General features: G+C 70.8%; 416 protein-coding genes, 1 tRNA gene, 3 pseudogenes and 1 riboswitch (1 of these 421 running past the window's edge). Of the genes and pseudogenes, 244 read left to right on the top strand and 176 right to left on the bottom strand.

From position 1 onward, the window contains the following. From thiE to M2283_RS18515, 3 genes are all read left to right on the top strand, one after another. Positions 1-154, top strand: the end of a protein-coding gene (thiE, locus tag M2283_RS18525) for a thiamine phosphate synthase (RefSeq protein ID WP_280877371.1). 494 nt of this gene lie to the left of the window's left edge; the window shows 154 of its 648 coding nt (coding positions 495-648); the start codon falls outside the window, past its left edge; the stop codon is at positions 152-154. 140 nt (positions 155-294) lie between these two features. Beyond that, positions 295-1,218 (top strand): methylenetetrahydrofolate reductase [NAD(P)H], encoded by a 924-nt coding sequence (gene metF / locus M2283_RS18520; protein WP_280877370.1) that lies wholly within the window; start codon positions 295-297, stop codon positions 1,216-1,218. A 56-nt stretch (positions 1,219-1,274) separates the two neighbouring features. Continuing rightward, the gene (locus M2283_RS18515; protein ID WP_280877369.1) at positions 1,275-2,273 is read left to right on the top strand and encodes a hypothetical protein; all 999 of its coding nucleotides are present in this window, start codon (positions 1,275-1,277) and stop codon (positions 2,271-2,273) included. Between the two features lie 72 nt (positions 2,274-2,345). On the opposite strand, the gene M2283_RS18510 is transcribed toward M2283_RS18515, so the two are convergent. From M2283_RS18510 to M2283_RS18490, 5 genes are all read right to left on the bottom strand, one after another. After that, the gene (locus M2283_RS18510; protein WP_280877368.1) at positions 2,346-3,863 is read right to left on the bottom strand and encodes a phytoene desaturase family protein; all 1,518 of its coding nucleotides are present in this window, start codon (positions 3,861-3,863) and stop codon (positions 2,346-2,348) included. A gap of 57 nt (positions 3,864-3,920) precedes the next feature. Beyond that, positions 3,921-4,535 (bottom strand): DUF4126 domain-containing protein, encoded by a 615-nt coding sequence (locus tag M2283_RS18505; protein ID WP_280877367.1) that lies wholly within the window; start codon positions 4,533-4,535, stop codon positions 3,921-3,923. A gap of 390 nt (positions 4,536-4,925) precedes the next feature. Next, a complete protein-coding gene (locus tag M2283_RS18500; protein ID WP_280877366.1) occupies positions 4,926-5,558 on the bottom strand; it encodes a TetR/AcrR family transcriptional regulator in 633 nt (210 codons plus the stop codon). An 11-nt stretch (positions 5,559-5,569) separates the two neighbouring features. Next, positions 5,570-7,654, bottom strand: coding sequence for a YhgE/Pip domain-containing protein (locus M2283_RS18495; protein ID WP_280877365.1), 2,085 nt, complete (start codon positions 7,652-7,654; stop codon positions 5,570-5,572). Next, positions 7,626-8,396, bottom strand: a complete 771-nt coding sequence (locus M2283_RS18490; RefSeq protein WP_280877364.1) for an ATP-binding cassette domain-containing protein — start codon at positions 8,394-8,396, stop codon at positions 7,626-7,628. Before M2283_RS18490 ends, M2283_RS18495 begins: the two co-directional genes overlap by 29 nt. Positions 8,397-8,568: 172 nt before the next feature. Here M2283_RS18490 and M2283_RS18485 point away from each other — a divergent pair, with 172 nt between their 5' ends. From M2283_RS18485 to M2283_RS18475, 3 genes are all read left to right on the top strand, one after another. Next, positions 8,569-9,141: an SAV_6107 family HEPN domain-containing protein gene (locus M2283_RS18485; RefSeq protein ID WP_280877363.1), complete on the top strand. Its 573-nt coding sequence runs from the start codon at positions 8,569-8,571 to the stop codon at positions 9,139-9,141. A gap of 201 nt (positions 9,142-9,342) precedes the next feature. Continuing rightward, positions 9,343-10,170 (top strand): methyltransferase, encoded by an 828-nt coding sequence (locus M2283_RS18480; RefSeq protein WP_280877362.1) that lies wholly within the window; start codon positions 9,343-9,345, stop codon positions 10,168-10,170. A 277-nt stretch (positions 10,171-10,447) separates the two neighbouring features. Beyond that, on the top strand, positions 10,448-10,840 hold the full coding sequence (locus M2283_RS18475; protein WP_280877361.1) for a DUF3040 domain-containing protein: 393 nt from the start codon (positions 10,448-10,450) through the stop codon (positions 10,838-10,840). Between the two features lie 440 nt (positions 10,841-11,280). Here M2283_RS18475 and M2283_RS18470 read toward each other — a convergent pair whose 3' ends face one another. From M2283_RS18470 to M2283_RS18455, 4 genes are all read right to left on the bottom strand, one after another. Beyond that, positions 11,281-13,788 carry a transglutaminase TgpA family protein gene (locus M2283_RS18470; RefSeq protein ID WP_280877360.1) on the bottom strand — a complete coding sequence of 836 codons (2,508 nt, stop codon included), beginning with the start codon at positions 13,786-13,788 and terminating at the stop codon, positions 11,281-11,283. Continuing rightward, positions 13,785-15,158 (bottom strand): DUF58 domain-containing protein, encoded by a 1,374-nt coding sequence (locus tag M2283_RS18465; RefSeq protein WP_280877359.1) that lies wholly within the window; start codon positions 15,156-15,158, stop codon positions 13,785-13,787. The genes M2283_RS18470 and M2283_RS18465 overlap by 4 nt, the downstream gene beginning before the upstream one ends. Continuing rightward, positions 15,158-16,195: an AAA family ATPase gene (locus M2283_RS18460; RefSeq protein ID WP_280877358.1), complete on the bottom strand. Its 1,038-nt coding sequence runs from the start codon at positions 16,193-16,195 to the stop codon at positions 15,158-15,160. Before M2283_RS18460 ends, M2283_RS18465 begins: the two co-directional genes overlap by 1 nt. A gap of 249 nt (positions 16,196-16,444) precedes the next feature. Next, positions 16,445-17,056, bottom strand: coding sequence for a beta-class carbonic anhydrase (locus M2283_RS18455; protein WP_432423094.1), 612 nt, complete (start codon positions 17,054-17,056; stop codon positions 16,445-16,447). 274 nt (positions 17,057-17,330) lie between these two features. Between M2283_RS18455 and rsmH the strand changes: the two genes are divergently transcribed. The 16 genes from rsmH to M2283_RS18375 all read left to right on the top strand — a co-directional run bounded on the left by rsmH (position 17,331) and on the right by M2283_RS18375 (position 35,191). Then, positions 17,331-18,287 carry a 16S rRNA (cytosine(1402)-N(4))-methyltransferase RsmH gene (gene rsmH / locus M2283_RS18450; protein ID WP_280877356.1) on the top strand — a complete coding sequence of 319 codons (957 nt, stop codon included), beginning with the start codon at positions 17,331-17,333 and terminating at the stop codon, positions 18,285-18,287. Beyond that, complete coding sequence (locus M2283_RS18445; RefSeq protein WP_280877355.1) at positions 18,284-18,841, top strand: septum formation initiator family protein; 558 nt, start codon at positions 18,284-18,286, stop codon at positions 18,839-18,841. Before rsmH ends, M2283_RS18445 begins: the two co-directional genes overlap by 4 nt. Before the next feature lie 5 nt (positions 18,842-18,846). Further along, positions 18,847-20,814, top strand: coding sequence for a peptidoglycan D,D-transpeptidase FtsI family protein (locus M2283_RS18440; protein WP_280877354.1), 1,968 nt, complete (start codon positions 18,847-18,849; stop codon positions 20,812-20,814). 181 nt (positions 20,815-20,995) lie between these two features. Further along, positions 20,996-22,516, top strand: a complete 1,521-nt coding sequence (locus M2283_RS18435) for a UDP-N-acetylmuramoyl-L-alanyl-D-glutamate--2,6-diaminopimelate ligase (protein WP_280877642.1) — start codon at positions 20,996-20,998, stop codon at positions 22,514-22,516. A gap of 4 nt (positions 22,517-22,520) precedes the next feature. Next, positions 22,521-23,927 carry a UDP-N-acetylmuramoyl-tripeptide--D-alanyl-D-alanine ligase gene (locus M2283_RS18430; RefSeq protein WP_280877353.1) on the top strand — a complete coding sequence of 469 codons (1,407 nt, stop codon included), beginning with the start codon at positions 22,521-22,523 and terminating at the stop codon, positions 23,925-23,927. Beyond that, positions 23,927-24,997 (top strand): phospho-N-acetylmuramoyl-pentapeptide-transferase, encoded by a 1,071-nt coding sequence (gene mraY, locus M2283_RS18425; protein WP_280877641.1) that lies wholly within the window; start codon positions 23,927-23,929, stop codon positions 24,995-24,997. Before M2283_RS18430 ends, mraY begins: the two co-directional genes overlap by 1 nt. After that, positions 24,979-26,403, top strand: coding sequence for a UDP-N-acetylmuramoyl-L-alanine--D-glutamate ligase (murD, locus tag M2283_RS18420; protein WP_280877352.1), 1,425 nt, complete (start codon positions 24,979-24,981; stop codon positions 26,401-26,403). Before mraY ends, murD begins: the two co-directional genes overlap by 19 nt. 98 nt (positions 26,404-26,501) lie before the next feature. Further along, entirely contained in the window at positions 26,502-27,863 is a 1,362-nt protein-coding gene (gene ftsW, locus M2283_RS18415) for a putative lipid II flippase FtsW (protein ID WP_280877351.1), read from the top strand. A gap of 6 nt (positions 27,864-27,869) precedes the next feature. Then, positions 27,870-28,967: an undecaprenyldiphospho-muramoylpentapeptide beta-N-acetylglucosaminyltransferase gene (gene murG / locus M2283_RS18410; protein WP_280877350.1), complete on the top strand. Its 1,098-nt coding sequence runs from the start codon at positions 27,870-27,872 to the stop codon at positions 28,965-28,967. Between the two features lie 35 nt (positions 28,968-29,002). After that, positions 29,003-29,797: a cell division protein FtsQ/DivIB gene (locus M2283_RS18405; protein WP_280877349.1), complete on the top strand. Its 795-nt coding sequence runs from the start codon at positions 29,003-29,005 to the stop codon at positions 29,795-29,797. A gap of 277 nt (positions 29,798-30,074) precedes the next feature. Beyond that, positions 30,075-31,277, top strand: coding sequence for a cell division protein FtsZ (gene ftsZ / locus M2283_RS18400; RefSeq protein WP_280877348.1), 1,203 nt, complete (start codon positions 30,075-30,077; stop codon positions 31,275-31,277). A gap of 10 nt (positions 31,278-31,287) precedes the next feature. Further along, the gene (gene pgeF, locus M2283_RS18395) at positions 31,288-32,028 is read left to right on the top strand and encodes a peptidoglycan editing factor PgeF (protein ID WP_280877347.1); all 741 of its coding nucleotides are present in this window, start codon (positions 31,288-31,290) and stop codon (positions 32,026-32,028) included. Positions 32,029-32,034: 6 nt separating this feature from the next. Continuing rightward, on the top strand, positions 32,035-32,754 hold the full coding sequence (locus tag M2283_RS18390) for a YggS family pyridoxal phosphate-dependent enzyme (RefSeq protein WP_280877346.1): 720 nt from the start codon (positions 32,035-32,037) through the stop codon (positions 32,752-32,754). A gap of 129 nt (positions 32,755-32,883) precedes the next feature. After that, a complete protein-coding gene (locus M2283_RS18385; RefSeq protein ID WP_280877345.1) occupies positions 32,884-33,525 on the top strand; it encodes a cell division protein SepF in 642 nt (213 codons plus the stop codon). 68 nt (positions 33,526-33,593) lie between these two features. Next, a complete protein-coding gene (locus M2283_RS18380) occupies positions 33,594-33,878 on the top strand; it encodes a YggT family protein (RefSeq protein WP_007448661.1) in 285 nt (94 codons plus the stop codon). 53 nt (positions 33,879-33,931) lie between these two features. Beyond that, positions 33,932-35,191 carry a DivIVA domain-containing protein gene (locus M2283_RS18375; protein ID WP_280877344.1) on the top strand — a complete coding sequence of 420 codons (1,260 nt, stop codon included), beginning with the start codon at positions 33,932-33,934 and terminating at the stop codon, positions 35,189-35,191. A 182-nt stretch (positions 35,192-35,373) separates the two neighbouring features. On the opposite strand, the gene ileS is transcribed toward M2283_RS18375, so the two are convergent. Further along, positions 35,374-38,511, bottom strand: a complete 3,138-nt coding sequence (ileS, locus tag M2283_RS18370) for an isoleucine--tRNA ligase (RefSeq protein WP_280877343.1) — start codon at positions 38,509-38,511, stop codon at positions 35,374-35,376. Between the two features lie 599 nt (positions 38,512-39,110). On the opposite strand from ileS, the gene M2283_RS18365 reads away from it, so the two are divergent. The 6 genes from M2283_RS18365 to M2283_RS18340 all read left to right on the top strand — a co-directional run bounded on the left by M2283_RS18365 (position 39,111) and on the right by M2283_RS18340 (position 44,781). Next, positions 39,111-40,133, top strand: a complete 1,023-nt coding sequence (locus M2283_RS18365) for a TraR/DksA family transcriptional regulator (RefSeq protein WP_280877342.1) — start codon at positions 39,111-39,113, stop codon at positions 40,131-40,133. A gap of 60 nt (positions 40,134-40,193) precedes the next feature. Further along, positions 40,194-40,787 (top strand): signal peptidase II, encoded by a 594-nt coding sequence (lspA, locus tag M2283_RS18360; RefSeq protein WP_280877341.1) that lies wholly within the window; start codon positions 40,194-40,196, stop codon positions 40,785-40,787. 66 nt (positions 40,788-40,853) lie between these two features. Next, complete coding sequence (locus tag M2283_RS18355) at positions 40,854-41,798, top strand: RluA family pseudouridine synthase (protein ID WP_280877340.1); 945 nt, start codon at positions 40,854-40,856, stop codon at positions 41,796-41,798. Beyond that, positions 41,795-42,265, top strand: coding sequence for a GNAT family N-acetyltransferase (locus M2283_RS18350; RefSeq protein ID WP_280877339.1), 471 nt, complete (start codon positions 41,795-41,797; stop codon positions 42,263-42,265). Before M2283_RS18355 ends, M2283_RS18350 begins: the two co-directional genes overlap by 4 nt. 105 nt (positions 42,266-42,370) lie before the next feature. Further along, a complete protein-coding gene (locus tag M2283_RS18345) occupies positions 42,371-43,957 on the top strand; it encodes a Na+/H+ antiporter (RefSeq protein WP_280877338.1) in 1,587 nt (528 codons plus the stop codon). 83 nt (positions 43,958-44,040) lie between these two features. Then, the gene (locus M2283_RS18340; protein ID WP_280877337.1) at positions 44,041-44,781 is read left to right on the top strand and encodes an SDR family NAD(P)-dependent oxidoreductase; all 741 of its coding nucleotides are present in this window, start codon (positions 44,041-44,043) and stop codon (positions 44,779-44,781) included. A 3-nt stretch (positions 44,782-44,784) separates the two neighbouring features. Here M2283_RS18340 and M2283_RS18335 read toward each other — a convergent pair whose 3' ends face one another. Next, positions 44,785-45,930 (bottom strand): mechanosensitive ion channel family protein, encoded by a 1,146-nt coding sequence (locus tag M2283_RS18335; RefSeq protein ID WP_280877336.1) that lies wholly within the window; start codon positions 45,928-45,930, stop codon positions 44,785-44,787. A gap of 44 nt (positions 45,931-45,974) precedes the next feature. Between M2283_RS18335 and M2283_RS18330 the strand changes: the two genes are divergently transcribed. Next, the gene (locus M2283_RS18330; protein ID WP_280877335.1) at positions 45,975-46,544 is read left to right on the top strand and encodes a dienelactone hydrolase family protein; all 570 of its coding nucleotides are present in this window, start codon (positions 45,975-45,977) and stop codon (positions 46,542-46,544) included. Between the two features lies 1 nt (position 46,545). On the opposite strand, the gene M2283_RS18325 is transcribed toward M2283_RS18330, so the two are convergent. From M2283_RS18325 to M2283_RS18310, 4 genes are all read right to left on the bottom strand, one after another. Continuing rightward, entirely contained in the window at positions 46,546-48,228 is a 1,683-nt protein-coding gene (locus M2283_RS18325; protein WP_280877334.1) for an alkaline phosphatase D family protein, read from the bottom strand. 86 nt (positions 48,229-48,314) lie between these two features. Beyond that, positions 48,315-49,130 carry a thioredoxin domain-containing protein gene (locus M2283_RS18320; protein WP_280877333.1) on the bottom strand — a complete coding sequence of 272 codons (816 nt, stop codon included), beginning with the start codon at positions 49,128-49,130 and terminating at the stop codon, positions 48,315-48,317. A gap of 95 nt (positions 49,131-49,225) precedes the next feature. Continuing rightward, positions 49,226-49,918, bottom strand: a complete 693-nt coding sequence (locus tag M2283_RS18315; RefSeq protein ID WP_280877332.1) for a hypothetical protein — start codon at positions 49,916-49,918, stop codon at positions 49,226-49,228. A gap of 67 nt (positions 49,919-49,985) precedes the next feature. Then, positions 49,986-51,311 carry a DUF2252 domain-containing protein gene (locus M2283_RS18310; RefSeq protein WP_280877331.1) on the bottom strand — a complete coding sequence of 442 codons (1,326 nt, stop codon included), beginning with the start codon at positions 51,309-51,311 and terminating at the stop codon, positions 49,986-49,988. A 205-nt stretch (positions 51,312-51,516) separates the two neighbouring features. Here M2283_RS18310 and dnaE point away from each other — a divergent pair, with 205 nt between their 5' ends. Then, positions 51,517-55,050 (top strand): DNA polymerase III subunit alpha, encoded by a 3,534-nt coding sequence (gene dnaE / locus M2283_RS18305; protein ID WP_280877330.1) that lies wholly within the window; start codon positions 51,517-51,519, stop codon positions 55,048-55,050. A 94-nt stretch (positions 55,051-55,144) separates the two neighbouring features. Here dnaE and M2283_RS18300 read toward each other — a convergent pair whose 3' ends face one another. Beyond that, a complete protein-coding gene (locus M2283_RS18300; RefSeq protein WP_280877329.1) occupies positions 55,145-55,309 on the bottom strand; it encodes a hypothetical protein in 165 nt (54 codons plus the stop codon). A 204-nt stretch (positions 55,310-55,513) separates the two neighbouring features. Here M2283_RS18300 and M2283_RS18295 point away from each other — a divergent pair, with 204 nt between their 5' ends. From M2283_RS18295 to M2283_RS18280, 4 genes are all read left to right on the top strand, one after another. Further along, on the top strand, positions 55,514-56,731 hold the full coding sequence (locus M2283_RS18295; protein WP_280877328.1) for an NYN domain-containing protein: 1,218 nt from the start codon (positions 55,514-55,516) through the stop codon (positions 56,729-56,731). A gap of 122 nt (positions 56,732-56,853) precedes the next feature. Continuing rightward, a complete protein-coding gene (locus M2283_RS18290; protein WP_280877640.1) occupies positions 56,854-57,828 on the top strand; it encodes an ABC transporter ATP-binding protein in 975 nt (324 codons plus the stop codon). A gap of 106 nt (positions 57,829-57,934) precedes the next feature. Continuing rightward, positions 57,935-58,759 (top strand): ABC transporter permease, encoded by an 825-nt coding sequence (locus M2283_RS18285; protein ID WP_280877327.1) that lies wholly within the window; start codon positions 57,935-57,937, stop codon positions 58,757-58,759. A gap of 34 nt (positions 58,760-58,793) precedes the next feature. Then, on the top strand, positions 58,794-59,510 hold the full coding sequence (locus M2283_RS18280) for an AAA family ATPase (protein ID WP_280877326.1): 717 nt from the start codon (positions 58,794-58,796) through the stop codon (positions 59,508-59,510). Between the two features lie 295 nt (positions 59,511-59,805). Here M2283_RS18280 and ybaK read toward each other — a convergent pair whose 3' ends face one another. The 4 genes from ybaK to M2283_RS18260 form a co-directional block, all read right to left on the bottom strand. After that, positions 59,806-60,315, bottom strand: a complete 510-nt coding sequence (ybaK, locus tag M2283_RS18275; protein WP_280877325.1) for a Cys-tRNA(Pro) deacylase — start codon at positions 60,313-60,315, stop codon at positions 59,806-59,808. Positions 60,316-60,327: 12 nt separating this feature from the next. After that, entirely contained in the window at positions 60,328-61,068 is a 741-nt protein-coding gene (locus M2283_RS18270; protein WP_280877324.1) for an LON peptidase substrate-binding domain-containing protein, read from the bottom strand. A gap of 11 nt (positions 61,069-61,079) precedes the next feature. Then, complete coding sequence (locus M2283_RS18265) at positions 61,080-62,111, bottom strand: hypothetical protein (protein ID WP_280877323.1); 1,032 nt, start codon at positions 62,109-62,111, stop codon at positions 61,080-61,082. Between the two features lie 178 nt (positions 62,112-62,289). Beyond that, positions 62,290-63,867: an oxidoreductase gene (locus M2283_RS18260; protein WP_280877322.1), complete on the bottom strand. Its 1,578-nt coding sequence runs from the start codon at positions 63,865-63,867 to the stop codon at positions 62,290-62,292. A gap of 171 nt (positions 63,868-64,038) precedes the next feature. Here M2283_RS18260 and hisD point away from each other — a divergent pair, with 171 nt between their 5' ends. From hisD to hisF, 8 genes are read left to right on the top strand one after another with little or no spacing between them, the layout of a single operon-like run. Beyond that, positions 64,039-65,364 carry a histidinol dehydrogenase gene (hisD, locus tag M2283_RS18255; protein ID WP_280877321.1) on the top strand — a complete coding sequence of 442 codons (1,326 nt, stop codon included), beginning with the start codon at positions 64,039-64,041 and terminating at the stop codon, positions 65,362-65,364. Beyond that, a complete protein-coding gene (locus M2283_RS18250) occupies positions 65,361-66,506 on the top strand; it encodes a histidinol-phosphate transaminase (RefSeq protein ID WP_280877320.1) in 1,146 nt (381 codons plus the stop codon). The genes hisD and M2283_RS18250 overlap by 4 nt, the downstream gene beginning before the upstream one ends. Then, positions 66,503-67,096 carry an imidazoleglycerol-phosphate dehydratase HisB gene (hisB, locus tag M2283_RS18245; RefSeq protein WP_280877319.1) on the top strand — a complete coding sequence of 198 codons (594 nt, stop codon included), beginning with the start codon at positions 66,503-66,505 and terminating at the stop codon, positions 67,094-67,096. The genes M2283_RS18250 and hisB overlap by 4 nt, the downstream gene beginning before the upstream one ends. Then, positions 67,093-67,257 (top strand): hypothetical protein, encoded by a 165-nt coding sequence (locus M2283_RS18240; RefSeq protein WP_280877318.1) that lies wholly within the window; start codon positions 67,093-67,095, stop codon positions 67,255-67,257. The genes hisB and M2283_RS18240 overlap by 4 nt, the downstream gene beginning before the upstream one ends. After that, the gene (hisH, locus tag M2283_RS18235; RefSeq protein WP_280877317.1) at positions 67,248-67,895 is read left to right on the top strand and encodes an imidazole glycerol phosphate synthase subunit HisH; all 648 of its coding nucleotides are present in this window, start codon (positions 67,248-67,250) and stop codon (positions 67,893-67,895) included. Before M2283_RS18240 ends, hisH begins: the two co-directional genes overlap by 10 nt. A 3-nt stretch (positions 67,896-67,898) precedes the next feature. Beyond that, positions 67,899-68,624: a bifunctional 1-(5-phosphoribosyl)-5-((5-phosphoribosylamino)methylideneamino)imidazole-4-carboxamide isomerase/phosphoribosylanthranilate isomerase PriA gene (gene priA / locus M2283_RS18230; protein ID WP_280877316.1), complete on the top strand. Its 726-nt coding sequence runs from the start codon at positions 67,899-67,901 to the stop codon at positions 68,622-68,624. Next, positions 68,621-69,019: a RidA family protein gene (locus M2283_RS18225; RefSeq protein WP_280877315.1), complete on the top strand. Its 399-nt coding sequence runs from the start codon at positions 68,621-68,623 to the stop codon at positions 69,017-69,019. The genes priA and M2283_RS18225 overlap by 4 nt, the downstream gene beginning before the upstream one ends. Then, a complete protein-coding gene (gene hisF / locus M2283_RS18220) occupies positions 69,016-69,771 on the top strand; it encodes an imidazole glycerol phosphate synthase subunit HisF (protein WP_280877314.1) in 756 nt (251 codons plus the stop codon). Before M2283_RS18225 ends, hisF begins: the two co-directional genes overlap by 4 nt. A 51-nt stretch (positions 69,772-69,822) precedes the next feature. Here the strand turns inward: hisF and M2283_RS18215 are convergent, their stop codons facing one another. Further along, positions 69,823-70,458, bottom strand: coding sequence for a TIGR03085 family metal-binding protein (locus tag M2283_RS18215; protein ID WP_280877313.1), 636 nt, complete (start codon positions 70,456-70,458; stop codon positions 69,823-69,825). 83 nt (positions 70,459-70,541) lie between these two features. Between M2283_RS18215 and hisI the strand changes: the two genes are divergently transcribed. From hisI to lgt, 11 genes are all read left to right on the top strand, one after another. Next, positions 70,542-70,937 carry a phosphoribosyl-AMP cyclohydrolase gene (gene hisI, locus M2283_RS18210; protein WP_280877312.1) on the top strand — a complete coding sequence of 132 codons (396 nt, stop codon included), beginning with the start codon at positions 70,542-70,544 and terminating at the stop codon, positions 70,935-70,937. A gap of 11 nt (positions 70,938-70,948) precedes the next feature. Beyond that, the gene (locus tag M2283_RS18205; RefSeq protein ID WP_280877311.1) at positions 70,949-72,436 is read left to right on the top strand and encodes an anthranilate synthase component I; all 1,488 of its coding nucleotides are present in this window, start codon (positions 70,949-70,951) and stop codon (positions 72,434-72,436) included. Between the two features lie 83 nt (positions 72,437-72,519). Further along, positions 72,520-73,158, top strand: coding sequence for a TIGR02234 family membrane protein (locus M2283_RS18200; protein ID WP_280877310.1), 639 nt, complete (start codon positions 72,520-72,522; stop codon positions 73,156-73,158). A gap of 195 nt (positions 73,159-73,353) precedes the next feature. Continuing rightward, positions 73,354-73,611 (top strand): HGxxPAAW family protein, encoded by a 258-nt coding sequence (locus tag M2283_RS18195; protein WP_280877309.1) that lies wholly within the window; start codon positions 73,354-73,356, stop codon positions 73,609-73,611. Positions 73,612-73,679: 68 nt separating this feature from the next. Beyond that, positions 73,680-74,126, top strand: a complete 447-nt coding sequence (locus M2283_RS18190; protein WP_280877308.1) for a DUF2752 domain-containing protein — start codon at positions 73,680-73,682, stop codon at positions 74,124-74,126. A gap of 145 nt (positions 74,127-74,271) precedes the next feature. Continuing rightward, a complete protein-coding gene (trpC, locus tag M2283_RS18185; RefSeq protein ID WP_280877307.1) occupies positions 74,272-75,081 on the top strand; it encodes an indole-3-glycerol phosphate synthase TrpC in 810 nt (269 codons plus the stop codon). A 21-nt stretch (positions 75,082-75,102) separates the two neighbouring features. Next, positions 75,103-75,318: a tryptophan biosynthesis modulator TrpM gene (gene trpM / locus M2283_RS51935; RefSeq protein WP_432423093.1), complete on the top strand. Its 216-nt coding sequence runs from the start codon at positions 75,103-75,105 to the stop codon at positions 75,316-75,318. A 59-nt stretch (positions 75,319-75,377) separates the two neighbouring features. Then, positions 75,378-76,661, top strand: a complete 1,284-nt coding sequence (trpB, locus tag M2283_RS18180; RefSeq protein ID WP_280877306.1) for a tryptophan synthase subunit beta — start codon at positions 75,378-75,380, stop codon at positions 76,659-76,661. Continuing rightward, complete coding sequence (gene trpA, locus M2283_RS18175) at positions 76,658-77,476, top strand: tryptophan synthase subunit alpha (protein ID WP_280877305.1); 819 nt, start codon at positions 76,658-76,660, stop codon at positions 77,474-77,476. The genes trpB and trpA overlap by 4 nt, the downstream gene beginning before the upstream one ends. A 118-nt stretch (positions 77,477-77,594) precedes the next feature. Beyond that, on the top strand, positions 77,595-78,371 hold the full coding sequence (locus tag M2283_RS18170; protein ID WP_280877304.1) for a DsbA family protein: 777 nt from the start codon (positions 77,595-77,597) through the stop codon (positions 78,369-78,371). A gap of 82 nt (positions 78,372-78,453) precedes the next feature. After that, positions 78,454-79,437 (top strand): prolipoprotein diacylglyceryl transferase, encoded by a 984-nt coding sequence (gene lgt, locus M2283_RS18165; protein ID WP_280877303.1) that lies wholly within the window; start codon positions 78,454-78,456, stop codon positions 79,435-79,437. 28 nt (positions 79,438-79,465) lie between these two features. Here the strand turns inward: lgt and M2283_RS18160 are convergent, their stop codons facing one another. The 7 genes from M2283_RS18160 to M2283_RS18130 are packed head-to-tail and all read right to left on the bottom strand — an operon-like array spanning position 79,466 to position 87,469. Further along, positions 79,466-80,296, bottom strand: a complete 831-nt coding sequence (locus M2283_RS18160; protein ID WP_280877639.1) for an HpcH/HpaI aldolase/citrate lyase family protein — start codon at positions 80,294-80,296, stop codon at positions 79,466-79,468. Positions 80,297-80,307: 11 nt separating this feature from the next. Then, the gene (locus M2283_RS18155; protein WP_280877302.1) at positions 80,308-81,513 is read right to left on the bottom strand and encodes a CaiB/BaiF CoA transferase family protein; all 1,206 of its coding nucleotides are present in this window, start codon (positions 81,511-81,513) and stop codon (positions 80,308-80,310) included. 47 nt (positions 81,514-81,560) lie between these two features. Continuing rightward, complete coding sequence (rbsK, locus tag M2283_RS18150; RefSeq protein WP_280877301.1) at positions 81,561-82,454, bottom strand: ribokinase; 894 nt, start codon at positions 82,452-82,454, stop codon at positions 81,561-81,563. Then, complete coding sequence (locus M2283_RS18145; RefSeq protein WP_280877300.1) at positions 82,451-83,827, bottom strand: ADP-ribosylglycohydrolase family protein; 1,377 nt, start codon at positions 83,825-83,827, stop codon at positions 82,451-82,453. The genes rbsK and M2283_RS18145 overlap by 4 nt, the downstream gene beginning before the upstream one ends. After that, positions 83,815-85,002 (bottom strand): ADP-ribosylglycohydrolase family protein, encoded by a 1,188-nt coding sequence (locus M2283_RS18140; RefSeq protein WP_280877299.1) that lies wholly within the window; start codon positions 85,000-85,002, stop codon positions 83,815-83,817. Before M2283_RS18140 ends, M2283_RS18145 begins: the two co-directional genes overlap by 13 nt. Positions 85,003-85,010: 8 nt before the next feature. Continuing rightward, a complete protein-coding gene (locus tag M2283_RS18135) occupies positions 85,011-86,420 on the bottom strand; it encodes an ADP-ribosylglycohydrolase family protein (protein ID WP_280877298.1) in 1,410 nt (469 codons plus the stop codon). Further along, positions 86,417-87,469: an ADP-ribosylglycohydrolase family protein gene (locus tag M2283_RS18130; RefSeq protein WP_280877297.1), complete on the bottom strand. Its 1,053-nt coding sequence runs from the start codon at positions 87,467-87,469 to the stop codon at positions 86,417-86,419. Before M2283_RS18130 ends, M2283_RS18135 begins: the two co-directional genes overlap by 4 nt. Positions 87,470-87,740: 271 nt before the next feature. Between M2283_RS18130 and M2283_RS18125 the strand changes: the two genes are divergently transcribed. The 3 genes from M2283_RS18125 (at position 87,741) to M2283_RS18115 (ending at position 94,892) form a co-directional block, all read left to right on the top strand. Then, entirely contained in the window at positions 87,741-88,472 is a 732-nt protein-coding gene (locus tag M2283_RS18125) for a VIT1/CCC1 transporter family protein (RefSeq protein WP_280877296.1), read from the top strand. Positions 88,473-88,843: 371 nt separating this feature from the next. Further along, positions 88,844-93,436: a glutamate synthase large subunit gene (gltB, locus tag M2283_RS18120; protein WP_280877295.1), complete on the top strand. Its 4,593-nt coding sequence runs from the start codon at positions 88,844-88,846 to the stop codon at positions 93,434-93,436. Then, a complete protein-coding gene (locus M2283_RS18115) occupies positions 93,429-94,892 on the top strand; it encodes a glutamate synthase subunit beta (RefSeq protein WP_280877294.1) in 1,464 nt (487 codons plus the stop codon). The genes gltB and M2283_RS18115 overlap by 8 nt, the downstream gene beginning before the upstream one ends. A gap of 124 nt (positions 94,893-95,016) precedes the next feature. Here M2283_RS18115 and M2283_RS18110 read toward each other — a convergent pair whose 3' ends face one another. Both M2283_RS18110 and M2283_RS18105 read right to left on the bottom strand, forming a co-directional pair. Beyond that, a complete protein-coding gene (locus tag M2283_RS18110) occupies positions 95,017-95,883 on the bottom strand; it encodes a chitosanase (RefSeq protein WP_280877293.1) in 867 nt (288 codons plus the stop codon). 47 nt (positions 95,884-95,930) lie between these two features. Further along, positions 95,931-96,842, bottom strand: a complete 912-nt coding sequence (locus M2283_RS18105) for a rhomboid family intramembrane serine protease (protein WP_280877292.1) — start codon at positions 96,840-96,842, stop codon at positions 95,931-95,933. A 183-nt stretch (positions 96,843-97,025) separates the two neighbouring features. On the opposite strand from M2283_RS18105, the gene qcrB reads away from it, so the two are divergent. Beyond that, on the top strand, positions 97,026-98,684 hold the full coding sequence (gene qcrB / locus M2283_RS18100; RefSeq protein ID WP_280877291.1) for a cytochrome bc1 complex cytochrome b subunit: 1,659 nt from the start codon (positions 97,026-97,028) through the stop codon (positions 98,682-98,684). A 6-nt stretch (positions 98,685-98,690) separates the two neighbouring features. On the opposite strand, the gene M2283_RS18095 is transcribed toward qcrB, so the two are convergent. Both M2283_RS18095 and M2283_RS18090 read right to left on the bottom strand, forming a co-directional pair. Beyond that, on the bottom strand, positions 98,691-99,650 hold the full coding sequence (locus M2283_RS18095; protein ID WP_280877290.1) for an acyl-CoA dehydrogenase family protein: 960 nt from the start codon (positions 99,648-99,650) through the stop codon (positions 98,691-98,693). Continuing rightward, positions 99,650-100,789 carry an acyl-CoA dehydrogenase family protein gene (locus M2283_RS18090; RefSeq protein WP_280877289.1) on the bottom strand — a complete coding sequence of 380 codons (1,140 nt, stop codon included), beginning with the start codon at positions 100,787-100,789 and terminating at the stop codon, positions 99,650-99,652. Before M2283_RS18090 ends, M2283_RS18095 begins: the two co-directional genes overlap by 1 nt. 48 nt (positions 100,790-100,837) lie before the next feature. Between M2283_RS18090 and M2283_RS18085 the strand changes: the two genes are divergently transcribed. Genes M2283_RS18085 through M2283_RS18075 form a run of 3 tightly spaced genes read left to right on the top strand, consistent with a single transcriptional unit; the run spans position 100,838 to position 103,437 of the window. Beyond that, positions 100,838-101,626 carry an SDR family oxidoreductase gene (locus tag M2283_RS18085; protein WP_280877288.1) on the top strand — a complete coding sequence of 263 codons (789 nt, stop codon included), beginning with the start codon at positions 100,838-100,840 and terminating at the stop codon, positions 101,624-101,626. A 15-nt stretch (positions 101,627-101,641) separates the two neighbouring features. After that, the gene (locus tag M2283_RS18080; RefSeq protein ID WP_280877287.1) at positions 101,642-102,253 is read left to right on the top strand and encodes a TetR/AcrR family transcriptional regulator; all 612 of its coding nucleotides are present in this window, start codon (positions 101,642-101,644) and stop codon (positions 102,251-102,253) included. 26 nt (positions 102,254-102,279) lie between these two features. After that, positions 102,280-103,437 (top strand): acetyl-CoA C-acetyltransferase, encoded by a 1,158-nt coding sequence (locus M2283_RS18075; RefSeq protein ID WP_280877286.1) that lies wholly within the window; start codon positions 102,280-102,282, stop codon positions 103,435-103,437. A gap of 35 nt (positions 103,438-103,472) precedes the next feature. On the opposite strand, the gene M2283_RS18070 is transcribed toward M2283_RS18075, so the two are convergent. Genes M2283_RS18070 through M2283_RS18055 form a run of 4 tightly spaced genes read right to left on the bottom strand, consistent with a single transcriptional unit; the run spans position 103,473 to position 106,875 of the window. Then, positions 103,473-104,525 (bottom strand): NAD(P)H-dependent flavin oxidoreductase, encoded by a 1,053-nt coding sequence (locus tag M2283_RS18070; protein WP_280877285.1) that lies wholly within the window; start codon positions 104,523-104,525, stop codon positions 103,473-103,475. After that, entirely contained in the window at positions 104,522-105,262 is a 741-nt protein-coding gene (locus M2283_RS18065; RefSeq protein ID WP_280877284.1) for a CoA-transferase subunit beta, read from the bottom strand. The genes M2283_RS18070 and M2283_RS18065 overlap by 4 nt, the downstream gene beginning before the upstream one ends. Beyond that, on the bottom strand, positions 105,259-106,107 hold the full coding sequence (locus tag M2283_RS18060) for a CoA transferase subunit A (protein WP_280877283.1): 849 nt from the start codon (positions 106,105-106,107) through the stop codon (positions 105,259-105,261). The genes M2283_RS18065 and M2283_RS18060 overlap by 4 nt, the downstream gene beginning before the upstream one ends. After that, positions 106,108-106,875 carry an enoyl-CoA hydratase family protein gene (locus M2283_RS18055; protein ID WP_280877282.1) on the bottom strand — a complete coding sequence of 256 codons (768 nt, stop codon included), beginning with the start codon at positions 106,873-106,875 and terminating at the stop codon, positions 106,108-106,110. It lies immediately after the preceding gene. A gap of 53 nt (positions 106,876-106,928) precedes the next feature. Here M2283_RS18055 and M2283_RS18050 point away from each other — a divergent pair, with 53 nt between their 5' ends. Both M2283_RS18050 and M2283_RS18045 read left to right on the top strand, forming a co-directional pair. Beyond that, positions 106,929-107,705 (top strand): SDR family oxidoreductase, encoded by a 777-nt coding sequence (locus tag M2283_RS18050; RefSeq protein WP_280877281.1) that lies wholly within the window; start codon positions 106,929-106,931, stop codon positions 107,703-107,705. A 1-nt stretch (position 107,706) separates the two neighbouring features. Then, positions 107,707-108,612 (top strand): SDR family oxidoreductase, encoded by a 906-nt coding sequence (locus M2283_RS18045; protein WP_280877280.1) that lies wholly within the window; start codon positions 107,707-107,709, stop codon positions 108,610-108,612. A gap of 30 nt (positions 108,613-108,642) precedes the next feature. Here M2283_RS18045 and M2283_RS18040 read toward each other — a convergent pair whose 3' ends face one another. Further along, positions 108,643-109,563: a hypothetical protein gene (locus tag M2283_RS18040; RefSeq protein WP_280877279.1), complete on the bottom strand. Its 921-nt coding sequence runs from the start codon at positions 109,561-109,563 to the stop codon at positions 108,643-108,645. 164 nt (positions 109,564-109,727) lie between these two features. Between M2283_RS18040 and M2283_RS18035 the strand changes: the two genes are divergently transcribed. Next, positions 109,728-110,522 (top strand): S1 family peptidase, encoded by a 795-nt coding sequence (locus M2283_RS18035; protein WP_432423092.1) that lies wholly within the window; start codon positions 109,728-109,730, stop codon positions 110,520-110,522. Here M2283_RS18035 and M2283_RS18030 read toward each other — a convergent pair. Next, on the bottom strand, positions 110,519-112,291 hold the full coding sequence (locus M2283_RS18030; protein WP_280877278.1) for a glycoside hydrolase family 35 protein: 1,773 nt from the start codon (positions 112,289-112,291) through the stop codon (positions 110,519-110,521). The genes M2283_RS18035 and M2283_RS18030 overlap by 4 nt on opposite strands. A 114-nt stretch (positions 112,292-112,405) precedes the next feature. Between M2283_RS18030 and M2283_RS18025 the strand changes: the two genes are divergently transcribed. The 8 genes from M2283_RS18025 to M2283_RS17990 all read left to right on the top strand — a co-directional run bounded on the left by M2283_RS18025 (position 112,406) and on the right by M2283_RS17990 (position 122,543). Then, the gene (locus M2283_RS18025) at positions 112,406-113,290 is read left to right on the top strand and encodes a helix-turn-helix domain-containing protein (protein ID WP_280877277.1); all 885 of its coding nucleotides are present in this window, start codon (positions 112,406-112,408) and stop codon (positions 113,288-113,290) included. Positions 113,291-113,316: 26 nt separating this feature from the next. Next, positions 113,317-113,667 (top strand): chorismate mutase, encoded by a 351-nt coding sequence (locus tag M2283_RS18020; RefSeq protein WP_280877276.1) that lies wholly within the window; start codon positions 113,317-113,319, stop codon positions 113,665-113,667. 149 nt (positions 113,668-113,816) lie between these two features. Further along, a complete protein-coding gene (locus M2283_RS18015; RefSeq protein WP_280877275.1) occupies positions 113,817-114,368 on the top strand; it encodes a response regulator in 552 nt (183 codons plus the stop codon). An 85-nt stretch (positions 114,369-114,453) separates the two neighbouring features. Next, complete coding sequence (gene pepN, locus M2283_RS18010) at positions 114,454-116,940, top strand: aminopeptidase N (RefSeq protein ID WP_280877274.1); 2,487 nt, start codon at positions 114,454-114,456, stop codon at positions 116,938-116,940. Positions 116,941-117,119: 179 nt separating this feature from the next. Further along, positions 117,120-118,559: a pyridoxal phosphate-dependent decarboxylase family protein gene (locus tag M2283_RS18005; RefSeq protein ID WP_280877273.1), complete on the top strand. Its 1,440-nt coding sequence runs from the start codon at positions 117,120-117,122 to the stop codon at positions 118,557-118,559. Between the two features lie 102 nt (positions 118,560-118,661). Next, positions 118,662-120,083, top strand: coding sequence for a lysine N(6)-hydroxylase/L-ornithine N(5)-oxygenase family protein (locus M2283_RS18000; RefSeq protein WP_280877272.1), 1,422 nt, complete (start codon positions 118,662-118,664; stop codon positions 120,081-120,083). 100 nt (positions 120,084-120,183) lie between these two features. Next, positions 120,184-121,335: a GDSL-type esterase/lipase family protein gene (locus M2283_RS17995; protein WP_280877271.1), complete on the top strand. Its 1,152-nt coding sequence runs from the start codon at positions 120,184-120,186 to the stop codon at positions 121,333-121,335. A 203-nt stretch (positions 121,336-121,538) separates the two neighbouring features. Continuing rightward, a complete protein-coding gene (locus tag M2283_RS17990) occupies positions 121,539-122,543 on the top strand; it encodes a chitinase (RefSeq protein WP_280877270.1) in 1,005 nt (334 codons plus the stop codon). Between the two features lie 84 nt (positions 122,544-122,627). On the opposite strand, the gene M2283_RS17985 is transcribed toward M2283_RS17990, so the two are convergent. Next, positions 122,628-124,436, bottom strand: coding sequence for a bifunctional metallophosphatase/5'-nucleotidase (locus M2283_RS17985; RefSeq protein WP_280877269.1), 1,809 nt, complete (start codon positions 124,434-124,436; stop codon positions 122,628-122,630). A gap of 150 nt (positions 124,437-124,586) precedes the next feature. Between M2283_RS17985 and M2283_RS17980 the strand changes: the two genes are divergently transcribed. After that, a complete protein-coding gene (locus M2283_RS17980; RefSeq protein ID WP_280877268.1) occupies positions 124,587-125,315 on the top strand; it encodes an SIMPL domain-containing protein in 729 nt (242 codons plus the stop codon). Positions 125,316-125,456: 141 nt separating this feature from the next. Beyond that, positions 125,457-126,893, top strand: coding sequence for a pyruvate kinase (gene pyk / locus M2283_RS17975; RefSeq protein ID WP_280877267.1), 1,437 nt, complete (start codon positions 125,457-125,459; stop codon positions 126,891-126,893). A gap of 56 nt (positions 126,894-126,949) precedes the next feature. On the opposite strand, the gene M2283_RS17970 is transcribed toward pyk, so the two are convergent. Continuing rightward, positions 126,950-127,032, bottom strand: a tRNA-Leu gene (locus M2283_RS17970). Positions 127,033-127,126: 94 nt separating this feature from the next. Between M2283_RS17970 and M2283_RS17965 the strand changes: the two genes are divergently transcribed. After that, the gene (locus tag M2283_RS17965) at positions 127,127-127,783 is read left to right on the top strand and encodes an ANTAR domain-containing response regulator (RefSeq protein ID WP_280877266.1); all 657 of its coding nucleotides are present in this window, start codon (positions 127,127-127,129) and stop codon (positions 127,781-127,783) included. Between the two features lie 71 nt (positions 127,784-127,854). On the opposite strand, the gene M2283_RS17960 is transcribed toward M2283_RS17965, so the two are convergent. The 8 genes from M2283_RS17960 to M2283_RS17925 all read right to left on the bottom strand — a co-directional run bounded on the left by M2283_RS17960 (position 127,855) and on the right by M2283_RS17925 (position 137,385). Next, positions 127,855-128,571, bottom strand: a complete 717-nt coding sequence (locus M2283_RS17960; protein WP_280877265.1) for an ABC transporter ATP-binding protein — start codon at positions 128,569-128,571, stop codon at positions 127,855-127,857. Continuing rightward, positions 128,568-129,431 carry an ABC transporter ATP-binding protein gene (locus M2283_RS17955; RefSeq protein ID WP_280877264.1) on the bottom strand — a complete coding sequence of 288 codons (864 nt, stop codon included), beginning with the start codon at positions 129,429-129,431 and terminating at the stop codon, positions 128,568-128,570. The genes M2283_RS17960 and M2283_RS17955 overlap by 4 nt, the downstream gene beginning before the upstream one ends. A gap of 5 nt (positions 129,432-129,436) precedes the next feature. Next, on the bottom strand, positions 129,437-131,236 hold the full coding sequence (locus M2283_RS17950; protein WP_280877263.1) for a branched-chain amino acid ABC transporter permease: 1,800 nt from the start codon (positions 131,234-131,236) through the stop codon (positions 129,437-129,439). Then, complete coding sequence (locus M2283_RS17945) at positions 131,233-132,162, bottom strand: branched-chain amino acid ABC transporter permease (protein WP_280877262.1); 930 nt, start codon at positions 132,160-132,162, stop codon at positions 131,233-131,235. The genes M2283_RS17950 and M2283_RS17945 overlap by 4 nt, the downstream gene beginning before the upstream one ends. Positions 132,163-132,309: 147 nt before the next feature. Beyond that, positions 132,310-133,527 carry a branched-chain amino acid ABC transporter substrate-binding protein gene (locus M2283_RS17940; protein ID WP_280877637.1) on the bottom strand — a complete coding sequence of 406 codons (1,218 nt, stop codon included), beginning with the start codon at positions 133,525-133,527 and terminating at the stop codon, positions 132,310-132,312. A gap of 225 nt (positions 133,528-133,752) precedes the next feature. Then, complete coding sequence (locus M2283_RS17935; RefSeq protein WP_280877261.1) at positions 133,753-134,472, bottom strand: hypothetical protein; 720 nt, start codon at positions 134,470-134,472, stop codon at positions 133,753-133,755. An 82-nt stretch (positions 134,473-134,554) separates the two neighbouring features. After that, a complete protein-coding gene (locus M2283_RS17930; RefSeq protein ID WP_280877260.1) occupies positions 134,555-135,043 on the bottom strand; it encodes a PaaI family thioesterase in 489 nt (162 codons plus the stop codon). Between the two features lie 62 nt (positions 135,044-135,105). Further along, positions 135,106-137,385, bottom strand: coding sequence for an FdhF/YdeP family oxidoreductase (locus M2283_RS17925; protein WP_280877259.1), 2,280 nt, complete (start codon positions 137,383-137,385; stop codon positions 135,106-135,108). A 146-nt stretch (positions 137,386-137,531) separates the two neighbouring features. Here M2283_RS17925 and polA point away from each other — a divergent pair, with 146 nt between their 5' ends. Both polA and M2283_RS17915 read left to right on the top strand, forming a co-directional pair. Then, entirely contained in the window at positions 137,532-140,258 is a 2,727-nt protein-coding gene (gene polA / locus M2283_RS17920; RefSeq protein ID WP_280877258.1) for a DNA polymerase I, read from the top strand. A 141-nt stretch (positions 140,259-140,399) separates the two neighbouring features. Beyond that, positions 140,400-140,681, top strand: coding sequence for a hypothetical protein (locus M2283_RS17915; RefSeq protein WP_280877257.1), 282 nt, complete (start codon positions 140,400-140,402; stop codon positions 140,679-140,681). Here M2283_RS17915 and M2283_RS17910 read toward each other — a convergent pair. Continuing rightward, a complete protein-coding gene (locus M2283_RS17910) occupies positions 140,638-141,507 on the bottom strand; it encodes a DUF4184 family protein (protein ID WP_280877256.1) in 870 nt (289 codons plus the stop codon). The genes M2283_RS17915 and M2283_RS17910 overlap by 44 nt on opposite strands. A gap of 316 nt (positions 141,508-141,823) precedes the next feature. On the opposite strand from M2283_RS17910, the gene M2283_RS17905 reads away from it, so the two are divergent. The 3 genes from M2283_RS17905 (at position 141,824) to M2283_RS17895 (ending at position 144,863) form a co-directional block, all read left to right on the top strand. Beyond that, complete coding sequence (locus M2283_RS17905) at positions 141,824-143,554, top strand: lytic transglycosylase domain-containing protein (RefSeq protein WP_280877255.1); 1,731 nt, start codon at positions 141,824-141,826, stop codon at positions 143,552-143,554. A 160-nt stretch (positions 143,555-143,714) separates the two neighbouring features. After that, a complete protein-coding gene (locus M2283_RS17900) occupies positions 143,715-143,849 on the top strand; it encodes an SPW_0924 family protein (RefSeq protein ID WP_124004370.1) in 135 nt (44 codons plus the stop codon). A 21-nt stretch (positions 143,850-143,870) separates the two neighbouring features. Then, the gene (locus M2283_RS17895; protein WP_280877254.1) at positions 143,871-144,863 is read left to right on the top strand and encodes a DUF3068 domain-containing protein; all 993 of its coding nucleotides are present in this window, start codon (positions 143,871-143,873) and stop codon (positions 144,861-144,863) included. Here M2283_RS17895 and hrpB read toward each other — a convergent pair. Together hrpB and M2283_RS17885 are read right to left on the bottom strand one after the other, a co-directional pair. After that, complete coding sequence (hrpB, locus tag M2283_RS17890; RefSeq protein WP_280877253.1) at positions 144,853-147,378, bottom strand: ATP-dependent helicase HrpB; 2,526 nt, start codon at positions 147,376-147,378, stop codon at positions 144,853-144,855. The genes M2283_RS17895 and hrpB overlap by 11 nt on opposite strands. Positions 147,379-147,450: 72 nt before the next feature. Then, positions 147,451-148,332, bottom strand: coding sequence for a class I SAM-dependent methyltransferase (locus tag M2283_RS17885; RefSeq protein WP_280877252.1), 882 nt, complete (start codon positions 148,330-148,332; stop codon positions 147,451-147,453). Positions 148,333-148,674: 342 nt separating this feature from the next. On the opposite strand from M2283_RS17885, the gene rpsA reads away from it, so the two are divergent. From rpsA to M2283_RS17860, 5 genes are all read left to right on the top strand, one after another. Then, positions 148,675-150,189: a 30S ribosomal protein S1 gene (rpsA, locus tag M2283_RS17880; RefSeq protein ID WP_280877251.1), complete on the top strand. Its 1,515-nt coding sequence runs from the start codon at positions 148,675-148,677 to the stop codon at positions 150,187-150,189. Between the two features lie 335 nt (positions 150,190-150,524). After that, a complete protein-coding gene (locus M2283_RS17875; RefSeq protein ID WP_280877250.1) occupies positions 150,525-152,051 on the top strand; it encodes a flavin monoamine oxidase family protein in 1,527 nt (508 codons plus the stop codon). 115 nt (positions 152,052-152,166) lie between these two features. Then, entirely contained in the window at positions 152,167-153,105 is a 939-nt protein-coding gene (locus M2283_RS17870) for a PAC2 family protein (RefSeq protein WP_280877249.1), read from the top strand. Between the two features lie 80 nt (positions 153,106-153,185). Further along, entirely contained in the window at positions 153,186-153,815 is a 630-nt protein-coding gene (coaE, locus tag M2283_RS17865) for a dephospho-CoA kinase (protein ID WP_280877248.1), read from the top strand. Between the two features lie 50 nt (positions 153,816-153,865). Then, positions 153,866-154,246 (top strand): tetratricopeptide repeat protein, encoded by a 381-nt coding sequence (locus M2283_RS17860; protein ID WP_280877247.1) that lies wholly within the window; start codon positions 153,866-153,868, stop codon positions 154,244-154,246. 16 nt (positions 154,247-154,262) lie between these two features. Here M2283_RS17860 and M2283_RS17855 read toward each other — a convergent pair whose 3' ends face one another. Then, positions 154,263-154,529, bottom strand: a complete 267-nt coding sequence (locus tag M2283_RS17855) for a DUF6343 family protein (protein WP_280877246.1) — start codon at positions 154,527-154,529, stop codon at positions 154,263-154,265. 126 nt (positions 154,530-154,655) lie between these two features. Here M2283_RS17855 and M2283_RS17850 point away from each other — a divergent pair, with 126 nt between their 5' ends. Then, positions 154,656-155,555: an acyltransferase domain-containing protein gene (locus M2283_RS17850; protein WP_280877245.1), complete on the top strand. Its 900-nt coding sequence runs from the start codon at positions 154,656-154,658 to the stop codon at positions 155,553-155,555. Between the two features lie 94 nt (positions 155,556-155,649). After that, on the top strand, positions 155,650-156,105 hold the full coding sequence (locus tag M2283_RS17845) for a DoxX family protein (protein WP_280877244.1): 456 nt from the start codon (positions 155,650-155,652) through the stop codon (positions 156,103-156,105). A gap of 114 nt (positions 156,106-156,219) precedes the next feature. Here the strand turns inward: M2283_RS17845 and M2283_RS17840 are convergent, their stop codons facing one another. The 3 genes and pseudogenes from M2283_RS17840 to M2283_RS17830 form a co-directional block, all read right to left on the bottom strand. Next, on the bottom strand, positions 156,220-156,885 hold the full coding sequence (locus M2283_RS17840; RefSeq protein WP_280877243.1) for an RNA-binding S4 domain-containing protein: 666 nt from the start codon (positions 156,883-156,885) through the stop codon (positions 156,220-156,222). Between the two features lie 722 nt (positions 156,886-157,607). Beyond that, a pseudogene (locus tag M2283_RS17835) lies at positions 157,608-158,597 on the bottom strand (amidohydrolase); the annotation flags it as partial. A 40-nt stretch (positions 158,598-158,637) separates the two neighbouring features. Further along, positions 158,638-159,162, bottom strand: coding sequence for a nuclear transport factor 2 family protein (locus M2283_RS17830; RefSeq protein ID WP_280877242.1), 525 nt, complete (start codon positions 159,160-159,162; stop codon positions 158,638-158,640). 211 nt (positions 159,163-159,373) lie between these two features. Between M2283_RS17830 and M2283_RS17825 the strand changes: the two genes are divergently transcribed. The 3 genes from M2283_RS17825 to M2283_RS17815 are packed head-to-tail and all read left to right on the top strand — an operon-like array spanning position 159,374 to position 163,048. Next, the gene (locus M2283_RS17825; protein WP_280877636.1) at positions 159,374-160,720 is read left to right on the top strand and encodes a M20/M25/M40 family metallo-hydrolase; all 1,347 of its coding nucleotides are present in this window, start codon (positions 159,374-159,376) and stop codon (positions 160,718-160,720) included. Next, positions 160,717-162,267 (top strand): YfcC family protein, encoded by a 1,551-nt coding sequence (locus M2283_RS17820; RefSeq protein WP_280877241.1) that lies wholly within the window; start codon positions 160,717-160,719, stop codon positions 162,265-162,267. The genes M2283_RS17825 and M2283_RS17820 overlap by 4 nt, the downstream gene beginning before the upstream one ends. 49 nt (positions 162,268-162,316) lie before the next feature. Beyond that, positions 162,317-163,048 carry a uracil-DNA glycosylase gene (locus tag M2283_RS17815; RefSeq protein ID WP_280877240.1) on the top strand — a complete coding sequence of 244 codons (732 nt, stop codon included), beginning with the start codon at positions 162,317-162,319 and terminating at the stop codon, positions 163,046-163,048. Here M2283_RS17815 and M2283_RS17810 read toward each other — a convergent pair. After that, on the bottom strand, positions 163,045-163,707 hold the full coding sequence (locus M2283_RS17810) for a hypothetical protein (protein WP_280877239.1): 663 nt from the start codon (positions 163,705-163,707) through the stop codon (positions 163,045-163,047). The two genes, M2283_RS17815 and M2283_RS17810, sit on opposite strands and share 4 nt — an antisense overlap. A 93-nt stretch (positions 163,708-163,800) precedes the next feature. Continuing rightward, positions 163,801-164,460, bottom strand: coding sequence for a GntR family transcriptional regulator (locus M2283_RS17805; protein ID WP_432423101.1), 660 nt, complete (start codon positions 164,458-164,460; stop codon positions 163,801-163,803). Between the two features lie 194 nt (positions 164,461-164,654). On the opposite strand from M2283_RS17805, the gene M2283_RS17800 reads away from it, so the two are divergent. The 4 genes from M2283_RS17800 (at position 164,655) to M2283_RS17785 (ending at position 169,223) form a co-directional block, all read left to right on the top strand. Beyond that, positions 164,655-166,121, top strand: a complete 1,467-nt coding sequence (locus tag M2283_RS17800; RefSeq protein WP_280877237.1) for an NCS1 family nucleobase:cation symporter-1 — start codon at positions 164,655-164,657, stop codon at positions 166,119-166,121. A 5-nt stretch (positions 166,122-166,126) separates the two neighbouring features. After that, the gene (locus tag M2283_RS17795; protein WP_280877236.1) at positions 166,127-166,840 is read left to right on the top strand and encodes an aspartate/glutamate racemase family protein; all 714 of its coding nucleotides are present in this window, start codon (positions 166,127-166,129) and stop codon (positions 166,838-166,840) included. Between the two features lie 120 nt (positions 166,841-166,960). Further along, the gene (locus tag M2283_RS17790; protein WP_280877235.1) at positions 166,961-168,040 is read left to right on the top strand and encodes an MBL fold metallo-hydrolase; all 1,080 of its coding nucleotides are present in this window, start codon (positions 166,961-166,963) and stop codon (positions 168,038-168,040) included. Between the two features lie 226 nt (positions 168,041-168,266). Then, positions 168,267-169,223, top strand: coding sequence for a glycoside hydrolase family 6 protein (locus tag M2283_RS17785; protein ID WP_280877234.1), 957 nt, complete (start codon positions 168,267-168,269; stop codon positions 169,221-169,223). A 30-nt stretch (positions 169,224-169,253) separates the two neighbouring features. On the opposite strand, the gene M2283_RS17780 is transcribed toward M2283_RS17785, so the two are convergent. Then, a complete protein-coding gene (locus tag M2283_RS17780; protein WP_280877233.1) occupies positions 169,254-169,718 on the bottom strand; it encodes a GNAT family N-acetyltransferase in 465 nt (154 codons plus the stop codon). 410 nt (positions 169,719-170,128) lie between these two features. On the opposite strand from M2283_RS17780, the gene M2283_RS17775 reads away from it, so the two are divergent. The 4 genes from M2283_RS17775 to M2283_RS17760 all read left to right on the top strand — a co-directional run bounded on the left by M2283_RS17775 (position 170,129) and on the right by M2283_RS17760 (position 174,635). Beyond that, a complete protein-coding gene (locus M2283_RS17775; protein ID WP_280877232.1) occupies positions 170,129-170,476 on the top strand; it encodes a hypothetical protein in 348 nt (115 codons plus the stop codon). Positions 170,477-170,619: 143 nt separating this feature from the next. Then, entirely contained in the window at positions 170,620-171,420 is an 801-nt protein-coding gene (locus M2283_RS17770) for a nucleotidyltransferase domain-containing protein (protein ID WP_280877231.1), read from the top strand. Positions 171,421-171,468: 48 nt separating this feature from the next. After that, positions 171,469-172,200: a hypothetical protein gene (locus M2283_RS17765; RefSeq protein ID WP_280877230.1), complete on the top strand. Its 732-nt coding sequence runs from the start codon at positions 171,469-171,471 to the stop codon at positions 172,198-172,200. Positions 172,201-172,772: 572 nt separating this feature from the next. Further along, positions 172,773-174,635 carry an FUSC family protein gene (locus M2283_RS17760; protein ID WP_280877229.1) on the top strand — a complete coding sequence of 621 codons (1,863 nt, stop codon included), beginning with the start codon at positions 172,773-172,775 and terminating at the stop codon, positions 174,633-174,635. A gap of 59 nt (positions 174,636-174,694) precedes the next feature. Here the strand turns inward: M2283_RS17760 and M2283_RS17755 are convergent, their stop codons facing one another. Both M2283_RS17755 and M2283_RS17750 read right to left on the bottom strand, forming a co-directional pair. Next, complete coding sequence (locus M2283_RS17755; RefSeq protein WP_280877228.1) at positions 174,695-175,324, bottom strand: response regulator transcription factor; 630 nt, start codon at positions 175,322-175,324, stop codon at positions 174,695-174,697. A gap of 50 nt (positions 175,325-175,374) precedes the next feature. Next, complete coding sequence (locus tag M2283_RS17750; protein ID WP_280877227.1) at positions 175,375-176,610, bottom strand: sensor histidine kinase; 1,236 nt, start codon at positions 176,608-176,610, stop codon at positions 175,375-175,377. Between the two features lie 165 nt (positions 176,611-176,775). On the opposite strand from M2283_RS17750, the gene M2283_RS17745 reads away from it, so the two are divergent. After that, positions 176,776-177,552: a class I SAM-dependent methyltransferase gene (locus tag M2283_RS17745; RefSeq protein ID WP_280877226.1), complete on the top strand. Its 777-nt coding sequence runs from the start codon at positions 176,776-176,778 to the stop codon at positions 177,550-177,552. Positions 177,553-177,573: 21 nt separating this feature from the next. On the opposite strand, the gene M2283_RS17740 is transcribed toward M2283_RS17745, so the two are convergent. Continuing rightward, positions 177,574-178,524, bottom strand: a complete 951-nt coding sequence (locus tag M2283_RS17740) for an endonuclease/exonuclease/phosphatase family protein (protein WP_280877225.1) — start codon at positions 178,522-178,524, stop codon at positions 177,574-177,576. 136 nt (positions 178,525-178,660) lie between these two features. Between M2283_RS17740 and M2283_RS17735 the strand changes: the two genes are divergently transcribed. The 4 genes from M2283_RS17735 to M2283_RS17720 all read left to right on the top strand — a co-directional run bounded on the left by M2283_RS17735 (position 178,661) and on the right by M2283_RS17720 (position 182,404). Then, a complete protein-coding gene (locus M2283_RS17735) occupies positions 178,661-180,013 on the top strand; it encodes an amidohydrolase (protein WP_280877223.1) in 1,353 nt (450 codons plus the stop codon). Between the two features lie 86 nt (positions 180,014-180,099). Beyond that, positions 180,100-181,293, top strand: a complete 1,194-nt coding sequence (locus M2283_RS17730) for a cytochrome P450 family protein (protein ID WP_280877222.1) — start codon at positions 180,100-180,102, stop codon at positions 181,291-181,293. 57 nt (positions 181,294-181,350) lie between these two features. Further along, positions 181,351-182,040: a DUF899 domain-containing protein gene (locus M2283_RS17725; RefSeq protein ID WP_280877221.1), complete on the top strand. Its 690-nt coding sequence runs from the start codon at positions 181,351-181,353 to the stop codon at positions 182,038-182,040. Positions 182,041-182,215: 175 nt separating this feature from the next. Beyond that, complete coding sequence (locus M2283_RS17720) at positions 182,216-182,404, top strand: hypothetical protein (RefSeq protein ID WP_280877220.1); 189 nt, start codon at positions 182,216-182,218, stop codon at positions 182,402-182,404. A gap of 32 nt (positions 182,405-182,436) precedes the next feature. On the opposite strand, the gene M2283_RS17715 is transcribed toward M2283_RS17720, so the two are convergent. The 3 genes and pseudogenes from M2283_RS17715 to M2283_RS17705 form a co-directional block, all read right to left on the bottom strand. Beyond that, positions 182,437-184,311, bottom strand: a complete 1,875-nt coding sequence (locus tag M2283_RS17715) for an ABC transporter ATP-binding protein (RefSeq protein WP_280877635.1) — start codon at positions 184,309-184,311, stop codon at positions 182,437-182,439. 393 nt (positions 184,312-184,704) lie between these two features. After that, positions 184,705-185,142: a hypothetical protein gene (locus tag M2283_RS17710; RefSeq protein ID WP_280877219.1), complete on the bottom strand. Its 438-nt coding sequence runs from the start codon at positions 185,140-185,142 to the stop codon at positions 184,705-184,707. A 521-nt stretch (positions 185,143-185,663) separates the two neighbouring features. Continuing rightward, positions 185,664-186,284 (bottom strand): annotated as a pseudogene (locus tag M2283_RS17705) (ATP-binding protein); the annotation flags it as partial. Between the two features lie 227 nt (positions 186,285-186,511). Between M2283_RS17705 and M2283_RS17700 the strand changes: the two are divergent. Together M2283_RS17700 and M2283_RS17695 are read left to right on the top strand one after the other, a co-directional pair. Beyond that, complete coding sequence (locus M2283_RS17700) at positions 186,512-187,372, top strand: helix-turn-helix domain-containing protein (protein ID WP_280877218.1); 861 nt, start codon at positions 186,512-186,514, stop codon at positions 187,370-187,372. Beyond that, positions 187,373-187,627, top strand: coding sequence for a DUF397 domain-containing protein (locus M2283_RS17695; RefSeq protein WP_124004405.1), 255 nt, complete (start codon positions 187,373-187,375; stop codon positions 187,625-187,627). A gap of 119 nt (positions 187,628-187,746) precedes the next feature. Here M2283_RS17695 and M2283_RS17690 read toward each other — a convergent pair whose 3' ends face one another. The 4 genes from M2283_RS17690 to M2283_RS17675 form a co-directional block, all read right to left on the bottom strand. Then, positions 187,747-188,451, bottom strand: a complete 705-nt coding sequence (locus M2283_RS17690) for a protein-tyrosine phosphatase family protein (protein ID WP_280877217.1) — start codon at positions 188,449-188,451, stop codon at positions 187,747-187,749. 206 nt (positions 188,452-188,657) lie between these two features. Then, positions 188,658-189,575, bottom strand: coding sequence for a hypothetical protein (locus M2283_RS17685; protein ID WP_280877216.1), 918 nt, complete (start codon positions 189,573-189,575; stop codon positions 188,658-188,660). Further along, complete coding sequence (locus M2283_RS17680; RefSeq protein WP_280877215.1) at positions 189,572-191,899, bottom strand: PEP/pyruvate-binding domain-containing protein; 2,328 nt, start codon at positions 191,897-191,899, stop codon at positions 189,572-189,574. Before M2283_RS17680 ends, M2283_RS17685 begins: the two co-directional genes overlap by 4 nt. 471 nt (positions 191,900-192,370) lie before the next feature. Beyond that, positions 192,371-193,834, bottom strand: coding sequence for a PLP-dependent aminotransferase family protein (locus tag M2283_RS17675; RefSeq protein WP_280877214.1), 1,464 nt, complete (start codon positions 193,832-193,834; stop codon positions 192,371-192,373). Positions 193,835-193,880: 46 nt separating this feature from the next. Between M2283_RS17675 and M2283_RS17670 the strand changes: the two genes are divergently transcribed. Continuing rightward, positions 193,881-194,381: a carboxymuconolactone decarboxylase family protein gene (locus tag M2283_RS17670; protein WP_280877213.1), complete on the top strand. Its 501-nt coding sequence runs from the start codon at positions 193,881-193,883 to the stop codon at positions 194,379-194,381. Positions 194,382-194,461: 80 nt separating this feature from the next. Here the strand turns inward: M2283_RS17670 and M2283_RS17665 are convergent, their stop codons facing one another. From M2283_RS17665 to M2283_RS17655, 3 genes are all read right to left on the bottom strand, one after another. Next, complete coding sequence (locus M2283_RS17665; protein ID WP_280877212.1) at positions 194,462-195,952, bottom strand: glutamate synthase subunit beta; 1,491 nt, start codon at positions 195,950-195,952, stop codon at positions 194,462-194,464. A 167-nt stretch (positions 195,953-196,119) separates the two neighbouring features. Beyond that, complete coding sequence (locus M2283_RS17660; protein ID WP_280877211.1) at positions 196,120-196,599, bottom strand: DUF1772 domain-containing protein; 480 nt, start codon at positions 196,597-196,599, stop codon at positions 196,120-196,122. Between the two features lie 253 nt (positions 196,600-196,852). Then, entirely contained in the window at positions 196,853-197,545 is a 693-nt protein-coding gene (locus M2283_RS17655) for a DUF2293 domain-containing protein (RefSeq protein ID WP_280877210.1), read from the bottom strand. Between the two features lie 186 nt (positions 197,546-197,731). Between M2283_RS17655 and M2283_RS17650 the strand changes: the two genes are divergently transcribed. Next, on the top strand, positions 197,732-198,364 hold the full coding sequence (locus M2283_RS17650; RefSeq protein ID WP_280877209.1) for a uridine kinase: 633 nt from the start codon (positions 197,732-197,734) through the stop codon (positions 198,362-198,364). A gap of 145 nt (positions 198,365-198,509) precedes the next feature. Continuing rightward, positions 198,510-198,938, top strand: a complete 429-nt coding sequence (locus M2283_RS17645) for a CBS domain-containing protein (RefSeq protein WP_280877208.1) — start codon at positions 198,510-198,512, stop codon at positions 198,936-198,938. A gap of 52 nt (positions 198,939-198,990) precedes the next feature. On the opposite strand, the gene M2283_RS17640 is transcribed toward M2283_RS17645, so the two are convergent. Beyond that, complete coding sequence (locus tag M2283_RS17640) at positions 198,991-200,118, bottom strand: magnesium and cobalt transport protein CorA (RefSeq protein WP_280877207.1); 1,128 nt, start codon at positions 200,116-200,118, stop codon at positions 198,991-198,993. A 212-nt stretch (positions 200,119-200,330) separates the two neighbouring features. Between M2283_RS17640 and M2283_RS17635 the strand changes: the two genes are divergently transcribed. Continuing rightward, positions 200,331-201,125: a methyltransferase domain-containing protein gene (locus M2283_RS17635; protein ID WP_280877206.1), complete on the top strand. Its 795-nt coding sequence runs from the start codon at positions 200,331-200,333 to the stop codon at positions 201,123-201,125. An 87-nt stretch (positions 201,126-201,212) separates the two neighbouring features. Here M2283_RS17635 and M2283_RS17630 read toward each other — a convergent pair whose 3' ends face one another. After that, positions 201,213-202,142 (bottom strand): carbohydrate kinase family protein, encoded by a 930-nt coding sequence (locus M2283_RS17630; protein WP_280877205.1) that lies wholly within the window; start codon positions 202,140-202,142, stop codon positions 201,213-201,215. Beyond that, entirely contained in the window at positions 202,139-203,047 is a 909-nt protein-coding gene (locus M2283_RS17625; protein WP_280877634.1) for a pseudouridine-5'-phosphate glycosidase, read from the bottom strand. The genes M2283_RS17630 and M2283_RS17625 overlap by 4 nt, the downstream gene beginning before the upstream one ends. A gap of 99 nt (positions 203,048-203,146) precedes the next feature. Between M2283_RS17625 and M2283_RS17620 the strand changes: the two genes are divergently transcribed. Then, positions 203,147-203,575 (top strand): VOC family protein, encoded by a 429-nt coding sequence (locus tag M2283_RS17620; protein ID WP_280877204.1) that lies wholly within the window; start codon positions 203,147-203,149, stop codon positions 203,573-203,575. 62 nt (positions 203,576-203,637) lie between these two features. On the opposite strand, the gene fdhA is transcribed toward M2283_RS17620, so the two are convergent. From fdhA to M2283_RS17605, 3 genes are all read right to left on the bottom strand, one after another. After that, entirely contained in the window at positions 203,638-204,864 is a 1,227-nt protein-coding gene (fdhA, locus tag M2283_RS17615) for a formaldehyde dehydrogenase, glutathione-independent (protein WP_280877203.1), read from the bottom strand. A gap of 132 nt (positions 204,865-204,996) precedes the next feature. Beyond that, on the bottom strand, positions 204,997-205,551 hold the full coding sequence (locus M2283_RS17610) for a methylated-DNA--[protein]-cysteine S-methyltransferase (RefSeq protein WP_280877202.1): 555 nt from the start codon (positions 205,549-205,551) through the stop codon (positions 204,997-204,999). Positions 205,552-205,633: 82 nt separating this feature from the next. After that, positions 205,634-206,509, bottom strand: a complete 876-nt coding sequence (locus tag M2283_RS17605; RefSeq protein WP_280877201.1) for a glycerophosphodiester phosphodiesterase family protein — start codon at positions 206,507-206,509, stop codon at positions 205,634-205,636. 279 nt (positions 206,510-206,788) lie between these two features. Between M2283_RS17605 and M2283_RS17600 the strand changes: the two genes are divergently transcribed. The 7 genes from M2283_RS17600 to M2283_RS17570 all read left to right on the top strand — a co-directional run bounded on the left by M2283_RS17600 (position 206,789) and on the right by M2283_RS17570 (position 215,469). Beyond that, positions 206,789-207,658 carry an MHYT domain-containing protein gene (locus M2283_RS17600; protein ID WP_280877200.1) on the top strand — a complete coding sequence of 290 codons (870 nt, stop codon included), beginning with the start codon at positions 206,789-206,791 and terminating at the stop codon, positions 207,656-207,658. A gap of 40 nt (positions 207,659-207,698) precedes the next feature. Next, positions 207,699-209,819, top strand: a complete 2,121-nt coding sequence (gene uvrB, locus M2283_RS17595; protein ID WP_280877199.1) for an excinuclease ABC subunit UvrB — start codon at positions 207,699-207,701, stop codon at positions 209,817-209,819. A 148-nt stretch (positions 209,820-209,967) separates the two neighbouring features. Next, positions 209,968-210,546: a TerD family protein gene (locus M2283_RS17590; RefSeq protein WP_124004425.1), complete on the top strand. Its 579-nt coding sequence runs from the start codon at positions 209,968-209,970 to the stop codon at positions 210,544-210,546. 65 nt (positions 210,547-210,611) lie between these two features. After that, positions 210,612-212,639: a TerD family protein gene (locus M2283_RS17585; RefSeq protein ID WP_280877198.1), complete on the top strand. Its 2,028-nt coding sequence runs from the start codon at positions 210,612-210,614 to the stop codon at positions 212,637-212,639. 223 nt (positions 212,640-212,862) lie between these two features. Then, positions 212,863-213,864 (top strand): TerC/Alx family metal homeostasis membrane protein, encoded by a 1,002-nt coding sequence (locus M2283_RS17580; protein WP_280877197.1) that lies wholly within the window; start codon positions 212,863-212,865, stop codon positions 213,862-213,864. 125 nt (positions 213,865-213,989) lie between these two features. After that, positions 213,990-214,307: a hypothetical protein gene (locus M2283_RS17575; protein ID WP_280877196.1), complete on the top strand. Its 318-nt coding sequence runs from the start codon at positions 213,990-213,992 to the stop codon at positions 214,305-214,307. Positions 214,308-214,368: 61 nt separating this feature from the next. After that, on the top strand, positions 214,369-215,469 hold the full coding sequence (locus M2283_RS17570) for a calcium:proton antiporter (protein WP_280877195.1): 1,101 nt from the start codon (positions 214,369-214,371) through the stop codon (positions 215,467-215,469). Here the strand turns inward: M2283_RS17570 and M2283_RS17565 are convergent. Both M2283_RS17565 and M2283_RS17560 read right to left on the bottom strand, forming a co-directional pair. After that, complete coding sequence (locus tag M2283_RS17565) at positions 215,459-216,763, bottom strand: MFS transporter (protein ID WP_280877194.1); 1,305 nt, start codon at positions 216,761-216,763, stop codon at positions 215,459-215,461. The two genes, M2283_RS17570 and M2283_RS17565, sit on opposite strands and share 11 nt — an antisense overlap. A gap of 62 nt (positions 216,764-216,825) precedes the next feature. After that, positions 216,826-217,872 (bottom strand): S66 family peptidase, encoded by a 1,047-nt coding sequence (locus tag M2283_RS17560; protein WP_280877193.1) that lies wholly within the window; start codon positions 217,870-217,872, stop codon positions 216,826-216,828. Positions 217,873-217,956: 84 nt separating this feature from the next. Here M2283_RS17560 and aroQ point away from each other — a divergent pair, with 84 nt between their 5' ends. Further along, positions 217,957-218,430 carry a type II 3-dehydroquinate dehydratase gene (gene aroQ, locus M2283_RS17555; RefSeq protein WP_280877192.1) on the top strand — a complete coding sequence of 158 codons (474 nt, stop codon included), beginning with the start codon at positions 217,957-217,959 and terminating at the stop codon, positions 218,428-218,430. A gap of 52 nt (positions 218,431-218,482) precedes the next feature. Here the strand turns inward: aroQ and M2283_RS17550 are convergent, their stop codons facing one another. The 5 genes from M2283_RS17550 to M2283_RS17530 form a co-directional block, all read right to left on the bottom strand. Then, a complete protein-coding gene (locus M2283_RS17550; protein ID WP_280877191.1) occupies positions 218,483-219,241 on the bottom strand; it encodes an amino acid ABC transporter ATP-binding protein in 759 nt (252 codons plus the stop codon). Beyond that, positions 219,238-220,155, bottom strand: coding sequence for an amino acid ABC transporter permease (locus M2283_RS17545; RefSeq protein WP_280877190.1), 918 nt, complete (start codon positions 220,153-220,155; stop codon positions 219,238-219,240). Before M2283_RS17545 ends, M2283_RS17550 begins: the two co-directional genes overlap by 4 nt. Beyond that, positions 220,152-221,036, bottom strand: coding sequence for an ABC transporter substrate-binding protein (locus tag M2283_RS17540; RefSeq protein WP_280877189.1), 885 nt, complete (start codon positions 221,034-221,036; stop codon positions 220,152-220,154). Before M2283_RS17540 ends, M2283_RS17545 begins: the two co-directional genes overlap by 4 nt. Positions 221,037-221,474: 438 nt before the next feature. Continuing rightward, entirely contained in the window at positions 221,475-222,131 is a 657-nt protein-coding gene (locus M2283_RS17535; RefSeq protein ID WP_280877188.1) for an MBL fold metallo-hydrolase, read from the bottom strand. A gap of 69 nt (positions 222,132-222,200) precedes the next feature. After that, positions 222,201-222,887, bottom strand: a complete 687-nt coding sequence (locus tag M2283_RS17530) for a maleylpyruvate isomerase family mycothiol-dependent enzyme (protein ID WP_280877187.1) — start codon at positions 222,885-222,887, stop codon at positions 222,201-222,203. Positions 222,888-223,110: 223 nt separating this feature from the next. On the opposite strand from M2283_RS17530, the gene uvrA reads away from it, so the two are divergent. Then, positions 223,111-226,140: an excinuclease ABC subunit UvrA gene (gene uvrA / locus M2283_RS17525; protein ID WP_280877186.1), complete on the top strand. Its 3,030-nt coding sequence runs from the start codon at positions 223,111-223,113 to the stop codon at positions 226,138-226,140. A 75-nt stretch (positions 226,141-226,215) separates the two neighbouring features. Here the strand turns inward: uvrA and M2283_RS17520 are convergent, their stop codons facing one another. From M2283_RS17520 to M2283_RS17505, 4 genes are all read right to left on the bottom strand, one after another. Beyond that, complete coding sequence (locus M2283_RS17520; RefSeq protein ID WP_280877185.1) at positions 226,216-227,127, bottom strand: carbohydrate kinase family protein; 912 nt, start codon at positions 227,125-227,127, stop codon at positions 226,216-226,218. After that, positions 227,124-228,197 carry a LacI family DNA-binding transcriptional regulator gene (locus M2283_RS17515; RefSeq protein WP_280877184.1) on the bottom strand — a complete coding sequence of 358 codons (1,074 nt, stop codon included), beginning with the start codon at positions 228,195-228,197 and terminating at the stop codon, positions 227,124-227,126. The genes M2283_RS17520 and M2283_RS17515 overlap by 4 nt, the downstream gene beginning before the upstream one ends. Positions 228,198-228,347: 150 nt before the next feature. Beyond that, positions 228,348-229,304 (bottom strand): hypothetical protein, encoded by a 957-nt coding sequence (locus tag M2283_RS17510; RefSeq protein WP_280877183.1) that lies wholly within the window; start codon positions 229,302-229,304, stop codon positions 228,348-228,350. A gap of 214 nt (positions 229,305-229,518) precedes the next feature. Further along, complete coding sequence (locus tag M2283_RS17505; protein ID WP_280877182.1) at positions 229,519-229,893, bottom strand: response regulator; 375 nt, start codon at positions 229,891-229,893, stop codon at positions 229,519-229,521. Between the two features lie 205 nt (positions 229,894-230,098). Between M2283_RS17505 and M2283_RS17500 the strand changes: the two genes are divergently transcribed. The 16 genes from M2283_RS17500 (at position 230,099) to pgi (ending at position 252,611) form a co-directional block, all read left to right on the top strand. Beyond that, on the top strand, positions 230,099-231,478 hold the full coding sequence (locus M2283_RS17500) for an ABC transporter substrate-binding protein (RefSeq protein ID WP_280877181.1): 1,380 nt from the start codon (positions 230,099-230,101) through the stop codon (positions 231,476-231,478). Beyond that, positions 231,475-232,866: an ABC transporter substrate-binding protein gene (locus tag M2283_RS17495; protein ID WP_280877180.1), complete on the top strand. Its 1,392-nt coding sequence runs from the start codon at positions 231,475-231,477 to the stop codon at positions 232,864-232,866. The genes M2283_RS17500 and M2283_RS17495 overlap by 4 nt, the downstream gene beginning before the upstream one ends. Before the next feature lie 264 nt (positions 232,867-233,130). After that, on the top strand, positions 233,131-235,761 hold the full coding sequence (locus M2283_RS17490) for a PAS domain S-box protein (protein ID WP_280877633.1): 2,631 nt from the start codon (positions 233,131-233,133) through the stop codon (positions 235,759-235,761). Positions 235,762-236,328: 567 nt separating this feature from the next. Next, a complete protein-coding gene (locus M2283_RS17485; RefSeq protein ID WP_280877179.1) occupies positions 236,329-237,003 on the top strand; it encodes a response regulator transcription factor in 675 nt (224 codons plus the stop codon). Between the two features lie 62 nt (positions 237,004-237,065). Further along, a complete protein-coding gene (uvrC, locus tag M2283_RS17480; protein ID WP_280877178.1) occupies positions 237,066-239,096 on the top strand; it encodes an excinuclease ABC subunit UvrC in 2,031 nt (676 codons plus the stop codon). Then, a complete protein-coding gene (rapZ, locus tag M2283_RS17475; RefSeq protein ID WP_280877177.1) occupies positions 239,093-240,061 on the top strand; it encodes an RNase adapter RapZ in 969 nt (322 codons plus the stop codon). The genes uvrC and rapZ overlap by 4 nt, the downstream gene beginning before the upstream one ends. Next, a complete protein-coding gene (locus M2283_RS17470; protein ID WP_280877176.1) occupies positions 240,058-241,125 on the top strand; it encodes a gluconeogenesis factor YvcK family protein in 1,068 nt (355 codons plus the stop codon). The genes rapZ and M2283_RS17470 overlap by 4 nt, the downstream gene beginning before the upstream one ends. Further along, on the top strand, positions 241,116-242,105 hold the full coding sequence (gene whiA, locus M2283_RS17465) for a DNA-binding protein WhiA (RefSeq protein WP_280877175.1): 990 nt from the start codon (positions 241,116-241,118) through the stop codon (positions 242,103-242,105). The genes M2283_RS17470 and whiA overlap by 10 nt, the downstream gene beginning before the upstream one ends. Positions 242,106-242,270: 165 nt before the next feature. Further along, positions 242,271-245,225, top strand: coding sequence for a M14 family metallopeptidase (locus M2283_RS17460; RefSeq protein ID WP_280877174.1), 2,955 nt, complete (start codon positions 242,271-242,273; stop codon positions 245,223-245,225). 239 nt (positions 245,226-245,464) lie between these two features. Then, positions 245,465-246,475, top strand: a complete 1,011-nt coding sequence (gap, locus tag M2283_RS17455) for a type I glyceraldehyde-3-phosphate dehydrogenase (protein ID WP_280877173.1) — start codon at positions 245,465-245,467, stop codon at positions 246,473-246,475. Between the two features lie 123 nt (positions 246,476-246,598). After that, positions 246,599-247,810 (top strand): phosphoglycerate kinase, encoded by a 1,212-nt coding sequence (locus M2283_RS17450; protein ID WP_280877172.1) that lies wholly within the window; start codon positions 246,599-246,601, stop codon positions 247,808-247,810. 41 nt (positions 247,811-247,851) lie between these two features. Then, complete coding sequence (tpiA, locus tag M2283_RS17445) at positions 247,852-248,607, top strand: triose-phosphate isomerase (protein WP_280877632.1); 756 nt, start codon at positions 247,852-247,854, stop codon at positions 248,605-248,607. Positions 248,608-248,707: 100 nt separating this feature from the next. Next, positions 248,708-248,938, top strand: coding sequence for a preprotein translocase subunit SecG (gene secG / locus M2283_RS17440; RefSeq protein ID WP_432423100.1), 231 nt, complete (start codon positions 248,708-248,710; stop codon positions 248,936-248,938). A gap of 211 nt (positions 248,939-249,149) precedes the next feature. Further along, positions 249,150-249,485 (top strand): RNA polymerase-binding protein RbpA, encoded by a 336-nt coding sequence (locus M2283_RS17435; RefSeq protein ID WP_078649359.1) that lies wholly within the window; start codon positions 249,150-249,152, stop codon positions 249,483-249,485. A gap of 145 nt (positions 249,486-249,630) precedes the next feature. Continuing rightward, positions 249,631-250,899 (top strand): MFS transporter, encoded by a 1,269-nt coding sequence (locus tag M2283_RS17430; protein ID WP_432423091.1) that lies wholly within the window; start codon positions 249,631-249,633, stop codon positions 250,897-250,899. 56 nt (positions 250,900-250,955) lie between these two features. Next, complete coding sequence (gene pgi, locus M2283_RS17425) at positions 250,956-252,611, top strand: glucose-6-phosphate isomerase (RefSeq protein WP_280877170.1); 1,656 nt, start codon at positions 250,956-250,958, stop codon at positions 252,609-252,611. 50 nt (positions 252,612-252,661) lie between these two features. Here pgi and M2283_RS17420 read toward each other — a convergent pair whose 3' ends face one another. From M2283_RS17420 to M2283_RS17410, 3 genes are read right to left on the bottom strand one after another with little or no spacing between them, the layout of a single operon-like run. Next, complete coding sequence (locus M2283_RS17420) at positions 252,662-255,049, bottom strand: ABC transporter permease (protein ID WP_280877169.1); 2,388 nt, start codon at positions 255,047-255,049, stop codon at positions 252,662-252,664. 39 nt (positions 255,050-255,088) lie between these two features. Then, entirely contained in the window at positions 255,089-255,838 is a 750-nt protein-coding gene (locus tag M2283_RS17415; RefSeq protein ID WP_280877168.1) for an ABC transporter ATP-binding protein, read from the bottom strand. Further along, entirely contained in the window at positions 255,835-256,350 is a 516-nt protein-coding gene (locus tag M2283_RS17410) for a PadR family transcriptional regulator (protein ID WP_280877167.1), read from the bottom strand. The genes M2283_RS17415 and M2283_RS17410 overlap by 4 nt, the downstream gene beginning before the upstream one ends. 121 nt (positions 256,351-256,471) lie before the next feature. Between M2283_RS17410 and M2283_RS17405 the strand changes: the two genes are divergently transcribed. The 5 genes from M2283_RS17405 to M2283_RS17385 all read left to right on the top strand — a co-directional run bounded on the left by M2283_RS17405 (position 256,472) and on the right by M2283_RS17385 (position 263,103). Further along, complete coding sequence (locus M2283_RS17405) at positions 256,472-257,743, top strand: ABC transporter substrate-binding protein (RefSeq protein ID WP_280877166.1); 1,272 nt, start codon at positions 256,472-256,474, stop codon at positions 257,741-257,743. Positions 257,744-257,909: 166 nt separating this feature from the next. Continuing rightward, positions 257,910-259,535, top strand: coding sequence for a glycoside hydrolase family 13 protein (locus tag M2283_RS17400; protein WP_280877165.1), 1,626 nt, complete (start codon positions 257,910-257,912; stop codon positions 259,533-259,535). A gap of 39 nt (positions 259,536-259,574) precedes the next feature. Further along, positions 259,575-260,903: an ABC transporter substrate-binding protein gene (locus tag M2283_RS17395; protein ID WP_280877164.1), complete on the top strand. Its 1,329-nt coding sequence runs from the start codon at positions 259,575-259,577 to the stop codon at positions 260,901-260,903. A gap of 5 nt (positions 260,904-260,908) precedes the next feature. Further along, complete coding sequence (locus M2283_RS17390) at positions 260,909-262,267, top strand: ABC transporter permease subunit (RefSeq protein WP_280877163.1); 1,359 nt, start codon at positions 260,909-260,911, stop codon at positions 262,265-262,267. Then, positions 262,264-263,103, top strand: a complete 840-nt coding sequence (locus tag M2283_RS17385) for a carbohydrate ABC transporter permease (protein ID WP_280877162.1) — start codon at positions 262,264-262,266, stop codon at positions 263,101-263,103. Before M2283_RS17390 ends, M2283_RS17385 begins: the two co-directional genes overlap by 4 nt. 47 nt (positions 263,104-263,150) lie before the next feature. Here the strand turns inward: M2283_RS17385 and pgl are convergent, their stop codons facing one another. The 5 genes from pgl to tkt are packed head-to-tail and all read right to left on the bottom strand — an operon-like array spanning position 263,151 to position 269,809. Further along, entirely contained in the window at positions 263,151-263,933 is a 783-nt protein-coding gene (gene pgl / locus M2283_RS17380; protein ID WP_280877161.1) for a 6-phosphogluconolactonase, read from the bottom strand. Next, a complete protein-coding gene (gene opcA / locus M2283_RS17375; protein ID WP_280877160.1) occupies positions 263,930-265,009 on the bottom strand; it encodes a glucose-6-phosphate dehydrogenase assembly protein OpcA in 1,080 nt (359 codons plus the stop codon). Before opcA ends, pgl begins: the two co-directional genes overlap by 4 nt. After that, positions 265,006-266,544: a glucose-6-phosphate dehydrogenase gene (gene zwf, locus M2283_RS17370; protein ID WP_280877159.1), complete on the bottom strand. Its 1,539-nt coding sequence runs from the start codon at positions 266,542-266,544 to the stop codon at positions 265,006-265,008. Before zwf ends, opcA begins: the two co-directional genes overlap by 4 nt. A 4-nt stretch (positions 266,545-266,548) precedes the next feature. Continuing rightward, positions 266,549-267,667, bottom strand: a complete 1,119-nt coding sequence (gene tal / locus M2283_RS17365) for a transaldolase (protein WP_280877158.1) — start codon at positions 267,665-267,667, stop codon at positions 266,549-266,551. A 33-nt stretch (positions 267,668-267,700) separates the two neighbouring features. After that, positions 267,701-269,809 (bottom strand): transketolase, encoded by a 2,109-nt coding sequence (tkt, locus tag M2283_RS17360; protein WP_280877157.1) that lies wholly within the window; start codon positions 269,807-269,809, stop codon positions 267,701-267,703. Positions 269,810-270,216: 407 nt separating this feature from the next. Between tkt and M2283_RS17355 the strand changes: the two genes are divergently transcribed. From M2283_RS17355 to M2283_RS17340, 4 genes are all read left to right on the top strand, one after another. Further along, the gene (locus M2283_RS17355) at positions 270,217-271,170 is read left to right on the top strand and encodes a heme o synthase (protein ID WP_280877156.1); all 954 of its coding nucleotides are present in this window, start codon (positions 270,217-270,219) and stop codon (positions 271,168-271,170) included. A gap of 73 nt (positions 271,171-271,243) precedes the next feature. Continuing rightward, complete coding sequence (locus tag M2283_RS17350) at positions 271,244-271,591, top strand: hypothetical protein (RefSeq protein WP_280877155.1); 348 nt, start codon at positions 271,244-271,246, stop codon at positions 271,589-271,591. Positions 271,592-271,693: 102 nt separating this feature from the next. After that, positions 271,694-272,800 (top strand): amidohydrolase family protein, encoded by a 1,107-nt coding sequence (locus M2283_RS17345; RefSeq protein WP_280877154.1) that lies wholly within the window; start codon positions 271,694-271,696, stop codon positions 272,798-272,800. 18 nt (positions 272,801-272,818) lie between these two features. After that, entirely contained in the window at positions 272,819-273,565 is a 747-nt protein-coding gene (locus M2283_RS17340; RefSeq protein ID WP_280877153.1) for a nucleotidyltransferase domain-containing protein, read from the top strand. Here the strand turns inward: M2283_RS17340 and M2283_RS17335 are convergent. Genes M2283_RS17335 through M2283_RS17320 form a run of 4 tightly spaced genes read right to left on the bottom strand, consistent with a single transcriptional unit; the run spans position 273,520 to position 277,148 of the window. After that, positions 273,520-274,539: a COX15/CtaA family protein gene (locus tag M2283_RS17335; RefSeq protein ID WP_280877630.1), complete on the bottom strand. Its 1,020-nt coding sequence runs from the start codon at positions 274,537-274,539 to the stop codon at positions 273,520-273,522. The two genes, M2283_RS17340 and M2283_RS17335, sit on opposite strands and share 46 nt — an antisense overlap. Before the next feature lie 59 nt (positions 274,540-274,598). Beyond that, positions 274,599-275,315, bottom strand: coding sequence for an ABC transporter permease (locus tag M2283_RS17330; RefSeq protein ID WP_280877629.1), 717 nt, complete (start codon positions 275,313-275,315; stop codon positions 274,599-274,601). Positions 275,316-275,362: 47 nt separating this feature from the next. Continuing rightward, positions 275,363-276,286: an ABC transporter ATP-binding protein gene (locus M2283_RS17325; protein ID WP_280877152.1), complete on the bottom strand. Its 924-nt coding sequence runs from the start codon at positions 276,284-276,286 to the stop codon at positions 275,363-275,365. A gap of 10 nt (positions 276,287-276,296) precedes the next feature. Continuing rightward, the gene (locus tag M2283_RS17320; RefSeq protein ID WP_280877151.1) at positions 276,297-277,148 is read right to left on the bottom strand and encodes an aminoglycoside N(3)-acetyltransferase; all 852 of its coding nucleotides are present in this window, start codon (positions 277,146-277,148) and stop codon (positions 276,297-276,299) included. A gap of 171 nt (positions 277,149-277,319) precedes the next feature. Here M2283_RS17320 and M2283_RS17315 point away from each other — a divergent pair, with 171 nt between their 5' ends. Genes M2283_RS17315 through M2283_RS17280 form a run of 8 tightly spaced genes read left to right on the top strand, consistent with a single transcriptional unit; the run spans position 277,320 to position 283,942 of the window. Then, the gene (locus M2283_RS17315; RefSeq protein WP_280877150.1) at positions 277,320-278,081 is read left to right on the top strand and encodes a helix-turn-helix transcriptional regulator; all 762 of its coding nucleotides are present in this window, start codon (positions 277,320-277,322) and stop codon (positions 278,079-278,081) included. After that, on the top strand, positions 278,078-279,502 hold the full coding sequence (gene sufB, locus M2283_RS17310; protein ID WP_280877149.1) for a Fe-S cluster assembly protein SufB: 1,425 nt from the start codon (positions 278,078-278,080) through the stop codon (positions 279,500-279,502). The genes M2283_RS17315 and sufB overlap by 4 nt, the downstream gene beginning before the upstream one ends. Positions 279,503-279,558: 56 nt before the next feature. Further along, positions 279,559-280,743: a Fe-S cluster assembly protein SufD gene (gene sufD / locus M2283_RS17305; protein WP_280877148.1), complete on the top strand. Its 1,185-nt coding sequence runs from the start codon at positions 279,559-279,561 to the stop codon at positions 280,741-280,743. Beyond that, the gene (locus M2283_RS17300; RefSeq protein ID WP_124004478.1) at positions 280,743-281,072 is read left to right on the top strand and encodes a bifunctional 3-phenylpropionate/cinnamic acid dioxygenase ferredoxin subunit; all 330 of its coding nucleotides are present in this window, start codon (positions 280,743-280,745) and stop codon (positions 281,070-281,072) included. Before sufD ends, M2283_RS17300 begins: the two co-directional genes overlap by 1 nt. Before the next feature lie 7 nt (positions 281,073-281,079). Continuing rightward, positions 281,080-281,844: a Fe-S cluster assembly ATPase SufC gene (gene sufC, locus M2283_RS17295; RefSeq protein ID WP_280877147.1), complete on the top strand. Its 765-nt coding sequence runs from the start codon at positions 281,080-281,082 to the stop codon at positions 281,842-281,844. Continuing rightward, a complete protein-coding gene (locus tag M2283_RS17290) occupies positions 281,841-283,115 on the top strand; it encodes a cysteine desulfurase (RefSeq protein WP_280877146.1) in 1,275 nt (424 codons plus the stop codon). Before sufC ends, M2283_RS17290 begins: the two co-directional genes overlap by 4 nt. 18 nt (positions 283,116-283,133) lie before the next feature. Next, positions 283,134-283,607, top strand: a complete 474-nt coding sequence (gene sufU, locus M2283_RS17285; protein WP_280877145.1) for a Fe-S cluster assembly sulfur transfer protein SufU — start codon at positions 283,134-283,136, stop codon at positions 283,605-283,607. Continuing rightward, positions 283,604-283,942: a metal-sulfur cluster assembly factor gene (locus M2283_RS17280; protein WP_280877144.1), complete on the top strand. Its 339-nt coding sequence runs from the start codon at positions 283,604-283,606 to the stop codon at positions 283,940-283,942. Before sufU ends, M2283_RS17280 begins: the two co-directional genes overlap by 4 nt. Before the next feature lie 72 nt (positions 283,943-284,014). Here M2283_RS17280 and M2283_RS17275 read toward each other — a convergent pair whose 3' ends face one another. Further along, positions 284,015-284,845 (bottom strand): AbfB domain-containing protein, encoded by an 831-nt coding sequence (locus M2283_RS17275; protein ID WP_280877143.1) that lies wholly within the window; start codon positions 284,843-284,845, stop codon positions 284,015-284,017. A gap of 269 nt (positions 284,846-285,114) precedes the next feature. Between M2283_RS17275 and M2283_RS17270 the strand changes: the two genes are divergently transcribed. The 3 genes from M2283_RS17270 to dapD all read left to right on the top strand — a co-directional run bounded on the left by M2283_RS17270 (position 285,115) and on the right by dapD (position 287,363). Further along, a complete protein-coding gene (locus M2283_RS17270; protein WP_280877142.1) occupies positions 285,115-285,930 on the top strand; it encodes an SAM-dependent methyltransferase in 816 nt (271 codons plus the stop codon). 42 nt (positions 285,931-285,972) lie between these two features. Continuing rightward, positions 285,973-286,293, top strand: coding sequence for a DMT family transporter (locus M2283_RS17265; RefSeq protein ID WP_280877141.1), 321 nt, complete (start codon positions 285,973-285,975; stop codon positions 286,291-286,293). 80 nt (positions 286,294-286,373) lie between these two features. Beyond that, on the top strand, positions 286,374-287,363 hold the full coding sequence (gene dapD, locus M2283_RS17260; protein WP_280877140.1) for a 2,3,4,5-tetrahydropyridine-2,6-dicarboxylate N-succinyltransferase: 990 nt from the start codon (positions 286,374-286,376) through the stop codon (positions 287,361-287,363). Between the two features lie 68 nt (positions 287,364-287,431). Here dapD and M2283_RS17255 read toward each other — a convergent pair whose 3' ends face one another. Beyond that, a complete protein-coding gene (locus tag M2283_RS17255) occupies positions 287,432-287,935 on the bottom strand; it encodes a hypothetical protein (RefSeq protein WP_280877139.1) in 504 nt (167 codons plus the stop codon). Positions 287,936-288,074: 139 nt separating this feature from the next. Here M2283_RS17255 and M2283_RS17250 point away from each other — a divergent pair, with 139 nt between their 5' ends. Together M2283_RS17250 and M2283_RS17245 are read left to right on the top strand one after the other, a co-directional pair. Then, a complete protein-coding gene (locus M2283_RS17250) occupies positions 288,075-288,638 on the top strand; it encodes a SigE family RNA polymerase sigma factor (RefSeq protein WP_280877138.1) in 564 nt (187 codons plus the stop codon). Next, positions 288,635-289,852, top strand: coding sequence for a WD40 repeat domain-containing protein (locus M2283_RS17245; RefSeq protein ID WP_280877137.1), 1,218 nt, complete (start codon positions 288,635-288,637; stop codon positions 289,850-289,852). Before M2283_RS17250 ends, M2283_RS17245 begins: the two co-directional genes overlap by 4 nt. Before the next feature lie 10 nt (positions 289,853-289,862). On the opposite strand, the gene dapA is transcribed toward M2283_RS17245, so the two are convergent. After that, complete coding sequence (gene dapA, locus M2283_RS17240; protein WP_280877136.1) at positions 289,863-290,768, bottom strand: 4-hydroxy-tetrahydrodipicolinate synthase; 906 nt, start codon at positions 290,766-290,768, stop codon at positions 289,863-289,865. 177 nt (positions 290,769-290,945) lie between these two features. Between dapA and M2283_RS17235 the strand changes: the two genes are divergently transcribed. The 5 genes from M2283_RS17235 to M2283_RS17215 all read left to right on the top strand — a co-directional run bounded on the left by M2283_RS17235 (position 290,946) and on the right by M2283_RS17215 (position 293,985). Beyond that, positions 290,946-291,083 carry a hypothetical protein gene (locus M2283_RS17235; RefSeq protein WP_280877135.1) on the top strand — a complete coding sequence of 46 codons (138 nt, stop codon included), beginning with the start codon at positions 290,946-290,948 and terminating at the stop codon, positions 291,081-291,083. Then, positions 291,080-291,781 carry a hypothetical protein gene (locus tag M2283_RS17230; protein ID WP_280877134.1) on the top strand — a complete coding sequence of 234 codons (702 nt, stop codon included), beginning with the start codon at positions 291,080-291,082 and terminating at the stop codon, positions 291,779-291,781. The genes M2283_RS17235 and M2283_RS17230 overlap by 4 nt, the downstream gene beginning before the upstream one ends. A gap of 71 nt (positions 291,782-291,852) precedes the next feature. Beyond that, on the top strand, positions 291,853-292,557 hold the full coding sequence (locus M2283_RS17225) for an antibiotic biosynthesis monooxygenase (protein ID WP_280877133.1): 705 nt from the start codon (positions 291,853-291,855) through the stop codon (positions 292,555-292,557). Positions 292,558-292,650: 93 nt separating this feature from the next. After that, complete coding sequence (locus tag M2283_RS17220) at positions 292,651-293,247, top strand: ArsR/SmtB family transcription factor (protein ID WP_280877132.1); 597 nt, start codon at positions 292,651-292,653, stop codon at positions 293,245-293,247. A 3-nt stretch (positions 293,248-293,250) separates the two neighbouring features. After that, the gene (locus M2283_RS17215; RefSeq protein ID WP_280877131.1) at positions 293,251-293,985 is read left to right on the top strand and encodes an SRPBCC domain-containing protein; all 735 of its coding nucleotides are present in this window, start codon (positions 293,251-293,253) and stop codon (positions 293,983-293,985) included. Between the two features lie 28 nt (positions 293,986-294,013). Here M2283_RS17215 and M2283_RS17210 read toward each other — a convergent pair whose 3' ends face one another. Further along, entirely contained in the window at positions 294,014-295,840 is a 1,827-nt protein-coding gene (locus M2283_RS17210; protein WP_280877130.1) for an endonuclease/exonuclease/phosphatase family protein, read from the bottom strand. A gap of 278 nt (positions 295,841-296,118) precedes the next feature. On the opposite strand from M2283_RS17210, the gene M2283_RS17205 reads away from it, so the two are divergent. Further along, positions 296,119-297,546, top strand: coding sequence for a hypothetical protein (locus M2283_RS17205; RefSeq protein WP_280877129.1), 1,428 nt, complete (start codon positions 296,119-296,121; stop codon positions 297,544-297,546). 98 nt (positions 297,547-297,644) lie between these two features. On the opposite strand, the gene M2283_RS17200 is transcribed toward M2283_RS17205, so the two are convergent. Further along, entirely contained in the window at positions 297,645-298,202 is a 558-nt protein-coding gene (locus tag M2283_RS17200) for a TetR/AcrR family transcriptional regulator (protein ID WP_280877128.1), read from the bottom strand. A gap of 92 nt (positions 298,203-298,294) precedes the next feature. On the opposite strand from M2283_RS17200, the gene M2283_RS17195 reads away from it, so the two are divergent. The 5 genes from M2283_RS17195 (at position 298,295) to M2283_RS17175 (ending at position 304,743) form a co-directional block, all read left to right on the top strand. Continuing rightward, complete coding sequence (locus M2283_RS17195; RefSeq protein WP_280877127.1) at positions 298,295-299,344, top strand: zinc-binding dehydrogenase; 1,050 nt, start codon at positions 298,295-298,297, stop codon at positions 299,342-299,344. A gap of 222 nt (positions 299,345-299,566) precedes the next feature. Then, the gene (locus M2283_RS17190; protein ID WP_280877126.1) at positions 299,567-301,033 is read left to right on the top strand and encodes an alkaline phosphatase PhoX; all 1,467 of its coding nucleotides are present in this window, start codon (positions 299,567-299,569) and stop codon (positions 301,031-301,033) included. Between the two features lie 353 nt (positions 301,034-301,386). Next, positions 301,387-302,967: a TROVE domain-containing protein gene (locus tag M2283_RS17185; RefSeq protein ID WP_280877125.1), complete on the top strand. Its 1,581-nt coding sequence runs from the start codon at positions 301,387-301,389 to the stop codon at positions 302,965-302,967. A gap of 84 nt (positions 302,968-303,051) precedes the next feature. After that, a complete protein-coding gene (locus M2283_RS17180; protein WP_280877124.1) occupies positions 303,052-303,699 on the top strand; it encodes a GntR family transcriptional regulator in 648 nt (215 codons plus the stop codon). Positions 303,700-303,726: 27 nt separating this feature from the next. Next, entirely contained in the window at positions 303,727-304,743 is a 1,017-nt protein-coding gene (locus M2283_RS17175) for a 1-aminocyclopropane-1-carboxylate deaminase (RefSeq protein WP_280877123.1), read from the top strand. On the opposite strand, the gene M2283_RS17170 is transcribed toward M2283_RS17175, so the two are convergent. Further along, positions 304,740-306,182 carry an MFS transporter gene (locus M2283_RS17170; RefSeq protein WP_280877122.1) on the bottom strand — a complete coding sequence of 481 codons (1,443 nt, stop codon included), beginning with the start codon at positions 306,180-306,182 and terminating at the stop codon, positions 304,740-304,742. The genes M2283_RS17175 and M2283_RS17170 overlap by 4 nt on opposite strands. A 137-nt stretch (positions 306,183-306,319) precedes the next feature. Here M2283_RS17170 and M2283_RS17165 point away from each other — a divergent pair, with 137 nt between their 5' ends. Beyond that, on the top strand, positions 306,320-306,898 hold the full coding sequence (locus M2283_RS17165; RefSeq protein ID WP_280877121.1) for a TetR/AcrR family transcriptional regulator: 579 nt from the start codon (positions 306,320-306,322) through the stop codon (positions 306,896-306,898). Positions 306,899-306,973: 75 nt separating this feature from the next. Here the strand turns inward: M2283_RS17165 and M2283_RS17160 are convergent, their stop codons facing one another. The 7 genes from M2283_RS17160 to M2283_RS17130 all read right to left on the bottom strand — a co-directional run bounded on the left by M2283_RS17160 (position 306,974) and on the right by M2283_RS17130 (position 314,258). Then, on the bottom strand, positions 306,974-308,191 hold the full coding sequence (locus M2283_RS17160; protein ID WP_280877628.1) for a TerD family protein: 1,218 nt from the start codon (positions 308,189-308,191) through the stop codon (positions 306,974-306,976). A 93-nt stretch (positions 308,192-308,284) separates the two neighbouring features. Further along, positions 308,285-309,274 (bottom strand): zinc-dependent alcohol dehydrogenase family protein, encoded by a 990-nt coding sequence (locus tag M2283_RS17155; RefSeq protein ID WP_280877120.1) that lies wholly within the window; start codon positions 309,272-309,274, stop codon positions 308,285-308,287. Then, positions 309,271-310,119 carry a carbohydrate ABC transporter permease gene (locus tag M2283_RS17150; protein ID WP_280877119.1) on the bottom strand — a complete coding sequence of 283 codons (849 nt, stop codon included), beginning with the start codon at positions 310,117-310,119 and terminating at the stop codon, positions 309,271-309,273. The genes M2283_RS17155 and M2283_RS17150 overlap by 4 nt, the downstream gene beginning before the upstream one ends. After that, a complete protein-coding gene (locus M2283_RS17145) occupies positions 310,116-311,054 on the bottom strand; it encodes a carbohydrate ABC transporter permease (RefSeq protein ID WP_280877118.1) in 939 nt (312 codons plus the stop codon). Before M2283_RS17145 ends, M2283_RS17150 begins: the two co-directional genes overlap by 4 nt. Next, positions 311,051-312,424, bottom strand: a complete 1,374-nt coding sequence (locus M2283_RS17140) for an ABC transporter substrate-binding protein (RefSeq protein WP_280877117.1) — start codon at positions 312,422-312,424, stop codon at positions 311,051-311,053. Before M2283_RS17140 ends, M2283_RS17145 begins: the two co-directional genes overlap by 4 nt. 100 nt (positions 312,425-312,524) lie before the next feature. Continuing rightward, a complete protein-coding gene (locus tag M2283_RS17135; RefSeq protein WP_280877116.1) occupies positions 312,525-313,295 on the bottom strand; it encodes a DeoR/GlpR family DNA-binding transcription regulator in 771 nt (256 codons plus the stop codon). Between the two features lie 273 nt (positions 313,296-313,568). Continuing rightward, positions 313,569-314,258, bottom strand: a complete 690-nt coding sequence (locus M2283_RS17130; protein ID WP_280877115.1) for an O-methyltransferase — start codon at positions 314,256-314,258, stop codon at positions 313,569-313,571. 87 nt (positions 314,259-314,345) lie between these two features. Here M2283_RS17130 and M2283_RS17125 point away from each other — a divergent pair, with 87 nt between their 5' ends. Further along, on the top strand, positions 314,346-314,981 hold the full coding sequence (locus tag M2283_RS17125; protein ID WP_280877114.1) for a TetR/AcrR family transcriptional regulator: 636 nt from the start codon (positions 314,346-314,348) through the stop codon (positions 314,979-314,981). Between the two features lie 9 nt (positions 314,982-314,990). On the opposite strand, the gene M2283_RS17120 is transcribed toward M2283_RS17125, so the two are convergent. Then, positions 314,991-315,815: an NAD-dependent epimerase/dehydratase family protein gene (locus M2283_RS17120; protein ID WP_280877113.1), complete on the bottom strand. Its 825-nt coding sequence runs from the start codon at positions 315,813-315,815 to the stop codon at positions 314,991-314,993. 241 nt (positions 315,816-316,056) lie between these two features. On the opposite strand from M2283_RS17120, the gene M2283_RS17115 reads away from it, so the two are divergent. Further along, a complete protein-coding gene (locus M2283_RS17115) occupies positions 316,057-316,998 on the top strand; it encodes a 5-dehydro-4-deoxyglucarate dehydratase (RefSeq protein ID WP_280877112.1) in 942 nt (313 codons plus the stop codon). Beyond that, the gene (locus M2283_RS17110) at positions 316,995-318,158 is read left to right on the top strand and encodes a hypothetical protein (protein ID WP_280877111.1); all 1,164 of its coding nucleotides are present in this window, start codon (positions 316,995-316,997) and stop codon (positions 318,156-318,158) included. The genes M2283_RS17115 and M2283_RS17110 overlap by 4 nt, the downstream gene beginning before the upstream one ends. Here M2283_RS17110 and M2283_RS17105 read toward each other — a convergent pair. Beyond that, positions 318,095-319,390, bottom strand: coding sequence for an MFS transporter (locus tag M2283_RS17105; RefSeq protein ID WP_280877110.1), 1,296 nt, complete (start codon positions 319,388-319,390; stop codon positions 318,095-318,097). The two genes, M2283_RS17110 and M2283_RS17105, sit on opposite strands and share 64 nt — an antisense overlap. A gap of 154 nt (positions 319,391-319,544) precedes the next feature. Between M2283_RS17105 and M2283_RS17100 the strand changes: the two genes are divergently transcribed. The 16 genes from M2283_RS17100 (at position 319,545) to M2283_RS17025 (ending at position 337,118) form a co-directional block, all read left to right on the top strand. Next, on the top strand, positions 319,545-320,132 hold the full coding sequence (locus tag M2283_RS17100; protein WP_280877109.1) for a TIGR03086 family metal-binding protein: 588 nt from the start codon (positions 319,545-319,547) through the stop codon (positions 320,130-320,132). Positions 320,133-320,287: 155 nt separating this feature from the next. Then, complete coding sequence (locus M2283_RS17095; RefSeq protein ID WP_280877108.1) at positions 320,288-320,965, top strand: GntR family transcriptional regulator; 678 nt, start codon at positions 320,288-320,290, stop codon at positions 320,963-320,965. Continuing rightward, positions 320,962-321,873 (top strand): dihydrodipicolinate synthase family protein, encoded by a 912-nt coding sequence (locus tag M2283_RS17090; protein WP_280877107.1) that lies wholly within the window; start codon positions 320,962-320,964, stop codon positions 321,871-321,873. The genes M2283_RS17095 and M2283_RS17090 overlap by 4 nt, the downstream gene beginning before the upstream one ends. Further along, entirely contained in the window at positions 321,870-323,618 is a 1,749-nt protein-coding gene (araD, locus tag M2283_RS17085) for an L-arabinonate dehydratase (RefSeq protein ID WP_280877106.1), read from the top strand. Before M2283_RS17090 ends, araD begins: the two co-directional genes overlap by 4 nt. A 97-nt stretch (positions 323,619-323,715) precedes the next feature. Then, complete coding sequence (locus tag M2283_RS17080) at positions 323,716-324,651, top strand: carbohydrate ABC transporter permease (protein WP_280877105.1); 936 nt, start codon at positions 323,716-323,718, stop codon at positions 324,649-324,651. Further along, positions 324,648-325,532 (top strand): carbohydrate ABC transporter permease, encoded by an 885-nt coding sequence (locus M2283_RS17075; protein ID WP_432423090.1) that lies wholly within the window; start codon positions 324,648-324,650, stop codon positions 325,530-325,532. Before M2283_RS17080 ends, M2283_RS17075 begins: the two co-directional genes overlap by 4 nt. A 49-nt stretch (positions 325,533-325,581) precedes the next feature. Next, positions 325,582-326,697 (top strand): Gfo/Idh/MocA family protein, encoded by a 1,116-nt coding sequence (locus M2283_RS17070; protein WP_280877104.1) that lies wholly within the window; start codon positions 325,582-325,584, stop codon positions 326,695-326,697. Positions 326,698-326,720: 23 nt separating this feature from the next. After that, a complete protein-coding gene (locus M2283_RS17065; protein WP_280877103.1) occupies positions 326,721-327,566 on the top strand; it encodes a PmoA family protein in 846 nt (281 codons plus the stop codon). Further along, complete coding sequence (locus M2283_RS17060) at positions 327,563-329,071, top strand: glycoside hydrolase family 43 protein (protein ID WP_280877102.1); 1,509 nt, start codon at positions 327,563-327,565, stop codon at positions 329,069-329,071. The genes M2283_RS17065 and M2283_RS17060 overlap by 4 nt, the downstream gene beginning before the upstream one ends. Positions 329,072-329,218: 147 nt before the next feature. Beyond that, positions 329,219-330,556 (top strand): ABC transporter substrate-binding protein, encoded by a 1,338-nt coding sequence (locus tag M2283_RS17055; RefSeq protein WP_280877101.1) that lies wholly within the window; start codon positions 329,219-329,221, stop codon positions 330,554-330,556. Between the two features lie 96 nt (positions 330,557-330,652). Beyond that, complete coding sequence (locus M2283_RS17050; protein WP_280877100.1) at positions 330,653-331,423, top strand: rhamnogalacturonan acetylesterase; 771 nt, start codon at positions 330,653-330,655, stop codon at positions 331,421-331,423. 17 nt (positions 331,424-331,440) lie between these two features. Then, on the top strand, positions 331,441-332,751 hold the full coding sequence (locus M2283_RS17045; protein ID WP_432423089.1) for a pectate lyase family protein: 1,311 nt from the start codon (positions 331,441-331,443) through the stop codon (positions 332,749-332,751). Between the two features lie 103 nt (positions 332,752-332,854). Continuing rightward, on the top strand, positions 332,855-333,985 hold the full coding sequence (locus M2283_RS17040) for a pectinesterase family protein (RefSeq protein WP_280877098.1): 1,131 nt from the start codon (positions 332,855-332,857) through the stop codon (positions 333,983-333,985). 1 nt (position 333,986) lies between these two features. Then, positions 333,987-335,030, top strand: a complete 1,044-nt coding sequence (locus tag M2283_RS17035) for a pectinesterase family protein (RefSeq protein ID WP_280877097.1) — start codon at positions 333,987-333,989, stop codon at positions 335,028-335,030. Positions 335,031-335,095: 65 nt separating this feature from the next. Further along, positions 335,096-336,208, top strand: coding sequence for a right-handed parallel beta-helix repeat-containing protein (locus M2283_RS17030; protein ID WP_280877096.1), 1,113 nt, complete (start codon positions 335,096-335,098; stop codon positions 336,206-336,208). Between the two features lie 112 nt (positions 336,209-336,320). Next, positions 336,321-337,118 carry an HAD family acid phosphatase gene (locus M2283_RS17025; RefSeq protein ID WP_280877095.1) on the top strand — a complete coding sequence of 266 codons (798 nt, stop codon included), beginning with the start codon at positions 336,321-336,323 and terminating at the stop codon, positions 337,116-337,118. A gap of 3 nt (positions 337,119-337,121) precedes the next feature. Here the strand turns inward: M2283_RS17025 and M2283_RS17020 are convergent, their stop codons facing one another. Continuing rightward, a complete protein-coding gene (locus M2283_RS17020; RefSeq protein ID WP_280877094.1) occupies positions 337,122-339,326 on the bottom strand; it encodes a family 43 glycosylhydrolase in 2,205 nt (734 codons plus the stop codon). 202 nt (positions 339,327-339,528) lie between these two features. Between M2283_RS17020 and M2283_RS17015 the strand changes: the two genes are divergently transcribed. Next, positions 339,529-340,698 carry a right-handed parallel beta-helix repeat-containing protein gene (locus tag M2283_RS17015; protein WP_280877093.1) on the top strand — a complete coding sequence of 390 codons (1,170 nt, stop codon included), beginning with the start codon at positions 339,529-339,531 and terminating at the stop codon, positions 340,696-340,698. 182 nt (positions 340,699-340,880) lie between these two features. Here the strand turns inward: M2283_RS17015 and M2283_RS17010 are convergent, their stop codons facing one another. Next, a complete protein-coding gene (locus M2283_RS17010) occupies positions 340,881-341,726 on the bottom strand; it encodes a hypothetical protein (RefSeq protein ID WP_280877092.1) in 846 nt (281 codons plus the stop codon). Then, complete coding sequence (locus tag M2283_RS17005; RefSeq protein ID WP_280877091.1) at positions 341,723-342,289, bottom strand: SigE family RNA polymerase sigma factor; 567 nt, start codon at positions 342,287-342,289, stop codon at positions 341,723-341,725. Before M2283_RS17005 ends, M2283_RS17010 begins: the two co-directional genes overlap by 4 nt. Before the next feature lie 194 nt (positions 342,290-342,483). Here M2283_RS17005 and M2283_RS17000 point away from each other — a divergent pair, with 194 nt between their 5' ends. After that, entirely contained in the window at positions 342,484-343,935 is a 1,452-nt protein-coding gene (locus M2283_RS17000) for an NCS2 family permease (RefSeq protein ID WP_280877090.1), read from the top strand. Positions 343,936-343,991: 56 nt separating this feature from the next. Here the strand turns inward: M2283_RS17000 and M2283_RS16995 are convergent, their stop codons facing one another. The 3 genes from M2283_RS16995 to M2283_RS16985 all read right to left on the bottom strand — a co-directional run bounded on the left by M2283_RS16995 (position 343,992) and on the right by M2283_RS16985 (position 348,106). Then, positions 343,992-345,449, bottom strand: a complete 1,458-nt coding sequence (locus tag M2283_RS16995) for a peptidoglycan D,D-transpeptidase FtsI family protein (RefSeq protein ID WP_280877089.1) — start codon at positions 345,447-345,449, stop codon at positions 343,992-343,994. Between the two features lie 64 nt (positions 345,450-345,513). Further along, complete coding sequence (locus M2283_RS16990; RefSeq protein ID WP_280877088.1) at positions 345,514-346,803, bottom strand: amidohydrolase family protein; 1,290 nt, start codon at positions 346,801-346,803, stop codon at positions 345,514-345,516. A gap of 109 nt (positions 346,804-346,912) precedes the next feature. Then, positions 346,913-348,106, bottom strand: coding sequence for a trans-sulfuration enzyme family protein (locus M2283_RS16985; RefSeq protein WP_280877087.1), 1,194 nt, complete (start codon positions 348,104-348,106; stop codon positions 346,913-346,915). Between the two features lie 196 nt (positions 348,107-348,302). On the opposite strand from M2283_RS16985, the gene M2283_RS16980 reads away from it, so the two are divergent. Further along, complete coding sequence (locus M2283_RS16980) at positions 348,303-348,782, top strand: Lrp/AsnC family transcriptional regulator (protein ID WP_280877086.1); 480 nt, start codon at positions 348,303-348,305, stop codon at positions 348,780-348,782. Positions 348,783-348,785: 3 nt separating this feature from the next. Here M2283_RS16980 and M2283_RS16975 read toward each other — a convergent pair whose 3' ends face one another. Together M2283_RS16975 and M2283_RS16970 are read right to left on the bottom strand one after the other, a co-directional pair. Next, positions 348,786-349,628 (bottom strand): PhzF family phenazine biosynthesis protein, encoded by an 843-nt coding sequence (locus M2283_RS16975; RefSeq protein WP_280877085.1) that lies wholly within the window; start codon positions 349,626-349,628, stop codon positions 348,786-348,788. Between the two features lie 123 nt (positions 349,629-349,751). Further along, positions 349,752-350,153 carry a carboxylesterase family protein gene (locus tag M2283_RS16970; RefSeq protein WP_280877626.1) on the bottom strand — a complete coding sequence of 134 codons (402 nt, stop codon included), beginning with the start codon at positions 350,151-350,153 and terminating at the stop codon, positions 349,752-349,754. A 62-nt stretch (positions 350,154-350,215) separates the two neighbouring features. On the opposite strand from M2283_RS16970, the pseudogene M2283_RS16965 reads away from it, so the two are divergent. Then, a pseudogene (locus M2283_RS16965) lies at positions 350,216-350,374 on the top strand (Lrp/AsnC family transcriptional regulator); the annotation flags it as partial. Here the strand turns inward: M2283_RS16965 and M2283_RS16960 are convergent. Genes M2283_RS16960 through M2283_RS16945 form a run of 4 tightly spaced genes read right to left on the bottom strand, consistent with a single transcriptional unit; the run spans position 350,337 to position 353,704 of the window. After that, a complete protein-coding gene (locus M2283_RS16960; RefSeq protein ID WP_280877084.1) occupies positions 350,337-351,032 on the bottom strand; it encodes a response regulator transcription factor in 696 nt (231 codons plus the stop codon). The pseudogene M2283_RS16965 and the gene M2283_RS16960 sit on opposite strands and share 38 nt — an antisense overlap. A gap of 49 nt (positions 351,033-351,081) precedes the next feature. Then, positions 351,082-352,410 carry a sensor histidine kinase gene (locus M2283_RS16955; RefSeq protein ID WP_280877625.1) on the bottom strand — a complete coding sequence of 443 codons (1,329 nt, stop codon included), beginning with the start codon at positions 352,408-352,410 and terminating at the stop codon, positions 351,082-351,084. 45 nt (positions 352,411-352,455) lie between these two features. Then, positions 352,456-352,926 carry a GNAT family N-acetyltransferase gene (locus M2283_RS16950; RefSeq protein WP_280877083.1) on the bottom strand — a complete coding sequence of 157 codons (471 nt, stop codon included), beginning with the start codon at positions 352,924-352,926 and terminating at the stop codon, positions 352,456-352,458. A gap of 4 nt (positions 352,927-352,930) precedes the next feature. Continuing rightward, positions 352,931-353,704 carry an IclR family transcriptional regulator gene (locus M2283_RS16945; RefSeq protein ID WP_033283195.1) on the bottom strand — a complete coding sequence of 258 codons (774 nt, stop codon included), beginning with the start codon at positions 353,702-353,704 and terminating at the stop codon, positions 352,931-352,933. Positions 353,705-353,826: 122 nt separating this feature from the next. On the opposite strand from M2283_RS16945, the gene M2283_RS16940 reads away from it, so the two are divergent. Both M2283_RS16940 and M2283_RS16935 read left to right on the top strand, forming a co-directional pair. Further along, positions 353,827-355,356 carry an aldehyde dehydrogenase (NADP(+)) gene (locus tag M2283_RS16940; protein ID WP_280877082.1) on the top strand — a complete coding sequence of 510 codons (1,530 nt, stop codon included), beginning with the start codon at positions 353,827-353,829 and terminating at the stop codon, positions 355,354-355,356. A 103-nt stretch (positions 355,357-355,459) separates the two neighbouring features. Next, the gene (locus tag M2283_RS16935; RefSeq protein WP_280877081.1) at positions 355,460-356,068 is read left to right on the top strand and encodes a DUF1349 domain-containing protein; all 609 of its coding nucleotides are present in this window, start codon (positions 355,460-355,462) and stop codon (positions 356,066-356,068) included. Here the strand turns inward: M2283_RS16935 and M2283_RS16930 are convergent. Further along, the gene (locus tag M2283_RS16930) at positions 356,043-357,416 is read right to left on the bottom strand and encodes an MFS transporter (RefSeq protein ID WP_280877080.1); all 1,374 of its coding nucleotides are present in this window, start codon (positions 357,414-357,416) and stop codon (positions 356,043-356,045) included. The two genes, M2283_RS16935 and M2283_RS16930, sit on opposite strands and share 26 nt — an antisense overlap. 70 nt (positions 357,417-357,486) lie before the next feature. Here M2283_RS16930 and M2283_RS16925 point away from each other — a divergent pair, with 70 nt between their 5' ends. The 6 genes from M2283_RS16925 (at position 357,487) to M2283_RS16900 (ending at position 362,758) form a co-directional block, all read left to right on the top strand. After that, positions 357,487-358,482 carry a GlxA family transcriptional regulator gene (locus M2283_RS16925; RefSeq protein ID WP_280877079.1) on the top strand — a complete coding sequence of 332 codons (996 nt, stop codon included), beginning with the start codon at positions 357,487-357,489 and terminating at the stop codon, positions 358,480-358,482. Beyond that, complete coding sequence (locus M2283_RS16920; protein WP_280877078.1) at positions 358,479-358,994, top strand: GNAT family N-acetyltransferase; 516 nt, start codon at positions 358,479-358,481, stop codon at positions 358,992-358,994. Before M2283_RS16925 ends, M2283_RS16920 begins: the two co-directional genes overlap by 4 nt. An 89-nt stretch (positions 358,995-359,083) precedes the next feature. Next, on the top strand, positions 359,084-359,815 hold the full coding sequence (locus tag M2283_RS16915; protein WP_280877077.1) for a DsbA family oxidoreductase: 732 nt from the start codon (positions 359,084-359,086) through the stop codon (positions 359,813-359,815). A 60-nt stretch (positions 359,816-359,875) separates the two neighbouring features. After that, positions 359,876-360,997, top strand: a complete 1,122-nt coding sequence (locus M2283_RS16910; protein ID WP_280877076.1) for an aminotransferase class V-fold PLP-dependent enzyme — start codon at positions 359,876-359,878, stop codon at positions 360,995-360,997. Between the two features lie 44 nt (positions 360,998-361,041). Further along, on the top strand, positions 361,042-361,659 hold the full coding sequence (locus M2283_RS16905) for an RNA polymerase sigma factor (protein WP_280877624.1): 618 nt from the start codon (positions 361,042-361,044) through the stop codon (positions 361,657-361,659). Positions 361,660-361,720: 61 nt separating this feature from the next. Further along, complete coding sequence (locus tag M2283_RS16900) at positions 361,721-362,758, top strand: maleylpyruvate isomerase family mycothiol-dependent enzyme (RefSeq protein ID WP_280877075.1); 1,038 nt, start codon at positions 361,721-361,723, stop codon at positions 362,756-362,758. A gap of 26 nt (positions 362,759-362,784) precedes the next feature. Here the strand turns inward: M2283_RS16900 and thpD are convergent, their stop codons facing one another. From thpD to M2283_RS16875, 5 genes are all read right to left on the bottom strand, one after another. Next, positions 362,785-363,672, bottom strand: a complete 888-nt coding sequence (gene thpD, locus M2283_RS16895; RefSeq protein WP_280877074.1) for an ectoine hydroxylase — start codon at positions 363,670-363,672, stop codon at positions 362,785-362,787. Between the two features lie 7 nt (positions 363,673-363,679). Continuing rightward, the gene (locus tag M2283_RS16890) at positions 363,680-364,102 is read right to left on the bottom strand and encodes an ectoine synthase (RefSeq protein ID WP_280877073.1); all 423 of its coding nucleotides are present in this window, start codon (positions 364,100-364,102) and stop codon (positions 363,680-363,682) included. A 65-nt stretch (positions 364,103-364,167) separates the two neighbouring features. Further along, positions 364,168-365,439: a diaminobutyrate--2-oxoglutarate transaminase gene (ectB, locus tag M2283_RS16885; protein ID WP_280877072.1), complete on the bottom strand. Its 1,272-nt coding sequence runs from the start codon at positions 365,437-365,439 to the stop codon at positions 364,168-364,170. Positions 365,440-365,495: 56 nt separating this feature from the next. Then, a complete protein-coding gene (gene ectA, locus M2283_RS16880; protein WP_280877071.1) occupies positions 365,496-366,014 on the bottom strand; it encodes a diaminobutyrate acetyltransferase in 519 nt (172 codons plus the stop codon). Between the two features lie 306 nt (positions 366,015-366,320). Then, the gene (locus tag M2283_RS16875) at positions 366,321-367,397 is read right to left on the bottom strand and encodes a pyridoxal-phosphate-dependent aminotransferase family protein (RefSeq protein WP_280877070.1); all 1,077 of its coding nucleotides are present in this window, start codon (positions 367,395-367,397) and stop codon (positions 366,321-366,323) included. Between the two features lie 154 nt (positions 367,398-367,551). On the opposite strand from M2283_RS16875, the gene M2283_RS16870 reads away from it, so the two are divergent. From M2283_RS16870 to M2283_RS16850, 5 genes are all read left to right on the top strand, one after another. Then, the gene (locus M2283_RS16870; RefSeq protein ID WP_280877069.1) at positions 367,552-368,403 is read left to right on the top strand and encodes a transporter substrate-binding domain-containing protein; all 852 of its coding nucleotides are present in this window, start codon (positions 367,552-367,554) and stop codon (positions 368,401-368,403) included. Next, entirely contained in the window at positions 368,400-369,233 is an 834-nt protein-coding gene (locus M2283_RS16865) for an amino acid ABC transporter permease (RefSeq protein WP_280877068.1), read from the top strand. Before M2283_RS16870 ends, M2283_RS16865 begins: the two co-directional genes overlap by 4 nt. After that, a complete protein-coding gene (locus M2283_RS16860; protein ID WP_280877067.1) occupies positions 369,230-370,030 on the top strand; it encodes an amino acid ABC transporter ATP-binding protein in 801 nt (266 codons plus the stop codon). The genes M2283_RS16865 and M2283_RS16860 overlap by 4 nt, the downstream gene beginning before the upstream one ends. Before the next feature lie 24 nt (positions 370,031-370,054). Next, positions 370,055-371,146: an amidohydrolase family protein gene (locus M2283_RS16855; RefSeq protein ID WP_280877066.1), complete on the top strand. Its 1,092-nt coding sequence runs from the start codon at positions 370,055-370,057 to the stop codon at positions 371,144-371,146. 255 nt (positions 371,147-371,401) lie between these two features. Then, entirely contained in the window at positions 371,402-372,298 is an 897-nt protein-coding gene (locus M2283_RS16850; protein ID WP_280877065.1) for an SCO1860 family LAETG-anchored protein, read from the top strand. A gap of 21 nt (positions 372,299-372,319) precedes the next feature. Here the strand turns inward: M2283_RS16850 and cobC are convergent, their stop codons facing one another. From cobC to cobM, 6 genes are read right to left on the bottom strand one after another with little or no spacing between them, the layout of a single operon-like run. Then, positions 372,320-373,384 (bottom strand): Rv2231c family pyridoxal phosphate-dependent protein CobC, encoded by a 1,065-nt coding sequence (cobC, locus tag M2283_RS16845; protein ID WP_280877623.1) that lies wholly within the window; start codon positions 373,382-373,384, stop codon positions 372,320-372,322. After that, complete coding sequence (locus M2283_RS16840) at positions 373,374-374,297, bottom strand: sirohydrochlorin chelatase (protein WP_280877064.1); 924 nt, start codon at positions 374,295-374,297, stop codon at positions 373,374-373,376. Before M2283_RS16840 ends, cobC begins: the two co-directional genes overlap by 11 nt. After that, complete coding sequence (locus tag M2283_RS16835; RefSeq protein ID WP_280877622.1) at positions 374,294-374,896, bottom strand: precorrin-8X methylmutase; 603 nt, start codon at positions 374,894-374,896, stop codon at positions 374,294-374,296. Before M2283_RS16835 ends, M2283_RS16840 begins: the two co-directional genes overlap by 4 nt. Positions 374,897-374,919: 23 nt before the next feature. Further along, entirely contained in the window at positions 374,920-376,614 is a 1,695-nt protein-coding gene (gene cobJ / locus M2283_RS16830; RefSeq protein WP_280877063.1) for a precorrin-3B C(17)-methyltransferase, read from the bottom strand. After that, entirely contained in the window at positions 376,611-377,843 is a 1,233-nt protein-coding gene (gene cbiE, locus M2283_RS16825; protein WP_280877062.1) for a precorrin-6y C5,15-methyltransferase (decarboxylating) subunit CbiE, read from the bottom strand. Before cbiE ends, cobJ begins: the two co-directional genes overlap by 4 nt. Next, entirely contained in the window at positions 377,840-378,658 is an 819-nt protein-coding gene (gene cobM, locus M2283_RS16820; protein WP_280877061.1) for a precorrin-4 C(11)-methyltransferase, read from the bottom strand. Before cobM ends, cbiE begins: the two co-directional genes overlap by 4 nt. A gap of 96 nt (positions 378,659-378,754) precedes the next feature. Between cobM and M2283_RS16815 the strand changes: the two genes are divergently transcribed. Continuing rightward, on the top strand, positions 378,755-379,483 hold the full coding sequence (locus tag M2283_RS16815) for a ZIP family metal transporter (protein WP_280877060.1): 729 nt from the start codon (positions 378,755-378,757) through the stop codon (positions 379,481-379,483). A 35-nt stretch (positions 379,484-379,518) separates the two neighbouring features. Here M2283_RS16815 and cobI read toward each other — a convergent pair whose 3' ends face one another. The 10 genes from cobI to M2283_RS16765 all read right to left on the bottom strand — a co-directional run bounded on the left by cobI (position 379,519) and on the right by M2283_RS16765 (position 393,216). After that, complete coding sequence (gene cobI, locus M2283_RS16810; protein WP_280877059.1) at positions 379,519-380,250, bottom strand: precorrin-2 C(20)-methyltransferase; 732 nt, start codon at positions 380,248-380,250, stop codon at positions 379,519-379,521. Next, positions 380,247-381,758 (bottom strand): cobyrinate a,c-diamide synthase, encoded by a 1,512-nt coding sequence (locus M2283_RS16805; protein ID WP_280877058.1) that lies wholly within the window; start codon positions 381,756-381,758, stop codon positions 380,247-380,249. The genes cobI and M2283_RS16805 overlap by 4 nt, the downstream gene beginning before the upstream one ends. A gap of 4 nt (positions 381,759-381,762) precedes the next feature. Next, positions 381,763-382,362 carry a cob(I)yrinic acid a,c-diamide adenosyltransferase gene (gene cobO, locus M2283_RS16800; protein ID WP_280877057.1) on the bottom strand — a complete coding sequence of 200 codons (600 nt, stop codon included), beginning with the start codon at positions 382,360-382,362 and terminating at the stop codon, positions 381,763-381,765. Further along, on the bottom strand, positions 382,362-384,377 hold the full coding sequence (locus tag M2283_RS16795) for a putative cobaltochelatase (RefSeq protein WP_280877056.1): 2,016 nt from the start codon (positions 384,375-384,377) through the stop codon (positions 382,362-382,364). Before M2283_RS16795 ends, cobO begins: the two co-directional genes overlap by 1 nt. Continuing rightward, positions 384,374-388,042: a cobaltochelatase subunit CobN gene (gene cobN / locus M2283_RS16790; RefSeq protein WP_280877055.1), complete on the bottom strand. Its 3,669-nt coding sequence runs from the start codon at positions 388,040-388,042 to the stop codon at positions 384,374-384,376. The genes M2283_RS16795 and cobN overlap by 4 nt, the downstream gene beginning before the upstream one ends. Then, complete coding sequence (locus M2283_RS16785; RefSeq protein WP_280877054.1) at positions 388,039-389,550, bottom strand: cobyric acid synthase; 1,512 nt, start codon at positions 389,548-389,550, stop codon at positions 388,039-388,041. Before M2283_RS16785 ends, cobN begins: the two co-directional genes overlap by 4 nt. Continuing rightward, positions 389,547-390,491 carry a cobalamin biosynthesis protein gene (locus M2283_RS16780; protein ID WP_280877053.1) on the bottom strand — a complete coding sequence of 315 codons (945 nt, stop codon included), beginning with the start codon at positions 390,489-390,491 and terminating at the stop codon, positions 389,547-389,549. Before M2283_RS16780 ends, M2283_RS16785 begins: the two co-directional genes overlap by 4 nt. A 101-nt stretch (positions 390,492-390,592) precedes the next feature. Then, positions 390,593-390,732: riboswitch (cobalamin riboswitch) on the bottom strand. A 76-nt stretch (positions 390,733-390,808) separates the two neighbouring features. After that, the gene (locus M2283_RS16775) at positions 390,809-391,030 is read right to left on the bottom strand and encodes a hypothetical protein (RefSeq protein WP_280877052.1); all 222 of its coding nucleotides are present in this window, start codon (positions 391,028-391,030) and stop codon (positions 390,809-390,811) included. A gap of 33 nt (positions 391,031-391,063) precedes the next feature. After that, the gene (locus M2283_RS16770; protein ID WP_280877051.1) at positions 391,064-392,302 is read right to left on the bottom strand and encodes an inorganic phosphate transporter; all 1,239 of its coding nucleotides are present in this window, start codon (positions 392,300-392,302) and stop codon (positions 391,064-391,066) included. A gap of 143 nt (positions 392,303-392,445) precedes the next feature. After that, positions 392,446-393,216 carry a lysozyme gene (locus tag M2283_RS16765; RefSeq protein ID WP_280877050.1) on the bottom strand — a complete coding sequence of 257 codons (771 nt, stop codon included), beginning with the start codon at positions 393,214-393,216 and terminating at the stop codon, positions 392,446-392,448. A gap of 196 nt (positions 393,217-393,412) precedes the next feature. Between M2283_RS16765 and M2283_RS16760 the strand changes: the two genes are divergently transcribed. From M2283_RS16760 to M2283_RS16750, 3 genes are all read left to right on the top strand, one after another. Next, complete coding sequence (locus M2283_RS16760) at positions 393,413-394,144, top strand: class II aldolase/adducin family protein (RefSeq protein WP_280877049.1); 732 nt, start codon at positions 393,413-393,415, stop codon at positions 394,142-394,144. Between the two features lie 107 nt (positions 394,145-394,251). Further along, on the top strand, positions 394,252-395,379 hold the full coding sequence (locus tag M2283_RS16755) for an alpha/beta hydrolase (RefSeq protein ID WP_280877048.1): 1,128 nt from the start codon (positions 394,252-394,254) through the stop codon (positions 395,377-395,379). 244 nt (positions 395,380-395,623) lie between these two features. After that, a complete protein-coding gene (locus M2283_RS16750; protein ID WP_432423088.1) occupies positions 395,624-397,159 on the top strand; it encodes a hypothetical protein in 1,536 nt (511 codons plus the stop codon). 64 nt (positions 397,160-397,223) lie between these two features. On the opposite strand, the gene M2283_RS16745 is transcribed toward M2283_RS16750, so the two are convergent. Next, positions 397,224-397,637 carry a VOC family protein gene (locus M2283_RS16745; protein WP_280877046.1) on the bottom strand — a complete coding sequence of 138 codons (414 nt, stop codon included), beginning with the start codon at positions 397,635-397,637 and terminating at the stop codon, positions 397,224-397,226. 130 nt (positions 397,638-397,767) lie between these two features. Beyond that, positions 397,768-398,658, bottom strand: coding sequence for a KPN_02809 family neutral zinc metallopeptidase (ypfJ, locus tag M2283_RS16740; protein ID WP_280877045.1), 891 nt, complete (start codon positions 398,656-398,658; stop codon positions 397,768-397,770). A gap of 230 nt (positions 398,659-398,888) precedes the next feature. On the opposite strand from ypfJ, the gene M2283_RS16735 reads away from it, so the two are divergent. From M2283_RS16735 to M2283_RS16715, 5 genes are all read left to right on the top strand, one after another. Continuing rightward, positions 398,889-399,218, top strand: coding sequence for a hypothetical protein (locus tag M2283_RS16735; RefSeq protein WP_280877044.1), 330 nt, complete (start codon positions 398,889-398,891; stop codon positions 399,216-399,218). A gap of 271 nt (positions 399,219-399,489) precedes the next feature. Then, entirely contained in the window at positions 399,490-399,720 is a 231-nt protein-coding gene (locus M2283_RS16730; RefSeq protein ID WP_280877043.1) for a hypothetical protein, read from the top strand. 90 nt (positions 399,721-399,810) lie between these two features. After that, positions 399,811-401,409 (top strand): ABC-F family ATP-binding cassette domain-containing protein, encoded by a 1,599-nt coding sequence (locus M2283_RS16725; protein ID WP_280877042.1) that lies wholly within the window; start codon positions 399,811-399,813, stop codon positions 401,407-401,409. Between the two features lie 349 nt (positions 401,410-401,758). After that, positions 401,759-401,980 (top strand): helix-turn-helix domain-containing protein, encoded by a 222-nt coding sequence (locus tag M2283_RS16720; protein ID WP_018533414.1) that lies wholly within the window; start codon positions 401,759-401,761, stop codon positions 401,978-401,980. Positions 401,981-402,102: 122 nt separating this feature from the next. Next, on the top strand, positions 402,103-402,906 hold the full coding sequence (locus M2283_RS16715; protein ID WP_280877041.1) for an enoyl-CoA hydratase/isomerase family protein: 804 nt from the start codon (positions 402,103-402,105) through the stop codon (positions 402,904-402,906). A gap of 16 nt (positions 402,907-402,922) precedes the next feature. Here the strand turns inward: M2283_RS16715 and M2283_RS16710 are convergent, their stop codons facing one another. Continuing rightward, on the bottom strand, positions 402,923-403,627 hold the full coding sequence (locus M2283_RS16710; RefSeq protein WP_280877040.1) for a nucleopolyhedrovirus P10 family protein: 705 nt from the start codon (positions 403,625-403,627) through the stop codon (positions 402,923-402,925). An 87-nt stretch (positions 403,628-403,714) separates the two neighbouring features. Here M2283_RS16710 and M2283_RS16705 point away from each other — a divergent pair, with 87 nt between their 5' ends. From M2283_RS16705 to amaP, 5 genes are read left to right on the top strand one after another with little or no spacing between them, the layout of a single operon-like run. Next, positions 403,715-404,194: an Asp23/Gls24 family envelope stress response protein gene (locus M2283_RS16705; protein ID WP_280877039.1), complete on the top strand. Its 480-nt coding sequence runs from the start codon at positions 403,715-403,717 to the stop codon at positions 404,192-404,194. Positions 404,195-404,222: 28 nt separating this feature from the next. After that, complete coding sequence (locus tag M2283_RS16700; RefSeq protein ID WP_124002412.1) at positions 404,223-404,408, top strand: hypothetical protein; 186 nt, start codon at positions 404,223-404,225, stop codon at positions 404,406-404,408. 5 nt (positions 404,409-404,413) lie between these two features. Then, positions 404,414-404,788, top strand: a complete 375-nt coding sequence (locus tag M2283_RS16695) for an Asp23/Gls24 family envelope stress response protein (RefSeq protein WP_280877038.1) — start codon at positions 404,414-404,416, stop codon at positions 404,786-404,788. Beyond that, positions 404,785-405,486, top strand: coding sequence for a DUF6286 domain-containing protein (locus M2283_RS16690; protein WP_280877037.1), 702 nt, complete (start codon positions 404,785-404,787; stop codon positions 405,484-405,486). The genes M2283_RS16695 and M2283_RS16690 overlap by 4 nt, the downstream gene beginning before the upstream one ends. 5 nt (positions 405,487-405,491) lie before the next feature. Next, positions 405,492-406,070, top strand: a complete 579-nt coding sequence (gene amaP, locus M2283_RS16685; protein ID WP_280877621.1) for an alkaline shock response membrane anchor protein AmaP — start codon at positions 405,492-405,494, stop codon at positions 406,068-406,070. A gap of 22 nt (positions 406,071-406,092) precedes the next feature. On the opposite strand, the gene M2283_RS16680 is transcribed toward amaP, so the two are convergent. From M2283_RS16680 to M2283_RS16660, 5 genes are all read right to left on the bottom strand, one after another. After that, positions 406,093-406,848: an SDR family oxidoreductase gene (locus tag M2283_RS16680; protein ID WP_280877036.1), complete on the bottom strand. Its 756-nt coding sequence runs from the start codon at positions 406,846-406,848 to the stop codon at positions 406,093-406,095. Between the two features lie 5 nt (positions 406,849-406,853). Then, complete coding sequence (locus M2283_RS16675) at positions 406,854-408,641, bottom strand: glycoside hydrolase family 15 protein (protein WP_280877035.1); 1,788 nt, start codon at positions 408,639-408,641, stop codon at positions 406,854-406,856. 70 nt (positions 408,642-408,711) lie between these two features. Then, positions 408,712-409,503: an SURF1 family cytochrome oxidase biogenesis protein gene (locus M2283_RS16670; protein ID WP_280877034.1), complete on the bottom strand. Its 792-nt coding sequence runs from the start codon at positions 409,501-409,503 to the stop codon at positions 408,712-408,714. A 48-nt stretch (positions 409,504-409,551) separates the two neighbouring features. After that, positions 409,552-409,785 carry a hypothetical protein gene (locus M2283_RS16665; RefSeq protein ID WP_280877033.1) on the bottom strand — a complete coding sequence of 78 codons (234 nt, stop codon included), beginning with the start codon at positions 409,783-409,785 and terminating at the stop codon, positions 409,552-409,554. An 80-nt stretch (positions 409,786-409,865) separates the two neighbouring features. Then, the gene (locus M2283_RS16660; RefSeq protein ID WP_280877032.1) at positions 409,866-410,858 is read right to left on the bottom strand and encodes a DEDDh family exonuclease; all 993 of its coding nucleotides are present in this window, start codon (positions 410,856-410,858) and stop codon (positions 409,866-409,868) included. A 194-nt stretch (positions 410,859-411,052) separates the two neighbouring features. Here M2283_RS16660 and M2283_RS16655 point away from each other — a divergent pair, with 194 nt between their 5' ends. The 6 genes from M2283_RS16655 (at position 411,053) to M2283_RS16630 (ending at position 417,274) form a co-directional block, all read left to right on the top strand. After that, complete coding sequence (locus tag M2283_RS16655) at positions 411,053-411,850, top strand: acetoacetate decarboxylase family protein (RefSeq protein WP_280877031.1); 798 nt, start codon at positions 411,053-411,055, stop codon at positions 411,848-411,850. Then, on the top strand, positions 411,850-412,734 hold the full coding sequence (locus M2283_RS16650) for an SDR family NAD(P)-dependent oxidoreductase (RefSeq protein ID WP_280877030.1): 885 nt from the start codon (positions 411,850-411,852) through the stop codon (positions 412,732-412,734). The genes M2283_RS16655 and M2283_RS16650 overlap by 1 nt, the downstream gene beginning before the upstream one ends. Positions 412,735-412,784: 50 nt before the next feature. Beyond that, entirely contained in the window at positions 412,785-414,068 is a 1,284-nt protein-coding gene (locus M2283_RS16645; RefSeq protein WP_280877029.1) for an amidohydrolase family protein, read from the top strand. After that, a complete protein-coding gene (locus tag M2283_RS16640; protein ID WP_280877028.1) occupies positions 414,065-415,303 on the top strand; it encodes an amidohydrolase family protein in 1,239 nt (412 codons plus the stop codon). The genes M2283_RS16645 and M2283_RS16640 overlap by 4 nt, the downstream gene beginning before the upstream one ends. Before the next feature lie 36 nt (positions 415,304-415,339). Further along, positions 415,340-416,083 (top strand): VIT1/CCC1 transporter family protein, encoded by a 744-nt coding sequence (locus M2283_RS16635; RefSeq protein WP_280877027.1) that lies wholly within the window; start codon positions 415,340-415,342, stop codon positions 416,081-416,083. A 144-nt stretch (positions 416,084-416,227) separates the two neighbouring features. Continuing rightward, positions 416,228-417,274 (top strand): zinc-dependent alcohol dehydrogenase family protein, encoded by a 1,047-nt coding sequence (locus tag M2283_RS16630; RefSeq protein WP_280877026.1) that lies wholly within the window; start codon positions 416,228-416,230, stop codon positions 417,272-417,274. Positions 417,275-417,356: 82 nt separating this feature from the next. Here M2283_RS16630 and M2283_RS16625 read toward each other — a convergent pair whose 3' ends face one another. From M2283_RS16625 to M2283_RS16610, 4 genes are all read right to left on the bottom strand, one after another. Next, on the bottom strand, positions 417,357-418,367 hold the full coding sequence (locus M2283_RS16625) for a CopD family protein (RefSeq protein WP_280877025.1): 1,011 nt from the start codon (positions 418,365-418,367) through the stop codon (positions 417,357-417,359). 117 nt (positions 418,368-418,484) lie between these two features. Beyond that, positions 418,485-419,894 (bottom strand): CoA transferase, encoded by a 1,410-nt coding sequence (locus tag M2283_RS16620; RefSeq protein WP_280877024.1) that lies wholly within the window; start codon positions 419,892-419,894, stop codon positions 418,485-418,487. A 42-nt stretch (positions 419,895-419,936) separates the two neighbouring features. Then, positions 419,937-421,469, bottom strand: a complete 1,533-nt coding sequence (locus tag M2283_RS16615) for a S8 family peptidase (protein ID WP_280877023.1) — start codon at positions 421,467-421,469, stop codon at positions 419,937-419,939. 137 nt (positions 421,470-421,606) lie between these two features. Continuing rightward, positions 421,607-423,133 (bottom strand): S8 family peptidase, encoded by a 1,527-nt coding sequence (locus M2283_RS16610; RefSeq protein ID WP_280877022.1) that lies wholly within the window; start codon positions 423,131-423,133, stop codon positions 421,607-421,609. Between the two features lie 325 nt (positions 423,134-423,458). Here M2283_RS16610 and M2283_RS16605 point away from each other — a divergent pair, with 325 nt between their 5' ends. From M2283_RS16605 to moaA, 3 genes are all read left to right on the top strand, one after another. Beyond that, on the top strand, positions 423,459-423,815 hold the full coding sequence (locus M2283_RS16605) for a DUF485 domain-containing protein (protein WP_280877021.1): 357 nt from the start codon (positions 423,459-423,461) through the stop codon (positions 423,813-423,815). Then, positions 423,812-425,443 (top strand): solute symporter family protein, encoded by a 1,632-nt coding sequence (locus M2283_RS16600; RefSeq protein WP_280877020.1) that lies wholly within the window; start codon positions 423,812-423,814, stop codon positions 425,441-425,443. The genes M2283_RS16605 and M2283_RS16600 overlap by 4 nt, the downstream gene beginning before the upstream one ends. A 160-nt stretch (positions 425,444-425,603) precedes the next feature. Beyond that, positions 425,604-426,593, top strand: coding sequence for a GTP 3',8-cyclase MoaA (gene moaA / locus M2283_RS16595; protein ID WP_280877019.1), 990 nt, complete (start codon positions 425,604-425,606; stop codon positions 426,591-426,593). 31 nt (positions 426,594-426,624) lie between these two features. On the opposite strand, the gene M2283_RS16590 is transcribed toward moaA, so the two are convergent. Both M2283_RS16590 and M2283_RS16585 read right to left on the bottom strand, forming a co-directional pair. Further along, positions 426,625-426,840 carry a hypothetical protein gene (locus M2283_RS16590; protein WP_280877018.1) on the bottom strand — a complete coding sequence of 72 codons (216 nt, stop codon included), beginning with the start codon at positions 426,838-426,840 and terminating at the stop codon, positions 426,625-426,627. Positions 426,841-427,088: 248 nt separating this feature from the next. Then, positions 427,089-427,487, bottom strand: coding sequence for a DUF3099 domain-containing protein (locus tag M2283_RS16585; RefSeq protein WP_280877017.1), 399 nt, complete (start codon positions 427,485-427,487; stop codon positions 427,089-427,091). Between the two features lie 245 nt (positions 427,488-427,732). Between M2283_RS16585 and M2283_RS16580 the strand changes: the two genes are divergently transcribed. After that, the gene (locus tag M2283_RS16580) at positions 427,733-428,011 is read left to right on the top strand and encodes a GlsB/YeaQ/YmgE family stress response membrane protein (RefSeq protein ID WP_124002431.1); all 279 of its coding nucleotides are present in this window, start codon (positions 427,733-427,735) and stop codon (positions 428,009-428,011) included. A gap of 115 nt (positions 428,012-428,126) precedes the next feature. Here the strand turns inward: M2283_RS16580 and tyrS are convergent, their stop codons facing one another. The 3 genes from tyrS to M2283_RS16565 are packed head-to-tail and all read right to left on the bottom strand — an operon-like array spanning position 428,127 to position 432,372. Continuing rightward, on the bottom strand, positions 428,127-429,401 hold the full coding sequence (gene tyrS, locus M2283_RS16575) for a tyrosine--tRNA ligase (protein WP_280877016.1): 1,275 nt from the start codon (positions 429,399-429,401) through the stop codon (positions 428,127-428,129). A 56-nt stretch (positions 429,402-429,457) separates the two neighbouring features. After that, positions 429,458-430,852, bottom strand: coding sequence for a metallopeptidase TldD-related protein (locus tag M2283_RS16570; protein ID WP_280877015.1), 1,395 nt, complete (start codon positions 430,850-430,852; stop codon positions 429,458-429,460). After that, positions 430,849-432,372, bottom strand: a complete 1,524-nt coding sequence (locus M2283_RS16565) for a TldD/PmbA family protein (protein WP_280877014.1) — start codon at positions 432,370-432,372, stop codon at positions 430,849-430,851. Before M2283_RS16565 ends, M2283_RS16570 begins: the two co-directional genes overlap by 4 nt. Before the next feature lie 281 nt (positions 432,373-432,653). Between M2283_RS16565 and fabG the strand changes: the two genes are divergently transcribed. The 3 genes from fabG (at position 432,654) to M2283_RS16550 (ending at position 434,648) form a co-directional block, all read left to right on the top strand. After that, on the top strand, positions 432,654-433,358 hold the full coding sequence (fabG, locus tag M2283_RS16560) for a 3-oxoacyl-[acyl-carrier-protein] reductase (protein WP_280877013.1): 705 nt from the start codon (positions 432,654-432,656) through the stop codon (positions 433,356-433,358). 5 nt (positions 433,359-433,363) lie between these two features. Continuing rightward, positions 433,364-434,131 carry an enoyl-ACP reductase FabI gene (gene fabI / locus M2283_RS16555; protein WP_280877012.1) on the top strand — a complete coding sequence of 256 codons (768 nt, stop codon included), beginning with the start codon at positions 433,364-433,366 and terminating at the stop codon, positions 434,129-434,131. Positions 434,132-434,306: 175 nt separating this feature from the next. After that, positions 434,307-434,648: a hypothetical protein gene (locus tag M2283_RS16550; RefSeq protein ID WP_280877011.1), complete on the top strand. Its 342-nt coding sequence runs from the start codon at positions 434,307-434,309 to the stop codon at positions 434,646-434,648. Here M2283_RS16550 and M2283_RS16545 read toward each other — a convergent pair. Next, positions 434,629-435,318, bottom strand: coding sequence for a FadR/GntR family transcriptional regulator (locus tag M2283_RS16545; protein ID WP_280877010.1), 690 nt, complete (start codon positions 435,316-435,318; stop codon positions 434,629-434,631). The two genes, M2283_RS16550 and M2283_RS16545, sit on opposite strands and share 20 nt — an antisense overlap. A gap of 70 nt (positions 435,319-435,388) precedes the next feature. Between M2283_RS16545 and M2283_RS16540 the strand changes: the two genes are divergently transcribed. The 4 genes from M2283_RS16540 (at position 435,389) to M2283_RS16525 (ending at position 437,900) form a co-directional block, all read left to right on the top strand. Then, the gene (locus M2283_RS16540) at positions 435,389-436,714 is read left to right on the top strand and encodes a CynX/NimT family MFS transporter (protein ID WP_280877009.1); all 1,326 of its coding nucleotides are present in this window, start codon (positions 435,389-435,391) and stop codon (positions 436,712-436,714) included. Between the two features lie 80 nt (positions 436,715-436,794). After that, on the top strand, positions 436,795-436,911 hold the full coding sequence (locus tag M2283_RS16535) for an SGM_5486 family transporter-associated protein (RefSeq protein WP_124002440.1): 117 nt from the start codon (positions 436,795-436,797) through the stop codon (positions 436,909-436,911). 197 nt (positions 436,912-437,108) lie between these two features. Continuing rightward, positions 437,109-437,315: a hypothetical protein gene (locus M2283_RS16530; RefSeq protein ID WP_280877008.1), complete on the top strand. Its 207-nt coding sequence runs from the start codon at positions 437,109-437,111 to the stop codon at positions 437,313-437,315. 66 nt (positions 437,316-437,381) lie between these two features. Beyond that, complete coding sequence (locus M2283_RS16525) at positions 437,382-437,900, top strand: SixA phosphatase family protein (RefSeq protein ID WP_280877007.1); 519 nt, start codon at positions 437,382-437,384, stop codon at positions 437,898-437,900. 31 nt (positions 437,901-437,931) lie between these two features. Here M2283_RS16525 and serB read toward each other — a convergent pair whose 3' ends face one another. Next, positions 437,932-439,158, bottom strand: coding sequence for a phosphoserine phosphatase SerB (gene serB / locus M2283_RS16520; RefSeq protein ID WP_280877006.1), 1,227 nt, complete (start codon positions 439,156-439,158; stop codon positions 437,932-437,934). A 668-nt stretch (positions 439,159-439,826) separates the two neighbouring features. Continuing rightward, the gene (locus tag M2283_RS16515) at positions 439,827-442,565 is read right to left on the bottom strand and encodes a streptophobe family protein (RefSeq protein ID WP_280877005.1); all 2,739 of its coding nucleotides are present in this window, start codon (positions 442,563-442,565) and stop codon (positions 439,827-439,829) included. A gap of 243 nt (positions 442,566-442,808) precedes the next feature. Between M2283_RS16515 and M2283_RS16510 the strand changes: the two genes are divergently transcribed. Then, positions 442,809-445,307, top strand: coding sequence for an ABC transporter ATP-binding protein/permease (locus M2283_RS16510; RefSeq protein ID WP_280877004.1), 2,499 nt, complete (start codon positions 442,809-442,811; stop codon positions 445,305-445,307). A gap of 95 nt (positions 445,308-445,402) precedes the next feature. On the opposite strand, the gene M2283_RS16505 is transcribed toward M2283_RS16510, so the two are convergent. The 3 genes from M2283_RS16505 to M2283_RS16495 all read right to left on the bottom strand — a co-directional run bounded on the left by M2283_RS16505 (position 445,403) and on the right by M2283_RS16495 (position 448,432). Further along, the gene (locus M2283_RS16505; RefSeq protein WP_280877003.1) at positions 445,403-446,161 is read right to left on the bottom strand and encodes a transglycosylase SLT domain-containing protein; all 759 of its coding nucleotides are present in this window, start codon (positions 446,159-446,161) and stop codon (positions 445,403-445,405) included. 304 nt (positions 446,162-446,465) lie between these two features. Beyond that, positions 446,466-447,734 (bottom strand): S-adenosylmethionine:tRNA ribosyltransferase-isomerase, encoded by a 1,269-nt coding sequence (locus M2283_RS16500; protein WP_280877002.1) that lies wholly within the window; start codon positions 447,732-447,734, stop codon positions 446,466-446,468. Next, complete coding sequence (locus tag M2283_RS16495) at positions 447,731-448,432, bottom strand: SDR family NAD(P)-dependent oxidoreductase (protein WP_280877001.1); 702 nt, start codon at positions 448,430-448,432, stop codon at positions 447,731-447,733. Before M2283_RS16495 ends, M2283_RS16500 begins: the two co-directional genes overlap by 4 nt. Before the next feature lie 214 nt (positions 448,433-448,646). On the opposite strand from M2283_RS16495, the gene M2283_RS16490 reads away from it, so the two are divergent. The 4 genes from M2283_RS16490 (at position 448,647) to M2283_RS16475 (ending at position 451,291) form a co-directional block, all read left to right on the top strand. Continuing rightward, positions 448,647-449,816: a GAF domain-containing sensor histidine kinase gene (locus tag M2283_RS16490; protein ID WP_280877000.1), complete on the top strand. Its 1,170-nt coding sequence runs from the start codon at positions 448,647-448,649 to the stop codon at positions 449,814-449,816. Continuing rightward, positions 449,809-450,450 (top strand): response regulator transcription factor, encoded by a 642-nt coding sequence (locus M2283_RS16485; protein WP_280876999.1) that lies wholly within the window; start codon positions 449,809-449,811, stop codon positions 450,448-450,450. Before M2283_RS16490 ends, M2283_RS16485 begins: the two co-directional genes overlap by 8 nt. Before the next feature lie 166 nt (positions 450,451-450,616). Next, complete coding sequence (gene chpE / locus M2283_RS16480; RefSeq protein WP_280876998.1) at positions 450,617-450,862, top strand: chaplin ChpE; 246 nt, start codon at positions 450,617-450,619, stop codon at positions 450,860-450,862. A 189-nt stretch (positions 450,863-451,051) separates the two neighbouring features. Continuing rightward, positions 451,052-451,291, top strand: coding sequence for a chaplin (locus M2283_RS16475; protein ID WP_280876997.1), 240 nt, complete (start codon positions 451,052-451,054; stop codon positions 451,289-451,291). A gap of 222 nt (positions 451,292-451,513) precedes the next feature. On the opposite strand, the gene M2283_RS16470 is transcribed toward M2283_RS16475, so the two are convergent. Next, positions 451,514-452,296 carry a hypothetical protein gene (locus M2283_RS16470; RefSeq protein ID WP_280876996.1) on the bottom strand — a complete coding sequence of 261 codons (783 nt, stop codon included), beginning with the start codon at positions 452,294-452,296 and terminating at the stop codon, positions 451,514-451,516. A 142-nt stretch (positions 452,297-452,438) separates the two neighbouring features. Here M2283_RS16470 and M2283_RS16465 point away from each other — a divergent pair, with 142 nt between their 5' ends. The 3 genes from M2283_RS16465 to M2283_RS16455 all read left to right on the top strand — a co-directional run bounded on the left by M2283_RS16465 (position 452,439) and on the right by M2283_RS16455 (position 454,795). Then, entirely contained in the window at positions 452,439-453,236 is a 798-nt protein-coding gene (locus tag M2283_RS16465) for an ABC transporter ATP-binding protein (RefSeq protein ID WP_280876995.1), read from the top strand. A 51-nt stretch (positions 453,237-453,287) separates the two neighbouring features. Beyond that, entirely contained in the window at positions 453,288-453,719 is a 432-nt protein-coding gene (locus tag M2283_RS16460) for an NfeD family protein (protein ID WP_280876994.1), read from the top strand. Between the two features lie 131 nt (positions 453,720-453,850). Further along, positions 453,851-454,795, top strand: a complete 945-nt coding sequence (locus M2283_RS16455; protein ID WP_280876993.1) for an SPFH domain-containing protein — start codon at positions 453,851-453,853, stop codon at positions 454,793-454,795. Positions 454,796-454,889: 94 nt separating this feature from the next. Here the strand turns inward: M2283_RS16455 and M2283_RS16450 are convergent, their stop codons facing one another. The 3 genes from M2283_RS16450 to M2283_RS16440 form a co-directional block, all read right to left on the bottom strand. Further along, positions 454,890-455,402, bottom strand: coding sequence for an HNH endonuclease (locus M2283_RS16450; RefSeq protein WP_280876992.1), 513 nt, complete (start codon positions 455,400-455,402; stop codon positions 454,890-454,892). A 145-nt stretch (positions 455,403-455,547) separates the two neighbouring features. Continuing rightward, positions 455,548-456,087, bottom strand: a complete 540-nt coding sequence (locus M2283_RS16445) for a YbhB/YbcL family Raf kinase inhibitor-like protein (protein ID WP_280876991.1) — start codon at positions 456,085-456,087, stop codon at positions 455,548-455,550. A 44-nt stretch (positions 456,088-456,131) separates the two neighbouring features. Next, positions 456,132-456,914, bottom strand: coding sequence for a sporulation protein (locus tag M2283_RS16440; RefSeq protein WP_280876990.1), 783 nt, complete (start codon positions 456,912-456,914; stop codon positions 456,132-456,134). 139 nt (positions 456,915-457,053) lie between these two features. On the opposite strand from M2283_RS16440, the gene M2283_RS16435 reads away from it, so the two are divergent. Next, positions 457,054-457,695 (top strand): DNA-3-methyladenine glycosylase, encoded by a 642-nt coding sequence (locus tag M2283_RS16435; RefSeq protein WP_280876989.1) that lies wholly within the window; start codon positions 457,054-457,056, stop codon positions 457,693-457,695. Positions 457,696-458,024: the final 329 nt, after the last annotated feature.

Raw genomic sequence — 458,024 nt, 5'->3', positions numbered from 1 at the left:
CCCCTGGTTCGCCATCGGCGGCATCGACCTCGCCAACCTCGACGAGGTGCTGGCGGCGGGCGCCCGCCGGGTGGTCGTGGTGCGGGCGATCACGGAGGCCGACGACCCCGGGGCAGCGGCGGCGGAGTTCGCGAAGCGGCTGCGGGAGGCGTGACGGGACGGGTGGTCCGTTGGGGACCGCGGGGCCGCCCGGCTGTCCGTTCGGTTGTCCGATGGGTGGACAACAGGCAGACAATCCGGGCAAATATCCGGCATCCGGTTGGGTGACCGCCGCCCCCTGGTTAACCTGCGGGTATGGCCCTCGGAACCGCATCCACCAGGACGGACCGCGCACGCACGGTGCGCGACATCCTGGCGTCCGGCAAGACGACGTACTCGTTCGAGTTCTCGGCGCCGAAGACCCCCAAGGGGGAGCGGAACCTGTGGGGCGCCCTCCGGAGGGTCGAGGCGGTCGCGCCGGACTTCGTCTCCGTGACGTACGGGGCCGGCGGTTCCACCCGCGCGGGCACCGTCCGGGAGACGCAGCAGATCGTCGCCGACACCACCCTGACCCCGGTCGCGCACCTCACCGCGGTCAACCACTCCGTCGCCGAACTGCGCAACATCATCGGCCAGTACGCCGACGCCGGGATCCGCAACATCCTCGCGGTGCGCGGCGACCCGCCCGGCGACCCCATGGCCGACTGGGTGCCGCACCCGCAGGGCCTGACCTACGCGGCCGAACTGGTGCGGCTCATCAAGGAGTCCGGCGACTTCTGCGTCGGCGTCGCCGCCTTCCCGGAGATGCACCCGCGCTCCGGCGACTGGGACAGTGACGTCGAACACTTTGTGGACAAATGCCGGGCCGGCGCCGACTACGCCATCACGCAGATGTTCTTCGAACCGGAGTCGTACCTACGCCTGCGCGACCGCGTGGCCGCCGCAGGCTGCGCGACCCCCGTCATCCCCGAGGTGATGCCGGTCACCAGCGTGAAGATGCTCGAACGACTTCCGCAGCTCAGCAACGCGTCGATCCCCTCCGTCCTGAAAGAGCGGATCCTCACAGCAAAAGACGATCCGGCGGCTGTACGCTCCATTGGGATCGAATTCGCCACGGAGTTCTGCGCGCGGCTCCTGGACGAAGGTGTGCCAGGACTGCACTTCATCACGCTCAACAACTCCACGGCGTCCCTGGAAATCTACGAAAACCTGGGCCTGCACCACCCCCCGCGGGCCTAGACCGGCCGCACGGACATACGACACACTGCGTAGCGGTCACTGGGAGAGGGGCGTACATGGGCTGGACGGTCCTCTACATCGCGTTCGGTATCGTCGCGCTGTGGCTGCTGGGCGAGGTGCTGCTGCAGTACAAGGCGCGGTTGCGCTGGCGACTGCTCGCCTTCGTCGGCTTCCTCGGCGTCGTGCTCGGGGTGCTGATCCCCTCGGTGATCGTCATCGGACTGGGTGCCGCCGCGTTCGCGGTCGGGCAGACCTACGTCACGCTGTCGTTCCGCCGCGGCTTTGCCTCCGGCTGGGCGGTCAGCCGGCCGGGCACCGGCGGTGACACCAAGCGCCGCCGCGGCGGCGAGCCCGACCACCAGGACCCGAACCTGGAGGTCTCCGACCTGCAGTCGGCCGAGGGCGGTTACGGCGACGGTGGCTACGCCGACGACCGCGCGGCCTACCGCCAGGACGCCGACGACTTCGACCGCGACGACGTCTTCGCCCCCGCCCGCTCCGCGCAGCCCACGGCCGCCGAGTCGACCGCGGTCTACGAGCCGCAGCCGCTGCCCGACGACACCGGTTCGTACGGCGTGTACAGCGAGGCCGCCTACGCCGCCGCCGCCAACAACGACCAGTCCGGCGCCTACCCCGGCCAGGACCAGTACGCGGCGGCCGCCCAGGGCGCCGAGCAGAACTACGCGTACGACTACTCGGGCTACGACCAGCAGCAGTACGGCTACGACACCACCGGCCAGCAGCAGTACGCGGCCTACTCCGACCCGTACATCGGCACCCAGTCCTACGGCGGCGGCTACGACGCCGGTTACGACCAGTACGGCCAGCAGCAGGGCTACAGCCAGGACCAGTACGGCAACACCGGCTACGGCACGGACACCCCCGGCAACGGCGTGTGGGTCCCGCAGCAGCGCACCGACGAGTCCTACGGCGGCGAACTCCCGCAGGAGCAGGCGTACCCGTACCAGGACAACGGGCAGGGCCAGCAGGACGGCCAGGGCCAGGGTCAGGGCCAGCAGCAGCACGGGTACGACGAGCAGCAGTACCGTTTCTGAGGCCTCAGCGGTGACCGCCGGAGCTCACTGAGGGTTCCGGCGTTCTCCGAGGGCCCCGGACGAGCCCGGAACTCACTGAGAGCCCCGGAACTCCGGCCCCTCCACGATCAGTCCGGCCACCAGCGCGCCCGACATGCCCGCATGCGGCAGGCCACCGCCCGGGTGCGACCAGCCGCCGACGGTGAACAGGCCGGGCAGGGCTGTGGTGTTGGCCGGGTGCAGCAGCGCGCCGCCGGCCGCGGCAAGCGAGGGCGCGGGTACGGCTCCGCCTTCCGTCCCGGTCGCCTCCGCTATGTCGGTCGGGGTGCGTACCTCATGCCACAGCAGACGCTCCCGAAGATCGGGTACGACCCGCTCGGCGACGTCGATCAAGTGCTGGGCGTGTCGCTCGTTGCCCTCGAACTCCGCCCGGCCCCCGTTGAGTTGGGCCGGCACCACCGCCGTGAGCCTGATCGCCTCGTGCTCGGCGTCCGGGACCAACCGCGGATCGTCGGGCCGCAGCACAGTGACCGTGGGTCTGGTGTCCGGCCCGGACGACGTGCCCGTGCCGAACAGCAGGTCCAACTCCCGCTCGCGGTCCTCCGCGTGTACGACGGTCCGATGCGCCGTCCCCTCCGGTCGTCCTCCGCGCAGCGCCAGCAGGACCGTCAGGCGGCTCGGCAGCCCCTTCTGCGGCGAGACCTCGCCGTCACCTCGAATCGCCGTACCTCGCAACCGGCTCAGCACGGCGGGCGCGACACCGGCGACCACGAAGTCCGCCTCCGCCACGGAACCGTCAGCGAGTTCCACGCCCGCCGCCCGGCCGTCCTTCTCCAGGATCCCGGTGACCTCGGTGCCGAAGTGGAACTCGACCCTGCGGGCCACGCACCGCTCGTACACCGCGCGCGCCAACTCCCGCAGACCGCCCCGGACATACCAGGTGCCGAAGGCATGCTCCAGGTACGGCAGGACGGCGGCGCTCGCCGGGGCGACGCGCGGATCCAGGCCGTACGCGAGCGCGTGGCTCTCCAGCAGGGCGGTCAGCCGGGGATCGCGCAGCTCCCAGGCGCCGATCTCGGCGAGCGTGGCCGCCCGCCGGGTGCGCAGCAGTCGCTTGTGCGGGACGGACGGGTAGGGCTCGCGCTCGGCCAGCACCAGCCAGTCGGACCACAGGGGCTCCTCCAGGAGGGGCCGGCGGGTGCGGTCCCAGGCCTCGCGGGCCCGCACCAGGAAGTCGCCCCAGCGGTCACCCGTGCCCGCGCCGAGCGCCTCGTCCAGGGCGGTGACGGTTCCCGCGCGTGAGGCATTCGGCAGCGCCACCTCGGTGCCGTCCGCGAAGACGTGCCGCGATGACGGATCGACCTGGACCAGCTCGACGCACGCCTCCAGCGGCTCCTTGCCGGTCTTCACGAACAGGTCGCGCCAGACCGCGGGCAGCGGCAGCAGACCGGGACCGGTGTCGAAGGCAAAGCCGTCCCGCTCGACGCGGCCCACCGCTCCCCCGTACGTCTCCCCATGCTCGTACACCGCCACCCGGTGGCCCGCGACGGCCAGCCGGGCGGCGGCCGCCATGGCGCCCATGCCGGCGCCGATCACCGCGATCCGTCCCATGCCTGCGACTTTATCGACCGCCACTGACAATCCCGGCACGGGCGGTCGGTCCTGCCGTCAGTCCGGCGGCCGGTCCACCCGTGAGACGAGTCTGCGCTCCTCGCGCCGCTGGGCCCGGCGGCGCAGATAACGGCGGATCCGGGAGATCAGGAAGATGAGCACCGTCAGTCCGGCCACCAGCAGCACGGCCGCGATGATCGCCGCCGCCTGGGGATGGAACATCGCGAACGTGACGATCCCGCCGACCCCGAGGTCCTCGGCCAGGCTCACGATCACATTGCTGAACGGCTCGGGCGAGGTGTTGATCGCCATCCGCGTCCCGGTCTTGACCGTGTGGCTGGCGAGAGCCGTCGAACCGCCGACCAGACCCGCAACCACGTCGTTCATCGACCCGCTCTGCCCGGCGAGCAGCGCGCCGACCCAGGCGCCGGCGACCGGCCGGATCACGGTGTGCACCGAGTCCCAGGCCGAGTCGAGGTAGGGGATCTTGTCGGCGACGGCCTCGATCAGGAACAGCACGCCGGCTGTGACGAGGACCTCAGGGCGCTGCATCGCCTCGGGGACGTCGTCGGTCAGTCCGGTGGCACCGAACACGCCGAGCAGCAGCACCACCGCGTAGGCGTTGATGCCGCTGGCCCAGCCGCTGGTGAAGACCAGGGGAAGTACGGACACGGAGGCGATCGTAACCAGTCGGCGAACCGGCGTCCTGGGGCTGAGTGCGGATGGCTGAGTATGCGTACCTAGTGGGTGAGTTGAGTACGCGCGCGGATGGGGCCCGACCTGCGTGAACGAGAGAGTGGAGACACGGAAAGGGGAACGGCTTCGGCACCGGCGACACGGGGCGCCGGAACGGAGCCGCCCACGATCCGCTCCTTCCGCCGGCACTGTCGGCGGGAGCGAGGCACGGGGGAACCCGGGGGAATGACCGGAACGGGGTCCCAACAGGGGGAACGGGGAAAACGGGGGAGCAGGAGAAGGCGCCGGTTCGAGGTGGCCCGCGGGGGACGCGGCCACAGCGGACCGGCGCTTTCGTGTGTCACGCCCCGTGACATCCCTTCCGTGTCACCCCCGGTGACCGCTGACGCGTCCCTGGAGCAGCCGGGACATCGCCGCGTGGACGTCGTCCAGGGAGCGTTCCGGCTGGAAGGACTGCCAGTCGAGGGCGACCACCAGGACCATGCCGACCAGCGCGGCCGCGGTCAGCCGGATGTCGATCTCGTCGCTGAACTCGCCGCCCGCCACACCGTCGCGCAGCACGTCCTCGACGACGGCGTTGACCTGCTGCCGCACCACCATGAGCGTGGACTGCCAGGTCCGGTTGGTACGCCACAGCTCTGCCACGTACAGCTGGGTGAAGGCCGGGTAGCGGGCGATGAAGCCGAGTCCCGCGCGGATCATCGCGTCCAGGGCGTCCACCTTGCTGCCGCCGTCCCGGGCCGTCTGCTCGGCGGCCTCCCGGAGCGAGGCGGTGAGGAGGCCTACGCCGTGTCGCAGCAGCTCCTCGAAGAGGACCGACTTGCTCGCGAAGTTGTAGTAGACCGTGCCCTTGGCGACCCCGGCACGCTCGGCGATCTCGTCCACCGTGGTGGCGGAGAAGCCCTGCTCGGCGATGAGCGTGACGGCCGCCTCGTAGAGCTTCTGTCGGGTGGCCTCGCGGCGGGTGCTGCCGCCCGACGGGATGCTGCTGCTTTCCATGGTCCCGATTCTCACAGGCTCAGCTCCGGGTGCAGACGGTCGAGGGTCCACACCTGGCGCCGGCGGGCCGACAGCGCGGTCAGTGCGAGGGCGCCCGCGGTGAAGGCGAGGAGCACCACGCACGCGTGCCACACCGGTCCGAGGCCGCCGCCCGTGATGAGCCTCCTGAGGGCCTCGACGACGTAACTCATCGGCAGGAAGGGGTGGATCGCGTTGAAGAAGCCCGGACTGGTCTGCACGGGGTAGGTGCCGCCCGCGGACGTCAACTGCAGCATCAGGAGGGCGAGTACGAGGATCCGGCCCGCCGCCCCGAAGCGCGCGTTCAGCCACTGCACGAGCGCCGCGAAGCACGCCGTGACCAGGAACAGGAAGCCCACGGTCCCGGCCGCCCGGACCATCTCCAGGCCGATCGCCCAGTGCAGCACGGACATCAGGGCCACCGTCTGGAGCACCCCGATCGCCACCACCGGCAGCCAGCCCGCCAGCGCGATCCGCCATGCCGAGGCACCCGCGGCGAGCGCCCGCCGGTTCATCGGCGCGATCAACATGTAGGCCACCATCGCGCCCACCCACAGGGACAGCGGGATGAAGTAAGGGGCGAAACCGGTGCCGTAGTTGGGTGCCTTGTGCAGGTCCTTGGAGACCAGCTGGACCGGGTCGGCCATGACGCCGGTGCGCTCGTCGCGGTCCCGCTTGTCGTAGTCGGGGATCTGCCCGGCGCCGTCGTGCAGCCCGCCCGCGAGCTTCCCGGAGCCGTCGACGAGCTTGTACATACCGCCGTTGAGATCCTCGGCGCCCGTCTTGAGCTTCCCGACGCCCGCGTCCAGGTCCGTAGCGCCCGAACTGGCCGTGCCGAGCCCCTTGTTGAGCTTCTCCGCACCCGTGGCGACCTTCCCCGCACCCTCGTTCAGCTTGTTGATCTTGGCGACGGCGCCGGCCAGATCCTCGGAGAGGTGGGGAGCGCGGTCGGCGAGCGCCTGGGCCTGTTCCTGAAGGGTGGCCAGGTTCTTGTCGAGCTTCTTCAAGTCGCCGTCCTGGTCGCCGATCAGCGTGTCCAGGTCGTCGGCGACCGTGGCCACCTCGGCGGCCGCGTCCTTGGCCTTCTTCAGATCGGAGCAGGCCGCGTCCGGCAGTACGGGGTTCACGCAGCGCGCCTTGTAGACGTCGTCCAGCGTGTCGGCGGCCGTGCGGGCGCCCTTGGCGGCGATCGGGGCCGCCTTCACCAGGGTGCCGAGATGGGCGCGGACGGCCTTCGAGGAGTCGGCGACCAACTGAGCCGTGTCGCCGATGGTCTTCTCGTTGTCCTTGAGGAAGGGCGCCACTTTCGCGTCGACGCCGTTGACCTTGTCGGCGAGCGTCCGCGTGCCGTCCGCCACCTGCGCGGAGCCGTCCGCCAGATCGCCGGCACCCCGGTCGAGCTTCTTCAGCCCCTTGGACAGCTTGCCGCTGCCGTCCTTGGCGTCCTTCAGCCCGTCGGCGAGATCCTGCGAACCCTTCTCCGCCTTCCCGATACCGCCCTTGAGCCGGTCGGCGCCGTCGGCCGCCTTCACGGTCTGGCCGTGGATGTCGGAGAACGAGATGAAGATCCGGTCCAGGAAGGACCGTGACGTCTTGGTGGACGCGGCCTGGCGCACCTCACTGAAGACCGTGCGCGAGATCTGCCCGACGATGTAGTTGTTCGCGTCGTTCGTACGCACCTGGAGCGCGCCCGTCTCGGGGGAGTCGCCCGCGCTGGAGGCGATCCGTCGGCTGAGGTCGGCCGGCATGGTCAGCGACAGGTAGTACGTCCCGTCCTCCACGCCCGCGTGTGCCTCGTCGGCTCTGACCTCGTGCCAGTCGAAGACGTCGCTGTCCCGCAGCCCCTTGGTGATGTCGTCGCCGGCCGAGACCTTCTTGCCGTCAGCGCTCGCGCCTTTGTCGTCGTTCACGAGGGCCACGGGGATGCGGTCGAGACGGCCGTACGGGTCCCAGAACGACCACAGGTACAGGGCGCCGTACAGCAACGGCAGCAGCAGGAGCGCGACCAGGGCGGCGCGGGGCAGCTTCCCCCGGCCGAAGCGCCTCAGCTCAAGAACGGCCAGTTTCGGCGAGCGCATCGGCCTGCTCCTCCTTCGGGGACGTATGCGTCGATTGCTTCGGGGACGGGTGCGTGGACACCGCGACGGTGCCTTCGGGGGCCTCGCTGCACACGGCGAGGACGGTGGTGCCGGACGCGGCGAGGGACCTCAACAACGCCCAGACCTCGGCCCGTTCGGCGTCCGCGAGCTTGAGGTCGGTGTCGTCCACGCCGAGCAGCCGCGGCCGGCCGACCAGGGCGAGGGCAACGGACAACCGCAGCGCCTCCAGCCGCTCCAGATCCCGTACGGCCGTCCGGGCGCCCTTGGGCAGGGCCGCGGGGTCCAGCCCGGCGGCGGCCAGCGCGCTGTCGATCCGCAGCCTCGCCTCCGCCACCCGCTCGGCCCGGGGGCGCAGCAGTCCGCGCAGGGAGTCGCCGAATCGCCGTTGCAGCAGCGCCCGTTCACGCAGGTGCTCGCCGACTGTCAGGGCCGGGTCGAGGTCGGTGACGCCGGGGACATGGGCGAGCCCGCTGACGTGTCGCACGGCTGCCAACTGCTTCGGCAGCCGCCACTCGCCCACGGTCGCCGAACCCTCCGTAGGCCTCATCCGCCCGGTGAGCGCGAGCAGCAGACACGTACGGCCGGAGCCGGACGGTCCCTCGATCGCGATCAGCGAGCCGGGCTCCGCGTCGAGCGCGACCCCGCGGAAGGCCCAGCCGCGCGGTCCCTTCAGCCCGAGATCCCGGGCCGTGATGCCGACACCGGACACGGTTCCCTCCATCCCCTTCACCCGTCCCCCACCTGCCCTGCTTTTGCACTGACTGGTCAGTGCAAAAACTATCCCGAACCTTAGATCGAAGCAAAAGCGCAGGTCAGATCGGATTGTCAGTGCCATACCGCACGATGGACACATACGGCCACACAGCCGTCACGCAGACGACAGGAGGTTCGTCATGGCCAGCTACCACGCAGCCGCCGCTCGCCGGCGCCGCGCCACCGGCCCTGCCCCCTCACTGACCGGACCGGCGAGCGATGTGCACCCCGTACTGCGCCGGACCACGGCCCCACCTGCCGCCCTCGACCTACTCGCCCAGGCCCGCGCCGGACTCGACGAGGCCGCCGTCCTGGAAACGTCCAACGAGCGTTACGCCACGGCCCATCTCGCCGCCCTGCGCACCGCCGCCGCGGTGCTCGCCGCCCGCGGGCGCCCCGAGCCGACCTCCCGACGGCGGGCCCGCATACGGAGCGCCTGGGAAGTGCTCCCCGAGATCGTGCCCGAACTCGCCGAGTGGAGCGCCCTGTTCGCCTCCGGCGCCCGACGCCGCGCCCGCGCCGAGGCCGGCATCCAGGGCGCGGCCAGCCGCCGTGACGCCGACGACCTGATACGCGACGTGGCGATGTTCCTCCGCCTCGTCGAGCGGATGCTGGTCCTCCAGCCGGTCCTCCCGCAACCACGCCAGGAAACCGATCGCCACGAGGGGGCCCAGGACGGTGACAGGGACCGCGACTACCCGGACGCGGGGTGAGGGGGCGTGCCAGACGCCAGGTCCGGACGCCCCAGGTCCGGCTCGTGAGACGGGTCGTCGGGCATGCCTGCGCGTGACCGGGTCCGGCAGTGGAGGCAATAGGGTGGAGGGCGCCTGAAGCCTCCCTCTCGCCCCGGCAGGGGAGGCGCCCCGTTCGCTCCGCCGCGCAAGAGGCGGTGCCGCGCCGAGGAGTCAACTGCCGTGTCGGACCCGATGCGCCCGCCCGTCTCCCAAGACCGCCCGCAAACGACGCCGCTGCGCTCCGACCCCAACCGTCCCCGCGCCTCCCTCCGTACCGCCGTCGTGTGGGAGGTCCTCCAGGACGCCCTCGACCGGCAGGTCAAGGCGACCGGCCGGGAGGCGCTGGACGTCCTCGACACCGGCGGCGGCAGCGGCAACTTCGCGGTGCCCGTCGCCCGCCTCGGCCACCGCGTCACCGTCGTCGACCCCAGCCCCAACGCCCTGTTCGCGCTGGAGCGCCGCGCCGCCGAGGCCGGTGTCGCCGACCGCGTCCAGGGCGTCCAGGGCGACGCCCACGGACTCTTCGACGTGGTCGAGCGCGGCGGCTACGACGCGGTGCTGTGCCACGGCGTCCTGGAGTACGTCGACGACCCGGCCGACGGCGTCCGCAACGTGGTGGCCGCCCTGCGCTCCGAGGGCGTCCTGAGCCTGCTCGCCGCCGGACTCGGCGGAGCCGTGCTCGCGCGAGCCCTCGCCGGCCACTTCAACGAGGCCCGCCAGGCCCTCACCGACCCGAACGGTCGCTGGGGCACGGGTGACCCCGTTCCGCACCGTTTCACCGCCGAACAGCTCACCGCGCTCGTCGAGGGCGCGGGCCTCACGGTCGGTGCCGTGCACGGCGTACGGGTCTTCGCCGACCTCGTCCCCGGCGTGCTCGTGGACACCGAGCCCGGCGCCCTGGAGGCGCTGCTCAAGCTGGAGGAGGCGGCGGCCGCGCTCCCCGCCTTCCACTCGGTCGCCACGCAGCTTCACGTGCTCGGTGAGACGCGGGGGGCCACCGAGGCCTGAGTGCCCTCCCGTGCCGCGCCGCTGATCAGGGACTTGGCTGCACATGGAGTACGCCACAGGCCCCCCGATCGGGCGCTCGTCGCCGTATGATCGAGGGAGACCACCCGGCATGACCGGTCGGCCGCTGGGGAATGGAAGATTCAGCGAGCCGGAATGTTCATGGCGGATTCCGGTTGGCCAATTGGCGCAGAGGGGCGGGTTTCACGGGGGCGATTCCCTGCCTATCCTGAAGGGACCCCCCGAGTCGCCCCGGCGACTGCACGATGAGGAGGACTCCGTGCCGCTCTCGGAGCACGAGCAGCGAATGCTCGAGCAGATGGAGCGAGCGCTGTACGCCGAAGATCCCAAGTTCGCGACAGCGCTTGAGGGAAGCGGGCTGCGCACGTACACCCGGCGACGGGTCTACCAGGCGGTCGCGGGCTTCCTCGTGGGTATCGCGCTCCTCATGGCTGGAATGGTCGCCAAGCAGGTCTGGCTCAGCGTGGTGGGATTCCTCGTCATGCTGGGCTGTGCGGTACTCGCCGTGACCGGCTGGCGCAAGGCCCCCAAGCCAGGTGAACAGCCCGCCGGTGCCCCGCAGGCGCGCCGTCAGGGACGGCAGAAGCGCTCCATGATGAACAGGATCGAGCAGCGCTGGCAGCGGCGCCGCGACGAACAGCAGGGCCAATAGCTCGACGAGCCGCTCTTCACCATGCGGTCGAAGGGGTGACCACCGGACGGGTGGTCACCCCTTCACGCATGCCCTGACGGCCGCGCCCATGCCGGGCGCATCCGCGGGAGCACCACGGTCGGTGGCAGGCGATCCGCGGGGACGGTCACGGGCGGCAGCGGGGCATGGGCCGGCATACGGCGGCACCGGCCGCCCGCCAACGGCATGCGGCGGCACCGGCAGAAGCTCGCCAGAAGCATGCGGTGGGCACTGGCACACGGCTGCCGACGGCCCTGTGGCGGGCAGCGGCAGACGGCCCTCCGGCGACCATGCCGCAGCCAAAGCACACGGCTGCCGACGCCCCTGCCTCGGGCAGCGGCAGACGGCCGCCAAAAGCACACGGCCCCGGCCTCCGGAGGGGATCTCCGAGAGGTCGGGGCCGTATCGCTCACACGGACGGCTCAGCCGCCCTGTTGCTGTCCGGACGGGCGTCGCACCAGCGTCGCCCACCGTTCGGCCCAGCGGGCCTTGAGGGCCGTCCAGCGGTCAGAGGCGTCCCAGAGCGCACGGACGGCCGAACGGGGCGCCACGACCGCACGCAGCCGCGTGGTCCGGCCGGCCCTGGACCGCAGGGCCACCCGCAGCTTGCGCACATCTTCGGCCAGCCCGGGCACGGCCCGCGGCTGCGGTGCGTACAGCACCTGCTCCACGGCGTGCGCCACCCGGTGCACCGACTCGGCAGGCTCCGGCTCCAGCTGTCCGAGCCGCACGATCCGCGCGGCCGCCTTGCGCGGGGTCAGCGCGTCGTCCGGCTCGATGCCGTAGTCCCAGGCCGTGTCCGTGAGCTCGCGCCAGACGGCCAGGACATGCCCGGCGGCCACCTCGGCGGAGTACTCGGGCACGATCTCTCCCGGCAGGGCCGCCACGGAGACACCGTCGGCGGTGGCCGGATCGCCGGCTCCCGCCTTGCGCCGGCCGTGCGGCAGCCCCGGGCCGGACGAGGCGTGCTGGGCCGAGGCCAACCGCACCTGGCGCCTTCTCAGCCGCCACAGCATGGGCAGCAGCGGTACGACGACCGCCAACAGGCCGAGCAGCGTCCAGCCCGCGATCTCGTACCAGGGCGGGCCGACGTCGCCCGGCGTCGACGTGTCCAGCGGGAGCGCGCCCGCGCAGGCCTCCAGCTTCTTGTCCTGCGCGGCGCAGCTGGTGCTCGCCGACGGCGCCGCCGAGGTGGACGCGCCCGCGGACGTCGAGGGACGTGCCACGTCGGGGAGCGTGCTGCCGGGCGCCTCCGTCTGGGTGTACGAGGGGGTCGTACCGCGGTTCGGGGTCGGCTCGAAGCGGGTCCAGCCCACGCCCTCGAAGTACAGCTCGGGCCAGGCGTGCGCGTCCTTCAGACCCACCGTCACCGAACCGTCCGCCTGCGGCGATCCGGGGGCGAAGCCTACCGCGACCCGGGCCGGGATGCCCAGGCTGCGGGCCATCGCCGCCATCGCGAAGGAGAAGTGGACGCAGAAGCCCTGCTTGTCCTTCAGGAACTTGGCTATCGCCGTCGGTCCGGTGCCGACGTCCACCTGGGTGTCGTACTCGAAGCCGCCGTCGAGGGTGAAGTAGTCCTGGAGCTTGACCGCCTGCTCGTAGTGGTTCGTCGCCCCCTCGGTGACCTGGCGGGCCGTGTCGGCGACCACCGCGGGCACCGAGTCCGGCACCTTGGTGTAGTCGCGCTTCAGGGCGGCGGGCGGCTCCGGCGCGTCGGCGAGCTGCTCGGCCGTCGGCTGCACGTCCAGGCTCTTGACCGTGTACGTCTCTCCGCGCGTGGTCTGGCCGTGGTCGCCGACGAGCGTCATGCCCACCGGCTCGTAACGCCAGTTGCCCGTGATGTCCACGCCGCTGGGCGGATAGGGCATCGGCAGCCAGTCCTGGGCGTACCAGTCGGCGGCCGAGACGCGGGTCTCGATCTCCGCCCGCTTGACGTCGCCGCTGAGCCCGGTCGGGGTGGGCAACTGGTCGGGTACGGAGGTGATGTGACGCTTGGCCGGCTTCCAGGTGCTGCCGTCGAAGTCGTCCAGCGAGACGATCCGCAGGTACATGTCCGAGATGTCGTCGCTGTTGGTCTTCAGGGACAGGACCTGGCGGTCCTCGTCCACGTTCAGGCTGTCGCGCAGCGAGACGAGGGGGTTCACCGCGGAGATCGTGCCCCCGCTGCCGTTGCCCGCGCCGACTCCCGTGCCGGCGCCGTCCAGCAGGCCGCCGTCCATCGACGGCAGGGCGATGGGCACCACCAGGGCGAGGCCGAGTGCGACCACGCCGATGCGCCGTCCCGCGCGGACCGGCGCCACCGCGCCGGGCTCGCTGCCCGGAGTGCGTGCCGCCGCGCCGAAGACCCGGCCCCACTGCGAGAGCCGGTCTCTGCCCTCGGCCAGCAGCAGCATCAGATAGCCGCCCGCCGCGACCAGGAACCACAGCCAGTCGGCGCCGCCCTCGGACAGCCCGGCGGCAACCGAGTACAGCGCGAGCAGCGGCAGGCCGGCCGGTGCCGCGCTGCGGAAGGTCACCGCGAGGGTGTCCACCGCGAGCCCGATCACCAGGACGCCGCCGAGGATCATCAGCCGGATGCCGTCGGACTCCAGCGGGGCCGGGATCGCGAACCGCGAGATGTCGTCACTGCCCTGCTGCAGCAGGTCGGCGAAGTGCTGGAAGGCCTGCGGACCCGGCACGATGCCGAGGACGGCCTGCTGCCGGGCGAAGATCAGGGTCAGCATCATCAGCGTGACCAGGGCCTGCGCGGCCACGGTCAGCGGCCGGGCCAGCGGCACCCGGCGGGTCGCCGCGCCCACCCCGGTCTGCACGGCCAGCAGGAACGCCGCCTGCAGGATCCAGATGGCTGGCTCGACCAGCGGCAGCAGGGCGCAGGACGCCAGCAGCGTGGCCGCCCAGGCGAACACCGCCAGTCGTGCCCTCCCGCTCATGATCCCGTCCCCTCACCTATCGTCCCGCCGGCGGCGGTCAGGCCCGTGCGCTCACGGTCCGCCTGGCGCCACAGCTCGGTCAGCGAGGCCGCGCGCGGTACCTGCACCGCGGTCCAGCCCGCCTCCCGCAGCATCCGCAGCCGGTCCTCGCTCCTGTCCAACGCCCCGGGCACATCGGTCGGTTCCCGCACCCAGGAGTCGCTGTCCAGCAGGAAGGCGACCGCGCCGCCGCTGCGCTGGCGCATCTTGGCGGCCACCGCGGCCTGTTCCTCGTCGAGGTCGCCGAAGAAGGCCACCAGCAGCCCCTCGTTGCCGCCGCGCAGCACGTCGTAGGCGCGGGACAGGCCCGTGCCGTCGGAGTGGTCGATCACCGCGAGCGTGTCCATCATCAGGCCGGCCGCGTCCGCCGTCTCCTGACTGGCGCCCGCGAACCCGTCGGCGCCCTCGCCGGGCACCGAGTTGCCCGTGTCCGTCAACAGCCGTACGGAAAAGCCCCGTTCGAGCATGTGCACCAGCACCGAGGCGGTGGCTCCCACGGCCCACTCGAAGGCCGAGTCCGGGCCGGCTCCCTCGAAGGCGAGGCCCCGGGTGTCGAGCAGCACCGTGCACCGGGAGCGCTGGGGCTGCTCCTCGCGGCGCACCATCAGCTCGCCGTAACGAGCCGTCAGCCGCCAGTGGACGCGGCGCAGATCGTCGCCGTAGCGATACCCGCGCGGGATCACGTCGTCCTCGCCGGCCAGGGCGAGCGAGCGCTGCCGTCCCTCGCCGTACCCCTTGGACTCGCCGGTCAGCCGCACCGGCGGCAGCGCCTCCACGCGCGGGATCACCGTCAGGGTGTCGTACGTCGAGAAGGAGCGGGTCAGCTCGCACATCCCGAACGGGTCGGTCAGGCGCAGCTGGAGGGGGCCCAGCGGATAGCGGCCGCGCAGGTCGGAGCGGACCCGGTAGGACACCTCGCGGCGGCCGCCCGGCTCCACCCGGTCGAGCACGAAGCGGGGCCGCGGGCCCAGGACGTAGGGCACCCGGTCCTGGAGCATCAGCAGGCCCGTGGGCAGCCGCGAGACGTTGTCCATCCGCAGGTGGACGCGGGCCTCGCTGCCGGCGGGCACGCGCGCGGGGGAGAGCCGGCGGCTGCCGGCCACCCGGTAGCGCGTGCGGTACAGGAACAGCGCGCAGACCAGGGGCAGCGCGGCGAGCAGCAGGCCGACCCGCAGCAGGTCGCTCTGGCCCAGGACGTAGGCGCAGATCGCGGCCGCGATGCCGGCCGCGAGGAAGGAGCGGCCGCGGGTGGTCAGACCCGCGAGGGCCGTACGGACGCCGCCCTTCTCGTCGCGCTCGGCGTCCGGCTGCCCGGTGCTCCCGGAGGACATCACAGCCTCCGCGGCGGCTGCTGGCCGTATCCGGGCGAGCCGTGGCCGATGCCGTAGCCGCCCTGCTGCTGGGGCGTCGCGGGCACCGGGGTGCGCTGCAGGATCTCCTGGACCACCTGCTCCGCCGTGCGGCGGTTGAGCTGGGCCTGGGCGGTCGGCAGCAGCCGGTGGGCCAGGACGGCGACGGCGAGTGCCTGGATGTCGTCCGGCAGGGCGTACTCGCGGCCGCTGAGTGCGGCGGACGCCTTCGCCGCGCGCAACAGATGCAGCGTCGCGCGCGGTGAGGCGCCGAGTCTGAGGTCGGGGTGCGTGCGCGTGGCGGAGACCAGGTCCACCGCGTACCTGCGGACCGTGTCGGCCACGTGGACGCCCCGGACGGCCTCGATCAGCTTCACGATGTCGTGCGCGTGCGCCACCGGCTGCAGGTCCTCCAGTGGGGACACCCCGCCGTGCACGTCGAGCATCTGCAGCTCGGCCTCCACGCTGGGGTAGCCCACCGAGACCCGGGCCATGAAGCGGTCCCGCTGCGCCTCGGGCAGCGGGTAGGTGCCCTCCATCTCGACCGGGTTCTGCGTGGCCACCACCATGAAGGGGCTGGGCAGCTCGTAGGTCGTTCCGTCGATGGTGACCTGACGTTCCTCCATGGACTCCAGGAGCGCGGACTGGGTCTTCGGCGACGCTCGGTTGATCTCGTCACCGATCACGATCTGCGCGAAGATCGCGCCCGGTTTGAACTCGAAGTCCCGGCGCTGCTGATCCCAGATGGACACCCCTGTGATGTCCGAGGGGAGCAGGTCAGGGGTGAACTGGATTCGCCGTACCGAACAGTCGATGGACCGTGCCAGCGCTTTCGCCAGCATCGTCTTGCCCACGCCGGGGACATCCTCGATCAGAAGATGTCCCTCGGCGAGCAGCACGGTCAGCGAAAGCCGTACGACCTCGGGCTTGCCCTCGATCACTCCTTCCACCGAACTGCGGACACGCTCCACAGTGGCGGTCAGATCAGTGAGGCTCGCTCGATCGTCATAGGTCGTCACCCGGCCCTCCTCGGCCCGTTCTTTCTCCGGGCCGTCGCGCTGTGATGCGGACCGGCCCACCCCGAACACGGACACCGCGCGTAAAAAGTTCCGCGCGACGCCACACCCGCATTCTTGCTGCCGTTACCGTTTCGTGTCACTCGACTGTGGACAACTGGCCGCGATATGTCGGGTTTTACCGTGCTTGGGCTCCAGCATGCCTGGGATTTACGCAGAACGAGAGCCGCCAGAGGGGCCTGAAGAGGGTGGTTACGCCGGGTCGACCTCGCGCAGCAGGCCGCTTTTCACGTCGAACACGAAGCCGCGCACATTGTCGGTGTGCAGCAGGAACGGCGAGGTGCGCACGCGCTGCATGGACTGGCGTACGTCCTGGTCGACGTCCCGGAAGGACTCCACGGCCCAGGCCGGGCGCTGGCCGACCTCCAGTTCCAGTTCGGTGCGGAAGTCCTCCGTGAGGGCCTCCAGGCCGCAGCCGGTGTGGTGGATCAGGACGATGCTGCGGGTGCCGAGCTTGCGCTGGCTGATGGTGAGCGAGCGGATCACGTCGTCGGTGACCACACCGCCCGCGTTGCGGATGGTGTGACAGTCGCCGAGCTCGAGGCCGAGCGCGGCGTGCAGGTCCAGGCGGGCGTCCATGCAGGCCACGATGGCGACGTGCAGGACAGGGCGGGCGTCCATCCCGGGATCGGAGAAGGCGGCGGCGTACCGTCCGTTCGCCTCGACGAGGCGGTCGGTCACGGTGCCGCCGTCGGATATGGCGCCTTCGGTTGCGGTGGCAGCGGATGCAGAAGTCGTCATATCTACGACGGTACTGGTCACCGCCGTTCCGGTCCTGTGGTGAGAAGGGAAAAAGAGCGTCATCACGTGCTCTGTGTGAGGTAAGCCACACGAGGGAGGGGGCTGCGCCCGCCCGGGTGATTTCTCCCGGTTCGCAGCTTCGTCCGACGGCCCGGCCGCGACGCGCAGGCCGGTTGATTGACCGCGAGAGACCGTGGACTAAAGTGACGCGAAGCGGGAGCCGAGGCGTTCCCCGCTGGACTGAAATCCCCAGGAGACCCCGGCGGCAGCGCCGGAAATCTCCCCGCGGGCGGGGACCCGGCGGTGCGGGCCGGCCGCGCCGACCTGAGAGGGCCCCTTGAGCCAGAGTCGACATGTTCCGGTGATGCTCCAGCGGTGCCTGGACCTGTTGGCGCCCGCCCTGGAGGCGCCCGGAGCGGTGGTCGTCGACTGCACCCTGGGCCTCGGCGGCCACAGCGAGGCCCTGCTGGAGCAGTTCCCCGAGGCCCGCCTTGTCGCCCTCGACCGCGACAAGGAAGCGCTGCGCCTGTCCGGCGAGCGGCTCGCCCCCTTCGGCGACCGCGCCACCCTCGTGCACGCCGTCTACGACGAGCTGCCCGAGGTGCTCGACAGACTCGGCATCGCGCGCGTGCAGGGCGTCCTCTTCGACCTCGGCGTCTCCTCCATGCAGCTCGACGAGGCCGACCGCGGCTTCGCCTACGCCCAGGACGCCCCGCTCGACATGCGCATGGACCAGACGACCGGCGTCAGCGCCGCCGAGGTCCTCAACACCTACCCGCCGGGCGAACTCGTCCGGATCCTGCGGGCCTACGGCGAGGAGAAGCAGGCCAAGCGGATCGTGTCCGCCGTGGTGCGCGAGCGCGAGAAGGAGCCGTTCAGCAACAGCGCACGGCTCGTCGAGCTGATCCGCGACGCGCTGCCGCAGGCCGCCAAGCGCACCGGCGGCAACCCGGCCAAGCGCACCTTCCAGGCACTGCGCATCGAGGTCAACGGCGAGCTGTCCGTGCTGGAGCGGGCGATCCCGGCCGCCGTGGGCACACTCGCCGTGGGCGGACGGATCGCCGTCCTGTCGTACCACTCGCTGGAGGACCGCCTGGTCAAGCAGGTGTTCGCGGCGGGCGCCGCCACCACCGCGCCCGCCGGGCTGCCGGTCGTCCCGGAGCAGTACCAGCCCAGGCTCAAGCTGCTCACGCGCGGTGCCGAACTTCCCACCGAGGAAGAGGTCGCCGAGAACCGGCGGGCAGCGCCGGCCCGCCTGCGCGGCGCCGAGCGCATCAGGGAGGCCATCGAGTGAGCAGGAAACCCGAACTGAGGGGGCGGGCCGCGCGGCTCGCGCGGCTCTTCCCGGGCAACGGAGGCCGCGGCCAGGCGGCGGCCCGCACGCCCTTCGTCCTCCTCGTCGTACTCCTCCTCGGCGGCGGCCTGATCGGGCTCCTGGTGCTGAACTCGGCGCTCAGCGAAGGCTCGTTCAAGCTGGACGACCTCCAGAAGGACACCAAGAACCTCACCGACGAGGAACAGGCCCTCCAGCGGGACATCGACTCCTACTCCGCCCCGGACGCCCTCCAGCGCCGCGCACGCGAGCTCGGCATGGTCCCCGGCGGCGACCCCGCCTTCCTGAACCCCAACGGCACCGTGAAGGGCGTCCCCTCGGCCGCCGCCGCCCGGCAGTCCGCCGTACAGATCCCGCTGGTGCTGCGCCCGCCGGAGGCCATCGAGCCGTCACCGGCGCCCACCGCCTCCCCGGCCACGGCGACCACGCCGGCGGCCCCCGCGGCCACGCCGACCTCCCCCGCGGCCACGCCGGCCGTCCAGACTCCGACTCCGACCACGACTCCCGGCAGGTGACGGAAGTGTCCGACAGGGAACCGCCGCGCCGACGCGTCCCCGGCCCCGCACGCTCCTCCTCCGGGCGGCCCGTCTCCGGTCAGCGGCGCCCGGGACCCGGCGCCCGCCCCACCCGCCGCCCGGCACCGGCCCGCCCGGCGGCCCCGAACGCGCTGCGGCTCGGCAGCCCCCGTCCCCGGCTGCGCATGGTCGGCCTGGCGCTGACCCTGGTGCTGATCGCCTTCGTCGTACGACTGCTCCAGGTGCAGGCCGTCGACGCGAGCGCGTACGCCGCCAAGGCCGACCAGAACCGCTACGTCGGCCATGTGCTGGCCGCCGAGCGCGGCGGGATCACCGACCGCAACGGCGTCGCCCTCGCGGCCAGCGTGGACGCCTACGACCTCACGGCCGACCCGACGATGTTCAACCGCAAGATGCTCGGCATCGACGACGGACCCGAGCAGGCGGCCGCGCTGCTCGCCCCGATCCTCGGCCAGGACCAGGCCACGCTCGTCAAGAAGCTCCGGCCCGCCAACAAGGAGAGCCGTTACGTCCTGCTGGCGCGCCGTCAGACCCCGCAGGTCTGGACGCAGATCAAGGATCTGAAGAGCGCGCTCAACGAGAAGGCGGACACCGACTCCTCCACCGTCAACGTCCTCGCCGGCGTCTTCGCCGACCCCAGCAGCAAGCGCGTGTACCCCAACGGCGACCTCGCCGCCGGGATACTGGGCTGGGTCAACGACGAGGGCAAGGGCGGCGGCGGCGTCGAGCAGCAGCTCAACAAGGTGCTGACCGGCAAGGACGGCAAGATCCGCTACGCCCAGTCCGGTGGCCGCCTGGTGCCCACCGCGGGCTCCACGGAGACGCCCGCCGTGCCCGGCTCCGACGTCGAGCTCACCATCGACCGCGACATCCAGTGGGCCGCGCAGAACGCCATCTCCAAGCAGGTCAAGGAGTCGAAGGCCGACCGCGGTTACGTGATAGTGCAGGACACCCGCACCGGCGAGGTCCTCGCGATGGCGGACTCACCCGGCTTCGACCCCAACGACCTGTCCGACGCGAGTCCTTCGGCGCTCGGCAACGCGGCCCTCCAGGACGCCTACGAGCCCGGTTCCACCGCCAAGGTCATGTCGATGGCCGCCGTGTTGGAGGAGAACGCCGCCACCCCGCTGACGCACGTCGTCGTGCCGAACCGGCTGCACCGCGGCGACCGCCTCTTCAAGGACGACATCGACCACGCCACCTGGAACCTGACGCTCAACGGCGTGCTCGCCAAGTCCAGCAACATCGGCACCATCCTGGCCACCGGCCAGCTCGGCAAGACCCAGCCGCAGGCCAACCAGGTCCTCTACTCCTACCTGCGCAAGTTCGGCATCGGCGGCTACACCGGGCTCGACTTCCCCGGCGAGACCAAGGGCATCCTCGCCCCGGCCGACAAGTGGTCGACCTCGCAGCAGTACACGATTCCTTTCGGCCAGGGCGTGTCCATCAACGCGATGCAGGCGGCCTCCGTCTACTCGACGATCGCCAACGGCGGAGTCCGCGTCGAACCCACGCTCGTACGCGGTGAGAAGGGACCCGACGGACGCTTCACACCCGCCGCCAAGCCCAAGCAGACGCGGGTGGTCAGCGAGAAGACGGCGAAGACGCTCGCCAGGATGCTGGAGTCGGTCGTGGACGACCAGGAGGGCACCGGCACCAAGGCGCGCATCCCCGGCTACCGCGTCGCGGGCAAGACGGGTACGGCCAACCGCGTGGATCCGGCCACCGGCAGGTACAGCGGCTACACCTCGTCGTTCGCCGGCTTCGCGCCCGCCGACAACCCCAGGATCACCGTCTACTGCGCCATCCAGAACGCCACCAAGGGCAGTTACTTCGGCGGCCAGATCTGCGGACCCATCTACAGGGAGGTGATGGAGTTCGCGCTGAAGACCCTTCAGGTCCCGCCCACCGGGGCCAAGGCCGCGAAGCTGCCCGTCAGCTTCACGCCCTGACCGACCGCCTCATGCCCTGATCAGCGCTACCAGCCAGGAACGCTCCGTGACCATGATCACCCCCGATCCCGGGAACCACGCTTCGCCCGCGCCCTCGCTTCGCTCCCGGGCGGGTGCGCCCGGTACGCTCACCGCCGTGTCACACGCTGATCAGTCCCAAACCACCCAGAAGGGCGTTTCCGTGACCTATCCGGGGCCGCCACGACCGGTTCAGGTCTCCGCCACCCCCCTCGCGGAGCTCGCCGATCAGCTGGCCGTCGCCGCGCCGGACAGCAGCGCCGAGATCACGGGCATCACCCATGACTCGCGCGCCGTCCGCCCCGGCGATCTGTACGCCGCCCTCCCGGGCGCCCGCGTGCACGGTGCCGACTTCGTGACGCAGGCCGTCGGCCTCGGCGCGGTCGCCGTGCTCACCGACCCGACCGGCGCCGAGCGCGCCGCCGCGACCGGCCTGCCGGTCCTGGTGGTCGACGACCCGCGCGGGCAGATGGGCGAACTGGCGGCCACGATCTACGGCCACCCCGGCCCCGACCTGCTCCAGATCGGCATCACCGGCACCTCTGGCAAGACCACCACCGCGTACCTCGTCGAGGGCGGTCTGAGGACAAAGAACAACACCGGTCTCATCGGCACGGTCGAGACGCGCATCGGCGACGAGCGCATCAAGTCCGAGCGGACCACCCCCGAAGCCACCGATCTGCAGGCCCTGTTCGCGGTGATGCGCGAGCGCGGGGTCGAGGCGGTCGCCATGGAGGTCTCCAGCCACGCGCTGGTGCTGGGCCGGGTCGACGGCTGCGTCTTCGACATCGGCGTCTTCACCAACCTCAGCCCGGAACACATGGAGTTCCACTCCGACATGGAGGACTACTTCCAGGCCAAGGCACGGCTGTTCACGCCGGAACGCAGCAGACTCGGCGTGGTCAACTTCGACGACGAGTACGGCCGTCGGCTGGCCCAGGAGGCCACCGTCCCGGTCCTCACCTACTCCGCCGAGGGCCACCCGGACGCCGACTGGCGGGCCGAGGACGTCGAGATCGGCCAACTGGACTCGACCTTCACGGTGATCGGCCCCGAGGGCGAGCGGATCGACGCCAGGGCGCCGCTGCCGGGCACCTTCAACGTGGCCAACACCCTCGCCGCGATCGTCTCGCTGGCCGCCGCCGGGCTCGACCCGCAGTCCGCCGCCGACGGTGTCGCCGCGGTACCGGGCGTGCCGGGGCGGCTTGAGCGCGTGGACGCCGGACAGCCCTATCTCGCGGTCGTCGACTACGCCCACAAGACGGACGCCGTCGAATCGGTCCTGCGCGCCCTGCGCAAGGTCACCGAGGGCAAGGTGCACCTCGTTCTCGGCTGCGGCGGCGACCGGGACAAGACGAAGCGTCAGCCGATGGGCGCCGCGGCGGCCCGGCTCGCCGACACCGCCGTACTGACTTCCGACAACCCCCGCTCCGAGGATCCCCTCGCGATCCTTGCAACCATGCTCCAGGGCGCGGCGTCCGTGCCGGTACACGAGCGCGGTGAGGTCCAGGTCTTCGAGGACCGGGCCGCCGCGATCGCCGCGGCCGTCGCCCGCGCACAGCCGGGCGACACGGTGCTGGTGGCCGGGAAGGGCCACGAGCAGGGCCAGGACATCGCCGGGGTGGTCCGTCCCTTCGACGACCGCCAGGTGCTTCGCGAAGCTATCCAGAAGACCCAGGGATGAACTTGTGATCGCCCTCTCTCTCGCCGAGATCGCAGAAGTCGTCGGCGGGCGGACTCACGACATACCGGATCCGTCGGTGCAGGTGCACGGGCCCGTCGTCATCGACTCCCGCAAGGTGGCGGACGGCAGTCTGTTCGCCGCTTTCGTGGGGGAGCACGTCGACGGCCACGACTACGCGGACCAGGCCGTCCAGGCGGGCGCGGTCGCCGTGTTGGCGCAGCACCCCGTCGGTGTCCCCGCGATCGTCGTCGAGGACGTCCAGACGGCCCTCGGTGCCCTCGCACGGCACGTCGTACAGCGGCTCGGCGCCACCCTCGTGGCCCTCACCGGCTCCGCGGGAAAGACCAGCACCAAGGACCTCATCGCCCAGGTGCTGGCGCGCAAGGCGCCGACGGTGTTCACGCCCGGCTCGCTCAACAACGAGATCGGGCTGCCGCTGACGGCCCTGTCCGCCACCGAGGAGACGAAGTTCCTCGTGCTGGAGATGGGCGCCCGCGGCATCGGACACATCCGCTACCTCACGGATCTGACGCCCCCGAAGATCGGCCTCGTCCTGAACGTCGGCACCGCCCACATCGGCGAGTTCGGCGGCCGCGAGCAGATCGCGCAGGCGAAGGGCGAGTTGGTGGAGTCCCTGCCGGCGGACGGCGCCGCGATCCTCAACGCGGACGATCCGCTCGTACGGGCCATGGCGTCCCGAACGAAGGCCAGGGTGCTCCTGTTCGGGGAGACCGACGAAGCGGACGTACGCGCAGAGAACGTGCGACTCACGGACAGCGGACAGCCCGCCTTCAGCCTTCGCACACCCTCCGGGTGCAGCGAAGTGACCATGCGCCTGTACGGTGAGCACCACGTGTCGAACGCGCTCGCCGCGGCCGCCGTCGCCCATGAGCTGGGCATGTCCGCAGCTGAGATCGCCACCGCGCTCTCCGAGGCGGGCTCCCTCTCCCGCTGGCGTATGGAGGTCACCGAGCGCCCGGACGGCGTCACCGTCGTCAACGACGCCTACAACGCCAACCCCGAGTCCATGCGAGCCGCACTGCGCGCGCTCGTGGCCATGGGGCGGGGACGGCGGACCTGGGCGGTGCTCGGCAAGATGGCCGAGCTCGGGGACGAGGCGCTCGCCGAGCACGACGCGGTCGGGCGGCTCGCCGTCCGGCTCAACGTCAGCAAGCTCGTCGCGGTCGGGGGCAGGGAAGCATCCTGGCTGCAACTGGGCGCATATAACGAGGGTTCGTGGGGTGAGGAGTCGGTGCACGTGTCCGACGCACAGGCGGCGGTCGATCTGTTGCGCAGCGCATTGCGCCCGGGAGACGTCGTGCTCGTGAAGGCGTCCCGTTCGGTCGGCCTGGAGAGTGTCGCTCAGGCGCTGCTCGAGACCGGTGCCGAGGGCGAGGTCGCTGCCCGATGATGAAGCAGATCCTGTTCGCAGGAGTCATTGGCCTCTTCCTGACCCTGGTCGGCACCCCGCTGCTGATCAAGCTGCTGGCCCGCAAGGGCTACGGCCAGTACATCCGGGACGACGGCCCGCGCGAACACGCCGCGAAGCGTGGCACGCCGACGATGGGCGGTATCGCCTTCATCTTCGCGACGGTCGCGGCGTACTTCCTGTCCAAGGTGATCACCGGCTACACGCCGACCTATTCGGGCCTGTTGGTGCTCGGTCTGATGGTCGGCATGGGCCTGGTCGGCTTCCTGGACGACTACATCAAGATCGTCAAGCGGCGTTCGCTCGGTCTGCGGGCCAAGGCGAAGATGGCCGGCCAGCTGATCGTCGGCATCAGCTTCGCGGTGCTCGCCCTGCAGTTCCAGGACTCCCGCGGCAACACCCCGGCCTCCACGAAGCTGTCGTTCATCACGGACTTCGGCTGGACGATCGGCCCGGTGCTCTTCGTGGTCTGGGCGCTGTTCATGATCCTGGCGATGTCGAACGGCGTGAACCTGACGGACGGTCTGGACGGCCTCGCCACCGGCGCCTCCGTCCTGGTCTTCGGCGCCTACACCTTCATCGGTGTCTGGCAGTTCCAGGAGTCCTGCGCCAACGCGACGACGCTGACCAACCCCAACGCCTGTTACGAGGTACGGGATCCACTCGACCTCGCGGTCATCGCCTCGGCGCTGATGGGTGCCTGTCTCGGCTTCCTGTGGTGGAACACCTCGCCGGCCAAGATCTTCATGGGCGACACCGGTTCGCTCGCGCTCGGCGGTGTCCTCGCGGGTCTGGCGATCTGCTCCCGCACCGAGCTGCTGATCGCCCTCCTGGGCGGTCTGTTCGTCCTGATCACCATGTCGGTGGTCATCCAGGTCGGCTCCTTCAAGCTCACCGGCAAGCGCGTCTTCCGAATGGCCCCGCTCCAGCACCACTTCGAACTCAAGGGCTGGTCCGAGGTCCTTGTGGTGGTCCGCTTCTGGATCATCCAGGGCATCTGCGTGATCGTCGGACTGGGCCTCTTCTACGCGGGATGGGCAGCGGACAAGTGACCGACTGGCAGGGCACGCACGTCACCGTCGCCGGACTCGGCGTCTCCGGACTCCCGGCGGCCAAGGCGCTGCACGGGCGCGGCGCGAAGGTCACCGTCGTCAACGATGGCGACGACGCACGCGCGCGTGAGCAGGCCGCCGAACTGGAGGCGCTCGGCATCACCGTGCGTCTCGGCGACGGGGCGACCCTGCCCGAAGGCACCGAACTCGTCGTCACCGCACCCGGCTGGAAGCCGGACAAGCCGCTGTTCACGGCGGCCCGCGAGGCCGGCGTCGAGATCTGGGGCGACGTCGAGCTCGCCTGGCGGCTCCGGGGCCCCGACGCGGCCCCCTGGCTGGCCGTCACCGGCACCAACGGCAAGACCACGACCGTCCAGATGCTGGCGTCCATCCTGAAGGCGGCGGGCCTGCGCACGGCCGCCGTCGGCAACATCGGCGTCTCGCTCCTTGACGCGGTGCTGGGCGAGGAGACCTACGACGTACTCGCCGTGGAACTGTCGAGCTATCAGCTCCACTGGGCACCCTCCCTGCGCGCCCACTCGGCCGCCGTGCTGAACCTGGCCCCCGACCACCTCGACTGGCACGGCTCCATGGAGGCGTACGCCGCCGACAAGGGCCGTATCTACGAGGGCAATCGCGTCGCCTGCGTCTACAACCTGGCCGACAAGGCCACCGAGGAACTGGTGCGCGAGGCGGACGTCGAGGAGGGGTGCCGGGCGATCGGGTTCACCCTCGGCACGCCGGGCCCGTCCCAACTCGGCGTCGTGGACGGCATCCTGGTCGACCGCACCTTCGTCGAGAACCGGCAGAAGAACGCCCAGGAGCTCGCCGAGGTCTCCGACGTCAATCCGCCGGCCCCGCACAACATCGCCAACGCCCTTGCCGCGGCGGCCCTCGCGCGCGCGTTCGGGGTGCCCGCCACCGCCGTACGCGACGGGCTCAGGAACTTCACGCCGGACGCGCACCGCATCGCCCACGTGGCCGACGTCGACTCGGTCGCGTACATCGACGACTCCAAGGCGACCAACACGCACGCGGCGGAGGCCTCGTTGGCGGCGTACGAGTCGATCGTGTGGATCGCGGGCGGGCTCGCCAAGGGCGCGACCTTCGACGAGCTGGTCGCCAAGTCGGCAAAGCGACTTCGCGGGGCCGTCCTGATCGGCCGCGACCGCGCCCTGATCCGCGAAGCCCTCGCGCGACACGCGCCGGAGGTACCCGTCGTCGACCTCGACCGGACCGACACTGGGGCGATGCTCGCGGCTGTCCAGGAGGCCCAGGGGCTCGCCCGCCCCGGCGACACGGTGCTGCTGGCCCCCGCCTGCGCCTCGATGGACATGTTCGCCAACTACAACAAGCGCGGCGACGCGTTCGCGGCTGCTGTCCGCGAACTCGGCGACGGCGCCTGACGGCGGGTCCTGGCCACATAGGGTGCTGCGGGACCCTTGGAGGGACGGGATGACTCGGATGTGGCTCGGGTTCGGTCGGCGGGTGCGAGGAGCCGGTGATGTCCAGTAGCCGTACGGGCCGTCCTCCGGTCCAACGGGCCGTCCGGCGGCCCGCCGCCTCCAGGCCGCCCCGCGACAACCCCGTACGGCGCCTGTACGGCAACGCCAGACGTGCCTGGGACCGGCCGCTCACGGCGTACTACCTGATCCTCGGCGGCAGCCTGCTGATCACCGTGCTGGGTCTGGTGATGGTCTATTCGGCCTCCCAGATCACCGCGTTGCAGCTTTCGTTGCCCGGTTCGTTCTTCTTCCGCAAGCAGTTTCTCGCCGCCTGCATCGGCGGGGTGCTGATGCTGGTGGCCTCCCGGATGCCGGTCAAACTGCACCGGGCGCTGGCCTATCCGATCCTCGCGGGCGCCGTCTTCATGATGGCCCTGGTGCAGGTGCCGGGGATAGGGATGTCGGTCAACGGCAACCAGAACTGGATCTCGCTCGGCGGCTCCTTCCAGATCCAGCCCAGCGAGTTCGGCAAGCTGGCACTGGTGCTGTGGGGCGCGGACCTGATGGCCCGCAAGCAGGACAAGGGCATGCTGATCCAGTGGAAGCACATGCTGGTGCCGCTGGTCCCGGTCGCCTTCCTGCTGCTCGGTCTGATCATGCTCGGCGGCGACATGGGTACGGCGATCATCCTGACGGCGATCCTGTTCGGCCTGCTGTGGCTGGCCGGGGCGCCCACCAGGCTCTTCGTCGGGGTGCTGTCGGTCGCCCTCACCCTCGGCTTCATCCTCATCAAGACCAGCCCCAACCGCATGGCGCGGCTCTCCTGCATCGGCGCCACCGAGCCGAAGACCGGGGTCGCGGACTGCTGGCAGGCCGTGCACGGCATCTACGCGCTGGCCTCCGGCGGAATCTTCGGATCGGGGCTCGGCGCGAGTGTGGAAAAATGGGGTCAACTCCCGGAAGCGCACACGGACTTCATCTTCGCCGTCACCGGTGAGGAACTGGGTCTGGCGGGGACGCTGTCGGTGCTCGCCCTGTTCGCGGCTCTAGGCTATGCGGGTATCCGCGTGGCCGGACGCACGGAGGATCCCTTCGTCAGGTATGCCGCTGGAGGCGTGACCACCTGGATCACCGCACAGGCGGTGATCAACATCGGTGCGGTGCTCGGTCTGCTGCCGATCGCCGGAGTCCCGCTCCCGCTGTTCTCCTACGGAGGGTCCGCCCTGCTGCCGACCATGTTCGCCATCGGGCTGCTGATCGCGTTCGCGCGTGACGATCCCGCTGCGCGGGCGGCGCTTTCCATGCGGCAACCCCGCTTTGGTAGAAAGCGGGCGGGAGGCGCCGTGCGGGACCGGGGGCCTCGGAGATGGAACACGATGCGACGGCGTGCCCCGGTGGCGCGTTCGTCCGGAGAGCGGTGAATTTCGGTGCATGTCGTACTCGCCGGTGGGGGGACCGCCGGCCACATCGAGCCGGCGCTCGCCCTCGCGGATGCCCTGCGCAGGCAGGACCCGACCGTGGGGATCACGGCCCTGGGCACCGAGCGCGGCCTGGAGACCACGCTCGTGCCGCAGCGGGGCTACGATCTGGCGCTGATCCCCGCCGTCCCGCTGCCCCGCAAGCCCACCCCTGAACTGATCACCGTCCCGGGCCGGCTGCGCGGCACGATCAAGGCGACCGAGCAGATCCTGGAGCGCACGAAGGCGGACGCCGTCGTCGGCTTCGGCGGTTACGTGGCCCTGCCCGGCTACCTCGCCGCCAAGCGCCTCGGCGTGCCGATCATCATCCACGAGGCCAACGCCCGCCCCGGCCTCGCCAACAAGATCGGCTCGCGCTACGCCGCGAAGGTCGCCGTCTCCACCCCGGACAGCAAGCTGCGGGACGCCCGCTACATCGGCATCCCGCTGCGCCGCACCATCGCCACCCTGGACCGGGCCGCCGCCCGTCCCGAGGCCCGGCAGCTGTTCGGCCTCGACCCCAACCTGCCCACGCTGCTGGTCTCCGGCGGCTCGCAGGGCGCCCGCCGCCTCAACGAGGTGGTCCAGCAGGTCGCTCCCTGGCTCCAGCAGGCCGGCATTCAGATCCTGCACGCGGTCGGCCCGAAGAACGAACTGCCGCACGTACAGCAGATGCCGGGAATGCCCCCGTACATCCCGGTAAGTTACGTGGACCGGATGGACCTCGCGTACGCCGCGGCCGACATGATGCTCTGCCGCGCGGGCGCGATGACCGTCGCCGAACTCTCCGCCGTCGGACTCCCGGCCGCCTACGTCCCGCTGCCCATCGGCAACGGCGAACAGCGGCTGAACGCCCAGCCGGTGGTCAAGGCCGGCGGCGGACTGCTGGTCGACGACGCGGAACTGACGCCCGATTGGATCCGGGCGAACGTGCTGCCCGTGCTCGCCGACCCGCACCGGCTGTACGAGATGTCCCGCGCCGCCGCCGAGTTCGGCCGCCGGGACGCCGACGACCTGCTCGTCGGCATGGTGTACGAGGCGATCGCCGCCCACCGTGCACGCCGTTAGGGACCGCACGTCTGTGTAGCTGAAGGGCAGGGAGCGTGGCCGGATCGACCACCGCCGAACGCGGTGAACGCCAACAGGAGTCGTCCGGCCCGCCCCTCGTCCGAAGGCTCGGCCCGCGACGACTTCGTACGATCATCGTCATTGCCATCGCGCTGGTTCTCCTGGGGGCCGCGGGCGTCTGGGTGTTGTACGGATCCCACTGGCTGCGCGTTGAGCGCGTATCGATTTCCGGCACCGCGGTTCTGACGCCCGGACAGGTGCGCGAGGCCGCCGATGTGCCGGTCGGGTCACCGTTGATTTCGGTCGACACCGATGCGATCGAGTCACGTCTGCTCCGGAAATTGCCCCGAATCGGCGCGGTCGAGGTGGTGCGTTCGTGGCCACATGGAATCGGGCTGAAAGTGACCGAGCGCACGCCGGTTCTGATTGTCCAAAAGGGCCGAAACTTCATCGAAGTGGACGATGAAGGTGTCCGTTTCGCCACGGTTTCTCGCGCACCGAAAGGCGTTCCCGCACTGGAATTGAGCCTCTCCCGCACGGGTTCGTCCACGGCGAGCCTGCGGCGATTCGGCGAGGACCGACTGGTGCGCGAGGCGGTCGCGGTGGCCGGCGCCATTCCCACCGCCGTCGCGCACGAGACCCGGAGCGTCAAGGTGCGTTCCTACGACGAGATCTCGCTGGAGTTGAGCGGCGGTCGGACCGTCGCTTGGGGAAGTGGCGAGAAGGGCGCGGCGAAGGCGCGTACGCTCACCGCTCTGATGAAAGCGGCGCCGGGCGCGCGGCACTTCGACGTCAGTGTTCCCACCGCCCCTGCGTCAGCGGGGAGTTGACGCACATCCGCGCAGGCCAGCACCCTGGCTGGGCATCGCTATGGCTGATCACATAGGGTGAAAAGAAAAACGGGAGGTTCGGCGTGTTCGTTGAACGTGCGCCACTTGTCGACTTAGTGTCCTGTTCGGAAGAGTCCAGCGAACAGTCACACTGGTAACCCTAAACTTCAACGTTAGGGTTCGGGTCGGCGATACGGACCGTCCCATTCGGCATCAGTCGTCGGATCGCATCCCCTGCGAAGCGACGACACGTAACTCGAGGCGAGAGGCCTTCGACGTGGCAGCACCGCAGAACTACCTCGCAGTCATCAAAGTCATCGGTGTCGGCGGCGGTGGTGTCAATGCCATCAACCGGATGATCGAGGTCGGTCTCAAGGGCGTCGAGTTCATCGCCATCAACACCGACGCGCAGGCGCTGTTGATGAGCGACGCCGACGTCAAGCTCGACGTCGGCCGCGAACTCACCCGCGGACTCGGCGCCGGAGCCAACCCGGCCGTCGGCCGCAAGGCCGCCGAGGACCACCGCGAGGAGATCGAGGAGGTCCTCAAGGGGGCCGACATGGTCTTCGTGACGGCCGGCGAGGGTGGCGGCACCGGCACCGGCGGCGCGCCCGTCGTGGCAAACATCGCCCGCACCCTGGGCGCCCTCACCATCGGCGTGGTCACCCGCCCGTTCACCTTCGAGGGCCGGCGCCGCGCCAACCAGGCCGAGGACGGCATCGCCGAACTCCGCGAAGAGGTCGACACCCTCATCGTCATCCCGAACGACCGGCTGCTGTCCATCTCGGACCGCCAGGTCTCGGTGCTCGACGCCTTCAAGTCCGCCGACCAGGTCCTGCTCTCCGGTGTGCAGGGCATCACCGACCTCATCACCACGCCCGGCCTGATCAACCTCGACTTCGCCGACGTCAAGTCCGTGATGTCCGAGGCCGGTTCGGCCCTCATGGGCATCGGCTCGGCCCGCGGCGACGACCGCGCGGTGGCCGCCGCCGAGATGGCGATCTCCTCGCCGCTGCTCGAAGCCTCCATCGACGGCGCCCGCGGCGTCCTGCTCTCCATCTCCGGCGGCTCCGACCTCGGCCTGTTCGAGATCAACGAAGCGGCCCAACTGGTCAGCGAGGCCGCCCACCCCGAGGCCAACATCATCTTCGGCGCCGTCATCGACGACGCCCTCGGCGACGAGGTCCGGGTCACGGTCATCGCGGCCGGCTTCGACGGCGGCCAACCGCCGACCCGCCGGGACACCGTCCTCGGCTCCTCCTCGACCTCTGCGTCGTCGTCGGCTCGCCGCGACGAGCCCACTCCGGTACGGCAGTCCGAGAGCCGCCCGTCCTTCGGCTCGCTCGGCAGCGTCACGCCGAAGGAGGAGTCCGAGCCGGAGCCGGCCGCCGACCTCCCGGTCGCCCCGCCGGTCCCGCCGTCGCGCTCCTACTCGGACAGCGCGGCCGAGGAGCTGGACGTACCGGACTTCCTCAAGTGATTCTTCTGACGTGATAGAGCAGCGCTCGGAGACGAGCACCGTGAACGGCGCGCACTTCGCCTTCACCGACAGGTGGGGCGGGGTGAGCGCCGTTCCGTACGAGGAGCTCAACCTCGGCGGAGCGGTCGGCGACGACCCCGAAGCCGTACGGGCCAACCGGGAGTTGGCGGCCAAGTCGCTCGGCCTCGACCCGGCCCGGGTGGTCTGGATGAACCAGGTGCACGGGGCGGACGTGGCGGTGGTCGACGGACCCTGGGGCTCCGCCGCCGAGATCCCGTCCGTCGACGCGATCGTCACTACCCGCCGCGGACTCGCCCTCGCGGTTCTCACCGCGGACTGCACGCCCGTCCTGCTGGCCGACCCGGTCGCCGGGATCGCCGCCGCGGCCCACGCGGGCCGGCCCGGCATGGTCGCCGGGGTCGTCCCCGCCGCCGTACGGGCCATGACCGAACTCGGCGCCGATCCCGCCCGGATCCTCGCCCGCACCGGGCCCGCCGTCTGCGGCCGGTGCTACGAAGTGCCCGAGGAGATGCGCGCCGATGTCGCCGCGGTCGAACCGGCGGCGTACGCCGAGACGAGTTGGGGCACTTCCGCGGTCGACGTGACCGCCGGGGTGCACGCGCAGCTCGACCGGCTGGGGGTGCACGACCGGGAGCAGTCGCCGGTGTGCACGATCGAGTCGGGCGACCACTTCTCATATCGTCGCGATCGCACCACGGGGCGACTCGCGGGATATGTCTGGCTGGACTGATGGGACATGACGGACCGTAAGCACGAACTCGCCGGGAATCTGGCGAAGGTGGAGGAACGTATCGTCGCCGCGTGTGCGGCGGCGGGGCGCAAGCGGGAGGAGGTGACCCTGATCGTGGTCACCAAGACCTACCCGGCGAGCGATGTGCGGATCCTCTCGGAACTGGGGATCCGGCATGTGGCGGAGAACCGGGACCAGGACGCGGCGCCCAAGGCGGCCGAGTGCACGGATCTCCCTTTGACCTGGCACTTCGTGGGGCAGTTGCAGACCAACAAGGTGCGTTCCGTGCTCGGTTACGCCGATGTCGTGCAGTCCGTCGACCGCGTTCGGCTCGTCGGGGCGCTGTCGAAGGAGGCGGTGCGGCGGGAGCGCGAACTGGGGTGTCTGATCCAGGTCGCGCTCGACGCGGACGAGGGGGGACGCGGGCAGCGCGGGGGTGTCGGGCCCGACGGGATCGAGGAGTTGGGCGAAATCGTCGCGCGGGCGGAGGGGTTGCGGCTGGACGGTCTGATGACCGTCGCGCCGCTGACCGGCCCCTACGCGGGACGCGAACAGGCGGCGTTCGAGCGGTTGATGGATTTGTCGACCGCGCTGCGCCGGAGTCATCCGGCTGCGAACATGGTCTCGGCAGGAATGAGTGCGGACCTCGAAGAGGCCGTGGCGGCCGGAGCGACACATGTGCGCGTCGGTACGGCGGTACTCGGAGTCCGTGCTGGGCTCGGGTAACGTCGCCAGGAAGTCGGACCACAGCAGAAAATATGGTCATTACCGCTGAAAGGCGGGCGTAACGACCTCGTGGATCGCGGGCACTTGGCAGTCGTCAGCCGATCCACCACAGAGCGGAGGACTCAGAGCATGGCCGGCGCGATGCGCAAGATGGCGGTCTACCTCGGCCTCGTGGAGGACGATGGGTACGACGGCCGGGGCTTCGACCCCGATGACGACTTCGAGCCCGAACTCGACCCAGAGCCCGAGCGGGACCATCGACGGCATGAGCCGTCCCACCAGTCGCACGTCGCACATCAGTCCCAACGGGACGAAGAGGTACGAATCGTGCAACCGCCCTCGCCTCGCGAGTCGGTGGCGCGTTCCGCTTCGCTACCCGCGGAATCCGGGCGTCCGGCGCGTATCGCGCCCGTGGCGTCCATCACACAAGAACGCGCCAGCCTGGAGAAGAACGCACCGGTGATCATGCCCAAGGTCGTGTCGGAACGAGAGCCTTACCGGATCACCACACTTCACCCGCGGACCTACAACGAGGCCCGTACCATCGGGGAACACTTCCGTGAGGGCACCCCGGTGATCATGAATCTGACTGAGATGGATGACACAGACGCGAAGCGACTTGTCGACTTTGCGGCTGGTTTGGTGTTTGGTCTTCACGGCAGCATCGAGCGGGTGACGCAGAAGGTGTTCCTGTTGTCGCCTGCTAACGTCGATGTCACGGCGGAGGACAAGGCTCGCATCGCAGAGGGCGGGTTCTTCAACCAGAGCTGAGACACACCACCGGAAAAGCAGTAAGCAGTACGTGCAGCACGGAAACAGGGGAGAGGGAAGCGCGAGTCATGAGCGTGGTTCTGGATGTCGTCTACATCGCGCTGATGTGCTTCCTCATCGTGCTCATCTTCCGGTTGGTCATGGACTACGTCTTCCAGTTCGCCCGCTCATGGCAACCCGGCAAGGCGATGGTGGTCGTTCTGGAGGCCACCTACACTGTCACTGATCCACCGCTCAAGCTTCTGCGGCGGTTCATTCCGCCGCTGCGTCTCGGGGGCGTGGCGCTCGACCTGTCCTTCTTCGTACTGATGATCATCGTCTACATCCTCATCTCGATCGTGAGCCGGCTGTGAGCGATGTGACCTACCGTCTTGCCGAATGCCGACGACTACGTTGAGGTGAAGAGATGCCGTTGACCCCCGAGGACGTGCGGAACAAGCAGTTCACGACCGTCCGCCTCCGAGAAGGCTATGACGAGGACGAGGTCGATGCCTTCCTCGACGAGGTTGAAGCCGAACTGACCCGCCTGCTGCGCGAGAACGAGGACCTCCGCGCCAAGCTGGCCGCCGCCACGCGCGCTGCTGCCCAGAACCAGCAGAACATGCGCAAGCCCCCGGAGGGTCCCGGCGGTCCGCAGGACCAGCAGGGCATGCCCCCGCAGGGGATGCCTCAGCAAGGCATGCCGCAGCAGGGAATGCCGCAGCAAGGAATGCCCCAACAGGGCATGCCTCAGCAGGGCATGCGAGGCCCGGGCGGCCCGGTGCCGGCCGGCATATCGGGCCCGCCGCAGCAGCAGATGGGCGGCCCCATGGGCGGCCCGCCCCAGCTGCCGAGCGGTGCGCCGCAGCTGCCCGCCGGTCCCGGTGGTCAGGGTGGCCCGCAGGGTCCCGGTCAAATGGGCCAGGGTCCGATGGGTCAAGGCCCCATGGGCCAGGGCACGATGGGCGGCCAGCCCATGCAGCAGCAGATGGGCGGCCCGATGGGTGGCCCCATGGGCGGTCCGATGGGTGGTCCCGGTCAGGGCGGTCCCATGGGTGGCCCGATGGGCGGGCCCGGTCAGGGTCCCGGTGGCGACAGCGCCGCCCGTGTTCTCTCGCTGGCCCAGCAGACCGCCGACCAGGCGATCGCCGAGGCCCGTTCCGAGGCCAACAAGATCGTCGGTGAGGCGCGTTCGCGTGCCGAGGGTCTTGAGCGTGACGCCCGTGCCAAGGCCGACGCCCTGGAGCGGGACGCGCAGGAGAAGCACCGCGTCGCGATGGGCTCCCTGGAGTCCGCCCGTGCCACGCTGGAGCGCAAGGTCGAGGACCTGCGCGGCTTCGAGCGCGAGTACCGCACGCGTCTGAAGTCCTACCTGGAGTCCCAGCTGCGTCAGTTGGAGACCCAGGCCGACGACTCGCTCGCCCCGCCGCGCACCCCGGCCACGGCCTCTCTGCCGCCGTCCCCGGCGCCTTCGATGGCCCCGGCCGGCGCGAGCGCCCCGTCCTACGGCGGCAACCAGGGCATGGGTGGCCCGCCCCAGGGCGGCCCGTCCTACGGTGGCGGCCAGCAGCAGATGTCCCCGGCGATGACCCAGCCGATGGCGCCGGTCCGCCCGCAGGGGCCCGGCCCGATGGGCCAGGCGCCCTCGCCGATGCGCGGGTTCCTGATCGACGAGGACGACAACTGACAGGCCTTGGCCAGTAGTACGCCGTAGTCGGCGGCAGCGTTCAACAGGGCGGGGCCCCGGATTTCGATCCGGGGCCCCGCCCTTTTACGCGTGTTGGTGCTTGATCGTACGGTTGACCGTGCGGAGAAGGGCCCGGCCCCCGAGTGGGGACCGGGCCCTTACCGATTGCTCTGACCGGCCGACTACGCCTTGCGCAGGCGGAAGACGAGGGACAGGCCCTCGTCGGTGAACGGCTCGCCGTAGTTGTCGTCGGCCTCGCCCTGGGCGAAGTCCGTCGCCAGCACCTCGTCGGCGATCAGGCCCGCGTGCTCGGAGAGGGCCGCGATCACCGCGGGGTCGGTGGACGTCCAGCGCAGGGCGATCCGGTCGGCCACGTCCAGGCCGCTGTTCTTGCGGGCCTCCTGGATCAGGCGGATCGCGTCACGGGCGAGGCCCGCCTGGCGCAGCTCCTCAGTGATCTCCAGGTCCAGGGCGACCGTGGCGCCCGAGTCGGAGGCCACCGACCAGCCCTCGCGCGGGGTCTCCGTGATGATGACCTCGTCCGGGGCGAGGGTGATGGTCTCGCCGTCGACCTCCACCGACGCCTTGCCCTCGCGCAGCGCCAGGGACAGCGCGGCCGCGTCCGCGTTCGCGACGGCCTTGGCGACGTCCTGGACGCGCTTGCCGAACCGCTTGCCCAGGGCGCGGAAGTTGGCCTTCGCGGTCGTGTCGACCAGGGAGCCGCCGACCTCGCTGAGGGACGCGAGCGAGCTCACGTTCAGCTCCTCGGTGATCTGCGCGTGCAGTTCGCGGTCGAGGGCGTCGAAGCCGGTCGCGGCGACCAGCGCGCGGGACAGCGGCTGACGGGTCTTCACACCCGACTCCGCGCGCGTGGCGCGGCCCAGCTCGACGAGCCGGCGCACCAGCACCATCTGCCGCGACAGCTCCGGGTCGATCGCGGCGAGGTCCGCCTGCGGCCAGCTGGTCAGGTGGACGGACTCCGGGGCGCCCGGCGTGACCGGGACGACCAGGTCCTGCCAGACCCGCTCGGTGATGAACGGGGTCAGCGGGGCCATCAGTTGCGTGACCGTCCCGACGACCTCGTGCAGGGTGCGCAGCGCGGCCTTGTCGCCCTGCCAGAAGCGGCGACGGGAGCGGCGGACGTACCAGTTGGAGAGATCGTCGACGAAGGCCGACAGGAGCTTGCCGGCGCGCTGGGTGTCGTAGGACTCCAGAGCCTGTGTCACCTGGTCGGTGAGCGCGTGCAGTTCGGACAGCAGCCAGCGGTCCAGGACCGGGCGGTCGGCCGGGGCCGGGTCGGCCTCGCTGGGCGCCCAGCCGGCCGTGCGGGCGTACAGGGCCTGGAAGGCGACCGTGTTCCAGTACGTCAGGAGCGTCTTGCGGACGACCTCCTGGATGGTGCCGTGACCCACGCGGCGTGCCGCCCACGGCGAACCGCCGGCCGCCATGAACCAGCGCACGGCGTCGGCGCCGTGCTGGTCCATCAGCGGGATCGGCTCCAGGGTGTTGCCCAGGTGCTTGGACATCTTGCGGCCGTCCTCGGCGAGGATGTGGCCGAGGCAGACCACGTTCTCGTACGAGGACTTGTCGAAGACCAGCGTGCCGATCGCCATCAGCGTGTAGAACCAGCCCCGGGTCTGGTCGATGGCCTCGGAGATGAACTGCGCCGGGTAGCGCGACTCGAACAGGTCCTTGTTCTTGTACGGGTAGCCCCACTGCGCGAACGGCATCGAACCCGAGTCGTACCAGGCGTCGATGACCTCCGGCACGCGCGTGGCCGTCTTCTGGCACTTCGGGCAGCCGAAGGTGACCTCGTCGATGAACGGGCGGTGCGGGTCCAGCTCCGACTGGTCGGTGCCGGTCAGCTCGGTGAGCTCCGCGCGGGAGCCGACGACCGTGAGGTGGCCGTCCTCGCAGCGCCAGATCGGCAGCGGGGTGCCCCAGTAGCGGTTGCGGGACAGCGCCCAGTCGATGTTGTTGTCCAGCCAGTCGCCGTAGCGGCCGTGCTTGACCGTCTCCGGGAACCAGTTGGTGTCCTCGTTCTCCTGCAGCAGGCGGTCCTTGACGGCCGTGGTGCGGATGTACCAGGACGGCTGCGCGTAGTAGATGAGCGCGGTGTGGCAGCGCCAGCAGTGCGGGTAACTGTGCTCGTACGGCACGTGCTTGAACAGCAGCCCGCGGTCCTTGAGGTCCTCCGTGAGCTTTTCGTCCGCCTTCTTGAAGAAGACGCCGCCTACCAGCGGGACGTCCTCGGCGAAGGTGCCGTTGGGACGGATCGGGTTCACGACCGGCAGACCGTAGGCGCGGCAGACCTTGAGGTCTTCCTCACCGAAAGCGGGGGACTGGTGGACCAGACCCGTACCGTCCTCGGTCGTCACGTACTCGGCGTTGACCACGAAGTGGGCGGGCTCTGGGAACTCCACCAGCTCGAACGGACGTTGATACGTCCAGCGCTCCATCTCGGCGCCGGTGAAGGTCTCGCCCGTGAGCTCCCAGCCCTCGCCGAGGGCCTTCTCGACGAGCTGGGTGGCGACGACCAGGTGCTCCTCGCCGTTGGCCGCGACGACGTAGGTGACGTCGGGGTGGGCGGCGACCGCCGTGTTGGAGACCAGCGTCCAGGGGGTCGTCGTCCACACCAGGAGCGCGGCGCGGCCGGCGAGCGGACCGGAGGTGAGGGGGAAACGGACATAGACCGACGGGTCCACGATCGTCTCGTAGCCCTGCGCCAGCTCGTGGTCCGACAGACCCGTCTCGTCGCGCGGGCACCACGGGGCGACGCGGTAGTCCTGGACCAGCAGGCCCTTGTCGAAGATCTGCTTCAGCGACCACCAGACCGACTCGATGTACTCGGGGTCCATCGTGCGGTACGGGTCGTCGAGGTCGGTCCAGTAGCCCATGCGGGTCGTGAGCTCGGCGAAGGCGTCCGTGTGCCGGGTCACCGACTCGCGGCACTTGTCGTTGAACGCGGCGATGCCGTACGTCTCGATGTCCTGCTTGCCGGTGAAGCCGAGTTCCTTCTCGACGGCCAGCTCGACCGGGAGGCCGTGGCAGTCCCAGCCGGCCTTGCGGGCCACGTGGTAGCCGCGCATGGTGCGGAAGCGGGGGAAGACGTCCTTGAAGACGCGTGCCTCGATGTGGTGGGCGCCCGGCATGCCGTTGGCGGTGGGCGGGCCCTCGTAGAAGACCCACTCGGGGCGGCCCTCGGACTGCTCCAGGGTCTTGGCGAAGATCTTCTGCTCGCGCCAGAAATCGAGCACCGCGTGCTCAAGCGCGGGCAGGTCGACCTGGGCGGGCACCTGGCGGTACGTCGGCGTTGTCATCAGCGAGCTTCCTCCGGCGGACTTTCTGTTCCGTCCGGAGGGACGAGAGCTGTCTTCGTACGCCGTCCTCGGCGCGCTCCCGCGGTACCACCCTCCTTGGCCCTCCGGCGCACCCTGCGCTCCGGCGAGCCCCCTCATTGGGGTCGCGATGCCGGTTCTACTGACCCCTCGCGGGCGTTCCTCCGGCGGCTCCGGGGTGATCTTCACGTCGCGCTCGCCCCCGGGCTTCCACCGTCCCCGGGTCGCTCTGGGCTGCGTACGTCGCTACTCGTCCCCATCCAAGCTTTTCGCTCCGCCCAGTGTACGGCGCCGCACGGACACCGGCCGACCGGATTTCGCGGTCCGCGGGCGGGGGTGCCGCGAGCCCGGGGAACGCCCTGGTGTGACCCGAATGGAGCGGTACGCGTGTTCGCATCCTGGGATGCGCGATCGGGCGGATTACCCCGCGGGGAGCTGGGCACAACGCATGCAGGCTTGCGGAGCGGCACGCGCGAGCCGGGCGAATCGGGCGGTGCGTCCCGTTGCCGTGGGGCTGAAGTCGATTTATCGTCCCAGCACGATTCGCGTGCAAGATCACAATATGTGAAGGGGCCGCGGCCATGGTGGCGAAGAAGACCGCCGTACAGCAGTCGGCGTCCGGCAGGTCCACGCATGTCTCCGGTGGCGCGGCCAAGGATGTGAGCGGCAAGAAGAGCACGGCCAAGAAGGCGGCCACGAAGACGGCGGCCAAGAAGACGGTGACCAAGAAGGGTGTCGCGAAGACTGCGGACGTGAAGGCTTCGGACGCGAAATCCGTGGACGCGAAAGCCACTGCGACGAAGTCCGCGGCGACCAAGAAGGCGGTCCCCAAGAAGGCCGTCTCCAAGAGAACGGTCACCAAGAAGGCAGCCGTGAAGAAGACGGCGGCCAAGGAGCCGGCCGTGAAGAAGACGGTCGCCGACACGGCGGTCGCGAAGAAGACCGTCGCCACCAAGGCCGCGGCCACGAAGACGGCGGCCACCAAGACCGCGGGCACCAAGGCGGAGGCCAGCAAGGCCCCGGCCACGAAGTCCGCGGGCACGAAGCGCAAGAGCACGGCGAGCAAGAGCACGGCCAAGAAGGCGGGCGCGGCGCGGGCCGCGAAGGAGACGGGAGCCACGACGGTGGTTGCGAAGAAGACCCCTGGCACGGCCACGGCGGCGAAGACCGCCGTCCCCAAGGCACGCCTCGCCGCGGCGGCGGAGCCGGGCGAGCTGGCGGTGCGCCCCGGCGAGGACCCCTGGACGCCGGAGGAGGTCGCCGAGGCGCGCGCCGAGCTGCTGTCCGAGGCGCAGCGGCTGCGCGAGGAGATCGCGGCCTCCGAGAACGCCGTCGCCGGCCTGATGCGGGACTCCGGGGACGGCGCGGGCGACGACCAGGCGGACACCGGCACCAAGAACATCACGCGTGAGCACGAGATGGCGCTGGCCGCCAACGCGCGCGAGATGCTGATCCAGACCGATCACGCCCTGGAGAAGCTCGACGCGGGCACGTACGGCCTGTGCGAGAACTGCGGCAACCCCATCGGCAAGGCAAGGATGCAGGCGTTCCCGCGGGCCACACTGTGTGTGGAGTGCAAGCAGAAGCAGGAACGCCGGTACTGAGGGTCCCGGGAGGCGTGTCGTACCCTCTCCTCAGTCAGGTACCTAGGTTGAGGGACTCACGTGGCAGAGGCGGAGCGCATCATCGGTACGCCGGATAACCCCCAGGCGGCGGGGGCCGAACCGGAGCAGCCGGACCAGCCGGGACAGAGCGAGGCCACGCGACCCAGGGGCAAGCGCCGTATCGCCGTGCTGTTCGCGGTCGCCACCTTCGCGTACCTGCTGGACCTGGGCAGCAAGCTGCTGGTGGTCGCCAAGCTGGAGCACCACGCGCCGATCGAGATCATCGGGGACTGGCTGAAGTTCGAGGCGATCCGCAACGCGGGCGCGGCCTTCGGCTTCGGCGAGGCCTTCACCGTGATCTTCACGGTGATCGCGGCGGCCGTGATCGTGGTGATCGCCCGGCTCGCCCGCAAGCTCTACAGCCTGCCCTGGGCGATCGCGCTGGGCCTGCTGCTCGGCGGCGCGCTCGGTAACCTCACCGACCGGATCTTCCGCTCGCCGGGCGTCTTCGAGGGCGCGGTCGTCGACTTCATCGCGCCCAAGGGCTTCGCCGTCTTCAACCTGGCCGACTCGGCGATCGTGTGCGGCGGCATCCTGATCGTGCTGCTGTCGTTCAAGGGGCTCGACCCGGACGGAACCGTCCACAAGGGCTGAGGGGCCGGTCCTCGGTCCGAGGGCCTTGTGGACGGGGCTGTCGGTGGTGTCCGGCATACTCGACGGGTGAGCACCGTTCCCGATATCCGTACCCTGCCCGTGCCCGACGGCCTGGAGGGCGAGCGTGTCGACGCCGTCATCTCCCGCATGTTCGGCTTCTCCCGTACGAAGGCCGCCGAGCTGGCTGCGGCGGGGAAGGTCACGGTCGACGGCTCGGTGGTCGGGAAGTCCGAGCGGGTGCACGGCGGGGCCTGGCTGGAGGTCGAGATGCCGCAGGCGGCCGCGCCGGTCCAGGTGGTCGCCGAGCCCGTCGAGGGCATGGAGATCATCCATGACGACGACGACGTGGTCGTGATCGTCAAGCCGGTCGGCGTCGCCGCCCACCCCTCGCCGGGCTGGACGGGCCCGACGGTCATCGGCGGCCTGGCCGCGGCCGGCTACCGGATCTCCACCTCCGGCGCCGCCGAGCGCCAGGGCATCGTGCACCGCCTCGACGTGGGCACCTCCGGCCTGATGGCGGTCGCCAAGTCGGAGCGCGCGTACACCTCGCTCAAGCGTCAGTTCAAGGAGCGCACGGTCGACAAGCGCTACCACACGCTCGTGCAGGGCCACCCGGACCCGACCAGCGGCACCATCGACGCGCCCATCGGCCGCCACCCCAACCACGACTACAAGTGGGCGGTCACCGCCGAGGGCAAGCCGTCCGTCACGCACTACGACCTCATCGAGGCGTTCCGTGCGGCCTCCCTCCTCGACGTGAAGCTGGAGACCGGCCGCACCCACCAGATCCGCGTCCACATGGCCGCCCACCGCCACCCCTGCGTCGGCGACCTCACCTACGGCGCCGACCCGACGCTCGCCAAGCGCCTCGGCCTGACCCGGCAGTGGCTGCACGCCGTGCGCCTGGGCTTCGAGCACCCCGGGGACGGCGAGTGGGTGGAGTTCGCCAGCGACTACCCGGACGACCTCCAGCAGGCACTGGAGAAGGTCCGCGAGGAGACGTACGGATGAGCACGCCCGCGTACGAGATGCGGGTCGCCGAGGACCCCGCCGACCGTGAGGCGTGCTTCCGGGTGCGCAAGGACGTCTTCGTCGGTGAGCAGGGCGTGCCCGAGGACCTGGAGTACGACGAGTACGACGCCGTGGCGGTGCATGTGCTGGCCGTGCGCGAGGACGGGGTGCCGCTCGGTACCGGGCGGCTGCTGTACGGCGAGGTGGCCGCGGCCAAGACCGGCGGCGATCTCTCGCTGGGGTCCCTGGGGCGGCTCGCGGTGACCAAGGCCGCGCGCGGTCTGGGCATCGGGGTCGCGCTGGTACGGGCCATCGAGGACGCGGCACGCGCGCGGGGGCTCGCGGCCGTGGATCTGCACGCACAGACGCACGCGCTGGGATTCTACGAGCGGCTGGGGTACGAGGCGTACGGGCCGGAGTATCCGGAGGCGGGCATCCCGCACCGGGCGATGCGGCGCGCTCTGTAGCGCAGGGCGGCGAACGCGTCAGGGTGCCGAACGCGCTGGTGAGGTCGGTGGCGTGGCAGGCTTGGGCCCTGCTGTCCGTCCGTCTACCTGTTCGGAGCGCTGACCGTGGATCAGTTGGCCCTGCTGTTCGTGCTGTTGCTCGGGGCCCTGGTGAGCGTCCCGGTGGGGGACCGGCTCGGGCTGCCGGCGCCGGTTCTGATGACCCTGCTCGGGATCGTTCTCGCGATCGCCGACTTCGTGCCCAACGTGAACATCCCGCCCGAGCTGATCCTGCCCGGACTGCTGCCGCCGCTGCTGTACGCGGCCGTGCGGCGTACCTCCTGGCGGCAGTTCACGGCCAACATCCGGCCGATCTTCCTGCTGGCGGTCGCCCTGGTGTTCGTCACCACCGCGGTCGTGGCCGCCGTGGCGAGCGCGATCGTGCCCGGGCTGCCGATCGCCGCCGCCGTTGCCCTGGGCGCGCTGGTCGCCCCGCCCGACCCGGTCGCCGCCACCGCTGTCGCCGGTCAACTCGGCCTGCCCCGGCGGCTGGTGTCGATCCTGGAGGGCGAGGGTCTCTTCAACGACGTGACGGCGATCGTGCTCTACCACGTGGCGATCGCCGCCGCCGTGAGCGGCAGCTTCTCGCCCTGGCGGGCCGGTCTCGACCTCGTCCTGTCCGCGGTGGTGGCCGTCGCCGTCGGGCTCGTGCTCGGCTGGGGCGCGAACAAGCTGATGGACCTGCTGGACGACCCGACCCTGCAGATCGGGATGACACTGCTCGTGCCGTACGCCTCCTACGTGCTCGCGGAGGAGCTGCACGGGTCCGGGGTGCTCGCGGTCCTCACCACCGCGCTGTTCCTCGCCGAGTACGCGACCGACGCCGACGACGTGATGACCCGGCTCGCCGGACACACCTTCTGGAACGTCGTCGACACACTCGTCACGGGCGTCGCCTTCGGGCTGATCGGTCTTGAGCTGCACAACGCGATCCGGACCGCGTCCGGGCGCTGGGGCGAGATGCTCGGCTGGGCCGCGGCGGTCGTCGGTGTGGTGGTGCTGGTGCGGCTGGCCTGGCTGTTGCCGGCGACCTGGCTCACCAAACGGCTGCACGCCAAGCGCGACCAGGACGAGGACATCCCGACCAGCTGGCGGGAGACCGTCGTCATGTGGTGGTCGGGGATGCGGGGCGTGGCCTCGGTCGCGCTGGCGCTGGCGATCCCGCTCAAGACCGACGACGGCTCGCCCTTCCCGGACCGCGACGAGATCGTGTTCATCGCGTTCGGCGTGATCATGGCGACCCTGGTGCTCCAGGGTCTGACCCTGCCGTGGCTCGTGAAGCGGTTGGGTGTGCGGGCCGACACGGAGCGGGAGAAGGAGTTCGAGCGGGCGCTCGCCGTACGGGCGGCCAAGGCGGCCAAGGCGCGGCTCAAGGAGATCGAGCAGGTCGAGGAGTTGCCGGAGGAGCTGTCCGAGCAGATGCTGCGGCGGGCCTTCGAGATCGGCGTGCGGATCAGCCCCGACATGGGGGACGAGGAGCGGCGGGAGGCGCACGAGAAGCGGGTACGGCGGCTGAAGCGGGCGCGGCGCATCCAGGGGGAGATGCTCAGCGCCGCACGGCATGAGGTGCTCGCGGCGCGCAGCGAGCCGGGCGCGGATCCGGAGATCGTGGACCGGGTGCTCCGCCATCTCGACGTGCGCAGCCTGCGCTGACGTCAGCCGTCCGTCCGTGCGCCGCCCGTGCCGACATTCGCCGTTCCGTTCCGACGGCGGCCGATGATTCGTACGATCGGATCATGACTCGCAATGTGGTGATCAGCGGCGGAGGTACGGGAATCGGGCTGGCGGCGGCGCGTGTGTTCGCGGCGGACGGGGATCGGGTGCTGCTGCTCGGGCGGCGGGCCGAGGTGCTGGAGAAGGCAGAGGTGCCGGGGGCACTGGCCTTCGCCGCCGATCTCGCCGAACCGGCCGAGGTGCGTCGGGTCGCCGCCTTCGTGGAGCGCGAGCTGGGGACCGTGGACGTACTGATCCACAGCGCCGGAGGCACCGGGCAGTTGGAGCCGCCCGCCGACAGCGAGGATCCGCTCGACCGGGTCGCGCACAACTGGACCGTCAACTTCCGGATCAACACCCTGACCGCGGCCCTGCTCACGGAGGCTCTGAAAGACCGGCTCGCCTCGCCCGGCGGACGGGTGCTGTTCGTCAGCTCCATCGCCGCCTACCGGGGGTCCGGCAGTGGGGCGTACGCGGGGGCCAAGGCCGCGTTGCACCCGTACGCCCATGATCTGGCCCGGGAGCTGGGGCCGCGCGGGATCACCGCGAACGTGGTCGCGCCGGGCTATATCGAGGACACCGAGTTCTTCGGCGCGCAGATGGACCCCGCCCGGCGCGAGCGGCTCATCGGGGACACGCTGAACAAGCGGGCCGGTACGCCGGGCGATGTCGCCGTGACCCTGCACTGGCTCGCCTCGATGGCCGCCGGGCACGTCACCTCGCAGGTCGTCCAGGTCAACGGCGGGGCCGAGCGCGGGCAGTGAGCCTCAGCCACGGCCCGTGCGCGGCGGCTCGTGGGCGCGGCGGCTGGCCGCGACGCCCTCGGCGCCGTCGCGGGCCCCGTCGCCGGAACCGTTGGGCGAAGCGGCGGAGCTGCCCGGCGGCAGGATCGCGTCCGCCGTGTTGACGCGGGGCAGCGCGTAGGGGTGCTGCTCGCCCAGCCAGCGGATCATCTGCTCGCGGACCGTGACCCGTACCGTCCAGATGTCGTCGGCGTCCTTGGCGGTCACCAGGGCCCGCACCTGAAGGGTGTTGGGGGTGGCGTCCGTGACGGCGACGCCGTAGTCGCGGCCGTCCCAGGCGGCGCACTCGCGCAGGATGTCCCGCAGCTTCTCCCGCATCAGCTCCACCGGCGCCGAGTGGTCGAGGTGCCAGTACACGATGCCGGTCATCTGCGTGCCGCCGCGCGACCAGTTCTCGAACGGCTTCGAGGTGAAGTACGAGACCGGCATGGTGATCCGGCGCTCGTCCCAGGTCCGCACGGCCAGGAACGTCAGCGTGATCTCCTCGACCGTGCCCCACTCGCCGTCCACGACGACCGTGTCCCCGATGCGCACCATGTCGCCGAAGGCGATCTGCAGCCCGGCGAAGAGGTTGGCGAGCGTGGACTGGGCGGCGACACCGGCGACGATGCCGAGGACGCCGGCCGAGGCCAGCAGCGAGGCGCCCGCCGCGCGCATCGCGGGGAACGTCAGCAGCATCGCGGCCACCGCCACCACGCCGACGATCGCGGCGACCACCCGCGTGATCAACGTCACCTGGGTCCGCACCCGCCGGACCCGGGCCGGATCGCGATGCACGCGCGCGTACCGCGAGTACGACGACTCCACGATCGCCGCCGCGATCCGCACCATCAGCCACGCCGTGGAGCCGATCAGCACCAGGGTCAGCACCTGGCCGATGCCGTCCCGGTGCTCCTGCAGCAGCCGCGCCTGGTCGTAGGAGCCTCTGAGCATCGCGGCGCACAGCACGAGTTGGTAGGGCACGCGGCCGTGGCGCAGCAGGCCCCACAGCGAGGTGTGCTCATACCGTTCGTCTGCCTTGCGCAGCAGCAGGTCGGTGACCCAGCCGATGAGCAGCGTCAGCACGACCGAGCCGCCGATCACGATCAGCGGGCGCAGTACGTTCTCCATGCCTGAGAACGTAACCGGCTGCGGGCGGCTGACACCATGACCTCATGAACATCGTGCTCTTTCACTCGACCTACGGGCTCAGGCCGGCCGTGCGCGCGGCGGCCGACCGGCTGCGGGCAGCGGGCCACGTGGTGTGGACGCCGGATCTCTTCGGCGAACGTACATTCGAAACCGTCGAGGAGGGCATGGCCTTCAACGACGAGATCGGCAAGGACGAGTTGCTCAAGCGCGCCGTGCTGGCCGCCGCGCCCTACTCCGAGCGCGGGCTGGTGTACGCCGGGTTCTCGCTCGGCGCCTCCGTCGCGCAGACCCTGGCGCTCGGCGACGAGAAGGCACGCGGACTGCTGCTCCTGCACGGCACCTCCGACCTCGCGCCGGGCGTCACCGTCGACGACCTGCCGGTCCAGCTGCACGTGGCCGAGCCGGACCCGTTCGAGACGGACGACTGGCTGAGCGCCTGGTACCTCCAGATGGGCCGCGCGGGCGCCGACGTGGAGGTCTACCGGTACGCCGGGGCCGGTCACCTCTACACCGACCCCGACCTGCCGGACTACGACGAGGAGGCCGCCCAGGCCACCTGGCGGGTGGCCCTCGGCTTCCTCGACACCCTGTGATCTAGACGGGGTCGTACGTCCGCTCGACCTTCTGCGTGCCGCTGCGCGTGCGGTACGAGCGCGCCCAGGACGAGGTCGCGGTGGTGCTGGTGCGGTCCGACAGGACGTAGTAGTCCATCTGCGCGCGGTCGGCGGTGATGTCCAGGACGCCGTAGCCGTGGCGGTCGGTGTCGACCCAGTGGACGTGCCGGTTGGCGACCTGGATGATCGGCGCGGCGATCGCGGAGACCGTGCCCTCGGGGACCTTCACCATGTCGTCGAGGTTGTCGGAGGTCACCGAGGTGACCACGAACTCCGTGGCGGCGGATGCGGACAGCGGGTAGGTGCCGGCGTTGACCGGCACGTCGTTGGCCCACGCCATGTGGATGTCGCCGGTCAGGAAGACGGTGTTGCGGATCGCGTTGGAGCGCAGGTGGGCCAGGACCTCGCGCCGGTCGTCGGTGTAGCCGTCCCACTGGTCGGTGTTGAGGGCGATGCCCTCCTGCGGCAGGCCGAGCAGCTTGGCCAGCGGTTTGAGCAGGTCGGCGGAGAGGGAGCCGATGGCGAACGGCGAGATCATCACCGAGTTGCCGACCAGCCGCCAGGTGGTGTCCGACGCCTTCAACCCGGCCTTCAGCCAGTCGAGTTGGGCGCGGCCCGTGATCGTCCGGTCCGGGTCGTCCACGGAACCGGACGCCGTGGACGCCTGCTGCGAGCGGAACGAGCGCAGGTCGAGCAGCGAAAGGTCGGCGAGCCTGCCGAAGCGCAGCCGGCGGTAGGTGGTGCCCGCGATCGCCGGGCGGACCGGCATCCACTCGAAGTAGGCCTGCTTGGCGGCCGCCTGACGGGCCGACCAGGCGCCCTCGGCACCCTCGGTGTGGTTGACCGCGCCGCCCGACCAGGCGTTGTCGGCGAACTCGTGGTCGTCCCAGATCGCGATGACCGGCGCCTTCGCGTGCAGGGCCTGCAGATCCGGGTCCGTCTTGTACTTGCCGTGCCGGGTGCGGTAGTCGGCGAGCGTGATGATCTCGTTCGCCGGCGCGTGCGGCCGCACGACGGTGCCGCGCGTCCCGTACTCCCCGGACTTGTACTCGTAGATGTAGTCGCCGAGGTGCAGCCAGGCGTCCAGGTCGCCACGGGCCGCGAGATGGCGGTACGAGGAGAAGTAGCCGGCCTCCCAGTTGGCGCAGGAGACCACGCCGAAGCGCAGGCCGGACACGGTCGCGTCGGCCGCGGGCGTGGTCCGGGTGCGGGCGACGGGGGAGTCGGTGCCGCCGGCGGAGAAGCGGAACCAGTAGTCGGTGGCCGGAGCGAGGCCGCGGATGTCCGCCTTGACGGTGTGGTCGGCGGCGGCGGTCGCGGTGAGGGAGCCCTTGGCGACGACGTGCGTCAGCCCCTTGTCCGTGGCGACGACCCAGCTGACCTCGGTGTCCGGGCCGAGCCCGGAGCCGGGGGTCGCCTCGGCGGTGGGCGTCACGCGGGTCCACAGGAGGATGCCGTCGGGCAGCGGGTCGCCCGAGGCCAGACCGTGCAGGAAGGCGGGGGCGTCGGTAGCCGCGCGGGCGGGCAGCGCGGCGGCGAGCGGGCCGGCCAGGACGGCGGTGGCAGCGGCCGCCTTGACGACCGTACGGCGGCGCGGGGAGCGCCAGTCGGGGCGCTCGGCGGAGGAGTCTGCGGGATCGGATGATCTGTATCGACTGGTCACGGGCGATCAGGTTACTGACCGGTACGACGAAGAGCGGGCGAACTCTCAAAAGTTCGCCCGCTCTTTGACTGAAAGTCGGTTCAGTACTAGGCCTTCAGGGCCGCCGTGATCGCGGTGTTGAAGTCGGCCACCGTCATCGGTGCGTTGCCCTGTCCGTCCGAACCGGTCAGCGTCTTGCCGTCCATCTTCAGGGTCGGGGTGCCCTTGATGCCGTCCTTGTCGAAGATCTTGGACTCCTCGATCGCCCACCGGTCGTAGGTGCCGTTCTTCACGGCCTTCTGGAAGGCCGCGTTGCCCTTCAGGGCGGAGACGGTGTCGGCGATCTTGATCAGGTAGGCGTCGTCCTTGAACTTGTCCGTGGTCTCCTCGGGGTGCCACTTCGTGGAGTACATCGCGGTCTTGTACTCCTCGAAGGCCTCCGGGCTGACGTTGAGCGCCGCGCCCAGGGCGCTGAGCGCGTTCTTGGAGCCCTCGCCGCCCAGGTTGCCGTCGAGGAACGTGGCCCCGACGTACTGGATCTTGAACTTGCCGGCGTCCAGGTCCTTCTTGACGGTCGAGCCGACGGTCTGCTCGAACTGGGCGCAGACCGGGCAGCGCGGGTCCTCGTACATGACCAGGGTCTTCTTGGCGGTGCTCTTGCCGAGGGTGACGATCGTGCCGTCCGTGCCCGTGGTGTTGGCCGGCTTGACGAGCTTGTCGTCCTTCGCCGCCTCCCAGTAGCCGGGCTTGTTGCCCTGCACGACCGCGTAGCTGATGCCGCCGGCTATCGCGAGGACCGCGACTATGGAGCAGGCGACGATGACCTGCCGCTTGATCTTGGCGCGCTTGGCCTGGCGCTCGCGTTCCTGCCGCAGCCGCTCGCGGGCCTGCGACTTCGCTGCGGCGCTGTTGCGCTTGCTCATGGTGATGTTCTCCGTACGGGAGGCGCACACGTCGTGTGCGGAATACGTGAGGGGGACGGGTGGTGCTCAGATGCTGTGCGTGCCGAACCGGCGACTCAGGCGACAGCGACCGAGCACGGCGGTCCACGCCGTCCCAGTGAGTGCACGAGGATCCGGTCGAGTGAGGAGGCCGTACGGCGTACGGGGGGCCGCGGCAGGCGGGTGCGCGGGGCCTGGCGCACGGTGATCGCGGCGACCGCCAGCAGCAGCGGGCGGAACGTCGTCGCGGCGACCGCCCGCATCAGCTGGTCCAGCGCCCGCTCGCCGCGGCGCAGCCAGGCCGCCGCGAGCAGGCCGACGCCGATGTGCGCGCCGAGCAGCAGCCAGGCGGTGGCGGGGTCGGCGTGGGCGAGCAGCGAGGTGACGTGGCCGGGGTCGGTGCCGGTCACGCGGGCCAGCGGGGCGCCGACCTGGGTGCCGTTGCCACAGAGCAGGTCCCAGCCGACGGAGCGCAGGGGGCCGGCGACCGGGCCGCCCGCGGGGCCGTAACAGACGTGCTGGCCGGTGGTGAACACCGTGTCGGCGGCCAGCTCCAGCGGGATCAGCAGGGCGGCGATGCCGGCGAAGCCGCGCTCACGGCCGGCCAGGGCGTAGGCGACCGCGAACACGGTGACGGCGACCGCGGCCACCGTGTTCAGCGGCAGCGGGACCCGCGACAGCAGCACGTGCGACGCGGTGCTGAGCGTCACGACGAATGCCGTGAACAGCGCCGCGCGTACGGCTCGTGGCTGGGTCCCGGATATGTCCATAGCGGGGAGAGTCTGTCACGTGGTCCGGTAAGGGACCCCTAAAGGATCCCTGTGAGACCTCGGACTGTTAGAGACCCGGAATCCGGCCGTTGCGGAACAGGTCCACGAAGATCTGGTGGTCGTAACGCGCGCGTGCGCCGTAGTCGTGCGCGAAGGACGTCAGCATGTCCGCGAAGCCGTCCTCGTCGGCCGCGATCGCCGCGTCGATGGCCCGCTCCGTGGAGAACGGCACCAGCGACTCGCCCGAGGTGTCGTCCGCCGCCGCGTGCATGGTGGCCGTGGCCCGGCCGAGGTCGGCGACGACGGCCGCGATCTCCTCCGGGTCGTCGACGTCGCTCCAGTCCAGGTCGACCGCGTACGGCGACACCTCGGCGACCAGCTGGCCCGCGCCGCCCAGCTCGGTCCAGCCCAGCCACGGGTCGGCGTGCGCCTGGAGGGCGCGCTGGGAGATCACCGTGCGGTGGCCCTCGTGCTGGAAGTAGTCCCGGATCGCCGGGTCGGTGATGTGCCGGGAGACGGCGGGGGTCTGGGCCTGCTTGATGTAGATCACCACATCGTTCTCCAGGGCGTCGCTGTGGCCCTCCAGAAGGATGTTGTACGACGGCAGCCCGGCCGACCCGATGCCGATGCCCCGCCGGCCGACCACGTCCTTGACCCGGTAGGAGTCCGGGCGGGTCAGGGAGGTCTCCGGCAGTGTCTCCAGGTAGCCGTCGAAGGCCGCGAGGACCTTGTAGCGGGTGGCCGCGTCCAGCTCGATGGAGCCGCCGCCGGGCGCGAAGCGGCGCTCGAAGTCGCGGATCTCCGTCATCGAGTCCAGCAGCTCGAAGCGGGTCAGCGAGCGGGCGTCGCGCAGCGCGTCAAGGAGCGGGCCCTGGGCGGTGTCCAGGGTGAAGGGCGGCACCTCGTCGCTCTTGGCGCCGGTCGACAGGGCGTGGATGCGCTCGCGGTACGCGTCCGCGTACACCTCGACCAGCTCGGTGATCTGTTCGTCGCTGAGCGCCTTCGCGTACCCGATCAGCGCGATGGAGGCGGAGAAGCGCTTCAGGTCCCAGGTGAAGGGGCCGACGTAGGCCTCGTCGAAGTCGTTGACGTTGAAGACCAGGCGGCCGTTGGAGTCCATGTACGTGCCGAAGTTCTCCGCGTGCAGGTCGCCGTGGATCCACACGCGCGAGGTGCGCTCGTCCAGGTACGGGCCGCCCCGCTTGTCCGAGTCCACGTCGTGGTAGAAGAGCGCCGCCGTGCCTCGGTAGAAGGCGAAGGCGGAGGCCGCCATCTTGCGGAACTTCACGCGGAACGCGGCCGGGTCGGCGGCCAGGAGCTCGCCGAAGGCGGTGTCGAAGACGGCGAGAATCTCCTCGCCGCGCTGCTCGTCGTTGAGCTGGGGGACCGACATCGCTGGGTGCCTCCTGGTGCATGAATGTGTACGACAGCGTTTCTGTCGTTTCCAACGGGCGACGGGTCGCGGAAGTGCCCGCGACCCTCGCTGTGAAGGTACGCGGGGGAGCGCCGCGAGTGTCAGTGCCGAGGCATAGGATCCGACCTTGTCCCCCCAGACTGCCCGCAGCCTGTCGCCCCGCGTTTCCCATGGAGGCCACGCCGTGTCAAAGCCGCCGTTCACGCACCTGCACGTCCACACCCAGTACTCGCTGCTGGACGGTGCCGCGCGGCTGAAGGACATGTTCGACGCGTGCAACGAGATGGGCATGTCGCACATCGCGATGAGCGACCACGGCAACCTGCACGGGGCGTACGACTTCTTCCACACGGCGAAGAAGGCCGGGGTCACCCCGATCATCGGCATCGAGGCGTACGTCGCCCCCGAGTCGCGGCGCAACAAGCGCAAGATCCAGTGGGGTCAGCCGCACCAGAAGCGCGACGACGTGTCCGGTTCGGGTGGTTACACCCACAAGACGATCTGGGCGGCCAACTCGACGGGCCTGCACAACCTCTTCCGGCTCTCCTCGGACGCGTACGCCGAGGGCTGGCTGCAGAAGTGGCCCCGGATGGACAAGGAGACCATCTCCCAGTGGTCCGAGGGGCTCATCGCCTCCACCGGCTGCCCCTCCGGCGAACTGCAGACCCGGCTCCGTCTCGGTCAGTACGACGAGGCACTGAAGGCGGCCGCCGACTACCAGGACATCTTCGGCAAGGACCGCTACTTCCTGGAGCTGATGGACCACGGCATCGACATCGAGCACCGCGTCCGCGACGGCCTCCTGGACATCGGCAAGAAGCTCGGCATCCCCCCGCTGGTCACCAACGACTCGCACTACACGTACGCGCACGAGGCGACCGCCCACGACGCCCTGCTGTGCATCCAGACCGGCAAGAACCTCTCCGACCCCGACCGCTTCAAGTTCGACGGCACCGGCTACCACCTGAAGACCACGGACGAGATGTACGCCATCGACTCCTCGGACGCCTGGCAGGAGGGTTGCCGCAACACCCTCCTGGTGGCCGAACAGGTCGACACCAGCGGCATGTTCGAGGCCAAGAACCTCATGCCGAAGTTCGACATCCCCGAGGGGTACACCGAGGTCACCTGGTTCAAGGAGGAGGTCCGCCTCGGCATGGACCGCCGCTTCCCGGGCGGCGTCCCCGACGACCGGCAGAAGCAGGTCGAGTACGAGATGGACGTCATCATCCAGATGGGGTTCCCGGGGTACTTCCTCGTCGTCGCCGACTTCATCATGTGGGCCAAGAAGCAGGGCATCGCGGTCGGCCCGGGCCGTGGTTCGGCGGCCGGTTCGATCGTCGCGTACGCCATGGGCATCACCGACCTCGACCCGATCCCGCACGGCCTGATCTTCGAGCGGTTCCTCAACCCCGAGCGCGTCTCCATGCCCGACGTCGACATCGACTTCGACGAGCGCAGGCGCGTCGAGGTGATCAGGTACGTGACCGAGAAGTACGGCGCCGACAAGGTCGCCATGATCGGCACGTACGGCAAGATCAAGGCGAAGAACGCCATCAAGGACTCCGCGCGCGTGCTGGGCTACCCGTACGCGATGGGCGACCGCCTCACCAAGGCGATGCCCGCCGACGTCCTCGGCAAGGGCATCGACCTCAACGGCATCACCGACCCCTCGCACCCGCGCTACAGCGAGGCCGGCGAGATCCGCGCGATGTACGAGAACGAGCCGGACGTCAAGAAGGTCATCGACACCGCCAAGGGCGTCGAGGGCCTGGTGAGGCAGATGGGCGTGCACGCCGCCGGCGTCATCATGTCCAGCGAGCCCATCGTCGACCACGCCCCGGTGTGGGTGCGGCACACGGACGGCGTGACCATCACGCAGTGGGACTACCCGCAGTGCGAGTCGCTCGGCCTGCTGAAGATGGACTTCCTGGGCCTGCGCAACCTGACGATCATGGACGACGCCGTCAAGATGGTGAAGTCCAACAAGGGCATCGACCTCGACCTGCTGGCCCTGCCGCTCGACGACCCGAAGACCTTCGAACTCCTCCAGCGCGGTGAGACGCTGGGCGTCTTCCAGTTCGACGGCGGCCCCATGCGCTCGCTGCTGCGCCTGATGAAGCCCGACAACTTCGAAGACATCTCCGCCGTCTCCGCGCTCTACCGTCCCGGCCCGATGGGCATGGACTCGCACACCAACTACGCCCTGCGCAAGAACAAGCTGCAGGAGATCACGCCGATCCACAAGGAGCTCGAAGAGCCCCTCGAAGAGGTCCTCGCGGTCACCTACGGCCTGATCGTGTACCAGGAGCAGGTGCAGAAGGCCGCCCAGATCATCGCCGGCTACTCGCTCGGCGAGGCCGACATCCTGCGCCGCGTGATGGGCAAGAAGAAGCCCGACGAGCTGGCGAAGAACTTCGTCCTCTTCCAGAAGGGCGCCCGCGACAAGGGCTTCAGCGACGAGGCGATCCAGTCCCTGTGGGACGTCCTGGTCCCCTTCGCCGGCTACGCCTTCAACAAGGCGCACTCCGCCGCGTACGGACTGGTCTCGTACTGGACCGCGTACCTCAAGGCCAACTACCCGGCCGAGTACATGGCCGGACTGCTCACCTCGGTCAAGGACGACAAGGACAAGTCCGCGATCTACCTCAACGAGTGCCGGCGTATGAAGATCAAGGTGCTCCCGCCGAACGTCAACGAGTCGGTGCACAACTTCGCCGCGCAGGGCGACGACGTGATCCTCTTCGGCCTCGAAGCGGTCCGCAACGTCGGTACGAACGTGGTCGAGTCGATCATCAGGAGCCGCAAGGCCAAGGGCAAGTACGGCTCCTTCCCCGACTACCTCGACAAGGTCGAGGCGGTCGCGTGCAACAAGCGGACCACGGAGTCGCTGATCAAGGCCGGCGCCTTCGACACGATGGGGCACACCCGCAAGGGCCTCACCGCGCACTTCGACTCCATGATCGACAACGTGGTCGCGGTCAAGCGCAAGGAGGCGGAGGGGCAGTTCGACCTCTTCGGCGGCGGTGAGGAGAGCAGCGAGCCGGGCTTCGGGCTCGACATCGAGTTCACCACCGACGAGTGGGAGAAGGGCTATCTGCTCGCCCAGGAGCGGGAGATGCTCGGCCTGTACGTCTCCGACCACCCGCTCTTCGGCCTGGAGCACGTGCTGTCCGACAAGGCCGACGCGGGCATCGCGCAGCTGACCGGCGGTGAGCACGCCGACGGTGCCGTGGTGACCATCGGCGGCATCATCTCGGGCCTGCAGCGCAAGATGACCAAGCAGGGCAACGCCTGGGCGATCGCCACGGTCGAGGACCTCGCCGGTTCCATCGAGTGCATGTTCTTCCCGGCGACCTACCAGCTCATCTCGACCCAACTCGTCGAGGACGCGGTCGTGTTCGTCAAGGGCCGCCTCGACAAGCGCGAGGACGTGCCGCGCCTGGTCGCGATGGAGCTCCAGGTCCCCGACCTGTCGAACGCGGGCACCAATGCGCCCGTGATCCTCACCATCCCGGCCACCAGGGTCACCCCGCCGATGATCAGCCGCCTCGGCGAGATCCTCAGTCACCACAAGGGCGACAGCGAGGTCCGGATCAAGCTCCAGGGCCCGACCAAGACGACGGTGCTGCGCCTGGACCGGCACCGGGTGAAGCCGGACCCGGCGCTCTTCGGCGACCTGAAGGTGCTGCTGGGACCGTCCTGCCTGGCCGGCTGACCACGCCGACCGCGTGCACACATGCGAGGGGCGCACCTGGTACCGGGTGCGCCCCTCAGCTGTGCCTGGGTCTCGACAACCCTTTATGCAGATGTCAGTTGTGGCCGAAGCGCTTCTGCCGGCCCTTGCGCGCGACGTCCGCGGGAGTCACCTGGGATATACGCTGCTCGGCCTGTGCCTCCATCGAGGATCGCTCGGCCTGCTGCTGACCACGCTCCGCCTGCGGCTGCTTACGGTCCTGTTTCTTGTGCTTGGCCATGGTGATCTACCTCCTGAGGGGGATCTGGGTGCCAGAGCCGGGACCAGATTCACATAGCCTGGCAAAGAACGCATTTCGGATAATTACCGTCTGTGACATGGTTCAACGCCACGCCGAAGATCGAGTTCGGGCCGTTAACCTCCGCGCTGTCGGGCAGACTCGAAGGAAGCCCGAAGCAAACCTCCCGGAAAGAGGGTGGATCGCGTGGACCGCTGCATCGTCCTGGTGGACGCCGGGTATCTGCTGGGGGCCGCCGCGAGTCTGCTCGCCGGGGAACCCTCACGCTCCCGCATCACCGTCGACCACGCCGCCCTCATCCAGGGGCTGCGCGAGCGCGCCGAGTCCGACACCGAACGCCCGCTGCTGCGCATCTACTGGTTCGACGGCGCCCCCGACCGCGTGCCCCAGCCCGAGCACCGCAGACTGCGCGTGATGCCCCGCGTCACCGTCCGGCTCGGCGCCCTGACCCGCAGCGACGGCCGCTGGGCGCAGAAGGGCGTGGACGCCGCGATGCACGCCGAGCTGACCGAGCTGGCCCGCAACCGTGCCTGCTCCGACGTCGTCCTGGTCACCGGCGACGGTGATCTGCTGCCGGGCATGATGGCCGCCAAGGAGCACGGGGTCGCCGTACACCTGTGGGCCGTGCAGGCCGCCGACGGCGACTACAACCAGTCCGAGGACCTGGTCGCCGAGGCCGACGAGCGGCGCGTGCTGGACCGGGCGTGGATCGTCAAGGCCGTACGGGCCAAGGACCTCGGCGGGGTGTGCGCGCCGCCGCCCGTGCCCCGGCCCGAGATCGCCGCGATTCTTTCCGCGCCGCTGCCGGACTCCTCCCTCGCCCCGGCGGGCGAGCGGTCCGAGGAGGAACCCGAGCACGCCCCGGCCGCGGCCGGCTCAGAGAACGGGACGCAGGAGCGGGTGCCCGCGCCCAAGGGCGTGCCGACCCCCAAGGACCTCGCCGCGCTGCGCGCCCCCGGTGCGCAGCCCCCCGCCCAGCATCCGGCGAGCGCCACCCTGCGCTGGTCCTCCGACAAAGGCTGGGTCGACCGGCCCGTCGCCGAGCCGGCCGACGCCGCCTCGATGCCGACGCTGGCCCAGCTGACCACGGCGGAGCAGCGCTGGGCCGACCGGGAGGAGGACATCACCACGGTCGGCGGCGACCCCTACGAGGTCGGACAGGTGTTCGCCCGGCGGTGGATGGGGCGCCTCGGTGAACAGATCCAGCTGCAGAAGCTGTCCGGGATGTACCCGCGGGTCCCGCACCGGATCGACGGGGAGCTGCTGCGCTACGCGGCCCGCTTCGGCCTGCTCGCGCACAAGGACGACCAGATCGACGAGCACGACCGGTACGCCATCCGGGCCGGGTTCTGGCGGGAGGTCGACGTCCGCACGGCGGCCGAGCACGCCCCCGCGGGCGAGTAGTTCTTTACCGGTGGATTTGCCGTTATGGGCCAACCCGGGAACGGGCGGGGCCGGTCGACCCCGTACTCTCGTCCCTTGTGAGTACGCGCGCGGCACAGGCACATCGGCACGGTGGCGATGTCGTGTGCGCGGTACGCGGACTGACCAAGACATATCCGGCGGTACGAGGACGGCGCGGCACCCCGGCGACACCCGCGGTACGGGCCACCGACGACGTACGTCTCGACATCCGCGGCGGTGAGATCTTCGGGCTGCTGGGTCCGAACGGGGCCGGCAAGACCACCCTCGTACGGCAGCTGACCGGGCTGATGCGGCCCGATGCGGGGCGCGTCGAGATCCTCGGGCACGACATCGTGCGGCACCCGGAGCGGGCCGCGCGGATCCTCGCCTACCTCGGCCAGGAGTCGACCGCCCTGGACGAGCTGACGGTGTCCCTCGCCGCCGAGACCACCGGACGGCTGCGCGGCCTGGAAGTGCGCGAGGCGCGGGCCGAGCGGGACGACGTACTCGACGAACTGGGGCTCACCGCGCTCGCCGGGCGGCCCCTGAAGAAACTCTCCGGCGGACAGCGCAGGCTCGCCTGTCTCGCCGCCGCGCTGGTCGGGGAGCGGCCGCTGCTGGTGCTCGACGAACCGACCACCGGGATGGATCCGGTGGCACGGCGGGCCGTGTGGGCGGCCGTCGACCGGCGCCGGGCCGAGCGCGGGACGACCGTCCTGCTCGTCACCCACAACGTCATCGAGGCCGAGACCGTCCTGGACCGGGTCGCCGTCCTCGACCAGGGCCGGGTCATCGCCTGCGACACCCCGACCGGGCTCAAGGAGCAGGTCGCCGGGGAGGTCCGGGTCGACCTGGTGTGGCGCGAGAAGGCGCCGCTGCACGTTCCCGAGGTCGCAGCCCTGCGCGAGCGGGCCGTCGAGTCCGGGCGCCGCTGGACGCTGCGGTTGGCCCCCGAGGAGGCGCGTACCGTCGTCGCCACGGTGACCGGCGGCAGCGCCTTCGCCGCGCTGGACGACTTCACCCTGGCCACGCCGTCCCTGGAGGACGTGTACCTGGCGCTGGGCGGCGCCGCGCGGCAGGGGTTGGTGAAGGCGTGAGCGCGCGAGCCGCCGTATCCGTAAGGGACGGAGACGGGGTGGGCGGGGCTTTCGCAACGGGCCCTTTGGCCGCAACGGAACCTGAGCAGAAGGGGAGCCGCGCGACGTGAGTGTCGTACCCGCCGAAGTGTTGCCGGGCAGTGCCCTGGCCGTGGAGGAGGCCGCCCCCTCGGGCGCGGCCGAACTCGCGCCGCGGGCGCGGCTGTGGCCGTCTCTCTGCGCGATCTACCGGGCGCAGTTGTCGCGGGCACGGGTCGCGCGGATCCCGCTGCTGTTCGTGGCGACCTTCCAGTCGATCGGGATCATGATCCTGATGCGCGGGGTCGTGGACGGCGGCGGCGAGGCCGAGTCGGTGGTGGCCGGATCCTCCGTGCTCGTCGTGGCCTTCGTCGCGCTGAACCTGCTCGCCCAGTACTTCGGGCAGTTGCGGGCCAGCGGAGGGCTCGACCACTATGCCACCCTGCCGGTGCCGCCGGCCGCCGTGGTGCTGGGGGCGGCCGGCGCGTACGCCTCCTTCACCGTGCCGGGGACCGTGGTGACCGCGGTCTTCGGCTGCGTGCTGTTCGGGCTGCCGCTGACGCATCTGTGGGTGCTCGTGGCGGTGATCCCGCTCGCCGGAGCCGCGCTGGCCGGTCTCGGGGCGGCGCTCGGGCTGCTCGCGCCGCGTCCCGAACTGGCCACGCTGCTCGGGCAGTTGGGCATGTCCGCGGCGCTGCTGCTCGGAGTGCTGCCGGCCGACCGGATGCCCGAGGCGGTGCGGTTCACGCGGGACCTGCTGCCGTCCACGTACGGCGTCGAGGCCTTCGCGCGTACCTTCGGGCCGCATCCCGACTGGGCCTTCGTCCTCGGTGACCTGGCCGTCTGCGCGGCCGTCGGCGTCATCTCGCTCGCCGTCGCCACGTGGGCGTACCGCCGGGCGGCCGTCCGGTGACGCGCCGCACAGACGCGCCTGGCACGATGTCAGGGTGACCGCACCGTTGACTCCGCCTCCGCCGCCGCACGAACACTCCTCGCATGACGCGTGGCAGCCTCCGGGGGCCGCGCCCGGTGCCGCTCCGGGTGCCGGGTACGCGGCTCCCGCGTCGCACGATGCCGTGTGGGACGGCACCTACGGACAGGACGGGCCCGGGATGAAGACCGAGCTGCGGGAGGCCGCCGTGGTCGCCGTGGCGGTCGCGCTCGGGGGTGCGCTGCTGGGGGTGCTGTGGTGGTGGCTCGCCCCGCATGTGCCGCTGGTGGGGGACATCGTCGAGAAGAGCTGGGTCGTCTATCTCGCGGACAGCGAGGGGGAGCAGGCGATCGGGGTCGACGGGACGTTCACGCTGCTCGCGTTGGCGTTCGGGGCCGTGAGTGCGGTGGCGGTGTTCGCCTGGCGGCGGCGTGGGGGTGTGCCGTTGGTGGTCGCGGTGGGGGTCGGGGGGTTGCTCGGTGCGCTGCTTGCCTGGCGGGTGGGGGTGTGGCTCGGGCCCACGAGTGATGTGATCGCGCATGCGAAGGATGTGGGCAAGGGAGTCAAGTTCTCCGCGCCGTTGAAGCTGGGGGCGAAGGGGGCGTTGCTGGCGTGGCCGTTGGCGGGGTTGCTCGTTCACCTCGGTCTTACGGCGTTGTTCGGACCGCGGGATCCTGAGACGTACCAGGTGGGGCCTGTGCCGAAGGATTCTTACGGGGCGCCGCTGTCGTAGGCAGTTTCTCGCCCCCGCCGCCCCTACCCGTCCCATCCTTCTGGGGCTCCGCCCCAGACCCCGCTCCTCAAACGCCGGAGGGGCTGGATTTTCCAGCCCGTCCGGCCACTGAGGACGAGGCCCGTTGAGGGCCGAAGCGGGGGTCTGGGGGCGGCAGCCCCCAGAGATGGGGCGAGAGGGTCCCGTTATGCCGGGCGGTGGCCGTGGTTGGCCTTCTTGGTGCGCCACTTGCGTTTGCGGGTTTTCTTCGACATGTCTGTCGTGCTTAACCGAGGAACGGGCCCGCGTCGAGGGGTCAGGCGCGGCCGATGGGGGCCAGCACCGCCTCCGTGAGGGCCGCGAGGGACTCGGGGGAGAGTTCCACCTCCAGGCCCCGGCGGCCCGCCGAGACGCAGATCGTGGGGTGGGCGGCCGCCGACTCGTCCAGGACCGTCGGGAGCTTCTTGCGTTGGCCCAGCGGGGAGATGCCGCCGCGGACGTAACCCGTGGTGCGTTCCGCCAGCGTCGGGTCCGCCATCGCCGCCCGTTTGCCGCCTACCGCCGCCGCCAGTGCCTTCAGGTCCAAGGAGCCCGCCACCGGGACCACGGCCACCGTCAGGGTGCCGTCCACGTCCGCCACCAGGGTCTTGAAGACCCGTTCCGGCGACACGCCCATCGCCTCGGCCGCCTCCTCGCCGTAGGAGGGGTGGGAGGGGTCGTGGTCGTAGGAGTGGACCGTGTGGGGCACGCCCGCCGATGTCAGGGCCACCGTTGCCGGCGTGCCGCCCGAGGACTGGTGCTGTTGCTTTTTCTGCTTCTTCGCCATGGACGGTACGCCTCAGTTCAGGCTCGTCGGGCTGCGCGTCAGTTCCGACGCCGGTAGGGACGGCAGGTTACGGATGATCGCCGTCTCGGTGCGCAGGAGTTTCAGCTCCTCGCGGAGGCGGGACGCGATGTCCGGGGCTTGCAGCAGCCGTTGCTTCGTCGGCGTGTCGAGCATGATCGCGGCGGCCACGAGGTACGAGACCACGGCCGGCTCGTCCGGCAGGTCCGCGCCCGTGGAAAGCGACCGTTCCCGAGCCCCCGCCAACCGCTTCTGGTACTGCCGGAACGCCCGCAGCACCCCCTGGGCCAGCGCCCCCGCCTCCTCGCCCGGCTCCTCCGGCAGCTCCTCCACCTCGGCCGTCAGGAACGGCCCAGACGTGTCGACCGACAGCAGCCGCGCCCTGGCCGTGCCCGTCGCCAGCACCTCGAAGGTGCCGTCCGCGCGCTCCCGGATCGTCGCCGCGTCGGCCACACAGCCCGTGCCGTGGAAGGACTTCAGCGGGTCGGGACCGAAGCCGGCCGCGGGTCCCCGGTCGCGCGCCGCGGTGGGGTCGGGCATGCCCGGCGCACTCGGAGCCACCTCGTGGCCGTCACGGATCGCCACGACGGCGAACCGGCGCGGTTCGTCCTCGGGGGTCTTGAGCAGTTCGCGCATCATGGCGCGATAGCGCTCCTCGAAAATGTTCAGAGGCAGCACCAGCCCCGGGAACAACACCGAGTTCAGGGGGAAGAGCGGGAGCTGGACGGTGGTCACGGCGCAGAAGCCTAATGGTCTCCGGAGCGGGCGCGTCCGCCACGCTCACTCCGTGGATGCCGGGGCAGGGACGAAACCACCGCTGACCGGATGTCGTCACGGGTCTTGAGGAACAGCGCCAGCGGGTCGTCCGACTGCCGCTCCCACGGGAAGGACGTGGCGTACGGGCCGATCAGCCGCAGCTGCGCGTAGGCGTCGTCCCAGCGCTCCAGACGGACGAGGACGTACATCAATTTGTTGCGCAGCTCGGCCGGCCAGGGGCGGGCCGCGGGGAAGCGGGCGGAGAGCGCGATCGCCCGGTCGGCCGCCGCGTCCAGCCGGTGCCGGGGCACCTCGGGGCCGCAGTCGTCGGTGAGATAGGCCAGGGCCGCGCGGGCCGGCAGCCCCTGGACCAGCGAGTCCTCGGGGGCGTCCTGCGCGGCCCGGTCGGCGAAGTCCAGGCACTCGCGGTGCGAGCCGTGCCAGAAGGCGGCGAGGTAGTCCAGGGCGGCCACATGGCAGCCGTAGTGGTGCGGGGCGCGGCGGACCGCGGCCTCCCACAGCTCCTCGAAGTACTTGTGCCCGGCGTTCGCCCCGCGCGCGTGGTCCAGCGCGATCCGCCACGGCACCGGGTCGCGGTCGTCGCCGCGCGCCGCGGCCGTGATCAGCGGGCTCACCTCGCGCAGCAGCTCCGAGCGGGCCGGCGAGGGCCAGGCCCGGTCTACCGCGAGCTGGGCCGCGACCACGCGCGCGTCGGGGTCGTTCGGGGCAGCCGCGTACCACTGCTCGAACCACTCCGCGCGTGAGCACGCGAAGGCCGCGAGACGGCGTACGCAGCGGTCGCGGCCCTCCCAGTCGGCGCCCCGGCGGGTGGCCGCGAGCAGGTCGGCGGCCGGCCGGTGCTCGCCGCGGGCCGCCGCGACCAGCGCGGCGCCGAGGCCGTCGTCGGGCACGTCGAGCAGCACCTCGTCGTCGGCCGGGAAGCCGGTGGAGAGGCGCGGCTCGGCCCGGGGTGTACGGGCCGCGCGGCTGAAGGGGTGCAGCAGAGCCATGGTGTCGACCATTGAAGGACCGCAGGTCAGCCCGGCGCCAGATGGAACGGTCAACTCATGGAAAGTTGTACGCGCGTAGGTCAAGGGGAGGTAAAAGGTGATGACTGTTCAACAACCGTTCGGTCGGGGCACGCGCGAGTTCCGGAGGTCGTGTGCCTTCGGTGCGCATCCCGTGTGCACCCCTTGCGCGCTAGCTCCGCCGCAGCAGCCGCGTCGCCCCCGCCGCCACCGTCGTCGCCAGGATCCAGCCAAGTATGATCATCGTCGCCGACAGCCACTGCCAGCCGCCCCGCAGCTGCCAGACGCCGACCTGGCCCAGATCGATCACCGGGAGCAACAGGTCGAGGGCGAACAGGGCCGGGTTCCACGGCGGATGCCCCCCGGTCTGCACCGGCGGATGGCTCGCGTGCGCGAACGCCACCGAGCCCGCCGCCCACAGCACCGCCATCCACACCGCGGCCCGCCCCGGCCGGTACCCGTAGGCCACCGCCCAGTCCTGCACATACCCCCAGAGCTTGGCCGCCGGCGGCAGCGTCTCGCGGCGCCGGCGCTGCTTGGCGAGCAGCACCTCGCGCGCGTCCTCGTCCTCGCCGCCGGCCCGCAGCACGGACGCGAGCCGCTCGTACGGCTCCGGGTTGTACTCGGCGGTCGCCGCGGCCACCCAGTCCAGCCGCTCGGCCAGCGGGAACGGGCCCGTCGGCACCAGGTTCTCGTACGAGAAGCCGCCCATGTGCAGGTTGCCGGGTTCCGACCAGGCGCTCGCCCGGTCGACCAGGTTGATCACCTTCGCGCCCGAGAGGACGACCTTGCCGCGCTGCGGCTTCTCGCCCAGGAAGCGCAGTTCGGGCGTCTGCACCCGGCGCAGCGACAGTTCCTGGTCGTCGGTGAAGGTGAACCGGGCCCGCTCCAGGTCGACCGAGTCCCCGAACCGTCCGTCGTCCAGGCGCACCCCGCCCTGGCACTCGAACCGCTGGATCCGCGTCCCGCGCGCGGGCGTCGAACCGCTCAGCAGCGGGCTGCCGACGCCCGCAGGGGTCATGTACAGGGTCCGCCCGACGGTCAGCTGGGGCGCGTTCAGCGCGAGCCGCGTGTACGGGTTGGCCAGCCGCGCCCCGCGCAGGCTCAGCGAGACGCCGACCTTGGCGCTGCGCAGGCTCAGCTCGCCGTGCGACTCCAGGAGCTCGGCCTGCAGGTCCTGGCCCACGGTCATACCGTCGGCGGCGATCGAACGCCCGCTGCGGTCGCGGTAGACGATCGCCTGGTTGAGCAGCAGATCGGTGCCGATGTGCGCGTCGGTCAGCCGTACGCCGTTGTGGAACCGGCAGCGGGGGAAGTGCAGATCGCCCTCCGTGTGCACCCGGGCCGCCTCCAGGCGGGGCACCGAGCAGTCCACCATCCGCATGGTCTGGAACCGCGCCTCGGGCAGCAGCACCTCCCGCTCGAAACGGCAGCCGCGCAGTTCGACGTACGGCGTCACCGTGCCGCCCGCGAGGTCCAGGACCCCGCTGATCTGCACCCCGCGGAGCTTCAGCGACGCCACCCGGCCGGAGAGCGCGGGCGGGCCGTCCAGCAGCAGCCAGCACACGATCCGCGCGCGTACCGTGCGCTCGGGGCCCCACGGATGTCCGCCGTGCGGATCGTCGACGACGGTGTCCCCGCCGCTCAGGTCGTACACGCTGCCGTTGCGGAAGGCCTGCCACATGCCGGCCTCGGCGGCGCTCAGATCGTCCGGCAGATCCCCCGCGCGGATGCCGGCACCCTCAGTCACTGCGTTTCCTTCCTCCCCGCCCACCGACGGGTCTCGCACACCTGGTGATGCCCGCTGGGTAACGCCCGGAACACTAGACGTGAAGAGGATCTTCCGGGTTCCGGCCACGTTCTGTATCAGCCATTGATACGCGCGGACAGGGCCCGATCCCGGTCTGCGAGAATTGCCCCTGTGATCTCTCGAATCGATCTGCGCGGTGACGCCCTTCCCGAAGGGCCCGCCCTGCGCGACCTGCTGCCCCGAGCCGACTTCGACGTCTCGGCCGCCCTGGAGAAGGTGCGTCCGATCTGCGAGGCCGTGCATCATCGGGGCGACGCGGCGCTGATCGACTTCGCCGAGAAGTTCGACGGGGTGCGCCTGGAGTCGGTCCGGGTCCCGGCGCAGGCGCTGCGCGAGGCTCTGGAGCAGCTCGATCCGGCCGTGCGCGCGGCCCTGGAGGAGTCCATCCGGCGCGCCCGTCTCGTCCACCGCGAGCAGCGCCGTACGACGCACACGACCCAGGTCGTGCCGGGCGGTTCCGTCACCGAGAAGTGGGTGCCGGTCGACCGGGTCGGGCTGTACGCGCCCGGCGGCCGGTCCGTGTACCCCTCGACCGTGGTCATGAACGTGGTCCCCGCGCAGGAGGCGGGCGTCCGGTCGATCGCTCTCGCCTCCCCGGCGCAGGCCGATTTCGACGGTCTGCCGCACCCGACGATCCTCGCGGCCTGCGCGCTGCTCGGCGTCGACGAGGTGTACGCGGCCGGTGGCGCGACCGCCGTCGCGATGTTCGCGTACGGCACCGAGTCCTGTGCCCCCACGAACATGGTCATGGGGCCCGGCAACATCTGGGTCGCCGCGGCCAAGCGTTACTTCGCGGGCAAGATCGGCATCGACACCGAGGCCGGTCCCACCGAGATCGCGGTCCTCGCCGACGACACCGCCGACCCGGCGCACGTCGCCTCCGACCTGATCAGCCAGGCCGAGCACGACCCGCTGGCCGCCGCCGTCCTGGTCACCGACTCCGTCACGCTCGCGGACGCGGTCGAGAAGGAGCTGGAGCCGCAGGTCGCGGCCACCAAGCACATCGAGGACCGGATCGTCCCCGCGCTGCGGGGCCGGCAGTCCGCGATCGTCCTCGTCGACGGCATCGACGAGGGCCTGCGGGTGGTCGACGCGTACGGCGCCGAGCACCTGGAGATCCAGACGGCCGACGCGGCCGCGGTCGCCGGCCGGGTGCGCAACGCGGGCGCGATCTTCGTCGGCCCCTGGGCGCCGGTCTCCCTCGGGGACTACGCGGCCGGCTCCAACCACGTCCTGCCCACCGGCGGCTGCGCCTGCCACTCCTCCGGCCTGTCCGTCCAGTCCTTCCTCCGCGGCATCCACATCGTCGACTACACGAAGGACGCGCTGGCGGACGTGGCGCAGCACGTGGTCACGCTGGCGGAGGCGGAGGACCTGCCCGCGCACGGCGCGGCGGTCAAGGCGAGGTTCGGATGGAAGGTTCCCGAGAGCAAGTGACCGGCATCGACGATCTGCCCGTACGGGACGAGCTCCGCGGCAAGTCCCCCTACGGAGCGCCTCAACTCGACGTCCCCGTACGGCTGAACACGAACGAGAACCCCTACCCGCTGCCCGAGGCCCTGGTCGAGCGCATCGCCGAGCGCGTCCGCGAGGCCGCCCGCAATCTCAACCGCTACCCCGACCGGGACGTGGTCGAGCTGCGCACCGAGCTGGCCAAGTACCTGACGAAGACCGGCAATCACCGCGTCGGCGTCGAGAACGTGTGGGCGGCCAACGGCTCCAACGAGGTCATCCAGCAACTGCTCCAGACCTTTGGCGGGCCCGGCCGCACGGCGATCGGCTTCGAGCCGTCGTACTCGATGCACGCGCTCATCGCGCGCGGCACGGGGACCGGTTGGATCTCCGGCCCGCGCCACGAGGACTTCACGATCGATCTCGCCGCCGCCCAGCGGTGGATCGCCGAGAACAAGCCCGACGTCGTGTTCATCACGACCCCCAACAACCCCACGGGCAACGCGGTTCCGCCCGAGACGGTCCTCGCGCTGTACGAGGCCGCGCAGACCGCCAAGCCGTCCATGGTGATCGTCGACGAGGCGTACATCGAGTTCAGCCACGGCGACTCGCTGCTGCCGCTGCTCGAAGGTCGGCCGAATCTCGTCGTTTCGCGGACGATGTCGAAGGCATTCGGGGCGGCGGGCCTGCGGCTCGGCTATCTCGCCGCGCACCCGGCGGTCGTGGACGCCGTGCAGCTCGTACGGCTGCCCTACCACCTGTCGGCCGTCACCCAGGCGACCGCGCTGGCCGCCCTGGAGCACACCGACACGCTGCTCGGGTACGTGGAGCAGCTGAAGGGCGAACGGGACCGGCTGGTGGGCGAGTTGCGGGCCATCGGCTACGAAGTCGTCGAGTCCGACGCCAACTTCGTGCAGTTCGGGCGGTTCGAGGGCGAGGGCGGCTCGCACGCCGCGTGGCAGAAGATCCTCGACCGGGGCGTCCTGGTCCGGGACAACGGCATCCCGGGGTGGCTGCGGGTCAGCGCCGGAACCCCGAAGGAGAACGACGCGTTCCTCGACGCGGTCCGTGAACTACTGGGCTTCGTGGGGGACACCCCCACACCCCCGAAGGAGCAGAGCGCATGAACCGCGTAGGACGTGTGGAGCGGGTGACCAAGGAGACGTCGGTCGTCGTCGAGATCGATCTCGACGGCGCCGGCAAGGTCGACGTGTCGACAGGGGTCGGCTTCTACGACCACATGCTCGACCAGCTCGGCCGGCACGGTCTGTTCGACCTCACCGTGAAGACCGAGGGCGACCTGCACATCGACTCGCACCACACCATCGAGGACACCGCCCTCGCGCTCGGCGCCGCCTTCAAGCAGGCGCTCGGCGACAAGGTCGGCATCTACCGCTTCGGCAACTGCACGGTCCCGCTGGACGAGTCGCTCGCCGAGGTGACGGTGGACCTGAGTGGCCGGCCGTACCTCGTGCACACCGAGCCCGAGAACATGGCGCCGATGATCGGCGAGTACGACACCACGATGACCCGGCACATCCTGGAGTCCTTCGTCGCCCAGGCCCAGATCGCGCTGCACGTGCACGTGCCGTACGGGCGCAACGCGCACCACATCGTGGAGTGCCAGTTCAAGGCGCTGGCCCGGGCCCTGCGCTACGCCTCCGAGCGCGACCCGCGCGCGGCCGGCATCCTCCCCTCCACGAAGGGCGCGCTGTGACCGGCCTGTCGACCATCCTGATCGTCGTCGGCCTCTTCCTGGTCGGCGGCATCATCTCCTTCGTCAAGCAGGAGATGCCCAAGAGCCTGATCGTGCTGCTGTCGATCGCCGCCGCGATGTGCCTGGTGGCGGGTGTCGTCCGGCTGGAGGTGTGGAATTGAGCGCGCCCAAGAAGGTCGTCGTCTTCGACTACGGCTTCGGCAACGTCCGTTCCGCGGAACGTGCCCTCGCGCGCGTGGGCGCCGAGGTCGAGATAACGGGCGACTTCGACAAGGCCATGAACGCGGACGGCCTGCTGGTGCCGGGCGTCGGCGCCTTCGCCGCCTGCATGCGGGGTCTCAAGGACGCGCGCGGTGACTGGATCGTCGGCCGTCGGCTGGCCGGCGGGCGCCCGGTGATGGGTATCTGCGTCGGCATGCAGATCCTGTTCGCGCGGGGCATCGAGCACGGCGTGGAGACCGAGGGTCTCGACGAGTGGCCCGGCACGGTCGGGCCGCTGCAGGCCGACATCGTGCCCCACATGGGCTGGAACACCGTCGAGGCACCGGCCGACTCCCAGCTCTTCGCCGGCCTGGACACGGACGCGCGCTTCTACTTCGTGCACTCCTACGCCGTCCACGACTGGTCCCTCGAAATCCACAACGGCCTGCTGCGCGCACCCAAGGTGGCCTGGTCCACGCACGGCAAGCCCTTCGTGGCCGCCGTGGAGAACGGCGCCCTGTGGGCCACCCAGTTCCACCCCGAGAAGTCCGGCGACGCCGGAGCACAGCTGCTCACCAACTGGATCGGAACCCTCTAGACCATGGCCAAGCTCGAACTCCTCCCTGCCGTCGACGTCCGTGACGGCCAGGCCGTCCGCCTCGTGCACGGCGAGTCCGGCACGGAGACCTCGTACGGCTCCCCGCTGGAGGCCGCCCTCGCCTGGCAGCGGTCGGGCGCCGAGTGGCTGCACCTGGTCGACCTGGACGCCGCGTTCGGCACCGGCGACAACCGCGCGCTGATCGCCGAGGTCACCGGCGCCATGGACATCAAGGTGGAGCTGTCCGGCGGCATCCGCGACGACGACACCCTCGCCGCCGCCCTCGCCACCGGCTGCACCCGGGTGAACCTCGGCACGGCTGCCCTGGAGACCCCGGAGTGGGTCGCCAAGGTCATCGCCGAGCACGGCGACCGGATCGCGGTCGGTCTCGACGTACGCGGGACGACCCTGCGCGGTCGCGGCTGGACCCGGGACGGCGGCGACCTCTACGAGACGCTGGGGCGCCTGAACAAGGAGGGCTGCGCGCGGTACGTCGTCACCGACATCGCCAAGGACGGCACCCTCCAGGGCCCGAACCTGGAGCTGCTGCGCAACGTCTGCGCGGCAACCGACCGCCCGGTGGTGGCCTCCGGCGGCGTGTCGTCGCTCGACGACCTCCGTGCCATCTCCGAGCTGGTACCCCTCGGTGTCGAGGGCTCCATCGTCGGGAAGGCCCTGTACGCGAAGGCGTTCACCCTGGAAGAGGCTTTGGAGGCGGTAGCCAAGTGACCGACGTACGACGCGTCGCGACCGGCGCACCCTGGGAGGAGGCCTTCGGCTACTCCCGCGCGGTGGAGCTGCCGAACGGTCTGGTGCTGGTCTCCGGCTGCACGTCGATAGTGGACGGCGAGATCGCCGGGGGCGGCCCCTACGAGCAGACGATCAACGCGTTCAACGTCGCGTTCGCGGCGCTTGAACAGCTGGGTCTGGGCCCGGACGACGTGGTGCGCACGCGCATGTGCATCACGCACGCCCGGGACGTGGACGACGTCGGCCGCGCGCACAAGGAGCTGTTCGACACCATCCGACCCGCCGCGTCCATGATCATCGTCTCCGGCTTCGTGGACCCCAGCCTGGTCGTCGAGGTCGAGGTGGAGGCGTACCGAGGAGAGGCCTCCGCATGACTCTCGCCGTACGAGTCATCCCCTGCCTGGACGTCGACAACGGCCGGGTCGTCAAGGGCGTCAACTTCCAGAACCTGCGCGACGCGGGCGACCCCGTCGAGATGGCCAAGGTGTACGACGCCGAGGGCGCCGACGAGCTGACGTTCCTGGACATCACCGCGTCCTCGGGCAACCGCGAGACGACGTACGACGTGGTGCGCCGCACCGCCGAGCAGGTGTTCATCCCGCTCACGGTCGGCGGCGGTGTCCGCACCGCCGAGGACGTGGACAAGCTGCTGCGGGCCGGCGCCGACAAGGTGGGCGTCAACACGGCGGCGATCGCCCGCCCCGAGCTGATCAAGGAGATCGCCGAGCGCTTCGGCAGCCAGGTGCTGGTGCTTTCCGTGGACGCGCGGCGCACCGAGAGCGGGTCCTTCGAGGTCACCACGCACGGCGGCCGCGAGGGCACCGGCATCGACGCGGTCGAGTGGGCGCACCGGGCCGCCGAGCTGGGCGCGGGCGAGATCCTGCTCAACTCGATGGACGCCGACGGCACCAAGGACGGCTACGACATCGAGATGATCGAGGCCGTCCGCAAGCACGTGACCGTCCCGCTGATCGCCTCCGGCGGCGCGGGCCGGCTCACCGACTTCCCGCCGGCCATCGGCGCGGGCGCGGACGCCGTGCTCGCCGCGTCCGTCTTCCACTTCGGGGATCTGCGGATCGGCGAAGTGAAGCGGGCGCTCAGGGAAGCGGGGCATCCCGTTCGCTAGGGGGCTGGGAAGCCCAGGAGTGCCCTTCGCGGGAGCGCCCTTCCGGATGCCTCAGATGCCGAGCTGCTTGGCCTCCTGGAGCTTGGCGATCGCGTTCTCGTCGCCGTCCAGCTCCACCTTGGCCACGCTCTGCCGGCCGTGGACGAACAGCAGCAGCTCCGAGGGCTCACCCGTCACCGTCACGACCGGTGCGCCCTTGTGGGCGACCGCGGTCTGGCCGTCGGGACGGCGCAGCACCAGGCCGGTTGGCGCGCCGCGGCCCATCAGCCGGGCCATGCGCTCCAGGCGGGACCACAGGGCGTCCTGGAACACCGGGTCCAGTTCGCGTGGCGTCCACCCCTTCTGCGCCCGCCGGACGTCCTCCGTATGGACGTAGAACTCGACCGTGTTGGACGCCTCGTCGAGCTGCTTGAGCTGGAACGGCGAGAAGCGCGGCGGGCCCGTACGGATCAGCTGGATCAGCTCCTCGTACGGCTTCGCCGCGAACTCGGTCATCACCCGCTCCAGACGGGGCGCGAGCTGCTTGATCATGATGCCGCCGGCGGCATCGGCGCGGCGCTCGCGCACCACCACGTGCGCGGCGAGGTCCCGGGTCTGCCAGCCCTCGCAGAGGGTGGGGGCGTCCGGGCCCGCGGTTTCCAGGAGATCGGCGAGGAGAAGTCGTTCACGCTTGGCGAAGGTCGACATACCGTCAGCCTACGACCGCGCGGAGGGTCCGCACAGTGGACGCCCGGCCGGGACTGTCAGTGCCGCGCGGCACAATGGCACCCATGACCAGCTCGCCCCAGTCCAGCGGTCTCGACCCCGAGATCGCCGCCCGCCTCAAGCGCAGCCCCGACGGGCTCGTGCCCGCCATCGCCCAGCAGTACGACACCGGAGAGGTGCTGATGCTGGGCTGGATGGACGACGAGGCGCTGCACCGCACCCTGACCACCGGCCGCTGCACGTACTGGTCGCGCAGCCGCCGGGAGTACTGGGTGAAGGGCGACACCTCGGGGCACTTCCAGCACGTCAGGTCCGTCGCCCTGGACTGCGACGCCGACACGGTCCTCGTGAAGGTCGACCAGGTCGGTGCCGCCTGCCACACCGGCGCGCGCACCTGCTTCGACGCGGACGTGCTCCTCAAGGACGGCGCCGACTCCAGCGTCGCCGCCACGGATCAGTAGGGTCAGCCGCCATGGACCTCGAGACCTTCCGCAAGCTGGCCACCGACCGTCGGGTCATCCCGGTCACCCGCAAGCTCCTCGCCGACGGCGACACCCCGGTCGCGCTCTACCGCAAGCTCGCCGCCGAGCGCCCCGGCACCTTCCTGCTGGAGTCCGCGGAGAACGGCCGCACAGCTTTTCGATGGTCTCGGTACTCCTTCGTGGGCGTCCGCAGCGCCGCCACCCTCACCGTCCGCGACGGACAGGCGCACTGGCTGGGCACCCCGCCCGTCGGCGTCCCCGTGGACGGCGACCCGCTGGCCGCCCTGCGCGCCACCATCGAGGCCCTGCACACCCCGAACCAGGACGGCCTGCCGCCCTTCACCGGCGGCATGGTCGGCTATCTGGGCTACGACATCGTGCGCCGCCTGGAGAAGATCGGCCCCGGCGAGCGGGACGACCTCAAGCTCCCCGAGCTGACCATGCTCCTGACCAGCGACCTCGCCGTCATGGACCACTGGGAGGGCTCGGTCCTGCTGATCGCCAACGCGATCAACCACAACGACCTCGACACGGGCGTCGACGAGGCCCACGCGGACGCGGTCGCCCGCCTCGACGCCATGGAGGCGGACCTCTCCCGCGCGGTCGCCCAGCCGCCGGCGACACTGCCGCCGTCCGAACTGCCCGAGTACACCGCGCTCTGGGGCGGCCCCGACTTCCGGGCCGCCGTCGAGGACGTCAAGGAGCGCATCCGGGCCGGTGAGGCCTTCCAGGTCGTCCCCTCCCAGCGCTTCGAAACGCCGTGCACGGCAAGCGCGTTGGACGTCTACCGGGTCCTGCGGGCGACCAATCCGTCGCCGTACATGTACCTGTTCCGCTTCGAGGGCTTCGACGTGGTCGGCTCCAGCCCGGAGGCGCTGGTGAAGGTCGAGGACGGGCGGGCCATGGTCCACCCCATCGCCGGCACCCGCCCGCGAGGGGCCACCCCGCAGGAGGACCAGGCGCTCGCCGACGAGCTGCTCGCCGACCCCAAGGAGCGCGCCGAGCACCTCATGCTGGTCGACCTGGGCCGCAACGACCTGGGGCGGGTCTGCGAGCCGGGCTCGGTCGAGGTCGTCGACTTCATGTCCATCGAGCGGTACTCGCACGTGATGCACATCGTCTCCACGGTGACCGGCCGGGTCGCCGCGGGCCGCACCGCCTACGACGTCCTGACGGCCTGCTTCCCGGCCGGCACCCTCTCCGGTGCGCCCAAGCCCCGGGCGATGCAGATCATCGACGAACTGGAGCCGTCCAGGCGGGGGTTGTACGGCGGCTGCGTCGGCTACCTCGACTTCGCGGGCGACTCCGACACCGCCATCGCCATCCGCACGGCCCTGCTCCGCGACGGCACGGCGTACGTCCAGGCGGGCGCCGGCATCGTCGCCGACTCCGACCCGGTCGCCGAGGACGAGGAGTGCCGCAACAAGGCGGCGGCGGTCCTGCGCGCCGTCCACACGGCGAACCGGCTGGGCAGTTAAGGCGGCAAACCGGGCCCTTTCCGGGCAGTGGGGCGCGTATCACGTGAGCCCCGGGTGACGGTTCGCCCGGGGTTCAGGCGATAGTGGGGTACGTGACTGCTGTTCCGCACCCCCGTTCCGAAGCCTCAGGCCCCGCCGCGGCCGGCCGCCGGAGTCTTGCCGTGGCCCTGACGTCCGGCGCGCTCGGCGCGGCCGTGGCGTTGTTGTCGACCCGACAGCGCTGGTCGGAGGGCACCGCGACGGTGGCCGGCGGCGCGTTTCCGCTCACCGCGAAGGGCAGCGACGTCACCGGCGTTCCTGCCGCGCTGGCGATAGTGGGTCTCGCCGCGCTCGTCGCCGTCTTCGCCGTCCGCAAGTCCGGCCGGCTGCTGGTCTCCGTGCTGCTCGCGCTCTCGGGCGCCGGCACGGTTGCCGCCGCGCTGCTCGGCGTGTCCGACAGTTCGGCGTTGGACGAGCAGGCGGCGAAGGCCGCCGGTGATACTTCGGCGACTGTCGACGCCCTTTCGCATACCGCCTGGCCGTACGTTGCGGCTGTTGGCGGTGCGTTGATTCTGCTGGCCGGTTTGCTTGCCATCCGGTACGGGCGGTTGTGGCCTGCGATGTCTGGCCGTTACGAGCGAAACGGAGCCCCGAGGGTTCGCCGTAAGGCGCCGGTTGATCCGGATCGGCCGGAGGAGATCTGGAAGGCGTTGGATCGGGGCGAGGATCCCACCGGGGCGTAGCCGCTCTGTGGGGGCCGACCGGCGCCGGGTGCGCGAGTGCCGGTTCGCTGTGGCTGGTCGCGCGGTTCCCCGCGCCCCTTTCGGGGTGCCATACGTGACCCGCGGATAGCTTGTGACCGCGCATGCGGAAGAATGGAATCTGAGCGTTCGGCTCGGAGACGTACACGACGTACACACAGCAACGAGGAGCAAGTCATGGCGGGCAGCAGCCACGGTCACACCCCGGCCGCCTGGACCGGTGTCACGATCGCCTTCATCGGTTTCTGCGTTTCGGGTGCCTTCATGGTGATGGCTCAGCCCGCGGGCTTCTGGGCCGGCATGGTCGTCGTGGTCCTCGGCGGTGTCGTCGGCGTGATCATGCGCGCGATGGGCCTCGGCCAGTCGAAGGAGGACCCGCACGCGGAGGCGCGGGCCGCCGCGGCGAAGAGCCAGCCGGTGAGCGTCAAGAGCTGACGCGCGCAGGGTTTTCGTGAGGGGCGATCCGGTATCGGGTCGCCCCTCATTCGTGCGCAGGGGGCAGAATGCGAGACGTGAATGCCGACAGCCAGAGGGTGACGCCGTCCGACACCGGGTCGGCACTCGGCCGGATCGCGGTCCCCGCGGGGATCCTCGCGGCGGTCGTCGGGGCCTTCGCCTACGTGGGCGCGGTGGACCCGAACGAGCCCGGTCACTACCCGGCCTGCCCGCTCTACAGCCTCACCGGCATCTACTGTCCCGGCTGCGGCGGTCTGCGCAGCGCCCACGCCTTCGCGCACGGGGACTTCCTGGGAGCGCTCCAGGACAACGCCCTGGCCGTGGTCGCCTATCTGGGCTTCGCCGTGGTGTGGACCGTATGGGTGGTGCGCGCGGCGCGCGGACGATCGCTGCGGATCGATCTCGGGCCGGTGCACCTGTGGTCCCTGGGGGCATTGCTGCTGGTCTTCACGGTTGTCCGGAACCTGCCCCTCGGTGGCTGGCTGCACCCTTGATCAATTGGTGAATGTCCAGGTAGTGGGACCGGCGTCAACCGGATGCGAGGCCTACGCCCTCCTCCGGATATCATCGACGTGACCACCGGTTTTATCCCAGGGTCAACCGCTTCAACAGTCAACCGTCTGGAAGGGGGCCGCTCGCGTGAGTGTGCTCGACGAGATCATCGACGGAGTCCGTGCCGACCTCGCGGAGCGGCAGGCGCGCGTCAGCCTCGACGAGCTCAAGGAGCGCGCGGCGAAGGCTCCCGCTGCCAAGGACGGACTGGCCGCGCTCAAGGGCGACGGCGTCAAGGTCATCTGTGAGGTCAAGCGCTCCAGCCCCTCCAAGGGCGCGCTGGCCGCGATCGCCGACCCGGCCGGACTCGCGGCGGACTATGAGGCGGGCGGCGCGGCCGTCATCTCCGTGCTGACCGAGCAGCGCCGCTTCGGCGGCTCGCTGGCCGACCTGGAGGCCGTCCGCGCCCGGGTGGACATCCCGGTCCTGCGCAAGGACTTCATCGTCACGTCGTACCAGCTGTGGGAGGCCCGCGCGTACGGCGCCGACCTCGCCCTGCTGATCGTGGCCGCCCTGGAGCAGCCGGCCCTGGAGTCGCTGATCGAGCGGGCCGTCTCCATCGGCCTGACCCCGCTCGTCGAGGTGCACGACGAGGACGAGGTCGAGCGGGCGGTGGACGCGGGCGCCAAGGTCATCGGCGTCAACGCGCGCAACCTGAAGACCCTTGAGGTCGACCGCGGCACCTTCGAGCGCATCGCGCCCGAGATCCCGGCCGACCTCGTCAAGATCGCCGAGTCCGGCGTCCGCGGCCCCCACGACCTCATCGCCTACGCCAACGCCGGCGCCGACGCGGTCCTGGTGGGCGAGTCCCTGGTCACGGGCCGCGACCCCAAGACGGCGGTGGCCGACCTGGTAGCCGCAGGCGAACACCCCGCACTCCGCCACGGCCGCGGCTGATCTCCGGTTAGAGTTGCCCCGATGACGCTCACCCTGCCCCCCATGGACCGGCACGCCCGCCTCGCGCGCGGCTGCCGTCCTCGGGGTTGCCGTGCGCCCGCCCGCCGGGTGCACGGCCGCAGGGTCCGTTACGTCATCGGAGACGAACCCGGGCAGGTGAACGGCCGCCGATGGCAGCGCCCCTTGAGGGGCGCGGGGAACTGCGCGACAAGCCGCATCAGGCCCGCAGCCATCTGAACAACCCCCGCCCCCACGGCGCTCAGTGTCTTCTTCCGCACTCACCGTGAGGTATCCGCATGCCCAGCGAGTTCTTCATCCCCGACCCCGAGGGTCAAATCCCCAGCGCCGAAGGCTACTTCGGCGCATTCGGCGGCAAGTTCATCCCGGAGGCCCTCGTCGCCGCCGTGGACGAGGTCGCCGTCGAGTACGAAAAGGCCAAGCACGACGAGGAGTTCGCCCGCGAACTGGACGACCTCCTCGTCAACTACACCGGCAGGCCCAGCGCGCTGACCGAGGTCCCCAGGTTCGCCGAACACGCCGGCGGCGCACGCGTGTTCCTCAAGCGCGAGGACCTCAACCACACCGGCTCACACAAGATCAACAACGTCCTCGGCCAGGCCCTGCTCACCAAGCGCATGGGCAAGACCCGAGTCATCGCGGAGACCGGCGCCGGGCAGCACGGCGTGGCGACCGCGACGGCGTGCGCACTGTTCGGCCTCGAATGCACCATCTACATGGGCGAGATCGACACCGAGCGCCAGGCCCTGAACGTGGCGCGCATGCGCATGCTCGGCGCCGAGGTCGTCGCCGTGAAGTCCGGCAGTCGCACGCTCAAGGACGCGATCAACGAGGCCTTCCGCGACTGGGTCGCCAACGTCGACCACACGCACTACCTGTTCGGTACGGTCGCGGGCCCGCACCCCTTCCCGGCCATGGTCCGCGACTTCCACCGCGTCATCGGCGTCGAGACCCGCCGTCAGATCCTGGAGCGCGCCGGGCGCCTTCCCGACGTGGCGATCGCCTGTGTCGGCGGAGGTTCGAACGCCATCGGTCTGTTCCACGCCTTCATCCCGGACACGGACGTACGCCTCATCGGCTGCGAGCCGGCAGGGCACGGCGTGGAGACCGGCGAGCACGCGGCGACCCTCACCGCGGGCGAGCCCGGCATCCTGCACGGCTCCCGCTCCTACGTCCTCCAGGACGAGGAGGGCCAGATCACCGAGCCGTACTCCATCTCGGCCGGTCTGGACTACCCGGGCATCGGCCCCGAGCACTCCTACCTCAAGGACAGCGGCCGCGGCGAGTACCGCGCGGTCACCGACGACGCGGCGATGCAGGCCCTGCGCCTGCTGTCCCGCACCGAGGGCATCATCCCGGCCATCGAGAGCGCCCACGCGCTGGCCGGCGCCCTGGAGGTCGGCAGGGAGCTGGGCAAGGACGGGCTGATCGTCATCAACCTGTCCGGCCGCGGCGACAAGGACATGGACACGGCCGCGCGCTACTTCGGCCTGTACGACACCGACGCCGAGGTCGCGGCCGACGCCGCCGACACCGCCGAGATCGAGGGGGACGCCAAGTGAGCGGCAACATCCGGCTGTTGAGCGACACCCTCGCCGGCGCCAAGGCCGAGGGCCGCTCCGCGCTCATCGCCTACCTCCCGGCCGGGTTCCCGACCGTGGACGGCGGCATCGAGGCGATCAAGGCCGCCCTGGATGGCGGGGCGGACATCGTCGAGGTCGGTCTGCCGCACAGCGACCCCGTCCTCGACGGCCCCGTCATCCAGACCGCCGACGACATCGCCCTGCGCGGCGGCGTCAAGATCGCGCACGTGATGCGGACGGTCAAGGAGGCCCACGAGGCCACCGGGAAGCCGATCCTCGTCATGACGTACTGGAACCCCATCGACCGCTACGGCGTCGAGCGCTTCACCGCCGAGCTCGCCGAGGCCGGCGGGGCGGGCTGCATCCTGCCCGACCTGCCGGTGCAGGAGGCGGGGCTGTGGAGGGAGCACGCCGAGAAGCACGGGCTCGCCACGGTCTTCGTGGTCGCGCCCAGCAGCAAGGACGAGCGGCTCGCCCGGATCACCGCGGCGGGCAGCGGCTTCGTCTACGCCGCCTCGCTGATGGGCGTCACCGGCACCCGCGCCTCCGTGGGCGCGCAGGCCCAGGACCTGGTGGAGCGCACCCGCGCCACCGGCACCGACCTGCCCGTCTGCGTCGGGCTCGGCGTCTCCGACGCGAAGCAGGCCGCCGAGGTGGCCGGCTTCGCCGACGGCGTGATCGTCGGCTCCGCGTTCGTCAAGCGCATGCTGGACGCGCCGGACGACGCGGCAGGGGTCGAGGCGGTCCGCGAGCTCGCCGGCGAACTGGCGAAGGGCGTGCGCGGACAGGCGTAGACAGCGTGTGGGCGTCGACACGCGCGCCTGAACGCTCGTAACAGAACAGGCAGTCACTCGAACGGGTGGAGCTGGGACCGGGGAGGCGCGCTGCGCCTCCCCGGTTCGTTCTGGGGGTGTGAGTGAGAAGAACCGTGACGGAAAGCGCACCGCTCGCGAGCGGTTGGCGGTCGAGCGTGAGAAGCAGAAGGCCGGGGAGAGGCGACGGCGGACGCTGATCGTGGGCGCGAGCGTCGTCTGCGTCCTGGGTCTGGCGGCGGTGATCGGCGTGGTCGCCGCCAACTCGGGCAAGGACGACGGCAGCAAGTCCGCCGGCCCGGTCGTGGCCCCCTCCGGGGCGCAGGGCAAGGACAGCCTCGCGATCCCGGTCGGCAAGGACGGCGCCAAGACGACGCTCACGGTGTGGGAGGACTTCCGCTGCCCCGCCTGCAAGGCCTTCGAGTCGGCGTACCGCTCGACGATCCACGAGCTGACGGACTCCGGCGAGTTGAGGGTCGAGTACCACCTGGTCACGATCATCGACGGCAACCTGGGCGGCACCGGCTCGCGCAACGCGGCCAACGCGGCGGCCTGCGCCCAGGACGCCGGAAAGTACCGCGACTACCACGACACGTTGTACGAGAACCAGCCGGCGGAGACCGACGACGCCTACGCCAAGAACACCAAGCTGATCGAGCTGGCGGGCAAGGTCGAGGGACTCGACACGGCGACGTTCCGCACCTGCGTCGAGGACGGCACGCACAACAGCTGGGTCGCGAAGTCCGCGCAGGCCTTCTCGAGCGGCGGTTTCACCGGCACGCCGACCGTCCTGCTGAACGGCAAGAACATCTACCAGGACCAGTCGATGACCCCGGCGAAGCTGAAGCAGCAGGTGCAGGAGGCCAACAAGGGGTAAGGGATCCTCACAACCCTGTTATGGACCCGTAGCCGGACCGCCCGTCGTGCGCCCGGTCCGGCACGGTAGCGTCGACCCTGCCATGGAACTTGCCTTCATTCCCAGCCCGTCGCGCGGGGTGCTGTACCTCGGCCCCATTCCGCTGCGCGGCTACGCGTTCTGCATCATCATCGGCGTCTTCGTCGGGGTCTGGCTCGGCAACAAACGCTGGATCGCCCGCGGCGGGCGGGCCGGCACGGTGGCCGACATCGCGGTCTGGGCCGTGCCGTTCGGCCTGGTCGGCGGTCGCCTCTACCACGTGATCACGGACTACGAGCTGTACTTCAGCGAGGGCCGTGACTGGGTGGACGCCTTCAAGGTGTGGGAGGGCGGCCTCGGAATCTGGGGCGCGATCGCCCTCGGCGCGCTGGGCGCCTGGATCGGCTGCCGGCGCCGGGGCATTCCGCTGCCCGCGTACGCCGACGCCCTCGCACCCGGCATCGCCCTCGCGCAGGCGATCGGCCGCTGGGGCAACTGGTTCAACCAGGAGCTGTACGGCAAGGCGACGGATCTGCCTTGGGCCGTGAAGATCACGTCCTCGACGGACGGCCGGGTGCCGGGCACCTACCAGCCGACCTTCCTCTACGAGTCCCTGTGGTGTGTCGGCGTCGCCTTCCTGGTCATCTGGGCCGACCGGCGCTTCAAGCTCGGACACGGGCGGGCGTTCGCGCTGTACGTCGCCTCGTACTGCGTGGGCCGGGCGTGGATCGAGTACCTGCGTGTCGACGACGCCCACCACATCCTGGGCCTGCGGCTGAACGACTGGACCGCGCTGGTCGTCTTCCTGCTCGCGGTCACGTACTTCGTGATCTCGGCGAAGAAGCGGCCCGGGCGCGAGGAGGTCGTCGAGCCGGGTGTCTCCGCCGAGGAGACCGACGGGGACGAGAAGGCCGACGGAGACGAGAAGGCCGGCGCCGCTGATGAGGGCGACTCCCCGGAGGCGAAGGAGAAAGCCGCCGAGGAGCCGGAGAAATCCGAATCCGAGGAAGACGCCAAGGACGGGGCCGAGTCGGCCAAGAAGAGCTGACGGGCCGGTGCCTTTCGGGGCACGGGCACTAACGGCGGCGGGCGAGTGACAGCGTGCAGTGTGCCGCTGTCACCACCGCCGCGTCGATGAACCTCCCGTCCGGCAGCGCCTGAGCGCCCTGTTCTGTCATCGCGGCCTTCACGATGGTCTCCGCCTCCTCGATCTCCCGTTCCGTGGGCAGATAGGCCCGTTCGATGACCGGGAGTTGACGGGGATGGATGGCGGCCCGGCCCAGGAAACCCAGGGCGCGGCCGTGTGCGCAGGAGGCGGCCAGGCCCGCCAGGTCACGGACGTCCAGGTGGACCGACTGGGGTGGCGGGGGCAGGGCTGCCGCCCGTGCGGCCACCACGACCCGGGAGCGGCACCAGTCGAGGCCCGCGTCCTCGCGTACGCCCAGGTCGGCCCGTAGATCCGCCTCGCCCAGCGCGATACCGCGCAGCGCGGGGTGGGCGGTGGCGATGGCGTGGGCGTGTTCGATGCCGAGGGCCGATTCCAGGAGGGCGTGGAGCGGGGGCGCGCCTCCCTCGGCGGGGGCCGTGGCCTCCGCGATGCCGATCACCTGCGCCGCGGACGTCACCTTCGGGAGGCGCAGGCCGGAGAGGCCGGGAAGTGCGCCCAGCGCCGCGAGGTCCTGGGCCGCGAGTGGGCCGTCGAGGGCGTTCACGCGGACGTGGACGGGGACGGGCTGCGGTTCGGTGAGGAGTTCGGCGGTGGCGGTGCGGGCGTACTCCTTGCGGTCCGGGGCGACCGCGTCCTCCAGGTCGACCACGATCACGTCGGCGCCGGAGGCGAGCGCCTTGGCCACCACGTGCGGGCGGTCGCCGGGGGCGTAGAGCCAGGTCAGCGGGGTCGTGTTCACCGGGCTCGTGGTCATACGGCGCCCGCCGCGCGCAGGGCGGTCAGTTCGGCCGGGGTCAGGCCCAGGTCGGTCAGGACCTCGTCGGTGTCCGCGCCGTGCGGGCGGCCCGCCCAGCGGATCGCGCCGGGGGTGGCGGAGAGGCGGAAGAGGACGTTCTGCATGCGCAGGGGGCCCAGTTCGGGGTCGTCGATCGTGGTGATCGTGTCGAGTGCCGCGTACTGCGGGTCCGTCATCACGTCCCGTACGTCCTGGATCGGGGCGACCGCGGCCTCCGCCTTCTCGAAGGCCGCGAGCACCTCGTCGCGGGGGCGCTCCGCGATCCAGCCGCCGACGGCCTCGTCGAGCAGGTCGGCGTGCCCGGCCCGCCCCTCGCCCGTCGCGAACCACGGTTCGTCGATCAGCTCCGGTCGTCCCACCAGGCGCAGCACCCGCTCGGCGATCGACTGGGCGGAGGTCGAGACGGCGACCCAACTGCCGTCGGCGGTGCGGTAGGTGCCGCGCGGGGCGTTGTTGACGGACCGGTTGCCGGTGCGGGGCTGGACGTGGCCGAGCTGGTCGTACCAGAGGGGCTGCGGGCCCAGCACGGTGAGGATCGGCTCGATGATCGCCATGTCGACGACCTGGCCCTCGCCGGTGCGGTCGCGGGCGGTGAGCGCGGTCATCACGGCGTACGCCGTCGCCAGGCCGGCGATCGAGTCGGCGAGGCCGAACGGCGGGAGCGTCGGGGGCGCGTCCGGTTCGCCGGTGATCGCGGCGAACCCGCTCAGCGCCTCGGCGAGGGTGCCGAAACCGGGGCGGTGCGCGTAGGGGCCGAACTGCCCGAAGCCGGTGACCCGCGTGAGGATCAACCGGGGGTTGGCGGCGGACAGTTCGTCCCAGCCGAGGTCCCATTTCTCCAGGGTGCCGGGGCGGAAGTTCTCGATGATCACGTCGGCTGTGGCGGCCAGGCGCAGGAGCGTGTCCCGGCCGCCGGGCTTGGACAGATCCAGGGTGATCGTGCGCTTGTTGCGGCCCAGCAGCTTCCACCACAGGCCCACGCCGTCCTTGGACGGGCCGTGGCCGCGCGAGGGGTCGGGTTTCGCCGGGTGCTCGATCTTGACCACCTCGGCGCCGAAGTCGCCGAGCAGGGTGGCGGCGAGCGGGCCGGCGAAGAGGGTGGCGAGGTCGAGGACGCGCAGGCCGGTCAGTGGGGGAGTGGTCATGGGGGTATCGGTCATCGTTCTGGTGCTCCCAATGTTCCCAGTGCTCTCAGTGCTCTCGGTGTTCATGAGGCGTAGCCCGCCTCGATCTCGGAGCGGTACGGCATCGACGCCGACGCGCCCGCCCGCTGCACCGACAACGCGGCTGCCGCCGCTGCCCACTTGAGTGCCTCCCGGATCGGCCGCTCCTCGGCGAGGGCCACCGCGAGGGCGCCTACGTAGGTGTCGCCGGCGCCGGTCGAGTCGACGGCGGTCACCTCGGGTGCGGGGACGGCGAGGGGTTCGGCGCCCCGGGCGACGTAGAGGCTGCCCGCCGGGCCGAGGGTGACGACGGCCGCCGGCACGCTGTCGAGCAGGGCGGTGGCCGCGGCGATCGGGTCGGCGAGGCCGGTGAGGGTGGTGGCCTCGTGCTCGTTGGGCACCAACAGGTCGACGGCGGCGAGGAGTTCGGATGGGAGTGGCTGGGCCGGGGCGGGGGTGAGGATCGTCCGGACGCCGTGCGCGCGGGCCGCCTGCGCGCCCGCGACCACCGCCGCGAGCGGGATCTCCAACTGCAGGAGCAGGGCGTCGGCGGTGGCGATGAGGGCCTCGTCGCCGGGGGCGAGGTGGTCGACGGTGCCGTTGGCGCCGGGGATCACCACGATCGCGTTGCCGCCCTCGTCGTCCACGACGATGTGGGCGGTGCCGGAGGGGGTGTCGATCGTGCGCAGGAGGTCGGTGTCGACGCCGGAGTGTTCGAGGGCGGAGCGGAGTTGGGTGCCGTACGCGTCGTTTCCGACGGCGCCGATCATCGTCACGATGGCGCCCGCGCGGGCGGCGGCGATCGCCTGGTTGGCGCCCTTGCCGCCGGGGATCGTACGGAACTCCCGTCCCGTCACGGTCTCTCCGCGCTCCGGCGCCTTGTCGACGTAGGCGACCAGGTTCATGTTCGTGCTGCCCAGTACGACGATGTGGGTCATGGGCGGGAAGCCTCCCGGTGGGTGAGGTGGGCCAGGGTGTCGAAGCCGGTGCCGTCGAAGTCGCCGACGGAGGTGGCGAGTCGGTTCTTCAGCGGGGTCGTCCAGTGGTCGGGGAGGGCGGTGGGGGTGCCGGCGAGGAGGGCGGCGATGCTGCCTGCGGTGGCGCCGTTGGAGTCGGTGTCCCAACCGCCGCCCACCGCACGGGAGATGGAGCCGGTGAAGTCGCCGTTCGCGTGGGCGAGGGCGGCGGTGATCAGGGCGGTGTTGGGGATGGCGTGGACCCAGTGGTGGGTGGGGGCGTAGGCGGCGTGGAGTTCGTCCACGACGGTGTCGAAGTCCTCGTGTTTCCGGGCGAGTTGGATCGCGTGGTGGATGGCTCGGGCCAGGCGGGAGCGGGGTGGGACCACGGTGAGGCCGGTGCGGAGGCAGGCGTGGATGTCGTGGGTGCCGGTGGTTGCCTGGGCGATGGTGGCCGCGATGAACATCGCCGCGTAGACGCCGTTGGCGGTGTGGGTGAAGGTGGCGTCTCGGTGGGCCTGTTCCGCTGCGGCGGCGGGGCCGCCGGGGTTGGTCCAGCCGTGCATGTCCGCGCGGATGAGGGCGCCGATCCATTCGCGGAAGGGGTTGCGGTGGTGGGCGGTCTGCGGGGGTTCGATGCCGGTGAGGAGGTTGCGGTAGGCGATGCGTTCCGCGGTGAAGGTGCGGCCGGCGGGGAGTTCGTCCAGCCAGAGCTTCGCCATGTCCGTGGGGGTGAAGTCCTTGCCGTGGCGTTGCAGCAACAGGAGGTTCAACAGGGGGTAGTTGAGGTCGTCGTCCTCTGGCATGCCGTCGATGTTCTCGGCGAGGGAGGTGGGGGCGGAGCGGCGGTTCCAGGGGTGGGTGGTGAGAAGGTCCGGGGGGACGCCCTTTGCCGTGAAGTAGGTGGTCAGGGGCCAGTTGCCGGTGGATTTGGCTAGGTGGCGGATTGCGGTGAGGGGGAGTTTTTCCACTGGCTTGCCCAGGAGACAGCCGATGGCTCGGCCCAGCCAGGCGGCTTCCAGGGCGAGCGGGGTGGGCGCAGCTTGGGCGGGGTGGGGGCAGTTGGCCGGGGCGGGCCAGTTGGGGCAGCTCGCCTTGATTTTTGCGAGGTCTGTGGGCTCCGACTCGGCCAACTTGCTTGGCAGGTCCGCCAGTTCGTCCAGCAAGTCCTCGGCCAGCATCCGAAGGTAGCGGGACGCCGGTTCCGGCGACGCGCCCGCTCGTGCCGGTGCCTCCGGACCTCCCGCCGTCCGCCACCGTGCCGCGATCGCCGACGGCTCGCGCCCGTCCTGGACGGCCTGGCGCAACTCGTGGCCCAGCAGGTCCTCCGGCTGGACCCAGGTCAGCCGGAACATCTCATGCCCCCGATCTCGGTGAACGCCGCCTCGTGGGTCCGACGTCGGCGGATGTCGCGTTCGAAGAGTTCGCGGGTGACCTCGGTGAGGGTCGTCGCCGGTTCCCAGAGGTCCAGGCGGCTGGCCTCCGAGACCGTCTTCGACCAGTCCTGCGGGACCGGTGAACCCAGGGCTCCGGCCACCGCGCCCGCCATCGTCGCGATCGAGTCGCAGTCCCGGCCGTAGTTCACCGAACCCAGCACCGCGTGGCGGGAGTCGCCGCCGGAGAGCACCAACATGCCCAAGGCGACGGGGAGTTCCTCGATCGCTCGGGTGCGGGAGGGGCGTCGGGCATCCAGGGAGGGGGAGCGGTAGTCGGGGCCCACCGTGTCGTACGGCGCCACCGCCTCCCGCAGTGGAACCAGCGCCGACTCGAAGTCCGAGTAACGGGAGGCCACTTCGCAGACCCGTTCGATGGCGGTGCGGGTACCGTCCTTCGCCAGGGCGAGACAGGCGGCCACCACCGAATCCGGGTTCGCGCCCGGCACGCAGGCCGCAGCCACCGCCGCGGCGAAGACCGCCGCCGCCTCACGGCCGTACGACGACTGGTGGGCTGACGCGATGTCGAGGGCCTCCGCGTACGCGCCCGCCGGGTTCGCCGCGTTGACCAGGCCGACCGGGGCCATGTACATCGCGGCACCGCAGTTGACGATGTTGCCGACGCCGGCCTCGCGTGGGTCTGCGTGGCCGTAGTGGAGGCGGGCCACCAGCCATTTCTCCGCGAGGAAGAGGCGGTGCAGGGGGAGGGCCTCCGCCTCCAACTCCGGGATCCAGCGCGGGTTCGTCATCAGGTCGGGGACCAGGTGGTCGGCGATCGCGTACGCGTCCAGGTGGTCGCGGACCTTTGCGTAGACGCGGATCAGCGCGTGCGTCATCAAGGTGTCGTCGGTGACGTGGCCGTCGCCCTTGTGGTACGGGGCGATGGGGCGGGCCGTGCGCCAGTCGTCGCCGTTCCAGGGGCCGACGATGCCGTGGACGCGGCCGCCGTGGCGTTCGAGGATCTGGTCGGGGGAGTAGCCCTCGACGGGGCCGCCGAGGGCGTCGCCGACTGCGGCGCCCACCAGGGCTCCGGTGATTCGGTCCTCAAGAGTTGTTTCTGGTTGGTTGGGGATGGTTTGTAGTTGTTTGGGTTTCATGCCGCGAATCATCCACCCGGCAGGGCCGGTTGTGCGGCTTCCAGGAGTCCGGCGAGTTCCACCAGGTCGGTGCCGGTGAGGCGGGGGAGTGCGCAGCCGGAGAGGGTGCGGCAGGCGTCCCGCCAGGGGGCGGGGATGGCGTCGCCGCCGCTCAGTGCGCCGGTGAGGGCGCCGGCCAGGGCTGGGGCGGAGTCGGCCACGCGGGAGAGGCAGGCCGCGGCGGGGACCGCTTCGGCGATACGGCCCTGTGCGGCGGTTGCCAGGGCCAGGGCGACCGGGACGGTTTCGGCTGCGGCGATGCCGTAGCTGTAGACGTGGTCGACGATTTGGTGTTCCAGGAGGGGGATCAGAGCGAAGGCGCTCTCGCTGTTCTGTGCCAGGTTCAGTGCGTGGCGGGCGTTGCGGCCGATCTCTGTGGATTCGGGGAGTTCGGCCAGGGCCGCTGATACGCAGGTTTTTACGTCGGCCCCGGTCAGGGCCAGGGATACGGCTGCTGCCATCGCCCTTGCTCCGTGTACGCCGTCGCCGTCCTGGGTGTAGCGGGCATCGAACTCGGCCAGTGCGGCGGCGCGTTCGGGGTCGCCGGGGTGGGCTACCGCCAGGACGCAGGCTCTTACGCAGGCCGCGTCGTCGAAGTAGTGCGGGTTGTCGTGGCCGGTGGCGGGTGGGCGTAGGCCGGCGGCCAGGTTGCCCAGGCCTGCCCTGACGGAGATGCGGGCGCGCAGGGGGAGGACGGCGGATTCGACTTCCGGGGCGCGGTTTGCTGCGGCGGCTACTTCGGCGGCGAGGGCGTTCCAGGTGAGGTCGATGGCTGCTCTTGTGCGGCGTTCCTTGCTGAGGTCGCCCAAGGCCGTGTTGTCGCCGGCTCTCAGGAGGGCTTCTGCGGCGAAGGCTGCCCATTCCGCGTCGTCGGAGGGGCCGAGTTTCAGGGGCTCGGGGGGTTGGTTCAGGGCGATGGGGACGGGGAGGGTCGTGGTCGCGTTCTGTTCGGCGAAGGTGTCCAGTTCGCGGGTCAGGCGGCGGGTCCATTGGGGCATGCGGGTTGCTCGGTGTCTTGCTGAGGGCCAGCCGGCGGCGTCGCCTGCGGCCAGGCCCAGCAGGAGGCCGGTGATGCGGTGAGGTTGGGTGCGGTGTGCGGCCTCGGCTTCGCCTTCGGCCCGGATGTTCCCACCCGCACCACCCGTACAACTTTCGTTGTCGGGTGCCGGTGGCCCCTGTGGGGCGCCCCCGCCGTCGGCGGCCTCCGGCTCGATCGGCTTCGCCGCGGACGTTGGTTCGTTGGTGGGCGGAGAGGCAGAAGGCGTCGGCTCGGCGGTGGGCGCAGAGACAGAGGACGTCCGCTCGTCGGTGGGCGGAGTGATCGTGGGTGTGCCCGTGCCCGTGCCCGTGCCCTCGGCCCATGGGCCCGGCGGCCTCATCGGGTCGCCCCTGACTCTTCGACCGTCGGCTGAGCGTCGTCGTATCCCCTGGACATGTCCCGCGTCAGCAGGTCCGCAACCTCCAGCACATGCTGCCCGGCCATCGCCGGCAGACAGCTTCCCCTCGCCGGACCGATCCCCGTCGCCCACTCCTCCGGGATCGACGACACCCCCCGCGTCGCACCCGCCAACGCCCCCGCAACCGCCGCTGTCGTGTCCGCGTCGCGGCCCATGTTGACCGCTGTGAGGACGGACTCCACGAAGTCGCCGTCCGCTGCCGCGTACGCGCCGAAGGCCAGGGCCACCGCCTCGGGGGCCAGGTCGGTCCAGGGGTAGCCGCCGATGACCACCGCGGAGCGGACGGCGCGTTCGCCTCGGTGGGCCACGGCCACCGCTCGGCGTAGGGAGCGGGCTGTCCAGGAGTCGTCCGGGATCACGGCCAGGGCTGAGGCGACCACCGCGATGGTGGGGGCGCCCGCCATCGCTGCTGCCACACCCGCCGCCACCGCCTGGCCGCCGTAGATGCCCTCGCCGTCGTGGCTGACCGAACCGTCGATCGCCACCAGGCGGGCCGCTTCCGCCGGGCGGCCCGCGGCGAAGACGCCGAAGGGGGCCGCGCGCATCGCCAGGCCGTCGCTCCACGCGTGGCGGTGCTGGGCGGAGATGGGGGCGGCCAGGCCGCGGCGGAGGTTCTCCAGGGTTCCGCGTTCGCTGAAGCCCGCGCCCCGGAAGGGGCCCTCGTCCCGGTCCGCGATCCACTCGTGCCAGGCCGCCTCCACGTGGGACGGGGTGAGGGCCGAGCCGTGGCGGGCCAGGAGGAGGCCCGAGAAGATCGCGTACTCCGTGTCGTCCGTGCCCGCCGGTTCCTCGGCCACGTATCCCGTGATGCGGCCCCAGCGGGCGCGGATCTCGGAGGGCTTCATGTTCTCGGCGGGGGCTCCGAGGGCGTCTCCCACGGCCAGGCCGAGCAGGGCGCCGCGGGCTCGCTCGCGGAGTTCGGGGGCGTTCCCGGGGGCCGGGGCCGGGGGGATGCAGGCGATCGACGTCATGGACGGCCTCTCCGGGAGGGGGCCGCACAGGGCGCGGCACCTTTGCGGATGTGTCCCACCATCGGCGGTTGACCTGAGCGTCCAGGGGCTTCATGTCACCCGGTCGACATCTGGGCGGGGCATCGCACGGGTGAGCGGTGGACGGCAAAGCCGCAGGTTAGCGGAGCCTTTCCTTCGTGGTGGAAGGGAATGGGGGCGTGTATCTTGGTGCTATCCAGAAGTAGAAACTGTCTAAGGTTAGCTTTGGCTTAGCTGTTCGGGAGATCCACGCATGGCCATCATCGAGACCGAGGCCGCCCTTCATGAGGCGCACCGTGACAACCACACGCATCGGGATGTGACGGGAGGGTGGTTGCGGCCTGCCGTGTTCGGGGCGATGGACGGACTTGTGTCCAACCTGGCCCTGATGACCGGTGTCGCCGGTGGTGCCGTCGGTCATCAGGCGATCGTGCTCACCGGTCTTGCGGGGCTCGCCGCCGGCGCCTTCTCCATGGCCGCCGGTGAGTACACCTCCGTGGCCTCGCAGCGCGAGCTCGTCGAGGCCGAGTTGGATGTGGAGCGCAGGGAGCTGCGGAAGCATCCGAAGGACGAGGAGGCCGAGCTGGCCGCGCTCTATGAGGCGCGGGGCGTCGATGCCCATCTTGCCCGTGAGGTTGCCGGGCAGCTGTCTCGCGATCCCGAGCTCGCCCTTGAGATCCACGCGCGCGAGGAGCTCGGTGTCGACCCGGGTGATCTGCCGTCGCCGACGGTCGCGGCCGTGTCGTCGTTCGGGGCCTTCGCGCTGGGGGCCCTGCTGCCCGTACTTCCGTATCTGCTCGGTGCGACCTCGCTGTGGCCGGCGGTGCTGCTCGCGCTGGTCGGGCTGTTCGCGTGCGGGGCCGTGGTGGCGAGGGTGACGGCGCGCAGCTGGTGGTTCAGTGGACTGCGGCAGCTCGCGCTCGGGGGTGCGGCGGCCGGTGTGACGTACGCCCTGGGCGGGCTGTTCGGGACGGCCGTAGGATAGGGGGACCGCTACTTATGCGGCGATCTGCATAAGTAGCCGTTACTCGCTGGTTTCGAATGGTTAACCACCGGGCATGAGCCGTAAGCGCTGCGGGCAATGAGGCCTGTCGCGCATCCGCGAGGTGGGCGACGCCGCCCTTCTCGCGCTCGGACCGACGGGCACCGATCTGTCCGCTCAGGTCCCCTATAGCTTCCGTCGCCGGGCCCGGTACCCCCACCGTGACCCCGTGGCGTCCGCATGTTGGAACGCAGTATCCGGTTCCCGAGAACCGCCCCATCATGTAACCTGCACGAAATTTTGCACTCCGCAGAGGGCCAACGTCGTCCCTCGGCAATATGCATATGCCACTTGAGACGACGACGGGAGAGCCGATGCGTACGCCGCGCCAGCCGTCCCAGCATTCCGAGAATGGCCAGAACTGGGCCTTCATGGATGCTCGCCCTGCTGCGCAGGGTATGTACGACCCCCGCAACGAGCACGACGCGTGTGGCGTCGGCTTCGTGGCCACCCTCACCGGCGAGGCGTCCCACACCCTGGTCGAGCAGGCCCTGACGGTCCTGCGGAACCTTGAGCACCGCGGCGCCACCGGCTCCGAGCCCGACTCCGGCGACGGCGCCGGCATCCTGTCCCAGGTTCCCGACGCGTTCTTCCGCGAGGTGGCCGAATTCGAGCTGCCCGAGGCGGGCGGGTACGCGGTCGGCATCGCCTTCCTGCCGGAGGACACCCTTCAGGACGCCGTCTCACAGATCGAGACGATCGCGGCCGAGGAGGGCCTCACCGTCCTCGGCTGGCGTGACGTGCCGGTCGCTCCCGAACTCCTCGGTGCCACCGCCCGTTCGACGATGCCCGCCTTCCGGCAGATCTTCGTCACCGACGGCGAGTCGAAGGACATCGTCCTGGACCGCAGGGCCTTCGTGCTGCGCAAGCGCGCCGAGCACGAGGTCGGCATCTACTTCCCGTCGCTGTCCGCGCGGACGATCGTCTACAAGGGCATGCTGACCACCGGCCAGCTGGAGCCCTTCTTCCCGGACCTGTCCGACCGCCGCTTCGCCTCCGCGATCGCGCTCGTGCACTCCCGCTTCTCCACGAACACCTTCCCGTCGTGGCCGCTGGCGCACCCGTACCGCTTCGTCGCGCACAACGGTGAGATCAACACCGTCAAGGGCAACCGCAACTGGATGGCGGCCCGCGAGTCCCAGATCGCCTCGGACCTCTTCGGTGACAACGGCCTGGAGCGCGTCTTCCCGATCTGTACGCCGGACGCCTCCGACTCGGCGTCCTTCGACGAGGTGCTCGAACTCCTGCACCTGGGCGGCCGTTCGCTGCCGCACTCCGTGCTGATGATGATCCCGGAGGCGTGGGAGAACCACGACTCCATGGACCCGGCCCGACGCGCCTTCTACACCTTCCACTCCACGATGATGGAGCCCTGGGACGGTCCGGCCTGCGTCACCTTCACCGACGGCAAGCAGGTCGGCGCGGTCCTCGACCGCAACGGTCTGCGCCCCGGCCGCTACTGGGTCACCGACGAGGGCCTGGTCGTCCTCGGCTCCGAGGTCGGCGTCCTCGACATCGACCCGGCCAAGGTCGTCCGCAAGGGCCGCCTCCAGCCCGGCCGCATGTTCCTCGTCGACACCGTCGAGCACCGCATCATCGAGGACGACGAGATCAAGGCGGAACTCGCCGCCGAGAAGCCGTACGCCGACTGGATCGAGGCCGGCGAGATCGAGCTGGGCGACCTGCCCGAGCGCGAGCACATCGTCCACACCCACGCCTCGGTCACCCGCCGCCAGCAGACCTTCGGTTACACCGAGGAGGAGCTGCGCGTCATCATCGCGCCGATGGCCAAGGCCGGTGCCGAGCCGATCGGTTCGATGGGTACGGACTCGCCGATCGCCGCGCTGAGCGAGCGCCCCCGGCTGCTGTTCGACTACTTCACCCAGCTGTTCGCGCAGGTCACCAACCCGCCGCTGGACGCGATCCGCGAGGAGCTCGTGACCTCGCTGCGCTCGTCCCTGGGCCCCGCGAGCAACCTCCTTGAGCCGACGGCCGCCTCGTGTCGCAGCGTCACCCTGCCCTTCCCGGTGATCGACAACGACGAGCTGGCCAAGCTCATCCACGTCAACGCCGACGGGGACATGCCCGGCTTCAAGGCCGCGACCCTGTCCGGTCTGTACCGGGTCTCCGGCGGCGGCGACGCCCTCGCCGCGCGCATCGAGGAGATCTGCACCGAGGCCGACGCGGCCATCGACAACGGCGCTCGGCTGATCGTCCTGTCGGACCGCCACTCCGACGCCGAGCACGCGCCGATCCCGTCGCTGCTGCTCACCGCGGCCGTCCACCACCACCTCATCCGCACCAAGCAGCGCACCCAGGTGGGCCTGCTGGTCGAGGCCGGTGACGTCCGCGAGGTCCACCACGTCGCCCTGCTGATCGGCTTCGGCGCCGCCGCCGTCAACCCGTACCTGGCGATGGAGTCCGTCGAGGACCTGGTCCGCGCGGGTACCTTCCTGCCCGGCATCGAGCCCGAGCAGGCCATCCGCAACCTGATCTACGCGCTCGGCAAGGGCGTCCTGAAGGTCATGTCCAAGATGGGCATCTCGACCGTCGCCTCCTACCGCGGCGCCCAGGTCTTCGAGGCCGTCGGCCTCGACCGGACCTTCGTCGACACGTACTTCAGCGGCACCGCCACCAAGATCGGCGGCGTCGGCATCGACGTCATCGCCAAGGAGGTCGCCGCCCGGCACGCCAAGGCGTACCCGGCCTCCGGCATCGCGCCCGCGCACCGCGCGCTCGACATAGGTGGCGAGTACCAGTGGCGCCGGGAGGGCGAGCCGCACCTGTTCGACCCGGAGACGGTCTTCCGCCTCCAGCACTCCACGCGCGCCAACCGCTACGACATCTTCAAGAAGTACACGGACCGCGTGAACGAGCAGTCCGAGCGCCTGATGACGCTGCGCGGTCTGTTCGGTTTCAAGAGCGGCCGTGAGCCGATCTCCATCGACGAGGTCGAGCCCGTCTCCGAGATCGTCAAGCGCTTCTCCACCGGCGCCATGTCCTACGGCTCCATCTCGCGCGAGGCGCACGAGACCCTCGCCATCGCCATGAACCAGCTGGGCGGCAAGTCCAACACCGGTGAGGGCGGCGAGGACGCGGACCGGCTGTACGACCCGGCCCGGCGCAGCGCCATCAAGCAGGTCGCCTCCGGCCGCTTCGGCGTCACCTCCGAGTACCTCGTCAACGCGGACGACATCCAGATCAAGATGGCCCAGGGCGCCAAGCCCGGCGAGGGCGGTCAGCTGCCCGGCCACAAGGTCTACCCGTGGGTCGCCAAGACGCGTCACTCGACGCCGGGTGTCGGGCTCATCTCGCCGCCGCCGCACCACGACATCTACTCCATCGAGGACCTGGCCCAGCTGATCCACGACCTGAAGAACGCGAACCCGCAGGCGCGGATCCACGTCAAGCTGGTCTCCGAGGTCGGTGTCGGCACGGTCGCCGCTGGTGTGTCGAAGGCGCACGCGGACGTCGTCCTCATCTCCGGGCACGACGGCGGTACGGGCGCTTCGCCGCTCACGTCCCTCAAGCACGCCGGTGGACCTTGGGAGTTGGGCCTCGCCGAGACCCAGCAGACCCTGCTGCTCAACGGACTTCGCGACCGCATCGTCGTCCAGACCGACGGTCAGCTGAAGACCGGCCGTGACGTCGTCATCGCCGCGCTGCTGGGCGCCGAGGAGTTCGGTTTCGCGACCGCGCCGCTCGTCGTCTCCGGCTGCGTCATGATGCGCGTCTGCCACCTGGACACCTGCCCGGTCGGCATCGCCACCCAGAACCCGGTGCTGCGCGACCGGTTCGCGGGCAAGGCCGAGTACATCGTGAACTTCTTCAAGTTCATCGCCGAGGAGGTCCGCGAGATCCTCGCCGAGCTGGGCTTCCGCACCATCGAGGAGGCCGTCGGCCAGGCCGGCACGCTCGACGTCGAGCGCGCCGTCAACCACTGGAAGGCGCAGGGCCTGGACCTGGCCCCGCTGTTCTACGTGCCCGAGATGCCCGAGGGCGCGGCGCTGCACCAGGTCATCTCGCAGGACCACGGCCTGGAGAAGGCGCTCGACAACGAGCTGATCAAGCTCGCCGCCGACGCCCTGGCCGCGTCCAGCGCCACCGACGCCCAGCCGGTGCGCGCGCAGGTCGCGATCCGCAACATCAACCGCACGGTCGGCACGATGCTCGGCCACGAGGTGACGAAGAAGTTCGGCGGGGCGGGACTGCCCGAGGACACCATCGACATCACCTTCACGGGCTCGGCGGGCCAGTCCTTCGGCGCCTTCCTGCCGCGCGGTGTCACGCTGCGCCTGGAGGGCGACGCCAACGACTACGTCGGCAAGGGCCTCTCCGGCGGCCGGGTCGTCGTCCGCCCGGACCGGGGCGCCGACCACCTCGCCGAGTTCTCGACGATCGCGGGCAACACCATCGCGTACGGCGCGACCGGCGGCGAGCTGTTCCTGCGCGGTCGTACCGGCGAGCGGTTCTGTGTCCGCAACTCCGGTGCCACGGTGGTCTCGGAGGGCGTGGGCGACCACGGCTGCGAGTACATGACCGGCGGTCACGCGGTGGTCCTGGGCGAGACGGGCCGCAACTTCGCGGCCGGCATGTCCGGCGGCATCGCCTACGTGATCGACCTGCGCCGCGACAACGTCAACGTCGGCAACCTGAGCGCGATCCAGGAGCTGGACGACGCCGACAAGCAGTGGCTGCACGACGTGGTGCGCCGCCACCAGGAGGAGACCGCCTCGACGGTCGCCGAGAAGCTGCTGGCCGAGTGGGACACCGCGGTCGAGCGCTTCACCAAGATCATCCCCAGTACGTACAAGGCAGTGCTCGCCGCCAAGGACGCCGCCGAGCAGGCGGGACTCTCCGAGTCCGAGATCACCGAGAAGATGATGGAGGCGGCGATCAATGGCTGACCCGAAGGGCTTTTTGAACCACGGGCGCGAGGTCGCCAAGTCCCGTCCCGTCGACGTACGGCTGAAGGACTGGAACGAGGTCTACGTCCCCGGCTCGCTGCTGCCGATCATCAGCAAGCAGGCCGGCCGGTGCATGGACTGCGGCATTCCGTTCTGCCACAACGGCTGTCCGCTGGGGAACCTGATCCCCGAGTGGAACGACTACGCGTACCGCGAGGACTGGTCGGCGGCCCAGGAGCGGCTGCACGCGACGAACAACTTCCCCGAGTTCACGGGGCGGTTGTGCCCGGCTCCGTGCGAGTCGGCGTGTGTGCTCGGCATCAACCAGCCGGCCGTCACCATCAAGAACGTCGAGGTCTCGATCATCGACAAGGCGTGGGAGACCGGTGACGTCGCCCCGCAGATCCCCGAGCGGCTGTCCGGCAAGACCGTAGCCGTGATCGGCTCGGGCCCGGCCGGCCTCGCCGCCGCCCAGCAGCTCACGCGGGCGGGCCACACCGTCGCCGTCTACGAGCGGGCGGACCGCATCGGGGGTCTTCTCCGGTACGGCATCCCCGAGTTCAAGATGGAGAAGCGGCACATCAACCGGCGTATCGAGCAGATGCGCGCGGAGGGCACCCGCTTCCGTACCGGCATCGAGATCGGCGTCGACCTCAAGGCGACCGACCTGAAGAAGCGCTACGACGCCGTCGTGATCGCCGCCGGTTCCACCACCGCGCGTGATCTCCCCGTCCCGGGGCGGGAGTTGACCGGCGTCTACCAGGCGATGGAGTACCTGCCGCTGTCGAACAAGGTCCAGGAGGGCGACTACGTCACCTCCCCGATCTCGGCCGAGGGCAAGCACGTCGTGGTCATCGGCGGCGGCGACACCGGCGCCGACTGCGTGGGCACCGCCCACCGTCAGGGCGCCGCCTCCGTCACGCAGTTGGAGATCATGCCCCGCCCTGGCGACGAGCGGAACACGGTCTCCCAGCCGTGGCCGACCTTCCCGATGCTCTACAAGGTGACGTCCGCGCACGAGGAGGGCGGCGAGCGGGTCTACTCCGTCTCGACCACCCACTTCGAGGGCGACGAGGACGGCAACGTCCAGTGGCTGCACCTCACCGAGGTCGAGTTCATCGAGGGCCGACTGACCCCGAAGCCGGGCAGCGAGCGCAAGATCCCGGCCCAACTGGTCACCCTCGCCATGGGCTTCACCGGCACCGACCGGGACAACGGCCTGGTCGACCAGTTCGGCCTGGACCTCGACGAGCGCGGCAACATCGCCCGCGACGCCGAATTCCAGACCAACGTCCCGGGCGTCTTCGTCGCCGGTGACGCCGGCCGCGGCCAGTCGCTCATCGTGTGGGCGATCGCCGAGGGCCGCTCGGCCGCCCGCGGCTGCGACCGCTTCCTGGCCGGCGCCAGCGACCTGCCGGCCCCGATCCGCCCGACGGACCGCGCCCTGATGGTCTGACGGTTCACCAAAGACGTCCGTACAAAGGCGTACGGAAGACTGACGGCGTCTGCCCGACATGTCCCCGACCGGACACAAGGGCAGGCGCCGCCGCATGTCCACCGCAGGTCCAACTCGGCGCCCGCTAGGGCACCTTGTACGTCTCCCCGTACACCTGCCACGTCAGCGGGGTCTTCAGGTCCAGGTTCCCGTCGTACAGGAACCGCCGTTGGGCCGTGTCGACGCGGGAGGTGTCGAGGTCGGGGCGCTTGGTCTTCATGGCCGCACGGCGGATGTCCAGGAAGACGTCCAGGTACGCCTTCTCCGAGCCGCCCTGGGCGGGGGTGTCCGCCTCCCGCATCGCGCGCTCGCGCAGGCCGTGGAAGCTGGTCGCGTCGTTGCCGGGGCCGTGGAAGACCATGGCGTCGTAGTAGATGAACTGGCCCAGGGTGCCCAGGCCGTCGAGCTTGGCCTGGCGGACCGCCGGGTCGAAGTAGACGCGGTCGCGCTCCTCGTCCTGGGCCGCCTGGAACGCGGGCAGCTTCGCCTCGGCCTTCCAGGCGGCGGTGAAGCCGGGGCCCAGGCCCTCGTGCGAGTCCGTGCCGTCGACCTTGCGCAGGGCGGGGAGGTAGGCGGCAAGTCCGTTGTCCGGGTGGGCCTTCGTGTAGTGCTGGACCAGGGTGAGCAGGTCGTGGGTGCCACTGCAGAAGCCGACGAGGCCGGCCGTGTAGCCCTGGCCGTCGCCGATGTCCTCGATGTACGCGTAGGCGCTGCGCCAGTCGAGGGTCGAGTTCTCCGCGCTCGCCACCAGCTTCTGGGCCAGCTCCTTCTTCGCGGGCGCGGCGAGTCCTGGCGGCAGATCGGCGATCGCCTTGTCGTCCCGCGAGGTGGTGGCGGACGGGGTCTTCGACGTGTCGTGGGAGGCGGCGGGCGCGTCCGCGGGCAGGAAGTAGACCCCCACCGCGAGGGCGACGGGGATCGCCGCGAACAGGAGGAAACCGGCACGTCTCATGACGTACAGACTAGGTCAGGGCCGGTCGCGACCCGCGCGCGGGTCGCTCACACGTTCAGTTCCGCGACCCTCGCCAGCGCCAGGACGACCAGCAGCGCGAGCAGCGTCACGCAGGCGCCGGCCTGGACGAAGGGGCGGCGCCGGTCGCGCGGGGCGTACGCGTAGGCGACCGTCACCAGGCTGCCGGCCAGCAGACCGCCGAGGTGGCCCTGCCAGGAGGTGAGGCCCGCGGAGATCACCAGCCACAGCAGCAGGCCGGCCATGAAGCGGTTGACGGTCGCCATGTCGGCGCCCAGACGGCGGGCCATGACGTAGTAGGCGGCGCCGAGCCCGAAGATCGCGCCGGACGCGCCGAGGGTGGGGGTGTCGGGGGCGATCAGCAGTACCAGGACCGAGCCGCCGAGCGCGGACAGGAGATAGAGGGCGAGGTAGCGGACCCGGCCGAGCTGGGCCTCGACGACCCGCCCGATGTTCCACAGCGACACCATGTTCATCACGATGTGCAGGATCCCGAACGACCCACCGGTGGGCGGGAGATGGAGGAACGCGCTGGTGAGCAGCCGGTACCACTCGCCGTCGACGACACCCTCGGCGTGGAAGGCGGCGGGGTACGCCGCCTGCCACACGTAGTGGCCGCCGTCGGGCCCGACCAGACCACGCCCCAGCATCTCGAACCGGTCCACGACCGCGGGCCGCGCCACCTCGGCCACGTAGGCGAGCACATTGAGCCCGATCAGGATGTACGTCACCAGCGGCACCGTCGAGATCCGCCCGCCGAACGCCGTCCGGGCCTGCCGCACCGACCGCGCGCCTTCTCGTACGCACTCCACGCACTGGTGGCCGACGGCGGCATCCCGCATGCAGTCGGGGCAGATGTACCGCTCGCAGCGGGTGCACCGGACGTGGGACTCCACCTTGGGATGGCGATAGCAGGTGGTGACGGCGGACTCGGAATCCACGGCCGGCTCTCCTCGGACAGGGGTGGGGCGGAAGGGTGAGCCGGTGGGGGCGGCGGCGAACAAAATAGCGAACGCCGGGGGTGATCAGGAAAACGGGTCGGCCGGGCGGAGAGGCTGCACGCACCGTTGGCTAAGTCCGGCCCTCGTGCCACCCTGATGTTGATCCGACGGGGAGGCTGTTGCATGGACGGGGCACGATCGGTCAACGGGGCTGCGGGGACGGGTGGTTCGGCCCGCCGAAGCTCGGCCGGGAAGGGCGAGAAGCTCGCCGACTGGGCCGACGGACGGCTCGGGCTCTACGGCCTCGCCAAGGCCAACATGCGCAAGGTCTTCCCGGACCACTGGTCCTTCATGCTCGGCGAGATCTGCCTCTACAGCTTCATCATCCTGATCCTGACGGGCATCTACCTCACGCTGTTCTTCGAGCCCAGCGGCGTCGAGGTCGTCTACCACGGCTCGTACGAGCCGCTCAACGGTGTCGTCATGACCCGGGCCTACGAGTCCTCGCTCGACATCAGCTTCGACGTGCGCGGCGGGCTGCTGATCCGGCAGATCCACCACTGGGCGGCCGTGGTCTTCATCGCCGGCATGCTCATCCACATGATGCGGGTGTTCTTCACCGGCGCCTACCGCAAGCCGCGCGAGGTCAACTGGATATTCGGCTGGACCCTGTTGATGCTCGGCATCATCACCGGCCTGACCGGCTACTCGCTCCCGGACGACCTGCTCTCCGGCACCGGTGTCCGCTTCGCCGACGGCGCGATCCTGTCGATCCCGATCGTCGGCACGTATCTGTCGATGTTCCTGTTCGGCGGCGAGTTCCCGGGGCACGACATCATCTCGCGGTTCTTCCCGATCCACGTGCTGCTGCTGCCCGGGATCATGCTGGGCCTGGTGGTGGCCCATCTGATCCTGGTCTTCTACCACAAGCACACCCAGTACCCGGGGCCCGGCCGTGACCAGAAGTCGGTCGTCGGCATGCCCTTCCTGCCCGTCTACATGGCGAAGGCGGGTGGCTTCTTCTTCCTCGTCTTCGGCGTCCTGACGATCATGGGCGGCATCGCCAGCATCAACCCGGTGTGGGCCTTCGGACCGTACCGGCCCGACCTGGTGACCACCGGCGCACAGCCCGACTGGTACCTCGGCTTCTCCGAGGGGCTGATCCGGGTGATGCCGGGCTGGGAGATCAACATCTGGGGCCACACCCTGATTCCGGGCGTCCTGATCCCCTTCTCGCTCTTCCCGCTGATCCTGCTCGCCCTCGGCATCTACCCGTTCGTCGAGGCGTGGATCACCGGCGACAAGCGCGAGCACCACATCCTGGACCGGCCGCGCAACGCGCCCGTGCGCACCGCGCTCGGCGTGGCCTGGCTCAGCCTGTACGGGGTGCTGCTGATCGGCGGCGGCAACGACGTCGTGGCCACGCATCTGCACCTGTCCATCAACGCGATCACCTGGTTCGTGCGGATCGGCTTCTTCGTGGTGCCGGTGCTGGCCTTCCTGATCACCAAACGGTTCTGCATGGGCCTGCAGCGCCGGGACCGGGACAAGGTGCTGCACGGCCGGGAGACCGGTGTCATCCGGCGGCTGCCGCACGGGGAGTTCGTCGAGGTGCACGAGCAACTCCCGCAGGATCAGCTGCACACCCTCACCCAGCACGAGCAGGACCCGGCCTACGAGATCGGCCCGCTCGTCGACGCCAACGGTGTACGCCGACAGGTCACGCTCTCCCAGCGGGTCCGCGCCCAGCTGGCCCGGGCGATGTTCGGACCCGAGTCACGGATCCCGAAGCCGACGCCGGAGGAGTACAAGGAGCTCACCAGCGGCGACCATCACCACTGAGGCCGTTCACCAGCGGCGACCGCCACCGCTGAGCACCGTCTCCCGGCACTCGGCGGGGCCGCCCCACGCGGTGCGCAGGGCGCGGGCCTTGGTCAGCCAGAGGGAGAGGTCGTACTCCGCGGTGTAGCCGATCGCGCCGTGCAGTTGGAGTGCCGTACGGGCGGTCGTGTACGCGGCCTCGCAGGCGGCGACCTTGGCGGCTGCCACGTCGGCCGGGTCCAGGGTGAGCGCGGCGCCGAACAGCAGGGGGCGCGCGAACTCCAACGCGATCTTGGCGTCGGCCAGTTGATGCTTGACGGCCTGGAACGACCCGATGAGGACGCCGAACTGCAGGCGCTGCTTGACGTAGGCGACGGTCCGGTCGAGCAGGGCGAGCCCGACGCCGAGGGCCTGGGCGGCGGTGGCGAGCCGGGCCCAGGTGAGGGCCTCGCCGAAGTGCGCCTCGGCGCGCAGGAGTTCACCGCCGGTGGCCGGGAGCGTCAGCCGCCGCGCGGGGTCGAGCGAGGCGCGTACGGGGCCGTGGCCGGGGGCGAGCCGCAGTTCGCCGTCGGTCAGGGTGAACAACGCGCTCGCCGCGTCCCCGTCCAGCGCGTAGCCGCCCGCGGTGGCGAGGGTGGCCACGGTCTCGCCCGAGGCCAGCGCCGGCAGATACCGCTTCGCCGGGCCCGGTTCGGTCAGCAGGGCCGCCGCCGTCACCGTCTCCACCAGCGGCCCCGGCACCGCGTGCCGGCCCAACTCGACGAAGGCGACGGCCAGTTCGACAGGACGGGGCCCCAGACCCTCGTACGCCTCCGGTATCGCCAGCGCGAACACTCCCGCCCCGGCGATACGGCCCCACAGGTCGAAGCCGCGTGTGTGGTCGCCGGCGCTCCAGGACCGGATCGCCGACGGGGTGTCCGCGGACGTCAGCATCGCGTCCAGGGAGGTCGCGAACGCGCGCTGTTCCGTGTCGAGCAGGAAGCGCATCAGCGGCGTCCCTTCGGCAGGCCGAGCAGGCGCTCGGCGATGATGTCGCGCTGGATCTCGTTCGTGCCCGCGTAGATGGGGCCGGCGAGGGAGAAGACGTAGCCCTCGGCCCAGTCGGTTTCCGTCAACTCGCCCTGTTCGCCCAGGAGATCGAGGGCGGTCTCGTGCAGCGCGATGTCGTACTCCGACCAGAACACCTTGTTCAGGCTGGACTCCGCGCCGAGGGACTCGCCGTCGAGGAAGCGGGAGGCGTGGGCGTAGGTGAACAGGCGGTAGGCGCGGGCGCCGATCACCGCGTCGGCGACCCGGTCCCGCACCGGCTCCGGGGCGCCCTGCGTCTGCCACAACTCGCCCAGCCGGTGGGCGCCGGCCAGGAAGCGGCCGGGGGAGCGCAGCATCAGCCCCCGCTCGTTGCCCGCCGTCGACATGGCGATCCGCCAGCCCGCGCCCGGCTCGCCGATCACGTCCTCGTCCGGCACGAACACCTCGTCCAGGAACAGTTCCGCGAACGCCGGCTTCCCGTCCAGGCGTCCGATCGGGCGGACCCTGACGCCGGGCGCGCGCAGGTCGAACATCAGGTAGGTCAGGCCCTGGTGCGGCTTAGGGGTGTCCGGGTCGCTGCGGAAAAGCCCGAACGCGCGGTCGGCGAACGCGGCCCGCGAGGACCACGTCTTCTGCCCGCTCAGCAGCCAACCGCCGTCCGTGCGCACGGCCTTGGACCGCAGCGAGGCCAGATCGGACCCGGCCTCGGGCTCCGACCACGCCTGCGCCCAGACCACCTCGCCGGTGGCCATGGACGGCAGTACACGCGCCCGCTGCTCGGCCGTCCCGTGGTCGAAGAGGGTGGGCGCGAGCAGACTGATCCCGTTCTGCCCGACCCGGCCCGGCGCGCCCGCCGCCCAGTACTCCTCCTCGAAGACCAGCCAGGAGATCAGGCCGACGCCCCGCCCGCCGTACTCCACCGGCCAGTTGACGACCGACCAGCGCTCCGCGGCCAGTTCGGCCTCCCACGCGCGGTGCGCCGCGAAGCCCGACCCGGTCTCCAGGGACGGCAGCGCGACCTTCGGCACATGGTCCGCGAGCCACGCCCGGGCCTCGGCGCGGAAGGCGTCCTCGTCCTGCGTGAAGGCGAGATCCATGGGCTGCCATCCTTCCCTAACAAGTGTTTGGTAGGTTAGCGTGGGCCCATGACAGGCGTCGAGAGTCCGGCGTACGAGCCGGGGCACGGGCTGCTGACGGGACGGGCCGCGGTCATCACGGCCGCCGCCGGCGCCGGCATCGGCGGCGCCACCGCCCGGCGCTTCCTGGAGGAGGGCGCGCGCGTGCTGATCAGCGACGCGCATGTGCGCCGGCTCAAGGAGCACGAGGCGGAGCTGGCCGGGGAGTTCGGAGCGGACGCCGTCACCGCGCTGCCGTGCGACGTGACCGACGAGACCCAGGTGCAGGCGCTCATCGAGGCGGCCGTACGCGCGCACGGGCGGCTGGACATCGTCGTCAACAACGCGGGCCTGGGCGGGACTTCGGACCTCGTCGACATGACCGACGAGCAGTGGGGCCGGGTCCTGGACGTCACCCTCAACGGTACGTTCCGGTGCACCAGGGCGGCGCTGCGGCTGATGCGCGAGGCCGGCGCCGGGGTCATCGTCAACAACGCCTCTGTGGTGGGCTGGCGCGCGCAAGCCGGGCAGGCGCACTACGCGGCCGCCAAGGCGGGCGTGATGGCGCTGACCCGGTGCGCGGCGATCGAGGCCGCGGCGTACGGGGTGCGGGTGAACGCGGTCTCGCCGAGCCTCGCCATGCACGCGCACCTGGCGAAGGTGACCACGCCCGAGCTGCTGGAGCAGCTCACCGCGCGCGAGGCGTTCGGGCGGTACGCGGAGCCCTGGGAGGTCGCCAACGTGATCGTGTTCCTCGCCTCCGGCTACTCCTCGTACATGACCGGCGAGATCGTCTCCGTCAGCAGCCAGCATGCGTAGCTGGACAATGGTCGCGTGCCGACCAAGAAGAAGCCCCAGGTGACCGCCGCCCCCGCGCGCCGCCGCGAACTCCTCGACACCGCCGCGGAGGTCTTCGCCGAGCAGGGTTACAACGCCACCACCGTACGCAAGATCGCGGACCACGCGGGCATGCTCGCGGGCAGTCTCTACTACCACTTCGACTCCAAGGAATCGATGCTGGAGGAGATCCTGCGGACCTTCCTCGACGAGCTCTGGAGCGGCTACGACGCCGTCCTGGACGCCGAGTCGGGTCCCCGCGAGACGCTGGCGGCCCTGGTCACCGAGTCGTTCCGGGAGATCGACCGGCACCGCGCCGCCGTCGCGATCTACCAGAAGGAGAGCAGACAGCTCGTCGCGCAGGAGCGGTTCGCGTTCCTGGCCGAGTCGCAGCGCAAGTTCGAGAAGGCGTGGCTGTCCACGCTGGAACGGGGGGTCGCCGCCCGGGTGTTCCGGGCCGACCTCGACGTCCGGCTCACCTACCGGTTCGTGCGCGACACGGTGTGGGTGGCCGCGTCCTGGTACCGGCCCGGCGGACAGCACAGCCCGGAGGAGATCGCCCGGCAGTACCTGTCGATGGTGCTGGACGGGATCGCCGTACGCACGTAACTCAAGGGTGAGTCTGGGGAGTTGCCATGGCCGAGGCCTACATCGTCGAAGCGGTCCGTACGCCCGTGGGACGGCGCAAGGGAGGGCTGAGCGGGGTCCATCCGGCCGATCTCGGCGCGCATGTGCTGAAGGAGCTGGTCGCGCGGTCGGGTGTCGATCCGGCCGCCGTCGAGGACGTCGTGTTCGGGTGTCTTGACGCGGTCGGGCCGCAGGCCGGGGACATCGCGCGGACCTGCTGGCTGGTGGCCGGGCTGCCCGAGGAGGTGCCGGGCGTGACGATCGACCGGCAGTGCGGCTCCTCGCAGCAGGCCGTGCACTTCGCGGCCCAGGGCGTGCTGTCCGGCACCCAGGACCTGGTGGTCGCGGGCGGGGTGCAGAACATGTCGCAGATCCCGATCGCCTTCGCCACCCGGCAGGCCGCCGAGCCCCTCGGCTTCACGCAGGGACCCTTCGCGGGCAGCGAGGGCTGGCGGGCGCGGTACGGGGACCGGCCGGTGAACCAGTTCGCGGGCGCCGAGATGATCGCCGCGAAGTGGGGGATCAGCCGTGAGGACCAGGAGGAGTTCGCGCTCCGCTCGCACCGGCGGGCACTCTCGGCCATCGACGAGGGCCGCTTCGAGCGGGAGACCGTGCCCTACGGCCATGTCGCCGTCGACGAGGGGCCGCGCCGGGACACCTCCCTGGAGAAGATGGCCGGACTCAAGCCGGTCCTCGACGGCGGCACCATCACCGCCGCCTGCTCCTCGCAGGTCTCCGACGGGGCGGCGGCGATGCTGCTCGCCTCGGAGCGCGCGGTACGGGAGCACGGGCTGACGCCCCGCGCGCGCGTGCACCATCTCTCCGTGCGCGGCGAGGACCCGATCCGCATGCTCTCCGCGCCCATCCCCGCCACCGCGCACGCCCTGAAGAAGACCGGCATGACCATCGACGCCATCGACCTCGTGGAGATCAACGAGGCCTTCGCGCCGGTCGTGTTGGCCTGGCTGAAGGAGACCGGCGCCGACCCCGACCGGGTCAACGTCAACGGCGGCGCGATCGCGCTGGGCCACCCGCTCGGCGCGACCGGAGTCAAGCTGATGACGACCCTGCTGCACGAACTGGAGCGCACCGGCGGCCGGTTCGGCCTGCAGACCATGTGCGAGGGCGGGGGACAGGCCAACGTGACGATCATCGAACGGCTGTGAGCCGCGCGATCATTGGACGGTCATGACTCGCACGGTCATCGGGCGGCCGTGAGCCGCTCGGTCACCGCGTCCGCGTCCTTCATGATCCGATCCACCAGCTCCGCGCACGAGGGCAGGTCCCCGATCACCCCGGCGACCTGCCCGGACGCCATCACCCCGAGGTCCGTACGGCCGTCCACCATCGCCGACTTGAGCAGCATCGGGGTGTTCGCGGCGAGCAGGACCTGGCTCCAGGTCAGCTCCTTGCCGTGCTTCATGGCGAGTCCGTCACGGACCAACTGCCGCCAGGTGAGCCCGGACAGCTTCCGGAACCCGGCCGCCCGACGGAGGGCGTGCAACAGGGCTTGCGTCCGGCCCGAGTTCTCCAGGGAGTCCACCAACTCCGTGCGCAGCATGCGGTGCGGCAGACCGTCCACCGCCGTGGTGACGGTGACGTCCTTCACCGTCGCCGCCAGATACCTGGCCTTCACCGCGTCCGGCACCGTCGAGTCAGAGGTCAGCAGGAACCGCGTCCCCATCGCGACCCCGGCCGCCCCGTAGGCCAACGCCGCGACCAGCCCACGCCCGTCGAAGAAGCCGCCCGCCGCCACCACCGGGATGTCCACCGCGTCCACCACCTGCGGCAACAGCACGGTCGTCGCCACCTCACCGGTGTGCCCACCGCCCTCCCCGCCCTGCACGATCACGGCGTCCGCGCCCCAGGCCGCGACCTTCTCGGCATGACGCCGGGCGCCGATCGACGGGATCACGACCACACCCGCCGCCTTCAGCTCGGCGATCAGCTCGGGGGAGGGGGCGAGGGCGAAGGACGCGACCCGGACCCCCTCCTCGATCATGATCCGCACCCGGTCGCCCGCGTCCGACGCGTCGGCGCGCAGATTGACCCCGAAGGGCTCCTCCGTACGGGACTTGACCTCCCGTATCGCCTCGCGCAGCCGGTCCGTGGTCATGGTCGCGGAGGCCAGGATGCCCAGCGCACCCGCGTTCGCCGTCGCCGAGACCAGCCGCGGGCCCGCCACCCAGCCCATCCCGGTCTGCACGATCGGATGCCGCACCCCGACCAGGCGGGTGAGCGCGGTCTCCCTCACGAACTCACCTCCCTGCCACGGGAGCCGGCCGGGTCGATCACCTCGCGGATCAACCGCAGCTCCTCGGCGGTGGGTTCGCGGGTCGGCGGTACCTCGTCCGGGACGGTCAGCTCGAAGCCGGTCGCCTCCCTGACCTGCTCCACCGTGACGCCCGGGTGCAGCGCGGCCAGCCGCATCGAGTGGTCCGGAGTGGCGAAGTCGAAGACGCCCAAGTCGCTGACGACACACGGGATACGGTGGTGACGCGCGCCGTCCGCGTGGTCGTAGCCGACTCCGCAGATCATGTCGACCTTCTCCACGAAGACCCGCCGGGAGTGCCTCGGGACCCAGTAACTGGTCGGGTTGTTCAGGGTGTTGATCGGCGCTCCGCGCACCCCGAGCAGCTGCCGTTTCGGCCGCTCCCAGTCGCCGATGCACGAGATGTTCTGGTTGCCGAACCGGTCGATCTGGCTCGCGCCCATCATCACGTGCCGCCGGCCGCTCGCGACCAGGGTCAGATGCTGCCGGTACGGAAGCCAGCCCTCGGGTGTGCCGTCCGGGCGGACGATGGTCGCCTCGCCGTCGGTCAGCAGCAGGTCGGGCGAGAAGGTGAGCCGGGCCAACCGCGCGCCCACGGACGGGATCAGGCCCATCGGGCTGGCCAGGATCTCGCCCCCCTCCCGCCAGGCCTCGGCGCAGGCGATCACGCAGTACTCGGCGCGGGTGGGCGGGGCCAGCGGGTCCCGGGTGACGGTCATCGCTGCTCCTCGTGCCAGGCCTGGACGGCCGACTGGTAGGCCTGTTCGTCCCCGTCGAGGAAGCGGGCCGCGAACTCCGGCCAGGGCGTGGTCGCGTACAGCTTCTGGAAGGCCTCGTCCCGGGCGCTGTCGGGCGCGCTGGAGGTGAAGTGCGCGCCGCTGGGCACCTCGACGACCCCTGTCACCGTGTGCCGCTTGACCAGGAGGGTCTGCGGGGCCGCCTCCTTCGTCAACTCGGCCGTGTCGACGATCCGTTCGCAGGAGAGGTACGCCGTGTCCGCCGCCTCGCAGAAGAGGTCGTCGAAGTACGGGTCAGGGCCCAGGTACTGCCCGTTGCCCAGCCGGTCGGCGCGGCTCACGTGCACCAGGGCCGCGTCCATCCGCAGGGCCGGCATCGCGACGAACGTCTCGCCGTCGTCGTACGGTGAAGCGACCGTCCGCAGACCGGGGTTGACCCGCATCACGTCGGAGCCGAGACCGGCCCGCACCGGCAGGAACGGCAGCCGGTTCGCCGCCGCGTGCAGGCCCCACATGAACATCGCCTCGTCGATCTCCATCAGCTCGAAGGCGCCCCGCTCGCGTGCCGCGCGGTAGTTCGGCTCCAGCGGGATCGAGTCGAGGGTGACGAACGCGGCGACCAGTTTGCGGATCCGGCCGGCCGCGGCGAGCATCCCGACGTCCGGGCCGCCGTACGAGACGACGGTGAGGTCGGTGACGTCGGAGCGCAGCAACGCCCTTACCAGGGCCATGGGTTTGCGGCGCGAGCCCCAGCCGCCGATGCCCAGGGTCATGCCGCTCTCCAGGTGGGAGACGGCCTGGTCGGCGGTCATTGTCTTGTCACTCACCTAAGCCCCCTGGTTCCCTTCGTTGCCGAAGGTGTCGCGCACCCGGTCGGCCACTCCGACGGCGCTCGCCTCGAAGGTGAAGCCCTGCTCGAAGCGGTAGCTTCGGCGCACGTCGACCGGGTCGATGCCGTTGATGGCGGCCTTGGCCAGGCGCAGCAGCTCCCCGTCCTTGGCGGCGATCTCCCGTGCCAACTCCAGCGCGGTGTGCAGGAGTTCGGCGCGCGGTACGACCCGCCACACCGAGCCGTGCGCGTGCAGCTCGGCCGCGGTCGCCGTGCGCGAGGTGTAGTACAGGGCGCGCATCAGGTGCTGCGGGACCAGCCGGGACAGATGCGTCGCCGCGCCCAGGGCGCCGCGGTCCAGCTCGGGCAGCCCGAAGGTGGCGTCCTCGCTCGCGACGATCACGTCCGCGTTGCCGACCAGCCCGATGCCGCCGCCCAGACAGAAGCCGTGCACCGCCGCGACCACCGGGACCTCGCACTCGTACACGGCCGCGAAGGCCTCGAAACAGCCGCGGTTGGCGCCGACCAGCGCGCTCGGCCCCTGCGCCTGGAGCTCCTTGATGTCCACGCCCGCGTTGAAGCCCCGGCCCTCGGCGGTGAGCAGCACGCAGCGCGTGCGTGGGTCACGGCCGGCCGCGCGCACGGCGTCGGCGAGGGCGAACCAGCCCCGCACCGGCAGTGCGTTCACCGGTGGGAAGTCGACCGTGACGACCGCGATGCCATCTTTTTCCGGCCCGTTTTCCGGGGACGAGGTGGAGACACCCATGCGCGCATCAGCTACCTTTCCACCAAACGTTTGTTAGGTGGAGGGTAGCGGCGATGGATCTGAACGGGAAGGTCGCCGTCGTCACGGGCGGCACCCGAGGCGTCGGGGCCGGGATCGCGCGGGCCTTCGTCGAGGCCGGCGCCGAAGTGGTGACCTGCGCGCGCAGACCACCCGAACAGCGCGTCAAGGGAACGGAGTTCGTCTCCCTCGACCTGCGGGACCCGGACGCCGTACGGGAGTTCTTCGCCGGTCTGCCCCGGCTCGACGCGCTCGTCAACAACGCGGGCGGCGCGCCCTACCGGCCGCTCGACCAGGCCCCGGTGGAGTGGCACGCGCGCGTGATCGAGCTCAACCTCACGACCGCGCTGGGCGCTTCGCTCGCCGCGTACGAGCATCTTCGGCGCGCGCAGGGCTCCGTCGTGATGATCGGCAGCGTCAGCGGCGGCCGGCCCTCTCCGGGCTCGGCGGCGTACGGGGCGGCCAAGGCCGGTCTGGAGAGTCTCGCCCGCTCGATGGCCGTGGAATGGGCGCCGGAGGTACGGGTCAACACCCTCGTCGTCGGCATGGTCCGCACCGAGCTGTCCCATCTGCACTACGGCGGCGAGAACGGCATCGAGGCGGTCTCCCGCACGGTGCCGCTCGGCCGGCTCGCGGTGCCCTCCGACATCGGCGCGGCGGCGGCCTTCCTCGCCTCCGACGCGGCGGCGTACATCAGCGGGGCGAGCCTGCTGGTGCACGGGGGCGGGGAGGCGCCGGCGTTTCTGGACGCGGCCACCGCCAACAAGGAGGCCGTCCATCAGGAGACGTCAACTCCCAAGAAGGAGGCGTGAGATGAGCGGAATCTGTCACGGCCGGGTCGTCGTCGTCACCGGTGCCGGACGTGGGCTCGGCCGGGCCCACGCGCTCGCCTTCGCGGCGGAGGGCGCGCGGGTCGTCGTCAACGACCTGGGCGTCGGGCTGGACGGTTCGCCGGGCCCGGACAGCCCGGCCGCGCAGGTGGTTGACGAGATCCGTGCGGCCGGCGGCGAGGCGATCGCCCACGGTGGTGACATCGCCACCACGGAAGGGGCGTCCTCCCTGGTCACCGCCGCGTTGGAGGCGTACGGCCGACTCGACACCCTCGTCAACAACGCGGGCTTCCTGCGCGACCGGATGCTGGTCAACCTCGACGAGGACGACTGGGACGACGTCGTACGCGTCCACCTCAAGGGCCACTTCCTCCCGCTCAAGCACGCCGCCGCGCACTGGCGGGCCGAGGCCAAGGCGGGCCGCACACCGACCGCGCGGGTCGTCAACACCAGTAGCGGAGCAGGGCTGTTGGGGTCGGTCGGGCAGGGGAACTACAGCGCCGCCAAGGCCGGCATCATCGGGCTGACCTTGGTCGCCGCGGCCGAACTCGCCCGCTACGGCGTCCAGGTCAACGCCATCGCCCCCGCGGCCCGCACGCGTATGACGGAACGCACGTTCGCCGAGACCATGGCCGCCCCCGGCGCCGGTTTCGACGCGATGGCCCCCGAGAACGTCTCCCCGCTCGTCGTCTGGCTCGGCTCGGCCGCCAGCGCCGGGGTGACAGGGCGGGTCTTCGGGACGGAGGGCGGGCAGATCACGGTCATGGAGGGCTGGCGGCCGGGGCCGAGTGCGGACAAGGGCGCGCGGTGGAGTCCGACGGAGGCGGGGGAGACGGCGCTGAAGCTGCTGGCGGAGGCGGAGACGCCGGGGGCGGTGTACGGGGCGTAGACGGCCCCCTGAGAGGCGCATTCTGTCCGCCTACGTATCGCACTCCAACACCGTCCGGCACAGCCCGCACCGCGCCCTGACCCGCCCCTTCACCGGCACCCTGATCCGCTGATGGCAGGTCGGACAGGGGAACGACACCCGCAAGGGGCCGTGGTCGCCGGGAGTGCCGTCGGGCGTGAAGGAGTACCGGACCTCCGGACCGGCGGAGCCGGACGCGGGGCCGGTGTGGTGGGCCTGCGCATGCCGCCGGTCGCGGGCGTACCGCCGCCGCCCCGCCCAGCCCGCCGCCGTCAGCGGGGGCTGCTGCTCGTCGTGGCGGGCCTTGGTCATGCCGCGGTTGTAGGCCTCGTAGGCCTGGGGGCTGGTGAACCAGATGGACGGGTCCTCGCCGAAGACGAGGGCACGCTTCGCCAGGACGTAGCCGAACTCCTCCGGGGTGAGGTAGCCCAGCTTCTGGGAGGAGGCCGCGTCCTCGCGGTAGGCGTCGAGCAGCAGCCAGCCGGCGCCGAGATAGGTCGTCGCCGTGTCCGTGAGGATCTCGTTGTCCCGGGTGCCGGGGAAGGACAGGTCGAGGCGGTGCAGATAGACGTGCATGACCTCGTGGGCGAGGGCCGCGCCGATGTCCCGGCGATGGGTGCGGAAGCGGTCGTTCAGCTCGATGAAGTACTCGGGCCCGGCGGCGAGTTCGACGTTCGCCGCATGCGTCATCTCGCGGAAGCCGACGATCATCCGGGCGTCGGGCAGGCGGTAGTGCCGGACCAGTTCGCGGGCCACGCGCTGGGCGCCCAGATGCAGGTCGTCGGTGTCGGCGAAGGCCACGTCGGCGGGGAGCACGCTGGTCGAGAAGGTCTGGACGGTGTCGTACGACAAGCGCTTGTAGAGCGCGGTGATGGCGGCCCGCACCGTCTCCAGGTGTGGGTAGCCGTGCTCGACCGGTCCGTCGTTCGCCACGTCCGACCCCCTTCAGACGTCCTGAACCCGATTCCACTCTACGGGGAGGTGAGCGGAATCTCCCGGGTTGGGTTCCGCAGCCCGGACGTGAGGTCCCCCCTTGTCAAAAGGCCCATTCGATCTTCATAATGCGGGCCGCCCAACTTGCCACGAAAGGATCCACGTTGACCTCCACCCCGCCCAGGAGAACCCGCCCGACCCTGGGGCGCAGAGCCGCGGCCGTCGGTGTCGTCGCCCTCGCCGCGGCCGGCCTCCAGCCCGTGAGTGCGCAGGCCGCGCCCTCGCCCGTCGTCGGAGGAACGCCCGCCGGGTCGAGCGAGTTCCCGTTCATGGTCCACCTCTCCATGGGCTGCGGCGGAGCGCTCTACAAGAAGGACGTCGTGCTGACGGCCGCCCACTGCGTATCGGGTTCCGGGAGCAACACCCGGATCACCGCCACCGCCGGGGTCGCCGACCTCACCTCGGCCGCCGCGATCAAGGTGAAGTCGACCAAGGCCAAGCAGGCCCCCGGCTACAACGGCGTCGGCCGGGACTGGGCGCTGATCAAGCTCGCCCGCCCGATCGACCTGCCCACCCTGAAGATCGCCACCAACACCCAGTACGACCGGGGCGTCTTCACCATCGCCGGCTGGGGCGACACCGAGGAGAACGCCAACACCGGCTCGACCAAGCTCCTCAAGGCGACCGTCCCCTACGTCCCCGACACGCAGTGCAGGTGGCACTACGGGGACGAGCTGGTCCCCAAGCAGGAGCTGTGCGCCGGTTACCCCCAGGGCGGCGTCGACACCTGCCAGGGCGACTCCGGCGGGCCCATGTTCCGCAAGGACGCGGCCGACAAGTGGGTCCAGGTCGGCATCGTCAGCTGGGGCGACGGCTGCGCCCGTCCCGGAGTGGCCGGTGTGTACACGCAGGTCAGCACGTTCGCGGCCGACATAGCGAAGGCGGCCAACGCCCTCTAGGGGGAGCCGCGACGGCTCGGCCGGACGGGCCGCAGCCGCACCGCCTCCGGTGCCGCCTCCTCCACCTCCAGCACCCACACCTCGTTGACGCCCTCCCGCAGCACGGGACCGGGCACGTACAGCGACCGCTGGGGGCCGGCGGACCAGTAGCGGCCGAGGCCGAAGCCGTTGATCCACGCGAACCCCCGGGTCCAGCCCGGCAGTTCGAGCCGGGCGTCCCCGGCGCCCCGCACCGTGACGGTGCCCCGGTACAGCCCCGGGGCGCCGTCCCCGGGCAGCTCCCCGAAGGGCACCGCCCCGACCTCGTCCAGTGCGTCCAGGCGCAGCCCACGCGCGCGTACGTCGTGCAGGAACTGCCGCTCGTGCAGCAGCCCCCCGGTGATGCCCTTGGATTCGCCGGTGCGCGGCCCGTAGTTGACCCGCCCCAGGGACTCCACCCACAGCTCCACGCGCGCGTGCCCGGCAACGGGCTCCTTCAGCCGCTCGTCGCCCTCGGCGAGCACCCCGGCCCGCTCCCCGTCGACGTAGACCACCGCCAGGTCGCGCAGCCCGCGCGCGGTCAGCGGGTACGGCTGCCGCGGCCCCGGCACGGTCACCGCGTACCGCACGAGTCCCCGGTCCACGTCCAGCTCCTCGAAGGTCGGCGGGACGGGCGCCGCGACCTCCGGGCCACCCAGCGTGTCCAGTACGACGTCCAGGGGCGCCCAGCCGGTCAGGTGCGCGTCGGTGTCCGCGGCCAGCCGCGGGGGCGCCGGCGGCGGCTCGGGCGGCGGGCCGTCGGCGTACTCGGCGAGCACCTCCCTGAAGCGCCGGTACTTCTCCGTGGGCCTGCCGTACTCGTCGATCGGCGCGTCGTAGTCGTAGGACGTCACGTCGGGCTCCAGCGGGCCGTCGTGCAGGGCGCCGCCGCTGCGGTTGGCGCCCGCCCAGCCGCCGAAACTGGTGCCGCCGTGCGCCATGTAGAGGTTCACCGAGGCACCGCACTCCAGGATCTCGCGCAGGGCGTCCGCCGCGTCGCCGGCATCCCGCACGACGTGCTCGGCGCCCCAGTGGTCGAACCAGCCGCACCAGAACTCCATGCACATCAGCGGTCCACCGGGGCGGTGCCGGCGCAGCGCCTCGAAGGCGACGCGCGCGTGGGAGCCGAAATTCACCGTGGCGAGGACACCGGGTAGCGAGCCGCCGGTCAGCATGTGGTCCTCGGGGCCGTCCGAGGTGAACAGCGGGACCGTGACGCCGCCCGCCCGCAGGAGCTCGGCCAGCCGCTCCAGGTAGGCCGCGTCGGAGCCGTAGCTGCCGTACTCGTTCTCGACCTGCACCATGATCACCGGGCCGCCCCGGTCGATCTGCCGGTCGGCGATCTCGGGCAGCAGCGCCCCGAACCAGCGCTCCACCTGCGCCAGGAACCGCTCGTCACGCGTGCGCACCCGCGCGCCCAGCTCGCCCGTCACCCAGTGCGGCAGCCCGCCGTTCTCCCACTCGGCGCAGATGTAGGGCCCCGGCCGCACGACCGCCCACAGCCCCGCCTCCCGGGCCGCGTCGAGGAAGCGGCCAAGGGCCTGTACGTCCTGGAACTCGCCGGGCCGCGGCTCGTGCAGGTTCCAAGGCACGTACGTCTCCACGCAGTTGAGGCCCATCGCCCGCAGCATCGCCAGCCGGTGACCCCACTGCGCCTCGTGCACCCGGAAGTAGTGCAGCGCGCCGGACAGCAGCCGCACCGGCCGCCCGGCCAGCAGAAAATCCGTGTCCCCCACCGTGAACTCGCTCATGTGCCCAGCCTCACCCCTGGCGGCGATCACCGTCCATGGACAAAGATCGCCGCTACTTGGACTGGCAGGCACGGCGCCCGCCGACCGGCACGCAGGGCAGGGAGAGGACCGCGGATGTACCACACCTGGATGCGGTTCTTCACGCCCGGACCGGCCCACCACCGGCTCGGCCTGGTCTGCCTCGGCGTCGGCCTGCAGTACGGCGCCCTGCCCACCGTCGGCCCCCGCACCCTCGACCACCACGTCGCCGTCGTGGTCAACGCGGGCGCCGGCTGGTACCTGAGCCCCGACGGCCGCCGCACGACCGTCACCGCGCCCGCCCTGCTCTGGCTCACCCCGGGCGTCCCGCACCACTACGCGCCGGACGCCGAGGGCGGCTGGGACGAGGGGTTCGTCGACTTCACCGGGCCCGCGACCGCCACGTACACCGAACTCGGCTACATCGAACCGGACCGGCCCGTCGTGCCCCTCTCGGACGCCACGGGCGCGCGTGCCGTCATCGGCCGCATGGCCCGCGCCGCCCGCCGCGACAACCCGCTCCTGGAGGTGGAGACCGGCGCCGCCGTCCACGAACTCCTCGTCGCCCTGCGCCGCGCCCGCGCCGACCTCGCCCCCGACGGCGAGGCCGTCCTCAAAGCCCTCGCACGCGACGCGTGTCTGCCGCTGTCGGTCGCCGACCACGCGGCCAAGCACGGCATGACCCCGGCCGAACTGCGCACCGCCGTCCGCCGGGGCGCCGGCTGCAGCCCCAAGGACTACCTCCTGGGCATCCGCCTCGGCCGCGCCAAGGAACTGCTCGCCACCACCGAACTGCCCGTCGCCGCCGTCGCCCGCCGCGTCGGCTACGACGATCCCGCCTACTTCTCCCGCCTGTTCACCCGCCGCGTCGGCATGGCCCCCGTCCGCTTCCGCGCCCAGCAGTTCCGGACCGTCCCCGGCGGCTGGAGCAACCAGGTGCCCGACCCCGCCGATCCACCGGTGATCGGGCGGAACCGGTGAGCCCAGGTCACGTAGGGTGGACGCCCATGACCACCAGCAACACCGGTACCGGTGACGTCGATCCCGCCGTCCGCGAGGAACTCGCGCGGCTGCGCGACAGCATCGACAACATCGACGCGGCCGTCGTCCACATGCTCGCCGAGCGCTTCAAGTGCACCCAGCAGGTCGGCCTTCTGAAGGCGGCGCACCAACTGCCGCCCGCCGACCCGGCCCGCGAGGCCCGCCAGATCGAGCGCCTTCGCACCCTCGCCGAAAGCGCCAAGCTGGACCCGGCCTTCGCTGAGAAGTTCCTGAATTTCATCATCGGCGAGGTGATCCGCCACCACGAGCGCATCGCCGAGGACGTCGTGAACGGTTCGACGCCCGCGGGGAATTGACCTCGGGGGATGCCCGGAGGACGGCGCGGAGGGCGTGACAGACGGGCCCGGGCGGTGCATGCTTCTGTGCACTCCTTGTCAGCCGACGGCCACACCCCGTCAGCGACCCGGACCTAGACTGGTGGACCACGCGGGAGGGACACCGGGCCATGCCGTCGGACGCCAAGATCCTCATCGTCGACGACCACGAGGACACGCTGTACGCGCTGGAGAGTGCCCTGGCGCCGCTGGGCTACCGGCTCGGCCGCGCCACCAGCGGTGACGAGGCGCTCAAGCAGGTCCTGCGCGGACAGGTCGGCCTCCTGCTGCTCGACGTCCGCATGCCCGGCGTCAGCGGCCTGGACGTGGTGCGCTACCTGCGCCGCCTGGAACAGACCCAGCACATCCCGGTCATCCTGCTCACCGGCTTCGGCGCGGACCACGAACTGACCGCCGCCGCCTTCGCCCTGGGCGTCGCCGACCTCGTCATGAAACCCGTCGACCCCTGGTCGCTGCGCACCAAGGTCCGCTACCTGTACGACGCCCACCAGCGCCACCTCGCCCTGGAGCACGAGGTCCGCGAACTGCGCGCCCTGGTCAAGGACCACGACCCCGTCGCCGTCGGCGCCCGCCCCGCCCGCCCCGCCCGCCCCCACCCCGATCCCCGTGTCCCGCCGCAGCGCGACGTCGAGCAGCCGGCGACGGCACAGGACCGGACATAGCGGGGCGCCGATCGACGTACCGGATGTAGGACGCGTACCGGTCCGCCTCTGTGCCTTGTCGGTGCCATCAGGCAGCATGTCGTGCATGTCCGTACTCACGCGCGACGAAGCGCAGACCCGTGCCCGTGTCCTCGACGTCCACCGCTACACGATCGACCTCGATCTGACGGTCGGGGACGAGCACTTCGACTCCCGGACCGTCATCCGGTTCACGGCCCGCGCGGACGCGGACACCTTCGTCGAGCTCAAGCCGGCCGAACTGCGCGCCGCCGTCCTCGACGGACAGCCCCTCGACCCGGGCACGCTCGACGAGAACCGGCTGCCGCTGAGGGACCTCACCGAGGGCGAGCACGAGCTGCGCATCGACGCCGTCATGGCCTACTCGCGCACCGGCGAGGGCATGCACCGCTTCACGGACCCCACCGACGGCGAGACCTACCTCTACACCCAGCTGTTCATGGAGGACGTCCAGCGCGTCTTCGCCGCCTTCGACCAGCCCGACCTCAAGGCCGTCTTCGACCTCACCGTCAAGGCCCCCGAGGGCTGGAGCGTGCTGGCCAACGGCATCACCGAGGACCTCGGCGAGGGCCGCTGGCAGGCCGCCCCCACCCCGCTGATCTCCACCTACCTCGTCGCCGTCGCCGCCGGCCCCTGGCACTCCGTGCGCACCGAACACCGCGGCCTGCCCTTCGGCATCCACTGCCGCCGCTCGCTCGCGCCGTACCTCGACGCGGACGCCGACGAACTCTTCGAGATCACCCGGCAGTGCTACGACCGCTACCACGAGAAGTTCGAGGAGCCCTACCCCTTCGACTCCTACGACCAGGCGTTCGTCCCCGAGTTCAACGCCGGCGCCATGGAGAACCCCGGCCTGGTCACCTTCCGCGACGAGTTCGTCTACCGCTCCGCCGTCACCGACACCGAGCGGCAGACCCGCGCCATGGTCATCGCGCACGAGATGGCCCACATGTGGTTCGGCGACCTCGTCACGCTGCGCTGGTGGGACGACATCTGGCTGAACGAGTCCTTCGCCGAGTACATGGGCTACCAGACCCTCACCGAGGCGACCCGCTTCTCCGACACCTGGACCGACTTCGGTGTCGCCCGCAAGTCCTGGGGCTACGACGCCGACCAGCGCCCGTCCACCCACCCCGTCGCCCCCGAGGCCGTCGACGACACGGCCTCCGCCCTCCTCAACTTCGACGGCATCTCCTACGCCAAGGGCGCCTCCGCGCTGCGCCAACTCGTCGCCTGGCTCGGCGAGAAGGACTTCCTGGCCGGCATCAACACCCACTTCGCCCGCCACCGGTTCGCCAACGCCACCCTCGCCGACTTCATCGACTCCCTCGCCTCCGCCACCGAGCGCGACGTGCACGCCTGGGCCGACGCCTGGCTGCGCACCACCGGCGTCGACACCCTCACCCCGGCCGTGGCCCCCGGCGACGACGGTACCTGCGCCCTCACCGTCGAGCGCGCCGGCAGCCGCCCGCACCGCATCAGCGTCGGCCTCTACGACCAGGACCCCGCCGACGAGGGCCGCCGGCTCGTCCTGCGCGAGCGCCTCGACCTCGACATCCCGCAGAGCGCCCCGCAGCCCCTCGGCAAGCGGCCCGCGCTGCTCCTGCTCAACGACAGCGACCTCACCTACGCCAAGGTCCGCTTCGACGCCGAGTCCTTCCAGACCGTCCGCACCAGCCTCTCCGGACTGCCCGACCCGCTCACCCGCGCGGTCGTGTGGAACGTCCTGCGGGACGCGGTCCGCGACGGCGAACTCCCCGCCACCGCCTACCTGGACGCGGCCCGCGCCCACCTCCCGCACGAGACCGACCTCGCCCTCGTCCAGGGCGTCCTCGCCTTCGCGTCCGCCCAGGTCACCGACCGCTACATCACCGCCGAGGCCCGCCCGGTCGCCCTCGCCACCCTCACCGACCTGTGCCGCGACCTGATCCGCCGCACCGAGGACGGCGACAACGCCGGCCTGCGGCTGGTCGCGGTCCGGCACTTCATCGACGTCGCGGCCCAGCCCGAGACCATCGCCGCATGGTTCGCCGAGGGCACCGTGCCCGGCGGCCCGGAGCTCGACCCCGAGCTGCGCTGGCGGGTCCTGGGCCGGCTCGCCGTCCTCGGCGCCACCGACGAGGCCGCCATCGCCGCCGAGCTCGACCGCGACCCCTCCGCCACCGGCCAGGAGGGCGCCGCCCGCTGCCGCGCCGCCCTGCCCGACCCCGAGGGCAAGCGCCGCGCCTGGGACGCGATGTTCGCCTCCGACGACCTCTCCAACTACCTCTTCACGGCCACCGCCCAGGGCTTCTGGCAGCCCGAACAGGCGGACCTCGTACGGGAGTACGTCCCGCGCTACTACGAGGACGCCGTCGCCGTGGCCGCCCGCCGCGGCCCCGCGATCGCCGTCGCCGTCGGCCGCTGGGCCTTCCCCGCGTACGCCGTCGACGCGGAGAACGTCCAGTTGGGGGAGGGGTGCCTGCGCGACGCGGACCTGACCCCGGCCCTGCGCCGCCGACTGGTCGACGAACTGGACGACCTGGCTCGGGCGTTGCGGGTGCGGGAGGTCTGACCGACAGGACGCACGCGGGACTGTGGGGTGGGCCGGGGCACGAAATCGGCCCACCCCAACACGTTTTCCCCGTACGGAAGTACCTTCTTTCGGGTTTGAATCGTTGAACTTTTCGGGCGCGCCACCGCATCCGCGTACAAGCTGGAACTCCCTCTGCCCGGCGCCCCGGAGGTCACCTCATGAGCACGCCGCCCCTCGCCTCAGGCCCCGAAGGCCCCTACGCCCTGCGGCCCCTACTGGACACCGTGCTCGACGCGCTGCGGGACGGCACGCGCGCGCGGGGCGGGCCGCTGCCCTCGGGCGGCCCGGACGCGGTCGCCGCGCGGGTGCGGGACGTCGTGGGGGACGTACTGCCGGACGAGGGGGATCCGGACGCCCTGCACGCTCTCGTGCGGGCGCTCGCCGAGGGGGCCGCCGATCCGGCCGACCCGTTGTGCGCGGGGCATCTGCACTGCCCGCCGCTCGCCGTCGCCACCGCCGCGGACCTGGCCGCGAGCATCCTCAACCCGTCCCTCGACTCCTGGGACCAGGCGCCGGCCGCCGCCGAGCTGGAGGCCCAGGTCGCGCGGGAGCTGGCCCTGGAGGCCGGCGCCTCCGACGCCCTGGTCACCACCGGCGGCACCGAGTCCAACCAACTCGCCCTGCTGCTCGCCCGCGAGACCCAGGGCGCCGACGTCCGCCTCGTGTGCGGCGCCAACGCCCACCACTCGCTGGCCCGCGCCGCCTGGCTGCTCGGCCTGGCCGAACCGGTGATCGTGCCCGCCCCCGCCGGCACCCTCGACCCCGCCGCCCTCGACGCGGCCCTCACCGCCCTGCCCGGCCCCTGCCTCGTCGCCGCCACCGCCGGCACCACCGACGCCGGGCTCATCGACCCGCTGCCCGAGATCTCCGGCCTCTGCTCGGCCCACCGCGCCCGCCTCCACATCGACGCCGCCTACGGTGGCGGCCTGCTCTTCAGCGACCGCCACCGCGACAAGCTCGCCGGTCTGGAGCGCGCCCACACCATCACCCTCGACCTGCACAAACTCGGCTGGCAGCCGGTCGCCGCCGGGCTCCTCGCGGTACGCCACCCGCGCGACCTCGCCGCCCTGAACCAGCGCGCCGACTACCTCAACGCCGACGACGACATCGACGCCGGCCTCCCCGACCTCGTCGGCCGCTCCCTGCGCACCACCCGCCGCCCCGACATCCTCAAGATCGCCGTCACCCTCAAGACCCTCGGCCGCAGTGGCCTCGGCGCCCTCGTCGACCGGGTCTGCGACCGCGCCCGCGAGTTCGCCGCCCTCGTCCGCGACCACCCCGGCTTCGAGCTCCACGACCGGCCCACCATCAGCACGGTCCTGTTCCGGCCCGCCCACGCCACCGACGACGCCGTGGCCGCCGTACGCCGAAGACTCCTCACCGACGGCCGCGCGGTTCTCGGCCGCGCCCGCATGGACGACCGCCTCTGGCTCAAGGCGACCTTCCTCAACCCCGCCACCCGGCCCGCCGACCTGGCCGCTCTCCTCGACGCTGTGGCCACGGTCGTCGCACCGGTCGTCGAGTCGGTCGCCAAGGAACTCGTCGACGAAATCCCCGCAGGGCCGGCCGACAATCCCGCCGAAAGCCTTGCCGAGTAGCCCGGCGAGCCCTCTCGGCGCCCCGCGCCGAACTCCCGAACAGCCTGCCGACGCACCTCCGTCGACGAAACCGCCGAAGCACCCGCGGAAGGAAATCCCCCCATGAGCACCACCCCCAACCCCCCGCATCCCGAACCCGAGGCGCCCCGTGACCTGGTCGGCATCGGCATCGGCCCCTTCAACCTCTCGCTCGCCGCCCTCGCCCACCCGCTTGCGGAACTCGACATCGCCTTCTACGAGCAGCGGCCCGCCTTCGGCTGGCACTCCGGGCTGCTCATCGACGGCGCCCGCATCCAAGTCCCGTTCCTCGCCGACCTGGTGAGCCTCGCCGACCCCGCCAGCCCCTGGTCGTTCCTCAACCACCTCAAGGGCCGCGACCGGCTCTTCCCGTTCTACTTCTCCGAGCGCTTCCACATCCAGCGCGCCGAGTACGACGCCTACTGCCGCTGGGTCGCCGAGAGCCTGCCCGGACTCCACTTCGGCCACCAGGTCGACGCCGTCCGCTGGAACCCCGAACGCGACGTCTTCGAGGTCGACTTCACCCAGCTCGACGCCGACGGCGAGGCCGAGGCGCTCGGGCGGACGTACACGAAGAACATCGTGCTCGGCGTGGGCACCGAGCCCTACGTCCCCGAACCGCTGAAACCGCTCGTCGAGGCACCCACCGTGCCGGTCGTGCACTCCGCCGACTATCTCGCCCACCGCGAGACGCTGTTGGCGGCCGAACACATCACCGTCGTCGGCTCGGGACAGTCCGGCGCCGAGGTCTTCCTCGACCTGCTGCGCGCCCGCCCGACCGGCCGCGAGGGACTGCACTGGGTCGGCCGCACCGAGGCCTTCGCGCCCATGGAGTACTCCAGGCTCGGCCTGGAACACTTCACCCCCGACTACACCCGCTACTTCCACGCCCTGCCCGAAGGCGTCCGCGAGCGGCTCGGCACCACCCAGTGGCAGCTCCACAAGGGCATCGACGCCGACACCATCGCCGCCATCCACGAAGAGCTCTACCGCCGTACCCTGCACGGAGGTTGGCCCGACGCCGTCCTCACCCCGGGCGTCCGCGTCCGCACCGCCGGCCGGATCGGCGCCACCAAGGTCGAACTCCATCTGGAACACGTCCAGCAGAACACCCGCTCCCGCCTGACCACCGACGCCGTCGTCCTCGCCACCGGCTACCGCGAACGCCCCCTCGACCGCATCCTCGCCGGCATCGACCCCTATCTGCGCCGCGACAGCCGCGAACGCCCGCGCGTCGACGAGGAGTTCAGGCTGGTGACCGATCCCGCCGTCACCGGCTCGGTGTACGTCCAGAACGCCGAACGCCACACCCACGGCGTCGGCAGCCCCGACCTGGGCCTCGCCGCCTGGCGCAGCGCGACCATCCTCAACTCCCTGACCGGGAAGGAGACGTACTCGCTGCCGACCCGCACGGCCTTCACCACCTTCGGGCTCGACCAGCGCCAACCGCACATCCCGCAGGCCCGCCAGGCCCAGGTCCTCACCCCGCTCGTCGAGGGAACGTGACACCGGCGGCGCGGTGACGCCGGCGCGAAGCCACATCGACGAAAGGCCGCAAAGGGTCAACGGGGGGAAGAATCCGTCCGGCGGGGGCGTTGGGCCCGCCATGACCTCGACCTGGATCGCCGCCCACCGCTCCGCCGTCATCGACCCGTACGAGGCCTTCGAACTCTTCGAAGCCCGGGGCTTCACCGACCAGACCGTCCGCCAGTCGCTGCGTCTGGCCGGCGGCGGCGAGGCGCTGCGCGTCCGGTTCAGCAACCGCTACGGCAAGGAGCCCCTGCGCATCGGCGGCGCCCATCTCGCCGTCCGCACCCGGGCCAGCCGGATCGACCCCACCAGCGACACACCCCTGCGCTTCGCGGGCGCCGAGGACACCACGATCCCGGTCGGCGAGGAACTCGTCAGCGATCCGGTCGAGTTGCCCGTCAGCGCGGGGGAGGAGCTCACCGTCACCCTCTACCTGCCCGGCGACACCGGTCTGAGCACCTACTCCGCGATCCCCTACGACGTCGGCCACGCCGTCCCCGGTGACCGGCTCTCCGCCGAAGTCCTCGAAGACGCCGAGGAGTTGTCCACCGGGCACTACCTCACGGGTGTGGACGTCCTGGCCCCCGAGGGCACCCGGATCGCCGTCGCGTTCGGCGACTCCTGGATCGAGGGCGCGGCCACCACCCCCGGCACCGACAACAGCTTCCCCGCCCAGCTCGGCCGCCGCCTGACCCGCGGCTGGATCGTCAATCAGGGCATCTCCGCCAACCGCCTGCTCACCGACGCGGTCGGCGACCACCTGCTGTCCCGGGTCGACCGCGACGTCCTCGCCGTGCCCGGCGTCAGCCACGTCCTGGTCCACATCGGCCTCAACGACCTGGGCCTGCCCGGCACCCTCGCGTACCCCGAGCCCGCCACCGAACGGCCCACCGCCGCCGACCTGATCGCGGGCCTCCGCATGCTCGCCGCCCGTCTGCACGCCGCCGGACTCACCGTCGTCGCCAGCACGATCGGCCCCTACGCCGGTGCCGTCTATCCCGGCTACGACAGCGAGGCCGGCCAGGCCGCCCGCCGCGAGGTCAACTCCTGGCTGCTCGGCGCCGATCACCCCTTCGACGGCATCGTCGACGCGGCCGCCGCCGTCGCGGACCCGGCCCGACCGGACCGTATCCGCGCGGAGTTCGACTCCGGCGACGGCCTGCACGTCAACGACGCCGGCGCGAAGGCCATCGCCGCCGCCGTCGACGTCACGCTGCTGGACCTCTAGCCGCTGGACCTTCGGCCGCCGGGCTCTGGAAGACCGGCGTCGACGCCAACCGTCCTTTTCCGACGCATGGGTTGACGGGGGTATTGGTCTAGGCCTTAATGGCTCACAGTCCGTTCACATGAACAGAGGTTGTTCAGAGTTGTGAACTGGCATGGCTTCCTCTACCCCCACCAGCGCCGCGTGCGCTGCATCTTGGAGGACTCATGCGTCGAAACAGCCGATACGCGCTGGCCGTTGCCGCTGCCGCAAGTGCGACAGTGGCCGCCGTTCTCGCCCCCTCGGCGTCCGCCGCCCCGGCGGCGGCGAACCCCGGCCCCGGCTTCCCCGCCCGGTACTCCGCGCCCTACGCGGAGACCTGGAACTCGCCTTCCGCCCTCGCCAACGCGCGCAACGCCACCGGGCAGAAGTACTTCACCCTCGCCTTCGTCATCGCCGGCAACGGCTGCAACGCGACGTTCAACGGCGACACGGCCATCAACAACGCCTCCTGGACCTCCGCCATCAACTCGCTGCGCGCGGCGGGCGGGGACGTCATCGCCTCCTTCGGCGGCGCCTCCGGCACGGAACTGGGTCTCGCCTGCACCTCGGTCTCGACCCTCAAGGCCCAGTACAAGAAGGTCATCGACACCCTCAACCTCACCCGCGTCGACCTCGACATCGAGGGCTCGACCCTCAACAACACGGCCGCCAACGACCGGCGCAACAAGGCCCTGGCGCAGTTGCAGAGCGAGTACGCGACGGCAGGGCGCAAGCTCGACGTCCAGTACACCCTGCCGGTCAACCCCACCGGCCTGGAGCAGAACTCGATCAATCTGCTCAACAACGCCAAGAGCAACGCCCTGACCGTCAACCTGGTCAACATCATGACCATGGACTACGGGCCGGCCATGAACATGGGCAAGGCGGCCACCGACGCGGCGACCGCCCTGCACGACCAGCTGGGCCGGATCTGGACGACCAAGACCTCGGCGCAGCTGTGGGCCATGGAGGGCAACACCCCCATGATCGGGGTCAACGACACCCAGGCCGAGGTGTTCAGCACCGCGAACGCGACGACGCTCGCCAACTTCGCGGCGAGCAAGGGCATTCAGGAGCTGTCGTTCTGGTCGCTCGGCCGCGACAAGGCCTGTGCGACCAACGGCCAGCTCTCCGACACCTGCAGCGGCACCTCGCAGAGCGCGTACCAGTTCACCCGGACACTGCGCTGACCCGAGGGAGGGTGTGACCCACCCCCGGCCGACGGTGCCTCGGACATCCGAAGTCCGAGGCACCGCCAGGAGACTGACCGACCGTCAGAAGACCGGCGTGCCGTTCCGCGTGAGCTTCCAGTCCACCGACGCGAAGTCCACCGGGTCCAGCTCACCCTTCGCGGTCACCCACTCCGCGATCCGGGTGCGGATCTCCGTCGACTCCGACCACACCTCGGTCGCGGAGGCCACGTGCGGGAACGCGCCGCCGCCGTTGGCGCGGTAGTTGTTCACCGCGAGCACGAACTGCTGCGCGTCGTCCAGCGCCGCCCCGTTGTACGTCAGGTTCTTGATCCGCGCACCGGCCGCCTGCGCGATGTCGATGTCGTACCGGAACCCCGACACGTAGTCGTAGTTGTAGTCGGGGCGGTTGTTCGCGTTGGTCAGCTTCTCCGGGTCGATCGCCGCGTCCGCGGCCGTCTGCACGAAGTACTCCGCCGAGTACTCCAGGTACGCCCGGACCTGCGCACCCGTCAGCACCTTCGCGACCAGCGTGTTGTCGTACACGTACAGCCCCGACAGGTCGCGGATCGTCACCTCGCCCGCCGGGATCTCCGAGGTCCGCGAGAACGGCGAGGCCTGCGCGACCACCGGCAGCGAGGCGTACGCGGTGCCCACCAGGGCCGCCTTGACCACGTCCTCCTGGACCTTGGTGATCAGGTCGATGATCGGGGCGTCCTTGTAGCGCGCGTCGACCGTCGTCAGCGTCTGCGTGGCGGTGCCGACCACCTGGTTGACGTACTCGACGACCTTCGCGTGCTCGTCCGAAAGGAGCCGGGTGATCTTCGGGTCGTCGGCGACCGTGTTGGTGTTGACGACCTTGGAGGAGACCGACTCGACGCTCCACCGCCCCTTGGCGAAGACCAGCTCGACGTCGAACTGCGACAGCCGCTCCGCGAACGCCAGCGGCTCCGAAAGCACCACCGTCTTCCCGGTCTTGGCGTTGGTGACCTTCAACTCCGGGATCTCCACGTGCGCGTGGCCCACCAGGATCGCGTCGATGCCGGGCACCTGCTGCGCCACCAGCGCCGCCGAGTTCTCCACGTACGGCAGCTGGTCACCGTAGGACGAAGTGCCGGACGAACCGGAGTGCGCCGACACGACCACCACGTCCGCGCCCATCGACCGCAGCTTCGGCACCCACTTCGCGGCCTGCTCCTCCAGACCCGGGAACGTCAACTTGCCCTGCACATACGCCTTGTCCCAGATCGCGATGCCCGGGTTGGTCAGCCCCAGCACGGCCACCTTGACCGGCGGCGCGCCCTTCACGTGGAACTTCTTGATGAAGTACGGCGGGAAGGCGGGCTTGAGCGTCTTCGCGTCCAGCGCGTTCGCACCGAGGAGCGGGAAGCGGCACTGGTCCTCGAACTTGCGCAGCGTCTCGATGCCGTAGTTGAACTCGTGGTTGCCCAGCGCCACCGCGTCGTACCCGATCGCGTTCATCGCCTGCGCCATCGGGTGCACCGGGCCGCCCTTGGCGGTGATCGGGTCGACCTTCGCGTAGTAGTACGTCAGCGGGGTGCCCTGGATCGTGTCGCCGGCGTCCAGCAGCAGCGTGTTCTCGCGGCCCCGTTCCTTGCGGATCCGGTTCACCAGCGTCGAGATCCGGGCCAGGCCCTGCGCGTTGCCGGCCGTGTCCGTGTACTCCGCGTCCTTGAAGTAGTCCCAGTTGAAGACGTGCCCGTGCAGGTCGGTGGTGCCCAGGACCGTGAGGGAGTACCGCTTCGCCTTCGCGGGCTTCTTCATCGCGCTCTCCGCTGCCTGTGCCGAGGGTGCCGCCGCCGCACCGGCCAGCGCGACCCCGGCGCCCGTCACGGCGGACTTCTTCAGGAACTTCCTGCGGTTCAAGGGCATCTCTGGCTCTCCTCGGGGAATGGTCAACAACGCGCGTAGATTCTGACGCGTCCACGACCGACGGCAACAGGTCTCTGAGGTTGCGATCTGGTGACCTAACCTGTGCGCTCTCCGGCCCGTACCCAGCTAAGAAGTGACAGAGTTGGGCGTATGGCCACCCCTTCGAGCACCCCGTCGCCGGACACCCCCCAGCCCGCCGTCCCCTACGGCACCCCCGACGCTCCGCGCATCGCCGTCCGCGGCGAGGCCCGCCTCGAAGTCGACCCCGAGATCGCCCGCATCGGCATCACGGTCGCCTCCCGCGGCAAGGACCGCCGCGCCGCCCTGGACGACCTCACCCGCCGCAACGCCACCGCCCTGGACCTCGTGAAGACGTACGGCGACGCCGTCGAGCGGCTGGAGACCGGGCACTTCTCCATCACCCCCGAGCTCACTCAGCGTGGCCGCGGCGAACGCGTCCGCACGTATCACGGCAGCGTGCACATCACCGCCGAGCTCACCGACTTCACCGCCCTCGGCGAACTCACCACCCGCCTCGCCGACCTCGACCTCACTCGCGTCGACGGCCCCTGGTGGGCCCTGCGCCCCGACTCGCCCGTACACCGCCAGGCCCGCCAGCAGGCGGTACGCGAAGCCGTGCAGCGCGCCCGCGAATACGCGGAGGCCCTGGACGCCGGCCTCGCCGCGCTCGTCGAGCTGGCCGATATCGGCGCCGAGAACGCCCAGCCTTATCCACAGTCCCCGGGCCGTATGCGCTCGATGGCCTACGGGGCCGCCGCCGAGGACACCGCCGTCGCGGCCCTCGACCTGGAACCCCAGCGCCAGCACGTCCACGCCCAGGTCAACGCCCGTTTCACCATGACACCGCCCCGACTGTAGAAAGGTTCGGCCGGCAGAAAAATGCTCATCGGAGCGCCCCACCGCACAATTCAATACTTGTCAATAGCCCTTCACTCAAAGGTTGTTGAGTGGTCATACACGACCAATTCTCTACTCGCCGGTAAGGCCTAGGCTCGAACTATGCGCCGAGCAAAGATCGTCTGTACTCTGGGGCCCGCCACCGACTCGTACGACCAGATCAAGGCACTGGTCGAAGCCGGAATGGACGTCGCCCGATTCAACCTCAGCCACGGCAGCTACGCCGAGCACGAGGAGCGCTACCAGCGCGTGCGAAAGGCCGCGGACGAGACCGGCCGCAGCGTCGGAATCCTCGCCGACCTTCAAGGCCCGAAGATCCGACTCGGCCGTTTCACCGAAGGCCCCGTACTCCTTGAACGTGGAGACACCTTCATCATCACCGTCGAGGACGGCGCCGAGGGCGACCGGAACTCCTGCGGTACGACCTACGCGGGCCTCGCCGGTGATGTCACCCCCGGTGAGCGCGTCCTGGTCGACGACGGCAAGGTCTGCCTCGAAGTCACCGCCGTCGACGGCCCCCGCGTGCACACCACCGTCGTCGAGGGCGGCATGGTCTCCGACCACAAGGGCCTCAACCTCCCCGGTGTCGCCGTCTCCGTCCCCGCCCTCTCCGACAAGGACGAGGCAGACCTCCGCTGGGCCCTGCGCATCGGCTGTGACGTCATCGCCCTCTCCTTCGTCCGCAGCGGCAAGGACATCGAGGCCGTCCACCGGATCATGGACGAGGAGGGCCGCCGCCTCCCGGTGATCGCCAAGGTCGAGAAGCCGCAGGCCGTGGAGTCGATCGACGACATCGTCGCGGCCTTCGACGGCATCATGGTCGCCCGAGGCGACCTCGGCGTCGAGATGCCCCTGGAGCAGGTGCCGATCGTCCAGAAGCGCGCGATCAAGCTGGCGAAGCGCAACGCCAAGCCGGTCATCGTCGCCACCCAGATGCTCGAATCGATGATCGAGAACTCCCGCCCCACCAGGGCCGAGGCGAGCGACGTGGCGAACGCGGTGATCGACGGCGCGGACGCGGTGATGCTGTCCGGCGAGACCAGCGTCGGCAAGTACCCCGTCGCGACCGTCAGCACCATGTCCCGGATCGTCGAGGCGGCCGAGGAGGACATCCTCGCCAAGGGCCTCCCGCCGCTGACCGAGCGGAACAAGCCCCGCACCCAGGGCGGCGCGGTGGCCCGCGCGGCGGCGGAGATGGGCGACTTCCTCGGCGCCAAGTTCCTGGTCGCCTTCACCCAGTCCGGCGACACGGCCCGCCGGCTGTCCCGCTACCGCTCGCCGATCCCGATGCTGGCCTTCACCCCGGAACCGGCCACCCGCTCCCAGCTCAACCTCACCTGGGGCATCGAGACCTTCATCGGCCCGCACGTCGACTCCACCGACGCCATGGTCGACCAGGTCGACGAACTGCTCCTGAAGTACGGCCGCTGCGAGAAGGGCGACATCGTCGTCATCACGGCGGGTTCTCCGCCCGGAGTCTCCGGTGCCACCAACCTGGTCCGCGTCCACCACATCGGTGAGGACGACAGCCCCAAGTAGCCCTGCGGGCATGAAAAAAGCGGATGTTCACGAGAGCGTGGACATCCGCTTCTGGGTGCCGGGTGCGGGATTCGAACCCGCACGTCCTTTCGGACAGATGTGTTTGAGACATCAGCGTCTGCCATTCCGCCAACCCGGCTGGCCAACCCCACAGGAGTGTACCGGGTGACCTTACTGCGTCGCAGCTAGGTAGGCTCTTGTCAGCACCACCCCGCCCGGAACGAGGAGCCCCCGTGACCGCCCCCGAGTCGCCCCAGCCCGTGGACGCGCCCGACGACGACAAGTCGCACGTGCCTCCGCTGACGACCCGCGTCGTCATCGCCGAGGACGAGGCGCTGATCCGCCTCGACCTCAAAGAGATGCTGGAGGAAGAGGGCTACAGCGTCGTCGGCGAGGCCGGTGACGGTGAGCAGGCGATCGAACTGGCCCGCGAGCACCAGCCCGACCTGGTCATCCTCGATGTGAAGATGCCCAAGCTGGACGGCATCTCCGCGGCCGAGAAGATCGCCGAGGAGCGCATCGCCCCGGTGCTGATGCTCACCGCGTTCTCGCAGCGCGACCTCGTCGAGCGGGCTCGGGACGCCGGCGCCATGGCGTACCTGGTCAAGCCGTTCAGCAAGAGCGACGTCGTGCCGGCGATCGAGATGGCCGTATCGCGCTTCACGGAGCTGAAGGAGCTGGAGAAGGAGGTCGCCGACCTCAGCCAGCGCCTGGAGACGCGCAAGCTGGTCGACCGGGCCAAGTCCATCCTGCAGACCGCGTACGGGCTGACCGAGCCCGCCGCGTTCCGGTGGATCCAGAAGACCTCCATGGACCGCCGGATGTCGATGCAGCAGGTCGCCGAGGCGGTCATCCAGGACGCGGACGAGAAGAAGAGCGGCAAGGGCTGAGCCCACGCCGGACACGACGGAGGCCCGCACCCCTGACAGGGGGTGCGGGCCTCCGTCGTCGCGCGAGGCGGCTAGTCCTCGCCCAGGTACGCCTTGCGTACCGACTCGTCGTGCAGCAGGTCCTGGCCGGTGCCGGACAGGACGATGTTGCCGACCTCCATGACGTGACCCTGGTCGGCCAGCGACAGGGCGGCCTGGGCGTTCTGCTCGACCAGCAGGATCGTCGTGCCCTGGGACTTCAGCTCGACGATCGTCGACATGATCTTCTGCATCATGATCGGCGACAGACCCATGGAGGGCTCGTCCAGCATGAGCAGCTTGGGCTGGGACATGAGCGCGCGGCCCATCGCCAGCATCTGCTGCTCACCGCCCGAGAGGGTGCCCGCGGCCTGCTTGCGCCGCTCCCCGAGGATCGAGAAGAGGTCGTAGGCCCGCTGGATGTCCTTCTCGATGCCCTCCTTGTCCTTGCGGAGGAAGGCGCCGAGCCGGAGGTTGTCCTCGATGGTCAGCCGCGGAAAGATGTGCCGGCCCTCGGGGGAGTGGGCCAGGCCCAGCGCGACGATCTTGTGCGCGGCGACACCGTTGAGCGGCTGCCCCTCGAACGTGATCTTGCCGGAGCTGGGCTTGAGCAGCCCCGAGAGGGTGCGCAGGGTCGTCGTCTTGCCGGCGCCGTTGGTGCCGATGAGGGTGACGACCTGGCCGGCCTCGACCTTGAAGGAGATGCCCTTGACGGCCTCGATCTTGCCGTAGGCGACGCGGAGGTCCTCGACCTCGAGCAGCGTGGTCACTGGACGTCTCCCTTGGTGGTGCCGGGGGTGCTGTCCGCGACGGCGCCGGCCTCCGCGGCGGCGCTCTCCGGGGCCTCGGCCGCCCCGGGGTCGCCCTCGAAGGGCTCGCCCAGGTAGGCCGCGATGACCCGCTCGTCGGCCTGGACGACCTCGGAGGTGCCCTCGACCAGCTTCTCGCCCTGGACGAGGACGGCGACGCGGTCGCAGAGGTTGAAGATGAAGCGCATGTCGTGCTCGATGACGAGAACGGCGACGCCCTTGTCGCGGATGGCGAAGACGAGTTCCTCGGTCGTCCGCGTCTCCTGCGGGTTCATGCCGGCCGTCGGCTCGTCCAGGAGCAGCAGACCGGGCTCGGACGCCAGCGCCCGGGCGATCTCCAGCTTGCGCTGCTCGCCGTAGGGCAGGTTGCGGGCGAGGTGGTCGCGCTTGTGGGCGAGACCGATGAACTCCAGGAGTTCCATGGCCCGTTCCTCGCTGGCACGCTCGGCCTTCTTGAAGCCGGGACCGCGCAGCAGCGCCGACCAGAGACCTTCCTTCGTCCGCGTGTGCCGGCCGACCAGGACGTTCTCCAGGACGGTCATGTTCGCGAACAGCCGGATGTTCTGGAACGTACGGGCGATGCCCGCCTTCGTCACCAGGTGCGGCTTCGGCGGCAGGACGGTGCCCTTGTAGGAGACCGTGCCCTCCGTCGGGACGTACAGGCCGGTCAGGCAGTTGAAGAACGTTGTCTTGCCGGCGCCGTTCGGGCCGATCAGACCCACGATCTCACCGGAGTTGACGGTGAAGTCGACGGAACGCACGGCGGTCAGACCGCCGAAGCGCATCGTGACGTCGCGGGCTTCGAGTACAGGTGTCGTCATGGCTCCTACGCCCCTGCCTTCGTGACGGCCGGCTCGTCGCTGAGCGTTTCGGTGTCTGGTACGTCGAGTTGGCCGGTCTCGTGGAACTCGAGCTGTCGGCGGCGGTTGGCGATGATGCCCTCGGGACGGAAGCGCATCAGGAGGATGAGCGCGATACCGAAGGCGAGCAGCGACTTGTCCTGGAGGAAGACGAGCTTCTCCGGGAGCAGGTAGAGCAGCGCCGCGCCGAGCAGCGGACCCGCGACCGTGCCCATGCCGCCGAGGACGACGGCGGCAAGGAGGAAGGCCGAGTTGGGCGGGGTGGAACCGGCGAACTGGTACGGGTTGGGCACCACGCTGTACGTCACGTGCGCGCTGACCGTACCGGCGAGGCCGGCCAGGGAGGCGCCGAGCGCGAAGGCGATCAGCTTGACCCGGAAGCCGTTGATGCCCATCGCGGTGGCGGCGGTCTCGTCCTCGCGGATGGCGATCCAGGAGCGGCCGATACGGGAGTCGGCGGCCCGCGTGTAGACCAGGACCACGAGGGCCATGATCAGGACCATCAGCAGGTAGTAGTTGGCGAACCGGCCGAGGGTGAAGCCGGCGATGTCGTGCGGGTTGCCGAAGTTGAAGCCGAAGAACGACAGGTCCGGGATGGACGGGATGCCGTTGGGGCCGTTGGTGATGTCCGGTCCGGACTGGCCGTCCATGTTGTTGACGGCGATACGGAAGATCTCTCCGAAGCCGAGGGTGACGATGGCCAGGTAGTCGCCGCGCAGCCGCAGGGTCGGTGCGCCGATGAGCACGCCGAAGATCAGCGAGGCGGCGGCACCGGCGATGGCGGCGGCCCAGAAGGGGAACTGGACGCCGGAGAACTTGGAGAACTCGGAACCGGAGACCAGGGCCGCGGTGTAGGCGCCGACGCCGAGGAAGGCGACGTATCCGAGGTCCAGGAGGCCGGCGAGGCCGACGACGATGTTCAGGCCCAGGGCGACCGTCCCGAAGATCAGGATGTTGACGCCGATGTTGGCGTAGTGGTCGTCGGTCTGGGTGAACGGGAAGGCGATGGCCGCGACGAAGCCCATGGCGAGGGCGAAGCTGCGGTTCGCGGCGACGATGTGCGAGAACCGGTCGAGGAGACCGGCGGTGTGCATCGCCCACAGCGCGAAGACGACGACGATGAGGTAGCCGACGAAGAGCTCGCCGTACTCGGTGTCGATGCCGTAGGTGAAGACGCCGAGCCCGATGATGCTGACGACCGTGATCGCGGCCCGCTGGATCCAGGGAGCGGTGGGCGCGGGGGCGGAGATGCGGTCGGGCTTGGCGACGTACGCCTTGAGGGTGTCCTTCGTGGTCTCGCCGACCGGCTCCGGGAGGGCGAGGGCGCCGAGGACGGGCAGCAGGGAGGCGACGGCGGCCACCCAGCCGCCGGGCTCCAGGTTGGCCAGGCCGTCGAGCTTGGTGGCGATCGCGATGACCGTGTACCAGGTGGTGCCGAAGCCGCCGAGGGCCAGGAGCACCAGGGGCGCGTTGTTGCGGGCGGGCAGGAGCCAGCCGAGGCCGCGGACACCGTAGGAGGCGATCGTGAAGAGGGCCGTGAGGACGCCGGCGGTGAAGGTGAGCCACTGCAGGCCGCCGGGGTAGCCGGTGACGGTGAGGTCGCCGGGGAACTCGGAGGTCCACGTCCAGGACAGGAACGCGGAGGCCGCGGTGGCGATGCCGCCGACGAGGAGGAGCGCGCGGGCGGCGGACACCGGGAGGGGGATCAGGCCGCGCGGGGCGATGGCCGCGGACGGGTTCTTGGTCGTCTCGGTCACGCTGATCACGCCCTGTCCGCGACGCGCTCACCGAGCAGCCCCTGAGGCCTGAACAGGAGCACGAGGATGAGGAGAACGAACGCCCAGACGTTGGCCCAGCTCTGACCGCCGAGCTTGTCCATGCCGGGGATGCCGTCGATGTACGCGGAGGCGAGGGTCTCGGCGACACCGAGCACGATGCCGCCGAGCATGGCGCCGTAGATGTTGCCGATGCCACCGAGGACGGCCGCGGTGAAGGCCTTCAGGCCCATGAGGAAGCCCATGCGGTAGTCGATGCTGCCGTACTTGAGGCCGTAGGCGACCGCGGCGACCGCGGCGAAGAAACCGCCGATGGCGAAGGCGATGACGATGATGCGGTTGGTGTCGATGCCCATGAGCTGCGCGGTGTCCGGGTCCTGCGCGGTGGCCTGCATGGCGCGGCCGGTACGGCTCTTGCGCACGAACCAGGCCAGGCCCGACATGCAGACGATGGCGGCGACGACCAGGAAGATGTCGGCGTCCTTGATGGTGACGGAGCCGATGTCGTGTGTGGCGTCCAGGCCGGGGAAGGCGCGGGCGCGGTCGGCACCGGGGTAGAAGTTGCGGACGAGTTCCTGGAGAGCCAGGGAGAGACCGATGGCGGTGATGAGCGGTGCCAGGCGTGGTGCTCCGCGCAGAGGTCGGTAGGCGAACCGTTCCGCTCCGACCGCGATGAGGACGGCGACGATCGCACCGCCTATCAGCATCAGGGGGACGGCGACGGCCAGGGTGGTGCCGTCGGGCAGGATGTAGAGGTAGACCGTGAGGGCGCCGAAGGCCCCGGTCATGAAGATCTCGCCGTGCGCGAAGTTAATGAGCTGGACGATGCCGTACACCATCGTGTAGCCGATGGCGATCAGCCCGTACATCGAGCCTAGAAGCAGCCCGTTGGCCAGCTGCTGCGGCAGGGTGTTCACCGCATGGCCTCCATGTCGCTGGGTCGTGTGCACAGATTCGGTGGAGTTGTGCACGGGGCGTGTACAAGGTCTGGGTGTGGAAACGGGCCGCGCGGTCGGGGTCCTCCTTCCGCGCGGCCCGTGGTGCGACGTGCTGGGGCTGACAGATCAGCCCACGGTGCCCGTCTTGACAGCCTTCCACGCACCGTTCGTGACCTGGTAGACCGTGAGCTGCTTGTTGCCGGTGTCGCCGTACTGGTCGAAGGAGACCTTGCCGGTGATGCCCTCGAAGTCCGACTTCTGGACCTCGGGGATGAGCTTGGAGCGCACGTCGTTGATGTCGCTGGGCAGCTTGTCGCCGTTCGCGTCCTTGACGGCCTTCAGCGCCTTGATGATCGCCGAGGCGGCGTCGTAGGAGTAACCGCCGTAGGCGCCGTAGTCACCCTTGTAGCCCTTGGCCTTGTAGGTCTCCACGAACTGCTTGGCGGCCGGCAGGGTGTCGACCGGGACGCCGACGGAGGTGGCGAGGTCGCCCTCGGAGGCCTTGCCCGCGGTCTCGATGTAGGTCGAGGCGAACATGCCGTCACCGCCGAACAGCGGGATCTTCACGCCGGCGTCCTTGAGCTGCTTGGTGATCAGCGAGGACTCGTCGTACTGGCCGCCGTAGTAGAGCAGGTCGGCGCCGGAGTTCTTGATCTTGGTGACGAGCGAACCGAAGTCCTTGTCACCGGTGTTGACGTGGTCCGTCTGGACGACCGTGCCGCCGAGCCCCTTGAACTTCTCGCCGAAGATCTTCGCCAGGCCGGCGCCGTAGGTCTGCTTGTCGTCGACGACGAAGGCCTTCTTCTTCTTGAGGCCGTTGAACGCGTAGTCGGCGGCGAAGCTGCCCTGCAGCTCGTCGGTGGTGGCGGTGCGGAAGTACGTCTTGTACGGCCGCTTCTTGTCCGTCTGCCAGTTCTTGCCCTGGGTCAGCTCGGGGTTGGTGTTCGAGGGGGAGATCTCGACCATGTTGGCGGAGGCGAACACCTGCTGCATCGACTGGGCGACGCCGGAGTTCAGCGGGCCGACGGTGCCGATGACGGTCTTGTCGCCGACCAGGGCCGTGGCGTTCTGCTGGCCGCTGGCGGGCTGGGCCTTGTCGTCCAGGGCCTTGACCTTGAACTTGACGCCCGGGACCCAGTTGTTCTTGTTGGCGTCGTCGACGGCGACCTGAACGCCGTACTGGATGCCGAGGCCGGTGGTCGAGTTCTCGCCGGACAGCGGAGCGTCCACGCCGATGGTGTAGGTCGTGGTGCCGCTGTCGCCCTTGTCACCGCTGTCGTCTCGGGAGCCGCAGGCGGTGAGGGTCAGAGCTCCGCTCGTAAGAACGGAGGTAAGTATCACCAAGGAACGCTGTCGCACAATCAGTCCTTTCGCAGGCACGCTCGCCTAGGTGAGGGCGGTGGATGCCTCTGGTACCGAACTCCCGATGGAGCGGTGACTGGCCGTGACTCTAAGCCCGTCTGTAGGCAGCGGCATCGCCGTAGCCCTGCTTGTGACTTTCTTGTTATGCCGTGATGCGGGGCGAGCCCGGCGAAAGAGGGCTCTCAGCCGTTTTGGCGGATTTTCCTCTCAGTCCGCATTCTGAGAACCCGCACTTCCGGTTGGCCGCGGCCCTGGTAGCAAGGTTGCCGGGCCGCAGGCCCCGTGCAGGAGCTCGGAAAGGTCCCGGGCGTACCCGCCGTCGAAGATGAAACTGTGGCGTTGTATTGCGCGTGTGTTACGCAGCGTTACGTCGAGAAAAGGGAGGTCCGCGTTCACGGGCAGTCCCGAACAGTCGGATACGGATATTTCGACGGCGATCGGCAGCGGGGTCCCGGCGTGCACGGTGAGGCTCCGCTCGGGTGTGGCGTGCGCGGTGAGGCCGGGGAAGGCGGCGCCGTCGACCCGCACGGTGACCGGTGGCCCGTGGTCGACGGACACGGCGAAATAGAAGAGACCGCTGGTGACACGGGAATCGGGCGAGGCCGGGGTGGTGGGAGCGGCGGCGCGTCCCAGGTACTCCCAGCTGGTGACGTTGGCGGGATACGGGCGGGGCTGGGGCGGGTCGGCCCGGTCGGGGGCGCCGGCGGTCGGCAGCAGCACAACTCCGGCCACGGCCACGACGATCACGCCCGTGGAACGGACGGCCCTGCGGGTCCTGGGCGGCAACGCGCCCCAGCGGCCGGTGAGTCGGTGGGACAGCCGGTTCGTGAACCCGTCGCCGAGGCGCGGCGCGTCGGTACCGATGACGTCGTGACTCTCGTCCGCCTCGGGCCCGTTGACGGGTTCGACGGGCCCGATGCCGCTCATGACCGCAGCCTCATGGGGAAACGGTAGGTCAGGGCGCCGGAGCCGGAAAGACGCTGCGCCGCACGGGAGCGATCGGGGCCCGTCAGCCGGTGGCGGGCACCTGTGCCCCGTCTGCGGGGCGCGCGTCCCGCAGCAGACAGGTCAGCCGCGCGGTGCACACCCGCCGGCCCTCCTCGTCACTGATCACGATCTCGTACGTCGCCGTGGAGCGCCCCCGGTGCACGGGCGTGGCCACGCCGGTCACCAGGCCGGAGCGGGCGCCGCGGTGGTGGGTGCAGTTCAGGTCGACGCCGACCGCGATCTTGGAGCTGCCGCCGTGCAGCATCGACCCCAGCGAGCCGAGGGTCTCGGCGAGGACCGCCGACGCGCCTCCGTGCAGCAGCCCGTACGGCTGGGTGTTCCCCTCCACCGGCATCGTCCCGACGACACGGTCCGCGGACGCCTCCACGATCTCCACGCCCATGCGCGTGCCGAGGTGTCCCGCGGAGAACAGGGCCACCAGGTCGACGCCGAGCGCCGAGTACTCGTCGATGACCTCCTGCGGGAACTTCCCTTGCTGCTGCTCGCCCATGGGGCCGGCTCCGTTCCTCGTACGCCTGACTGGCTGGACCTGACTGACAGCTGAGCAAACGCTCAGTCGGTGGTCGATTGTTCCAGACGGACGACGACGGACTTGCTGGCCGGGGTGTTGCTGGTGTCGGCGGTGGCGTCGAGCGGGACCAGGACGTTGGTCTCCGGGTAGTACGCCGCCGCGCAGCCCCGTGCCGTCGGGTAGTGCACGACGCGGAAGCCCGGCGCGCGCCGCTCGACGCCGTCCTTCCACTCGCCGACCAGGTCGACGTACGACCCGTCGGCGATGCCCAGCACGCGCGCGTCCTCGGCGTTCACGAGCACCACCCGGCGCCCGTTCTTGATGCCCCGGTAGCGGTCGTCCAGGCCGTAGATCGTGGTGTTGTACTGGTCGTGCGAGCGCAGCGTCTGCAACAGCAGCCGGCCCTCGGGCAGTTGGGGGAACTCGACCGGTGCCGCGGTGAAGTTGGCCTTGCCGGTGGCGGTCGGGAAGCGGCGCTCGTCGCGCGGGGCGTGCGGGAGCGCGAAGCCTCCGGGATGCGCCACGCGCGCGTTGAAGTCGGTGAAGCCCGGGATCACGCGCGCGATGCGGTCGCGGACCGTCGCGTAGTCCTTCTCGAACTCCTCCCAGGGAGTGCGGGATTCCTCGCCCAGGACGCGCCGGGCGAGACGGCACACGATGGCCGGCTCGGACAGCAGGTGGCTGCTCGCGGGCTCCAGGCGGCCCCGGGAGGCGTGCACCATGCCCATCGAGTCCTCGACGGTCACGAACTGCTCGCCGCCGCCCTGGAGATCGCGCTCGGTGCGGCCCAGGGTGGGCAGGATCAGCGCCCGCGCGCCCGTGACGGCGTGCGAGCGGTTGAGCTTGGTCGACACGTGCACGGTGAGGCGGGCCCGGCGCATGGCCGCCTCGGTGACGTCCGTGTCGGGGGAGGCGGAGACGAAGTTGCCGCCCATGGCGAAGAAGACCTTCGCCACACCGTCGCGCAGGGCGCCGATGGCCCGTACGACGTCGTAGCCGTGCTCGCGCGGCGGGGCGAAGCCGAACTCCTTCTCCAGGGCGTCCAGGAAAGCCGGCGCGGGGCGCTCGAAGATGCCCATGGTGCGGTCGCCCTGCACGTTGCTGTGACCGCGCACCGGGCACACGCCCGCGCCCGGGCGGCCGATGTTGCCGCGCAGCAGAAGGAAGTTGACCACCTCGCGGATGGTCGGCACCGAGTGCTTGTGCTGGGTCAGGCCCATCGCCCAGCACACGATCGTGCGCTCGGAGGCGAGCACCATGCCGAGCGCCTTCTCGATCTCCGTGCGCGTGAGGCCCGTCGCGGCCAGCGTCTGCTCCCAGTCGGCGGCGCGGGCGGCCTCGGCGAACTCCTCGAAGCCGTGGGTGTGTTCGTCGACGAAAGTCCGGTCGACGGCACCTTCCGTCTCCAGGACGAGTTTGTTGAGGAGCCGGAACAGGGCCTGGTCGCCGCCGAGGCGGATCTGCAGGAACAGGTCGGTGAGCGCGGCGCCCTTGAGCATGCCCTGCGGGGTCTGCGGGTTCTTGAAGCGCTCAAGTCCCGCCTCGGGCAGCGGGTTGACGCTGATGATCTTCGCGCCGTTGGACTTGGCCTTCTCCAGGGCGGAGAGCATGCGCGGGTGGTTGGTGCCCGGGTTCTGGCCGGCCACGACGATCAGGTCGGCCTTGTACAGGTCCTCCAGCAGGACGCTGCCCTTGCCGATGCCGATGGTCTCGTTGAGTGCCGAACCGGACGACTCGTGGCACATGTTGGAGCAGTCCGGCAGGTTGTTCGTGCCGAACTCGCGGGCGAAGAGCTGATAGAGGAACGCGGCCTCGTTGCTGGTGCGGCCGGACGTGTAGAAGAGCGCCTCGTCGGGGGAGCCGAGGGCGTGCAGTTCCTCGGCGACGATGTCGAAGGCGCGCTCCCAGGACACCGGTTCGTAGTGCGTGCCGCCCTCGGGGACGTACATGGGATGGGTGAGGCGGCCCTGCTGGCCGAGCCAGTAGCCGCTCCTGGTCGCGAGGTCGGCGACCGGGTGCGCGGCGAAGAACTCCGGGGTGACCCGGCGCAGGGTGGCCTCCTCGGCGACCGCCTTCGCGCCGTTCTCACAGAACTCCGCCGCGTGCCGGTGGTCCGGCTCAGGCCAGGCACAGCCCGGGCAGTCGAAGCCGTCCTTCTGGTTGACCCGCAGCAGCGTCAACGCGGTGCGCTTCACGCCCATCTGCTGCTGGGCGATGCGCAGGGTGTGCCCGATCGCGGGCAGTCCCGCCGCCGCGTGCTTGGGCTCGACGACCTTCGGGGCGTCCTGGACCGGATCGCCCTGAGGCGGCTTCGTGGCCATCGAGCACTCTCCTTCACAGACACGTGCGGGATACATCTTCGATCCTCGCACGCACCGCTCACAGCGAGGGTGCCAGGGCACTCGGAGAGAGGGCGTCAGCGCGTGCGGAGGTCTGAGTGTCAGTGGCTCGTGGCAGGATCGGGGGCGTGGCAGAGACAGCAGCGAAGAAGACCGAGAAAACCGCCGGCGGCAAGCGTCCCAGGCTGATGCTCATGGACGGGCATTCGCTGGCGTACCGCGCGTTCTTCGCGCTGCCCGCGGAGAACTTCACGACGGCGACGGGCCAGCCGACCAACGCGATCTACGGCTTCGCGTCGATGCTGGCCAACACCCTGCGTGACGAGGAGCCCACGCACTTCGCGGTGGCCTTCGACGTCTCCCGCAAGACCTGGCGCTCCGAGGAGTTCACGGAGTACAAGGCGAACCGCTCCAAGACCCCGGACGAGTTCAAGGGCCAGGTCGAGCTGATCGGCGAGCTGCTGGACACGATGCACGTGTCGCGGTTCGCGGTCGACGGCTTCGAGGCGGACGACGTCATCGCCACCCTCGCCACCCAGGCCGAGGCCGAGGGCTTCGAGGTGCTGATCGTCACCGGCGACCGCGACTCCTTCCAGCTGGTCACCGAGCACACGACGGTGCTGTACCCGACCAAGGGCGTCTCCGAGCTGACCCGGTTCACGCCGGCGAAGGTCGAGGAGAAGTACGGCCTCACCCCCGCGCAGTACCCCGACTTCGCGGCCCTGCGCGGCGACCCGTCCGACAACCTGCCGGGCATCCCCGGGGTCGGTGAGAAGACGGCCGCGAAGTGGATCAACCAGTTCGGTTCCTTCGCCGAGTTGGTCGAGCGCGTCGACGAGGTCAAGGGCAAGGCCGGACAGAACCTGCGCGACCATCTGGACGCGGTCAAGCTCAACCGCCGCCTGACCGAGATGGTGCGCACGGTCGAGCTGCCCAAGACGGTGATCGACCTGGAGCGCGAGCCCTACGACCGCAAGGCGCTCGCGCTGGTCCTGGACACCCTGGAGATCAGGAACCCCTCGCTGCGCGAGCGGCTGCTGGCCGTGGACCCGGGCGCCGAGGAGGCCGAGGGCACCCCGGTCGTCGCGGACGGCGTCGAGGTGGACGGCACGGTGCTCGGCACCGGCGAGCTGCCCGGCTGGCTCACCGAGCACGGCACCGGCACCCTCGGGGTCGCCACGGTCGACACCTGGGCGCTGGGCACCGGCTCGGTCGCCGAGGTCGCGCTCGCCGCCTCCGACGGCGCGGCCGCCTGGTTCGACCCGACCCAGCTGGACGAGGCAGACGAGAGGGCGTTCGCCGCCTGGCTGGCCGACGCGGCGCAGCCCAAGGTCTTCCACAACGTCAAGGGCGCGATGCGGGTCTTCGCCGAGCACGGCTGGAGCGTCGCCGGCGTCGCCATGGACACCGCGCTCGCCGCCTACCTGGTCAAGCCGGGCCGCCGCTCCTTCGACCTGGACGCGCTGTCCCTGGAGTACCTGGGCCGCGAGCTCACCCCCGCCGCGGCGGCCGACGGCCAGCTGGCCTTCGGCACCGACGAGGGCGCCGAGGCCGAGGCCCTGATGATCCAGGCACGCGCCGTCCTCGACCTGGGCGAGGCCTTCGAGGGCCGCCTCCAGGAGGTCGGCGCCGCGGACCTGCTGCGCGATGTGGAGCTGCCCACCTCAGCCCTGCTGGCCCGCCTGGAGCGGCACGGCATCGCGGCCGACCGGGCCCACCTGGAGACCATGGAGCAGATGTTCGCGGGCGCCGTCCAGCAGGCGGTGAAGGAGGCGCACGCGGCGGCCGGGCACGAGTTCAACCTGGGTTCGCCCAAGCAGCTCCAGGAGGTCCTCTTCGGCGAACTGGGCCTGCCCAAGACCAAGAAGACGAAGACCGGCTACACCACGGACGCCGACGCGCTGGCCTGGCTGGCAGGGCAGACGGACAACGAGCTGCCGGTGATCATGCTCCGCCACCGCGAGCAGGCCAAGCTCCGTGTCACCGTCGAGGGCCTGATCAAGACGATCGCGACGGACGGCCGCATCCACACCACCTTCAACCAGACGGTCGCGGCCACCGGCCGTCTCTCCTCGACCGACCCGAACCTGCAGAACATCCCGGTCCGCACCGACGAGGGCCGCGCGATCCGCCGGGGCTTCGTGGTCGGCGAGGGCTACGAGTCGCTGATGACCGCCGACTACAGCCAGATCGAACTGCGCGTGATGGCCCACCTTTCCGAGGACGAGGGACTTCTGGAGGCGTTCACCTCCGGCGAGGACCTGCACAACACGGTGGCGGCGCAGGTCTTCTCGGTCGACAAGGACCACGTCGACGCGGAGATGCGCCGCAAGATCAAGGCGATGTCGTACGGACTGGCGTACGGCCTGTCGGCCTTCGGCCTCTCCCAGCAGCTGAACATCGACGCGGGCGAGGCCAGGGTCCTGATGGACACCTACTTCGAGCGCTTCGGCGGCGTGCGGGACTATCTGCGCCGCGCGGTCGACGAGGCCCGGGCGACCGGTTACACGGCGACCCTCTTCGGGCGCCGCCGCTACCTGCCCGACCTCAACAGCGACAACCGCCAGCGGCGCGAAGCGGCCGAGCGGATGGCGCTGAACGCGCCGATCCAGGGCACCGCGGCCGACATCGTCAAGATCGCCATGCTGAACGTCGACAAGGCCCTGCGCGCGGCGGACCTCACCTCCCGGATGCTCCTCCAGGTCCACGACGAAATCGTCCTGGAGATCGCTCCCGGCGAGCGCAAGGCGGTGGAGGAGATCGTCCGCCACGAGATGGCCGACGCCGTCCACCTCAGGGCACCGCTGGACGTGTCGGTGGGCGTGGGCCCGGACTGGGAGTCGGCGGCGCACTAGCCTCCGGCGGTTCGACAGAGGGGGCGAGTCGGTGCAGGGCCCTGCAACGGAGCTCGGCGCGGACGCGCCCCCGCAGGGCCCGTCACTCACGTGGCCCCCGCAAAAGCGCCCCCGTCCCCGCCCTCCCGCAAGGATGCGGGCATGGGTATACGCATGCTCCACCGCCGGACGGCGTCAGCGCAGGCGAGCACCGACGCAAGCCCCCGTCTCGCGTTCACCTCGGTCCCGGTCTTCGCGGCCGACGCGAGCACCGCCCGCATCCCTGCCGAACCCGGCCTGGTCCTGCGGCGCAGGCTGCCCCGAGCGGCCCTCGACGCCCGTACCGGCTCGGGCGAGCCGTCCGCCTGGCGGCTCTGGGCCGGCCTGCTGGGCGATCACCTCATCCGGCTCGCCCGTCCCCGCCCCGACGGCTCGACCCCGTAAGCACACCCGCCGAGCCCTCCGCGGCAGGCGCCGGCCGCCACACCCGTACCCCCGCGGCGTACACCAACAAGCCCAGCACGAGTCCCGCGCCCGCTCCGAAGCAGACCGTGGGGATCAGTTCCCAGGGCTTGGCCGTCGAGCCCCAGTACGCCCACCAGCGCGTCGCCCGCTGCACCGCCGCGACCAGTGCGCAGCCGCCGATCACGGCACCGGCCCACCACCGGTCGCGTACCGACAGTGCGGGGACCCCCATGGGCCCGGCCACCGTGGGCACCTGCCGCAGGGCGCGGAGCAGGAACGCGCCGATCACGATCGCGGCCACCAGTGAGCCGCCGTACTGGACGTACCAGAAGAGCGGAAAGCCCGCGAGGTCCCGGTCCAGGACCGGCAGCAGCCGTACGCCCCACCGGTCGTGGTGCGTGAACGCGTCCCACACGACGTGCGTCAGGGCGCCCAGCGTCGCGGAGACGTACCAACGGGCCAGCAGGGAGGGGCGTACGCGCGCGTGGGGCCTTCCGCATCGCAGCAGGGCGGCGGGGCGGGGTTGCCGGGCCCGGGGCAGCAGGGCCACCAGTGGTTCGCGCAGCAGGAGCCACAGGACGACCAGTGCCCAGGAGACCAGGACGTCGAAGGTGAGGACGCCCGTGAAGGAGTGCGTGAATTCGCCGAATCGCATCGCCCCGGGAAGGGCACTCGCCGCGTAGTACGTCATGTCGGGTGCGAAGGAACCGGCCACGAGCACGGCCGGAACCAGTCGGCCCCGGCCCGTTCCGTCGGCGCGCACCGCGGGCAGTGCGGCGGCCGCGTGGCTGAGGGTGAACGGCAAGGGGGCTCCTCGTCGGCCGGGGTGGTCGCTGCGGTCCAGTATGCGGGCCGCGACAAGGCACCAACCTCATATGGCCAACCGGTGAAAATCGGGCACGAACGGGTGCCCGTGCAAAAGAAGTTGTCGTAGTGTCGCCTGGGTCGGCGTGCCGGTGGAGCCCGGGGGAGCGCGGTCGAACAGGTGAGAAAAGCGCCGAAATCGGTGACGAGGGCAACCGACGCACCGAGTTGATCGTCACAACAGGGTGGGCCCAACAGGCCCGCGGCAGACAGCGACGGGCGCACGGGCGCGTCCAACGGAGGGGCTGGTTCACTCTATGGCGGCGCAATTCGGCATGAGGCTGCGCAAGGGAGCGGCGACCACCGCGGTGGCCGCGGTCGTGGTCGCGGCGCTGTCCGCGTCCCAGGCTCCGGGAGCCACGGTCGACGACCACGGCAGATCCAGCGCCGCCGACGCCCAGTCCTCGCCCGATGCCACCGGTTCCGACGAGGGCGGCGCGACCGGTAACTCGCCGTACTACACGGACCTGCCGCCGCTCAACAGCCCGAACCCCGCGCCGAGTCCGACCGTGGGCACCCCGGTCGTGCAGGGCGACGGCGAGGCCGGCATACCCGCGACCGTCCTGGACGCCTACAAGAAGGCCGCGACCGAGCTGGCCGAGTCCAAGGCCGGCTGCAACCTGCCCTGGCAACTGCTCGCCGCCATCGGCAAGGTGGAGTCCGGCCAGGCCCGCGGCGGCAACGTCACCGCCGACGGCACCACGATCACCCCGATCCTCGGCCCGCAGCTCGACGGCAACGGCTTCGCGCTCATCCAGGACACCGACAACGGCCAGTACGACGGCAACAGCACGTACGACCAGGCCGTCGGGCCCATGCAGTTCATCCCGTCCACCTGGGCGTGGGCGGGCCGCGACGGCAACGGCGACGGGGTGAAGAACCCGAACAACGTCTACGACGCCGCCCTCGCCGCCGGCCACTACCTGTGCCGCAACAACTGGGACCTGTCGGTGCAGGCCGACCTGAACCGCGCGATCCTCAGCTACAACAACTCGCAGGACTACCTGCACACGGTCCTGTCGTGGCTGGAGTACTACCGCAAGGGCACCCACGAGATCCCGAACGGCACCGGCACCATCCCGTCGAACCGCAGCGACGACGACACGACCGACCCGACGCCGTCGCACACGCCCTCGACACCGTCGAAGCCGACGCACCCGTCGAAGCCGGCCGATCCCAGCACGCCGCCGTCGACCGACCCGAGCGACCCGAGCAGCCCGCCCACGACGCCTCCGCAGACGCCCACCGACACGGTGGACCACCTGGAGGACAGCGGCACCGCCAAGTTGACCGCGACGGCGGGCGAGGCGTTCGCCAAGAAGATCAGCACCAAGGCGGAGACCAAGGCCGGCAAGACCGTCGCCAAGGTCAGGGTCCGCTTCACCATCGTCGGCACCACCGACGCGACCTTCACCGGCGGCGAGAGTGTCGCCACGGTCGTCACCAACGCCTCCGGCGTGGCCGTCGCGCCCGCGCTCCAAGCAGGCGAGAAGACCGGCGACTTCACCGTCCGCGCCACGGTCGTCGGCCGCTCGGTCACAGCCCTCGACTACACGGCCACCGTCACCCAGCGCGTCGCCGACACCCTCGCCCGCACCAGCACCACCGCGCTGACCTGCGTCCCGGGCGGCGAGTTCGCCGACCAGGTCGAGGTGAAGGCCACCTACAAGGACGCCGTCGCGGACAAGGTCGCGGCCACCGCCACCCTCGTCAAGTCGGCGGACGACGCCACCGAGAACGACAAGGGCCCCTACTTCAAGGACGCGGACGGCAAGACCGTACGCACCCTCAAGGGCCTGACGACGGACGCCAACGGCCTGATCAAGCTGCCCAAGCTCTACGCGGACGACACCAGCGGCACCTACCTGCTCCGCATCACCACAGCGGGCGGCGCCACCCTCACCGTCGAACTGACGGTGGCGGCACCGGCCGACACGTCTCCCTCGCCCAGCCCGTCCGGGAGCGCGTCGGCGAGCGCCACGCCCTAGCGGCCTCTCGTACGACCACGACGGCGTCCCTTCACCGAAGGGGCGCCGTCGTTGTGTGTACGACGTGTTCTCATCTCGCCCACCCGTTGCTACGGTGCCGGACCTGACGATGTATCAGTTCCCGTCCGTCCATCGGTTCCCAGTCCGTCGGGAGGCAGGCATGCGTGCTCTGATCGCCGCCGCGACCGGTCTCGCCCTGGCGTTCGCCCTCGTTCTCACGATGACCGCGATGGGCTCGCCGGCCGGCAAGACGTCCCCGAAACCGCTGCTGACGACGGTCCCCGCACACCCGTAGCCGTCCGCCCGGGAGGCCGAGATGCGCCGCAAGGCCAGTCTGGTCCTGCTCGCCCTCGCCGTGTTCTTCACGGCGCTGTCCCCGCTCCTGCGCTGGTACGCCTTCCCGCGCCTGGCCAAGATCCCGGCGAACCAGTATCAGGACATGGTCCTTGAGGCGAAGGACGCGACCCTTCTCGACTACGGCACGATGAAGGCGAAGAAGGTCCCGAAGGTCACCATCGTGCAGACCCTCAAGGGCAATGTGCAGGCCGCCGACAAGGTCGAGAAGACGTACGGCAAGGACGTCGTCGTCTGGGACAGCCTCTCCTATGTCCAGGGCCCCGACGGCAAGATGGTCTCCAAGCTCCCCGAGCGCTACATCTTCGACGCCCACTCCCAGGAACCCGTCCACGCCACCGGCGAGATGGTCGACGACGACCCGGTGAAACGGGAGGGCATCGAGTTCAAGTGGCCCTTCCTGACCGAGAAACGGGACTACGTCTACTTCGACGCGCAGACCCGCACCAGCGCCCCCATCCACTACAAGGGCACCCAGAACTTCCGCGGCCTGAAGGTCTATTACTTCGAGGAGACCGTCCCCTGGACCAAGGTCACCTTCCCCAAGGTCATGCCCGTCAAGGGCATCACCCCCGAGTCGGTCGCCAAGACGGGCACGACCCGTTGGTACACCACGGTCCGCAAGTTCTGGGTCGAGCCCGTCACCGGCGCCCCGGTCCACGGCGAGGAGATCCACAAGGAGGAGCTGCGCGGCGGCACGCTGCTCGGCGGCCGGGACAAGGTGACCGCGTTCTCCGGTCACGTGAAGATGCGCGAGGACTACATCGAGCACACCGTCGCCCTGGTCAAGTCCAACCGCACCCTGGTCCTGCTGCTGACCTCGTACCTCCCCTGGGGCTTCCTCGCCCTCGGCATCCTTCTCCTGGCCCTCTCCCTCTACCTGGAGGCCCGCAGCCGCCGCCCGGCCGACCCGGAACCGTCCGAGTCCTCGGCGCCGGAACCGGTCACCGCCTGAGCCGCGCGTTGGTGTACCGCGTCGGCTCCGCCGCGGCCGGGTCCTCCGGCCAGGGATGCTTCGGATACCGCCCGCGCAGCTCGGCGCGCACGCCCTTGTAGCCGTCCCGCCAGAACGACGCCAGATCGGCGGTGACCGCGGCGGGCCGCCCTGCCGGGGAGAGCAGGTGCACGAGCAGTGGCACCCCGGCGACGGCGGGGGACTCCTGGAGCCCGAACATCTCCTGCAGCTTCACCGCGAGCACGGGCCGCTCGGGATCGCCGTAGTCGATCCGGATCCTGGACCCGCTCGGTACGGCCATCCGCTCGGGCGCCAACTCGTCCAGCCGGCCCGCCTCACCCGAGGCCCACGGCAGCAGCCTGCCGAGCGCCTGTCCGGCCTCGATCCGCCCGAGGTCGGCCCGCCGCCGGGCCCGCCCCAGCTCCGGCTCCAACCACTCGTCCACGCGCGCGTGGAGAGCGTCGTCACCGACATCGGGCCACGGCTCCCCGAGCCGCAGCCGCAGAAAGGCGAGCCGCTGACGCAGTACGACGGCGTCGGACGACCACCGCAACAGCCCGAACCCCTCCTGCCGCAGCCCTTCGAGAAGCGCCTCGCGTACGAGGACGGGGTCGGCCTTCTTCAACGGCCGCACAGCCAACTCGATCGCCCCGAGCCGCTCCACGCGCCGTGCGACGACGTCCCCGTCGGCCCAGTGGACCTCCTCCCGCTCCTCCAGCAGCGCCCCCGCCGCGGATCGGGCGACCCCTTCGTCGACGGTCGCCGCGAGCTGCACGCGCGCGTGCCCCCGCCCGACGGGCCGGTCGGCGACGGCCACGGCGATCCATGGGGCGCCGCGCAGACCGGTGCCCTCGCCGAGCTCCGCGCGCGTGCCGGAGACCATGAGATACGAGCCGCCCTCGGCCTTGGCGACGCGCTCGGGGAAGGCGAGAGCGGCGACGAGACCCACGAGGCGGTCGTCGCCCGGGGCACTCGGCGAGGCCGCGCTGTTCGCGCCCAGAGGGCGCCGGGCGCCTGGCTCGGCGAACTCCGCCGAGGCCGCCCGCAGCCGTCGCACCTCCTGACGCCACCGTCCCGCGTAGGCGTCGCCACCGCGCCGGGCGGCCCGCAGCGCGTCGGCGAGATCATCCCCGTACCCCCGTGGCGCCTCCTCGCTGAGCAGGGCCACCACCTCGGCCCCCGCACCGGAGGTGTCGAGCAACGCCCGCCCCAGTCGCGGGTGCAACCCCAGCCGGGCCAGCCGCACCCCACGGTCCGTGGCCCGGCCGCCGGAGTCCACCGCCCCGATCGCCGTCAGTACCGCCCGCGCCGCCGCCATCGCGCCACCGGGCGGCGCGTCCAGCAGCGCGAGACCGGACGCGTCCGGATCGCCCCAGCACGCCGTCTGGAGGGCGAACGCCGTCAGGTCGGCCACCTTGATCTCCGGCGACGGGAAGCGCGGCAGCCGCGCGTCTTCCGCCTCCGCCCAGCACCGGTACACCCCGCCCGGCGCCTCACGCCCGGCCCGCCCCGCCCGCTGCCTCCCCGCCGCCTGCGAGGCCCGTACGGTCGCCAGGGCGCTCAGCCCGCGCGCGTGATCGACCCGCGGCTCCCGCGCCAGCCCCGAGTCGACGACCGACCGCACGCCGGGCACCGTCAGCGAGGACTCCGCGACCGAGGTGGCAAGCACCACCCGGCGCCGCGCACCGGCCACCAGCACCGCGTCCTGCACGGCAGCCGGCGCCCGCCCGTGCACCTGGAGCACGTCGACGTCACCGAGCTCCCCCAACTGCCCCGCCACGCGCGCGATCTCGCCCACGCCCGGCAGGAAGCACAGCACGTCCCCGTCCCGCTCGGCCAGCGCCCGCCGCACCACCGACGCCACATGCGTGAGCAGCGCCGGATCGACCCGCATCCCGTGCGGCGGCCGTACGGGCCGTACCGGCGGCGCCCAGACCACCTCCACCGGGTACGCGGCGCCCTCGGCCTCGATCACCGGCGCCCCGCCCAGCAGCCGGGCCCAGCCCGCCGCGTCCGTCGTCGCCGACGCGGCCACCAGGCGCAGCTCCGGCCGCAGCGTCTCGCGCACGTCCCACAGGAACGCCGCCGTGGTGTCCGCGTCCAGATGCCGCTCATGGCACTCGTCGAGCACCACCACGTCCACACCGGCCAACTCCTGGTCGCGCTGCAGCCGTTGCAGCAGCACACCCGTCGTGACGACCTCCACGCGTGCGTGCCGCCCGACGACCCGCTCGCCACGCACGGTGTAGCCGACGCTCGCGCCGACCTGCTCGCCCAGCAGCCACGCCATCCGCCGGGCGGCGGCACGGGCGGCGATACGGCGCGGCTCGGCGACCACGACGCGTCGCGCCGGCCCGTCGCCCAGCAGGCCCGCCAGGGCGAGCGGCACGAGGGTCGTCTTGCCGGTGCCGGGCGGCGCCACGAGGACCGCCGTGCCGTGTCCCTCCAGGGCGTCGCTCAGCGCGGGCAGGGCACCGCGCACGGGGAGGGCGTCCAGGGCCTCGTAACGGATCACGCCCCTAGTGTCGTACGTCCCCGAAAACGCCCTCCACGCGTGCGTGCGCTTCTCTCTTCGGTCCCGCCCGTGTCAGTCCCTCAGGTCCCGCTCGCACACGAAGACGGCCGTGCCCGGGATCAGGTTCCCGCGCAGCGGGGACCAGCCGCCCCACTCCGAGGTGTTCCAGGACGGCCACTCCGGCTCGACCAGGTCCACCAGCCGGAAGCCCGCCGCCACGACGTCCCGCACCCGGTCGCCGATCGTGCGGTGGTGCTCGACGTAGACCGCGTGGCCCTCCTCGTCCTGCTCGACATAGGGGGTGCGGTCGAAGTAGGAGGCGGAGACCGACAGGCCCTCGGGGCCCGGCTCGTCCGGGAACGCCCAGCGGATCGGATGCGTCACCGAGAACACGAACCGGCCGCCCGGACGCAGCACCCGCCGCACCTCCGTCAGCACCAGCACCGGGTCCGCGACGAACGGCAGCGCCCCGTACGCCGAGCACGCCAGGTCGAAGGAGCCGTCCGCGAAGGGGAGCGCGCCGGCGTCGGCGCAGACCAAGGGGAAGGTCCCACCGATGCGCAGCGCGTGCTGGAGCTGGCGGTGGGAGATGTCCAGGGCGACCGGGTGGGCCCCCTGAGCGGTCAGCCAGCGCGAGCACTGGGCCGCGCCGGCGCCGATCTCCAGGACGCTCTTCCCCTTCAGCTCCTCCGGCGGGCCGAGCAGCTCCGCCTCCACCTCGTCGAGACCCTCGGGACTCCAGACGAAACGGTCGTCACCGAGGAACGTGCCGTGCTCGACCTGGTACTCGTCCGCGTTCCGGTCCCACCAGCCCCGGTTGGCCCGCGAACTCTCCGTGACATCGGCCCTACGCCGGGTGGCTTCCGGCTCGAACTCTTCGGCCGCTTCGGACTCTTGGATGATCGGCTCCCTCGTCGTACTCTTCCCTCCAACCCGACGCCCACGGGTCTCCATGGGTGTCACGGAAGAGGTGTCCCAAGGCCCGCGTGGCCTCCAGAGACAGTTCTTGTGCCGGGTATGCGGCGATCCGCCCCGGGTGTGCGCCTTCGCGCATTGACCCTGTCCGGCTGCCCCCGTATGCTACAAGTTGCGCTGCGGGCCTGCGCTCCTCAGACGTAGCAGGCTGCGCTCGCATCTGTTGTATGTCCCCTCGGTTGTCGAGGCGCCATCACCAGTATCTGGTTCTCCAGAAGCTGTTGGGGCGCTTCCTAGGCTGTCCGGCTTCTTCAGAGCGACACGGGCTCCCGGCGTAGCAGTACCTACGACTTCAATGTCCGTACCGGAGCCCTTTCCCACATGACGAGCAGCACCGAGACCACCGCCACCACCCCGCAGGTTGCGGTCAACGACATCGGTAACGAGGAAGCATTCCTCGCCGCCATCGACGAGACGATCAAGTACTTCAACGATGGCGACATCGTCGACGGCGTCATCGTCAAGGTTGACCGGGACGAGGTTCTCCTCGACATCGGTTACAAGACCGAAGGTGTCATCCCGAGCCGCGAGCTCTCGATCAAGCACGACGTCGACCCGAACGAGGTCGTCGCCGTCGGTGACGAGATCGAAGCCCTTGTTCTCCAGAAGGAGGACAAGGAAGGCCGCCTGATCCTCTCGAAGAAGCGCGCCCAGTACGAACGGGCGTGGGGCACCATCGAGAAGATCAAGGAAGAGGACGGCATCGTCACCGGTACCGTCATCGAGGTCGTCAAGGGTGGTCTCATCCTCGACATCGGCCTCCGTGGCTTCCTCCCGGCCTCTCTGGTCGAGATGCGCCGCGTTCGCGACCTCCAGCCCTACGTGGGCAAGGAGCTCGAGGCCAAGATCATCGAGCTCGACAAGAACCGCAACAACGTGGTCCTGTCCCGCCGTGCCTGGCTGGAGCAGACCCAGTCCGAGGTCCGCCAGACGTTCCTCACGACCCTCCAGAAGGGTCAGGTCCGCTCCGGCGTGGTCTCCTCGATCGTCAACTTCGGTGCCTTCGTGGACCTTGGTGGCGTCGACGGTCTGGTCCACGTCTCCGAGCTCTCCTGGAAGCACATCGACCACCCCTCCGAGGTTGTCGAGGTCGGCCAGGAAGTCACCGTCGAGGTTCTCGACGTCGACATGGACCGCGAGCGTGTCTCCCTGTCGCTGAAGGCGACCCAGGAAGACCCGTGGCAGCAGTTCGCCCGGACCCACCAGATCGGCCAGGTCGTGCCCGGCAAGGTCACGAAGCTGGTTCCGTTCGGTGCGTTCGTCCGCGTGGACGAGGGCATCGAGGGTCTGGTCCACATCTCCGAGCTGGCCGAGCGCCACGTGGAGATCCCGGAGCAGGTCGTCCAGGTCAACGACGAGATCTTCGTCAAGGTCATCGACATCGACCTTGAGCGTCGCCGGATCTCGCTGTCCCTGAAGCAGGCCAACGAGGCCTTCGGCGCCGACCCGGCCACGGTCGACTTCGACCCGACGCTGTACGGCATGGCCGCGTCGTACGACGACCAGGGCAACTACATCTACCCCGAGGGCTTCGACCCCGAGACCAACGACTGGCTCGAGGGTTACGAGTCCCAGCGTGAGGTGTGGGAGACCCAGTACGCCGAGGCGCAGACCCGCTTCGAGCAGCACCAGCAGCAGGTCATCAAGTCCCGTGAGGCGGACGCCGCGGCGGCCGCCGAGGGCGGGGACACCGCCGGTGCGGTTCCGGCTGCCGCCGGCAGTGGCGGTGGCGGTGGTGGCTCGTACTCCTCCGAGGGTGCGGACACCTCCGGTGCGCTTGCTTCCGACGAGGCGCTTGCCGCGCTGCGCGAGAAGCTCGCCGGTGGACAGAGCTGAACGCTGGCTCGCTGAGGCCTAGCAGTTGACTGAGGGGCCGTACCTTTCGAGGTGCGGTCCCTCAGTGTTTTGGGGGCTGCCCGTTGTCGTATGGCTGCGGGTGATTCGTGGCCGGTCGCGCAGTTCCCCGCGCCCCTTGGTTGGCTGCACTCGCCCCTTGCAGAAACTTGGGGGATACACCAATAACCCGTGGGGCGTAATCGGTTGTTGGGAGGCTCCACCCGGTCGTTCGTGATCGGGAAAGGGGAGCCGAGATGGCAGATGCTCAGTACAGGTCCGGGGACAGCCGCCGGGCCTTTCTTCGTAAGGTCGGGGTCAGTGGTGGGGCCGGGGCCATGTTCGCCACCATGGGGGCGCTCGGGCTCGCGCCCAGTGCGCAGGCCGCTCAGCGGGAGGAGCCGTTTCGGGGGCTCAGGGCCGGGGACTTCAGCGTCAGTGGGCGTGGGGCCGCGAAGGTGGTGGTCGTCGGCGGAGGGATCGCCGGGCTGACGACTGCGTACGAACTCGGGAAGGCCGGCTACGACTGTACGGTTCTGGAGGCCAGGGGCCGGACCGGCGGCCGCAACTTCACCGTGCGGGGCGGGGACAGTACGACCGACCTGTACGGCAACAAGCAGACGGCGCGGTTCAGCGACGGGCAGTACATGAACTGTGGGCCCGCCCGTATCGCGCAATGGATGGTCACCCTCGACTACTGTCGTGAACTCGGCGTTCCCATCGAGGTGTTCACCAACGTCAACGCGGACGCGTATCTCTACAACGAGTCGGCCGGGATGACGAAGCCCGTGCGGTACCGCACCGCGAAGGCCGATGTGTACGGCTACGTCTCGGAGTTGCTCGCCAAGGCCACCGACAAGGGCGCGCTCGACAAGGAGTTGACGTCCGACGACCAGGAGAAGCTGGTCGACTTCCTCAAGGACTGGGGCGCGCTCGGCGACAAGCTGACGTACGAGGGCGGCGAGCGGCGCGGATACACCACGGTGCCCGCCGCGGCCGGGACGCCGGGTGCGCTGCTCGGGGACGTGCCGAGCGCCTCGGAGGTCTTCGCCAGCGGTGTCGGGCGGTACTTCTCCTTCGAATTCGGCTTCGACCAGGCCATGTTGATGTTCCAGCCGGTCGGCGGCATGGACCAGATCCCCAAGGCGCTCACCAAGGCGGTCGGCGCGCACCGAATACGTACCGGCGCGGTCGTGAAGAAGATCAGCGACACAGGGCGCGGGGTGTCGGTGACGTATGCGCAGGACGGTCGTACCCGGGTCGTCGAGGCCGACTACTGCGTCGCCGCGCTGCCGCCCAACATCCTCGCCAAGGTGCCGCACAACCTCGGCTCCGGAGTGCAGTCCGCGCTGGAGGCGATCACTCCGTCGTCCGCCGCGAAGATCGGGCTGGAGTACCGGTCGCGTTGGTGGGAGCTCGACCACGGCATCTACGGCGGCATCACCGAGACCGACCAGGACGTCACCCACATCTGGCATCCCTCGCACGGCTTCCACGGCGAACGCGGAGTCGTCGTCGGCTACTACAACTACGGCGACGACGCCGACAGCTACGCGAAGCTCACGCCGAAGGCGCGCGAGGCGCGGGCGGTGGCCGCGGGCGTGAAGATCTACGGCGAGAAGTACCGCAGCGAACTCGCGACCTCGTTCTCGCACCACTGGCGGCAGACGCCCCACCTGGAGGCCGCCTGGCACGACACCCCCGGCGGCCCCGACGACCCCCGCTACAAGCCGCTGAACGAGCCCACCGGGCGCGTGTACTTCGCCGGCGACTGGCTCAGCTACACGGACGCCTGGCAGCACGGGGCGTTCACGTCCGCGCGGAAGGCGGTGACCGCCCTGCACACGCGCGTGCTCTCCTCGTGAGGCGGCTCGGCAGGGCATGAAAAGGCAGTAAGAGAGGCCTGATCAGGGGCGCGGGTGGGAATGCCCGTGTCCCTGGGTGCGTTGTGCAGTACGAACACGAGGAGGAGCGGTCACTGTGCTTGATCCGCAGGGTTTGTACGCATGGGAGCCGAAGGGCCTGGCTGTCGTCGACATGGCGCTCGCCCAGGAATCGGCCGGTCTTGTCATGCTCTACCACTTCGACGGATACATCGACGCGGGCGAGACCGGCGACCAGATCGTCGATCGGATCCTCGACTCGCTGCCCCACCAGGTCGTGGCCAGATTCGACCACGACCGGCTCGTGGACTACCGCGCCCGTCGCCCGCTGCTCACCTTCAAGCGTGACCAGTGGACCGACTACGAGGAGCCCACCATCGACGTGCGGCTCGTCCAGGACACCACCGGAGCGCCCTTCCTGCTGCTGTCGGGCCCGGAGCCGGACGTGGAGTGGGAGCGCTTCGCCAAGGCCGTCGAGCAGATCGTGGAGCGGCTGGGCGTGCGCCTCGCCGTGAACTTCCACGGCATCCCCATGGGCGTCCCGCACACCCGCCCCGTGGGCCTGACCCCGCACGGCAACCGCACGGACCTCGTCCCGGGCCACCGCAGCCCCTTCGACGAGGCGCAGGTCCCCGGCAGCGCCGAGTCCCTCGTCGAGTACCGCCTCATGGAGGCCGGACACGACGTCCTGGGCGTCGCCGCGCACGTGCCGCACTACATCGCCCGCTCTCCGTACCCGGACGCGGCCCTGACCGCCCTGGAGGCCATCACGGCCGCCACCGGACTGGTCCTGCCCACCCTCGCCCACGGCCTGCGCACGGACGCGCACCGTACGCAGACGGAGATCGACCGGCAGATCCAGGAGGGCGACGAGGAGCTCACCTCCCTCGTCACGGGCCTGGAGAACCAGTACGACGCGGTCGCGGGGGCCGAGAGCCGGGGCAACATGCTCGCCGAGCCCGTGGACATCCCGTCCGCGGACGAGATCGGGCAGGAGTTCGAACGCTTCCTGGCGGAGCGCGAAGGGGACAACTAGCCGCCGAGCGGGATCTCGCGTACGGCGACAACTCAGGTCCGGCATCGCCTCTGTCGGTGCCAGGGCCTAAGCTGCCGCTCATGCTGACGGTGGGCCTGACCGGTGGTATCGGCGCCGGCAAGAGTGAGGTGTCACGGCTGCTCGTCGAGTGCGGCGCCGTGCTGATCGACGCGGACCGCATCGCGCGCGAGGTCGTGGCGCCGGGTACGCCCGGCCTCGCGGCGGTCGTGGACGCCTTCGGCGCCGACGTGCTCGCCGCGGACGGCAGTCTGGACCGGCCCAAGCTGGGTTCGATCGTCTTCGCCGACCCGGCCAAGCTCGCCGTCCTCAACTCGATCGTGCACCCCCTCGTCGGCGCCCGCTCCCACGAACTCGAACAGGCCGCCGCCGACGACGCGGTCGTCGTCCACGACGTGCCGCTCCTCGCCGAGAACGGCCTCGCCCCGCACTACGACGTCGTGATCGTCGTGGACGCCGGCCCCGAGACCCAGCTCGACCGGCTCGTGCGGCTGCGCGGCATGACCGAGGAGGACGCCCGCGCGCGTATGGCCGCCCAGGCGACGCGGGAGCAGCGCCGGGCGATCGCGGACGTCGTCATCGACAACGACGTACCGCTGGCGGATCTGGAGCGCCGGGTGAAGGACGTGTGGGCGGATCTGACGCGTGGGGCGCACGGGACGGGGCGGGCGGCGCGGGCGTCCGAGGAATAGCGGCCCGCTGTCGGGGCGTTGAACGGGTCGAGACAGGGAAGGACTGTGCCGTGCCCGAGATCAGCGGATCGACCGGACGTACTCCGGAGACGCATGTCATCGACTTCCGTGCCGCCGAGCAACTGCTCAACGCGCGGGACCCGCGGGGCGCGGTGAAGCTGCTCGACTCAGTCATCGCCGCGCATCCGGAGAACACCGCCGCCCGGCTGCTGCGCGCGCGTGCCTTCTTCGCCGCCGCGCAACTGCGGCCCGCCGAGCTGGAGTTCACGATCGTCCTGGAGCGCGAGCCGGACAACGCGTACGCGCACTTCGCGCTCGCCCGGACCTACGAGCGCCAGGCCAAGCCCGACCAGGCCAAGCGCCACTTCCGGCTGGCGGCCGCGCTGGACCCCAACCCGCAGTACCTGCGGCACGCCGAGTTCGACTCCTGACCGGATCTCCTCCGGACTAGCGCCGCCGGTTCTCCGGTGGCCGGTACGGCGGGATGTCCCGGCCCGGCTGATAGTGCGGGCCCTGCCGGATGTGCCGGAGGACGAACGCCAGGTCGACGGTGATCACCAGCCACAGCACCCCGCAGGCCACCGCCCACCAGGGCCGCCCGGCGAGGGCGAAGGCGACCGTGCCGAAGACCGTCCAGACCAGCCCCCACACGGTCAGCCAGAAGCGCGCCCGCAGGGCACTGCGCGCGGTCGTCGGTTCACTGCCCGTACGCATCACTGATCACCGCTCCCTCCTGCAACGTACTCTTCGATGCGGACGTCCACCACAGGCGTCGACGGCAAGGGGTCCATCCCGCGGGAACCGCCCCGAGGGGCTCACCACGTGCAGGGGGTTCATCACGTGCTTCCGGTAGCCGACGAACTGGCCGAGGCGCTCTTCGACCTGGCCGTACCCCACGAGGACATCAACGAGCTGGTCCAGATCGGCCGGCGCGTGACCGACGACCCGGAACTGCTGCGGTTCCTGGAGGCGTCGGTCGACGAGCTGGTCCGGGGGATGGGCGAGGTCGGCACCGCGGTCGACCTGCCCGAGCTCGACTGGCCGTCGGGGGACCTGCAGCGCTGCTTCCCCGTGTACGTGTTCGTGGCGGCGCTGCCGTACACGCGCGCGTACCACCGCGCCCGGGGCGTACCGGACGAGGTGTCCCGCCGCACCCTCGCCGACCTCGGGCGGAACATGGTGGTGCACCGCAGGCGGTACGGGAAGCTGGGCGTGCAGGCCCCCTGGTGGCTGACCCACCATTTCCGGGGCGAGCTGTACCAGCTGGGCCGGCTGCAGTTCGAGCGGGCGCGGTTCGGGGAGCGCACGGCGCGGGCGGTCACGGCGGCGGGGCTGGACGCGACCGCCGGCACGGCCTGTCTCAACCTCCACATCCCCGACTTCTTCGGCCCGCTGTCACCGGCCGCCTGCGACCGGTCGCTCGCGTTGGCCCGGGAGTTCTTCGCGCGGCACTATCCCGAGGAGAAGTACCTGGCCGGGCTCTGCCACTCCTGGCTGCTGGACCCGCAGTTGAGGGACTACCTGCCCGAGTACTCCAACATCGTCCGCTTCCAGGAGCGCTTCCGGCTCGCCCGCGCCGACGCCGAGCCGTCCGACGCCGAACCGGTCCAGTTCGTGTTCGGGGACCCGGAGTTGGCGGTCGAGAACCTGCCACGGCGTACGGCCGTGGAGCGGGCCGTCGGCGACCATCTGCGGGCGGGCGGCCACTGGTACATCGGGCACGGGTGGTTTCCGCTCTAGTCCGACAACGGTCCGGGATCCGCGATGAGTTACGGGGCGAGGCCCGGTCTACCTCTGTGAAAGCGACAGGAACCGCTCATCACAGGAGACCACGATGTCCCAGCCCACCGCTCCCGTCACCGCCGCCGCCCGCCGTCCCGTCATCGCCGAGTCCGGGACCACGCGCGGTCGTCGGGCCCGGATCGCCCTGCGCACCCTGCAGGTGGTGCTCGCCCTCTTCTACGCCTTCGCCAGCTCCCTGCCGAAGCTGATCGCGCACCCCTCGGCCGTCGACTCCTTCGACAAGATGGGCTGGGGCAGCACGGGCATGTACGTCATCGGCGCCCTCGAACTGGCCGGTGGCATCGCGCTGTTGATCCCGGTACTGCAGTCGGTGGCCGCCGTCGCGCTGAGCGGCCTGATGGTCGGCGCGTTCATCGTGCAGCTCACGGTCTTCGACGGCGAGAACGCGGCGACCCCGCTCATCCTGATCGTCCCCCTGGTCCTCATCGCCTGGGCCCGGCGCCGGCACAACGCCGATCTGCTGCGACTGGTGGGGCTGCGGGCGTGACCCGACGAAGCCGGTGGCGTCCGGCACGGGCCTCCCCGGCCCGCCGGACGCCACCGACCCATGTCACGGGTAGGGCCGCCGGGTGACCGCTGCCGTGGTCCGCACGGCCGCGAGTCACCGCTCGCGCGGGCCGTGCTCCTGCGGTCCGCGCGGCTGCGACCCGTGCTCCCGCGGCCCGTCGCCCTCCGACCGGCTGTTCCGTGCCGCCGCGGCCGAGTCCGTGAGGCCGCGCAGGCGTTCCATCTCGCGGCGGTCCCGCTTGGTCGGGCGGCCCGTGCCGCGGTCGCGGATGCCGGCCGGGGCGCCGACGAACTGGCGCGGCGGCGGGGGCGGCGAGTTGTCGACGTAGCACTGGGCCGCGACCGGGGCGCCGACGCGCTTGCGGATCAGGCGCTTGACGATGACGACCCGCTCCCAGCCCTCCTGTCGCACCCGTACCTCGTCGCCGACGCGGACGGTGTAGGACGGCTTCACGTTCTGGCCGTTCACCCGCACATGCCCGCCCTTGCAGGCGCCGGCGCCGAGCGAGCGGGTCTTGGCCAGGCGTACGGCACAGATCCAGCTGTCGATCCGCACGGACACACCGTCCGCGGGCCCGGCCGCCTCGGCGGCGGCGATCGCGGCGGCCACCTTCGGGTCGAGGGCGGCCCCCTGCGTGCCGGCGGCTTTCGGGTCGGCGGCCGGCCCGCCCGCGTCGGCGGCCTTCGGGCTCGCGCCCGCCCCGGCTGCGGCGCCCGCCCCGGCCTGCCCGCCCTTCTCCACTTCTGCTTCGGAAGCCATGCCGTCGACCTTAGTACTCGGGTGAGGTCGCGATCTGTCTCCGGGACGGCCGGCCAGGTCACCGGTGGGAGGGCCGGGCCGGTCGTGCCGAGCTGTTCCGTGGCCACCACCTGCGGCACGGGCCACGTCACGCCCTCGGGCGGCCAGCTCTGCCCGGTCTCGCGGAGGAAATCGGCGGGGGGTCGGTAGAGGGGCGGCTGGGTGCCGTCGGGGATCATCGACGCCCACTCGATCCCCTCCGTCCGGTCCTTGAACTCCTGGTTCATGGCGGCCAGTTGATCCGGCTGCTCGATCAGGTCGACGGCGGCGGCCGCCAGATACCGGGCCGCGGACAGCAGGGCCTGGTGGCCGATGCGGGTGGCGGCGGTCGCGGTGACGCCCCAGTTGTGGTTCGGAATCCCGGGCGGGTAGGCCGCCGACAGCAGCACGGCGGTGGGCGTCTGCCAGCTGATGTCCGCCGTGTCGGTGGCCAGACCGCCCGTGTACGCGGCGGCCGGTGGCGTCAGCGGGGTCAGCGCGGTCGGCATGCCCACCTCCTCGCGGCCGAGCGACTTCTGCACGGCCTTCGCCAACGCGTGGTCCGCGTCGGTGAATTGCGGAGCGCCTATCTGCTTCATGTTGTCGTTGAGCAGCTCGGCGCCGGCCTTGTTCGCCAGCAGATTCCAGGTCGCCGAGTGGAACTTGTGCACCAGGCGGGTCTGGCTGGCCGACGCGGCGGACTTCGCGCACTCCACGATCTTGTCGCAGAGGACGCGGGCGCGTTGCGGACTGCCCTCCCGGACGAAGAACCAGATGGAGCACATGTAGGGGGTCACGTTCGGTGCCCCACCGCCGTTGATGATCGCGTAGTGGAAGCGGCCGGAGGGGGCGACGTTCTTCTCCCGCAGGTACTCGCACATCGTCGCCATCAGCAGGGCGCCGTCGAGACCGCTCTTGTTGCCGAGCGGGGTGCCACCGTGGCCGGACGCGCCGAGGAAGGTGAACGTCGCCGAGATCAGCGCGCTGGTGGTGTTCCAGAACGGCACGGTGATGTTGAAGGGGTGCCAGTCCAGGAAGGCGTCGAGACCGACGTACACACCGGCCTTGACCGCGAACGCCTTGCCGACCAGCTGCTCCTCGCCCGCGCTGCCGAACAGCTTCACCGTGGCCTTGAGGCCGTGGACGCGGATGGCGCGGGCCACCGCGATGGTGGCAGCGGTGCCGCCGGCGCCCAGGGCGTTGTGGGCGTCGCCGTGGCCGGGGCCGTACGTCCGGCCGTAGGCGTCGTAGTTGTAGACGAGCGGGTCGTGGGTCGAGACGCCCTGCTTCTGCGACAGCCCCGGCAGCGCGTCGTACTCGGCGTTGAAGCCGAGGACCGGCCCGTCGTCGCCGTACGTCGCGACGAAGGCGGTCGGGAAGCCGGCGGATCCCCACTCGATGTCGAAGCCCTCGGCCTCCAGCACCTTCGCCGTGGCGAGGGAGGACTTCCACTCCCGCAGGGACAGCTCCGCGTGCGACCAGATGTCGTCGCTCAGCTTCGTGATCGTGCCCTCGTGGGCGCTGATCCAGCCGAGTGCGGTCTGCTTCGCCTCGGTGCTCCTGGCGAGCCCCGCGGGAAGCGTGTATCCGGTGGGGGAGACGCCCGTCCTCTCGTCGTATCCGAGGGTCGCGGCGAGCACCTGGTCGGCCTGAAGAATGGCGGCTGTCGTTGCTGTTGCACTCAGCCCGAACATTTTCAGCAGGCGCCTGCGGCCCAGGTCAGCATCAGTCATGTCAGCCGACCGTTTCGAATTCGGACTGGGCGAGGTCGAAGTAATCCACCCAGGAAGTGAAATACAGGAAGTCGGGGGTCAGCTGGAATACGCCGACAATGGGCAGATCGACATCGTGATCGGAGTTCGTGTAGCGGAAGGAGTCGATCCGCGTCGCAATGACCGTATTCTGCCAAGAAACAGCGCTCTGGACGGTGAGGGTCGTGTACTGGAGGACCTGGATCTGCCCGGCGAGGGCTTCCTGTATCGCCTCGCGCCCCGAACAGACGCCGGGTATGGGGATGTTCCGGTAGGTGGCGTCCTCGGTGAAGAAGGCGCCCAGTTCGGCGGCGTCGAGGCGGGACCACGCGGTGCAGAACCTCTGGACCAGGTCGGTAGCCGGACCGGGTTCTATCGTGCCGTCCGTGGTCTGCGAGCCTAACCCCGTCGCCGAGACGGGCGGTGCGGCGGCTGTGGTCGCGACGGCGGCGAGTGAAACGCCCCCGGCGGTCCGGAAGAACCGCCTTCTGGTGGAAGAAGTATCCATGCCATGTATATATCGACCCCGCGTAATTGATCCATGAAATCGGCAACCGCTCCCGGTCAAAGGTGCAGGACCTCTGCCCGAATGGGCGTCCGCTCTCCGTGCCCCCCTGCCCGCACCCCCTTGGCCCACCCCGGGTGCACGCCACCCCCGGCCCGCCGAGGCTGTAGCTGCAGAGCGCCAGGGCAGAGTGAGGGGATCCGACGTGGTGGACATGGCAGCCAAGGTCGACGGGCTGATGGACGGGCTGCGGGCCGATCTGGAACGGCTGGCCGCCATCCCCTCCGTCGCGTTCCCGGGCTTCCCGGCCGAGCCCGTGCAGGCGGCGCACGACCTGCTGGTCGGGCTGTTGCGACAGGCAGGCGTGGCCCGCATCGAGCGCATCGACCTGCCCGACACCGCCCCGGTCGTCTACGCCGAGATCCCGCCGCCGACCCCGGACGCCCCGACCGTCCTCCTCTACTCCCACTACGACGTCCAGCCGCCCGGCGACGAGCGGCTCTGGCTCTCCCCGCCCTTCGAACCCACCCCCGTCGAGGGCGGCCTGCGGGCGCGCGGCATCGCCGACGACAAGTCGAACGTCATCGCGCACCTCGGGATGCTGCGCGCGTACGAGGGCCGGCCGCCGGTCGGCGTGAAGATCGTCTTCGAGGGCCAGGAGGAGTACGGCAGCGCCTTCGACGCCTATCCGGCCGACAACCCGGAGCGGTTCGTCTGCGACGCGATGGTCATCGCCGACCTCGGCAACCTCCGCCCCGGTACACCCACCCTGACGACCGGACTGCGCGGCGCCGCCGAGGTGACCGTCGAGGTCCGCACCCTCCAAGAGCCGCGCCACAGCGGGGAGTTCGGCGGTGCCGCCCCCGACGCGCTGCTCGTCCTGCTCAAGGCCCTCGGCACCCTGCACGACCTCCACGGCGACGTGGCCGTGTCGGGACTGCGACGCGAGGAGTGGACCGGGACGACGTACACCGAGGACGAGTTCCGCGAGCTCGCCGGCGTCCGCGACGGCGTACCCCTCCTCGGCAGCGGAACCCTCGGCGAGCGGCTGTGGAGCGGTCCCGCGATCACCGTCATCGGCCTGGACGCGCCGAGCGTCGACCACGCGGCCTCGGCGGTGGTGCCGTACGCCCGCGCCAAACTCAACCTCCGCTTCCACCCCCGGCAGGACCCGCGCGAGGCCCAGTCCCGCCTGGTCGACCACCTGCGCTCGCTGCGCCCCTTCGGCATCCCGCTCACCGTCACCCCCGGCGACACCGGCCCCGGCTACGAGGCCTCGACCGGCGGCCCCGCCTACCGTGCCGCACTCGCCGCGCTGGAGGAGGCCTGGGGCGCGGATGCCTCGTACGTGGCCACCGGCGGTTCGATCCCGCTGGTCAACGGGCTCGCGCAGGCCGCCCCGGACGCCGAGGTGCTGCTCTTCGGCGCGCAGGACAGCATGTGCAATCTGCACGCCCCGAACGAACGGGTGCTGTTCTCGGAGCTGCGCAACACGGTCGTGGCGATGTGCGGATTCGTCGAGCGGTACGCGGCGGACTTCCGGCGGGAGAGCGCCGTATGACCGCCGACGACGGCCGTACGACCACCGATACGGGCACTCAACAGCCGGACCAGAAGGGGAAGTTGAGCTTTCCGTCCGCGCTCACCATCCTCGCGATCGTCACCGTCGCCGTCTGGCTGCTCGCCTTCCTGATCCCGTCCGGGCAGTACGACCGCAACGACTCCGGCGCCCCCATCCAGGGCACCTACCACCGCGTCGACTCGGGCCAGAGCTTCGTCGACCGCCTCAACGACCTGTTCCTGTCGCCCGTCAACGGCCTCTACGGCATCCAGGACGAGAAGTCCGGCCAGGTCGGACCCGATCTGGCCGGCGAACTCTACGGCAGCGCGGGCGTGTTCCTGTTCGTGCTCGCCATCGGGGCGTTCATCACGGTGGTGTTCGCGACCGGCGCCCTGGACCGGGGCATCGCCCGGCTCGCCCACCGGCTGCGTGAGCGTGGGGCGTTGCTCATCGCCGGAATCATGGTGGTCTTCTCGGTGCTCGGCACCGTCGAGGGCTTCGCCGAGGAGACCCTCGGTTTCTACGGGCTGATCGTGCCGCTGATGCTCGCCCTCGGCTACGACCGGATGGTGGCCGTCGGCACGATCATCCTCGGCGCCGGGATCGGGGTGCTGTGCTCGACGGTGAACCCCTTCGCGACCGGCGTCGCCTCCTCGGCGGCCGACATCTCCCTCGGTGACGGCATCGTGCTGCGGTTCGTGATGTGGGTGGTGCTGACGGCGGTGACGATCGCGTACGTCATCCGGTACGCGCGGCGCGTGCAGAAGGACCCGGCGCGGTCGGTGACCGGGTTCCTGCCCGGGGACCGGGACCAGGCGCAGGAGGCCGCGGGCGAGGCGGCGGGGGAGGCGCCCGCGCTGACCGGCCTGCACAAGGCGGTCCTGGTCACCATGACCCTGGTCTTCGCCTTCATGATCTTCTCGGTGGTGCCCTGGTCGAGCGCGCTCACCGGCGACGCGGACGCGACCCCGTACGGCTGGGAACTGGACTGGTCCTTCCCGCAGTTGGCCGCCCTCTTCCTGTGCGCGGCCGTGCTGATCGGGCTCGTGGCACGGATGCGGGAGCAGCAGCTCAGCTCGACGATCATCCAGGGTGCGGCGGACTTCATCTCACCCGCGCTCGTCATCGTGCTGGCCCGGGGCGTGACCGTCATCATGAACAACTCGAAGATCACGGACACCGTGCTGCACTCCATCGAGGGCGTCGTGAAGGGCACGTCGGCCGGCGTCTTCGCGATCCTCGTCTTCGTCGTCAACCTCCCGCTGGCCTTCCTGATCCCCTCCACCTCCGGCCACGCCACCCTCGCCATGCCGATCCTCGCCCCCCTCGCCGACTTCGCCGGCGTCTCCCGCGCGCTCGTCGTCACCGCCTGGCAGGCGGCCAGCGGCTGGATGAACCTCTGGGTGCCGACGACGGCGGTGACGATCGGCGGCGTGGCCCTGGCGAAGGTCGGCTACGACCGCTATCTACGGTTCGTCTGGCCCCTGCTGGCCCTCCTGTTCCTGCTGATCTGCGGATTCGTGGCGCTCGGAGCGGCCTGGACATAGTCGTACGGCGGTGACCCGGACGTGGTGGACACAGTCGTACGGTGGTGACGTGGACGCCCTCGCCGAACTCGACCAGCGCATCTCGGACTGCCGTGCCTGCCCCCGACTGGTCGACTGGCGTGAGGAGGTGGCCCGCGTCAAGCGCGCCGCCTTCGCCGACTGGACGTACTGGGGCCGGCCGGTGCCGGGCTTCGGTCCACCGGACGCCCGGCTGCTGATCATCGGTCTCGCCCCGGCCGCGCACGGCGGCAACCGCACCGGCCGTATGTTCACGGGCGACCGGTCCGGGGACGTGCTCTACCAGGCCCTGTACGACGTGGGGTTGGCGTCCCAGCCGACGGCCGTCTCGGTGGACGACGGCCTCGAACTGCACGGCGTCCGCATCACGTCCCCCGTGCACTGCGCGCCACCCGAGAACAAGCCCACGCCGGGTGAGCGGGATGCCTGCCGGCCTTGGCTGGTGGAAGAACTCCGGTTGCTGCGACCGACGTTGCGGGCGGTGGTCGTGCTCGGTGCCTTCGGTTGGCAGGCGGCGCTGCCGGCGTTCGCGGCGGCGGGGTGGACGGTCCCGCGACCTCGGCCGGTCTTCGGGCACGGCACGCGCGTGCGGCTCGATGGGGCTGACGGGGTCGACGGCCTTGATGGGATCGACCTGTTCGGCTGCTTCCATGTCAGCCAACGCAACACGTTCACGGGGAAGTTGACGCCGGAGATGCTGCGGGATGTGCTGCGGACGGCGGGGGAGGCGGCGGGGCTGACCGTGCGAGGCGAGGCGGTCTAGAGGGTGATCTTCTTCAGCTGGGCCTTGATGACCGTCTCCGGTACGACGGCCGCCTTCTTGCCCCCTGGGCGCGAGGGGTTGTTGAACGTCCGGAACATGGCGACCGTCGCCCCCTGTCGAACGGCGACCACCGCATAGGGGACCCGCACGTCGTCGCCCGACACCAGCTGTGTCATGCCCAGGGACACCGACTCGTCGCCGTAGCCGGTGTCCGGGTGCACCTCGACCTCCTCGTAGGCGAGGTCCGCGGTGACGTCCTTGACGGCCTCGCACCGCTCGGCGGCCGTCCGCAACGCGTCCATCACCCGCACGGCGTCCGCGGCGCTGTGGGACGAGAGGATCACCTGCGCCCCGCTGCCCTGCTTCTTCGGGAAGACGGTCCGCCCGACGCGCGCCGTGGCCGCGTAGCCGCTGCTGCCGCCGACCGCCTGCATGACGGGAGCACACGTGTCGGGATCGGCCTTCTTGCGGGACGCGTACGTGGCGGTCAGCGTCGGCTGAACCTCGTAGCCGGCGAGATCGGTGCCCGTGACCGCGGCCTGTTCCAGCTCTGCCTTGCTCAGGGTTCTGGCCCCCGGACCCGACGTGTTCTTCGCTTTGGGGCGTGCGGGCTCGTCGTCCGCTCCGGTGCCGCACGCGGCGAGCGCCGAGACCGTCATGAGTATGGCAATTGATGCGGAGAGGCTGAGCCGGGATCGGCGCGCCATGGTGTCCCCCAGTTGGTGATGTGCGTAAGGCAGTTGGTCGGTGGATCAGTCGTGCGCCTCAGTGTCCCCGAACAGATGCCGCACCGTGGAACGGTAGTTGGCCTGCACGTGCTCCAGGGCGTGGGCACGAGCCCGGTCCGGGTCGCCGGAGGCGATCGCCTCGTACAACTCCCGGTGTTCCGTGAGGAGTTGGGGCCACTCCTCGTTCTGGCGGGTGAGCCAGCGCAGGCGGCCGTCGACCGGTTCCATGACCGAGATCAGGAGGCTGTTGCCGGCGAGGGCGAGGATGCGGTCGTGGAAGCGGGTGTTGACGTCCGTGATCGTCTCGCCGTCGCCCGCCTCCGTCGCCGTGGCCGCCTGGGTGAGCAGCTCGCGCAGCTCCGCCAGCGCCTCGGGCGTCGCCCGCTGTGCGGCAAGCCCCGCCGCGTAGACCTCCAACGCCTCGCGCAGCTCGAAGAGTTCCTTGACGTCGGTGGGTGTCAGCCGGCGTACGACCGTGCGGCGTGCGGACTCGAAGAGGACGAAGCCCTCGGCGACCAGGGCCCGGATCGCCTCTCGGACCGGCACCCGGGAGACCCCGAACCGCTCGGCCAGCTCCCGTTCGACCAGCCGGTCGCCGGCCCGCAGCCGGCCCGCGATGATGTCCTGCCGCAGCGTGGCCAGGACCCGCTCGCGCACCGCACCGAGGGGTTCGATCTTCGTCATGGCGCCCATGGGCCCATCTTCGCCGACGCGCGGGTGTTCTTACGGGCGGGGGCGAGGGGGCTTTTACGGAGACGTAACGGGACGGACATCGGTCGAGACGCTTGACGGCGGGACCATGTCGGCAGTTTGGTATACCAAACGACCCGGTAGGTAATCCTCCTCCGTCCCCCAGCCCCGTCGCTCATGGAGGCCCCGTGTCCCTCGCCGACCGCGCCGAAGCCACCGGCGCCCCAGCGTTCGTCCCCGACCCCCGGCTCACCAACGAAGACCTCGCCCCCGCAGGCAAGCGGAACTGGAAGGTCTTCGACCTCTTCGCCATGTGGATGTCCGACGTCCACAACCTCGGCAACTACACCTTCGCCGCCGGCCTGCTGGTCCTCGGCATGAACGTCTGGCAGGTCTTCACCTCCCTCCTCGTCGGCTTCGTGCTCATCTACGTCGGCATGAACTGGATGGGCAAGATCGGGCAGGCCCACGGCGTCCCGTTCCCGGTCGTCAGCCGCATCAGCTTCGGCGTCTGGGGCGCCAACATCCCGGCCCTCATCCGGGCCGTGATCGCCATCATGTGGTACGGCATCCAGACCTACCTGGCCTCCGTCGCCGTGAACGTGATGCTGCTGGCCGCCTGGCCGGGCCTGGAATCCTGGACTCACCACTCCTTCCTGGGACTTGACGCCCTCGGCTGGGTCTCCTTCGTGTCGCTGTGGCTGATCCAGGCGGTGATCATCAGTCAGGGCATGGAATCTGTACGGAAGTTCCAGGACTTCTGCGGTCCCGCGATCTGGCTGGTGATGATCGCGCTGGCCATCTGGGTGCTGGCCAAGGCCGGTTGGAGCATCTCGCTCACGTCCACCCCGCACCCGGTCTCGCTCGGCGAGCAGTGGCGGCAGTGGTTCGGCGCGATCGGGCTGATCCTCGCGACGTACGGCACGCTGATGCTCAACTTCTGCGACTTCTCCCGCTTCGCGCCGGACTACAAGACCGTGCGTCGCGGCAACTTCTGGGGCCTGCCCATCAACTCCACGGCGTTCGTGGTCGTTTCGGTGATCGTCACGGCCGGCTCGCTGGAGGTCTGGGGCCAGGCCATCACCGACCCGGCGGAGTTGGTCGCCAAGGTCGGCAACACCTGGGTGATGGTGCTGGGCGCGCTGACCTTCGCCATCGCCACCATGGGCGTCAACATCGTCGCCAACTTCGTCTCGCCGGCGTACGACCTGGCCAACGTCTGGCCGCAGAAGATCACCTTCAGGATCGGCGGCATGATCAGCACGGTGGCCGCGCTGGTCGTGACCCCGTGGAACCTCTTCTCCAACCCGACCGTCGTCAACTACTTCCTCGGCGGCCTCGGTGCCTTCCTGGGCCCGCTGTTCGGCGTGATCATGGTCGACTACTACTGGGTGAAGCGCGGCAGGGTCGATGTGCAGGAGCTGTTCGACGCGACCCCCGGTTCCCGCTACTACTACCGGGGCGGCGTCAACCCCAAGGCCCTCGCGGCGTTCCTGCCCTCGGCGGCGGTCGCGGCGGTGCTGGCGCTGGTCAAGACGTTCAGCGACGTGGCGCCGTACTCCTGGTTCATCGGCACGGCGCTGGGGGCGGGCCTGTACCTTCTGATCTGCCGCAGCGAGCGCAGCGCCGAACCGTCCGTCGAGGTGGGGGTCTGAGCGGAGTGCGGATCGTCGTCACCAACTGCAACACCACGCAGGAGATGACCGAGGAGATCGTACGAGGTGCCCGGGCCGCCGCAGGCCCGGGCACCTCCGTGACCGGCCTGACCCCCACCTGGGGCCCGGAGTCGGCGGAGGGCTGGCTCGACAGCTACCTCTCGGCGGCGGCCGTCATGGACCTGCTGCGAACATACGAGGGCCCCGCCTACGACGCCGTCGTGCTGGCCGGCTTCGGAGAGCACGGCCGGGAAGGCGTACGGGAGTTGGTGGACGTCCCCGTCGTCGACATCACGGAGGCCGCGGCCCACCTGGCGTGCCTGCTGGGCCGGCGCTACGGAGTAGTCACCACCCTGGAACGCTCCTGCGGACAGATCGAGGACAGCCTGGAGCTGGCCGGCGTGGGCCGCAACTGCGCGGCCGTCGTCGGTACGGGGCTCGGCGTCCTGGACCTGGGCGACGCGGGGCGTACGGAGGCGGCGTTCGTGGCGGCGGCGGAGCGGGCGCGGGCGGCGGGGGCGGAGGTGCTGGTGCTGGGGTGCGCCGGAATGACGGGGCTGCAACGGGTGGTTGGGGAGAAGCTGGGCCTGCCGGTGGTGGACGGGGTGGGGGCTGCGGTCAAACTCGCTGAGTCGCTGGTGGAGTTGGGGTTGAGTACGAGTAGGGCGGGGGGTTATGCACGGCCGTTGGTCAAGCGGCGGGTTTGGGGTCGGGGTTGAGGGCGGGACGGTGGGAGGGGCCGGCCGGCGGGGTGACGGTGGTGGGGGTTGACCGGCGCGGGCGATGTGGTGGGGGCCGACCCGAGGGGGACGTAACCGCGTGCGGTCAGAATGTGTGGCATGAACCTTCCTGACGGACTCATTCCGGTTGCCGACGGGCTCCATCTCTGGGCGCCGCAGCATGTCGGCACCTGGGGCTTCGCGAACTGTCTGCTCATCACCTCGGGAGGGCACGCGGCGCTGGTCGACACCCCCTACGACCGGCCGATGACGGAGGCGCTGATCGCGGCGGCGGGCCGGGAGTTGGCCTCCGGCGTCACCGTGAGGACGATCGTCAACACCCACGTCAACGGCGACCACACCTTCGGCAACGGCTGCTTCCCCGGCGCCGAGATCATCGCCACCCGGGCCAGCGCGGAGCACCTGTGCCGCGAACCGTCACCCCAGCAGATGCACTTCCTCACCCACGGGACACCGCCCGACGAGCCCCTCGGCTGGTACGCGCGCGAGCACTTCGGGCGGTACCGGTACGAGGACGTGGAGACCGTCCCGCCCACCACCACCTTCTCCGGCCGGTACGACCTCCAAGTGGGCGACATCGAGGCCGAGTTGATCGAGGTGGGGCCAGCGCACTCGGCCGGTGACCTCATCGTCCACTTCCCCGCCCAGCGAGTCGTCTGCTCCGGGGACGTACTGTTCGCCGATGACCACCCCGTGCACTGGGACGGCCCGTTGTCCGCGATCGTGGCCGCCTGCGAGACGGTCCTCGCCCTCGACCCCGAGGTCGTCATCCCCGGCCACGGCCCGCTGATGACCCCGCAGGACGTCCGGGCGTACGTCGACTACCTCCGCGAACTCGAAGCGCTGGTCCACGCCCACCACGCGGCCGGCGTTCCCGCCCTTGATGCCGCCGCCGACATCCTCGCCACCGGCTTCCACGACCACCTCGGCCTGCCCGAACGCGTCGTCATTCTCACCGCCGTCGAATACCGCCACCTCGACGGCGACACCGCCGAACCGAACCTCGTCCAGTTGTCGGCCCATGCGGCGGCCTGGGCGTATCGGCATCGCGGGCCGGGAAGCGGGAGTGCTGCGCAGGCTGTGCGGGGTGAGCAGGTGGCGCGGGCTGAGCAGGCTGGTCGGGCCGTTGTGCCGGCACCGGCGTCGGTCGGTGAGGCGCGAGAGGGCGCCCTGGACTGACCGTTCTCCTGGGCGGCGGCGACCGACTTCGACCGCCGACGGGGTGATCTTCCGACGACCTGCCCGGTGGTGCGCCGGGCCGTACGGAGCCGTACCCGCAGACTCCCGTCAGGACGAGCGAGTCGTGCCGGGGACGGAGAAGCCAGTGTTCAGGAACCTGCCCTCTGGACGGTCGGGATCTCGGTCGGGATCGAGGTCGGGGTCGGGATCGGAGTCCGCGCCGCGCATGCTGCTGGCGGTGCTGTTGGCCGGCCTGTGCTGCACGGGCGCCTCCCGCAGTGCTGCGGAGCCGTCGCTGGACCTGTGGACCGACCCCGACTCCCGCGCCGCGAGCCAGTCCGCCGAGTGGAGGAGTGAGGGCCGGACGGCCGACGCCACCCTCATGGACCGTATCGCCGATCGCCCCCAGGCCGAGTGGCTGAACGGCCCGAACCCCGGCCCGATCGTCCGTGCCCGCACCACCGCAGCCGCGCACGCCGGACGCCTAGCCGTGCTGGTGGCGTACTACATCCCGAACCGCGACTGCGGCCTGTACTCGGTCGGCGGTGCCCCCACGGCGGCCAACTACCGTGCCTGGGTGGACCAGTTCGCGGCGGGGCTTGGTGACCGGGGCGCGTACGTGATCGTCGAACCGGACGCCGTGGCCCAGGTGGTGGCGGGCTGCACCCGGGTGGCGGCGACCGAGCGGTACGCGCTGCTCGCCTACGCCGTCGACCGCTTCGAGCGGCAGCCGCACACCCACGTCTACCTCGACGCGGGCAACTCCGCCTGGATCCCGGAGGCTTGGCGCCTGGTCGCCGCGCTGAAGTCGGCGGGCGTGGCCAGGGCCGACGGCGTGTCGCTCAACGTCTCCAACTTCCAGACGAACGCGGCGAGTTCGACGTACGGCGACCGACTGTCGAAGGACCTCGGCGGCAAGCACTACGTCATCGACACCAGCCGCAACGGCAACGGCCCGAACCCCGGCGCCACCGGCACGGCCGCCTGGTGCAACCCCCCGGGCCGCGCCCTGGGCACCCCACCCACGATCCGCACGGGCAACGCCCTCCTGGACGCCTACCTGTGGATCAAACGCCCCGGCGAGTCCGACGGCACCTGCCGGGGCGGCCCGGCGGCGGGCCAGTGGTGGCCGACGTACGCACTGGAGCTGGCGCGCAACGCGGCGACGGGGACGGCCAGTTGAGCCACGCGGATACCGCCCGGAACTCGGTGCCTACGGCCGCCACACGTACCGCACATCCGGCTCCAACTCCTCGTTCCCGCTCCCGTCCGTGTACTCGACGGCGACGAAGCCGTGACGCTCGTAGAAGCGGTGGGCGGGCTTGTTGACCTGGAAGGTCCACAACGTCAGCCCCTGCGGACTGCACTCCTTGGCCAGCCCGACGAACAGGTCACCGATCCCGCGCCCACGCCAGTCGGGTTCGAGATACAGCTGGGAGAGCTCGTCCCCCTTGACCACCATCACCCCGACGACCGCACCCCCGGCATCCGCGACCCACGTCTCCCGCAACGGCACCACCACGTCCCGGAAGTACTCCCGCACGTCATCGGCGGACCGCGGACTCACAACGGTCGGCAGTGCGGCGGCGAAGGAACGGAGCCAGACGTCGGCGGCGGGGCGGGCGTCGGGGGCGGTGGCTCGACGGAGCACCACTTCGGATTCCGAGCTGCTGCTCATGCGGGCACCCTATTTGGCTGACGCTCGTGCCTCATCCCATTTGTACGACGACGAGGTGAGCCCACCTCGTCGCCGCGGGCCCGGCCATCGGAGATGTCATCGCACCTCGACCCAACGGCTCTGAGCGGCGCCTGAAGTCGACTGCGCGTTGCTGGAGTTCAACCACGCCTGATCCAGTCGAACCCGCAGGAACCGGCGGTGCCGGTGGCTTCGGTGCTCATGGCGGCCCTTCCGGGACCTGTTGTCGGGTACCCTGCCCGGAATTGTCGCCTGTGTCTATCGGATTCTGAGGGTGATCGGCGACGGCAACGACCGGCTCCGCGACTACCGGAATTCAGGGCAGGTCAGTCTGCCCGGCTACCTCATCGACTGAAGATCCGGGCAAGTCAATGAGTCTCACGCTTGCAGAGTTGGACAGACACGACTGGGACGCGATCCCGCGCGGATGCGGTCGGACTGCCAGGCATCTGGCCGACGGCACGAACTCGGGTCAGGAGAAAGAAATTCTGCGCCTGTTCCTCCTCCTCGGCTTCGTCGCAGGCGAAGTGGACGGCGACTCCGTCGAGGACAGTCTCCAAGCGCGCTGTCTGGTGACTGTGCGGGATGGGCTGTGGCTCGTCTGCCGAGCGCTGGTCGATGCCCCCGGCCCCGAGGCGAGGGGGTACGCAGATGACATCTTGGGACATCGTCGAGAGGGATCCGGCGAGGCTCCGGTCGTGTTGAGCCTCAGCAGAGGGGCAGAGGTGCTCACCGGGTGACTTTCACGACCGTCCCCGGATTCCCGTCACGGAACGCCGAGCATTGAGTCGTCGCCGTACGGACTCTCGACCCGCCAGCCATCATCGAGTGCTCATTGATAACGCGTGGCACTGACAGTCGGGTGAGAGGCAGGCTGGCTGTCATGGTTGAGGCGAACGCTGAGATGAACAGAGACGACCGGGCATTCCTCGGCACCGTCGCCGACCGTCTGGCCTCCCTCCCCACCGTCCGTGCCGTAGCCCTCGGTGGCTCCCGCGCCCAGGGCACGCACCGCCCCGACAGTGACTGGGACCTCGCCGTCTACTACCGCGGCTCCTTCGATCCGGAGGATCTCCGTGCTGTCGGGTGGGAGGGCGAGGTCTCTGAAGTCGGTGGTTGGGGAGGTGGGGTCTTCAATGGCGGGGCCTGGCTCACGATCGACGGGCGGCGCGTCGATGTGCACTATCGCGATCTTGATGTCGTCGAGCATGAGTTGGCGGAGGCGGAGGAGGGGCGGTTTCGGATTGAGGCGTTGTTGTTTCATCTTGCGGGGATTCCGAGCTATCTGATCGTCGCCGAGTTGGCGATCAATCGGGTGTTGAGGGGCCGACTGCCTCGGCCGGCCCAGTACCCGGCGAAGCTGCGTGTGTCCGCTGCCGAGCGCTGGCTCGGTACCGCTCGCTTCACCCTCGCCTATGCCAAGGCCAATCACGTTCCGAACGGTCGGCTCACCGAGGTTGCTGGGGCTGTTGCTACGGCTGCCATGCAGGCCGGGCACGGTGTGTTGGCGGCGCGGGGGGAGTGGGTGACCAATGAGAAGCGGTTGTTGGAGCGGGCCGGGTTGCGGGGGGTTGATGCGGTGCTCGGTGGGTTGGGGGCGGAGCCGGAGGTGTTGGGGCGTGCGGTTGCCGATGTCGAGGCGCTCTTCGATGCCGTTGCCGATTCGTCCGCCGCCGCCGGCTGACGGAAAACCCTTCGAATTGAGGGAGTTGCCGCTGCTAGCTTCTTTTCCGTGGCGAAACTCAATCAGATCATCGCGGTGGAGAAGGGCATCAAGTCCAAGGCCCACCAGGACCTCACGGCTGCCCAGCACGGGCTGCAGAAGCCGGCGTTGCTGGCAGGTATCTCGCGGACGTATCAGCCCAAGGACGAGGAGGGTGAGCAGTTGCCGCCCGAGTCGACTCGGGTGCAGGTGCAGGCCGAAGGGGTGTTGCGGGAGACCGCGGTGACGCTGACGCGGCTGTTCGATGTGACCGCCACCAAGGACTGGGCCAACTGCGAGGCGCGGGCGGATGTGACGGTGGACGGGCGGGTGGTCGTCGCCGATGTGCCTGTGTCGTATCTGCTCTTTCTGGAGAAGCAGCTCGTCGAACTCAATGCCTTTGTGCGGAGGTTGCCTGTTCTGGATGCCTCGGAGTTCTGGGTTCAGGATCCGTCCACCGATGCGTGGAAGACGGAGGCCGTACGGACTCTGCGGACCAAGAAGGTTCCGCGTAATCATGTGAAGGCCGAGGCCACCGAGAAGCATCCCGCCCAGGTCGATGTCTACTACGAGGACATTCCCGTCGGTTACTGGACGACTGTGAAGTTCTCCGGTGCGCTGCCCGCCCGCCGCGTCAACGAACTCCTCGACCGGGTCGAGAAGTTGCAGCAGGCGGTGAAGTTCGCGCGGGAGGAGGCGAACGGGGTCGACGTCACCGATCAGCGGGTCGGGGATGCCGTGTTCGGCTATCTCTTCCAGTAGGCCGCCGGCATTCGACTCAGTACTATGTGAGACTCCTCGGTCCTCGTGACCGGGGTGCGCGAAGAGCGCAAAGCTGATGCTGAAGCTTGTCGTGATGAATCAATCTCAGACTCTCGCTCCAGACTCAGTATTCGCCGTCCATCGCCGGATCGACCGGGCCCAGGCCCCACGGCGTCGAAATGCTGGTTCAAGTCCAGTCCGCGCAGCTCGATGTGCGGTGGTCCAAAGGCAGGACGCGACGACATGATGACTGACCTGGACCCTTAACCGGGCCGGCGTGTGAATGTGGGCGGCATCACAGGGCCCGGGGGCAGGCTACGCCCCCGGGTCCGCCTTCTTTTGTGGCGAGGGGCGGTGAGACGCGGTGAGGCGCTCGGGGTTTCGTTCATAAAGAACTCGCCCTTCCCGTCGATCGTCACATTCCTGAAATGCCGACGCCCCGTTCTCTCCCACCGCACGATCTACCGTGGAGACCGGACCACCAGTCACCACAGCTCACCGTCACCGCCCCGGCCGCCGTCGCCCGAAGGCCCACCCCCGCCCTCGCCGAGACGATCAGGAGCACCTCCCGCGTGTCCCGCACCGCGCCCGTCGTACCCCCCTGGCTCGCCCACGCCCTGCGCGCCCAGCGCGGCCCCGTCCCCTGGAGTGCCGTCACGCGTGGGGCGTTGTCCGCCGGGCCCCTTCTCCTCGCCGCCGTTCTTCTCGACCGCACCTCCCTCGGTGTCGTGGCCGCCATCGCCGCGATGCTCGCCGGGATCAACGACCGGCCCGGCAGCCGGCGGGTGTCCGTGCGGCGGCTCGGGGTGCCGGCGCTCGCGGGGGCCGGTGGGATGCTCGTGGGGACGTATGCGGGGGAGCATGCGAGTGCCGTGGTGCTCACCCTTCTGTTCACCGGCATCGGCCTGCTCGCCGGTGGTGTCAGTGCGGTTGGGCCCGTCGCCTCAAGTGCCGGTACGCAGTTGCTCGTCGCCTCCGCCATCGGTGCCGGGATGCCCCTGCCCGACGAAGGGTGGCAGCGCGCCCTCGCATTTCTCGCCGGTGCCGGGTGGTTGGTGGCGTTGCGGTTGGTGCTGCCCACCCCGGGCGCCATCGCGGGCGACTTCCGTTTCGACGGTGAACGCGCCGCCGTCGCCGCCGTGTACGACGCCGTCGCCGAACTCCTCGACGCCGTCGGCACCGACGAGGCCATCGCCCGAAGGGCAGCCCTGACCGCCGCACTCGACCATGCGCAGGACGCCCTCGCCGGGCCCCGGTTGCGGCGCTACGCCAGTTCCTCGTCCGAGCGGCGACTGCACGCGCAGTACGCCGCCGCGCTGCCGTTGGCCGAGGCGGCGACCGCGCTCGCCTGGGGCGGGGAGGCCGTTGCCGGACGGGCCTCCGAAGGGCCGCGCCGGCTCGCCACCGCCGTACGGGAAAGCACGCACACCGGGCCGTTGCCCGCGCCGCACCGTTCCGCGCCCGCGCTGCGGGCCCTGGACGACGCGCTGTTGCACGCCGCCGAGGCCTTCGACCGGGGGAAGGGGACCGACCTGCACACGCGGAGGCGGTCCGTCCGGGGGCTGTTCAAGGTCGCCTTCGGGGCCGGCGGGCGGGAGTACGGGCTGCGGGTCGCCCTCTGCTTCGGGGCCAGCGCCGCCGTCGCCCAGGCACTGCACCACGCCCGCTGGTACGGGCAGCACGAGCACTGGTACTGGCTGCCCGCCACCGCCGTATTCCTCGTCAAGCCCGACCTCGGACCGCTCGCCTCCCGGGTGTTGTGCCGCGCGGCCGGGACCGTCCTGGGCGCCCTCCTCTTCGCCGGGTTCGCCGTCGTGCTGCCCCGGCCCGAGGGGCTCATCGCGCTGGTCGCCGTCAGCGGTGCCCTCATCCCCGTCGCCACCCGCCACTTCGCCGCCCAGACCGCCGTCGTCACCGTCCTCGTACTCGCCCTGGTGATGGTCGGCGGCGAACCCCAGGCCTCCGCCGGCCGGATCGGCGAGACGCTGCTGGCCTGCGCCATCGTGCTCGTCGTCGGACATCTGCCGATGCCGGGGCAGCGGGGCGGGACGGTACGGTCCCGGGTCGGCGCGGCCGGCACCGCCGCGCACACCTACCTCGACCACGTCCTGAGCGGCTCCGACGACCGCACCGCCCGCTGGACGCTGCGCCGCGAGGCCTACCGCGCCCTCTCCGAGGCCCGCACCGCCATCGCCCTCGCCGCCGCCGAACTCCCCGCTCTCGCCCGCCACTCGGCCGGCACCGACGAGGTCGTCGCCACCCTCGAACGACTCGTCGACACCACCACCGCCTGCGCCGTCCACCTCGACGACACCGGCCACCTGTCGTCGCGACACAGTGAGCAACTCGCCGAACTCCTCGACGAGTTGGAACGGGAGAGGGAGAGGACGGGCCTACGGGGGCTACGGCCGCCCGAGTTGCCCCTCGCCGGGTAGCGCCGGCGACCTGGTGTCCCCCGGCCCGGCCCTCGCCCACATCCCGGCCCCCCTCTCCGTCACCGCAACAACCGCCGCTCCTTCGCCACCGCCACCGCGCCCGCCCGCGTCTCCACCCCCAACTTGCCGTAGATCCGCCCGAGATGGGTCTTCACAGTCGCCTCGCTGATGAACAGCGCCCGGGCGATCTCGCGGTTGCCGAGGCCCCGGGCGAGTTGGCCGAGGATGTCGTGCTCCCGGTCGGAAAGGGTGGGGCGCGGGCTGCGCATCCGGGCCATGAGGCGGTCGGCGACCGGCGCCGACAGGGCGGTACGGCCTGACGCGGCGCTGCGGATCGCCGCGAAGAGTTCCTCCGGGCGCTCCGCCTTCAGCAGATATCCCGTGGCGCCCGCCTCGATGGCCCGGGTGATGTCCGCGTCCGTGTCGAACATCGTCAACACCAGGACGCGCGGGGCCGGTTCGCCGGCCGTCAGCCTTCTCGTCGCCGTGACTCCGTCCATGCCCTCGCCCAGTTGCAGGTCCATCAGCACCACGTCCGGCCGGACCCGCGCGGCGATCGCGAGCGCCTCCTCCCCGCTGCCCGCCTCACCGACCACCTCGATGCCCTCGGCGCTGGACAACAGGGCACGCAGGCCGGCCCGTACGACCGCGTGGTCGTCGCACAGGAGGAGACGGACGGGTGCGCTCATCGCACCGGCTCCCTCAGAGAGGCTCACGGGACGGGTTCCTTCCGAGGTGCTCAAGAGACCTGCTCCTTAAGGACGTTGGATGTCAGGGGAACCGCCGCCGACACGACCGTCCCCTCACCCGGCGTCGACTCCACAGTCAACGTCCCGCCCGACTGCCCCGCCCGGATCCGCATCGCCGGCAGGCCATGTCCACGTGCCCGGTCGGATACCCCGGAGGGCGCGGCGGCCGTCGTGTCGAAGCCCCGGCCGTTGTCGGCGATGTCCAGGGAGACCTGGTCGTCCAACCACGTCAGGGTCAGCGCCGCCCGGGTCGCCGCCGCGTGTTCGCGTACGTTCGCCAACGCGCCCTGGGCGATGCGGAGCAGGGCCGCCTCGGACCGTTCCGGGAGCGAGCCCTGGGTGCCGTCGAGCCGGAACTCCTGGAACTCCACCGTCAGACCCGGCCCGCTCTCCCGTTCCGCCAGCGCGGCCAGTGCGCCGGGCAGGGAGTGCTCGGCGAGGTCGGCCGGGGCCAGGTCGTGGACGAAACGGCGGACTTCGGCCAGGCCGCGGGAGGTGATGCCGGCCGCCTTGCCGAGATGCGCGCGAGCCGCCTCGGGGTCCGACGCCCATACCCGTTCGGCGGCCTGGAGCAACATCCGCTGGCTGGAGAGGCCTTGGGCGAGGGTGTCGTGGATCTCGGTGGACAGCCGCTGCCGTTCCGCCAGTACGCCCGCCCGCCGTTCGGTGGCCGCGAGGTCGCGGCGGGTGCGGACCAGGTCGTCGATCAGGACTCGCTGCCGTACCGACTGCCGTTGCAGATGGACCAGTACGGCGGTGGCGACCGCGGCGACGGCCGGTGGGGCCACGACCATGTTCGGGTTGAGCGTGCCGTGCGCGACGCGGATCTCGGAGGCGACGACCAACGCGGTGAGCACGGCGGCGAGCGGCACCGCGATGCGTGGCGGCAGCGTGTGCACGCCGACGAACAGCAACGGCATCGCACACCACGTGGCACTCGGCGCCAGGACCACGAGCACGGCCCACACCGCCGACACCGAGCCCAGCCACAGCAGATGACGCGCGGTCGGCGTCGAGCCGGGGCGGGGCGCCGGGGTCAGGACGCGACCGAGGACGTAGAGGAGGCAGAAGGCGGCGAAGAGGGTCACGACCCAACCGGTGTGCGCTCCGTTCCCGTCGCGCATCAGGAAGCGGGCGAACGAGGAGCCGAGCAGCAGGAAGAACGCCGCGTGCACGGTCGCGAACAGCCAGCGCTCGTCCGGATCGGCCGGATCGGTGTGTTCCATCCTCCGTGTCTAACGCGCGCGGCAAGGCGGCGCATCAACCGATCGGCTGACATCCGGATCACCCGAAGCGGCCGCGGAGCAGCGCCTGTCGGCCGAACCCCGCACCCCGTCCACGCCCCGAGGCTGGCAACAGCACGCACCGCCACCTCGAAAGGCTCCCGCCCCATGCCCGCCAAGAACCTCACCGCCAACCGCGCCGCCCTCGGCCACCGCCTCACCTACGCCCTGCGCCATCCCGACCGGGTGCCCCGCCATCTGGCCCGCGCCGCCCGGGACGTGTGGCTCAGCCACCGCCACCCCGACCACGTCTCCTACTACCGCGCCGTGATGCGCTCCGACACCCGCGCCGACCCCGACAACGCGGTCGGCAGCCGCAACCGCGAACGCTGGCTCGCCCTCGGCGCCATGCAGTTCGACTACCTCGTCGGCCACGGCCTGCGGCCCGAGCACCGCATGCTGGAGATCGGCTGCGGCAACCTACGCGGCGGCTGGCGCTTCATCCGGCACCTGGAGCCCGGCCACTACTACGGCATCGACATCTCGCCCGACATCCTCGTCGCCGCGCAGGACACCGTCGTGGAGATGGGCCTCCAGAAACGGCTCCCCACCCTGACGCCCGTCCACGACCTCACCCTTGGCTTCCTGCCCGACGCCCACTTCGACGTCGTCCACGCGCACAGCGTCTTCTCGCACTCCCCGCTGCCCGTCGTCGAGGAGTGCCTGGCCAACGTGGGGCGGGTGCTGGCGCCCGGAGGCTGGTTCGACTTCACCTTCGACCGTACGGAGGGCGAGGAACACCAGGTCCTGCGCGAGGACTTCTACTACCGCACCGAGACGCTCCTCGCTCTCGCGGCCCAACACGGCCTGACCGCACGCTTCATGGACGACTGGGAGCAACTCCCGCACGGACAGTCGAAGATCAGGGTCACCGCGCCCCGCTAGCCGGCCCGCGCGCCCACCGGGCTAGTCCACCCGCACCCACACCGGCGCATGATCCGAGCCCGGCGCCCCCCGCCGCTCCGCCGGATCCGCCCCCACCGACGGCAGTCGCAGCGTCCCCTCGCCCGGCAGGCCCGTGCCCGCCGCCGTCACCCGGTGGACCAGGCGGTGGCTGACCAGGATGTGGTCGATCAGTTCGCGGCGGCCGGAGTTGATACGGGAGTAACGCTGGTCGGCGGGGATCAGCGGGGCCACGTCCCACAGGCGGAGTGCGTCGCCCTGGTCCGGGCGGTCGTAGCCCGCTGTGCCGATCTCCGAGCCGGGTGGGCCCAGCAGGATCTGGGTGGTCGCCGCCTGCACCTCGTCGTTCAGGTCGCCCAGTACGGCGACGTCCCGCTCGCGGCCGTCGCCGGACAGGAGTTCGTCGGCGAGGGCGCGCAGGGTGGTGGCCTCGGCGGCGCGGCGGTAGAGGGCGTAGGCGCCGTAGCGGGCGCGTTCGGCCTCGTCGTGGGGGAAGAAGCGGTTGCCCGGGTAGGACAGGAGCTTCGACTTGAGGTGTGCGACGGCCACCCGCAGCGGGCCGGCGGCGGTCACCGTCTCGACCGCGAGGAAGCCCCGGCCCGCCGCCCCGACCTGCGCGCCCGAGTCGTCCTCCTGTACGGGGCGCAGTTTCGCCGGGAACGCGTTCGTGTCGGAGAGCACCTCCAGCGGGGTGCGGCTGAGGAAGCCGACCCGGATGCCCCGGCCGTCCGGGTGCTGGGAGAGCGCGGTGTGCCAGGTGCCGCCCAGCAGGCCGGTCAGGTCGTCCAGCGCCTCGGGATCGCCGACCTCCTGCACGCCGAGCAGCCCCGGGTCCAGCTCCGTGAGCACGGCCGCGAGGGCGGCGAGCTTTGTGTCGTAGGCGGCCTTGTCCTTGGGGCCCGAGGGGCCGCCGGGGCGGTAGAGGTTCTCCAGGTTCCAGGTGCCGAGGAGCATGCCGGGCCTCTTTCCGGAGCCGTCGGGCGGGCGGTGGTGTGGCCAGGGTCCCCGCCCGGGGGAATCCTGGACAGGGCCAGGACGGGATGCGCGGTTCGGCTCACGCGCGCCGACGACCTCGTCGTACGTTGGCGGGATGACCGAGTCTCCCGCCGATCTCATCATCACCGGATGCACCGTCCTCGTGTACGACGATCAAGAACGGATCGGGTTCGAGGAGGACGCGGCGGTTGTCGTACGTGGCGGGCTCGTCGAGTCCGTCACCACCGCCGCCGCGGTCGAGGGGGCGCCGGCCGTCGAGCGCATCGACGGCCGGGGGCAGGTGGCCATGCCCGGGCTGATCAACTGCCACACCCACGCGCCGATGGTCGCGCTGCGCGGGGTCGCGGAGGATCTGCCGACCGAGGAGTGGTTCAACGACGTCGTCTGGCCGATCGAGTCCAACCTCACCGAGAAGGACGTCGAGTTGGGGGCGCGGCTCGCCTGCGCCGAGATGATCCGGGCCGGCGTCACCTGCTTCGCGGACCACTACTTCTCCATGGACGCGGTGGCCGCCGTGGTCGAGGAGTGCGGGCTGCGGGCGCATCTGGGGGAGGCGTACTTCTCCTCGCAGGGTGCCCAAGGGCGGGAGAAATCACTGGAGTTCGCGCTACGCCACCGGGGCGGCGCCGGCGGTCGCATCACCACCGCCCTCGCCCCGCACGCCCCCTACACCGTCGATGACACCGACCTCACCGCCACCGCCGAACTAGCCCGCGAACACGGCCTGTCCGTCCATCTCCACGCAGCCGAGAACCGCGACCAGACCGACGCCAGCCTCGCCCGCCACGGCGTCACCCCCATCGAGGTCCTGGAACGCACCGGCCTCCTCGACGTGGACGTCCTCATCGCGCACGGCACCGGCATCATCGACCGCGACCTGCCGGTACTGGAACGGGCGAGCGGCCGTACCGCGGTGGCCACCGCACCCCGCGGCTACCTCAAGTTCGGCTGGCTCACGACCACTCCCGTGCGCGCCCTGCACGACCTCGGCATCCCCGTCGGACTCGCCACCGACGGCGCCGCCTCCAACAACTCCCTGGACGTATGGGAGTCGATGGCGCTCACCGCCCTCATCCAGAAGTCCACCACCGGCGACCCCCGCTGGCTGACCTCCCGTCAGGCCCTGCACCACGCAACGCTCCAGAGCGCCCGCGCGGTCGGCCTCGGCGACACCCTCGGCACCCTCGCCCCCGGCCGCCGCGCCGACCTCGTGCTCGTCGACCTCACCGGCCCGCACACCCAGCCCGTCCACGACCTCGCCGCCACCCTCGTGCACAGCGCCCGCTCCTCCGACGTCCGTACGACGATCGTCGACGGCCGGATCCTGATGCGCGACCGGCAGCTCCTCACCCTCGATGTCCCTTCAGTGGTACGGGAGTTGGGGGAGCGGTTGCCCGTCCTGCTCGACCGCGGACACGGCCGGCGCATCCAGGACTACGACACCTGACACACACCTGATACGACACCTGAGGCGTCGCCGATCCGGTCACGGAGGTGACCGAGATGCCCGGCCGATCCGCATAGGCTGCTCCCATGGACGACCTCGCCGAAGGCCTTCTCGACCAGCCCTACGACGCGTACCGGCTGCTCCGCGACACCTCGCCGGTGCAGCGCATCGCCGGTCCGGACGGCACACCCGCCTGGCTGGTCACGCGGTACGAGGACGTGCGGACGGCGCTGGCCGATCCACGGCTGTCACTGGACAAGCGCCATGCCACGGCGGGGACTTACAAGGGACTGTCGCTGCCGCCCGCGCTCGACGCCAACCTGCTGAACATGGACCCGCCCGACCACACCCGGGTCCGCCGGCTCGTCAGCCGCGCCTTCACACCCCGCCGGATCGAGCAACTGCGCACGCCCATCAGGCAGACCGCCGACCGCCTCCTCGACGCGCTCGGTCCGCACGGCACCGCCGACCTGGTCGCCGCCTACACCGCGCCCCTGCCCATCACCGTCATCTGCGACCTGCTCGGCGTCCCGGACACCCACCGCCTCGACTTCCGCATCTGGACCGACGCCCTCATCGCACCGGATCCGGCCCGGCCCGAGGCCGCCAAGCAGGCGGTGGTGGCGCTGCTCGGTTATCTCACCCAACTCGTGGTGGACAAGCGCCGGGAGCCCGCCGACGACCTGCTCTCCGACCTGATCGCCGTGCGCGACGAGGGCGACCGGCTCAGCGAGGACGAGCTGATGTCCCTCGCCTTCCTCATCCTCTTCGCCGGGTACGAGAACACGGTCCAGCTCATCGGCAACGCGGTGCTCGCCCTGCTCCAACACCCCGAGCAGCTCGCCGAGTTGCGCAAGGACCCGGCGCTGCTGCCGGGCGCGGTCGAGGAGTTCGCCCGCTACGAGGGCCCCGCCCTGTTCGGCATCCGGCGCTTCCCCGTCGAGGACGTGACCATCGGGGACGTCACCATCCCCGCCGGCGAGACCGTCTGGGTCTCCCTGGCCTCCGCCGACCGCGATCCCGACCGCTTCCCCGACCCCGACCGCCTCGACCTCGGCCGCGACGCCTCCGGCCATCTCGCCCTGGGCCACGGCATCCACTACTGCCTGGGCGCGCCCCTGGCCCGCGCCGAGACCGAGATCGCCCTGGCCGCCCTCCTCGAACGCTTCCCCGAACTCGCCCTCGCGGACGAGCGGCCGACCTGGCGCCGCTCGCTGCGCGCCCGCGGCCTCACGACGCTTCCGGTGACGTACTCGGAAAATTCTCTGCCGCACCGATGAGTTCCACCCCTCCCCTCGGTCACCACTGCGGAACGGACCGTTGCAACTGGAGGGGCCATGTCGCTTCCGGAGATCGTCTCGCGTGAGCAGTGGCGCACGGCGCGCGAGGAACTGCTGCTCAAGGAGAAGGCCGCCACCCGCGCGCGGGACGCGCTGAACGCCGAGCGGCGCGGACTGCCGATGGTCGAGATCGACAAGGAGTACGTCTTCGAGGGCGGCGACGGGAAGGCCACACTGCCCGATCTGTTCGAGGGACGGCCCCAACTCGTCGTATATCACTTCATGTTCGCGCCCGAGTGGGACGCCGGCTGCCGCAGCTGCTCGGGGTTCCTCGACCAGGTCGGGCACTTGGCGCATCTGAAGGCGCGGGGCACGACGTTCGCGGCGGTCTCCCGGGCGCCGTATACGAAGATCCTGCCGTTCAAGGCGCGGATGGGCTGGACGCTGCCCTGGTACGCGGCCTGCGGCGGTGACTTCAACCATGACTTCGAGGCGACCCTGGAGGAGGACGGGGAGCTCTTCGACCGGCCCGGCGTCAGCTGCTTCCTGCGGGACGGGGGACGGGTCTTCCACACGTACTCGACGTACGCGCGCGGACTCGACGGCCTCGGCCCGACCACCAGCTTCCTGGATCTGACCGCGCTGGGGCGCCAGGAGGAGTGGGAACTGCCCGCGGGGCGGGCCTCGGCGCTCGGGGCGCCGGCCGGCAGCGAACGCGTCCGGTATCACGACGAGTACGAGGACTGACACATTCCGTATCACTGCTGATCGGTTGATGATCGGTTGGTGACGGGACCCTCACACTCCGCAGTGGAGGTGTGTCAACTACGTCTCAGAACCGCAACTTGGCGAGGCGTTCACCCCTGGTTCGGCGTTAACTCCTACAGGAACTCCTGCAAGACGACGTTTCTGGAGGTGCTGGATGGTGAACGGGCGAACAGTGCTCGAGTGCTTTCCCGCGGGTGGGCCGCGGGGCTCGTGGCCGGCCGAGGAGTTCGCGCAGGCGCGACGGATGGAAGGGCTGCAGGCGGAGGTCGTGATGGACCTCGCGACGGACACGTTCCTGGTGGTCGTGCGCGGTGGCGAGGCGGCCGTGGACGCGGTGGCCTGAACCTGGTGATGCAAGAGCGCGGTGGCCCCAGGTCAGCCCCCTTTCTGGGTGGGCACCGGGGCGGGGAGCGGGGCGGTGAACTGTTCCGCCTGGAGCGTGTACAGCTCGGCGTAGATGCCGCCGCCCGCCAGTAGTTCCTCGGGGGTGCCGGACTCCGCGAGCCGGCCCTGGTCGAGGACGTGCACCAGGTCCGCGTGGCGCACGGACGCCAGCCGGTGGGTGATCAGGACGACGGTCTGGCCGGCCGAGGCGAGGGCGCGGATCTTCTCGAAGACCTCCAGTTCGGCCCGCGCGTCCAGGGCCGCCGTCGGCTCGTCCACGATCAGGATGCTCCCGCGCCGGTAGGCCGCCCGCGCGATGCCGAGCCGCTGCCACTGGCCGCCGGACAGCTCGTGGCCGCCGCTGAAGTTGCGGGCCAGCAGGGTGTCCAGGCCGCGCGGCAGGTCCGCGACCACGTCCTCGGCGCCCGCCTCGGTGAGCGAGGTGGCCATGCGCTCCTCGGTGAGGGGCGCGGAGGAGCGGCCGATGGCGACGTTGACCCGGGCCGTGAACGGCCAGCGCTTGAAGTCCTGGGCCAGCATCGCGACCCGGTCGGCGAGCGCGTGCCGGTCCGCGGTCGCCGCGTCGACGCCGTCCCACAGGATCCGGCCCCGGTCCGGGGTGTACAGGCCCGCGAGCAGCTTGACCAGGGTGGTCTTGCCGGAGCCGTTCTCGCCGACGAGCGCCACGATCCGGCCGAGCGGCAGGGTGAGGGTGATGTCGTCGAGGGCGGGGCGGGCGGACTCGCCCGGGTAGTTGAAGGTGACGTTCTCGAAGTGGATCTCCCTCGGGTCCTCGGGCAGCGGGTCGCCGCCGATCGGAATGGCCCGCTCGGCTGCCTCGACGTACAGCTTCTGCAGATCGCCGACGAACAGCGCCTCCTCGTGGAGCGCGTTGACCTCCAGGACGAGGCTGTCCAGGCTCGACGAACCGGTCCGGATCGCGATCACCGCCGTACCCGCCACCGACAGCGCCATCGTCCCGGACAGCAGCAGCCCGCCGAGTGTCGTGTACGTCGCCACGGTCGCCAGGCCCGTCCAGACCGCGGCGATCAGCCCGGTGCGCGCGGCGAGCCGGGCCAGTCGGGCCTGCTCGGCCTCGGCCGTCTCCGACATGGCGCGGAAGTGCCGCAGCAGGAAGGGGCCGACGCCGTGCACACGGATCTCGGGCGCGGCCGCCGGCTCGGTCAGCAGCCCGCTGATCAGGTGGCCGGCGCGGGCGTGCTGGACCCAGGTGTGGAAGGACTCGTAGCGGCGCCGGGCGTTGGTCAGCGCGCTCCACGCGCTCGGCAGCGTCATCGTCGCGAGCAGCGGGAGCAGGGCGGGGTGCAGCACGGTCAGGACGCTCGCCGCCGCGATGAGCGAGATGCCGGCGTTCACGACCCGGGTGGCGTACGAGATCATCCGGCGGGCCGAGCCGGCGCCGTACTGGGCGGTGTCCAGCAGCTTGTGGAAGGCGTGGTCCTCGATCGCGGCCAACTCCACGGCCGCCGCGCGCTCCAGATACAGCTCGGTGGCCACGCGCTCCACCTTGGGCTCAAGGCGTCCGGTGGCGTAGGTCGACGCGGCTCGCAGCAGGGCCCCGAACAGGGTGACGGCGGCCATGGCGACCAGCGCGGGGGCCGCGTCGCGCAGCCGGTCGGCGATCGGGCCGCCGGAGATGAGCCGCCCCAGCACGCTGTTGACGGCGAGCAGACCCACCGCCTGGGCCAGGCCCCGGCTCACCTCGGCCGCCATCACGATCCGCGCGGCCCGGCGGTCGGCCTGCCACGCCAGTTTGAAACTCGACCCCATGAGAGCCGGCAGCCGCGTCACCATCGCCCGGAAGTTCAGCTCCAGGAACGCCTCGCGGTACTGGTTCCAGCCCATGTCGTACCGCAACGGTCCGCCGAAGAGCAGCCGCTCCGACTCGGAGACCTCGGGATCACCCTTGTCCTGCTTCTTGGCCAACGCCGTCTTCCCCCGATCCGCAGCCCTGCCGACTCCCGTCGACGAAGGGCAACTATCGCGGGACGGAGGTGGGCAGGGGAGGGCGCGAGACAAGAGGGGAGTGACGCGCGGGCGTACGCCGTGCGGGCGGGATGGGTGGCGCCGGAAGAAGGCGGGAGAAGCAGAAAGGGCCGCGTCGGCGAATCCGCCGCCGGCCCTTGGTGCGGCGCGGGGTTCCTTCGGCTTCCCCGAGCGAAGCCGAAGGAACCACCGGCGAGGCCTTCCGGCGGAGCGGCCCCCTGCGCCGCCCGCCCGGCCTCCCTCAGCGGAGCGTCAGGCGCTGACCGGCCGTGACCAGGTCGGCGTGGTCCCCGTGACCCGGCACAGGGCCAGGTACAGGGGGATCGGCGGGGTGTAGGGGAGCGTGCCGTCCGGCTTGTGGATCAGGCCGGGGACCGCCGGGGCGTCCGGAACTACCGCCCCGGCGGTGTACTGCGCGGGCGCCGGCCACTCCAGGGCGTAATCGGAGTCGGACGGCACGAGCCACCACCAGTGCGCCTCGTCGGCGTAGACGCACCCCACCCGTGGCAGTCGTGGCAGCACCAGCGGACCGAACTCGGCCGGCGCCGCCACCGCGTCGCAGCCGAGGGGAGCCGTCATACCGGCGGGCAACGGCAGTCGCCGCGACCCGGCCGGCGTGCACAGCCCCCGCTGGACACGGACCAGCGTGTCCAGACTCAGTACCCGGCCACCGCCGGTCACCCCGCTCACTCGTGCCCCCGATCCCGACGAGACCCGTCGGACGGGGGAACCCCCACGTCACCCGAACCTCCGACCCGAGGCGCCCCCACGCCCCACGACTCCTGAGCCGGTCCACCGGCCCGCGGGGCCCTGACGCCCCACGACCCGGCAACCCGCCCCCCGACTCGCGGGGCCCCCACGCCCCACGACTCCCGAGCCTGTCCACCGAGCGACACGGCCCGTACGTCCCCTGACTCGCCGGAGCCTCCGTCGAGTCGAGGGACCCCCACGCCCCCCGGCCCGTCGGCTCGCCCGTCGAGTCGAGGAGTGACTCCCGCGCTCCCCGGACCCTCGGACCGCTCACCGGACGGCTGTGCCCCCACGCCCGCCTGATGAGTGGTCCTCATGTCCCCGGAACCCGGTGTCCGCCCGTCGGGCGCCGGGCCCGAGGCGTCGTCCGCGGTCCCGACCCGCCCGTCGGGTGAGGGGGCTCGGACGTCCGCCGAGTTCCCGTCCCCGATCCCGTCCTCGTCGAACGGCAGCGTGTGGTGTCCTTCCGGCTCGTCCTCCTCGTCCGGGCCGTCCGCAGGACCGGGCTTGGGGCGGGCGCCCCAGCCGAGGTCGTTGCAGGGGCCGCAGTCGTGGCGGGGGGAGTCGGCCTTGCGGGGGAGCTCGGCCCAGACCAGCAGGCCAAGACCGTGCTCCTGGGCGCCCCAGGCGTGACAGAGGCCGTCTATGAGAAGCAATCCCCTCCCGTGCTCCTCCTCGGGCCGGGCCGGCGACGGGTGTGGCTCACCCGGTGCGCAGCCCTCGTCACGCACGGCTATGCGCACCAGGTCGTCACCGTCGTGCAGCTCGCAGACTATGAGGCTGCTCGCGGTGTGCACGATGGCATTGGTGACCAGTTCGGAGATCACCAGGGCGGCCGTGTCGCAGATGTCCTCGCACACCGACCAGCCGGTCAACCGGGCCCTGGCCAGGCGTCTCGCCTGTGCGGGGGAACCCGGATGGGCGGCCAGCTCGAAACGGAACCGGCGCTCGGCAGCGGCGGCCCCGTGGGGCGCTGCTCCCGCGGCGGCACCGAGGCCGAGAGGGCCTGCGGCGGCGTCTGTTCCTAAGGGCGCGGACGGAATCACGCTTGCCACTATCGCCCCGCCGTGAACACTTGGCAAGTGTCACTCTGAAAAATGCAGAGTGCGGTGTGACGTTGTGGACGGTCGTGGCACACTGCTCAACAGCACGTTGAGCGGCGCCAGTTGGGATCACCGAAGATCCGTACATATCCGTACAGATCTTCGAATAGGTCTTCGAATGGCGCCGTAGGGCTGTCAGCATGCTTTTGGCGTCGGCGAGACCTTCCCGCGCCCGGCCGATCAAGGGACTCAGTGGAGGTGGAGCCGTGAGCGAACCGCGGTCCGCGCCGACGGTCGGCCAGGTCGTCCTCGGCCGCCGCCTGCTGGACCTGCGGGAACGCGCCGGGCTCAAGCGCGAAGAGGCCGCCCGCGTACTGCGCGTGGCCCCCGCCACCGTCCGCCGCATGGAGATGGCCGAGGTCTCGCTCAAGATCCCCTACCTCCAGCTGCTCCTGAAGTCGTACGGCGTCTCCGGCGAGGAGGCCGCGACCTTCGTGCTGCTGGCCGAGGAGGCCAACAAGCCCGGGTGGTGGCAGCGCTTCCACGACATCATGCCGGGCTGGTTCTCGATGTACGTCAGCCTGGAGGGCGCGGCCGGCCTGATCCGCTCCTACGATCCGCACTTCCTGCCCGGACTCCTCCAGACCGAGGACTACGCGCGCGGAGTGCTCAAGTCGGGCGCCGTAGGCCAGACCCAGCCCGAGGACATCGAGCGCCACGTCGCCCTGCGCATACAACGCCAGGATCTGCTCACCCGTCCGGACGCGCCCCGCTTCTGGGCCGTCTTCGACGAGACCGCGCTGCGCCGCCAGGTCGGCGGCCCGGAGGTGATGCGTGCCCAGATCGACAAGCTGCTCGAGGCCACGAAGCTGCCCAATGTGACGCTGCAGGTCGCGCCCTTCTCCAACGGGCCGCACCCCGGCACGTTCGGGCCCTTCGTGCTGTTCCGATTTGCCATGTCAGAACTGCCGGACATGGTCTACAGCGAGTACCTGACCGGCGCCGTCTACCTGGACGCGCGCGCAGAGGTGGCGACCCATCTCGAGGTCATGGACCGCATGGCGGCGCAGGCCGCTACGGCACATCGCACGAAGGAGATCCTCCGGGATCTCCGCAAGGAGCTGTGAATGGATCGCATCAAGCCGCGCAAGCAGGTCTACAACGGCATGCCCGCGCGGGAGCTGGGAAGCGAGGGCTGGCACAAGCCGTGGAGCGGCGGGAACGGCGGCAACTGCCTGGAGGCGATGAAGCTCGCCGACGGCCGGATCGCCGTCCGCCAGTCCACCGACCCGGACGGACCGGCGCTGATCTACACCACCGACGAGATGACCGCCTTCATCGAGGGCGCCAAGGCGGGTGAGGCCGACTTCCTGCTGTCCTGAGACCGGTTTACCGGCTCATTGAGTTCCGCACAGTCCCACCGACAACCCCCCACCAACCCCGCGCAAGTCCCTTATTTTGGCACTGAGTTGATTACTAATCGCTGCATCTTGTTATGGAGTCAGAGCCACGACAGCATCCGTCGTGGCGCGTCCACCAGCCGACTGACGGCGACCACCGGGAACGGTGGCTGTTCCAGCCGGCCCGTCCCGAGGCTGAGCGCGTAGTAGATCTGCTCGATCGACGGCGGTCCGACCGCGAGATTGCGCCGGACCGCCTCCTCGGGCGACCGCTCCCCGGTCCGTACGAGATAGGCCGCCGCCATCGTCCCCGTACGGCCGACCCCCGCACCGCAGTGCACGAACACCCGCCCGGGCGCCTGCGCGGCCACGTCCAGCAACCGCCGCACCTGCTCGGGCCTCGGCGTCTGACCGTCCCGAACGGGCAGTCGTACGACATCCAGCCCGGCCTTGCCCGGTTCCGCGAGTTGGGCCGCGCTCAGATCCTCCGCGCGCAGGTCGACGACCGTACTGAACCCCATGCCTTCGAGCGCCCGGTACCCGGCGGGGGACGGCGCCGCGCCCCGCCACAACCGGCCCTCGGTGTCCACGGGTTGGAAGTGATGGATGCCCTGCACGGTACGGGTCCCGGGCGGCGGCGGAGTCTCCGACCGCACCCAGTACGACAGCGCCAGCACGCCGAGCGCACCGGCCGCCCACAGGACGACGTAACCGAGCACGACCGCGAGCAGAACACGCAGCACACGGCGTGGCAGGCGGGCCCTGGGCAGGGCGGGCCGGGGCGGGGGAGCAAGGGCGACAGCCATGGGCGACCCGGAGGGTTCGGGGACGGGGGCGCTTTGGCATGGTAACCCGAGTGGGTGAAGGGTGAGTTGTCCGTGTACGTACGGGTGTGCGGGGCGAGGGTGGGCTGAGGGGAGGGGGCGGGGTGTGAGCTGGGGTGAAGGCCGGCGTGCGGTCTGAGGCGCGGGCCGGGGTGCGAGCTGGGACGCGGGCCGGGGTGCGGGTCGGCTCAGTCATCGGCCGCGTCCGCGTCTCCGATGCCGACCACCGTGAGGTGGGCGCGGTCGAGGGTCGTGTCCTCCAGGCAGCCGCGCAGCCGCATACGGTCGTGCTCGGTGAGCGCGGGGCGAACCACCCCGGCGAACACGCCGTCGCCCAGGTCACCCAGGGTCGCGTGGTTCAGCGGCACGGACGTGGCGTCCCGGCAGCGCTCCCATACCTGCTGGGCGGCGAGCGTTCGGCGTTCGGCCGTCATGCCGCTGCCGCGCAGGTCGACCTGGAGCAGTACGGAGGTCGCCTCGTTGTCGTTCTCGTGCTGCTCCCGGGTCTGGGTGAGGTCGGCGAGCCCGACGACGAGCCCGGCAAGCAGGGTCGCCCCGACGACGGCGACGGCGGCCACCCGCGCGACGCGGCCCTTGGAGCGCCGGCCGCCCAGCGGAGGCCGGTCCTCCAGCTCGCCCGCCGCGCCCGGATCCGGTGCGGTGAGCACGGTGAGCCGTCCCGCGAGCCGCCGTTCCGCCGGGCGACCGGTCGCGGACGCGATCCGCTGGACCACCCAGGCGAGTCCGGACAGGAGTACACCGGTGACCATGAGGACGGGCACGAAGACGTATGTCCGGTCGGCGGTGTCCTCCAGCCAGCGGAACCGGGTGCCCTCCCGCTCGGCGGGTGTCTGCCGCAGCCGTACCAGCACGTCTTCCTGATGCTCCGTCAACTTGCGCTGCCTCTCGGCGCTTTCCTTGACCCGCTCCTCGATCCGGGCCAACCGTCCGAGCAACACGATGCCGAGCAGCATCACTTCGACGACCAGCAGGAGGATCCCGCACAGGATGGCCCGTTGCCACTGCCAGCGGTACAGGTACACGACGAGATAGGTCCCGGCGCCGGCGGCGGCGAGGCTTCCGAAGAGGTACGCGATCCGTCTCATCGTCTGTCTCCCGTCCGGGCGGCCCCGGTTCGTACGTCACCGGTGGTCCCGTCCACGGCGATGCGTGACCCGAGCGGGAAGCGCCGTACCGCATCGGTCGCACCGACGACGGCCGGCAACCCGAACTCCCTTGCCAGGACGGCGAGATGGGACAGCGGGCTGCCGGTCTGCGCGACCAGACCGGCGAGTTGGGGCAGGAGCGGGGCCAGGGCGGGGTCGAGGGTGCGTACGACGAGCACGGCGTCCGGCGGGCGGGGTCCGGTCCCGTCCCAGACCGTCCCGACGGCCCGCCCGCCGGACACGCCCCGGCCTTCGCCGGCGCCGTCGGTGCGCTCGGCGACCACCGCCCCTTCGGCGAGCCGGAAGGCATCCGGCAACGGCGGCGACTCGGGCAGCGGCACGCGCGCGTGGAGATCCCCGGGCAGCGCCTCGCCGTCGAGCGCGGCGACCAATTCAGGCCAGCGCAGCAGCCCCACGCGGTCCAGGGCTAGCCCCAACCGCCAAGCGACCTCCCGGACCAGCCGTACCTGCAGCTCGTGAACCCAACGGGCGCGCAGGCGGAGGGCTTCACGGGGTGGGAGAGAAGGGGTGGGGGAGAGGGAGGCGGCGGAGAGGGGTGCGGTGGAGTGTGGCGGGGCGGAGTGCGGCGGGGTGGTGACGAGGGTGGGTGAGGGGGCGGGGGTGAGCGACGTGGTGGGGGTGAGCGAGGCGGTGGAGCGCGCGGTCGGCTGGGACAGCGGGATCGCCGGGATCGTCGGAGACAGGGGTGCCACTGGGAGCAGTTGGTCCGCAGGCGGCAGCGGGGCCGGACGCGGGCCGAGACCGTCGCCGGTGTCCGACGCGTCCGCCTGAGGCAAGCGCCCGCGCCCCCGGAGGATCGGCGCTGTCAGGGCGAGGATCGTCGGGGACGCGGTGGGCGCCTGGTCGTCCGGGATGCCTCGGGCGCGGGTCTCCGCGAGGGCGGTCAGGGCCGCGCCCGCCGCGGTACGGGTCGTCGGCGGCTCGTGTTCGTGCAGGAGGGCCCCCGCGAGGGCCTCCTGGGCGTGCAGGGAGACCAGGACCGCGCGGGTCCAGCGGAGCTCGGCGGCCAGGTCGGGGGCGGGGAGTTCGGCGGGGGCCGGGACCTGGGCGAGGTGGCGGTCGACGTCCGCGACGAGGTCCGCGGCCAGGCCGGGCAGCGCGGCGGTGAGGCGGCCGACCCGCCAGGCCGCGCCGAGCCGCCGCGCCCCCGGCGCAGGGTTGATCAGGGTGAGCCACCGGTGCTTCGGCGCGACCGCCCCGAGCAGGCGCAGGTCGGCCGCGGCCCACCCGCCGACCGTCGTCACCAACGGCACCGTCCGCAGCAGCCGACGCGCCGCGCTGCCCGTGATGTCGAGCGCGGCGGTCAGCCCACGGGCCATCGGCGTCACCCACAAGTCCTGCTCCAACGGCAGGAGTTGCTCCGGCAGCGTCTCCGCGACCGGTCCCGGACCGAGCAACCGGGCCCCGCGCGGCGGCCGTACCGCCATCGCCGTGATGGGACGGCTCTGGAACAACCACAGCCGTCCGCCCCCGTCGAACCCGAACTCGATGTCCTGCGGCCCACCGAAGACTTGGCGAGCGCGTCCCGCGAGCCGCGCCAACTGCCGCAGCTCGGCGGGCGTGAGCAGGGCATCGGCGGCCGCCGGCTCCGTGCGCAGCAACCGCCCCCGCCGGCTCAACCAGTAGTTGGTACCGGCCTGTTCACCACTCACCAGACTGTCCGGCCCGCCGCGCACCGCACTCACCAGCATCCGGTCCGCGCGCCCCTCCACGGGATCGGCACCGAACATCACCCCGCCCACGCGAGCCGCCAGCATCGGCTGAACGAGCACCGCCATGGGCGCGGTCGACCCGTCGGGCCGATGCGCCGAATCGAGCACGGCCTGTATCGCCGTACGGAAGTCCGGCCAGCCGCGTACGTCGAGCACGGAGTCGAACTGGCCCGCCAGGGACGACTCCTGCGTGTCCTCCTGCGGCGACGAGGACCGTACGACCAGGGGCCGCGCACCGGAATGGGAGATGTCCTGCCAGGCCCGGCGCAGGGCGACCGTGTCGCCGTCCGCGCACTCGGGGATCACGAACCCGGGGAGCACGGGCAGTCCGGCCCGCGCCGCACGCGCGAGGTTCGCCGCCTTGGAACCGGCGAGTCGGGGCAACGCGGCCACGGGGTGATCGAGCGGGACGGCGGCCGGGCGAAACGCCCCCTCCGCCTCGCGCGCCTCGATCCGCTCCAGGGCCACCTCGCCCCGGGGTACGTCCCCGTCGCGCGCGCCCTCTCCCTGACGTTCGTCGAGCGTCGTCATCAACACCCTCCAGGACCGACCGCCAACAGGGGGGACGCGCGGGGGTGGCCCTGCGCCTGACGACGGAACGAAGGATGGGGACGGGCCACCGACCGGCCCACTCCGGGCCCGACGCCGACTCGCCTCCTTCGCCGATGGTCCCACCGCCGTTGCGATTCCCGTCGCCCGGAAGCCGCCTTCCGGCCCCCCGACGACGGATTTCGTGAGCCGGGAGGAGACCACGCCGAACGGCTCGTCCGCGGGTAGTACACGCGGTCTCCTCCGGAGGTGCGAGCGGGGGCGTACGACTTCTCATCCGGGCGTGGGGGAATATCGGGGCGCGGTTGTGCGGCCGTGGGGGAGCGGGGCGACTCGCCGCCTGCGGGGGCGCTGGTCCGCTCGGCCGGGGACGGAGACCGTGGCTCACCCGACCTGCCGGACAGCCACGGGTCGGCTCGCCCGTCCGCCGGCCAGGGCCCCACCCCCGTGGGCTCATCCGTCAGTCGGGGCCTCCGTCGATTCCCCCGGCGGCAGCACCCCGCACAGCGCCTCCAAGGCCGCCCCGTACGCGTGCTCCGAAGGTGTCGCGTACCCGACCACCAGCCCGTCCCGGACCGGCATGTCCGTCTCCGGGTGGCGGAACGCGGCGAGGCCGTCCAGGGCGACGCCCTGCCATGCCGCGGCCTTGAGCGCGGAGCGTTCCGTGCCGGGAGGCAGTCGCAGTACCGCGTGCAGGCCCGCCGCGACCCCGGTGACCTCGATGTGCGGGGCCTGCGCGGCGAGCGCAGCGACCAGGCGGTCGCGGCGGCTCCGGTACCGCTGCCGCATCCGCCGCACATGACGGTCGTACGACCCCGACGAGACGAAGTCGGCGAGGCACAGCTGGTCGAGGACGCTCGCCCAGGCCTCGCGCTCACCCTTGGCGGCGAGCACGCCCTCGACGTACCGCTCCGGCAGCACCATCCACCCCAGGCGCAGTGCGGGCGACAGGCTCTTGCTGACCGAGCCGAGGAGGATCACCCGCTCCGGATCGAGCCCCTGGAGCGCCCCGACGGGCTTGCGGTCGTAGCGGAACTCCCCGTCGTAGTCGTCCTCCAGAACCACCCCACCACGCGCGCGTGCCCAGTCGATCACCGCGGCCCGGCGCTCGGCCTGCAGCGGACCGCCGGTCGGGAACGGATGCGCGGGCGTGAGCAACACCGCCCGCTCCCGCGCCAACTCCTCGACACACGCGCCGTGTTCGTCGATCGGCAGCGGTACGGTCCGCACGCCCGCGGTATCGAGCAAGGCCCGGTGGAAGCCCAGCCCGTACGCCTCCACGGCCAGCGGCGCCCGCAGCACCCCGCCACCGCCCTGGCCGAACAGCAGCCGCAGCCCGTGCGCGAAGCCGGAGCAGATCACGATCCGGTCGGGTGTGGTCCGTACGCCACGCACGCGTGCCAGGTACTCCGTGAGCGCCTCCCGCAGTTCGATCCGCCCGGCCGGGTCACCGGGCCCGAACACCTCGTTCGGCGTCTGCTGGACGGCCCGCCGATACGACGCGAGCCACGCCGCGCGCGGGAACGCCGACGCGTCGGGCGTGCCCTGCCGCAGGTCGTGCCGGGGTGCACGCGCGCGTGGAGGTGCCGTAACCGGACCCCGCTCGGTGTGTCGCGCGGGCTGCGCCCGCAGTGGCCGGGCTCTCTCGGCGACCAGGGTGCCCGAGCCCTGGCGTGCGGTCAGCCAGCCCTCCGCCACGAGCTCCGCGTACGCGTCCGCCACCGTGTTGCGGGCGACGCCGAGGTCCGCGGCGAGCGAGCGGTAAGGCGGCAGCCGGGTGCCGGGAGCGAGGCGCCCACCGCGCACGGCCTCGCGCAGCGCATCGATGAGAGCGGCCCGCCGTCCGCCGCTCCCGGACAGCTCCAGATGCAGATCAGCCCCTATCCGCTCCGCGGAATTGACCCACGATTTCGCCATGGAAATGCACCCTACAGTGGGTCTTTTCGGTCCATAGATTGATCACATGACGACGAACACGGACACCAGCGCCCACGCCGACACCATCACCGCCACCGCGCCCCGCATCGACCTCGCGAAGGCCGCCCCGAAGGTCTTCCGCGCCCTCATCGGCTTCGACGCCGCCGCCCGCGAGGGCCTCGACCCGGCCCTGGTCGAACTCATCCAGATCCGCGCCTCGCACCTCAACCACTGCGCGTACTGCCTCCACATGCACACCAACGACGCCCGCAAGGCCGGTGAGAGCGAGGACCGGCTGCACATGGTCCCCGTCTGGCGCGAGGCCCGGCACTTCTTCACCGAGCGCGAACAGGCCGCTCTCGCCCTCACGGAGGCGGTGACCCTGGTGGCCGACGCCGGCGTCCCGGACGACGTCTACGCCCAGGCCGCCGCCCACTTCGACGAGCAGGAACTGGCCCACGTGCTCTCACTGATCCTCACGATCAACACGTGGAACCGGGTGGCGTTGTCGACGGCGAAGGTGGCGGGCACGGACACGCGGCGCTGAGGCCCGGCTCTGTGAGGTCGACACTCGGCCTTGCGAGGGTGACGCTCGGCCTTGCGAGGCTGAGGCCCCGCCTCACTCCGTCACACCGTCATCGGCCGGTCGTACGGCCCGATCGGCGCCGGCAGCCGCGAACTCCCCGTCAGATGGCGGTCGACGGCCGCCGCCACCGCTCGCCCCTCCGCGATCGCCCACACGATCAGCGACTGCCCGCGCGCCGCGTCCCCGGCGGCGAACACCCCGGGCACGTTCGTCGCGAAGTCGGCGTCCCGCGTGATCGTCCCGCGCGGATCCATCGCCAGCCCCAACTGGTCGACGAGCCCGTCGTCCGCCCGGTCGGGCCCGGAGAAACCGAGCGCGAGCAGCACGAGGTCGGCGGGCAACGTCCGCCCGCTGTCCGCCACCGGCCGCCGCTGCGCGTCGACCTCGACGAGGTGCAGCGACCGCACATGCCCGCCCTCGTCGCCGGTGAAGCGGAGCGTGGACGCCGCGAACAGCCGGGCGTCCGCGTCCGCCGCCGGCGCCGTCCCCAGGTCCCCGGCCTCCTCGTGCGCGGCCGACAACCGGTAGATCCTCGGATACGTCGGCCAGGGCTCGGCGTCCTCGTCGCGCACGGCGTCCGGCTGGGCGTAGATGTCCAACTGGCTGACGGACGCGGCCCCTTCACGCACCGCCGTCCCCAGACAGTCGGCCCCCGTGTCACCGCCGCCGACGATGACGACATGCTTCCCGGCGGCGGACATCGGGGAGTCGGCCAAATCCCCCTCGCACACCCGGTTGGCCAGCGGCAGATACTCCATCGCCTGCTGGATCCCGGCCAACTCCCGCCCCGGCACCGGCAGTTCCCGCCACGCCGTCGCCCCCGTCGCGATCACCACGGCGTCGTACCGCGCCCGCAACTCCGCCGCCCCCACATCCCGCCCGACCGCCGTCGACGTACGGAACTTCGTCCCCTCGGCCCGCATCTGCTCGATCCGCCGCTCCAGATGCCGCTTCTCCATCTTGAACTCCGGGATGCCGTACCGCATCAGCCCACCGAGCCGGTCGTCCTTCTCGTACACGGCGACCGTGTGCCCCGCCCGGGTCAACTGCTGCGCCGCGGCGAGTCCCGTCGGACCCGACCCGATCACCGCGACCGTCCGCCCGGACAACCGGTCCGGCGGCCGGGGCGGCGTGAGACCCAACTCCCAGGCCTGGTCGGCGATGGCGACCTCGACGTTCTTGATGGTGACCGCGGGCTGGTTGATGGCGAGCACGCACCCCGCCTCGCACGGCGCCGGACACAACCGCCCCGTGAACTCAGGGAAGTTGTTCGTGGCGTGCAGCCGATCCGCCGCCGCCCGCCAGTCGTCCCGGCTCACCAGGTCGTTCCACTCGGGGATCAGATTGCCGAGCGGACAGGCGTCGTGGCAGAACGGGATCCCGCAGTCCATACAGCGGTCGGCCTGCTTGTCGATGATGGGCAGCAGCGCCCCCGGGACGTACACCTCGTCCCAGTCCCGGACCCTCTCCTCGACCGGCCGACGGGGCCAGTCCTGGCGAGGCGTGGTCATGAATCCCTTGGGATCGGCCATGGCCGTCTTCCTTGCGTCCGCATGCGGCAGGCCGTGCGTCATCGGGCGGCACTCTTTCGGCCACGATACGGCCCATCGGCCACCCGCGCAGAGTGGACGGACCGCGCTTTCCGCCCCCTCTTCCCAGGCTTCTCCCAAGCCACCGCCCGGAAGCTCTCAGCCCCCGCTCAGGTGAGGGCCAGCACATACGCCACCGCCGCGCCGGACGAGGCGACCGCGCGCACGTGGTTCCACATCGTCCACTCGCGCACGTACGACGGCCAGTACGCCGCCGCCTCCGCAGTGCCCGGCTCCAGCTTCAGCAGGGCGTCGTTGCGCGGCACGTTCGCCACCATCGTCACCCCGAACGTGCCGAACAGATACAGCGCGCTGCCGAGCAACAGCTCCACCGTCCCCTCGTCCGGCCACAGCACGAACGTCACCACGGCGATCACCGCGCACAGCACCGCCGACCCGAGGAACACGAACATGAACGCCGGCAGCACCGCGCTCACGTTGATCGAGTTCATCGCCGCCACGCCCTGCGCCGGCGGCAACGCGGCCAGCGCCCTCATCACGAACGTGGAGAACGCGCAGAAGACCCCGGCGACCAGACCGGTTCCGAGCACACCCAGCACCACCAGCACGAAGTACGGTCCATCGATCATGAAAACGTCAACTCCCCGTGTCGGCCGAGACCGTGCCCGGCACTCCCGCCACAACCACAAGTGAAGACCCGCACCTCCACGGTGACCATGCCCTAAGGCCTCGTGAACATAAGCGAGCGTCCACCCCTTTTCGCCTGCTTGTGGCTCCCCCCGGCCAATCTCCGGGGGGCTCCCCCTCCCCCCTCCCTCCCGCCTCCCCCTCCCTCTCGCGCCGGTTCGCGGCCCACCCCTGCCCCGGAGCACACCGGCACGGTCAGCCGATCGCCCCCTCCGCCCGCCACCCCCGCAGCACGCCGTCCACCGCCGCCCCGATCCGCCGCCGCGCCTCGTGCCGTGCCACTCCGCTCATCAGCAACTGGTCGTACGGCGTGTCCACATGCCGTACGGACGCCACGACCGCCGACACCACCGCCCCCTCGGACAGGGCCCGCCCGGCCGCACTCCGGCCCACGCGTCCGCTGCCCCGCGCCGACGCGTGCCCGGCGATCTCCCGCGCCCGCTCCGCCGGACACCCGGGAAACAGCCGCCGTATCTCCGCCGCGAACGCCTCCTCGAACCGCACGTCCTCGGCCGCCCGCCGTCGGGCGTCCCGCACCCGGCGCCGCCGCCGCGCCTCCGCGTCCGCCAGGCACCGCTCCTCGGCCCGGGCGAGCCCCGCCTCCTCGACCAGGACCCCCTGCCGCTCGTACCGGCCCCTGCGCCGGTCGAACCGCACCACGACCGCCGACAGCCCGCTCTCCTCCCGCGACCGCCGCGTCAGCGCGGTGTCGCCGCGCGGCAGGAACACCAGATGCCCGAGGTCGGCGCAGTCGAGACACCTCGGCGTCCCCTCCTCCAGCACCAGCAGCGCCAACGGCCCCGCCTGACACTCCGCGCAGTGCCGTCTCCTGAGCGGCTGAATGACGAGAAGTCCGGTGCGGTGCGGGGGAGTTGCGAGGCGCGCCATACGTGTGTCATTCCCCCTTTCCGCCCCGCGGACTACGTCCAGAACGCGCCCCCCTCTCTCACCTCTCCGCACCCCTCCTCCTCCCCAACTCCTCTCCGCCCGCCGTGCCACGAGCGCGCGGCGTCCTGACGCTGGCCCCGGCCGTGGGCGCCACACCCCACCCGGCGACTGGCGCATCATGGCCGTGTGCGACTCGAAGCGATCACCTGGGACCGGCTCGGCGACCTCCTCGCCGAGCGCCTGCTCGACCTGAAGCCGGCCGACGGCAGCCCCTGGCCGCGCATCGCCTTCGACGGCGCCCCCGCGGCCCGGCCGGGAGAACTCGCCGAACGCGTGGGTCAGGCGCTGCGCATACACGGCCGCCCCTCGCTGACCGTCGGCACGGACGGCTTCCTGCGCCCGGCCTCGCTGCGCCTGGAGTACGGCCGCCAGGACGTGGAGGCCTACTACGACGGCTGGTTCGACACCGGCGCCCTGTGGCGCGAGGTCTTCGGCCCCCTCGAAGCCGGTGGCGACGGACGCGTCCTGCCCGACCTGTGGGACCCGGTCACCGACCGCGCCACCCGCAGCCCCCACGTCCAACTCCCGCCCGGCGGCTTCCTGTTGCTCCACGGCCCCCTCCTGCTGCGCCACTGGTTCCCCTTCGACCTGACCGTCCACGTCCTCCTCACCCCCGGCGCCCTGCGCCGCCGCACCCCCGAAGCCGACCACTGGACCCTCCCCGCCTATGAGCGCTACACCGACGAGACCGACCCCGCGGCCACCGCCGACGTCCTGGTCCGCGCGGACGACCCGCGGCATCCGGCGTGGAGCGGTTGAGCGGTCAAGGATCGAGACGGCGCCGACTTCCCCGTTACCGCCCGGTTCCGGGTGCGTCCGTCCTGTCGCGCGGCGAGAATGTAGGGCGCCGGGACCAGCGGTGCTCCCCGCGCCGCGCCGGCCGCCCGGCATCAGGAGGTACTCCATGACCACCGCCGGAGACATCATGCACCGGGGCGCCCAGTGGATCCCCGCCCACGAGACGCTGGACCGCGCGGCCCAGCTGATGCGCGAGCTGAACGTCGGAGCCCTGCCCATCAGCGACGCGAACGAGCGGCTCTGCGGCATCCTCACCGACCGGGACATCGTCGTCGGCTGTGTGGCCATGGGTCACGACCCGGCCAGGATCACCGCCGGCGAGATGGCCCAGGGCACTCCCCGCTGGATCGACTCGGGCGCCGACGTCGGCGACGTGCTCCAGGAGATGCAGAGCCACCAGATCCGCCGGCTCCCCGTCATCGAGAACAAGCGCCTGGTCGGCATGATCAGCGAGGCGGACCTCGCCCAGCATCTGACGGAGGAGCAGATCGCCTCCTGGGCGGAGAGCGTCTACGCCAGGACCGGCCCTCGCTGACGGTGCCCGCCGACGCCCATCCCGCTGACTCACCCCGCGGCGACCGCGCGCGTCAGAGCCAGCCGTTGCGCCGGAAGCCGCGGTACAGCACCAGGCACGCCACGGATATCACGCCGATCACCAGGCCGTATCCGTACCGCCAGTGAAGCTCGGGCATGTGCTCGAAGTTCATGCCGTACACCCCGCAGACCATCGTCGGGACCGCGATCACCGCGGCCCAGGCGGTGATCTTGCGCATGTCCTCGTTCTGCGCGACCGTGACCTGCGCGAGGTGGGCCTGGAGGATCGAGTTGAGGAGTTCGTCGAAGGAGGCGATCTGCTCCTTCGCCCGCATGAGGTGGTCGAAGACGTCCCTGAAGTAGGCCTGTATCTCCGGGTCGACCACCCGGATCGGCCGGGTGGCGAGATCCTCGATCGGACGGGCGAGCGGCACCACCGCCCGCTTCAGCTCCAGCAGTTCGCGCTTCATCTGGTAGATCCGCCCCGGGTCGGCCCGCGCGCCGTTCTCCGCGAACACGTCCGTCTCGACCTGGTCGATGTCCGCCTGGACCGAGTCCGTGACGCTCAGATAGTCGTCGACCACGTGGTCCGCGATCGCGTGCAGCACCGCCGCCGGGCCCTTGGCCAGCTGCTGCGGACTGGACTCCAGCTCCTCGCGCAGCGGGCCCAGCGAGCCGTGCCTGCCGTGCCGCACCGTGATCACGAAGTCCTCGCCGACGAAGACCATGATCTCGCCGGTGTCCACCACCTCGCTCGTCGCGGTCAGCTTCTCGTGCTCGACGTAACAGACCGTCTTGAACACCGCGAACAGCGTCTCGCCGTAGCGCTCCAGCTTCGGGCGCTGATGGGCCTCGACCGCGTCCTCGACGGCCAGCGGGTGCAGGTCGAAGAGCTCGGCGATGCCGGCGAACTCCTGGTCCGTCGGCTCGTGCAGCCCGAGCCACACGAATCCGTCGCGCTGCTTGCGTACCTGCTCCACCGTGTCGACCAGATCGCTGCCGACGGGCACCCGCTCGCCGTCCCGGTACGTCACGCAGTTCACCACGGAGGAGCCCAGCGGAGACCGGGCATGGTGGCTCAGGTCGACGCGGGGGCGCCGTCGAGCCAGCCGTGCCACCTTGCGGAGGCCGCCGACCCTGCCGAGGCTCGTGACCTTCCGCAGATTCCCTGCCATGGACATTTGGATCTCCTTGCGTGGATCTCCCCGGATCTGACGCACGGAACGACGGCCCGCGCCGCGTTCCTCCGCCTTGGTCGGCCAGTTTGCCAGGTCGGAGTGAGCGGCGGGTAAGCCTGTGGAAACAGAATGTTCCGCTTTGTTCCCGCCTGTGGACGAAGGGTTTGCACGCGTCGACCGCTTCCGCCGAGCCGGGCAACTGGGATGATCGCGGCATGACGCGAACCGAGGGGTATCTCCTCACCAACCGGCAGTCCGAGGCCCAGGAGCGCTTCGACGCCTTCGCCACCCTCTTCGACCCCACGACCTTCCGCCACCTCGAGCGGTTCGGCATCGGACCCGGCTGGCGCTGCTGGGAGGTCGGTGCCGGCGGCACCTCCGTGGTCTCGTGGCTGGCGAAGAAGGTCGGCCCCACCGGCAAGGTCGTCGCGACCGACATCGACACCTCCCGGCTGACCCCGGCCGCCCGCCCGCCGGTGGCGGTGCGCGTCCATGACGTCGGCGCCGAGGAACCCCCGGGGGAGGGCTTCGACCTGGTGCACGCCCGGCTGGTTCTGGTCCATGTCCCGGACCGGGAACGGGCGTTGCAGTCGATGATCAAGGCCCTGCGGCCCGGCGGGTACCTCCTGATCGAGGACGCCGACCCGGCCCTGCAGCCCCTGACCTGCCCGGACGAGCACGGTCCCGAAGAACAGCTCGCCAACCGGCTGCGGCAGGGCTTCCGTGAACTCCTCGCCGAGCGGGGCGCCGACCTCTCCTACGGCCGCACACTCCCGCGCCTGCTCCGCGAGGCCGGACTGCGCCGCGTCGAGGCCGACGCCTACTTCCCGGTCACCTCACCCGCCTGCACGGCCCTGGAGTCCGCGACGGTCCGCCAGATCCGCGAGCAACTCGTCACCGCCGGCATCGCGACCGACGAGGACATCGACCGCCACCTGGCCAACGTCGCGGCCGGCAACATGGACCTGGCGACGGCACCGATGATCTCGGCGTGGGGGCGCAAGGCGTAGGAGCAGGGAGGGGACGGGAGTTGGGCGGTCAGGGGGACCCGCCCACACCCTCACCGTCTTAGCCCGCCGGCCCTCACCTCGCCGCCTTTACCCTCGCTCGCCCTCACTTCGTCCCGGCGGTCTCCCGCCCACCCGCTCGACCGCCAGCGCTCCCGCCCGGCACCCCTCGCGCGCCGCCTCTTCGGGCTCGGCGCCCGTGAGCAGCGCGGCGAGGAACGCGCCGGTGAAGGCGTCTCCGGCCCCCGTGGTGTCCCGCGGTGTGGCCGGCGTCGCGGGGACCCGGGCACGCACTGATCCGGAGCGGGCGACCAACGCGCCCTCCGCGCCCTGCTTGGTGACCACCAGCGGGGCGTACCGGCTCAGTTTCGCCGCCGCGTCGGCCGGGTCGGGCAGCCCCGTGAGCAGGCACGCCTCGTCCCGGCTGGGCAGCAGGACGTCCACCCCGGCGACGAGCTCCAGGAAACGGTCGACACCCAGCTCCACGAGGAAACCCGCCGACGCGGGGTCCAGGCTCACCGGCACACCACGCGCGCGTGCCGACGCCAGAGCCACCGCGACCAGCGCGCGGCTCGGCTCGGAGAACAGCAGGTAGCCCGACAGGTGCAGCCGGGCCACGCCGTCGAGGAGCGCGTCCGACCAGTCGCCGGGATCGAAGCGCAGTGCAGCGCCGCTGTCGGTGAGGAACGTCCGCTCGGCCGAAGCATCCGTGTCGACCAGGCAGATCACCGTCCCGGTCGGTGCCTCCTCGTCGACGACGAGCCGGGGTCGTACCCCGCACGCGGTCAGCTCCCGCTCGTGCCAGGACGCCGCGTCCGTGCCCACCCGGCCGAGCAGCCGCACCTCGGGGCAGCCCCAATGCGCCGCCCAGCAGGCCACGTTGGCGCCCGCGCCGCCCGGCACCGTCCGGATCACGGCCGCCGTGTCCGTCCCCGCGGCGAGCGGCCCCCGGTGCCGGGCGACGACGTCCGTGACGACGTCCCCGACCACCAGGAGCGCTCCGCCGGGTGCGGTGGTCATGCCGCGGCCCGGGCCGCCGCGATCCGCGCCGCCAGCCGTACGTTGCCGCGCACCGCCGCCAAATTCGCGGTCAGTGAGGCCCCGTCGGTGTGCCGGACCAGGTAGTCGAGCAGGAACGGCGTGACGGCCTGGCCGGTGACACCCTCCTCCTCGCACGCGTGCAGCGCGTCGGCGAGCACACGCGCGTGCAGCGCGGGATCGAGCTGCTCCTCCTCGGGCACGGGGTTGGCGACGATCAGCGCCGACTCGGGTCCGTCTAGCGAGTCCTGCGCCCGCATGACCGCCGCGACCTGCTCGGGGCTCTCCAGCGTCCAGTCCACCGGATGCCCCGAGTCGGACAGATAGAAGCCGGGGAAGCGGTCCGTGCCGTACCCGGCCACCGCGACGCCCAGCGTCTCCAGCCGTTGCAGGGTCGCCGGCACGTCCAGGATCGACTTCACGCCGGCGCACACCACCGTGATCCGCGTCCGCGCGAGCAGCCCCAGGTCGGCCGACTCGTCCTGCGTCACCGTCCACTCCCGGTGCACACCGCCAAGACCGCCCGTCGCGAACACCCGCACACCCGCGAGGGCCGCCAGCAGCGCCGTCGCCGACACGGTGGTCGCGCCGCTCGCCCCGGACGCCACCGCGAGCGGCAGGTCCCGATGGCCCAGCTTGCGGATCCCGTCCTCGTTGGCGACCCGCTCCAACTGCCCCTTGTCGAGCCCGACCCGGGGCTGCCCGTCGAGCACCGCGATCGTCGCAGGGACGGCACCCTCCCGCCGTACGACGTCCTCCAACTCCAGCGCCACCTGCAGATTGCGCGGGCGCGGCAGCCCGTGCGCGATGATCGTGGACTCCAGGGCCACCACGGGTCGACGCGCGTCGATCGCCTCCCGCACTTCTTCGGACACCACCAGCACCACGCGCCTCACTCCTGTCATTCGGTCTTCCCTCATCTCTGGCAGGCGACAGGGCCGGTCAAACACTTGCGGCCTGTGGGGGACGACACCAGCCTGAGGGGCATGACGGACAACACGACACGTCTCGACCACGTAGTCCTGTGGGTGACCGACCCGGTGGCCTCGGCCGACTTCTACGACAAGGCGGTCGGCCTGCGCCCCGTGCGGCTCTCCGAGTTCGCGGAGGGCAAGATCCCGTTCCCCTCCGTACGGCTCAACGACGAGACCATCATCGACCTCATGCCCCACTCCATGGCGGAGCGCATGAAGATGCTCCCCGGCGCCGCCGACAGCGCGGGCCACCCCGTCAACCACGTCTGCCTGGCCCTGCCCGCCGAGCACTTCGACACCCTCCGCAGCCGCCTGGAGGAACGCGCCGTCCCCGTCTCGAAGATCTCCTACGACTCCTTCGGCGCCCGCGGCAGCGCCACCCGCAGCTTCTACTTCCGCGACCCGGACGGGAACGTCTTCGAGGCCCGGCACTACGACTGACTGCGGCACTGAAAAGGGTGCCCACGCGCGCGTAGGCGTGGGCACCCTCCGTGTTCACGGGCTCAGACGGGCCTTACGCCCCTCAGCGCCCCGTGCGGATCGAGCACGTACTTGCGGCTGGCGCCCTGGTCGAACTCGGCGTAGCCGCGCGGCGCGTCGTCCAGGCCGACGACGGTCGCGTTGACCGCCTTGGCGATGTGCACACGCCCGTGCCGGATCGCCTGCATCAGGCTCCGGTTGTACTTCATCACCGGGCACTGACCGGTGGTGAGCTGGTGGCTCTTGGCCCAGCCGAGGCCGAGCCGCACCTTCAGCGTTCCGGACTTCGCGTCCTCGTCGACCCCGCCGGGATCGTCCGTGACGTACAGCCCGGGAATGCCCAGCGCGCCGCCCGCGCGCGTGATGCCCATCAGCGAGTTCAGCACCGTCGCCGGCGCCTCCGGGGCGTCCGGACCGTGGGCCCGGGCCTCGAAGCCGACCGCGTCGACCGCGGCGTCCACCTCGGGCTCCCCGAGGATCTGCGCGATCTGTTCCTCGATGTTGCCCTGCGCGACGTCGACCGTCTCACAGCCGAAACTCCGCGCCTGGGCGAGGCGTTCGGCGTTGAGGTCGCCGACGATGACGACGGCGGCGCCCAGGAGCTGCGCCGACGCGGCCGCCGCCAGACCCACCGGTCCGGCCCCGGCGACGTACACCGTCGAGCCCACGCCGGCGCCCGAGGACACCACACCGTGGAAGCCGGTCGGGAAGATGTCCGACAGCATGGTCAGGTCGAGCAGCTTCTCGCGCGCCTCGTCCCGGTCCGGGAACCTCAGCAGGTTGAAGTCCGCGTAGGGGACCATGGCGTACTCGGCCTGGCCGCCGACCCAGCCGCCCATGTCGACATAGCCGTAAGCCGCCCCGGGGCGGGCCGGGTTGACGTTCAGGCAGATGCCGGTCTTGCCCTCCTTGCAGTTGCGGCATCGGCCGCAGGCGATGTTGAACGGTACGGAGACGATGTCGCCGACGTCGATGAACTCGACGTCCGGACCCCGTTCGACGACCTCTCCGGTGATCTCGTGTCCGAGGACCAGCCCTTCGGGCGCGGTCGTCCGCCCCCGCACCATGTGCTGGTCGCTTCCGCAGATGTTGCTGGCGAGCACCTTGAGGATCACACCGTGCCGGCACTTGCGGCCGACGTTGTCGGGTGCGACACCTGGCCCGTCCTGGAGTTCAAGCGTCGGGTAGTCGATGGTCCTGACTTCCACCGCGCCCGGCTTGAGATATGCGACTGCCCTGTTTCCGCTCATGCGTGATCGCCGTCCCTTCGGCTCCGAGTTCTCGGATGCCTGTGGCTGTACGCACGGCGGAGTCTGCTACCGCCTCCGGCTTCCGACCACCCCTCGCGCGGCCCGTCCCGCCCTTGGCTCGGAACGGTGGTCTCAGAACAGCGGCTCGGGCAGGACGCCCTCCAGCGCGAGCAGTTGCCGCTTCGTCTCCAGCCCGCCCCCGAAGCCGCCGATGCCCCCGTCGCTCTCCACGACCCGGTGGCAGGGCACGACGACCGGCAGCGGGTTGGAGCCCATCGCCGTCCCCACCGCCTGGGCCGCGCCCGGCTGCCCGACCCGCCGGGCCAGATCGCCGTAGCCGACGACATGACCGAAGGCGACGCCGGACGCCAGCTCGCGCAGCACCTGCCGGTTGAAGCCGGAGATCAGCGACCAGTCCAGCGGCAGTTCGAAGTCGTGCCGCTCGCCCGCGAAGTACGCCTCGAACTGCGCTATCGCCTCGGCCAGCAGCGGGGAGTCCGGGTCCTCGACGGGCTCACCGCCGAGCCGCGACGCGAGTCGAGCGAGCGCCTGGTCCCGCACCTGGTCCGTGGCGTGGAAGACGACGTTGACCAGGCCCTCCCGGGTCGCGGCCAGCAGCAGCGGACCGATCCCGGTGCCGACCACCGCCCACACGACCTGCTGCTCGTACTGCCCATGGCTGTCCATGCGCCCACCGTACGACCCGCCACTGACAACGCCCGGAGAGCGGACGCCCGGCCGGCGCCGGCTCCCTGGGGCGGCACCGGATTCACTGCTCGCGCAGTGCTGCCCGGACCACGTCGGGCTTGTTGCTGATGACGCCGTCGACGCCGTAGTCGGCCACTCGCAGGGCGGTCGCCGCGTCGTCGACGGTCCAGGCGAACACCGCGAGCGGTCTGCCGTGCGGCCCGGTGAACCCGTGAGCGGCGGAGACGTAGCAGGTCGAGATCGAGGCGTACGAGGGGTTGATCCCGTCGGTGAAGGCCGCGTACCCGGAGAGGTCCGCCACCGGCGGTGTCCCGAGGAAGGCCGTGCTGACGCCGGGCTTCAGGTCGTGGACGATCCGGATGCTGTCCGCGCTGAAGCTCTGCACGATCAACCGGCCGTCCAGATGGGGCTGATCGAGCCAGCCCTCGTTGCCGAGAAGCTTCAGGATCTGCTGCTCGATCCCGGGGTACAGCTCCGGATTCTTGATCTCCAGGAGCAGATTCTGGCCGTTGTGCTCCACCCGGCGCATGTACTGCTTCAGGGTGGGCACGCGCACCCCTGCGAAACGGGGGGCGAACCAACTCCCCGCGTCGAGGCGGGCGATCTCCGCCGCGGTGAAGTCCTTCACCTTCCACGGAGCGCGGCCGGGGAAGACCTCCTTCACATCGGTCGTGCGCCGCAGGCTGTCGTCGTGGATCACGACCAGTTCGCCGTCCTCGGTGCGCTGGACGTCGTTCTCGACCCGGTCGACGCCCAGCGCGGCCGCCGCATCAATAGCGGCCAGGGTGTTCTCCGGTGCCTGGGCGGAGGCACCTCGGTGGGCGAAGACCGAGGGCGGCTCGCCGACGTCGCCCGCCCGGGCGTCGGAGGTGGGCAGCAGCAGGGCGGCGGTCCCCAGGAGCGCGGCGGTGAAAGCGGCGACTACGCGTGCGTACATGCGTACTCCTCGCGTCGAGAGATCACGGACAGATCAACTGTGACAGCAGAGGGTGATGATCAGCCGGGTGCACAATGACCACACATTGAATGGAGTTGCCCAAGCTCGCTCACGGGGGCCGCACAACTGGGGCAACGGCGTGTTTCTTTGCCGGAAAATCGTTCGACCATTCCGGTGGGGGTCATACTCTCTGCGTCAACCCTGGCCGCTCGGGCGGTCCTGGGAGGGGGCGCATTTCGGGGATTCAGCGACACAAGAGGGCGGGAAGGACAGCCGCGCATGCAAGGCACGGTCGACGGATTCAGGTACGGACTCGTCACACCGCTGGTGGCCTATCTCATGGCCTGCCTGGGCTCGGCTCTGGGCCTTCGCTGCACCACCAGATCCATGATCGTCGCGGGTTCCTGGCGCCCCGGTTGGCTCGCCCTGGGCTCGGCGGCCATCGGCTCCGGCATATGGACCATGCACTTCGTGGCCATGATGGGCTTCACGGTCGAACAGGCGCCGATCCACTACGACAAGCCGATGACTTTCGCCAGCCTCGCCGTCGCCATCGTCATGGTGGGCGTCGGGATCTTCATAGTCGGCTACAAGGGCGCGTCCGGAGCGGCCCTGTTCACCGGGGGCACCATCACCGGTCTGGGCATCGCCTCGATGCACTACCTGGGCATGGCCGGTCTGCGTCTGGACGGAACCCTGGAGTACAACACCCTCACCGTCGCCGCCTCCGTCGTCGTCGCGATGGCGGCCGCCACCGCCGCCCTCTGGGCCGCCGGGCAGGTCAAGGGCATCCTGTGGAGCGTGGGCGCCAGTCTCGTCATGGGGCTCGCCGTCACCGGCATGCACTACATGGGCATGGCCGCCCTCAGCGTCCACCTGCACAGCACGGGCGACCCCACCACCGGCGACTCGACCACGGGCCTGCTCGCGCTCATGCTGGTCGGTCCGCTGGCCTTCCTGCTGCTCGCCGGCGTGGTCGTGATGTTCGACCCGCTGATGGTCACCAAACCCGACTGGGCCCCCGTCGAGCACAAGCCGGGCGTCCCGGCCCGCCCCCACCCCGACATCCACCACCCGGGCCACCACTCGTCGCCGCGTCTCCGCCGCCACGTGAGCGAGCGCGGCTCACGCACCCCGCAGAACCGCTGATCCGACCGCGTTGTCAGTGGCGGGTCGTACGGTTGGTGTCATGCGGCCCGTTTCCAACATCGAACGCACTGTGGCGCCCTTCGAGGTCGTCAGCTCCTACCAGCCCAGCGGTGACCAGCCGGCGGCCATCGCCGAGCTGGCCAAGCGCGTCGAGGCCGGTGAGAGGGACGTCGTCCTGCTCGGCGCGACCGGCACCGGCAAGTCCGCCACCACCGCGTGGATGATCGAGCAGCTCCAGCGCCCCACCCTCGTCATGGCGCCGAACAAGACACTGGCCGCCCAGCTGGCGAACGAGTTCCGCGAGCTGCTGCCGAACAACGCGGTCGAGTACTTCGTCTCGTACTACGACTACTACCAGCCCGAGGCCTACGTCCCCCAGTCGGACACCTACATCGAGAAGGACTCCTCGATCAACGAGGAGGTCGAGCGCCTGCGCCACTCCGCGACCAACTCGCTGCTCACCCGCCGCGACGTCGTCGTGGTCGCCTCGGTCTCCTGCATCTACGGCCTCGGTACTCCGCAGGAGTACGTGGACCGCATGGTCCCCCTCAAGGTCGGCGACGAGATCGACCGCGACCAGCTGCTGCGCCGCTTCGTGGACATCCAGTACACGCGCAACGACCTGGCCTTCACCCGAGGCACCTTCCGCGTCCGCGGCGACACCATCGAGATCTTCCCGGTCTACGAGGAACTGGCCGTCCGCATCGAGATGTTCGGCGACGAGATCGAGGCGCTGTCCACGCTCCACCCGCTCACCGGCGAGATCATCAGCGACGACGAGCACCTCTACGTCTTCCCGGCCTCCCACTACATCGCGGGACCCGAGCGCCTGGAGCGGGCCGCCAACGACATCGAGAAGGAGCTCGGGGAGCGGCTGGCCGAGCTGGAGAAGCAGGGCAAGCTCCTGGAGGCCCAGCGGCTGCGCATGCGTACGACCTACGACCTGGAGATGCTCCGCCAGATCGGCTCCTGCTCGGGCGTCGAGAACTACTCGATGCACTTCGACGGCCGCGAGCCCGGCTCCCCGCCCAACACCCTGATCGACTACTTCCCGGACGACTTCCTGCTCGTCATCGACGAGTCCCACAACACCGTCCCGCAGATCGGCGCCATGTACGAGGGCGACGCCTCCCGGAAGCGCACCCTCGTCGACCACGGCTTCCGCCTGCCCTCCGCCCTGGACAACCGCCCGCTGAAGTGGGAGGAGTTCCAAAAGCGCATCGGACAGACGGTCTATCTGTCGGCGACCCCGGGCAAGTACGAGCTCTCGCGCGCGGACGGCGTCGTCGAGCAGATCATCCGCCCCACCGGCCTCGTCGACCCCCAGGTCGTCATCAAGCCCACCGAGGGCCAGATCGACGACCTGGTGCACGAGATCCGGGCCCGCGTCGAGAAGGACGAGCGCGTCCTGGTCACCACCCTCACCAAGAAGATGGCCGAGGACCTCACGGACTACTTCCTGGAGCTCGGCATCCAGGTCCGCTACCTGCACAGCGACGTCGACACCCTGCGCCGCGTCGAGCTGCTGCGCGAGCTGCGCTCCGGCGAGTTCGACGTGCTGGTGGGCATCAACCTCCTGCGTGAGGGCCTCGACCTGCCCGAGGTGTCCCTGGTGGCGATCCTCGACGCGGACAAGGAGGGCTTCCTGCGCTCCGGCACCTCCCTGATCCAGACCATCGGCCGCGCGGCACGCAACGTGTCGGGCGAGGTCCACATGTACGCCGACAGGATCACCCCGGCGATGGAGAAGGCCATCGAGGAGACCAACCGCCGCCGGGAGAAGCAGGTCGCGTACAACGAGGAGCGGGGCCTGGACCCCCAGCCGCTGCGCAAGAAGATCAACGACATCGTGGCGCAGATCGCCCGCGAGGACGTCGACACCGAGCAGCTGCTCGGCTCGGGCTACCGCAAGGGCAAGGACGGCAAGGGCGCCAAGGCACCCGTGCCCTCCCTCGGCGGCAAGGCCGCCAAGGGCAAGGCCAAGGAGACGGTGCCGACCGACCGCCCCGCGGCCGAACTGGCCGGTCAGATCGAGGAGATGACGGCACGGATGCGGGCCGCCGCCGCGGACCTCCAGTTCGAGATCGCGGCCCGCCTGCGCGACGAGGTCTCCGAGATGAAGAAGGAGCTCCGTCAGATGCGGGAGGCCGGCCTGGCCTGACAGCCCGTATCCCGGCCGTGAACGCGCTGTGTTGCAAGACCGACACAAAGTGCGGACCGGGGTACGGCACCGTCAGTGGCCGTGCGTAGGGTTCTGACAACCGCGGAGACCGCGGCAACAGGGGACAGTTCGAGAGGGGAATCGGCACGTGACCGTCAACATGACCAAGGGTCAGGCCATCAGTCTGCAGAAGAACGACGGCGGCAGCCTGACCGCGGTCCGCATGGGTCTCGGCTGGCAGGCGGCTCCCCGGCGCGGCCTGTTCGGCTCCCGCACCCGGGAGATCGACCTCGACGCCTCCGCCGTCCTGTTCGCGGACAAGCAGCCCGTCGACGTCGTCTTCTTCCGCCACCTGGTGAGCGACGACGGCTCGGTGCGCCACACCGGCGACAACCTGGTCGGCGGGGTCGGCCAGGGCGGCGACGACGAGGCCATCCTCGTCGACCTCTCGCGCGTCCCGGTCCACATCGACCAGATCGTCTTCACCGTGAACTCCTTCACGGGCCAGACCTTCCAGGAGGTGCAGAACGCGTTCTGCCGCCTGGTCGACGAGACCAACGGCCAGGAGCTGGCCCGCTACACGCTGGCCGGCGGCGGCCAGTACACGGCCCAGATCATGGCGAAGGTGCACCGCTCCGGCCCGGGCTGGACGCTGACGGCCATCGGCACCCCGGCCAACGGCCGCACCTTCCAGGACCTGATGCCGTCGATCCTGCCGCACCTGTAGGCGGACCGGCGGCCGAGCGAGCGGCACCCGACACGACACACCAGCGACACAGGGGGACGAAGGCGATGACGGCCGAGCTGGCGCGAGGGCAGAACCACCCGCTCTCCCAGGCCCGACTCGAGATCCGGGTCTCGGCCGGCACGCCCATCGTGGCCTCGGCCACCCTCGGCGACGAGAACGGCAAGGTGCACGGCGTGGATTGGGTGGCCCACCCGGGCGCGCCCGTCCTGCCGGGCCTGGAGGTCTCCAAGCAGGCGGCGGCCGGCCATCGCCTCGCGGTGGACCTGGGCGCCGTGCCGGAGGCGGTGCACCGTGTCAGTGTGCTGCTCGCCCTGCCCATCGGGGTCGGCGGCCCGGTCCGGTTCGGCGCCGTCGCGGCCCCCTTCATCGCGGTGACCGGCCTCGACGGCACCGAGGTCGCCAGCTACACCATCACCGGCCTGGACGCCGAGTCCGCCGTCGTCGCCCTGGAGCTCTACCGCCGACAGGGCGCCTGGAAAGTGCGCGCCGTCGGCCAGGGCTACGCCGGCGGACTCGCCGAACTCCTCACCGACCAGGGCCTGCCCGAGGCCGGCCGGCTCGCGGGCGGTATCAACGACGCGGTGGCGCAGGGCCTGGCCCGCTCGGTGCAGGCACCCCCGCAGCGCACGGCGGACGGCGACCGTACGCGCCAGACGGCCGCCCCGGCGCCCGGCCCGGACCAGTCCGGTCCCGCACCCCAGGCCGGCTCCACGCCCCAGGGCGCCCCCGGCCCCGTACCCCCGCACCCCACCTCGCCGTACGGAGCACCGGGCCCGCAGCCCGGATACCCCGCGGGACCCGCGCCCGCGGACCCCTCGACCGTCACCCAGCCCGCCACGCCCACGGCCGGCGGGCCGGTCGACTACAGCCACCCGCGACGGCAGACCGGCGCTCCGCCCTCGCCTCCGCCGACCGCACCGCAGGCCCGGCCCGGACAGCCCGCGCAGCCCGTCGCGGGGGACGCGAACGGCTGGTCGATGGACGAGCGGCTCTACAACCAGATCTGGGGCATGTTCGAGGACCTGGCCCGCAACACGGCCGCGTACCGCAGCGCCGTCGACTTCGCCGAGTCCCGCATGGAGAAGGAGCTCGACCAGGCCCTCTCCGACCCGCGCAACCGGATCGGCGGACAGAGCGACGCCGCGCGCGAGGTGGCCCGCGGCAAGCACGCGCAGCTGGTGGACCAGGCCAGGGCCTCCCTGGACCGGGACCTCGCCCAGCTCTCGGCCGAGGCCGAGGTCGTGGAGCCCGCGTTGCCGCCCGCCTTCGCCCGCTGGGACAACCCCGTGTGGCACGGCTACCGGGTGCCGATGGAGATCCCCATGGCCCTGCGCCTGGGCGATCTCTACCTGCCCGAGAGCGAGTTGTTGCGCATTCCGATGCTGGTCCGCCTGCCGCTGGAGCGCGGTCTGTGGATCGACAGCGGTCAGGGCGGACTGCTGGACGAGTCGTTCGCCGACTCCCACGAACTGCGCCGGCTCGCGCTGGACACGGCGGTGGCGCTGGCGGCCCGGCTGCTCGCGGTCTACCCGACGGGCGAATTCGGCGTGCACGTCATCGACCCGGCCGGCTCCGGGGTGCAGGCGTTCGCGCCGCTGGTGCAGACGGGCGTGCTCGCGACCCCGCCCGCGCCGGGCGCCGCCGGCGTGGCGGACGTGCTGGCCCGGCTCACCCAGCGCGTCGACCTGGTGCAGATGGCGGTGCGCGGCGGCGTGCCCGACTCCCTGCCGCCCGGCCTGGACACGGCCGAGCAGCTGCTGATCGTCCACGACTTCCCGCACGGCTTCGACGACCGGGCCGTGACCCAGCTGCGCTATCTCGCCGACGAGGGCCCGGCCGTGGGCGTCCACCTGATGATGGTCGCGGACCGGGAGGAGGCCGCCGCGTACGGGCCCTTGCTCGACCCGCTGTGGCGTTCGCTGCTGCGACTCACCCCGGTGCCCGACGACCACCTCGCCGACCCCTGGGTCGGACACGCCTGGACGTACGAGCCGGCGCTTGTCCCATCCGGCAGCCAGGTCCTCCAGCAGGTGCTCGCCCGTGTCGCGGAGGCCCGAACCAGGCATCGGTAAAGCCTCCCCACCTGGTCTCTTGTCTTTCTTTTGCCAATCGCTTTACCTTTCCTTGGTGATTGGGGTACTGTTTTTCCCACGGAGGGGAGTACTCCCTGCCAACTGCGGCGTACCCGTCAATACGGATCAGGCCAGATCCCGGGGCGTCGGCCCATCATTGGGTGGAAGAGACCTCCGGCAGCGACGACGCTGACATTTGCCGTTACGTACTGCCGGAGGCGCAGTGGATGTTTCCCCGACCCTGTGGGTCCTGACCATCGTGGGCCTAGCCGCCCTCATCGCCATCGACTTCTTCATCGGCCGCAAGCCGCACGACGTCTCGATCAAGGAAGCGGGGATCTGGACGGTCGTCTGGATCGCCCTCGCCGGACTCTTCGGTCTCGGCCTGCTGGTCTTCAGCGGCGGCGAGCCCGCCGGTGAGTTCTTCGCCGGCTTCATCACCGAGAAGTCGCTGAGCGTCGACAACCTCTTCGTCTTCGTCCTGATCATGGCGAAGTTCGCGGTGCCCTCGCAGTACCAGCAGCGGGTGCTGCTCGTCGGCGTCCTCATAGCCCTGGTCCTGCGGGCCATCTTCATCGCGGCCGGCGCGGCCATCCTCGCCAGCTTCGCGTGGGTCTTCTACATCTTCGGCGCCTTCCTCATCTGGACCGCCTGGAAGCTCATCCAGGAGGCCCGGGCCGACGAGGAGGACGAGGAGTTCGAGGAGAACCGGCTGCTCAAGGCCGCCGAGCGCCGCTTCGGCGTCGCCGACCGCTATCACGGCACCAAGCTGTGGATCCAGGAGAACGGCAAGCGGGTCATGACCCCGATGCTGGTCGTGATGCTCGCGATCGGCACCACGGACGTCCTGTTCGCACTCGACTCGATCCCCGCGATCTTCGGCCTGACCCAGGACCCGTACATCGTGTTCACGGCCAACGCGTTCGCCCTGATGGGTCTGCGGCAGCTGTACTTCCTGATCGGCGGCCTGCTCAGGAAGCTGGTCCACCTCAGCTACGGACTGTCGGTCATCCTCGGCTTCATCGGCGTCAAGCTGGTGCTGCACGCACTGCACGAGTCCGGCGTGCACGTCCCGGAGATCTCCATCCCGGTCTCCCTCGGCGTGATCTGCGCGGTCCTGATCGTCACGACGATCACCAGCCTCATCGCCTCCAAGAAGCAGGCGGCGGCGGAGGCGGCGCAGGAGTCGAGCGAAGGCGCTCCGAAGGATCGCATCCAGACCTGACCACGACGGACGTAGGAACAACCACCACCGGGAGTGCCCCTCGGCGAATTGCCGAGGGGCACTCCCGGTGCTTCGTTGAGTGCTGAGCGTTCCCGCCCGGGGACGCACCACCGGGTGGAGGCATCGTGGACGCACCGACGAAGTTCGTGCAGATCGTCGACTTCGAGACCGACCGCATCGACGAGATGCGAAAACTGGCCGAGGAGACGGACCAGCGACTCGCGGACCGCGACGGCGGTCCCACACACCGTCTCGTGCTCAAGGACCGCAATCAGCCGGGCCGCTACCTCGTGGTGATCGAGTTCAACTCCTACGAGGAGGCCATGGCCAACAGCAACGACCCCGAGACGACCAGGTTCGCGGAGCGGATGGCCGCGCTGTGCACCAGGCCGCCGTCCTTCACCGACTGCGACGTCGAGGGGATGACCGAGCTCAAACAGTGAGCCGCTACGGGCCCCGCGCCGCCGGAGTGCGGGGCCCCAACGCCTCTGCGACGATCGCTGCATGATCACTCGGCTCAGGTCGCTCACCACCCGGTGGACCGTCCTCGTGCCGGTGCTCGCGGTCGTCCTGCTCGCCTTCACCTGGGGACGCGACCTGCCCGGAGCGGTCGTCGCGCTGGTGACGCTGGTCCTCGCCGGCGCCGTCCTCGCAGCCGTGCACCACGCCGAGGTCGTCGCCCACCGGGTCGGTGAACCGTTCGGTTCCCTGGTGCTGGCCGTCGCCGTCACGATCATCGAGGTCGCGCTCATCGTCACCCTGATGGCGGACGGCGGCGGCAAGAGCTCGACCCTGGCCCGGGACACCGTCTTCGCGGCCGTCATGATCACCTGCAACGGCATCGTCGGCGTCTGTCTCCTCGTCGCCTCCCTGCGCCACGGCCTCGCGGTCTTCAACCCCGAGGGCACCGGCGCCGCCCTCGCGACCGTCGCCACCCTGGCCACCCTCAGCCTGGTGCTGCCGACCTTCACCACCAGCAAGCCGGGCCCGGAGTTCTCCGGCGTGCAGCTCACCTTCGCCGCGGTCTCCTCGCTGATCCTGTACGGCCTGTTCGTCGCGACCCAGACCGTGCGGCACCGCGACTACTTCCTCCCCATCACCCGCCAGGGCGAGGTGATCACCGACGACGACCACGCCGACGCCCCCTCGGCCCGCACCGCCCGGACCAGCCTGGGCCTGCTCGGCCTCGCCCTGATCGGCGTGGTCGGCCTGGCCAAGGGCGTGTCGCCGACCATCGAGTCGGGAGTGGAGGCCGCCGGGCTGCCGCACGCAGTCGTCGGCGTGATCATCGCCCTGCTGGTGCTGCTCCCCGAGACCATCGCCGCGCTGCGCTCCGCCCGCCGCGACCGGGTGCAGACCAGCCTGAACCTCGCCCTCGGCTCGGCCATGGCCAGCATCGGCCTGACCATCCCCGCGGTCGCCCTGGCGTCGATCTGGCTCTCCGGCCCGCTCGTCCTCGGCCTCGGCTCCACCCACATGGTGCTGCTCGCCCTGACCGTGGTGGTGAGCTCGCTGACCGTGGTGCCGGGCCGGGCCACACCGCTGCAGGGCGGGGTCCATCTGGTGCTGTTCGCGGCCTACTTGGAGCTGGCGATCAATCCATGACCGGTTCGGCCACGAGCTTCGGCACCGGCCGCGTCTCGGGCAGCAGCGCGAAGCACCCGAGGCTCAGCAGCGCGATCCCCGTCAGATACGCGCCCACACCCCACGGCACCCGCCCACCGTGCTCGGCCAGCGCCGTCGCCGCGATCGGCGTGAGCGCGCCCCCGAGGACACCGCCGAGGTTGTAGCCGACCGCGGCTCCCGTGCAGCGCACCCGGGGCTCGTACAGCTCGGGCAGATACGCGGCGATCACCCCGAACATCGTGACGAACGCCAGCAGCGCGCCCAGGAAGCCGGCGAACATCAGCAGCGGCTGCCCGGTCGCGAGGAGCGCCACCATCGGGAACATCCACAGCACGGCGGCCGCGCACCCGGCCAGACACAGCGTCCGGCGCCCGTAGCGGTCACCGAGCAGCGCGGCCACCGGTGTGAGCGAACCCTTCACCACCACCGCGGCCATGATGCAGGTCAGCATGACGGTACGACTCACCCCGAGCCGCTCCGTCCCGTACGCCAGGGCCCAGGTCGTGACGGTGTAGAAGATCGCGTACCCGACGGCGAGCGCCCCGGCCGTCAGCAGGACGAGTCGCCAGTGATCGCGCGCCACCTCCACGAGCGGCACGCGCGCGTGGTCGTCGATTTCGAGAAACCCGGGGCTCTCGACGAGCGAGGACCGCAACCAGAGCCCGACCGCGGCCAACACACCCGCCGCCCAGAACGGCACCCGCCAGCCCCACTGCGCGAACTGCGCGTCGGACAGCGCCGTCGACAGGGCCAGCACCACACCGTTGGCCAGCAGGAACCCCAGGGCGGGCCCGACCTGCGGGAAGCTCGACCACAGCGCCCGCCGCTCGGCCGGCGCGTGCTCGGCCGTCAGCAGCACGGCCCCGCCCCACTCCCCGCCGAGCCCCAGCCCCTGCACGAACCGCAGCACCAGGAGCAGCACCGGCGCGGCCACCCCGATCGTGTCGTACGTCGGTACGCAGCCGACCGCGACCGTCGCGCCGCCGGTCAGCAACAGCGAGGCGACCAGCACCGGTCGACGCCCGCGCCGGTCCCCGATGTGCCCGAACAGCACCGAACCGAGCGGCCGGGCGACGAAGCCGACGCCGAACGTCCCGAAGGCGGCCAGCGTCCCCGCCAGCGGCGAGAACGTCGGGAAGAACAGCGGGCCCAGGACCAGCGCCGCGGCGGTCCCGTAGACGAAGAAGTCGTAGAACTCGATGGCGGTCCCGGCGAGCGAGGCGGCCGCCAGCCGCAGCATGGAGGGGGCCCTTACGGTGCGTACATCGTGCATGCCGCGTCAACTACCCACGGTGATCGCGGGTTACGGGGGCGTGAGGGCGCGCGGGGTGTGTGTCAGTACGTGACGGTGATGCGCCGGGCGGGGCCGTCGACGCGGACGAGTCCGCCGTAGGGGATGACGAGTTGGGGGTCGGTGTGCCCGAGGTCGACGTCGAAGACGATCGTGGTGTCGGGAGCGTATATACGCATGGCCCGCAGTACCGCCTCGCGCTGGCAGGCGGCGTAACGGGCGCCCTCCTCCGGGCTGTTGGGGCGCTCGAAGGACCAGGTCTTGGGGCGGCCCATCAGCAGGGCGGAGAACCGTCGCAGCAGTCCGCGCTCGCCCATGTTGCGCAGGGTGCGGAACACCTCGTCCGCGCTGGGCAGTTCCTCCGAGGTCTCCAGGAACAGCACGTCACCGTCGTACTCGCCCAGGTCGTGCGCGATCTCGCGGTCGGCCATCAGCAGCCAGCCGACGATCTCCAGACAGCCGCCCCAACTGCGGCCCTCGACCACCCGGTCGGCGTTCTCCCAGGTCCAGCCGGTGCCGGGCCGGGTCTCGGGTTCCGCGTCGAAGGTCGCGGGGTCGGCCCAGTCGCGGTTGACGTCGTTCCAGCGCTCGGCGGGCCGTAGTTCGTACGCGCCGGAGGTGAACAGCGCGGCGCGCAGGGAGTCGGCGGTCTGCGGGTGCATGGCGCCGGGACGGCCCAGTTCGCACATCACGGTCGACCCGTGGAAACCGACGATCCCGGTGGTGCGCAGGAACGCGAGCAGGTTGGTGTTGTCGCTCGTCCCGAAGAACGGCTTCGGGTTCGCCCGGATCAACTCCCGGTCCAGGAACGGCAGTACGGTGATCTGGTCGTCCCCACCGATCGACGCGACGACCGCCTTGATCTCCGGGTCGGCGAACGCGGCGTGGATGTCGTCGGCGCGCTCCTGGGGCGTGGAGCCCATCCTGCGGGTCGACGGATACTCGACCGGCTCAAGGCCGTACTCCTCGCGCAGCCGCTCCAGGCCCAGTTCGTGGGGGAGCGGCAGGATCCCGGGCAGGCCCGACGAGGGCGAGACGACGGCGATGCGGTCGCCGGGCGCGGGCTTGGGCGGGTACGAGATCCTCGTCATGCCGGGAGGGTACGGGCCGACCCGCGTGCGCCGCATCGTGATAAACCGGGTCTGAGCAGCCGCCTTCACCGGACCGGAGGAACCGTGCCCCGCACCCTGGCCAACGCCCCGATCATGATCCTCAACGGGCCCAACCTCAACCTCCTCGGCCAGCGTCAGCCGGAGATCTACGGCCGCGACACCCTGGCCGACGTCGAGACCCTGTGCGTCAAGGCGGCGGTCGCGCACGGCGGCACGGTGGACTTCCGCCAGTCCAACCACGAGGGCGAGTTGGTCGACTGGATCCACGAGGCGCGGCTGAACCACTGCGGGATCGTCATCAACCCCGGCGCCTACTCGCACACGTCCGTCGCCATCCTGGACGCGCTCAACACCTGCGACGGAATGCCCGTTCTGGAGGTGCACATCTCCAACATCCACCAGCGCGAGTCCTTCCGGCACCACTCCTACGTCTCGCTGCGCGCCGACGGGGTCATCGCGGGGTGCGGGGTGCAGGGGTACGTGTTCGGCGTGGAGCGGGTCGTGGCGCTGGCGGGACCGGCGCAGGCGGAGGCGTGAGCGCCCGGAGGCGTACGGCGGTGTAAGCCCCGCCGTCCATGGCGTACGCCCCTTACAGCCGACCTGCCTCCACGATCCGCCGCAGGAACTGCCGCGTGCGCTCCTCCTGCGGGTCGCCGAAGATCTGTTCGGCGCTGCCGCGCTCCAGGACGACCCCTCCGTCCAGAAAACAAACCTGGTCGGCGACGTCCCGCGCGAAGCCCATCTCGTGCGTGGCCAGCACCATCGTCATGCCGTCCGCCTTGAGGTCGCGGACGACGGCGAGGACCTCGCCGACCAGCTCGGGGTCGAGGGCCGCGGTGATCTCGTCGAGCAGCAGCAACCGGGGCCGCACGGCGAGGGCCCGCACGATCGCCACGCGCTGCTGCTGGCCACCGCTGAGCCGGTCCGGATACTCGCCCGCCCTGCCGCCGAGCCCGAGCCGCTCCAGCAGCTCCCTGGCCCGCTCCTCGGCCTCCGCGCGGGACACCCCGTGGACGCGCCGCGGGGCGAGGGTGATGTTCTCCAGCACCGTCATGTGCGGAAAGAGGTTGTAGGCCTGGAAGACCACGCCGATACGACGCCGTACCGCGTCCTGGTCGGCGCGCGGGTCGGTGATCTCCTCGCCGTCCAGCCAGATCGCGCCGTCGTCGATGTCCTCCAGGAGGTTCGCGCACCGCAGCAGGGTCGACTTGCCGGAACCGGAGGCTCCGATCAGCGCGGTCACCGTGTGCGGGGCGACCTCCAGGTCGACGTCCCGCAGGACGACCGTCTCGCCGAAGGTCTTGCGCACGGACTCCATGCGCAGCACGGGCGCGTGCGCGTCGCTCATATCGATCCTCCCTGGGCCCGCCGGCGATCCATCCGGGCCGTCACCCAGTCCGTGAAGCGGGTCATCGGGATGGTCAGCGCCACGAAGACCAGGCCCGCGACGATGTACGGCGTGTAGTTGAGGCTGCGGCCCACGATGATGTCCGCGGCCCGTACAGCGTCGATCGCGCCGCCGATCGAGACGAGCCCGGTGTCCTTCTGCAGCGACACCAGGTCGTTCAGCAGCGGCGGCACCTGACGGCGCACCGCCTGCGGCAGCACGACGTGACGCAGCGCCTGCCGGTTGGTGAGACCCAGCGAGCGGGCCGCCGCGCGCTGCGAGGGGTGCACGGACTCGATGCCGGCCCGGAACACCTCGGCCACGTACGCCGAATACGTCAGCGTGAGCGCCGTACCGCCGAGCCACACCGGGTCGACGGTCACGCCCTGCAGGCGCAGGGCCGGGACGCCCAGGACGACGATCATCAGGTTGATGATCAGCGGGAGTCCGCGGAAGAAGTCGGTGTACGCGGCGGCCAGCACCCGCAGCGGGAAGAACACCGGGCCGCGCAGCGTGCGCGCGATGGCGATCAGCATGCCGAGGATCAGCACCGCCACACCGCAGATCAGCAGCAGACGGACGTTGAGCCACAGTCCTTCGAGGACCTTGGGGAACGCCTCGCGCGCGTACTGCCCGTTGAAGAACGTCTCCTTGGTGCGCGGCCAGCCGGGCGCGTTGACGACGACCAGGTAGAGGACGACGCCCGTGACGAGGGTCGAGAGCGCGGCGATCGCCGTCGCGCGGCGGGTACGCGTGCGCTTGTGGCGCTCGCGCTCGATCCGCCGCTGCGAGGGGACGTAGCCGTCGCCCCCGCCGGGCATGTCACCGTCGCCGTCCGCGCCCTCCCGGCCGGACTCGTCCTTGGTGACCGTCACTTGAGGACCGGGGCGTCGACGGCGTCGGAGAGCCACTGCTTCTCGATCTTCGCCAGCGCGCCGTTCTTGCGCAGGGCGTCCACGGCGCCCGTCACGCACGAGGTGAGCGCGCTGCCCTTGTCGAGCACGAGCCCGAACTGCTCCGGCGTACCGCCCTGGTTCTCGAACTGCCCGACGATCTTGGCGTTCGTCACCTCGGCCGCGGTGATGTAGAAGGCGGTCGGCAGGTCGGTGACGATGGCGTCCACCTGGCCGTTCTTCAGCGCGGACTTGGCCTGGTCGTTCTTGGCGTAGACGGCTTCCTGCTGCGTCGGCTTCACCACGTCGGTGATGTAGTCGAGGCTGGTGGTGCCGACCTGGGCGCCCAGCTTGAGGCCCTTGAGGTCCGCGATACTCGTCGCCTTCGCGGCCTTGCTGCCCTTGAGCGCGATGACGGCCTGGCGCACGTCGTAGTAGCCGGAGGAGAAGTCCACGGCCTTCTTGCGCTCGGCGCTGACGGACACCTGGTTGATGTCGAAGTCGAAGGTCTTCTCGCCGGGCGCGAAAGCCTTGTTGAAGGGGACGCTCTGCCAGACGACGGCGCTCTTGTCGTAGCCGAGCTGCTTCGCCACGGCGTACGCGACCGCCGACTCGAAGCCCTCGCCGTTGGCGGGCTTGTCGTCCTTGAACCACGGCTCGTAGGCGGGCTCGTCGGTGGCGACCGTCAGCTTGCCGGACGTCTTGGTGGCCAGCTTGCCCTTGGCACAGGTGGCGCCGGTCGACCCCGAGGCGTTGTCGCTCGCCTTGTCCTCCGGCTGCGGCGCACAGCCGACGGCGGTGGCGAGCAGGGCTATGGCGGCGGCGGAGACCGCACGGCGCAGTGCGCGGGGGGCGATGTGCATGGCGGGAGAGTGACAGTCGGACGTCCCGTTTGTCGAGGTCACGACCGTAAATGTCCGCATAGTGGGAACCGGTGTTGCGGTCTTGTGAACACGCCCGGGCTTCCCTGTTCTCCGCTCCCCGGTTTCCCGGGTTTCCCGTTTCTCGGCCGCCCTGGTCGCCGGGCAGCCGCCGGGCCGCCGGCCGAGGGCGGGGATCGAAGACCGGCGGCCCGTGCCGCCCAGGAGCCGTCATCCTGTGCGGGGCTGTTACCAGTTGACTACGCAACGAGGTGGGTCGCGAGCGTGCGCATGGGGTCGGCGCGTGTGAAGCGTTCACACGGGGCGCATTGGGGGAGTGGGCGCGGGGCGCACGGGTGAGCATTCACGCCGGGCGCGCGCTCATCTCCGTTGCGCCCCGCCCGTGTTGATCACCTGCCGGTGTTCACCGCACGCCGGCGTTCACCACCCGCGCGCGTGCCACTCCGGCAGATGCGGGCGCTCCGTGCCGAGCGTCGTGTCGTTGCCGTGTCCCGGGTAGACCCACGTCTCGTCGGGGAGTGTGCCGAAGATCTTCGTCTCGACGTCGTGGATCAGGCTGGCGAACGCCTTCGGGTCCTTGCGGGTGTTGCCGATCCCGCCCGGGAAGAGGCAGTCGCCGGTGAACACATGAGGATGCCCGTGCGGGTCGTCGTAGACGAGGGCGATCGACCCTGGCGTGTGCCCGACCAGGTGGCGTGCGGTGAGTTCCACGCGCCCCACCCGGATCGTGTCGCCGTCGTCGACGAGGACGTCGGTCGGCACCGGGATGCCGTCGGCGTCGGCGCGGCCCGCGTAGGTGCGGGCGCCGGTGGCCTCGACGACGCGTGCGAGCGCCTGCCAGTGGTCGCCGTGCTGGTGCGTGGTGACGACGGAGGTGATCCCGTCCTCGCCGATCGTGCCGAGCAGGGTCTCCGCGTCGTTGGCCGCGTCGATCAGCAGCTGCTCGTCCGTGGTCCGGCAGCGCAGCAGATAGGCGTTGTTGTCCATCGGGCCGACCGCGATCTTGGTGATCATCAGGTCCGGGAGCTCGTGCACGTCCGCCGGGCCGCCGACCGTCACCTGTCCGCTGTACGTCATGGCGAGCAGCCTATAGCGGGCGGGCGGCCCGGGAATCGTGCACCTCTTACGGAGGTGAGGGCCACGGTCCTACAGAGGGGGAAGCCCCGGCAGCGCGCCGCCCTCGACCGTCAGGCCCGAGCCGTCGCGGCGCCCCGCGAGCCAGCCGAGGAGGTCGGCGGCCGGACCCGTGACGGTGATCGAGGGGGCGTCCGCCGCGCGGCCCGTGCTCCACGCGTGCGTGCCGTCCGTCAGTCGCGTCGGCGGTACGTCGGGATGCCCGGCGAACCGCTCGGCGAGGAAGTCGGTCTCCCGCTCCGTGAACTCCGCCGGCAGATCCTCCAGCTCGTAGCCGATACCGAGGTCCACGTGGTGCAGCTCCACCTCGATCCAGCGCCGGAACGGCACCCGCGCCCCGGAGTCGGTCACGCCGTTGCGCAGCTCCACCGTGCGCGACCAGTCGGCGGGTGCGGCGCCCGTCGCCTGGAAGCGGGCCGCGCTGTCGCGCAGGTCGGTGAGCTGGACGTCGAGGGGGCGGGGCGCGTCCCGCTCGATGTCGGAGTCGCGGGCCTCCCCGTCGACGTACATGGGGCGGCCCTCCAAGACGTTCACGAGCGCGTCCGCGTTGCGGGCGAGATGGGCGAGGACATGGCCGCGGGTCCAGCCCGGAAGCCGTGACGGCTCGGCCGTGGAGGCGTTGTCCAGTTTGGCGGCTGCGGTGAGCAGCCGGTCCGTCGCGTCACGTACAGACGCCAGGTCATGAGCGTGATCAATCATGCTGCTGACACTAGCCGCGCCACTCCTTTGGGTGAAGGTGGTGAAGCTGTGCCGTAAATCGAATGCGCGTGCTATATGGTCGGGTGCGGCGTCGGGCATGCTGGATGGTCCGGGATTGTTGAGCAACTCGGAATCCGACCGGCGTTGTCAGTGGCTCCCCCTACTCTGAAGAAGCACGGGGGCCTCGCCCCTGTCACTTCACTCAAGAAAGGTGCGGACCGGCGTGGCCGACCGTCTCATCGTCCGTGGCGCGCGCGAGCACAACCTGAAGAACGTCTCGCTCGACCTGCCACGCGACTCGCTCATCGTCTTCACGGGCCTGTCCGGGTCGGGCAAGTCCTCCCTGGCCTTCGACACGATCTTCGCCGAGGGCCAGCGGCGCTACGTGGAATCGCTCTCCTCGTACGCCCGTCAGTTCCTCGGCCAGATGGACAAGCCGGACGTCGACTTCATCGAGGGCCTGTCCCCGGCGGTGTCCATCGACCAGAAGTCGACCTCGCGCAACCCGCGCTCCACGGTCGGCACCATCACCGAGGTCTACGACTACCTGCGGCTGCTCTTCGCGCGCATCGGCAAGCCGCACTGTCCCGAGTGCGGCCGCCCGATCTCGCGCCAGTCGCCGCAGGCCATCGTCGACAGGGTCCTGGAGCTGCCGGAGGGCAGCCGCTTCCAGGTGCTGTCCCCGCTGGTGCGCGAGCGCAAGGGCGAGTTCGTCGACCTCTTCGCCGACCTGCAGACCAAGGGCTACAGCCGCGCGCGCGTGGACGGCGAGACCGTCCAGCTCTCCAGCCCGCCCACGCTGAAGAAGCAGGAGAAGCACACCATCGAGGTGGTCATCGACCGCCTCACGGTGAAGGACTCCGCCAAGCGTCGGCTCACCGACTCCGTGGAGACCGCGCTCGGTCTGGCCGGCGGCATGGTCGTGCTCGACTTCGTCGACCTCCCCGAGGACGACCCCGAGCGCGAGCGCATGTACTCGGAGCACCTCTACTGCTCCTACGACGACCTGTCCTTCGAGGAGCTGGAGCCGCGCTCCTTCTCCTTCAACTCGCCCTTCGGCGCCTGCCCCGAGTGCACCGGCATCGGCACGCGCATGGAGGTCGACCCGGAGCTGATCGTCCCGGACGAGGACAAGTCCCTCGACGAGGGCGCCATCCACCCCTGGTCGCACGGCCACACCAAGGACTACTTCGGCCGGCTGGTCGGCGCCCTCGCGGACGCCCTGGGCTTCCGGACCGACATCCCCTTCGCCGGTCTGCCGCAGCGCGCCAGGAAGGCCCTGCTCTACGGCCACAAGACGCAGATCGAGGTGCGGTACCGCAACAGGTACGGCCGCGAGCGCGTGTACACCACGCCCTTCGAGGGTGCCGTGCCGTTCGTGAAGCGCCGGCACAGCGAGTCCGAGAGCGACGCCAGCCGTGAGCGCTTCGAGGGCTACATGCGCGAGGTGCCCTGCCCGACCTGTCAGGGCACGCGCCTGAAGCCGATCGTCCTCGCCGTCACGGTCATGGGGAAGTCGATCGCCGAGGTCTCCGGCATGTCCATCAGCGACTGCGCGGACTTCCTGGGCGAGCTGAAGCTCAACGACCGCGACAAGAAGATCGCCGAGCGCGTCCTGAAGGAGGTCAACGAGCGGCTGCGCTTCCTGGTCGACGTCGGCCTGGACTACCTCTCCCTCAACCGCGCGGCCGGCACGCTCTCCGGCGGCGAGGCCCAGCGCATCCGCCTGGCCACCCAGATCGGCTCCGGCCTCGTCGGTGTCCTCTACGTCCTCGACGAGCCGTCGATCGGCCTGCACCAGCGGGACAACCACCGGCTGATCGAGACCCTGGTCCGGCTGCGGGACATGGGCAACACGCTCATCGTCGTCGAGCACGACGAGGACACCATCAAGGTCGCCGACTGGATCGTCGACATCGGCCCCGGCGCCGGCGAGCACGGCGGCAGGGTCGTGCACAGCGGCTCCCTGAAGGAGCTGCTCGACAACGCCGAGTCCATGACCGGGCAGTACCTGTCCGGCAAGAGGGCCATCCCGCTGCCCGACGTCCGCCGCCCGCAGGACCCGTCCCGCCGGCTCACGGTGCACGGCGCCCGGGAGAACAACCTGCAGGACATCGACGTCTCCTTCCCGTTGGGCGTCTTCACGGCCGTCACGGGCGTGTCCGGCTCCGGCAAGTCGACACTGGTCAACGACATCCTGTACACGCACCTGGCCCGCGAACTGAACGGCGCGAGGAACGTGCCGGGGCGGCACACGCGAGTGGAGGGCGACGACCTCGTCGACAAGGTCGTGCACGTCGACCAGTCGCCCATCGGCCGCACCCCGCGGTCCAACCCGGCGACGTACACCGGTGTCTTCGACCACGTCCGCAAGCTGTTCGCCGAGACGACCGAGGCGAAGGTGCGGGGCTATCTGCCCGGCCGCTTCTCCTTCAACGTCAAGGGCGGCCGCTGCGAGAACTGCGCGGGCGACGGCACGATCAAGATCGAGATGAACTTCCTCCCGGACGTCTACGTCCCGTGCGAGGTCTGCCACGGTGCCCGGTACAACCGGGAGACCCTGGAGGTCCACTACAAGGGCAAGTCCATCGCCGACATCCTGAACATGCCGATCGAGGAGGCCACGGGCTTCTTCGAGGCCGTCCCCGCGATCGCCCGCCACCTCAACACCCTCAAGGACGTCGGCCTCGGCTACGTCCGGCTCGGCCAGTCCGCGACCACGCTGTCCGGCGGCGAGGCACAGCGCGTGAAGCTCGCCAGTGAGCTCCAGCGCCGTTCCACCGGCCGTACGGTCTACGTCCTGGACGAGCCGACCACCGGGCTGCACTTCGAGGACATCAGCAAGCTGCTGACGGTCCTCTCCGGCCTGGTCGACAAGGGCAACACGGTCATCGTCATCGAGCACAACCTCGACGTGATCAAGACCGCCGACTGGGTCGTCGACATGGGCCCCGAGGGCGGCGCCGGCGGCGGCCTCGTGGTCGCCGAGGGCACACCCGAGGAGGTCGCGGGCGTCCCGGCGAGCCACACCGGCAAGTTCCTGCGGGAGATCCTCGACTCCGACCGCATCAGCGACGCGGCCCCGGCGAAGGCCCCCCGCAAGACGGCGGCCAAGAAGGCGGTCGCGGCGAAGTCGCCGGCCAAGAAGACGGCGACGGCCAAGACGACGACCACCGCGGCAGCGAAGAAGACGACCGGCACCACCAAGAAGGCGGCCCCCGCGAAGAAGACCACGCGGACCCGCAAGGCCTGAACATGTACAGCGACGGCGCCCCGTGGGTAACTCCCCGCGGGGCGCCGCGTGTTTTTCCCCGGTCACACCGACCTGCTAGATCTCGCCCACCTCACGCGCATACGGCGGTTCCGCCCCCGCCCGTGAGCACGTGATCGCCGCCGCGCGGGCAGCGAAGCTCAGCAGCCGGGTCCAGCCCTCCGCGCCCAGGGCCGACAGCCCCTCCGAGGAGAGCGCGTCCATGACGGTGAGGCCGTGCAGCAGCGCCGCGTTCACCGTGTCGCCGGCGCCGATCGTGTCCACGACGTCGACCTTGGCGCCCGGTACCGAGTACTCCGCGCCCTCCCCCGTGAAGGCGGTGAGTCCCGCGCCGCCCCGGGTGATCACGACGGCCGCCGGGCCCGCCGCCAGCCACTCGCGCGGGGTGCCGCCCAGCCACTCGGCGTCCTCCTCCGAGAGCTTGAGCAGCGACACCGAGGGCAGCCAGCTGCGGAACCGGGCCCGGTAGGCGTCCGCGTCCGGGATGAGCCCGGCCCGGATGTTGGGGTCGAGCGCGGTGAAGACACCCTGCGCTGACGCGGTGCGCATCAGGGACTCGTAGGCGGTCGCGCCCGGCTCCAGGACGAGCGAGCAGGTGCCGAAGGACACGGCCCGGGTCCCGGCGGGGAGCGCGACGGGAGCCGTGAACAGCCGGTCGGCCGTGCCGTCGACGTAGAAGGAGTAGGCGGCCGAGCCGTGCGCGTCGATCGTCGCGACCGCGAGCGTGGTCGGCTCCGTGCCGCGCTGTACGGACGACACGTCGACGTCGGCCTTGCGGAGCCCGTCGAGCAGCGCCTCACCGAAGGCGTCCTGCGAGGTGCGGGAGCAGAAGGCCGTGGGGGAGCCGAGGCGGCCGAGGGCGACGGCCGTGTTGTACGGGCCGCCGCCGAGCGCCGGCTGCAGGCCCGCGAGGGCACCCGTGCCCTGCGGTACCAGGTCGATCAGGGCCTCACCGGCGACGACGATCACGAGTCGGTTCCTTTCTCGGGCGGATCGGATGGATCGGATTGAGCGGGCCGCTCGGGGCAGCCGCACGACGTGCGGTGGACGAAGGAGCAGGAGAGCCGCACGGTCCGGGCGGGCCGGTCCGGGGCGGCGAGACGGTCCAGGAGCAGCCGGACCGCCTGCGCGCCGATCTCCTTGCTGGGCTGGGCGATCGCGGTGAGCCGGGGCGTGAACAGGTCCGCCCAGGCGAAGTCGTCGAAGCAGCACAGGGCGATGTCCTCGGGCACGGACAGCCCGCGCTCGCGCAGGGCGCGCAGGGTGCCGATGGTCATCGCGTTGTTGGCGGTGACCATCGCGGTCGGCGGGACGGCGAGGGACAGCAAGGCGTCGGTGGCGCGTTCGGCACCGGCCGCTTCGGAGTCGCCGTGCACCAGGAGGCGTTCGTCGTACGGGAGTCCCGCGGCGGCGAGTCCGTGCCGGTAGCCCGCGATGCGTTCGCGAGTGGTGCTGAGCCCGGGCAGGCCGGCGATCAGGGCGATCCTGCGGTGGCCCAGATCGGTGAGGTGGGTGACCAGGCGGGTGGTCGGTTCGGCACTCTCGGCGCAGATCTGGTCGTGGCGGGGTACGGACGTGTCGCTCGCCTCGAAGCCGATCAACCGGTCGAGAAACACGGCCGGCACCTCATGGCGCCCGAGGTACGCGAGGAGTTCACGCGGATCCGGCGAGGGCGCGACGATCATGCCGTCCACCCGGCGTTCGTGCAGGAGTTGGACGACCTTGCGCTCGTGCGCGGGGTCGTCGTGCGGATCGGCGATCAGGAGGCTGTAGCCGTGCTCCAGGGCAGCGGCCTCGACGCCCTGGAGGATCTCCGTGAAGTACGGGTTGCTGATCGCCGACACCGCGAGCCCGATGGAGTGGGTGCGGGAGGTCACCAGGGAGCGGGCCAGGGTGTTCGGGGTGTAGCCGAGCCGGTCGATGGCGTCCAGGACGGCCTGGCGGGTGTGGGGGAGAACGGGCCGGGTGTCGTTCAGGACGTGGGAGACGGTGGCCACCGACACCCCGGCGCTCCTCGCGACGTCCACCATGGTCGCCAACGCGGTCCCCCTCCCGGGCCGCTCGCACAGGCCCTCCGGCCGGGAACGTATCTCATCCGGCGGCCGACGTAAACGCTTACGTAAGCGTTTACGCCGACCTCGGAACGGGCCGGAGCCCGCGAAGGACCACTCCCAGCCCCACCCGATGCCCTACTCCCAGTCCCACCCGATCCCCACGATCCCCGTCCGCACCCGCGGCTCGACGAGGTGGACCGAGTGGTGCAGGCCGCTGAGGTGCAGCTCCTGGCGGCCGCTGCGCGGGGCCGCAGCCGAGTGCTGGGCGAAGCGGTGGCAGCGGGTCGGCAGCACCTGCTCGTCGAAGCACACCTGGAGCGCGTACTGGCCGCCCGCGGGGCCGAACCCGCGCACGAACTCGCGGCACACACCGGCCGTGCCGTCGTCGACGCCGTAGCGGAAGAGGAAGGTGTCGCCGGCTCTCAGCCGGGTGTCGAAGAGCAGCTCGGCCACGAGCACGCCGGTTTCGTGGTGCACGCGCACGCGTCCCGTGCGGCAGTTCTCCAGCGCGTGTACCCGCATCCGTTCCGGCACGCACCCCGGGTCGCCGTGGTGGACGGCCACGAAGCGGTCGACGCCGTTCTTGTGGGCGCGCACGATGTGGTGCGACTCGCGCCCCGCCAGTTCGCGGTGCGCTCCTATGCGTACCCGTTCGTGGTGGCCGAGGGTGTGCAGCCCGCCGTCCGGTGGCAGGTTCAGCTCGGCCAGCAGCCGGTCCAGGACACCGGAGGCCGCCACCAGGGAGCGGTAGGTGCGGGCGGCCGGGCGCTGGTCGCAGGTGGGTTCGTCGGGCTCGGCGAGCAGCCGGATCAGGGACTCCTCGGGCAGTTGGAGGATCTCCTCCAGCGCCCGTACCGCGCGCAGCGACTCGGGGCGCTGCGGGCGCCGGGCGCCCTGCTGCCAGTAACTCAGGCTCGTGACACCGACCTTGACCCCGTAGCGCGACAGATGGTGCTGCACCCGCTGCAGCGGCAGTCCGCGGGCGGCGATCGCTGCGCGCAGCGCGACGTGGAAGGGGCCGCCCCGCAGGGCCGAGTCCAGTTCCGCGGTGGCGACGGCGGCGACGTCCGCGTGCTGTGTGGCGTGCGGCATGCAGAGGGCCTTTCTGTGAAAGCTCACTTCGGCTGGTCAGACCGGTTCACGCTGGTGGTCGGGGGCCGTGCCGACGGCGTCGGGGCGCGTCTTCACATCCGTACGCCGTCGTTCGAGGCCCCGAGTTCCCCCGCATTGAAGCGTGTTGACCAAGTCCCGACAACACCTGAGGCTCAACCGCGACACACTCCTGGCCGAGACGCGATCAGTGGTCTCAAGTCGGTCCGTCGGCCCCGTCGTCGTCCAGCACCTCCCGGATGGCCTGCGCGGACAGGCGGGACTTGTGCAGGAAGCCGCGGGCCGAACTGGCCGCCACGAGCTCCTGGAAGTCCTCCAGGGCGTGGGTGGAGATCAGGATGATCACGGAGGAGACGCTGCGGGAGAGGGCCGCCGCCACGTCGAGTCCGTTCTCGCCGTCGAGGTCGAGATCCACCAGGACGATGTCGGGAGCCAGCTCCGCAGCACGCGCGAGAGCCTCCGCACCCGTCGAGGCCATGCCCACGACGGGTATTCCGTCGCGCTCCAGCAGAGTGCGCGCGGCTTCCAGAAACCGGATGCTGTCATCTACGAGGAGACAGCGCATGGACATGCAGACAGCGTGCCAATCGGATGCTGGTTGCGCTTTCCGGCTAGCCGGAAGAACTTGGCGAGCGGGGTTACCGGTCACCTGGAATGTGCTGAAGTCCTTTGCCGAACAAGCGGGTTCGCGTTTACGCAGCGCAGCGCCACATCACGGCCGGTAGCATGGAGGCGCCCTGGGGAGGCCGTGGTGTCCGGTCGAGTGGGGGTGCGCGATGAGTGCGTCGCCGAGCAGTGTGGGAATCCGTCGGAGCCGTCGCGCCCTGACCTCGGGGCTGTTGGCGGGCGCCTTGTTACTGGCCGGTTGTGGTGGTGGGAGCGACGACTCCAAGGCCGACCGGGGGCGCGGGGACACGACGTGCGACGGCCGGATCGACGGGACCGCGCATGTCACGGTGTGGTTCCACTCGGGTCCGTCCGGCGAGGTCGACACGCTGCAGGAGCAGGTCAAGGAGTTCAACAAGGCGCAGCGGCAGGTACGGGTCGAACTCGTGAACCTGCCCGAGAACCGGCCCTACACCGACCTGGTCGACTCCGCCGCCTCCAGCGGCGACCTGCCTGACCTGCTCGACTTCGACGGCCCCAACCTCTACAGCTACGCCTGGTCGGGCAAGTTGAAGCCGATCGACTCCTGCGTGCCGGAGAGCCTGCGCGAGGATCTGCTGCCCTCGATCCGCCGACAGGGCACGTACGCAGGCCGGTTGTGGGGCATCGGCACCTTCGACTCCGGGATGGGGCTGTACGTACGGCCGTCGGTGCTGAAGAAGGCCGGTATCCGCATCCCTCGGGGCACCGCGGACGCCTGGACCGCCGACGAGCTGACGGGCATCCTCGCCAGACTCCGCAAGCAGGGCTACCGGACGCCGCTCGATGTGGGGCTGCTGTACGTGAAGCCCGGCGAGGAGTGGAACACGTACGGCTTCGCTCCCGCCGTATGGTCGGCGGGCGGTGATCTGATCGATCCGCAGACCTACTCGACTGCCGAGGGCTTCCTCAACAGCCCTGCTTCCGTACGGGCGTTGACCGTCATGCAGAGCTGGGCCGAGTCGGGGTACATCGACGCGGACAAGGACGAGAAGGCCTTCGACAAGGGGCGCAGCGTCATCTCCTGGAGCGGGCACTGGCGTTATCCCGAGTACACGAAGGTGTTCCCGGGGGACGTGGCGATCGTGCCGCTGCCCGACTTCGGTCAGGGGACCGTCACCGGGATGGGGTCCTACCAGTGGGGCGTCACCGCCGGGACCACCGACGGGGACGCCGTCTGGCGCTTCCTCACGTATCTGCTGAAGCCGGAGCAGATCCGCCGGATGAGCGTGGCCAACGGCGGGATCCCCGCCACGAACAGCGCCGTGAAACTCACGCCGAAGTACGACACGGGCGGCGGCGAGCACCTGTTCATCGAGCAACTGCGGGACGGCGTCGCGCGACCGCGGCCGCAGACACCCGCCTATCCCGCGATCACCAAGGCGTTCTCCGACGCCTTCGCGAAGATCATGCTCGACCGGGCACCCGTCAAGGCCGCCCTCGACCAGGCGGTCGTGGCCATCGACAAGGACCTGGCGGCCCACGACGGCTATCCGCAGCAGGGGCCATGACCCGCGGCGCCACGCCCCGGCGGCCCCGCGCGGCCGACGCCCGCGCGGCGACGGCGTTCCTGCTGACCGCCGCCCTGATCGTGGCGGGCTGCACGGGAGACGGCGCGGACGGCGGCGGCAAGGGGTCCGCGAAGCCGGGCACCGACAGGACCTGCGACGGCCGGATCAAGGGCACCTCGCAGATCACCGTCTGGTACCACTCGCCCACGGCACAGGGAGAGTTGACGACCCTGCGGGCACAGGTACGGCGGTTCAACGCCTCCCAGCACGACGTCACGGTCAACCTCATGACCCTTCCGGACGGCGACTACGACACCGAGGTGCGCGCCGCCGCGGCCGGCGGTGACCTGCCGGACCTGCTCGACTTCGACGCCCCGAAGCTCCTCGGGTACGCCTGGGTCGGCCGGCTCCGGCCGCTCGGCTCCTGCCTGCCCGACGCCCTGCGGGCCGACCTGCTGCCCTCGATCCTCCAACAGGGCACGTACGCGGGCCGGTTGTGGGGCATCGGAACCTTCGACTCCGGACTCGGCCTGTACGTAAGGCCGTCCGTGCTGAAGAAGGCCGGCATCCGGGTCCCCGAGGGCACCGCGGACGCCTGGACCGCCGACGAGTTCACGGGCATCCTGGGGAAACTCCGCGAGGAGGGGTACGAGGCGCCGCTCGACCTCGGGCTCCGGTACTCGACGCCGGGCGCCGAGTGGAACACGTACGGGTTCGCTCCCGCGGTCTGGTCGGCGGGAGGTGACCTCATCGATGCGAAGAACCACCGCACGGCCGACGGCTATCTCAACGGCGCCGACTCCGTCCGGGCGCTCACCATCCTGCAGAAGTGGGTCGAGTCGGGGCTCGTCGACCCCGGCGGGGACGACAAGGCGTTCGCCGCGGGCCGCAGCCCCATCTCCTGGTCGGGGCACTGGAGATGGCGCGAGTACGCCAAGGCGTTCCCGGGCGACATGACGATCGTTCCGCTGCCCGACTTCGGGGACGGCACCGTCACCGGGATGGGTTCCTGGCAGTGGGGCGTCCCCTCGACCAGCGTCGACCCGGACGCCGTCTGGCGGTTCCTGGCCTTCCTGTTGAGCCCCGACGAGGTGGTGCGCATGACGGACGTCAACGGCGCGATTCCGGCGACCCGAACGGCGATCGAGCGCACCGCGCAGTTCCGCGGGACCGGTCCGGAGCGCCTCTACATCGATCAGTTGCAGAACGGCACGGCCCGGCCCCGCCCGCGAACTCCCGCCTACGGGGCGGTCACCGACGCGTTCTCCCGCGCCTTCGCGAAGATCGTCCTCGACCGGGCGCCGGTCAGGCCCACGCTCGACCGGGCGGTCGCGGCCATCGACAAGGACCTGGCCGACCACCAGTACTACCCGCCCACCGGCCGCTGAGGCCCGGCCATGCAGCGCTCCGGGTCCGGCAGACCGAACAGTCGAAGGGGTACGCCGCAGGGGCGACCGGGTTCCCCGGCCGACGTCGCCCTGGGCCCAGGCGCCCCGCTCGCGCGCGTCGCCCTCGCCGCCCGTTTCGCCGGCGCGGCCCGCCTCCGCGCCTGGCTGCGCACCCGCTTCCGTCGCGACCGCCCCCCGCCCCACCCCCGACTCGGCCCCGACCGCCCCCCTTTCCTCTCCCGTCTCCGCGTCGGCAGCAAGCTGATGCTGCTCGTACTGCTGCCGGTGACCGGGCTGTTGGCGTTCACCGCGTTCAGCGCGGTCGCGCAGTGGGAGGAGGCGCGGATGCTGGGGCGGTTCCACACGGCGACCGAGGTGTCGTTCGCGACCACCGCGGTGTCCGACGCCGTCGCGGGGGAGCGGATCGCCGCCGTGGAGGCCCGGTTGCGCCCCGCACCGGGCACCGTGGCCGGACGGTCCGTGGCCGAGCGGGCCACCGGCCGTGCCCTGACGCGGGCCGCCGGCCGGGCCGTCTCCTGGCCGGAGGCCGATGTCGCGGGCCGGCTCGACGCCGTCAGCCGCCGACTGCACGCGGTACGGGTGCAGACGGGCACCGGCTCGCTCACCGCCCGCGCGATCGCGCAGGAGTACCAGGGCATCGAGGACGAACTCCTCGACACCGTCGGCACCTTGGAGTCCGGGCGCCCCACCAGGGCTTCGGGCCAGGCCGCCGACGCGCACATCGCGATCCTGGGAGCCATCGAGGCCGCCGAACGGGAGCAGGCCGAGATCGCCGTCCTGCTCGACGCGCCGTCCGGGCGGCGCCCCACCGCCACGGGACGCTGGCCCGCCCTGGAGGAGGCCCAGCTGGGGGAGTTCCGGCAGAAAACCTCCGACCAGCTGCGGGCCGAGCTGTACATCACCCAGTTCCAGGCCCCCGGCAGGGCCGTGCGAAAGGTGCGCGACCTGCTCGCCGCGCCCGACCCGAAGGCCACTGCGTGGCCGTCGTACAGCCTCTGGCTGGCGGACTCCAAGGACCGGATCGACGCGCTGCGCGGCATCCAGGACCGGGCCGCACACGAACTCGCCGGCACGGCCGCCAACGACCTGAGCAGCGCCCGCGTCCGCTCGGTGCGCGACCTCGCCGTCTCCCTCGCCGTCCTGGCCGTCGTCACCGTCCTCGCGCTGGCCCTGCGACGCTCGATCACCCGGCCGCTCGGCGAGGTCTCGGCCGGCGCGCGGGCCCTGTCGTCCGGCGATCTGTCGTACGACATCCGCTACGCCGGGCGCGACGAACTCGGCGACGTCGCCGACACCTTCCGCGAACTGCGGGTCACCACCGAGAAGTTGGCGGCCGAGATCCGGTCCATGAACACGGCGATCGACGACAACCGGCTCGAACACCGCGCCGACGTCCTCTCCTTCGACGGCACCTGGGCCCAGCTCCTGGGCGGCATGAACGGCACCATGGCGTCCTTCGCGGCGGCGCACGGCCGACGCAGGAAGGCCGAGCGGGAGCTGGAGGGCATCTTCAACCTCTCGCCCGACCTGCTGTGCATCACGGGAGTCGACGGCTACTTCAAGCGCGTCAACCCGGCCTTCGAACGCACCCTCGGCTACTCGGGGGAGGAACTGCTGGCCAAGCCGTCCATCGAGTTCGTCCACCGGGAGGACCGGCACACCACGCGCGTGGCCCTCGACCGGCTGGCCGGCGGCGTCGAACTCGCCGAGTTCGAGAACCGCTACCTGCGCGAGGACGGCACCGAGTGCTGGCTGCAGTGGAGCGCCCGGCCGGTCCCCGAGGAGGGCCTCGTCTACGCCGCCGCCCGCGACGTCACCGAGAGCCGCCGCACCGCCCGGGAACAGAGCGCACTGCGCCGGGTCGCCACGCGCGTGGCGCACGGCGAGCCGCCGGACAGCGTGTTCGGGGCCGTGGCCGACGAGGTGGGAGACCTGCTGAGCGTCGGCGGCGCGGCCGTGCTGCGCTACGAGCCCGACGGCGCCCTCACGGTCCTCGGCGCCGCGCGCGTTCCCGCGCCGGGGGCCGGGAGCGGGAGCGCCGAGAGCGAGGCGGCGGCACGTGAGGTGGCCCGCACCAGGACCGCCGCCCGCGTGGGCCGCTCGGTGGGGGCGCCGATCGTCGTGGACGGCCGGCTGTGGGGCGTCGTCGTCGCGTCCTCGCTGCTGGAGCCGCTGCCCGGCGGGACCGAGTCGCGGCTGGCCGACTTCACCGAACTGATCGCCACCGCGGTCGCCAACGCCGACAGCCGCGCCCAGTTGACGGCCTCACGCGCGCGTGTGGTGGCCGCCGGGGACGCCTCCCGGCGCCGCATCGAGCGCGACCTGCACGACGGCGTCCAGCAGCGGCTCGTCGCCCTCCAACTGGACCTTCGGCTGGCCGAGTCCATGATCACCGACCGGTCCTGCGAACTCGCCCAGCAGATCGCCCACGTGGGCAAGGGCCTCGACGACGCCTTCCAGGACCTGCTCCAGGTGGCCCGCGGCATCCACCCCGCCATCCTGTCCAAGGGCGGCCTGGGCCCCGCCCTGCGCTCCCTGGCCCGCCGCTCCGCGGTGCCGGTGGAACTCGACCTCCGACTGCCCACCGAGCGCCTGCCGGAGCAGCTGGAGGTGGCCGCCTACTACGTCACCTCCGAGTGCCTCACCAACGCGGCCAAGCACGCGCACGCGAGCGTGGTGGAGGTCGCGGCGGAGATCCGCGACGACTTCCTGGAGCTGACCATCCGTGACGACGGTGTGGGCGGCGCCGAACTCGGCCGCGGCTCCGGTCTGATCGGGCTCGTCGACCGGGTCGAGGCGATCGGCGGCAAGCTGGACGTCGCCAGCCCGCCGGGAGAGGGCACCACCATGACCGTACGGCTGCCGCTGGCCTGACCGGCCACGCACGCGTGACCGCCCGGCCGTACGCGAAGGGGAGTCGTCGAGGACGGGGGAGCCTGCGACTCGGTGACGTTGCGTACGTCCGGGCGGTCCTTCGGACGGAGAGGCGTCCGTCCGGCTCTGGGGGCGGTCGAAGCCGCCTATTCTTCCGGCCGCGCAGGCCGTACGGGCCGCGCGGGCTGCTCAGGCCGAGGCCGCTTGGCGCGCACGATGTCGGGATCCCTGGGATCCCTGGGATCCCTGAGGTCCCTGAGGTCCGAAAGGTCGCTCCACGCGTGCGTGTCGGGCGAGTACCGGCGGACGCGGACCGACCGCCGTCGTTTCTCGATCCGCGTCCGCCGCATCTCCCGCAGCCCTTCGATCCACGACCCGCCGGCTGCGGGCTCTGCCCGAACCGGCCGGTCCGCTTGCGTCTGAACTGCTACGAGAATCGCTCGCGAACGGCCCCATGTCGTCACGGCAGGCCTCCAATCCCGCTTCCCGCTAGCCGGAACCCCGCCGGTCGGGCAGGCTGTTGGGCGCACCGCATCGGTGGGGCAAGGGGAGCGGGGAGCCGGGACCATGGACGCCGCATCGCAACAGCCCGCGCGGGGACGGGTCGTCCTCGCCGACGACGACGTACTGCTCCGGGAGGGACTCGCCAGCCTGTGCGAGCGGGTCGGATACGAAGTGGTGGGCCAGGCGGGTGATGCGGTCCGGCTCCTGGAGCTGGTCGCCGCCGAGCACCCCGACCTGGCGATCGTCGACATCAGGATGCCGCCGGACCACTCCACCGAGGGTCTGAAGGCGGCCCGCACGATCCGAGAGCGCCACCCCGACACCGGCATCCTCGTCCTGTCCGCGTTCGCCGAGGTGGAGGACGCCCTGGAGCTGCTGGCGAGCGGCCAGAAGGTCGGCTATCTGCTCAAGAGCCGCGTCACCGTCGTCGACGAGTTCATCGAGGCCCTGGAGCGGATCAACCGGGGCGGCTCGGTCGTCGACCCCTCCCTGGTGCAGGAGCTGTTCTCCGCCCAGCGCCGCGACGATCCGCTCTCCCACCTGAGCGCCCGTGAGCGCGAGGTCCTGGCGCTGATGGCCGAGGGCCGCTCCAACGCCGGCATCGGCCGCCGCCTGTGGGTCACCGAGGGCACCGTCGAGAAGCACGTCCGCAGCATCCTGGGCAAGCTCAGCCTCCAGGAGGACACCGACGACCACCGCCGTGTCCTGGCCGTTCTCACGTTCCTCGAGTCCCGCTAGACCTGCCTGGGGTTGTCCACAGGCTCGTCGCGGTGTCAGCGCTCGCCAGTAGGGTGTGAGACATGGCCGATCCCTCCAGCTACCGCCCCAGGCCGGGTGAGATCCCGGACTCTCCCGGGGTGTACAGGTTCCGTGACGAGCACCGCCGGGTGATCTACGTCGGAAAGGCGAAGAGCCTGCGCCAGCGCCTGGCGAACTACTTCCAGGACCTGACGAACCTGCACCCGCGCACCCGGACGATGGTCACCACGGCCGCGTCCGTGGAGTGGACGGTGGTGTCCACGGAGGTCGAGGCCCTCCAGCTGGAGTACTCCTGGATCAAGGAGTACGACCCCCGGTTCAACGTCAAGTACCGCGACGACAAGAGCTACCCCTACCTCGCGGTGACGATGAACGAGGAGTACCCGCGCGTGCAGGTGATGCGCGGCCAGAAGCGCAAGGGCGTCCGGTACTTCGGGCCCTACGGACACGCGTGGGCGATCCGCGACACCGTCGACCTCCTGCTGCGCGTCTTCCCCGTCCGCACCTGCTCGGCCGGCGTCTTCAAGAACGCCACCCGCACCGGCCGCCCCTGCCTGCTCGGCTACATCGGCAAGTGCTCCGCCCCCTGCGTCGGCCGCGTCTCCGAGGAGGAGCACCGCGAACTGGCCGAGGAGTTCTGCGACTTCATGGCCGGGCGCACGGGCACGTACCTGCGCCGCCTCGAGAAGCAGATGACGGCGGCGGCCGAGGAGATGGAGTACGAGCGGGCGGCCCGCCTGCGCGACGACATCGGGGCCCTGAAGAAAGCCATGGAGAAGAGCGCGGTCGTGCTCGCGGACGCGACCGACGCCGACCTGATCGCGGTCGCCGAGGACGAGCTGGAGGCGGCCGTCCAGATCTTCCACGTGCGCGGCGGACGCGTGCGCGGCCAGCGCGGCTGGGTCACCGACAAGGTCGAGGAGGTCACCACCGCCGGCCTCGTCGAGCACGCCCTCCAGCAGCTCTACGGCGAGGAGAAGGGCGACTCGGTCCCCAAGGAGGTGCTCGTGCCGGCCCTGCCCGACCCGGTCGAGCCCGTCCAGGAGTGGCTCACCGAGCGCCGCGGGTCGATCGTGTCGCTGCGCATCCCGCAGCGCGGCGACAAGAAGTCCCTGATGGAGACCGTGGAGCGCAACGCCCAGCAGGCGCTCGCTCTGCACAAGACCAAGCGCGCCTCCGACCTCACCACGCGCTCGCGCGCCCTGGAGGAGATCGCCGAGGCCCTCGACCTGGTCAGCGCCCCGCTGAGGATCGAGTGCTACGACATCTCGCACCTTCAGGGCGACGACGTGGTGGCCTCCATGGTCGTCTTCGAGGACGGCCTGCAGCGCAAGAGCGAGTACCGCCGCTTCCAGATCAAGGGCTTCGAGGGCCAGGACGACGTCCGCTCCATGCACGAGGTGATCACCCGCCGCTTCCGGCGCTACCTCGCCGACAAGGAGAAGACCGGCGAGTGGGCGGACGGCGAGGACACCCTCACCGAGGAGGACGGCCGCCCCAAGCGCTTCGCCTACCCGCCCCAGCTCGTCGTCGTCGACGGCGGTCAGCCGCAGGTGGCGGCGGCCAAGAAGGCCCTTGACGAGCTCGGCATCGACGATGTCGCGGTGTGTGGGCTCGCCAAGCGCCTGGAGGAGGTCTGGCTCCCGGACGACGACGACCCGGTGGTGCTGCCCCGCAGCAGCGAGGGCCTCTACCTGCTGCAACGCGTCCGTGACGAGGCGCACCGCTTCGCGATCACCTACCAGCGCTCCAAACGGGCCAAGCGTTTCCGTTCGAGCCCTCTGGACGATGTGCCCGGTCTCGGAGACGCACGCAAGCAGGCTCTTCTTAAGCATTTCGGTTCGCTGAAGAAACTTCGATCCGCCACCATCGACCAGATCTGCGAGGTGCCCGGCATAGGCCGCAAGACGGCCGAGACCATCGCCGTGGCACTCGCCCAGGCGGCCCCGGCCGCACCCGCTGTGAACACGGCGACTGGAGAGATCATGGAAGAGGAACCGGACACCATGGGTTCCGGCGGGCAGCCCGTGACGACGGGCGCCCCGGACGAACGACGGGGGCAGGAGACATGAGTGTGAACAAGAACGATGAGCAGGACGAGCAACACGACCAAGGCGGAGACGGAGCACAGGTGAGTACGGGCACGACCGGCGAGACGACCGCGCCCGCGGACGCGGCCATCCCCGAGCTGGTGATCATCTCCGGCATGTCCGGGGCAGGACGGTCCACGGCCGCGAAGTGTCTGGAGGACCTCGGCTGGTTCGTCGTGGACAACCTGCCACCGGCGCTGATCCCCACCATGGTGGAGCTCGGCGCCCGCTCGCAGGGCAACGTGGCACGGATCGCGGTCGTCGTCGACGTCCGCGGCCGCCGCTTCTTCGACAACCTGCGAGAGTCCCTCGCCGACCTCGACAGCCGGGGCGTCACCCGCCGGATCGTCTTCCTGGAGTCCTCCGACGACGCCCTGGTCCGCCGCTTCGAGTCGGTGCGCCGCCCCCACCCCCTCCAGGGCGACGGCCGCATCGTCGACGGCATCGCCGCCGAGCGCGAGCTGCTGCGCGAACTGCGCGGCGACGCCGACCTGGTGATCGACACCTCCAGCCTCAACGTGCACGAGTTGCGCGCCAAGATGGACGCCCAGTTCGCCGGCGACGAGGAGCCCGAGCTGCGGGCCACCGTCATGTCCTTCGGCTTCAAGTACGGCCTCCCGGTCGACGCCGACCTGGTCGCCGACATGCGCTTCCTGCCCAACCCGCACTGGATCCCAGAGCTGCGCCCCTTCAACGGCCTCAACGAGGAGGTCTCGGCGTACGTCTTCAACCAGCCCGGCGCCAAGGAGTTCCTCGACCGCTACGCCGAACTGCTGCGGCTCATCGCCGCCGGCTACCGCCGCGAGGGTAAGCGGTACGTGACCATCGCGATCGGCTGCACCGGCGGCAAGCACCGCTCGGTCGCCACCGCGGAGAAGCTCGCCGCGCGCCTGGTGGCCGAGGGCGTGGAGACGGTGGTCGTGCACCGGGACATGGGACGGGAATGACAGGACGTAGTCCGCGGCTGAGCATGCTGCGCCGGGCGATGCCCGAGGGGCGCACGACCCGGCCGGTCGAGGCCCGTGGCGGCAAACCGCGCCGCCGCGGCGCCCAGCCCAAGGTCGTCGCCCTCGGCGGCGGCATGGGCCTGTCCGCCTCGCTCACCGCACTGCGCCGGATCACCGGCGACCTCACCGCCGTCGTCACCGTGGCCGACGACGGCGGCTCCAGCGGACGCCTGCGCGACGAACTGGGCGTGCTGCCCCCCGGGGACCTGCGCAAGGCCCTCGCCGCGCTGTGCGGCGACGACGACTGGGGCCAGACCTGGGCCCGCGTCATCCAGCACCGCTTCCACTCCAAGGGCGACCTGCACGAACACGCGGTCGGCAATCTGCTGATCGTCGCACTGTGGGAGCAGCTCGGCGACCACGTCCAGGCCCTCGACCTGGTCGGCAAGCTGCTCGGGGCGCACGGGCGCGTGCTGCCCATGTCCGCCGTGCCCCTGGAGCTGCAGGCCCTGGTCAAGGGCCACGACCCGGACCGGCCCGAGGACATCGACACGGTCCGCGGCCAGGCGACCGTGGCGCTCACCACCGGCGAGGTGCAGTCCGTGCACGTCGTGCCGCACGACCCGCCGGCCGTCCCCGAGGCCGTCGAGGCGGTCCTCGACGCCGACTGGGTGGTGCTCGGTCCCGGCTCCTGGTTCTCCTCGGTTATCCCGCACCTGCTGGTGCCGGAACTGCTCGACGCGCTCATCCAGACGAAGGCACGCCGGGTGCTCTCGCTGAACCTCGCGCCGCAGCCCGGAGAAACCGACGGCTTCTCCCCGCAGCGTCATTTGGAGGTTTTGGGACGACACGCCCCTAAACTCGCCCTGGACGTGGTGCTGGCCGACGAGGCCGCCGTGCCCGATCGTGATGTGCTCACCGAGGCCGCCAAGCGGCTCGGAGCCGCGGTCGAGCTGGCTCCGGTGGCCCGGAGCGACGGAACTCCGAGGCACGACCCGGAGCTGCTGGCAGCCGCGTACGACCGTATTTTTCGGATGCATGGAAGGATCGGCCCATGGCGATGACGGCAGCGGTGAAGGATGAGATCTCCCGGCTCCCCGTCACCCGGACCTGCTGCAGAAAGGCGGAGGTCTCCGCGATTCTGCGGTTCGCCGGCGGCCTTCACCTGGTCAGCGGGCGCATCGTGATCGAGGCGGAGCTGGACACCGCGATGGCGGCCCGGCGCCTCAAGCGGGACATCCTGGAGATCTTCGGCCACAGCTCCGAGCTGATCGTGATGGCACCCGGTGGACTGCGCCGCGGTTCGCGGTACGTGGTGCGGGTGGTCGCCGGCGGGGACCAGCTGGCCCGTCAGACCGGCCTGGTGGACGGCCGTGGCCGGCCGATCCGCGGTCTGCCCCCGCAGGTGGTCTCGGGGGCCACCTGCGACGCGGAGGCGGCCTGGCGCGGCGCCTTCCTGGCGCACGGCTCGCTCACCGAGCCCGGCCGCTCCTCCTCCCTGGAGGTGACCTGCCCCGGTCCCGAGGCCGCGCTCGCCCTGGTCGGCGCCGCCCGCCGGCTGTCGATCGCCGCGAAGGCCCGTGAGGTACGCGGCGTGGACCGCGTGGTGGTCCGTGACGGCGACGCGATCGGCGCCCTGCTCACCCGCCTCGGCGCGCACGAGTCGGTGCTGGCCTGGGAGGAGCGCCGGATGCGCCGAGAGGTGCGGGCCACGGCGAACCGGCTCGCCAACTTCGACGACGCCAACCTGCGCCGCTCCGCCCGGGCCGCCGTCGCCGCCGGCGCACGTGTCCAGCGCGCCCTGGAGATCCTCGCGGACGACGTCCCCGAGCACCTCGCCGCCGCGGGCCGGCTGCGCATGGACCACAAGCAGGCCTCCCTGGAGGAGCTGGGTGCGCTCGCCGACCCGCCGCTGACCAAGGACGCGGTGGCCGGCCGGATCCGCCGGCTGCTCGCGATGGCCGACAAGCGCGCCTCCGACCTGGGCGTCCCGGGCACGGAGTCGAGCATCACCGAGGAGATGGCCGACAACCTGGTCGGCTGATCCGTCAGCAGCGCAACACGCCGGTGTCGACCGCCACTTGGGTGATCGGCACCGGCGTTCGGGTGCACTGGTTCACCAGTCTTTGAGGCACCCTTGACTCGGCTGTGAACTGGCATGAGCCTGGCAACCGTTCGTCACCGTGACGAAAGATTGCTAGGGGGGTTCATGAGACCCAGAGCGAGAGCGATCCTCGCTGCCGGCGCGCTTCTGATCGGCGGAGCGAGCCTCGCGCCCGTCGCCCAGGCCCAGAGCGGAAGCCCGGCCACGCCCGACCCGAACGAGGTCAAGGTCTTCCACGCCGACGTCACCAAGCAGCAGGTACCCCTGCTGCTGGCCGCCGGACAGGACAGCCACGAACTCGGCGAGGCGGTGCCCGACAAGGGCTCGGCGCCCGTCGAGGTGTACCTCACCGACCAGCAGGCACAGAAGCTGGAAGGCCAGGGCGTCGATCTCACCGAGCACACACTGTCGGCCAAGGCCGCCAAGCGCGTCGACGCCGCCGCCGAGGGCGTGTTCCGCCCGTACAGCGGCGCCGGCGGCCTCAAGGAGGAGATCGTCAAGACCGGTCAGGAGAACCCCGGCCTCACCAAGGTCGTCTCCATCGGCAAGACGGTCAACGGCCAGGACATCCTCGCGGTCAAACTGACCAAGGGCGCGAAGAAGTCCAAGGACGGCGCCAAGCCGTCCGTCCTCTACATGTCCAACCAGCACGCGCGCGAGTGGATCACGCCGGAGATGACCCGGCGGCTGATGCACTACTACCTGGACAACTACAAGACCGACAAGCGCGTCAAGAAGATCGTCGACTCCACCGAGCTGTGGTTCGTGATCTCGGCCAACCCCGACGGCTACGACTACACCTTCCAGGACGCCGCCAACCGCCTGTGGCGCAAGAACCTGCGGGACGTCAACGGCGACGGCGCCATCTCCACCGGCGACGGCGTCGACCTCAACCGCAACTTCGCCTACAAGTGGGGCTACGACGACGAGGGTTCGTCCCCCAACCCCACCAGCGAGACCTACCGCGGCGCGAGCCCGGCCTCCGAGCCCGAGACCAAGGCGCTGGACGCCTTCGAGAAGCGGATCGGCTTCAGCTACGGCATCAACTACCACTCCGCCGCCGAACTCCTCCTCTACGGCGTCGGCTGGCAGGTGGCCACCCCCACCCCCGACGACGTGATCTACAAGGCGCTGGCCGGCACCCCGGACAACTCCGCGATCCCCGGCTACCACCCGCAGGTCTCCTCGGAGCTGTACACCACCAACGGCGAGGCCGACGGGCACGCGGGCAACGTCAACGGCATGTCGATGTTCACCCCCGAGATGTCCACCTGCCAGTCCGCCTCGAACATCGACCCGAACGACCAGTGGAACGCGGCCGACTGCCAGTCCGGCTTCAACTACCCGGACGACGAGAAGCTGATCCAGGACGAGTTCGCGAAGAACGTCCCCTTCGCGCTGTCGGTCGCCGAGACCGCCCCGCACCCCGACACGCCCTCCTCCTCGCTCGGCCTGACCGCCGCCGACTTCACCCCGGCGAAGTTCACCACCTCGTACTCCCGCGGCGCCGACCAGGAAGTCTCCGTCGTCGTCCGCAAGGCCATCCGCGACAAGGAGCTCAAGTACCGCGTCAACGGCGGCCGTACGCTCGACATGGCGCTCAAGTCATGGAAGGGCGGCGAGACGTACGGCGGTGAGGACAACCTGCACTTCGACGAGTACCGGGCCAAGGTCAAGGACGGCGTCCCGGGCGACAAGGTCGAGGTGTGGTTCACCGGCGAGACCAAGGCCGGCAAGAAGGTCGCCAGTGAGCACTTCACCTACACCGTCGCCCAGCGCGCCAAGGCCGACACCCTGGTCGTCGCCGAGGAAGGCGCCGCGGCCACGCAGGCGCAGACGTACGTCGACGCGCTGAAGGCCAACGGCCACAAGGCCCTCGTCTGGGACGTCGCCACCCAGGGCGCGCCCGACGCGCTCGGCGTGCTGGCCCACTTCGCCACCGTCGTCCACTACACGGGCGCGAGTACCCCCGGTATCGCCACCCAGCTCCAGCTGCGCGCCTTCCTCAACGAGGGCGGCAAGCTGATCGAGGCGGGCGAGCAGGCCGGCGGAAACGTCAACCTGGGCGACGGCACCCTGTCGAACGACTTCAGCCAGTACTACCTGGGCGCCTACTCGCGTACGTCCACCCCCGGCGCCACCGGCTTCACCGGCTCCGGCAAGCTCGACGGCTTCAGCGGGGCCCTCGGCGCCGCCGTCGGCAACCCGCTCGACCGGGCGGGCACCTACGGCGTCACCTCCGAGGAACTGTCCCCGGAGACCTACCCGCAGTTCGCCAGCGCGGGCGCGGGCCAGTTCGCCGGGACCGTCAACCCGTACGGGCCGTACGCCGGTTCGTACATGGCCGCCGCCGTGCACACCGACGACGCCTACAAGCGTCTCACCCGCACCGTCGACCTGGGCGGAGTGAGCGCGGCCGACCAACCGGCCCTGCGCACCCAGCTGTTGTGGGACACCGAGCCCGGTTACGACAACGCCATCGTGGAGGTCCGCACCGCCGGGGCCGAGGACTGGACGACGCTCCCCGAGAAGGGCGGCGCCACCAGCGCCACCGTCCCCGCCGAGTGCGGCGCCGGCTTCTACATCGGTGAACACCCCTGGCTGAAGCACTATCTGACCCTGGCCGGCAACTCCTGCACCGCCACCGGCACTTCCGGCTCCTGGAACGCCCTCACCGGCGCCTCCGACGGCTGGCAGCAGGTCAACTTCGACCTGAGCGCCTACGCGGGCAAGAACATCGAGGTCTCGATCAGCTACATCACCGACCCGAGCAGCGGCGGCCACGGCGTGCTGGCCGACGACGCCTCGCTCGTCGTGGGCGGCGCCGCCACCCAGACCGAGGGCTTCGAGACGTCGCTCGGCGCCTGGAGCGCGTCCGGACCGCCCGCGGGCAGCCCGGGCGTCCTCAAGGACTGGGCGCGCACCGGGACGCTGTTCAAGACCTACGGAGGGGTCACCACCGACCGGACCGTGCTGCTGGGCTTCGGCCTGGAGCACGTCACCGCGGCGGCCGACCGCACCGCCCTCGTCAAGAAGGCCCTCGCGGCCCTGGAAGGGTGAGTTCCAGGGTGAACTCCCTGGTCAACCATGACTAGCCGACCGTAGTCAAAACGAGTGATCCGGTCATACGGCCCGGGCGGTCCGTACCCCTACTGGCGGGTACGGACCGCCTGCCCGTGTATGGGGCATCTCGATGTCACCACGAGGGCCGCAGGGAGGTAGGGTCGTGGTTGGTCGGGGACATCCCAAAACAGCTCGCCGGCACCGCATAGTCGGCGTACCAACGAGGAGATCGGTTCGTGACGATCCGCGTAGGCATCAACGGCTTCGGTCGTATCGGACGTAACTACTTCCGCGCGCTCCTGGAGCAGGGTGCGGACATCGAGATCGTGGCTGTCAACGACCTGGGTGACACCGCGACCACCGCGCACCTGCTGAAGTACGACACCATCCTGGGCCGCCTCAAGGCCGAGGTGTCGCACACCGCCGACACGATCACCGTCGACGGCCACACCATCAAGGTGCTGTCCGAGCGCAACCCCTCGGACATCCCGTGGGGCGCGCTGGGCGTCGACATCGTCATCGAGTCGACCGGCATCTTCACCAAGAAGGACGACGCCGCGAAGCACATCGCCGGTGGCGCCAAGAAGGTCCTCATCTCGGCTCCGGCCAAGGACGAGGACATCACCATCGTGATGGGCGTCAACCAGGACAAGTACGACGCCGCGAACCACCACGTCATCTCCAACGCCTCCTGCACCACCAACTGCGTGGCGCCGATGGCGAAGGTGCTCGACGAGAACTTCGGCATCGTCAAGGGCCTGATGACGACGGTGCACGCGTACACGAACGACCAGCGCATCCTGGACTTCCCGCACAAGGACCTGCGCCGCGCCCGCGCCGCCGCGGAGAACATCATCCCGACCACCACGGGCGCCGCCAAGGCCACCGCGCTGGTCCTGCCGCAGCTCAAGGGCAAGCTGGACGGCATCGCCATGCGCGTCCCGGTCCCGACCGGTTCCGCCACCGACCTGGTCGTGACGCTGCAGCGCGAGGTCACCAAGGACGAGGTCAACGCCGCGTTCAAGAAGGCCTCCGAGGACGGCGACCTGAAGGGGTACCTGGCCTACACCGAGGACGAGATCGTCTCCTCGGACATCGTCGGCGACCCGGCCTCCTGCACCTTCGACTCCTCCCTGACCATGGTCCAGGAGGGCAACACGGTGAAGATCCTCGGCTGGTACGACAACGAGTGGGGCTACTCCAACCGCCTCGTCGACCTCACGGTCTTCGTCGGCGACCAGCTCTGATCGCCGAAGCAGGCACCTCGATGTGAGTGCAGGGCTCGGGCAGCGCACGGCCGCGCTGCCCGAGCCCTCACGCGCGTGTTCAGCCCTCGTTCGATCCAGAGCCCTCCTCAGGAGCCTCCTCCCATGAAGACCATCGACGAACTTCTCTCCGAAGGCGTGGACGGCAAGCGGGTCTTCGTCCGCGCCGACCTCAACGTCCCGCTGGCCGACGGCCTCATCACCGACGACGGCCGCATCCGCGCCGTCCTGCCCACCGTCAAGGCGCTGGCCGACGCGGGCGCCAAGGTCATCGTCGCCTCGCACCTGGGCCGCCCCAAGGGCGCCCCGGACCCGGCGTTCTCCCTGCTGCAGCCCGCCGAGCGCCTGGCCGAACTGCTCGGCGCCCCCGTCGCGTTCGCCCAGGACACCGTCGGCCCCGCCGCCCACGACGCGGTGCGCGGCCTGGAGCCCGGCCAGGTCGCGGTCATCGAGAACCTGCGCTTCAACGCCGGCGAGACCGCCAAGGACGACGTCGAGCGCGGCGAGTTCGCGGACCAACTGGCCGCCCTCGCGGACGTGTACGTCGGTGACGGCTTCGGCGCGGTGCACCGCAAGCACGCCTCGGTCTTCGACCTCCCGGCCCGGCTGCCGCACTACGCCGGCTACCTCATCGCCACCGAGGTCGGCGTCCTGAAGAAGCTCACCGAGGACGTCGAGCGGCCCTACGTCGTCGCCCTCGGCGGCTCCAAGGTCTCCGACAAGCTCGCCGTCATCGACGAACTGCTCGGCAAGGCCGACCGGTTGCTCATCGGCGGCGGCATGGCCTTCACCTTCCTCAAGGCCAAGGGCTACGAGATCGGCGCCTCCCTGGTCCAGGAGGACCAGCTGGCCACCGTCACCGAGTACGTCGAGCGCGCGGAGAAGAACGGCGTCGAACTCCTCGTCCCTGTGGACGTCGTGGTCGCCGGCCAGTTCCCGGACCTGAAGACGAAGGCTCCGGCCCACCCGACCACCGTCGCCGCGGACGCCATCCCGGCCGACCGGATGGGCCTGGACATCGGTCCCGAGACCGGTGCCCTGTACGCCTCGAAGTTCGCCGACGCTGCCACCGTTTTCTGGAACGGCCCGATGGGCGTCTTCGAGCACCCCGATTTCGCCGAGGGCACCAAGGCGGTCGCCCAGGCCCTCGTCGACTCCCAGGCCTTCACGGTCGTCGGTGGTGGCGACTCCGCCGCGGCCGTCCGCATCCTGGGCTTCGACGAGAAGGCATTCGGACACATCTCGACCGGTGGCGGCGCCTCCCTCGAATACCTCGAGGGCAAGACGCTCCCCGGTCTCGCCGCACTGGAGGACTGACCGCAATGGCTCCATCTGTTTCTTCCGGACGCACGCCGATCATGGCGGGCAACTGGAAGATGAACCTCAACCACCTCGAAGCCATCGCGCACGTCCAGAAGCTCGCCTTCGCGCTGGCCGACAAGGACTACGAGGCCGTCGAGGTCGCCGTCCTGCCGCCCTTCACCGACCTGCGCTCCGTGCAGACCCTGGTGGACGGCGACAAGCTCAAGATCAAGTACGGCGCCCAGGACCTCTCGGCGTACGACTCCGGCGCCTACACCGGCGAGATCTCCGGCTCGATGCTGGCCAAGCTGAAGTGCACGTACGTGGCGGTCGGCCACTCCGAGCGCCGGCAGTACCACGCCGAGACCGACGAGATCGTCAACGCCAAGGTCAAGGCCGCCTACAAGCACGGTCTGACCCCGATCCTGTGCGTCGGCGAGGAGCTGGACGTCCGCGAGGCGGGCAACCACGTCGCGCACACGCTCGGCCAGGTCGAGGGCGGACTCAAGGACGTCCCGGCCGAGCAGGCCGAGTCGGTCGTGATCGCCTACGAGCCGGTCTGGGCCATCGGCACCGGCAAGGTCTGCGGCTCCGAGGACGCCCAGGAGGTCTGCAAGGCCATCCGCGGCAAGCTCGCCGAGCTGTACACGCAGGAGCTGGCCGACCAGGTCCGCATCCAGTACGGCGGTTCCGTGAAGGCGGGCAACGTGGCCGAGATCATGGCCCAGCCCGACGTGGACGGCGCCCTGGTCGGCGGTGCGTCGCTGGACGCCGACGAGTTCGTCAAGATCGTGCGCTTCCGCGACCAGTAAGTAGGCCCTGGCGGCGATCCGTCGTACTCTTGCGGGGGCACGGCCCAGGCTGTGCCCCCGTCGTTCATCCGAATCCGAGAGAGTTGGTCCAGCCGTGGTTTTGGGGTTCTCGATCGCCCTGATCGTCTGCAGCCTGCTGATGATGCTGCTGGTGCTGATGCACAAGGGGAAGGGCGGCGGCCTCTCCGACATGTTCGGTGGTGGCATGCAGTCGTCCGTCGGTGGTTCGTCGGTCGCCGAGCGCAACCTCGACCGGATCACCCTGGTGATCGGTCTTGCCTGGTTCGCGTGCATCATCGTGCTCGGCCTGCTGATGAAGACGAACAGCTGACCCGGGCGCACATTCCGCACGCATTCCGCACGTAAGGCCCCATGTTCGGTACGCGCAGCTGAGCGCGGCCTATCATGGGGCTTGCGTCTAGGTGTGGGGGCTGTAACTCCAATCACTGGACGCGCGTTGGGCCTTACGTAGACTGAGGCGCTCGCAACGAAGCGAAAACGCCGACTCGCTTCGCGGCACCATCACGCAGGGAGTTACGACCGTGGCAAGTGGCAACGCGATCCGAGGAAGCCGGGTCGGGGCGGGGCCGATGGGCGAGGCCGAGCGCGGCGAGTCCGCGCCGCGTCTGCGCATCTCCTTCTGGTGCTCCAACGGGCATGAGACGCAGCCCAGCTTCGCCAGCGACGCGCAGGTTCCCGACACCTGGGACTGCCCGCGCTGCGGCTTCCCGGCCGGACAGGACCGGGAGAACCCGCCGGACCCGCCGCGCACCGAGCCCTACAAGACGCACCTCGCGTACGTACGGGAGCGGCGCAGTGACGCGGACGGCGAGGCGATCCTCGCCGAAGCGCTCGCCAAACTGCGGGGCGAGATCTAGGAGTTGGGAACCGGCCGGGCACCGAGGGGTGTCGGGTCGGACCTGTTTCGGACCCCGACGACCGGTCGGCTCCGGACCGGTTGTCAGTGCTGACCTCTACGGTTTGTGCATCGCCTGGTGCGGATGCGAATCGTGAGGGGGAGCGGTGGCGACGGTCGAGACGGGGGACATGCGCGCGCCCGCATGGCGCGGGGGATTCGGGCGGCTGTGGACGGCCGCCGTGGTCTCGCGCTTCGGAGACGCGCTGCGGGGCTCCGCGCTGCCCCTGCTCGCCACCTCACTGACGGACCGGCCCCTGCTCATCGCCTCCGTCACCGCCTGCGGCTATCTGCCCTGGATCGTCTTCGGGCTGCTCGGCGGAGCGGTCGCGGACCGGATCGACCAGCGCCGCGCGATGTGGACGGTGGACGCGGTACGAGGACTGCTCGTCGCCGCCTTCGCCGGGGCCGTCGCACTCGGTCACGCCTCGATCGCGCTGCTCATCGCGCTCGCCTTCGTCCTGACCACCCTGCAGACCCTCTTCGACAACGCCTCGACGGCGCTGCTGCCCGCCTTGGTGGACCGCGCGGCGCTGGGCAGTGCCAACGCCCGGCTGATGACCGGGCAGCAGATCGCGGGCGGCCTGATAGGGGCGCCCGTGGTGCCCCTGCTGATCGCCGCGGGGGTGGCCGTGCCCTTCGTGGCCGACGCGGGGACCTTCCTGGTGGCCGCCGCACTGGTCGCCTCGCTGCGGACGACGGCGCCCGACAGAGCGCCGAGACCGGCGGGCAGCGCCCTGCGCCGGGAGATCACCGACGGGCTGCGCACCCTGTGGCGCGACCGGCCCCTGCGCGGACTGTGCGCGGCGACGGCCCTGTGCAACATCGGCATGGGCGCCCTGATCGCCACCCTGGTGATCCTGGTGACCGGCTGGCTGGACGCCGGTACCGCCGGCTACGCGGCCGTGACCACCGCGTACACCGTCGGTGGCCTGGCCGGGGGAGTGGCGAACCGGTGGATCACCGCTCGGCTCGGGCCGATGCGGGCCGTGCTGCTGGCCGGTGTCGTGCAGATCGGCGCGCTCCTCGTCATGGGCGGTGTGCGGAGCCTGACGGCCGTGGCCGCGGCGCTCGCCGTGTTCGGCTTCATGGGCATGGTGTGGAACGTCAACACGACCACGTTGATGCAGCAGCGCACGCCCGCCGACCTGCTGGGCCGGGTCAGCTCCGCCTTCCGCACCCTGGCCGTCGCCGGCGCCCCGCTGGGCGCCCTGCTCGGCGGGGCCGTCGCCACCGCCTGGGGACTGAACACCCCCGCGCTGCTCACCGCCGCCTTCTTCGTCCTGTCGGTCCTCGCGCTGATACCCACCGCCAAGCGGGACGTACTTGTTGGTGCGTCGCACGACGACGCCACGACAGCTCACGTCACGCGCTGATCAATTAGGTTGGGACCGGCAGCGGGGCGAGGTAGGAAAGAAGGCTGAAGTCCGATATGAACGCAGACGGCCGTACGAGGCTCAACCGGACGCCCGAGTGGACCGCGCTGGCGAAGCACCGCGAGGAGTTGGGGGAGTCGGGGCTGCGGGAGCTGTTCGCGGCCGACCCCGGCCGCGGCGCCGGATACACGCTCCAGGTCGGTGACCTGTACGTCGACCACTCCAAGCACCTGGTCACCGACGAGACCCTGCGGCTACTGCGCGAACTGGCCGCCGCCACCGACGTGTTCGGTCTGCGCGACGCCATGTTCCGGGGCGAGAAGATCAACGTCACCGAGGATCGCGCCGTGCTGCACACCGCGCTGCGCGCCGCGCGTGACGCGGTGATCGAGGTCGACGGCGAGAACGTCGTCCCGGCCGTGCACGCCGTCCTCGACCGGATGAGCGCCTTCGCGAACCGGGTGCGCTCGGGCGAGTGGGCCGGCCACACCGGCCAGCGCATCAAGAACGTCGTCAACATCGGCATCGGCGGCTCCGACCTGGGTCCCGCGATGGCGTACGAGGTGCTGCGCGCCTTCACCGACCGCGACCTCACGGTCCGGTTCGTGTCGAACGTGGACGGCGCCGACCTGCACGAGGCCACCCGCGATCTGGACCCGGCTCAGACGCTGTTCATCGTCGCGTCCAAGACGTTCACCACGATCGAGACGATCACCAACGCCACCTCCGCGCGCGACTGGCTGCTCACCGAGCTGAAGGCCGGTCAGGAGGCCGTGGCCAAACACTTCGTGGCGCTGTCGACGAATGCCGGGAAGGTGGCGGAGTTCGGCATCGACCCGGACAACATGTTCGGGTTCTGGGACTGGGTCGGCGGACGGTACTCCTTCGACTCGGCCATCGGGCTGTCGTTGATGATCGCCATCGGGCCCGACCGCTTCCGCGAGATGCTCGAAGGGTTCCGGATCGTCGACGAGCACTTCAGGACCGCGCCCGCCGAGTCCAACGTGCCGTTGCTGCTGGGCCTGTTGGGTGTCTGGTACGGCAACTTCCACGACGCCCAGTCGCACGCCGTGCTGCCGTACAGCCACTACCTCTCCAAGTTCACCGCGTACCTGCAGCAGTTGGACATGGAGTCCAACGGCAAGTACGTGGGCCGGGACGGGCAGGAGGTCGACTGGCAGACCGGTCCTGTGGTGTGGGGCACGCCGGGGACGAATGGGCAGCACGCGTACTACCAACTCATCCACCAGGGCACGAAGTTGATCCCCGCGGACTTCATCGGCTTCGCCGAGCCGGTCGCTGAGCTGAGTGACGGCCTCAGGGCGCAGCACGACCTGTTGATGGCGAACTTCTTCGCGCAGACGCAGGCGCTGGCCTTCGGCAAGACTCCGGAGGAGGTGCGTGCGGAGGGGGTGCCCGAGGAGCTGGTGCCACACAAGACGTTCAAGGGCAACCACCCGACCACGACGATCCTGGCCCGCGAGCTGACTCCGTCGGTGCTCGGCCAGCTGATCGCCCTCTACGAGCACAAGGTGTTCGTGCAGGGCGCGGTGTGGAACATCGACTCCTTCGACCAGTGGGGTGTCGAGCTGGGCAAGGTCCTCGCCAAGAGGGTGGAGCCGGCGCTGACGGAGGGTGCGGAGGTCGACGGGCTGGACGAGTCGACCAAGGTACTGGTCGCCAAGTACCGGGAGCTGCGCGGCCGTCAGTGACGGTCCGCTGAGGTCGCCGCGCTCAGGCCGACGCCCTCAGACCGCCGCCCTCAAGCCACCGCGCTCAGCGTGTCCGCCAGTCGGCGTCGTGCCGCGCGGGCCGCCGGTAGCGCGGCGAGGGCGGCCGCGCCCAGGACCGCCGCCGCGTCGAACAGCACCAGCTGCACCGGCGACGGTCCCTGGGCGATCCCCACGCCGATGCCGCTCGACCGGCCCTGGGCGTTGATCAGCCAGTGCGCGAGCGGTACGCCGAGGACCGTACCGGCGAGGGCGGCGATCAGGGCGGTGCAGCCGGTGGCCGTGACGGTGACGGCGGTGATCTGGCGCGGGGACAGACCGATGGCCTTGAGCGCGAGCAGGTCGCGCTCGCCCTCGCGTACGGTGCCGCCGATCGCGGTGAGCAGTTCGATGAGGCCGATCAGGGCGAGCACGATGATCAGGCCGAGCACCACTCCGCGCAGGGGCGAGAGCCCGTCGGCCGGGTTGGTCACCGCGTGCACGTCCAGGTGGCCGGTGTCGGCCAACTGGCGGGCGACCCGCTGCGGGTCGGCGCCGGGGCGCAGGCGGAGTTGGTAGAAGGCGGGCGCCAGGTTCGGGTCGTCCTCGCGGAGGGTGTCGAGCGAGGTGGAGACGACCCGGCCGGCGTTCTCCGGTTCGATGCTGCGGCCCACGATGTGCAGGACCTGCGGCCGGGAGCCGACCATGATCCGCACCCAGTCGCCGACCCGCGCGTCCAGCAGGGAGAGCAGGCCCTGACCGGCCACGGCCTCGTGGCTCCTGTGCGCGAGGCGGCCCTCGGCGAGGGCGTACGGATACGGGTCCTGGCGGGTGCCGAGGCCGCGCAGCGCGATGGTGGTCCGCTGGTCCGGGGGCAGCGCGGCCATCTCGACGCCCGGGTAGGCGGCGGCGACCTCCGGGTCATTGGCCAGCAGGGCACGGGTGGCCCGGTCGCTCAGGCCCGCGTCCGCGTGGACGGTGAGCGCGGCCGGGAGACCTACCTGCTCGGGACTGCTGTGGAAACGGTCGATGGTGGTCCACGCGCTCATCGCCACGACGATCAGCAGCAGGGGCAGGGCCAGCCGCGCCACGGTGGCGAGCGACCGCAGCCGACGGGAGAACGCGGTGTGCCACCCCAGAACGAACGCGGGCGGCACCCGCATCGCCAGCGCCCGCCGGGCCAACGCCGAGAGCCGGCCGCTCGACTGGGCGGTGCGGCGGGGCCCGCGTGCCGGCGCCGGGAGGTGTCCGCTCGGCCGAGGGACGGGGCGTGGTGTCCGTCCCGTCCTGGCCGACAGCCCCCGCATCCCCCGCACCGACGGGATCGGCACCGGCACCGGTGGCACCCGGCCCGCTCGCCAGGCCGCCAGGCCCGTGGTCGCGGCGATGAACAGCACCGCGCCCGCCGGGATCGCGAAGAGCGCCACCGTCTGTCCGGGCAGACCCTGCCAGACGCCGATCGCGTCCCCGAGGCGGCCCGGGACGCGGTTGCCCAGCGACTGCGTCAGCGCCGCCGCGGCCACGGCGCCGAGAAGGGCGTAGGCGATGTGCTGGAGGAGGAAGACGCGGACGACCTGGCCCGGGGTGAACCCGATGGCCTTCAGGACCGAGATGTCCCGCAGGTGGCCGCGGATCCGGGTGGCGATCGCCCCGTGCACGGCGAGTCCCGCGGCGACCAGGGCGCCCAGTCCGAACAGGCCGAGGACCTGCCCGAGCAGCCGGTTGTCGCCCTGTGCCTGGGCGCGCGCCAGCTGCCAGGTGTCGACCTCGCCGATCGCGTCGGCGCCGCCCAGGGCCTTGACGGCGCGCGAGACGACGTAGTCCGTGTCGTCGGGGTCGGTCAGGCGCAGTCCTATGACCTGACCGTTGGGATCGCGTACGGCGGGCGGCAGGGTCCAGACGAGGCCCGGCTGCTCGCCTGGGTCGTAGCGCGACTCGGCGCTGTCGGCCACGCCCAGCACGGTCACCTTCCGCGTGGTGCCGGGGAGGGTGAGCGTGTCGCCGGGCGCGGCGAGCAGGGCACGGGCGAGGTGGCTCTCCAGGACCACGCCGTCGGGCGTCGCCGGGTCCAGCCAGTCACCGGAGACGACCAGGGGGTGGCCGATTGTGGGCAACTGCTCGGGCGTCGCGCGCAGTTCGACGGCGGCGCGGGTGCCGCGGGAGCTGAGCGTGGCGGACTCCGTGGCGTAGGGGCCCGCGACCGACTCCACACCGTCCACGTCGGCGAGCCTGTCCGCCTTGGCGGACTCGGCCGTGTGGATCCAGACGTGCGCGCCGGTCGTCTGCGTGAAGACGCGCTGCCAGGGGTTGGTGGCGTACCCGAACAGGGCCGTGGCCAGCAGCAGCGACGCCACGATCCCGGCGGTGGCCAGCACCAGGAACAGCGCCTCACCGCGGTGCGTACGCAGATCGGAGTGCGCCCAGCGCAGCGTGGCCCGCATGCGGCTCAGCCCTTCCGGGGGTCGTCGTACGTCCGCATGTCAGTCCCTGAGTTCCAGCACGCCGGAGATACCGGTCCGCGGTGACGGCGTGCCGTCCAGTGTCGCGTCGTCGGCTATCCGGCCGTCGAAGAAGCTGATCACCCGGTCCGCGGCGCTGGCCAGCCGGGCGTCATGGGTGACCAGCACGATCGTCTGGCCGCGCTGGTGGAAGCGGGACAGCAGCCGCATCACCTCACGCGTGCCCTTGCTGTCCAGGCTGCCCGCGGGTTCGTCGGCCAGCAGCAGCGGCGGCTGGTTCACCAGCGCCCGGGCCAGCGCGACCCGCTGCTGCTCGCCGCCGGACAGCTCACCCGGCATGCTCCGCTCCTTGCCCGCCAGGCCCAGCTCGGCCAGCAGCTCCTCCCGCCCGGCGCGCGCCTGCTTCGGCGACGTCCCGGCGAGCAGCGCGGGCAGCTCCACGTTGTCGGCGACCGACAGATTCGACACCAGGTTGAAGAACTGGAAGACGATCCCGATCCGCTTGCGGCGCTCCATGGCCCAGCGCGCCTCGCTCCACGCGTTCGCGCACGCGCCGTCCAGCCAGATGCTGCCGCCATCCGGCCGCTGCAGCCCGCCCAGCAGATGGAGCAGCGTCGACTTGCCGGCGCCGGAGGGCCCGGTGACGGCCACGAACTCGCCCTGCCGTACCCGCAGGTTCACACCACGCACGGCATGCGCCGGAGCGCCCTCGCCGTAGTGCGTCTTGACCAGGCTCTCGGCGCGCAGCACGGGAGCGGGACCGTCGCTCACTCCAGCTCCTCCAGCTCTTCCTGGCACCGCTCCAGCCAATCGAGGTCGGCCTGCAGGTGCAGCATCGCGCCCTCGATGAGCAGTTGGGCGATGCGGTTGTCGCGGTTCTCGGCTGCGGCCAGCTTCGACAGGCTGCGCATGGCGGTCAGGTACTGGCGTCGCTGTTTGTTGATCAGGGCGATCTGGTCGGCGAGACCCGTCTGCGGAGCGAGCGCGAGCTTCATGAAGAACTCGTCCCGTACCCGCGGCTCGTCCTCGGGCTCCTCGAACCAGACGCGCAGCTCTTCCCGCCCGGATTCGGTGAGGTGGTAGACCTTCTTGTTGGGCCGGCTGGACTGCTCGACGTCCTCGCCCTCGATCAGTCCCTGCTTCTCGAGGCGGCCGAGGGTCACGTAGATCTGGCCGACGTTCGGCTGAGGGTACGCGGACCCCAGCAGTTGCTCAAGGTCCTGCTTGAGCTCGTAGCCGTGGGCCGGGCCGCGCGCGAGGAGAGCCAGGAGGGGCAGGCGCACGTGTGCAGTCCTCCTGTCCGGATGATGTGCTCCAGGCCCTAGTATCGCCCATACCTAACAGGTATACATGGCCTCGGACCCAGGGCGAAGATGCCCGGCGCCGCTGTACAGGGAGGAACCTATGCGGTGGATCCATGCCGCCGGTAGGGGCCTCCTCGTTCTTGTGGTGGTTCTGGCCGGGTATGTCACCTCGGGAGCGCATGCCGAGGAGGGCGCCGGTGACGGGCGCGGCCCGCTGACCCTGGCCACCGCCGGAGACCTCACCGGCTATCTCGGCCCGGTCCTGGACGGCTGGAACAGCACCCATCCCGGCGAGCAGGTCAAGCTCGTCGAGCTTCCCGACTCCTCCGACGAGACCCACGCGCAGATGGTCACCGACCTGCGCGCCGGCGACCGAAGCCGGTTCGACGTCCTCAACATCGACGTCAGCTGGACCTCGGAGTTCGCCGCGGCGGGCTGGATCCGTTCGCTGCCCCGTGACCGCTTCCCGCTGGACACCTTCCTGGACGGGGTCGTGGAGACGGCGACGTACGACGGGCGGTTGTACGCCGTCCCGTACGTCACCAATGCCGGCCTGCTCCTGTATCGCAAGGACATCCTCGACAAGGAGGGCGTCCCGCCCCCGCGCACCTGGGCCGAGCTGGAGCACGACGCGAAGACCATCGCGCCGAAGTACGGACTCGGCGGCTACGCGGGCCAGTTCCTGCCCTACGAGGGCCTCACCGTGAACGCGGCCGAGGCCGTCTACTCGGCGGGCGGAAGCATCCTCGACCAGGAGGGCGCCCTGGTCGCCGTCGACTCCGCGGCGGCCCGTGAAGGCATCGGGTTCCTCGCCCGCGGGGTGCGGGAGGGCTGGATCCCGAAGGCGGCGCTGACGTACAAGGAGGAGGAGTCCAAACAGGCCTTCCAGGACGGCCACCTGCTCTTCCTGCGCAACTGGCCCTACGCGTACGTCGGCGCGTCGGCCAAGGGTTCGCCGGTCGCCGGGAAGATCGGCGCCGTACCGCTGCCCGGCTCCGACGGGCCGGGGGCCAGCGTGCTGGGCGGCTCCGACCTGGCCGTCAACACCCATGCGCGGCACCCCGATTCGGCCGCGCGTCTGATCGCCTATCTCACCAGCGAGCCCGTCCAGCGCCAGGTCCTCACCCGCGGCGCGCTGCCGCCGGTGCGTGCCGCGCTGTACGAAGACCCCGCGCTGATCCGGCGGTTCCCGTATCTGCCGACCCTGCGCGAGGCCCTGCGCACGGCGAAGTCCCGCCCCAAGAGCCCCCGTTACGACCAGGTCAGTCTGGTGGTGCAGGCCGTCGTGCACGACGCGATGACCGGGCACGTGACGCCCAAGGCGGCGGTGCGGCGACTGGCGGCGGAGCTGGCCGCCATTCCGGGTCGCTAGGCACCTCTGCGGCCGGCCGCCTCTGCCGCTAGTTACTTGTTAAGTAACGCGGTGGTCCCCTTTCGCCATTTAGTGGCCCACTAAATCACCATTTGCCGGGCCAACTCCCGAGTAGCTTCTGCCTACTCGTTGACACTCTCACGACACGCCTACTTAACATGCATGCATGCTGAGTAAGTACCGCTGGTGGCGGGACGCGGTGATCTATCAGGTGTACGTCCGTAGCTTCCTGGACAGCACCGGCGACGGCATCGGCGATCTGGCCGGGGTCAGGGCCGGGCTGCCGTACCTCAAGAAGCTCGGCGTCGACGGGATCTGGCTGAGCCCCTTCTACCCCTCGCCGCAGCACGACCACGGCTACGACGTGGCCGACTACTGCGACGTGGACCCGGTCTTCGGCGACCTCGCCGAGTTCGACCTGCTGATGGGCACCGCGCGCCGGCTCGGCGTCAAGGTGCTCCTCGACATCGTCCCCAACCACTGCTCCCACGAGCACCCCTGGTTCCAGGAGGCGCTCGCCGCAGGACCCGGCAGCGCGGCCCGGGCCCGCTTCCACTTCGCCGACGGCCGGGGCGCGGACGGCGCGGAGCCGCCCAACAACTGGCACGCCATGTTCGGCGGCCCGGCCTGGAGCCGGGTGACCGAGGCGGACGGCCGGCCCGGCCAGTGGTACCTGCACATGTTCACGCCCGAGCAGCCGGACTGGAACTGGCGCTGCCCCGAGGTGGCCGCCGAGTTCGACCGCACGCTCCGCTTCTGGCTCGACCGGGGCGTCGACGGCTTCCGCATCGACGTCGCCGCCGGCCTCTTCAAGCACCCGGACCTGCCCGACTCCCCGGACCCGGAGGCCGACGCCCGCACCCGCGACTCGGTCAACCCGCTCGCCTGGAACCAGCCCGAGGTGCACGACGTCTGGCGGCACTGGCGCGCGGTGTGCGAGGAGTACACCGCACGGGACGGCGACGAACGGCTGCTGGTCGGCGAGGTCTCGGTCCCGACCGCCCGCGAGCACGCGCGGTACGTCCGGTCCGACGAGCTCCACCAGGCCTTCTTCTTCGACCTGTTGAGCGCGCCGTGGAGCGCCGACGCCTTCCGCAAGGTCATCACCGAGGCCATGCAGGACATCGCCGGCACCGGCTCCACGGTCACCTGGGTCCTCAACAACCACGACCAGGTCCGCACCGTCACCCGCTACGGCGAGCCCGCCACCGAGGGCAGCGGCCTCGGCGCCGCCCGCGCCCGCGCCGCCGCGCTGCTGATGCTGGCGCTGCCCGGAGCCGCGTACATCTACCAGGGCGAGGAGTTGGGGCTGCCCGAGGTCGTCGACCTGCCCGACGACGTGCTCACCGACCCGATCTTCCGGCGCACCGGCAGCCGGGCCCGGATCCGCGACGGCTGCCGGGTGCCGCTGCCGTGGTCGGGACAGGCCTCCCCGTTCGGCTTCACCTCCGGCGCGGAGGGCGCGCGGCCCTGGCTGCCGCAGCCCGAGTACTTCGCCGAGTACGCCACCGACCGCGCCCTCGCCGACACCCACTCCTTCTGGCACCTGTACCGCGACGGCCTCCAACTGCGCTACCGGCTGCCCCAGTTGGGCGAGGGCTCGCTGCGCTGGCTGGAGACCCCGCCCGGCGTCCTCGGCTTCGTCCGCGGGGACGGCCTGGTGTGCGCCGTCAACTTCGGTACGGCGCCGGTGCCCGCGCCGGTCTCCGGCACCCCCCTGCTGTCCAGCGGTCCCTGCCCGGCCGGAGTACTTCCCGGCGCGACGGCCGCCTGGTGGATCAACGATCTCTGATCAACCGTCAACCGCCCATCCCCCGAAGGGACATCAACGATGATGCGACGACGTACGACTCTCCTCGCCGGCTGCACCGCCCTGGTCCTCGCGCTCGGCGCGACCGCCTGTGGAAGCAGCGACCCGGTCTCGGCCGGCGGCGGCGCCAAGGCGCTCGCCGGCCAGACGGTCACCGTGGCCGGTGTCTGGTCCGGCAGCGAGCAGAAGAACTTCCAGAAGGTGCTGGACGCGTTCAGCGCGAAGACCGGCGCCAAGACGCAGTTCACGTCCACCGGGGACAACGTCTCCACCGTCGTCGGCAGCAAGATCGAGGGCGGCAACGCACCCGACGTCGTGATGGTCCCGCAGGTCGGCGTGCTCCAGCAGTTCGCCCAACAGGGCTGGCTGAAGCCGCTGTCCACCACCACGCAGCAGTCCGTGGACACCAACTACGCCCCCGTCTGGAAGAACTACGGCAGTGTCGACGGCACCCTCTACGGCCTCTACTTCAAGGCCGCCCACAAGTCGACGGTCTGGTACAGCCCCGATGCCCTCGACCAGGCCGGCGTCACGCCGCCGACCACGTACGCCGACCTGCTGAAGGCCGGCCACACCGTCTCCGACTCCGGTCTCGCCGCCTTCTCGATCGGCGGCCAGGACGGCTGGACCCTCACCGACTGGTTCGAGAACATCTACCTCTCCCAGGCCGGCCCCGAGAAGTACGACGCCCTGGCCACCCACAAGTTGAAGTGGACCGACGCGTCCGTGGCCAAGGCGCTCGGCACGCTCGGCACGCTCTTCAAGGACAAGCAGCTGATCGCGGGCGGCCAGAAGGAGGCCCTCAACACCGACTTCCCGGGCTCGGTGGAGAAGGTGTTCGGGCCCAAGCCGCAGGCCGCGATGGTCTACGAGGGGGACTTCGTCGCCGGCGTCGCCAAGGACCAGTTCGGCAAGACCATCGGCACGGACGCCAACTTCTTCCCCTTCCCCGCGGTCGACGGCGGCAAGGCGCCCGTGGTCAGCGGCGGTGACGCGGCCGTCGTCCTCAAGGACGGCAAGAACGCCAAGGCCGGCATGAAGCTCCTGGAGTACCTCGCGACCCCGGAGGCGGCGGCCGTGTGGGCGAAGGCGGGCGGCTTCCTGTCCCCGAACAAGGAGCTCGACCTCGCCTCCTACGGCGACGACGTCACCCGCGCGACCGCCAAGTCCCTTGTCTCGGCCGGGGATTCGGTCCGCTTCGACATGTCCGACCAGGCGCCCGCGGCCTTCGGCGGCACCAAGGGCGCCGGCGAGTGGAAGCTGCTCCAGGACTTCCTGCGCGACCCCTCGGACCCGAAGGGCACCGCGGCTCAGCTGGAGAACGCGGCGGCCAAGGCCTACAAGGGCTGACGACCATGACCGCGACCCTGGTGAAAGAGACGAGTCCACCCGTGACCGCACAGGTCGAGCGCGCGCGGCGAGCGCGCCGACGGGCCTGGATCGTCGGCCTGCTCTTCGTCTTCCCGGCGCTCCTCCTGCTGGGCGCGCTCGTCGTCTACCCCGTGCTGTTCTCCATCGGCCGCAGCTTCTTCGACGCGTCCGGCAGCCGTTTCGTGGGCGGCGACAACTACACCGAGATGTTCCGCGACCCGGCCACCCTCACCGCCGTACGCAACACGGCGATCTGGGTGGTGGTCGCCCCGACCCTGCTGACCGGGCTCGGCCTGATCCTCGCCGTGCTGGTGGAGAAGGTGCGCTGGGCGACGGCCTTCAAGCTGCTGCTGTTCATGCCCATGGCCGTGTCCTTCCTGGCGGCCGGCATCATCTTCCGGCTCGCCTACGACGACGACCCGGACAAGGGCGTCCTGAACGCGGCCGTGGTCGGCGCGCACGATGTCTTCAAGGGCACCTCCGAGTACCCCACCGCCCGCGCCCGCGACGGCCAGGGTCTGACCGCGGAGCCGGACGGCTCGTACCGCACGAGTGCCGGCGTGTCACCGGGCGACTCGGTGAACCTCGGGCTGGTGGGCGTCGCGCCGAAGGACCTGCCGGGCGGCGCCGAGCCCGCGTACGCGGCGGCGAACCGCAGGGCGTCCGCCGGTGAACTGCGCGGCGTGGTCTACCTCGACTTCACGCTCGGCGGGGGAGGCAAGCAGGGCGTCGTCGACCCGAAGGAGAGCGGACTGCCCGAGATGAAGGTCGAGGCGGTGCGTGACGGGAAGACGGTCGCGAGCACGAGCACCGCGTCCGACGGCTCCTTCCGCTTCACCGGCCTGAACTCCGGTTCGTACACGGTGCAGTTGCCCGGCTCGAACTTCGCGCAGCCCTACCAGGGCGTCTCCTGGCTCGGCCCGACCCTCGTCACACCGGCCATCATCGGGGCCTACCTGTGGATCTGGACCGGGTTCGCGATGGTGCTGATCGGCGCGGGGCTCGCCGCCCTGCCCCGGGACGCGCTGGAGGCGGCGCGGATGGACGGCGCCAACGAGTGGCAGATCTTCCGGCTCATCACGGTGCCGCTGCTCGCGCCGGTGCTCACGGTGGTGTTCGTGACCCTCGTGATCAACGTGATGAAGGTCTTCGACCTCGTGTACATCATCGCGCCCGGCCCGGTGGCGCAGGACGCGGCCGTCCTCGCCACCCAGATGTGGCTCGTCTCCTTCGGCGGCGGCAACAACCAGGGGCTCGGCAGCGCGCTGGGCGTACTGCTCCTGCTGCTGGTGATCCCGGCCATGGCCTTCAACGTCCGGCGCTTTCGAAGGAGTCAGGGATGAACGCGATCAGGCGCGGTCTGGGCAACGGGGTGGTGCAGGCCTTCCTCGTCGTGATCGGACTGGTGTGGCTCACCCCGCTCGCCGGACTGCTGCTGTCCTCGATGCGGTCCAGCCAGGACTCGTCGAGCAGCGGCTGGTGGACCTCGATCACCAGCCCCGGCCAGCTGTCCCTCGACAACTACTCGGCCCTGCTGAAGAACGCGGGCATCACCCGCGCCTTCTGGAACACCGTACTGATCTCGGTCCCGGCGACGGCTCTGGTGGTCGTCCTCGCCGCGCTGGCCGCGTACGCCTTCGCCTGGCTGGACTTCCCCGGCCGCGAGCCCGTGTTCCTGGTCGTGGTCGCGCTGTTGGTGGTGCCCGTGCAGATCGGCCTGCTGCCGGTCGCCAAACTCTTCGGCGCGCTGGGGCTGTTCGGCACGATCCCCGGAGTGGTGCTGTTCCATGTGGCGTACGGACTGCCGTTCGCGGTGTTCCTGCTGCGCAACTACTTCGCCGAGATGCCCAAGGAGATGCTGGAGGCCGCCCGGATGGATGGCGGCAGCGAATGGCGGATCTTCACCCGCCTGGTGCTGCCGGTGGGCAGGCCGGCGATCGCCAGCCTCGCCATCTTCCAGTTCCTGTGGGTGTGGAACGACATGCTGGTGGCGCTGCTGTTCGCGGACCCCTCCTCGCAGCCGCTGACCGTGGAACTCCAGTCGCAGATACGGCAGTTCGGCAGCAACATCGATGTGCTGGCGCCCGGCGCGTTCGTGTCCCTGATCGTGCCCGTGGTGGTGTTCTTCGCCTTCCAGCGGCACTTCGTGCAGGGCGTGATGGCCGGCTCGGTGAAATAACCGAGGCGGGGTGCGGCGAGAGGATCCTCACCGCACCCCGCCGGGGTTCACGAAGTGGCCGGTGGATACAGCGACCGCGGCAGCTGTGAGGCCGCCGCCGCGTCCAGCAGCCACAGCGTGCGGGCGCGACCGTACGCGCCGGCCGCCGGGGCCTGGATCTCGCCCGCGCCGGACAGCGCGATCGCCGCCGCCTCGGCCTTGTCCTCGCCGGCCGCGAGCAGCCACACCTCGCGGGCCGCGCGAATGGCCGGGAGGGTCAGCGAGACACGGGTCGGCGGCGGCTTCGGCGCGCCGTGCACCCCGACCACCGTGCGCTGCGTCTCCCGCACCGCCGGCAACTCCGGGAACAGGGACGCCACATGGGTGTCCGGGCCGACGCCCAGCATCAGCACGTCGAAGGTCGGCACGGATCCGTGGTTCTCCGGACCGGCGGCCCGGGCCAGCTCCTCCGCGTACGCGTCGGCCGCGGCCTCCACGTCGGCGCCGTACGGACCGTCGGACGCGGGCATGGCGTGCACACGCTTCGGGTCCAGCGGCACGGCGTCCAGCAGGGCCTCGCGGGCCTGCGTGTCGTTCCGCTCCGGGTCGCCCTCGGGCAGGTACCGCTCGTCGCCCCACCACAGGTCGAGCCGACTCCAGTCGACCGCGTCCCGGGCGGGCTGGCCGGCGAGGGCCGCGAGCAGCCCGTTGCCGTTGCGCCCGCCGGTCAGCACCACGGACGCGTAGCCCCGGGAGGCCTGCGCGTCCACGACCTTCGTGATGAGACGGGCCGCCGCGGCCTGCGCCATCAGTTCCTTGTCGCGGTGCACGACCAGCTGCGGAGTGTTCACTTCGCCGCCGCCTTCTTCTTCACCGATGCCTGCGCCGCCGCTTCCTGCCCGGCAGCTTCCGCAACGCCCTCGCCAGCGGTTTCGTCTCCGGCCCGTGCTCCTTTGGCCGACGACTCCACCTCCCCGGAGGGCACCGCGGCGACGGCCGCGGGCGCGTTGAGCCGGTCCACCCCGAAGCGCAGCGCCGAGGCGTACGTGTCGTCCGGGTCCAGCCGCCGCAGCTCCTCCGCGATCAGCTCGGCCGTGTCCCGGCGCTTGAGCGCCACCGCACGGTCGGGCTGACCCTGGATGGAGAGCGTCGCCAGCGAGCCGTCCGCCCGGTCCAGCACGATCGGCCCGCTGTCGGTGTGCATGCGCACCGCCGTCAGACCGGGGCCCGACGACAGCGACCGCTTCACCGGCACGTCCAGCCGGTCCGCGAGCCACATCGCCAGCAGCTCACAGCTCGGGTTGAACTCCTCGCCCTCCACCTCGACCGTCTCGACCTCGCAGACGACCTGGTCGAGCGCGGCGGCCAGCATCGAGCGCCAGGGCGTGATGCGGGTCCAGGAGAGGTCGGTGTCGCCCGGGGTGTAGGTGTCGGCGCGGGACGTGAGGTCCCGTACCGGCTGCTCCGAGGCGTAGGTGTCGGTCACCCGGCGCTGGGCGAGGGCGCCCAGGGGGTCGCTCGCCGGGTCGAGGGGCGCGTTCACCGGCCACCAGACCACCACCGGGGCGTCCGGCAGCAGCAGCGGCAGGACGACCGACTGGGCGTGGCCCGCCACCTCGCCGTACAGGCGCAGGATCACCGTCTCACCGGTGCCCGCGTCCGCGCCCACCCTGACCTCGGCGTCCAGCCGGGACGCCGTACGGTCGCGGGGCGAGCGGGAGACGCGCTTGACGACCACCAGGGTGCGCGAGGGGTGCTCGTGCGAGGCGTCGCCCGCCGCCTTGAGGGCGTCGTACGCGTTCTCCTCGTCCGTGACGATGACCAGCGTGAGCACCATGCCGACGGCCGGCGTGCCGATCGCCCGCCGGCCCTGCACCAGCGCCTTGTTGATCTTGCTGGCTGTGGTGTCCGTGAGGTCTATCTTCATGGCCGGCGCCAGCTCCGTCCGTCTCGCTCGAGCATTTCGTCCGCCTCGACGGGGCCCCAGGTCCCGGACGGGTACTGGGCGGGCTTGCCGTTGGTGTCCCAGTACTCCTCGATCGGGTCGAGGATCTTCCAGGACAGCTCGACCTCCTCCGTGCGCGGGAAGAGGTTCGAGTCGCCCAGCAGGACGTCGAGGATGAGACGCTCGTACGCCTCCGGGCTGGACTCCGTGAAGGACTCGCCGTAGGCGAAGTCCATGGAGACGTCCCGGATCTCCATCGAGGTGCCCGGCACCTTGGAGCCGAAGCGGACCGTGACGCCCTCGTCCGGCTGGACGCGGATCACGATCGCGTTCTTGCCCAGCTCCTCCGTCGCCGTGTGGTCGAAGGGGGAGTGCGGGGCCCGCTGGAAGACCACCGCGATCTCGGTGACGCGCCGGCCGAGCCGCTTGCCGGTGCGCAGGTAGAAGGGGACGCCCGCCCAACGGCGGTTGTCCACCTCGACCTTGATCGCCGCGTAGGTGTCGGTCTTCGACTTGGGGTCGATGCCGTCTTCCTGGAGGTAGCCGACCGCCTTCTCGCCGCCCTGCCAGCCTGCCGCGTACTGTCCGCGCACGGTGTCCCGGCCCAGGTCCTTGGGCAGCCGCACCGCGCCGAGCACCTTGGTCTTCTCGGCGGCCAGCGCGTCCGCGTCGAAGGAGGACGGCTCCTCCATGGCCGTCAGGGCCATGAGCTGGAGCAGGTGGTTCTGGATGACGTCACGGGCGGCGCCGATGCCGTCGTAGTAGCCGGCCCGGCCGCCGATGCCGATGTCCTCGGCCATGGTGATCTGCACGTGGTCCACGAAGGACCGGTTCCAGATCGGCTCGAACATCGTGTTGGCGAAGCGGAGCGCCAGGATGTTCTGGACGGTCTCCTTGCCGAGGTAGTGGTCGATGCGGAAGACCTGGTCGGGGGCGAAGACCTCCTCGACGGTCGTGTTGAGCGCCTCGGCCGACTTGAGGTCGTGGCCGAAGGGCTTCTCGATGACCGCGCGCCGCCAGGAGCCACCGGTCTGGTCGGCCAGACCGTGCTTCTTCAGCTGCTGGATGACCACCGGGAAGGAGCGCGGCGGCACCGACAGGTAGAAGGCGAAGTTGCCGCCCGTGCCCTGTGCCTTGTCCAGCTCCTCGATGGTGCCGCGCAGTCGTTCGAAGGCCTCGTCGTCGTCGAAGGTGCCCTGGACGAAGCGCATCCCCTGGATGAGCTGCTGCCAGACCTCCTCGCGGAACGGGGTGCGGGCGTGCTCCTTGACCGCGTCGTGGACCTCCTGTGCGAAGTCCTCGTTCTGCCACTCGCGGCGGGCGAACCCGACCAGGGAGAAGCCCGGCGGCAGCAGACCTCGGTTGGCGAGGTCGTACACGGCGGGCATGAGCTTTTTGCGTGACAAATCGCCCGTGACACCAAAGATGACCAGGCCCGACGGCCCCGCGATACGCGGGAGCCGTCGGTCGGCGGGGTCACGGAGCGGATTCGCTCCGGAACCGGCAGTAGGAGCCAAAACCTCAGCCCTCCGAGGGGGCGAGGCGCTGGAGCTCCGCCTCGGTCGAGTCGAGCAGGTCGGTCCAGGACGCCTCGAACTTCTCGACGCCCTCGTCCTCCAGAACCTGGACCACGTCGTCGTACGCGATCCCGAGCTTCTCGATGGCGTCGAGGTCGGCGCGGGCCTGTACGTACGTGCCGGAGATCGTGTTACCGGTGATCTCGCCGTGCTCCTCGGTGGCCTGCAGGGTCGCCTCCGGCATGGTGTTCACCGTGTTCGGCGCCACCAGGTCGTCGACGTACAGGGTCGGCTTGTAGGCCGGGTCCTTCACACCGGTCGAGGCCCACAGCGGACGCTGCTTGTTGGCGCCCGCGCTCTCCAGGGTGCTCCAGCGAGCGGTCGAGAAGACCTCCTCGTAGGCCTGGTAGGCCAGGCGCGCGTTGGCGACGGCGGCCTTGCCGCGCAGCGCCTTGGCCTCGTCGGTGCCCAGCGCGTTCAGCCGCTTGTCGATCTCGGTGTCCACGCGGGACACGAAGAAGGACGCCACCGAGTGGATCAGCGACAGGTCCAGGCCGCGCTCCTTGGCCTTCTCCAGGCCGGCCAGGTAGGCGTCCATGACCTCGCGGTAGCGCTCCAGCGAGAAGATCAGCGTCACGTTCACGCTGATGCCGAGGCCGATGACCTCGGTGATCGCCGGCAGACCCGCCTTGGTGGCCGGGATCTTGATCAGCGTGTTGGGGCGGTCGACCAGCCAGGCCAGCTGCTTGGCCTCGGCGACGGTCGCCTTGGTGTTGTGTGCCAGGCGCGGGTCGACCTCGATCGACACCCGGCCGTCCTGGCCGTCGGTGGCGTCGAAGACCGGGCGCAGGATGTCGGTGGCGTCGCGGACGTCCGCCGTGGTGATCATGCGGATGGCCTCTTCGACCGTGACCTTGCGCGCGGCGAGGTCCGACAGCTGCTGGTCGTAGCCGTCGCCCGACGAGATCGCCTTCTGGAAGATCGTCGGGTTGGTGGTGACGCCCACGACGTGCTGCTGGTCGATCAGTTCCGTGAGGTTGCCGGACGTGATCCGCTTGCGCGACAGGTCGTCCAGCCAGATCGCGACGCCCTCCTCGGAGAGGCGCTTGAGTGCGTCTGTCATGGAATTACATCTCCTACGTGTCGTATGTGGGCGTCAGCGCTGGGCGGCGGCGATGGACTCGCGTGCCTTGGCGATCGACTTCTTCGCCTCTTCGGCGACGTGCTCGGCAGTGAAGCCGAACTCGCGGAAGAGGACCTTTCCGTCGGCCGAAGCACCGAAGTGCTCCAGGGAAACGATGCGGCCGGCGTCCCCGACGAACCGGTGCCAGGTGAGGCCGATGCCCGCCTCCACCGAGACACGCGCGCGCACGCTCGGCGGCAGCACGCTGTCCCGGTACCCCTGGTCCTGGTCCTCGAACCACTCCACGCAGGGCATGGACACGACCCGCGTCGGCACCCCGTCCGCCTGGAGCTGCTCGCGCGCCTCGACGGCCACGTGCACCTCGGAACCGGTGGCGATGAGGATGACCTCGGGCGCAGCGCCGTCGGCCTCGAACAGGACGTAACCGCCCTTGGCGGCATCCTCGTTGGCCTCGTACGTCGGCACGCCCTGGCGGGTCAGCGCCAGACCGTGCGGGGCGCCCTCGCCGAAGACCTTGGTGTAGCGGCGCAGGACCTCGCGCCAGGCGATCACGGTCTCGTTGGCGTCGGCCGGGCGGACCACGTTCAGGCCCGGGATGGCGCGCAGCGAGGCCAGGTGCTCGACCGGCTGGTGGGTCGGGCCGTCCTCGCCCAGGCCGATGGAGTCGTGCGTCCACACGTACGTCACCGGCAGGTGCATCAGCGCGGACAGCCGGACCGCGTTGCGCATGTAGTCGGAGAAGACGAGGAACGTACCGCCGTAGACACGGGTGTTGCCGTGCAGGGTGATGCCGTTCATCTCGGCGGCCATCGAGTGCTCGCGGATGCCGAAGTGGATCGTGCGCCCGTAAGGGTCCGCGCCCGGCAGCGGGTTGTCCGCCGGCAGGAACGAACTGTTCTTGTCGATGGTCGTGTTGTTCGAGCCGGCCAGGTCGGCGGAGCCGCCCCACAGCTCGGGGATCACGGCACCGAGCGCCTGGAGAACCTTGCCGGACGCGGCACGGGTGGCGACACCCTTGCCGGTCTCGAAGACCGGGAGCTTCTCCTCCCAGCCGGTGGGCAGCTCGCCCTTGGCGATGCGGTCGTACTCGGCCGCGCGCTCCGGGTTGCCCGTGCGCCACTGCTGGTACGACGGGTCCCACGCGGCCTTCGCCTCGCGGCCCCGCTCCAGCGCCTGGCGGGTGTGCTTGAGGACCTCGTCGGAGACGTCGAAGGACTTCTCCGGGTCGAAGCCGAGAACGCGCTTGGTGGCCGCGACCTCGTCTTCGCCGAGCGCCGAACCGTGCGCGGCCTCGGTGTTCTGCGCGTTCGGCGCGGGCCAGGCGATGATCGAGCGCATCGCGATGAACGACGGCCTGTTCGTCACCTTCTTCGCGGCCTCGATGGCGTTGTAGATCGCGTGCGGGTCGATGTCGCCGTCCGGCTTCGGGGCGACGCGCTGGACGTGCCAGCCGTACGCCTCGTAGCGCTTGACGGTGTCCTCGGAGACGGCGGTCTCGGTGTCGCCCTCGATCGAGATGTGGTTGTCGTCCCACAGCAGGATCAGGTTGCCCAGTTCCTGGTGGCCGGCCATCGAGGACGCCTCGGCGGAGATGCCCTCCTGGAGGCAGCCGTCACCGGCGATGGCGTAGATGAAGTGGTCGAAGGGGGACTCGCCCTGCGGCGCGTCCGGGTCGAACAGGCCGCGCTCGTAGCGGGCGGCCATGGCCATGCCCACGGCGTTGGCGACACCCTGGCCCAGCGGGCCGGTCGTCGTCTCGACGCCCTTGGTGTGGCCGTACTCCGGGTGCCCGGGGGTCTTCGAACCCCAGGTCCTGAAGGACTCCAGGTCGGCCAGCTCAAGGCCGAACCCGGCCAGGTAGAGCTGCGTGTAGAGGGTCAGGGACGAGTGGCCGGCGGACAGCACGAAACGGTCGCGCCCGACCCACTGGGGGTCGGCCGGGTCGTGCCGCATCACCTTCTGGAAGAGGGTGTACGCGGCCGGAGCCAGGCTCATCGCCGTACCCGGATGGCCGTTGCCGACCTTCTGTACGGCATCGGCGGCCAGGACGCGGGCGGTGTCCACGGCCCGCTGGTCCAACTCGGTCCACTCGAGGTCTGTGGTGGTCGGCTTGGTGCTCACCCTGAGTCAGGGCTCCTCTCCACATGTCACGCATGTCGAATGCCGGTGCAGTCGAATACCGGTGCACTGGGGCGCCCACCGGCCGTTGTCGAGCCTACCCCCGTGAGAACGCGCATTTTTTCGAGTCATTCCAGACTGCCGGGACTATCGAGGATCCGCCTCCCGACTGGTCCGGATCGCATTCGGCAACTGAATACGCAGGCGCCTGTCCGACTGCTCAATCGAGCTGTCGTGCGATCTTCCGGAAGACCGATGAGAGGCCCCTGCGCGCCTGGTGGGGGACCTCTCCCAACACGACCCGACCCCCGCGAAGGTCGGGGTATGGGCAACGTCTAGAGTGGCGTGGTACGCGCGGGCCTTTACCGGGACTTCACACGGGTGAGGCTTGCTGGGATGTCTCTGTAGGGGTGTGCGTGACGGCCGTCGAATCCCGTCCAGCGGGGGTGCTCGGTGCGAGCCAGAGCCCGAGTCACCGGCCGTTCGGGGCCCGTGTCAAGGCATTCGTGGCGCTGACCAAGCCGCGGATCATCGAGCTCCTGCTCATCACCACCGTTCCGGTGATGTTCCTCGCCCAGCAGGGCGTGCCCGACCTGAACCTGGTGCTGCTGACCTGCCTCGGCGGCTACCTCTCGGCGGGCGGCGCCAACGCGCTGAACATGTACATCGACCGCGACATCGACGCCCTGATGGACCGCACCTCGCAGCGCCCCCTGGTCACCGGCATGGTCAGCCCGCGCGAGTGCCTCGCCTTCGGCATCTCCCTCGCGATCGTCTCCACCCTCCTGTTCGGCCTCACCGTCAACTGGCTGTCGGCCTGGCTCGCCCTGGGGGCGCTCCTCTTCTACGTCGTCGTCTACACGATGATCCTCAAGCGCCGCACCTCGCAGAACATCGTGTGGGGCGGCATCGCCGGCTGCATGCCGGTGCTGATCGGCTGGTCCGCCGTCACGAACTCCCTGTCGTGGGCGCCGGTCATCCTCTTCCTCGTCATGTTCTTCTGGACGCCGCCGCACTACTGGCCGCTGTCCATGAAGGTCAAGGAGGACTACGCGCGCGTGGGCGTGCCGATGCTGCCGGTCGTCGCGTCCAACAAGGTCGTCGCCAAGCAGATCGTCATCTACAGCTGGGTGATGGTGGCCGTCTCGCTGCTGCTGACCCCCCTCGGCTACACGGGCTGGTTCTACACGTCCGTCGCGCTGGTCGCGGGCGGCTGGTGGCTGTGGGAGGCGCACGCCCTGCAGAACCGGGCGAAGTCCGAGGTGGCGGGCGGCAAGCTCAAGGAGATGCGGCTGTTCCACTGGTCCATCACCTATGTCTCGCTGCTGTTCGTGGCGATCGCGGTGGACCCCTTCCTGCGCTGACGCCTCCTGGGCGGACGTAGGTCACACAGCCCTGCCCTCGCCAGTCGATCTACCGGTGAGTAGCATCCTGGCCATGGCAGACACGCAGCAGGCGGACCCCCAGCAGGTCGACGCGAAGGCCGAGCGCAAGGTCGCGAAGCTCGCCAAGCAGATCGAGGCCTTCGCCAAGGCGCACGGCGGTGCCGAGGGTCAGGTGGCCTACATCGGCGAGCGGGGCGCCCGCATCGTGCTCGTCGGCGAGGACGGCGGCTGGGGTGACCTGGTGGCCCCCTCCTACGAGCTCGCCGAGCAGGCCGTGGCGAAGTCCGGCATCACCGTCCACGAGTCCTTCGACGGCGAGTTCGCGGCCAAGGTGAAGACCGGGCCGTACGAGTGGAAGCGGATGGCCGGCATCCAGGTCGGCGGACCGCGCAACGGCTGACACCCTTCGGCGATTCGCACGGGGTGTGTCCTAGCAACACCTCGCAGCCGGTTCACCCGTTAGGACCTGTACGGAGTGCACGGTCCAGCACGGGGAGTCCGGATGATCGAAACGCCGTCCCTCGTGGACCAGTACTGCCACGGCGTCCTGAGAACGGAGCTGGGCCTGGGCACCTTCGAGGCCCAACTGGCCCGCACCGAGGGCCCGCCCGCGCCGGGAACCACCCTCTTCGACACCCAGACGGGCTTCGCCGTACGCCGGTGGTGTCCTCCGCTGCTCGGTCTGGAACCGCACTGCCTGCCCGCCCACTATCTCGCCCGGCGCCGAGAGCTGGGCGTGCTGGAAGCGGGCCGCAGGCTGCTGCGGGGCAGCGGCATCACGACGTACCTGGTCGACACCGGACTGCCCGGCGACCTCACCTGCCCCGACGAGCTGGCCTCGGCCGGGGCCGCCGAGGCCCGCGAGATCGTCCGCCTGGAGTTACTGGCCGAGCAGGTCGCCGACACCTCCGGCACCGTCGAGTCCTTCCTCGCCAACCTCGCCGAGTCGGTGCACGGCGCCGCCGCGAACGCCGTCGCCTTCACCTCGGTCGCGGGCCTGCGGCACGGACTGGCGCTGGCGCCCGAGCCGCCGGGACCCGGAGAGGTGCGGGGCGCGGCCGGACGGTGGCTGGCCGGGCGCCGGGTCGGCGGCGAGCTGAGCGACCCGGTCCTGCTGCGCCACCTGCTGTGGATCGCCGTCGCCTCGGGGCTCCCGCTCCAACTGCACGCGGGCCTGGGCGAGCCCGGGGCCCGTATCGACCGCACGGATCCGGTCCTGCTGACCGACTTCGTCCGCGCCACGGCCGGTCTCGGCACCGACCTGGTCCTGCTGCACGGCTACCCCTACCACCGCCACGCCGCCCACCTCGCCGGCGTCTTCCCGCACGTGTACGCCGACTCCGGCGCCGCCCTCGTGCGCACCGGCGCCCGCGCCGCGACGATCCTCGCGGAGATCCTGGAGCTGACCCCCTTCGGCAAGATCCTCTTCTCCAGCGGTGCCCACGGCCTGCCCGAACTCCACGTGGTGGCCGCCCGCCTCTTCCGCGAGGCCCTCGGCCGCGTCCTGGGCGGCTGGGTCGCCGAGGGGGCGTGGTCCCTGGCGGACGCGCAACGGGTGGCGGGCATGGTCGCGGCGGGAAACGCGCGGAGGGTGTACGGACTGGACTGAGCTGTCCAGACTGTCAGGGTGAAGACGACTGACGCTCTGCTCGACCGTTTCCTCGACGACCTGGCCCCGCTGCGCCCCCTGGCCGTGTGGGCGCACGGATCCCTCGCGGGCGGCGACTACCAGGAGGGCCGCAGCGACCTGGACCTGATCGTGGTCCTGGACAGGCCCGTGGCCCTGGGCACCGTATGGCGGGTCGCGACGCTGCACCCCCGCCTGCGCGCCGCCGAACCGCTCGCCGTCAAGCTGCACTGCAGCTATCTGACGCCCGCGCCCACGGCCGACACCGACCGGTCCCATCTCACCTGGGCCCACGACCTGTTGATGCGGCGCCCGGTCACCCCGGTCACCCGTCGTGAACTGCACGCCTTCGGCCGGGTATTGCACGGTCTCGCGCCCGCGGAACTGCTTCCGGAGGTGTCGGACCGGGAGTTGGCGGACTTCGTCGTGCGTGATCAGCGGGAGTTCTGGCGGCCGAACGTGGACCGGGCGCGGCAGTGGACGGAGGATGGCTGGGTCGACGTGGGGATGACGACCTTCGCCCGCGCGAGCGCCACGCTGCGGGACGGACGGCTGATCTCCAAGCGGGAGGCGCTCGACCTGCTGCCCGAACTGGGGGCGCCCGTCGAGGTGGTCGAGGACATCAGGCGGCGGCGGTACGAGGAGCGGCCGGCGCCGTCCACCGAGGAGTGGACGGTACGGCGGTCCGAGTTGACCAGGAACTACCTGGGACCGGCGATCGAGGGACTGGTGGCCGCGTACGCCTGATCCGGCAACTCGACCTCCGCGTCGGGCCGTTCGCGCATCGCCAGCAGCACCCGCAGCACCGCGATCCACACCAGCCCTGAGCCGAGCATGTGCAGGCCGACCAGGAACTCGGGGAGGTTGGTGAAGTACTGGACGTAGCCGATGACGCCCTGGGAGAGCAGGACCAGGAAGAGGTCGCGGGTGCGGTGCAGCGGGCCCTGGGGGGCGTCGACCGCCTTGAGGACGAACCACAGGGCGAAGGTCAGCGTGACCACGATCCAGGCCAGCACCGCGTGCAGCTTGCTGACCGTCTCCCAGTCCAGCGGCATCCGCTCGACCTCGCTGGAGTCGCCCGCGTGCGGGCCCGAGCCGGTCACCACGGTGCCCACCGCGATCAGCAGCACGGCCGCGGCGACCAGGAACCACACCATCTGCCGCACCGGCTGGCCGACCAGTGGACGGGGCTGCCCGTCGCCCTCGCGGGTGCGCTGCCACATCACGGTGGCGACCGCGATGAGGCCCGAGGAGAGCAGGAAGTGCGCCGCGACCGTGTACGGGTTGAGGCCGACCAGCACCACGATGCCGCCGAGGATCGCGTTGCTCATCACGATCCAGAACTGCGCCCAGCCGAGCCGGGTCAGCGAGCGCCGGTACGGCTTCTCGGAGCGGGCGGCGATGATCGCCCAGCCGACGGCCGCGCACAGCACGTAGGTCAGCATGCGGTTGCCGAACTCGATCACGCCGTGCACGCCCATCGCACCGGTGGTGGTGAGCGAGTCGTCGGTGCACTTGGGCCAGGTCGGGCAGCCGAGCCCGGAGCCGGTCAGCCGCACCGCACCGCCGGTGACCACGATCACCACCGACATGACGAGCGCGGCGAGAGCCGCCCGCTGGACCGTCCGAGGGGTCGGCGTCCAGCGTGCGGCGATGAAGGCGAGGGGGTTGCGCGCGGCGGAAAGGGCGTCGGCGCGGGTCAGGTTCGGCACGCGCACCATCGTAGGCCGCCGCTTGTGCACGCTTTCACGAGGGTCCGGCATGACGCGGGTGCTCCTGCTCACTCCCAGCGGAAGAACCTGCCGGCCGCGGCCAGTCCCACGACCGCCCACACGGCGAGGATCCCCAGGTCGTCCCATGGCATGCCGGCCCCGTGCTGGAGCACGTCGCGCAGGCCGTCCGAGAGGGCCGAGATCGGCAGCAGGTCCAGTACGTCCTGGGCGCCCTGCGGGAACTTGTCCATCGGCACGATCACTCCGCCGCCCACGAGCAGCAGCAGGAAGACCAGGTTCGCGGCGGCGAGCGTCGCCTCCGCCTTGAGGGTGCCGGCCATCAGCAGGCCGAGGCCCGAGAAGGCCGCGGTGCCGAGGACGAGGAGGAGCAGGACGGCCGCGGGGTTGCCGTGCGGGGACCAGCCCAGGGCGAAGGCGATCGCCGTCAGCAGGATGATCTGGAGGACCTCCGTGACCAGCACCGACGCCGTCTTCGCGGTCATCAGGCCCCAGCGCGGGAGCGGGGAGGAGGCCAGCCGCTTCAGGACGCCGTAGCGGCGCTCGAAGCCCGTCGCGATGGCCTGGCCGGTGAACGCCGTCGACATCACGGCGAGCGCCAGGATGCCGGGGGTGAGGAAGTCGACGGACTTGCCGGCGCCGGTGTCGACGATGTCCACCGCGCTGAACAGCACCAGCAGGAGGGTCGGAATGACGACGGTGAGCAGCAGCTGTTCGCCGTTGCGCAGCAGCAGCTTGGTCTCCAGCGCGGCCTGGGCCGCGATCATGCGGGGGAGCGGGGCGGCGCCGGGCCTCGGCGTGTACGTACCGACACTCACGAACGCAGCTCCTTGCCGGTCAGTTCGAGGAAGACGTCCTCCAGGGTGTGCCGCTCCACCGAGATGCGGTCCGGCATCACCCCGTGCTGCGCGCACCAGGACGTCACCGTCGCGAGCAGCTGCGGGTCGACCTTCCCGCCGACCCGGTAGGAACCCGGCGTCAGTTCGACGGCCGTGCAGTCGGCGGGGAGGGCCTTGAGCAGGGACCCGACGTCCAGGCCGGGGCGGCCGCTGAAGCGCAGGGTGTTCTCGGCGCCGCCGCGGCACAGTTCCTCGGGGGAGCCGTGGGCGATGACCCGGCCGGCGTCGATGATCGTCACGTCGTCGGCGAGCTGCTCGGCCTCGTCCATGTGGTGCGTGGTGAGGATGACCGAGACGCCGTCCGTGCGCAGGTCGCGGACCAGGTCCCAGGTCGCGCGGCGGGCCTGCGGGTCCAGGCCCGCGGTCGGCTCGTCCAGGAACACCAGCTCAGGGCGGCCCACGACCGCCATCGCGAGGGCGAGCCGCTGCTGCTGACCGCCGGAGAGACGGCGGTACGTCGTACGGCCGCAGCCGCCGAGGCCGAGCCGCTCGATCAGCTCGTCCACGTCCAGCGGATCCGCGTGCAGCTTCGCCACGTGCCGCAGCATCTCGTCGGCGCGCGCGCCCGAGTAGACCCCGCCGGACTGCAGCATCACGCCGATCCGGGGGTGCAGCTCACGGGCCTGGCGCACCGGGTCGAGGCCCAGGACGCGCACGGTTCCGGAGTCCGGTTTGCGGTACCCCTCGCAGGTCTCGACCGTGGTCGTCTTGCCCGCGCCGTTCGGACCGAGTACGGCGGTCACGCCCGCCTGGGCCGTCAGGTCGAGGCCGTCCACGGCGGTTTTCGTGCCGTACCGCTTCACCAGGGCCTGAACCTGGACCACGGGCTCACTTCGCATGGTGGCGAGTCTAAGTACGCGGTCCGCGCCCCGGGCGGGCGGGTGCAGGATCTCCACCCACCGGTAGCTCCTCCTCGCGCGAGCGGTGCAGCGCGAGCCACCGCTGCGCGTACGCCACCGCGTCCGCGACCGGGAACAGCCGTGCGTCGGCCGCGCCCACCTTCCCCCGTACGACGGGCCGGTCCCGCTCGAAGTCGTGGCCCAGCTCGTCGAACCGCTCCGAGCTGATCGACACCTCGGTCACCGTCTCCCAGCCCCCGCCCGGCGCCGGCCGGCCGATCCGGACCAGCGGGGAGGGGATCCGGTACTCGGCGAGGTGGAAGCTCGTGCAGGTGTCGTAGCCGGCGCCGAGCAGCAGCACGCGCGCGCCCAGCTCCTCCAGCCGCGCCAGCGGGCTGTGCTCGCCGAGCTGGCAGTCCGGCGCGTGCCCGTCGACGATCCGGGCGGCCTTCGGGCCGAGCGCGGCGAACGACGTCTGGGGATGCGCGCTGCGCAAGGCTCCCGGCCATCGCCGTACGGTCTCCGGGATCACGCCGACCCCGCGCGAGGGCGTGATCAGCGGGTCGTACGAGGGCATCGAGGCCCGGATGCGGTCCCACCACTCCTCCGGCACCGGCGGATTTCCCCACAGCGCGGGGTCCGAGAGGTCGCCGGACTGGGTCGGGACGGCCAATGTGCCGGTCGGACCGAGCGCGTCGAGAAATCCTTGGACGACCGCCACGGCACCCCCGCAGACCCAGCCGAGACTGCTGAGGGAGGAGTGCACGAGGAGGGTCTCGCCGGTCTCGACACCCAGTAGGCGCAGCTGTGTGGCGACTGTGTCGCGGGTGACAAGTGGGCCGGTCGGAGGGGGTATCGCCATGGTTCGGGAGTGTCGCGCACGGGGCCCGGCGGCGCCACCGAATTGGTCCCTCCTGATCGATCAAAGATCGTTTTCGCAGGTCAGATTAGGTATGCCTAAGTGACGCAGGGCACCGTCCAGCGGCCGGGACGCGGGTTGCCCGGTCCTGAGGAATTACGCAACAATGGCGTTGTGAAAAACGTCGGCGAGGCTCGGGAGACCCCCACGGGGGCCCCTCAGGAAGAGCTCGCGACCGGTGAGCGGTCGACCCGCAACCGCGTCGCGCGATCAATCCTGGACCACGGCCCGTCGACCGTCGCCGCGCTCGCCGAGCGGCTCGGGCTGACCCAGGCCGCCGTAAGGCGCCACCTGGACGCCCTGGTCGCCGACGACGTCGTCGAGGCACGCGAGCAGCGGGTGTACGGGGCACGGACCCGCGGACGTCCCGCGAAGGTCTTCGCCCTCACCGACTGCGGCCGTGACGCCTTCGACCAGTCCTACGACAAGCTGGCCGCGGACGCCCTGCGCTGGATACAGGAGCGGTTCGGCGGGGACGAGGCGGTCGTCGCCTTCGCCCGCGCGCGGATCGCCGAGCAGGCCTCGGCCTACCGCGCGGCGATCGACGCCGCCGCCCCCGAGGAGCGCACCGAAGCCCTGGCCAGGGCGCTGAGCGCGGACGGGTACGCTGCTACGGCGCGCAGCGCGCCCCTCCCGCAACAGGGTGAGCAGCTCTGCCAGCACCACTGCCCGGTGGCCCACGTCGCGGAGAAGTTCCCACAGCTCTGCGAGGCGGAGACGGAGATCTTCTCCCAACTGCTCGGAACCCACGTCCAGCGACTGGCGACCATCGCGCACGGCGACGGCGTCTGCACGACGTTCATCCCAAAGATTTCCAAGACGCAACTCCACAGCCAGAACGCATCTGCACGTACCGCCGGGAGGAACCCCGCATGACGCTCCCCATCGAGGAGACCGCCCACCCCGAGCTCGAGGGTCTGGGCACCTACGAATACGGCTGGGCCGACTCCGACGTGGCTGGTGCCTCTGCCAAGCGCGGCATCAACGAGGACGTCGTCCGGGACATCTCCGGAAAGAAGAACGAGCCGGAGTGGATGACCAAGCTCCGTCTCAAGGGCCTGCGCCTGTTCGAGAAGAAGCCCATGCCGAACTGGGGCTCCGACCTCTCCGGCATCGACTTCGACAACATCAAGTACTTCGTGCGCTCCACGGAGAAGCAGGCGGAGTCCTGGGAGGACCTGCCCGAGGACATCAAGAACACGTACGACAAGCTCGGCATCCCCGAGGCGGAGAAGCAGCGCCTCGTCGCCGGTGTCGCGGCCCAGTACGAGTCCGAGGTCGTCTACCACCAGATCCGCGAGGACCTGGAGGAGCAGGGCGTCATCTTCCTGGACACCGACACCGCTCTGAAGGAGCACCCGGAGCTCTTCAAGGAGTACTTCGGCACGGTCATCCCGGTCGGCGACAACAAGTTCGCGTCGCTGAACACCGCGGTGTGGTCCGGCGGCTCCTTCATCTACGTGCCGAAGGGCGTGCACGTCGAGATCCCGCTCCAGGCCTACTTCCGTATCAACACGGAGAACATGGGCCAGTTCGAGCGGACGCTGATCATCGTCGACGAGGACGCCTACGTCCACTACGTCGAGGGTTGTACGGCGCCGATCTACAAGTCGGACTCCCTGCACTCCGCGGTGGTCGAGATCATCGTGAAGAAGGGCGCCCGCTGCCGCTACACGACCATCCAGAACTGGTCGAACAACGTCTACAACCTGGTCACCAAGCGCGCCGTCGCCTACGAGGGCGCGACCATGGAGTGGATCGACGGCAACATCGGCTCCAAGGTCACCATGAAGTACCCGGCCGTCTACCTGATGGGCGAGCACGCCAAGGGCGAGACCCTCTCCATCGCCTTCGCGGGCGAGGGCCAGCACCAGGACGCCGGCTCCAAGATGGTCCACATGGCGCCGAACACGTCCTCCAACATCGTCTCCAAGTCGGTGGCGCGCGGCGGCGGCCGTACGTCCTACCGCGGTCTCGTCGAGATCGGCGAGGGCGCGCACGGCTCCAAGTCGAACGTGCTCTGCGACGCGCTGCTCGTCGACACCATCTCCCGCTCGGACACGTACCCGTACGTGGACGTCCGCGAGGACGACGTGTCCATGGGCCACGAGGCGACCGTCTCCAAGGTCTCCGAGGACCAGCTCTTCTACCTGATGAGCCGCGGTCTGAGCGAGTTCGAGGCGATGGCGATGATCGTGCGCGGCTTCGTCGAGCCGATCGCCAAGGAGCTGCCGATGGAGTACGCCCTTGAGCTCAACCGGTTGATCGAGCTGCAGATGGAAGGCTCGGTCGGCTGACCCCGGCCATCTGCCTGCACACGTCCTGACTTCAGAAAGCGAGCACTACGACAGCCATGGCTGAGGCTCAGAACTCCACGGTGGGGTCCTCCACCACCGCCGGATCGATCGCGGTGGCCGCCGAGTCGACCGTCGCCACGCGCATGAGCGCGCCCCCGTCCTTCGACGTGGCGGACTTTCCGGTCCCCCACGGCCGCGAGGAGGAGTGGCGGTTCACGCCGCTGGAGCGGCTGCGCGGGCTGCACGACGGCACCGCGGTCGCCACCGGCACCGGTGTGAAGGTCGACGTGGTGGCCCCCGAGGGCGTCACCGTCGAGACCGTCGGCCGCGACGACCCGCGCCTCGGCAGGGCGGGCACCCCCGTGGACCGCGTCGCCGCCCAGGCGTACTCGGCGTTCGAGCAGGCCGGCGTGATCACCGTCCCCAAGGAGACGGTCCTCGCCGAGCCGATCCGGATCGCCGTGCACGGCGAGGGCGGGGTCGCCTACGGCCACCAGGTCGTGGAGCTCGGAGCCTTCGCCGAGGCCGTCGTCGTCATCGACCACACCGGTGACGCGGTGCTCGCCGCCAACGTCGAGTACGTCCTCGGCGACGGCGCCAAGCTGACCGTCGTCTCCGTCCAGGACTGGGACGACAAGGCGGTGCACGTCGGCCAGCACAACGCGCTGATCGGCCGCGACGCCACCTTCAAGTCGTTCGTCGTCACCTTCGGCGGCGACCTCGTACGACTGCACCCGCGCGTCGCCTACGCCGGTACCGGCGGCGAGGCCGAGCTGTTCGGGCTGTACTTCACGGACGCCGGCCAGCACCAGGAGCACCGTCTCCTGGTCGACCACAACGTCCCGCACTGCAAGTCCAACGCGATGTACAAGGGCGCGCTCCAGGGCGAGGGCGCGCACGCGGTGTGGATCGGCGACGTGCTCATCGAGGCCACGGCCGAGGGCACGGACACGTACGAGATGAACCGCAACCTGGTTCTCACGGACGGCGCCCGGGTCGACTCGGTGCCGAACCTGGAGATCGAGACCGGCGAGATCGTCGGCGCGGGCCACGCCTCGGCGACCGGCCGCTTCGACGACGAGCAGCTCTTCTACCTGATGGCCCGCGGCATCCCGGCCGACGAGGCCCGTCGTCTGGTGGTCCGCGGCTTCTTCGCCGAGCTGGTCCAGCAGATCGGTGTCGACGACATCGAGGCGCGGCTGCTCGAGAAGATCGACGAGGAGCTGGAGGGGTCGGTCTGATGACTGCCTCTTCGACGTTCCTGCGCGCCTGTGGGCTGAGCGAGCTGGAGGAGGACACCCCGAAGCGGGTGGAACTCGACGGCACGCCGGTCTCGGTCGTGAAGACCGAGGGGGAGGTGTTCGCGATCAACGACATCTGCTCGCACGCGAACGTCTCGCTCTCCGAGGGCGAGGTGGAGGACTGTCAGATCGAGTGCTGGCTGCACGGCTCCGCGTTCGACCTCCGCACCGGCAAACCGTCCGGCCTGCCCGCGACGCGCCCCGTCCCCGTATACCCCGTAAAGATCGAAGGGGACGACGTGCTCGTCTCCCTCACCCAGGAGTCCTGAGGAACCCATGGCAACGCTTGAAATCCACGACCTGCACGTCACCGTCGAGGCCGACAACGCCACGAAGGAGATCCTCAAGGGCGTCGACCTCACCGTGAAGCAGGGCGAGACGCACGCCATCATGGGCCCGAACGGCTCCGGCAAGTCGACGCTCGCCTACTCGCTCGCGGGCCACCCCAAGTACACGATCACCAGCGGTACCGTCACGCTCGACGGCGAGGACGTCCTGGAGATGTCCGTCGACGAGCGCGCCCGCGCCGGCCTGTTCCTCGCCATGCAGTACCCGGTCGAGGTCCCCGGCGTCTCCGTCTCCAACTTCCTTCGTACGTCCGCCACCGCCATCCGCGGCGAGGCCCCCAAGCTGCGTACGTGGGTGAAGGAGGTCAGGGAGACCATGGAGCGTCTCTCCATGGACCCCGCCTTCGCCGAGCGCAACGTCAACGAGGGCTTCTCCGGCGGTGAGAAGAAGCGCCACGAGATCCTTCAGCTGGAGCTGCTCAAGCCGAAGATCGCGATCCTCGACGAGACCGACTCCGGCCTGGACGTCGACGCCCTGCGCGTCGTCTCCGAGGGCGTCAACCGGGTCCGCGAGACCGGCGAGGTCGGCACCCTGCTGATCACGCACTACACGCGCATCCTGCGCTACATCAAGCCCGACTTCGTGCACGTCTTCTCCGGCGGCAAGATCGTCGAGTCCGGCGGAGCCGAGCTCGCCGACAAGCTGGAGAACGAGGGCTACGAGGTCTACACGAAGGGTGGCGTATCCGCGTGACGCAGACGCCGGGCCTCCTCACGAGTACTTCCCAGCTGCTCGACGAGGCGATCCGCAAGGACTTCCCCATCCTGGACCGCACGGTTCACGACGGTAAGAAGCTCGTGTACCTGGACAACGCGGCGACCTCGCAGAAGCCGCGCCAGGTGCTGGACGCCCTCAACGAGTACTACGAGCGCTACAACGCCAACGTCCACCGCGGTGTGCATGTGCTCGCCGAGGAGGCCACGGCGCTGTACGAGGGCGCGCGCGACAAGGTCGCCGCGTTCATCAACGCGCCCAGCCGCGACGAGGTGATCTTCACCAAGAACGCCTCCGAGTCGCTCAACCTCGTGGCCAACATGCTCGGTTGGGCCGACGAGCCCTACCGCGTGGACCACGAGACCGAGATCGTCATCACGGAGATGGAGCACCACTCCAACATCGTGCCGTGGCAGCTGCTCTCGCAGCGCACGGGCGCGAAGCTGAAGTGGTTCGGCCTCACGGACGACGGCCGGCTGGACCTCTCGAACATAGACGAGATCATCACGGAGAAGACGAAGATCGTCTCCTTCGTGCTGGTGTCCAACATCCTGGGCACGGTCAACCCGGTCGAGAAGATCGTGCGCCGCGCGCAGGAGGTCGGGGCCCTGGTCCTGATCGACGCCTCGCAGGCCGCGCCGCACATGCCGCTGGACGTCCAGGCGCTCCAGGCGGACTTCGTGGCCTTCACCGGCCACAAGATGTGCGGCCCGACCGGCATCGGCGTCCTGTGGGGACGCCAGGAGCTCCTTGAGGACCTCCCGCCGTTCCTCGGCGGCGGCGAGATGATCGAGACCGTGTCGATGCACTCGTCGACGTACGCTCCCGCGCCGCACAAGTTCGAGGCGGGCACCCCGCCGATCGCGCAGGCGGTCGGACTGGGCGCGGCGATCGACTACCTGTCGGCGATCGGCATGGACAAGATCCTCGCCCATGAGCACGCGCTGACCGAGTACGCGGTGAAGCGCCTGCTGGACGTCCCCGGCCTGAAGATCATCGGCCCGACCACGGCCGAGGACCGGGGCGCGGCGATCTCCTTCACGCTCGGTGACATCCACCCGCACGACGTGGGTCAGGTCCTCGACGAGGAGGGCATCGCGGTCCGGGTCGGCCACCACTGCGCCCGGCCGGTCTGCCTGCGGTACGGAATTCCTGCGACCACGCGAGCGTCGTTCTATCTGTACTCCACGCCGGCCGAGATCGACGCTCTGGTCGACGGACTGGAGCACGTTCGGAACTTCTTCGGCTGAGGGACGTGAGCTGAGACCGTGAAGCTGGATTCGATGTACCAGGAAGTCATCCTGGATCACTACAAGCACCCGCACGGGCGGGGCTTGCGGGATGGCGACGCCGAGGTGCACCACGTGAACCCGACGTGCGGCGACGAGATCACCCTCCGAGTGAAGTACGACGGCTCGACGATCGAGGACGTCTCGTACGAGGGCCAGGGCTGCTCGATCAGCCAGGCCAGCGCGTCCGTCCTCAACGACCTGCTGGTCGGCAAGGAGCTGACCGAGGCCCGGCGGATCCAGGAGACCTTCCTGGAGCTGATGCAGTCCAAGGGCCGCATCGAGCCCGACGACGAGATGGAGGAGGTGCTGGAGGACGCGATCGCGTTCGCCGGTGTCTCCAAGTACCCGGCACGGGTGAAGTGCGCCCTCCTGAGCTGGATGGCGTGGAAGGACGCGACGGCCCAGGCCCTGGGCGGAGCCGACGCCGACGCGGAAAGGAAGACGGCATGAGCGACACCGAGACCATGGAGATCAAGCCCGCCTCCGAGGAGGAGGTCCGCGAGGCCCTGCTCGACGTGGTCGACCCCGAACTGGGGATCGACGTCGTCAATCTCGGCCTGATCTACGGCGTGCACATCGACGACGCCAACATCGCGACCATCGACATGACCCTGACCTCGGCGGCCTGTCCGCTGACGGATGTCATCGAGGACCAGGCCAAGTCCGCCACGGACGGCCTCGTCAACGAGCTGCGCATCAACTGGGTCTGGATGCCGCCGTGGGGCCCGGACAAGATCACGGACGACGGGCGGGAGCAGCTTCGGGCGTTGGGGTTCAACGTCTGAGCGCGATCGCGGATACGGCGAACGGCCACACCCCGAGGGGTGTGGCCGTTTCGCTGTTCACGGGGACCCGCTTCAGGTCAGCCCGTTCACCAGCCGGAACGCCGAGTCGGACCCGTACTGGGACGACGAGCGGTGGTAAGAGTTGCCCTCCAGCTTGAGCTGGAAGTTCTCGTGGCGCAGGAAGCAGCCGGGGTAGTTCACCGACTCCAGCATGATCGCGCCGGAGATCGAGGAGGCGCGGGGGCAGAAGGTGGCGTCCTGTTTGAAGAGGGCCGAGCCGTCGTTGCGTTCGGAGCGCAGGACGAAGTCGCGGTGGCGCAGGTAGGTGCCGTCGGCCGTGGCGAACGAGTAACAGGAGGCCTTGGCCAGGCCCTTGACCAGCTTGAAGGTGGCGTCCCGGCGGGCGGCGGTCGAGGTGATCCGGTCGAGATTCACGTAGTCGCCGCTCACGTGCCAGTAGCGGTCGGGGTAGTTGACCGAGCGGACGGACTTCCAGGTGACCTCGGGTTTCGGCTGGCTGGAGGAAGTCGCCCGGTGCGTCGGTGACTTGGACGGCTTCGCGCCGCCGGCCGGGGACGGAGAGGCGGACGTGGTGGTCCGCGAGGTCGACTGGCCGACCTTCCCGTCGGACGCCGAGGCGCCGGTCTCGGAGGGCGAGGCGAAGGTGATCAGGCCGGGTTCGGTCGCGGTGCTGGCGGACGGGGCCGGCGACCTGGCAGCTCGTGACGGTCCGTCAGAAGCCTCTTTCATGAAGGCGATCGCCATCACGCAGGTGATGATCGTGGCCAGGGCCAGGATGCCGGCCAGCCAGAGTCTTCGGGTGCCGGGCGTCCGTGAGCTGTCGGGGGCCCAGCCGTTCTCCCACGGTTCTCGCCGCGGGGGCCGGGGGGTTATTTCTGGCATGCGCTGTTCCTCCAGCGGCGCCCGAGGCGGCGGCCGGGGGTGTGAGGGTGAGGTAAGTGATCGGTGAAACCCTAGTGGAGTGGTGAGGCGCCCGGGAACCGTTTCAGGGAGCGGTTTCCATGAATATTGAACGTCCCTCTGTTTTGAACTGCTGTACAAGCCCGGTCCGTTGCGGCATATGTTGTGCCTTGAGCCGGCCTTGCCCTTGAACAGCCCCGCTCCTGCCCCTGCCCACGGCCCACGCCCTGCCGAAAGACGGAACGCCTCCCATGACCGAGAAGGCCACCACCCCCGGATCCGCGGACCCCCAGAAGATCGACACGTCGGTGCCGCACTCGGCACGGATCTGGAACTACTGGCTGGGAGGGAAGGACAACTACCCGGTCGACGAGGTGGCCGGCGACGCCTACACGGACGTCTTCCCCGGCATCGTCACCATCGCCCGCAGCAGCCGCGCCTTCCTGGCCCGCAACATCGCCTACCTCGTCGCCGAGGCGGGCATCCGGCAGTTCCTGGACGTCGGCACCGGCCTGCCGACCGCCGACAACACCCACGAGGTCGCCCAGCGCATCGCCCCCGAGGCCCGGATCGTCTACGTCGACAACGACCCGATGGTCCTCGCCCACGCCCACGCGCTGCTCTACTCGACGCGCGAGGGGGTCACCGACTACATCGACGCGAACGTGACGGACACCCCCCGCATCCTGGAGGCCGCCGCGCGGACGCTCGACCTGTCCAAGCCGACCGCGCTGATCCTCAGCAACATCCTCGGGCACGTCGCCACCCACGAGCAGGCCCGCTCGATCGTCACCGGCCTGATGAGTGCGCTCCCGTCCGGCAGTTACCTCTCCATCAACGACGGCTCGGCGGGCATCGACCCCGCCTTCGAGCAGGCCCAGAACGCGTACAACGAGAGCGGCGCCGTCCCCTACAACCTGCGCACGGTCGAGGAGATCACCGCCTACTTCGACGGCCTGGAACTGCTTGAGCCCGGCGTCGTCTCCGTCCCCCTCTGGCGGCCGGACACCACCACCCCGGCGCCCAAGGTCATCGGCGAACACGGGGGTCTCGCCCGCAAGCCGTGACCCCGGGCAGGGGCCGCCGGACCGGTACGTACGCTCGTACGCATGGGATACCTGTTGCTCGGCGCGGCGATCGCCGCCGAGGTGGGCGCCACGACCGCCATGAAGTACAGCGAGGGCTTCAGCAGGCTGTTGCCCTCGCTGCTGACCGTCCTCGGGTACGTCGTCTCCTTCCTGCTGCTCGCGCAGACCCTGAAGAGCGTCTCGGTCGGCACGGCCTACGCGATCTGGTCCGGGATCGGCACCGCGGCCATCGCCGGCATCGGCATGGTGTTCCTGGGGGAGGGCATGACGGCGACCAAGGCCGCCGGGATCGCGCTGATCATCGTCGGGGTCGTGGTGCTCAACATGGGCGGCGCGCACTGAGACACCCCTCGGCGCTCGCCGGCTGAGACACCCGCGCCGCTGGTTCGCCTCCGCGGGCCCTCGCCGGTTAGGTTGCCCTCATGACCGACACGACTGCACCCAGCACCACCGGGGCGGTGGCCGCCGGCCTCGCCACGATCGCCGCCGACGGCACCGTTCTCGACACCTGGTTCCCCGCGCCCGAGCTGGCCGCCGAGGCCGGACCGTCCGGCAGCGAGCGGCTGTCGGCCGAGCGGGCCGTGGAACTGCTCGGCGCGGGTGCGGCGAAAGCGGTCGGGCCGGACGCGCGACGTGGCGTCGAGGTCATCGCGGTCCGTACCGTCATCTCCTCGCTCGACGCGAAGCCGATCGACGCCCACGACGTCTACCTGCGGCTCCACCTGCTCTCGCACCGGCTCGTCCAGCCGCACGGCCAGAGCCTGGACGGCATGTTCGGCTTCCTCGCCAACGTCGCCTGGACCTCCCTCGGCCCGGTCGCCGTGGACGACGTCGAGAAGGTGCGGCTCAACGCCCGCGCCGAGGGCCTGCACCTCCAGGTGACGTCCATCGACAAGTTCCCGCGCATGACGGACTACGTGGCCCCGAAGGGCGTCCGGATCGCCGACGCCGACCGCGTACGGCTCGGCGCGCACCTCGCCGAGGGCACCACCGTCATGCACGAGGGCTTCGTCAACTTCAACGCCGGCACGCTCGGCACCTCCATGGTCGAGGGGCGCATCTCGGCCGGCGTGGTGGTCGGCGACGGTTCCGACATCGGCGGCGGCGCCTCCACCATGGGCACCCTCTCCGGCGGCGGCAACGTCCGCATCACCATCGGCGAGCGCTGCCTCGTCGGCGCGGAGGCGGGCGTCGGTATCGCGCTCGGCGACGAGTGCGTGGTCGAGGCAGGGCTGTACGTCACCGCCGGTACGCGCGTGACCATGCCCGACGGCCAGATCGTCAAGGCCCGTGAGCTGTCCGGCGCCTCCAACATCCTCTTCCGCCGCAACTCCGTCACCGGCACGGTCGAGGCCCGCCCGAACAACGCCGTCTGGGGCGGCCTCAACGAGATCCTGCACAGCCACAACTGACCCTGACGGTACGACAGTTGGTGAGCGCCCGGCCGAGCGTCATGGCCGGGCGCTCCCATATGCGCCGGTCACGCGTGGTGCGCCGTCGCGAACGCCGCCAGTGCCGTGAAGTCCGGCTCGCGCAGGCCGACGCGCGGGTCCACATGATGCAGCAGCGCCGGCGCCGGGTGCCTCGTGGCCACGAACTCGTCGTCCGCCGGGCCCTGTTCGTCGTCCACCCAGGCGAAGGGACGGCCGTCGGCGTACGCGAGGATCGCCTCCGTCTTCCAGTGCACCCCGTCGGGCCGCCGGGCGAACAGGCCCTCGCCGAAGTCGACGTAGGGGAGTTCGGGCAGGCCGACGACGGGGCCTATCCAGCGGTTCGCGGTGTCCATCCACGTGGTCGCCCAGCACAGGTCGTAGTCCAGGGCGAGGAGCGCGGCCCCGTGGGTCGGGTTCAGCCAGACCCGCAGGCGGCGGTCCGGCCGGAGGGTCACCCTCAGCGTCGTATAGCCCTCGGGGCGTCGCTCGGGTTGCGCCGCGTAGGGGTTGAGGGGGCCGTCGACGTCGAGGAAGAGCAAGGGGCGGCTCATGGAGGACAACGTACGGCAGCGGGGGCCGAGGGCTCGCCGGAGAATTCTTTCCGGGGCAGGCATAGCGGCGGGGTGGCGCGCGCGTCATCAGGAGCACAGAGGCGGGGCACAGGCGCCGCCGGGGGAAGAGAAGGTGACGATGGATGCCGAAGGGCTCGATGGTTTCCGCGAGTTCGTGGACAACAGGTCGTCGGCCCTGCTGAGGACCGCGGTGCTGTTGTGCGGGGGAGACCGGCACGCCGGTGAGGACCTGCTGCAGAACGCGCTGGTCAAGGCGGCGGGCAAGTGGCAGCGGATCGACGAACCCGAAGCCTATGTACGGCGGATCCTGTACCGGCAGCAGGTCAGTCGCTGGCGGCTGAAGTGGGGCCGGAGCGAGGTCAGTGTCGCCGAGCCGCCCGAGGGCGGTGCGCGGACGGCGGGCGACACCGCGGCCGCCGCCGAGCTGAGGGTCGTGATGCGTGAGGCCCTGGGGAGACTGACCGCCCGGCAGCGCACCATGCTGGTGCTGCGCTACTTCGAGGACCTCCCGGAGGCCGACGTGGCCCGGCTGCTGGGCTGCTCGGTGGGCACCGTACGGTCCACCACCCACCGCTCGCTCGCCCGACTGCGCACCCTGGCGCCGGAGTTGGCGGCCCTGGGTCCGGCCGACGCCGAGCAGCCGCCGTCCCGTGACTACTCACCCGTGGAGGTGCGTCCGTGAACGTCGATGAACTCCTGCGTGACGCCCTGCGCGAGCAGGCCGACGAACAGACCTCGGTGGGACCGGGGTTGGCCGACCGGGTGCTGACCCTGCGCCGGCGCCGACGCAATCGCCGGTACGCGACCGTCGCCGCCCTCACCGTCGCGGTGGTGGCCGTCGCCGTGGCGGTGCCCATGCTCGACTCGGGCAAGGACGACGTACGCCCCTCTGGGGGCATCCAGCAGGTCGAGGTCAACACCCACCCGAGCCAGTCGCCGCCGCGCGACCTGATCGCCGCCGGAAACACGGCACTTGCCGCGTACTCCGTCCCGAAGACCGTGGTGCAGTCGGCCGACCGGGCCGTGACCGTGCGTACCTATTGGCTGCTCGATCCCAAGACGGGGAAGTACGTGAAGACCACCAAGTGGTCCTGGGTCGCCGTCGCCCCCGGCATGAAGACCGCCGCCGTCCTGGAGCAGAACCTGCCCGCCTCCCGGATCGGCCTGCTCGACCTGGCCTCGGGTCAGGTCAAGCGGTGGATCAAGGTGGACCACGGGGTCGGCGGGCTGGCGTTCTCGCGCGACGGGCAGAAGCTGGTCGCCAGCACCTACGGCGGGAACCCGGACCAACTGGAACAGACCGAGGGCTCGGACGGCTGGGACCAGAAGCAGCCGTCGACCCGCAACGGCTTCTACGTCTTCGACGTGGCCTCCGCCAAGGGCTCCTGGAGCGAGGTCGAGCCGGCCCACGACCCGAGCGACCCGGACGTCGGCTTCCTCAACGGCCGCCAGGACTTCGCCCTCTCGCCGGACGGCAAGTACGTGTGGGCTGGCAATCCGATGGGGTCCATCGGCAAGGAGTTCTACGACCTCTCCGGCAAGGAGGTCGCCGTGCCGGCCAACCAGAAGTACCTGGACTGGTTCGTGGACGCGGGGACGTCACCGAGCGGGAAGCTGGTCGCCGGGGACTTCGCCGGCGAGAAGTGGAAGACCTCGTCCTGGATCATCGACGCCCGTACCGGAACCAAGACCGAGGTGCACGGGCAGCAACTGCTCGCCTGGGTCGGCAACACCCGGCTCATCGCCTGGGACATCGCGAAGAACGGGAAGAACGAGTTCCACAACCGGCTCGTGCTCGTGACCGTCGGCAGCGACGAGGTCGTCCCGCTCAGCGGTTTCCGGGTGGGCAACGACGAAGCCGCCGGGCGCTGGGAACCGGTCTTCGCCCAGCGCTGACCAACAGGCCTCAGCCGCCCGCGAGTTCCTCGTACACCGCCAGCAGGCCGTCGACCGCCTCGCGGCCGGCGGGCCGCAGCGGGGCACGCACCGGGCCCGCGGGCAGGCCGAGTTCGCGCAGGAGTGCCTTGGCGGTGACCGTGCCGGGCAGTCCCGCCGCCATCATCGCCTCGATGAGCGGCGTGGCGCGTTGCTGGAGGCGGGCGGCCACGGGGGTGTCGCCCGCCTCGAACGCGTCGATGACCGCGCGGAGTTGAGCCGGGACCACGTTCGCAACCGTGCTGACGTAGCCCGCGCCGCCGACCGCGTACAGGGCGAGGTTGTGTTCGTCGCAGCCCGCGTAGTACGCCAACTCCGTGCGGGCGAGCACCTTTTGGGCGCCGAGGAAGTCGTAGGAGCAGTCCTTGACCGCCACGATCCGGGGGTGTTCGGCGAGCCGGAGCATGGTGTCCGGCTCGATCCGGGTGCCGGTGCGGGCCGGGATGTCGTACACCGCCATCGGCAGCCCCGTCGTGTCCGCGACCGTCCGGAAGTGCTCCTCCAGCGCGTCCTGCGGGGGCCTGCTGTAGTACGGGCTCACCACCAACAGGCCGTCCGCGCCCGCCTTTTCGGCTGCCCGGGCCAGCTCCACGGTGTGCCGGGTGTCGAAGGTGCCGACCCCCGCCACGACCGTCGCCCGCTCGCCCACCGCCTCCCGTACCGCCGTCACCAGCGCCGCCTTCTCGGCGTCCGTGGTGGTCGGCGACTCGCCCGTCGTGCCGGACAGCACCAGCCCGTCGCAGCCGTGGGACACCAGACGCTCGGCGAGCCGCTGCGCGCCGTCGAGGTCCAGCGCGCCCCCCTCGGTGAAGGGCGTGATCATCGCGCAGAGCGCACGGCCGAAAGGCCGGACGGGGCGGGCGGCGGTCGTCGTCATGGGAGTAGTGTCGGCGAGGCAACCGTGAAGCTCTACTTAATTCTGCTACGAGGTATTGGTAAGTAGCACTGCGGGGTGGGGTGGGGAGGGCGCCTGCCAGGCCCTGTGTCCCTTTCGCCCTTCATGGGTCACCATGGTCGGGACGGTCATCGGCATGCATCGGCCCATGGAGGCGTCATGAAACTCGGCAAGGCACTCGCCACCGGAATCGCGGAAGAGCGTCCGCAGGAGCACGGTCGAGAACCCGAGGAGCTCGAACTCCCCGAGGAGATCAAGGAATTGAAGGCCCCCGAAGAGGTTCCGGCGGCCCGATGAGGCTGCGGCTTCCGGCGGAACGCCCGACGGAGCCGCCGACCGGATACAAGATCGCCCACCCGGTGCTGTCCCAGGACGGCACCCGGGCCGGGTTCACCGGTGTGTCGCTCGGCGGCGCGCTGCCGTACGGAGTCCTGGCCGACGCGTCCTGCGTCTACGGCCTGCGGCACCGGGCGCCGCACCGCCGCTGCGACTGCGGCTTCCACTGCGTGCACGACCGTGCGGTGGCCGAGGGGCTGCTGTGCACCGCCGAGCACCGCAGCGCCGTCCTGCTCGACGTCACCGTGCTGGGCGCCTACATCCGCTTCGAACGCGGCTTCCGCTACGCCCGTCAGCGCGTGCGCACGGCCACGGTCGGACCGTGCGCCTGCGGCACGGTCGCCGCCGCCCTCGCCGACGCGGGCCGCGGCCGCCCCGGCTGGCTCGCCCTGGCACCGGCCTGCGCGGGCTGCGTCCGAGGCCGTACGTCCGTCTCACTCGCCGCCTTCGCCCGGCTCGCCGGTGAGGGCCTGCGGGTCGTCGCCGGGAGCGCGAGCGCCCGCCAGGTGGCCGAACTCGTTGGCGTCGAAGGCCTCGGCGTACCCGAACTCACCGCGGAGGCCGCCTTGTTGCAGGCGCGGCTCGACTGGTTCCAGACGCAGTTGGCGCGGCTGGGGGAGCGCGGGCCGGGAGAGAGCGGCGAGGGAGCGGGGAGTTAGGGGCCTCCGGCCAGGAACCGGCAGTCCTGCGCGCTTGACCTCAAGTTCGGTCGAGATTGAAGAGTTGCGTCATGACCCGACGCACGGACACACACCCCGACCTCGCCGACCCCCGTATCGGCGCCCCCTTCTTCAGCACCTGGCGCGTGGGCACACCCCTGCGTCAGCGGCAGACCGTCGAGGCGATCGCCGGTGCCTGGGAGCGCCGCCCCTGGCCGGCCGCCGATCTGCTCGGCTACCACGTCTACACCGGGCACGACGCCTCCACCCTGCTGCACTACTCGCAGTGGACGGGCGAGGCGGCCTACGAGGCCTTCGTCAAGACGCACCGGCAGGAGCGCGTCGACGAGATCGACACCGCCGTACCGGGCATCGACCGGGTGGGGCTCGGCCGGTACCGGCATTACCGCAGCCTCGGCCCGGCCGACCGGGGCGGGCGCGTTCCCGGGTGCGTGGTGATCGTGGACATCGAGTTCGAGGGGCCGGACGCCGAGCGGCAGCGCGCCTGGGTGGACGCCGTCGCGGAGGCGCTGGCGAGCGAGCCCGCCCCGCACCCCGGCGGCATCTCCGCCCACTTCCACCTCTCCACCGACGGCGCCCGGGTCCTCAACTACGCCGAGTGGGAGAGCGCCCAGGCCCACATCGACGCCCTCGCGGCGCCGGGGGACGGGATCGGCTCGGCGAGCGAGCTCTGGACGCGCGTGCAGACCTGGCCGGGGCTGAAGAGCAGCACGGTCAGCCGGTACGACCATGCCCTGGGCCTCCTGCCCGGCTGAGCCGGGATGCCTTCTCGGCGAGGGTCCCCGCGCCGGCTCACCGAACACTTCGCTCGCCTGGACAAAAAAAGTGTTCGGTGAGACGGTGGACCCATGCTGGACGTGACCGTGATCGAGGACCCCGAGGCCGCAGCCGTCTCCCTGGACCCCATAAGGGCCCGGCTGCTGGCCGAACTGGCGGCCGGACCCGCGTCGGCCGCCATGCTGGCCGGCAGGGTCGGGCTGCCTCGGCAGAAGGTGAACTACCACCTCAAGGCGCTGGAGCGGCACGGCCTGGTCGAGCTGGCCGGTGAGCGCCGCAAGGGCAACGTCACCGAGCGGCTGATGCGGGCGACCGCCGCGTCGTACGTCATCTCGCCGCTCGCGCTCGCCGCCGTGCAGCCGGACCCGGACCGCTTCCGCGACCAGCTGTCCGCGCGCTGGCTGCTCGCGCTCGGCGCCCGACTGGTGCGGGACGTCGGCTCGTTGATCACCGGTGCGACGAAGGCCCGCAAGGGGCTCGCCACTTATGCCCTGGACGGTGAGGTGCGCTTCGCCTCGGCGACCGAACGGGCCGCCTTCATCCAGGAGCTGACGGCCGGTGTCACCTCGCTGATCCGCAAGTACGACGCGCCCGACGCCGAAGGCGGCCGCGATCACCGGATCGTCGTGGCGGTCCATCCCACCCTCAAGCAGACCGAGTTGGAGTAGATCATGCCCAAAGAGTTCGAGATCGCCCGCGAGTTCGAGGTCGACGCCACCCCGCAGCAGGTGTGGGACGCCGTCACCACCGGTACCGACGGCTATCTGTGGCCGATGGAGCCGCCGGAGCCCAAGGTCGGCGGCACGGGGCCCTTCGGGTCCACCGTCACCGCCTGGGACCCGCCCCACCGCTACACCAACCGGGTCGAGGACGTCGAGGGCATCGCCGAGCAGACGATGAACCAACTCGACTACACCATCGAGGCGCGCGACGAGGGGCGCCGGGCCTGGGTGCGGTACGTGCACAGCGGGATCTTCGTCGACGACTGGGACAACCAGTACGACGGTGCCGCCAAGCACACCGACTTCTATCTGCACACCCTGCGCGAGTACGTGACCCACTTCGCGCCCCGGCCGGCCGCCTTCGCGACCTTCGACGGGCCCGAGGCGTCGAAGGGCCCGGATGCCCTGGCCGTCGTAGCGCGGGCGCTCGGTCTAGGGGACGACGTGGCCGCCGGCGCGCGGGTGACGGTCCGCGGGCCCGACGAGTTCGAGGCCGTGGTCGACTACCGCGACCCGTACTTCATCGGGCTGCGCACGGACCGGGGACTCACCCGGATCTTCGGGCGCAACCACTGGGGATACCCGGTCGGCATCTCCCTGCACGACTTCACGCCGGGCACCGACATCAAGGAGTGCGAGACCGATTGGCAGGGCTGGTTGAACGGCGTGTTCAACCAGCCCTGACCGAACGGGAGTGACGACTGAGCGGGCGCTACGGCCGGAAGCGCAGCACCTGCGGGTCGTGGTCGCTGATCTGGTCGTTGAACTCCGAGTTGATGTGCACGCTGTCGTACTCGAAGTCGCAGTCGCGCCGGATCGACGGGCTGATCAGGATCTGGTCCAGGACCTGCGCGTTGCCCTGGTAGTCGTAGGTGTAACGCTCGCTCTTCGGCAGCGACTTGATCGCCGACCAGAGTTCGCCGTCACCCTCCAGGATCTTCGCGGTGTCGGAGAACTCGAAGTCGTTGATGTCGCCGAGCGTGATGACGTCGGCGTTCTTCTGGACGTCGAGGATCGACTTCACGAACGCGTTGACCAGCGTCGCCTGCTTGTGGCGCTGGACCTCCGAGCTGCGCGGCACCGGCTGGTACTGCGAGGTCAGACCGTAGTCGCCACCCTTGGAGTTGAGGTGGTTGGCGATCACGAAGACCGTCTTGCCGCGGAAGACGAACTCGCCGGCCAGCGGCTTGCGGCTGGCGTTCCAGGCCTCGTTCGCCGGGTCGACCCGGCCCGGGGAGGCCGTCAGGACCGCCTTGCCGTGCACCTTCGTGACCCCGACCGCCGTGGTGGCGTCGCCGCCCGCGCGGTCGGTGAAGGAGACCCGCTCCGGGTTGAACAGGAACACCTGGCGGATGTTGCCGCCCGGCTCGCCGCCGTCGGTGTCGTTGGTCGGGTCGATCGAGCGCCACTGGTACGTGGGGCCGCCCGCCGCGACGATCGCGTCGATCAGCCTGTTCACCGTCACGTCGGCGGCGACCGTACCGTCGTCCTTCGCGCCGTTGTTGTCCTGGATCTCCTCCAGGGACACGATGTCGGGCGACTTCAGGTTGTTCACGATCGCGGAGGCGTGCTCCTCGAAGGTGGCGTCGGTCGGGTCGAGGTTCTCGACGTTGTACGTCGCGACCGCCAGCTCGTCCCGCGACTGCCTCTTCGTCGTCTCGCGCTTGAGGCCGCCGCTCTTGAGCGTGCCCAGCTCGCTCGCGACCAGGGTGTAGCCGCCGAACTGGTTGAAGTCCATCGGACCGGTCGTGGTGCCGGCCAGCGTGTCACCGACGTTCGCCACCGGGAAGTCGGCGACCGCGCCCAGCGACTGGATCTGCAGCCGGCCGGTGTTCTGCGAGTCGTAGGAGCCGTAGAGCGTGCCGCCGCGGCGGGTCTGGTTCTCGTGCGGCTTCACCGTGACCCACAGCTCGGCGTACGGGTCCGTGGCGGTGACCACACGGGTGTTCTTGACCTGGACGTTCATGCCCTCAAGAGACTCGTAGTAGTCCAGGGCGTACTTCTTCGGCTGCAGGGTCAGGCCGGCCAGCGAGCCGTTCGCGGCGGAGTCGCCCGCCGGGGTGTACCGGTTCGGCACCGACTTCGAGCCGATCACCGTCGGGGCCGGGACCGCGTTGCCCGTGGAGACGGTGGTGACCGTGGGCTTGGTGATCTCGGTCAACGACTGGTTTCCGGTCGAAGTGCCGCCCGGCACGTACTCGGAGACCGTGCCGGTGACCGTGACGGAGTCACCGACGGCGACCTTCGGGACGGAGCTGGTGAAGACGAACACGCCTTCACTGGTGGCCGGGTTGTCGTCCGGGGTCGGGTCCTGCAGCCAGAAGCCTCTTGAGGAGCCGTACGTGCGCGTGCCGGTGACGATTCCGGGCACATCCGTGACCTTCTGGCCGGCGTACGGAGAGGTCCGGGTGGTGCCCTGGACGTCATGGATGCGCAGGCTGTCGGCGTGCGCGGGCGAGGTCAGGACGACGGTGGACGCCGCGGAACATACGGCGGCGACGGTGAGCGCGGCGAGGCGCGCGGAAGACTTGCTCGGCAACGTGATCCCTCCGGGGACATGCGTGGGCGCCGGGACGAGGGTGGAACTGGAACGCCTGGGGCCGCGACCGGTGGGGCGGTGGCGACGCGCGTAGAAAGTACAGTGAACAGGTGTCCAGCAGATTTCTACGCGCGTCAATCTCCTGCCTGGTCACATTGGTTGTCAAGGATTCAGCCATGTACCGCGGCCGACGGGGAGATGAACCGGGCGGCATGGGTCGAAATCCGTCTAGGCTGAGCGATCGAGTGGTACGACACGCCCCCTAGGAGAAGCAGCCGATGTCAGACAGCTCCCCCCTGCCGCCGGTGCGGTTGTCTCCCGAAGCGGAGCTGGCGCGGGCCGCGTTGTCCACGCCGCTGCTCGGCCGGGCCGCACGGCTGGCCCGCTGGGCCGGTGCGGACACCAGGGTCGACGCCGGGGGCGGACTCGTCGACGAGCAACTGCCCGTGGCCGCCGAGGTCCTCGGACTGACCGGGGACGACGCGGCGGCCGACGCGAGCGAGGCCTGGCGGGTGGCCGTCGACACCGGGCTCGTCGAGATCGTCGACGAGGAGGAGGGCACCGTCGCGGCCGGGGAGGACCTGGCGCTGCTCACCAGTGGCTCGCCGCAGGACGTGCTCGGGGTGTGGCTCGGCGCGCTGGACACCGTGCTGGCCGACGCGAGCGTGCCCGACCTCGACGGTCTGGAGGACGCGCTCGACGAGACCGGCGAGGTCGACTTCTCCCGCCTCGAATGGGACCCGGAGGCGGAGGCCGACTTCCTCGACGGCGTGCTCGGCAACCTCTATCTCCTGACGGTCAGCGAGGACGGCGCAGGCGACTCGCCGGTGCCGCTGCCGGCGCTCGCCGCCTCGATGATCGTGCCCAGCGACATGGGGGAGCCCACCAACGACGTACTGGAGCAGGTGTCCGACGCGATGATGCGGCTGGACGACCAGTTCCGGGTGCTGGAGCCGGTCGGCCTGGTCGAGTACCAGCCCGTCGACGAGGCCCTGATGGCCGACGTCGACGAGGAACCCGCGGCGCCCGTGGACGACACCGACGTCTCCCGGTACGGGATGGTGCGGCTCACGCCGCTCGGGTTGTACGGGCTGCGCGCTCGGCTTCTCGAGGCCGGTCTTGAGGCGCCCGCGGTCGGCGACCTCGCGGACAAGGGGGCCGACGCGTTGCTCGACGGGACGGCGACGTTTCCGCAGGGGGCCGCGCAGGCGGAGACCGAGCAGTGGCTGGCTCGGCGTGAACCGCTGGGCGCGGCACGGGAGTTGCTGGCGGCGGCGCGGGGACTGGACACCGGGGCGCCGCTGCGGCGGCTGCTGTGTCAGCAGGCGCTGTCCCTGGTCGGGGCCGAGGCCGAGCCCGCGTTGCGGGAGGTGCTCGACGATCCGGAGCTCGGTGGGCTTGCGCGGGTCTGGCTGGCGGAGCACGGGGCGTCGGATGTGCCTGCGCCGTCCGAGGCGATGATCTTCTGGCTGACGATCGACACGGTTGCCGCGCAGCTGGCGGCGGAAGGCAACTCCGACGAACTCCGGGAACTGGTACTGGGGTTGGCCGCACAGCACGGCGGGTTCTTCGCGGCGGCCTGGCGGGTGGAGCATCCGGCCACGGCGGATGTGCTGGAGGCGATGGGGCGGTTGCATCCGGACAAGCGGATCGCGAAGGAAGCGAAGCGGGCGGCGTTCAAGGCTCGGTCTCAGCGGGGGGAATGAGGGGCTCCGCCCCCCCGGGGACCCCATCAGCGATCCCATCGGCCGAGCGCCGGGCGCCGTCCAGCCCGGCCGAACGGCAGCACCTTGTCGAGGACGTTCTAGTGGCGAGGCGATGTGCCGGCTCGAACCAGGGCTCGTGCCAGGGCAGTGCTCTCCGGAAGGCTGTCGAGCGAGAGGGGCTGCATGGCGACAGCGCCCTCGTGCAGCACGAGGAGTTGGGTGGCGAGGGTGGCCGGGTGCGAGCAGCCCGCTGTGACGGCGAGTTCCCTGAACAGGTCCAGCAGCCAGAGCTTCTGGTTCGCGGCGATGCGGTACGCGGGATGCGAGGGGTCCGGGAGTTCGGCGAGTGCGTTGATGAAGGCGCATCCGCGGGTGTTGGTCCCGCTCCAGGTCCGCAGCGCCTCGAAGGGCGCGGTGACGGCCTCGGCGGGAGTGTCACTGGCGTCGACGGCGGCACGGACAAGTGACCGCCAGCGCTGGTCGCGGCCCGTGAGATAAGCCGCCACGAGGTGGTCCTTCGAACCGAACTGGTTGTACAGGGTCCGCTTGGTCACCCCTGAGTGCTCAGCGATCAGATCCACGCCGACCGCTGTGATTCCGCGGTTGTAGAACAACTCCTCCGCGGCCGCCACGATCCGGCGCCCGGCCGGCGTCATGGGCCGCGCTTCCTGCACTGCGAGCCCCTTCACTGATCGGTGTACGGTGAGAGATGTTCACAGATCAGTATACCTGCGAGGAGGTTCAAGCGATGAGTGCGTCCCAGGTCATGCGAGCGGTGCGAATCACGGGGCACGGAGGACCCGAGGTTCTTGAGCTGACGGAGGTCGCCGCCCCCGTGCCGCGGGCGGGAGAGGTACTGGTCCAGGTCAGCGCCGTAGCCCTGAACAACACCGACCTGTGGACCCGGGAGGGCGCCTACGGCCGGCCGGGAGACCCGAAGGCGAGGTCGGGCTGGCGCGGCCCGATCGACTTCCCGCGTATCCAGGGCGCCGATGTGGCCGGCCGCGTCGTGGCCGTCGGGCCCGGAGTGGAAGGGAGCCTCGTCGGAAGCCGCGTGGTCGTCGACCCCGCGATCTACGACGCCGACGGGCCGGACGCCAACCCTGTGGGCCTGATGGGGAGCGAACGCGACGGCGGATACGCCGAGTACGTGACGGCGCCGGCAGAGCGTGTGCACGACGTGACGGAATCCCCGCTCACGGACGACCAGCTCGCGGCGTTGCCGACCGCTTACGGCACGGCGCTGGGCATGATCGAGCGAGGCCGGCTGCAGAAGGGGGAGACCGCCCTGGTCTCGGGGGCGTCCGGCGGTGTCGGCCTCGCGCTGGTGCAGATCGCCCGTGCGCGCGGCGCGAGGGTGCTCGCCGTCAGCAGCGGATCCAAGATCGACGCGGTGCGCGAAGCAGGCGCGCACGAAGTCGTCGACCGCGCAGGAGACGTCGCCGAGCAGATCCGCACCGCCGCCCCGGAGAGCATCGACGTCGCACTCGACGTCGTGGCCGGCGAGCTGGTGAGTGAGGGGCTGCCGCTGCTGCGCGAAGGTGGCCGGTGGGTCATCGCCGGCGCACTCGGCGGCTATGACGTGACCTTCGATGTCCGCCGTCTCTACCTGCACAACGCCCAGGTCATCGGGTCCTCGATGCACACGCCCACACACTTCGGCCTCCTCATGGACCTGGCCCGTCGGGCCGAGGTCCAGCCCGTCATCGCCGCGACCTTCCCACTGGACCAGGCGGCTCAGGCACAGGAGGAGCTCTCCCGCAGGGGGCACGTGGGAAAGATCGTCATGCACCCCTGAGTTCCATCCGACGGATCACGGGCGGCGCTGGTGGAGTCCTCACCCGCCATTGCCCGGGCGAGCGGGATTTTTGACTCCCGTGGGGCGGTGTGTACGGATTCATGGAAGCGTGTCCCGCGCAGACGCCCGGTGTTCAACTCCCGTTCAGCCGTGGGAGGGAGCGTGGCGCCGACCCGAGGTCCGCCACCCTCCACGGCATACTCACCGTCAGCAGGAGACACCATGTCGCTCAGTCGCAGGGACTTCGCCACAAAATCCGCGGTCACCGGGGCCGGTGTCGCGCTCGCCGGCAGCGTCGGTGCGCTGGCCACGGCACCGAACGCCCTTGCGTCCACGGACACCGAGGGCGCGGAGGGAGTGTCGGCGGACGGCCACGGACACGGCCACGGGCACGGCGGCGTCGGCTACGGACCGCTGGTCGCCGACCCCAAGGGCCTCCTCGCGCTGCCCGCCGGCTTCAAGTACCGCGTCATCACCTACAGCGGCCAGACCAAGCTGGAGTCCGGCGAGTTCACGCCCTCCAACCACGACGGCACGTCCACCTTCGACGGCCCGCGCGGCACGACCCTCCTGGTCAACAACCACGAACTGGCCGGCCCCCGCGCCCAGTGGCCGCACCCGGTGCCGCTCATCGACGGACTGGTCTACGACCCGGCCGCGGCCGGCGGCTGCACGGTCGTCGAGGTCCGCCCCGGCGGCCATGTCGCCGAGTGGGTCGGCGTCGCCGGCACCGCCACCAACTGCGCGGGCGGCAACACCCCTTGGGACACCTGGCTCACCTGCGAGGAGACCGAGGACAAGACCGGCACCAACGGCTTCACCAAGGACCACGGCTACGTCTTCGAGGTCGACCCCGCCGACCGCCGCGCCAACCGAAACCCCAAGCCCATCAAGGCACTTGGCCGCTACGCCCACGAGGCCGTCGTCGTCGACCCCAAGCGCGGTCACCTCTACCTGACCGAGGACGCGGCCGGCCCCAACGGCCTGCTCTACCGCTGGACCCCGCCGGAGCACTTCCACCACGGCCGCGGCAAGCTGCGCACCCTCGCCGACGACGCGGGCGTCCTCCAGGCCTTCAAGTGCTTCGACTCCGGCGGCAAGTTCATCGACGACCTCTCCCGCGCCACGAAGATCGGCACGGTCTACGGCGTGGACTGGGTCGACGTACCCGACCGTGACGCCAGGACCACCTCCGTCCGCAAGCAGTTCGCCGACGGCCAGGTCACCCGCGCCCGCAAGCTGGAGGGCATGTGGTGGGGCGACGGCGGCACGTACATCGTCTCCTCGTTCGCCCGCACCGAGAGCCCCGTCCAGCACGACGGCGCCGTCTGGTTCTACGACCCCAAGCGCCGCACCCTGACCCTCAAGGTCCTGATCGGCGTCAACCCGGACCCCTCCGTCGACGGCAACTTCGACGGCCCCGACAACATCACCGTCTCCCCGTACGGCGGTCTCGTCATCGCCGAGGACGGCGAGGGCGTCCAGCACCTCTTCGGTGCGACCGACAGCGGCCGCACCTACCCGATCGCCCGCAACGAACTCAACATCGGCACCGCGGAGAAGCCCGAGTACAGCGAGTTCACCGGCGTGACCTTCTCGCCCGACGGAAAGACCCTGTTCGCCAACATCCAGACGCCGGGCATCATGTTGGCGATCACCGGTCCTTGGAAGCGGCAGAAGCGCGGCTAGTTAATTGGGTCGCCCCTCATCGGCTGCGCCTCCTACTCTGAGATCACAACAGCACGCACCTCCCGGTGCGAAGGCAGCGGTTACTTCTTCTCGAAAAAGAATCCAACACCGCGGCCGACTTGATCTCGGGAGGCGCAGCTCATGGTGGGTGTCCGGTGCGCAGGCAGCGGATACTTCAGGGATCCAGTCCGTAGTGATACGGGTGCGGGTTCGAATCCCGTCATCGGCCCAGGGCCGGTGTGGCGGAACGGAAGACGCGCTGGTTTATAAGTCCCGTCGCCGACTCCGATCTCGGGCGCCCACCATTGCCGCGCACTCCCTCCGAAACAGAAGTGAATTCGGGGGAATTCAACATGTCGCGATTCAACAGGAAGGCCGCCCGCGCGCAGCCCGTTTCCCGCGTCACCTCCACGGGTCAGGTGCTCCGTACCTACGAGGGCGGCCGTGGCCGTGAGCGGGACGCGCGCTCCGAGCTCTTTCTGCTCGCCGTCGCCAACTTCGTGTCGCAGCAGACCTTCTACGAGAGAGGCACCGACCGCGACGACCGCTACGCGCGGCTCGTCCGCCGGCTCGCCGTCGAGGACCCGACCTGGACGGCCGGTCTGCTCGGCTGGCTGCGTGGCGAGGGCAACCTGCGGACCGCCTCGATCGTGGGTGCCGCCGAGTACGTCAAGGCACGCCTCGACGTCGGCGTCACCGACGGCCCGTCGAACCGTCAGGTCGTGGCCTCCGTACTGCGGCGTCCCGACGAGCCCGGTGAACTGCTCGCGTACTGGACCTCGTTGTACGGCCGTGCCGTCCCGAAGCCCGTCAAGCGCGGTATCGCCGATGCCGTACGGCGTCTCTACAGCGGCAAGTCGCTGCTGAAGTACGACACCGCGTCCAAGGGTTACCGCTTCGGCGACATCCTCAACCTCGTGCACGCGGCCCCGGACCCGGACAAGCCGTGGCAGGGCGAGCTGTTCCGGTACGCCCTCGACCGCCGGCACCACCCGGACACCGCGGTGCCGCCCGCGTCCGACCATGTGCTCGCGGCGCACCGCGAGTTGATGGCCGTACCGGTCGAGGACCGGCGTGCCGTCGTCACCTCCGAGGGCGGTGCCGAGCGGCTCGCCGCCGCCGGGGTGACGTGGGAGGCGCTGGCCGGCTGGCTCCAGGGCCCGATGGCCAAGGCGGCCTGGGAGGCCGTCATCCCGTCCATGGGGGCCATGGCGCTCGTCCGGAATCTGCGGAACTTCGACGAGGCGGGTGTCTCCGACGAGGTCGCGGAGCGGGTCGCCGCGCGGATCAGCGACCCGGCGGAGGTCGCGCGCTCGCGGCAGTTCCCCTTCCGGTACCTCGCCGCGTACCGGCACGCGCCCTCGCTGCGCTGGGCGTACCCGCTGGAGCGGGCGCTCGGCCACTCGCTGGCCAACGTGCCCGCGCTGCCCGGGCGGACGCTGGTGCTGGTGGACCGGTCGGGCTCGATGTGGGCGCGGCTGTCCGACCGTTCGGAGCTCAACCGGGCCGACGCGGCGGCGATCTTCGGTACGGCGCTCGCGCTGCGGGCGGCGGACGCGGATCTCGTCGAGTTCGGCACCACGAGCCGGCGCCTGGACTTCCGCAGGGACGAGTCGGTGCTGAAGATCCTGGACCGCTTCGGCGACCTGGGCGGCACCGACACCACCTCGGCGATCCGCGCGCACTACCGGGGGCAGGACCGGGTGCTGATCGTCACCGACGAGCAGTACACGTACAACCGGCACGGCGACCCGACCCAGCAGGTGCCGGCGCACATCCCGGTCTACACCTGGAACCTCGCCGGGTACCGGGCGGGCCACGGCCCGTCGGGCAAGGCGAACCGGCACACCTTCGGGGGCCTCGGCGACGCGGCCTTCCGGATGGTTCCGCTGCTCGAAGCGGCCCAGGACGCCGACTGGCCCTGGGCGGCCTGAGCACCGAAGCGTGGCCCGCACTTCCACGGGGGGTGCGGGCCACACCCTTGCCCATCGGGAGATCGACATCTAACATTTCAGTTCATGGAAGCCCTGCGACCCGTCCCGCGCACCCTCCTCAGGGACCGCGCCTACGCAGCGATCCGTGACGCCATCGTGGCCGGGGAGATCGAGCCCGGGGCGGTGGTGCGGGACGCCGATCTCGCCGAGCGGCTCGGGTTGTCGCGGGCGCCGGTGCGGGAGGCGTTCTCGCGGCTGGTGGACGAGGGGCTGCTGGAGAGCAAGCCGCAGAGCTATACGCGGGTGACACCGGTCGTGGCCGCCGAGGTGCGGGACGCCGCCGCCGTGGTCGGGGCCATGCACGAGTTGGTCACCCGGGTCGCCGTACCCCGGTTGCGGGCGGCGGACCTTGACGCGATGCGCGCGGCCAACGGGCGGTTCGCCCTCGCCGTGGCCGGCGGTGACGTGGACGCGGCCCTGCGTGCCGACGACGAACTCCACGACGTACTGGTGCGGGTGAGCGGCAACCGCGCGGCCGCCGCCACCGTCGCCCGCTACACCCCGCTCATCCGCCGACTGGAGCGACGGCGCTTCGGCGAGGGCGGTTCGTGCCGTTCGGCCGGGCTGCACGAGCGGCTGATCGAGGCCTGCGCCGACGGTGACACGGACGGCGCGGTCCGCGTCACGGCCAACATCTGGCACACCCTCGCCGACCTGGCCGACGCCGGCTGACTCCGGCCGACCGACCCTGGAGGTCTCATGTCCCTTTCCTCGTACGACCGTTACCCGCTCCTCTTCGGCCCCTCCCCGGTGCACCCGCTGGAGCGCCTCACCGCCCACCTCGGCGGCGCCTCCCTCTGGGCCAAGCGCGAGGACTGCAACTCCGGTGTCGCGTACGGCGGGAACAAGACCCGCAAGCTGGAGTACCTGGTCGCCGACGCGATCGCCAAGGGCTGCGACACCCTCGTCTCGATCGGCGGCGTGCAGTCCAACCACACCCGCCAGGTCGCGGCCTGCGCCGCCCGCGCCGGGCTCAAGTGCGTGCTGATCCAGGAGAGTTGGGTGGAGTGGCCCGACTCGGTCTACGACAAGGTCGGCAACATCCTGATCAGCCGGCTGGCCGGAGCGGACGTACGGCTGGTGAAGGCCGGGTTCGGTATCGGCTTCAAGGAGAGCTGGGAGCAGGCGCTGCGCGAGGTCGAGGAGTCGGGCGGCAAGCCGTACGCCATCCCGGCCGGCGCCTCCGACCACCCGCTCGGCGGCCTCGGCTTCGCCAACTGGGCCCACGAAGTCGCCCGGCAGGAACAGGAGCTGGGCGTCTTCTTCGACACCGTGGTGGTGTGCTCGGTGACCGGCTCCACCCAGGCCGGCATGGTCGCCGGGTTCCGGGCGATCGAGGAGGCGGGCGGGCGCGAGCGCCGCGTGCTCGGCATAGACGCCTCGGCGAAGCCCGCCGAGACCCGCGAGCAGGTGGCCCGGATCGCGCAGCGCACCGGCGAACTGATCGGAGTCAAGCGGGAGTTGACCGTCGACGACGTCGAACTGGACGACCGCTATCACGCCGGCATCTACGGCATCCCGGACGAGACCACCCTGGACGCGATGCGCCTCGCCGCCCGCACCGAGGGGATGGTCACCGACCCCGTGTACGAGGGCAAGTCGATGGCCGGGATGGTCGACCTGGTGGCCCGCGGCGAGATCGCCGCCGACTCCACGGTGCTCTACGCCCACCTCGGGGGACAGCCCGCGCTGAACGCGTACAGCGCGCTGTTCTAGGCAGCCTCCTCGGTCTTCCTGCCGGTGATCACGAACGCCGACACCAGCAGCGCGGTCAGGGCGATCAGAGCTCCGACGCCGAACGCGCGGGCCGAGCCATGGACGAGGATGTCGGTCGGTGACCCGGTCGCGTGCCGGGTCGCCGTGCCGAAGACCGTGACCAGGATGGACAGGCCGAGGGTGCCGCCGAGCCACTGCAGGGTCTGGAGGAGGCCTGACGCGGCGCCCGCCTCGCGGGGCCCGATGCCCGCGAGGATCGTCGCGTTGAGGGGCATGAAGCTGAGGCCGACGCCCATGCCCATCAGGAGGAGCGGGCCGAAGAGGCCGGTCAAGTAGCCGTCACCGGGGCGGAGTTGCCAGAGCCACCCCGCCGCTGTGACGAGCAGGGCCATGCCGGTGAGGAGGATCGGCTTGGCGCCGAAGCGGGCCAGGAGGCGCGGTACGAAGCGGACTACCGTGAAGAGTGCCAGGGTCATCGGCAGGAAGGCGAAGCCCGCGCGCAACGGGCTGTAGTCCAGGACCCGTTGGCTGATCAGGGTGAGGAAGTAGAACGCGCCGAACATGCCCGCCGGCAGCAGCAGGACGCCCGCGTAGCCACCCGCGCGGTTGCGGTCGGCGAACAGGCGCAGCGGCATGATCGGTTGGGCGGCGCGGGACTCGACCAGGGTGAAGCCCGCCAGCAGGGCCGCCGCCGCGCTGAATCCGAGCTGCGCCTGGAGGTCGCCCCAGCCGTCGGAGGAGACCCGGATGAACGCGTACACCAGCGAGGTCATCCCGGCAGTGCCGGTGAGCGCGCCCGCCGCGTCGAACTGCCCTGCGTGACGCGGGGTCTCGGTGACGAAGCGGGGCAGGGCGAGGGCTACCCCGACGCCGATCGGCACGTTGATCAGCAGGGCCCAGCGCCAGGACGCCCAGGAGGTCAGCATGCCGCCGATGACCAGGCCTATCGAGGCGCCGATGCCGGCCATGGAGGTGTAGATGCCGAGCGCGTGGTGACGGCGCGGGCCCTCCGGGAAGTTGGTGGTGATCAGGGCGAGCGTGTTGGGTGCGATGAGCGCGGCGCCCATGCCCTGCAGTGCGCGGGCCGCGAGCAGCCAGGCGCTGTCGGTGGCGAGTCCGCCGAGCAGGGAGGACATCGCGAAGAGCAGGACGCCGATCGTGAGCGTACGGCGGCGGCCGACGATGTCTCCGACCCGGCCGCCCAGCAGGAGCAGCCCGCCGAAGGCGAGCGTGTAGGCGTTGAGGACCCAGGACAGGCCGGTGGGGCTGAAGTCGAGGTCCTTCTGGATGTCGGGCAGTGCGACGTTGACGACGGTGGAGTCGACGCCGACCATCAGATAGGCGGTGACGACGACGAAGAGGACGGTGCCGAGCCTGGCGGGTCGGGGTGGTGCGGAGAGAGCATCGGGGGTGGTGGACGGTGCGGACGGGGTGGACATGGAGTTCTCCCGGTCTGGCGTCCCCGTGTGAAAGGCGTGCGGGCAGCACGGACTGCCCGCAGAGATAAGCGGGGACTGTCTCCGTTTAGTACTCGGTAAGATACGGAGACGGTCCCCGGTTCGCAAGGAGTATCTGGATGGCGCAGGTCAGACCCATGCGCGCGGACGCCCGGCGCAACTACGAGCGGCTGCTGAAGGTGGCGGCGGAGTCCTTCGCCGAGCACGGGGAGAACGCGTCTCTCGACGACATCGCCAAGCGCGCGGGCGTCGGCTCCGGCACGCTCTACCGCCATTTCCCCACCCGGCAGGCCCTGTTGGAGGCCGCGTACGTCGACCGCATCGAGGCGCTGGCGGGCCGGGCCGACGAACTGGCCGAACAACTGCCGCCCGGCGAGGCGCTGGTGGAGTGGCTCAACGAACTCTGCGTCGGCACGATCCAAGTCCGCGGCATGAAGGCCCTGTTGGGCTCGGCCGTCACGGACGGCAGCTCGGCGGCGGTCACCGCCTGCGGTACGTCGGTGAAGGGCGCGATGGGCCGCCTGATGGAGGCGGCACAGCGGGAGGGCGTCCTACGGGAGGACATCGAGCCGATCGAACTGCTCCGGCTGGCCCACGGGGTGGCCACGGCGTCGGAAATGGCCGACAAGCAGGGCGGGCAGATCCGCCGCTATCTGTCCTTGCTGACGGACGGGTTGCGGCCGGGGGCGGAGGACTGACCGTTCCGGGCCGCACCCGGAAACGGAGGGGCGCCCTCGATCCAGGGCGCCCCACAGGTGTCGTACTCCGTGCCGCTACAGCGACTGCGCCGCCGGCTTCACCATCCCCCGTACCGTGCGGGACTTCACGAAGTTGCCCATCGCCGTCATGTCCCACTCGCCGGAGAACTGACGGACGAGTTTGGCCATCATCACGCCGGTCTGGGCCTCGGCGTTGGTGAGGTCGAAGCGGACGAGCTCCTCGCCGGTGGCGGCGTCGATCAGGCGGCAGTAGGCCTTGGCGACCTCGGTGAACTTCTGGCCGGTGAAGGAGTTGACCGTGAAGACCAGGCCGCTGACCTCCTGGGGGATGCGGCCGAGGTCGACCACGATCACCTCGTCGTCGCCACCGCCCTCGCCCGTGAGGTTGTCGCCGGAGTGCTTGATCGCGCCGTTGAGGATCGACAGCTTGCCGAAGTAACAGCTGTCGATGTGGTTGCGCTGCGGGCCGTAGGCGATGACCGACGCGTCGAGGTCGATGTCCTTGCCGCGGTAGGCAGGCTCCCAGCCGAGGCCCATCTTGACCTGGGAGAGCAGCGGGCGGCCGCCCTTGACCAGGGAGACCGTCTGGTTCTTCTGGAGGCTGACGCGGCCCTTGTCGAGGTTGATCTTCCCGGTGCCCGGGGCGGCGGCCGCGGGGGCGGGCGGCGCGGCCGGGGGCGGCGGCGGGGTGCGGGACAGCGACGGGGCCGGCGGGGCCACCGGTGTCTGGAGCGTGGGCGTGGGCATGGGCTGCGGCGGGGCTGCCGCGGCCGGGGCGGGCTCCTCCACCGTCACGCCGAAGTCCGTGGCGATGCCCGCCAGCCCGTTGGCGTAGCCCTGGCCCACCGCGCGGGCCTTCCACGCGCCGTTGCGCAGGTAGATCTCCACGATCACCAGCGCCGTCTCGGTGCCGAGCTGCGGGGGCGTGAACGTGGCCAGCACGCTGTTGTCGTCCGCGCCGCGGATCGTGGCCGTGGGCTCGACGCCCTGGAAGGTCTGGCCCTGGGCGTCCGGGCTGGCGGTGACCACGATCTTCTCGATGCCGGGCGGGACCGCCGCCGTGTCGACGACGATCGCGTCCGGTGCCGTACCGCCGCCCGACCGGTAGGTCACACCCGGTCCCGTCGGCTGGTTGTAGAAGATGAAGTCGTCGTCCGAGCGCACCTTGCCGTCGGCGGTGAGCAGCAGGCCCGAAACGTCGAGCCGCACCGGGGCGGCGACGTCCACCGCCACGCGGGCGGTGGAGAGAGGGATGTTCGAGCCGGGGGTCATAGCTGTCATGCCCGGAGAACGAGCGAGGTCGCTTTACTGTTCCCTTACCAAGCGGCCAATCCGCCCGCTCCCCGGAACCCCAGGTCAGGACCCCTACGGGACGACGATGATCTTGCGTCCCACCCCGGCCGCGAACTGCTCCAGCGCCTGCGGGTACCGCTCCAGCGGGATCCGGTCGCTGATGAAGATCTCCGGGTCCAGAACCCCGTTCGCGAACAGCTCCGCCGCTCGCTCGAAGCTGTGGAGCACCGCCATCGATCCCGTGATCGTGATCTCCTGGTTGTAGATGCGGTACGGGTCGATGGTGACCCGGGTCGCGTAGTCGGCGACGCCGAACTGCAGGAACGTGCCCGCCTTGGACACCCGGCCCAGACCGTCCTGGATGGCCGCCGCGTTGCCCGTGGCGTCGATCACGACGTCCCAGCCCTGCGGCCGGTCCAGCTCGTCCGGGTTGGCCGCTGAGCCCGACACTCCGAGCCGTTGCGCCGTCTCCAGGCGGGCCGCGTTCAGGTCCACGACGTCCACGCTCGCCGCGCCGGTCCGCTTGGCCAGCTCCAGCATCATCAGGCCCATCGTTCCCGAGCCGTAGATCAGCACGTGCGCGCCGAGGCGCGACTTGAGGACGTCGTAGCCGCGCACCGCGCACGACAGGGGCTCCACCAGGGCCGCGTCCTGGGTGCGGACGTGCTCGGGCAGCTTCACGCAGTTCGCGACGGGCGCCACCGCGAACTGGGCGGCGCCGCCGGCGGTGGTGACGCCGATCGCGGCCCACCGCTCGCACAGGTTGTTGTGTCCGTCGCGGCAGTAACGGCACTCGTAGCAGTACAGCGACGGGTCGACCGCGACCCGGTCGCCGACCGCGATCTCGGTGACCTGGGTGCCGACCCCGACCACCTGCCCGGCGAACTCGTGCCCCGGCACGATCGGCAGCTTGGGCGCGAACTCGCCCTGCAGGATGTGCAGATCGGTGCCGCACAGGCCGCACGCGGCGACCTCCACGACGACCTCGCGCGGGCCCGGCGTCGGGTCGGGGACCTCGGTGACGACGGCGCGGCCCACGGACTCGATGACGGCGGCCTTCATTTGACGGCTCCCAGCGACAGGCCCTGGACCAGCTTGTCCTGGGCGGCGAACCCCGCGGCGAGCACCGGCAGGGAGATCACGAGTGACGCGGCGCACACCTTCGCCAGGAACAGGCCCTGGCTGGTGATGAAGCCGGTCAGGAAGACGGGCGCGGTCTCGGCCACCACCCCCGTCAGGACCCGGGCGAACAGCAGCTCGTTCCAGCTGAAGATGAAGCAGATCAGGGCGGTCGCCGCGATGCCCGGCAGGGCGATCGGGGCCACCACGCGCGCGAGGATCGTCGGAAGGCGTGCTCCGTCCACCCTTGCCGCCTCGATGATCGCCACCGGCACCTCGGCGAGGAACGACTGCATCATCCACACCGCGATCGGCAGGTTCATGGAGGTGTAGAGGATGACCAGCAGCCAGATGTTGTCGAGCATGTGCGTGTTCTTGGCGAACAGGTAGATCGGCAGCAGCCCGGCCACCACCGGCAGCATCTTGGTCGACAGGAAGAAGAACAGGACGTCCGTCCACTTCTTCACCGGCCGCAGCGACAGCGCGTACGCCGCCGGGAGCGCGAGCAGCAGGACGAAGAGCGTTGATGCCACCGACGCCACGACCGAGTTGATCAGCGCCGGCCAGGGGCTCGCGCCACCGCCGGTGCCGAAGAAGTCGCGGTAGCCGTCCAGGGTGAGGGAGGCGCCGAAGGCGGGCGGGTTCTTCGCCGCGTCCGTCTCCGAGTGGAAGGACGTCAGCGCCATCCAGGCGATGGGCAGGAAGAAGACGATGCCGATGACCCAGGCGACCAGGCCGAGACCGACTCCCTTGCGGCGGGCGGGGGTTCGTACGGCGACGGTGCTCATGCGCGGGACACCTCCTCGCGGAACAGGGACGACACCACGCGCAGGGCGAAGGTCGCGATGATGATCGAGCCGATGACCACCAGGACGCCGGCGGCCGAGGCGAGGCCGTTCTCGTGGGCCTGGTAGAAGGTCTGGTAGACGGTGTAGGGCAGGTTGGCGGTGCCCAGGCCGCCGGACGTGATGGTGAAGACCGCGTCGAAGTTCTGCACGATGTAGATCGAGCCCAGCAGGGCGCCGAGTTCGAGGTAGCGGCGCAGGTGCGGCAGCGTCAGGTAGCGGAAGACCTGCCAGTCGCTCGCGCCGTCGACCCGGGCCGCCTCCATCTGCTCGTTGTCCCGGCTCTGCAGGCCGGCCAGCAGGATCAGCATCATGAACGGCGTCCACTGCCAGACCAGCGAGGCCTCCACGGCGAGCAGCGGGGTGTTGGAGATCCAGTCCGGCTGTGGCCCGCCGACGTAGTGCAACAGGCCGTTCAGGAGCCCGTACTCGGGGTTGTAGAGCACGTGCTTCCACAGCAGCGCGGCGGCCACCGGGACGACCAGGAAGGGCGCGATCAGCAGGGTGCGGACGAAGCCCCGGCCGCGGAACCTGCGGTCCAGGAGCAGCGCGAGCACCAGCCCGAGGATCAGGCTGACCAGCACCACCGCGACGGTCAGCAGGACCGTCGTCCACACCGAGTGGCGCAGGTCCGGGTCGGTCAGCACCTCCTGGTAGTTGTCCACGCCGGTGAAGTGCCGGGCGTCGGGGTACAGCGCGTTCCAGTCGAAGAACGAGATGACCAGGGTCGCCACGAACGGCAGCTGGGTCACCACGATCATGAAGACCAGGGCGGGCAGCAGCGGGGCCCGGGTGGCCCAGGCGCGCAGCCGGGCGGGGGGCTGGTGGGTGGTGCGTACGGGAGTTGCGGCTACGGGAGCCGTTGTGGTCGCGCTCATCGCCCCTCGTACTCCTTCGAGATCTTCTCGGCGAGTTGCTGGGCCTTCTTCAGGGCCGAGTCGACGGACTGGCGTCCGGCGATGGCCGCGCTGATCTCCTGGGAGACCTTGGTGCCGAGGTCGGTGAACTCGGGGATGCCGACGAACTGGATGCCGGGCGCGGGGCGCGGCTGCACCCCCGGGTCATCGGGCTTGGCGCCCTCGATGGCCTCCTTCGTCATCTCCTGGAAGGAGGCGGCGGACTTGCGGTAGTCGGCGTTCTCGTACGTCGAGGCGCGCTTGCCGGCGGGCACGTTGGGCCAGCCGCTGGTCTCGCCGACCAGTTCCTCGTACTGCTTGCTGGACGCCCAGGAGACGAACTTCCAGGCCTTGTCGGGGTTGCGGGACGCCTTCTGGATGCCCCAGGCCCAGGTGTAGAGCCAGCCCGAGGAGTCGGTCTTCTCGACCGGCGCGGGTGCGTAGCCGAGCTTGCCCTTGACGGGGGAGTCCGAGGCCTCCAGGGAGCCGGCCGCGCTGGTGGCGTCGTACCACATGGCGACCTTGCCCTGGGTCATGTTGTTGAGGCACTCGGCGAAGCCGGACTGGGCGGCGCCGGACTCGCCGTGCTTGCGGACCAGGTCGACATAGAACTTCGTCGCCTTCTCGAACGCGGGGGAGTCGAGCTGTGCCTGCCAGTTCTTCTCGAACCAGGTGCCGCCGAAGGTGTTGACCACCGTGGTGAGCGGGGCCATCAGCTCGCCCCAGCCGGGCAGTCCGCGCAGGCAGATGCCCTTCATGTCGGGCTCGGCGCCGTCCACCTTCGCGGCCAGGTCGGCGATCTGGGTCCAGGTGGGGTGGGCCGGCATGGTCAGGCCCTCCTTCGCGAAGATGTCCTTGCGGTACATCAGGAAGGACGACTCGCCGTAGAAGGGCTGGCCGTAGAGCTTGCCGTCGTCGGCCGTGAGGGACAGGCGCATCGGTTTGAGGATGTCCTGCTCGTCGTACGCGGGGTCCTTGGCCACGTACGAGTTCATCTCGTGCAGCCAGCCGTTCTTGGCGTAGATCGGGATCTCGTAGTTGCTGAGCGTCGCCACGTCGTACTGGCCGGCCTGGTTGGCGAAGTCCTGGCTGATCTTGTCGCGGACGTCGTTCTCCGGCAGCACGGTGAAGTTCACCTTGATGCCGGTCTCCTTGGTGAAGTGCGAGGCGGTGAGTTTCTGCAGCTCCACCATCTGCGGGTTGTTGACCATCAGGACGTTGACGGAGTTGCCGCCGGAACCGGACCCGCCTGCCCCGACCCAACAGCCGGAGAGCAGCGGGGCGAGCAGCGTCCCTGCGGCGGCCATGGCGAGCGTGGCTCGCGTGGGCCGTCGTCGGCTCTGGGTTCGCATGGATCGCTCCTGGACGTATGGGGAGAAAGATGGTTCACCCGGGCATGGATGTGCCCTCTGGTGCGTCAGTTGGACATGTGGACTGACTGATGGGGGACTTTCAGACGCGGATGACCTGTGGCCCGAGCAGTGAGTAGCGATGGGCCTCGGCTGACGGGAGCAGCGTGCTCGTGACGATCGTCTCCAGTGCGCCGATCTCCGCGAACCGGCAGAAGCTGACCGCCCCGAACTTGGTGTGCACGCCCGCGAAGACCGTGCGGCGGGCCGCACGGATGGCCTGCGCCTTGACCTCGCTGACCGCGGGGTCGGGCGTGGTCAGGCCGTGTTCGCGGGAGATGCCGTTGGCGCCGATGTAGGCCAGGTCGATGACGAACCCGGCCAGCATCTTCGTCGTCCAGTGGTCGACGGTGGCGAGGGTGCCGTGCCGGACCCGGCCGCCGAGCAGCAGTACCGAGGTGTTCTCGCACTCGGCGAGCACGCCCGCGACCGGCAGGGACGCGGTGACCACGGTCAGCGGCCGGTCCCTGGGCAGTGCCTCGGCGATGAGCTGGGGGGTGAAGCCCTCGTCGACGAACACGGTCTCGGCGTCCCCGAGCAGCTCGGCCGCGGCGCCCGCGATCCGGCGCTTCTCGGGTACGTGACTGGTGGCGCGGAAGGCGAGCGTCGTCTCGAACCCGGCGCTCTCCACGGGATACGCCCCGCCGTGCGTACGGCGGACCAGACCGTGGTCCTCCAGGGCGCGCAGATCCCGTCGTACGGTCTCCTTGGCCACGCCCAGTTCGGCGGCGAGCGCGGTGACGTCGACGGATCCGCCGGCGCGCGCGGCCCGCACGATCTCCCGCTGGCGTTCTTCCGCCGTTCTCGCTTCCATGGCCGACACCTGCTCTCCACGCGCGCCTTTGCCCGTTCGGGCCCGGTGCGGCCCTTGGAGGAAGTTGTACAGCGGCTGTCCGGCACTGACCAGGTCTGTTGCAGGTCCGATGCTGCCCGTGTGTGTCCGTTTACCGGGCGGAGTGCCCGCCTCGGACCTGCGGGGCAGCCGTCGAGGGCGTGGGAACGGGCACGCCGGCTGCCCGAACCCCCCGGCGGGCGGGCCCGTTCGGTGCCCGCCCGCCGTCGAAGAGCGTCTTTTTCACGCCGTCGGTCAGAGCCGGCAGCTGATCTCCATGCCGTCCTCGACGGGGAACGTGACGCTTTCGTAGCCGTTCGCGGGATCGCGTACGTGGTCGAGATACGGGCGCAGGTTCGGCAGGTCGACGTCGTCGGCCACGACCAGGGTGCCGGGGCGCAGACGCGGCTCAAGGAGGCGCAGGACGGGCAGGCACAGGTCCTTCCAGCCGTCCAGCAGCAGGAGGTCCGGGGGAGTGTCCAGGGCGCCGAGGGTGTCGCGGGCGTCGCCCGGCAGCACGGTGATCAGGTCGTCCAGGCCGGCCTCGGCGAAGGTCGCGCGGGCCGCGGCGATCTTGTCCGCGCTGAGCTCCGTGGTCACGACGCGTCCGGCGCCGTTGTCCCGTACGGCCGCGGCCAGATACAGCGTGGAGATCCCGAAGGACATGCCGAACTCCACCACCGTGGCTGGGCGTACGGCCCGGACCAGGTTGTAGAGCAGCGTCCCGCCGGCGGCGGAGATCGGCATGTAGATCTCGGCCGCGGCATCGGCCTGTTCCTGGGGTGAGAGGGGCGCGAAACCGCCGGGCAGGTCCGCGTCCATGCGGGCGGAGGTGGCGTCGTCCTGTTCGGCGCCTTCGAACAGGCGGCTGAGGGCTGCCTTGATGCGGGGGTCGGCGAGGGAGTGGGTGGGCGTCGGTGTGGGCGTGGGTGTCGTCGGTGTCATGGTCGCCTAGAGTAGACGCAACGTTGCGTCGTTTCTAGAAGGAATATCCTCGGCGAAGCGAGGGATCGGCGGGGTGAGGGAGGCGAGATGACATCTGTTGCGCGCGCCGAGGCGGGCGGCACCGGCGAAGGGTCCGGGCGGCGGCACCACGGCAATCGGCACGGGCGCAGCGAGGGGGCCCGGCAGGCGGTGCTGGAGGCGGCCGACGACCTGCTGGTCGAGAAGGGCTTCGCGGGCGTCACGATGGAGGGCATCGCGGCGCGTGCCGGTGTGGCCAAGCAGACCCTCTACCGGTGGTGGAGCGCCAAGACGGACATCCTCATGGACGCGCTGCTGCAGGATGCCGTCGAGGACCTGACCCCGCCCGACACCGGCGACCTCGCCCGCGACCTGAGCGCCTATCTGCGCCAACTGGCCTGGTTCCTGGGCGAGTCGGACCCCGGTGCCGTCTTCCGGGCGCTGATCGCCCAGGCCCAGCTTGATCCGGGGTTCGCCCGCGACTTCCGGTCCAGGTGCCTGGAGCCGCAACGGCTCCGCGACCGGGCGGTGCTGCAACGCGCCCTGGACGCGGGCCTGTTGCCCGCCGATGTCGACATCGAGGCGGAGACGGACCAGCTCGTGGGCCCGCTCTACTACCGCGTACTGGTGAGTGACGAGCCGATCGGCGAGGCGTTCACCGACGGCCTGGCCGACGCGTTCCTGCGCCGGCACGGGCTCGTCTGACGCCGGTGCTCAATAGGGCCAGATCGGCGGGTCGTTGACGAAGTGGCCGCCCAGGTAGGCGTGCGCCACGTTCTCCGGGTCCAGCTCGCCCTGTTCGGCGATCAGCTTCTCCGCGTACGGCTCCGAGTCGTCCTGCGGGTCGTAGCCCAGCGCCCGCGCGGTCGAAAGGTCCCACCACAGGCGGGTGTTGGCGGAGGAGCCGTAGACGACGGTGTGGCCGACGTTCTCCGCGGTGAGGGCCGCGTGGAAGAGACGGGCGCCGTCGGCCGGGCTCATCCACACCGACAGCATGCGCACGCTGGACGGCTCCGCGAAGCAGGAGCCGATGCGCACCGACACCGTCTCCAGGCCGTGCCGGTCCCAGTAGAGCTGCGCGAGATCCTCGCCGAAGGACTTGGACAGACCGTAGAAGGTGTCCGGGCGGCGCGGGGTGTCGATCGGGATCAGCGCGCTCGCGTCGAACGGTGCCTCGCCCTCGGGGTGCGGGGTGAAGCCCACGGCGTGGTTGGAGGAGGCGAAGGCGATCCGGTCCACGCCCTCCTCTCGCGCGGCCTCGTACAGGTTGTAGGTCCCCTCGATGTTCGCCTTGAGGATCTTCTCGAAGGGGGCTTCCAGGGAGATCCCCGCGAGGTGGATGATCGCGTCGACGCCCCGTACCGCCTCGCGCAGGGCCGCCTTGTCGGCGAGGTCCGCGGTGATCGCGTTCGGCGCGCCCTCGACGGGGCGCAGGTCGAGCAGGCGCAGTTCGTAGCCGTAGGCCGGGAGCAGCTCCCGCATCAGGGTGCCTAGTCCGCCGGCGGCGCCGGTCAGCAGAACGGTGCGGGGAGCGGGCATCCTCGGGTCTCCTCGGGCGCATGTATGGACGGCATTCACATTCATGGACACGCTAAGGATCGCTCACGTGCTTCGTCAAGTGTTGCGCGGGGTCGACGAATCCACTCACTTTCTGCCTCTTTCCCGTTCTCGTGTTGCCCGGTTGCGCGCTTGACCGGCCCGGAGCAGGCTCCATAGTGTGGCGATGTTCAGGGATGTAGACACTGATCAGAAGAACGTACGCGCCTGCCAGGGAGAGCCCGTGACGCCAGCCCCTCTCGCCGCTCGACTCAGCATCCCCAGCGGGCCGCTGTTCTTCCCCGTCACCGCCTACGGCCCGGACGGCTCGGTCGACCTCGACGTGTACCGCGCGCACGTGCGGCGCGGGGTGGAGGCGGGGGCCGCCGCCGTGTTCGCCTGCTGCGGCACCGGCGAGTTCCACGCGCTGACGCCCGAGGAGTTCGAGGCCTGCATAGAGGCCGCCGTCGAGGCGACGGACGGGCGCGTGCCGGTCGTCGCGGGTGCCGGCTACGGCACCGCACTCGCCGTCCGCTACGCGCGTCTCGCCGCGGCGGCCGGCGCGGACGGGCTGCTCGCCATGCCGCCCTACCTCGTGGTCGCCGGGCAGGAGGGGCTGCTGCGGCACTACCGGGAGGTGGCCGCCGCGACCGCGCTGCCGGTGATCGTCTACCAGCGCGACAACGCCGTGTTCACCCCGGCCTCGGTGGTCGAACTGGCCCGCACGGACGGGATCATCGGCTTCAAGGACGGGCTCGGCGACCTCGACCTCATGCAGCGGATCGTGAGCACCGTACGCACCGAGGTCCCCGGCGACTTCCTCTACTTCAACGGCCTGCCGACCGCCGAACAGACCCAGCTCGCCTACCGCGGCATCGGCATCACGCTCTACTCCTCCGCCGTCTTCTGCTTCGTCCCCGAGATCGCCCTCGCCTTCCACCAGGCCCTCGCCGCCGGCGACGACACCACCGCGCACCGCCTCCTCGACGGCTTCTACCGGCCGTTCGTCGAACTGCGCGCCCAGGGCCGCGGCTACGCCGTCTCGCTGGTCAAGGCCGGGGTGCGGATGCGCGGGCTCGACGTGGGGGAGGTCCGGCCGCCGCTGCACGAGCCGGCGGAGGAGCATGTGAAGCAGCTCGCCCAGCTGATCGAGCGCGGGTACGCGCTCGTCGAGGAGGACATGTGAAGGCGTCGGCGTTCGTCTACCCCTGGGACGTCAACGGGGACCCGGGGGCCGCCGAGTTCATCGCCGGGCTCGGTGTACGGCAGGCGACGCTGGCCTCGGCCTATCACTCCACGCGCGCGTTGACGCCCCGCCACCCGCGCCACCGCATCGTCACCGCCGAACACGCGGCCGTGCTCTACCCGGCCGACGACCGCTGGTACGGCCGCACCCTGCGCCCGTACCCGGCGGGGGAGTGGGCGCCCGGGGACGCGTACGGCGAGGCCGCGACCGCCCTCGCGGACGCCGGTCTGGAGGTGCACACCTGGGTCGTCCTCGCGCACAACTCCCGCCTGGGCGCGGACCATCCGGACACCTCGGTCATCAACGCCTATGGCGACCGCTACCCGTGGGCCCCGTGCATCGCCCAACCCGCCACGCGCGCGTACCTCGTCGACCTGGCCGCCGAGGCGGCGGTCCGGCCCGGCGCACGCGGCACCGAACTGGAGTCCCTGGGCTGGTACGGCCTCCAGCACCTGCACGCCCACGACAAGACCGCCGGGGTGGGTCTCGGCGACGCCGGCCAGTACCTCATGTCGTTGTGCTTCTGCCCGACCTGCGCAGAGGGCTACGGCGAACAGGGCCTCGACGCCGACGAGTTGGCGGCGGTCGTACGCGCCGCGCTGGAACCGGTGTGGCGGGGGGCGCCCTCCGACGGCGGCTGGGCGGGGGTCGAGAAACTCCTCGGCGAGGCGAACGCGACGGCCACACGCGCGTGGCGCGACGAGCGGGCCCGCACCCTTCAGGAGACGGCGGTCGCGGCGGTCCGGGCCGCCGCACCCGCCGACTTCCAGGTACTGCTGCACGCGGACCCGGAGTCGTACCACTGCGGTGCCAACGTGGGTGTGGACCCCGGACACATCCTGTCGGTGGCCGACGGCGTGGTCGTCCCCTGCACGGGCGGCCCGGGCCTGCTCACGCCGTTCGCCGAACAGGGCAGGGCCGGGGCGGTGTTGGCCGCCAACTTCACGGTGGTCTCCGGGATGGGGGGACGGCCGGGCGCGCTGGCGGCGGACGCGGCACGGGCACGCGACCTCGGGGCGAGCGAACTGCGGCTCTATCACGCGGGGTTGGCGTCGGAGGCGGACTTGGTGGAGGTGCGGTCTGCCATGGCGGAGCTCTGATCCGGATCCTGGGCCGGGCTCCGATCCGGGTTCTGAGGCGGCGGCGCGCCCGTCCCGAGCAGCGCCAGTGAAGCGCTCGTCGCGAGCAGCGCCAGCCCGATCAGGATCAACAGGAGCTTGTAGTCGGCCAGTTCGACCAGTGCCGCTCCCGCCCCCAGTCCGATCACGTTCGGCGTGAAGATCAGGGTGTTGGCGGTCGCGGTCGCCCGGCCGAGGAGCGGACCCGGCAACTCGCGCTGTACGGCGGTGAACGCGGCGATCAGGACGCACGGCAGCCCCAGGCCGATCGCCGCGCCGCTCGCCAGCACCACCGGATCGGACGGCACCGCCCGCGCGGCCACCCCGACCGCCGTGAGGGCGATGCCGGCCGCCCCGAACCGGTGTTCACCCAGCCGTCGTAGCGCGGGCCCGGAGACCAGTCCGACCGCCACAGAGCCGGTGCCCTGGGCCGCGTAGAGCACGCCCGTGTAGGCGGGGGAGTGCCCCAGGGCGTCGACGATCGCGTAGGTGGTGGAACTGCTCAGGGAGGCGAGGAACATCATGGCGCCGCCCGCCAGGACCAGGGGGCGCAGCAGTGGATGCCGCCACACCTCGCGGACGCCCTCGGCGGTTTGGGTCCGCCAGGTGCCGGCGGGACGCCCGGGTGGCTCCTCGTGTGCGCGGATCAGCAGCCACAGGCCTGCCGCCAGCGCGAAGGTGACCGCGTCCAGGCCGGCCACCGCGGGCCCGCCGAACGCGGCGTACAGGCCCGCGCCCGTCAGCGGCGCGACCAGTTTCATGCCCTCCACGGCGGTCATGCGCAGCCCGTTGAAGTCGCCGAGGAGGTCCTGGTCGACGACGGCGGCGAGGAGGGCCGACTCGGCGGGGTCCTGGACGACGAGCGTGGTGCCGTAGACGAACAGGACCGTGAAGAGCAGCCACAGGTCGGCGCGGGAGCCGACGCCGACGAGGGTGAAAAGGAGGGCGGCCAGGCCGAGGTTCGTCCCGATCAGCAGGGGCTTGCGGCGGACGCGGTCGGCGATCGTGCCGAGGGCCGGGCCGCACAGGGTCGGGGCCCACACGGCGAAGGTGCACAGCGCGGCGAGACCGTTCGAACCGGTGAGGTCCTTCACCCACACGCCGGCCGCGAGCCCGAGCGCGGACGTGCCGAAGGCGGACACCACCAGACCCACGAGATACAGCCCCGCGTTGCGGTCCCGCAGGATGCGCGTCACGGTCCAGTTTGTCGTCATGCCTGGTCATCGTGGGTCTAAGGCGGGGGTGGAGGCATCGGGCAGGTGCCGTAGAAACGCACGGCGGCAGGGGCGTGGCGCGCGTGTGCGATGAGTTTCGGGGCCGCCGACGGTCTACCTCATGAGTGGAGACCGAACCCTGGAAGGGAAGCGCATGAGCGACAGCACTTTTGACTTCGGACCGCAGGCCCGGGTCATCGCCCGTCTCGCGGAGGGCATCCCGGACGAGCGGCTCGGGGACGGGACCCCGTGCCCCGACTACGCCCTGCGCCATCTGCTGGGCCACGTGCTCGGTCTGTCCGTCGCCTTCCGCGACGCCGCGCGCAAGGACCTGGGTGCCACGACCGACACCAGCCCGGCCACCGCCCTGCCCGACATCGGCTCCGGCTGGCGGGCGGAACTGCCCAAGGCCCTCGACGAACTCGCCGAGGCCTGGCGCGACCCGGCCGCCTGGACCGGCATGACCCGCGCGGGCGGCGTGGACCTCCCCGGCGCGGTCGCCGCGGCCGTCGCCGCCGACGAACTGGTCATCCACGGCTGGGACCTGGCCAGGGTCACCGGCCAGACCTACGCCCCCGACCCGGCAGCGCTCCAGGCGTCGTACGACTTCCTGTTCGCGGCCACGGCCGACCCGAGCCGAGGAGGCGGCATCTTCGGCCCGGTGGTAGCGGTACCGGAGGACGCGCCGCTGTTGGACCGGGCGGTGGGGCTGAGCGGGCGGGACCCCGGCTGGAAGCCGTAGACCGCCCCGGCAACCTCAACTTCCTTTGTCAGAAGCATTGACGAAACATGCGCGCCCTCCTAGCTTCAACGCGTCGTACTTCGTACGTCATATATGAGACGCGATACGCGAGATCAGATACCTCAGATCTGATACGTGACTTCCGAGAGGCGCGCATGACCTCTGTGCCCACGCCGATCCCCTCCCGCACGCAGTACGTGCAGGAGGAGATCAAACGCCGCATCCTCACCGGGCAGTTGACGCCGGGTCAGGCCCTGGTCGAGACCGAGCTGGCCGCGTCGTTCGGGGTGTCCAAGACCCCGGTGCGCGAGGCGCTCAAGACCCTGGCCGGGACCGGGCTCGTCGTGATGAACCAGTACAAGGGCGTCACGGTGCGCATGGTGGACGCGGACATGGCGCGCGAGGTCTACGACGTACGACTGCTGCTCGAACCCGAGGCGCTGAAGCGGTCGGTGCGCCGTGGGGCCTCGCTCGCCGCCGCGCGCGACGCCCTCACCAAGGCCGACGACGCCACCGACACCGCCGAACGGTCCCTGGCCAACCGGGAGTTCCACCGCGCCCTCTACCTGCCGTGCGGCAACCCGCTGCTCGGCCGGATGCTCGACGAGGTCCGTGACCAGGCCGCCCTCGTCTCCGCCGTCGCCTGGGCGGCCTCGCCCTCCTGGGAGCGGGAGGCCGGCGAGCACCGCGAGATCCTGCGGCTCGCCCTGGACGGCGACGCGGACGGCGCGGCCCGCGCCCTGCACGCCCACATCGGGTCCTTCGTCGAGCGGGCGTTCCCCCAAGTGACGGACCAGGCCGCGGGCCAGGAAGGTCAGGAGGGTCAGGAATGAGCGCCGTGACGTTCGAGACCCAACGGGCGGCCCTGGCCGACGTGGTGGCGATCCCGGTGACCCCGTTCGCCGAGGACGGCAGCGTCGACCAGGACACCCACCGGGCCCTCTTGCGCCGCCTGCTCGACGGCGGGGTCCGCATCCTCACGCCCAACGGGAACACCGGCGAGTTCTACGCCCTGACCCCTCAAGAGCGGCAGCTCGTCACGGAGTTGACCATCGACGAGGCGGGCGAGCGCGCCGCGATCCTCGTCGGCGTCGGCCACGACGTGCCCACCGCCATCGCCTCCGCCCGGCACGCGCAGGACCACGGCGCCCAGCTGGTGATGGTCCACCAGCCCATCCACCCGTACGTCTCTCAGGCCGGCTGGGTCGACTACCACCGCGCCATCGCCGAGGCCGTGCCCGACCTGGGCGTCGTCCCGTACATCCGCAACGCCCAACTGCCCGGCGCCCGCCTCGCCGAACTCGCCGACCACTGCCCGAACGTCATCGGCGTCAAGTACGCCGTCCCGGACGCCGCCCGCTTCGCCGCCTTCGCGCGGGACGCGGGGCTCGAACGCTTCGTGTGGGTGGCCGGGTTGGCCGAACCGTACGCGCCCTCCTACTTCTCGGCGGGCGCCACCGGCTTCACCTCGGGGCTCGTGAACGTCGCCCCGTCCGTTTCGCTGAACATGATCGAAGCGCTTCGATCAGGGGACTATCCAGGGGCGATGAAGGTCTGGGAGCAGATCCGCCGCTTCGAGGAACTACGTGCGGCGAACGGCTCCGCCAACAACGTCACGATCGTCAAGGAAGCGCTTGCGTCCCTCGGCCTGTGCCGCCGCGAGGTCCGCCCGCCGAGCAGGCAACTGCCGGAGAACGAGCGCGCCGAGGTCGCCGAGATCGCCGCCGGGTGGTCGATATGAACGCCCCCGTCGGCAGAACCCGAACGAAGTCGCCCGAAGAGCTCAGAAGCCACCAGTGGTACGGCACCGACGGCCTGCGCTCCTTCAGCCACCGCGCCCGCACCCGCCAACTCGGCTATCTCCCCGAGGAGCACCTCGGCAAGCCGGTCATCGCGATCCTCAACACCTGGTCCGACATCAACCCCTGCCACGTCCACCTGCGCGATCGCGCGCAGGCCGTGAAGCGCGGGGTGTGGCAAGCCGGCGGATTCCCGCTGGAGTTCCCGGTCTCGACGCTCAGCGAGACGTTCCAGAAGCCGACCCCGATGCTCTACCGCAACCTGCTCGCGATGGAGACCGAGGAGCTGCTGCGGTCGTATCCCGTGGACGGCGCCGTGCTGATGGGCGGCTGCGACAAGTCCACGCCCGCGCTCCTCATGGGCGCCGCCTCCGTCGACCTGCCCACCGTCTTCGTTCCCGCCGGGCCCATGCTCCCCGGCCACTGGCGCAACGAAGTCCTGGGCTCCGGCACCGACATGTGGAAGTACTGGGACGACAAGCGCGCCGGACTCATCGGCGACTGCGAACTGACCGAACTGGAGAGCGGCCTGGCCCGTTCGCCCGGCCACTGCATGACGATGGGTACGGCGTCCACGCTCACCGCCGCCGCCGAGGCGCTCGGCGTCACGGTCCCGGGCGCGTCCAGCATCCCGGCCGTGGACTCCGGGCACGACCGGATGGCCGCCGCCGCTGGCCTGCGTATCGTCGAACTGGTCCACCGGGACCGGAAGTTGAGCGACATCCTCACCCGGGACGCCTTCGAGGACGCCGTCACCACCGTGCTCGGCCTCGGCGGCTCCACCAACGCCGTGATCCACCTGATCGCCATGGCGGGCCGGTCCGGCGTCCGGCTCACCCTCGACGACTTCGACCGCGTCGCCCGCACGGTGCCGGTGCTGGCGAACGTGCGGCCCGGCGGACGGACGTACCTCATGGAGGACTTCCACTTCGCCGGCGGACTGCCCGGGTTCCTCTCCCGCATCCCGGACCTGCTCCACCTGGACCGGCCGACGGTCTCCTGCGACACCCTGCGCGAGCAACTGGCGGGCGCCCAGGTCCACAACGACGACGTCATCCGGCCGCGCGACAACCCGGTCGCGAGCGAGGGCGGGGTGGCCGTGCTGCGCGGCAACCTCTGCCCGGACGGCGCCGTCATCAAGCACATCGCCGCCGAGCCGCACCTGCTCAAGCACACCGGGCCCGCGGTGGTCTTCGACGACTACCGGACCCTGCAACGCACCATCAACGACCCGGAGTTGGGCATCACCGCCGATACCGTGCTCGTGCTGCGCGGCTCGGGTCCCAAGGGCGGTCCCGGCATGCCCGAGTACGGGATGCTGCCGATCCCCGACCACCTGCTCAAACAGGGTGTCCGGGACATGGTCCGGATCTCCGACGCCCGCATGAGCGGCACGAGTTACGGCACCTGCGTGCTGCACGTGGCGCCCGAGTCGTACGTCGGCGGACCGCTGGCGCTCGTCCGGAGCGGGGACACCATCACTCTGGACGTCGAGGGACGCACCCTCCAACTCAACGTGGACGACGAGGAGCTGGCGCGACGCAGGGCGGAGTGGACACCGCCGCCCGCACGGTACGAGCGCGGCTACGGCGCGCTCTACAACGAACAGATCACCCAGGCGGACACCGGCTGCGACTTCGAGTTCCTGGCCCGGCCGGGCCAGGTGCCGGACCCGTACGCCGGTTGAGCACCTTTCGCATGCCCGTTGAGCAAGCGCTTCCTGTACTCAGCTTCCCGCACTGAGCTTCCCGCACTGAGCTTCCTGTACTGAACGGAGAACAGTCATGGCCCAAGCCGCAGCCGTGGCGAAACCGCCCGCGCCACCCCGGCGACGCCGTGCCTCCGCCACGCCCCGCAGGCTTCCCTACCTGCTGATCGCCCCGGCGGCGCTGCTGATGCTGGGCTTCATCGCCTACCCGGTGATCAGCGTCTTCTACTACAGCCTGCAGAACTACAACCCCACCAAGCCGTGGCGCAACGGCTACGCGGGCTTCGACAACTTCGTGCACGCCTTCACCGACGACCCGCAGTTCTGGGACACGCTGACCTTCAGCGCCAAATGGGTGATCGTCGAGGTGGGACTGCAACTGCTCTTCGGTCTGGCGCTGGCGCTGATCGTCAACCAGACCTTCGTCGGGCGGGCCGTCGGCCGCGCGCTGGTGTTCTCCCCGTGGGCGGTCTCCGGCGTACTGACCTCCGCGATCTGGGTGCTGCTCTACAACTCCCAGACGGGCGTGACCCGTTACCTCGCGGACATGGGCATCGGCGCCTACGGCACCAGCTGGCTGTCGGACACCGCGACCGTCTTCCCGGCGGCGATCGTCGCCGACCTGTGGCGCGGGGTGCCCTTCTTCGCGATCCTCATCCTCGCCGACCTGCAGTCCGTCTCGAAGGACCTGTACGAGGCCGCCGAGGTCGACGGGGCGCGCCGCCTCCAGCAGTTCTGGCACATCACGCTGCCGCACCTGAAGGACGCCATCGTGCTGTCGACGCTGCTGCGCGCGGTGTGGGAGTTCAACAACGTCGACCTGCTCTACACCCTCACCGGCGGCGGACCGGCCGGCGAGACCACGACCCTGCCGCTCTACATCGCCAACACCAGCGTGGACGCCCACAACTTCGGCTACGCGTCGGCCCTGACCACGGTCGCGTTCGTGATCCTGCTCTTCTGCTCGATCGTCTATCTGCGGCTGAGCAAGTTCGGAGGTGGCCAGAAGTGATCACCGAGATCGCACCCGCTCCCGAGCGCGTCGAGCCCCCGCCGACCGGCACGCGCGGCCGGCGCCGCGCCTGGGACGAGGCTCCCCGCTGGCAGATCTACGTCCCCCTGTCGATCTACCTGGTCTTCACCCTGATCCCCTTCTACTGGATCCTCCTCTTCGCCCTGCGCCCGGCCGGCTCGACCTCGCTGGTGCCCTGGCCGATGACCTTCGAGCACTTCGAAAAGGTCTGGAACGAGCGGGCGTTCGGCACCTACTTCCAGAACAGCGTGCTGGTCGGCGTCTCGACACTGGTGATGACGACCCTGGTCGCCCTCGCCGGCGGCTACGCCCTCGCCCGGTTCGACTTCAGGATCAAGCGGGCCTTCATGCTCGCGCTGCTGTGCACCCAGTTCGTGCCGGGGGCGCTGCTGTTGGTCCCGCTCTTCGAGATCTTCGCCAACCTGCGGATGATCAACTCGCTGTCCAGCGTGGTCATCGCCGAGACCGTCTTCCAGCTGCCGCTGTCGATGATCCTCATCAGCGGGTTCATCCGGAACGTGCCCTACTCTCTGGAGGAGGCCGCCTGGGTCGACGGCTGCAACCGCTTCACCGCGTTCCGGATCGTCGTACTCCCGCTGCTGCGGCCCGGGTTGATCGCCGTCGGCTCCTTCGCCTTCGTGCACGCCTGGAACCACTTCCTGTTCGCCCTGATGTTCCTGTCCGACCAGGGCAAGCAGACCATCCCGGTCGGCCTCAACACCCTGATGAGCGCGGACAGCGTCGACCTCGGCGCGCTCGCCGCGGGCGGCATCATCGCGGCCGTACCCGTCGTGCTCGTGTTCGCCTTCATCCAGAAGTGGCTGATCACCGGCTTCAGCGCGGGGGCGGTGAAGGGATGAGCCGACGACTTACCCTGCACGCAAAGATCGACAGCGCAGGGAGAATCCCATGAGCAGCATCCCCGTTCCCGTCGTTCTCGCGGGTGCGCGCGGCCACGGCCGCTGGCACGTCGAGAACATCCGCAGGCTCCAGGACAAGGGGCTCGTACGACTCGTGGGAATCTGCGAGCTGACGCCGCTGACCGAGGAGGAGTTCGGGGGCGAACTGCCCGAGCAGTCCGCCGACTTCGCTGCTCTGCTCGATTCCACCCGGGCCCGCGTCGCCGTGATCTGCACGCCGATCCCGACCCACACCGACCTCGCCCTGATCGCCGCCGAGCGGGGCGTGCACCTCCTGCTGGAGAAGCCGCCCGCGCCCTCGTACGCGGAGTTCCGGCGGATGGCCGACGGGGTCGCCGCGGCCGGCGTGGTCTGCCAGATCGGCTTCCAGTCGCTGGGCTCGCACGCCGTCCCCGCGATCCGGAAGCTGCTCGCCGAGGGCGCGATCGGGGAGATCGTGGGTGTCGGCGGGGCCGGGGCCTGGGCGCGTGCGGAGTCGTACTACCGACGGGCACCCTGGGCCGGGAAGCGGCGCCTGAACGGCGTCGACGTGGTCGACGGGGTGCTCACCAACCCCCTCGCTCACACCGTCGCCACCGGGCTCGCCCTGCTCGGCACCACCCGCGCGGAGGACGTCACCGGCATCGAGACCGAGCTGCTGCGCGCCAACGACATCGAGTCCGACGACACCTCCTGCGTCCGCGTGAGCACCCCGCGCGGCCCGGTCACCGTCGCCGCGACCCTGTGCGCCGAGGAGGCGGGGGAGCCGTACGTCGTGGTGCACGGCCACAGCGGCCGGATCACCTACTGGTACAAGCTGGACCGGGTGCTGGTGCAGCGGGCGGACCACGGTCCGCAGGAGAGCGAGTACGGCCGCACGGACCTGTTGGAGAACCTGGTCGAGCACCTCACCACCGGCGCCGCCCTGCTGGTCGAACCGGATGCCACGGGCGCCTTCATGAAGGTCGTCGAAGCGATCCGACTGGCCGCCGACCCGGCCCAACTGCCCGCCGACGCGTGGTACTTCCTGCCCGACGAGGACCGCCGGGTGGTGCGCGGCATCGACGGCCTGGTCGTCGCCGCGGCCGACTCCCTCGCCCTCTACTCCGAGTTGGGCGCCTCCTGAGCGCTACCGAAAGAGGTGAGCACATGACGACCGACGACACCCTGGTCCTGCGCGTCGCGGGCCGCCCGGTCGGCCGCTACGTCACCCGGCCCGAACTGCCGGGCGTCCTTTCCCCGCGCCCCCATCTGCACCCCGTCACCACCCTGGCCGGCACGGCGGTCACCGAACTGAGCCCCGCCGACCACCTCCACCACCTCGGCGTCGATGTCGCCGTTCCCGACGTCGAGGGGCACAACTTCTGGGGCGGCCGCACCTACGTCCGCGACCAGGGCCCCACCGAACTGGACAACCACGGTGCCCAGCGCCACGCCGCCTTCCAGCTCCGCGACCCCGACGGCTTCGTGGAGGAACTGCGCTGGGTGGCGTCCGGCGCCGAGCTGCTGCGCGAGCGCCGCACCGTCTCCGCCACCGAACTCACCGACACCGCCTGGGCGTTGGACTTCACCTTCTCCCTCACCAACATCACGCCCGACCCGCTGTCCATCGGCAGCCCGGCCACCAACGGGCGCCCAGGCGCGGCCTACGGCGGCTTCTTCTGGCGGGCCCGCAAGGAGTCCACCACCCCCGACGTCTTCACCGCCGAGCGCGAGGGCGAGTCGGCGGTCCACGGCACCCGAGCCGACTGGCTCGCCCTCACGGGCGCCGGCTGGACCCTCGTCCTCGCCGGCGCCACGGACGCCACCCGCCAGGACCCGTGGTTCGTGCGCACCGCCGAATACCCGGGCGTGGGCTCGTCGTTGGCGCACACCGAACGGCTGCCGGTCCCGTCCGGCGCGACCGTCGTACGCCGGGTCGTCACCGTCGTCGCCGACGGCCGGCTGGGCCGGAGCGAAGCGGCGGCACTGGTGCGGAAGGCGGTCAGCCGGTGACGGACGACGTGTATACGAACCCGGTCCTGAACGCCGACTGGTCCGACCCGGACGTCATCCGCGTCGGCGACGACTTCTACCTCACCGCGTCGACCTTCGGCCGCGCCCCCGGCCTGCCGCTGCTGCACTCGCGCGACCTGGTCAACTGGACGCTGGTCGGCCACGCGCTGCAACGCCTGGAACCCGCCGCCGAGTTCAGGACCCCACGGCCCGACTGCGGAGTCTGGGCCCCCTCGCTGCGCCATCACGACGACCGCTTCTGGATCTTCTGGGGCGACCCCGACCAGGGCATCTTCCAGGTCAACGCCCCGGAGATACGCGGCCCTTGGACCCGCCCGCACCTGATGAAGGCCGGCAAGGGGCTCATCGACCCCTGCCCCTTGTGGGACGAGGAGACCGGCGAGGCCTACCTCGTGCACGCCTGGGCCAAGTCCCGCTCCGGCATCAAGAACCGCCTCACCGGCCACCGTATGCGCCCCGACGGCACCGAACTCCTCGACGAGGGCAAGGTGATCGTCGACGGAGACCGCATCCCGGGCTGGTTCACCCTGGAGGGCCCCAAGCTCTACCGGCACGACGGCTGGTTCTGGATCCTGGCGCCCGCCGGGGGAGTGGAGACCGGCTGGCAGGGCGCCCTCCGCGCACGCGGCTTCTTCGGCCCGTACGAGGAGAAGATCGTCCTCGAACAGAAGGACACCGACGTCAACGGCCCCCACCAGGGCGGCTGGGTGCGCACCCAGTCCGGCGAGGACTGGTTCCTGCACTTCCAGCAGCGGGGCGCGTACGGCAGGGTCGTGCACCTCCAGCCGATGCGCTGGGGCGCGGAGGGCTGGCCGGTGCTCGGGGACGAGGGCGCCCCCGTCGCCGTACACCGACGCCCCGACTTACCGCCGCAGCCTCCCGCGGCGCCCGCCACCGACGACGACTTCCCCGGCGGACGCTTCGGCCGCCAGTGGTCGTGGACCGCCAACCCGCAGGACGGCTGGGCCACCCAGCACTCCGGCGACGGACTCCGGCTGACCTGCGCCCGCTCGGTCGACACCCATGACCTGCGCAAACTCCCGAACGTCCTCACGCAGCGGCTGCCCGGCACCCCGTCCGCCGTCGAGGTCGAGCTGCGGCTGCACAGCGAGGATCCGGGAGCGCGGGCCGGACTCGCGGTGCTCGGCGACGCGTTCGGCTGGATCGGGCTCCAGCGGGGCGAGGACGGGACGGTCCACCTCGTGCACCGGTTCGCCGAGGCGGTCGCCGAGAGGGAGCGGGACGCCGCGCACCCACGGCTCGCGCCGGAGGGACGCGTGCGGCTGCGGATCGAGATCGGCGCGGGGGCACGCTGCCGGTTCTTCCACGACCTCGGCGAGGGCCCGCGCCCCTCCGGTCCCGTCTTCGCCGCCACCCCCTGGCGCTGGGTCGGAGCCCTGCTCGGTCTGTTCGCCCTGGCACCCGTCGGCAAGGGGCACGCCGGCGCGGCAACCTTCACGCACTTCAGGATCGACTCCTTGTAACTCACCTCACCCGTAGTCCTGTTGGGAGCCGCAATGACGCAGCACCTGCATGGCAAGCGCTTACCCATCTCTCGCTCACGCGCCCCTTCGTCCGCCGCCCCCCGCACCCGCAAGTCACCGTTGGATCCAGAAGAAGAGAGCCGACCGATGAAGATCAGCATCCGCAGAAGCAGGCGCCTCGCCCTCGCCGTCGCCCTGGGTTCCGTGCTCGCGCTGACCGCCACCGCCTGTGGTGACGACGGCAGCGGGAGCGCGGGGGACAAGGGCGACGAGGGCTCCGGCAAGGGCGAGATCACCTTCTGGGACAACAACGGCGGTGTCCGCACCGACATCTGGAAGGAGATCATCGCCGACTTCGAGAAGAAGAACCCGGACATCAAGGTCAACTACGTCGGGATCCCGGCCGCCAGCGCCCAGTCCAAGTACGACACCGCCATCCAGGGCGGCGGACTGCCCGACGTCGGCGGGGTCGGCACCGCGATGCTCGCCGAGGTCGCGGTGCAGGGCGCCCTGGAGCCGCTGGACAGCCGGTTGGCGAAGAGCTCGCTGAAGGGCAAGCTGAGCCAGAACCTGGTGGACGGCAGCCGGGCCGCGGGCGGCGGCGACAAGCTGTACCAGATCCCGACCTCGTCCAACAACGGCACGCTGTGGTACCGGACGGACCTGTTCGAGAGCGCCGGGCTGGAGGCGCCGACGACCTGGTCGAACTTCTACGCGGCCGCCGACAAGCTCACGGACAAGGGCAAGAACCAGTTCGGGTTCACCATTCGCGGCGGCGAGGGCTCCATCGCGCCGGCGCTGGACGCGGCGTACGGCCAGAGCGGGATCACTTCGTTCTGGAACGGCGACAAGACCACCGCCAACGACCCGAAGAACGTGGCCGCGTTGGAGAAGTACGTCGCGCTGTACAAGAAGGACACCCCTTCCGCCGACGTCAACAACGACTTCACCAAGATGGTCGCGCAGTGGGACAGCGGCACGATCGGGATGCTGAGCCACAACCTCGGTTCGTATCAGGACCACTTGAAGGCGCTGGGCGCGGGCAAGTTCCGGGGGCTGCCCAACCCGACGCAGGACGACGGCAGTCGGGTGCAGATCTCCAACCCCGTCGACGGGCTGAGCGTGTTCAAGTCCAGCAAGAACAAGGCGGCTTCCTGGAAGTTCGTCGAGTTCGCCCTCTCGCACGAGGAGAACTCCAAGTTCAACAAGTCGGCGGGGCAGATACCGGCCAACACGGATGCCGCACAGGACGCGTGGATCCAGTCGGCCGAGCCCACGAAGCTGGCGGCGGAGGCGTTGAACGGCAACGGCACGAAGATTGTGCAGCTGCCGTATTACCTGCCGGACTGGAACACGATCTCCAAGGCCGACAATGAGCCGAACTTCCAGAAGGTGCTGCTCGGGAAGATGACGTCCAAGGACTTCCTGGACACGGTGGCCGAGCAGTTGAACGCCGCGCAGGTGGATTGGAAGCAGAACCACTGAGGCTGTGGGTGGATTCGGTTCGTGGGGGACTGCCGATTGGTTGTGGCTGTTCGCGCAGTTCCCCGCGCCTCTGAAGGGTTGGGAAGGTGAACGGTCTTGGTAGTTAGCCGTAGACAGGTTGCCGCAGGCGCTCTGGCCGCCGTTCCGCTCGTCGGGCGAGGCCCGGAGAGGAAGCGCACGCTCTATATCGCCGGGGATTCCACCGCCGCTCAGAAATACGCCGATGCCGCGCCTGAGACCGGGTGGGGGATGGCCTTACCGTTCTTTCTCCGGAAGGGGCTGACTGTTGCCAATCACGCTGTGAACGGGCGCAGTTCGAAGAGTTTTGTCGATGAGGGTCGGCTTGATGCGATTCTCTCGGTGATCCGGCCGGGGGACCTGCTGCTCGTCCAGTTCGCGCACAACGACGAGAAGGTGGAAGATCCGATTCGGTACACCGAGCCCTGGACGACGTTCCAGGACTGTCTCCGGCTCTACATCTCGGGCGCCCGCGCGAAGGGTGCCCGGCCCGTCCTCGTAACTCCCGTCGAGCGCCGCCGGTTCGACGTCGACGGGAATGCCCTGCCGACCCACGGCGAGTATCCGGCGGCCATGCGCGCGCTCGCCGTGGAGGAACGGGTCGCGTTGCTCGATGTCGAGGCGCTGTCGCTCGCGCTCTGGCAGTCGCTCGGGGTCGAGGCGACGAAGACCTACTTCAACTGGACCGACACCGAGCAGGACAACACGCACTTCAATCCGCCGGGGGCCATCGCCGTGGCGCGGCTCGTGGCACGGGAGTCGGTGCGTACCCGGGTGTTCGCCCGGCGCGATGTCGTCCGGCTGCACGAGGACATACCCACCTCCTGGATCACCTGGCCACCCGCATAGCTGAGGAGACCCGCACAGTGCACACATTTGGATGTCATGGACGCGTCATTACGGCGGTCGTGGGCTGCACGGCTCTCGTGCTCGCCGTCACCGGGACGGCCCAGGCCGCCCACCGGCCCGCCCTCGACCGGCAGGTGCTGCCCGCCAACGACGGCTGGGCAGCCGCGGGCACCGGCACCACCGGTGGCGCCGCCGCCGACGCCGCGCACGTCCACACCGTCAGCGACTGGGACGGCTTCAAGGCCGCGCTCGCCGCCGGTGGCAGCACGCCGAAGATCATCAAGGTGAAGGGCACCATCGACGCCGACGGGCCGAGTTGTGCCTCGTTCGAGGCGGCGGGGTACGACTTCGCCGGCTACCTGGCCACGTACGACCCCGCGGTCTGGGGCCACGACAAGAACCTGGACGGCGAGCCCGCCGACAGCCCCGAGGGCCTGCGCCGCGCCTCCGCCGCGAACCAGGACGCCTACATCAAGGCCTCCGTGCCGGCCAACACCACCATCGTCGGCATCGGCAAGAACGCCGGCTTCAGCGGCGCCAGCCTGCAGATCAAGGGCGTAGACAACGTCATCGTCCGCAACCTGAGCTTCGAGAGCCCGCTCGACTGCTTCCCGCAGTGGGACCCGACCGACACCGCCGACGGCAACTGGAACTCCGAGTACGACAGCGCGGTGATCTACGGCTCGACGCACGTGTGGATGGACCACAACACGTTCACCGACGGCGACCACCCGGACAGCACCCTGCCGTCCTACTACGGCCGCATCTACGAACAGCACGACGGTGAACTCGACGTCGTCAGGGGCGCCGACTACGTCACAGCCTCCTGGAACGTCTTCGAGGACCACGACAAGACGATCCTGGTCGGCAACAGCGACAGCGAGTCGACGGCCGTCGGCGACCGGGGGCACCTCAAGGTCACCTTCCATCACAACCTGTTCTCGAACCTCGTCGAGCGTGCGCCCCGTGTCCGGTTCGGCCAAGTGGACTCCTACAACAACCACTTCGTCGCGAACGACGGCTACTCCTACAGCTTCGGTATCGGCAAGGAGTCCCAACTCGTCGCTGAGCACAACGCGTTCACGCTGGCCGAGGGGGTCAGTGCGGGCAAGGTGCTGAAGCGGTGGAACGTCTCGCCGCTGACCGCCGCCGACAACTACGTCAACGGAGTGAAGACCGACCTGATCGCCGTCCACAACGCCGAGATCCCCGCCGAGACCCTGGAGTCCGGGGCGGGCTGGACGCCGTCGCTGCGCACCAAGGTCGATCCGGCCAGGGCCGTCCCGCACATCGTCGACTGCGGCGCCGGATCGGGACGCCTGGGCTGATCCGTCCTCCGCACGACCGACCGCCGGGGCGGCGTCTCGGCTCCGCCCCGGCCACTCCCGGATATCACTCAGCACCAACTCGGTACCGCGAAGGAGCACCCGCATGCCCTCGCACCATCACGGTCAACGTCCCCTTTCGAGAAGGCGGTTCATTGCCGGCGCCGTCGGTGCCGGAGTCGGCCTCGTCGCTGTCCCCGCGCACGCCGTCACCGGTCGGCGCGGCCCCTTCGGCCAGTACGGTTCCCCCGGCCGCCGCCTCACCCCGCAGACCCTGTACGTCGCCCCCCGCGGACGCGGCGACCACACCACCGTCCAGGCCGCCGTGACCGCCGCGGCCGGCAGCGGCTGGGCCCTCGTCATCGCTCCCGGCACCTATCGGGAGACGGTCGCCGTCGACGTCAGCCGTACCGGGGCCACCTGGATCGGCGCCTCGGAGGACCCCCGGGACGTCGTGATCGTCTACGACAACGCGGCCGGCACCCCCAAGCCGGGCGGCGGCACGTACGGCACCACCGGGTCGGCCACCACGACCGTCCAGGCCGACGGCTTCACCGCCCGCTGGATCACCTTCGCCAACGACTGGCTGCGCGCCGACCACCCCGACATCACCGGGACCCAGGCGGTCGCCATCAAGGTGCAGGGCGACCGGAGTTCGTTCACCCACTGCCGCTTCCTCGGCCACCAGGACACGCTGTACGCGGACACGCTCGCGCTCGGCACCTTCGCCCGCCAGTACTACGCGCACTGTTACGCCGAGGGCGACGTCGACTTCGTCTTCGGTCGGGCCACCGCGGTCTACGAGGACTGCCACTTCCGGACCCTGAACCGCACCGACCTCGCCTCCGCCCCGTACGGCTTCGTCTTCGCGCCTTCCACCGCGGTCGCCAACCCGCGCGGCTACTTGGTGACGCGAGGGCACGTGAGCGGTGAAGCCCCGGTCGCCGCCTACAAGTTGGCCCGTCCCTGGGTGCCCAGCTCCGACACCACGGCCCGTCCGATGCTCACCGTCCGGGAGACCCGCCTCGGCCCCGGCATCGACGCGGTCGCGCCCTACACCAACATGTCGGACGCCTACCCGTGGCAGAGCCAGCGGTTCGCCGAGTACCGCAACACCGGGCCCGGTGCCCGGATCACCTTCCCCGCGAACCGGCCCCAACTCGCCAGCGCCGAGGCCGCGTCGGCGACCCGCGAGGCATATCTGGGTGACTGGGCGCCCTGGCGGGAGGGCTGCTGAGATGCGCCGACGCACCCTTCTGACGGGCATCGCCGGTGGGCTGGTCGGCGTCGGTGTCGATGCCGGTCCCGCTTTCGGTGCCACCCCCGCTTTCGAGAGCGCCGCCCGCCGGGTCCTGCACGTCCGCCCCGGAGACTCCGTCCAGGCGGCCGTGGACGCGGCGGACGGGCCCGGGCGGACGATCGTCGTGCATCCGGGGACGTATCGCGAAGTCGTCAACGTGCCGGTGGAGAAACGGGAGTTGGCCCTGCGCGGCGCCACCCGTGATCCGCGCGACGTCGTCATCGTCTTCGACCACGCCAACGGCACGCCGAAGCCCGACGGCACCACCTACGGCACGGCGGGCTCCGCCACCTTCACCTCGGCGGCGCCCGGGCTGACCGTCCGGGATCTGACGATCGCCAACGACTGGCTGCGGGCGGACCATCCCGAGATCACGGGGACGCAGGCGGTGGCCGCCTACACGTACGGCGACCGCACGCGCTTCGAGAACGTCCGGCTGCTGGCCCACCAGGACACCCTCTTCGTCGACACGCTCGCGCTCGACGTCTTCGACCGGCAGTACTTCCACCGCTGTTACATCGAGGGCGACGTCGACTTCGTCTTCGGCCGGGCCACCGCCGTGTTCGACGGGTGCCACTTCCGCACCCTCCAGCGGGACGTGACCTTCACCCCCAAGGGCATGGTCTTCGCCCCCTCCACCGCCCGGGCCAACCCGCACGGCATCCTCGCCGTCCGCTCCCGGATCACCTCCGGCGCCGAGGACGCCGCGTACAAACTGGCGCGGCCCTGGGTGCCGTCGTACGAGACGACCGCCTGGCCGTCCCTGGTCGTCCGGGACACCCGGATCGGGCCCGGCGTCGACGCCGTGGCTCCGTACACCACCATGCGCGACGCCTACCCCTGGCAGACGATGCGCTTCCACGAGTACCGCAACACCGGGCCGGGCTCGACGATCACCGTTCCCGAGAACCGGCCCCAACTCACCGGCGCCGAGGCCAAGTTGCACACCCCCGCGACCTACCTCGGTGACTGGCGTCCCTGAAAGCCCCAACGTTCCCGACACCCCCACATCCCCAAGAAACCGCACGACGAAAGGACCGCACTCCTATGTCTCGTCGTACCGCTCTCACCCTCGGCACGGCCCTCGCGTTAGGCGCAGGCCTCGCCGTCCTCCCCACCCAGGCCCACGCGGCCACGGTCGTCGTCGACACGAACGCCGAGCTGACCAGCGCCATCTCCGGTGCCACCGCCGGCACGGTCATCCAGGTGCGCGGCGGCACCTACTACCCGACCGCCACCCTCCAGTCGACGACCAACGGCACCTCCTCGGCGCCGGTCACGCTCACCGCGTACGGCTCGGAGACCGTGAAGATCGACGGCTCCTCGCTCCCGTCCGGGTCCTGGATCTTCAAGCTGACCGCCGACTACTGGAACGTCTCCAACCTGACCTTCCAGAACTCCCCGGACAGCGCGGTCGTCTGTCAGTCCTGCACCGGCACCAACTGGAACAACGTCAAGACCATCAACGGCGGCGACTCCGGCTTCACGCTCACGGGCGACGGAACCGTGAACAACACGGTCAAGAACATCGACTCGTACGGCAACTACGACGGCGCCACCCACGGCGAGAACGCCGACGGGATCGCCATCAAGTTCGGCTCCGGCAGCGGGAACCTGGTCACCGGGGCGCGGCTCTACAACAACTCCGACGACGGGATCGACTTCTGGTCCTTCTCCACCCCCGTCACCGTCGAGCACACCTGGTCCTTCGGCAACGGCTACAACCGCTGGTCCGACTCGGCCTTCGCGGGCGACGGCAACGGCTACAAGCTGGGCGGCGACGGCGAGGTCGTCGCGCACGTCGTCAACAACTCGGCGGCCTGGGGCAACGCCGGCAACGGCTTCACCGAGAACTCCAACACCGGGGGGCTCGTCATCAACCGCACCACCGCGTACGCCAACAGCAAGTGGGGCTACTACTTCGCCACCAGCTCCGCCAAGCTCGGCAAGAACCTCGCCGTCAGCAACGGCGGGGGCGCGGTGAGCAAGGGCTCCTCGGTCACCTCGGCCGGCAACAACTGGGACAGCGGGATCGGCACGCCGTCGTTCGTCTCCACGGACGCGTCGAGCACGTACAACGCCCGCGGTTCGAGTGGCACCCTGCCCGCCACCACCTTCCTGACGACGGGCAGCTCCACCATCGGCGCGACCATGAACTGAGCCGCGCACCGAGCCGCCCGGGGCGCTTGACCCGATTTTTGCCTGTGAAGGAGATATCGATCAGGCAACGGGTCTCGCGCCCGCCAGGGTGACGCGCGTAGAACTACCTGTCATGCATAAGCCACTGCGTTTCGCGGCGATCGCCGCCGCCTGTGCCCTCGCCGGCGCCGGCCTCTACGGAGCCGGTGCCGCCACGGCCGGACAGTCCACGGCCAACTCCACCCACGAGCCCTACAACATCGGGCTCCTGGTGAAGGACATCGACACCTACTACGGTACGACGGCGGATGCCAACGGCGTCTACCAGGCGTCCGCGACCAGCCCGTACGCCAAGGACCTGGCGCGGATCGACTCGGCCGCGAAGAAGTACATCGACCAGGCGGCCCACAAGGCCCACCACAAGGGCGAGAAGCCCGCGGTCGTCTTCGACATCGACGACACGCTGCTGCTCAGTCTCGACTACGAGAAGCGGTATAACTACACGTACAACTCGGCCAGTTGGGCGGCCTACGTCAACAAGGCCGACCGCCCGGGCGTCTTCGGCAGCGCCGAGCTGGTGAAGTACGCGAAGGCCAAGGGTGTCGAGGTCTTCTACAACTCGGGTCTGAGCGAGGCGCAGCGCACCGCGGCCGTCGACAACCTGAAGAAGATCGGCGCCGATGTGAACCTCGACGCCGGTCACATGTTCCTCAAGGACGCGGCCAACCCGCCGTCGTACCTCAGCGGTTGCGCCACGCCGGGTACCTGGACCTGCACCACCGTGCAGTACAAGTCCGGCACCCGCAAGCACATCGAGAAGGACCTCGGGTACGAGATCGTCGCCAACTTCGGCGACCAGTACTCGGACCTCGACGGCGGCTACGCCGACAAGACGTACAAGATCCCGAACCCGACGTACTTCGTCAGCTGACGGTCACTTGACGGATCGCACCGGCCCGACCGACCCCAGGGTCGGCACCACCGGTTCGATGGACCCGTCGGCCGCGAACGTCATGCGGTCGATCGTGGTCTCGCGGTGCATCCCGTCCCCGCCCGCCCGGCCGGGCCCGTTGAGGCCGAACCGGTGGTAGACGATGTACCAGTCGTCGGTGCCGGGGGCGTTCACCACCGAGTGGTGACCGGTGCCGAGGATGCCGTAGTCGGGCCGCTTCGACAGAATCGTCCCCCGCTTGGTCCACGGGCCGAGCGGGGACGGTCCCGTCGCGTAGGCGACGTGGTAGTTCTCGCTGCGGGTGTCGTCCTCGGACCACATGAAGTAGTACGTGCCGTTGCGCTTGATGACGAAAGAACCCTCACGGAAGTTGTCCGTGGTGATGTCCTTCACCTTCGCCGGGTCGTACGACGTCATGTCGTCGTTCAGCGGTACGACGTACCCGTGCCCGTTGCCCCAGTAGAGATACGACGTCCCGTCGTCGTCCGTGAAGACGGCCGGGTCGATCATCTGGCCGCTCAGTGAACCGCCCTTGGCCACCAGGGGTTTGCCCAGCGCGTCCTTGAACGGGCCGGCCGGTGAGTCCGCGACCGCGACCCCGATCTGCTGCTCGGCGCAGAAGTAGAAGTAGTACTTGCCGTCGCGCTCGGCGATCGCCGGCGCCCACGCGTACTTGTCCGCCCACGACACGTCCGGGCCCAGGTCGAGGATGACCCCGTGGTCCTTCCAGTGGACCAGGTCCCGCGACGAGTACGCCTTGAAACTCGTGCTGCCCCAGCCCTGGTTGCCGTCCGTCGTCGGGTAGATCCAGTACCGGCCGTCCAGATAGTGCACGTCGGGGTCGGCGTTGAAGCCCGGCAGGGACGGACTTCGGGTCGGTACCGCCTCCACCGTCCACACGCGGCTCGTGCCGTCGGCGGCCGTCACCGTGTACTTCTGCGGCTTGCGGAAGTCGCGCCGGGTGCCGGACCTGGGGCTGACCCGCGCGCCCTCGCCCACGGCGAACTCCGGCGAGAGGCGGGCGAGTTCGGCGCCGGGGTTCATCGGCAGCACGACCTTCGAGGCGCTCTCGGTGACGACGGCGTACCCCTTCTGGTCCTTGGCCGTCGCGTCCACGATCGACGTCGGCGTACTCGGATAGGCCGCGAGCAGCCGGTCGTACTCCTTCTGCGTGACCGGAAGCACCGTGCCGTGCCGCGGACTTGCGGGCAGCTGGTAGTCGCTGGACGGCGTCCAGTTCCCGGAGTCGAGGTCGGTGGTCTCGAAGGGGACGTACCCGCGACCGCCGTACTCGTCGATGAACAGGTACCACTTCTTCTCGGTGTTCGACTTGAAGACCGTCGGCCCCTCGCCGCGGTCGATCGCACCGCTGCCGATGCAGTCGGCGACGAAGTCGTACGAGGTCGAGGTCAGGCTCGTCGACTTCTCGCCGGTGATGAACTTCGAGCAGGGCGAGCTGGAGGACGGGTCGCGCTCGTCCTTGGTGTAGCGGTAGTAGGTGTCCTTGTACTTCACGACCGTCGAGTCGATCACCGAGTACCCGGGGTCGTCCCAGACCTTCGGCTCGCTGAAGGTGCGGAAGTCCTTCGTGGTCGCGTAGAGCATCTTGTTGTACGTCGATCCCGTGTGGTCGGGGTCGTTGTCGGCGTACAGCTTCGACGCCCAGAAGACGACGTACTGACCGAGCGAGTCGTCCCAGTAGGCCTCCGGCGCCCAGGTGTTGCCCGCGCTGTCCGGGGCGACCTTCACCAGGCGCTGGTCGGTCCAGTGGACCAGGTCGGTGGACTCCCAGATCATGACCGACTTGCTGCCGTGCCGCTGGACGTCGTCCCAACTGCCGCTGCTGTTCTGGTACATGCGCAAGTCGGTGGCGATCAGGTAGAACTTGTCGCCCTTGGGGGACCGGATCACGAACGGGTCGCGCAGGCCCTTCTCGCCGATCGTCGACGTCAGGACCGGCTTGCCCTGGTTCAACTCGCGCCAGTGCAAAGGGTCGTTGCCGCGGCTGAGGGCGTAGCGGATCTGTTCGCCGTCCGCGGTGCCCTCGCCGGTGAAGTAGGCGAAGAGATAGCCGGCGTACTTGGGGTGGTTCACGGGCGGGGCTCCTGAGTGGGCGCTGCCGGGCGGCGCGGTGAACAGGGCGAGGAGGAGGGTGAGGCAGGCGACGACCACGGCTCTGGGGCGCATCGGCAATCCTGTCTGAGTGTGGGGGTTTCTGTTGGGTGTTGCGCGCCTTCGGAGTGTCACCAGTGGGAAACAGCACGTCAATCGGTAGACGGGGAATCGAGGGTGGCGAAAGTTTCGGTTGCTTTCGGTGAGACGCGGCAACCTCCTTCGGTCGCGGCGGCGACTGGATCACGTTCCCCGTCACCCAGGAAAGGAACGGCCAGTGCGGCAGAGCACCGGACGCCACCGCAGGACCGGCACCCTCTCGATCGCGGCGGCGGTGGCCGTCTCCGCCGGAGCCGGCGGCGTCTACCTCGGACTGTCGGACGGCGACGCCCAGGCGGCCACGACGACCGTCACCGTCTCCACCACCGCCCAGCTGGAGTCGGCGGTCGCGAGCGCGAGCGCGGGCACCGTCATCCAGGTGCGGGCCGGCACGTACTACCCCACGGCCACCCTCAAGTCCACGGCCAGCGGCACGAGTTCGAACCCCATCACGCTCCAGGCCCACGGCACCGAGAAGGTGAGGATCGACGGCTCGAAGCTGCCCGCCGGCTCCTGGCTCGCCGGGATCCACGGTAGCTACTGGACCGTCCAGAACCTCACCTTCCAGAGCTCCCCGGCCCAGGGCTTCGTCGTCACCTCGTCCATCGGCGGGATCTTCAAGAACCTCGTCACCGCCGACAACGGCGACTCAGGGTTCACCCTGCGCGGCGACGGCACGGTGAACAACCTCGTGCAGAACCTGGACAGTTACGGCAACTACGACGCCGCCGGGCACGGCCAGAACGCGGACGGCATCGCGATCAAGTTCGGCTCGGGCACGGGCAACAAGGTCACCGGAGCGCGGCTCCACGACAACTCCGACGACGGCCTCGACCTCTGGCAGTTCTCCTCGCCGGTCAGGATCGAGCACTCCTGGGCCTTCGGCAACGGCAAGAACCGCTGGAACGACGCCGCCTTCGAGGGCAACGGCAACGGCTTCAAGCTGGGCGGCGGGGGCGTCACGGTCGCGCATCTCGTCAACGACAACGCGGCCTGGGACAACACCCTCAACGGCTTCACCGAGAACTCCAACACCGGGGCGATCGCGCTCAACCGCAACACGGCCTACGCCAACACCGAGGCCGGGTTCTACTTCGCCACCGGCAAGGCACGGCTGGCCCGCAACCTCGCGGTGGGCAACAAGGGCGGCCTGGACAAGCTGAGTCCGTCCACGGTGTCGGCGGCGAACAACTGGGACAGCGGTGTCGCGACCCCCGCTCTCAAGTCGACGGACGCGACGACGGCGTACGGCTCCCGGCAGACGAGTGGCGCGCTGCCCTCGACCACCTTCCTGACGACGGGTTCAACCGAGATCGGCTCGACGATGAACCAGCCCCGCGCCCGGTAAGGGCGAACGCCCCGCCGGTCGTCACCGGCGGGGCGCTCTGCTGCTGACCGAGGGGGGCTCAGGTCAGCAGGTCCACTGTCCCCCTTATGGGCGAGGGATGTAGCAGATTCGCTCAGTTGTGCGTGTCTACGTGTTATCAGATGGCCAGAACCCGCCAAAGGTTGCGCCGTTCCCGGAAGTTGTCACGAGTCGTCCTCGTCACTCGGGTGGCTCGCGAAGTCACCGCTCACGGAACGCAGTTGGCCCGCTGCCGTGCCCTCGACCGTGTAGCCGTCGTCCTTCACGTCCCGGCCGCCGCGCGCGTGGTTGTACTGCCCGGCGAACACCCACTCGCCCTTGGGGACCGTACGGCCCTCCTTGAGCACCCAGGTGTAGACGACGAAGCCGTCCCGCTCGGCGACCGTCAGCGTGAAGTCCTGCTCCGGCAGCGAGCGCCAGGCGCCCGCCGTCGACACCCCGCCGGTCTGCGCCACCTTCAACTTGACGGTGAGCGAGGTCAGTTGCGCGGACGTCTTGAGCGTGATGTCGCTCTGCGCCCAGAAGTCGTTGCTGTGCGGGTCCACCGAGCCGTCCGACCACACCGGGCCGTCGCTCGTGCCGGCGGCGCCCCGCGACACGGGGGAGGAGGAAGTGGGCGTAGGGGAAGGGGTGTTGCTCGCCCGGTGCGACTCCGGTGGCCTGCTCGGCGTCTGCTGCGCCGGCGGCACGGGGGCCCGGCTCGTGGCGTCCGGCGACGGCGTGGGTGTCGGGGAGACCGCGACCGTCTGCTGCTGCGGAGAGGCGTCGTCCTTCACCGCCGACGCCACCGCGTACCCGCCGACCGCCAGCATGCCGGCCGCCGCGGCCGTCGCGCCCACCACCCGCGCCCAACTCCACACCGGCGGGCGCGTCGAGCGGTGGCCCGGGTGGTGCTGCTCGCTCATGCCCCGCTCAATCCGGGCCAACATGCCGGCCCGGTCCGGCTCGTGCGCCTCGGCCGCCTCGTGCAGCCGGGCGCGCAGCTCGTCGTGCACGTCCTGCTGCCTCATCGCTGCCGTCCTCCGCTCTCGCCGCCGCGCACCATCGCCGCATGCACCTTCTGTGGCACTCCCTGCGCGCCCAGCAGCCGCTGCAGCTCGGCCATCCCCTTGGACGTCTGGCTCTTCACCGTACCCACGGACACCCCGAGCGCGAGCGCGGTGTCCTTCTCCGAGAGGTCGAACGCGTGCCGCAGCACCACGCACGCCCGCTTGCGGAACGGCAGTCTGCGCAGCGCCTCCTGGACATCGACCACGCCGGCCACGTCGGGGTTCTCGGTCAGTTCCTCGCGCTGCGACCAGAACAGGGAGATCCGCCGGCGCTCCCGCACCGCGCTGCGGATCCGGGACCGGGCGAGGTTGGCGACGACGCCACGGGCGTACGCGACCGGGTGGTCGGCGGCGCGGACCCGGTCCCAGCGGTGCCACAGGGCGAGCAGCGCGTCCGCCGCCAGGTCGTCGGCGGCGTCGGCCTCGCCGGTCAACAGATGGGCCAGGCGGGCGAGTTCGGCGTAGTGCCGTTCGAAGAAGGCGTGGAACTCCCCGGAGGCCGCGTCGTCGACGACTGTCCCCACGGTGACCTCTTCTGGCTGTGTATGTCATGGCGATCTGTGTGTGTCATGGCGCTGACACGTGATGGTAACCGCTTCCATGACGTCACTTGCGCAACTTTGATTCCGTAACACGCAGAAAACCTGTAACAGGTGGGACGCGGGAACAATCCAGCCAGCATCCGCACACAGATCATCAGGCAACGAGGAGTTCCGCCATGTCCGAAGCGCAGCAGGTGGCCGACCGGCCGAGTGCCGCACCACCGCCCGGGAACAGCGTCGACAGGTTCTTCCGGATCTCCGAACGGGGATCCAGTTTCGGCCGGGAGATCCGCGGCGGTTTCGCCACCTTCTTCACGATGGCCTACATCCTCGTCCTCAACCCGATCATCCTCGGCAGCGCGAAGGACAAGTTCGGCCACCAGCTCGACACCGGTCAACTGGTCACCGCCACCGCCCTGGTGGCCTGTGTGATGACGGTCATCATGGGCGTCGGCGGCAACCTCCCGCTCGCCATCGCCGCCGGCCTCGGCCTCAACGCCGTCGTCGCCTTCCAGTTGGCCCCGCTGATGAGCTGGGACGACGCGATGGGCCTGGTCGTCCTGGAAGGCATCCTGATCTGCGTCCTGGTCCTCACCGGGCTGCGCGAGGCGATCATGAACGCCATCCCGCAACAGCTCAAGCAGGCGATCGGTGTCGGCATCGGCCTGTTCATCGCCTTCATCGGCTTCGTCGACGCCGGGTTCGTCAGCCGGGTCCCGGACGTCGCGAACACCACCGTGCCGGTGCAGTTGGGCGCGGTCGGCCGGCTCACCGGCTGGCCGGTGCTGGTGTTCTGCGTGGGCGTGCTGCTCACCATCGCGCTGATCGCGCGCAAGGTGAAGGGCGCGATCCTGATCAGCATCGTCACCATGACGATCGTCGCGATCATCATCAACGAGATCGCCGACATCAAGAGCTGGGGCCTGACCACACCCAAGGTCCCCGACAAGATCGTCGACACCCCCGACTTCGGACTCGTCGGTCACTTCAGCCTGTTCGGCGGCTTCGCGCAGGCCGGGATCATCACCGCCGTACTGCTCGTCTTCACCCTGGTCCTGTCGGACTTCTTCGACGCCATGGGCACCATCGTCGGCATCAGCGCGGAGGCCGGACTGCTCGACGACGACGGCAAGGTGCCCGGCATCGGGCGCGTGCTGTTCATCGACGGCGCGGCGGCGGTGGCCGGTGGCCTCGGCTCCGCCTCCTCCAACACCGCGTACATCGAGTCCGCGGCCGGCGTCGGCGAGGGCGCCCGCACCGGGTTCGCCAACCTGATCACCGGCGGCCTGTTCGGCCTCGCGCTCTTCCTCACGCCGCTGCTCACCATCGTCCCGCTCCAGGCCGCGGCGCCCGCGCTGATCGCCGTGGGCTTCCTGATGATGACCCACGTCAAGCACATCGACTGGGACAAGTACGAGATCGCCATCCCGGCGTTCCTGACCATCGCCGCGATGCCGTTCACGTACTCCATCACCGACGGCATCGGCGCGGGCTTCCTCGCGTACGTCCTCATCAAGGCGGTCCTGGGGAAGGCCAAGGAGGTGCACTGGCTGCTGTGGGGCGTCTCGGCGCTGTTCCTGGTCTACTTCGCGATCGATCCGGTGGAGCAGATCCTGGGCGTGAAGTAGGCCGCCGGTCCGCGGGCAACGGGCCGACGGCTCACGTCGGTTGGTCAGTCCATCCGTCAGTTCTTGAGCGCCGCCTCCATCACGGCCTTGGCCACGGGGGCGGCCAGCCCGTTTCCGCTGACCTCCGAGCGGGCCGCGTCGGACTGCTCGACCACGACCGCCACGGCGACCTCCTTGCCGTTGGAGTCGGACTTGCCGTACGAGGTGAACCAGGCGTACGGCGTCTGGCTGTTGTTCTCGCCGTGCTGGGCCGTGCCCGTCTTGCCGCCGACCGTGGCGCCGTCGATCTGGGCGTTCGTCCCCGTGCCGTCCTCGACGACCGTCTGCATCGCCGACTGCAGTTGCTCGGCGGTGGAGGAGCTGACGATCTCCTTCGTGTCGGTCTTGTCGTCGTAGTTCTCCAGCACGTCACCGCCGCTGTCGGTGATCTGCGAGACCATGTGCGGCGTCACGAGCTTGCCGCCGTTGGCTATCGCGGCCGACACCATGGCCATCTGGAGCGGCGTCGCCGTCACGTCGAACTGGCCGATGCCCGTCAGGGCCGTGGACGACTTGTCCATGCCGGAGGGGTAGACGCTGGTGTACGCCCGTACGGGGACGTCCAGTTGGTCGTCGTTGAAGCCGAACTTGTCGGCCATGGCCTTGAGTTTGTCCTGACCCAGGTTGACGGCCATCTTCGCGAAGACGTTGTTGCAGGAGTAGCGCAGCGCGGTGCGGATCGTGGCGTTCTCGCAGGGCGCGGACGTGTTCTCGTTCGCCAGGACCGTGGTCGTGCCCGGCAGCGTGTACGGATCCGGGCTGTCGGTCTTCGTGTCCACGTTCGCGTACAGCCCGTCCTCCAGCGCGGCGGCCGCCACGACCAGCTTGAACGTCGAACCGGGCGGCAGCGGTTGGCGCAGCGCGCGGTTGGTCAGCGGCTTGTCCGCGTCCGCGTTCAGCTTCTTCCACGCCGTCCCGGCCGTGTTGGCGTCGGTCAGCGACGTCGGGTCGTACGACGGCGTGGACACGACCGCCAGAATCTTCCCGGTCTTCGGATCGATCGCGACGGCGGCGCCCTTCTTGTCGCCGAGCGCGTCGTACGCGGCCTTCTGCACGTCCGGGTCGATCGTGGTGACCACGTTGCCCGGGGCGGCCCGCTGGTCGGTGACCGTGTCCATCGCGGTCTTCAGCCGGCCGTCCGTGCCGTTGAGGAGATCCTGGTAGATGCCCTCCAACTGCGTCGGCGCGTATGCCTGCGAGGCATAGCCCGTCACCGCCGCGTACAGCGACCCGTCCTTGTACGTCCGCTTGTACGCGAGGTCTCCGTCCTTCGTCCGCGCGGAGCCGGTGATCGAGTCCCCGCCCACGATGATGTTCCCGAGCGGCTCCGCATACGTCTCGATCGCGTTCCGCCGGTTGTCCTTGTCGTCCGCGAGCGCCTGGCCGTCGTAGAACTGCACCCAGGTCGCCCTGATCAGCAGAGCGAACACCAGCAACAGCACGAAGACGGACGCCCGCCTGATCGTCTTGTTCATCCCGCTCAGGAGGACGAGCGGGAACGAGCGAATCGTTCCCGTCCGACCCTGTTTCTCATCTTTCTCAGGTTGCCTCCGGACGCCAGGTGCCGTCGAGCGGGACGCCGGCGGCGGCAGCGATCCGGTTGCGGGATTCGAGCAGGCGGGTCCTCAGCGTCGGCAGGTCCACGCCCACCAGCGCGCCGTCGCGTTTGACCACTCGGCCGGCGACGAGGACGGTGTCCACCAGGCCGGGGTGGCCGGCGCTGACGATCGTGCCGGCCGGGTCGGTGACCGGGAAGACGGTCAGGTCGTCGGTGCGCAGGAGGATGAGGTCGGCGTCCTTGCCGGGGGTGAGGGTGCCCGTGCGGGCGTCGAGTCCGCAGGAGCGGGCGGCGTCGACGGTGGCGAACTCCAGCAGGTCCCGGGAGCGCAGGCCGCCGTCCAGACCGCGCTGCACGGCGAAGGCCGTACGCATCGTGGAGAACATGTCGCCGCCGACCGACGGGACGTCGTCGATGGACAGCGTCGGGCGCAGTCCGGCGGCCAGTGCGCGGCCGGTGACCGGGGATCCGAAGCCCATCTTCAACTCGACGTCCGGGCTGATCGACAGCGAGGCGTCCGCGTCGGCGAGCATCCGCAGCTCTTCGTCGCTGATCCCGTTGGCGTGCACGAACGTGGTGGTGTCCCGCAGCAGACCGTGCTCGCGCAGGTCGGTGATCGTCCCGCTCGCCTCGATGTGCAGGCTGGTGCGCAGTCCGAGTTCGGCCGCCAGCTTCAGCTCGCGGGCGACGGTGTCCATGCCGGTGGCTTCGGGGCCGCGCAGGCCCAGCGCCATGGTGACCAGGCCCTCGCCGGCCAGGTCGGAGCGGACGCGGCGGATGTCGGCGTCGACGGGGTCGGCGGTGCCCCAGCCGGCGCCGAGGCAGAAGATCGACCGTCCCGGCGCGTCCCGCAGCGCGGCGACGGCGGCGTCCTCATGCGCGTGGCTCTGCGCGACGTGGTACCAGTCCAGCATCGTGGTCACCCCGCAGTGCAGGGCCTCCAGGCGGCCGAGCAGGGTGCCCGCGTAGACGTCCTCGGGCTGGTAGTGGGGCTTGACCGTGCGGTGCATGGCCAGCGCCCACTCGGGGAACGTCCAGTCCGCGCCGATGCCTCGGAACGCGGTCTGCCAGGAGTGACGGTGGTTGTCGACGAAGCCGGGCATGACGATCCGGTCGGTCGTGTCGATCACCTCGGCGTCCGGCGCGTCGATGTGCGCGGCCACCTCGACGATCACACCGTCCTCGATCAGGACATCACCGCGTTCGAGGTCGCCGACCGCCGGGTCCATGCTGACCACGGTGCCGCCCGCGAGCAGGGTCTTCGTCTTCATCGGAGGAACTCCTTCACGGACACTTTCGGATGGTTCAGGTCCGGGTGGTTCAGGTCCGGGTGGTTCAAGTACGGGTGGTTCAGGTCCGGGTGGTTCAAGCTGTTCAAGGTCATGTCGTGGCGGCCGTTGCGGGTTCGGCGAGCACCGCGTCCGCCGCTTCGAGCGCGTCGGCGACCAGGTCCGCCGTGTCCTCCGTGCCGGCCGCCAGCCGGACCAGACCCAACGGCACTGATTCCGCGAGCTGTTCCTCGCTGAGCATTCCGCGCCACATGGACGCCGGATGCACGGCGAGCGATTCCACGCCGCCGAGGCTGGCCGAGCGGCGGGGGTAGCGCAGCCGGCCGAGGAAGGCGTCCGCCATCTCGAAACCACCCGCGAACTCGATACCGAGCACCCCGCCGAAACCGGTCATCTGGTCGGCGGCCAGCTTGTGTTGGGGGTGGGTCGCCAGACCGGGGTAGTGCACCTTCGCCACCGCCGGATGCTCGTTCAACGCCTCGGCGAGCGCCTGGCCGTTGGCGTTGTGGCGCGGCACCCGTAGCGGCAGGGTGCGCATGCCGCGCAGCAGCAGCCACGCGTCGATCGGGCCGAGCGTGGCACCGGTGAGGAGCCCGACGTCCCATATGCGGTCCAGGATCTCCGCCGGTCCGGCCAGCACTCCGGCGGAGACGTCCGAGTGGCCGTTGAGGTACTTGGTCGCGCTGTGCCAGACCAGATCGATGCCGAAGTCCGCCGGCTGCTGGTTCAGTGGCGTGGCGAAGGTGTTGTCCGCCATGGTCAACACGTCGTGCGCGCGAGCCAGTTCGGCTACGGCGCGCAGGTCGGTGATCTGCAGCAGCGGATTGCTCGGGGTCTCCACCAGGATCAGGCGGGTCTGCGGAGTCAGCGCCCTCGCGAACGCCTCAGGGTCGGTCTGGTCCACCAGGGTGGTGGATACGCCGAGGCGCGGCAGCAGGTTCAGCAGCACCGACGCGGTGCCGCCGTACGTGGACCGCTGCCCGATGACGTGGTCACCGGCGGACACCAGGGCCAGTACGGCCGTGGTGAGCGCGGCCATCCCGGACGCGGTGACCATGGCCGCCTCGGTGTTCTCCAACTCGGCTACGACGGCGGAGACTTGGGCGAGGTTCGGGTTGCCGAAGCGGGTGTAGAAGTCCTTGCCGCGCGGAGCCACGGTGCCCTGCGCGAACGTCTCCGCGTCCTCGGCCGAGAACGCCGCCGTCTGGTAGATGGGCGGGGCCACGGCACGGCTGGGATGGACCTCGCGATCGGCGTGAACGGTGATGGTGCTCTTGCCCGGCATGGCTGCCCTTCCGTGGACCGGCGGTGTGACTCCATGAGGTGCGAATTCATGGCTGTGAATCCATGAGGTGTGACTCCATGAAGCGTGGCCGACCGGCGGTCCGATGTGACCGGATCTCGGCAATTTTGGCAGCAAATTGCGCGCAGGGCAGGCGCAGAATTGTGGTAGTCAAGCTCTGGGCACAATAATCTGCCCCATGGATGACGTGGACCGGTCGATTCTGGCCGTGCTCGAACAGCACGGCCGCATCAGCAACAACGAGCTCGCCGCCCGGGTCGGGCTGTCGCCGTCGCCCTGTCTGCGGCGCGTGCGTCAGCTGGAGGAGTCCGGGGTCATCCGCGGTTACCGGGCGCTGATCGATCCCGCCGCGGTCGGCCGCAGCCTGCGGGTCTTCGCGGGTGTCCGGCTGGTACGGCACACCCGCGCGGACGTGGTCGCGTTCGAGCGGGGAGTCACCCAGCTGCCCGAAGTGGTCGCCTGCCACCACATCACCGGCAACTTCGACTACCTCCTCCAGGTCGAGGTGGCCGACCTGCCCGCCTACGAGGACTTCCACGCCAACCAGCTGGCCACCCTGCACGGCGTGGCGACGGTGAGCAGCTACGTCACCATGAAGACGCTCACCGCCGAGACCGGCACGGGCATCGGCACCGGCACCGGCACCGGCACCCCATGACGGTCAGAGCGTGATGGTGCCCCGGATGCAGACGACGGCGGCGCCGCTGACCCAGACGGTGCCGTCCGCGTCGGCGGTGATCTCGATGCTCGCCGCCCGCCCCAGTCGCGTGCCCTGCGAGACCCGGTAGGAGGAGGGCGCGGCGCCGGTGGAGGTGAGCCACTGACCGACGGCGGCGTTCATGCTGCCGCACGCGGGGTCCTCGGGTACGCCGACCCTTGGAGCGAAGGTACGCATCTCGAATCGGTGCTGGAACCCGTCGGGATGGGCCCCGATCGCGCCGACCATCGCGTCCGGGATGAGGGAGAGGTCGGGTTCGAGGGCGAGGACCTCCTCGGCCGAGGACAGGTGGAGCACGGCCCAGCCGGGACCGTTGTCGACCCACTGATGGGCCACGACCCGGTCCCGCGTGATGCCGAACGCGGCCACGAACCGATCCAGATCATCGTCGTCGAGTGCGCCCTCACGCACGCGTGCCGGGGCGGCGAAGGACAGCGTGTCCTCGCCGCGGCGCACGGTGACCAGGCCGGCGGCGCACTCCTGCACGAGGTGGTCGGCGTGCCGGGGTGTGCCACCGCCCTCCAGCCAGGCGCGCGCGGAGCCGAGGGTGGGGTGCCCGGCGAACGGCAGCTCACCGTCGGGAGTGAAGATCCGCAACCGGTAGTCCGCCTCCGGCACGGTGGGCGGCAGCACGAACGTCGTCTCGGACAGATTCGTCCAACGCGCCAGGCGCTGCATCTCCTCGTCGGTCAGATCCGTCCCGTCCAGGACGACCGCGACCGGGTTGCCGGAATAGGGGCTCGTGGAAAACACGTCGACCTGCAGGAACGAGCGTGTACGCGGCATGGTCATCAAGGCCTTTCAAGCGGCTGCGGCGGAACCAGGTCCATCCCAACGGGAGCCCTCACGGCGAGGACAGGGCCAGTCACAACAAAGTGGATTGATGTGCCCTGGCCGACGCGCCGCATGTCAGTCGAAGTGTCGGACACGTGCCGCCGTCGCGGGCGTATAGGGCAGCCAGTCGTTCACCGACCCGCTCGTGACGAACTCGGCGACCGCGGTCGCGAAGGTGCGGCCCAGAGTGCGCACGGCATCCGTGGGCCTGCCCAGCATCGGGCTGTCCGGGTAGGCGTCGAAGGTGTTGAAGAGGAAGGGAAGGTCGGCGCAGTGGGTGGCACCCAAGGCGTGCTGGGCATGCTCGTCCTCGGCCGGCCGGTAGTCGAACTCGTAGACGTACGTCGCGTTGCCACCCGCCGCGTGGTGGTCGGCGATCCGCATCGAACCGTCGCGGAACAGCTCGTCGGTCTGCACCGCGGTGAACACCCGCGCCGCGGTGGGCACTTCGAGCCGGGCGGCGTACCGCTGGTAGATCTCGGACGGGCCGGGAACTCAGCCGTCACCCGCAGGTCCGCTTCGCCTCCGCCACCACCGGCTCGGCCAACCTCCTCGTGGCCGTCGCCGCCGACCTCGACGCGCTCCACCACTTCCTGAACGACACCATCGGTGCCCTCACCCACGTCTCCACGATCGAGGTCACCCCCATCCTGAGCGGCGTCAAAAGGACCGGTCTGGTCCGCCCCGGGAGCCTCTGAACCCTAGGAAACCCGCCTCGTACGCCGCGATCACCGCCTGGGTGCGATCCCTGGTGCCGGTCTTCGCCAGTACGGACGCCACGTGCGACTTCACGGTGGCCGGGCCGACCTCCATCCGGTGGGCGATCTCCGCGTTCGTCAGCCCCTCCGCCAGGTGCCGCAGCACCTCGCTCTCCCGGCCGGTGAGCCGCGCCACCCACTCCGGTGGCGTCACGTACGCGCGCGCGTGCTCGGCGGCCAGCGTCCGCAGGGCCGACGGGAACAGCAGGTTGTCGCTGCGCGCGACGAGCCGTACGGCCTGGACGAGCGCGTCGGCGTCGGCCCGCTTCAGCAGGAACCCGGCCGCTCCGGCGCGCAGCGCCTCGTACACGTAGGAGTCGTTCTCGAAGGTGGTCACGACGACGATCCGGGGCGGCTCGTCGAGCGCGGCGAGGATCTCCTCGGTGGCCCGGATGCCGTCGATCCCGGGCATTCGTACGTCCATGAGCACGACGTCGGGCCGCAGTTCCCGCACGACGGACACCGCCTCGTCCCCGCTCGCCGCCTCACCGACCACCTCCAGATCGGGCTCGGCGGAGAGGATGGCGCGCAGCGCGGTACGGACCATGCGCTCGTCGTCGGCGAGGACGATCCGGATCGGCGGGTGGGGCTCGGACATGCGGGGTCCTTCGGCTCAGGTGGGAAGGGAAGGCGGGCCGGGGGTCGGTTCATGCCGGGAACTTCACCGGCAGGCGTACGTGGAGACGCCACATCCCGGCGCCTTGCGGACTCGCGCCCTCCGAACCCCCACTACCCGTCCCCGCTCCCGCTCCCGCCTCCACCGTCCCGCCCAGCAACCGCGCCCGGTCCGCGATGCCGCGCAGGCCGTGACCGCCGCCGGGGCGTTGGGAGTCGGACGGGACGAGGGGGTTCTCGACGGTGATCTCCAGGTGACCCTCGGCGAGTTCGACGCGCAGCGTCACCTCCACGTCGTCGCCGGCGTGCCGGACGGCGTTGCTCAGGCCCTCCTGGACGATGCGGTAGGCCTCGCGGGACAGCACCGGCGGCAGGGTTTCGGGGTCGGCGGTCAGGGTCGCCGTCAGCCGGAGGCCACCCGCGCGGACGCGGCGCAGCAACCCGCCGAGGTCGACGGCGAGCGTGGGGGCCGGGCCGGTGCCCGGGGTGTCGCCGTCTCTCAACACGCCCAGGACGGCGTCCAGTTCGCCGACCGTGCGACGCGTGGTGTCCTCGATCGCGGCCAGCGCCTCGCGGACGAACTCCGGGTCGGAGTCCAGGACACGTCGGGCCGCGCTCGCCTGGAGGGTGACCGCGCTGAGCGCGTGGCCGACGGAGTCGTGCAGCTCGCGGGCGAGCCGGTTGCGTACCGCGAGGTCGGCGGCGCGGGCCTCGGCCGCCGCGAGCCGGTCCTCCGGGGCGGGCCCGAGCAGCGCCGGTGCCCAGCGCGCCAGCAGCGCCCCGGCACCGGCCGCGCACCCCGCGAGCGCGAGCAGACACGCGATGCCCGCGACCGGCGAGAGCGCCAACGCCCAGGTGTGGCCGAGGACTTCGGGCAGCCCGAGCCGGCTGTCGCGCAGCCACGCGAAGAGCGGCAGCACGATCAGGACGACGGCGAACGGCGGCACGGCCAGCGACATCCCGGCGACGATCCCGCCGAACCCGAGGTGCAGCGTGAACCAGGCCGCCGTCCGCCCCTTCGCGGCCCGGGTGCGCGCGGGACCGTAGACGAGCAGGTCCGCGTCGACCCCGCACAGCCACCGGACGGCGCTCGCCTCCAGCGGGCGGGTCAGCGGGAACAGTGAGGTGGCGGCGGCCAGCGGCAACCCGGCGGCGAAGGAGAGGAGTTGGAGGCGGAAGTCCCCGAAGACGTTCTGCGAGCCGGTGATCGGACCGACGAAGACCTCGCCGAGCAGGACGTACGGCATGGCGAGCGCGCCACCGAGGATCAGATGGACCCAGCGCAGCCGGGCCCGCCGCCCCAGCAGCAGCCGCGCGAACTCCCGTACCCCGCCCGTCGATTCGACCGCCGTCGTGACCACCGTCCCGGCCGCCGAACCGCCCCCCTCGAACCGCCGCAACGGTCCTCAACCCTCCAGCGTCAGCACGACCTCGTCGATCTCCTCGCCCCGCGCGTTCGCGTACCCGCTCGTCCGCGCCGTGACGCGGAAGCCGCACTTCTCCAGGACCCGCCGCGACCCCGCGTTGTCCGCCGCCGCCCGTGCGTACAGCGGGCGTTCGGGTGTCTCGGCGAGCAGCGCCCGCAGCGCGGCCGTGGCGATCCCCTGCCCCCAGTAGGCGCGGTCCACCCAGTAGGTGACCTCGCGCTCGCCCGGCTCCCCGTACACCGCCGCGCTGCCCACCACGTCACCGTCGGCGAGGACGGCCCACTGGACGGCGGAGGAGGCCCGGATCCGCTTCCAGTGCGCGTCGAAGGCGTCCCGGTCGGCCGGGTCCGCGGGAGTGAAGGCGGCCATGCGCAGCGACTCCGGGTCGTTCAACTGCCGGTAGAAGACCGGCAGATCGCTGTCGTGGACCGGGCGCAGTACGACGTCCATGCGTTCAGAGCCTCCGGGTCGCCAGCGTCAGTCGGTCACGCGCGTCGAACAGCGCGTCCTTCACCATCTGTTCGTGCGCGGGCGTCAGCCGCGCCACCGGCACCGAGCAACTGATCGCGTCCCGAGCCGGGGTGCGGTACGGGATCGCCACACCGAAGCAGCGCAGCCCCAGCGTGTTCTCCTCGCGGTCCACCGCGAAGCCCTGCTCCCGGACCTGGTGGAGTTCCTCGATCAGCTTCTCGCGGTCGGTGATCGTGTGCTCCGTCAGCGCCGGCAGCGTCTCGGGGAGCATCTTGCGGACCTGCTCGTCGCTGTAGGTGCTCAGCAGCGCCTTGCCCAGGGAGGTCGAGTGCGCCGGCAGCCGGCGGCCGACCCGGGTGAAGGGGCGCAGATAGTGCTGCGACTGGCGGGTGGCCAGGTAGACCACGTTCGTGCCGTCGAGGCGGGCCAGGTGGATCGTCTCGGTCGTGTCGTCCGAGAGCCGGTCCAGCGTCGGCCGCGCCGCCGCGACCACCTCGTCGCCGTCGATGTACGACGTGCCGACCAACAGCGCCCGTACGCCGATCCCGTACCGTGTGCCCGTCGCGTCCGTCTCCACCCAGCCCAGTTCGACCAGGGTGCGCAGCAGCATGTACAGGCTGGACTTGGGATATCCGACGGCTTCCTGCACCGACGCGAGCGAGTGCATACCGGGGCGACCGGCGAAGTACTCCAGCAATTCCACGGTCCGCACCGCGGACTTGACCTGCGCCCCGCCGCCTGTCTCGCCTGCCGACATCGCCCTTGACCCCTTCGTTGGACGGGAAATAGTCTCCAACAGCATATTCATCATCAGAGACAGCGTTCAGCATATCGAACGAACACTGGTGAATGACCCAGATATACCTGGAGGGACCCGCGGTGGCAGCAGCACCAGTCTGGAGTGTCGACCCCCGTACCGGGAAGCAGCGCGAGCAGGTTGCGGTGGAGGCCACAGCCCAGGAGGTGGACGTCACCGTCCGCGCCGCCCACGAGGCGCGCGCCTCGCTCGCCGACCGCGCGGTCCGCTCGGCCTTCCTGCGCACCGCCGCTGATCAGCTGGAAGCCGCCAAGGACGGTCTCGTCGAGACCGCCGACGCGGAGACCGCGCTCGGCCCGGTCCGGCTCACCGGCGAACTCGCCCGCACCTGCTACCAGTTGCGCGCGTTCGCCGGCATCGTCGACGAGGGCGCCTTCCTCGACGTGATCATCAACCACCCCGACGCCACCGCGACCCCGCCGATCCCGGACCTGCGCCGGTACAAGGTGCCGCTGGGCGTCGTCGCCGTCTACTCGGCCTCCAACTTCCCCTTCGCCTTCTCGGTCGCCGGCGGCGACACCGCGAGTGCGCTGGCCGCCGGCTGCCCGGTCGTCGTCAAGGCCCACCCCGACCATCCGGCCCTGTCCGAGCTGGTCGCCAAGGTGCTGCGTCGGGCCGCCGCCGTGCACGGCATCCCGGCCGGTGTCGTCGGTCTGGTGCACGGTTTCGAGGCGGGTGTCGAGCTGGTCGAGCACCCGCTGGTCGCCGCGGCCGGTTTCACCGGGTCGGTACGCGGGGGGCGGGCGCTGTTCGACGCGGCCGCCGCGCGTCCGGCGCCGATTCCGTTCCACGGTGAGCTGGGGTCGCTGAATCCTGTCGTGATCACCGAGGCCGCCGCGGCCGAGCGGGCCGAGGCGATCGGTGCGGGTCTTGCGGGTTCGATGACGCTCGGTGTCGGGCAGTTCTGCGTCAAGCCCGGGCTGGTGCTCGCGCCTGCCGGGGCGGCGGGTGATCGGCTGGTGAAGTCGCTGACGGATGCCGTGAGTGACACCGAGGCCGGGGTGCTTCTCGATCACCGGATGCGGGACAACTTCATCGCCGGAGTCGCCGAGCGGGCCGAGTTGGCCGAGGTCGAGACTCCGGTGACTCCGGGGGCGGGGAGTCAGCACACGGTCAGTGCGGGGTTCCTTACGGTGGCGGCGGAGAAGTTGGCTGCCGAGGGGGCGTACGACCTGCTTCTGGAGGAGTGCTTCGGGCCGGTGACGGTTGTCGCTCGCTACGAGGACGAGGGTGAGCTGCGGGGAGTGCTCTCTCGGCTGCCCGGGAATCTGACGGCGACGGTTCACTTGTCTTCGGAGGAAGCGGACGGTGAGGGTCGCGGGGCGGAGATCCTGGCCGAGTTGACGCCGCTGGCGGGGCGTGTGCTGGTGAATGGGTGGCCTACGGGTGTGGCTGTGGCTGCGGCTCAGCATCACGGGGGGCCGTACCCGGCGACCACTTCGACGTCGACGTCCGTTGGTGGGACGGCTGTTGAGCGGTGGATGCGGCCGGTTGTCTATCAGGGGGTGCCTGAGGCTCTGCTGCCGGTTGAGCTTCGGGATGAGAACTCGTTGGGGTTGCCCCGTCGGTTTGATGGGCGTTTGGAGCGGTAGCGCCGCAGGGGTGCGGTAGTTCGCGGGCCAAAGGTTCGTTGTGGCTGGTCGCGCAGTTCCCCGCGCCCCTAGGCAGGCAGACGGGACCTGAGAGACTCAGTGGATGGACTTGGAACTTTCCGAACTGCCCTTCGGCCTCCGTACCTATGGACCTGCCGGTAATTGGTCTCACGAGGACGGCGTCCTCACCGGGTGGGCCGGGCCTCGGCAGGACCGATTCGTACCGCCTACCGATGAGGGACTGGACCCCGCCGCCGACGCGCCCCGGTTGCTCGGGGCGCCGGACGGGGACTTCCAGCTGATCGCTCGGGTCACCGTCGGATTTGCCAAGGCCTTCGATGCCGGGGTGCTCTACGTCCATGTCGGTGACCGGGCCTGGGCGAAGCTCTGTCTGGAGTACTCCCCGGATGTGCCCACCGTCTGCACGGTGGTCACCCGGGGGCACTCCGATGACGCCAACTCCTTCAGCGTGGAAGGGAGTTCGGTGTGGCTGCGGGTCAGCCGGACCGGACGGGCCTTCGCCTTTCACGCCTCTCGGGACGGTGAACGCTGGACCTTCGTCCGGCTGTTCACGCTGGGCGGGGAGAAGGAGACGGACGCGGCACTGGTCGGGTTCATGACGCAGTCGCCGATGGGGGAGGGGTGTGTCGTGACGTACGACCACATCGAGTTCCGGGACAGCTGGCCTAGCGACCTGCGCGACGGAAGCTGAGCAGGCAGGTCAGGAGGAGCAGGGCCGCGCTGATGGCCAGGCTCGCCCGTAGGCCCGCGACGAATCCGTTGGCCACCAACGCCCCGAAGGCCGCGATCCCCAGGCCGCCCGCCACCTGACGGGCCGAGTTGAGCACGCCCGCCGCGAGTCCGGCCCGCTCGGCCGGCACCGCGTCCATCATGGCCACGGTCAGCGGCGGGACCGTCAGCGCGCAGCCGACGGCCATCGGTACGAGGAGCGCCGCCACCAGCACCGGGGACGTGCCCTCGTCGACGTACAGCAGAAGCAGGAGTCCGGCCGCCGCCAGGGCCTGGCCCACCAGCATCGGCAGGCGGGGGCCGTAGCGGCCCGTCAGCTTTCCGGCGATCACGTTGGTGATCGAGATCAGGCCGGCCATCGGCAGGAACATCAGTCCGGCGTAGAGCGCGGAGTGGTCCTGGATCTGCTGGAGGAAGAGGGAGAAGAGGAAGACCACGCCGTAGAAGGCCACGCTGCACGCCGCGCCGGCGGCGACGGCCGCCGAGACGGTCCGGTCGCGGAACAGGCCCAGCGGGACCACCGGGTGGGGGTGGCGCGACTCGATGAGGACGAAGGCCGCTCCGGCCGCGACCGCCACCGCCAGCGCCGCCAGGCCCGTCGCGCCGCCCTCGATCACCGCGAAGGTGACGGCGGTGAGGGTGATCACCGCGGTCAGCTGGCCCGGGAGGTCCAGCGGGGCCGGACGGCGTGGTGAGCGGGGTGCCCGGACCAGCAGGAGCAGGGCCAGTGCGCCGAGCGGCAGGTTGATGAAGAAGATGGCCCGCCAGTCCCAGGCCGTCGTCAGCGCGCCGCCCGCGACCGGGCCCAGGGCCATCGCCACCGCGCCGCCGGCCGCCCACGTCGCCACCGCCCGGGACCGGCGGGCCGGATCGGGGTACGCCTGCCGGACCAGGGCGAGCGAGGCCGGCAGCACCACGGCCGCCGCGACCCCCTGCGCCACCCGCGCCCCGATCAGCGCCGGCAGGTTCGGCGCCAGTCCGCAGGCCGCCGAGGCCAGCGTGAACACCGCGATGCCCAGGGCGTAGGCACGGCTCGCGCCGGCCCGGTCCGCGAAGGCCCCGGTGGAGAGCATCAGCGCGGCGAACGCGAGCGTGTACGCGTCCACCACCCACTGCAGGCCCGACAGCCCGGCACCGAGCGCGGAGCCGATCGAGGGCAGGGCCACGTTCACCACGGACGCGTCGAGGGTGATCAACGAGAAGCCGAGGAGAGCGGCGGAGAGGGTGAGGCCGGGGGAGGGGCGCGGTCCCTTCAACTCGCGGTGATCGTCCAGTAGTTGCTTGTGCGGGAGGGTCCGGTCGGTCGGCATGTACTCATGCTGCTGACTTCGGCACGGGTACGGTAGTGGCCTGAATGCCATGCACCCGGAGGTTCTGGCCATGAACCAGCTCAGCCGCCCCCGTCGGGTCGCCGTCGTCGCGGCGACCCCCGTCTCGATGTTCAACCTGGCCATCCCGGAGCTGCTGTTCGAACGAGTCGAGATCGACGGGGAGCCGGGCTACGAGACGGTCATCTGCGCTCCGGAACCGGGTCCCGTCCCCACCACGGGCGGCCTCGACCTGCACGTACGGCAGGGCCTGGACATCGTGCGGGACGCGGACACGGTCCTCGTCGTCGGCACGGGCCACCGGTACACACCCGACCCGCGCACGGTGACCGCCCTCCGCGAGGCCGCCGCCGCGGGCAAGCGCATCGCCTCCATCTGCAGCGGGGCGTTCGCCCTGGCCGAGGCCGGTCTCCTGGACGGCCGCCGGGCCACCACCTACTGGAACCAGGCCGAGGAGCTGCGCAGGCGCTATCCGGAGGTCGACCTCACCGGCGACGTCCTCTACGTCCAGGACGGCCAGTTTCTGACCGCTTCCGGCTACGCCGCCGGCATCGACCTGTGCCTGCACATGATCCGCACCGACTACGGCGCCGCCGTCGCCAACGAGGTCGCCCGCCTCGCCCTGGTCGCGCCCGTACGGCCCGGCGGCCAGACCCAGTTCACCCACACCCCGCTGCCGCCCGAGCGCGGCGAGGTCTGCGCCGACACCCGCGGCTGGGCCATGCGCCGCCTCGACCAACCGCTCACCCTCACCGACCTGGCCCGGCACGCGGGCGTCAGCGTGCGCACCCTCACCCGCCGCTTCCACGCCGAGAGCGGGGTCAGCCCGTTGCAGTGGCTGCTGCACCAACGCGTCGAGCGGGCCCGGGAGTTGCTGGAGACCACCGCCCTGCCCATGGACCAGGTGGCCCGCGCCTGCGGCCTCGGCACGGCCGACTCGCTGCGCGCCCATGTGGTGCGCCGGACCGGGCTGACGCCGAGCGCCTACCGGGCGCAGTTCAGCCGGCTCGGAACCGGAGCGGTCGCGAGCACGTCATCGGTTGCATGATCAGAGAGCAAGTCGTGGTCGGCCGGGTCATCCGCACCGCCCTGCCCGCCGAGGCGGCGACCGTCACCGCCCTGCACGCGCGCGCCCGGGCCACGTACTACCCCGAAGGACTCCCGGACGACGGCACCGACTGGCTCGCCGCCTGGCAGGGCGCCATCGAGCGGCCGGAGGGCCATGTCCTGTGCCTCGTAGAGCAGGGCCGCACCGTCGGGCTCGCCTCCTTCCGCACCCCGCAGGGCGCCCCCGCCGACACGGTCAAGCTGTTCCAGTTCCACGTCGACCCCGACCACTGGCGCTCCGGCGTCGGCAGGGCCCTGCACACGGCCTGCGTGGAGCAGTGGCTTGCCGACGGCAGACGGACGGCCGTCCTCGACGTGCACGTCGACAACCGGCGCGCCCAGGCCTTCTACGCCCGCCTGGGCTGGACCCCGGACCCGGAGAACCCGCCGGTCGAAGGGGACCACCACCGCTACCTGCGGTTCACAGTGCCGGGGAATGAAGCCGGGAGGTGAAACCGGGGGAATGAAATCGGCTGCCTGAACGTTGTTGCGTGCGGCGGAGGGATCCTCCGTATCCCTTCGAGCCGGAAAGAGCCGAGAGCATGCGCGTCGAGATCTGGTCGGACATCGCCTGTCCCTGGTGCTACGTGGGCAAGGCCCGCTTCGAGAAGGCGCTGGCCGCCTTCCCGCACCGCGAGCAGGTCGAGGTGGTGCACCGCTCCTTCGAGCTGGACCCCGGCCGGGCCAAGAGCGACATCCAGCCCGTGATCGGCATGCTCACCAAGAAGTACGGCATGAGCCAGGCGCAGGCGCAGGCCGGCGAGGAGAACCTGGGCGCGCAGGCCGCCGCCGAGGGCCTGGAGTACCGCACCCGGGACCGCGACCACGGCAACACCTTCGACATGCACCGCCTGCTGCACCTCGCCAAGGAGCAGGGCCGGCAGGACGAGCTGATCCAGGCCTTCTACAAGGCCAACTTCGCCGAGGAGCGCTCTCTCTTCGCCGAGGGCGACGAGCGGCTCGTCGAACTCGCCGTGGCCGCCGGTCTCGCGGCGGAGGACGCCCGCAAGGTGCTCGCCGACCCGACCGCGTACGCCGACGACGTCCGCGCCGACGAGCGCGAGGCGGCCGAACTCGGCGCCAACGGCGTGCCGTTCTTCGTGCTCGACCGCAAGTACGGCGTCTCCGGCGCCCAGCCCGCCGAGGTCTTCGCGCAGGCGCTGGGCCAGGCGTGGGGCGAGCGGTCGCCGCTGACGCTGATCGACCAGGGGAGTACGGGCGCCGACGGCGACGCGTGCGGTCCGGACGGGTGCGCGGTGCCGCCGCGGCCGTGAAAGCCGCAGGTCGGGGCGGACGTATAAGCGTTCCTTAGCGGTACCACGTAAGAATCGGCAATGGACTACGAGTTCCGCCGGGCCCACAGTGGATCCATGGAGACCACGGAGAACGCGGAGACCACGGCGGCCACCGAGAAGTTCGCGCGCCTCGTCCGAGCCGAGTTCGCCCCGAAGAACACCTATCTCAACAGCGCGAGCACCGGGCTGATGCCGGCGCGCACGGTGGCCGCCATGCGGACCGCCGTGGAGGCGGCGGCCGCCGGGGTGCCGACCGACATGTTCGGGGACGTCGAGGCGAGCCGGGCCTCCTTCGCGCGGCTGGCCGGGGTGCCCGGGCGCCGGGTGGCGGCGGGGGCCTCGGTCGCCGTCTACAGCGGACTGGTCGCCGCGTCGCTGCCCGCGGGCGCCGAAGTCCTCACCGCCGAGGGCGACTTCAGCAGCGCGGTCAATCCCTTCCACGTCCGCACCGACCTCAAGGTGCGCGGTGTGCCGTTGGAGCGGATCGCCGAGTCGGTGCGGCCCGGCACCGCCCTCGTCGCGGTCAGCGCCGCGCAGTCCGCCGACGGACGGGTCGCCGACCTGCCCGCGATCCGGGCGGCGGCGCACGAGCACGGGGCGCGTACGTACATCGACGCGTCCCAGGCGGTCGGTTGGCTGGACTTCGACGCGGACGCATACGACTACGCCGCCTGCGTCGCGTACAAGTGGCTCCTCTGCCCGCGGGGCGTGGCCTTCCTGGTCGTCCCGGAGGACCTCGGCGGACTGCCGCCGCTGTTCGCCGGCTGGGTGGCGGGGGAGCACCCCTGGGACTCCTGCTACGGCCCCGTCGAGGAACTCGCCCACTCCGCACGGCGGTTCGACGAGAGCCCCGCCCTCTTCTCCTACGCCGGTGCCCGCCACTCCCTCCAACTCCTGGAGGAACTCGGGGTGGACGCCGTACGCGCCCACGACCTCGCGCTGGCCGACCGCTTCCGCGCGGGCCTGGCCACGCTCGGCCGCGAACCCGTCCCCTCGCCCGGCTCACCCATCGTCTCCGTGCCCGGACTCGGCGTCCGCCAGGGCGAGTTGAGCGCCGCCGGGGTCGAGGTCTCCAACCGCGCGGGCAACCTGCGCGCCGCCTTCCATATGTACAACATGTCCACCGACGTCGACCGACTCCTGGACGTCCTGTCTTCGTGAACCACTGGCGCGGCGCCCGCGCGGACGCTAGGAAGGCACCAGGGGTGGTGGTGCCGGTGGAGTCCACGGGCGATACGTCCATGCAGCTCGCCGTCGACTCGGAGCTGCACAGGCGGCTGGTCTACGGTGACGAGTCCGCGCTGGCCGAGGCGTACACGGCGTACGGCTCGCTGGTGCGGCGCGTCGCCGTGCGGGTCACGCGCAGTGCGGTCGCCGCCGAGGACGTGGCGCAGGAGGTCTTCGCCCAGCTGTGGAGCAGGCCGTACGCCTTCGACGCGCGGCGCGGCAGCCTGCGCTCCTGGCTGTCGATGCTGGCCCACCGGCGGGCCGTCGACTGGGTGCGCAGCGAAGCACGGCACCGCAAGGACGCCCGCGCCGACGACTCGGCCCTGCACGCCATCCCGGACGCCGCACCCGGCCCCGACGAGGCGCTCGTCGACCGCGAGCGCTCCCTCCTGCTGCACTCCGCCCTCGCCGAACTCCCGCAGCCACAACGGGAGGTGGTGCACCTGGCCTACTTCGCGGGCCGCACCTACCGGCAGGCCGCCGTCGAACTCGGCATCCCCGAGGGCACCGCCAAGACCCGCCTGCGCACGGCTTTACGCACCTTGGCCGAGTCTTTGGCCGACCCACCGGACCCCGCGCTCGAAAGGGGCGCATGATGGCGACAGGCTGTACCGAAGGGCAACTGCCAGAGCGTTCGACAGGGAGAGGCGGCGCACGGTGACCGACGACCACGACGGCGTACGCGACCTGCTGGCCGCGTGGGCCTTCGGCACCCTGTCACCGGCCGAGGAACACCTGGTCGCGCCCCATCTCGCCGAGTGCGCGAGCTGCGCGGCTCAGGCACGACGGCTGCGGGAGACGGTACGGCTGCTGGACGGACCGGCGTCGAACGGGCTGCCGGGGACGCCCGCCGCGCCCCGCCCGCCCGGCGGCGCCTCCGACATCCTCGCCTTCGCCCGCCGCCTGCGCCCCGCCGCACCCCCGGTCGCCGCCCACGCGGCGCCCTACGCAGCCGCCGTCGCCGGGCTCAAGGCATTGCTGGTGGAGGCGGAGGGGCGGTGGGGGACGCCGGTCGTGCACGACTGGGACGTACACGCGACCGTCGCCCATCTGCTGGCCGCCGACGAGCCCCTCGCCGGGCGGCTCGGCATCGCGGCGCGGGTGCCGCCGTCGTCGACCGGGGCAGATGCGGACGGCTCGGCCTGGGAGGACGCCTGGAACCGGCGCAGCGCCGACGTCATCGTGCGCGAACACGGGCGTACGCCCGAGGAGACGGTCGCCGACTGGGCCGCGCAGGCCGCCGCGCTGCTCGCCGCGCCCGAGGCCCACGATCCCGAACCGGCCGGCCGGGCCACGCTGTTGATGGGCGTGCGGCTGCCCGTCGCCGACCACTTCGTGGTGCGCGCCTTCGAGACCTGGATCCACACCGACGACATCGGCCGCGCCCTCGGCCTGCCCGTACCGCCGCCGCCCGCCGTCCACCTGGACCGGCTGGTCCGGCTGGCGGTGCGCGTCCTGGGCCTCGCGCTCGGTCCCGCGGCGCCGCCGGTACTGTTCGCGATCGCCGGTGGCGAGCGGTGGGTGCTGGGCTCCGAGGACGAGCCGGTACGCGCCGAACTCACCCTGGACCCGGTCGACTTCTGCCTCCTGGTCGGCGGCCGATATGCCCCCGACGAGGTGCCGCACGCCACCTCGGGCGACGCGGGCGCGGTCGGCGACGTACTGGAGAGGGCGGCGTCACTGGCCTGGCTGTGACACCGCCCTCTGCTCTCTCCAGGTGACTACTTCACCGGCGTGAAGTCCCGCGCCCCGATGAACTCCGGGCGCCGGATCGGCGCGGCGAACGGCTCCACGGCCTCGTTCTCCACGCTGTTGAACACGATGAACACGTTGCTGCGCGGGAACGGCGTGATGTTGTCGCCGGAGCCGTGCATGCAGTTGCAGTCGAACCAGGTCGCCGAACCGGCCTTGCCCGTGAACAACTTGATGCCGTACTCGCCGGCCAGCGCGGTCAGCGCCTCGTCCGACGGCGTGCCCGCGTCCTGCATCTGCAGCGACTGCTTGTAGTTGTCCGAGGGCGTGGCTCCCGCACACCCGAGGTACGTGCGGTGCGAGCCCGGCATGATCATGAGCCCGCCGTTGGTGTCGTGGTTCTCGGTCAGCGCGATCGAGACGGACACCGTCCGCATGTTCGGCAGGCCGTCCTCGGCGTGCCAGGTCTCGAAGTCCGAGTGCCAGTAGAAGCCGCTGGCCCCGAAGCCCGGCTTGACGTTGATCCGCGACTGGTGGACGTACACGTCCGAGCCGAGGATCTGCCGCGCGCGCCCGACGACCCGCTCGTCGCGCACCAGGTTCGCGAACACCTCGCTGATCTTGTGCACCTCGAAGACGGAGCGGATCTCCTTGGACTTCGGCTCGATGATGGAGCGTTCGTCTGCCCGGATCGCCGGATCGGCGATCAGCCGCTCCAACTCCTTGTGGTAGACGGCCACTTCGTCCTCGCCGATGAGCTGGTCGACGGCGAGGAAGCCGTCGTTCTCGAACGACCGCAGGCCGTCGGCCGCGATCGGTCCCGGTGTGTCGAGGGGGCCCCACACAACGGGGTCCTTGCGCGGGACGGCTACTTCGGTGGCGCCGCGGCTGGGGTAGAGATCGGTGACGGTGGTCATGGTGATGTCACACCTCCTCGTGTGCGGACTCCGGCTCGGGTTCGGTGAGCAGCGGATACACACCGTTCTCGTCGTGGTCCTCCCGGCCGGTCACGGGCGGGTTGAACACGCAGATGCAGCGGAAGTCCTCCTTGACCCGCAGCGTGTGCCGCTCGTGCCCGTTCAGGAGATACATGGTGCCGGGCGTGATGCGGTACGTCGTCCCGGTCTCGCGGTCGGTCAGTTCGGCGTCGCCCTGCACACAGACGACGGCCTCGATGTGGTTCGCGTACCACATGTCCGTCTGCGTACCCGCGTACAGGATCGTCTCGTGCACGGAGAAGCCGACCCGCTCCTTGGCGAGGACGATGCGTTTGCTCTCCCAGGTGCCGGACGCGGCCCGTACGTGGCGGTCGGTGCCTTCGATGTCCTTGAACGAACGGACGATCACGGTGTTGCGATGCCTCCTAGGTGGTACGGAAAGGTGTCCTGTCAGACGTGCTGTCAGACGTGCTGTCAGGCGGTCTCGCGGACGGCCCGGGCGAGGACCGTGAGGCCCTCGTCGAGCTCCTCGGGGCTGATGGTCAGCGCCGGGAGGAGTTTCACGACCTCGCTCTGCGGGCCCGACGTCTCGATGAGCAGCCCGAGTTCGAAGGCGCGCCGCGCGACCCGCTCGGCCCGCGCCGCCTCCAGGAACTCCATGCCCCACACGAGCCCGCGACCGCGGTACTCCTTGATGTCGGCGCGGTTCTCCTCGGTGATGGCGGCGAAGGCCTGCTCGACCTGCTCGCCGCGCGCCCTGGTCTGCTTCTCCATCGCGGACCCGTCCGCCCAGTACGCCTCAAGGGTGGCGGTGGCCGTGACGAACGCGGGGTTGTTGCCGCGGAAGGTGCCGTTGTGCTCGCCCGGCTCCCAGATGTCCAGCTCGGGCTTGAACAGGCACAGCGACATCGGCAGTCCGTAGCCGCTGATCGACTTGGACACGGTGACGATGTCGGGCGTGATGCCGGCCTCCTCGAACGAGAAGAACGCGCCGGTGCGCCCGCACCCCATCTGGATGTCGTCGACGATCAGCAGCATGTCCTGCCGCTCGCACAACTCGGCGAGCGCGCGCAGCCATTCGGGCCGCGCCACGTTGATGCCGCCCTCGCCCTGCACGGTCTCGACGATCACGGCCGCGGGCTTGTTGAGGCCGGAGCCCTGGTCCTCCAGGAGCCGCTCGAACCACAGGAAGTCCGGGACCGTGCCCTCGAAGTAGTTGTCGAAGGGCATCGGCGTGCCGTGCACGAGCGGGATCCCGGCGCCGGCCCGCTTGAAGGCGTTGCCGGTCACGGCGAGCGAGCCCAGCGACATCCCGTGGAAGGCGTTGGTGAACGAGACGATCGCCTCGCGGCCCTTCACCTTCCGCGCCAACTTCAGCGCGGACTCGACGGCGTTGGTGCCGGTGGGGCCCGGGAACATCACCTTGTACGGCAGGTCGCGCGGTCGCAGCACCAGGTTCTGGAAGGACTCCAGGAAGGCGCGCTTGGCGGTGGTCGACATGTCGAGCCCGTGCGTGACGCCGTCCCGCTCCAGGTAGTCGATCAACGCCCGTTTCAGGACGGGGTTGTTGTGCCCGTAGTTGAGTGAACCGGCGCCGGCGAAGAAGTCCAGGTACTCGTGGCCGTCCTCGTCGTACATACGGCTGCCCTGCGCGCGGTCGAAGACGGTGGGCCAGCCGCGGCAGTAGCTGCGCACCTCGGACTCGAGGGTCTCGAAGACGCTGAGGTCGGGCTGGGTGATGGTCACGACGAATCGCTCCTCGTTGCGTGGGGGAGAAGTGCGTGGGGAGTGCGTGGTGGTCGTCAGAGGGACAGCGGCCCGATGCGGTGGAGCACCTCGGGGTCGTGCGGTCCGTCGGGGAACTGCCCCGTGGCGAACAGCACCTCGTTCTCCACCCGGGCGCCGTGCCGCTCGGCGAACGAGGCGAACAGGCGCTCGGAGGCGGTGTTGCCCGGCGTGATCGTGGTCTCCACGGCGGTGATCCGCTGCTCGGCGCCGATCCGTGCGACCAGCCCGTCGAGCAGCGCGCCGGCCAGACCGCGGCCCCGGTACGCCCCGTCCACCGCCACCTGCCAGACGAGCAGGGTGTCCGGGCGGTCCGGCCGCAGGTATCCGGTGACGAAGCCGACCGCCTCGCCCCGGTCGTCGCGCGCCACCGCCGAGGTGTCGGCGAAGTCGCGGCACCACAGCAGGTAGCTGTACGACGAGTTCAGGTCGAGTGCCTTCGACTCCTTCGCGATCCGCCACAGCGTGGCGCCGTCCGCCACCGACGGACGGTCGATTCGCAGTTCCGCTTGCAGTTCTGCATGTCCCGCAGTCATGGGAATTGAATTTACCGAGAGAAATTCGAAATTGCATCGCCGCAAGGGGTTACGGACGGAGGGTCCGTGTGTTATCGCGCGAGCGTGGATGGTTACGCGAAAACTGGTCGAAAGGTGCCGGTTTGCCCGTCACAAACGCCTCAAAACGAACATGATGTGTAACGCGTCACAACCGTACAACCCCCGCGTAACTCCCGCGAAATCTTTGCGTTTAGCCCGAAAAAAAGCGGGCAGGAGAAAGTGGGAAGCTGCGCTCGGTAATTCGGGAAGTGAATTCAAAAATTCCCCTGGAATTAGGCTCCGCTATCAGCGGTCGCCGACAACCCCCAGTGCCCCCGCGAGCGCCGTGAGGCTCGCCCGCACGACCTCCGGTGTCGCGTCCGCCCCGTAGTGGTTGACCCGGATCATCTCCTTGCTCAGCGCCCCGCCCCCCGCGGCCAGCGGCACCGAGGGGTCGTTCGCCAGCGCCCGCGCGACCAGCTCCGACGCGTCGACGCCGGCCGGTGTCCGCAGCGTCGTGGCGACCGGTGCCGCGTCCCTGGCCTCGTGCACGTACGGCTCAAGACCCCCGCCCAGGGCGAGTACGCCCGCCCGCGTCGCCGCGGCGGCGGACGCGTGGCGGGCCATGACCGCCGGGAGCCCCGCCGTCTCGATCCGCTCGACGCACGCCTCCAGCGCGAGCATCTCCAGCTGCGCCGGAGCGTGCGGCAGCGCCTTGCGGCCGCCGTCGATCCAGCGCTCCTTCCAGTCCAGGAGCGAGAGGTACGAGCGACGCGGCGCCCCCGGATTGGCCGCCATCCGCGCCCACGCCCGCTCGCTCACCGACACCGCCGAGACGCCCGCCGGGCCGCCCATCGCCTTCTGTGCCCCGATCACGCACAGGTCCACGCCCCACGCGTCCGGCAGCACCGGCTCGGCGCCGATGGAGGCGACGGCGTCCAGGTAGAACAGCGCCCCCTGCTCCCGTACCGCCTCGCCGATCTCCGCGACCGGGTTGGTGTTGCCGGTCGCGGCCTCCGCGTGGACCAGGGAGACGAAGTCGATCGAGGGGTGCGCCGCGAAGGCCGCCCGGATCTGCTCCGCCGTGACGGCCGCGTGGAAGGGCACCGCCAGATCGATCACCGTCGCCCCGCAGTCCCGCAGCCAGTCCCCGAAGGTCTGCCCGTAGGGGCCGGTGACGACGTTGAGCGCGGTCGTCCCGGGACCGGCCGTGGAACGGATCGCGCCCTCCAGGGGCAGCAGCGCCTCGCCCTGGGTGATCACGACGTCCTGCCGGGTGTCGAGCAGCCGGGCCACACGGTCCTCGATCGAGGCGAAGTGCGCGGCGCTCAGCGGGGGCAGGTCGAGGAAGGGGTGGGTCACGGCGGTGCTCTCTTCACTCACGGGTGGGTGACTCGATCGAGGGTAGCCTCCACCCGTGTCACTCCCGTCACTTGAGACTTCCTAGGCCAGACGGCTCTCAAGCCATCGGAATAGTTTGAGAGACCCAAGCATCTCCTTATAATCAGAACCCCCACTTTCCCCACTGGAGGTCTCCGTGAACACCGTCCTCGGTCGCCGGGCCCGCGTCCTGGCCGCCACCACCGCGACGGCCGGGCTGGTCCTCGTGGCCGGCTGTACCTCCACCGACAGCGGCAGCAGTTCGAAGACGTCCGGCGGGGTCGCACTCGTCAAGTCCGGTCAGCTCACCACCTGCACCCATCTGCCCTACCCGCCCTTCCAGTCGGAGGTCGACGGCAAGGTGCAGGGCTTCGACGTCTCGCTGATCGACCTGGTGGCCAAGGACCTCGGGGTGAAGCAGGAGATCCTCGACACGCCCTTCGAGAACTTCAAGACCGGCGCCTTCCTCAACTCCGGCGAGTGCGACCTGGCCGCGGCCGGCATGACCATCACGGCCGAGCGCAAGAAGAACGTGGACTTCTCCGACCCGTATTTTGACGCAACCCAGGCCGTCCTCGTCGACAAGAACAGCGGCATCGGCTCCTTCGCCGACCTCAAGGGCCAGAAGGTGGGCGCCCAGGCGCAGACCACCGGCGAGGACTACGTCAAGGGCAAGGGCCTGGACCCGGTCTCCTTCGAATCCTCCGACGCCGTCCTCAACGGCCTGCGCACCGGCCAGGTCAAGGCCGTCGTCATCGACTACCCGGTCGTCCAGGGCTGGTTGAAGGACAAGGCCAACGCCGCCGCCTTCAAGGTCGCCGACAACATCAACACCGGTGAGGAGTACGGCTTCACGGTGAAGAAGGGCAGCACCAAGCTCCTCGCCGCGATCAACAAGGCGCTCGGTCAGGCGAAGTCGGACGGCACGTACAAGAAGCTGTACGAGAAGTGGATCGGCCCGTACGACGAGTCGGTGGCCTCGCCCGCCGCGTCCGCCTCCGCTTCATGACCGGCACCGACGTACAACTCCAGCCCCGCAAGAAGGGCATGACGCGGAGTCAGAAGCGCGGCCTGTCGCGCGGCGCGCAGTACGTCCTGTTCGTCGCCGCCGTGGTCGTCTTCGCGCTCACGGCGGACTGGGGCCGGCTGAAGAACCAGTTCGCGCAGTGGGACATCGCCAAGCAGATGTTCCCGGACGTCATCACGATGGCGCTGAAGAACACCGTGCTGTACACGCTGTCCGGCTTCGTCGTCGGACTGGCGCTGGGCATGCTGATCGCGCTGATGCGGCTGTCGTCCGTGGGCCCCTACCGCTGGGTCGCCGGCATCTACATCGAGATCTTCCGCGGCCTGCCCGCCCTGCTGATCTTCATCTTCATCGGGGTCGCCGTCCCGCTCGCCTTCCCCGGCACGGAGATCGTCGGCGGCACCTACGGCAAGGTGGCCCTCGCGCTCGGCCTGGTCGCCGCGGCCTACATGGCGGAGACCATCCGGGCGGGCATCCAGGCGGTGCCCAAGGGGCAGTTGGAGGCGGCCCGTTCACTGGGCTTCTCGCCCGCTCGCGCGATGATCTCGATCGTCATCCCGCAGGCCTTCCGCATCATCCTGCCGCCGCTGACCAACGAACTGGTGCTCCTCTTCAAGGACTCCTCCCTCGTCCTGTTCCTCGGCGTCACCTTGGAGGAGCGCGAACTGTCCAAGTACGGCCGGGACCTGGCCAGCCAGACCGCCAACTCCACGCCGATCCTGGTCGCCGGCCTGTGCTACCTGCTGGTCACCATCCCGCTCGGCTTCGTCGTACGCCGCATGGAGGCGAAGGCCCAGGAGGCCGTGAAATGACCGAGACACCTCATGCGGCCGGTCCGGAGATCGAAGTACGCGGCCTGTACAAGTCGTTCGGCGACAACGAGGTCCTCAAGGGCATCGACCTTGAGATCCGGCGCGGCGAGGTCGTCTGCGTCATCGGCCCCTCCGGCTCCGGCAAGTCCACGCTCCTGCGCTGCGTGAACCTGCTCGAAGAGCCCACCAAGGGCCAGGTCTTCGTCGGCGGCACCGAACTCACCGACCCGGACGTCGACATCGACGCCGTACGCCGCCGTATCGGCATGGTCTTCCAGCAGTTCAACCTCTTCCCGCACCTCACGGTGACCGACAACCTCACGCTGCCGCAGCGCCGGGTACTGCGGCGGGGCAAGACGGAGGCCGCGAAGGTCGCCGCCGAGAACCTGTCCCGCGTCGGCCTGTCCGAGAAGGCGGACGCCTACCCCGCCTCCCTCTCCGGCGGCCAGCAGCAGCGGGTGGCGATCGCCCGCGCGCTGTCGATGGGCCCCGAGGTGATGCTCTTCGACGAGCCGACGTCCGCGCTCGACCCCGAACTCGTGGGCGACGTACTGGCCGTGATGCGGATGCTCGCCGACGAGGGCATGACCATGATGGTCGTCACCCACGAGATGACCTTCGCCCGCGAGGTCGCCGACCGGGTCGTCTTCATGGACGGCGGCGTGATCGTCGAGGACGGCACCCCGGCACAGGTCATCACCGCCCCCACCAACGCCCGCACCCGCCACTTCCTGTCGCGGCTCCTGGACCCCGCGATGGCCGAGGTCGAGGAGGAGACACCGGAGCAGCCGCGGTGAGGCCGCCGTCCTAGGGTGAGCCTCATGAGCGATCACCCGGTGCTGCATGTGAAGGGCAGGGTCCTGGTCGGACCCGACGACGTCCGCGACGAACTCTGGGTCGTCGACGGCCGGATCTCCTACGACCGTCCCGCCGGTGCCGGCGACATCCGGACCGTCGAGGGCTGGACCCTGCCCGGGCTCGTCGACGCCCACTGCCATGTCGGCCTCGGCGCGCACGGGCCGGTCGAGCGGGACGTGGCCGAGAAGCAGGCGCTGACCGACCGCGAGGCCGGCACGCTCCTCATCCGGGACGCGGGCTCGCCCTCCGACACCCGCTGGATCGACGACCGCGAGGACCTCCCGAAGATCATCAGGGCCGGCCGGCACATCGCCCGCACCCGCCGCTATCTGCGGGGCTACGCGCACGAGATCGAGCCGGCGGACCTGGTCGAGTACGTCGCCCGGGAGGCCGGCCGGGGTGACGGCTGGGTGAAGCTGGTCGGCGACTGGATCGACCGCGACCTCGGTGATCTGGCGCCCAGCTGGCCGCGGGACGCCGTCGAGGCGGCCATCGCCGAGGCCCACCGCCTCGGCGCCCGCGTCACCGCGCACTGCTTCGCCGAGAGCTCCCTCCAGGACCTGGTCGAGGCCGGCATCGACTGCGTCGAGCACGCGACCGGCCTCACCGACGAACTGATCCCGCTCTTCGCCGACCGGGGCGTCGCGATCGTCCCCACCCTGGTCAACATCGCGACCTTCCCGCAGCTCGCCGCCGACGGCGAGGCCAAGTTCCCGAAATGGTCGGCCCATATGCGCAGGCTCCACGAACGCCGCTACGACACCGTCCGCAACGCCTACGACGCCGGCATCCCGGTGTACGTCGGCACGGACGCCGGCGGCACGCTCCCGCACGGCCTCGCGGCGGCGGAGGTGGCCGAACTGGTCACCGCCGGCATCCCACCCCTGGAGGCCCTGTCGGCGACGGCATGGGCGGCCCGGGAGTGGCTCGGCCGACCGGGCCTGGAGGAGGGGGCGGCGGCAGACCTCGTGGTGTACGAGGAGGACCCGCGGGCCGACGTACGGGTCCTGGCGGCACCGCGCCGAGTGGTGATGAACGGGCGGGTCGTCGGCTAGGACTCGCACGTATACGGGGTCCCGCACGCGTACGGGGTTGACGTGGTGCGCGCCCTTTTGCGCGCCGGTACGTCAACTCCGTATTCGGACAGAAGGCGGTGCGGCGGGGGAAGAGTGGAACGCCTGTGCCGTGAGATTCGAAAACCTTCACGGGGAACGCACGATGGGGTGAACTGGCGCCGGATTGACCCCGGTTCACTCTTCGTGCGTAATTCTTGCCGGGTCCCAAGCAAGTCTCCTCTGGGGGTCCCCACCTTGAACGGCAACAGCTTCCGCCTGCCCGCACGCCGCCTCGCCACCGTCGCGACGGCCACGTTCCTGGCCGCGGGTCCAGCGGTCCTGGGCGCGGCGGGCTCCGCGCACGCGACCTCCGACCAGGGCCGCGCGAGCGCCGTCGTGCTGCGCACCGGGCTCGACGTGGCCCTGCTCAACAAGACCGTGAACGTCCCGCTCGCGGTCTCCCTGAACCAGGTCGAGGCGCCGGCGAGCGCCGAGAAGACCGCCCTGAGCGCCCAGTTGGACGGCGTCGACGGCGGCAAGCCCTTCAGCGTCCTGGCCGCGGACGTGGCGTCGGCGAAGTCCACCGTCACCGCCACCAAGGCCGAGGGCCGCACCGAACTCGCCCACGCCAGACTGCACGTCCCCGGCCTGCCCCTGCTGTCCCTGATCGAGGTCGGCCAGGTCACCTCCAAGGCGACCTGCGAGGCAGGCAGGACCCCTACCGCCTCCGCCAACCTCCTCGGCGGTGTGACGGTCCTGGGCAAGAAGATCACTCTGACCGCCGGTGGCACGACCGACGTCAAGGCGCCCGGCATCGGCGAGGTCCGCCTCGACCTGTCCAAGACGCAGACCACCTCGCGCACGGCGGCGGCCACCGCCCTCCGACTCAAGGTCTCCATCAACCCGTTGAAGCTCAACGTGGCCGAGGTCGAAGGCACCCTGACCCTCGCCGAGGCCACCTGCGAGGCGCCGGCCGCCGCGACGAAGCCGAGCCCGAAGCCGGCCGACGTCGAGCCGCAGGGCGGGCCCGTCGAGGAGGCCGGCCTCGCCGAGACCGGCGGCAGCTCGATGACCCCGTACCTTGCGGGCGGCGCGGTCGTGCTGCTCGTGGCGGGCGGGGGAGCGGTGGTGCTGGCGCGGCGGCGGGGCTGACGGGGCCGGTCTTCGCAGCCGTCAGTCCTTCGTCAGCGTCACCGCCTGATCCAGCGCCTGCAGAAAGCGGTTCACCGTCCCCCGATCCCGTACCGCGATCCGCAGCCACTGATCGCCCAGTCCGGGGAACGTGTCCCCGCGCCGGACCGCGAAGCCGAGGTTGCGCAGATGGTGGCGGACCACGTCGGCCCGGGGGAGGCGGATGAGGACGAAGGGGCCCTCGGCGGGCTCGACGACACGGAGGCCGTCGGAGTCGAACTCGCTGAGGCCGGCGACGAGATGGGCCCGGTCCGCCGCGATGCGGTGAGCCGCGTGGGCCGCCTCCGCCAGGGCTCGCGGGGCGACGCAGGCCTCGGCGGCGGCCAGCGCCGGGGTGGACACCGGCCACAGGGGCTGGGCGCGCTCCAGTTCCGCGATCGTCTCCGGGGCGGCGAGGACGTAGCCGATGCGCAGTCCGGCCAGGCCCCAGGTCTTGGTCAGGCTGCGCAGGACGACCAGGCCGGGTATGTCGGTCCGGCCGGCCAGCGCCTCGCGCTCGCCCGGCACCGCGTCCATGAAGGCCTCGTCGACGACCAACGTCCGCCCGGGGCGCGCCAGTCGGGCCAGGGACTCGGCCGGGTGCAGGACCGAGGTCGGGTTCGTCGGGTTGCCCACCAGGACCAGGTCCGCGTCCTCGGGGACCACCGCCGGATCCAGCCGGAAGTCGTCCTCGGCGCGCAGCAGCACCCGGTCCACGGTGTGCCCCGCGTCCCGCAGAGCCGCCTCCGGCTCCGTGAACTGCGGGTGCACGACCACCGGTTGACGGACCTTCAGGGCGCGCGCCAGCAGCACGAAGGCCTCGGCCGCACCCGCCGTCAGCAGCACCCGCTCCACCGGCAGCCCGTGCCGCGCGGCCACCGCCGCCCGCGCGGCCCGCCCGTCCGGATACGCGGCGAGCGAGCCCAGCGACTCGGCGATCCGCTCCCGCAGCCACGCCGGGGGCGTGTCGGCGCGGACGTTCACCGCGAGGTCGACGAGCGCCGCCCCGCCGTCGCGGACCTCGGCGTCACCGTGGTGACGCAGATCGTGGGCGCCGTCAGTGCGCATGGGCATGTCCGTCGTGGTGGTGCCCGTGGTGGTGATGACCGTCGTCGTCCGGGTGGAAGTGCGGCTGCTGCGGCAGCCCCACCTTGTCCTCGAAGCCCGGCAGCGCGATCCGGTACACGCACGAGTCGCAGTTCATCCGCAGATCGCCCTCGACGGCCTCCCGGTACCGCTCCATCACCAGGTCGAGCAGCTCCGGCTCGGGCCCGATGACCTCGGCGGACCGCACCTCGACCTCCGGGTGCGCCGCCGCCCACCCCTCGGTCTGCTGCCGCACCCGCTCCGGCAGGATCCCGGTGAAGAGGAAGTACGGGAGTACGACGATCCGCCGCGCCCCCAGCCGCACGCACCGGTCCAGGCCGCTGGGCACATCCGGCGCCGCCAGCGACACGAACGCCGTCTCCACGCCCGCGTACCCACGCCCCTCCCACAGCAGCCGCGCCGCCTTGTGCACCTCGGCGTTGGCGTCCGGGTCGGTGGAGCCGCGGCCGACCAGCAGCACGGTCACGTCGGCCCGGTCCCGCGGCGTGCGCGCGGACTCGCCGAGCACCTCGTCCAGGCGCCGCTCCAGGACCGACAGCAGCGACGGGTGCGGGCCCAGCGGGCGCCCGTAGGTGTACGAGATCCCCGGGTGCCGTTCCTTCTCGCGGGACAGCGCCGCCGGGATGTCCCCCTTGGCGTGCCCGGCGGACACCAGCATCAGCGGAACGGCCGCGAACCGGCGTACGCCCCGCTCCACCAGCTCGGCGACCGCCTCGCCCAGCGGCGGCGCGGACAGCTCGATGAAGCCGCCCGCGACGGGCAGTTCGGGGTGGCGGTGGCCCAGTTCCCGGACGAAGTCGCGGAACGCCTCGGCTCCGGCCTGGTCCCGGGTGCCATGACCGGCGATGAGCAGGGCGGGCGGCGGGGTGGTCACGATTTCTCCTCGGAGTACGGAACGGGCTGTGAAACAGGGTGGTACAGCAGGGCGTTGAGCGCGGCCGCCGCGACGGCCGAACCGCCCTTCTCGGACACGTTGCTCACGGCGGGCAGCCCGCTCGCGCGCAACGCGGCCTTGGACTCGGCCGCGCCGACGAAGCCGACGGGCAGGCCGATGACGAGCGCGGGGGAGACGTCCAGCGTCAGCAACTCCTCCAGGGCGGTCGGCGCGTTGCCGATCACCCACAGGGCGCCGGGCCCGACCTCCTCGTACGCGAGGCGGATCGCGTGGGCCGAACGCGTCAGCCCCGGACCGGACTCGGCGTCCCTGAGCCGGCAGACGGTCTCCCGCCGGGTGATCCCGGCCGCGACCATCTCCACGTCCACGACGACGGGCGCCCCGGCGTGCAGCGCGGCATGCGCCTTCGCCAACTCGCCCTCGTCCAGGACGAGATCGCTCGCGTATTCGAGGTCGGCGGCGGAGTGGACGACCCGCTCCACGACCGCCCGGCTCAGCGGCGCGAAGTGCGAGGTGTCCAGGCGGGCGCGCAGCCGTCGGTAGGACTCCACCTCGATCGGATGAACCACCCGGTCCACACCGTTCGCATGGTCCATACGGTTCACTGGGCGCCCTCCTGCCAGCGGTAGCCGCGCGGCGTCACCATGCGCCCGGCGATCTCACGGGTCGCCGTGTTGCCCACGGTCACGACCGTCATCATGTCGACCGTCGTCGGATCCAGCGAGAGGAGTGTCGTGACCCGGCTGGATTCGTCCGGCCGTGACGCGTTGCGTACGACCCCGACCGGCGTCACAGGCTCCCGGTGCTCGGCGAGGATCGCCAGCGCCTTCGGGAGCTGCCAGCCTCGGCCCCGGCTGCGCGGGTTGTAGAACGTCACCACGATGTCCGCCTCGGCCGCGGCCCGCACCCGACGCTCGATGACCTCCCACGGCGTGTGCAGATCCGAGAGGCTGATGGAGACGTGGTCGTGGCCGAGCGGCGCCCCGAGGATCGCCGAGGCGGCCAACGCGGCGGTCACGCCCGGGACTCCGACCACGTCGATGTCGTCGGACGCCTCCGCGAGCGCGGGCGAGGCCATCGCGTACACCCCGGCGTCACCGCTGCCGATCAGCGCGACCGCCTGCCCCTTGCGCGCCTCGGCGACGGCGGTACGGGCCCGCTCCTCCTCGGCACCGAGCCCCGACTCCAGGACCAGGGTCCCGGGGCGCAGCAGATCGCGGATCTGGTCGACGTACTGGTCGAGCCCCACGAGCACAGAGGCCCGCCGCAGTTCGGCCTTCGCGCGCGGGGTGAGCAGGTCCCGGGCGCCGGGCCCGAGCCCGACCACCGCGAGCCGGCCGCGCGCGAGGCGCCGTACGACGGCACAGGTCGCCATCGCGGGCTGCCCGTCGGCACGCTCCGACTTCCGCTTGGGGACCAGGAGTTCGCCTCCGCCCACGAGCGCGGCGGCCTCCGCGACGGACGGTGTGCCCACGGCCGCGAGTGGCGCGTCGGACGGATTGGGCACCTCTACCGCTGCCAACTCCTCGGCGGAGTAGGCCACCAGTGGCACGCCCAGCCGCTGAGCCGCCTGGACGATGCCGGGTTCGTCCGCCTTGGCGTCGACAGTGGCGAGTTCGGCGATGTTGCCGGCGGACAGTCCCGCCTCACGCAGAGCGTCCGAGATCAACCCGAGCACTTCGTTCACGGGTGCGCCCTTGGAGGCGCCGACCCCGACGACGAGGGACGGCGGCCGCAGCACGACCTCCCGCTCGCCGGGCTCGACGGCGCGATCGGTGACACGGATGACGTACGCGCCGCCCCTGTCCGACACTCGCAGCGGCGGCAGCGGCCACGCCAACTCGGCGTCCAGGGAGACGGGTTCGCCGTCCAGCAGCGCCCGCGACACCCCGGCGACATCGCCCTCCACAGGGAACCCGAGGGTGTCCAGGCCCGGCACCCCCACCGCATCCGTGGCCGTGGTCACCACGGGCTCGGCCCCCAGCAACTCAGCGACCTCGCGGGCGAGTTCGTTGGCCCCGCCGCCGTGGCCGCCGACCAGCGACACGGCGAACCGCGCGCCCTCGTCGACGCACACGACCCCGGGGTCGGTCCGCTTGTCGGCCAACAGGGGTGCCACCAGCCGCACCACAGCTCCCGTGGCGAGGAAACACACGAGCTGCTCGCACTGAGCGAACGCGGTCCGTACGGCGTCCCCGACGGGACCCTCGTACACGCGCGTCCGCTCCGGCCACGCCGCGGCCAGCCGGTCGCGCGCCGCCGCCCCCGCCGCGGTGGCGGAAATGAGGCCGATCACTGAGCAACTCCTTCACGAGAGACGGGGGTTCGGGTCCCCCACAGCAGAAAGACGGGATTGGTCGCCGCCAGCCGGGTCACGTCCCCCGGCAGCGGCGCGAGCCGCGAGGACTGCAACAGCACGCCGTCGCAGTCGAACCCGGCGCCGACGAGCGCCTGACGCGTGACCGGTACCCGGTCGAGGGCGGCCATCGCGACGACGACCGACCGCCGGGCCCGACGGGCACACGCGGTGACGATGACGGGCAGTTCGCGCCCGCCGCCGCCGACGAACACGGCGTCGGGATCGTCGAGTTGGGACAGTGCGACCGGCGCCTCGCCGTGCACCACCTGCACATCGACACCGTGGGCCACGGCATTGGCGCGAATCCGCTCGACACCGTCCGCGGTCTTCTCGACGGCGACGACGGCGGCCCCGAGCCGCGCACACTCGACGGCCACGGACCCGGACCCGGCGCCGACGTCCCAGACCAGATCACCCAGCCGCGGACCGAGCCGGGCCAGCGCGAGGGCGCGCACCTCGAACTTGGTGATCATCGAGTCGCGGTGCGTGAACTCCCGCTCGTCCAAGGCCCATCGCTCCGGCCCGCCGGGCGCCCCCGCCACCGTCCGCACGGCGCCCAGTACCCGCGTCTCGTCGAGGCACAGCACCACACTCACCGCCGTACCCCAGTCACGGGCGGCGGCCTCGGCGGCCGTCACCCGCTCCACGCGCTCGTGCTCGGGATCACCCAGCGCACTCGCCACGACGAGCACCCGCCCGCCGGGCAGCGCGGCACCCAACTCGGCGGGCCCCGCGCCCGGCCCGGTCAGCACAGCCACCTTGGGATGGGCCCGGCAGACATTGACGGCCGTCCGCAGTTCCCGCCCGTGCGCGCTGACGACCACGGCGTCGTCCCAGGCCAGCCCGAGCCGCGCGAAGGCGGTGGCGACGGACGAGACCCCGGGCCGCACATCCAGCAGCGCGGACCCGAACCGCTCGGCCAGCGCCCGCACGATCCCGAAGAACCCGGGGTCGCCCGAGGCCAGCACGGCGACCGGCCGGTCCTTGCCGACGTACTCCTCGATCGTGTCGAGCGCCGGCGCCAGCGGACCGAGGACGATCCGCTCGGCCGTCTCCGGCAGCCGTACGGCGTCCAGGTGCCGCCGCCCGCCGACGACCAGCTCGGCACCGGCCAGCGCCTCCGGGGCAGGCGGCGCCCCCGTCCCCGTACCGATGACGGTGATCACGTACTCGCCCCTCGCTCGCGCAACGCCCGACGAGCCTCAGGATCCGCCTTGCGATAGCCGTGGAAGTGACCGGGGTGATACAGGTGCGAGCGCGTGCCCTCGGCGGCCAGCGCGGGGCCGACCAGGAACAGCGTGTGCTTCCACAGCTTGTGCTCCTTGACGGTCTCCTCCAGGGTGCCGATCGTGCAGCGCACGAGCAGTTCCTCGGGCCAGGTCGCCTGGTATGCGACCACGACCGGGGTCGACGTCGGGTAGCCGCCCTCCAGCAGCTCCCGCACGAGCTGCCCGCTGCGGGCCGCCGACAGGAAGACCGCCATGGTGGTGCCGTGCCGGGCGAACTCGCGGACCTCCTCGCCGGGCGGCATCGGCGTCTTGCCGCCGCCGAGCCGGGTGAGGACGACGGACTGCGCGACCTCGGGGATGGTCAGCTCGCGCTGCGCGAGGGCGGCGACGGCGGAGAAGGCGGAGACCCCGGGCACGATCTCGGTCGCGATCCCGATCCGGGCACACCGGTCGAGCTGTTCCTGGGTACCGCCCCACAGGGCGGGATCGCCGGAGTGAATACGAGCGACCCGCAATCCTTCCGCGTGGGCCCGCTCGTACACGGCAACCACGTCCTCCAGGGACATCGTCGCCGAGTCCATGATCTCGGCGCCCTCGCGCGCGTGGTCGAGGACCTCCGCCTGCACCAGGCTGGCCGCCCAGATCACGACGTCGGCCTCGGCGATGGCGCGCGCGGCACGGAACGTCAGCAGGTCGGCGGCGCCGGGGCCGGCACCGACGAAGGTCACCTTGCCGGTGGGGGCATCGGCCATCAGAAAACGGTCCTCTCTGGACAAAAGGTCTTACGGGTGGTGCCGCCGCGCCCGCTGGATGTGCGCGAACGGGGGTTGATCGGATAGCAAGGGCACATGGCGGTCTTCGTCGCGCTCGGCGCGTTCCTGATGACGCTGGCCGGCGGCTGGACGGCACAGCGGGTCACCGACCGCCGCCATCTGGTCCTGGGCCTGGCGGGTGGCCTGATGCTGGGCGTGGTCGGCCTGGACCTGCTGCCGGAGGCGCTGCAGGCCGCGGGCGACGACATCTTCGGCGTACCGGCGGCCCTGCTGCTCTTCGTGGCCGGCTTCCTGCTGGCCCATCTGGTCGAACGTCTGCTCGCCGCCCGTCAGGCCTCCCACGGCGGGGACGAGCACAACGGCCGCGCCCCCGAGGTGGGCCTCACGGCGGCCTCGGCGATGGTCGGCCACAGCGCCATGGACGGCGTGGCGATCGGCGCGGCCTTCCAGGTCGGCGGCGGCATGGGCACGGCGGTCGCGCTGGCGGTCGTCGCCCACGACTTCGCGGACGGCTTCAACACGTACACGATCACGAGCCTGTACGGAAACGCCCGCCGCAAGGCGCTGACCATGCTGTTCGCGGACGCGCTGGCCCCGGTCGTGGGCGCGGCCTCGACGGCCTTCGTCAGCATCCCGGAGGGCCTGCTCGGCGGTTATCTCGGCCTCTTCGCCGGCGTGCTCCTCTACCTGGCCGCCGCCGAGATCCTCCCCGAGGCCCACCACGAACACCCCGCCCGCTCGACCCTGCTGTGCACGGTCGCGGGCGTGGGCTTCATCTGGCTGGTGGTGGGCCTGGCCGGTTGATCCGGCGGCCGTCACCAGGGCTCTGCCGCCCGGGCTCACAATTTCCCACCCCGCCCGCCGTCGCGCCGCGCGGGCGCGATGAGCGTGGAGAGATACGGCAACGGAGTCCCGTCCAGTTCGGCGGCCGGCCGAATGGACTCGGACTCCAGCCCCAGAGCCGAGCCCCACACCGCATCGTCGATCCGCCCGGTCTCGCGCAGCGCCTCGGCGACCTCACCGGCCTGCCGCCCGAACTTGTACGCGACGACCGTGCCGGGCCCGGCGAGGGCGTCCTTGAGCACGGCGGCCCCGGCGGTGACGGGCACGAGGGTCAGCGGCTCGGTTCCCTCCGTCAGCACGGCCCCGGACCGGGCCGCGAGATCCTGCATGGCGGTGATCCCGGGCACGGTCTCGATGACGGTCCCCGGCACCGACTCGGCGATGGTCTGCGCGAGATAGGTGAAGGTGGAATACACATTGGGATCGCCGATGGTGGCAAAGGCAACGTTCCCAAGCTCGCGGAGCAACTGCGCCACCCGCCCCCCGGCGGCATCCCAGGCGGCTTCCCGCCGCCCCCGATCACTGCGCTCATTCAGGGCGAACACGACCCGTACGACCTTCTCCTCGGGCACGTAGTGCAGCACGGTCGCCTCAGCCCGCCCCCGGTCACCCGTGTCCATGACGGGCACGACGACGACATCGGCGGCCCGCAGCGCGTTGACGCCCTTGACGGTCACCAGCTCGGGATCGCCGGGACCCACCCCGACTCCGATCAGCCTGCTGCTCATGACGTCCGGCACCTCTCCACGAACCTAAGGGCGACACCGGGCTCGGACGCCCAGTGCGTGTGCAGATAACTCGCGTGCACGCTTTCTTGTACGAATCCTTCGAGGCGCCGCTCGGGAGCACGCACACCCCACGCGGCAACCATCCCGGCCCCCGGCTCGACGACCGTCCGATGAAACTCGTGCCCCCGCATCCGAGTCCCGGCCACGGCCAGCACGCTGTCACTCACGGCCACGGCATCCCGATACCCGAGCGTGAGCCGCTCGCTCATCCGGGCGTCCGCATCGAGCACGCCGCACATCGGCAGCCCGTCCAACTCCCGACACAGATAAAGCAACCCGGCACACTCGGCGGCAACGGGAGCGGAGGTCTCTGCGAGGGCGGCGACGGCTTTGCGGAGGGGTTCGTTGGCGGACAACTCGGCGGCGTACACCTCAGGGAACCCACCTCCGATGACCAACCCGCGTGTCCCGTCGGGGAGTTGCTCGTCGTGAAGGGGATCGAAGGTGACGACTTCGGCACCGGCGGCGGTGAGGAGCTCGGCGTGCTCGGCGTAGGAGAAGGTGAAGGCGGGACCACCGGCGACGGCAATTCTGACTTCTGGGCGCCGGCCCGGGGCTTTGTCTTCCGCCCCGTCCGGGTCTTTGTCTTTCAGCCCGTCCGGCGTTTGAGGACGAGGCCGTCCAGGCCGAAGCGGGGGTTCGGGGGCGGCAGCCCCCAGGGATGGGACGGGTAGGGGCGGCGGGGGCGAAGAGGCCAAGGACTCAGCCGCATCCCAAGCCGCACAGGACAACGCCCCCGCACCGCGCGCCAGCGAGAGCAGCCCTTCCAGATCACACCCACGCTCAACCTGCGCAGCCATCGCGGCAACAGCCTCAACCGCAGCCGACTGCCGCTCGGCGACCGGCACCAATCCCAAGTGCCTGGACGGCGTATCCACCTGAGCCACCCGCCGCAACACCCCGAGCACCGGCACCCCGGCCGACTCCAACGCCTCCCGCAACAACTCCTCATGCCGATCAGAAGCGACCTTGTTGAGAATCACGCCCCCGACCCGAACCTCCGGATCCCAGGAAGCAAACCCATGCACCAGCGCCGCAACCGACCGAGACTGCGAAGACGCGTCGACGACAAGCACGACAGGCGCCCGCAGCAACTTCGCCACATGAGCGGTGGACGCCAGTTCACCCTCCCCGGCGGCCCCGTCGTACATCCCCATCACGCCCTCGACAACGGCGAGATCACACCCGCGCGCGCCATGCGCGAACAGTGGCCCGACCAACTCCGGCCCACACAGATACGCGTCGAGATTCCGCCCCACCCGCCCGGTGGCGAGCGCGTGATACCCGGGATCGATGTAGTCGGGCCCGACCTTGTGCGGAGACACAACAAGCCCCCGCGCGGTCAGCGCAGCCATCAACCCCGTGGCAACGGTGGTCTTACCGCTGCCGGAAGACGGCGCGGCAATGACCAGCCGAGGCACGGAGACGGAGGACGGGGAAGAAGTCACGCGGTCACCACTCGATACCCCTCTGGCCCTTCTGGCCGGCGTCCATAGGGTGCTTGACCTTGGACATGTCAGTCACAAGATCGGCGAACTCGACGAGCTTCTCAGGAGCGTTCCGCCCCGTGATCACGACGTGCTGGTTCCCGGGCCGACCCCGCAGCACCTCGATCACCTCGTCCGTGTCCACCCACCCCCAATGCATCGGATAGGCGAACTCATCCAGCACATAAAGCCGGTACGTCTCAGCGGCCAGATCCCGCTTGACCTGCTCCCACCCCTCGCGAGCCTTCTCCTCGTTGTCCATCTGGGAGTCGCGCTGCACCCACGACCACCCCTCGCCCATCTTGTGCCAGTCGACGGGACCGCCCTCCCCGGAAGCCCCCAGCACTCGGAGCGCGTTCTCCTCGCCCACCTTCCACTTCGCCGATTTGACGAACTGGAACACCCCGATGGGCCACCCCTGATTCCAGGCCCGCAATGCCAGCCCGAAGGCAGCGGTCGACTTGCCCTTCCCGATCCCCGTGTGCACCACGACAAGCGCCCGATTGCGCCGCTGGCGAGTAGTCAGCCCATCGTCCGGCACGACACTCGGCTGCCCTTGAGGCATTACGCGGCCCTCCTGTTGCCCTGAACGTCCTTGACCAGCCCGGCAATGGAGTCCGCCCGCAACTCGTCCAACGTCACAGCCGTTCCCTCCAGCTCACCCGCGAGCTGCCGGGCGAGCCCCAACCGCACGGGCCCCGACTCACAGTCGACGACCACCGACGCGACCCCCTCCGCCGCGAACAACCGAGCCGCCCGCCCGGCCAACGCCACCGGCTCGGGCCCACCCGTCGCGCGCCCGTCGGTCACCACGACGACCAGCGCCCGCCGAGCCGGATCCCGCAACCGCTCCACCCGCAGCACGTCATGCGCCTTGAGCAGCCCGGCCGCGAGCGGCGTACGCCCACCCGTCGGCAATGACTCAAGCCGCACCGCAGCCGCGTCCACGGACGAAGTAGGAGGCAAGGCGACATCCGCGGCCGCCCCCCGGAACGTCACCAACCCCACCTTGTCCCGCCGCTGATACGCGTCGAGCAACAGCGAGAGCACAGCCCCCTTCACCGCACTCATCCGCTGCCGCGCCGCCATCGACCCGGACGCGTCCACGACGAACAGCACGAGGTTCCCCTCACGCCCCTCACGCGTCGCCTGCCGCAGATCGTCCCGGCGTATCACCAGCCCCCGCCCGGACCGCCCACGCGCCCGCTGATGCGGGGCGGCGGCCTGCACGGTGGCCGCCAGATGCAGCTTGGTGAGCGCTCCGCGGGGCCGTCGCGCCCCCGTCGTCCGCCCGTGCTCGGTCCGCGCCCGCGACCGCCGCCCGGCGGCCCCCGCCCCGATCCCGGGCACGCTCAGCACCTTGGTACGGAAGGGCTCGGCGGCCCGTACGGCGGACTGCTCGCCCGAGCCGGCACCGGAGGGCTGCTGCTCGCCGTCCTCCCCGGACTCCGGCTGCGCCCCCGTGTCGCCGTCCTGCGGACCGGCGTCGTCCGGCGCCGGCTCCCCGCCGCCCCCGCCCGGTCCGTCGTCGCCGGGCCCGTCACCGTCCGGCTCGGGATCGTCATCCGGCTCCGCGAACTCCTCCAGCGTCTCGTCGAGCTTGTTCTCGTCGAGTCCCGGGGCATCAAAGGGATTACGGCGCCTGCGGTGCGGCAGCGCGAGCAACGCGGCCTGCCGTACGTCCTCGGCGAGCACGTCGGTCCGCCCGGCCCAGGCGGCCAGCGCGGTCGCCGTACGCGCCATCACGATGTCGGCCCGCATGCCGTCCACCTCGAAGGCGGCGCAGGTCGCCGCGATCTGCCGCAGCGCCCCGTCGCCGAGCCGCACCGACGGCAACAACTCCCGCGCGGCGATGATCCGTTGCCGTACCGACGTCTCCTCGTCCGCCCAACGCGTCGAGAAACCGGCCGGATCGTCGTCGTAGGCGAGCCTGCGCCGGACGACCTCGACCCGCTGGTCGGGCTCCCGCGAGGCGGCCACCTCGACCGTCAGGCCGAACCGGTCGAGCAACTGCGGCCGCAGCTCGCCCTCTTCGGGGTTCATGGTGCCGACGAGCAGGAAGCGGGCGGCGTGGCGGACGGATACGCCTTCGCGTTCGACGTACGAGGCGCCCATCGCGGCCGCGTCGAGGAGGAGGTCGACCAGGTGGTCGTGGAGGAGGTTGACCTCGTCGACGTAGAGGATCCCGCGGTGCGCGTCGGCGAGCAGGCCGGGTTCGAAGGCCTTCACGCCCTCGGCCAGCGCCCGTTCGATGTCGAGGGCGCCGACGAGGCGGTCCTCCGAGGCGCCGACCGGCAGTTCGACCATCCGGGCCGGGCGCGTCTCGAACGCCCCCGGCTCGTGCGGGCCGTCCGGGCACGCGGGGTCGGGGGAGTCGGGGTCGCAGGAGAAACGGCACCCGGCGACGACGTTCAGCGTCGGCATGAGCGCCGAAAGGGCCCGCACGGCCGTGGACTTGGCGGTGCCCTTCTCGCCGCGCACCAGCACACCGCCGACCGCCGGGGAGACGGCGTTCAGCAGCAGCGCGAGCCGCAGGTCGTCCTGGCCGACAACGGCCGTGAACGGAAAGGGGGTACTCACTTCTCGTCGCCCTCCAGGTCGCCCTCAAGCTCCAGGTAGATCGCCCGCAGCCGTTCCAGCGTCTCCGCGTCCGGCTCGGCCCACAGTCCGCGCTCGGCCGCTTCCAGGAGCCGCTCTGTGATGCCGCGCAGCGCCCACGGGTTGGACTTCTTCATGAAGTCCTGGTTCTCCGGGGCGAAGACGTACTCGGCGCTGAGCTTCTCGTACATCCAGTCGTCCACGACCCCGGCGGTGGCGTCGTAGCCGAAGAGGTAGTCGACGGTCGCCGCCATCTCGAAGGCACCCTTGTAGCCGTGCCGCCGCATCGCCGCCATCCAGCGGGGGTTGACCACGCGCGCCCGGAAGACCCGGTGCGTCTCCTCGCCCAGCGTGCGCGTCTTCACCTGGTCCGGGGTGGCGGAGTCGCCGACGTACGCCTCGGGGCTCGTGCCCGTCAGGTGCCGGACCATGGCGACCATGCCGCCGTGGTACTGGAAGTAGTCGTCGGCGTCGACGAGATCGTGCTCGCGGGTGTCGACGTTCTTCGCCGCCACGGCAATTCGCTTGAACGCCGTCTCCATGTCCCCACGCGCCTGTCGCCCGTCCAGCCCGCGCCCGTAGGCGTACCCGCCCCAGACGGCGTACACCTCGGCGAGGTCGGCGTCGCTGCGCCAGTTGCGCGCGTCGATCAGCGGCAGCAGACCGGCACCGTAGGCGCCCGGCTTGGAGCCGAAGATACGGGCAGTGGCCCGGCGTCGGTCGCCGTGCTCGGCGGTGTCCTCGTCGGCGTGCTTGCGGACGTAGTTGGACTCGGGCGGCTCCTCCAGTTCGGCCACCGCCCGCACCGCGTCGTCGATCAGCCCGACGACGTGCGGGAACGCGTCCCGGAAGAAGCCGGAGATACGGACCGTGACATCGATGCGCGGCCGGCCCAACTCCGTGACGGGCACGATCTCGAAGCCGGTCACCCGGCGCGAGGCGTCGTCCCAGACGGGACGGCAGCCCAGCAGCGCGAGGATCTCGGCGATGTCGTCGCCCTGGGTGCGCATGGCCGACGTGCCCCAGACCGTGAGGCCGACGGACTTCGGGAACTCGCCGTTGTCCTGCAGATATCGCTGCACGAGCGAGTCCGCGAGGGACTGTCCCACCTCCCAACTCAGCCTGGACGGAATGGCTTTGGGGTCGACCGAGTAGAAGTTGCGGCCGGTCGGCAGGACGTTGACCAGGCCGCGGGTCGGGGAGCCCGACGGGCCCGCCGGGACGTAACCGCCGTCGAGTGCGAGCAGGATGTGGTCGATCTCGTCGGTGGTGCGGGTGAGGCGGGGGACCACCTCGTCGCAGGCGAACTCCAACACCGCCACGGCGTCCGGGAGTTCGGCGCCGATGACGGCACTGACGAGCGCCGGGACGGTCGTGACGTCCCACTCCTGGGCCTCCATGCCCTCCGCGAACCGGCGGCACAGCTGCTCCAGCAGATCGATCGCGTCGGCGGCCGACCGGGCCGGTCCCTCGACCAGCTCCGTCAGCTCCACCGGCACCTTCACGGGAGCGCCCGGCTCGCCGAGCAGCTCCTTCTCGCTGAGCCCGAAGTGCTCGGCCAGCGAGGCCCGCAGACCCGGCAGCGCGTTCGCCTGCCCGCCCCACACCTGCGAGGCGCGCAGCACGGCGAGCACGAGGTTCACGCGCGCTTCGCCGACCGGCCCGCCGCCGAGGATGTGCAGCCCGTCGCGGATCTGCACGTCCTTGATCTCGCACAGATAGCCGTCGATGTGCATCACGAACTCGTCGAACGCCGCATCGTCCGGCTGGTCGTCCACATGCAGGTCGTGGTGCAGCTCGGCGGCCTTCACCAGCGTCCAGATCTGCGCGCGCACGGCCGGTGCCTTCGTCGGGTCCAGGTCGGACACCAGCGCGTACTCGTCGAGGAGTTGCTCCAGCTTGGCCAGGTCGCCGTAGGTGTCGGCACGCGCCATCGGCGGCACGAGGTGGTCGACGACCGTGGCGTGCCCGCGCCGCTTGGCCTGGGTGCCCTCGCCGGGGTCGTTGACGATGAACGGGTAGATCAGGGGGAGTTCACCGAGCACGGCGTCGGGCGCGCAGCCGCCGCTCAGCCCAAGTCCCTTGCCGGGCAGCCATTCCATGGTGCCGTGCTTGCCCATGTGGACGACGGCGTCCGCGCCGAAGCCGCCTTGAGAAGACGCAGCCTCCAGCCAGCGGTAGGCCGCCATGTAGTGGTGCGACGGCGGCATGTCGGGGTCGTGGTAGATCGCGATCGGGTTCTCCCCGAAGCCGCGCGGCGGCTGGATCATCACGACGACGTTCCCGAACTGCAACGAGGCGAGCACGATGTCGTCGCCGTCCACGTACAGGTTGCCGGGCGGCTCGCCCCACGCCTCCAGCATGCCTGCCTTGAGGTCCGGGTCCAGCTTGTCGAACCAGGCCTGGTAGTCGGCGAGCGGCACGCGCGCGGGCGCGGCGGCCAACTGCTCCTCAGTGAGCCATTCGACGTCGTGGCCACCGGCGTTGATCAGTCGATGGATCAACTCGTCCCCGTTGTCCGGGTGTCCTTCGACCACGTAGCCGGCATCCCGCAGCGAGTCGAGCACCCGAATCGCCGAGGCAGGCGTGTCGAGACCGACCGCGTTGCCGACGCGCGAGTGCTTGGTCGGATAGGCGGTGAAGACGAGCGCGAGCTTCTTGTCGGCGTTCGGCTTGTGCTTCAACTCCGCGTGCCGTACGGCGATTCCGGCGACCCGCGCGGCCCGCTCGGGGTCGGCCACGTACACCGGGACGTCGTCCGGGCCCTGCTCCTTGAAGGAGAACGGGACGGTGATGAGACGCCCGTCGAACTCCGGGATCGCGACCTGCATCGCCGCGTCCATGGGCGACAGCGCGGCGGAGGACTCGTCCCAGGTCGCCCTGGACGACGTGAGGCAAAGTCCTTGCAGCACCGGCACGTTGAGGTCGGCGAGCGCGCCGATGTCCCAGGCCTCCTCGTCACCGCCGGCCGAGGCCTGCGAGGCGTGTGTGCCGCCGGCGGCGAGGACGGTGGCGACCAGTGCGTCGGCCTTGCCGAGGATCTCGTACAGCCCGGCATCGGCACCGCGCAGCGAACCGCAGTACACGGGAAGGGCGTTGACCCCCCGTGCCTCGATCGCGTCGCACAGGGTGTCCACGAAGCCGGTGTTGCCGCTCAGGTGGTGTGCCCGGTAGAAGAGCACGCCGACCGTCGGCCGGCCCTCGACGAGGGAACGCTCGCCGTGGACGCCGAACTCGGCCATCTTGCGCGGCTCTTCGAAGCCCTCGCCGGTGAGCAGCACGGTGTCGGAGAGGAAGCGGGCGAGTTCGGACAGGTTCTCCGGGCCGCCCTCGACGAGATACCGCAGCGCCTCGGCCACGACACCGGCGGGCACCGACGACTCGGCCATCAACTCGGCGTCCGGGACGGTCTCTCCGCCGAGCAGCACGGTCGGAATGCCCGAGGCCTTGAGTGCGGCGAGGCCGTCCTCCCAGGCGCGCTTGCCGCCGAGCAGCCGTACGACGGCGATGTCCGAGCCCTCGATGAGGGCGGGCAACTCCTCGGTGGCGTCCACCCGGGACGGGTTGCCGATCCGGTACCCGGCGCCGGCAGCGCGTGCCGCCAGCAGATCCGTGTCGGCGGTCGACAACAACAACACTGTGCTCATGCGGGCGCTCCCGGTGGAATGAAAGGCAGTCCTTGCGGCGCGCCGGACTCGATGAGCCGCCACAGCGCGTCCGTGTCCGCGTGCTGTTCGATCAGGTCGCCGAGCCGGTCGAGCTGCTCCTCGCGCAGCGCGGCGAACGAGGTGTCGGCGGCAGGCACGAACCGGCGCCCCGCGGCAGCCGCCACTTCGCGCAGAAACGCCCGCCGGAAACCGTCCGACTCCAGCGAGCCGTGCCAGTGCGTGCCCCAGGTCTGACCGACCCGGCACCCGTCCAAGAAGGCTTCCCCGCCTACTACTTCGGCGACCCCGTGATGGATCTCGTACCCCTCGACCTGCTCGCCGAGGGCTTCTCCCACCGGCCTGGTGAGGGTCTTCTCGCGCGCGAACCGCACCCGCAGGGGCAGCACCCCGAGCCCGTCCACGTGTCCGCGCCGGCTCTCGACCTCGTCCTCGATGTGCTCGCCGAGGACCTGGAAACCACCGCAGATACCGAGGATCGGCCGCTGCTCGGCGGCCCTGCGGACCAGAGCGTCCGCGAGTCCGCGCTCCCGCAGCCACTCCAGCGCCTTCACCGTGCCCCGGGTCCCCGGGATCACGACGAGATCGGCGTCGGCCAACTCCTCGGGCCGGTCCACGAACCGCACGACGACGCCCGGTTCGGCGGCCAGCGCGTCCACGTCCGTGAAGTTGGACATGAGCGGGATCGCGCAGACGGCGACGCGCAGCACGTCCTCGCCGACGGGCGACGCGGTGTTCGACTCGCGTACGGTGCCGCGCAGCGAGATCCGCAGCCCGTCTTCTTCGTCGATCCCGAGGCCGTGCTGGAACGGCAGGACGCCGTACGTCCGCCGCCCGGTGAGGCCGAGGAGCATCTCCAACCCCGGCTCCAGCAGCGACACGTCGCCCCGGAACTTGTTGACGACGAACCCGGCGATGAGCGCCTGGTCCTCGGGTGAGAGCAGCGCGACCGTTCCGAAGAAGGAGGCGAAGACGCCCCCGCGGTCGATGTCGCCCACCACGAGCACGGGCAGCCGCGCATTCCGTGCGATCCCCATGTTCACGATGTCGGTCCGCCGCAGATTGATCTCGGCCGGACTGCCGGCCCCCTCACAGATCACCGCGTCATACGTGCCCCGCAACTCGGCGAGACAGTCGAGCACGGTCCCGAGCAACCGTTCCTGCCGACCACCGTGGTAGCCACGCGCACTCATCTCACCCACGGGCTTGCCCATGAGCACGACCTGACTGCTCCGCTCGCCACCGGGCTTGAGCAGCACGGGATTCATCAGCGCGGTCGGCTCGATCCGGCAGGCCTGCGCCTGCATGGCCTGCGCCCGCCCGATCTCGGCCCCTTCGCGCGTGACGAACGAATTGAGGGACATGTTCTGCGCCTTGAAGGGCGCGACCTTGACCCCCTGCCGCACCAGCCACCGGCAGATCCCGGCCGTCACGACACTCTTGCCGGCGTCCGAGGTGGTCCCGGCGACCAACAGTCCGCCGCCGCTCATGACCTACGCCCCTTCGCGAGCAGCCGCCCGGCGACACTCACGCCGAGCGCGAGCAGACCGACGCGCCGGGACAGCCGTACGGCCCGCTCGATGTCCTGTGTGGCGACGGCGCGCCCTGCGGCCCCGTTGAGCACGGGCCGGTGCTCGACCCGCCCGCCGTAGGCCAGCGTCCCGCCCAGCCGTACCCCGAGCGCCCCCGCGAACGAGGCCTCCACGGGCCCGGCGTTGGGGCTCGGGTGCTTGCCGGCGTCGGTGCGCCAGGCGCGTATCGCCCCGCGCGGATCGTCGCCCGCCACGCTCGCGAGGACGGCGGTGAGCCGCGCCCCCGGCCAGCCGGCCACGTCGTCGAGGCGGGCCGAAGCCCAGCCGTAGCGGCGGTACTTGGCCGACTTGTGCCCGACCATGGCGTCGAGGGTGTTCACGGCCCGGAAGCCGACGAGCCCCGGCACGCCCGCCACCGCACCCCACACCAGCGCGCCCACCACCGCGTCGGAGGTGTTCTCGGCGACGGACTCGACGACGGCCCGGGCGATCCCGTCGGCGTCGAGGGCCTGGGGGTCGCGCCCGCAGAGATGGGGCAGTCGCGTCCGCGCGCCCTCGATGTCCCCGGCCTCCAGCGCCCGACCGATGGCCCCGGCCTCGCGGGCGAGGGAGGTACCGCCGACGACGGCCCAGGTGGCGGCGGCGGTCAGCGCGACGGAGGCGGCACGAGAGGGGCGTACGGCGGAGCTTGCGACGGCGGCGAGGGCGACGGCGCCGCCCGCGCACACGGCGGTGTGCAGGGCGCCCCACCCGCGGTGGTCGCGCCACAGCGCGCGCTCCACGGCGCCGGCGGCGCGGCCGAACGCGGCGACCGGATGGCCGCGGCGCGGATCGCCGAGCAGATGGTCACCGAGGAGGCCGGCGGCGGCGCCGTACGCGAAGACGCGATCGGCACGCATCGGCTCAGCCGGCCGTCGGGTCGGGCAGAGCTCGGGTGATGGACCTCAACAGGCGGCCGCGCATGGCGAATTGTCCTCACTCAGGGTGTCCGCGCCCTGGTTCGAAGAGAGCGACGGCGAGAGTTCCTGGCTCCCGGGACTACCTACCCCGGTGACAGTGGCGGGACCGCGCCGGACTCGCACCGGCTTCCTCTCTTGCCGCCGTACTTGGCCCCGGCAGTCCACCACGGGCCTGGAAGAGCCGTCAACTTGCCGCTGACCTGCGACGGGAGAGTGTGCTGAGGCCCACACGAGGGCCGTCGTAGGTCAGCCGGCGATCAGGCGACGATCAGCGAGATCCCGTACGCCACAGCCGCCGCGCACGCCGCGAAGCAGAGGTACGCGCCGGTCACCGCGAGGCCGGCCGAGCCGCCCTGCGCGGTGGCCTTCTCCTGGCGGGACAGGCCCGCGACGCCGAGGGTGAACAGGGCCACGAGGCCCACGGTGACCACGAGGCTGACGCCGAAGACGGAGCCGAGAGTCGCCCAGTCGATCTGCATGCTGGTGATTCCTTCGTTACCGGTGGGCGGGGCTCAGAGGGCGGGGGCGGTCGACGGGGCGGCCGGGTCGGTCGCGGGGGCCGGGATCGTGGCCGTCAGGTCGTCGGTCACCGGGCCCGCCGGGGGTGGGGTCACGGCGGCGATCGCCGTGGTCACCACGCCGGCCGGCTCGTCGGTGGCGTTGACGTTGTTGTGGTCGACGACCTCGCGGCGGGAGAGCTTCCAGATGGCCGCGCTGGAGGTGATCAGGAAGGCGGCGACGACCGCCGTGCCCCAGTCGCCGAGGTCGGTGACGGACTCGGCGAGCGCGCCCACCAGGGCGGCGGCCGGCAGAGTCAGGCCCCAGGCGACGAACATGCGGGTCGCGGTCGACCAGCGGACCACACCGCCCTTGCGGCCGAGGCCCGCGCCCATCACCGAGCCGGAGACGACGTGCGTGGTGGAGAGCGAGAAGCCGAGGTGCGAGGAGGCCAGGATGGCCGTGGCCGCGCTGGTCTGGGCGGCGAAGCCCTGCTGCGGCTGAAGCTCGGTCAGGCCCGTGCCCATGGTGCGGATGATGCGCCAGCCGCCGAGGTAGGTGCCCAGCGCGATGGCGAGACCGGCGGAGAGGATGACCCAGGTGGGCGGGTCGGAGTCGGGGGCGACGGCGCCACCGGCGACCAGGGCGAGGGTGATGATGCCCATCGTCTTCTGCGCGTCGTTGGTGCCGTGGGCCAGCGAGACCAGCCCGGCGGAGGCGATCTGACCGGCCCGGTAGCCCTTCGCGGCGGCCTTGCCGTCGGCCTTCTTGCCGAGGGTGTAGGACAGGCGGGTCGCGAGCAGCGCGGCGACACCGGCCACGATCGGGGCGGCGATCGCCGGGAGCAGCACCTTGGTGACGAGCGCGTCGCCATGCACCGCACCCGTGCCCGCCGAGGCGATGGTCGCGCCGATCAGACCGCCCATGAGGGCGTGCGAGGAACTGGACGGCAGGCCTACGAGCCAGGTCACCAGGTTCCAGAGGATCGCGCCGACCAGGGCGGCGAAGATGACCTCGGGACGGATGCCGGTCTCGTCGACGAGACCCTTGGAGATCGTGTTGGCGACCTCCACGGAGAGGAAGGCGCCCACCAGGTTGAGCGCGGCGGACATCGCCACCGCCACCTTGGGCTTGAGCGCACCGGTCGAGATGGTGGTGGCCATCGCGTTGGCGGTGTCGTGAAAACCGTTCGTAAAATCGAACGCGAGTGCGGTGACGACCACAATCGCGAGGATCAGCGAGAAGTTTTCCATTTACCCAGGCAATCGTTCGAGGTCATCGGCCGATTGAACGTAGGCAACCTGAATGAACGGAAAGTGAACTGAGGGGGGCTTGGTGGTGTATGAAACCGAGGGGTGTCGCACCGGTCCGTCCCGGCGGCTCCGGCGCCCCTTGGCTAGTGGCCCCGGGCGAACCTCTTCAGCCGTGCCTGGGTCCCGTTGAAGAGATTCTGATCACCCGGCAGGCTGCCGCTGTTGTCGTACTGCCAGAAGGTCCAGTACGACCAACCGGCCGGCAGCGATCCCGCGTCCGCGGAGTCGTGGCGGGCGATCCACAGCGGGTTCGCGGCGAGCGCGCCGCTGCCGCCGGTGCACAGGGTCCACCAGTGGGCGGTCGTGTAGATCACCGGCCGGCGCCCGGTCAGCCGCTGCACCTCGCTGCTGAACGACCTGATCCAGCCGACCATGCTCGCCCTGCTCAGCCCGTAGCACTTCTGCTTGGAGTCGTACGGGTTGTACTCGATGTCGAGCGCGGGCGGCAGCGTCCACCCGTCCGCGGTCCACGCGCCGCCGTGCCGCACGAAGTACGCCGCCTGGGTCTTGCCCGACGACTTGTTCGGCAGCGCGAAGTGGTACGCCCCGCGGATGATGCCGGCGCCGCGGGCGCCGTCGTACTGCCGGCCGAAGTAGGGGTTCTGGTAGGTCGTGGACTCGGTCGCCTTGATGTAGACGAACTTGGCGCCCTTGGCCTTCGCGCTGGCCCAGTCGACGTTCTTCTGGTGCGAGGAGACGTCGTGCCCCTTCGGCAGGCTCGCGGCGGAGGCGGGGAGTTCGGCGAGCAGGGTTCCGCCGACGGCCAGCGCCGCCACGCAGGCCGCGATGACGTGACTGCGACGGCGGAAGGGTGTGCGCAGAGGTGCGCGGAAAGGTGTGCGGCCACGGGCCATATTTCCCCCCGGAATGGCGATGTGCGGACAAAACACCCGGAGGCTACTGGAAGATCATCGAACGGTCGTCGATCCCCGGCCAAGCGCGGTGCTTGGGGTGGTATATCCCCATACGCGATCTTCCGGAGGTGCGACTGCCGCCCTAAGGTGCTCCGATCCGGCGGCGGTTCGGGGGCCCGGCTGGCAGGATCGCGCCATGGTCGAGCAGCGGCGGGACGGGCGGGACGAACGGGGCGTGCGAGGGGGCGCGCAGGGTGTGCCGGAGGCGTGGGGGAGAGCCGTGCACGCGGACGAGGCGGAGGCCTGGGAGTCCCTCGTCGCGACGGCCCGCCGCACGGTGTCCGACGGCCTGGTCGTCGGCACCTCCGGCAACGTCTCGGTGCGCGTCGGAGACACCGTGCTGGTCACACCGTCGGGCGTGCCCTACGACCGGCTGACGCCTGACGACGTGACCGGCGTCGACCTCGACGGCCGGCAGGTCCTCGGCACCCTGATCCCGACCAGCGAACTGCCGATGCACCTCGCCGTGTACCGCACGACCGACGCGCTCGCCGTCGTCCACACCCACGCCGTGCACGCGACGGCCGTCTCGACGCTCGTCCCCGAACTCCCGGCGATCCACTACATGACCAGCGCCCTCGGCGGGCCCGTTCGAGTCGCCCCTTATGCGGCATACGGCACCGAGGAGTTGGCCGAGAACATGCTCCGCGCCCTCACCGACCGCTCCGGCTGCCTCCTCCAGAACCACGGCACGGTCACCCACGGCGCCACCCTCGACCAGGCCTACGACCGCACGGCCCAACTGGAGTGGATGTGCCGCCTGTGGCTGACGGCGTCCTCGGTACCGGGGCTGTCACCGACGCTGCTCACGGGGGAGCAGCTGGCGGAGGTGGGGGAGAAGTTGCGGGGGTACGGGCAGCGGGGCTGAGGGCGGGGCGCGACGGGGGTGAGGCCGAGAGGCGGCGCTTCACAAGAGATGTCACCCGTCCCTCCCTCCGGCTGGCCGGTGACCGGGTCCGCCACGACACTGGACGGGTGCGCACAGTCAAAGCAACGGCCGCGGCCGTCACCGTAGCCCTGGCCGCCGGCGCGGCCTCCGTGGCGGCCGGCCGGTTCGCGAGCGACGCCGCGCTCAAGGCGCCGCCGGGCAGACCGCTGCCCACCGAACCCCGGCTCACCGTGCACGCCACGGCGGCCGGCCAGATCGCCCTCACCCGCGCCCTGGCATCCCTGCGCCCCGGCACCTACGGCCTGGCCGGCGACGGCAGCCACGCGGTCGTCGGGCCCGTCCTCGACAGCGCCAACCACTCCGCCGACACCGTCGTACGCCGCCTGGAACGCGTCACGCACGGCACCCTGGAACCCGGCGACAAGGTCTGGCTCACCCCGAAGGTGCACGTAGGCGACCCCGGCACCGCCCTCGGCCTCGACCACACCGACGTCGAGGTCACCGGCGAACTCGGCGCCCTGCCCGCCTGGTTCGTGCCCGGTGTGCGGGACACCTGGGTGATCACGGTGCACGGCCTCGGCGCCACCCGCGAACACCCCATGAACGTCATGGAGTTCCTGCACCGCCAGCGGTTCCCGGTCCTCGACCTCGCCTACCGCGGCGACCCCGGCGCGCCCCGCTCCCCGGACGGCCTGCACCACCTCGGCGAGACCGAGTGGCGCGACCTGGACGCGGCGATCCGGCACGCCGTGCGCCTCGGCGCGGCGAAGGTCGTCCTGTACGGCTGGTCCACCGGCGCCACCATGGCCCTGCGCGCCGCCGCGCGCTCCGGACTGTGCGACCGCGTCTCCGGGCTCGTGCTGGACTCCCCGGTGCTCAGCTGGCCGGCCACGCTGCGTGCCCTCGCCTCGGCCCGTCACACGCCCGGCGCCCTGCTGCCGCTCGCGGTACGGGCCGCCCAGGGCCGCACCGGCCTGCGGGGCGACCCCGCCGCCGAGGCCGCCGACGCCGCACAGCTCACCGTCCCGACCCTGATCCTGCACGGCCCGGACGACACCCTGGCCCCCTGGGAGCACTCCCGCCGCCTCGCCGACGCCCGCCCCGGCCTGGTCACCCTCCACCCGGTCCGGCAGGCCCCGCACGGCGCCATGTGGAACGCCGACCCGGCGTCCTACGAGGAGGCGCTGCGCCGTTTCCTCACTCCGCTGATGTGACGCCGCGCCGTTTCCCGCCCCGCCGATGCGCGCCTGCGTGACCGGACGGCGGCTGCTCACAACGGCTGTGCCATCCCGCTCACAGCGGTGGCGTCACCCCGGTCCCGGTCATTCCGTTTAAGGCCGTACCACTGGCCGGTTCTCGGTCCTGAGCGGCTCGCCGGACCCCGTGCCTTGGCCATCCCCGTCGCCCGCCGTGACATTCCGTTTGGGTTTTCCGACCGTCAACCGGAAGACTGCACCCGTGACGTCCCGTATCCCGCGCGACTCCAGGCTTCGACTCGTCCGCCCCCGACCCCTGGCCGCCGCCCCCCGAGCTGTGAACCAGCGGCCCACGCGCCGCCCCGCGCCCCGCCCCCCGGAGGGCACACCGGCCCCCGCCGAGCTGGCCAGAATGGCTCGCTCCGGCCTGGCCGACGCGGCCCGCCTGGCCCGCTGGGCCGACACCGCCCTCGGACCGGGCAGCGACAGTGTCACCGCCGACGGCAAGGCCACGCTCTCCGAGTCCACCGCCGAACGCGCGGCCGACGAACTGGGCCTGACCCTGCACCAGGTCCGCGCCGACTGGGACACCGCCCGCCTCGCCGGCCTCGTCGAGGTGCACGGCGACAGCGCGCGCCCCGGCTGGCGGCTACGCGCCTGGGACCGCGACGACAGTGCCGTACTGCGCGGCTGGGTCGCCCTCTTCGACGCCTGGTCGCTCGCCCACCCGGAAGCCCCGGAACACGAGCCCGCCGCCGTCGCCGAGGTCGTCTCCGCGATGCCGCAGGTGCTCTCCTTCCTCCAGCTGTCCGCCGGCCCCGTCCCCATGGAGCAGCTCCTCGACCTCCTGGAGCAGCGGGTCACCGAACTGCGCACCGAACGCTGCGAGATCCCGTACGGCCCGCAGTCGGAGTCGGTGCGGCGGCCGCAGCTCACGGATCCCGCGGGCCTCGCGGACTCGGCGGTTCCCGTGGACTCCGCGGTTCCGGTGGATCCCGCAGATCTCGCGATTCCCGTGGACCCCGCGGCTCTCGTGGTTCCCGCGGATCCGGCAGATTCCGCGGACCCCACCGACACCCCCCTCGCCCCCCTCCTCGACTGGGCCCTGCACGCGCTCGCCTACGTCGGCGCGCTCACCTACGGCACCGGGCAGGCGACGCTCACCCCGCTCGGCAGCTGGGCGGTGTGGGTCAAGCTGGAGCAGATCTGCGTCGCCGCGCAGAGCCCCGCCGGCAACATCGAGGTCGCCGCCGAGGAGATGCTCCGCGGCTGCGCCCAGCTGCGTCCCAACGCGGCCCGCGCCGAGTACCGCGCCTGGCTCGCCGCCCGCCCCGTCGGCAGCGCCGTCACCGAACTGCTCGGCGCCGCCCGTGGCGACGACGCCCTGCTGCGCGGCCTGGCCTTCGAGGCGATCCGGGTGGTCGGCGCCCCCGCCGAGCCCGACGTCCGCTCCGTGGCCGACGAGCCGACCCTGCGCCCCTACGCCCTCCTGTGGCTCGCCGAGCACGACGGCATCGACCCCGAGGACGCCCACGAGGTGCTCACCCGGGAAGAGGCCACCTGGCTGTGGGTCGACACCGCGGCCGCCGTCGCCGACCACGGCGAGGCGCCGATGCTGGTGCGGCACCTGGAGTCCGCGGTGCAGCCGACCGTCCCGATGCTCCTCGACGAGGTACGCGCCGTCGGCCACCCCCGCACCGTGCAGGTCCTGGTCGCACTGGCCGCCGCCCACCCCGACCCCGCACTCGCGAAGGCGGTGCGCCGGGCCGCCTTCCAGGTCCATACCGGGGGCAACTAGGGCAGAGCCTGTCGGGACAGGGAACGGAACGAGCAGGGAACGGCTCGGGAAGGGAACGGGGCGCTCAGGCCGGTATCTCGGGCGCGTACGTGCCGAAGCTCCAGATGTTGCCCTCGGCGTCGCGGGCGATGTAGTCCCGGGAGCCGTAGTCCTGGTCGGTCGGGGGCATCAGGATCTCCACGCCGTGGTCCACGGCCCGCTGGTGGTGTACGTCGACGTCGTCCACGACGACGTACACCCCGCACGGGCCCGCGCTCTTCATCGCCGCGTCGAAGAGGCCGCCTCGACCCTTGGAGCTGACCATCACCACTCCGTTGCCCTGCACCAGTTCGGAGTGCAGCACCTTGCCGTCCTCCCCCTCGTACACCGACAGCTCGGTGAAGCCGAGGGCCTGTGTGAGCTGCTTGATCGCCGCCTTCGCGTCGACGTACAACAGCGTCGGGTACATGCTCGGACGTCCGCCGCTCGTGCCTGCCATGCCGATCACCCCTTCGTGACCACCGCCGGAAACTCAGTCACGACCCAGTCTCGCAGTGACCACTGACAACGGCCCCGACAAGGGGGAATGCCGGCTCAGGCTGCAGGGGGAGCGTGGGGAGCGCGCCGGCTCAGCGGAAGGTGTTGCACTGCGCCATGTCCCCGCTGCGGTATCCCTGGTCGAACCACTGCTGCCGCTGCTGCGCCGACCCGTGCGTCCAGGTCTCCGGCGTCACCCGGCCCTGGAACCGCTCCTGGATCCGGTCGTCGCCCACGGCCGCCGCCGCGTCCAGCCCGTCCCGGATGTCGGCGTTCGTGAGGCTGGTGATCAGCGGCCGCCCGGTCGACTCGTCCTTGGTCGTGGTCGCGTGGTGCGCCCATACCCCGGCGTAGCAGTCGGCCTGCAGCTCCACCTTCACCGCGTTGCTGTTCGCGCCCGTCCGCCCGTCCTGGGACCGGCTCAGCGTGCCCATCAGGTCCTGCACGTGGTGCCCGTACTCGTGCGCGACGACGTACGCCTGCGCGAACGCCCCGCCGCTCGCGCCGAACTTCGACCGCAGCTCGTCGAAGAACCCCAGGTCCAGATAGACCTTCCGGTCGCCAGGACAGTAGAACGGCCCGACCGCGCTGGTCGCCGTCCCGCACGCGGTCCCGATCTGCTGACTGAAGAACACCGTGGGGGACCGCGTGTACCTCGCGCTTCGCCGCGCGAACTCCTGGTCCCAGAAGTCCTGCACGCTGTTGACCACCGCCACCATCCGGCAGTCGTCCTTGGCGTTCGCGTCCTGTCCGGTACGGCAGGTCTGCTGGACCTGCGCGAGCGAGGAGGCCGTCGCCGCGGGCTGGTCGGAACCGGAGGAGAGCCCGAGGTTGTCAGGACCGACCCCGAAGAAGAGCCCGAGGAGCAGCGCGATCAGACCGGCGAGGCCGCCGCCCACGGTCGCCCTGCCGCCCGGGATCCGGCTGCCGCGCACGTCCTGCACCTCGGAGGTGTCCAACTGGGCGTCGTCGTCGAACTGCACGGGGGCACCACCCTCTGCGTACGTCGTCCCCCTGCCGCCATCCTCGCCCGCCACCACGGGCCCGGCGCCGGGCCCGCGGCCGAACGGGGGACGCGTCCCGGCCCACCCGCCGTGTCCCGACGGCGCGCCGGGTGCGCCGCACGCACGCGTGGCCACGCTCTGCCGGATCCGCGGGAAGCGGCCGTCGCAGAGGCCGGGCCGGGTGTCGGGCAGGGTTCCGAGGGGGCGTGGTGGTCGTACTGCAGGCCGTCGAGGTGACGGAGACGGCCGACATCGCGCCGACCCCACCTCCTCCGCCGTCCACCTCTACCGAGGGCTCCCGCCGCCTGCGCCCCCTGGCCCTCGCGCTCCTCCTCGCGACGGCCCTCCTCACCGCCCACCAACTGCGCCCCGCTCCCTACGGCGACCACCTCACGCTCCACGAACGCGTGGAGCCCCAGCCCGCCCACCGTTCCGCCGCCACACCGGCCCTCGGCATCCACGGTCCGCCGTCGAGGCGTACGACCCCCACTCCGGCGAGCTCCACTGGCGTTACACGCGGGACGGCCGTCGCCCTCTGACCGTGCTCCACGCGCGCGAAGACGCGATCGCACTCTGGGACGACGGACTGGTCACGGACACGACCACCGGCTCGACCACTGGCACCGGCGTGGATACCGCCGCCCCCACCGCCCCTCCATCCGCTGGCACCGCTCCCTCCCCGCCACCGGCACCTGGCTCCCCACCCAGGGCGGCACCGGCGTCCTCCGCCCCCTCGGCCGGGGCAACCTCGCCGTCGTCACCCCGTCGCGTATCTCCGCGTACCGCATCGCCGACGGCGATCTGCGCTGGGTGCTGCCCGCCAACGAAGGATGCGCCTTCGAGCCCGGACGTGCCGTACGTCACGCACGTGTGCTGCTCGTCGCCCAGCCCTGTGCGGCGGACGCCGACTGGACGGCGCAGCTCATCGCGGTCGACGACCTGGGGCGGATCACCCCGGGCCGCACGCCGCTGGGCAACGGGCTGCCGGGGAAGCGGCCCGAACACGCGAACGCAGAAAAAGTGCTTGCACGGCCCCGTTAGACTTGTCCCATGGCCCTTCTCCTCGCGCATTAGACGGCGGGAACGTCCTCAGCCGCCCATCGTCAACCTCTTCCCGCCTGGAGTCTGTCCGTGATCTCCGCCTCCGGTATCGAGCTGCGAGCCGGTGCCCGCGTCCTCATCGAGTCCGCCACCTTCCGTATCGCCAAGGGCGACCGCATCGGTCTGGTCGGTCGCAACGGCGCCGGCAAGACCACGCTGACCAAGGTCCTGGCCGGCGAGGGCGTCCCCGCGGGCGGCACTGTCACCCGCTCCGGCGAGGTCGGCTACCTCCCCCAGGACCCCCGCACCGGCGACCTCGACGTCCTCGCCCGCGACCGCGTCCTGTCCGCGCGCGGCCTGGACGCACTGATCCGCAAGATGCGCGACAACGAGCAGCGGATCGCCAACGGCAGCGGTGCCACCCGTGAGAAGGCCCTGCGGCAGTACGAGCGCCAGGAGACCGAGTTCCTCACCAAGGGCGGGTACTCGGCCGAGGCCGAGGCGGCCACCATCGCCGCCGCGCTCAACCTGCCCGACCGCGTGCTCGGCCAGCCGCTGCATACGCTCTCCGGTGGTCAGCGGCGCCGTATCGAGCTGGCCCGGATCCTGTTCTCCGACGCGGACACGCTGCTGCTCGACGAGCCCACCAACCACCTCGACGCGGACTCGATCGTCTGGCTGCGCGACTACCTGAAGACCTACCGCGGCGGCTTCATCGTGATCTCCCACGACGTCGACCTGGTCGAGACGGTCGTCAACAAGGTGTTCTACCTGGACGCCAACCGCGCCCAGATCGACGTCTACAACATGGGCTGGCGGCTCTACCAGCAGCAGCGCGAGGCCGACGAGAAGCGCCGCAAGCGCGAGCGGCAGAACGCCGAGAAGAAGGCCGCCGCCCTGCACTCGCAGGCCGACAAGATGCGCGCCAAGGCCACCAAGACGGTCGCCGCGCAGAACATGGCCAAGCGGGCCGACCGGCTGCTGTCCGGGCTTGAGGCGGTACGCGTCTCCGACAAGGTCGCCAAGCTGCGCTTCCCGGAGCCCGCGCCCTGCGGCAAGACCCCGCTCATGGCCGAGGGCCTGTCGAAGTCCTACGGCTCGCTGGAGATCTTCACCGACGTCGACCTGGCCATCGACAAGGGCTCCCGCGTCGTCATCCTCGGTCTGAACGGCGCGGGCAAGACGACCCTCCTGCGCCTGCTCGGCGGCGCCGAGCAGCCCGACACCGGCGAGGTCATCGAGGGCCACGGCCTCAAGCTCGGCTACTACGCGCAGGAGCACGAGACCCTCGACCCCGAGCGCACGGTCCTGGAGAACATGCGCTCCGCCGCCCCCGACCTGGACCTGGTCGAGGTCCGCAAGACGCTCGGCTCGTTCCTGTTCTCCGGCGACGACGTCGACAAGCCCGCCAGTGTCCTGTCCGGCGGCGAGAAGACCCGGCTCGCGCTCGCCACCCTGGTGGTGTCGTCCGCGAACGTCCTGCTCCTCGACGAGCCCACGAACAACCTCGACCCCGCCTCCCGCGAGGAGATCCTCGGCGCGCTGCGCACCTACAAGGGCGCCGTCGTCCTCGTCACCCACGACGAGGGAGCCGTCGAGGCGCTGCAGCCGGAGCGGATCATCCTGCTGCCGGACGGCGTCGAGGACCTGTGGGGCGCCGACTACGCGGACCTCGTCGCCCTGGCCTGATCGCTCTGGCTTGATCGAAGGCGTGATCCACTGCGTATGGATCATTCGGCCGATCCGTGATCCACCATCTGTGTGAGATCTCCTCGTACCGAAGTGTGTCCTACATCGATTTCGCGGCCGAGTCCTTTATCGACAAGGGCTCGGCCGTCGCACGTCCCTGACCTGGCACTTCGCGAAATAACCCGTTCGGCGGTACGAACGCGACTGTGTGGAATCACAGATTCCCCTTGTGTGGACGCACTCCTGTCGTCAAAACCCTGTCTCACCGACCTTGCCGAATGGGTGGCCATGAAGGCCCGGAGGGGTGATCATGAGGAGACCAGAGCGCACTTCCCATGAGGAGGCACGGGTGGCCGAGACTCTGAAGAAGGGCAGCCGGGTAACCGGCGCCGCGCGCGACAAGCTCGCGGCAGACCTGAAAAAGAAGTACGACTCCGGTGCGAGCATTCGGGCGCTGGCCGAAGAGACCGGCCGCTCGTATGGCTTCGTGCACCGGATGCTCAGTGAGTCGGGCGTCACGCTTCGTGGGCGTGGCGGGGCGACACGAGGCAAAAAAGCCGCCGCGTCCTGACTCCGGGCGGTCCATCGCTTCGATGGTGGCCACCCGGTCGGTCAGCTGACCGACCGGGTGGTTACTGTGCAGTCACTTAGCTAGTAGTTTGCTCTGCTGACCGCACTCATCGGAGGCACCCATTGGCTTCGCCCGCCCAGGACCTCGGTCCGGTACTCGACAAGGACGGCGTACGGCTCACCGTCGACGACGCGATCGCCACGGTGACGCTGACCAACCCGGCCAAGCGCAACGCGCAGAGCCCCGCGCTGTGGCGCGCGCTCGCCGAAGCCGGGCGTCAGCTGCCGGGGTCGGTCCGGGTCGTCGTGCTGCGCGCCGAGGGCCGTTCCTTCTCCGCCGGCCTCGACCGGCAGATGTTCACGCCCGAAGGCATCGAGGGCGAGCCGACGTTCATCGATCTCGCGCGCAGCGGCGACGGTGAACTCGACGCGAGCATCGCCGAGTTCCAGGAGGGCTTCACCTGGTGGCGCCGGAGCGACATCGTCTCCATCGCCGCCGTACAGGGACATGCCATCGGCGCGGGCTTCCAGCTCGCCCTCGCCTGTGACCTGCGCGTCGTCGCGGACGACGTGCAGTTCGCCATGCGCGAGACCAGCCTCGGCCTGGTGCCGGACCTGACGGGCACGTATCCGCTGCTCAGCCTGGTCGGCTACGCCCGCGCGCTGGAGATCTGCGCGACCGGACGGGCCGTACCGGCCGAGGAGTCCGTCACCATCGGGCTCGCCAACCTCGCCGTGCCCGGCGACCAGCTCGACGCCGCCGTACAGGACCTGGCGTCCGCTCTCCTGGGCGCGCCCCGGGACGCCGTCATCGAGACCAAGGCGCTGCTGCGCGGGGCGCAGGGCCGGTCCTACGACGATCAGCGCGCCGCCGAGCGGGCCGCGCAGGCACGTCGGCTGCGGGACCTCGCCGGCCTCGGCGAATAGCCCCGCACGGGCCGTCTCAGGCCGCCGTCACCAATACCGCCACCGTCGGGTGATCGGGCAGCGCCCCGGACACCGCCGCACGGACCTCCAGGGCCACCTCCAGTGCCCGCCGGTCCGTGCGGACGGCGAGCTCCACGCGCACGTGGCGGTGCGCCAGCGCCCCTTCCTCCCGCCGCTCCTCGATGTGCACCGCCCGGCCCAGGCCCCGGGTCAGGCCGACCACCCCCGCGACGGCCAGGGCGGCCGCGGCCACGCGTTCCTCGTCCCCGCCCGAGGGCTCCGGCGCCGCCGGTACGGACGGCTCCTGCTGCGGCGCGGGCTCCGGCTCCTCGTCCAGCAGGGCCGTGACCCGCAGATCCACCTCCACGACCGTCAGGCCCAGCCGCTGGGTCGCCGCGGTCGCCAGCGCCTCACGCAGCCGGTCCGCCGCCGTCGGCAGCGCCTGGGCCGCCGTGGCCGCGAACTCCGCCGTCACCTTCAGCGGACCGGGCGGCAGCGCACTGGGCGGCGGCGGTACGGCACTGTCGGCCTCCTCCGGATCGGCGAGCGCGATCCGCAGCGCCTCCAGCCGTACCCCGCACAGGCCCCCGGCCGCGCGTCGCAGCACCGCCCCGGCCGCCTCCTCCGTGATCCACGCGCCGTCGCGCGGACCGCCCAGGGGCAGCAGTCTGCCGAGCCCGAGCCGATGTCGTACCGCGTGCGCCCACTGATCCGCCGTCATTGCCCCAGCCTGCCGCATCCCCGGGGCGCGGTGGCGCAACCCCACATACGGTGGTCGAAGGACGACGACCGGAAGGGACGTACGGCCATGACCGACATGACGGAGCAGGCCCGGGTGCAGGCCGCGGAGAACGCGGGCCAGGTGCAGACCCGCAAGCCCACCAAACGCGGCGGCGGCGACCCGGCGTCGCGCGGGCGGACGACCATCGCCGACGGCGTGGTGGAGAAGATCGCCGGGCTCGCCGCGCGTGACGTCCTGGGCGTCCACGCGATGGGCAGCGGCCTCAGCCGGACCTTCGGGGCGGTGCGCGACCGGGTGCCCGGTGGCTCCAAGTCGGTGAGTCGCGGGGTGAAGGCCGAGGTCGGCGAGGTGCAGACGGCGCTCGACCTGGAGATCGTCGTCGAATACGGCGTGTCGATCGCCGACGTCGCACGGGCCGTGCGCGAGAACGTCGTCGCCGCGGTGGAGCGGATGACCGGCCTCGAGGTCGTCGAGGTCAACATCGCCGTGAGTGACGTGAAGCTGCCGGACGAAGACGACGACGAGCCGGAACCCCGGATCCAGTGACGGGGGCGGACGAGCGGAGGAGAACACCATGAGCATGGCCGTGGTGGGCATGATCGCCGGGATGGCACTGGGATTCGCCGGATACTTCGGTGGCTTCGGGGCCTTCCTCCTGGTGGCAGCCCTGGGCGCGATCGGTTTCGTCGTCGGCCGGTTCCTGGAGGGGGACCTGGAGATCGGGGACTTCTTCCGCACGCGTGACGACCGGCGGCGGTGACGTCCATGAGCGCGGGGACCGAGTCTCCCGGCAGCGGTCGGGCGGCGCTCCCGCCGGGTGAGCGCGGGGCGACCCGGATCGCCGACCGGGTGGTCTCGAAGATCGCCGCCCAGGCGGCCCGCGAGGCCCTCGGCCCGCTGCCGGCGGACGCCGTGTCCCCGCACGCCACCGTCGTGGTTCGCCACAACGTCGCCCACGTACGCGTGCACGTCGAACTCGACTATCCGAGCGACATCGGGACCCGATGCGCGGATGTGCGTCACAAGGTGGTCGAGCGGGTAGTCGCGTTGGTGGACATGGAGGTGCCCGAGGTCGCCGTGCACGTGGAACGGCTGCATCCAGCACCCCTATACGGCGCGGGACAGGGGAGGACGCGATGAGCGAGCCCCAGGGCTCCGAGGGCGAAGGCACCACACAGCGACTACCGGTGATCGAGAGGGCACCCGAGGGCGACGGTTCGGCGGCCGAGCACTGGCCACCACCCCTGCCCGACGGCGAGGACACGGGCAAGGAGGCCGTCGTCGGCAAGGGCGGCGGTCAGGGCCGCTTCTGGTCGGCACGGCGCGTCCCCGCGACCGTCGTAGCCCTGCTCCTCCTGGCCGTGACAGGCCTCTTCCTCTACGACATCGCAGCAGTACGCGCGGATCGGCCCGCCATGCACTGGCGCCGCGAACTGGCCGGCCAACTCGCCGAACGCCCCCTGGACGACACCGCGGTGCTCGTCGGCGCCGGCGTCGCCGCGGCCCTCGGCCTCTGGCTGATCGCCCTCGCCGCCACGCCCGGCCTGCGCGCGGTGCTGCCGATGCGGCGTGCGCACGCCGACGTGAGCGCCGGACTGCACCGCAACGCCGCCGCCCTGGTCCTGCGCGACCGCGCCATGGAGGTCGCCGGCGTCCAGTCGGCACGCGTGCGCGTGCGCCGTACCCGCGCCGACGTGTACGCCGTCTCCCACTTCCGCGAACTGGACGACGTGCACGACGACCTGGACACCGCCCTCGACGAGGCGGTCAAGGGTCTGGGGCTGGCCCGCACGCCGCTCCTGTCGGTGCACGTACGGCGCCCCGGGAAGAAGGGATGACCACGATGCTCAGGATCGTCAACCGCGTACTCGTCGGCCTGGTCGGGCTCGTCCTGGTCGTCCTCGGCGGCTCCGTGCTCGCCGTCGGACTGGGCGTGCGGCCGCCCTCCTGGTGGATCCACGACGGCCGTCACGACGTGCTGCTCAGCGATACCGACCGCGCCCGTTGGCGGGACTCCGGCTGGTGGTGGCCGACCGTCATCGCCGTGCTCGCCGTCCTCGTGCTGCTGGCCCTGTGGTGGATCACCGCCAACCTGCGCCGCCACCGGCTCGCCGAGGTCCTCGTCGACACCGGCGACGGGGAGGGCGCGCTGCTGCGGGGCCGGGCCCTGGAGGGCGTGCTCGCGGGCGACGCGAGCAACCCGGACGGCGTGGCCCACGCCCACGTCCACCTCACCGGCACCCGGACGGCACCCCAGGCCCGCGTACAGCTCCTCCTGGAGCCGCACGTGGACCCGGAGACCGCCCTCCACCACCTCACGGACGAGGCCCTGACCCACGCCCGCGACTCGGCGGGCCTGGAGAAGCTGCCGACCGAGGTCCGCCTGAGCGCGGTCAAGCACCGGGCGGAACGGGTCAGTTGAAGCACCGTTCGGTATGCGGCACTCAGAACCCGTGCCGCATACCCCCGTCCACCGGCAGCATGACCCCGGTCAGATAGGAAGCGGCCGGCGACAGGAAGAACGCGGCGGCCCGTCCGAACTCCTCGGGCCGCCCGTAGCGGCGCAGCGGAATCCGCGACTCGTTGGCGGCCCGGGTGGCCGCCGGGTCCGCCGACAGCGCGTCCAGCTCGCGCACGCGGTCCGTGTCGATCCGGGCCGGCAGCAGCCCCACGACCCGGATGCCCCGCGGCCCCAGCTCGTCCGCGAGCGACTTCGCGAAGCCGGCGAGGCCCGGCCGCAGCGCGTTGGAGATCGTCAGTCCCGGGATCGGCTCGTGCACCGACGTGGACAGTACGAAACCGATGACACCGCCCTCCGGCAGCTCCGCGGCAGCGGCGCGGGCCAGCCGGACCGCGCCCAGGAACACCGACTCGAACGCCGTCTGCCACTGCTCGTCCGTGGTGTCGGCGACGAAGCCGGCCGGCGGGCCGCCCACGCTGATGAGAATCCCGTCGAACCGCCCGAACCGCTCCCGCGCGAACGCGATCAGCCGCTCGGCCGCGTCCGCCTCGGAGTTGTCGACGCCGACCCCGGCCGCGTCGGGCCCCAGCTCGGTCGCCGCCTCGGCGGCCCGCTTCTCGTCCCGCCCCGTGACGACCACCTTCGCGCCGTCCGCGACGAGTTCGCGCGCGGTGGCGTTGCCGAGGCCGCGGGTGGCCCCGGTGACGACGTACACCCGGTCCTTCAGTCCAAGATCCATGGCCCCTATCCTGCCCCCTCGTCCCCGAACAGGGCGAGGGCGGTGCTCACCAGACCGATGTGGCTGAAGGCCTGCGGGAAGTTGCCGAGCAGGCGGCCGGAGGCCGGGTCGTACTCCTCGGCCAGCAGCCCCACGTCGTTGGCGAGCCCCACCAGCCGTTCGAACAGCTCCCGGGCCTCCTTCGTACGGCCCGTCAGATGCAGCGCGTCCGCGAGCCAGAACGAGCACACCAGGAAGGTGCCCTCGCCGCCCGGCAGGCCGTCGACCGGCGACTCCTCGGCGCTGTAGCGGCGCATGAAGCCGTCGTGGCCGAGTTCGGCGCGGACCGCGTCGACGGTGCCGATCACGCGCGGGTCGTCGGGCGGCAGGAAGCCGACGCGGGGGATGAGCAGGAGCGAGGCGTCGAGTTCGACCGAGCCGTAGGACTGGGTGAACGTGTTCCGCGCGGGGTCGTAGCCCTTCTCGCACACCTCGCGGTGGACCTCGTCCCGCATCGCGCGCCAGGCGTCCAGGTCGCCGGGGAGTTCGGGGTCCTCCTCCAGTGTGCGCACGGCACGGTCGGCGGCCACCCAGATCATCACCTTGGAGTGGACGAAGTGGCGCCGGCCGCCGCGCACCTCCCACAGCCCCTCGTCGGGCTGCCGCCAGGCGGTCTCCAGGAACTCCATCAGGGTGCGCTGGAGCGCCCACATGTGCGACTTCGTGGCCAGGCCCGCATGCCGGGCCAGCCACAGCGAGTCCATGACCTCGCCGTACACGTCCAACTGAAGCTGGTCGACCGCGCCGTTGCCGATCCGTACGGGCGCCGAGTCGGCGAAGCCGGACAGCCACGGCAGCTCGAACTCGGGCAGCCGGCGCTCGCCCGCCAGGCCGTACATGATCTGCAGGTCCGCCGGGTCGCCCGCGACCGCGCGCAGCAGCCACTTCCGCCAGGCCTCGGCCTCCTCCTGATAACCGGCCGACAGCAGCGCGCCGAGGGTGAGGGTGGAGTCCCGCAGCCAGCAGAAGCGGTAGTCCCAGTTCCGGACACCGCCCAGCTCCTCGGGCAGGGACGTCGTGGGCGCGGCCACGATGCCGCCGGTCGGCGCGTACGTCAGCGCCTTGAGGGTGATCAGGGAGCGCAGTACGGCGTCCCGGTGGGGGCCGTCGTAGCGGCAGCGGTCCGCCCAGGCCTGCCAGTCGGCGAGGCTGACGCGCAGCGACTCGTAGGGGTCGATCAGCTTCGGGCGGCGCTCGTGCGAGGGGTGCCAGGTGAGGACGAACGCGACCTTCTCGCCCGCCTCGACGGTGAACTCCGACAGCGTGCTGAAGTCCTCGCCCCAGGTCTGGACGGGGGGTTGGCTGCGCAGCCACGCCGAGTCCGGTCCGGCGATGGCCACCCGATGGCCGTGCACCTTGCGCACCCACGGCATGACCGAGCCGTAGTCGAAGCGCAGCCGCAGGGTGCTGCGCATGGTCACGCGCCCGCTGACGCCCTCGACGATGCGTACGAGGTCGGGGGCGCGGTCGCGCTGCGGCATCAGGTCGGTGACCCGGACCGTCCCCTCGTCGGTCTCCCACTCGGTGTCCAGGACGAGCGTCCCCGGACGGTAGGAGCGCCGGGTGCAGGGGCCGTCGACGTCCTTGGGGGCGACGCGCCAGTGGCCGTTGTCCTCGTCGCCCAGCAGTCTGGCGAAACAGGCGGCCGAGTCGAAGCGGGGCAGACACAGCCAGTCGACCGAGCCGTCCCTGCCGATGAGGGCGGCGGTCTGCTCGTCGCCGATGAGCGCGTAGTCCTCGATACGGGGGTGCACGGGGTGCGGGTTCCCGGCGAGAGGGCGTGGCAATCAAGCCGGAGGGCCGGGGGAGTGACGGGGCCCGCGGCTACACCGCGGCGGGTTCCGCCTCCGGCACGCTCTCCTTGGCGGCCGCCTCCGCGCGGTCGCGGACCTCGCGCCGTACGAGGAACCACCAGCCCACCGGGACGGCGGCGGCGAACAGCCACCACTGGATCATGTACGCGTAGTTCAGCGGGGCGTCCTCGCTGCCCGGGTCGGAGATCTGCTCCGGGCTGCCGCCCTTCGGCTCGGGCGCGGTCTGCTGGATGTAGCCGCCGAGCACCTCCTTGCCGAGCCGGCGGGCCTGCTCCTCGCTGTTGATCAGCATGATCTGGCGGTCCGGCAGGCCCTTGAGGTCCTTGATGCCGCTGGCCGCGGTCGTCTCGTCGGCCATCAGCCGCCCCTTGATGGTGACGTGGCCCTTGGGCGGCGCTGGCACCTTGGGGTAGGCGGTCTGGATTCCGTTCGCGGGGATCCAGCCGCGGTTGACCAGCAGCACCTTGCCGTCCGTGAGGACGAACGGGGTCAGGACGTGGAAGCCGACCTCGTCGTCGGAGTTGGTGCGCCGCCGCACGACGACCTCGTCCGCGGTGTCGAAGGTGCCGGTCGCGGTGACGGTGCGGTACTTCTCGGTGCGGGTCACGGCGTGGCCGGCGGTCGTCACCCGCTCCACGGGGACCGGCTCGGCGTGCAGGGCTTCGGAGACCAGGTCGTTGCGGGCGGTGCGCATCTCGTAGCGGTGCATCTGCCAGATGCCCAGCCTGATCATCGTGGGGATCAGGAGCAGGGCGATCAGGGTGAGGATCACCCACTGCCGGGTCATCAGGAAGCGGTACACCCCACGACCGTACAACTCGGGCCGTGGGGTGCTCTCGCAGGGGTGTGGTCAGACCTTGTCGACGATGCCGGCCCTCCCCTCGGCGCGGGCGCAGTGGCCGCCGCAGTACCAGTGGCCCTCGACCTCGACGCCCTGCCCGATGATCTGCACCCGACAGTGCTCGCAGAGGGGTGCCATGCGGTGGATCGCGCAGGAGAAGCAGTCGAAGACGTGGATCGCGCCCTGCGCGTGCACCTCGAAGGACATGCCGTAGTCATTGCCGCATACTTCACATCTCGCCATGCGCCACAGGGTGAGCCGTCACCGCCGCGCGGGCGAGCGGGCGGCGGGCGCGTCGCGTGGCAATCACCCGTCCGCACGGCTCACCCGTCGGCGTCCGCCACGTCCCGCAGCAGCTGTCCGAACGCCGCCTCGTCGACGACCGGCGTGCCGAACTGCCGGGCCTTGACCACCTTCGAGGTGCCCGAGTCCGGGTCGTTCGTGACGAGCAGGCTGGTCAGCCGGGACAGGCTCGTGGCGATGTGCAGCCCGGCCTCGACCGCGCGGTCCTCCAGCAGATCGCGCTCGATCGAGGTGTCCCCGGAGAACGCCACCCGCATGCCCTGCTTGAGCGGCTTGCCGTCCTCGTAGCGGCCGGGGTTGGGATACGGGCACGCGGGCCGCTTGCGCGCGGGGCGCCAGCTCGTCGGCCGGTAGCTGCCGTACCCGCCGCCCGCCTGCTGTCCGATCACCGCCGCGGGCCGGTCCGTCCACTCGGTCAGCGGCCGGCACTCGTGCAGCGGCAGCCGGACGCCCTCTGCCGCCGCGGCCAGCAGGCTCGGCCGGAACGCCTCCGCCAGCACGCGCGCGTCGTCCAGCGCGTGGTGCGCCCGCCGCTGCACGACGCCGAAGTGCGCGGCCAGCGTCGCCAGCTTGTGGTTGGGCAGCGGCAGCCGCAGTTCCTTGGAGAGCACGATCGTGCACAGCCGCTGCCGCACCGGCGCCTCCCGCCGGGCACGCGCGTACTCCCGGGCGATCATCTGCCAGTCGAAGACCGCGTTGTGCGCGACGAGCACCCGACCCTCAAGGCGGGTCGAGAACTCCTCGGCGATGTCCTCGAAGAGGGGCGCGCCCTCCAGTACGTCACTCGTCAGACCGTGGATCCACACCGGGCCCGGATCGCGCTCCGGATTGACCAGCGTGTACCAGTGGTCCTCGACCTCGCCGCGCGCGTCCAGCCGGTAGACGGCCGCCGAGATTATCCGGTCGTCCCGGGCCAGGCCCGTGGTCTCCACGTCGACGACCGCGTACCCCTGGGGATACGCGGACGGCCACGAAGTGGGGGAGGACACTGCGGTCGTCTGGTCATCGAGCATGGTCCCTGAGGATACGGGCCGCGACTGACACTCCCGTCCGGCCCCCTGTCCGTCAGCTCCCCTGCCGGGCCCACGTGTTCGAGCACGGCCGACGCCCCGAACGTCTGCGCCCACGGCTATGGACCTTTTCGCCGCCCGGTGCAAGCGTGCTGCCCGCCCGGCGTGTGACGGTCGACGGAAGGGCGGTACGGCGGATGGCACGCGTACGGTACGGCGCACGGACCGAGGCGGAGATCGCCGCCGCGCGCACAGCGAGCGCGAAGCTCCCCGACATCTGGTCCACCGGAGTGGTGGCCCTCTGGGAGAGCGACCCGGACGCGGTCGCCGCGGTGCTGCCACCGCCGCTGAAGCCCACCGGGCGGCCCCTGGTCCGGGTGAACATCAGCAAGGTCCAACTGCCCGGATACCCGCTGGGCGCGGGCTCGTTCGCGGTCGCGGCGGCGCACGACGGCGTCGAGGGCTGGTACCCGCTCGTCATGCCGATGACCCACGAGCGCGCCCTCATCGGCGGCCGTGAGGTCTTCGGCGAACCCAAGAAGCTCGGCGAGGTCGTCGTCGAACGCGAGGGTCTCGTGGTGCGCGCCTCGCTGGCCCGGCACGGCATCGCCTTCGTGGAGGTGCGCGGCGCGGTCACCGAGCGGCTGCCCCTGCCCGAGCCCGGTCAGAAGACCGACTTCTACTTCAAGTTCCTTCCCGGGGTGGACGGTTCGGGCTTCGACGCCGAGCCGGTGCTCGTGCACTGTGTGCGCCACGAGAAGGTGCGCAAGCTGGAGCGGGTCACCGGGGACGTCGTCCTGCGCGAGTCGATGTACGACCCGGTGGCCGACCTGCCCGTGCGCCGGCTCGTCGAGATCACCCTCGGCGAGAAGACCAGCGACCAGCGCGGCAGGGTCGTCGAACGGGTCGACGCGCAGGCCCTGTTGCCGTACATCCACCAGCGCTACGACGACTCCCGCCAGATCCTGGACGGCCCGCCCGAGGGGAGCGTCTGATGGAGCTGCGGGCCGGACAGGTCGCCGTCGTCACTGGGGCCGCGAGCGGGATCGGGCTGGCGATGGCCCGGCGGTTCGCGGCCGACGGGCTGAAGGTGGTCCTCGCCGACGTCGAGCAGGGCGCCCTCGACAAGGCGGCGGCTCTGCTGCGGGACGACGGCGCCGAAGTGCACGCACGCGTGGTGGACGTCGGGGAGCGCCAACAGGTGCTGGATCTGGCCGAGTCGGCGTACGAGACGTACGGCGCCGTCCATGTGCTGTGCAACAACGCAGGCGTCGGCTCAGGGGCCGAGGGCCGGATGTGGGAGCACGAACCGAACGACTGGCAGTGGGCCTTCGCCGTCAATGTGTGGGGCGTCTTCCACGGCGTCCAGGCGTTCGTGCCGAGGATGATCAAGTCGGGTCAACCCGGTCATGTCGTCAACACGTCCTCCGGCGACGGCGGCATCGCCCCACTGCCCACCGCCTCCGTGTACGCCGTCACCAAGGCGGCCGTCGTCACGCTGACCGAGTCCCTGTACGCCCATCTCAAGGCGGAGCACGCGCGCGTGGGCGCCTCCGTCCTCTTCCCGGGACCGCACATGCTGCGCACGGGCCTGTGGGAGTCGCACCGCAACCGGCCCGTCCGGTACGCCAAGGAACGCCCCCGCAGAACCCCGTACCGCAGCCTCGACCAGTGGGAGACCGCGATGAAGGCGGCGGGCCGAGAGGTCGAGTTCACGCCGGTCGAGGAGGTCGCCGACCTCGTCGTCGAGGGCATCCGCGCGGACCGCTTCTGGCTGCTGCCCGAGAGCGAGCGCAGTGACGCGCAGATCCGGGCGCGGGCTCAGTCGATGCTCGACCGGGTGAACCCGTCGTACCTCGAAAGCTTCATTCTGGACTGACTTGATCAACTTGACTGTCGAATTGATCGACTTGATTGAGGAGGGTCGTCGTGACCGGCCAGGACCCGTACCTGATCATCTCCTCCGACTGCCACGCCGGGCTGCCCACCGAGGAGTACCGGCCCTATCTGGACGCCCGTTTCCACCGGGACTTCGACGACTTCCTCGCCGGGCGTGAGCGGCGCCGGGAGGAGATGACCCGGCTCGGCATCCGCAACGAGGCGTTCGCGACCAAGTGGTTCCAGGACAACGAGGAGGGCCTGCGCGGGGGTTGGGACACCGCGCAGCGCCTCAAGGAGCTGGACGGCGACGGGGTGGCCGCCGAGGTCGTCTTCCCGGACGCCGACGCCGTGGACAGCCAGACGGCGGCGCCCTTCGGCGTGGGCCTCGGCCTCTCCGGCGACCAGGATCCCGAGTTGGGCATGGCGGGCGCGCAGGCGCACAACCGCTGGCTCGCCGACTTCGTCTCCGAGAACCCCGAACGGCACTGCGGAGTCGCGCTGTTGCCGGTGACGGCGCCCACGGAGCAGGTCGTCGCGGAGATCCACCGGGCCAAGGAGTCCGGGCTCGGCGCTCTGATGATCCCGTCCATGTGGGTCGACAAGGAGCCCTACCACGACCGCCGTTACGACCCGGTGTGGGCGGCCGCCGCCGAGTGCGCGATGCCGGTCCTGACGCACTCCGGGGCGGCCCCGCGGCACGAGTACGGCGACCACCTCGGGATCTACGTCTCCGAGGTCACCTGGTGGCCCGCCAGGCCGCTCTGGTTCCTGCTCTGGTCGGGCGTCTTCGAACGGCATCCGGGCCTCAAGTTCGGGGTGGCGGAGTCGGGTTGCTGGTGGCTGCCCAACCTCCTCTGGTTCATGGACCGCCTCTACCTGGGCGCGCACGGCGGCAAGAAGCTGTCACCCTTCGCGGAGCTGACCCGGCCGCCGCACGAGTACCTCGACCGCCAGGTCTTCATCTGCGCCACCAACACCAAGCGCCGTGAACTGGCCCAGCGGTACGAGATCGGCGTCGACAACATCCTCTGGGGCAGCGACTTCCCGCATCCCGAGGGCACCTGGCCCGACACGCGCGCGTGGCTGACGCGCACCTTCCACGACATCCCGGTCGACGAGACCCGCCGCATGCTGGGCCTGGCGGCGGCCGACGCCTTCGGCTTCGACGTGGGCAAGCTGACCCCGCTGGCCCAGCGCATCGGCCCCACCCCGGCCGACCTCGGCCAGCCCGACGACCAGGCGGCCGTGACAGCGTCCTGGGCGCGCTCGCGCGAGGTGGGCCGACACTGGCTGACCGACCACGACTTCCCCGTCCTGGGGGTGACGCCGTGAGCTCCACGAGCGAGGAGCGGTACACGGTCATCTCGGCGGACTGCCACGCGGGCGCCGATCTCCTCGACTACAAGCCCTACTTGGAGAAGCGCCTCCACGACGAGTTCGACGCGTGGGCGGCCACCTACGTCAACCCGTACGAGGACCTGCTCGCCGACACGGCCGACAGGAACTGGAACTCCCGGCGCCGGATCGCGGAGTTGGAGGAGGACGGGATCGTCGCCGAGGTCGTCTTCCCCAACACCATCCCGCCGTTCTTCCCGTCCGCCTCCCTGATGGCGCCCGCCCCGACCACCGACGACCTCGATCGACGGTGGGCCGGACTGCGTGCCCACAACCGCTGGTTGGCCGACTTCTGCGCGGCGGCACCGGGCCGCCGCGCGGGCGTCTTCCAGATCCTCCTCAACGACGTCGAGGAGGCGGTACGGGAGATCCGGTGGGCGGTCGCGGCGGGCCTCACGGGCGGCCTGCTGCTGCCCGGCACCCCGCCGGGCTCCGGCCTGCCCGAGCTGTACTCCTCGGCGTACGACCCGATCTGGGCCGTCTGCGCGGAACTGGGCGTCCCCGTGAACCACCACGCCGGCTCGGCCTCCCCGCCGCTGGGCGAGGAACCGGCGGCCCGGGCGGTCTTCATGGTGGAGACGACGTGGTTCTCGCACCGCGCGCTGTGGCACCTGGTCTTCGGCGGCGCCTTCCGCCGCCACCCGGACCTCCGGCTGGTCCTCACCGAGCAGGGCTCCGGCTGGATCCCCGGAGTGCTCGACATGCTGGACTACTACCACGGGCGGCTGGTCAGGGCCGCGACGAAGGCGTCCACCGCGGAGTCCAAGTTCGGCGCGGGACTCGCCGACCGCATGGGCAAGGCGCCCTCCGAGGTGTGGCGCGACAACTGCTTCGTCGGTGCCAGCTTCATGCGCCCCCACGAGGTGCCGCTACGGGACCGTATCGGCGTCGACAAGATCATGTGGGGCAGCGACTACCCGCACGACGAGGGCACCCACCCGTACTCCCGCGAAGGCCTGCGCTGTGCCTACGCGCGCGTGCCCCGCGAGGAGGTCGCGGCGATGGTGGGCGGCAACGCGGCCCGCGTGTACGGCTTCGATCTCGACCAACTCGACGCGATCGCGGCCAAGGTGGGACCGACGGTCGAGGAGATCGCGGAACCGCTCGCCGAACCGCCGGCGGACGCGACGAGCCCGGTGTTCGCCAAGGGGGCGTCGGTGCGGGTGTGGTGACGGGTCGGGCGTGACCCCGGGTGACATCCTCCCCGTGTGACGGAACCAACGAACGGCTCGAACGACGAAGGGCCCGACAAGGCGCACGACGAGGCACATGGTGGTGCGCTCGGCTCGCGGCTCAACTGGCTGCGGGCCGCGGTCCTGGGGGCCAACGACGGCATCGTGTCCACCGCGGGTCTCGTCGTCGGCGTGGCCGGCGCGACCGACGACCGCGCCGCGCTGCTCACGGCGGGCCTCGCGGGCCTGCTCGCCGGGTCGATGTCGATGGCCGCGGGCGAGTACGTGTCCGTCTCCACCCAGCGCGACTCGGAGATGGCCGCCCTGGCCTACGAGAAACGCGAGTTGCGCGACCAGCCGGAGGCCGAGCTGGAGGAGCTGACGGAACTGCTGGAGGGCCGGGGCCTGACCCGCGAGGTGGCCCGTGAGGCGGCCGTCCAGCTCACGGAACGCGACGCGCTCAACGCGCACGCACGCGTGGAGCTCGGCATCGACCCCGACGAGCTGACCAATCCGTGGCACGCGGCGTGGGCGAGCTTTCTGGCGTTCACCGTGGGGGCGCTGCTGCCGCTCCTCGCGATCGTGCTGCCGCCGGCCGGCTGGCGGCTCCTGGTCACCGTCGTCTCCGTCCTGGCGGCCCTCGTCCTCACCGGCTGGAGCAGCGCGCGGACGGGCGGCGCCGAGCCTGGCCGGGCCGTGCTGCGCAACGTCGTGGGCGGGGCGCTCGCGATGGGGGTCACCTACGCGGTCGGGACGCTGCTGGGGGCGGCGGGAGTGTGACCGCGGGAGAGCGCACCACGAGGGTGTAACCGCTGGTCGGGGCCCCTCGGTGCGCGGCGTACCACCCGGTCGGCGTACCGTGAAGTGCGCCCGACCACCCCCCGGGCGCACGCACCGCACACCCGCACGAGAGGGACCCTCGCCATGCGCGCCACCACCATCCACGCCCCGTTCGACATGCGCGTGGAGGACGTGCCCGAGCCGATCGTGCAGCTGCCCACCGACGCCGTGGTGCGGGTGCTGCGCGCCTGTATCTGCGGCAGCGATCTGTGGGCCTACCGCGGCGAGTCGGCCCGGCAGCCGGGGCAGCGGATCGGGCACGAGTTCCTCGGTGTGGTCGAGGCGACCGGCTCCGAGGTGGGCACCGTGCGGAACGGTGACCTCGTGGTCGCGCCCTTCATGTGGTCCGACGGCGTCTGCGACTACTGCCGTGAGGGCCTGACCACCTCCTGCGAGCACGGCGGCTTCTGGGGCGCGGTCGGCTACGACGGCGGCCAGGGCGAGGCCGTGCGCGTGCCGTTCGCCGACGGGACCCTCGTCCAACTGCCCAAGGAGGCGGCCTCCGACGAGCACCTGCTGTCCGCCCTGCTGACCCTCTCCGACGTCCTGGGCACCGGCCACCACGCGGCCCTCGGCGCGGGCGTCCGCCCGGGCGCCACCGTCGCCGTCGTCGGCGACGGAGCCGTCGGCCTGTGCGCGGTGCTCGCCGCCAAGCGGCTCGGCGCTGAGCGGATCATCGCGCTCGGCCGGCACGAGGTCCGCACCGACATCGCGCGCCGCTTCGGCGCCACCGACGTCGTCGCGGAACGCGGTGAGGCGGCCGTCGAGGCCGTATGCCAACTCACGCGCGGACAGGGCGCGCACGCGGTCATCGAGGCCGTCGGCACTGAGCAGTCCATGCGTACGGCCGTCGGCATCACGCGGGACGGTGGCGCGATCGGCTACGTCGGCGTGCCGCACGGCAGCGGCACCGGTCTCGACCTCGGCGTCATGTTCGACCGGAACATCGCGCTGCGCGGCGGTGTCGCGCCGGTCCGCGCGTACATCCCCGAGCTGCTGCCCGACGTCCTGGACGGCACGGTCGACGCCTCGCCCGTCTTCGACCTGACGGTCGGGATCGAGGGCGTTCCCGACGGCTACAAGGCGATGGACGAGCGGACGGCGCTGAAGGTGCTCGTCACCAACGGTTGATCAACCCTCGGCAGCGACAGTCAACACTTGACCGGAGCATCAGCACTCCGCGTCAGGACATCAAGGCATCAACGCATCAGGGTCACGACCAGCGGATCGGCAGCGGCAGTGCCGTGAGCAGCCCCGACAGCGCGACCACCACCCCCAGGGCGACGACCTCCGCCCGCGCGGGCGAACAGGCGGTCAGCGGGTCGGCGGCACGGCGCAGCCGGCTCCGCGCCCACAGGGCGAGTACGGCGACGGCGGCCACGAGGATCACCTTGGCGAGCAGGGCGCGGCCGTAGGCCGTCGTCGTCAGCTGGTCCAGGATCGTGTGCGAGGGCATGCGGCGCAGCGAACTCCACACCCCGGTCGCCGTGATGGCGGCGAGCAGTACGGCCGCCACGCGCGCGTAGAGCCCCAAGAGGCCAGCGCCCGGCGCACCGGGTCCCCACCGCCGCAGCGTCCGCAGCGCGTGCAGCAGGCCGCCCACCCACAGCGTCGCGCACGTGAGGTGGACCAGCGTCAGCCCGGACCCGAGCAGAGGATTGTGCTCGGTCGAGGGGTGGGCGCGCAGGGCCTCCGCCACGACCACCGCGGCCGGCGGCCACAGCTGGGTCAGCGGACGGGGCGAACGGGCACACAGGGCGGCCACCAGGAAGGCGTTGACCTCGACCAGGGCGAGCTTGCCGTCACGGGAGGCGTAGAGGCCGCCGACGTCGATCTCGGCGAGGCTGTGCGGCACCAGGTTGCCGGTGGCGACGACCGAGGCCAGGCCCAGCGCGGCGAGGAAACCGGCGCCGGCCGCGTACGGGGCCCAGCTGCGGGGCGCGTCCCCGGGGGCGCCGGGCAGCCGCCGGGCCAGTCGGTTCACGAACACCTCGCCCACCTGCACGCACAGCGCGGCGAACAGCACCGCCCGCAGCAGTCCGATGCCCCCGGCGCCGGGCGCGGCGGCCTCGCCGGTGCCGTGCAGCGCGGCGGACGGGCCGAGCAGCGGTACGAGCGCGGCGAGCGTCACGAGGAGGAGGACGGCGACGGCCCGGCCGACACCGGGACGCCGTACCGGCCCGCTCGCGTCGGCCACCTCGGACGTAGGTCGTATCAAGGTCACCTCATGATCTTCACCAGCCGTCGCAGAACCGGGCAACTGCAGTAAAACAACTGGCGGTACGACATTCGGCCGATGGGTACGTTTTCGGTCGCCCCCGGACTCGTAACCGCCGGTGGGTCAGACCCACCGCGCCGGGTCCGTCCCCCAGGGCACCGGAGGCCGGGCCCAGTCGACCGGCCCGCCCGCGAAGGACACCGGCGACCTGGCGTAACGCAGCCGCCCGAGCGCGCTGTCCGTCTCGGCGAGCCAGGCTTCCGGGCCGCTGTACGGGAGGACACCCCCGGCGTCCCCGGCATCCTCGGCGTCACCCGCCTCGACGCCGTTCACGAGCCACTCGGCCGTTCGCGCGAGCGACAACCGCACGCACCGACTCCCGCCCTCGTACGACTGCTCGGTCAGTGCCCGCAGCACGGCCGCCGCCAGCAGATAGCCCGTCCCGTGGTCCAGCGCCTGCGCGGGCAGCGCACCCGGCCGCTCCACCGAGCCCTCCAGCGCGGCGATCCCGGTGGCGACCTGCACCAGGCTGTCGAAGCCCCGCCGCCCGCGCCAGGGCCCGTAGGCGCCCCACGCCGACAACTGCGCCACGACCACCCCGGGCCGCCGTTCGGCGAGCGCCTCGGGCGACAGGCCGAACCGGTCGAGGGCGCCCGGCCGGTACCCGGTGACCACCACGTCCGCCGCCGCGAGCAGCTCCTCGAAGGCGCGTCGGTCGGCGGCCAGGTCCAGCCGCGCCGACCGTTTCCCGAAGCCCGTGTCGGCGTGCTGGTCGGGGAGTTCGGGCAGCTGCGGGGCGTCCACGCGCAGCACGTCGGCGCCGAGCAGGGCGAGCGTGCGGGTGGCCACCGGGCCTGCGATGACCCGGGTCAGGTCGAGGACGCGCAGTCCTGCGGCGGGCAGCAGGGGAGTACCCGACACCGGCAGTGAGGGGGTCCTGGTGATCGGGGCGAGCACGCGCGCGTGGGCGGTGTCGAGCCGCTCGCGCTCGACCAGAGGGCGCGTAGCCACCGCGATCGCCTGCTCGTGCGCGGCCCACTCCTTCGTCGTGCGCAGGGCGACGGCCAGGCCCCCGGCCGCGTACACGGCCTCCTCGACCTCCACCGAGGACCGCTCGGCGAGCGCCGCCGCCACGGCGTCGACGTCCTCCGGCACGCCCAGCGCGTCCAGCAGCCGGGCCCGGTGGTGCGGATAGTTCGCGTGCGTGCGCACCCAGCCGTCCGAGGTCCGCCAGAAGCGTGACAGGGGCGCGAAGGTCTCCGGTGCGCGGCCGTCGACGAGGAGGTGCCGTTCACTGACGAACGCCGTCGCTACGGCCCCGTCGTCCATCCGGACCTCGGGCACGTTCGTCGTCCCGGTCCGCCGTGCCGCCAGCTCGGCCGCGGCCAGCGCGCACGCTCCGACGCAGGCCGGCGCCAACTTCTGTACGGGAAGGCGCCCTTGGAGAGCGCCCTCCCGCACCACGGTCGACACCCGCGGGAGCAGGGCGGGATCGCCGCCCAGCGCGGACCATGCGAACGTCAATCCAGTCATGACTGCACTATGCAGTATTGACTGAATCAATATGGATAGGTGCTACCTCGTCACCGCGTCCAGTGCGTTCACGGTGCCCCAGCCGTAGAAGCCGTTGCGGTTCTTCGACCCCTCGCACACCGCGTCGACCTTGCCGTCGCCGTTGATGTCGTACGGGTCCGTGCACGCCGTGGCGTCGGCCTCGGCGTACAGGAGCGCCTTGACCAGGGCGGGGGAGGCGTGCGGATGGGTTGACTTGATCAATGCGGCCACCGCGGCGACATGGGGCGACGCCATCGACGTACCGGACATGTAGCCCCACTTGCCGCCGGGCAGCGTGCCCAGGATCGAGCCGCTGGTGGCCGGCGGGGCCGGGGGCTGGAAGGCGGTCGAGTCGCCGCCGGGTGCGGCGACGTCGATGGTGCCGAGGCCGTAGTTGGAGAAGGACGACTTGATGCCCTTCGCGCCCGTGGCCGCCACCGTCACGACACCCGGCAGCTGGGTCGGTATGTCGAAGCACTCGGACGGGTCGATCACCCGGTCCGAGGGCGTGCCGTCGTTCGGGGACACCGGGTCGGTGATCTCGTCGGCGGCGAGGTCGTAGTTCTCGTTGCCGGCCGCCGCGACGTTGACCGTGCCCTTCTTCTCCGCGTACCGCGAGGCCCGGGTGACGGCGTCGACGAGCGCCTTCTGGTCCGGGTCGTCGGTGCAGTTGAAGTACCACGGGTCGGTGTAATAGCTGTTGTTCGTGACGTCGACGCCGTGCTCGGCCGCCCACACGAAGCCGCAGACCACGGCCTCCGTGTAGAAGTAGCCGGCGGTCGTGGACACCTTGATGCCGGCGACCTTCACCCCGGGCGCGACGCCCGTCATGCCGACGCCGTTCTTCGCGGCGGCGATCTCGCCCGCCACGTGCGTGCCGTGCGGGCTCTCCGCGGCGCTCGGCCGCCAGGCGCCGTCGGTGGTGTCCGGCTTGCCCGTCACACAGTTGACCGAGGCCTGGCGGTCGAAGTTCGGCGCGATGTCGGGGTGGGTGTCGTCGACGCCGGTGTCGATCACGGCGACGGTGACCTTCCTGCTGCCCAGCGACTTCTCGTGCGCCTTGTCCGCCTTGATGGCGGCCAGGTCCCACTGCAGGGGCTCCAGCGGGTCCTGCCCGTCGGCGGCCTGGACGTCCGCCAGCTCGTCGGCGGTGAGCGCCTTGGGCGTGCCCTCGTCGTTCGTCGACTGGGCGGGCAGCGGCGCGTTGCGGGTGTTGCCCGCCGACTCGACCCCGCGCACCTTGCGGACGGTCTTCGCGAAGTCGGCGTTCGAGGAGTGGACGACGATCACGCCGATCCGGTCGTACGACGTCACGATCGTGCCGCCGGCCGCGGCGATCGCCTTCTTCACGTGCGCCGAAGGGCCGTGTCCTGGACGGACGTTGACGACATAGCTGAGTGCGGTCGCGTCGGCCGGGACGGTGGCCGACGGGGTGTCCGTGGCGGCCGGCGCGGCGGCGGCGGTGACGTTCGGCAGGAACGCGAGGCCCGTCGCCATGGCCATCCCCAGCGGGACGGCGAGCGCGCGACGGTAGCGCGGGTGAGGCGCTGTCATGTGTCAGATTCTCCGGTTCGTTCGCGGTAGGGCGGACTGTGCGGGAAGCCCGGAGGCGCGGTGTCCTCCGGGCGGGCGGGCCGCGATCACGATGACCACTTCACCTTGATCGCGGCACCGTCACTACTCGACCGTCACTACTTGACCGCGCGCAGCGCGTTGACGATGCCGAAGCCGTAGAACCCGTTGACGCGCTTGCCGCCCACGCAGGTGGCGTCCACGATGCCGTCGCCGTCCCCGTCGTAGGGCTCGGTCGGGCAGCCCGGGTTGTTCGCCTGCGCCTTCAGGAGCGCCTGCAGCTGGGCCGGGGAGGCGTGCGGGTGGGTCGACTTCAGGAGCGCGGCGACGCCCGCGACGTGCGGCGAGGCCATCGAGGTGCCCTGCAGGAAGCCGTACTGGTTGTTCGGCAGGGTGGACAGGATGCGGCCGTTGGCCGACGGCGTGTCCGGGATCTGGAACTTGTCGCCGCCCGGCGCCGCGACGTCGATCACGTCGTCGCCGTAGCTGGAGTAGTACGACTTGGCGGCCTTGACGCCCGTCGCGCTGACCGTGACGACACCCGGCAGCTGGGTCGGCACGTCGAAGCACTCGTGCGGATCGACCGTACGGGTGACGGGGGTCGAGTCGTCGGGGCTGGACTCGTCGACCAGGGCGTCCGAGTCGAGGTCGTCGTTGGAGTTGCCCGCCGAGGCGACATTGAGCGTGCCCTTGTGCTGTGCGTACAGCTGAGCCCTGTTGACCGAATCAACGATGGCACGTTGATCGGGGTCGTCCATGCAGTTGTACAGCCAGGGATCAACGTAGTAGCTGTTGTTCGTGACCTCGACGCCGTGGTCGGCGGCGAACACGAAGGCGCACACGACGCTCTCCGGGAAGAACAGCGAGTTCACGTCCGGCTGGGCCACGGTGATGCTCGCGACCTTCACGCCGGGCGCGACGCCCGCGACACCGATGCCGTTGCGGGCCGCGGCGATCTCACCGGCCACGTGCGTGCCGTGGTAGTGGTCGGCGTCCACCGGCCGCCAGGCGCCGTACGTGGTGTCCGGCTTGCCGCTGACACAGTTCGCGGACTGCGAGGCGGAGAAGTTCGGCGCGATGTCGGGGTGGGTGTCGTCGACGCCGGTGTCGATGACGGCGACCGTCACCTTCTTGCTGCCCGGGTCGATCTTGGCGGCCCTGTCGGCGCCGATCGCCTTGAGGTCCCACTGGTCGGCCTCGAGCGGCTCCTCCCCGGCCGCCGAACCCTTCGCGGCCTTCGCGGCCTGGGCCTTGGAGAGGTACTGCACCGCACCCTCGTCGGTCGTGCCCGCCGCGGTCACCGGCGACGTGCGCGAGGCACCCGCCGACTGCACTCCGCGCACCTTGCGTATGAGGGTGGCGAAGTCGGGGTCGGCGGAGTGGGCGACGATCACGCCGATCTTCTCGTACGCCACGACGACGCTGCCGCCGGCCTTGGCGATCGCCTTCTCGACCGACTTGATCGTGTGACGGTCCGTCCTGGTGTTGACGAGATACGCGAAGCTGTCCGCACCGGCCGCCTGGGCCGTGGGCTCCGTGTAGGGGGCGGCCTGCGCAGCCGCCGGCAGGAAGCCGAGCGAGGCGGTCAGCGACAGCGCGACCGGCACGGCGAGGGCGAGCCGACGTCTGGAACGCAGATGAGCCATGGGGTCTCCACATCATCCGGATAAGAATCCGCCCGGGACACAGGTGCTGCTCGGGCAGGTACATGACGGGTGGTGCAGGCCCGAAGCTATCTCCCGAAGTCGCTGGCCAGCAATGACCTACCGGAGCCGACTTCGGAAAGAGGGCAGGGGAGTTGAACCCGCCCTCGCGTGGCGCCGTGACCTTGGACAGGGAGCACGAGCACGATCGAGCCCCCCGACATCGATGAGGAACCGAGCAGCCATGTCCGCCGTACCCGACCCTTCACCGCCTCCCGAGCAGCGCCCGTCAACCGCCGCAACAGCACCCGCAACGCGAGGAGACTCCGTGGCCACCGAGACACCGCCCCCCTCGAAGACCCCAGCCCAACTCCCCTCCACCGAGGAGTTCGTCGCGGTGCAGGAGAGTGCGGAGTTCGGCGAACTGCGCCGCTCCTACCGCGGCTTCGCCTTTCCGCTCACCGTCGGCTTCATCGCCTGGTACCTGCTGTTCGTCCTGCTGTCGAACTACGCGGGCGACTTCATGGGCACCAAGCTGTTCGGCAACATCAATGTCGCGTTCGTGCTGGGCCTGGCCCAGTTCCTGACCACATTCCTCATCGCCTGGTGGTACGCGCGGACAGCCGCCGCCAAGTTCGACCCCAAGGCCGAGGCGATCAAGTCCCGGATGGAGGGCGGCGAATGAGCCCCGCGTTCAACCCCACGGTCACTCTCGCGGCAGGTGAGGCCAGCGAGCACCGGACGCTGATCATCATCCTGTTCTCGATCTTCGTCCTCGCGACCCTCGTCATCACCGTGTGGGCGGGCCGCCAGACCAAGGACGCCGCCGACTTCTACGCCGGCGGGCGGCAGTTCACCGGCTTCCAGAACGGCCTCGCCGTCTCCGGCGACTACATGTCCGCCGCGTCCTTCCTCGGCATCGCGGGTGCCATCGCCCTCTTCGGCTACGACGGCTTCCTGTACTCCATCGGCTTCCTGGTCGCCTGGCTGGTCGCCCTGCTCCTGGTCGCCGAGCCGCTGCGCAACTCCGGCCGCTACACCATGGGTGACGTGCTCGCGTACCGCATGCGCCAGCGCCCGGTCCGCACGGCGGCCGGCACCTCCACCATCGTCGTGTCGATCTTCTACCTGCTGGCCCAGATGGCGGGCGCGGGCGTCCTGGTCTCCCTGCTGCTCGGCATCACCAGCGACGGCGGCAAGATCGGCATCGTCGCCCTGGTCGGCGTCCTGATGATCGTCTACGTCACCATCGGCGGCATGAAGGGCACCACCTGGGTCCAGATGGTCAAGGCCGTGCTGCTGATCGCGGGCGCCCTGCTGCTGACCTTCCTGGTGCTGCTGAAGTTCAACTTCAACGTCTCCGACCTGCTCGGCTCGGCCGCCTCCAACAGCGGCAAGGGCTCGGCCTTCCTGGAGCCCGGCCTCAAGTACGGCGCCACCGGCACCACCAAGCTGGACTTCATCTCCCTCGGCATCGCCCTGGTCCTCGGCACCGCGGGCCTGCCGCACATCCTGATCCGCTTCTACACGGTGCCCACCGCCAAGGCCGCCCGTAAGTCGGTCATCTGGGCCATCGGCCTGATCGGCGCCTTCTACCTGATGACCCTCGCCCTCGGCTTCGGCGCGGCGGCACTGATCAAGCCCGACGAGATCATCGCGTCCAACAAGGCGGGCAACACGGCGGCGCCACTGCTGGCCCTGCATCTGGGCGGTGTCGACTCCAACTGGGGCGCCATCCTCCTGGCCACCATCTCGGCGGTCGCCTTCGCCACGATCCTCGCGGTCGTCGCGGGCCTGACCCTGGCGTCGTCCTCGTCCTTCGCGCACGACATCTACGCCAACGTCATCAAGCGGGGCCAGGCGACGGAGAAGCAGGAGATGTCCGCGGCCCGCTACGCCACGGTCGGCATCGGCGCCGTCTCCATCCTCCTGGGCGCCCTCGCCCGCGACCTGAACGTGGCCGGCCTGGTCGCCCTCGCCTTCGCGGTCGCCGCCTCCGCCAACCTGCCCACGATCCTCTACAGCCTCTTCTGGAAGCGGTTCACCACCTCCGGAGCGCTCTGGTCGATCTACGGCGGTCTCGTGACCGCGGTCGGCCTGGTGCTGTTCTCGCCGGTCGTCTCGGGCAAGCCCACGTCGATGTTCCCCGACGTCGACTTCCACTGGTTCCCGCTGGAGAACCCCGGCATCATCTCGATCCCGGTCGGCTTCCTGCTGGGCGTCCTGGGCACCTACCTGTCCAAGGAGGAGCCGGACACGGGCAAGTACGCGGAGCTGGAGGTCCGGTCCCTGACCGGCACCGGAGCCGTCTGACCGACCCCCGCACCGCCCCCTGGAACGCGGCCGCGTCGTAGGTCCCTACGACGCGGCCGCGTCGTACCTCGTCGGATCGGGCCCTGTCGATGTCAGTGCGGTCGCGTAGGCTCGCAAGTGACGGAAAACGATTCATCGACACGCGAGGGAGGGGGCCCACGTGCTCATCGACACCTACGGCCGAGTGGCCACCGACCTGAGGGTCTCACTCACCGACCGGTGCAATCTCCGGTGTACGTACTGCATGCCCGAGGAGGGCCTGCAGTGGCTGGGCAAGCCCGATCTGCTCACGGACGACGAGATCGTCCGCCTGATCGACATCGCCGTCACCTCCCTGGGCATCACCGAGGTCCGCTTCACCGGCGGGGAGCCCCTGCTGCGCCCCGGCGTGGTCGGCATCGTGGAGCGGGTCGCCGCCCTGGCCCCGCGCCCCCAGATGTCCGTGACCACGAACGGCATCGGTCTGAAGCGCACGGCGGCGGCCCTGAAGGCGGCCGGCCTGGACCGGGTCAACGTCTCCCTGGACACCCTGCGCCCCGACGTCTTCAAGACCCTCACCCGCCGGGACCGCCACAAGGACGTCATCGACGGTCTTGAAGCCGCTTCGGCCGCCGGTCTGATTCCGGTGAAGGTCAACGCGGTCCTGATGCCGGGCCTGAACGAGGACGAGGCCCCCGACCTGCTCGCCTGGGCCGTGGAGCACGACTACGAGCTGCGCTTCATCGAGCAGATGCCGCTGGACGCCCAGCACGGCTGGAAGCGCGAGGGCATGGTCACGGCCGGCGACATCCTGGCCTCGCTGCGCACCCGCTTCGACCTCACCCCCGAGCAGGCGGACGAGCGCGGCTCGGCGCCCGCCGAGCGCTGGCTGGTCGACGGCGGCCCGCACCGCGTCGGCGTCATCGCCTCCGTCACCCGCCCGTTCTGCGCGGCCTGCGACCGCACCCGCCTCACCGCCGACGGTCAGATACGGGACTGTCTGTTCGCCCGCGAGGAGACCGATCTGCGCGCCGCCCTGCGCGCGGACGCCCCGGACGAGGAGATCGCCCGCATCTGGCGCCTGGCGATGTGGGGGAAGAAGGCCGGTTCTGGTCTGGACGACCCGAGCTTCCTGCAGCCGGAGCGCCCGATGTCCGCCATCGGCGGCTGAGACCGAGGTGACGGCGACGACCGACCGCCGCTCAGGTCTCCTGGGCTTCCCACTCCGTCAGCGGCACGACGTCCTTCAAAAACCCTCGTACGCCGAGGAACTGCGACAGGTGCTCCCGGTGCTCGTCGCACGCCACCCACGTCTTGCGCCGGTCCGGCGTGTGGACCTTCGGGTTGTTCCACACGAGCACCCACACGGCGTCCTCGCGGCAGCCCTTGGCGGAGCAGATGGGGGTCTCGTCACTCACAGGTTCGTCTCGCAAAGGGGGTGAACAAGGCGGATCGACAAAGCGCTGCGGCCGGCAAACAAGGCGACGCCGAGCAGCCACGGGGGGAGCTGCCCGGCGTCGGTCTGTCGCTCCGACGGGGGATGCGGAGCGCCTACGAAGTATGTCACGGGTATCCCGCCGCCCGGCACTGGAACAACATGATTGATCTGAGCTTTTCTTGAGCTTGGCACGGGGGTGGAATTCCGCTTACGGCCCGCTCATCGAGGTCATGACCGGTCGTGCGGCTCGCTTCGTGCGCCCGGTGTCGGCTCCGTCGTGACATCTTCCGGGACGGGTTCCGCGAAACCGTCATTCGTCCGCGGGGAGGCAATCATCGGACGCATCGGCACGGTCACGAACGTCGTCGGAAGCGAGGTCGCGTTCTCCCGTCCGGCGTTCGCGATCACCACCGCGACATACGGCAGGACCACACCGAGCACCAACGCCACGATCGCGACGTGCCGTTCGACGTTCCACAGGGTGGCCGCGAGGATCACCGCCACCGTACGGACGGACATCGAGATGATGTAACGGCGTTGCCGGCCGCGCACGTCCTCGTCGAGGCTGGTCCGAGCTCCGGTGATCCGGAACACCTGGCCGTTGCCACCGGCATGCTGCTTCCGCATCCCATTCCACCATCCGCCCGCATCGGACTCTCCCCGGCCCCGGTCCGGTACGACCTCCGTCGGGAGGCGGCGTCCGGACCCTTTCCACGTTACGCCCCGCCTGCGTCGGCTACGAGAGCGGGGCACCTCCGGCGTGGGCGACCGGGCTCAGCCGTGGCACGTACGGGCGTACCCGACGTGCGCCGTAGGGCGCACGGGCCGACACTCGACGTAATGCTCACGTTGAGCCGTACTAGGAGGCAGCCATGGGCTGGTTGTGGGCGATCATCGTCGGATTCGTGCTGGGTTTGATCGCCAAGGCGATTCTCCCGGGCAAACAGCACAGTCCGCTCTGGCTGACCACCATCTTCGGCATGCTGGGTGCGATCGCGGGCAACGCCATCGCCCGCGCGGCGGGCGTCGACGAGACGTCGGGCATCGACTGGAGCCGTCACGCCTTCCAGCTGGTCGCCGCGATCATCATCGTGGCCGTGGGCGACATGCTGTACATGGCGACGTTGGGCAAGCGCAAGCAGCGGGCGTAAGCAGCAGCGCCCCGTAGGGGCGCGGGGAACCGCGCGACAAGCCACGGCGAACCCGCGGCCCGCAACGAACCCCACGCCCCTACGGCTCGTACGCTCCGGTCACCCGGCGGGACGCCTACGCTCCGGTCACCTCAACCGCGGCCAGGCTCTTCTTGCCCCGCCGCAGCACCAGCCAACGCCCGTGCAGCAGGTCTTCCTTCGCCGGGACGGCATCCGCGTCCTCGGAGGCGACCTTCACGTTGTTCACGTAGGCCCCGCCCTCCTTCACCGTGCGCCGCGCGGCCGACTTGCTCGCCACCAGACCGACCTCGGCGAGCAGGTCCACCACCGGCACGAGCTCGGCGACCTGGATGTGCGGCACCTCGGAGAGCGACGCGGCCAGCGTCCTCTCGTCCAGCTCCGCCAACTCGCCCTGGCCGAACAGCGCCTTGGACGCGGCGGTCACGGCGGCCGTCTGGTCCACCCCGTGCACCATCGTCGTCAGCTCCTCGGCCAGCGCCCGCTGCGCGGCCCGGGCCTGCGGCCGCTCCTCGGTCTGCCGCTCCAACTCCTCGATCTCCGCACGGGACTTGAAGGAGAAGATGCGCAGGAACTTGGAGACGTCCCGGTCGTCCGCGTTCAGCCAGAACTGGTAGAAGGCGTACGGCGTGGTCATCTCGGGGTCGAGCCAGACCGTGCCGGACTCCGTCTTGCCGAACTTGGTGCCGTCGGCCTTGGTGATCAGCGGCGTGCCCAGCGCGTGCACCGCGGCCTCGGGCTCGACCCGGTGGATCAGGTCCGTGCCCGAGGTGAGGTTGCCCCACTGGTCGCTGCCACCGGTCTGCAGCGTGCAGCCGTACCGCCGGTACAGCTCCAGGAAGTCCATGCCCTGCAGGATCTGGTAGCTGAACTCGGTGTAGCTGATGCCCTCCTGGGACTCCAGGCGCCGGGAGACGGCCTCCTTCGCGATCATCTTGTTCACGCGGAAGTGCTTGCCGACGTCCCGCAGGAACTCGATGGCCGACAGGCCCTGGGTCCAGTCCAGGTTGTTGACCATGACCGCCGCGTTCGGTCCCTCGAAGTCCAGCAGCGGGGCGATCTGCGCGCGCAGCCGCTCGACCCACTGGGCGACGACCTCCGGCGCGTTCAGCGTGCGTTCCGCGTTCGGCTTCGGGTCGCCGATCAGGCCCGTGGCACCCCCGACCAGGCCCAGCGGGCGGTTGCCCGCCTGCTGGATCCGGCGCATCGTCAGGATCTGCACCAGGTTGCCGAGGTGCAGACTGGGCGCGGTCGGGTCGAAACCGCAATAGAACGTGACGGGACCGTCCGCGAACGCCTTGCGCAATGCGTCCTCGTCAGTGGAGAGGGCGATCAGCCCACGCCACTGCAGTTCGTCGACGATGTCCGTCACGGTTCTCGTATCTCCTTGGATGATCTTCGGGCGGTCGAGCGACCACGGCTACGAGGTTATACGCCCTGACTGACAGAGCTCATATTGAAGTCCGGCACCCGCAGCGCGGGCATCGCAGCCCTAGTGAACCAGTCGCTCCACTCCCTCGGCAGCGTCTTTTCCGTGCGCCCGGCCTCGGTGGCCCGGCCCAGCAGACCGACCGGCGACTCGTTGAACCGGAAGTTGTTGACCTCGCCGCTCACCTCGCCGTTCTCCACCAGGTAGACGCCGTCCCGGGTCAGGCCGGTGAGCAGCAGCGTGGCCGGATCGACCTCGCGGATGTACCAGAGGCAGGTCAGCAGCAGCCCGCGCTCGGTGTTCGTGACCATCTCCTCCAGGGAGGTGTCGTCGCCGCCGTCCAGGATCAGGTTGTCGATCGTGGGAGCCACCGCGAGGCCCGTCCGGGCCGCGGTGTTCCGGCTGGTCGTCAGCCGGGCCAGCTCGCCCTCGCGCACCCAGTCGGTGGCCGTGAGCGGCAGGCCGTTGTCGAAGACCGACTGGTCGCCGTCGGAGGAGTGCGCGATCACGAAGGGCGCCGACTCCAGGCCCGGTTCGTTCGGGTCGCTGCGCAGGGTCAGCGGCAGCTCGGTGAGCCGGTCGCCCACGCGCGTGCCGCCGCCCGGCTTGGAGAACACCGTGCGCCCCTCGACCGCGTCCCGGCCCGACGCCGACCACATCTGGTAGATCAGCAGGTCCGCGACCGCGGTCGGCGGCAGCAGCGTCTCGTACCGCCCCGCGGGCAGCTCGATCCGCCGCTCCGCCCAGCCCAGGCGTACGGCGAGCTCGGCGTCCAGCGCGGCCGGGTCGACGTCCTTGAAGTCACGCGTGGAACGGCCCGCCCACGCCGAGCGCGTACGGTCGGGCGACTTGGCGTTGAGCTCCAGCGTCCCGTTGGGCTGGTCGTGCCGCAGGCGCAGCCCCGTCGACGTACCGAGGTAGCTCGACACCAGCTCGTGGTTGGCGAAGCCGTACAGCTCGCGTCCGCCGGCACGCGCGCGTGCGAAGGCCTCGCCGAGCGCCGGTGCGAAGTCGGCGAACACCGCGGAGGTGGTCTCGGCGGGCGCGTCCGTGAAGTCGGGCGCCTGCGTCACGCCGGTGACCAGTGGCTGCGCGTCCTCGGCGGGCCCGGCGCCGCGCGCGGCGGCCTCGGCGGCCCGCACCAGGGGCTCCAGCTCGTCCAGGGTGACGGCCGAGCGGGAGACGACGCCGGAGGCGGTGCCCTCCTTGCCGTCGACGGTCGCCACGACGGTGAGCGTGCGCCCGCGCGTGACGCCGTTCGTGGTGAGCGCGTTCCCGGCCCAGCGCAGGTTGGCGGTCGAGTGCTCGTCGGCGATCACCACGCACCCGTCGGCGGTGGACAGCTCAAGGGCCCGCTCGACGATCTCGTGCGGCTTGCTCGTACGCGCGCTCATCGACCGGCCTCCTGCGTGGTGTTGAGGATGTTGACGCCCTTGAAGAGCGCGGAGGGGCAGCCGTGCGAGACGGCGGCGACCTGGCCCGGCTGGGCCTTGCCGCAGTTGAAGGCGCCCCCGAGGACATACGTCTGCGGGCCGCCCACCGCGGCCATCGAGCCCCAGAAGTCGGTGGTCGTCGCCTGGTAGGCGACGTCCCGCAGCTGCCCGGTGATCCGCCCGTTCTCGATCCTGAAGAACCGCTGGCCGGTGAACTGGAAGTTGTAGCGCTGCATGTCGATCGACCAGGACCGGTCCCCGACGACGTAGACCCCGCGGTCGACCGCGCCGATCAGGTCCTCGGTGCCCATCCCGGCCGGGTCCGGCTGGAGCGAGACGTTGGCCATGCGCTGCACGGGCACGTGCCCGGGGGAGTCGGCGTACGCGCAGCCGTTGGAGCGTTCGAAGCCGGTCAGCCTGGCGATCCTGCGGTCCAGCTGGTAGCCGACGAGCGTGCCGTCCTTCACCAGGTCCCAGGACTGGCCCGCGACGCCCTCGTCGTCGTAGCCGACGGTCGCCAGGCCGTGCTCGGCGGTGCGGTCACCGGTGACGTTCATCAGCTCGGAGCCGTACTTCAGCTTGCCCAGCTGGTCGAAGGTGGCGAACGAGGTGCCGGCGTAGGCGGCCTCGTAGCCGAGCGCGCGGTCCAGTTCGGTGGCGTGGCCGATCGACTCGTGGATGGTCAGCCACAGGTTGGAGGGGTCGACGACGAGGTCGTACAGGCCCGGCTCGACACTCGGCGCACGCATCTTCTCCGCGAGCAGTTCCGGGATCCGCTCCAGCTCGGAGTCCCAGTCCCAGCCGGTGCCCGTCAGGTACTCCCAGCCCCGCCCGACCGGCGGCGCGATCGTGCGCATCGAGTCGAACTCGCCGCTCGACTCGTCGACCGACACCGCGTTCAGCTGCGGATGCAGCCGCACGCGCTGCTGCGTGGTCACGGTCCCGGCGGTGTCGGCGTAGAACTTGTTCTCGTGCACGGTGAGCAGCGAGGCGTCGACGTGATTGACCCCGTTCGCCGCCAGCAGCCGCGCGCTCCAGTCGCCCAGCAGCGCCGACTTCTCCTCGTCGGGCACCGAGAAGGGATCGATCTCGTACGACGAGATCCAGGTCCGGTCGGCGTGCACGGGCTCGTCGGCCAGCTCCACGCGCTCGTCGGACCCCGCGGCCTTGATCACCTGGGCGGACAGCTTCGCCATCGCGATCGCCTGCGAGGCGACCTTGGCGGCCGCGTCCATGGTCAGGTCCACGCCCGACGCGAAGCCCCAGGTGCCGCCGTGCACGACCCGCACCGCGTACCCGAGATCGGTGGTGTCCGACGAACCGGCGGGCTTGGCGTCCCGGAACCGCCAGGACGCGCTGCGCACCCGCTCGAACCGGAAGTCCGCGTGATCCGCCCCCAGCGCACGCGCGCGTGCGAGCGCGGCGTCGGCGAGGGCACGTAGAGGTAGGGCTGTGAAGGCTTCGTCGATCGTATGAGGCACCGAGGTCTCTCCTTGTTCGTCGGTTGACCGGTTGCCCGGTTGACGTGACCCGTGGTCGAAGCGGCGGCTGCTCCGATCATGTCGCGCGGTCGGGCCCGCGGACCACAGGTTTCGGTCCGGTGCGGGGAACTTTCTGTAGGGACCCGACAGTGAGTCCCCTAAGCCACTGTCGGTGCCCGATTGTCCGCGCACCGGACGCGACCGATAGGTTTCAGAGGAAGCCGCCTGTCATCCAGGTGTTCGGGCGGGGGTACCAGGACCGCTATCGAAAGGGTGATCCGTTGAGCCGCTCGGTTCTCGTCACCGGAGGCAACCGGGGCATCGGCCTCGCCATCGCCCGTGCGTTCGCCGACGCCGGCGACAAGGTCGCCATCACCTACCGCTCGGGAGAGCCGCCTGCCGGCTTCCTCGCCGTGAAGTGCGACATCACCGACACCGAGCAGGTGGAGCAGGCCTACAAGGAGATCGAGGCCGAGCACGGCCCGGTCGAGGTTCTGATCGCCAACGCCGGCGTCACCAAGGACCAGCTCCTGATGCGCATGTCCGAGGACGACTTCACCTCGGTCATCGACACCAACCTCACCGGCACCTTCCGCGTCGTCAAGCGCGCCAACCGCGCCATGCTGCGTGCCAAGAAGGGCCGCGTCATCCTGATCTCGTCGGTCGTCGGCCTGATGGGCGGCCCCGGCCAGTCGAACTACGCCGCCTCCAAGGCCGCCCTCGTCGGCTTCGCGCGCTCCCTCGCCCGTGAGCTGGGCTCGCGCAACATCACCTTCAACGTCGTCTCGCCCGGCTTCGTCGACACCGACATGACCAAGGTGCTCACCGACGAGCAGCGTGAGGGCATCGTCAAGCAGGTGCCGCTCGGCCGGTACGCGCAGCCCGAGGAGGTCGCCGCGACGGTGCGGTTCCTCGCCTCGGACGACGCCTCGTACATCACTGGAGCCGTCATCCCTGTTGACGGCGGACTGGGAATGGGTCACTGAACACCATGAGCGGAATTCTCGAGGGCAAGCGCGTCCTGATCAGCGGTGTGCTGCTGGAGTCCTCCATCGCCTTCCACGCCGCCAAGCAGGCCCAGGAGCAGGGCGCCGAGATCATCCTGACCGCGTTCCCGCGGCCCACGCTGACCGAGCGCATCGCCAAGAAGCTCCCCAAGCCCACCAAGGTCATCGAGCTCGACGTGACGAACGACGAGCACCTCGCGCGCCTCGCCGACATCGTCGGCGAGGAGCTGGGCGGCCTGGACGGTGTCGTGCACTCCATCGGGTTCGCGCCGCCGGACGCGCTCGGCGGCAACTTCCTCAACACGCCGTTCGAGTCGGTCGCCACCGCCATGCACGTCTCGGCGTTCTCCCTGAAGTCGCTGACCATGGCCTGCCTGCCGCTGATGCAGAACGGCGGCTCGGTCGTCGGCCTCACCTTCGACGCGTCCTTCGCGTGGCCGCAGTACGACTGGATGGGGCCGGCCAAGGCCGCCCTGGAGGCCACCAGCCGTTACCTCGCCCGCGACCTGGGCAAGCAGAACATCCGCTGCAACCTCGTCTCCGCGGGCCCGCTCGGCTCGATGGCCGCCAAGTCCATCCCGGGCTTCGACGAGCTGGCCGCCGTGTGGGACAACCGCTCCCCGCTGGAGTGGGACCTCAAGGACCCGGAGCCGGCCGGCAAGGGCATCGTCGCGCTGCTGAGCGACTGGTTCCCGAAGACCACGGGCGAGATCGTCCACGTGGACGGCGGCCTGCACGCCATCGGCGCCTGACGCCGCCACTGAGGCTCCGCCTCTTTGAGAGGGCCCGCATCCCAGGGATGCGGGCCCTCTTGCGTGTCACCCGTTCGGCCCCTCCGGCCGGGCGGGGACGGGACACAACCGCGCACCCTGGATTACGCGTTCACCACGCCATTCCCTCCCGAGCTCGGCCGAGGAGGTCTGCCTTGTGCGTCCGTCCCGCAGCCTGGCTTCAGTGACCGTCGCCGTCGCGCTCGTGCTGTCCCTGCCGTACGAGGCGGTGCCCCACGCGCGCGTGCACAAGCCCGCTCCGGCGCAGCCGTTCGGGGCCGAGTGCCGCACCAAGGTGACCGGCTCCCATGTGACCGCGTACTGCCACAACCCCTATCCGGGGACCGACCGGGTCCGCCTGCACGTGGAGTGCGACCGGTGGTGGGACCTCGACACCGACGGCGCGCCCGTCGACACCGGTCCGGCGATGACCGTACGGCTCACCGGGAGGTGCTGGAAGGACGTCGGCTCGGCCTGGGTCAGCCACCAGAAGCGGTGAAGCGCCCCGGACGGCACAGGAACGGATAGCTCGCCGCCTCCGCGCCGGCCGCCTCGGCGTCCCCCGTGCGGATCGCGTCGACCAGGCGCGCGTGGTCCATGTGCGTCTCCGGCGTCAGCTCCTGGCCGACGTCCTCGCGCAGCCAGTCCCGCAGCACCTCGCCGAGGTCCGCGTACATCGCCGTCATCACGTCGTTGTGGGACGCGGCCACCACGGCCAGGTGGAAGGTCGCGTCGGCGGTCACGAAGGCCTCGGTGTCACCGGACTCCCAGACCTCCTCGCGCCGCACCAGCAGCGCGTCGAGCTGCTTGAGGTCCTTCTCGGTGCGCCGCTCGGCGGCCAGCCTCGCGGCGGACGACTCCAGGGCGGCGCGCAGCTCGGCGATGTGCTGCGGATCGGCGCCGGCGAAACGCCGCTGCATCACGCCGGCCAGCTCGCTGGTCGCCACCACATAGGTACCGGAGCCCTGGCGGATGTCCAGCAGGCCGTTGTGCGCGAGCGCGCGGACGGCCTCGCGGACCGTGTTGCGGGCGACGCCGAGCTGCTCGACCAGCTCCGGTTCCGTCGGGATGCGCGAGCCGACCGCCCACTCGCCGGACGTGATCTGGTTCCGCAGAGCGGCGATGACCTGCTCGGACAGCGCTGATCGACGGGGGTGACTCAGGGGCATGGCACACCTTCGCACGGGAAGGGCGGGTGCGGGCCACCCAGGGATGGACAACCAATCATCCCATGATTCTATGATGGGCGGCATGGCGAGCGAGGAAACCCGGACACTGAAGTCCACGACGAACGTCAGCAACTCGGCCGCGAGCGACTCTCCCGAGCCGCCCCGGGGAGCCGCCACGCGTGCGTGGACGATGCGACTGGTCGTCGTAGGCATCGTGCTGTCGGCCCTGAACCTCCGCCCCGCCATCACCAGCCTCGGCGCCCTCCTCGAAGACGTCCGCGACGGCCTCGGCATGAGCGGCAGCGTGGCCGGACTGCTCACCTCGGTGCCCCCGCTGTGCTTCGCCGTCTTCGGCGTCATGGCCCCGCGCCTGGCCCGCCGCTTCGGCCCGGCCGCGGTGGTCTGCGCGGGCATGGTCGCCATCACCGCGGGCCTGCTCATACGCCCCTACATCGGCGGTACGGCCGGCTTCCTGGCCGGCAGCGCGCTCGCCCTCATGGGCATCGCGGTCAGCAACGTCCTCATGCCGGTGATCGTCAAGCGCTGGTTCCCGGACCGCGTCGGCTCCATGACCGGCCTGTACTCGATGGGCCTCGCCCTGGGCACCGCCGCCGCGGCCGCGGTCACCGTGCCCACGGCCCAAGCCCTGGGCGGCAGTTGGCGCTCAGGCCTGGCCGTGTGGGCGGCCCTGGCCGCCGCGGCGATACTGCCGTGGATCGCGCTCGCACGACACCGGGGAGCGCCCGACGGCCAGGAGGCACCCGCGCGGGAGGCCCCCGCACGGGAGACCGAGCCGAAGCCCGAACTGCGGATCACCCGCAGCCGTACCGCCTGGGCGCTCGCCGTCTTCTTCGGGCTCCAGGCCACCGCCGCCTACATCACGATGGGCTGGATGGCGCAGATCTTCCGGGACGCGGGCGTGAGCGCCGGCACCGCAGGACTGCTGCTCGCCGTGACCATGGTGATGGGCGTGCCGCTGGCCTTCGTCATCCCGCGGCTTGCCACCCGACTCCCGCACCAGGGGCCGATCGTGATCGTGCTCGGCCTCTGCGGCCTCGCCGGTTACACCGGCCTGTACCTCGCCCCGGCCGCCGGCGCCTGGGCCTGGGCGCTGCTGCTCGGCATCGCCAACTGCGCCTTCCCGCTGGCCCTGACGATGGTCGGCATGCGGTCCAGGACCGGCGCGGGCGTCGCCCAGCTGTCGGCCTTCGCGCAGAGCACCGGCTACCTGATCTCCATCCCGGGACCGCTCCTGGTGGGAGTGCTCTACGAGAGCAGCGGCGGCTGGGGCCTGCCGATCGCCGTCATGGCGGGGCTGATGATCCCGCAGATGGTGGTCGGCGTGCTGGCGGGGCGCGACCGCACGGTGGAGGACGAGGCGGCGGCGACCGGCTGACCCCGACTCGGGCCCACCCCGGCCCGGGCCGGCCTCACCCCGGCGGCTCCCGCACGGGGGAGGGGTGCGAGACTTGCCGCATGCCAGTGCTCGATCCGAACCCCCAGAACGGCCAGAAGAAGATGCTGATCGTCTTCGGCTCCTTCTTCGCCATCTTCGTGATCATCGCCGTCATCGCGACGATCGCCTCGCCGTGACGCGATGAGCCCTTCACCGTGACACCGCGACCCGGTTTCCGGGTCAATGGTGGGGCTAGCACCACCATCCCCTAGGGGGTGGGTGTCAGGGTCAAGTGGGTGGATCTCCGGATGGGTTGAGGGCGCCGGATTCCGTAACTTCGAAGTGTGACCGCGAGAGGCGGAGCACGCAGGACTCGAAGACCACGGAGGCAGCCATGTCGGCCACCACGCACACCCGGCCCCACCCGGCGACCACCGGTGGCGTCGACATCCGTCTGCCCTGGTGGGCCCTCGCCCTGCCGGCCCTCGCCTTCATCGTGCTGCTGGCCCTGATGCTGAACCCGACGGACGCGCACGCGGCGGCGAGCGACCCCGCGATCACCCACCTCTTCGAGCGGGCGCAGCAGCTCATATCGGGCTGAACACCGCTCCGGCCACCCGTCAACTCCCCCCTCCTCATGGCCTGTTTTCATGCGAAGCTGGGTTCCATGAGCGTCGCAGAACCCCGCAGGATCGTCCTTTTCCGGCATGCGAAAGCCGACTGGCCGCAGGTGTCCGACCACGAGCGTCCGCTCGCTGAGCGGGGCCGCATGGACGCCGCCGTCGCCGGACGCAAGCTGGCCGACACCGGTATCCCTTTCGATCTGGCCCTGTGCTCCACGGCGACCCGGACCCGAGAGACCTGGAAGCTGGCCGTCCACGAACTCCCGCACCGGCCGAAAACCGTCTACGAGGAGCGGATCTACGACGCCTCTCCCGGCGAGTTGATCGCGCTGCTGAACGAGACCCCCGAGGATGCGCAGCAGGTCGTCCTGATCGGCCACAACCCCGGCATCCAGGGCCTGGCGGACGTGCTGGCCGGCAAGGCAGAGGCTGACGCCCGCGAGCGGTTGAGCCGTCGCGGCTTTCCCGCCGCCGCCTTCGTCGTCCTGTCCTTCGACGGCTCCTGGAAGAGCCTGGAGCCCAATGCCGCCACGCTGACCGACTATTGGGCGCCGTCCGAGTAACCCGCGCCGTCCGTCCGCCGGCTGCGGGCGCTCACTCCTCGTCGTGCGTGTCCGCAGCCTCGACCTCTTCGCGGGTCACGCCCAGCAGATACAGCACCGTGTCCAGGAACGGCACGTTCACCGCCGTGTGCGCCGCTTCCCGGACGACCGGCTTGGCGTTGAAGGCGACACCGAGACCGGCCGCGTTGAGCATGTCCAGGTCGTTGGCGCCGTCGCCGATCGCGACGGTCTGGGCGAGCGGTACGCCCGCCTCGGCGGCGAAGCGGCGCAGCAGCCGCGCTTTGCCGGCCCGGTCCACGATCTCGCCGGTGACCTTGCCCGTCAGCTTGCCGTCGACGATCTCCAGCGTGTTGGCCTGCGCGAAGTCCAGCCCGAGCCGGTCCCGCAGATCGTCGGTGACCTGGGTGAACCCCCCGGAGACGACGCCGACTTGGTAGCCGAGCCGCTTCAGCGTGCGGATCAGTGTGCGCGCGCCCGGCGTCAGCCGTACCTCGTTGCGGACCTTGTCCACCACCGAGGCGTCAAGACCCGCCAGCAGCGCCACGCGCGCGTGCAGCGACTGCTCGAAGTCCAGTTCCCCGCGCATCGCGGACGCCGTCACCTCGGCGACCTTGTCCGCGCAACCGGCGTGCGCGGCGAACAGCTCGATCACCTCGTCCTGGATGAGCGTCGAGTCGACGTCCATGACGACCAGGCGCTGGGCTCGCCGGTGCAGGCCGGCCGCGACCACGGCGACGTCGACACCAAGTGCCGCCGCCTCGGTGACCAGGGCGGTGCGCAGCGGCTCGGTCTCCACGCCGGACACCGCGAACTCGACTGCCGTCACGGGGTACTTGGCGAGCCGGAAGATACGGTCGATGTTGCCGCCGGCCCGGGTGATCCGGGCGGCGACGGCGGCCGTCGCCTCGGCGGTCAGCGGATGGCCCAGCACCGTCACGAGGGAGCGACCGAGTCCACGGGGCCGGTTGTCGCCGAGGCCGGAGATGATCTCCGCCTGCATCTTCATCGACTCCGCCCAACTGTGGACGGTGGAGCGCAACTCCCCCTCCAGCCCACGGTCCGGCTCGGTCACCAGCGCGCACAGCACCATCCGGCCACGCGTGACGACCTGCTCGATGTCGACCACGTCGACGGAGAAGGCGGCGAGGGTGTCGAAGAGGCCCGCGGTGATGCCGGGCCGGTCCTTGCCGAAGATCTTGACGAGGAGGGTGGGGAGGTCGGCGGGGACGTCGAAGGACGAGGTCTGCTCAGCGCTCATGGTGCCCCCACCGTATCCGGCACGCAGTGTCGACCGCCGCCGCGGTCCGCCTAGCGGACACGGAACTCTGGGTGTCGGGAGGGTTGCGTGTGCCTTACCTGTCGGCCACGTGTCTCCTCCGGAGGTCTGCGGGTACCTGGCGCCCGGCGGAGGAAACGTGCTGCGTCCTGCCTCCGGCGCTGGGGGTACCTTGCGCCGGCTGAGGGGGCGTGCCGCGCCTTGCCTCCGGCGGTCTGAGGGCGCCTTGTGCCGGGCGGAGGGGCTGGGTGCGTCCTACTTGGAGCGGTGTGCGGGCACCTTGCATTAGTCGAGGAGGCTGGCCGCGTCCTGTCTTCGGGGCCCGCGGATACCTCGCGCCGGTTGAAGCGCTCGGCTGCGTCTTGCCTCCGGAGGTCTGTGGGTATCCGGCGCCGACTGGAGAGAGCAGCCGCGCCCTACTTCCGGAGGTCTGCGGGCACCTTGCGTCAGCTGAGGAGTTCGGCAGCGTCCAGCCTCCGGGGGCCTGCGGACACCTCGCGCCGGCTGAGGTGACGTGCCGCGCCTTGCCTCCGGCGGTCTGCGCGCACTTTGCGTCGGGCTGGAGAGACCGGCTGTGTCCTGCTTCCGAGGGGCCTGCGGGCATCCGCTTTGCGCAGGCCGAAGGGACCGCCGCCCTGCCCGCGGGCACCTCACCGCTCGCTCGGCGGCCTCCTTGGTGGCGCCGGTGGGGGAGGCGGCGGAGGCGGGGGAGGGCCGTCCTCCGGTGGCGGGGACTGGGGCCGGTTTCGGGACGGCGGCCGGGGAGGCCGGCGCGGCGACTGCGGAGGCGGGCCTCCGATCGGCCCGACCTCGGTGGGCGCGCCGTACATGTCACGGTTGCCGGCGCCGCGTGGCGGCGAGCCTCCGGGGCCGCGCGCGTCGTCGGGCGGCGGGGTGCTCGCCGGGGCACCGGACCGTCGCCCTCGGTCGTTTGGCGGCGCGCCCTCGGCCCCGGGCCGCGCTCGGTCTTGAGGCTGTGCGCCTTCGTTCCCGCGGCGGCCCCGGTCTTGCGGCTGTGCGCTTCCGCCTCCGGGTCGGCCCCGGTCCTGAGGCCGATTGCCCTCGGGGTTGGGACGCTGCCGGTCTTGCGGCCGTGCGCTTCCGCTCCCGTACCGTGCCCGATCTTGTGGCTGTGCGCCTTCTCCGCCCTGGCGGCCCTGGTCCTGGGGCGGGGTGCCTTCGGCGGCAGGGCGGCGCCGGTCCGGCTTTCGTGCGCCTTCGCCCCCGGGCCGCCCCCGGTCCGACGGCCGTGCGTCCTCCGGCTCGCGCACCTCGTCCGGCACGCGCAGATACGGGTTCGTGGCGGGATTCGGCGGCCGGTACGGCGAACCGGGCACGTACGGCCCGGACTCACCGGAGTGCGCGGCCGGTTCACCGGCGTAGGGCTGCTCTCGCTCAGGCGCGCGCGGCCCGGGTTCGCTCGCGTAGGGCCCCGCCCCCTGAGGGTGTGCCCCTGGTTCGCTCGCATATGGTCCGGCGCTCTGCGGGTATGTCCCCGGTTCGCTCGGATACGGTCCCGACCCCTGCGCCTGAGCCCCCGGCTCCCCGGCATACGGCCCGGCCCCTTGCACCTGCGTCCCCGCCTCGCCCGCATACGGGCCGGCCCCCTGCGCGTACGCCCCCGGCTCACCCGCGTACGGCCCGGCCCCAGCCTCCCGCGCGTACGACGGATACCCGGCCCCCACACCTCCCGCGTCCGGCGAGCCCCCCGCCCCCGCGTTCCCCAGTGCCAGCGGTGCCGCCCGTCGCCCCGCCGCGCCCGTCGCCCACGCCAGCAGCGCCCCCACGGCCCCCGCCCCCGCGCCCCACAGGGCACCGAGCACCAGAGCCATGCCCAGGTGCGCGTGCAGCACGATCCCGGCGCCGAACGCGTCGAAGCCCAGCACCGACAGCGAGGCGTCCACCGACACCTCCGTCAGCCACCCGAGTAACGGCAACGCCAACGCCGTGGCGATCCCGAGGCGCAGGGCACAGCGCCCGGCGAACCCGAGGGCACCTGGATTCCGTACCGCACCTGACCCCGCTCCCGGCCCGGCACCTTGCCCCGGCCCTGCGCTTGGCCCCGGCCCATGACCCGCGCCCGCACCCAACCCCGCGCCCGTCCCCGCAACGCGGCCAGCTCCCGGCCCCCACGCCTCGCTGCTCCCGTGGCTCGGCCCCCATGCCTCACCGCTCCCACGGCCCGCGCCGCCGGCAGCCCCGGCCCCGCCGGTCCCCAACCCCGCAGCCCCGGCCCCCGCACCGCCACCGCCCGCCCGCAGCCCCCCGCCACCCCGAACCCCCACCGGCGTCCGCACCGCCGTGAGCACCCCGGCCAGCAGCATCATCAAGGCCACCGCGACTCCCAGCAGCCACACCCGGCTGTCCAGGTCGGCGAGGCGGCTGAGGGTTACCGACTGGTCGGTGTTCGAGGTGAGGAGGTCATCGAGGGGGTCGGGGAGGAGCTTGGCGAGTTCGCCGGTGGCGCGGCCGTCGTAGGGGACGAAGAGGCCGATCGGGATGCCCAGCCACGTTCCGTTGGGGGCGCCGAGCAGCGCCGCGCCGAAGATCCGCTTGGGGTGGTCGTCGCCGATCGCCGCGTACGCCGCCGCCGCCAGGCCCGCCGCCACCGTCACCAACAGCACGGTCACGACGGCGGACGCGGCCGGCCGGACGACGCGGTGCACGGCGTCCCAGCCGCGCGGCAGGGGCGTGCGGCGCGAGGCCAGCAGGGCGATCAGCAGGATGCCGGCCGACCAGCCGAGGCCGCCGAGCAGGGTGGGCGCCGTGTCGACGGTGAAGCCGACCGCCGCCTTCGCGTCGATGAGGTTGCCGACGTTGTCGGGCAGCAGCCCGCCGATGTCCCCGAGGTCGCCGAGCCCGGGGACGCTGACGCCGCCCCCGCCCGAACCGCCGGGCAGCTTGTCGAGACCCAGCGAGCCGCCGTCGATCGTGATGACGTCGTGACCCGCCCACGCGAGCCCGCCCAGCATGGCCACGAAGAGGACGATCACGGCGCCCGCGCGGGCGAGGAGTTCGGCCGGCGCGATCACAACTCCCGCCGCGCGCAAGGACCGTAGGAAGAACCACGACAGGAGCAGCGCGCCGACCAGGCTCACGCCCAACGGCGTGATCGTCACGGCCGTGGTCGCCTCCGCGCCGGTCAGGCCGAACGCGGACACATCTCCGGATGGGGTGATCGAACCACCCGCACCGAGGGCCACGACGGCCGCTGTCATCGGGCCGAGCGAGCTCGCCGAGTCCGCCTCCAGCAGGTGCAGGCCGAGCGCCGCCGTGCCCGCCATCCCGATCAACGCCCAGCTCACGGCGGCGATCGCGGACAGCAGGACGTCTCCCCACGGCAGCCTCGGTCCGGCCTTCGTGGCCTCGACGGTCAACGACGCGCTCATGGCAGACCCCCCGATCCGCAGCGCACGGCACAGTAGCCGCGCCCTGTCCCCCTCGCGTGGATTACCACTCTCCGGGTCGGTTTCAACCCCGTCAACGGAACCGGACGATGCGTCCGCGCGTGGTCTTCACGACGCCCGACTTTCGGTCAGGGGGGTGAGCCTGAAATAGTTCCCGACGATGTTCGACATCCCTAGACTCCCTGTGATGGGGGTAATTCGGGGGACTACTCAGTGGGGCTTGGAGTGCCGGAACTCGTACTGGAATTGAACGGACGTACCTGGACGCTAGAGGAGTCCAGGCCATACACCCTCGGACGTGATCCGCAGGGCGACATCGTGCTCGACGACGCCAGGGTGTCCTGGCGTCACGCCACGATCAGTTGGGGGGGCCGCAGTTGGGTCATCGAGGACCACGGTTCCACCAACGGCACCTTCGTGCAGGGCCAGCGGATCCATCAGATGGAGATCGGCCCAGGCTCTGCCGTGCACCTCGGCAACGCGACCGACGGGCCGCTCCTGAGCGCCTCCGGTGCCGCCGCAGCGCCGCAGGCACAGCCGCAGCAGCAGCCGTACGCGGCCCAGGGCGCGAGCCCCGGCTGGGCGCAGCAGGCGCCGCCGCAGCAGTCGCCGCAGGCCGGCTGGCAGCAGCCGCAGCATGCCACGCCGCAGCAGCCTGCCGCGCATATCCCGCCGCAGCAGAACTCCGGTGGTGTCGCGGGGGCGCCGCCGATCTACGGAGACCGCAGCCCGACCACGTTCCACCAGTTCTCGATCGGTCGCGTGATGCGCATCGGCCGTGCCCTGGAGAACGAGCTGGTCGTCTCCGACCTGCAGGTCTCCCGCAACCACGCCGAGTTCCACTCGATGCCCGACGGGCGCATGGAGATCCGCGACCTCGGCTCGCACAACGGCACGTACGTCAACGGTCAGCCGATCGCCAAGGGCGGCTCGCAGCTGCTCGGGCCGACCGACATCGTCGGCGTCGGCCACTCGACGTTCCGGATCGTGGGCGACCGTCTTGAGGAGTTCGTCGACACCGGTGAGGTGTCCTTCTCCGCCCGCCACCTGACCGTCGAGGTCGACGGCGGCAAGCAGATCCTCAAGGACGTCTCCTTCGGCGTACCGGAGAAGTCGCTGATCGCGGTCATCGGCCCGTCGGGATCGGGCAAGTCGACCCTGCTCAAGGCGCTCACCGGCTACCGGCCCGCCAACCAGGGCGATGTCCTCTACGACAACCGGAACCTGTACAAGCAGTTCGCCGAGCTGCGTCAGCGCATCGGTCTGGTCCCGCAGGACGACATCCTGCACAAGGAACTGACCGTCAAGAAGGCCCTCAAGTACGCGGCCAAACTCCGCTTCCCCGCCGACACCACCGGCGCCGAGCGCAATGCCCGTATCGACGAGGTGCTGCGCGAGCTGAAGCTGGACATCCACAAGGAGAAGAAGGTCACCTCCCTCTCCGGTGGCCAGCGCAAGCGCGTCTCGGTGGCTCTGGAGCTGCTCACCAAGCCGTCGCTGATCTTCCTGGACGAGCCGACCTCCGGCCTCGACCCGGGCATGGACCGCGATGTCATGCAGCTGCTGCGCGGCCTCGCCGACGACGGCCGCACGGTCCTCGTCGTCACCCACTCGGTGGCCGAACTCGCGATCTGCGACAAGCTCCTGGTGATGGCGCCGGGCGGTTCGGTCGCCTACTTCGGACCGCCCGAGGAGGCCCTGAACTTCTTCGGTTACGACACCTGGGCCGACGTCTTCTCCGCCTTCGAGAACTACCGCGACTACGATTGGGCCGGACGCTGGAAGGGCTCGCAGCACTACCAGATGTACGCCGCGGACATCGACGCGATTGCTCCGCAGTCCGTACAGATGCCGCCGCCGCAGGCGATGAAGCCGCCCAAGCCGCAGGGATGGGGCTCGCAGCTGCTCACACTGATCCGCCGCTATGTGTCGGTGATCGTGTCGGACAAGGGCTTCCTGGCGCTGACGGTCATCCTGCCGCTGGTCCTCGGCTCGGTCAGCCTGCTCATCGACTCGGGCCAGGACCTGCTGCCCCGCGGTCGCCAGGGCAACGCCACGGCCACCACGGTGCTGCTGATCCTCGCGGTCGGCGCCTGCTTCGCGGGCGCGGCCAACTCGGTCCGTGAGCTGATCAAGGAACGGGTGATCTACGAGCGGGAACGCGCGACGGGCCTGTCCCGCTCGGCGTACCTGATGTCCAAGGTCGTCGTACTCGGTGTGGTCACCCTGCTCCAGGGCGCCATGGTCGGCGCCATCGGCTTCGCCACCCGCGAGGTGCCGAAGGAGGCCCTGTTCCTCGGCAGCGCTACCAAGCTCGAACTCACCATCCCGATCATGGCGCTGGGCTTCACCTCGATGATGTTCGGCCTGGTCATCTCCTCGCTGGTGAAGACCTCCGAGAAGACGATGCCGCTGCTGGTCATGTTCGCGATCGTCCAGGTCGTGTTCACCGGCTGCCTGTTCACGCTGAACGGCGCGGTGGGCGTCAACCAGGTCTCGTACCTGATGCCCTCCCGCTGGGCCGTCGCCGCGGCGGGCGCCACGCTCGACTTCAACGTGCTCAGCCCGAACAAGGACGACCCGGGCAAGACGGACCCCCTGTGGGAGCACACCGCCACCGCCTGGACCATCGACATGATCGCGCTGATCGCCCTGGCGGTCATCTGCGGCATCCTCGTGGCCCGCTTCCTGCGCCGCCACGAGCCCGAGGTCATGCGCAAGTAGTCACATCAGTACGAGGCTGTTCGTACGACGCCGAAGGGCGGCACCCGTCAGGGGGTGCCGCCCTTCGGCGTCCGGTACCGAGGTCCGCGCCGACCTCAGTACGCGCTGTTGACGTTGTCGATCGAGCCGTACCGGTCGGCCGCGTAGTTGGCGGCGGCCGTGATGTTGGCGACCGGGTCGTAGATGTTCGTCGACGTACCGGAGACGTGGTACGCGCTGAAGGTGGGCTGGATGACCTGGAGCAGACCGATCGACGGGGTGCCGTTGACCGCGTTGACGTCCCAGCCGTTGATGGCGCTCGGGTTGCCCGAGGACTCCCGCATGATGTTCTTGTACAGGCCGTTGTACGAGCCCGGGATGCCCTTCTGCTTCATGATCGCCAGGGCGTGGTTGATCCAGCCGTTGAGGTTGTTGGCGTAGGTCTTCGCGGCGACCGGCTTGATCGCGGCACGCTTCGCGGAGCGGCTCGCCGTCTCCTTGGCCTTGCGCTCGGCCGCGGCCTTCTTCTTCGCCGCGGCCTGCGCGGCCGCCTTCTTCTTGGCGGCGGCCTCGGAGGCTGCCTTCTTCGCGGCCGCCTTCTTCGCGTCCGCCTTGGCCTGGATCTGCTCGGCCTTCAGGCTGGCGCCGGCGAGCTGGTCGGTGACGCTGGCCTTGACGCCCTTGATCGGCTCGGAGCTGTACGCGATCTGCGCCTGCGCCGAGGAAGCGGCCTCGCTCGTGGTCGTCTCCGCGTTGCCGGGCACGGCGGAGAAGGCGAGGGAGGCGGCACCGAGGGTGGCGACACCGGCGATCGCGATCTTGTGGCGACGGGTCAGGGCAAGACTGCGCCCACGAGCACTGAAGTTCTTCGGCATGACAGACGGACCTCTTCGAATAGCGCGGAGGTCGCTCTGCGTCCGGCGGGGGACTCGGGTCCGTCCCGCACGAACGCCCCGGGGGATCCCGAGGCGCTGAGCGACGGCTGCCATTGTTAGCGGCCGCAAAATGCCGTGGCAAAGGTGTGACGTACGATCCCGGGTAGTGGACCCAGGAAGGGCAAAACGGGGCAGACTGGACTGTCTGCCCCGCTCATAAGGGGAGTGTCTATCTCCTATCGACCTTCGTACGTGATCTGCGCCCTATGCGCGGGCTCACATCGAGCGCGTAACGGTCTCACCGCTAGTTGCTGGAGCAATGCACTGAGTGAGGGTTCTCCTCCGGGAGGATGAGATGGACGTCCCCGAACTCGTGCCACAGGTAGAGCCCGCGCAGCGCCTCCTCATAACTGCGGCCGATCGCCGCCCGCCCGGCGATCGCCTCCAGCATCAGCAGATGCGAGGCCTCCGGCTCGTGCAGCCCGGTCAGCAGCCCGTCCACCACCCGCACCCCGCGCTCCGGGGTGACGACGAGATCCGTCCACCCCGCACGCGCGCGTACGACCCCGTCCTCTCCGGCGGCCGACTCCACCGCCCGCACAGCCGTCGTACCGACCGCCACGACCCGCCCGTCCCCGGCCCGCGCCGCGTTGATCAGCCGCGCCGACGCCTCCGGCACCGAGAACCGCTCCGGGTACGGCGCCTCGTGCGCCTCCGCCGAGGCCACCCCGGTGTGCAGGGTGATCGGCGCGAATTGCACGCCCCGGCTCACCAGCTCCGCCACCAGCGACGCGGTGAAGGGCCGCGCCGCGCTCGGCATCTCCGCACTGCCCGCCCCGTCGGCCGTCGGCAGCGCGAACACCGTCTGGTACACGGACAGCGGCTGATCCCGCTCCGTATAGGAGTAACGAATAGGCCGCCCGTACTCACGCAGCACCCCGGCCCCGAGCACCGTCGCCTCCGGCCCGCCCGCCATCGGCGCATGCGGCCCCGGCACCGCGGCCCTCGGCGCTCCCGCTCCTTGGCCCTTTGCCCGCGGCGCTCCCGCCCGGGGCACCGTCGCCTCCGGCGTATCCGGCCCCGGCTCCCCGGCCCTCGGCGCTCCCGCTCCCGCTCCCGCTCCCGCTCCTGGAGCCTCCGCCCCCGACACCCGCGCCCACCACAGCCGGTCACTGTCCGCCCCGAGCGGCTCCGTGAGCGTCAGCCGGACGCCCCCGGGCAGCCGCACCTCCGTCCCCACCGGGCCGCCCGCACGCGCACGCGTGGTGCCGTCCCCGACGGGATCCCGCAGCTCGACCGCCCACCGCCCGTCGTCCCCGCGCGTGGAGAAGTGCACCACCACGCACGCGTGCCCGATCCGACCGTCCACGGCGGCCGCGAGAGTCGGCGACGTGTTCACGACCAGCAGATCCCCGGCCCGCAGCAGCCGGGGCAGCTCCACGAACGCGTGGTGCGACACCTCGACGCCCCGCGACACCAGCAGCCGTACGGAATCCCGGCCGCGCCCCGGCCCCCGCTGCTCGGCCGGAACCCTCGCGGACAGCTCCTCCGGTACCCGAACCGCCAGCGTCATCGCCCCTCCACCAGCAGCGACGGAGCCGCGTAGCGACCGCTCACCGGCCGTTCGTCCAGCAGCCGCAGAAAGGCCGGCACCACATCGACCGGCGCCGGCCGCGGATCGTCGTCGTCCGGTACGGCCGCCGCGTACAGGTCCGTCGCCATGTCCCCGGGGTCCACCGCCCACACCCGCAACCCCGGCTCCTCCGCCCCGAGCACCGCCACGAGCTGGTCCAGGGCCGCCTTCGACGCCCCGTACCCGCCCCACGTCTCGTACGCCTCGGCCGCCGCGTCCGAGCTGACGGCGATCACCATGCCGCCCGCCTTGGACGCCCGCAGCAGCGGCAGCGCCTCCTGGACCAGGCCCAGCGCGGCCACCACGTTCACCTCCAGCGCCCGCCGCAGCCCCTCCACAGGCAGCGTCTCCAGCCGTACCAGCGGCTCCGCGCCCAGCGCGCTGGCGTTGCTCACCAGCAGGTCGGCGCCGCCGAGCCGCCAGGCCGCCGCCACCAGCTCGGCCCGGTGCCCGGCGTCCGTGACGTCCCCCGGCAACCCCGTCACGCGCGTGGCGTACGCCGACACGGCCGCCGCGGTCTCCGCCAGGACCCCCTCGCTCCTGGCGTCGAGCACCAGATCCCAGCCCCGCGCGGCCAGCGCCTCGGCGAGCGCCCGTCCAAGTCCCTTCGAAGCCCCCGTGATGATCGCCACCGGCATGACACACGTCCCCTCGTATAGTCCGCCCGTTGATCGGCGTGCCTTCAACGTAGGAACCGGATCACCCGCCCCGCGTCGGACGCGGGCCCCAAAGCGCCGGGGCCCTTCGGCCTACGCCTGCCGTTCCGGGGACCTTCGCCCTAGGTCCATCGACCCAGGCCGGGCCGCCACTGGTCCGATCCGCGGTGTCACACCCCGCCGGTACCGTGAGGACATGAGTCAAGGCCCCCGGTCCGGCCTCGCCGCGGTGAGTTCCGCGCTGCTGGCCATGAGCAGGCACCTGGAGGTGCGCGACGTCCTCAAGACGATCGTCGCCTCGGCCCGTGAGCTGCTCGGCGCGCAGTACGCGGCGCTCGGCGTCCCCGACGACCACGGGGGCTTCGCGCAGTTCGTGGTCGACGGTGTAAGCGACGCGCAGTGGAAGGCCATCGGCCCGCTCCCGCGCCAGCACGGCATCCTCGCCGCGATGCTGCACGAGGCGAAGGCGGAGCGCCTGGCCGACGTGCGCAAGGACCCCCGCTTCGAGGGCTGGCCCTCCGCCCACCCCAACATGTCCGACTTCCTGGGCCTGCCGATCCGGGACGGTGACGAGGTCATCGGCGCCCTGTTCCTCGCCAACAAACTGCGCCCGGCGACGGAGGACCACCCGCGTCCCCAGCAGGAGGGGAGCTGCGCCTTCACGCAGGAGGACGAGGAACTGCTGGGGATCCTCGCCCAGCACGCCGCGATCGCCCTCACCAACGCCCGCCTGTACGAGCGCAGTCGGGAGCTGACCATCGTCGAGGAGCGCTCCCGGCTCGCCCACGAACTGCACGACGCGGTCAGCCAGAAGCTCTTCTCCCTGCGCCTGACCGCCCAGGCCGCCGCCGCCCTCGTCGACCGCGACCCGGCGCGCGCCAAGGGCGAGTTGCAGCAGGTCGCCGCGCTCGCCGCCGAAGCGGCCGACGAACTGCGCGACGCCGTCGTCGAGTTGCGCCCCGCCGCCCTCGACGAGGACGGCCTCGTGGCCACCCTGCGCACCCAGGCCCAGGTCCTCGACCGCGCCCACTCCGCGCGCGTGACCTTCGACAGCTGCGGTGTACGAGCCCTGCCGGCCGCCCAGGAGGAGGCCGTCCTGCGGGTCGCCCAGGAGGCCCTGCACAACGCACTCCGCCACTCCGGCGCCGAACACGTCGAGGTCACCCTGGCCCGACGCGCGGGCGGAGCCGTCCTACGGGTGACCGACGACGGCGGCGGCTTCGACCCGCACACCACCCGCCGCGCCGGACGCCACCTCGGCCTGGTCTCGATGCGCGACCGGACGAGCGGCGTCGGCGGCACACTGACCGTGCAATCGGCGCCCGGAAAGGGCACCACGATCGAGATGGAGGTCCCCGGTGGCTGACGCAATCAAGGTGCTGCTCGTCGACGACCACCAGGTGGTCCGCCGCGGCCTGCGCACCTTCCTGGAGGTGCAGGACGACATCGAGGTCGTGGGCGAGGCCGCCGACGGTGCCGAAGGAGTCGCCCGCGCCGAGGAGTTGAAGCCCGACGTCGTCCTCATGGACGTCAAGATGCCGGGCATGGACGGCGTGGACGCACTCCGCAAGCTCCGCGAACTGGCGAACCCGGCGCGCGTGCTGATCGTCACCAGCTTCACCGAACAGCGCACGGTGATCCCGGCCCTGCGCGCCGGAGCCGCCGGATACGTCTACAAGGACGTGGACCCGGACGCGCTCGCCGGCGCCATCCGCTCGGTTCACGCGGGCCACATCCTGCTCCAGCCCGAGGTGGCCGGCGCGCTGCTCTCCCAGGAGGAGGCCAACTCGGGCCACGGGAGGGCGGGTTCGCTCACCGAGCGGGAGCGCGAGGTGCTGGGCCTGATAGCGGACGGCCGCTCCAACCGAGAGATCGCCCGGGCCCTGGTCCTCTCCGAGAAGACGGTCAAGACCCACGTCTCGAACATCCTGATGAAGCTCGACCTGGCGGACCGCACCCAGGCCGCACTCTGGGCGGTTCGTCACGGAGTGGCCGGTTGATCCACGGCGCATCAGGGGGCGTACGGCAATTCGGAGCGTCTCACTCCGGACTGAGATTCATACCGTCGTGGGAATGTCCCCCGGATGGCGCATCCTTCGTGGATCTCCGCCGTTCTCCAGTGCGTGCTGCGGCGACTGCCGCGGCCATCGCTAGGAGGACTCAGAAGTGAAGAACCTGAAGAAGGCAGCGGCCGTGACGATGGTGGCCGGCGGGCTGGTCGCCGCCGGTGCGGGCATGGCCTCTGCCACCGGTGGTTCGCTGGCCGACGGCCAGGCCGTCAGCTCGCCGGGCGTCGGCTCGGGCAACCTCGTCCAGGTCCCGGTCCACGTCCCGGTGAACGCGGTCGGCAACAGCGTGAACGTCATCGGTGTGCTGAACCCCGCCTTCGGCAACCTCGGCCTCAACCGCTGAAGTCCGTCGCACGGCGGGCGCTGACCTTCGGCCTCCCGGGCTGCCCCGGGAGGCCGGTCAGCTAGTCGTTCGAATGATCCGAAAGGGCGGTTCATGTCTGATTCGCGTACCGCCCTTGTTCTTTTCCTCGTTGATCAGCGCACGACCCGCGGCCGGGTCGGATACGCAAACGCAGGAGGAACGCTTCTCATGAACATCGCCAAGAAGGCCGCCGTAGCCCTCACCGTGGCCGGCATCGCCGCCGGCGCGGGTGCCGGCGCCGCTGTCGCCGACGCGGGTGCCGACGGCGCGGCCGTGAAGTCGCCGGGCGTCGGCTCGGGCAACCTGGTCCAGGTCCCCGTCCACGTCCCCGTCAACGTGGTCGGCGACAGCGTCAACGTCATCGGCCTGCTGAACCCGGCGTTCGGCAACCACGGCGTGAACGACTGACGCCAGCAGAACGAGAAGGGCCCCACCAGTCAATGACGACTGGTGGGGCCCTTCTGGCGTGTGGGGTTTCCGGCGGGCGCGGGTTCCTTTCGACGTCGGCCAGGGCCTTTGTCTTCAGCCCGTCCCGCGTTTGAGGACGAGGCCGTCCAGGCCGAAGCGGGGGCCTGGGGGCGGCAGCCCCCAGACGCCCACGTCAACGCAGGCCAACTACCGAACCGAACCTCACCACCGCTCCCGCTCCTCCACAACGGAGTTGTACGCCGCGACCTGCGCCCGCCGAGCTGTCCGCTCAACAGGCCGCAACGCCAACGCCCGAGCCGCCATCTCCCCAGAAGTCACCGCCGCGCCATGCCCGTTGGACTCAGCCAGCGCGACGAGCATCCCCACCCGCTCGGCCAGCTCAAGCACCCGAGCCGCCCGCGGCGGATACCCCGGCGCCAACACCTCCCGCCCCCGCTCCGCCCGCGCCCGATACGCCTCGATCGCCGCATCGGCCACCGGCCCCGAGCTGGCGACGTCCAACTGGGACAGCACGTCCGTCGCCTCACGGAGGGCCTCCGCCAGCTCCCGCTCCGCCTCGCCGAGCGACGGCACATCCGCCGGCGGAGCCTCCCGCACCGGCAGGCAGTGCCAGACGACCTCGACATGGACGTCGCCGGCGGGCCCGGCCTCGTACACCTCGGGCACCAAGCCCAGTGCGGTCCCGTAGCAGACCACCGCCTCCTCGGCCTCTATCGCCCGCGCGTTGAACTCCGGCGGCCCGCTCAACCCCAGCGGATGCCCCGGCGCCGGCAGCGCGACGCGCAGCCCCGTCGCCCCGAGCGTCCGCAGCCGCCCCAGCGCGAGTGTGAGCCCGACCGGCCCCGACTCACCGGGCAGCCCCTCCATCCGATGCACCGCGTCGTCCCCGACGATCGCGAGCACCGCGTCGTCCGGCGAGACAAGACCGGCCAAAAGGGCGTTTCCCCATGCGGCGAGGCGCCCTGAACGTGGTTCCGAGAACATGACCCCCAGCCTAAGGACCGGACCGATGGAATGGAGCGGGCGGCCGGTGGCGTAGATTTCATCGAGGGCTGCGCACACCAGCGCGCACGCGACAGCCGAGACGCCGAGACCTGGCCACACTGCAAGGGGAGACAACGCGCTCATGAGCGATGTTCTGGAGCTTCAGGACGTATCTGTGGTCCGGGAGGGCCGGGCTCTGGTGGACCAGGTCTCCTGGTCGGTCAAGGAAGGCGAGCGCTGGGTCATCCTCGGTCCGAACGGCGCCGGCAAGACCACTCTCCTGAACGTCGCGTCCAGCTACCTCTACCCCAGCAAGGGCACCGCCACCATCCTCGGCGAGACCCTCGGCAAGCCCGGCACCGACGTCTTCGAGCTGCGCCCCCGCATCGGCATCGCCGGTATCGCCATGGCCGACAAGCTGCCCAAGCGCCAGACGGTGCTGGAGACCGTACTGACCGCTGCGTACGGCATGACGGCCGGCTGGCAGGAGGAGTACGAGGAGATCGACGAGCAGCGCGCGCGTGCCTTCCTCGACCGCCTCGGCATGAGCGACTACCTGGAGCGCAAGTTCGGCACCCTCTCCGAGGGCGAGCGCAAGCGCACCCTCATCGCGCGTGCCCTGATGACCGACCCCGAGCTGCTGCTCCTCGACGAGCCCGCCGCGGGCCTCGACCTCGGCGGCCGCGAGGACCTGGTCCGCCGCCTGGGCCGGCTCGCCCGCGACCCGATCGCCCCCTCGATGCTGATGGTCACCCACCATGTCGAGGAGATCGCCCCCGGCTTCACCCACGTCCTGATGATCCGTCAGGGCAAGGTTCTCGCCGCCGGCCCCCTGGAGCTCGAACTCACCTCGCGCAACCTCTCCCTCTGCTTCGGCCTCCCCCTCGTCGTCGAGCAGCTCGGCGAACGCTGGACCGCTCAGGGTCTTCCCATGTCCTGACCCCCTTTGCGCCCTGTCGGCAGCACGACTTGCGGTCATACCATTGACCATGTGAACGACATCGACGCATGGGTGTGGTGGCTCGTCGGCGCGGCCGGGCTCGGAATCCCCCTGGTGATCACGGCCATGCCGGAGTTCGGCATGTTCGCCGTGGGCGCCCTCGCCGCGGCAGGCGTCGCCGGACTGGGCTTCGGCGTCGTGGTCCAGGTACTCGCTTTCGTCATCGTCTCGGTCGCCCTGATCGCCGTCGTCCGGCCCATCGCGACCCGGCACAGCACGCAACGCCCCCAACTCCGCACCGGCGTGGATGCGTTGAAGGGCAAGCAGGCCCTCGTACTGGAACGAGTGGACGGATCCGGCGGCCGGATCAAGCTCGCCGGAGAGGTCTGGTCGGCCCGCTCGCTCGACAACGGCCGTGCCTACGAAGTGGGACAGGAAGTGGATGTCGTGGAGATCGAGGGAGCGACCGCGATCGTCATCTGACCTCGCAGGACTCAACTGAACCGAACAGGCCCCGAGTTGTGCGAGGGTCTGTCATGCTCGACCAGCAAGATCTTCAACAACCATAAGATCTTCCGAAAGAGCCGAGGCGGAGAAGGGTACGGGGAACGACGATGGAACCGGTCATCATCGTCCTGATCATCCTGGTGGTGTTGGTCTTCATCGCCCTGATCAGGACAATCCAAGTCATCCCGCAGGCCAGCGCCGCCATCGTCGAGCGGTTCGGTCGTTACACGCGGACACTCAACGCGGGCCTCAACATCGTCGTCCCGTTCATCGACACCATCCGCAACCGCATCGACCTGCGCGAACAGGTCGTGCCGTTCCCGCCGCAGCCGGTGATCACCCAGGACAACCTGGTGGTCAACATCGACACGGTCATCTACTACCAGGTGACGGACGCACGCGCCGCGACCTACGAAGTGGCCAGCTACATCCAGGCAATTGAGCAGCTCACGGTCACCACGCTCCGCAACATCATCGGTGGCATGGACCTGGAGCGGACCCTGACCTCCCGCGAGGAGATCAACGCGGCCCTGCGCGGAGTCCTCGACGAGGCCACCGGCAAGTGGGGCATCCGCGTCAACCGCGTCGAGCTCAAGGCGATCGAACCGCCCACCTCCATCCAGGACTCGATGGAGAAGCAGATGCGCGCCGACCGTGACAAGCGCGCCGCGATCCTCACCGCGGAGGGCACGCGCCAGGCGGCCATCCTCACCGCGGAGGGCGAGAAGCAGTCCCAGATCCTGCGCGCCGAAGGTGAGGCCAAGGCCGCGGCCCTGCGCGCCGAGGGCGAGGCCCAGGCGGTCCGTACGGTCTTCGAGGCGATCCACGCCGGCGACGCCGACCAGAAGCTGCTCAGCTACCAGTACCTCCAGATGCTCCCGAAGATCGCCGAGGGCGACGCGAACAAGCTCTGGATCGTCCCCAGCGAGATCGGCGACGCCCTCAAGGGACTGTCCGGCGCGATGGGCAACATGGGCCCGTTCGGCGGCAATTCGGGCGACGGGGGCTCGGACCGGTCCACGGAACGACGCGAGAAGCCGTCCATCGACTGACGACCGTCCACCGACGGACGACCGCCGAGACGATACGAGAGCTGGGGCCCGCCTCCTTTAGGAGGCGGGCCCCAGCTCTCGTATCGTCCTGCGCCTAAGCCGCGGGCGCCGGCTGCGAAAGCCAGTCCGGCAGCGCCGCGAAGTCGTCGTTACCCAGCGACAACAGCATCGCGCCCGCGGGCGTCGGCTCGAACGGCGGCCGCAGCAGCGGCATCTGCGCCTGCTCCGGAGTCCGGTTCGCCTTGCGGTGGTTGTCCTCCGCGCACGAGGCCACCGTGTTCAGCCAGGTGTCCTGTCCGCCCTGCGACCGCGGCACCACATGGTCCACGGTCGTCGCGCGCCTGCCGCAGTACGCGCACCTGTGCCGGTCCCTGACCAGCACACCCCGCCTCGACCACGGAGCTTGTCTTCGGAACGGGACCCTGACATACCTGCACAGCCGGATCACCCGGGGGGCCGGTATGTCAACCGCCGCTCCGCGCATGCGCAGTTCGGGGTGGGCCTGCTCGACGACGGCCTTGTCCTGCAGCACCAGGACAACGGCTCGGTTCAACGTCACCGTGGACAGCGGCTCGAAGCTCGCGTTCAGCACCAGCGTGTCCCGCATCCAGCCCACCTCCTTCGTGCACCTGGCCCACCCCCTGGCGGGCTTGGATCAACTTTGGACGGGCGCGCTGAGATGGACAACGCAATAAAAAATGCCCGCCTCTGATCACTTCCAAGACCAGAGGCGGGCAAACGTTCAGTGAATCTCAGTCTTCGGCAGGAACCTCGTACTCGCCGATCAGCTGGGCCCGCGCGATCGCGTGGAACCGCAGATTGAAACCGACGAAAGCGGGCGAGGCATCCGCGTCCGGGCCGAGCTTCTCCTGATCAACGGCGTACACCGTGAACACATACCGGTGCGGCCCGTCCCCGGGCGGCGGAGCGGCACCACCGAAGTCCTTGCTCCCGTAGTCGTTGCGCGCCTGCACGGCACCCTCGGGCAACCCCTCGAACTTGCCGCTGCCCGCACCCACCGGAAGCTCGGTCACCGAGGCCGGGATGTCGAACACGACCCAGTGCCAGAACCCGCTGCCCGTCGGGGCATCGGGGTCGTAGCAGGTCACGGCGAAGCTCTTGGTCTCCGCCGGGAAGCCCTCCCACCGCAACTGCGGCGAGATGTTGCCGGCCGCGTAGACCTGGGCGTCCTTGAGCGCCCCGCCCTCCTCGACGTCCTCGCTCGTCACACTGAACGACGGAACGGGCGGGTGGAAGTCATGGGGGAGCGGCCGCCGCTTGAGCTCGGTCACCTCGGTACCTCCTGCATCGATTACTGGAATCAGCAGTTCCGAGCCTAGAACCAGTTGCGCTTGCTGCCGACCTCGGACAGCCACTGATTGAGGTACGCGACCCAGTCGGTGCCGTGGAAGTCGTGCAGCCCGACCTGGAAGGACCGGAACGTGTCACTGCCCTCACTGAACAGTCCCGGCTTCTTGTCCATTTCCAGGATGACGTCCATGGCCTGCGCGTCCGCCACGAAGCTCAGCTCGACCTGGTTCAGCCCCCGGTACTGCGACGGCGGGAAGAACTCGATCTCCTGGTAGAACGGCAGCGACTGCCGCGTACCCCGGATGTGCCCGCGCTCCATGTCCGCGTTCTTGAAGCGGAAGCCCAGCTGGATGAAGGCGTCCAGAATCGCCTTCTGCGCCGGCAGCGGGTGCACGCTGATCGGGTCCAGGTCACCGGAGTCGATGGCCCGCTCGATCGCCAGCTCGGTCGTCACACCGATGTTCATCCCGCGCAGCGGCTGCCCGTCGATCGTCGTGATCGGCGTCTCCCACGGGATCTCAAGACCGAACGGCACCGCGTGCACAGCCCCGGCCTGCAGCTCGAAGGCCCCACCGAGCCGCACCTTGGTGAACTCGATGTTCTGCTTGTACTCCTCGTCACCGCTCTCGACCTCGACCTTGGCCTGCAGTCCCACGGACAGGCCCTCGATGTTCTGGTTCACGGACCCGCCCTGGATCCGCACCTCACCCTGGACGACGCCGCCCGGCACGACGTTGACCTCGGTCAGCACCGTCTCGACCGAAGCTCCGCCGGCCCCCAGGCTCGCGAGCAGCTTCTTGAACGCCATGTCTCTCCCTAGTACGTGTGGGCCTTTGATCCCTACAAACGCGATCCGGGCCCGACCGGTTCCGCGCCCACACCCTGGCAAGCGGACGAACCCTTGACCACCCCTTGGCCAAGACCGGTCTGGACTACGCTCGTACGCCATGATCGCGCCACCGGACGCTACGCCACTGCCCCGACACTTCTTCGACCGCCCCGTTCTCGAGGTCGCCCCCGACCTCCTCGGCCGCGTCCTCGTCCGTACGACCCCGGACGGCCCGATCCGCGTGCGCCTGACGGAGGTCGAGGCCTACGACGGTCCGAACGACCCCGGCTCGCACGCCTATCGCGGTCACACGGCCCGCAATGACGTGATGTTCGGTCCGCCCGGCCACGTGTACGTCTACTTCACCTACGGCATGTGGTTCTGCATGAACCTGGTCTGCGGCCCCGAGGGCAACCCGAGCGCGGTCCTGCTGCGCGCCGGCGAGATCGTGGAAGGCGCCGAGCTCGCGCGTAAACGTCGACTCTCGGCCCGAAATGACAAGGAACTGGCCAAAGGACCGGCACGCCTGGCCACAGCCCTGGACGTGACCCGCGAGCTGAACGGCACGGACGCGTGCGCGGCAGGCGACACCCCGCTCCGCATACTGACGGGCACCCCGGTACCCGCCGACCAGGTACGCAACGGCCCCCGCACCGGAGTCTCCGGCGACGGAGCGGTGCAGCCCTGGCGCTACTGGGTCGCCAACGACCCGACGGTGAGCCCGTATCGGGCCCATGCGCCAAGGCGTCGCTCAAGTTGACTCGTTCTTGGAAGGTGCGTAACGTAGCTCCAGCCGCTTGAACCGGGTACGGCAATCGCCAGCAGCCGGAAGCGGCCAACCACTACCTACGATTTCCCCTGGCGGGGTCGAATTTTGGCGTGCCTGCATGCCTGAATTGGAACTCGCGGAACTCGATTATGAGTTGCCGAGGGAATCGGCTAACGTAGTGAATGTCGAAAGGCCCCGCCGACCGGGAAACAGACGCTGAAAGGCTCTGGTAGAGTCGGAAACGCAAGACCGAAGGGAAGCGCCCGGAGGAAAGCCCGAGAGGGTGAGTACAAAGGAAGCGGCCGTTCCTTGAGAACTCA

Origin of the sequence: Streptomyces pseudovenezuelae, from assembly GCF_029892565.1 — a bacterium.
In the GTDB taxonomy this organism is placed as follows: domain Bacteria; phylum Actinomycetota; class Actinomycetes; order Streptomycetales; family Streptomycetaceae; genus Streptomyces; species Streptomyces pseudovenezuelae_A.
The sequence above is the reverse complement of the archived record's forward strand: the minus strand, read 5'-3'. Positions and strand labels throughout refer to the sequence as shown.

Excerpts from the sequence above, each read along its gene's own strand:
- metF (WP_280877370.1), top strand. The coding sequence starts at position 295 with ATGGCCCTCGGAACCGCATCCACCAGGACGGACCGCGCACGCACGGTG.
- M2283_RS18515 (WP_280877369.1), top strand. The coding sequence starts at position 1,275 with ATGGGCTGGACGGTCCTCTACATCGCGTTCGGTATCGTCGCGCTGTGG.
- M2283_RS18510 (WP_280877368.1), bottom strand. The coding sequence starts at position 3,863 with ATGGGACGGATCGCGGTGATCGGCGCCGGCATGGGCGCCATGGCGGCC.
- M2283_RS18500 (WP_280877366.1), bottom strand. The coding sequence starts at position 5,558 with ATGGAAAGCAGCAGCATCCCGTCGGGCGGCAGCACCCGCCGCGAGGCC.
- M2283_RS18495 (WP_280877365.1), bottom strand. The coding sequence starts at position 7,654 with ATGCGCTCGCCGAAACTGGCCGTTCTTGAGCTGAGGCGCTTCGGCCGG.
- M2283_RS18490 (WP_280877364.1), bottom strand. The coding sequence starts at position 8,396 with ATGGAGGGAACCGTGTCCGGTGTCGGCATCACGGCCCGGGATCTCGGG.
- M2283_RS18485 (WP_280877363.1), top strand. The coding sequence starts at position 8,569 with ATGGCCAGCTACCACGCAGCCGCCGCTCGCCGGCGCCGCGCCACCGGC.
- M2283_RS18470 (WP_280877360.1), bottom strand. The coding sequence starts at position 13,788 with ATGAGCGGGAGGGCACGACTGGCGGTGTTCGCCTGGGCGGCCACGCTG.
- M2283_RS18465 (WP_280877359.1), bottom strand. The coding sequence starts at position 15,158 with ATGTCCTCCGGGAGCACCGGGCAGCCGGACGCCGAGCGCGACGAGAAG.
- M2283_RS18455 (WP_432423094.1), bottom strand. The coding sequence starts at position 17,056 with ATGACGCTCTTTTTCCCTTCTCACCACAGGACCGGAACGGCGGTGACC.
- mraY (WP_280877641.1), top strand. The coding sequence starts at position 23,927 with ATGAAGCAGATCCTGTTCGCAGGAGTCATTGGCCTCTTCCTGACCCTG.
- murD (WP_280877352.1), top strand. The coding sequence starts at position 24,979 with ATGGGCAGCGGACAAGTGACCGACTGGCAGGGCACGCACGTCACCGTC.
- ftsW (WP_280877351.1), top strand. The coding sequence starts at position 26,502 with ATGTCCAGTAGCCGTACGGGCCGTCCTCCGGTCCAACGGGCCGTCCGG.
- M2283_RS18390 (WP_280877346.1), top strand. The coding sequence starts at position 32,035 with ATGACGGACCGTAAGCACGAACTCGCCGGGAATCTGGCGAAGGTGGAG.
- M2283_RS18385 (WP_280877345.1), top strand. The coding sequence starts at position 32,884 with ATGGCCGGCGCGATGCGCAAGATGGCGGTCTACCTCGGCCTCGTGGAG.
- M2283_RS18380 (WP_007448661.1), top strand. The coding sequence starts at position 33,594 with ATGAGCGTGGTTCTGGATGTCGTCTACATCGCGCTGATGTGCTTCCTC.
- M2283_RS18375 (WP_280877344.1), top strand. The coding sequence starts at position 33,932 with ATGCCGTTGACCCCCGAGGACGTGCGGAACAAGCAGTTCACGACCGTC.
- ileS (WP_280877343.1), bottom strand. The coding sequence starts at position 38,511 with ATGACAACGCCGACGTACCGCCAGGTGCCCGCCCAGGTCGACCTGCCC.
- M2283_RS18365 (WP_280877342.1), top strand. The coding sequence starts at position 39,111 with ATGGTGGCGAAGAAGACCGCCGTACAGCAGTCGGCGTCCGGCAGGTCC.
- M2283_RS18350 (WP_280877339.1), top strand. The coding sequence starts at position 41,795 with ATGAGCACGCCCGCGTACGAGATGCGGGTCGCCGAGGACCCCGCCGAC.
- M2283_RS18340 (WP_280877337.1), top strand. The coding sequence starts at position 44,041 with ATGACTCGCAATGTGGTGATCAGCGGCGGAGGTACGGGAATCGGGCTG.
- M2283_RS18335 (WP_280877336.1), bottom strand. The coding sequence starts at position 45,930 with ATGGAGAACGTACTGCGCCCGCTGATCGTGATCGGCGGCTCGGTCGTG.
- M2283_RS18330 (WP_280877335.1), top strand. The coding sequence starts at position 45,975 with ATGAACATCGTGCTCTTTCACTCGACCTACGGGCTCAGGCCGGCCGTG.
- M2283_RS18320 (WP_280877333.1), bottom strand. The coding sequence starts at position 49,130 with ATGAGCAAGCGCAACAGCGCCGCAGCGAAGTCGCAGGCCCGCGAGCGG.
- M2283_RS18315 (WP_280877332.1), bottom strand. The coding sequence starts at position 49,918 with ATGGACATATCCGGGACCCAGCCACGAGCCGTACGCGCGGCGCTGTTC.
- M2283_RS18310 (WP_280877331.1), bottom strand. The coding sequence starts at position 51,311 with ATGTCGGTCCCCCAGCTCAACGACGAGCAGCGCGGCGAGGAGATTCTC.
- M2283_RS18300 (WP_280877329.1), bottom strand. The coding sequence starts at position 55,309 with ATGGCCAAGCACAAGAAACAGGACCGTAAGCAGCCGCAGGCGGAGCGT.
- ybaK (WP_280877325.1), bottom strand. The coding sequence starts at position 60,315 with ATGGCGAAGAAGCAGAAAAAGCAACAGCACCAGTCCTCGGGCGGCACG.
- M2283_RS18265 (WP_280877323.1), bottom strand. The coding sequence starts at position 62,111 with ATGGTCGACACCATGGCTCTGCTGCACCCCTTCAGCCGCGCGGCCCGT.
- hisB (WP_280877319.1), top strand. The coding sequence starts at position 66,503 with ATGAACCGCGTAGGACGTGTGGAGCGGGTGACCAAGGAGACGTCGGTC.
- priA (WP_280877316.1), top strand. The coding sequence starts at position 67,899 with ATGGCCAAGCTCGAACTCCTCCCTGCCGTCGACGTCCGTGACGGCCAG.
- hisF (WP_280877314.1), top strand. The coding sequence starts at position 69,016 with ATGACTCTCGCCGTACGAGTCATCCCCTGCCTGGACGTCGACAACGGC.
- M2283_RS18215 (WP_280877313.1), bottom strand. The coding sequence starts at position 70,458 with ATGTCGACCTTCGCCAAGCGTGAACGACTTCTCCTCGCCGATCTCCTG.
- hisI (WP_280877312.1), top strand. The coding sequence starts at position 70,542 with ATGACCAGCTCGCCCCAGTCCAGCGGTCTCGACCCCGAGATCGCCGCC.
- M2283_RS18205 (WP_280877311.1), top strand. The coding sequence starts at position 70,949 with ATGGACCTCGAGACCTTCCGCAAGCTGGCCACCGACCGTCGGGTCATC.
- M2283_RS18195 (WP_280877309.1), top strand. The coding sequence starts at position 73,354 with ATGGCGGGCAGCAGCCACGGTCACACCCCGGCCGCCTGGACCGGTGTC.
- M2283_RS18190 (WP_280877308.1), top strand. The coding sequence starts at position 73,680 with ATGCGAGACGTGAATGCCGACAGCCAGAGGGTGACGCCGTCCGACACC.
- trpM (WP_432423093.1), top strand. The coding sequence starts at position 75,103 with ATGACGCTCACCCTGCCCCCCATGGACCGGCACGCCCGCCTCGCGCGC.
- trpB (WP_280877306.1), top strand. The coding sequence starts at position 75,378 with ATGCCCAGCGAGTTCTTCATCCCCGACCCCGAGGGTCAAATCCCCAGC.
- lgt (WP_280877303.1), top strand. The coding sequence starts at position 78,454 with ATGGAACTTGCCTTCATTCCCAGCCCGTCGCGCGGGGTGCTGTACCTC.
- M2283_RS18155 (WP_280877302.1), bottom strand. The coding sequence starts at position 81,513 with ATGACCGATACCCCCATGACCACTCCCCCACTGACCGGCCTGCGCGTC.
- rbsK (WP_280877301.1), bottom strand. The coding sequence starts at position 82,454 with ATGACCCACATCGTCGTACTGGGCAGCACGAACATGAACCTGGTCGCC.
- M2283_RS18145 (WP_280877300.1), bottom strand. The coding sequence starts at position 83,827 with ATGTTCCGGCTGACCTGGGTCCAGCCGGAGGACCTGCTGGGCCACGAG.
- M2283_RS18140 (WP_280877299.1), bottom strand. The coding sequence starts at position 85,002 with ATGAAACCCAAACAACTACAAACCATCCCCAACCAACCAGAAACAACT.
- M2283_RS18135 (WP_280877298.1), bottom strand. The coding sequence starts at position 86,420 with ATGAGGCCGCCGGGCCCATGGGCCGAGGGCACGGGCACGGGCACGGGC.
- M2283_RS18130 (WP_280877297.1), bottom strand. The coding sequence starts at position 87,469 with ATGACGTCGATCGCCTGCATCCCCCCGGCCCCGGCCCCCGGGAACGCC.
- M2283_RS18125 (WP_280877296.1), top strand. The coding sequence starts at position 87,741 with ATGGCCATCATCGAGACCGAGGCCGCCCTTCATGAGGCGCACCGTGAC.
- gltB (WP_280877295.1), top strand. The coding sequence starts at position 88,844 with ATGCGTACGCCGCGCCAGCCGTCCCAGCATTCCGAGAATGGCCAGAAC.
- M2283_RS18115 (WP_280877294.1), top strand. The coding sequence starts at position 93,429 with ATGGCTGACCCGAAGGGCTTTTTGAACCACGGGCGCGAGGTCGCCAAG.
- M2283_RS18110 (WP_280877293.1), bottom strand. The coding sequence starts at position 95,883 with ATGAGACGTGCCGGTTTCCTCCTGTTCGCGGCGATCCCCGTCGCCCTC.
- qcrB (WP_280877291.1), top strand. The coding sequence starts at position 97,026 with ATGGACGGGGCACGATCGGTCAACGGGGCTGCGGGGACGGGTGGTTCG.
- M2283_RS18095 (WP_280877290.1), bottom strand. The coding sequence starts at position 99,650 with ATGCGCTTCCTGCTCGACACGGAACAGCGCGCGTTCGCGACCTCCCTG.
- M2283_RS18090 (WP_280877289.1), bottom strand. The coding sequence starts at position 100,789 with ATGGATCTCGCCTTCACGCAGGACGAGGACGCCTTCCGCGCCGAGGCC.
- M2283_RS18085 (WP_280877288.1), top strand. The coding sequence starts at position 100,838 with ATGACAGGCGTCGAGAGTCCGGCGTACGAGCCGGGGCACGGGCTGCTG.
- M2283_RS18075 (WP_280877286.1), top strand. The coding sequence starts at position 102,280 with ATGGCCGAGGCCTACATCGTCGAAGCGGTCCGTACGCCCGTGGGACGG.
- M2283_RS18065 (WP_280877284.1), bottom strand. The coding sequence starts at position 105,262 with ATGACCGTCACCCGGGACCCGCTGGCCCCGCCCACCCGCGCCGAGTAC.
- M2283_RS18055 (WP_280877282.1), bottom strand. The coding sequence starts at position 106,875 with ATGGGTGTCTCCACCTCGTCCCCGGAAAACGGGCCGGAAAAAGATGGC.
- M2283_RS18050 (WP_280877281.1), top strand. The coding sequence starts at position 106,929 with ATGGATCTGAACGGGAAGGTCGCCGTCGTCACGGGCGGCACCCGAGGC.
- M2283_RS18045 (WP_280877280.1), top strand. The coding sequence starts at position 107,707 with ATGAGCGGAATCTGTCACGGCCGGGTCGTCGTCGTCACCGGTGCCGGA.
- M2283_RS18030 (WP_280877278.1), bottom strand. The coding sequence starts at position 112,291 with ATGAGCGAGTTCACGGTGGGGGACACGGATTTTCTGCTGGCCGGGCGG.
- M2283_RS18025 (WP_280877277.1), top strand. The coding sequence starts at position 112,406 with ATGTACCACACCTGGATGCGGTTCTTCACGCCCGGACCGGCCCACCAC.
- M2283_RS18020 (WP_280877276.1), top strand. The coding sequence starts at position 113,317 with ATGACCACCAGCAACACCGGTACCGGTGACGTCGATCCCGCCGTCCGC.
- M2283_RS18015 (WP_280877275.1), top strand. The coding sequence starts at position 113,817 with ATGCCGTCGGACGCCAAGATCCTCATCGTCGACGACCACGAGGACACG.
- pepN (WP_280877274.1), top strand. The coding sequence starts at position 114,454 with ATGTCCGTACTCACGCGCGACGAAGCGCAGACCCGTGCCCGTGTCCTC.
- M2283_RS18005 (WP_280877273.1), top strand. The coding sequence starts at position 117,120 with ATGAGCACGCCGCCCCTCGCCTCAGGCCCCGAAGGCCCCTACGCCCTG.
- M2283_RS18000 (WP_280877272.1), top strand. The coding sequence starts at position 118,662 with ATGAGCACCACCCCCAACCCCCCGCATCCCGAACCCGAGGCGCCCCGT.
- M2283_RS17995 (WP_280877271.1), top strand. The coding sequence starts at position 120,184 with ATGACCTCGACCTGGATCGCCGCCCACCGCTCCGCCGTCATCGACCCG.
- M2283_RS17990 (WP_280877270.1), top strand. The coding sequence starts at position 121,539 with ATGCGTCGAAACAGCCGATACGCGCTGGCCGTTGCCGCTGCCGCAAGT.
- M2283_RS17985 (WP_280877269.1), bottom strand. The coding sequence starts at position 124,436 with ATGCCCTTGAACCGCAGGAAGTTCCTGAAGAAGTCCGCCGTGACGGGC.
- M2283_RS17980 (WP_280877268.1), top strand. The coding sequence starts at position 124,587 with ATGGCCACCCCTTCGAGCACCCCGTCGCCGGACACCCCCCAGCCCGCC.
- pyk (WP_280877267.1), top strand. The coding sequence starts at position 125,457 with ATGCGCCGAGCAAAGATCGTCTGTACTCTGGGGCCCGCCACCGACTCG.
- M2283_RS17955 (WP_280877264.1), bottom strand. The coding sequence starts at position 129,431 with ATGACGACACCTGTACTCGAAGCCCGCGACGTCACGATGCGCTTCGGC.
- M2283_RS17935 (WP_280877261.1), bottom strand. The coding sequence starts at position 134,472 with ATGAGCGGCATCGGGCCCGTCGAACCCGTCAACGGGCCCGAGGCGGAC.
- M2283_RS17930 (WP_280877260.1), bottom strand. The coding sequence starts at position 135,043 with ATGGGCGAGCAGCAGCAAGGGAAGTTCCCGCAGGAGGTCATCGACGAG.
- M2283_RS17925 (WP_280877259.1), bottom strand. The coding sequence starts at position 137,385 with ATGGCCACGAAGCCGCCTCAGGGCGATCCGGTCCAGGACGCCCCGAAG.
- M2283_RS17915 (WP_280877257.1), top strand. The coding sequence starts at position 140,400 with ATGGGTATACGCATGCTCCACCGCCGGACGGCGTCAGCGCAGGCGAGC.
- M2283_RS17905 (WP_280877255.1), top strand. The coding sequence starts at position 141,824 with ATGGCGGCGCAATTCGGCATGAGGCTGCGCAAGGGAGCGGCGACCACC.
- M2283_RS17900 (WP_124004370.1), top strand. The coding sequence starts at position 143,715 with ATGCGTGCTCTGATCGCCGCCGCGACCGGTCTCGCCCTGGCGTTCGCC.
- M2283_RS17895 (WP_280877254.1), top strand. The coding sequence starts at position 143,871 with ATGCGCCGCAAGGCCAGTCTGGTCCTGCTCGCCCTCGCCGTGTTCTTC.
- M2283_RS17885 (WP_280877252.1), bottom strand. The coding sequence starts at position 148,332 with ATGGAGACCCGTGGGCGTCGGGTTGGAGGGAAGAGTACGACGAGGGAG.
- rpsA (WP_280877251.1), top strand. The coding sequence starts at position 148,675 with ATGACGAGCAGCACCGAGACCACCGCCACCACCCCGCAGGTTGCGGTC.
- M2283_RS17875 (WP_280877250.1), top strand. The coding sequence starts at position 150,525 with ATGTTCGCCACCATGGGGGCGCTCGGGCTCGCGCCCAGTGCGCAGGCC.
- coaE (WP_280877248.1), top strand. The coding sequence starts at position 153,186 with ATGCTGACGGTGGGCCTGACCGGTGGTATCGGCGCCGGCAAGAGTGAG.
- M2283_RS17855 (WP_280877246.1), bottom strand. The coding sequence starts at position 154,529 with ATGCGTACGGGCAGTGAACCGACGACCGCGCGCAGTGCCCTGCGGGCG.
- M2283_RS17845 (WP_280877244.1), top strand. The coding sequence starts at position 155,650 with ATGTCCCAGCCCACCGCTCCCGTCACCGCCGCCGCCCGCCGTCCCGTC.
- M2283_RS17840 (WP_280877243.1), bottom strand. The coding sequence starts at position 156,885 with ATGGCTTCCGAAGCAGAAGTGGAGAAGGGCGGGCAGGCCGGGGCGGGC.
- M2283_RS17830 (WP_280877242.1), bottom strand. The coding sequence starts at position 159,162 with ATGGATACTTCTTCCACCAGAAGGCGGTTCTTCCGGACCGCCGGGGGC.
- M2283_RS17825 (WP_280877636.1), top strand. The coding sequence starts at position 159,374 with ATGGCAGCCAAGGTCGACGGGCTGATGGACGGGCTGCGGGCCGATCTG.
- M2283_RS17820 (WP_280877241.1), top strand. The coding sequence starts at position 160,717 with ATGACCGCCGACGACGGCCGTACGACCACCGATACGGGCACTCAACAG.
- M2283_RS17810 (WP_280877239.1), bottom strand. The coding sequence starts at position 163,707 with ATGACGGTCTCGGCGCTCGCCGCGTGCGGCACCGGAGCGGACGACGAG.
- M2283_RS17805 (WP_432423101.1), bottom strand. The coding sequence starts at position 164,460 with ATGACGAAGATCGAACCCCTCGGTGCGGTGCGCGAGCGGGTCCTGGCC.
- M2283_RS17790 (WP_280877235.1), top strand. The coding sequence starts at position 166,961 with ATGAACCTTCCTGACGGACTCATTCCGGTTGCCGACGGGCTCCATCTC.
- M2283_RS17785 (WP_280877234.1), top strand. The coding sequence starts at position 168,267 with ATGCTGCTGGCGGTGCTGTTGGCCGGCCTGTGCTGCACGGGCGCCTCC.
- M2283_RS17780 (WP_280877233.1), bottom strand. The coding sequence starts at position 169,718 with ATGAGCAGCAGCTCGGAATCCGAAGTGGTGCTCCGTCGAGCCACCGCC.
- M2283_RS17770 (WP_280877231.1), top strand. The coding sequence starts at position 170,620 with ATGGTTGAGGCGAACGCTGAGATGAACAGAGACGACCGGGCATTCCTC.
- M2283_RS17755 (WP_280877228.1), bottom strand. The coding sequence starts at position 175,324 with ATGAGCGCACCCGTCCGTCTCCTCCTGTGCGACGACCACGCGGTCGTA.
- M2283_RS17750 (WP_280877227.1), bottom strand. The coding sequence starts at position 176,610 with ATGGAACACACCGATCCGGCCGATCCGGACGAGCGCTGGCTGTTCGCG.
- M2283_RS17745 (WP_280877226.1), top strand. The coding sequence starts at position 176,776 with ATGCCCGCCAAGAACCTCACCGCCAACCGCGCCGCCCTCGGCCACCGC.
- M2283_RS17740 (WP_280877225.1), bottom strand. The coding sequence starts at position 178,524 with ATGCTCCTCGGCACCTGGAACCTGGAGAACCTCTACCGCCCCGGCGGC.
- M2283_RS17735 (WP_280877223.1), top strand. The coding sequence starts at position 178,661 with ATGACCGAGTCTCCCGCCGATCTCATCATCACCGGATGCACCGTCCTC.
- M2283_RS17730 (WP_280877222.1), top strand. The coding sequence starts at position 180,100 with ATGGACGACCTCGCCGAAGGCCTTCTCGACCAGCCCTACGACGCGTAC.
- M2283_RS17725 (WP_280877221.1), top strand. The coding sequence starts at position 181,351 with ATGTCGCTTCCGGAGATCGTCTCGCGTGAGCAGTGGCGCACGGCGCGC.
- M2283_RS17720 (WP_280877220.1), top strand. The coding sequence starts at position 182,216 with ATGGTGAACGGGCGAACAGTGCTCGAGTGCTTTCCCGCGGGTGGGCCG.
- M2283_RS17715 (WP_280877635.1), bottom strand. The coding sequence starts at position 184,311 with ATGGGCTGGAACCAGTACCGCGAGGCGTTCCTGGAGCTGAACTTCCGG.
- M2283_RS17695 (WP_124004405.1), top strand. The coding sequence starts at position 187,373 with ATGGATCGCATCAAGCCGCGCAAGCAGGTCTACAACGGCATGCCCGCG.
- M2283_RS17690 (WP_280877217.1), bottom strand. The coding sequence starts at position 188,451 with ATGGCTGTCGCCCTTGCTCCCCCGCCCCGGCCCGCCCTGCCCAGGGCC.
- M2283_RS17685 (WP_280877216.1), bottom strand. The coding sequence starts at position 189,575 with ATGAGACGGATCGCGTACCTCTTCGGAAGCCTCGCCGCCGCCGGCGCC.
- M2283_RS17680 (WP_280877215.1), bottom strand. The coding sequence starts at position 191,899 with ATGACGACGCTCGACGAACGTCAGGGAGAGGGCGCGCGCGACGGGGAC.
- M2283_RS17675 (WP_280877214.1), bottom strand. The coding sequence starts at position 193,834 with ATGGCGAAATCGTGGGTCAATTCCGCGGAGCGGATAGGGGCTGATCTG.
- M2283_RS17670 (WP_280877213.1), top strand. The coding sequence starts at position 193,881 with ATGACGACGAACACGGACACCAGCGCCCACGCCGACACCATCACCGCC.
- M2283_RS17665 (WP_280877212.1), bottom strand. The coding sequence starts at position 195,952 with ATGGCCGATCCCAAGGGATTCATGACCACGCCTCGCCAGGACTGGCCC.
- M2283_RS17660 (WP_280877211.1), bottom strand. The coding sequence starts at position 196,599 with ATGATCGATGGACCGTACTTCGTGCTGGTGGTGCTGGGTGTGCTCGGA.
- M2283_RS17655 (WP_280877210.1), bottom strand. The coding sequence starts at position 197,545 with ATGGCGCGCCTCGCAACTCCCCCGCACCGCACCGGACTTCTCGTCATT.
- M2283_RS17645 (WP_280877208.1), top strand. The coding sequence starts at position 198,510 with ATGACCACCGCCGGAGACATCATGCACCGGGGCGCCCAGTGGATCCCC.
- M2283_RS17640 (WP_280877207.1), bottom strand. The coding sequence starts at position 200,118 with ATGTCCATGGCAGGGAATCTGCGGAAGGTCACGAGCCTCGGCAGGGTC.
- M2283_RS17635 (WP_280877206.1), top strand. The coding sequence starts at position 200,331 with ATGACGCGAACCGAGGGGTATCTCCTCACCAACCGGCAGTCCGAGGCC.
- M2283_RS17630 (WP_280877205.1), bottom strand. The coding sequence starts at position 202,142 with ATGACCACCGCACCCGGCGGAGCGCTCCTGGTGGTCGGGGACGTCGTC.
- M2283_RS17620 (WP_280877204.1), top strand. The coding sequence starts at position 203,147 with ATGACGGACAACACGACACGTCTCGACCACGTAGTCCTGTGGGTGACC.
- fdhA (WP_280877203.1), bottom strand. The coding sequence starts at position 204,864 with ATGAGCGGAAACAGGGCAGTCGCATATCTCAAGCCGGGCGCGGTGGAA.
- M2283_RS17610 (WP_280877202.1), bottom strand. The coding sequence starts at position 205,551 with ATGGACAGCCATGGGCAGTACGAGCAGCAGGTCGTGTGGGCGGTGGTC.
- M2283_RS17605 (WP_280877201.1), bottom strand. The coding sequence starts at position 206,509 with ATGTACGCACGCGTAGTCGCCGCTTTCACCGCCGCGCTCCTGGGGACC.
- M2283_RS17600 (WP_280877200.1), top strand. The coding sequence starts at position 206,789 with ATGCAAGGCACGGTCGACGGATTCAGGTACGGACTCGTCACACCGCTG.
- uvrB (WP_280877199.1), top strand. The coding sequence starts at position 207,699 with ATGCGGCCCGTTTCCAACATCGAACGCACTGTGGCGCCCTTCGAGGTC.
- M2283_RS17585 (WP_280877198.1), top strand. The coding sequence starts at position 210,612 with ATGACGGCCGAGCTGGCGCGAGGGCAGAACCACCCGCTCTCCCAGGCC.
- M2283_RS17570 (WP_280877195.1), top strand. The coding sequence starts at position 214,369 with ATGATCACTCGGCTCAGGTCGCTCACCACCCGGTGGACCGTCCTCGTG.
- M2283_RS17565 (WP_280877194.1), bottom strand. The coding sequence starts at position 216,763 with ATGCACGATGTACGCACCGTAAGGGCCCCCTCCATGCTGCGGCTGGCG.
- M2283_RS17560 (WP_280877193.1), bottom strand. The coding sequence starts at position 217,872 with ATGACGAGGATCTCGTACCCGCCCAAGCCCGCGCCCGGCGACCGCATC.
- M2283_RS17550 (WP_280877191.1), bottom strand. The coding sequence starts at position 219,241 with ATGAGCGACGCGCACGCGCCCGTGCTGCGCATGGAGTCCGTGCGCAAG.
- M2283_RS17540 (WP_280877189.1), bottom strand. The coding sequence starts at position 221,036 with ATGCACATCGCCCCCCGCGCACTGCGCCGTGCGGTCTCCGCCGCCGCC.
- M2283_RS17535 (WP_280877188.1), bottom strand. The coding sequence starts at position 222,131 with ATGACGTACAGCGGACAGGTGACGGTCGGCGGCCCGGCGGACGTGCAC.
- M2283_RS17530 (WP_280877187.1), bottom strand. The coding sequence starts at position 222,887 with ATGATTGATCACGCTCATGACCTGGCGTCTGTACGTGACGCGACGGAC.
- M2283_RS17510 (WP_280877183.1), bottom strand. The coding sequence starts at position 229,304 with ATGCCGCACGCCACACAGCACGCGGACGTCGCCGCCGTCGCCACCGCG.
- M2283_RS17505 (WP_280877182.1), bottom strand. The coding sequence starts at position 229,893 with ATGTCCATGCGCTGTCTCCTCGTAGATGACAGCATCCGGTTTCTGGAA.
- M2283_RS17500 (WP_280877181.1), top strand. The coding sequence starts at position 230,099 with ATGAGTGCGTCGCCGAGCAGTGTGGGAATCCGTCGGAGCCGTCGCGCC.
- M2283_RS17495 (WP_280877180.1), top strand. The coding sequence starts at position 231,475 with ATGACCCGCGGCGCCACGCCCCGGCGGCCCCGCGCGGCCGACGCCCGC.
- M2283_RS17490 (WP_280877633.1), top strand. The coding sequence starts at position 233,131 with ATGCTGCTCGTACTGCTGCCGGTGACCGGGCTGTTGGCGTTCACCGCG.
- M2283_RS17485 (WP_280877179.1), top strand. The coding sequence starts at position 236,329 with ATGGACGCCGCATCGCAACAGCCCGCGCGGGGACGGGTCGTCCTCGCC.
- uvrC (WP_280877178.1), top strand. The coding sequence starts at position 237,066 with ATGGCCGATCCCTCCAGCTACCGCCCCAGGCCGGGTGAGATCCCGGAC.
- rapZ (WP_280877177.1), top strand. The coding sequence starts at position 239,093 with ATGAGTGTGAACAAGAACGATGAGCAGGACGAGCAACACGACCAAGGC.
- M2283_RS17470 (WP_280877176.1), top strand. The coding sequence starts at position 240,058 with ATGACAGGACGTAGTCCGCGGCTGAGCATGCTGCGCCGGGCGATGCCC.
- whiA (WP_280877175.1), top strand. The coding sequence starts at position 241,116 with ATGGCGATGACGGCAGCGGTGAAGGATGAGATCTCCCGGCTCCCCGTC.
- M2283_RS17460 (WP_280877174.1), top strand. The coding sequence starts at position 242,271 with ATGAGACCCAGAGCGAGAGCGATCCTCGCTGCCGGCGCGCTTCTGATC.
- M2283_RS17450 (WP_280877172.1), top strand. The coding sequence starts at position 246,599 with ATGAAGACCATCGACGAACTTCTCTCCGAAGGCGTGGACGGCAAGCGG.
- tpiA (WP_280877632.1), top strand. The coding sequence starts at position 247,852 with ATGGCGGGCAACTGGAAGATGAACCTCAACCACCTCGAAGCCATCGCG.
- pgi (WP_280877170.1), top strand. The coding sequence starts at position 250,956 with ATGAACGCAGACGGCCGTACGAGGCTCAACCGGACGCCCGAGTGGACC.
- M2283_RS17420 (WP_280877169.1), bottom strand. The coding sequence starts at position 255,049 with ATGCGGGCCACGCTGCGCTGGGCGCACTCCGATCTGCGTACGCACCGC.
- M2283_RS17405 (WP_280877166.1), top strand. The coding sequence starts at position 256,472 with ATGCGGTGGATCCATGCCGCCGGTAGGGGCCTCCTCGTTCTTGTGGTG.
- M2283_RS17400 (WP_280877165.1), top strand. The coding sequence starts at position 257,910 with ATGCTGAGTAAGTACCGCTGGTGGCGGGACGCGGTGATCTATCAGGTG.
- M2283_RS17395 (WP_280877164.1), top strand. The coding sequence starts at position 259,575 with ATGATGCGACGACGTACGACTCTCCTCGCCGGCTGCACCGCCCTGGTC.
- M2283_RS17390 (WP_280877163.1), top strand. The coding sequence starts at position 260,909 with ATGACCGCGACCCTGGTGAAAGAGACGAGTCCACCCGTGACCGCACAG.
- M2283_RS17385 (WP_280877162.1), top strand. The coding sequence starts at position 262,264 with ATGAACGCGATCAGGCGCGGTCTGGGCAACGGGGTGGTGCAGGCCTTC.
- opcA (WP_280877160.1), bottom strand. The coding sequence starts at position 265,009 with ATGAAGATAGACCTCACGGACACCACAGCCAGCAAGATCAACAAGGCG.
- tal (WP_280877158.1), bottom strand. The coding sequence starts at position 267,667 with ATGACAGACGCACTCAAGCGCCTCTCCGAGGAGGGCGTCGCGATCTGG.
- M2283_RS17350 (WP_280877155.1), top strand. The coding sequence starts at position 271,244 with ATGGCAGACACGCAGCAGGCGGACCCCCAGCAGGTCGACGCGAAGGCC.
- M2283_RS17345 (WP_280877154.1), top strand. The coding sequence starts at position 271,694 with ATGATCGAAACGCCGTCCCTCGTGGACCAGTACTGCCACGGCGTCCTG.
- M2283_RS17335 (WP_280877630.1), bottom strand. The coding sequence starts at position 274,539 with ATGGTGCGCGTGCCGAACCTGACCCGCGCCGACGCCCTTTCCGCCGCG.
- M2283_RS17330 (WP_280877629.1), bottom strand. The coding sequence starts at position 275,315 with ATGATCGCGGCCCAGGCCGCGCTGGAGACCAAGCTGCTGCTGCGCAAC.
- M2283_RS17325 (WP_280877152.1), bottom strand. The coding sequence starts at position 276,286 with ATGCGAAGTGAGCCCGTGGTCCAGGTTCAGGCCCTGGTGAAGCGGTAC.
- M2283_RS17320 (WP_280877151.1), bottom strand. The coding sequence starts at position 277,148 with ATGGCGATACCCCCTCCGACCGGCCCACTTGTCACCCGCGACACAGTC.
- sufB (WP_280877149.1), top strand. The coding sequence starts at position 278,078 with ATGACGCTCCCCATCGAGGAGACCGCCCACCCCGAGCTCGAGGGTCTG.
- sufD (WP_280877148.1), top strand. The coding sequence starts at position 279,559 with ATGGCTGAGGCTCAGAACTCCACGGTGGGGTCCTCCACCACCGCCGGA.
- M2283_RS17300 (WP_124004478.1), top strand. The coding sequence starts at position 280,743 with ATGACTGCCTCTTCGACGTTCCTGCGCGCCTGTGGGCTGAGCGAGCTG.
- sufC (WP_280877147.1), top strand. The coding sequence starts at position 281,080 with ATGGCAACGCTTGAAATCCACGACCTGCACGTCACCGTCGAGGCCGAC.
- M2283_RS17280 (WP_280877144.1), top strand. The coding sequence starts at position 283,604 with ATGAGCGACACCGAGACCATGGAGATCAAGCCCGCCTCCGAGGAGGAG.
- M2283_RS17275 (WP_280877143.1), bottom strand. The coding sequence starts at position 284,845 with ATGCCAGAAATAACCCCCCGGCCCCCGCGGCGAGAACCGTGGGAGAAC.
- M2283_RS17270 (WP_280877142.1), top strand. The coding sequence starts at position 285,115 with ATGACCGAGAAGGCCACCACCCCCGGATCCGCGGACCCCCAGAAGATC.
- M2283_RS17265 (WP_280877141.1), top strand. The coding sequence starts at position 285,973 with ATGGGATACCTGTTGCTCGGCGCGGCGATCGCCGCCGAGGTGGGCGCC.
- dapD (WP_280877140.1), top strand. The coding sequence starts at position 286,374 with ATGACCGACACGACTGCACCCAGCACCACCGGGGCGGTGGCCGCCGGC.
- M2283_RS17255 (WP_280877139.1), bottom strand. The coding sequence starts at position 287,935 with ATGAGCCGCCCCTTGCTCTTCCTCGACGTCGACGGCCCCCTCAACCCC.
- M2283_RS17250 (WP_280877138.1), top strand. The coding sequence starts at position 288,075 with ATGGATGCCGAAGGGCTCGATGGTTTCCGCGAGTTCGTGGACAACAGG.
- dapA (WP_280877136.1), bottom strand. The coding sequence starts at position 290,768 with ATGACGACGACCGCCGCCCGCCCCGTCCGGCCTTTCGGCCGTGCGCTC.
- M2283_RS17235 (WP_280877135.1), top strand. The coding sequence starts at position 290,946 with ATGAAACTCGGCAAGGCACTCGCCACCGGAATCGCGGAAGAGCGTCCG.
- M2283_RS17230 (WP_280877134.1), top strand. The coding sequence starts at position 291,080 with ATGAGGCTGCGGCTTCCGGCGGAACGCCCGACGGAGCCGCCGACCGGA.
- M2283_RS17225 (WP_280877133.1), top strand. The coding sequence starts at position 291,853 with ATGACCCGACGCACGGACACACACCCCGACCTCGCCGACCCCCGTATC.
- M2283_RS17220 (WP_280877132.1), top strand. The coding sequence starts at position 292,651 with ATGCTGGACGTGACCGTGATCGAGGACCCCGAGGCCGCAGCCGTCTCC.
- M2283_RS17215 (WP_280877131.1), top strand. The coding sequence starts at position 293,251 with ATGCCCAAAGAGTTCGAGATCGCCCGCGAGTTCGAGGTCGACGCCACC.
- M2283_RS17205 (WP_280877129.1), top strand. The coding sequence starts at position 296,119 with ATGTCAGACAGCTCCCCCCTGCCGCCGGTGCGGTTGTCTCCCGAAGCG.
- M2283_RS17200 (WP_280877128.1), bottom strand. The coding sequence starts at position 298,202 with ATGACGCCGGCCGGGCGCCGGATCGTGGCGGCCGCGGAGGAGTTGTTC.
- M2283_RS17195 (WP_280877127.1), top strand. The coding sequence starts at position 298,295 with ATGAGTGCGTCCCAGGTCATGCGAGCGGTGCGAATCACGGGGCACGGA.
- M2283_RS17190 (WP_280877126.1), top strand. The coding sequence starts at position 299,567 with ATGTCGCTCAGTCGCAGGGACTTCGCCACAAAATCCGCGGTCACCGGG.
- M2283_RS17185 (WP_280877125.1), top strand. The coding sequence starts at position 301,387 with ATGTCGCGATTCAACAGGAAGGCCGCCCGCGCGCAGCCCGTTTCCCGC.
- M2283_RS17180 (WP_280877124.1), top strand. The coding sequence starts at position 303,052 with ATGGAAGCCCTGCGACCCGTCCCGCGCACCCTCCTCAGGGACCGCGCC.
- M2283_RS17175 (WP_280877123.1), top strand. The coding sequence starts at position 303,727 with ATGTCCCTTTCCTCGTACGACCGTTACCCGCTCCTCTTCGGCCCCTCC.
- M2283_RS17170 (WP_280877122.1), bottom strand. The coding sequence starts at position 306,182 with ATGTCCACCCCGTCCGCACCGTCCACCACCCCCGATGCTCTCTCCGCA.
- M2283_RS17165 (WP_280877121.1), top strand. The coding sequence starts at position 306,320 with ATGGCGCAGGTCAGACCCATGCGCGCGGACGCCCGGCGCAACTACGAG.
- M2283_RS17160 (WP_280877628.1), bottom strand. The coding sequence starts at position 308,191 with ATGACCCCCGGCTCGAACATCCCTCTCTCCACCGCCCGCGTGGCGGTG.
- M2283_RS17155 (WP_280877120.1), bottom strand. The coding sequence starts at position 309,274 with ATGAAGGCCGCCGTCATCGAGTCCGTGGGCCGCGCCGTCGTCACCGAG.
- M2283_RS17150 (WP_280877119.1), bottom strand. The coding sequence starts at position 310,119 with ATGAGCACCGTCGCCGTACGAACCCCCGCCCGCCGCAAGGGAGTCGGT.
- M2283_RS17145 (WP_280877118.1), bottom strand. The coding sequence starts at position 311,054 with ATGAGCGCGACCACAACGGCTCCCGTAGCCGCAACTCCCGTACGCACC.
- M2283_RS17140 (WP_280877117.1), bottom strand. The coding sequence starts at position 312,424 with ATGCGAACCCAGAGCCGACGACGGCCCACGCGAGCCACGCTCGCCATG.
- M2283_RS17135 (WP_280877116.1), bottom strand. The coding sequence starts at position 313,295 with ATGGAAGCGAGAACGGCGGAAGAACGCCAGCGGGAGATCGTGCGGGCC.
- M2283_RS17130 (WP_280877115.1), bottom strand. The coding sequence starts at position 314,258 with ATGACACCGACGACACCCACGCCCACACCGACGCCCACCCACTCCCTC.
- M2283_RS17125 (WP_280877114.1), top strand. The coding sequence starts at position 314,346 with ATGACATCTGTTGCGCGCGCCGAGGCGGGCGGCACCGGCGAAGGGTCC.
- M2283_RS17120 (WP_280877113.1), bottom strand. The coding sequence starts at position 315,815 with ATGCCCGCTCCCCGCACCGTTCTGCTGACCGGCGCCGCCGGCGGACTA.
- M2283_RS17105 (WP_280877110.1), bottom strand. The coding sequence starts at position 319,390 with ATGACGACAAACTGGACCGTGACGCGCATCCTGCGGGACCGCAACGCG.
- M2283_RS17100 (WP_280877109.1), top strand. The coding sequence starts at position 319,545 with ATGAGCGACAGCACTTTTGACTTCGGACCGCAGGCCCGGGTCATCGCC.
- M2283_RS17095 (WP_280877108.1), top strand. The coding sequence starts at position 320,288 with ATGACCTCTGTGCCCACGCCGATCCCCTCCCGCACGCAGTACGTGCAG.
- M2283_RS17090 (WP_280877107.1), top strand. The coding sequence starts at position 320,962 with ATGAGCGCCGTGACGTTCGAGACCCAACGGGCGGCCCTGGCCGACGTG.
- araD (WP_280877106.1), top strand. The coding sequence starts at position 321,870 with ATGAACGCCCCCGTCGGCAGAACCCGAACGAAGTCGCCCGAAGAGCTC.
- M2283_RS17080 (WP_280877105.1), top strand. The coding sequence starts at position 323,716 with ATGGCCCAAGCCGCAGCCGTGGCGAAACCGCCCGCGCCACCCCGGCGA.
- M2283_RS17070 (WP_280877104.1), top strand. The coding sequence starts at position 325,582 with ATGAGCAGCATCCCCGTTCCCGTCGTTCTCGCGGGTGCGCGCGGCCAC.
- M2283_RS17065 (WP_280877103.1), top strand. The coding sequence starts at position 326,721 with ATGACGACCGACGACACCCTGGTCCTGCGCGTCGCGGGCCGCCCGGTC.
- M2283_RS17055 (WP_280877101.1), top strand. The coding sequence starts at position 329,219 with ATGAAGATCAGCATCCGCAGAAGCAGGCGCCTCGCCCTCGCCGTCGCC.
- M2283_RS17040 (WP_280877098.1), top strand. The coding sequence starts at position 332,855 with ATGCCCTCGCACCATCACGGTCAACGTCCCCTTTCGAGAAGGCGGTTC.
- M2283_RS17035 (WP_280877097.1), top strand. The coding sequence starts at position 333,987 with ATGCGCCGACGCACCCTTCTGACGGGCATCGCCGGTGGGCTGGTCGGC.
- M2283_RS17030 (WP_280877096.1), top strand. The coding sequence starts at position 335,096 with ATGTCTCGTCGTACCGCTCTCACCCTCGGCACGGCCCTCGCGTTAGGC.
- M2283_RS17025 (WP_280877095.1), top strand. The coding sequence starts at position 336,321 with ATGCATAAGCCACTGCGTTTCGCGGCGATCGCCGCCGCCTGTGCCCTC.
- M2283_RS17020 (WP_280877094.1), bottom strand. The coding sequence starts at position 339,326 with ATGCGCCCCAGAGCCGTGGTCGTCGCCTGCCTCACCCTCCTCCTCGCC.
- M2283_RS17010 (WP_280877092.1), bottom strand. The coding sequence starts at position 341,726 with ATGAGGCAGCAGGACGTGCACGACGAGCTGCGCGCCCGGCTGCACGAG.
- M2283_RS17000 (WP_280877090.1), top strand. The coding sequence starts at position 342,484 with ATGTCCGAAGCGCAGCAGGTGGCCGACCGGCCGAGTGCCGCACCACCG.
- M2283_RS16995 (WP_280877089.1), bottom strand. The coding sequence starts at position 345,449 with ATGAACAAGACGATCAGGCGGGCGTCCGTCTTCGTGCTGTTGCTGGTG.
- M2283_RS16990 (WP_280877088.1), bottom strand. The coding sequence starts at position 346,803 with ATGAAGACGAAGACCCTGCTCGCGGGCGGCACCGTGGTCAGCATGGAC.
- M2283_RS16985 (WP_280877087.1), bottom strand. The coding sequence starts at position 348,106 with ATGCCGGGCAAGAGCACCATCACCGTTCACGCCGATCGCGAGGTCCAT.
- M2283_RS16980 (WP_280877086.1), top strand. The coding sequence starts at position 348,303 with ATGGATGACGTGGACCGGTCGATTCTGGCCGTGCTCGAACAGCACGGC.
- M2283_RS16975 (WP_280877085.1), bottom strand. The coding sequence starts at position 349,628 with ATGCCGCGTACACGCTCGTTCCTGCAGGTCGACGTGTTTTCCACGAGC.
- M2283_RS16960 (WP_280877084.1), bottom strand. The coding sequence starts at position 351,032 with ATGTCCGAGCCCCACCCGCCGATCCGGATCGTCCTCGCCGACGACGAG.
- M2283_RS16950 (WP_280877083.1), bottom strand. The coding sequence starts at position 352,926 with ATGGACGTCGTACTGCGCCCGGTCCACGACAGCGATCTGCCGGTCTTC.
- M2283_RS16945 (WP_033283195.1), bottom strand. The coding sequence starts at position 353,704 with ATGTCGGCAGGCGAGACAGGCGGCGGGGCGCAGGTCAAGTCCGCGGTG.
- M2283_RS16935 (WP_280877081.1), top strand. The coding sequence starts at position 355,460 with ATGGACTTGGAACTTTCCGAACTGCCCTTCGGCCTCCGTACCTATGGA.
- M2283_RS16930 (WP_280877080.1), bottom strand. The coding sequence starts at position 357,416 with ATGCCGACCGACCGGACCCTCCCGCACAAGCAACTACTGGACGATCAC.
- M2283_RS16925 (WP_280877079.1), top strand. The coding sequence starts at position 357,487 with ATGAACCAGCTCAGCCGCCCCCGTCGGGTCGCCGTCGTCGCGGCGACC.
- M2283_RS16920 (WP_280877078.1), top strand. The coding sequence starts at position 358,479 with ATGATCAGAGAGCAAGTCGTGGTCGGCCGGGTCATCCGCACCGCCCTG.
- M2283_RS16915 (WP_280877077.1), top strand. The coding sequence starts at position 359,084 with ATGCGCGTCGAGATCTGGTCGGACATCGCCTGTCCCTGGTGCTACGTG.
- M2283_RS16910 (WP_280877076.1), top strand. The coding sequence starts at position 359,876 with ATGGACTACGAGTTCCGCCGGGCCCACAGTGGATCCATGGAGACCACG.
- thpD (WP_280877074.1), bottom strand. The coding sequence starts at position 363,672 with ATGACCACCGTCACCGATCTCTACCCCAGCCGCGGCGCCACCGAAGTA.
- ectA (WP_280877071.1), bottom strand. The coding sequence starts at position 366,014 with ATGACTGCGGGACATGCAGAACTGCAAGCGGAACTGCGAATCGACCGT.
- M2283_RS16865 (WP_280877068.1), top strand. The coding sequence starts at position 368,400 with ATGACCGGCACCGACGTACAACTCCAGCCCCGCAAGAAGGGCATGACG.
- M2283_RS16860 (WP_280877067.1), top strand. The coding sequence starts at position 369,230 with ATGACCGAGACACCTCATGCGGCCGGTCCGGAGATCGAAGTACGCGGC.
- M2283_RS16855 (WP_280877066.1), top strand. The coding sequence starts at position 370,055 with ATGAGCGATCACCCGGTGCTGCATGTGAAGGGCAGGGTCCTGGTCGGA.
- cobC (WP_280877623.1), bottom strand. The coding sequence starts at position 373,384 with ATGCGCACTGACGGCGCCCACGATCTGCGTCACCACGGTGACGCCGAG.
- cobM (WP_280877061.1), bottom strand. The coding sequence starts at position 378,658 with ATGGCCGATGCCCCCACCGGCAAGGTGACCTTCGTCGGTGCCGGCCCC.
- M2283_RS16815 (WP_280877060.1), top strand. The coding sequence starts at position 378,755 with ATGGCGGTCTTCGTCGCGCTCGGCGCGTTCCTGATGACGCTGGCCGGC.
- cobI (WP_280877059.1), bottom strand. The coding sequence starts at position 380,250 with ATGAGCAGCAGGCTGATCGGAGTCGGGGTGGGTCCCGGCGATCCCGAG.
- cobO (WP_280877057.1), bottom strand. The coding sequence starts at position 382,362 with ATGCCTCAAGGGCAGCCGAGTGTCGTGCCGGACGATGGGCTGACTACT.
- cobN (WP_280877055.1), bottom strand. The coding sequence starts at position 388,042 with ATGAGCACAGTGTTGTTGTTGTCGACCGCCGACACGGATCTGCTGGCG.
- M2283_RS16785 (WP_280877054.1), bottom strand. The coding sequence starts at position 389,550 with ATGAGCGGCGGCGGACTGTTGGTCGCCGGGACCACCTCGGACGCCGGC.
- M2283_RS16780 (WP_280877053.1), bottom strand. The coding sequence starts at position 390,491 with ATGCGTGCCGATCGCGTCTTCGCGTACGGCGCCGCCGCCGGCCTCCTC.
- M2283_RS16775 (WP_280877052.1), bottom strand. The coding sequence starts at position 391,030 with ATGCAGATCGACTGGGCGACTCTCGGCTCCGTCTTCGGCGTCAGCCTC.
- M2283_RS16770 (WP_280877051.1), bottom strand. The coding sequence starts at position 392,302 with ATGGAAAACTTCTCGCTGATCCTCGCGATTGTGGTCGTCACCGCACTC.
- M2283_RS16765 (WP_280877050.1), bottom strand. The coding sequence starts at position 393,216 with ATGGCCCGTGGCCGCACACCTTTCCGCGCACCTCTGCGCACACCCTTC.
- M2283_RS16760 (WP_280877049.1), top strand. The coding sequence starts at position 393,413 with ATGGTCGAGCAGCGGCGGGACGGGCGGGACGAACGGGGCGTGCGAGGG.
- M2283_RS16745 (WP_280877046.1), bottom strand. The coding sequence starts at position 397,637 with ATGGCAGGCACGAGCGGCGGACGTCCGAGCATGTACCCGACGCTGTTG.
- M2283_RS16710 (WP_280877040.1), bottom strand. The coding sequence starts at position 403,627 with ATGACGGCGGATCAGTGGGCGCACGCGGTACGACATCGGCTCGGGCTC.
- M2283_RS16705 (WP_280877039.1), top strand. The coding sequence starts at position 403,715 with ATGACCGACATGACGGAGCAGGCCCGGGTGCAGGCCGCGGAGAACGCG.
- M2283_RS16700 (WP_124002412.1), top strand. The coding sequence starts at position 404,223 with ATGAGCATGGCCGTGGTGGGCATGATCGCCGGGATGGCACTGGGATTC.
- M2283_RS16695 (WP_280877038.1), top strand. The coding sequence starts at position 404,414 with ATGAGCGCGGGGACCGAGTCTCCCGGCAGCGGTCGGGCGGCGCTCCCG.
- M2283_RS16690 (WP_280877037.1), top strand. The coding sequence starts at position 404,785 with ATGAGCGAGCCCCAGGGCTCCGAGGGCGAAGGCACCACACAGCGACTA.
- amaP (WP_280877621.1), top strand. The coding sequence starts at position 405,492 with ATGCTCAGGATCGTCAACCGCGTACTCGTCGGCCTGGTCGGGCTCGTC.
- M2283_RS16680 (WP_280877036.1), bottom strand. The coding sequence starts at position 406,848 with ATGGATCTTGGACTGAAGGACCGGGTGTACGTCGTCACCGGGGCCACC.
- M2283_RS16665 (WP_280877033.1), bottom strand. The coding sequence starts at position 409,785 with ATGGCGAGATGTGAAGTATGCGGCAATGACTACGGCATGTCCTTCGAG.
- M2283_RS16660 (WP_280877032.1), bottom strand. The coding sequence starts at position 410,858 with ATGCTCGATGACCAGACGACCGCAGTGTCCTCCCCCACTTCGTGGCCG.
- M2283_RS16655 (WP_280877031.1), top strand. The coding sequence starts at position 411,053 with ATGGCACGCGTACGGTACGGCGCACGGACCGAGGCGGAGATCGCCGCC.
- M2283_RS16650 (WP_280877030.1), top strand. The coding sequence starts at position 411,850 with ATGGAGCTGCGGGCCGGACAGGTCGCCGTCGTCACTGGGGCCGCGAGC.
- M2283_RS16630 (WP_280877026.1), top strand. The coding sequence starts at position 416,228 with ATGCGCGCCACCACCATCCACGCCCCGTTCGACATGCGCGTGGAGGAC.
- M2283_RS16620 (WP_280877024.1), bottom strand. The coding sequence starts at position 419,894 with ATGACTGGATTGACGTTCGCATGGTCCGCGCTGGGCGGCGATCCCGCC.
- M2283_RS16615 (WP_280877023.1), bottom strand. The coding sequence starts at position 421,469 with ATGACAGCGCCTCACCCGCGCTACCGTCGCGCGCTCGCCGTCCCGCTG.
- M2283_RS16610 (WP_280877022.1), bottom strand. The coding sequence starts at position 423,133 with ATGGCTCATCTGCGTTCCAGACGTCGGCTCGCCCTCGCCGTGCCGGTC.
- M2283_RS16600 (WP_280877020.1), top strand. The coding sequence starts at position 423,812 with ATGAGCCCCGCGTTCAACCCCACGGTCACTCTCGCGGCAGGTGAGGCC.
- M2283_RS16585 (WP_280877017.1), bottom strand. The coding sequence starts at position 427,487 with ATGCGGAAGCAGCATGCCGGTGGCAACGGCCAGGTGTTCCGGATCACC.
- M2283_RS16580 (WP_124002431.1), top strand. The coding sequence starts at position 427,733 with ATGGGCTGGTTGTGGGCGATCATCGTCGGATTCGTGCTGGGTTTGATC.
- M2283_RS16570 (WP_280877015.1), bottom strand. The coding sequence starts at position 430,852 with ATGAGCGCGCGTACGAGCAAGCCGCACGAGATCGTCGAGCGGGCCCTT.
- fabI (WP_280877012.1), top strand. The coding sequence starts at position 433,364 with ATGAGCGGAATTCTCGAGGGCAAGCGCGTCCTGATCAGCGGTGTGCTG.
- M2283_RS16545 (WP_280877010.1), bottom strand. The coding sequence starts at position 435,318 with ATGCCCCTGAGTCACCCCCGTCGATCAGCGCTGTCCGAGCAGGTCATC.
- M2283_RS16540 (WP_280877009.1), top strand. The coding sequence starts at position 435,389 with ATGATGGGCGGCATGGCGAGCGAGGAAACCCGGACACTGAAGTCCACG.
- M2283_RS16535 (WP_124002440.1), top strand. The coding sequence starts at position 436,795 with ATGCCAGTGCTCGATCCGAACCCCCAGAACGGCCAGAAGAAGATGCTG.
- M2283_RS16530 (WP_280877008.1), top strand. The coding sequence starts at position 437,109 with ATGTCGGCCACCACGCACACCCGGCCCCACCCGGCGACCACCGGTGGC.
- M2283_RS16525 (WP_280877007.1), top strand. The coding sequence starts at position 437,382 with ATGAGCGTCGCAGAACCCCGCAGGATCGTCCTTTTCCGGCATGCGAAA.
- serB (WP_280877006.1), bottom strand. The coding sequence starts at position 439,158 with ATGAGCGCTGAGCAGACCTCGTCCTTCGACGTCCCCGCCGACCTCCCC.
- M2283_RS16515 (WP_280877005.1), bottom strand. The coding sequence starts at position 442,565 with ATGAGCGCGTCGTTGACCGTCGAGGCCACGAAGGCCGGACCGAGGCTG.
- M2283_RS16505 (WP_280877003.1), bottom strand. The coding sequence starts at position 446,161 with ATGCCGAAGAACTTCAGTGCTCGTGGGCGCAGTCTTGCCCTGACCCGT.
- M2283_RS16500 (WP_280877002.1), bottom strand. The coding sequence starts at position 447,734 with ATGACGCTGGCGGTTCGGGTACCGGAGGAGCTGTCCGCGAGGGTTCCG.
- M2283_RS16495 (WP_280877001.1), bottom strand. The coding sequence starts at position 448,432 with ATGCCGGTGGCGATCATCACGGGGGCTTCGAAGGGACTTGGACGGGCG.
- M2283_RS16490 (WP_280877000.1), top strand. The coding sequence starts at position 448,647 with ATGAGTCAAGGCCCCCGGTCCGGCCTCGCCGCGGTGAGTTCCGCGCTG.
- M2283_RS16475 (WP_280876997.1), top strand. The coding sequence starts at position 451,052 with ATGAACATCGCCAAGAAGGCCGCCGTAGCCCTCACCGTGGCCGGCATC.
- M2283_RS16470 (WP_280876996.1), bottom strand. The coding sequence starts at position 452,296 with ATGTTCTCGGAACCACGTTCAGGGCGCCTCGCCGCATGGGGAAACGCC.
- M2283_RS16465 (WP_280876995.1), top strand. The coding sequence starts at position 452,439 with ATGAGCGATGTTCTGGAGCTTCAGGACGTATCTGTGGTCCGGGAGGGC.
- M2283_RS16455 (WP_280876993.1), top strand. The coding sequence starts at position 453,851 with ATGGAACCGGTCATCATCGTCCTGATCATCCTGGTGGTGTTGGTCTTC.
- M2283_RS16450 (WP_280876992.1), bottom strand. The coding sequence starts at position 455,402 with ATGCGGGACACGCTGGTGCTGAACGCGAGCTTCGAGCCGCTGTCCACG.
- M2283_RS16440 (WP_280876990.1), bottom strand. The coding sequence starts at position 456,914 with ATGGCGTTCAAGAAGCTGCTCGCGAGCCTGGGGGCCGGCGGAGCTTCG.
- M2283_RS16435 (WP_280876989.1), top strand. The coding sequence starts at position 457,054 with ATGATCGCGCCACCGGACGCTACGCCACTGCCCCGACACTTCTTCGAC.